At 55.4% G+C, this 454,746-nt stretch carries 461 protein-coding genes, 18 tRNA genes and 3 pseudogenes (1 of these 482 only partly in view); 282 read left to right on the top strand and 200 right to left on the bottom strand.

What is annotated here, in order from left to right:
* The 4 genes from BW956_RS07190 to BW956_RS07175 form a co-directional block, all read left to right on the top strand.
* Positions 1-402, top strand: partial view of a GGDEF domain-containing protein gene (locus tag BW956_RS07190; RefSeq protein ID WP_076461969.1) — the 3' portion only. Its footprint begins 585 nt before the window's first position; 402 of the gene's 987 nt are visible here — the last part of the coding sequence; the start codon falls outside the window, past its left edge; its stop codon occupies positions 400-402.
* A gap of 155 nt (positions 403-557) precedes the next feature.
* The gene (locus BW956_RS07185; RefSeq protein ID WP_076461967.1) at positions 558-1,196 is read left to right on the top strand and encodes a LysE family translocator; all 639 of its coding nucleotides are present in this window, start codon (positions 558-560) and stop codon (positions 1,194-1,196) included.
* 24 nt (positions 1,197-1,220) lie between these two features.
* Positions 1,221-2,234 carry an amino acid ABC transporter substrate-binding protein gene (locus BW956_RS07180; protein WP_076461965.1) on the top strand — a complete coding sequence of 338 codons (1,014 nt, stop codon included), beginning with the start codon at positions 1,221-1,223 and terminating at the stop codon, positions 2,232-2,234.
* A gap of 15 nt (positions 2,235-2,249) precedes the next feature.
* Positions 2,250-3,905, top strand: a complete 1,656-nt coding sequence (locus tag BW956_RS07175; RefSeq protein ID WP_076461963.1) for a GGDEF domain-containing protein — start codon at positions 2,250-2,252, stop codon at positions 3,903-3,905.
* On the opposite strand, the gene BW956_RS07170 is transcribed toward BW956_RS07175, so the two are convergent.
* Positions 3,890-4,438 (bottom strand): TetR/AcrR family transcriptional regulator, encoded by a 549-nt coding sequence (locus tag BW956_RS07170; RefSeq protein ID WP_076461962.1) that lies wholly within the window; start codon positions 4,436-4,438, stop codon positions 3,890-3,892. The two genes, BW956_RS07175 and BW956_RS07170, sit on opposite strands and share 16 nt — an antisense overlap.
* A gap of 126 nt (positions 4,439-4,564) precedes the next feature.
* Here BW956_RS07170 and BW956_RS07165 point away from each other — a divergent pair, with 126 nt between their 5' ends.
* From BW956_RS07165 to BW956_RS07145, 5 genes are all read left to right on the top strand, one after another.
* Positions 4,565-4,777 (top strand): hypothetical protein, encoded by a 213-nt coding sequence (locus BW956_RS07165; RefSeq protein WP_076461960.1) that lies wholly within the window; start codon positions 4,565-4,567, stop codon positions 4,775-4,777.
* Positions 4,778-4,810: 33 nt separating this feature from the next.
* Positions 4,811-5,398, top strand: coding sequence for a Crp/Fnr family transcriptional regulator (locus BW956_RS07160; RefSeq protein ID WP_076461959.1), 588 nt, complete (start codon positions 4,811-4,813; stop codon positions 5,396-5,398).
* Positions 5,399-5,496: 98 nt separating this feature from the next.
* Positions 5,497-6,126 carry an NAD(P)H-dependent oxidoreductase gene (locus BW956_RS07155; protein ID WP_076461957.1) on the top strand — a complete coding sequence of 210 codons (630 nt, stop codon included), beginning with the start codon at positions 5,497-5,499 and terminating at the stop codon, positions 6,124-6,126.
* Positions 6,123-6,572, top strand: a complete 450-nt coding sequence (locus BW956_RS07150) for a DMT family transporter (protein WP_076461955.1) — start codon at positions 6,123-6,125, stop codon at positions 6,570-6,572. The genes BW956_RS07155 and BW956_RS07150 overlap by 4 nt, the downstream gene beginning before the upstream one ends.
* Positions 6,572-7,288, top strand: a complete 717-nt coding sequence (locus BW956_RS07145) for a GNAT family N-acetyltransferase (protein WP_076461953.1) — start codon at positions 6,572-6,574, stop codon at positions 7,286-7,288. Before BW956_RS07150 ends, BW956_RS07145 begins: the two co-directional genes overlap by 1 nt.
* A 39-nt stretch (positions 7,289-7,327) precedes the next feature.
* Here the strand turns inward: BW956_RS07145 and BW956_RS07140 are convergent, their stop codons facing one another.
* Positions 7,328-8,818, bottom strand: coding sequence for an aldehyde dehydrogenase family protein (locus tag BW956_RS07140; RefSeq protein WP_076461951.1), 1,491 nt, complete (start codon positions 8,816-8,818; stop codon positions 7,328-7,330).
* A 450-nt stretch (positions 8,819-9,268) separates the two neighbouring features.
* Here BW956_RS07140 and peaA point away from each other — a divergent pair, with 450 nt between their 5' ends.
* From peaA to peaD, 4 genes are all read left to right on the top strand, one after another.
* The gene (gene peaA / locus BW956_RS07130) at positions 9,269-10,864 is read left to right on the top strand and encodes a quinohemoprotein amine dehydrogenase subunit alpha (RefSeq protein WP_217695098.1); all 1,596 of its coding nucleotides are present in this window, start codon (positions 9,269-9,271) and stop codon (positions 10,862-10,864) included.
* Positions 10,865-10,935: 71 nt separating this feature from the next.
* Positions 10,936-12,366: a quinohemoprotein amine dehydrogenase maturation protein gene (gene peaB, locus BW956_RS07125; RefSeq protein ID WP_076461945.1), complete on the top strand. Its 1,431-nt coding sequence runs from the start codon at positions 10,936-10,938 to the stop codon at positions 12,364-12,366.
* A gap of 1 nt (position 12,367) precedes the next feature.
* Positions 12,368-12,694, top strand: a complete 327-nt coding sequence (gene qhpC / locus BW956_RS07120) for a quinohemoprotein amine dehydrogenase subunit gamma (RefSeq protein ID WP_076461943.1) — start codon at positions 12,368-12,370, stop codon at positions 12,692-12,694.
* 18 nt (positions 12,695-12,712) lie between these two features.
* Positions 12,713-13,837 carry a quinohemoprotein amine dehydrogenase subunit beta gene (gene peaD / locus BW956_RS07115; protein ID WP_083702967.1) on the top strand — a complete coding sequence of 375 codons (1,125 nt, stop codon included), beginning with the start codon at positions 12,713-12,715 and terminating at the stop codon, positions 13,835-13,837.
* Positions 13,838-13,955: 118 nt separating this feature from the next.
* Here the strand turns inward: peaD and BW956_RS07110 are convergent, their stop codons facing one another.
* Entirely contained in the window at positions 13,956-14,477 is a 522-nt protein-coding gene (locus BW956_RS07110) for a Slp family lipoprotein (protein WP_076461941.1), read from the bottom strand.
* Positions 14,478-14,684: 207 nt separating this feature from the next.
* On the opposite strand from BW956_RS07110, the gene BW956_RS07105 reads away from it, so the two are divergent.
* From BW956_RS07105 to BW956_RS07095, 3 genes are all read left to right on the top strand, one after another.
* A complete protein-coding gene (locus BW956_RS07105) occupies positions 14,685-16,601 on the top strand; it encodes a sigma-54-dependent Fis family transcriptional regulator (protein ID WP_076462118.1) in 1,917 nt (638 codons plus the stop codon).
* Positions 16,602-16,754: 153 nt separating this feature from the next.
* On the top strand, positions 16,755-18,083 hold the full coding sequence (locus BW956_RS07100; RefSeq protein ID WP_010323731.1) for an alginate export family protein: 1,329 nt from the start codon (positions 16,755-16,757) through the stop codon (positions 18,081-18,083).
* Positions 18,084-18,155: 72 nt separating this feature from the next.
* Complete coding sequence (locus tag BW956_RS07095) at positions 18,156-19,571, top strand: aldehyde dehydrogenase family protein (RefSeq protein ID WP_076461939.1); 1,416 nt, start codon at positions 18,156-18,158, stop codon at positions 19,569-19,571.
* Between the two features lie 84 nt (positions 19,572-19,655).
* Here the strand turns inward: BW956_RS07095 and BW956_RS07090 are convergent, their stop codons facing one another.
* The gene (locus BW956_RS07090) at positions 19,656-21,056 is read right to left on the bottom strand and encodes an MFS transporter (RefSeq protein WP_076461938.1); all 1,401 of its coding nucleotides are present in this window, start codon (positions 21,054-21,056) and stop codon (positions 19,656-19,658) included.
* A gap of 211 nt (positions 21,057-21,267) precedes the next feature.
* On the opposite strand from BW956_RS07090, the gene BW956_RS07085 reads away from it, so the two are divergent.
* A complete protein-coding gene (locus tag BW956_RS07085) occupies positions 21,268-22,158 on the top strand; it encodes an alpha/beta hydrolase (RefSeq protein ID WP_076461936.1) in 891 nt (296 codons plus the stop codon).
* Positions 22,159-22,244: 86 nt separating this feature from the next.
* Positions 22,245-23,126 (top strand): amidohydrolase family protein, encoded by an 882-nt coding sequence (locus BW956_RS07080; protein ID WP_076461934.1) that lies wholly within the window; start codon positions 22,245-22,247, stop codon positions 23,124-23,126.
* Positions 23,127-23,199: 73 nt separating this feature from the next.
* On the opposite strand, the gene BW956_RS07075 is transcribed toward BW956_RS07080, so the two are convergent.
* From BW956_RS07075 to BW956_RS07030, 10 genes are all read right to left on the bottom strand, one after another.
* Positions 23,200-24,531: an MmgE/PrpD family protein gene (locus tag BW956_RS07075; protein WP_076461932.1), complete on the bottom strand. Its 1,332-nt coding sequence runs from the start codon at positions 24,529-24,531 to the stop codon at positions 23,200-23,202.
* Positions 24,532-24,589: 58 nt separating this feature from the next.
* Entirely contained in the window at positions 24,590-25,426 is an 837-nt protein-coding gene (locus BW956_RS07070; RefSeq protein ID WP_076461930.1) for a nitrilase-related carbon-nitrogen hydrolase, read from the bottom strand.
* A gap of 47 nt (positions 25,427-25,473) precedes the next feature.
* The gene (locus BW956_RS07065; protein WP_010323723.1) at positions 25,474-26,361 is read right to left on the bottom strand and encodes a glycine betaine ABC transporter substrate-binding protein; all 888 of its coding nucleotides are present in this window, start codon (positions 26,359-26,361) and stop codon (positions 25,474-25,476) included.
* Between the two features lie 43 nt (positions 26,362-26,404).
* A complete protein-coding gene (locus tag BW956_RS07060; RefSeq protein WP_076461929.1) occupies positions 26,405-27,136 on the bottom strand; it encodes an ABC transporter permease in 732 nt (243 codons plus the stop codon).
* A 10-nt stretch (positions 27,137-27,146) separates the two neighbouring features.
* On the bottom strand, positions 27,147-28,307 hold the full coding sequence (locus BW956_RS07055; RefSeq protein WP_010323721.1) for an ABC transporter ATP-binding protein: 1,161 nt from the start codon (positions 28,305-28,307) through the stop codon (positions 27,147-27,149).
* Between the two features lie 32 nt (positions 28,308-28,339).
* On the bottom strand, positions 28,340-28,990 hold the full coding sequence (locus BW956_RS07050; RefSeq protein ID WP_010323720.1) for an ABC transporter permease: 651 nt from the start codon (positions 28,988-28,990) through the stop codon (positions 28,340-28,342).
* 191 nt (positions 28,991-29,181) lie between these two features.
* Entirely contained in the window at positions 29,182-30,144 is a 963-nt protein-coding gene (locus BW956_RS07045; protein ID WP_076461927.1) for a GlxA family transcriptional regulator, read from the bottom strand.
* 229 nt (positions 30,145-30,373) lie between these two features.
* A complete protein-coding gene (locus BW956_RS07040; protein ID WP_076461925.1) occupies positions 30,374-31,759 on the bottom strand; it encodes a sodium-dependent transporter in 1,386 nt (461 codons plus the stop codon).
* 105 nt (positions 31,760-31,864) lie between these two features.
* Complete coding sequence (locus BW956_RS07035) at positions 31,865-33,058, bottom strand: amino acid aminotransferase (RefSeq protein ID WP_076461923.1); 1,194 nt, start codon at positions 33,056-33,058, stop codon at positions 31,865-31,867.
* The gene (locus tag BW956_RS07030; protein WP_076461921.1) at positions 33,051-36,572 is read right to left on the bottom strand and encodes an indolepyruvate ferredoxin oxidoreductase family protein; all 3,522 of its coding nucleotides are present in this window, start codon (positions 36,570-36,572) and stop codon (positions 33,051-33,053) included. Before BW956_RS07030 ends, BW956_RS07035 begins: the two co-directional genes overlap by 8 nt.
* 209 nt (positions 36,573-36,781) lie before the next feature.
* Between BW956_RS07030 and BW956_RS07025 the strand changes: the two genes are divergently transcribed.
* Both BW956_RS07025 and BW956_RS07020 read left to right on the top strand, forming a co-directional pair.
* Positions 36,782-37,249, top strand: a complete 468-nt coding sequence (locus BW956_RS07025; RefSeq protein ID WP_010323715.1) for an Lrp/AsnC family transcriptional regulator — start codon at positions 36,782-36,784, stop codon at positions 37,247-37,249.
* Positions 37,250-37,380: 131 nt separating this feature from the next.
* A complete protein-coding gene (locus tag BW956_RS07020; RefSeq protein WP_076461919.1) occupies positions 37,381-40,284 on the top strand; it encodes a bifunctional diguanylate cyclase/phosphodiesterase in 2,904 nt (967 codons plus the stop codon).
* On the opposite strand, the gene corA is transcribed toward BW956_RS07020, so the two are convergent.
* Together corA and BW956_RS07010 are read right to left on the bottom strand one after the other, a co-directional pair.
* Entirely contained in the window at positions 40,237-41,190 is a 954-nt protein-coding gene (gene corA, locus BW956_RS07015; protein WP_076461917.1) for a magnesium/cobalt transporter CorA, read from the bottom strand. The two genes, BW956_RS07020 and corA, sit on opposite strands and share 48 nt — an antisense overlap.
* A 14-nt stretch (positions 41,191-41,204) precedes the next feature.
* Positions 41,205-42,179, bottom strand: a complete 975-nt coding sequence (locus BW956_RS07010; protein ID WP_076461916.1) for a calcium/sodium antiporter — start codon at positions 42,177-42,179, stop codon at positions 41,205-41,207.
* Between the two features lie 198 nt (positions 42,180-42,377).
* Here BW956_RS07010 and BW956_RS07005 point away from each other — a divergent pair.
* Positions 42,378-42,465 (top strand) — tRNA-Ser (locus tag BW956_RS07005).
* A gap of 41 nt (positions 42,466-42,506) precedes the next feature.
* On the opposite strand, the gene BW956_RS07000 is transcribed toward BW956_RS07005, so the two are convergent.
* The 20 genes from BW956_RS07000 to BW956_RS06905 all read right to left on the bottom strand — a co-directional run bounded on the left by BW956_RS07000 (position 42,507) and on the right by BW956_RS06905 (position 52,838).
* On the bottom strand, positions 42,507-43,790 hold the full coding sequence (locus tag BW956_RS07000; protein ID WP_076461914.1) for an Arm DNA-binding domain-containing protein: 1,284 nt from the start codon (positions 43,788-43,790) through the stop codon (positions 42,507-42,509).
* Positions 43,787-44,002, bottom strand: coding sequence for an excisionase family protein (gene xisR, locus BW956_RS06995; protein WP_076461912.1), 216 nt, complete (start codon positions 44,000-44,002; stop codon positions 43,787-43,789). Before xisR ends, BW956_RS07000 begins: the two co-directional genes overlap by 4 nt.
* Before the next feature lie 327 nt (positions 44,003-44,329).
* Positions 44,330-44,689 (bottom strand): nucleoside triphosphate pyrophosphohydrolase family protein, encoded by a 360-nt coding sequence (locus BW956_RS06985; RefSeq protein WP_076461909.1) that lies wholly within the window; start codon positions 44,687-44,689, stop codon positions 44,330-44,332.
* On the bottom strand, positions 44,686-45,351 hold the full coding sequence (locus BW956_RS22415; protein WP_076461908.1) for a hypothetical protein: 666 nt from the start codon (positions 45,349-45,351) through the stop codon (positions 44,686-44,688). The genes BW956_RS06985 and BW956_RS22415 overlap by 4 nt, the downstream gene beginning before the upstream one ends.
* A complete protein-coding gene (locus BW956_RS06975) occupies positions 45,341-46,003 on the bottom strand; it encodes a hypothetical protein (RefSeq protein WP_076461906.1) in 663 nt (220 codons plus the stop codon). The genes BW956_RS22415 and BW956_RS06975 overlap by 11 nt, the downstream gene beginning before the upstream one ends.
* Positions 46,000-46,260: a hypothetical protein gene (locus tag BW956_RS06970; RefSeq protein WP_076461905.1), complete on the bottom strand. Its 261-nt coding sequence runs from the start codon at positions 46,258-46,260 to the stop codon at positions 46,000-46,002. The genes BW956_RS06975 and BW956_RS06970 overlap by 4 nt, the downstream gene beginning before the upstream one ends.
* Positions 46,260-47,300: an HNH endonuclease signature motif containing protein gene (locus BW956_RS06965; RefSeq protein WP_076461903.1), complete on the bottom strand. Its 1,041-nt coding sequence runs from the start codon at positions 47,298-47,300 to the stop codon at positions 46,260-46,262. Before BW956_RS06965 ends, BW956_RS06970 begins: the two co-directional genes overlap by 1 nt.
* The gene (locus tag BW956_RS06960) at positions 47,290-47,544 is read right to left on the bottom strand and encodes a hypothetical protein (RefSeq protein ID WP_076461902.1); all 255 of its coding nucleotides are present in this window, start codon (positions 47,542-47,544) and stop codon (positions 47,290-47,292) included. The genes BW956_RS06965 and BW956_RS06960 overlap by 11 nt, the downstream gene beginning before the upstream one ends.
* Positions 47,544-48,095: a DUF3310 domain-containing protein gene (locus BW956_RS22540; RefSeq protein ID WP_217695097.1), complete on the bottom strand. Its 552-nt coding sequence runs from the start codon at positions 48,093-48,095 to the stop codon at positions 47,544-47,546. The genes BW956_RS06960 and BW956_RS22540 overlap by 1 nt, the downstream gene beginning before the upstream one ends.
* Positions 48,080-48,277: a hypothetical protein gene (locus BW956_RS06950; RefSeq protein WP_076461900.1), complete on the bottom strand. Its 198-nt coding sequence runs from the start codon at positions 48,275-48,277 to the stop codon at positions 48,080-48,082. Before BW956_RS06950 ends, BW956_RS22540 begins: the two co-directional genes overlap by 16 nt.
* A complete protein-coding gene (locus tag BW956_RS06945) occupies positions 48,277-49,206 on the bottom strand; it encodes a coiled-coil domain-containing protein (protein ID WP_076461898.1) in 930 nt (309 codons plus the stop codon). Before BW956_RS06945 ends, BW956_RS06950 begins: the two co-directional genes overlap by 1 nt.
* Complete coding sequence (locus BW956_RS06940) at positions 49,203-49,466, bottom strand: hypothetical protein (RefSeq protein ID WP_076461896.1); 264 nt, start codon at positions 49,464-49,466, stop codon at positions 49,203-49,205. The genes BW956_RS06945 and BW956_RS06940 overlap by 4 nt, the downstream gene beginning before the upstream one ends.
* The gene (locus tag BW956_RS06935) at positions 49,463-49,645 is read right to left on the bottom strand and encodes a hypothetical protein (RefSeq protein WP_010323658.1); all 183 of its coding nucleotides are present in this window, start codon (positions 49,643-49,645) and stop codon (positions 49,463-49,465) included. The genes BW956_RS06940 and BW956_RS06935 overlap by 4 nt, the downstream gene beginning before the upstream one ends.
* Positions 49,642-50,142 carry a hypothetical protein gene (locus BW956_RS06930; RefSeq protein ID WP_139327143.1) on the bottom strand — a complete coding sequence of 167 codons (501 nt, stop codon included), beginning with the start codon at positions 50,140-50,142 and terminating at the stop codon, positions 49,642-49,644. Before BW956_RS06930 ends, BW956_RS06935 begins: the two co-directional genes overlap by 4 nt.
* The gene (locus BW956_RS06925; protein ID WP_076461892.1) at positions 50,139-51,389 is read right to left on the bottom strand and encodes a recombination-associated protein RdgC; all 1,251 of its coding nucleotides are present in this window, start codon (positions 51,387-51,389) and stop codon (positions 50,139-50,141) included. The genes BW956_RS06930 and BW956_RS06925 overlap by 4 nt, the downstream gene beginning before the upstream one ends.
* Before the next feature lie 2 nt (positions 51,390-51,391).
* On the bottom strand, positions 51,392-51,670 hold the full coding sequence (locus BW956_RS06920; RefSeq protein WP_076461890.1) for a hypothetical protein: 279 nt from the start codon (positions 51,668-51,670) through the stop codon (positions 51,392-51,394).
* A gap of 10 nt (positions 51,671-51,680) precedes the next feature.
* Positions 51,681-51,920, bottom strand: coding sequence for a hypothetical protein (locus BW956_RS06915; RefSeq protein ID WP_076461888.1), 240 nt, complete (start codon positions 51,918-51,920; stop codon positions 51,681-51,683).
* Positions 51,917-52,156 (bottom strand): hypothetical protein, encoded by a 240-nt coding sequence (locus BW956_RS06910; protein ID WP_076461886.1) that lies wholly within the window; start codon positions 52,154-52,156, stop codon positions 51,917-51,919. Before BW956_RS06910 ends, BW956_RS06915 begins: the two co-directional genes overlap by 4 nt.
* Positions 52,156-52,317, bottom strand: a complete 162-nt coding sequence (locus BW956_RS22410; protein WP_175611976.1) for a hypothetical protein — start codon at positions 52,315-52,317, stop codon at positions 52,156-52,158. Before BW956_RS22410 ends, BW956_RS06910 begins: the two co-directional genes overlap by 1 nt.
* Positions 52,314-52,838, bottom strand: coding sequence for a hypothetical protein (locus tag BW956_RS06905; RefSeq protein ID WP_139327142.1), 525 nt, complete (start codon positions 52,836-52,838; stop codon positions 52,314-52,316). Before BW956_RS06905 ends, BW956_RS22410 begins: the two co-directional genes overlap by 4 nt.
* Positions 52,839-52,990: 152 nt before the next feature.
* Between BW956_RS06905 and BW956_RS22880 the strand changes: the two genes are divergently transcribed.
* A complete protein-coding gene (locus BW956_RS22880; protein ID WP_076461882.1) occupies positions 52,991-53,599 on the top strand; it encodes a double zinc ribbon domain-containing protein in 609 nt (202 codons plus the stop codon).
* Between the two features lie 168 nt (positions 53,600-53,767).
* Here the strand turns inward: BW956_RS22880 and BW956_RS06895 are convergent, their stop codons facing one another.
* The 4 genes from BW956_RS06895 to BW956_RS06880 form a co-directional block, all read right to left on the bottom strand.
* Complete coding sequence (locus BW956_RS06895; protein ID WP_076461880.1) at positions 53,768-54,286, bottom strand: hypothetical protein; 519 nt, start codon at positions 54,284-54,286, stop codon at positions 53,768-53,770.
* Positions 54,279-54,617 carry an STAS-like domain-containing protein gene (locus BW956_RS06890; protein WP_076461878.1) on the bottom strand — a complete coding sequence of 113 codons (339 nt, stop codon included), beginning with the start codon at positions 54,615-54,617 and terminating at the stop codon, positions 54,279-54,281. Before BW956_RS06890 ends, BW956_RS06895 begins: the two co-directional genes overlap by 8 nt.
* On the bottom strand, positions 54,614-55,732 hold the full coding sequence (locus BW956_RS06885) for a hypothetical protein (RefSeq protein WP_076461876.1): 1,119 nt from the start codon (positions 55,730-55,732) through the stop codon (positions 54,614-54,616). The genes BW956_RS06890 and BW956_RS06885 overlap by 4 nt, the downstream gene beginning before the upstream one ends.
* Before the next feature lie 87 nt (positions 55,733-55,819).
* Complete coding sequence (locus BW956_RS06880; protein WP_083702964.1) at positions 55,820-56,515, bottom strand: LexA family transcriptional regulator; 696 nt, start codon at positions 56,513-56,515, stop codon at positions 55,820-55,822.
* 81 nt (positions 56,516-56,596) lie between these two features.
* Between BW956_RS06880 and BW956_RS06875 the strand changes: the two genes are divergently transcribed.
* From BW956_RS06875 to BW956_RS06820, 12 genes are all read left to right on the top strand, one after another.
* A complete protein-coding gene (locus tag BW956_RS06875; RefSeq protein WP_076461872.1) occupies positions 56,597-56,836 on the top strand; it encodes a YdaS family helix-turn-helix protein in 240 nt (79 codons plus the stop codon).
* Positions 56,837-56,915: 79 nt separating this feature from the next.
* Positions 56,916-57,518, top strand: coding sequence for a hypothetical protein (locus BW956_RS06870; RefSeq protein WP_076461870.1), 603 nt, complete (start codon positions 56,916-56,918; stop codon positions 57,516-57,518).
* A gap of 526 nt (positions 57,519-58,044) precedes the next feature.
* Positions 58,045-58,815, top strand: coding sequence for a Rha family transcriptional regulator (locus BW956_RS06865; RefSeq protein ID WP_076461869.1), 771 nt, complete (start codon positions 58,045-58,047; stop codon positions 58,813-58,815).
* Positions 58,812-59,726, top strand: coding sequence for a helix-turn-helix domain-containing protein (locus BW956_RS06860; RefSeq protein ID WP_076461867.1), 915 nt, complete (start codon positions 58,812-58,814; stop codon positions 59,724-59,726). The genes BW956_RS06865 and BW956_RS06860 overlap by 4 nt, the downstream gene beginning before the upstream one ends.
* 2 nt (positions 59,727-59,728) lie before the next feature.
* On the top strand, positions 59,729-60,244 hold the full coding sequence (locus tag BW956_RS06855) for a DNA N-6-adenine-methyltransferase (protein ID WP_076461865.1): 516 nt from the start codon (positions 59,729-59,731) through the stop codon (positions 60,242-60,244).
* A complete protein-coding gene (locus BW956_RS06850; RefSeq protein ID WP_076461863.1) occupies positions 60,241-60,471 on the top strand; it encodes a hypothetical protein in 231 nt (76 codons plus the stop codon). Before BW956_RS06855 ends, BW956_RS06850 begins: the two co-directional genes overlap by 4 nt.
* Complete coding sequence (locus BW956_RS06845) at positions 60,458-60,685, top strand: hypothetical protein (protein WP_076461862.1); 228 nt, start codon at positions 60,458-60,460, stop codon at positions 60,683-60,685. Before BW956_RS06850 ends, BW956_RS06845 begins: the two co-directional genes overlap by 14 nt.
* On the top strand, positions 60,672-60,866 hold the full coding sequence (locus BW956_RS06840) for a hypothetical protein (protein WP_076461860.1): 195 nt from the start codon (positions 60,672-60,674) through the stop codon (positions 60,864-60,866). Before BW956_RS06845 ends, BW956_RS06840 begins: the two co-directional genes overlap by 14 nt.
* Positions 60,856-61,146, top strand: coding sequence for a hypothetical protein (locus BW956_RS06835; protein WP_076461859.1), 291 nt, complete (start codon positions 60,856-60,858; stop codon positions 61,144-61,146). The genes BW956_RS06840 and BW956_RS06835 overlap by 11 nt, the downstream gene beginning before the upstream one ends.
* Positions 61,143-61,619 carry a hypothetical protein gene (locus tag BW956_RS06830; RefSeq protein ID WP_076461858.1) on the top strand — a complete coding sequence of 159 codons (477 nt, stop codon included), beginning with the start codon at positions 61,143-61,145 and terminating at the stop codon, positions 61,617-61,619. Before BW956_RS06835 ends, BW956_RS06830 begins: the two co-directional genes overlap by 4 nt.
* Positions 61,606-61,890, top strand: a complete 285-nt coding sequence (locus tag BW956_RS06825; protein WP_076461856.1) for a hypothetical protein — start codon at positions 61,606-61,608, stop codon at positions 61,888-61,890. The genes BW956_RS06830 and BW956_RS06825 overlap by 14 nt, the downstream gene beginning before the upstream one ends.
* A gap of 9 nt (positions 61,891-61,899) precedes the next feature.
* Positions 61,900-62,421 (top strand): hypothetical protein, encoded by a 522-nt coding sequence (locus BW956_RS06820; protein WP_076461855.1) that lies wholly within the window; start codon positions 61,900-61,902, stop codon positions 62,419-62,421.
* Positions 62,422-62,470: 49 nt separating this feature from the next.
* Here BW956_RS06820 and BW956_RS06815 read toward each other — a convergent pair whose 3' ends face one another.
* Positions 62,471-63,400, bottom strand: coding sequence for a hypothetical protein (locus BW956_RS06815; protein WP_076461853.1), 930 nt, complete (start codon positions 63,398-63,400; stop codon positions 62,471-62,473).
* Positions 63,397-63,852, bottom strand: coding sequence for a DUF6932 family protein (locus BW956_RS06810; RefSeq protein ID WP_076461852.1), 456 nt, complete (start codon positions 63,850-63,852; stop codon positions 63,397-63,399). The genes BW956_RS06815 and BW956_RS06810 overlap by 4 nt, the downstream gene beginning before the upstream one ends.
* Before the next feature lie 15 nt (positions 63,853-63,867).
* On the opposite strand from BW956_RS06810, the gene BW956_RS06805 reads away from it, so the two are divergent.
* The 15 genes from BW956_RS06805 (at position 63,868) to BW956_RS06735 (ending at position 72,992) form a co-directional block, all read left to right on the top strand.
* On the top strand, positions 63,868-64,104 hold the full coding sequence (locus BW956_RS06805) for a hypothetical protein (RefSeq protein ID WP_076461850.1): 237 nt from the start codon (positions 63,868-63,870) through the stop codon (positions 64,102-64,104).
* Positions 64,101-64,337 carry a phage holin family protein gene (locus BW956_RS06800; protein WP_076461848.1) on the top strand — a complete coding sequence of 79 codons (237 nt, stop codon included), beginning with the start codon at positions 64,101-64,103 and terminating at the stop codon, positions 64,335-64,337. Before BW956_RS06805 ends, BW956_RS06800 begins: the two co-directional genes overlap by 4 nt.
* Positions 64,319-64,783 carry a lysozyme gene (locus BW956_RS06795; RefSeq protein WP_076461846.1) on the top strand — a complete coding sequence of 155 codons (465 nt, stop codon included), beginning with the start codon at positions 64,319-64,321 and terminating at the stop codon, positions 64,781-64,783. The genes BW956_RS06800 and BW956_RS06795 overlap by 19 nt, the downstream gene beginning before the upstream one ends.
* Positions 64,780-65,148, top strand: coding sequence for a hypothetical protein (locus BW956_RS06790; protein ID WP_076461844.1), 369 nt, complete (start codon positions 64,780-64,782; stop codon positions 65,146-65,148). Before BW956_RS06795 ends, BW956_RS06790 begins: the two co-directional genes overlap by 4 nt.
* A 153-nt stretch (positions 65,149-65,301) precedes the next feature.
* Positions 65,302-65,751, top strand: coding sequence for an HNH endonuclease (locus BW956_RS22875; RefSeq protein WP_217695096.1), 450 nt, complete (start codon positions 65,302-65,304; stop codon positions 65,749-65,751).
* Positions 65,752-65,859: 108 nt separating this feature from the next.
* Positions 65,860-66,342, top strand: coding sequence for a phage terminase small subunit P27 family (locus tag BW956_RS06780; protein ID WP_076461841.1), 483 nt, complete (start codon positions 65,860-65,862; stop codon positions 66,340-66,342).
* 9 nt (positions 66,343-66,351) lie between these two features.
* A complete protein-coding gene (locus BW956_RS06775) occupies positions 66,352-68,064 on the top strand; it encodes a terminase large subunit (protein ID WP_076461840.1) in 1,713 nt (570 codons plus the stop codon).
* Positions 68,064-69,281 carry a phage portal protein gene (locus tag BW956_RS06770; protein WP_076461839.1) on the top strand — a complete coding sequence of 406 codons (1,218 nt, stop codon included), beginning with the start codon at positions 68,064-68,066 and terminating at the stop codon, positions 69,279-69,281. Before BW956_RS06775 ends, BW956_RS06770 begins: the two co-directional genes overlap by 1 nt.
* Positions 69,259-69,912 carry an HK97 family phage prohead protease gene (locus tag BW956_RS06765; RefSeq protein WP_076461838.1) on the top strand — a complete coding sequence of 218 codons (654 nt, stop codon included), beginning with the start codon at positions 69,259-69,261 and terminating at the stop codon, positions 69,910-69,912. The genes BW956_RS06770 and BW956_RS06765 overlap by 23 nt, the downstream gene beginning before the upstream one ends.
* Before the next feature lie 15 nt (positions 69,913-69,927).
* Positions 69,928-71,142, top strand: coding sequence for a phage major capsid protein (locus tag BW956_RS06760; protein WP_076461837.1), 1,215 nt, complete (start codon positions 69,928-69,930; stop codon positions 71,140-71,142).
* A 58-nt stretch (positions 71,143-71,200) separates the two neighbouring features.
* The gene (locus BW956_RS06755; RefSeq protein ID WP_076461836.1) at positions 71,201-71,578 is read left to right on the top strand and encodes a hypothetical protein; all 378 of its coding nucleotides are present in this window, start codon (positions 71,201-71,203) and stop codon (positions 71,576-71,578) included.
* Positions 71,579-71,618: 40 nt separating this feature from the next.
* Entirely contained in the window at positions 71,619-71,822 is a 204-nt protein-coding gene (locus BW956_RS06750; RefSeq protein ID WP_076461834.1) for a hypothetical protein, read from the top strand.
* Entirely contained in the window at positions 71,806-72,120 is a 315-nt protein-coding gene (locus BW956_RS06745) for a hypothetical protein (protein ID WP_139327141.1), read from the top strand. The genes BW956_RS06750 and BW956_RS06745 overlap by 17 nt, the downstream gene beginning before the upstream one ends.
* A gap of 3 nt (positions 72,121-72,123) precedes the next feature.
* Positions 72,124-72,660, top strand: coding sequence for a head-tail connector protein (locus BW956_RS06740; RefSeq protein WP_076461831.1), 537 nt, complete (start codon positions 72,124-72,126; stop codon positions 72,658-72,660).
* On the top strand, positions 72,660-72,992 hold the full coding sequence (locus BW956_RS06735) for a phage head closure protein (RefSeq protein ID WP_076461829.1): 333 nt from the start codon (positions 72,660-72,662) through the stop codon (positions 72,990-72,992). The genes BW956_RS06740 and BW956_RS06735 overlap by 1 nt, the downstream gene beginning before the upstream one ends.
* Before the next feature lie 6 nt (positions 72,993-72,998).
* Here BW956_RS06735 and BW956_RS06730 read toward each other — a convergent pair whose 3' ends face one another.
* Positions 72,999-73,478 carry a hypothetical protein gene (locus BW956_RS06730; RefSeq protein WP_076461828.1) on the bottom strand — a complete coding sequence of 160 codons (480 nt, stop codon included), beginning with the start codon at positions 73,476-73,478 and terminating at the stop codon, positions 72,999-73,001.
* A 62-nt stretch (positions 73,479-73,540) separates the two neighbouring features.
* Between BW956_RS06730 and BW956_RS06725 the strand changes: the two genes are divergently transcribed.
* The 12 genes from BW956_RS06725 (at position 73,541) to BW956_RS06670 (ending at position 82,837) form a co-directional block, all read left to right on the top strand.
* The gene (locus tag BW956_RS06725; RefSeq protein WP_083702962.1) at positions 73,541-73,996 is read left to right on the top strand and encodes an HK97-gp10 family putative phage morphogenesis protein; all 456 of its coding nucleotides are present in this window, start codon (positions 73,541-73,543) and stop codon (positions 73,994-73,996) included.
* Positions 73,996-74,349, top strand: a complete 354-nt coding sequence (locus tag BW956_RS06720) for a DUF3168 domain-containing protein (protein WP_076461826.1) — start codon at positions 73,996-73,998, stop codon at positions 74,347-74,349. Before BW956_RS06725 ends, BW956_RS06720 begins: the two co-directional genes overlap by 1 nt.
* 24 nt (positions 74,350-74,373) lie before the next feature.
* Positions 74,374-74,823: a hypothetical protein gene (locus BW956_RS06715; RefSeq protein ID WP_076461825.1), complete on the top strand. Its 450-nt coding sequence runs from the start codon at positions 74,374-74,376 to the stop codon at positions 74,821-74,823.
* Positions 74,824-74,887: 64 nt separating this feature from the next.
* Positions 74,888-75,244, top strand: a complete 357-nt coding sequence (locus tag BW956_RS06710) for a hypothetical protein (RefSeq protein WP_076461823.1) — start codon at positions 74,888-74,890, stop codon at positions 75,242-75,244.
* A 234-nt stretch (positions 75,245-75,478) separates the two neighbouring features.
* Positions 75,479-77,332, top strand: a complete 1,854-nt coding sequence (locus BW956_RS06700; RefSeq protein WP_076461819.1) for a hypothetical protein — start codon at positions 75,479-75,481, stop codon at positions 77,330-77,332.
* Positions 77,333-77,335: 3 nt separating this feature from the next.
* Entirely contained in the window at positions 77,336-77,797 is a 462-nt protein-coding gene (locus tag BW956_RS06695) for a hypothetical protein (protein ID WP_076461817.1), read from the top strand.
* 3 nt (positions 77,798-77,800) lie between these two features.
* Positions 77,801-79,846, top strand: a complete 2,046-nt coding sequence (locus BW956_RS06690; protein WP_076461815.1) for a hypothetical protein — start codon at positions 77,801-77,803, stop codon at positions 79,844-79,846.
* Position 79,847: 1 nt separating this feature from the next.
* Positions 79,848-80,834 carry a hypothetical protein gene (locus tag BW956_RS06685; protein ID WP_076461813.1) on the top strand — a complete coding sequence of 329 codons (987 nt, stop codon included), beginning with the start codon at positions 79,848-79,850 and terminating at the stop codon, positions 80,832-80,834.
* 2 nt (positions 80,835-80,836) lie between these two features.
* Positions 80,837-81,436 (top strand): hypothetical protein, encoded by a 600-nt coding sequence (locus BW956_RS06680; RefSeq protein WP_076461811.1) that lies wholly within the window; start codon positions 80,837-80,839, stop codon positions 81,434-81,436.
* Positions 81,436-81,888 carry a hypothetical protein gene (locus BW956_RS22210; protein ID WP_139327140.1) on the top strand — a complete coding sequence of 151 codons (453 nt, stop codon included), beginning with the start codon at positions 81,436-81,438 and terminating at the stop codon, positions 81,886-81,888. The genes BW956_RS06680 and BW956_RS22210 overlap by 1 nt, the downstream gene beginning before the upstream one ends.
* Entirely contained in the window at positions 81,885-82,439 is a 555-nt protein-coding gene (locus BW956_RS06675; RefSeq protein WP_076461809.1) for a hypothetical protein, read from the top strand. Before BW956_RS22210 ends, BW956_RS06675 begins: the two co-directional genes overlap by 4 nt.
* Before the next feature lie 95 nt (positions 82,440-82,534).
* Entirely contained in the window at positions 82,535-82,837 is a 303-nt protein-coding gene (locus BW956_RS06670; protein ID WP_076461807.1) for a hypothetical protein, read from the top strand.
* 533 nt (positions 82,838-83,370) lie between these two features.
* Here the strand turns inward: BW956_RS06670 and BW956_RS06665 are convergent.
* The 4 genes from BW956_RS06665 to BW956_RS06655 all read right to left on the bottom strand — a co-directional run bounded on the left by BW956_RS06665 (position 83,371) and on the right by BW956_RS06655 (position 86,312).
* A complete protein-coding gene (locus BW956_RS06665) occupies positions 83,371-83,649 on the bottom strand; it encodes a hypothetical protein (protein WP_076461805.1) in 279 nt (92 codons plus the stop codon).
* A gap of 154 nt (positions 83,650-83,803) precedes the next feature.
* Complete coding sequence (locus BW956_RS06660) at positions 83,804-85,156, bottom strand: sensor domain-containing diguanylate cyclase (protein WP_076461803.1); 1,353 nt, start codon at positions 85,154-85,156, stop codon at positions 83,804-83,806.
* An 87-nt stretch (positions 85,157-85,243) separates the two neighbouring features.
* Positions 85,244-85,441, bottom strand: a complete 198-nt coding sequence (locus tag BW956_RS22205) for a hypothetical protein (RefSeq protein WP_139327139.1) — start codon at positions 85,439-85,441, stop codon at positions 85,244-85,246.
* Positions 85,442-85,616: 175 nt separating this feature from the next.
* Complete coding sequence (locus BW956_RS06655) at positions 85,617-86,312, bottom strand: DUF6538 domain-containing protein (protein WP_076461801.1); 696 nt, start codon at positions 86,310-86,312, stop codon at positions 85,617-85,619.
* 153 nt (positions 86,313-86,465) lie between these two features.
* Between BW956_RS06655 and BW956_RS06650 the strand changes: the two genes are divergently transcribed.
* From BW956_RS06650 to BW956_RS06640, 3 genes are all read left to right on the top strand, one after another.
* Positions 86,466-89,918: an ATP-binding protein gene (locus tag BW956_RS06650; RefSeq protein WP_076461799.1), complete on the top strand. Its 3,453-nt coding sequence runs from the start codon at positions 86,466-86,468 to the stop codon at positions 89,916-89,918.
* A 107-nt stretch (positions 89,919-90,025) separates the two neighbouring features.
* Positions 90,026-91,288, top strand: coding sequence for an ABC transporter substrate-binding protein (locus BW956_RS06645; RefSeq protein WP_076461797.1), 1,263 nt, complete (start codon positions 90,026-90,028; stop codon positions 91,286-91,288).
* Entirely contained in the window at positions 91,264-93,060 is a 1,797-nt protein-coding gene (locus BW956_RS06640; protein WP_175611975.1) for a GGDEF domain-containing protein, read from the top strand. Before BW956_RS06645 ends, BW956_RS06640 begins: the two co-directional genes overlap by 25 nt.
* Here the strand turns inward: BW956_RS06640 and BW956_RS06635 are convergent.
* Entirely contained in the window at positions 93,054-93,761 is a 708-nt protein-coding gene (locus BW956_RS06635) for a response regulator (RefSeq protein ID WP_076461793.1), read from the bottom strand. The genes BW956_RS06640 and BW956_RS06635 overlap by 7 nt on opposite strands.
* Complete coding sequence (locus tag BW956_RS06630) at positions 93,754-95,403, bottom strand: ATP-binding protein (RefSeq protein WP_076461791.1); 1,650 nt, start codon at positions 95,401-95,403, stop codon at positions 93,754-93,756. The genes BW956_RS06635 and BW956_RS06630 overlap by 8 nt, the downstream gene beginning before the upstream one ends.
* 176 nt (positions 95,404-95,579) lie before the next feature.
* Here BW956_RS06630 and BW956_RS06625 point away from each other — a divergent pair, with 176 nt between their 5' ends.
* From BW956_RS06625 to BW956_RS06615, 3 genes are all read left to right on the top strand, one after another.
* Positions 95,580-96,563, top strand: a complete 984-nt coding sequence (locus tag BW956_RS06625; protein ID WP_076461789.1) for a tripartite tricarboxylate transporter substrate binding protein — start codon at positions 95,580-95,582, stop codon at positions 96,561-96,563.
* An 84-nt stretch (positions 96,564-96,647) separates the two neighbouring features.
* The gene (locus BW956_RS06620) at positions 96,648-97,121 is read left to right on the top strand and encodes a tripartite tricarboxylate transporter TctB family protein (RefSeq protein ID WP_010323705.1); all 474 of its coding nucleotides are present in this window, start codon (positions 96,648-96,650) and stop codon (positions 97,119-97,121) included.
* A gap of 4 nt (positions 97,122-97,125) precedes the next feature.
* Positions 97,126-98,664 (top strand): tripartite tricarboxylate transporter permease, encoded by a 1,539-nt coding sequence (locus BW956_RS06615; protein WP_076461787.1) that lies wholly within the window; start codon positions 97,126-97,128, stop codon positions 98,662-98,664.
* A gap of 97 nt (positions 98,665-98,761) precedes the next feature.
* On the opposite strand, the gene BW956_RS06610 is transcribed toward BW956_RS06615, so the two are convergent.
* Positions 98,762-100,333 (bottom strand): sensor domain-containing diguanylate cyclase, encoded by a 1,572-nt coding sequence (locus BW956_RS06610; RefSeq protein ID WP_083702959.1) that lies wholly within the window; start codon positions 100,331-100,333, stop codon positions 98,762-98,764.
* A 107-nt stretch (positions 100,334-100,440) separates the two neighbouring features.
* Positions 100,441-102,099 (bottom strand): VRR-NUC domain-containing protein, encoded by a 1,659-nt coding sequence (locus tag BW956_RS06605; protein WP_076461783.1) that lies wholly within the window; start codon positions 102,097-102,099, stop codon positions 100,441-100,443.
* Positions 102,100-102,174: 75 nt separating this feature from the next.
* Here BW956_RS06605 and BW956_RS06600 point away from each other — a divergent pair, with 75 nt between their 5' ends.
* From BW956_RS06600 to BW956_RS06585, 4 genes are all read left to right on the top strand, one after another.
* Positions 102,175-102,954: a CLCA_X family protein gene (locus tag BW956_RS06600; protein WP_076461781.1), complete on the top strand. Its 780-nt coding sequence runs from the start codon at positions 102,175-102,177 to the stop codon at positions 102,952-102,954.
* 118 nt (positions 102,955-103,072) lie between these two features.
* Positions 103,073-104,548 (top strand): DUF3360 family protein, encoded by a 1,476-nt coding sequence (locus BW956_RS06595; RefSeq protein WP_076461779.1) that lies wholly within the window; start codon positions 103,073-103,075, stop codon positions 104,546-104,548.
* 145 nt (positions 104,549-104,693) lie between these two features.
* Entirely contained in the window at positions 104,694-105,617 is a 924-nt protein-coding gene (ttcA, locus tag BW956_RS06590; protein ID WP_076461777.1) for a tRNA 2-thiocytidine(32) synthetase TtcA, read from the top strand.
* 82 nt (positions 105,618-105,699) lie between these two features.
* Positions 105,700-106,479, top strand: coding sequence for an enoyl-CoA hydratase (locus BW956_RS06585; protein WP_076461775.1), 780 nt, complete (start codon positions 105,700-105,702; stop codon positions 106,477-106,479).
* Between the two features lie 6 nt (positions 106,480-106,485).
* Here BW956_RS06585 and BW956_RS06580 read toward each other — a convergent pair whose 3' ends face one another.
* From BW956_RS06580 to BW956_RS06565, 4 genes are all read right to left on the bottom strand, one after another.
* Positions 106,486-107,211 carry a sulfite exporter TauE/SafE family protein gene (locus BW956_RS06580; RefSeq protein WP_076461773.1) on the bottom strand — a complete coding sequence of 242 codons (726 nt, stop codon included), beginning with the start codon at positions 107,209-107,211 and terminating at the stop codon, positions 106,486-106,488.
* Between the two features lie 84 nt (positions 107,212-107,295).
* Positions 107,296-108,033 carry a DUF3726 domain-containing protein gene (locus BW956_RS06575; protein ID WP_076461771.1) on the bottom strand — a complete coding sequence of 246 codons (738 nt, stop codon included), beginning with the start codon at positions 108,031-108,033 and terminating at the stop codon, positions 107,296-107,298.
* Between the two features lie 11 nt (positions 108,034-108,044).
* Positions 108,045-109,754, bottom strand: coding sequence for a hypothetical protein (locus BW956_RS06570; protein WP_076461769.1), 1,710 nt, complete (start codon positions 109,752-109,754; stop codon positions 108,045-108,047).
* Between the two features lie 238 nt (positions 109,755-109,992).
* Complete coding sequence (locus tag BW956_RS06565) at positions 109,993-110,895, bottom strand: LysR family transcriptional regulator (RefSeq protein ID WP_076461767.1); 903 nt, start codon at positions 110,893-110,895, stop codon at positions 109,993-109,995.
* 125 nt (positions 110,896-111,020) lie between these two features.
* Between BW956_RS06565 and BW956_RS06560 the strand changes: the two genes are divergently transcribed.
* From BW956_RS06560 to BW956_RS06545, 4 genes are all read left to right on the top strand, one after another.
* Complete coding sequence (locus tag BW956_RS06560) at positions 111,021-112,463, top strand: aldehyde dehydrogenase family protein (RefSeq protein ID WP_076461765.1); 1,443 nt, start codon at positions 111,021-111,023, stop codon at positions 112,461-112,463.
* A 13-nt stretch (positions 112,464-112,476) separates the two neighbouring features.
* Positions 112,477-113,475, top strand: coding sequence for a dipeptidase (locus BW956_RS06555; RefSeq protein ID WP_175611974.1), 999 nt, complete (start codon positions 112,477-112,479; stop codon positions 113,473-113,475).
* Between the two features lie 104 nt (positions 113,476-113,579).
* On the top strand, positions 113,580-115,151 hold the full coding sequence (locus BW956_RS06550; RefSeq protein ID WP_076461763.1) for a BCCT family transporter: 1,572 nt from the start codon (positions 113,580-113,582) through the stop codon (positions 115,149-115,151).
* Between the two features lie 80 nt (positions 115,152-115,231).
* Entirely contained in the window at positions 115,232-115,609 is a 378-nt protein-coding gene (locus tag BW956_RS06545) for a RidA family protein (protein ID WP_076462111.1), read from the top strand.
* Positions 115,610-115,693: 84 nt separating this feature from the next.
* Here the strand turns inward: BW956_RS06545 and BW956_RS06540 are convergent, their stop codons facing one another.
* The 4 genes from BW956_RS06540 to BW956_RS06525 all read right to left on the bottom strand — a co-directional run bounded on the left by BW956_RS06540 (position 115,694) and on the right by BW956_RS06525 (position 120,133).
* Positions 115,694-117,124, bottom strand: coding sequence for a two-component system sensor histidine kinase NtrB (locus BW956_RS06540; protein ID WP_076461761.1), 1,431 nt, complete (start codon positions 117,122-117,124; stop codon positions 115,694-115,696).
* 154 nt (positions 117,125-117,278) lie between these two features.
* Complete coding sequence (cydX, locus tag BW956_RS06535; RefSeq protein WP_010323688.1) at positions 117,279-117,377, bottom strand: cytochrome bd-I oxidase subunit CydX; 99 nt, start codon at positions 117,375-117,377, stop codon at positions 117,279-117,281.
* Positions 117,378-117,390: 13 nt separating this feature from the next.
* Positions 117,391-118,533, bottom strand: a complete 1,143-nt coding sequence (gene cydB, locus BW956_RS06530) for a cytochrome d ubiquinol oxidase subunit II (protein ID WP_076461759.1) — start codon at positions 118,531-118,533, stop codon at positions 117,391-117,393.
* A 19-nt stretch (positions 118,534-118,552) separates the two neighbouring features.
* Positions 118,553-120,133 carry a cytochrome ubiquinol oxidase subunit I gene (locus BW956_RS06525; RefSeq protein WP_076461757.1) on the bottom strand — a complete coding sequence of 527 codons (1,581 nt, stop codon included), beginning with the start codon at positions 120,131-120,133 and terminating at the stop codon, positions 118,553-118,555.
* A 256-nt stretch (positions 120,134-120,389) separates the two neighbouring features.
* Between BW956_RS06525 and BW956_RS06520 the strand changes: the two genes are divergently transcribed.
* From BW956_RS06520 to BW956_RS06465, 12 genes are all read left to right on the top strand, one after another.
* Complete coding sequence (locus BW956_RS06520) at positions 120,390-121,712, top strand: sigma-54 interaction domain-containing protein (protein ID WP_083702958.1); 1,323 nt, start codon at positions 120,390-120,392, stop codon at positions 121,710-121,712.
* A 95-nt stretch (positions 121,713-121,807) separates the two neighbouring features.
* Positions 121,808-123,142 carry a sulfite dehydrogenase gene (gene soxC / locus BW956_RS06515; protein WP_076461753.1) on the top strand — a complete coding sequence of 445 codons (1,335 nt, stop codon included), beginning with the start codon at positions 121,808-121,810 and terminating at the stop codon, positions 123,140-123,142.
* Positions 123,126-124,151 (top strand): c-type cytochrome, encoded by a 1,026-nt coding sequence (locus tag BW956_RS06510; protein ID WP_076461751.1) that lies wholly within the window; start codon positions 123,126-123,128, stop codon positions 124,149-124,151. The genes soxC and BW956_RS06510 overlap by 17 nt, the downstream gene beginning before the upstream one ends.
* Before the next feature lie 92 nt (positions 124,152-124,243).
* A complete protein-coding gene (gene soxX, locus BW956_RS06505) occupies positions 124,244-124,603 on the top strand; it encodes a sulfur oxidation c-type cytochrome SoxX (protein ID WP_010323682.1) in 360 nt (119 codons plus the stop codon).
* 32 nt (positions 124,604-124,635) lie between these two features.
* Positions 124,636-125,097 carry a thiosulfate oxidation carrier protein SoxY gene (gene soxY / locus BW956_RS06500; protein ID WP_010323681.1) on the top strand — a complete coding sequence of 154 codons (462 nt, stop codon included), beginning with the start codon at positions 124,636-124,638 and terminating at the stop codon, positions 125,095-125,097.
* A 27-nt stretch (positions 125,098-125,124) separates the two neighbouring features.
* On the top strand, positions 125,125-125,433 hold the full coding sequence (soxZ, locus tag BW956_RS06495) for a thiosulfate oxidation carrier complex protein SoxZ (protein WP_010323680.1): 309 nt from the start codon (positions 125,125-125,127) through the stop codon (positions 125,431-125,433).
* A 23-nt stretch (positions 125,434-125,456) separates the two neighbouring features.
* Complete coding sequence (gene soxA / locus BW956_RS06490; protein ID WP_010323679.1) at positions 125,457-126,323, top strand: sulfur oxidation c-type cytochrome SoxA; 867 nt, start codon at positions 125,457-125,459, stop codon at positions 126,321-126,323.
* A gap of 11 nt (positions 126,324-126,334) precedes the next feature.
* Entirely contained in the window at positions 126,335-126,760 is a 426-nt protein-coding gene (locus tag BW956_RS06485; protein WP_076461749.1) for a SoxAX-binding protein, read from the top strand.
* Positions 126,761-126,835: 75 nt separating this feature from the next.
* The gene (gene soxB, locus BW956_RS06480) at positions 126,836-128,617 is read left to right on the top strand and encodes a thiosulfohydrolase SoxB (RefSeq protein ID WP_076461747.1); all 1,782 of its coding nucleotides are present in this window, start codon (positions 126,836-126,838) and stop codon (positions 128,615-128,617) included.
* A 64-nt stretch (positions 128,618-128,681) separates the two neighbouring features.
* Positions 128,682-129,419: a hypothetical protein gene (locus tag BW956_RS06475; RefSeq protein WP_076461745.1), complete on the top strand. Its 738-nt coding sequence runs from the start codon at positions 128,682-128,684 to the stop codon at positions 129,417-129,419.
* Entirely contained in the window at positions 129,420-129,980 is a 561-nt protein-coding gene (locus BW956_RS06470; protein ID WP_076461743.1) for an elongation factor P hydroxylase, read from the top strand. It begins immediately after the preceding gene.
* Positions 129,973-130,503, top strand: a complete 531-nt coding sequence (locus BW956_RS06465) for a hypothetical protein (RefSeq protein ID WP_076461741.1) — start codon at positions 129,973-129,975, stop codon at positions 130,501-130,503. The genes BW956_RS06470 and BW956_RS06465 overlap by 8 nt, the downstream gene beginning before the upstream one ends.
* Before the next feature lie 11 nt (positions 130,504-130,514).
* On the opposite strand, the gene BW956_RS06460 is transcribed toward BW956_RS06465, so the two are convergent.
* The 3 genes from BW956_RS06460 to BW956_RS06450 are packed head-to-tail and all read right to left on the bottom strand — an operon-like array spanning position 130,515 to position 132,071.
* Entirely contained in the window at positions 130,515-130,979 is a 465-nt protein-coding gene (locus BW956_RS06460; RefSeq protein ID WP_076461739.1) for a copper chaperone PCu(A)C, read from the bottom strand.
* A 4-nt stretch (positions 130,980-130,983) separates the two neighbouring features.
* Complete coding sequence (locus BW956_RS06455; protein WP_076461738.1) at positions 130,984-131,601, bottom strand: SCO family protein; 618 nt, start codon at positions 131,599-131,601, stop codon at positions 130,984-130,986.
* Positions 131,598-132,071 (bottom strand): hypothetical protein, encoded by a 474-nt coding sequence (locus BW956_RS06450; protein WP_076461736.1) that lies wholly within the window; start codon positions 132,069-132,071, stop codon positions 131,598-131,600. Before BW956_RS06450 ends, BW956_RS06455 begins: the two co-directional genes overlap by 4 nt.
* 149 nt (positions 132,072-132,220) lie before the next feature.
* On the opposite strand from BW956_RS06450, the gene BW956_RS06445 reads away from it, so the two are divergent.
* Positions 132,221-133,075 (top strand): diguanylate cyclase domain-containing protein, encoded by an 855-nt coding sequence (locus BW956_RS06445; RefSeq protein ID WP_076461734.1) that lies wholly within the window; start codon positions 132,221-132,223, stop codon positions 133,073-133,075.
* Between the two features lie 34 nt (positions 133,076-133,109).
* Here BW956_RS06445 and BW956_RS06440 read toward each other — a convergent pair whose 3' ends face one another.
* The 3 genes from BW956_RS06440 to BW956_RS06430 form a co-directional block, all read right to left on the bottom strand.
* Positions 133,110-133,355, bottom strand: a complete 246-nt coding sequence (locus BW956_RS06440) for a hypothetical protein (RefSeq protein WP_076461732.1) — start codon at positions 133,353-133,355, stop codon at positions 133,110-133,112.
* A 301-nt stretch (positions 133,356-133,656) separates the two neighbouring features.
* Positions 133,657-134,859 carry a tryptophan synthase subunit beta gene (trpB, locus tag BW956_RS06435; RefSeq protein ID WP_076461731.1) on the bottom strand — a complete coding sequence of 401 codons (1,203 nt, stop codon included), beginning with the start codon at positions 134,857-134,859 and terminating at the stop codon, positions 133,657-133,659.
* Between the two features lie 191 nt (positions 134,860-135,050).
* Entirely contained in the window at positions 135,051-135,224 is a 174-nt protein-coding gene (locus BW956_RS06430; RefSeq protein ID WP_244894327.1) for a hypothetical protein, read from the bottom strand.
* 184 nt (positions 135,225-135,408) lie between these two features.
* On the opposite strand from BW956_RS06430, the gene pdxB reads away from it, so the two are divergent.
* From pdxB to BW956_RS06415, 3 genes are read left to right on the top strand one after another with little or no spacing between them, the layout of a single operon-like run.
* Positions 135,409-136,569, top strand: a complete 1,161-nt coding sequence (gene pdxB / locus BW956_RS06425) for a 4-phosphoerythronate dehydrogenase PdxB (RefSeq protein WP_083702957.1) — start codon at positions 135,409-135,411, stop codon at positions 136,567-136,569.
* Positions 136,562-137,260, top strand: a complete 699-nt coding sequence (locus tag BW956_RS06420) for a flagellar brake protein (RefSeq protein ID WP_010325185.1) — start codon at positions 136,562-136,564, stop codon at positions 137,258-137,260. Before pdxB ends, BW956_RS06420 begins: the two co-directional genes overlap by 8 nt.
* Before the next feature lie 8 nt (positions 137,261-137,268).
* Entirely contained in the window at positions 137,269-138,384 is a 1,116-nt protein-coding gene (locus tag BW956_RS06415) for an ATP-NAD kinase family protein (RefSeq protein ID WP_076461728.1), read from the top strand.
* 66 nt (positions 138,385-138,450) lie between these two features.
* Here BW956_RS06415 and htpX read toward each other — a convergent pair whose 3' ends face one another.
* On the bottom strand, positions 138,451-139,335 hold the full coding sequence (gene htpX / locus BW956_RS06410; protein WP_010325183.1) for a protease HtpX: 885 nt from the start codon (positions 139,333-139,335) through the stop codon (positions 138,451-138,453).
* 125 nt (positions 139,336-139,460) lie between these two features.
* Here htpX and BW956_RS06405 point away from each other — a divergent pair, with 125 nt between their 5' ends.
* Both BW956_RS06405 and BW956_RS06400 read left to right on the top strand, forming a co-directional pair.
* Entirely contained in the window at positions 139,461-140,366 is a 906-nt protein-coding gene (locus tag BW956_RS06405; RefSeq protein WP_076461726.1) for a class I SAM-dependent methyltransferase, read from the top strand.
* Between the two features lie 6 nt (positions 140,367-140,372).
* Positions 140,373-140,855, top strand: a complete 483-nt coding sequence (locus BW956_RS06400; RefSeq protein ID WP_076461725.1) for a 3'-5' exonuclease family protein — start codon at positions 140,373-140,375, stop codon at positions 140,853-140,855.
* A 26-nt stretch (positions 140,856-140,881) separates the two neighbouring features.
* Here BW956_RS06400 and BW956_RS06395 read toward each other — a convergent pair whose 3' ends face one another.
* Complete coding sequence (locus BW956_RS06395) at positions 140,882-141,250, bottom strand: hypothetical protein (protein WP_010325180.1); 369 nt, start codon at positions 141,248-141,250, stop codon at positions 140,882-140,884.
* A 99-nt stretch (positions 141,251-141,349) separates the two neighbouring features.
* Positions 141,350-142,564, bottom strand: a complete 1,215-nt coding sequence (locus tag BW956_RS06390; protein WP_010325179.1) for a pyridoxal phosphate-dependent aminotransferase — start codon at positions 142,562-142,564, stop codon at positions 141,350-141,352.
* Positions 142,565-142,733: 169 nt separating this feature from the next.
* Between BW956_RS06390 and BW956_RS06385 the strand changes: the two genes are divergently transcribed.
* Positions 142,734-143,402, top strand: coding sequence for a DNA-3-methyladenine glycosylase I (locus BW956_RS06385; RefSeq protein WP_076461723.1), 669 nt, complete (start codon positions 142,734-142,736; stop codon positions 143,400-143,402).
* Positions 143,403-143,585: 183 nt separating this feature from the next.
* Here the strand turns inward: BW956_RS06385 and syd are convergent, their stop codons facing one another.
* Positions 143,586-144,137 (bottom strand): SecY-interacting protein, encoded by a 552-nt coding sequence (gene syd, locus BW956_RS06380; RefSeq protein ID WP_076461721.1) that lies wholly within the window; start codon positions 144,135-144,137, stop codon positions 143,586-143,588.
* Positions 144,138-144,355: 218 nt separating this feature from the next.
* Between syd and BW956_RS06375 the strand changes: the two genes are divergently transcribed.
* From BW956_RS06375 to BW956_RS06285, 19 genes are all read left to right on the top strand, one after another.
* Positions 144,356-144,432 (top strand) — tRNA-Asp (locus BW956_RS06375).
* Positions 144,433-144,478: 46 nt separating this feature from the next.
* Positions 144,479-144,554 (top strand) — tRNA-Val (locus BW956_RS06370).
* Between the two features lie 4 nt (positions 144,555-144,558).
* Positions 144,559-144,635, top strand: a tRNA-Asp gene (locus BW956_RS06365).
* Positions 144,636-144,763: 128 nt separating this feature from the next.
* Positions 144,764-144,839: transfer RNA gene (locus tag BW956_RS06360), tRNA-Val, on the top strand.
* 4 nt (positions 144,840-144,843) lie between these two features.
* Positions 144,844-144,920 (top strand) — tRNA-Asp (locus BW956_RS06355).
* Positions 144,921-144,967: 47 nt separating this feature from the next.
* Positions 144,968-145,043: transfer RNA gene (locus BW956_RS06350), tRNA-Val, on the top strand.
* A 4-nt stretch (positions 145,044-145,047) separates the two neighbouring features.
* Positions 145,048-145,124: transfer RNA gene (locus BW956_RS06345), tRNA-Asp, on the top strand.
* Between the two features lie 48 nt (positions 145,125-145,172).
* Positions 145,173-145,248 (top strand) — tRNA-Val (locus tag BW956_RS06340).
* 6 nt (positions 145,249-145,254) lie between these two features.
* A tRNA-Asp gene (locus BW956_RS06335) sits at positions 145,255-145,331 on the top strand.
* 260 nt (positions 145,332-145,591) lie between these two features.
* Positions 145,592-146,578 carry a 1-aminocyclopropane-1-carboxylate deaminase/D-cysteine desulfhydrase gene (locus tag BW956_RS06330; RefSeq protein ID WP_083702956.1) on the top strand — a complete coding sequence of 329 codons (987 nt, stop codon included), beginning with the start codon at positions 145,592-145,594 and terminating at the stop codon, positions 146,576-146,578.
* A 40-nt stretch (positions 146,579-146,618) separates the two neighbouring features.
* Positions 146,619-147,506: an NAD(+) kinase gene (locus BW956_RS06325; protein WP_010325344.1), complete on the top strand. Its 888-nt coding sequence runs from the start codon at positions 146,619-146,621 to the stop codon at positions 147,504-147,506.
* A gap of 3 nt (positions 147,507-147,509) precedes the next feature.
* Positions 147,510-148,493, top strand: coding sequence for a metallophosphoesterase (locus BW956_RS06320; protein WP_076461719.1), 984 nt, complete (start codon positions 147,510-147,512; stop codon positions 148,491-148,493).
* Positions 148,490-149,350 carry a rhomboid family intramembrane serine protease gene (locus BW956_RS06315; RefSeq protein ID WP_076461717.1) on the top strand — a complete coding sequence of 287 codons (861 nt, stop codon included), beginning with the start codon at positions 148,490-148,492 and terminating at the stop codon, positions 149,348-149,350. The genes BW956_RS06320 and BW956_RS06315 overlap by 4 nt, the downstream gene beginning before the upstream one ends.
* 32 nt (positions 149,351-149,382) lie before the next feature.
* A complete protein-coding gene (locus BW956_RS06310) occupies positions 149,383-149,652 on the top strand; it encodes a YeaC family protein (protein WP_010325347.1) in 270 nt (89 codons plus the stop codon).
* The gene (locus BW956_RS06305; protein ID WP_076461715.1) at positions 149,645-150,478 is read left to right on the top strand and encodes a DUF2797 domain-containing protein; all 834 of its coding nucleotides are present in this window, start codon (positions 149,645-149,647) and stop codon (positions 150,476-150,478) included. Before BW956_RS06310 ends, BW956_RS06305 begins: the two co-directional genes overlap by 8 nt.
* 13 nt (positions 150,479-150,491) lie before the next feature.
* On the top strand, positions 150,492-153,110 hold the full coding sequence (gene pepN, locus BW956_RS06300; protein WP_076461713.1) for an aminopeptidase N: 2,619 nt from the start codon (positions 150,492-150,494) through the stop codon (positions 153,108-153,110).
* Between the two features lie 64 nt (positions 153,111-153,174).
* Entirely contained in the window at positions 153,175-153,561 is a 387-nt protein-coding gene (locus BW956_RS06295; RefSeq protein ID WP_010325350.1) for a hypothetical protein, read from the top strand.
* Positions 153,562-153,569: 8 nt separating this feature from the next.
* The gene (locus BW956_RS06290) at positions 153,570-154,376 is read left to right on the top strand and encodes an AlbA family DNA-binding domain-containing protein (RefSeq protein WP_029511327.1); all 807 of its coding nucleotides are present in this window, start codon (positions 153,570-153,572) and stop codon (positions 154,374-154,376) included.
* A gap of 85 nt (positions 154,377-154,461) precedes the next feature.
* Positions 154,462-155,016, top strand: coding sequence for a hemerythrin domain-containing protein (locus BW956_RS06285; RefSeq protein WP_076461711.1), 555 nt, complete (start codon positions 154,462-154,464; stop codon positions 155,014-155,016).
* 5 nt (positions 155,017-155,021) lie between these two features.
* Here the strand turns inward: BW956_RS06285 and BW956_RS06280 are convergent, their stop codons facing one another.
* Positions 155,022-155,633 (bottom strand): riboflavin synthase subunit alpha, encoded by a 612-nt coding sequence (locus BW956_RS06280; protein ID WP_076461709.1) that lies wholly within the window; start codon positions 155,631-155,633, stop codon positions 155,022-155,024.
* Between the two features lie 80 nt (positions 155,634-155,713).
* On the opposite strand from BW956_RS06280, the gene BW956_RS06275 reads away from it, so the two are divergent.
* A complete protein-coding gene (locus BW956_RS06275) occupies positions 155,714-156,598 on the top strand; it encodes a TIGR01777 family oxidoreductase (protein WP_076461707.1) in 885 nt (294 codons plus the stop codon).
* Between the two features lies 1 nt (position 156,599).
* Here BW956_RS06275 and BW956_RS06270 read toward each other — a convergent pair whose 3' ends face one another.
* Positions 156,600-158,237 (bottom strand): BatD family protein, encoded by a 1,638-nt coding sequence (locus BW956_RS06270; RefSeq protein WP_076461705.1) that lies wholly within the window; start codon positions 158,235-158,237, stop codon positions 156,600-156,602.
* A gap of 186 nt (positions 158,238-158,423) precedes the next feature.
* Between BW956_RS06270 and BW956_RS06265 the strand changes: the two genes are divergently transcribed.
* From BW956_RS06265 to BW956_RS06255, 3 genes are all read left to right on the top strand, one after another.
* The gene (locus BW956_RS06265; protein ID WP_076461703.1) at positions 158,424-163,265 is read left to right on the top strand and encodes an NAD-glutamate dehydrogenase; all 4,842 of its coding nucleotides are present in this window, start codon (positions 158,424-158,426) and stop codon (positions 163,263-163,265) included.
* Between the two features lie 6 nt (positions 163,266-163,271).
* Positions 163,272-163,493, top strand: a complete 222-nt coding sequence (locus BW956_RS06260) for a DUF2835 domain-containing protein (RefSeq protein WP_010325358.1) — start codon at positions 163,272-163,274, stop codon at positions 163,491-163,493.
* Positions 163,494-163,559: 66 nt separating this feature from the next.
* Complete coding sequence (locus BW956_RS06255) at positions 163,560-164,603, top strand: quinone-dependent dihydroorotate dehydrogenase (RefSeq protein ID WP_010325359.1); 1,044 nt, start codon at positions 163,560-163,562, stop codon at positions 164,601-164,603.
* A gap of 53 nt (positions 164,604-164,656) precedes the next feature.
* Here BW956_RS06255 and rmf read toward each other — a convergent pair whose 3' ends face one another.
* Positions 164,657-164,863, bottom strand: a complete 207-nt coding sequence (gene rmf, locus BW956_RS06250; protein ID WP_010325360.1) for a ribosome modulation factor — start codon at positions 164,861-164,863, stop codon at positions 164,657-164,659.
* A 308-nt stretch (positions 164,864-165,171) separates the two neighbouring features.
* On the opposite strand from rmf, the gene rlmKL reads away from it, so the two are divergent.
* Together rlmKL and BW956_RS06240 are read left to right on the top strand one after the other, a co-directional pair.
* Entirely contained in the window at positions 165,172-167,313 is a 2,142-nt protein-coding gene (rlmKL, locus tag BW956_RS06245; protein WP_076461700.1) for a bifunctional 23S rRNA (guanine(2069)-N(7))-methyltransferase RlmK/23S rRNA (guanine(2445)-N(2))-methyltransferase RlmL, read from the top strand.
* Positions 167,314-167,555: 242 nt separating this feature from the next.
* The gene (locus tag BW956_RS06240) at positions 167,556-168,767 is read left to right on the top strand and encodes an ammonium transporter (RefSeq protein ID WP_010325362.1); all 1,212 of its coding nucleotides are present in this window, start codon (positions 167,556-167,558) and stop codon (positions 168,765-168,767) included.
* Between the two features lie 65 nt (positions 168,768-168,832).
* On the opposite strand, the gene BW956_RS06235 is transcribed toward BW956_RS06240, so the two are convergent.
* Entirely contained in the window at positions 168,833-169,315 is a 483-nt protein-coding gene (locus tag BW956_RS06235; RefSeq protein ID WP_010325363.1) for an FKBP-type peptidyl-prolyl cis-trans isomerase, read from the bottom strand.
* A 233-nt stretch (positions 169,316-169,548) separates the two neighbouring features.
* Between BW956_RS06235 and BW956_RS06230 the strand changes: the two genes are divergently transcribed.
* The 6 genes from BW956_RS06230 to BW956_RS06205 all read left to right on the top strand — a co-directional run bounded on the left by BW956_RS06230 (position 169,549) and on the right by BW956_RS06205 (position 177,057).
* Positions 169,549-170,526 carry an NAD(P)/FAD-dependent oxidoreductase gene (locus BW956_RS06230; RefSeq protein WP_076461698.1) on the top strand — a complete coding sequence of 326 codons (978 nt, stop codon included), beginning with the start codon at positions 169,549-169,551 and terminating at the stop codon, positions 170,524-170,526.
* A 63-nt stretch (positions 170,527-170,589) separates the two neighbouring features.
* Positions 170,590-171,519 (top strand): AAA family ATPase, encoded by a 930-nt coding sequence (locus BW956_RS06225; protein WP_083702955.1) that lies wholly within the window; start codon positions 170,590-170,592, stop codon positions 171,517-171,519.
* Entirely contained in the window at positions 171,503-172,498 is a 996-nt protein-coding gene (locus tag BW956_RS06220; RefSeq protein WP_076461696.1) for a DUF58 domain-containing protein, read from the top strand. The genes BW956_RS06225 and BW956_RS06220 overlap by 17 nt, the downstream gene beginning before the upstream one ends.
* Positions 172,485-174,461, top strand: a complete 1,977-nt coding sequence (locus tag BW956_RS06215) for a transglutaminase TgpA family protein (RefSeq protein WP_076461694.1) — start codon at positions 172,485-172,487, stop codon at positions 174,459-174,461. The genes BW956_RS06220 and BW956_RS06215 overlap by 14 nt, the downstream gene beginning before the upstream one ends.
* On the top strand, positions 174,458-175,141 hold the full coding sequence (locus tag BW956_RS06210; RefSeq protein ID WP_076461692.1) for a M48 family metallopeptidase: 684 nt from the start codon (positions 174,458-174,460) through the stop codon (positions 175,139-175,141). The genes BW956_RS06215 and BW956_RS06210 overlap by 4 nt, the downstream gene beginning before the upstream one ends.
* 110 nt (positions 175,142-175,251) lie before the next feature.
* Complete coding sequence (locus BW956_RS06205; protein ID WP_076461690.1) at positions 175,252-177,057, top strand: methyl-accepting chemotaxis protein; 1,806 nt, start codon at positions 175,252-175,254, stop codon at positions 177,055-177,057.
* Positions 177,058-177,137: 80 nt separating this feature from the next.
* Here BW956_RS06205 and BW956_RS06200 read toward each other — a convergent pair whose 3' ends face one another.
* Positions 177,138-177,941: a response regulator gene (locus BW956_RS06200; protein ID WP_076461688.1), complete on the bottom strand. Its 804-nt coding sequence runs from the start codon at positions 177,939-177,941 to the stop codon at positions 177,138-177,140.
* 225 nt (positions 177,942-178,166) lie between these two features.
* On the opposite strand from BW956_RS06200, the gene BW956_RS06195 reads away from it, so the two are divergent.
* Both BW956_RS06195 and BW956_RS06190 read left to right on the top strand, forming a co-directional pair.
* Complete coding sequence (locus BW956_RS06195) at positions 178,167-179,354, top strand: MFS transporter (RefSeq protein WP_076461686.1); 1,188 nt, start codon at positions 178,167-178,169, stop codon at positions 179,352-179,354.
* Positions 179,355-179,358: 4 nt separating this feature from the next.
* Positions 179,359-180,198, top strand: a complete 840-nt coding sequence (locus BW956_RS06190) for a class II glutamine amidotransferase (protein ID WP_076461684.1) — start codon at positions 179,359-179,361, stop codon at positions 180,196-180,198.
* Here BW956_RS06190 and BW956_RS06185 read toward each other — a convergent pair.
* From BW956_RS06185 to ptsP, 3 genes are all read right to left on the bottom strand, one after another.
* Positions 180,180-180,713 (bottom strand): mechanosensitive ion channel domain-containing protein, encoded by a 534-nt coding sequence (locus tag BW956_RS06185; RefSeq protein WP_076461682.1) that lies wholly within the window; start codon positions 180,711-180,713, stop codon positions 180,180-180,182. The genes BW956_RS06190 and BW956_RS06185 overlap by 19 nt on opposite strands.
* A 34-nt stretch (positions 180,714-180,747) precedes the next feature.
* A complete protein-coding gene (locus tag BW956_RS06180; protein WP_076461680.1) occupies positions 180,748-182,715 on the bottom strand; it encodes a flavohemoglobin expression-modulating QEGLA motif protein in 1,968 nt (655 codons plus the stop codon).
* A gap of 201 nt (positions 182,716-182,916) precedes the next feature.
* Complete coding sequence (gene ptsP, locus BW956_RS06175; protein ID WP_076461678.1) at positions 182,917-185,178, bottom strand: phosphoenolpyruvate--protein phosphotransferase; 2,262 nt, start codon at positions 185,176-185,178, stop codon at positions 182,917-182,919.
* A 134-nt stretch (positions 185,179-185,312) separates the two neighbouring features.
* Between ptsP and BW956_RS06170 the strand changes: the two genes are divergently transcribed.
* Positions 185,313-187,847: an EAL domain-containing protein gene (locus BW956_RS06170; protein WP_076461676.1), complete on the top strand. Its 2,535-nt coding sequence runs from the start codon at positions 185,313-185,315 to the stop codon at positions 187,845-187,847.
* A 13-nt stretch (positions 187,848-187,860) separates the two neighbouring features.
* A complete protein-coding gene (locus BW956_RS06165; protein WP_010325377.1) occupies positions 187,861-188,070 on the top strand; it encodes a hypothetical protein in 210 nt (69 codons plus the stop codon).
* A gap of 287 nt (positions 188,071-188,357) precedes the next feature.
* Here BW956_RS06165 and BW956_RS06160 read toward each other — a convergent pair whose 3' ends face one another.
* Positions 188,358-188,930 carry a TIGR04211 family SH3 domain-containing protein gene (locus BW956_RS06160; protein WP_010325378.1) on the bottom strand — a complete coding sequence of 191 codons (573 nt, stop codon included), beginning with the start codon at positions 188,928-188,930 and terminating at the stop codon, positions 188,358-188,360.
* A 130-nt stretch (positions 188,931-189,060) separates the two neighbouring features.
* Here BW956_RS06160 and BW956_RS06155 point away from each other — a divergent pair, with 130 nt between their 5' ends.
* Positions 189,061-189,870 carry a mechanosensitive ion channel family protein gene (locus tag BW956_RS06155; RefSeq protein WP_076461674.1) on the top strand — a complete coding sequence of 270 codons (810 nt, stop codon included), beginning with the start codon at positions 189,061-189,063 and terminating at the stop codon, positions 189,868-189,870.
* On the opposite strand, the gene BW956_RS06150 is transcribed toward BW956_RS06155, so the two are convergent.
* The 4 genes from BW956_RS06150 to BW956_RS06135 form a co-directional block, all read right to left on the bottom strand.
* Positions 189,871-192,075: a hypothetical protein gene (locus BW956_RS06150; RefSeq protein ID WP_076461672.1), complete on the bottom strand. Its 2,205-nt coding sequence runs from the start codon at positions 192,073-192,075 to the stop codon at positions 189,871-189,873. It lies immediately after the preceding gene.
* Between the two features lie 38 nt (positions 192,076-192,113).
* On the bottom strand, positions 192,114-192,395 hold the full coding sequence (yidD, locus tag BW956_RS06145; protein WP_010325381.1) for a membrane protein insertion efficiency factor YidD: 282 nt from the start codon (positions 192,393-192,395) through the stop codon (positions 192,114-192,116).
* Between the two features lie 104 nt (positions 192,396-192,499).
* Complete coding sequence (gene mqo, locus BW956_RS06140; RefSeq protein ID WP_076461670.1) at positions 192,500-193,990, bottom strand: malate dehydrogenase (quinone); 1,491 nt, start codon at positions 193,988-193,990, stop codon at positions 192,500-192,502.
* Between the two features lie 369 nt (positions 193,991-194,359).
* On the bottom strand, positions 194,360-195,748 hold the full coding sequence (locus BW956_RS06135; RefSeq protein ID WP_076461668.1) for a PhoH family protein: 1,389 nt from the start codon (positions 195,746-195,748) through the stop codon (positions 194,360-194,362).
* Positions 195,749-195,956: 208 nt separating this feature from the next.
* Between BW956_RS06135 and ppnN the strand changes: the two genes are divergently transcribed.
* From ppnN to BW956_RS06080, 10 genes are all read left to right on the top strand, one after another.
* On the top strand, positions 195,957-197,327 hold the full coding sequence (ppnN, locus tag BW956_RS06130; RefSeq protein WP_010325384.1) for a nucleotide 5'-monophosphate nucleosidase PpnN: 1,371 nt from the start codon (positions 195,957-195,959) through the stop codon (positions 197,325-197,327).
* A gap of 98 nt (positions 197,328-197,425) precedes the next feature.
* On the top strand, positions 197,426-198,358 hold the full coding sequence (locus tag BW956_RS06125; RefSeq protein ID WP_076461666.1) for a M23 family metallopeptidase: 933 nt from the start codon (positions 197,426-197,428) through the stop codon (positions 198,356-198,358).
* A complete protein-coding gene (locus tag BW956_RS06120) occupies positions 198,307-198,786 on the top strand; it encodes a bactofilin family protein (RefSeq protein ID WP_076461664.1) in 480 nt (159 codons plus the stop codon). Before BW956_RS06125 ends, BW956_RS06120 begins: the two co-directional genes overlap by 52 nt.
* On the top strand, positions 198,786-199,568 hold the full coding sequence (locus BW956_RS06115) for a class II glutamine amidotransferase (protein WP_076461662.1): 783 nt from the start codon (positions 198,786-198,788) through the stop codon (positions 199,566-199,568). The genes BW956_RS06120 and BW956_RS06115 overlap by 1 nt, the downstream gene beginning before the upstream one ends.
* A gap of 6 nt (positions 199,569-199,574) precedes the next feature.
* Entirely contained in the window at positions 199,575-201,233 is a 1,659-nt protein-coding gene (locus BW956_RS06110; protein ID WP_076461660.1) for an AMP-binding protein, read from the top strand.
* A gap of 63 nt (positions 201,234-201,296) precedes the next feature.
* Positions 201,297-205,211, top strand: coding sequence for an ATP-dependent RNA helicase HrpA (gene hrpA, locus BW956_RS06105; RefSeq protein WP_076461658.1), 3,915 nt, complete (start codon positions 201,297-201,299; stop codon positions 205,209-205,211).
* A 333-nt stretch (positions 205,212-205,544) separates the two neighbouring features.
* Complete coding sequence (locus tag BW956_RS06095; RefSeq protein WP_100169850.1) at positions 205,545-206,468, top strand: porin; 924 nt, start codon at positions 205,545-205,547, stop codon at positions 206,466-206,468.
* A 147-nt stretch (positions 206,469-206,615) separates the two neighbouring features.
* Positions 206,616-207,320, top strand: coding sequence for an MlaA family lipoprotein (locus BW956_RS06090; RefSeq protein ID WP_010325391.1), 705 nt, complete (start codon positions 206,616-206,618; stop codon positions 207,318-207,320).
* Positions 207,321-207,401: 81 nt separating this feature from the next.
* Positions 207,402-208,574 (top strand): PP2C family protein-serine/threonine phosphatase, encoded by a 1,173-nt coding sequence (locus BW956_RS06085; RefSeq protein ID WP_076461654.1) that lies wholly within the window; start codon positions 207,402-207,404, stop codon positions 208,572-208,574.
* Positions 208,571-209,056, top strand: a complete 486-nt coding sequence (locus BW956_RS06080; protein WP_010325393.1) for an STAS domain-containing protein — start codon at positions 208,571-208,573, stop codon at positions 209,054-209,056. Before BW956_RS06085 ends, BW956_RS06080 begins: the two co-directional genes overlap by 4 nt.
* A 33-nt stretch (positions 209,057-209,089) precedes the next feature.
* On the opposite strand, the gene tal is transcribed toward BW956_RS06080, so the two are convergent.
* Positions 209,090-210,025, bottom strand: coding sequence for a transaldolase (tal, locus tag BW956_RS06075; protein WP_276327822.1), 936 nt, complete (start codon positions 210,023-210,025; stop codon positions 209,090-209,092).
* 29 nt (positions 210,026-210,054) lie between these two features.
* Positions 210,055-211,095 (bottom strand): tRNA dihydrouridine(20/20a) synthase DusA, encoded by a 1,041-nt coding sequence (gene dusA / locus BW956_RS06070; protein ID WP_076461650.1) that lies wholly within the window; start codon positions 211,093-211,095, stop codon positions 210,055-210,057.
* Between the two features lie 343 nt (positions 211,096-211,438).
* Here dusA and BW956_RS06065 point away from each other — a divergent pair, with 343 nt between their 5' ends.
* From BW956_RS06065 to BW956_RS06045, 5 genes are all read left to right on the top strand, one after another.
* The gene (locus tag BW956_RS06065) at positions 211,439-211,816 is read left to right on the top strand and encodes a diacylglycerol kinase (RefSeq protein ID WP_010325396.1); all 378 of its coding nucleotides are present in this window, start codon (positions 211,439-211,441) and stop codon (positions 211,814-211,816) included.
* An 86-nt stretch (positions 211,817-211,902) separates the two neighbouring features.
* A complete protein-coding gene (gene gltX, locus BW956_RS06060) occupies positions 211,903-213,387 on the top strand; it encodes a glutamate--tRNA ligase (protein WP_010325397.1) in 1,485 nt (494 codons plus the stop codon).
* Positions 213,388-213,475: 88 nt separating this feature from the next.
* Positions 213,476-213,551, top strand: a tRNA-Ala gene (locus tag BW956_RS06055).
* Between the two features lie 97 nt (positions 213,552-213,648).
* Positions 213,649-213,724 (top strand) — tRNA-Glu (locus BW956_RS06050).
* A 32-nt stretch (positions 213,725-213,756) separates the two neighbouring features.
* Positions 213,757-213,832 (top strand) — tRNA-Ala (locus BW956_RS06045).
* A gap of 163 nt (positions 213,833-213,995) precedes the next feature.
* Here the strand turns inward: BW956_RS06045 and BW956_RS06040 are convergent.
* From BW956_RS06040 to BW956_RS22200, 16 genes are all read right to left on the bottom strand, one after another.
* On the bottom strand, positions 213,996-215,183 hold the full coding sequence (locus BW956_RS06040; RefSeq protein ID WP_076461648.1) for a tyrosine-type recombinase/integrase: 1,188 nt from the start codon (positions 215,181-215,183) through the stop codon (positions 213,996-213,998).
* A gap of 24 nt (positions 215,184-215,207) precedes the next feature.
* Complete coding sequence (locus BW956_RS06035) at positions 215,208-215,420, bottom strand: hypothetical protein (RefSeq protein WP_076461646.1); 213 nt, start codon at positions 215,418-215,420, stop codon at positions 215,208-215,210.
* Between the two features lies 1 nt (position 215,421).
* Entirely contained in the window at positions 215,422-215,721 is a 300-nt protein-coding gene (locus tag BW956_RS06030; RefSeq protein ID WP_076461644.1) for a hypothetical protein, read from the bottom strand.
* A gap of 2 nt (positions 215,722-215,723) precedes the next feature.
* Complete coding sequence (locus tag BW956_RS06025) at positions 215,724-216,005, bottom strand: hypothetical protein (RefSeq protein WP_076461643.1); 282 nt, start codon at positions 216,003-216,005, stop codon at positions 215,724-215,726.
* Positions 216,006-216,326, bottom strand: a complete 321-nt coding sequence (locus tag BW956_RS06020; protein ID WP_076461641.1) for a DUF7673 family protein — start codon at positions 216,324-216,326, stop codon at positions 216,006-216,008. It lies immediately after the preceding gene.
* A complete protein-coding gene (locus tag BW956_RS06015; protein WP_076461640.1) occupies positions 216,319-216,819 on the bottom strand; it encodes a hypothetical protein in 501 nt (166 codons plus the stop codon). Before BW956_RS06015 ends, BW956_RS06020 begins: the two co-directional genes overlap by 8 nt.
* Entirely contained in the window at positions 216,812-217,021 is a 210-nt protein-coding gene (gene csrA / locus BW956_RS06010) for a carbon storage regulator CsrA (protein WP_076461638.1), read from the bottom strand. Before csrA ends, BW956_RS06015 begins: the two co-directional genes overlap by 8 nt.
* Positions 217,015-217,404, bottom strand: a complete 390-nt coding sequence (locus BW956_RS06005) for a DUF2528 family protein (RefSeq protein ID WP_076461636.1) — start codon at positions 217,402-217,404, stop codon at positions 217,015-217,017. The genes csrA and BW956_RS06005 overlap by 7 nt, the downstream gene beginning before the upstream one ends.
* A complete protein-coding gene (locus BW956_RS06000; RefSeq protein WP_076461634.1) occupies positions 217,401-218,345 on the bottom strand; it encodes a hypothetical protein in 945 nt (314 codons plus the stop codon). The genes BW956_RS06005 and BW956_RS06000 overlap by 4 nt, the downstream gene beginning before the upstream one ends.
* Positions 218,342-218,503, bottom strand: a complete 162-nt coding sequence (locus tag BW956_RS22405) for a hypothetical protein (RefSeq protein ID WP_175611973.1) — start codon at positions 218,501-218,503, stop codon at positions 218,342-218,344. The genes BW956_RS06000 and BW956_RS22405 overlap by 4 nt, the downstream gene beginning before the upstream one ends.
* Positions 218,504-218,577: 74 nt before the next feature.
* On the bottom strand, positions 218,578-221,259 hold the full coding sequence (locus tag BW956_RS05995) for a toprim domain-containing protein (RefSeq protein WP_076461632.1): 2,682 nt from the start codon (positions 221,257-221,259) through the stop codon (positions 218,578-218,580).
* Positions 221,256-221,582: an Ogr/Delta-like zinc finger protein gene (locus BW956_RS05990; protein WP_076461630.1), complete on the bottom strand. Its 327-nt coding sequence runs from the start codon at positions 221,580-221,582 to the stop codon at positions 221,256-221,258. The genes BW956_RS05995 and BW956_RS05990 overlap by 4 nt, the downstream gene beginning before the upstream one ends.
* 18 nt (positions 221,583-221,600) lie before the next feature.
* Positions 221,601-222,149 (bottom strand): phage antirepressor N-terminal domain-containing protein, encoded by a 549-nt coding sequence (locus BW956_RS05985; RefSeq protein ID WP_076461628.1) that lies wholly within the window; start codon positions 222,147-222,149, stop codon positions 221,601-221,603.
* Between the two features lie 5 nt (positions 222,150-222,154).
* A complete protein-coding gene (locus BW956_RS05980; protein WP_076461627.1) occupies positions 222,155-222,640 on the bottom strand; it encodes a phage regulatory CII family protein in 486 nt (161 codons plus the stop codon).
* 65 nt (positions 222,641-222,705) lie between these two features.
* The gene (locus BW956_RS05975) at positions 222,706-222,897 is read right to left on the bottom strand and encodes a hypothetical protein (protein WP_076461625.1); all 192 of its coding nucleotides are present in this window, start codon (positions 222,895-222,897) and stop codon (positions 222,706-222,708) included.
* A gap of 105 nt (positions 222,898-223,002) precedes the next feature.
* On the bottom strand, positions 223,003-223,443 hold the full coding sequence (locus BW956_RS22200) for a hypothetical protein (RefSeq protein WP_139327138.1): 441 nt from the start codon (positions 223,441-223,443) through the stop codon (positions 223,003-223,005).
* Between the two features lie 117 nt (positions 223,444-223,560).
* On the opposite strand from BW956_RS22200, the gene BW956_RS05965 reads away from it, so the two are divergent.
* The 7 genes from BW956_RS05965 (at position 223,561) to BW956_RS22400 (ending at position 227,249) form a co-directional block, all read left to right on the top strand.
* Positions 223,561-223,908, top strand: coding sequence for a helix-turn-helix transcriptional regulator (locus tag BW956_RS05965; protein ID WP_076461622.1), 348 nt, complete (start codon positions 223,561-223,563; stop codon positions 223,906-223,908).
* 31 nt (positions 223,909-223,939) lie between these two features.
* Entirely contained in the window at positions 223,940-224,239 is a 300-nt protein-coding gene (locus tag BW956_RS05960; protein WP_076461621.1) for a hypothetical protein, read from the top strand.
* Complete coding sequence (locus BW956_RS05955) at positions 224,229-224,510, top strand: hypothetical protein (protein ID WP_139327137.1); 282 nt, start codon at positions 224,229-224,231, stop codon at positions 224,508-224,510. Before BW956_RS05960 ends, BW956_RS05955 begins: the two co-directional genes overlap by 11 nt.
* A gap of 29 nt (positions 224,511-224,539) precedes the next feature.
* Complete coding sequence (locus BW956_RS05950; protein WP_076461618.1) at positions 224,540-224,860, top strand: hypothetical protein; 321 nt, start codon at positions 224,540-224,542, stop codon at positions 224,858-224,860.
* A 38-nt stretch (positions 224,861-224,898) separates the two neighbouring features.
* Positions 224,899-225,303 (top strand): hypothetical protein, encoded by a 405-nt coding sequence (locus tag BW956_RS05945; RefSeq protein WP_217695095.1) that lies wholly within the window; start codon positions 224,899-224,901, stop codon positions 225,301-225,303.
* Between the two features lie 125 nt (positions 225,304-225,428).
* Positions 225,429-226,364: a DUF6414 family protein gene (locus BW956_RS05940; protein ID WP_076461615.1), complete on the top strand. Its 936-nt coding sequence runs from the start codon at positions 225,429-225,431 to the stop codon at positions 226,362-226,364.
* A gap of 33 nt (positions 226,365-226,397) precedes the next feature.
* Positions 226,398-227,249: a hypothetical protein gene (locus BW956_RS22400; RefSeq protein ID WP_175611972.1), complete on the top strand. Its 852-nt coding sequence runs from the start codon at positions 226,398-226,400 to the stop codon at positions 227,247-227,249.
* Between the two features lie 422 nt (positions 227,250-227,671).
* Here BW956_RS22400 and BW956_RS05925 read toward each other — a convergent pair whose 3' ends face one another.
* The 19 genes from BW956_RS05925 to BW956_RS05840 all read right to left on the bottom strand — a co-directional run bounded on the left by BW956_RS05925 (position 227,672) and on the right by BW956_RS05840 (position 240,981).
* Positions 227,672-228,085, bottom strand: a complete 414-nt coding sequence (locus tag BW956_RS05925) for a hypothetical protein (RefSeq protein ID WP_076461612.1) — start codon at positions 228,083-228,085, stop codon at positions 227,672-227,674.
* A gap of 35 nt (positions 228,086-228,120) precedes the next feature.
* Positions 228,121-228,672, bottom strand: coding sequence for a hypothetical protein (locus BW956_RS05920; RefSeq protein WP_076461610.1), 552 nt, complete (start codon positions 228,670-228,672; stop codon positions 228,121-228,123).
* A 244-nt stretch (positions 228,673-228,916) separates the two neighbouring features.
* Entirely contained in the window at positions 228,917-229,903 is a 987-nt protein-coding gene (locus BW956_RS05915) for a contractile injection system protein, VgrG/Pvc8 family (protein ID WP_076461608.1), read from the bottom strand.
* On the bottom strand, positions 229,900-230,325 hold the full coding sequence (locus BW956_RS05910; protein ID WP_076461606.1) for a phage tail protein: 426 nt from the start codon (positions 230,323-230,325) through the stop codon (positions 229,900-229,902). The genes BW956_RS05915 and BW956_RS05910 overlap by 4 nt, the downstream gene beginning before the upstream one ends.
* A 2-nt stretch (positions 230,326-230,327) precedes the next feature.
* Positions 230,328-233,027: a phage tail tape measure protein gene (locus tag BW956_RS05905; protein ID WP_076461604.1), complete on the bottom strand. Its 2,700-nt coding sequence runs from the start codon at positions 233,025-233,027 to the stop codon at positions 230,328-230,330.
* Positions 233,028-233,051: 24 nt separating this feature from the next.
* Positions 233,052-233,177, bottom strand: a complete 126-nt coding sequence (locus BW956_RS22735) for a hypothetical protein (RefSeq protein ID WP_276327821.1) — start codon at positions 233,175-233,177, stop codon at positions 233,052-233,054.
* 63 nt (positions 233,178-233,240) lie between these two features.
* Complete coding sequence (locus BW956_RS05900; protein ID WP_076461602.1) at positions 233,241-233,357, bottom strand: GpE family phage tail protein; 117 nt, start codon at positions 233,355-233,357, stop codon at positions 233,241-233,243.
* A gap of 8 nt (positions 233,358-233,365) precedes the next feature.
* Entirely contained in the window at positions 233,366-233,719 is a 354-nt protein-coding gene (locus BW956_RS05895; protein ID WP_175611971.1) for a phage tail assembly protein, read from the bottom strand.
* A gap of 74 nt (positions 233,720-233,793) precedes the next feature.
* Positions 233,794-234,303: a phage major tail tube protein gene (locus BW956_RS05890; protein ID WP_076461600.1), complete on the bottom strand. Its 510-nt coding sequence runs from the start codon at positions 234,301-234,303 to the stop codon at positions 233,794-233,796.
* Positions 234,304-234,316: 13 nt separating this feature from the next.
* On the bottom strand, positions 234,317-235,489 hold the full coding sequence (locus BW956_RS05885; protein WP_076461597.1) for a phage tail sheath protein: 1,173 nt from the start codon (positions 235,487-235,489) through the stop codon (positions 234,317-234,319).
* Between the two features lie 101 nt (positions 235,490-235,590).
* Positions 235,591-236,244, bottom strand: a complete 654-nt coding sequence (locus BW956_RS05880) for a hypothetical protein (RefSeq protein ID WP_139327136.1) — start codon at positions 236,242-236,244, stop codon at positions 235,591-235,593.
* Between the two features lie 95 nt (positions 236,245-236,339).
* A complete protein-coding gene (locus BW956_RS05875; protein ID WP_076461593.1) occupies positions 236,340-236,798 on the bottom strand; it encodes a hypothetical protein in 459 nt (152 codons plus the stop codon).
* A gap of 2 nt (positions 236,799-236,800) precedes the next feature.
* Positions 236,801-237,742: a glycine-rich domain-containing protein gene (locus BW956_RS22730; RefSeq protein WP_076461592.1), complete on the bottom strand. Its 942-nt coding sequence runs from the start codon at positions 237,740-237,742 to the stop codon at positions 236,801-236,803.
* The gene (locus BW956_RS05865; RefSeq protein ID WP_076461590.1) at positions 237,742-238,059 is read right to left on the bottom strand and encodes a hypothetical protein; all 318 of its coding nucleotides are present in this window, start codon (positions 238,057-238,059) and stop codon (positions 237,742-237,744) included. The genes BW956_RS22730 and BW956_RS05865 overlap by 1 nt, the downstream gene beginning before the upstream one ends.
* Entirely contained in the window at positions 238,059-238,649 is a 591-nt protein-coding gene (locus BW956_RS05860; RefSeq protein WP_076461588.1) for a phage tail protein, read from the bottom strand. The genes BW956_RS05865 and BW956_RS05860 overlap by 1 nt, the downstream gene beginning before the upstream one ends.
* Positions 238,646-239,185, bottom strand: coding sequence for a phage tail protein I (locus tag BW956_RS05855; RefSeq protein ID WP_076461587.1), 540 nt, complete (start codon positions 239,183-239,185; stop codon positions 238,646-238,648). Before BW956_RS05855 ends, BW956_RS05860 begins: the two co-directional genes overlap by 4 nt.
* Positions 239,178-240,083, bottom strand: a complete 906-nt coding sequence (locus BW956_RS05850) for a baseplate assembly protein (RefSeq protein WP_076461585.1) — start codon at positions 240,081-240,083, stop codon at positions 239,178-239,180. Before BW956_RS05850 ends, BW956_RS05855 begins: the two co-directional genes overlap by 8 nt.
* Positions 240,080-240,421, bottom strand: coding sequence for a GPW/gp25 family protein (locus BW956_RS05845; RefSeq protein ID WP_076461583.1), 342 nt, complete (start codon positions 240,419-240,421; stop codon positions 240,080-240,082). The genes BW956_RS05850 and BW956_RS05845 overlap by 4 nt, the downstream gene beginning before the upstream one ends.
* Positions 240,418-240,981, bottom strand: a complete 564-nt coding sequence (locus tag BW956_RS05840) for a phage baseplate assembly protein V (RefSeq protein WP_076461582.1) — start codon at positions 240,979-240,981, stop codon at positions 240,418-240,420. Before BW956_RS05840 ends, BW956_RS05845 begins: the two co-directional genes overlap by 4 nt.
* Before the next feature lie 138 nt (positions 240,982-241,119).
* Between BW956_RS05840 and BW956_RS22390 the strand changes: the two genes are divergently transcribed.
* The gene (locus tag BW956_RS22390) at positions 241,120-241,287 is read left to right on the top strand and encodes a hypothetical protein (protein WP_175611970.1); all 168 of its coding nucleotides are present in this window, start codon (positions 241,120-241,122) and stop codon (positions 241,285-241,287) included.
* A 10-nt stretch (positions 241,288-241,297) separates the two neighbouring features.
* Here the strand turns inward: BW956_RS22390 and BW956_RS05835 are convergent, their stop codons facing one another.
* The 13 genes from BW956_RS05835 to BW956_RS05775 all read right to left on the bottom strand — a co-directional run bounded on the left by BW956_RS05835 (position 241,298) and on the right by BW956_RS05775 (position 247,920).
* On the bottom strand, positions 241,298-241,738 hold the full coding sequence (locus tag BW956_RS05835; protein ID WP_076461580.1) for a phage virion morphogenesis protein: 441 nt from the start codon (positions 241,736-241,738) through the stop codon (positions 241,298-241,300).
* Positions 241,731-242,189 (bottom strand): phage tail protein, encoded by a 459-nt coding sequence (locus BW956_RS05830; protein WP_076461579.1) that lies wholly within the window; start codon positions 242,187-242,189, stop codon positions 241,731-241,733. Before BW956_RS05830 ends, BW956_RS05835 begins: the two co-directional genes overlap by 8 nt.
* Positions 242,182-242,607, bottom strand: coding sequence for a hypothetical protein (locus BW956_RS05825; RefSeq protein WP_076461577.1), 426 nt, complete (start codon positions 242,605-242,607; stop codon positions 242,182-242,184). Before BW956_RS05825 ends, BW956_RS05830 begins: the two co-directional genes overlap by 8 nt.
* The gene (locus BW956_RS05820; RefSeq protein WP_076461575.1) at positions 242,594-242,878 is read right to left on the bottom strand and encodes a YgdI/YgdR family lipoprotein; all 285 of its coding nucleotides are present in this window, start codon (positions 242,876-242,878) and stop codon (positions 242,594-242,596) included. Before BW956_RS05820 ends, BW956_RS05825 begins: the two co-directional genes overlap by 14 nt.
* Before the next feature lie 14 nt (positions 242,879-242,892).
* Positions 242,893-243,084 (bottom strand): hypothetical protein, encoded by a 192-nt coding sequence (locus tag BW956_RS05815; RefSeq protein ID WP_076461574.1) that lies wholly within the window; start codon positions 243,082-243,084, stop codon positions 242,893-242,895.
* A complete protein-coding gene (locus BW956_RS05810) occupies positions 243,081-243,890 on the bottom strand; it encodes an N-acetylmuramidase domain-containing protein (protein WP_076461572.1) in 810 nt (269 codons plus the stop codon). Before BW956_RS05810 ends, BW956_RS05815 begins: the two co-directional genes overlap by 4 nt.
* On the bottom strand, positions 243,881-244,171 hold the full coding sequence (locus BW956_RS05805; protein WP_076461571.1) for a phage holin family protein: 291 nt from the start codon (positions 244,169-244,171) through the stop codon (positions 243,881-243,883). Before BW956_RS05805 ends, BW956_RS05810 begins: the two co-directional genes overlap by 10 nt.
* Positions 244,168-244,518, bottom strand: a complete 351-nt coding sequence (locus BW956_RS05800) for a putative holin (protein WP_076461569.1) — start codon at positions 244,516-244,518, stop codon at positions 244,168-244,170. Before BW956_RS05800 ends, BW956_RS05805 begins: the two co-directional genes overlap by 4 nt.
* Positions 244,519-244,527: 9 nt before the next feature.
* Positions 244,528-244,740 carry a tail protein X gene (locus BW956_RS05795; RefSeq protein WP_076461568.1) on the bottom strand — a complete coding sequence of 71 codons (213 nt, stop codon included), beginning with the start codon at positions 244,738-244,740 and terminating at the stop codon, positions 244,528-244,530.
* Positions 244,740-245,204, bottom strand: a complete 465-nt coding sequence (locus tag BW956_RS05790; RefSeq protein WP_076461566.1) for a head completion/stabilization protein — start codon at positions 245,202-245,204, stop codon at positions 244,740-244,742. Before BW956_RS05790 ends, BW956_RS05795 begins: the two co-directional genes overlap by 1 nt.
* A gap of 112 nt (positions 245,205-245,316) precedes the next feature.
* Complete coding sequence (gene gpM, locus BW956_RS05785; protein ID WP_076461565.1) at positions 245,317-245,988, bottom strand: phage terminase small subunit; 672 nt, start codon at positions 245,986-245,988, stop codon at positions 245,317-245,319.
* A gap of 34 nt (positions 245,989-246,022) precedes the next feature.
* A complete protein-coding gene (locus tag BW956_RS05780; protein WP_076461563.1) occupies positions 246,023-247,042 on the bottom strand; it encodes a phage major capsid protein, P2 family in 1,020 nt (339 codons plus the stop codon).
* A 53-nt stretch (positions 247,043-247,095) separates the two neighbouring features.
* The gene (locus tag BW956_RS05775; RefSeq protein ID WP_076461561.1) at positions 247,096-247,920 is read right to left on the bottom strand and encodes a GPO family capsid scaffolding protein; all 825 of its coding nucleotides are present in this window, start codon (positions 247,918-247,920) and stop codon (positions 247,096-247,098) included.
* 166 nt (positions 247,921-248,086) lie between these two features.
* Between BW956_RS05775 and BW956_RS05770 the strand changes: the two genes are divergently transcribed.
* Complete coding sequence (locus BW956_RS05770; protein ID WP_217695094.1) at positions 248,087-249,862, top strand: terminase ATPase subunit family protein; 1,776 nt, start codon at positions 248,087-248,089, stop codon at positions 249,860-249,862.
* Positions 249,862-250,857 carry a phage portal protein gene (locus tag BW956_RS05765; RefSeq protein ID WP_076461557.1) on the top strand — a complete coding sequence of 332 codons (996 nt, stop codon included), beginning with the start codon at positions 249,862-249,864 and terminating at the stop codon, positions 250,855-250,857. The genes BW956_RS05770 and BW956_RS05765 overlap by 1 nt, the downstream gene beginning before the upstream one ends.
* A 78-nt stretch (positions 250,858-250,935) precedes the next feature.
* Here the strand turns inward: BW956_RS05765 and BW956_RS05760 are convergent, their stop codons facing one another.
* Positions 250,936-251,511, bottom strand: coding sequence for a hypothetical protein (locus BW956_RS05760; protein ID WP_076461555.1), 576 nt, complete (start codon positions 251,509-251,511; stop codon positions 250,936-250,938).
* Between the two features lie 1,237 nt (positions 251,512-252,748).
* Here BW956_RS05760 and BW956_RS05755 point away from each other — a divergent pair.
* From BW956_RS05755 to paaE, 6 genes are all read left to right on the top strand, one after another.
* Positions 252,749-254,767, top strand: coding sequence for a methyl-accepting chemotaxis protein (locus BW956_RS05755; protein WP_139327134.1), 2,019 nt, complete (start codon positions 252,749-252,751; stop codon positions 254,765-254,767).
* 468 nt (positions 254,768-255,235) lie between these two features.
* A complete protein-coding gene (gene paaA, locus BW956_RS05750) occupies positions 255,236-256,177 on the top strand; it encodes a 1,2-phenylacetyl-CoA epoxidase subunit PaaA (RefSeq protein ID WP_076461551.1) in 942 nt (313 codons plus the stop codon).
* Between the two features lie 14 nt (positions 256,178-256,191).
* Entirely contained in the window at positions 256,192-256,485 is a 294-nt protein-coding gene (gene paaB / locus BW956_RS05745) for a 1,2-phenylacetyl-CoA epoxidase subunit PaaB (protein WP_010325399.1), read from the top strand.
* 34 nt (positions 256,486-256,519) lie between these two features.
* Positions 256,520-257,284, top strand: coding sequence for a 1,2-phenylacetyl-CoA epoxidase subunit PaaC (gene paaC, locus BW956_RS05740; RefSeq protein ID WP_010325400.1), 765 nt, complete (start codon positions 256,520-256,522; stop codon positions 257,282-257,284).
* 25 nt (positions 257,285-257,309) lie between these two features.
* The gene (gene paaD, locus BW956_RS05735) at positions 257,310-257,849 is read left to right on the top strand and encodes a 1,2-phenylacetyl-CoA epoxidase subunit PaaD (RefSeq protein WP_010325401.1); all 540 of its coding nucleotides are present in this window, start codon (positions 257,310-257,312) and stop codon (positions 257,847-257,849) included.
* Between the two features lie 9 nt (positions 257,850-257,858).
* The gene (paaE, locus tag BW956_RS05730) at positions 257,859-258,959 is read left to right on the top strand and encodes a 1,2-phenylacetyl-CoA epoxidase subunit PaaE (RefSeq protein ID WP_076461549.1); all 1,101 of its coding nucleotides are present in this window, start codon (positions 257,859-257,861) and stop codon (positions 258,957-258,959) included.
* Between the two features lie 70 nt (positions 258,960-259,029).
* Here paaE and BW956_RS05725 read toward each other — a convergent pair whose 3' ends face one another.
* Positions 259,030-259,662 (bottom strand): peptidylprolyl isomerase, encoded by a 633-nt coding sequence (locus tag BW956_RS05725; protein ID WP_076461547.1) that lies wholly within the window; start codon positions 259,660-259,662, stop codon positions 259,030-259,032.
* A 185-nt stretch (positions 259,663-259,847) separates the two neighbouring features.
* Between BW956_RS05725 and BW956_RS05720 the strand changes: the two genes are divergently transcribed.
* From BW956_RS05720 to BW956_RS05690, 7 genes are all read left to right on the top strand, one after another.
* Positions 259,848-260,609 carry an EAL domain-containing protein gene (locus BW956_RS05720; protein ID WP_244894325.1) on the top strand — a complete coding sequence of 254 codons (762 nt, stop codon included), beginning with the start codon at positions 259,848-259,850 and terminating at the stop codon, positions 260,607-260,609.
* Positions 260,610-260,710: 101 nt separating this feature from the next.
* Positions 260,711-261,322 carry a TetR/AcrR family transcriptional regulator gene (locus BW956_RS05715; protein WP_076461543.1) on the top strand — a complete coding sequence of 204 codons (612 nt, stop codon included), beginning with the start codon at positions 260,711-260,713 and terminating at the stop codon, positions 261,320-261,322.
* Positions 261,315-264,788 carry an acyl-[ACP]--phospholipid O-acyltransferase gene (locus BW956_RS05710; protein ID WP_076461541.1) on the top strand — a complete coding sequence of 1,158 codons (3,474 nt, stop codon included), beginning with the start codon at positions 261,315-261,317 and terminating at the stop codon, positions 264,786-264,788. The genes BW956_RS05715 and BW956_RS05710 overlap by 8 nt, the downstream gene beginning before the upstream one ends.
* A gap of 50 nt (positions 264,789-264,838) precedes the next feature.
* A complete protein-coding gene (gene apbC / locus BW956_RS05705) occupies positions 264,839-265,936 on the top strand; it encodes an iron-sulfur cluster carrier protein ApbC (RefSeq protein WP_076461539.1) in 1,098 nt (365 codons plus the stop codon).
* Between the two features lie 116 nt (positions 265,937-266,052).
* The gene (dcd, locus tag BW956_RS05700; RefSeq protein ID WP_010325409.1) at positions 266,053-266,619 is read left to right on the top strand and encodes a dCTP deaminase; all 567 of its coding nucleotides are present in this window, start codon (positions 266,053-266,055) and stop codon (positions 266,617-266,619) included.
* A gap of 29 nt (positions 266,620-266,648) precedes the next feature.
* A complete protein-coding gene (locus BW956_RS05695; protein WP_010325410.1) occupies positions 266,649-267,296 on the top strand; it encodes a hypothetical protein in 648 nt (215 codons plus the stop codon).
* 27 nt (positions 267,297-267,323) lie between these two features.
* A complete protein-coding gene (locus BW956_RS05690) occupies positions 267,324-268,115 on the top strand; it encodes a hypothetical protein (RefSeq protein WP_010325411.1) in 792 nt (263 codons plus the stop codon).
* Positions 268,116-268,193: 78 nt separating this feature from the next.
* Here BW956_RS05690 and BW956_RS05685 read toward each other — a convergent pair whose 3' ends face one another.
* From BW956_RS05685 to BW956_RS05660, 6 genes are all read right to left on the bottom strand, one after another.
* Positions 268,194-269,495 (bottom strand): TolC family outer membrane protein, encoded by a 1,302-nt coding sequence (locus BW956_RS05685; protein ID WP_076461537.1) that lies wholly within the window; start codon positions 269,493-269,495, stop codon positions 268,194-268,196.
* Positions 269,496-269,511: 16 nt separating this feature from the next.
* Positions 269,512-272,568 carry an efflux RND transporter permease subunit gene (locus BW956_RS05680; RefSeq protein ID WP_076461535.1) on the bottom strand — a complete coding sequence of 1,019 codons (3,057 nt, stop codon included), beginning with the start codon at positions 272,566-272,568 and terminating at the stop codon, positions 269,512-269,514.
* Positions 272,565-273,623 (bottom strand): efflux RND transporter periplasmic adaptor subunit, encoded by a 1,059-nt coding sequence (locus BW956_RS05675; RefSeq protein ID WP_076461532.1) that lies wholly within the window; start codon positions 273,621-273,623, stop codon positions 272,565-272,567. Before BW956_RS05675 ends, BW956_RS05680 begins: the two co-directional genes overlap by 4 nt.
* Complete coding sequence (locus tag BW956_RS05670; protein ID WP_010325415.1) at positions 273,620-274,252, bottom strand: TetR/AcrR family transcriptional regulator; 633 nt, start codon at positions 274,250-274,252, stop codon at positions 273,620-273,622. Before BW956_RS05670 ends, BW956_RS05675 begins: the two co-directional genes overlap by 4 nt.
* Positions 274,253-274,336: 84 nt before the next feature.
* Positions 274,337-275,488 (bottom strand): GGDEF domain-containing protein, encoded by a 1,152-nt coding sequence (locus BW956_RS05665; RefSeq protein ID WP_076461530.1) that lies wholly within the window; start codon positions 275,486-275,488, stop codon positions 274,337-274,339.
* A 59-nt stretch (positions 275,489-275,547) separates the two neighbouring features.
* On the bottom strand, positions 275,548-276,732 hold the full coding sequence (locus BW956_RS05660; RefSeq protein ID WP_076461528.1) for a pyridoxal phosphate-dependent aminotransferase: 1,185 nt from the start codon (positions 276,730-276,732) through the stop codon (positions 275,548-275,550).
* A gap of 185 nt (positions 276,733-276,917) precedes the next feature.
* On the opposite strand from BW956_RS05660, the gene uvrB reads away from it, so the two are divergent.
* The 9 genes from uvrB (at position 276,918) to BW956_RS05615 (ending at position 287,859) form a co-directional block, all read left to right on the top strand.
* Positions 276,918-278,930, top strand: coding sequence for an excinuclease ABC subunit UvrB (uvrB, locus tag BW956_RS05655; RefSeq protein WP_010325418.1), 2,013 nt, complete (start codon positions 276,918-276,920; stop codon positions 278,928-278,930).
* Between the two features lie 9 nt (positions 278,931-278,939).
* Positions 278,940-279,692 (top strand): sulfite exporter TauE/SafE family protein, encoded by a 753-nt coding sequence (locus tag BW956_RS05650; protein WP_076461526.1) that lies wholly within the window; start codon positions 278,940-278,942, stop codon positions 279,690-279,692.
* A 46-nt stretch (positions 279,693-279,738) separates the two neighbouring features.
* The gene (locus tag BW956_RS05645; RefSeq protein WP_076461524.1) at positions 279,739-280,845 is read left to right on the top strand and encodes a substrate-binding domain-containing protein; all 1,107 of its coding nucleotides are present in this window, start codon (positions 279,739-279,741) and stop codon (positions 280,843-280,845) included.
* Positions 280,845-282,578, top strand: coding sequence for a sensor histidine kinase (locus BW956_RS05640; protein WP_076461522.1), 1,734 nt, complete (start codon positions 280,845-280,847; stop codon positions 282,576-282,578). The genes BW956_RS05645 and BW956_RS05640 overlap by 1 nt, the downstream gene beginning before the upstream one ends.
* Positions 282,579-282,764: 186 nt before the next feature.
* Positions 282,765-283,838, top strand: a complete 1,074-nt coding sequence (locus BW956_RS05635) for a TRAP transporter substrate-binding protein (RefSeq protein WP_076461520.1) — start codon at positions 282,765-282,767, stop codon at positions 283,836-283,838.
* Positions 283,839-283,928: 90 nt separating this feature from the next.
* Positions 283,929-284,465, top strand: coding sequence for a TRAP transporter small permease subunit (locus BW956_RS05630; RefSeq protein ID WP_010325423.1), 537 nt, complete (start codon positions 283,929-283,931; stop codon positions 284,463-284,465).
* A 14-nt stretch (positions 284,466-284,479) separates the two neighbouring features.
* A complete protein-coding gene (locus tag BW956_RS05625) occupies positions 284,480-285,769 on the top strand; it encodes a TRAP transporter large permease (RefSeq protein ID WP_076461518.1) in 1,290 nt (429 codons plus the stop codon).
* 69 nt (positions 285,770-285,838) lie between these two features.
* Positions 285,839-287,209, top strand: coding sequence for a cache domain-containing protein (locus BW956_RS05620; RefSeq protein ID WP_010325425.1), 1,371 nt, complete (start codon positions 285,839-285,841; stop codon positions 287,207-287,209).
* On the top strand, positions 287,206-287,859 hold the full coding sequence (locus BW956_RS05615; protein WP_076461516.1) for a response regulator transcription factor: 654 nt from the start codon (positions 287,206-287,208) through the stop codon (positions 287,857-287,859). Before BW956_RS05620 ends, BW956_RS05615 begins: the two co-directional genes overlap by 4 nt.
* On the opposite strand, the gene BW956_RS05610 is transcribed toward BW956_RS05615, so the two are convergent.
* A complete protein-coding gene (locus tag BW956_RS05610) occupies positions 287,847-288,674 on the bottom strand; it encodes an ABC transporter substrate-binding protein (protein ID WP_076461514.1) in 828 nt (275 codons plus the stop codon). The genes BW956_RS05615 and BW956_RS05610 overlap by 13 nt on opposite strands.
* A gap of 164 nt (positions 288,675-288,838) precedes the next feature.
* Here BW956_RS05610 and BW956_RS05605 point away from each other — a divergent pair, with 164 nt between their 5' ends.
* Together BW956_RS05605 and BW956_RS05600 are read left to right on the top strand one after the other, a co-directional pair.
* On the top strand, positions 288,839-291,352 hold the full coding sequence (locus BW956_RS05605; RefSeq protein WP_175611969.1) for a bifunctional diguanylate cyclase/phosphodiesterase: 2,514 nt from the start codon (positions 288,839-288,841) through the stop codon (positions 291,350-291,352).
* A 67-nt stretch (positions 291,353-291,419) separates the two neighbouring features.
* Positions 291,420-291,496: transfer RNA gene (locus tag BW956_RS05600), tRNA-Val, on the top strand.
* A 267-nt stretch (positions 291,497-291,763) separates the two neighbouring features.
* Here BW956_RS05600 and BW956_RS22725 read toward each other — a convergent pair.
* The 3 genes from BW956_RS22725 to BW956_RS05590 all read right to left on the bottom strand — a co-directional run bounded on the left by BW956_RS22725 (position 291,764) and on the right by BW956_RS05590 (position 292,826).
* The gene (locus BW956_RS22725; protein ID WP_276327820.1) at positions 291,764-291,886 is read right to left on the bottom strand and encodes a hypothetical protein; all 123 of its coding nucleotides are present in this window, start codon (positions 291,884-291,886) and stop codon (positions 291,764-291,766) included.
* Entirely contained in the window at positions 291,883-292,146 is a 264-nt protein-coding gene (locus tag BW956_RS05595) for a site-specific integrase (protein ID WP_076461510.1), read from the bottom strand. The genes BW956_RS22725 and BW956_RS05595 overlap by 4 nt, the downstream gene beginning before the upstream one ends.
* A gap of 206 nt (positions 292,147-292,352) precedes the next feature.
* Positions 292,353-292,826, bottom strand: coding sequence for a hypothetical protein (locus BW956_RS05590; protein ID WP_076461508.1), 474 nt, complete (start codon positions 292,824-292,826; stop codon positions 292,353-292,355).
* Between the two features lie 561 nt (positions 292,827-293,387).
* Here BW956_RS05590 and BW956_RS05585 point away from each other — a divergent pair.
* From BW956_RS05585 to BW956_RS22030, 6 genes and pseudogenes are all read left to right on the top strand, one after another.
* Positions 293,388-293,669 carry a hypothetical protein gene (locus BW956_RS05585; protein WP_076461506.1) on the top strand — a complete coding sequence of 94 codons (282 nt, stop codon included), beginning with the start codon at positions 293,388-293,390 and terminating at the stop codon, positions 293,667-293,669.
* Positions 293,670-293,844: 175 nt separating this feature from the next.
* Positions 293,845-294,339 carry a hypothetical protein gene (locus BW956_RS05580; RefSeq protein WP_076461505.1) on the top strand — a complete coding sequence of 165 codons (495 nt, stop codon included), beginning with the start codon at positions 293,845-293,847 and terminating at the stop codon, positions 294,337-294,339.
* A gap of 132 nt (positions 294,340-294,471) precedes the next feature.
* Entirely contained in the window at positions 294,472-295,194 is a 723-nt protein-coding gene (locus BW956_RS05575; RefSeq protein WP_139327133.1) for a hypothetical protein, read from the top strand.
* Positions 295,195-295,788: 594 nt separating this feature from the next.
* Positions 295,789-297,465, top strand: coding sequence for a methyl-accepting chemotaxis protein (locus BW956_RS05570; RefSeq protein ID WP_076461502.1), 1,677 nt, complete (start codon positions 295,789-295,791; stop codon positions 297,463-297,465).
* A gap of 520 nt (positions 297,466-297,985) precedes the next feature.
* Positions 297,986-298,057, top strand: a pseudogene (locus BW956_RS22870) (hypothetical protein); the annotation flags it as partial.
* Positions 298,058-298,635: pseudogene (locus tag BW956_RS22030) on the top strand (integrase core domain-containing protein); the annotation flags it as partial.
* 997 nt (positions 298,636-299,632) lie between these two features.
* On the opposite strand, the gene gltA reads toward BW956_RS22030, so the two are convergent.
* Positions 299,633-300,910, bottom strand: a complete 1,278-nt coding sequence (gltA, locus tag BW956_RS05555) for a citrate synthase (RefSeq protein ID WP_010324257.1) — start codon at positions 300,908-300,910, stop codon at positions 299,633-299,635.
* A 449-nt stretch (positions 300,911-301,359) separates the two neighbouring features.
* Between gltA and sdhC the strand changes: the two genes are divergently transcribed.
* The 11 genes from sdhC to BW956_RS05500 all read left to right on the top strand — a co-directional run bounded on the left by sdhC (position 301,360) and on the right by BW956_RS05500 (position 314,599).
* Positions 301,360-301,737: a succinate dehydrogenase, cytochrome b556 subunit gene (sdhC, locus tag BW956_RS05550; protein WP_029511226.1), complete on the top strand. Its 378-nt coding sequence runs from the start codon at positions 301,360-301,362 to the stop codon at positions 301,735-301,737.
* Entirely contained in the window at positions 301,731-302,078 is a 348-nt protein-coding gene (gene sdhD / locus BW956_RS05545; protein ID WP_076461498.1) for a succinate dehydrogenase, hydrophobic membrane anchor protein, read from the top strand. Before sdhC ends, sdhD begins: the two co-directional genes overlap by 7 nt.
* Positions 302,079-302,081: 3 nt before the next feature.
* Positions 302,082-303,857, top strand: a complete 1,776-nt coding sequence (gene sdhA, locus BW956_RS05540) for a succinate dehydrogenase flavoprotein subunit (protein ID WP_010324260.1) — start codon at positions 302,082-302,084, stop codon at positions 303,855-303,857.
* 12 nt (positions 303,858-303,869) lie between these two features.
* A complete protein-coding gene (locus BW956_RS05535; protein WP_010324261.1) occupies positions 303,870-304,574 on the top strand; it encodes a succinate dehydrogenase iron-sulfur subunit in 705 nt (234 codons plus the stop codon).
* Positions 304,575-304,884: 310 nt separating this feature from the next.
* Positions 304,885-307,716 carry a 2-oxoglutarate dehydrogenase E1 component gene (locus BW956_RS05530; RefSeq protein ID WP_010324262.1) on the top strand — a complete coding sequence of 944 codons (2,832 nt, stop codon included), beginning with the start codon at positions 304,885-304,887 and terminating at the stop codon, positions 307,714-307,716.
* 47 nt (positions 307,717-307,763) lie between these two features.
* A complete protein-coding gene (gene odhB, locus BW956_RS05525; protein WP_010324263.1) occupies positions 307,764-308,984 on the top strand; it encodes a 2-oxoglutarate dehydrogenase complex dihydrolipoyllysine-residue succinyltransferase in 1,221 nt (406 codons plus the stop codon).
* Positions 308,985-309,023: 39 nt separating this feature from the next.
* A complete protein-coding gene (gene lpdA / locus BW956_RS05520) occupies positions 309,024-310,463 on the top strand; it encodes a dihydrolipoyl dehydrogenase (RefSeq protein WP_010324264.1) in 1,440 nt (479 codons plus the stop codon).
* Positions 310,464-310,587: 124 nt separating this feature from the next.
* Positions 310,588-311,754 carry an ADP-forming succinate--CoA ligase subunit beta gene (sucC, locus tag BW956_RS05515; RefSeq protein ID WP_010324265.1) on the top strand — a complete coding sequence of 389 codons (1,167 nt, stop codon included), beginning with the start codon at positions 310,588-310,590 and terminating at the stop codon, positions 311,752-311,754.
* Positions 311,755-311,756: 2 nt separating this feature from the next.
* Positions 311,757-312,638 (top strand): succinate--CoA ligase subunit alpha, encoded by an 882-nt coding sequence (sucD, locus tag BW956_RS05510; protein ID WP_010324266.1) that lies wholly within the window; start codon positions 311,757-311,759, stop codon positions 312,636-312,638.
* 122 nt (positions 312,639-312,760) lie between these two features.
* Positions 312,761-314,137 (top strand): ATP-dependent RNA helicase DbpA, encoded by a 1,377-nt coding sequence (gene dbpA, locus BW956_RS05505; protein ID WP_076462101.1) that lies wholly within the window; start codon positions 312,761-312,763, stop codon positions 314,135-314,137.
* A gap of 9 nt (positions 314,138-314,146) precedes the next feature.
* Positions 314,147-314,599: a YaiI/YqxD family protein gene (locus BW956_RS05500; protein WP_076461496.1), complete on the top strand. Its 453-nt coding sequence runs from the start codon at positions 314,147-314,149 to the stop codon at positions 314,597-314,599.
* Here the strand turns inward: BW956_RS05500 and BW956_RS05495 are convergent.
* Positions 314,596-314,919 carry a DUF3301 domain-containing protein gene (locus BW956_RS05495; protein WP_010324269.1) on the bottom strand — a complete coding sequence of 108 codons (324 nt, stop codon included), beginning with the start codon at positions 314,917-314,919 and terminating at the stop codon, positions 314,596-314,598. The two genes, BW956_RS05500 and BW956_RS05495, sit on opposite strands and share 4 nt — an antisense overlap.
* Before the next feature lie 132 nt (positions 314,920-315,051).
* On the opposite strand from BW956_RS05495, the gene BW956_RS05490 reads away from it, so the two are divergent.
* Positions 315,052-316,527, top strand: coding sequence for a protein adenylyltransferase SelO (locus tag BW956_RS05490; protein ID WP_076461494.1), 1,476 nt, complete (start codon positions 315,052-315,054; stop codon positions 316,525-316,527).
* 28 nt (positions 316,528-316,555) lie between these two features.
* Here BW956_RS05490 and BW956_RS05485 read toward each other — a convergent pair whose 3' ends face one another.
* Positions 316,556-317,428 (bottom strand): DMT family transporter, encoded by an 873-nt coding sequence (locus tag BW956_RS05485; RefSeq protein WP_010324271.1) that lies wholly within the window; start codon positions 317,426-317,428, stop codon positions 316,556-316,558.
* A gap of 59 nt (positions 317,429-317,487) precedes the next feature.
* Here BW956_RS05485 and BW956_RS05480 point away from each other — a divergent pair, with 59 nt between their 5' ends.
* From BW956_RS05480 to BW956_RS05460, 5 genes are all read left to right on the top strand, one after another.
* On the top strand, positions 317,488-318,207 hold the full coding sequence (locus tag BW956_RS05480; RefSeq protein ID WP_010324273.1) for a DUF599 domain-containing protein: 720 nt from the start codon (positions 317,488-317,490) through the stop codon (positions 318,205-318,207).
* Positions 318,204-318,689 (top strand): PaaI family thioesterase, encoded by a 486-nt coding sequence (locus BW956_RS05475; RefSeq protein ID WP_076461492.1) that lies wholly within the window; start codon positions 318,204-318,206, stop codon positions 318,687-318,689. Before BW956_RS05480 ends, BW956_RS05475 begins: the two co-directional genes overlap by 4 nt.
* Entirely contained in the window at positions 318,673-319,134 is a 462-nt protein-coding gene (locus tag BW956_RS05470) for a PaaI family thioesterase (protein ID WP_010324275.1), read from the top strand. Before BW956_RS05475 ends, BW956_RS05470 begins: the two co-directional genes overlap by 17 nt.
* Positions 319,135-319,211: 77 nt before the next feature.
* Positions 319,212-321,128, top strand: a complete 1,917-nt coding sequence (gene htpG, locus BW956_RS05465) for a molecular chaperone HtpG (protein ID WP_010324276.1) — start codon at positions 319,212-319,214, stop codon at positions 321,126-321,128.
* Between the two features lie 133 nt (positions 321,129-321,261).
* Positions 321,262-321,567, top strand: coding sequence for a c-type cytochrome (locus BW956_RS05460; protein WP_076461490.1), 306 nt, complete (start codon positions 321,262-321,264; stop codon positions 321,565-321,567).
* 40 nt (positions 321,568-321,607) lie between these two features.
* On the opposite strand, the gene BW956_RS05455 is transcribed toward BW956_RS05460, so the two are convergent.
* Positions 321,608-322,822, bottom strand: coding sequence for an EAL and HDOD domain-containing protein (locus BW956_RS05455; RefSeq protein WP_083702948.1), 1,215 nt, complete (start codon positions 322,820-322,822; stop codon positions 321,608-321,610).
* A 156-nt stretch (positions 322,823-322,978) separates the two neighbouring features.
* Here BW956_RS05455 and BW956_RS05450 point away from each other — a divergent pair, with 156 nt between their 5' ends.
* Entirely contained in the window at positions 322,979-323,869 is an 891-nt protein-coding gene (locus BW956_RS05450) for a GGDEF domain-containing protein (RefSeq protein WP_076461486.1), read from the top strand.
* 25 nt (positions 323,870-323,894) lie between these two features.
* On the opposite strand, the gene hisC is transcribed toward BW956_RS05450, so the two are convergent.
* Together hisC and BW956_RS05440 are read right to left on the bottom strand one after the other, a co-directional pair.
* Positions 323,895-324,956, bottom strand: coding sequence for a histidinol-phosphate transaminase (hisC, locus tag BW956_RS05445; RefSeq protein WP_076461484.1), 1,062 nt, complete (start codon positions 324,954-324,956; stop codon positions 323,895-323,897).
* Positions 324,957-325,034: 78 nt separating this feature from the next.
* Positions 325,035-325,562, bottom strand: a complete 528-nt coding sequence (locus tag BW956_RS05440) for a MarR family winged helix-turn-helix transcriptional regulator (protein WP_010324281.1) — start codon at positions 325,560-325,562, stop codon at positions 325,035-325,037.
* A gap of 281 nt (positions 325,563-325,843) precedes the next feature.
* Between BW956_RS05440 and ectA the strand changes: the two genes are divergently transcribed.
* The 5 genes from ectA (at position 325,844) to BW956_RS05415 (ending at position 330,583) form a co-directional block, all read left to right on the top strand.
* On the top strand, positions 325,844-326,356 hold the full coding sequence (gene ectA / locus BW956_RS05435) for a diaminobutyrate acetyltransferase (protein ID WP_076461482.1): 513 nt from the start codon (positions 325,844-325,846) through the stop codon (positions 326,354-326,356).
* Positions 326,357-326,370: 14 nt separating this feature from the next.
* Entirely contained in the window at positions 326,371-327,645 is a 1,275-nt protein-coding gene (gene ectB, locus BW956_RS05430) for a diaminobutyrate--2-oxoglutarate transaminase (protein ID WP_076461481.1), read from the top strand.
* A 54-nt stretch (positions 327,646-327,699) separates the two neighbouring features.
* A complete protein-coding gene (locus BW956_RS05425) occupies positions 327,700-328,098 on the top strand; it encodes an ectoine synthase (protein ID WP_010324284.1) in 399 nt (132 codons plus the stop codon).
* A 113-nt stretch (positions 328,099-328,211) separates the two neighbouring features.
* Positions 328,212-329,642, top strand: a complete 1,431-nt coding sequence (locus BW956_RS05420; RefSeq protein WP_076461479.1) for an aspartate kinase — start codon at positions 328,212-328,214, stop codon at positions 329,640-329,642.
* The gene (locus tag BW956_RS05415; RefSeq protein WP_076461477.1) at positions 329,630-330,583 is read left to right on the top strand and encodes a TPR end-of-group domain-containing protein; all 954 of its coding nucleotides are present in this window, start codon (positions 329,630-329,632) and stop codon (positions 330,581-330,583) included. Before BW956_RS05420 ends, BW956_RS05415 begins: the two co-directional genes overlap by 13 nt.
* A 23-nt stretch (positions 330,584-330,606) precedes the next feature.
* On the opposite strand, the gene BW956_RS05410 is transcribed toward BW956_RS05415, so the two are convergent.
* Together BW956_RS05410 and BW956_RS05405 are read right to left on the bottom strand one after the other, a co-directional pair.
* The gene (locus BW956_RS05410; protein WP_010324287.1) at positions 330,607-330,816 is read right to left on the bottom strand and encodes a PA3496 family putative envelope integrity protein; all 210 of its coding nucleotides are present in this window, start codon (positions 330,814-330,816) and stop codon (positions 330,607-330,609) included.
* 201 nt (positions 330,817-331,017) lie between these two features.
* Positions 331,018-332,754, bottom strand: a complete 1,737-nt coding sequence (locus BW956_RS05405; protein WP_076461475.1) for a PHA/PHB synthase family protein — start codon at positions 332,752-332,754, stop codon at positions 331,018-331,020.
* Positions 332,755-332,946: 192 nt separating this feature from the next.
* On the opposite strand from BW956_RS05405, the gene BW956_RS05400 reads away from it, so the two are divergent.
* From BW956_RS05400 to BW956_RS05390, 3 genes are read left to right on the top strand one after another with little or no spacing between them, the layout of a single operon-like run.
* Entirely contained in the window at positions 332,947-335,673 is a 2,727-nt protein-coding gene (locus BW956_RS05400) for a bifunctional acetate--CoA ligase family protein/GNAT family N-acetyltransferase (protein WP_076461473.1), read from the top strand.
* Positions 335,674-335,719: 46 nt separating this feature from the next.
* Complete coding sequence (locus tag BW956_RS05395; RefSeq protein WP_076461471.1) at positions 335,720-336,418, top strand: AzlC family ABC transporter permease; 699 nt, start codon at positions 335,720-335,722, stop codon at positions 336,416-336,418.
* Positions 336,394-336,723: an AzlD domain-containing protein gene (locus tag BW956_RS05390; RefSeq protein WP_076461469.1), complete on the top strand. Its 330-nt coding sequence runs from the start codon at positions 336,394-336,396 to the stop codon at positions 336,721-336,723. Before BW956_RS05395 ends, BW956_RS05390 begins: the two co-directional genes overlap by 25 nt.
* Before the next feature lie 49 nt (positions 336,724-336,772).
* On the opposite strand, the gene BW956_RS05385 is transcribed toward BW956_RS05390, so the two are convergent.
* Positions 336,773-337,060, bottom strand: a complete 288-nt coding sequence (locus BW956_RS05385) for an ArsR/SmtB family transcription factor (RefSeq protein WP_040886334.1) — start codon at positions 337,058-337,060, stop codon at positions 336,773-336,775.
* A 346-nt stretch (positions 337,061-337,406) separates the two neighbouring features.
* Between BW956_RS05385 and BW956_RS05380 the strand changes: the two genes are divergently transcribed.
* Positions 337,407-338,810, top strand: coding sequence for a xanthine/uracil/vitamin C permease (locus BW956_RS05380; RefSeq protein ID WP_076461467.1), 1,404 nt, complete (start codon positions 337,407-337,409; stop codon positions 338,808-338,810).
* On the opposite strand, the gene BW956_RS05375 is transcribed toward BW956_RS05380, so the two are convergent.
* A complete protein-coding gene (locus BW956_RS05375) occupies positions 338,807-340,069 on the bottom strand; it encodes a GGDEF domain-containing protein (protein ID WP_175611968.1) in 1,263 nt (420 codons plus the stop codon). The genes BW956_RS05380 and BW956_RS05375 overlap by 4 nt on opposite strands.
* A gap of 159 nt (positions 340,070-340,228) precedes the next feature.
* Between BW956_RS05375 and BW956_RS05370 the strand changes: the two genes are divergently transcribed.
* Positions 340,229-341,167 (top strand): universal stress protein, encoded by a 939-nt coding sequence (locus tag BW956_RS05370; protein ID WP_076461463.1) that lies wholly within the window; start codon positions 340,229-340,231, stop codon positions 341,165-341,167.
* Between the two features lie 16 nt (positions 341,168-341,183).
* On the opposite strand, the gene xthA is transcribed toward BW956_RS05370, so the two are convergent.
* Complete coding sequence (xthA, locus tag BW956_RS05365) at positions 341,184-341,996, bottom strand: exodeoxyribonuclease III (RefSeq protein WP_076461461.1); 813 nt, start codon at positions 341,994-341,996, stop codon at positions 341,184-341,186.
* 171 nt (positions 341,997-342,167) lie between these two features.
* Between xthA and gor the strand changes: the two genes are divergently transcribed.
* Complete coding sequence (gor, locus tag BW956_RS05360; protein ID WP_076461459.1) at positions 342,168-343,523, top strand: glutathione-disulfide reductase; 1,356 nt, start codon at positions 342,168-342,170, stop codon at positions 343,521-343,523.
* Positions 343,524-343,585: 62 nt separating this feature from the next.
* On the opposite strand, the gene BW956_RS05355 is transcribed toward gor, so the two are convergent.
* Positions 343,586-344,755, bottom strand: coding sequence for a cation diffusion facilitator family transporter (locus BW956_RS05355; RefSeq protein ID WP_076461457.1), 1,170 nt, complete (start codon positions 344,753-344,755; stop codon positions 343,586-343,588).
* Between the two features lie 329 nt (positions 344,756-345,084).
* On the opposite strand from BW956_RS05355, the gene BW956_RS05350 reads away from it, so the two are divergent.
* Complete coding sequence (locus BW956_RS05350) at positions 345,085-345,969, top strand: bile acid:sodium symporter family protein (RefSeq protein WP_076461455.1); 885 nt, start codon at positions 345,085-345,087, stop codon at positions 345,967-345,969.
* Between the two features lie 7 nt (positions 345,970-345,976).
* Here BW956_RS05350 and queE read toward each other — a convergent pair whose 3' ends face one another.
* On the bottom strand, positions 345,977-346,609 hold the full coding sequence (gene queE, locus BW956_RS05345) for a 7-carboxy-7-deazaguanine synthase (protein WP_076461453.1): 633 nt from the start codon (positions 346,607-346,609) through the stop codon (positions 345,977-345,979).
* A gap of 117 nt (positions 346,610-346,726) precedes the next feature.
* Between queE and BW956_RS05340 the strand changes: the two genes are divergently transcribed.
* On the top strand, positions 346,727-347,356 hold the full coding sequence (locus BW956_RS05340) for a rhodanese-like domain-containing protein (protein ID WP_076461451.1): 630 nt from the start codon (positions 346,727-346,729) through the stop codon (positions 347,354-347,356).
* A 22-nt stretch (positions 347,357-347,378) separates the two neighbouring features.
* Here BW956_RS05340 and BW956_RS05335 read toward each other — a convergent pair whose 3' ends face one another.
* The 15 genes from BW956_RS05335 to ccoN all read right to left on the bottom strand — a co-directional run bounded on the left by BW956_RS05335 (position 347,379) and on the right by ccoN (position 361,422).
* Positions 347,379-348,296 (bottom strand): recombination-associated protein RdgC, encoded by a 918-nt coding sequence (locus BW956_RS05335; protein WP_076461449.1) that lies wholly within the window; start codon positions 348,294-348,296, stop codon positions 347,379-347,381.
* A gap of 59 nt (positions 348,297-348,355) precedes the next feature.
* The gene (locus BW956_RS05330) at positions 348,356-348,793 is read right to left on the bottom strand and encodes a thioredoxin family protein (protein WP_083702946.1); all 438 of its coding nucleotides are present in this window, start codon (positions 348,791-348,793) and stop codon (positions 348,356-348,358) included.
* A complete protein-coding gene (locus BW956_RS05325; RefSeq protein WP_076461447.1) occupies positions 348,790-349,671 on the bottom strand; it encodes an alpha/beta hydrolase in 882 nt (293 codons plus the stop codon). Before BW956_RS05325 ends, BW956_RS05330 begins: the two co-directional genes overlap by 4 nt.
* Before the next feature lie 17 nt (positions 349,672-349,688).
* Complete coding sequence (locus tag BW956_RS05320; RefSeq protein WP_010324305.1) at positions 349,689-350,231, bottom strand: adenine phosphoribosyltransferase; 543 nt, start codon at positions 350,229-350,231, stop codon at positions 349,689-349,691.
* A gap of 189 nt (positions 350,232-350,420) precedes the next feature.
* Positions 350,421-351,194 carry a fumarate/nitrate reduction transcriptional regulator Fnr gene (gene fnr / locus BW956_RS05315; protein WP_076461445.1) on the bottom strand — a complete coding sequence of 258 codons (774 nt, stop codon included), beginning with the start codon at positions 351,192-351,194 and terminating at the stop codon, positions 350,421-350,423.
* Positions 351,195-351,300: 106 nt separating this feature from the next.
* Positions 351,301-352,692, bottom strand: a complete 1,392-nt coding sequence (gene hemN / locus BW956_RS05310; protein ID WP_076462097.1) for an oxygen-independent coproporphyrinogen III oxidase — start codon at positions 352,690-352,692, stop codon at positions 351,301-351,303.
* A gap of 71 nt (positions 352,693-352,763) precedes the next feature.
* Positions 352,764-353,438: a sulfite exporter TauE/SafE family protein gene (locus BW956_RS05305; RefSeq protein WP_076461443.1), complete on the bottom strand. Its 675-nt coding sequence runs from the start codon at positions 353,436-353,438 to the stop codon at positions 352,764-352,766.
* The gene (gene ccoS, locus BW956_RS05300) at positions 353,435-353,638 is read right to left on the bottom strand and encodes a cbb3-type cytochrome oxidase assembly protein CcoS (RefSeq protein ID WP_010324309.1); all 204 of its coding nucleotides are present in this window, start codon (positions 353,636-353,638) and stop codon (positions 353,435-353,437) included. Before ccoS ends, BW956_RS05305 begins: the two co-directional genes overlap by 4 nt.
* A 3-nt stretch (positions 353,639-353,641) precedes the next feature.
* A complete protein-coding gene (locus BW956_RS05295; protein WP_076461441.1) occupies positions 353,642-356,104 on the bottom strand; it encodes a heavy metal translocating P-type ATPase in 2,463 nt (820 codons plus the stop codon).
* Positions 356,101-356,616 (bottom strand): FixH family protein, encoded by a 516-nt coding sequence (locus BW956_RS05290; protein WP_010324311.1) that lies wholly within the window; start codon positions 356,614-356,616, stop codon positions 356,101-356,103. The genes BW956_RS05295 and BW956_RS05290 overlap by 4 nt, the downstream gene beginning before the upstream one ends.
* 71 nt (positions 356,617-356,687) lie before the next feature.
* Positions 356,688-358,112, bottom strand: a complete 1,425-nt coding sequence (gene ccoG, locus BW956_RS05285) for a cytochrome c oxidase accessory protein CcoG (protein WP_010324312.1) — start codon at positions 358,110-358,112, stop codon at positions 356,688-356,690.
* A 135-nt stretch (positions 358,113-358,247) separates the two neighbouring features.
* Entirely contained in the window at positions 358,248-359,144 is an 897-nt protein-coding gene (ccoP, locus tag BW956_RS05280; protein WP_010324313.1) for a cytochrome-c oxidase, cbb3-type subunit III, read from the bottom strand.
* Between the two features lie 15 nt (positions 359,145-359,159).
* Positions 359,160-359,303, bottom strand: a complete 144-nt coding sequence (locus BW956_RS05275) for a cbb3-type cytochrome oxidase subunit 3 (RefSeq protein WP_010324314.1) — start codon at positions 359,301-359,303, stop codon at positions 359,160-359,162.
* Positions 359,304-359,348: 45 nt separating this feature from the next.
* On the bottom strand, positions 359,349-359,969 hold the full coding sequence (gene ccoO / locus BW956_RS05270; RefSeq protein ID WP_010324315.1) for a cytochrome-c oxidase, cbb3-type subunit II: 621 nt from the start codon (positions 359,967-359,969) through the stop codon (positions 359,349-359,351).
* A 22-nt stretch (positions 359,970-359,991) separates the two neighbouring features.
* A complete protein-coding gene (gene ccoN / locus BW956_RS05265) occupies positions 359,992-361,422 on the bottom strand; it encodes a cytochrome-c oxidase, cbb3-type subunit I (protein WP_010324316.1) in 1,431 nt (476 codons plus the stop codon).
* A gap of 400 nt (positions 361,423-361,822) precedes the next feature.
* Between ccoN and rlmM the strand changes: the two genes are divergently transcribed.
* Positions 361,823-362,896, top strand: coding sequence for a 23S rRNA (cytidine(2498)-2'-O)-methyltransferase RlmM (rlmM, locus tag BW956_RS05260; protein WP_076461439.1), 1,074 nt, complete (start codon positions 361,823-361,825; stop codon positions 362,894-362,896).
* 2 nt (positions 362,897-362,898) lie between these two features.
* Here the strand turns inward: rlmM and BW956_RS05255 are convergent, their stop codons facing one another.
* Positions 362,899-363,180, bottom strand: a complete 282-nt coding sequence (locus BW956_RS05255; RefSeq protein ID WP_010324318.1) for an antibiotic biosynthesis monooxygenase family protein — start codon at positions 363,178-363,180, stop codon at positions 362,899-362,901.
* A gap of 124 nt (positions 363,181-363,304) precedes the next feature.
* Between BW956_RS05255 and tusA the strand changes: the two genes are divergently transcribed.
* The 3 genes from tusA to trxC all read left to right on the top strand — a co-directional run bounded on the left by tusA (position 363,305) and on the right by trxC (position 364,607).
* Positions 363,305-363,544 (top strand): sulfurtransferase TusA, encoded by a 240-nt coding sequence (gene tusA, locus BW956_RS05250; protein ID WP_010324319.1) that lies wholly within the window; start codon positions 363,305-363,307, stop codon positions 363,542-363,544.
* Positions 363,545-364,111, top strand: a complete 567-nt coding sequence (locus BW956_RS05245; RefSeq protein WP_076461437.1) for a ProQ/FINO family protein — start codon at positions 363,545-363,547, stop codon at positions 364,109-364,111. It abuts the gene before it with no gap.
* A gap of 61 nt (positions 364,112-364,172) precedes the next feature.
* Complete coding sequence (gene trxC, locus BW956_RS05240) at positions 364,173-364,607, top strand: thioredoxin TrxC (protein WP_076461435.1); 435 nt, start codon at positions 364,173-364,175, stop codon at positions 364,605-364,607.
* Here the strand turns inward: trxC and BW956_RS05235 are convergent.
* The 7 genes from BW956_RS05235 to BW956_RS05205 form a co-directional block, all read right to left on the bottom strand.
* The gene (locus BW956_RS05235; RefSeq protein WP_076461433.1) at positions 364,596-366,554 is read right to left on the bottom strand and encodes an EAL domain-containing protein; all 1,959 of its coding nucleotides are present in this window, start codon (positions 366,552-366,554) and stop codon (positions 364,596-364,598) included. The genes trxC and BW956_RS05235 overlap by 12 nt on opposite strands.
* A gap of 16 nt (positions 366,555-366,570) precedes the next feature.
* The gene (locus BW956_RS05230; RefSeq protein ID WP_010324323.1) at positions 366,571-367,209 is read right to left on the bottom strand and encodes a transglutaminase-like cysteine peptidase; all 639 of its coding nucleotides are present in this window, start codon (positions 367,207-367,209) and stop codon (positions 366,571-366,573) included.
* 118 nt (positions 367,210-367,327) lie between these two features.
* Positions 367,328-368,383 carry a DUF3080 family protein gene (locus tag BW956_RS05225; protein WP_076461431.1) on the bottom strand — a complete coding sequence of 352 codons (1,056 nt, stop codon included), beginning with the start codon at positions 368,381-368,383 and terminating at the stop codon, positions 367,328-367,330.
* Positions 368,343-369,728, bottom strand: a complete 1,386-nt coding sequence (locus BW956_RS05220; protein ID WP_076461429.1) for an MATE family efflux transporter — start codon at positions 369,726-369,728, stop codon at positions 368,343-368,345. Before BW956_RS05220 ends, BW956_RS05225 begins: the two co-directional genes overlap by 41 nt.
* 221 nt (positions 369,729-369,949) lie before the next feature.
* A complete protein-coding gene (locus tag BW956_RS05215; RefSeq protein ID WP_083702945.1) occupies positions 369,950-371,698 on the bottom strand; it encodes a PHA/PHB synthase family protein in 1,749 nt (582 codons plus the stop codon).
* A 162-nt stretch (positions 371,699-371,860) separates the two neighbouring features.
* Entirely contained in the window at positions 371,861-373,396 is a 1,536-nt protein-coding gene (locus tag BW956_RS05210) for a methyl-accepting chemotaxis protein (RefSeq protein WP_244894323.1), read from the bottom strand.
* Entirely contained in the window at positions 373,362-373,889 is a 528-nt protein-coding gene (locus tag BW956_RS05205; protein WP_010324328.1) for a PAS domain-containing protein, read from the bottom strand. The genes BW956_RS05210 and BW956_RS05205 overlap by 35 nt, the downstream gene beginning before the upstream one ends.
* Positions 373,890-373,992: 103 nt before the next feature.
* Here BW956_RS05205 and BW956_RS05200 point away from each other — a divergent pair, with 103 nt between their 5' ends.
* Positions 373,993-374,244: a glutaredoxin family protein gene (locus BW956_RS05200; protein WP_029511234.1), complete on the top strand. Its 252-nt coding sequence runs from the start codon at positions 373,993-373,995 to the stop codon at positions 374,242-374,244.
* Here the strand turns inward: BW956_RS05200 and BW956_RS05195 are convergent.
* Positions 374,234-376,180, bottom strand: coding sequence for a transglycosylase SLT domain-containing protein (locus BW956_RS05195; protein ID WP_076461425.1), 1,947 nt, complete (start codon positions 376,178-376,180; stop codon positions 374,234-374,236). The genes BW956_RS05200 and BW956_RS05195 overlap by 11 nt on opposite strands.
* A gap of 139 nt (positions 376,181-376,319) precedes the next feature.
* Between BW956_RS05195 and uup the strand changes: the two genes are divergently transcribed.
* Positions 376,320-378,215 carry an ATP-binding cassette ATPase Uup gene (gene uup / locus BW956_RS05190; protein WP_076461423.1) on the top strand — a complete coding sequence of 632 codons (1,896 nt, stop codon included), beginning with the start codon at positions 376,320-376,322 and terminating at the stop codon, positions 378,213-378,215.
* Here the strand turns inward: uup and BW956_RS05185 are convergent.
* From BW956_RS05185 to pgi, 3 genes are read right to left on the bottom strand one after another with little or no spacing between them, the layout of a single operon-like run.
* On the bottom strand, positions 378,212-378,652 hold the full coding sequence (locus BW956_RS05185; RefSeq protein ID WP_010324332.1) for a universal stress protein: 441 nt from the start codon (positions 378,650-378,652) through the stop codon (positions 378,212-378,214). The genes uup and BW956_RS05185 overlap by 4 nt on opposite strands.
* 44 nt (positions 378,653-378,696) lie before the next feature.
* Entirely contained in the window at positions 378,697-379,959 is a 1,263-nt protein-coding gene (locus BW956_RS05180; protein WP_010324333.1) for a UDP binding domain-containing protein, read from the bottom strand.
* On the bottom strand, positions 379,956-381,584 hold the full coding sequence (gene pgi / locus BW956_RS05175; protein WP_076461421.1) for a glucose-6-phosphate isomerase: 1,629 nt from the start codon (positions 381,582-381,584) through the stop codon (positions 379,956-379,958). The genes BW956_RS05180 and pgi overlap by 4 nt, the downstream gene beginning before the upstream one ends.
* A 156-nt stretch (positions 381,585-381,740) precedes the next feature.
* Here pgi and BW956_RS05170 point away from each other — a divergent pair, with 156 nt between their 5' ends.
* Complete coding sequence (locus BW956_RS05170) at positions 381,741-382,247, top strand: hypothetical protein (RefSeq protein WP_076462093.1); 507 nt, start codon at positions 381,741-381,743, stop codon at positions 382,245-382,247.
* Position 382,248: 1 nt separating this feature from the next.
* On the opposite strand, the gene BW956_RS05165 is transcribed toward BW956_RS05170, so the two are convergent.
* Entirely contained in the window at positions 382,249-382,965 is a 717-nt protein-coding gene (locus tag BW956_RS05165) for a hypothetical protein (protein WP_010324336.1), read from the bottom strand.
* Between the two features lie 176 nt (positions 382,966-383,141).
* On the opposite strand from BW956_RS05165, the gene topA reads away from it, so the two are divergent.
* Positions 383,142-385,775 (top strand): type I DNA topoisomerase, encoded by a 2,634-nt coding sequence (gene topA / locus BW956_RS05160; RefSeq protein WP_076461419.1) that lies wholly within the window; start codon positions 383,142-383,144, stop codon positions 385,773-385,775.
* A 33-nt stretch (positions 385,776-385,808) separates the two neighbouring features.
* Positions 385,809-386,336, top strand: a complete 528-nt coding sequence (locus BW956_RS05155) for a DUF6586 family protein (RefSeq protein ID WP_076461418.1) — start codon at positions 385,809-385,811, stop codon at positions 386,334-386,336.
* 9 nt (positions 386,337-386,345) lie between these two features.
* Here BW956_RS05155 and BW956_RS05150 read toward each other — a convergent pair whose 3' ends face one another.
* Entirely contained in the window at positions 386,346-386,750 is a 405-nt protein-coding gene (locus tag BW956_RS05150) for a cell division inhibitor SulA (RefSeq protein ID WP_010324339.1), read from the bottom strand.
* Between the two features lie 15 nt (positions 386,751-386,765).
* Positions 386,766-387,371 carry a transcriptional repressor LexA gene (gene lexA, locus BW956_RS05145; protein WP_010324340.1) on the bottom strand — a complete coding sequence of 202 codons (606 nt, stop codon included), beginning with the start codon at positions 387,369-387,371 and terminating at the stop codon, positions 386,766-386,768.
* Positions 387,372-387,493: 122 nt separating this feature from the next.
* Between lexA and dinG the strand changes: the two genes are divergently transcribed.
* The 7 genes and pseudogenes from dinG (at position 387,494) to BW956_RS05110 (ending at position 395,022) form a co-directional block, all read left to right on the top strand.
* A complete protein-coding gene (dinG, locus tag BW956_RS05140; RefSeq protein ID WP_076461417.1) occupies positions 387,494-389,608 on the top strand; it encodes an ATP-dependent DNA helicase DinG in 2,115 nt (704 codons plus the stop codon).
* A gap of 17 nt (positions 389,609-389,625) precedes the next feature.
* Positions 389,626-390,915 (top strand): annotated as a pseudogene (rhlB, locus tag BW956_RS05135) (ATP-dependent RNA helicase RhlB); the annotation flags it as partial.
* Between the two features lie 628 nt (positions 390,916-391,543).
* Positions 391,544-391,756, top strand: coding sequence for a hypothetical protein (locus tag BW956_RS22385; protein ID WP_076461416.1), 213 nt, complete (start codon positions 391,544-391,546; stop codon positions 391,754-391,756).
* A 40-nt stretch (positions 391,757-391,796) separates the two neighbouring features.
* On the top strand, positions 391,797-392,825 hold the full coding sequence (locus tag BW956_RS05125; protein ID WP_076461414.1) for an NAD(P)H-dependent glycerol-3-phosphate dehydrogenase: 1,029 nt from the start codon (positions 391,797-391,799) through the stop codon (positions 392,823-392,825).
* Positions 392,825-393,289, top strand: coding sequence for a phosphohistidine phosphatase SixA (gene sixA / locus BW956_RS05120; RefSeq protein WP_076461412.1), 465 nt, complete (start codon positions 392,825-392,827; stop codon positions 393,287-393,289). The genes BW956_RS05125 and sixA overlap by 1 nt, the downstream gene beginning before the upstream one ends.
* 12 nt (positions 393,290-393,301) lie before the next feature.
* Positions 393,302-394,153 carry an alpha/beta fold hydrolase gene (locus BW956_RS05115; protein WP_076461410.1) on the top strand — a complete coding sequence of 284 codons (852 nt, stop codon included), beginning with the start codon at positions 393,302-393,304 and terminating at the stop codon, positions 394,151-394,153.
* Positions 394,154-394,167: 14 nt separating this feature from the next.
* Positions 394,168-395,022, top strand: a complete 855-nt coding sequence (locus BW956_RS05110; protein ID WP_076461408.1) for a DUF4892 domain-containing protein — start codon at positions 394,168-394,170, stop codon at positions 395,020-395,022.
* Between the two features lie 34 nt (positions 395,023-395,056).
* Here BW956_RS05110 and folE read toward each other — a convergent pair whose 3' ends face one another.
* The 3 genes from folE to BW956_RS05095 form a co-directional block, all read right to left on the bottom strand.
* Positions 395,057-395,596, bottom strand: coding sequence for a GTP cyclohydrolase I FolE (gene folE, locus BW956_RS05105; protein WP_010322932.1), 540 nt, complete (start codon positions 395,594-395,596; stop codon positions 395,057-395,059).
* A 102-nt stretch (positions 395,597-395,698) separates the two neighbouring features.
* The gene (locus BW956_RS05100; protein WP_010322933.1) at positions 395,699-396,766 is read right to left on the bottom strand and encodes a PilT/PilU family type 4a pilus ATPase; all 1,068 of its coding nucleotides are present in this window, start codon (positions 396,764-396,766) and stop codon (positions 395,699-395,701) included.
* 51 nt (positions 396,767-396,817) lie between these two features.
* The gene (locus BW956_RS05095; RefSeq protein WP_076461407.1) at positions 396,818-397,393 is read right to left on the bottom strand and encodes a Smr/MutS family protein; all 576 of its coding nucleotides are present in this window, start codon (positions 397,391-397,393) and stop codon (positions 396,818-396,820) included.
* 63 nt (positions 397,394-397,456) lie between these two features.
* Between BW956_RS05095 and prmB the strand changes: the two genes are divergently transcribed.
* The 7 genes from prmB (at position 397,457) to phaR (ending at position 403,233) form a co-directional block, all read left to right on the top strand.
* Positions 397,457-398,374 (top strand): 50S ribosomal protein L3 N(5)-glutamine methyltransferase, encoded by a 918-nt coding sequence (prmB, locus tag BW956_RS05090; protein ID WP_076461406.1) that lies wholly within the window; start codon positions 397,457-397,459, stop codon positions 398,372-398,374.
* A gap of 48 nt (positions 398,375-398,422) precedes the next feature.
* A complete protein-coding gene (gene aroC, locus BW956_RS05085) occupies positions 398,423-399,535 on the top strand; it encodes a chorismate synthase (RefSeq protein WP_076461405.1) in 1,113 nt (370 codons plus the stop codon).
* A gap of 252 nt (positions 399,536-399,787) precedes the next feature.
* The gene (gene speD / locus BW956_RS05080) at positions 399,788-400,285 is read left to right on the top strand and encodes an adenosylmethionine decarboxylase (RefSeq protein WP_010322937.1); all 498 of its coding nucleotides are present in this window, start codon (positions 399,788-399,790) and stop codon (positions 400,283-400,285) included.
* Positions 400,263-401,120, top strand: coding sequence for a polyamine aminopropyltransferase (gene speE / locus BW956_RS05075; RefSeq protein ID WP_010322938.1), 858 nt, complete (start codon positions 400,263-400,265; stop codon positions 401,118-401,120). The genes speD and speE overlap by 23 nt, the downstream gene beginning before the upstream one ends.
* Before the next feature lie 61 nt (positions 401,121-401,181).
* Entirely contained in the window at positions 401,182-402,336 is a 1,155-nt protein-coding gene (locus tag BW956_RS05070) for an MFS transporter (protein WP_076462089.1), read from the top strand.
* A gap of 64 nt (positions 402,337-402,400) precedes the next feature.
* Positions 402,401-402,655 carry a DUF6489 family protein gene (locus BW956_RS05065; RefSeq protein ID WP_076461404.1) on the top strand — a complete coding sequence of 85 codons (255 nt, stop codon included), beginning with the start codon at positions 402,401-402,403 and terminating at the stop codon, positions 402,653-402,655.
* Between the two features lie 59 nt (positions 402,656-402,714).
* Positions 402,715-403,233: a polyhydroxyalkanoate synthesis repressor PhaR gene (gene phaR, locus BW956_RS05060; protein WP_010322941.1), complete on the top strand. Its 519-nt coding sequence runs from the start codon at positions 402,715-402,717 to the stop codon at positions 403,231-403,233.
* Between the two features lie 9 nt (positions 403,234-403,242).
* On the opposite strand, the gene BW956_RS05055 is transcribed toward phaR, so the two are convergent.
* From BW956_RS05055 to BW956_RS05045, 3 genes are read right to left on the bottom strand one after another with little or no spacing between them, the layout of a single operon-like run.
* Positions 403,243-404,310 carry an alpha/beta fold hydrolase gene (locus BW956_RS05055; protein ID WP_076461400.1) on the bottom strand — a complete coding sequence of 356 codons (1,068 nt, stop codon included), beginning with the start codon at positions 404,308-404,310 and terminating at the stop codon, positions 403,243-403,245.
* Positions 404,297-405,163 (bottom strand): poly(R)-hydroxyalkanoic acid synthase subunit PhaE, encoded by an 867-nt coding sequence (locus BW956_RS05050; RefSeq protein ID WP_076461398.1) that lies wholly within the window; start codon positions 405,161-405,163, stop codon positions 404,297-404,299. The genes BW956_RS05055 and BW956_RS05050 overlap by 14 nt, the downstream gene beginning before the upstream one ends.
* 60 nt (positions 405,164-405,223) lie before the next feature.
* Positions 405,224-406,093 carry a LysR family transcriptional regulator gene (locus BW956_RS05045; RefSeq protein ID WP_076461396.1) on the bottom strand — a complete coding sequence of 290 codons (870 nt, stop codon included), beginning with the start codon at positions 406,091-406,093 and terminating at the stop codon, positions 405,224-405,226.
* Between the two features lie 152 nt (positions 406,094-406,245).
* Between BW956_RS05045 and leuC the strand changes: the two genes are divergently transcribed.
* The 15 genes from leuC (at position 406,246) to BW956_RS04970 (ending at position 423,256) form a co-directional block, all read left to right on the top strand.
* Positions 406,246-407,664 carry a 3-isopropylmalate dehydratase large subunit gene (gene leuC / locus BW956_RS05040; RefSeq protein ID WP_076461394.1) on the top strand — a complete coding sequence of 473 codons (1,419 nt, stop codon included), beginning with the start codon at positions 406,246-406,248 and terminating at the stop codon, positions 407,662-407,664.
* A gap of 11 nt (positions 407,665-407,675) precedes the next feature.
* Positions 407,676-408,323, top strand: a complete 648-nt coding sequence (leuD, locus tag BW956_RS05035) for a 3-isopropylmalate dehydratase small subunit (protein WP_076461392.1) — start codon at positions 407,676-407,678, stop codon at positions 408,321-408,323.
* Positions 408,324-408,352: 29 nt separating this feature from the next.
* A complete protein-coding gene (leuB, locus tag BW956_RS05030) occupies positions 408,353-409,435 on the top strand; it encodes a 3-isopropylmalate dehydrogenase (protein ID WP_010322947.1) in 1,083 nt (360 codons plus the stop codon).
* Between the two features lie 121 nt (positions 409,436-409,556).
* On the top strand, positions 409,557-410,672 hold the full coding sequence (gene asd, locus BW956_RS05025; RefSeq protein ID WP_076461390.1) for an aspartate-semialdehyde dehydrogenase: 1,116 nt from the start codon (positions 409,557-409,559) through the stop codon (positions 410,670-410,672).
* A gap of 73 nt (positions 410,673-410,745) precedes the next feature.
* Positions 410,746-411,747 (top strand): Asd/ArgC dimerization domain-containing protein, encoded by a 1,002-nt coding sequence (locus BW956_RS05020; RefSeq protein ID WP_076461388.1) that lies wholly within the window; start codon positions 410,746-410,748, stop codon positions 411,745-411,747.
* A gap of 134 nt (positions 411,748-411,881) precedes the next feature.
* On the top strand, positions 411,882-414,527 hold the full coding sequence (locus BW956_RS05015) for a FimV/HubP family polar landmark protein (RefSeq protein ID WP_076461386.1): 2,646 nt from the start codon (positions 411,882-411,884) through the stop codon (positions 414,525-414,527).
* A gap of 9 nt (positions 414,528-414,536) precedes the next feature.
* Entirely contained in the window at positions 414,537-415,379 is an 843-nt protein-coding gene (gene truA / locus BW956_RS05010) for a tRNA pseudouridine(38-40) synthase TruA (RefSeq protein ID WP_010322951.1), read from the top strand.
* Positions 415,380-415,431: 52 nt separating this feature from the next.
* Positions 415,432-416,052, top strand: coding sequence for a phosphoribosylanthranilate isomerase (locus BW956_RS05005; RefSeq protein ID WP_076461384.1), 621 nt, complete (start codon positions 415,432-415,434; stop codon positions 416,050-416,052).
* Positions 416,053-416,119: 67 nt separating this feature from the next.
* On the top strand, positions 416,120-417,040 hold the full coding sequence (gene accD / locus BW956_RS05000; RefSeq protein ID WP_010322953.1) for an acetyl-CoA carboxylase, carboxyltransferase subunit beta: 921 nt from the start codon (positions 416,120-416,122) through the stop codon (positions 417,038-417,040).
* Positions 417,027-418,310: a bifunctional tetrahydrofolate synthase/dihydrofolate synthase gene (gene folC, locus BW956_RS04995; RefSeq protein WP_076461382.1), complete on the top strand. Its 1,284-nt coding sequence runs from the start codon at positions 417,027-417,029 to the stop codon at positions 418,308-418,310. The genes accD and folC overlap by 14 nt, the downstream gene beginning before the upstream one ends.
* A 3-nt stretch (positions 418,311-418,313) precedes the next feature.
* The gene (locus BW956_RS04990; protein WP_076461380.1) at positions 418,314-418,865 is read left to right on the top strand and encodes an SPOR domain-containing protein; all 552 of its coding nucleotides are present in this window, start codon (positions 418,314-418,316) and stop codon (positions 418,863-418,865) included.
* Positions 418,866-418,932: 67 nt separating this feature from the next.
* Positions 418,933-419,427, top strand: coding sequence for a CvpA family protein (locus BW956_RS04985; RefSeq protein ID WP_010322956.1), 495 nt, complete (start codon positions 418,933-418,935; stop codon positions 419,425-419,427).
* A 53-nt stretch (positions 419,428-419,480) separates the two neighbouring features.
* On the top strand, positions 419,481-421,007 hold the full coding sequence (gene purF / locus BW956_RS04980; RefSeq protein WP_076461378.1) for an amidophosphoribosyltransferase: 1,527 nt from the start codon (positions 419,481-419,483) through the stop codon (positions 421,005-421,007).
* A 9-nt stretch (positions 421,008-421,016) separates the two neighbouring features.
* The gene (locus tag BW956_RS04975; RefSeq protein ID WP_076461376.1) at positions 421,017-422,243 is read left to right on the top strand and encodes an O-succinylhomoserine sulfhydrylase; all 1,227 of its coding nucleotides are present in this window, start codon (positions 421,017-421,019) and stop codon (positions 422,241-422,243) included.
* A gap of 50 nt (positions 422,244-422,293) precedes the next feature.
* Positions 422,294-423,256 (top strand): tRNA dihydrouridine synthase, encoded by a 963-nt coding sequence (locus BW956_RS04970; protein ID WP_076461374.1) that lies wholly within the window; start codon positions 422,294-422,296, stop codon positions 423,254-423,256.
* Here the strand turns inward: BW956_RS04970 and amrS are convergent.
* On the bottom strand, positions 423,230-424,312 hold the full coding sequence (gene amrS, locus BW956_RS04965) for an AmmeMemoRadiSam system radical SAM enzyme (RefSeq protein ID WP_076461372.1): 1,083 nt from the start codon (positions 424,310-424,312) through the stop codon (positions 423,230-423,232). The two genes, BW956_RS04970 and amrS, sit on opposite strands and share 27 nt — an antisense overlap.
* Before the next feature lie 50 nt (positions 424,313-424,362).
* Between amrS and amrB the strand changes: the two genes are divergently transcribed.
* On the top strand, positions 424,363-425,166 hold the full coding sequence (amrB, locus tag BW956_RS04960) for an AmmeMemoRadiSam system protein B (RefSeq protein WP_083702941.1): 804 nt from the start codon (positions 424,363-424,365) through the stop codon (positions 425,164-425,166).
* Complete coding sequence (gene amrA / locus BW956_RS04955; RefSeq protein WP_076461370.1) at positions 425,153-425,743, top strand: AmmeMemoRadiSam system protein A; 591 nt, start codon at positions 425,153-425,155, stop codon at positions 425,741-425,743. The genes amrB and amrA overlap by 14 nt, the downstream gene beginning before the upstream one ends.
* A gap of 12 nt (positions 425,744-425,755) precedes the next feature.
* Here amrA and BW956_RS04950 read toward each other — a convergent pair whose 3' ends face one another.
* Both BW956_RS04950 and acnB read right to left on the bottom strand, forming a co-directional pair.
* The gene (locus tag BW956_RS04950; protein WP_076461368.1) at positions 425,756-426,178 is read right to left on the bottom strand and encodes an immunity protein Imm33 domain-containing protein; all 423 of its coding nucleotides are present in this window, start codon (positions 426,176-426,178) and stop codon (positions 425,756-425,758) included.
* Positions 426,179-426,322: 144 nt separating this feature from the next.
* A complete protein-coding gene (gene acnB, locus BW956_RS04945; protein ID WP_010322964.1) occupies positions 426,323-428,920 on the bottom strand; it encodes a bifunctional aconitate hydratase 2/2-methylisocitrate dehydratase in 2,598 nt (865 codons plus the stop codon).
* A 604-nt stretch (positions 428,921-429,524) separates the two neighbouring features.
* On the opposite strand from acnB, the gene BW956_RS04940 reads away from it, so the two are divergent.
* The 7 genes from BW956_RS04940 to BW956_RS04910 all read left to right on the top strand — a co-directional run bounded on the left by BW956_RS04940 (position 429,525) and on the right by BW956_RS04910 (position 434,516).
* Complete coding sequence (locus BW956_RS04940; protein WP_076461366.1) at positions 429,525-429,998, top strand: hypothetical protein; 474 nt, start codon at positions 429,525-429,527, stop codon at positions 429,996-429,998.
* A gap of 21 nt (positions 429,999-430,019) precedes the next feature.
* On the top strand, positions 430,020-431,285 hold the full coding sequence (locus tag BW956_RS04935; protein ID WP_139327131.1) for a hypothetical protein: 1,266 nt from the start codon (positions 430,020-430,022) through the stop codon (positions 431,283-431,285).
* Positions 431,286-431,329: 44 nt separating this feature from the next.
* A complete protein-coding gene (locus BW956_RS04930; protein ID WP_076461362.1) occupies positions 431,330-431,962 on the top strand; it encodes a hypothetical protein in 633 nt (210 codons plus the stop codon).
* A gap of 64 nt (positions 431,963-432,026) precedes the next feature.
* Positions 432,027-432,389, top strand: coding sequence for a roadblock/LC7 domain-containing protein (locus BW956_RS04925; protein WP_010322968.1), 363 nt, complete (start codon positions 432,027-432,029; stop codon positions 432,387-432,389).
* A 63-nt stretch (positions 432,390-432,452) separates the two neighbouring features.
* Positions 432,453-432,914 carry a PAS domain-containing protein gene (locus BW956_RS04920; RefSeq protein ID WP_076461360.1) on the top strand — a complete coding sequence of 154 codons (462 nt, stop codon included), beginning with the start codon at positions 432,453-432,455 and terminating at the stop codon, positions 432,912-432,914.
* A 12-nt stretch (positions 432,915-432,926) separates the two neighbouring features.
* Positions 432,927-433,673, top strand: coding sequence for a phosphate/phosphite/phosphonate ABC transporter substrate-binding protein (locus tag BW956_RS04915; RefSeq protein WP_010322970.1), 747 nt, complete (start codon positions 432,927-432,929; stop codon positions 433,671-433,673).
* A gap of 186 nt (positions 433,674-433,859) precedes the next feature.
* Entirely contained in the window at positions 433,860-434,516 is a 657-nt protein-coding gene (locus tag BW956_RS04910) for a MiaE family protein (protein ID WP_076462086.1), read from the top strand.
* Here BW956_RS04910 and BW956_RS04905 read toward each other — a convergent pair.
* Complete coding sequence (locus BW956_RS04905) at positions 434,461-435,225, bottom strand: UDP-2,3-diacylglucosamine diphosphatase (protein ID WP_076461358.1); 765 nt, start codon at positions 435,223-435,225, stop codon at positions 434,461-434,463. The genes BW956_RS04910 and BW956_RS04905 overlap by 56 nt on opposite strands.
* A complete protein-coding gene (locus BW956_RS04900; protein ID WP_076461356.1) occupies positions 435,225-435,728 on the bottom strand; it encodes a peptidylprolyl isomerase in 504 nt (167 codons plus the stop codon). The genes BW956_RS04905 and BW956_RS04900 overlap by 1 nt, the downstream gene beginning before the upstream one ends.
* Positions 435,729-435,913: 185 nt before the next feature.
* On the opposite strand from BW956_RS04900, the gene BW956_RS04895 reads away from it, so the two are divergent.
* The 3 genes from BW956_RS04895 to cysS are packed head-to-tail and all read left to right on the top strand — an operon-like array spanning position 435,914 to position 439,938.
* Positions 435,914-437,593, top strand: coding sequence for a glutamine--tRNA ligase/YqeY domain fusion protein (locus BW956_RS04895; protein WP_076462084.1), 1,680 nt, complete (start codon positions 435,914-435,916; stop codon positions 437,591-437,593).
* A gap of 17 nt (positions 437,594-437,610) precedes the next feature.
* Positions 437,611-438,501: a hypothetical protein gene (locus BW956_RS04890; protein ID WP_139327130.1), complete on the top strand. Its 891-nt coding sequence runs from the start codon at positions 437,611-437,613 to the stop codon at positions 438,499-438,501.
* 45 nt (positions 438,502-438,546) lie between these two features.
* Entirely contained in the window at positions 438,547-439,938 is a 1,392-nt protein-coding gene (cysS, locus tag BW956_RS04885; RefSeq protein WP_076461352.1) for a cysteine--tRNA ligase, read from the top strand.
* A 64-nt stretch (positions 439,939-440,002) separates the two neighbouring features.
* Here the strand turns inward: cysS and BW956_RS04880 are convergent, their stop codons facing one another.
* Both BW956_RS04880 and folD read right to left on the bottom strand, forming a co-directional pair.
* Entirely contained in the window at positions 440,003-441,847 is a 1,845-nt protein-coding gene (locus tag BW956_RS04880; RefSeq protein WP_076461350.1) for a CHASE domain-containing protein, read from the bottom strand.
* A gap of 60 nt (positions 441,848-441,907) precedes the next feature.
* Entirely contained in the window at positions 441,908-442,762 is an 855-nt protein-coding gene (gene folD, locus BW956_RS04875; protein ID WP_076461348.1) for a bifunctional methylenetetrahydrofolate dehydrogenase/methenyltetrahydrofolate cyclohydrolase FolD, read from the bottom strand.
* A gap of 220 nt (positions 442,763-442,982) precedes the next feature.
* Between folD and BW956_RS04870 the strand changes: the two genes are divergently transcribed.
* The 16 genes from BW956_RS04870 to BW956_RS04795 form a co-directional block, all read left to right on the top strand.
* Positions 442,983-443,059, top strand: a tRNA-Arg gene (locus BW956_RS04870).
* Positions 443,060-443,094: 35 nt separating this feature from the next.
* Positions 443,095-443,170 (top strand) — tRNA-His (locus BW956_RS04865).
* Positions 443,171-443,203: 33 nt separating this feature from the next.
* A tRNA-Leu gene (locus BW956_RS04860) sits at positions 443,204-443,288 on the top strand.
* Positions 443,289-443,311: 23 nt separating this feature from the next.
* Positions 443,312-443,387, top strand: a tRNA-His gene (locus BW956_RS04855).
* A 236-nt stretch (positions 443,388-443,623) separates the two neighbouring features.
* Positions 443,624-444,964, top strand: a complete 1,341-nt coding sequence (gene tig, locus BW956_RS04850) for a trigger factor (RefSeq protein ID WP_076461346.1) — start codon at positions 443,624-443,626, stop codon at positions 444,962-444,964.
* Positions 444,965-445,058: 94 nt separating this feature from the next.
* Complete coding sequence (gene clpP / locus BW956_RS04845) at positions 445,059-445,694, top strand: ATP-dependent Clp endopeptidase proteolytic subunit ClpP (protein WP_010323050.1); 636 nt, start codon at positions 445,059-445,061, stop codon at positions 445,692-445,694.
* A gap of 79 nt (positions 445,695-445,773) precedes the next feature.
* The gene (clpX, locus tag BW956_RS04840; RefSeq protein ID WP_076461344.1) at positions 445,774-447,048 is read left to right on the top strand and encodes an ATP-dependent Clp protease ATP-binding subunit ClpX; all 1,275 of its coding nucleotides are present in this window, start codon (positions 445,774-445,776) and stop codon (positions 447,046-447,048) included.
* A gap of 177 nt (positions 447,049-447,225) precedes the next feature.
* Complete coding sequence (locus tag BW956_RS04835) at positions 447,226-448,233, top strand: DctP family TRAP transporter solute-binding subunit (RefSeq protein WP_076461342.1); 1,008 nt, start codon at positions 447,226-447,228, stop codon at positions 448,231-448,233.
* A 57-nt stretch (positions 448,234-448,290) separates the two neighbouring features.
* Entirely contained in the window at positions 448,291-448,785 is a 495-nt protein-coding gene (locus BW956_RS04830; protein ID WP_010323053.1) for a TRAP transporter small permease, read from the top strand.
* On the top strand, positions 448,775-450,079 hold the full coding sequence (locus BW956_RS04825; RefSeq protein ID WP_010323054.1) for a TRAP transporter large permease: 1,305 nt from the start codon (positions 448,775-448,777) through the stop codon (positions 450,077-450,079). The genes BW956_RS04830 and BW956_RS04825 overlap by 11 nt, the downstream gene beginning before the upstream one ends.
* A gap of 196 nt (positions 450,080-450,275) precedes the next feature.
* Positions 450,276-451,796 carry an acetaldehyde dehydrogenase ExaC gene (exaC, locus tag BW956_RS04820; RefSeq protein ID WP_010323055.1) on the top strand — a complete coding sequence of 507 codons (1,521 nt, stop codon included), beginning with the start codon at positions 450,276-450,278 and terminating at the stop codon, positions 451,794-451,796.
* 272 nt (positions 451,797-452,068) lie between these two features.
* Positions 452,069-452,140, top strand: a complete 72-nt coding sequence (gene pqqA / locus BW956_RS04815; RefSeq protein WP_003243383.1) for a pyrroloquinoline quinone precursor peptide PqqA — start codon at positions 452,069-452,071, stop codon at positions 452,138-452,140.
* Positions 452,141-452,215: 75 nt separating this feature from the next.
* Positions 452,216-453,136 carry a pyrroloquinoline quinone biosynthesis protein PqqB gene (pqqB, locus tag BW956_RS04810; protein WP_076461340.1) on the top strand — a complete coding sequence of 307 codons (921 nt, stop codon included), beginning with the start codon at positions 452,216-452,218 and terminating at the stop codon, positions 453,134-453,136.
* 10 nt (positions 453,137-453,146) lie between these two features.
* Positions 453,147-453,905 carry a pyrroloquinoline-quinone synthase PqqC gene (gene pqqC / locus BW956_RS04805; protein ID WP_076461338.1) on the top strand — a complete coding sequence of 253 codons (759 nt, stop codon included), beginning with the start codon at positions 453,147-453,149 and terminating at the stop codon, positions 453,903-453,905.
* Positions 453,898-454,176 (top strand): pyrroloquinoline quinone biosynthesis peptide chaperone PqqD, encoded by a 279-nt coding sequence (gene pqqD / locus BW956_RS04800; RefSeq protein ID WP_076461336.1) that lies wholly within the window; start codon positions 453,898-453,900, stop codon positions 454,174-454,176. The genes pqqC and pqqD overlap by 8 nt, the downstream gene beginning before the upstream one ends.
* Positions 454,169-454,746: radical SAM protein (locus tag BW956_RS04795; protein WP_139327129.1), on the top strand; the 578-nt coding region annotated here is incomplete at its 3' end. The genes pqqD and BW956_RS04795, both read left to right, overlap by 8 nt.

Below are 454,746 nucleotides of genomic sequence, written 5' to 3'. Positions count from 1 at the left end.
TACAACGATAGCTTCGGCCACTTCAAGGGCGATGAATGCCTGCGCGAAGTGGCGCAGCTGCTGACTCAGAGTGCAACGCGGGCACGTGATTTTGCCGCCCGGTTCGGGGGCGAAGAGTTCGTGCTGGTGTTACCACAAACGGATGCTTCCGCTGCCAAAACGGTAGCACAACGATGCTTTGATAAGCTGAAAAGCGCTGATATCCATCACCCCAGCTCGCCGGTGGCACACCGCATCACCCTTAGCTGCGGGGTTGCGACCTCTCTGCCGGCCCACACCGACAGCCTGGAGCACTTTCTGGAGCAGGCGGACCGGGCGCTGTACCGAGCAAAAGAGGGCAGTCGCAACTGTATCCAAGTCGCCTGTAGTGATGGCAAGTGCGTCGAAACAGACTGGAACTGAAGGCCAATAGCGCATACCTTGTGTTTCCCCGGCCATGTCTCCGACTATAAGGCCATGCTCAGGGCAGAACATGATTGCTTTTAGGGCTGGCCTTGCTTTATTTTGTATCCATTAAGAAACATGGTGCCTGAGGGCACCTGGATTGGATACTGTGTATGGATTTCATTGATGCGTTTCTTACCGTAACGCTCATTCATCTGCTGGCTGCCGCCTCTCCCGGGCCTGATTTTGTCATGGTAAGCCAGCAGTCTCTGGTAAGAGGCAAGCGCGCCGGACTGCTGTGCAGCCTGGGTATAGCGCTAGGCCTTTCAGTTCACATTACCTATTCATCCTTGGGTATGGCAGCACTGGTGAGCGAATCCGCATTTGCCCTCAGTTTGCTCAAGTACCTGGCGGCAGCCTATCTGATCTGGCTGGGCATATCCGGTTTGCGTAGTCGTGCCTCCGGGCCGGATGCGGCGCCCTCGAATGTGCCCAGTGCAAGCCCTCTCGGGTTGATGACGCATGGTTTTATCTGCAATGCCTTGAATCCCAAGGCGCCGCTCTACTTTCTCTCCGTTTTTACGCTACTGATCACACCCTTGACACCTCTGTGGCAGATACTGCTCCTTGGGGGGTGGATGATGCTGCTACAATTCGGCTGGTTTGCGCTGGTCACGCTGGTGTTGTCGCGGCCTGCCGTACGGGCACGGTTCAATGCCGTGGGGCATTGGGTTGATCGTGTGTTGGGGGGTGTCATGCTGGCCTTTGGTGCAGGGCTGCTGTTGTCCGATGCCGATAGCTTGCGCCGTTAAGTCGTCGTTTCCGGAGTCTTTGTTATGCGATTAGTTATGCGTTCTGTTTTCATGGCTCTGGGCCTGGCTGGCTCTATGATGAGCACAGCTGCGCATGCATCTGTGCTGGACACTGTGAAGCTGCATGGTGACATTCGCTGCGGAGTGTTCCCGGATGACCCTGGCCGCAGTGCGCTTAATGTCGAGGGCAACTGGGAAGGCTTCTATGTCGACTTCTGCCGTGCCACGGCGGCAGCCCTTTTTGGCGATCCGGACCGAGTCCAATATCTTGAGGTGGATGCGACCACGCGCTTCACCTCGCTGCAGAAAGCGGAAGCCGATGTGGTGATGTACAGCACCACGCGCACCCTCGGTCGAGAATTGAATTATGGCGTGCGCTTTCCGGCGATCTATCTGTTCGACGGCCAGGGCTTTCTGGTGCGGACAAGCTCTGGCATAGACTCCGTGCATGACATGAGCGGCAAATCGATCTGTGTTACTGAGAATACAAGCACGCATCAAAACCTGGTGGATCTGCTGAAAGCCCGTGGTGTCGATGCTCAGATACATTTCTCCAATGGGGACAGCTTCTTTCGTGGCAACTGCGATGCCTATACGGCGGACCGGATGAATCTGGCGGTTAACCGTGCTAACCGTGCCGAGAATCCGGACGAGTATCGCGTCCTGCCGTTGGCCTTCACCCGTGAGCCGATCGGTCCGATGGTGGCCGAGGGAGATGAAGCCTGGGCGCGTGCCATCAGCGCGGTGGTGAATGGTTTGATTCTGGCCGATGAAAAGGGCATCACCCGGGATAATGTACTGGCCATGGCCGAAAGCAATCCCAATGGCGAAGTACAGAAGCTGCTGGGTGTCTCCGGTGATCTGGCGGAGCGCCTTGGGCTGCCGCAGGACTGGGCCATTAACATGATTCGCAGTGTGGGCAACTACTCTGAAATCTATCAACGTCATTTTGGTCCCGACACGGCGGTGGGGATAGAACAAGGGCTGAATAAGCCCTGGTCAAGAGGTGGAATCCTCTATGCGCCCCTGTTCCAGTAACCCTTAAGGTCAATAATGCCTCTTGCCACGCGCAGTATCGGAACACGCCTCACGCTGATCATCTCATTGGTGTTCGGCCTTTACCTGTTGTCGGCGTCCATCATCGGCTACGTCATGTATCAGCAGTATCAGGAGTTTCGCCACCTGGCGGGGGAGCATTTTGAGCAGGCGCTCAAGGCTGCCGAACTGACCCGAAATGCTGAAGTCATTGCGGCAGAAGTGTTTGAAGTGATGGTCAGTGGTGAGCGCTCTCTCAGTATTGGCAGTCAGCGCACCGAGAATCTGCGACAGCTGTACAAGGCGAGCCGCGAGAAGCTGGATCATGGCGGTATGGTGAACAGCCATATGGAGCAGGAACTTGACCGCTGGCAGAACCCCTTCTTCCAGAGCCTGGATACCCTGGACAGCCGTCTTAACCAGGAAAAAGCGCTGCAGCTGGACCATCTGAAACGTATGGACCAGCTCTTCCTGCTGTTACGTGAGTGGCCTGTCAGCAGCCAGTGGCTGGGGTTGCCAACATCTGAAAAAGCCTTTTACTCGGCGGCTACCCAGGCGGTCGGCTACACTGGTGCTGCGCTTGGGGCAGAGCGCCCGGGTCAGGTGGCTCAGCTGCAGGAGCGGGCCATGAAGGCATTGTCGGAACTTGGCGCTTTGGACCTTCGGGGCAGCACTCTGAATGCCCAGCGTGAGAAGCTGGTGCCTCTGCTGCAGCAAATGCTGCAGGCACATGACGAGGAGTTGAACAGCGAACGGGCAACGCTGGCACAGGCACGCAAGACCCGTGTGCTGGCGCAGAAGCTGACAGGCGCTTCGTTCAACTACCATGTTGAATTGAAGCTGGCCGCTCAGGAAGCGATTAACAAACACCAGACGCTGATTCGCCAGTCCCTTTTTGGTCTTCTGGTGGCGGCACTTGTGTTGTTTGGCGTAACCGCGCTGGCGGTGATCTATATTCGCCGCACGGTGGTAGCACGAATCGACAAGCTCAGCAGTGCCATGCAGTCACATCTGGAAGGGCATCGCGTGTCTATTCCTATCGAGGGGCAGGATGAAATCGCCACTATGGGCACGACTTTTGCCTTTTTTGTGCAGGCGCGGCAGCAGGCTGAGCAGCGCCTGGCCAAGGCGAATGTGGATCTGCAGACGATGAATGATGAACTGGCCAAGATCAGTGTCACGGATGAACTGACGGGGATCGCCAATCGACGCCACTTTGAGCAGGCGATGGAGCAAGAATGGAACCGTGCCCGCCGCGAAGGGTATTCACTTGGAGTCATCATGGGCGATGTGGATCGCTTCAAGGCCTATAACGATACCTATGGTCACCAGCAGGGGGACGAATGTCTGCATCGCGTCGCCCAGGCCATGTCCTCATGCCTGCAGCGCAGCAGCGACCTGGCCGCCCGTTACGGTGGTGAAGAGTTCATCATGCTGTTGCCGGGGCTGGATACCGAGCACACCGAAAAACTGGCCTGGAAAGTACTGGAAGCCGTGCGTGCGCTGGCGATTGAGCATACCGGCGCCGAGGCCGGCGTAGTCACCTTGAGTCTTGGCGTTGCTTCCCTCTCACCCAGTGGCAGCCTGCACCCTGACAAGCTCATAGGTTTGGCTGACAACGCCCTGTACGCGGCCAAATCAGCCGGGCGTAACACTGTTCAGGTTGCCGGCTGAGCACGGCTCATATGGTCCAGCTTGGCCCCAAGCTGTGCCAGCATCCGGTCTGAGTCACAGGTTCTCTCCCCAAGACCCTCAAGCAGGGTCATAAAATACAGGTCCATCAATATCTGCCCATACAGCCTGTCGTCCTCAGATGGCTTGTCTGCAAACAGCTTGTCTATAAATGCCTGAATCTGGGGGCGTAACTCCTGCTGATCCCACAGCAGTTCCTTGAAAAGCTCACGACTGAATTCGGCGCATTCTGCATAGAATGGATACAGGTGGCTGGCATAGTGCAGCAGCCTCTGTTCAGGAGTATTGGCGCGAAGCAGGCGATCGGCTTCTGCTACAACAGTGTCTACCTGCACCAGAATGCCGGCTTTCAGCATATCCAGCTTGGTCTTGAAGTGGCTGAAAACAGTGCCATCGGCCACGCCTGCCGCACGCGCAATGGCGCGAGTGCTACTGTTCTGGTAGCCCTGTTCCTGAAACAACTGCCAGGCTGCCTGCAGGATGCGTGTGCGGGTCTGCTCGCGTTTTGTGCTCATACTCTTTTCTCCCTGTGGCCATGGATGCTAACAGCCTCGGGCATAAAAGTAATGCGTTTATGCTTGATAAATGAGCGTGCTCAATTTATTTTATGAGCATGCTCATTTTTTAAAGGACGTGTAACCATGAAAGCTGCTTTAAACCGCCTGGGTGCCTATCTGATTCTGGGGCCGACCTTGATTGTGTTCTGCTACATCCTCCGGCCACTATTGGCCATGGTTCTGATACCGGGAGGGCTGCTTCTGTTGCTGGTGATTACCCGAGGTGCGGTTTGGCCTGCAATTCATTCGGGCCTGTTTGAAAAGTCTCCTCAGAGGCTCAGCCGGCACAATGTTTAAGGGTATAATTAGGCGTCAGCAGATGAGGTCGAGATGAATCAGGAACAGGCATTTATCCAGTTACGCCAGGCGATGTCAGGCTACTATCCATTGTCCGATACTACCTGGCAGGCGCTCAGGGCAATTTGTCAGTATCGTCAGGTTGCCAGGCAGGATCTGATCTGCCGAGTTGGTGAGGTGCCGCGTTCCTTTGCGTTTGTCTGTCAGGGGCTGTTTCGTGTCTTTGTGCTGGATGAGAAGGGCAATGAATTCAATAAGAACTTCTTTCAGGAGGGGCGGTTTCCCGGCTCAATGACCGCCCTGTTGCGCCAGGAACCCTCACTGCATTCGATCCAGGCGCTGGAAGATTCGGTCATCATCGAAATCGACTTTAAGGCTTTTCGTGATCTGCTGTATCGCAGTGAGGATCTCAAACTGTTTCAGATTCACTACCTGGAGACCCACTGGTTGCTGGACAAGGATACCCGCGAGGTTCGCCTTGTTCAGCAGGACGCAGCGGAGCGTTACCAGGCATTCCGGCAGGAGTATCCTGAGCTGCTGGCACGTCTGCCGCAATACCATATAGCTTCACATCTTGGCGTGACGCCCACTCAGCTAAGCCGAATTCGAAAAAAATCCTGAGCCATCAACCTATGTAAATGAGCCTCGGGGCCGCCACACGTAATCTGTCTCCAGTCAGCGGATATCCCGCAATGTGAAGCCCAACACTGGAGTCGATTATGTCCATCTTGAATGCACTGAACTGGCGCTATGCCGTCAAGCAATTCTCCAATACCACACTGAACTCGCAACAGCTGGAATCCCTGCTGGAAGCTACACGCCTGAGCCCGGGCGCTTTTGGTCTTCAGCCCTATCGTCTGTTGCTGATCAGTAACCCTGAACTGCGTCGAGATCTGCTGGCCCATTCCATGGGGCAGGATAAGGTTGCGAACGCCTCGCACCTGTTGGTGTTTGCCGCCGTGACACAAATTGATGAGACCTTTGTGGCTGAGCATATCCAGCTGATGGTTCATCAACGGGGAGGCACTGCCGAGGAGTATCAGGGGTTTCAGGCGCATCTGAACGGCTATTTCCGGGACATGACTGAGCAGGAAAAGGCACATTGGGCTGATCAGCAGGTCTATCTGGCGCTGGGCAACAGCTTGACCAGTGCGGCGCTGTTGGGCATTGATAGCTGCCCCATGACCGGTTTTGATGCCGCAGGTTATGACCAGGTGCTGGGGCTTGCCGAGCAGGGACTGAGAAGTGTTGCCATCTGTGCCCTGGGCGAACGTCATGCGGATGATGCCGTTGCAGGTCTGCCAAAGGTGCGCCTGCCGGCGCAGGTGATGACCCGGGTGCTGGCATGAGCAGCCTGCTTCCCTGGCTGGCGCTGTCTGCCGGCGGTGCCATTGCCATTCAAGCGGGCATGAATGCCCGTCTGGGGGTGGAGTTGGGCAGTACCATGCTGGGTACAGGTATCGCCTTTGCTGTAGCCTGCCTGGTGTCACTGCTGGTCGTTGCCGTTCAGCGCGCAGGTGTGCCCAGTGTGGATCGACTGCAGTCTGTGCCTCTGTACCTGTGGGGTGGCGGTATCATCAGTGCCTTTGGGGTGGGGATGTTCTATTTTTTGATCCCGCGAATGGGCGTTGGCCCGATGATGTCCTTCGCTCTGACCGGGCAAATCGTGCTGGCCGTGATTGCCAGTCATTACGGCTGGTTCGACCAGCCGGTGAAACCGATGAATGTGACACGCCTGATAGGCCTGGCGGTGCTGGTGGCCGGTGTCAGCCTGATTTACTGGGAGAAAGCCTGATGGACAAGCTGCTTGAACATGCCAATCTTGAGAATTTAACCGGTCTCTGGCAATTGATGGGTGCCACTCAGGTTACAGAAGAGCTGCAACAGTCCATCAGCTGGCCCCGCCGGTGTTGGCAACATCCTGATCAGCAGGCAGCTGAATGGTCAGAGATTATTGAGCACATACCGGCCAACTATCTGTTTCCCGTTTGGCGCGCAGGTGAAGCGAGCGTTGCACTGGAACAGGCCCTGCGCCGGCAAGGGCTGGAAGTCGGTCTTGAGCAGCTGGCGATGGTGTTGCCGCTGGACACTGATACGCCGTCTCCGGATCATCCGCGCCTGGACGTCCGCCTGATTGAGAGTCACGAGCAGGCCGAGCAATGGTCCAGTCTGTGCGGGCGAGCCTTTGGCTACACGCTGGATGCTGAGGTGATCGATCAACTACGCCAGCAGCCGGATGTGGATGTCCTCTGGGCCAGCTTGAATGGAGAGCCAATCGCTACGGCGATTCTCTATCGCACAGGACCGGTCACAGGGATACATCAGGTGGGGGTTCCGCCTGAGTTGCAGGGGCAGGGCATTGCCCGTGAACTGATGCTGATGTTGCTGGAAAGGGCTCGGTCGGCTGGCGCCGAGTATGTTTGCCTGCAAGCCTCGGTGGCCGGCGAGCCCCTGTACCACAAGCTGGGGTTCCAGCCGCAGTTCAGGATTCGCAGTTACCGCCGTGGCTGAGGCTGATCGACAGGGCCTGAGCTCTGTCGATCACGTCTGTTACACTTTCATCAATACCGATTTCACCTCGGTGTAGTGCTCGATACAGGCAGCGCCCATCTCGCGGCCAAGGCCTGACTGCTTGAAGCCACCGAAGGGCAGGCTCGGGTCCAGTGCCGTATGGCAGTTCACCCAGACACTGCCGGATTTGATGCGCGGCACCATGCGGTGCACTGCAGACAGGTTGTTGGACCAGATGCTGGCGCCCAGGCCGTACTGGCTGTCGTTGGCAATCCGGATAGCCTCGTCGATGTCATCAAACGGCATGGCGACCAGTACCGGGCCGAATATCTCTTCCTGTACCAGTGATGAGCGCTGGTCTACGTCCACCACCACGGTTGGCTGCACAAAGAACCCCGGACCCTGGCTGTCCCCGCCTGTAGTCAGGCGTGCGCCTTCAGATACCCCCTTGTCGATGAAACCCTGTACCCGCTGCTGCTGTACGGCGGATACCAGTGGTCCCATTTCTGTCGTGGGGTCGAGGCCGTTGCCCAGCTGAATCTTGCCAGCAATATCGGTGATATCGGCGACCAGGTTGTCGAACAGCTTGCGTTGAACATACAGGCGTGAGCCGGCGCAGCATACCTGACCCTGATTGAAGAAGATGGCATTGGCAGCCCCGGCTGCGGCGTCCTGCGGGTCGGCATCATCCAGCACGATGGTCGGTGACTTGCCGCCCAGTTCCAGAGTCACACGGGTCATATGATCCATGGCAGCCTTGCCGATCATCTTGCCGACGCCGGTCGAGCCGGTGAAGGTCAGCTTGTCCACGTCCGGGTGGGATGACAGGGCGGCACCGGCATCCTGACCGAGCCCCGGCACGACATTGAGTACGCCGGGCGGGTAACCGGCTTCAAGTGCCAGCTCGCCCAGGCGCAGGGCGGTCAGCGGTGTATCTTCGGCGGGCTTGAGTACGACGGTACAACCGGTGGCAAGTGCCGGGCCCAGTTTCCAGCACGCCAGCAGCAGCGGGAAGTTCCAGGCTACGATAGCGCCGACCACACCCACGGGTTCACGGGTGGTGTAACCGTGGAATTGGGCGCCCGGCATGAATGGTACTGAAGGCTGTACGCTGCTGCCTTCGATCTTGGTAGCCCAGCCGGCCATATAGCGCAGGAAATTTACCGCCAGCTGTATATCCACGGCGCCGGCGACAGCAACGCTCTTGCCGTTGTCCATGCATTCCAGCTCGGCCAGTGACTGGGCATTGGCTTCAATCAGGTCAGCAAAGCGCCACAGCAGGCGCTCCCGCTCAACCGGTGTCATCCGGCTCCAGCCGGAATCTTCAAATGTCTGACGTGCGCAGGCAACGGCCTGGTTAACGTCTTCAGCAGTAGCGCGGGCAACCTGGGTGAACTTCTCACCGGTGGCCGGGTTGATCACATCAATGGTGCCACCGTCACGACCTTCAGGGCGCTGGTCGCCAATCAGAAGCGGGTGGGTGCGGCTGATAAAGGCTTGAGTATCGGGGTGCAGGGTAAATTCGCTCATGGCTTGCCTCTTGTCGTTATAGTGATAGCTCCTGTTCAGGGATGGCAATGCCTGTGCCAGTTTGGGTTTTTATCTTTAAGTCATTGATAAATATAAAGTATTTTTGTTTTTTTCGACTAGATGCAAAACACGCCTGCGTCGCAGATTGAGACGCCGGAGCAGTGCAATGCTGCAACCTGAGACGCTCATTAAAACGGCCTGCAGGCTCCGGTAGCCGTGTTGTCTCAATGCGGTGTCTCAGGCTGATACAGTTGTCTCGATATAAGACGGTTCCAGCCTCGGTGAAATAGGGGTCTAAAGTCGTAATATGAACGCCAAGTGACTGTTTTATAAACATAAGGTTAATCTGGCACAGGCTGTGCTTCCTTCTCATGTGACTCAACATGACCCGGATCTCAACGGGCATCTCCTCTGAGATACCCGTCCATGACCACTGAAGGAGGTCGGACCTTGAACACAACAAAAACTCTAAAACCTCTGGGAGGCGGCTTACTGGCACTGGCCGTCGCACTGGCAACCCAGACGGCCCAGGCCGCACCTGAAGCCGAGCAGATCATTCAGAACAACTGCCTGGCATGCCATACACAGGAAGGTGATAACCAGTGGAGCCGTATCAGCCATCAACGCAAGTCACCGGAAGGCTGGCTGATGACCATCGCGCGTATGCAGGTGATGCATGGCCTGCAGATCAGCGATGAAGATCGGCGCACGCTGGTGAAATATCTGTCGGACCGCCAGGGTCTGGCACCGTCGGAAACCGAAGGCGTACGTTATGCACTTGAGCGTCGGCTGAATACCTCCGAAGCCTTTGATTCCCAGGCCTTCACTGAAATGTGTGCACGTTGTCACTCCGGTGCGCGCGTAATGTTGCAGCGCCGCCCGGCGTCCGAATGGGAACACCTGGTTCATTTCCACCTTGGCCAATGGCCCACCACTGAATTCCAGGCACTGGCCCGTGACCGCGACTGGCTGGATCTGGCACTGAATGAAATGGTGCCCGAGCTGGCCGAGATGCTGCCGATGGATTCAAAGGCCTGGAATGAATGGCAGCAGCAGGCAGAAGCGCCGGTCGATGGCGACTGGACACTGGCTGGACATATGCCCGGGAAGGGCGCTTTCCATGCGCGCATGCAGGTAACGCCTGCTCAGGGTGATGACCAGTACCGTCTGACATTAACCGGTGAATACGACGATGGCAGTGCACTCAAGGGTGAGGGGCAAGCGGTCGTTTATACCGGCTACGAGTGGCGCGCCAATATCGAGATCGATGGCCAGGTAATGCGTCAGGTGTTCGCGCTCAAGGATGGTCAGCTCAGTGGCCGCATGTTCCTGCGCGATAAGGACGAAGTGGGTGCCGATGTGGTCGCCGCTCGAGATGCCAAGGGTGCAAGCCGCATTCTGGCGCTGCAGCCGGCATATATTAAAGCCGGAACCGAAGCCGAGATCAGCATTGTCGGTACTGGGCTCAGTGGCATGCCGGTACTGGGTGCCGGTGTGGATGTGATTGAAGTGATCAGCGAAAGCCCTGACCTCATCCGCGTGCGAGCCCGTGCCGCCGAAGATGCCAGCGGTGTGGTCACTGCCAGCGTAGGGACTGCTGAAGGTGGTCGTTTCGCCGTTTATGATCGCGTTGCCAACGTGAAAGTGGTGCCCGAGTTTGCGGTTGCGCGAGTCGGCGGCAATGGCAGCTCAACTCCCCGTGTTGAAGCGCGTTTTGAAGCTGAGGCCTGGGCTGTTGGTGCCGATGGCAAGGCCGGTACCGCCGATGACTACCGCATTGGCATGATGCCCGCGACCTGGTCGGTCGCACCCTTTGATGCGGTGGCTGAAGCCGATCGGGATGTGCACTTCACCGGTCGTATGAACAGCAGCACGGGTGTCTTTACGCCGGCGGCCGCAGGCCCTAATCCCGAGCGCCGCATGATGACCAACAACGCCGGTAACCTGAAGGTACAGGCGCAGGTCCAGGATGGCGGCGAGACCCATAATGCCGAAGGTCAGATGATCGTGACGGTACAGCGCTGGAACAATCCCCCGATTCCGTGATGAACGGGTACTGAAAACTCAGGGGGTACCCCGAGGGTACTCGACATGAATTCTGAAAGGGGAGACCGGATATGGGTGCTGTACTCAATCTGGTGGAACATAACCTGCACGAGGTGCAAGTCGGGGACACCCGAATGCTGTTCCATATTCCATCCAGCTCGTTGTTTGCGCTGGATAACCTGACCTCAGGTGTACTGGACCGCCTGCGCAGTGGCGCAGAAACGGCCGAATCACTGATAACCGGCTTGAGCAACCGTTTCTCGGAACAGGAGATCACGGAAACGGTTCGTGAGCTGCTGGCACTGGAGCTGGTCAATGACGGCCGACCGCTGACCGATGATATCGGTACGCGACAGGTGGATCAGTTCCCGCTGACCACGGTGGTGCTGAACGTTAATACCGGCTGCAACCTCAGCTGTACATACTGCTACAAGGAAGACCTGGATATTCCTTCGGCCGGGCGCAAGATGGAGCTGCAGACAGCCGTGGATTCGGTGGAAATGTTACTGCGTGAATCGCCCGATGAAGACCGCTACACGGTGGTGTTCTTCGGTGGCGAACCACTCAGTAACCGCCCGTTGATAGAAGCCATGGTGGACTACTGTGACAAGCGTTTTGCCAGTCTGGGCAAGCAGGTCGAGTATGTGATGACGACCAATGCCACCCTGCTGACGGACGAGATTATCGACTGGCTCAACAAGCACCGCTTTGGCCTGTCGGTCAGCATGGATGGCCCCAAGGCGATCCATGACAAGAACCGTATCACCGTGGGCGGCCAGGGCACCTATGACGTGGTGCGTCGCAAGGCGCGACGCCTGCTGGAACGCTATGACTCTCGCCCGGTAGGGGCCCGTGTCACGCTCACTCATGGCACCACCGAAGTGGAGCGGATCTGGGACCACCTGTTCAATGATATGGGCTTCTCGGAAGTGGGCTTTGCACCGGTCACCTCGGGTGATATCAGCAGCTACAACCTCACATCCGAGGAGCTGGTTGAAGTCTTCGCCGGCATGAAACGTCTGGGTCAGCGCTACCTCGATGCGGCTCTGGAGCACCGTAATATCGGCTTCTCCAATATGCATCAGCTGATTACCGACCTGCATGAAGGCCACAAGAAGGCATTGCCCTGTGGTGCCGGCCTGAAAATGCTGGCGGTGGATCATGAGGGCGAATTGAACCTGTGTCACCGATTCACCGGCTCGGATATGCCGACCTTTGGCAATGTGAAGAGCGGTGTGCAGCAGGTTGAGCTGGGTGACTTCCTGTCCAAACGTCTGGATCGTACCGACACCGGTTGTGCCAGCTGCCGTATCCGTAACCTCTGTTCTGGTGGCTGTTATCACGAGAGCTACGCCCGTTACGGCGATCCGACCCATCCGACCTACCACTACTGCGACCTGATGCGTGACTGGGTCGACTTCGGTATTGAAGTCTACAGCCGCATCATGGCGGTCAATCCCGCCTTCATCGACCAGTTTATCTCGCCTCGGAGGGCGCACTGACATGAAACATCTCAAAGCGATCAATAACAAGGCTCAGTTGCTGAGCCAGGCCGTGGCCGACGACAGTGTGGAAGAGGTCGTGGCCATGAGCTCACTGGCCGGCTGTACTGCCACCACCGACCCGGGCTGGGAAATTGATGCCTTTGGCGGCGTAACCTCGCTGTGCCAGCCGATGGAAGCTGACCTTTACGGCTGTGCAGACCCTTGCTGGTGGCCGGCACAGGTGCCGGACATGATGAACACCTATCCGGACTGGAACAAGGATGCGATGAACTCGAAAGAGGACTGGCGCAACCTGGGTACCGTGTTCCCGAAAGACAAGAACTAAGCCGAAGGTGATCTGATAATGGATAAGAAACGACTGACCGCATTGATGCCGACGGCCGCGCTGGTGCTGGGTTCGGCAATTTCCACCAGTGTGCTGGCTCAGGGGCCGGCGCTGGTAGAGGGCAATGAGTACATGCTGGTGGCAAACTACCCCAACAGCATGCACGTGATCGACCTGCAAACCGATACTCTCTACAAAAGTTGCGAACTGCCGGATGCATTTGGCCCCGGCGTGACGCAGATGGCACCGGATGGCAAAACCGCCTATATCCTCAACAACCACTACGAGGATATCTACGGTGTGAACCTGGATAACTGCGAAGTGACCTTCCATGCTTCCATGTCACTGCAGCAGAATGAACGTACCAAATCGATCTTCTCCTTTGCCATCAGTGCCGATGGTGACGAGATCTATGCGGTGCAGAATCCGACCATGCTGTACCGCGACCACTACCGCGTGCAGCCGGCGCGTCTGGCGGTCTATGACACCAGTGCAGGGCTGGATGCCAAGCCGGTTCGTACCTTCCCGTCGCCACGCCAGGTTACGGTGATGCAGACCGGGGATGACGGCACTTTGTATATGGCCGGTGCCGATATCTACAAGGTGGATGTGAACACCGGTGAGGTGGATGTGGCGATTCCCAGCCGCAACTGGGACCGCCCGCTGTATGCCCCGCCTGATGTGCTGAATGCCTGGCCGATCCAGTCTCCCTCAAAGGACTTCACCATTCTGTACACCACCGCCAAATTTCAGGATGAAAGCTACGATCTGAATACGGCGGACTGGATCTACGGCTTCATGAACGTGAATCTGGAAACCGGTGAAACCGAAACCACCGATTTCGGTCCGATTACCGAGATCTACTTCTCCGGTATGCGTTCACCCAAGGATCCGAACCTGGTGTTCGGGGTACTGAACCGTCTGGCAAAGTATGACATTGAGAAGAAAGAATTGGTGGGCGCTGCAGAACTGGACCACTCCTACTACTGTATTGCCATGAACCATGACGGCAGCAAGGTTTACCTGGGTGGTACCTTCAACGATGTGGCCATCTATGATGCCGACAGCATGGAAAAACTGGGCAATATCCAGCTGCCGGGCGGTGACATGGCGATCTCAACATCTCAGGTGTTTATGCGCTAACCCTGCCAGCACGCCTGTAATCTCTCCCTGTCTGCACTCATGAACCGACAGGCTTGCCCGGACCCTCGCGTCCGGGCTCTTTTTTTCTCGGCCCTCAGCCCTCAGCGAAGCAAACGACTTATCTCGGCTGCTTGGCCGGCACCACAATAATCGGACGATGCATCAGGCTGTTGCCCCAGAACGGGTCGCAATCACAGGCAGCAGGGGGCTCTTTTACTTCCGGCCAAAGGTGCACCGATTCCGTTTTAAGAATCGGAAAATTGTAGGGCTGTTCATCGATTTTGCCTGATTCGATACGGTCAAATTGCCCCAATGCGGTGACTTTCCGCCCTGCCTTGTAAATCGCCGGATCTATAAAAGCCGAGGTCTCGATCCGAAAACGCCCGCCACTGTTGTCACTTTTAACCGGGTAGCCGTTGCTGCTGAGGACAAACTGCACCACTTCCACCTGACTGCCCTGAGCCAGGTTACGCACCGCGACAATTTCACCGCCCCAGCGTGCTTTTTGCTGGGATGCCGCTACCGTCCTGGAATCAGCAAAGGGCAACAGGGCCTGGCCTTCAGGTGAGGTCAGGTCATCGGGCAGGGAGGCACAGCCGCCCAGAATGAGAGAAATGGCTATCAGGCCGGCGATACGCATGACGTGTCCTCACTGATAAGGTTCATAATGTTGTTCGACTCCAGTGTTTGCCGGTGGTTCAGCTCTGGCGCACACCTGTGTTGGCAACCACTGGCGCAAATTTTGCTGTCTTCCCTCTATTTGCACCTGAGCGGGCATTGTCGTATACAAGGGAGAGCACCTATGATTCATGTCAACCCGGACAATAACAATAAAGAGGCCGGATGTATGGCTCCTCGTTTACGCCAGGATCTTATAAGCGACCCTGTGCTCTCTGCGCGTGTTGCTCGTGAGCGCTTGCACACCGATGGACAGTTACCACGCGGCTTCCTGCGTGATGAAATCGAAGCCTCCTGGCGTCGTAGTCTGGAAGCCGGGCTCGATAACGCTTCCACTGACCCCGAACAGATTGACGAAGTCAGTGATCTGTTGGCTTTCAAGGAACAGCATCAGCCGTTGCTGCATTCTGCGCTGCCCGAAATTGAGCAGCTGACGCACCAATTTGGTGACCAGGGCCTGATCATACTGGCCAATGCGGACGCCCGTATCCTGGCGTTGGAAGGCAGTGACCAGATTGTTACACCGTCACGCCAGCTGGCGTTGCGTCAGGGTGTGTCCTGGAGTGAAGCCAACCGTGGCACCAATGCTGTCGGTACCGCTCTGATCGAGCGCCGACCGGTATTGATTAACGAAGAAGAGCATTTTCTCGATACGGTAGCGCATTTTTCCTGCACCTCTGCCCCCATTATCGATGCCGATGGTCAGGTGACCGGTGTGCTCGACCTGACACGGGTAGGCCGTAATGATCAGCCCAAAGACAGTCTGGGCGTTATCCAGCTGGCTGCACGCAATATCGAATCCCGCCTGTTTACCAGTCAGTATCAGCATCGCATTGTGCTGGCATTTCACACACGACATCAGTATCTGCGCTCCGCCTGGCAAGGCCTGGTGGCGCTGGATGAATGCGGCGCTCTGCTGGCAATAAACGAACAGGGTTGCCAGTTGCTGGGCCGTGGGCGAGATCAACTGGTCGGGCGTCAGCTGGAAGAGCTGGTGGGTGAGAAAATGGGCGTGTTGATGAATAACTGCATGCGGCAACGGATCGCATCAGTTCAGACACGTGCGGGCGAACTCTTCTGTGAGCTTCTGCAGTTCCCGAATCGGCTGGCTGCGTTGACGCCGGTCAGCCGTGATATCGAGCCCAGAGTCAAACCGACACGGGACCAGGCTGTACTGGATTTTGCCGAGGGTGAACCGCGTTTGACCCGTGCCATGAAAATGGCGGTGAAGGCCTTGGACAATGATGTCCCCGTGCTATTGAACGGTGAAACCGGCAGCGGCAAGGAGGTAGCTGCCAGGGCATTGCATCAGGCGGGTAACCGGAGCGGCCAACCATTTGTCGCGGTAAACTGTGCCGCCATTCCGGAAGGGCTTATTGAGTCCGAACTCTTTGGTTATCGCGAAGGCGCTTTTACCGGTTCACGCAAGGGTGGCATGCAGGGGCGTTTCCAGCAGGCGAACGGTGGTGTGCTGTTCCTGGATGAGATCGGTGACATGCCGTTATCACTGCAGGCACGTTTGCTGCGTGTATTGCAGGAGCGCAAGGTAGCGCCACTGGGGGGCGGCGAAGAGGTGGCTCTGGATATTGCCCTGATTGGTGCAACTCATCGTGATCTCAAGCAGATGGTCGCCGAGGGCGAGTTCCGTGAGGACCTCTATTACCGACTCAATGGCGTGGGCGTCAAACTGCCGGCACTGCGTGAGCGAAGCAGTTTTGACACGCTATGTGCACGATTGCTGCAGCAGCTGGAGCGTCCCGACATTGAAATTGAAGCAGGGCTTTTAACCCGCCTGGAGGCTTATCGTTGGCCCGGGAATGTTCGTCAGCTGGAGATGGTCCTGAAAGTGGCCTTGGCCTTTATGGAACCGGACGAACGGGTGCTGGATGAAAGCCATCTGAGCGATGATTTTCTGGATGAGCTGGAGCAGGGGCCCGCTTCGACAGCCGGCACCCTTCAGGCCAGCGAAGAAATGATGATCCGGCGTGCTCTGGAACAGCATGACGGCAATGTTACGGCTGCAGCCACGGCACTGGGGATCAGTCGCGCAACCCTGTACCGGAGGCTGAAAGCGCTGGGGATGTGATGGCGTTACAAGCTGTTACAAATCGCCACAAGTTCTCACAACAAACACGTATCTGGTTTACAGGCAGCCTCTAGTCTTAGTGCGTCTACAATAATATACATTTGACCTGATCGGCATGGATGATGCCGGTCCGGCACCCGAGGAATGACGCCAATGAAAAATCAGATCTTTCGTCGTACTTCCGGCTATTTGCTGACGGCAGCGGTTGCTGCAGCTTTGTCGGCACCGGCTTCCGCCTACAACCTTTACAGTGAGAACGGCTCCGAGCTGAACCTGGATATCGAAGCGGTATTCGGTGTATTCACCAGTGAAGAAAACTACAACCTGGGTGCCAAAAGCGAAGCCGGTGGTTCCGACTGGCGCGAAGGCTACATCAAGTACGGTCTGTCCGGCAGCCACGCTTACCAATCCGGTGCCAGCGTTTACGGTGGCCTGAACCTGGTCAGCTCCGCTACTTGGGGCGACGGTGATGCCGGTGGTTTCACCTCCGGTGACGAATCTGAAACCGACCTGGAAGACGCCTACCTGGGCTGGCGTTCCGGCAGCCTGATCCCGGCGCTGGGTCAGGACGGTCTGGACATCTCTTTCGGTCGTCAGAACTTTTCCATTGGCGACGGTTTCCTGATCAACGGTGACGCCCTCAACTTCGGTGATGCCATCGATAAGCTGGCCGGCACCAACATGAACCGCGGTGGCGCCTACTGGCTGGCCGCGCGTAAAGCCTTTGATCGTACCGCAGTTGTACGTGTCGGTGGTGCCGAAGGGCTGCGTGCCGACCTGTTCTGGCTGGAATCGGACAACCGTGCCCAGGCTGAAACCGAGCTGGCCGGTATCAACGCCGAATATGTCACTCCGGAAGGTACTTTCGGTGCCGCCTTCATTGAAGGTCTGGATGTCAACGAAGACTACGGCTACACCAACCGTGACGGTCAGCAGACCCTGAGCCTGCGTTACCAGGGCAATGCCGGCGTTGAAAACCTGTTCCTGTCCGGTGAGTTCGTCACTCAGGATCAGGGCGACAACTCTGCACCGGATGCCGATGCCTGGTACATGGAAGCCGGCTGGACCTTCGCTGACGTAGCCTGGTCACCGAGCGTGAACTACCGTTACGCCTCCTTCGACGAAGGCTTCGACCCGCTGTTCTTCGGTTTCAACCGTGGCTACGGCACCTGGTTCCAGGGTGAAGTGGCGGCCAACTATGCCGGCCCGTTCAACTCCGGTACCGATGTTCATCACGTGGGCGTAAAAGCCTCACCGACCGAAATGCTGAGCCTGGGCGCGCTGTTCTTTGACTTCAGCGACACTGCTGGCGGTGCCATGGACGGTCAGGAAATCGACCTGTACGCGGAATGGGTGGTCACCCCGAACCTGATCATCAGCCCGCTGGTTGGCTTCTATACTCCAGATAGCAGCAACGGAACTCAGATTGGTGGCGACGACACCAATGTCTACGGACAGGTCATCGCGATCGTTCCGTTCTGATCAAACCCGATGTAACCCAAGGCACCCTGTCCGAGTCGGGCCGGGTGCTTTTCGCAACCTAAGGAATTTCTCATGCAGACGGTATCGACAATCTTTATCAATGGCCAGCCGGTTGAGGGCGGACGTGAGCCGTTCCCGGTGAACAACCCGGCCACCGGTGAAGCCTTTGCCCAGTGTCCGGCCGCTACACCGGAGCAGGTGGACGAGGCCGTGGCTGCCGCACAGGCGGCTTTCAAAACCTTCCAGCACACGCCGGATGCCGAGCTCAAGGCGATGCTGCACCGTATCGCGGACCTGATCGATGCCAACGCTGACGAACTGGCCCGTGTGGTAACACTGGAGCAGGGCAAGCCGCTGGCGCTTGCACAGATGGAAGTTGGTGCCGCTGCAGGCTGGACCCGTTACACCGCTGACCTTGATGTGCCGGTCAAGGTTATCGAAGACAGCGAAACACGCCTGGCCGAGCTGCACCACAAGCCGCTGGGTGTTGTAGGCTCAATCACGCCGTGGAACTGGCCGCTGATGATTGCGGTATGGCACATCATGCCGGCGATCCGTACCGGTAATACCGTAGTGTCCAAGCCGTCCTCCCTGACGCCGTTCAGCACGCTGAAACTGGTCGAGCTGATCAACCAGGTTGTGCCGGCTGGCGTGATCAACATTGTCACAGGTGAAGGCGGCATCGGTCGTGCCATGACATCTCACCAGGACATCAACAAGATCGTCTTCACCGGTTCTACTCCGACCGGTCAGGACATCATGCGCAAGTCTGCCGACAACCTGAAGCGCCTGACCCTGGAGCTGGGTGGTAACGATGCCTCTATCGTGCTGCCGGGTACCGATCTGGACAAGATTGCCCAAGGCATCTTCCAGACGGCGTTCCTGAATATGGGTCAGACCTGTGCCGCGCTCAAGCGTCTGTACGTACACGAAGATCAGTACGACGAAATGTGCGCCAAGCTGGTTGAACTGGCTTCAGAGCAGGTGGTCGGTTCCGGTCTGGAAGAGGGTGTTACCTTCGGTCCGGTTCAGAACAAGGCCCAGCTGGATCTGGTTGCCGAGCTGGTTGACGACGCCCGTGCACAGGGTGGTCGTGTTCTCTGCGGTGGCGAAGCTCAGCAGGGTAACGGTTTCTTCTACCCGCCGACAATTGTGGCTGGCGTCAGCAATGGCGTGCGCCTGGTCGACGAAGAGCAGTTTGGTCCTGCCCTGCCGATCATTGCTTACAGCACCGTGGAAGAAGCACTGGCCATGGCCAACGATAACGTCAACGGCCTGGGCGGTTCCGTCTGGGGCGATGACATTGAACAGGCGCGTGCAGTTGCGACACGCCTTGAGTCAGGCACTGCCTGGATCAACAACCACGCTGAAGTCTTGCCCCACTGCCCCTTCGGTGGCAGCAAGATGTCCGGCGTGGGTATCGAGTTTGGCGAGGAAGGCTTGCTCGAGTACACCCAGCCACAGCTGTTGAGCATCAGCCGCGGCTAAGGCTTTTTCATCATCTCACTTCTGTGATTGTTGCTACGAAGTGCTTGCCGGGGTCTTGTACCCCGGCTTTTTTATGCCTGAAAATCAGCCTTGCTGATGCACGGTGCCTCGCGACCAGGAGCGCCAGGCGGCCAGCAGGCAGTAGCCGCAGCAGATCCAGAACGCGAATTCCAGCAGATTCATCAAGGCCGGGAACTGATCGGATGTCAGCTGGGCATTGCCGATAAACATGTTGAACAGGAAGACCACCACTGCCATGCCCAGCATGTTGCCCAGCGTACGGGAGATGTTGAGCAGGGAAGAGGCGATGCTCAGGCGCTCGGTCGGCACCACACTCAAGGCGCCATTGTTGTTGGGCGAAGAGAACAGCCCGAAGCCGGTGCCCATGACCAGCAGTGCCAACATCACCTGGCCAAGGCCACTGTCCTGATCCAGCAGCGCCAGAATCATAAAGCCGGTACCGAACAGGATACAGCCCAGAGTCGCCGGTATACGCGGTTCCATGCGGTCGGACAGACGGCCTGCGACAGGTGCCAGCAGCGCCATCATCATCGCCTGCAGCAGCATCAGCTGTCCCGCCTCGGCCGGAGACAGTTCACGGATATATTGCAGATAGAGGCTGAGCAGAAACTGCAGCGGATAGTTGGCGGCATACATCAGGAAACTGGCTTGAATGGAACGGAAGAACACCAGGTTCTTTACCATCCGACGCAGCCGGATCAGCGGATAGGGAGAGTGCTCCTGCTGGTAGATGAACAGGCCCAGCAACGCCAGCCCGATGACGCCCAGCAGCCCGCCTTTCCAGTCCGGCAGCTCTGACAGGCCAACAAAAAAGAGGCTGGAGGCAGCGATAAACAGCAGGCTGCCAATCCAGTCCAGCCGTTCATCTTTCTGACGCTCGGTCTCGCGTACGTTGATCCACACCAGCAGGGCACAGACGATGGCCAGCGGCAGAGGCGCCAGAAACACTGCGTGCCAGTCCCACCACTCCGTGAGCCAGCCACCGATGGGCGGGCCGCAGGTAAGGCCCAGATAAACTGACGTCGACGTTAGCCCCAGCGCCATGCCGCGGCCATGTTCAGCAAACACCTGAGATACGATCGCCATGCCGGTGCCAAAGATCATCGCGCCGGCGATCCCCTGAAGCAGACGCATCAACAGCAGCCAGCCAATATGTTCCACCATGGCAATGGCCAGCGAACTGAGCGTGAACAGCAGCAGGCCGGACAGAAACACCTTCTTGCGCCCGATCATATCGGCGATCCGGCCTGCCGGAAGCTGGAGGGCAATTGCGCCCAGCAGGTTCATGGTCGGAATCCAGCTCACCAACACGGCATCAGCGTTCAGGTCTTCGGCAATGGCCGGCAGGGCAACGTTCACGGCCGACATGCTCATGGGCATGAGGAAGGTGGCGACGCAGATACTCAGCAGGGTGAGCCAGCGTACTGAGGGAGAAGCATAGGGGTTTTCAGCTGCTGCAGTCATGAGGGCTCGATAAAAGAGAATGAGAATTACATTCTAGCGAGACTGGGCAGAAAGGACAGGGGAGGGTTCCCGGAATGAAACAAATTGCTCGAAAAATGAAGTCGTGAATGTGCCTGATAACGTCGTAAATTGAACATTCTGCCACAGGTCTTTACGCCATTATTGCAACCGTTGAACAACAACCTGAGCTTCGAATAAGAGTACACAAACAATGATCGAACAAAAAGTTGCATTCAAAAGTGATGGCCTGACCCTGGATGGCGCTTTCTTCACCGACGAACAGAATTCCAACCCGAGCCTGCCGATTGTCATCGTCTGCTCCGGTTTCACCGGCCAGAAAAACATCCACCCTGAGCGTTATGCGCGAGCCCTGACGCCCAAGGGTTTCACCGTCTTTGGTTTTGACTACCGTGGTTTTGGCGAGTCCCAGGGCGAACGTGAGCGTGTCATTCTGGAAGAGCAGGTACGCGATATTGCCAGTGCCGTTGCCATTGTTCGCCAGCGTGCCGACGAAGAGGGCCGTAAAGTCGTTTTGGCAGGCTGGGGGATGGCTGGCGGCCTGATCATTGATGCTTTCCGGATCTGTGAAGATCAGATTGATGGCCTGATCGCCATGAACGGTTTCTTCGATGCGGTGCGCGTGCAGAAAGCACTGCGCGGCGAACATGGCTGGAAAGAGTTCAAGCAGTTCATGGCCAAGGAACGCACCCGTCTTGCCAATGGCGGCGCTCCTGAGGGTATTGATCCCTTCGATATCTACCCGCTGGACCCGGTCAGCCGAGAATACGTGTTCACCGAGCTGGTCAAGGCACCGGGCTATGGTGTGACCTCGACACTGGATCTCGCTGACTCTCTGATCAGCTTCAAGCCGGAAGCGCACCTGGATGAACGTTTCTCCAACATTCCGATGCTGATCGCACATGGTGCCGACAATGATCTTCACCCGGTAACCGAGCCCAAGGCGCTGTACGCAGCCTACCCGGGCCCGAAAGAGCTGTTCCTGCTCGCCGGTGGTGGTCACACTGAGTGGATGCTGGATGACAACCCGCTGTTCATCGAGTTCTCCAGCCACATTGCCCAGTGGATTCAGGCCAACGTTTAACCGGTTCTGAGTTCTCCTTTTACCGATGCCGGCCTGCACTACCGGCATCGGTTTTTCGTTCAAGGCTCTGTGATGAGAGGTGTTAAATGAGCGAATCTATTCCTGTTTGTGACGCCGCCGATCCCTTTCCCCGTGCACCCGCTTTCACAATTCCGCCGGGTGCCTGTGACACCCATGCCCACGTCTTCGGCACTGAGCGCATTTATCCCTACACTCCCAATCGTACCTACACACCGCCCGATGCACCGGTAGGGGCCTATCGCCATCTGCATGAACGCCTGGGTATTGCCCGCGGTGTGCTGGTGCAGCCCAGTGTCTATGGCACCGATAACCGCCTGCAGATGGATGCTTTGGCCTATCTGCGTGGCCAGGGGCTCGCATACAAGGGCGTGGCTGTGGTGGATGCGGATGCCAGAGAAACCGAGCTTGACCAGCTGGAAGCCGGTGGTCACTGTGGTGTACGTATGAATTTGCTGTTCAAGGGCGGTATTCAATGGCGTGATGTGGAAGTATTGGCCCAGCGTCTGGCTACCCGCAACTGGCACCTGCAGTTTCTGATCGATGTGTCAGAATTTGAGGACCTGGAAAGCCGCATTCGCGCTTTGCCGGTGCCCGTTGTCGTAGACCATATGGGTCATATGGATTGCCGCAAGGGGCTGGAGCATCCGGGCTTTCAGGCATTGCTAAACCTGCTTAGAGACGAACAGGTTTGGGTGAAACTATCAGGCGCGTACCGGATCACTGCCGAACAGCAACCTCCCTATACAGACGTGGATCTCTTTGCCCAGGCGCTGGTGGAAGCCAATCCCAACCGCTGTGTATGGGGCTCGGACTGGCCGCATCCGCATTTCTCGATTCCCATGCCCAATGATGGCGACCTGCTGGATCTGCTGGCCCGTTGGGTGCCGGATGAGGCAGTGCGCAATCGTATTCTGGTTGATAACCCCGCCGCCCTTTACGGTTTTTAAGACAGCCTGAAAAGATTGATACTATCGAAAAAACCGGCCGCGGCCGGTTTTTTGATTCCAGTATGTGAACTTCTCAGACAGCAAGGCGGCCAGAGAGACGTTTGAGTAATGCCTCAACGTCTAAACGGTCCAGTCCCCAGCTTGCAAGGCAGGCTTCAGAAACATGCCGTTGATTTGCTGTCGTCATCAAGCCATCCGTTAGCAAATTGAACTTGGCCAACAACTCTCCAGTGATCAGCGGGTTCTCAGGATTGCCTCGGGCGATACAGGGCTCCGATGTCCACTGGCGACCATCTTTCATAATAAGGTGGGCATGGGCCCAGCGTTCGGCCGGGAAGCGGGCGTTGTAGGCTTCGGTTTCATGCATGTGTACCCGCTGGCTTAGCTGTCGTCGCAGAGGGTGCTGCAACCCCTGCGGCGTTTCAGCCACGGCTTCAGGTAACACGGCATCATCGATCAGGGCAGAGGCGACCGAGAATGGCAGGCTGTATTGGGCTTCTTCGGTGGTCTCGGGCAGTACTTTGTGTAATCGAGTAGCTTCGTGGAAGCTGTAAATATGGATCGCTTCGATTTGCTCAGGCGCAAAGCCCGGATGCTGGCGCAGGGTACGCACGGCTTCCACAGCGGGTTGGGCCCAGCGGCACACAGGATAGGCTTTGAAGTATTGCTCGAGGATGTACCAGCGCTGTCCCAGGTCTTGCCAGATATCGGCGACTTCCGGGCCTTGCAGTGTAATTGCCGGGGCTCCGGTAAAGCCTGACTCGGCCAAGAGCACGGCACTGACACCGGCGAGTGCACCCCAGCCCGAGCCGTCTTTCACCATGGTGGGGTGATCTATGCAGCGCATCATCTGGCTTCTAGGGCCATAGAACTCAGCGGTCCCAAGTGCCTCAGCTGTTTGCTCAGGGCTTAGCTTGCGCAGGCGTGAGAGCATGGCGGCGACACCGATGCCGTTCCAGGCACCGGAGGTGTGATAGTCACTTGCGGTGCGGTGCAGGGCAATTCCGGCACGGGTAGCGATTTCATAGCCGATGACCAGGGCCGTTAGAAAGCCCTTGCCGTCAAGCGGTTGCTCGTGGGCTTGTGCCAGCAATGCCGGCAGGATGGCGACACCGACATGGCCCTTGGTAAGTACCTGGCCGTCATGGGCGTCCAGACTGTCTATCAGCAGGGCGCCAAATAGTGCGCTGCCACAGAGGCTGGCGGTTTGATCGCTGAACAGGAGCGGGATATCACCCGGATATTGGGCGGTTACAAAGCGCTGCATAATACTGCTCAGGCGGGTGCGGTGGCCGGCAGCGGCGACGCCCAGAAGGTCCAGCAGGCAACGCTGGGCCTGTTCAATCACGTTGTCGGGTAAATCCTCGGGTGTGAGGTCATGGATGAAACTGTTGAGAGAGTGCACGGCTTGGGCCTTTTTGTGCAGTGAGGCGGGCGGGTGCCCACCTCAAACCTGGTTGTTTTTATGATTGGTTGAGCAGGCGTTGGATCAATAGGGTGTTGGCATCGCGTATGGCCGGATGATCGAAGCGCGCAGCGGCGATGCTGTTTAGATCCAGCTCGGCACTGATCAGGCATTCACGGTCTTCCGCCTGTGCCAGTACTTCACCTCGGGGGCCCAGTATGCGGCTGCCGCCCCAGAACCAGGCATCGCCCTCGGCGCCATAGCGGTTAGCCATGAGTACAGGCACGCCGTATAGCATGGCGTAGAAGCTGACGTTGGTCTGCCAGTTGTTTTCGTTGGAGAACTCATCGCTGACAATGGCTGAAGCTGAATTGACGGGGGCCAGCAATAGTTCGGGACGACGCAACATGGCGCAATGGACCAGCGCCGGGTTCCAGAGGTCAGCACAGATGAGCGTGTTGGCAGTCCAGTTTGGTTTGCATTCCACCTGAACCAGCTCTTCACCCGGGTGGTACCACTTGCCTTCTTCCAGGCCGCCATAGGTGGGCAGATTGATCTTGCGGTAGACGGCAGCGATTTCACCCTGCCTGAGGTAGGCGACGGCGTTATAGTATTCGCCGGGGCTGGCCTGCTCCACAAAGCCCACTACAACGGTCATGTTCGGCGCGATACGGGCCAGTGACTTCAAACGCTCGTCGTCGGCACGCATGGCGGCCTCGGGTGTGCGCCGGCCCAGTTGATAGCCGGTTAATGACAGTTCCGGAAACAGCAGGAGTTCAAGGGATTCAGATTGCGCAGTGCGAATCCAGTCGGCGTGGGTGCTGAGGTTGGATTCAAGGGCAAGCAGTTCGGAGTTGAGCTGTACGACCCCAACCAGAAGCGGAGAAGTATTCATTTTATGGCTCCAGAAAAGGGCCGGTAGCGCCGGCCCGGCTGGCGGTTTTAGAGCAGGCCCTTGGCGGTCAGGAATTCGGCTGCAACATCTTCGATGGACATGCGGTCCACATCCACCTTGGCGTTCAATGCCGACATGGTGTCGTTGTCCAGCTGTGCTGAGAGGTTGTTCAGCTGCTCACTCAGGTTCGGGTTGGCCTTCAGCACCTCATCACGCACCACAGGGGTGATGGCGTAGTTGGGGAAGAAGCCCTTGTCGTCTTCAAGCACGCGGAAGTTGAAGGCCGGAATGCGGCCGTCAGTGGCAAATACCAGTGCAATATCGACCTGGCCTTCTTTCAGGGCCACGTACGTCAGGCCTGAGTCCATGCGTTTGATATCGCTGCGCGGAATATCGAAGTCGTAGGCCTTTTTCAGCTCCTTGTAGCCATCCTTGCGGGAGTACCATTCAGCATTGGTAGCAAGCGTCAGCTCCTGGCCGTCATTGAGCGCCTTGGCCAGATCACTCAGCGTATTGATGCCCTTGGCGTCAGCATCTTCGTTGCGCATGGCCAGCGCATAGGTGTTGTTGGCGCTGGACGGGTTCAGCCAGGTCAGCCCTTTCTTGGCATCCAGTTCACGTACCTTCTCATAGACCTTCTGCGGATCAGCAATCTGCTCCTTCACCTTGTTGTATACCAGCAGTGAGGTGCCGGTGTACTCCCAGTACAGGTCGATCTGGGCATTTTCCTGCGCCTTGCGCAGGACTGCGCTGCCCATGCCGGCACGGCGTTCAATGTCGTAGCCCTGTTTATCCAGATACTGGGCGGTCATTTCAGTCAGCAGTTGCTGCTCGGTGAAGTTCTTGCCACCGATGACCAGCGGTTCTGCCTGAATGGCCGTCGCCAGTGTTGCTGCCATCAGAGTGGTACCCAGTTGTTTGAACAGTTTGCGCATTTTCTATTTCCTCGTTTTTATATTTATCCCGCTCTGAGGCCGATCAGGCACGCAGGGGGTTAACGCCTTTGGGCACAATCATGAAAGCCAGGATAGCGATAGCGATGTCGACCAGAATTGCGAGAATTGCAGTCGGAATCGCCCCCGCCAGCATCATGAAGGGTTCATCAAGATCGATACCAGTAAAAATCAGCTCGCCCAGGCCGCCGCCGCCAATCAGAAAGGCCAGGGGCACAGTGCCTACGTTGATCGCCAGTGCGGTACGGATACCGGCAAAGATGACGAACAGGGCGTTAGGCAGCTCGACGCGGATCAGCATCTGCATGGGGGTCATGCCGATACCGGATGCGGCTTCTTTCAAATGGTCCGGCACTTCCAGCAAACCGGTGTAGGTGTTGCGGACAATCGGCAGCAGAGAGGCGATGCAGAGACCGAACACGGCTGGCAGCATGCCGATACCGAGCAGGCTCATGGACAGCGCCAGAATCGCCAACGTCGGTATGGTGGTACCGATATTCAGCGTCTGCATGGCCGTTTCCGCCATTTTGGCAAAGCGAGGCCGGCTCAACACTGTGCCCAGAGGCACGCCGATGAGGATTGCGAGGCTGCCTGAAATCAGTACCAGCTCAATGTGCTGGCCGACCAGATAAACTACATCCTCACGGTAGCTGAACAGCTCTTCCAGAATGCCGGCCTGCTCGGCCAGCGAACCCAGTGCAAACATCAGCACCAGTGCCAGGCCGTAGGCAAAGCGGGTGAATGCGGGTTTTTTCATGACATCCCCCTCAGGCGCTGATCTGCTGCAGTGTCTGCGCCAGGCTGACCGGTGCATCACGGTGGTAGGTAGCACCCAGATAGTGGGTAATACCCCGCTGGGTGACCTGTCCAACCAGTACGCCGTGCTCATCGGTACAGGGCAGCCAGGTGGTGTCATGGTTGAACATCAATGAGGCGACCTTGCGCAGATCATCTTCGGGCCGGGTATCCGCCTTGAGGCCGAAGTAGTGCTCACCGCAGAGGCCGTTGGTGGTCTGTGCCACACTGCGCGATACATAGCCGATCGGCTGGTTGCGCTCGTTGACCATCAGGATGGCGTGGCTGTAGCCCTGCTGCTCGATACGCTCCAGGGCAACCTTGAGGCTGTCACCGGGGCTGACCGTGGTAACCGGTTCCATCACCTGGCTGACCTGGACCAGGCGCAGACGTTTCAGAGCGCGGTCATCACCGACAAAGCTCTCGACAAAGTCATCGACCGGGTGGGCCAGCAGATCGTCCGGCGTATCGTACTGAACCAGACGGCCACCGCGGAAAATGGCGATGCGATCGGCCATCTTCACTGCTTCATCAATGTCATGGCTGACAAACATGATGGTCTTGCGCAGCTCCTGCTGCATTTTCAGGAACTCATCCTGGATCACTTCGCGGTTGATCGGGTCGATGGCGCCAAAGGGCTCATCCATCAGCATCACGGGCGGATCGGCTGCCAGCGCACGGGCGACACCTATGCGCTGCTGCTGGCCACCGGACAGCTCGCGCGGATAGCGTTTGAGGAAGATGGACGGATCCAGCGCGACCAGCTCAAGCAGCTCCTTGGCTCTAGCCTTGTAGCGGTTGGCGTCCCAGCCCAGCAGTTTGGGTACGATGGCGATGTTTTCTTCGATGGTCATGTTGGGGAACAGACCGATCTGCTGAATTACATAGCCGATGTTGCGACGCAGCTCCACCGTGTTCATGCCGGTGGTGTCTTCGCCGTTGATGAAAATTTTGCCGGAGGTGGAGGGAATGATCCGGTTGATCATCTTCAGCGTGGTGGTTTTGCCACAGCCGGACGGTCCCAGCAGCACACAGATCTCACCCTCGGGCACTTCCATATTGATATGGTCGGCAGCAGTCACCGGGCCATTGGGTGTTTCGAAGATTTTGGTCAGATTGTCGATTCTTATCATTGTCTTGTCCCGTTAAGCGGCGCTGAAGAGAGTTAGGCTGAAATACCCTTGGGCGTCAGGCGTTTTTGAATCCAGAGCAGGGCGTAGTCTGCAATCACGGCCAGGATGCTGACGGCGATGGCACCGGCTACCAGCTGGCGCGGATCACTCTGGGTAATGCCTCGGCTGATCAGTACACCCAGTCCACCAGCACCGATGTAGGCGGCGATGGCCATCACGCCAATGTTCATCACCACAGCGGTGCGTACACCTGCCATGATCACCGGAATGGCCAGCGGTATTTCCACCATGCGCAGGCGTTGCACAGGGTTCATGCCGATACCACGTGCCGCTTCGCGCAGCGCCGGGTTGACGTTATTGATGGCGGTATAGGTGTTGCGGATGATCGGCAACTGGGAGTAGAGCAGTACCGCAATCACCGCCGGCAAATAGCCGATGCCGTGGCCAATAGTGGACAGCAGCGGAATCATGATGCCGAACAGGGCGATGGAGGGAATGGTGATAATGATAGAGGCGAGGTAAAGCACCACACGTGCGACACGCTCATTTTGCGTAATGGCGATACCGATGGGCACACCCGTGATGGTAGCGAGGCCCACGGCGACGGCCACCAGCGAGATGTGCTCGATCGTCAGCTTTAGAATCAGATCGAGGTTACCGGTAAGAAAGTCGAGAATTTCCAACGTCTTTCCTCTTGCTTATAGTCATTATTGTTATCGTTGCTCAGCCAGCTGGCCGTTAGCATGCAGCCACAATAATCCAGACGCGGGCGGCGAAAGGATACATATCCGACATTCGAGGGTTCAATTGCGACTTGCTGGGGGCTTCCGTTTACACGCCTGCCTGTTTGCAGTGTAGACAAGCTGCGCCTGGCTCAGGGCCGTGCCCGTTCTTCCCGGGGCGAGCGTTGATACTTCTTCCGGTAGCAGCGCGAGAAGTAGGACGTTGAGCTGAAGCCGCAGGCGGTGGCGATCTGCAGGATGGTTAGACTACTTTGCTGAAGCAGGTGGCGGGCCCGTTCCAGACGCAGTTCCATATAGTATTGCGCCGGCGACATGGACAGGTTTTGGTGAAACAGCCGCTCCAGCTGCCGGGTGGAAATACCCACCAGCTGACCGATCTCCTCACAGGTGAGCACCTCTTCGAGGTTTTCCCGCATCAATTCCAGTGCCTGTACCAGCCGGGGGTGGTTGGCGTGATAGCGCAGCTGGAACTTCATGCGCTGCTTGTCGTGAGCCGGGCGAATATGCGGATGAATGCACTGCTCGGCCACATCGTTGGCCAGGGCTTCACCGTGCTGCAGGGCGATGATCTGCAGAATCATGTCCAGCCCGGCCAAGCCGCCGGAACAGGTCGAGATACGGCCATCAATTTCGTACAGCTCACCGGATACGTTTAGCCCCGGAAACTCTTCCTGCATGCTTTCACGGTTTTCCCAGTGAATCGTGCAGGTATGGCCCTTGAGCAAACCGGCCCGTGCCAACAGCAGGCTGCCGGTTGAGGTGCCGCCCAGTGCGACTTTATTGCGTGACAGCTGGCGCAGCCATTTGAACACCGGCTTCTCATCGACCAGGTGGGCATTGATGCCGGCCACCACGAACAGGCGGTTCAGGTCGCTGACATCGTTCATTGAACGACTGGGGCTGATGGGAATGCCGTTACTGCAGGTGACGGGCTCATCGTGCAGGCCATAAAAGTGCCAGCGGTACAGCGGTTTGCCGCTGAGGCGGTTGGCCATGCGCAAGGGGTCGACCACCGCTGCGAAGGAGATCATGGAAAATTCGGGGATCAGGAAAAATCCCACATGCTCGGTCTGGCAACTTGTATCCGTGGCCATGCTTGGACTCCGGCACACTCAGGTCGTAAACCTGATCAGAATAATCGGCAGTATCAGCGGGGCGTCGGGACAGGTCAGCAGAGATCAGTGGCAGGTCCCGTTGGCGGCGCCAATAATGGACGAGCCGTTATCTGCATTCAAGCAGATTTACAGCCAAGGGTGCAAAGGAGAGGGGCGGGTGCTGGGTGAGGGGAGCGGCCGGGCGACGAGGCGCCGCCCGGCGCAGGTATTACAGCAGGTTGTACAGGAAGACTACGGCGATGCCCGCCGGAGTCAGGTAGCGCAGTACAAACATGAAGGCGCTGTACATACCGCCTTTGAGACCGATCTCGTCGTCCAGGCCCTGACGCTTCATGGCCCAGCCGGCGAACAGTGCGATCGCCAGACCGCCCAGCGGCATCATCAGGTTGGATACCAGGAAGTCGAGCAGGTCGAACACGGTTTTACCTTCAAAGAAGGCAATGCCGCCCAGCGGGTGAAAGTCAGCCCAGGCGTTGAACGACAGCACGGTGCCGATACCGACCAGCCAGATGGCCAGACCGCCGACCAATGCGCTCTTGGCGCGGCTGATGCCCTTGTGTTCTTCCAGCCATTCAACCACCGGCTCCAGCATGGAGATGGCAGAGGTGATGGCGGCGACCAGCAGCAGCGCGAAGAACAGGGTGCCGAAGATCAGACCACCGGTCATCTGGCCGAAAGCCAGCGGCAGGGTGACAAAGATCAGACCAGGACCCGCGCCCGGCTCCAGACCGTTGGCGAATACCAGTGGGAAGATAGCCAGGCCTGCCAGCAGGGCGACACCGGTATCCATCAGTGCGATGGACATGGCGGTGCGTGCGATGTTGACCTTCTGCGGCAGGTAGGAACCGTACGCCATCATTACGCCGATACCGATACTCAGTGTGAAGGCCGCGTGGCCCAGAGCGGTCAGTACACCTTCTGTGGTGAGCTTGCTGAAGTCAGGCGAGAACATGAAGCTGACGGCTTCACCGAAGTGACCGGTGGTCATGGCGTAACCGACCATGATGAACAGCAGCACGAACAGAAGCGGCATCAGGGTGTTGATCGCTTTCTCCATGCCGGAGCGGATACCACGGCCGACGATCAGAATAACGATCGCCATGAACACACTGTGCCACAGCAGAAGGTCGCCGGTGCTGGCCAGCATGCCGCCAAAGGCACCACCGATGGCATCGGCATCAGCACCGATGAACATGCCGGAAGCCGCCTTGCCCACGTAGGAAAGGGCCCAGCCGCCAATGACGGAATAGAAGGAAAGAACCAGGAAGGAGGCGATCATGCCGTTCCAGCCGATCAGGCGCCAGCCCTTGCGGGTGCCTTCGGTTTGGGTCAGGGAGTGCATGCTGGCCACGGGGCTCTGGCCTCCGCGACGGCCGATCATGACCTCGGCGATCAGAACGGGAATACCCACAATGGCGATACAGGCGAGGTAGACGAGCACGAATGCGCCGCCGCCGTTTTCACCGGTGATATATGGAAACTTCCAGATGTTGCCCAGGCCTACGGCAGAACCCACTGCCGCGAGAATAAAGGCCATGCGTGAAGACCAGAGGTTTCCAGCCTGCTGGTGTGCTTTTGTTGTGGTCTGACTCATTTTAAGAGTTCTCCGGTATCGTTATTGTTATCGGACAGTGCCGGCACTGTACTGAAAGGCCCCTGTCACCCGGAGGCGGCAGAGGCCGTGTTCTGGCTACTCAGCTTATTCAGTGCGTCCAAGCACCTCACGCATGGCCTCACTGACCAGTGGCAAGGTGTCTGCGGACAGACCGGCGATGTTGATCCGACTGGAGTCCAGCATGTAGATGCCAAACTCTTCGCGCAGAATCTGAACCTGTTGCGGGGTAATACCCAGGAAAGAGAACATCCCGCGCTGCCGTTCGATAAAGCTGAAGTCACCGGCCGGGGCCAGTGCCTGGCTGAGGGCGGCACGCAAATCGAGGATGCGCACACACATCGCTTCGAGTTCGCTCTGCCACGCCTGCATCAGCTCAGGTGTGTCGAGGATCATCTCGACCACCGCTGCCCCATGCGAGGGAGGCATGGAATAGTGCGACCGGATCGCACTCAACAGCTGGCTGGTGGCGGCCTGGCCCTGTTGGGCGTTGGCCGAAATCAGCATCAGGGCACCGGTACGTTCCCGGTACAGGCCAAAGTTCTTGGAGCAGGAGGAAGCGACAATCACTTCCGGCAGACGCTCCGCCATCAGGCGAACACCCTGCGCATCCTGATCCAGGTTTTCACCCAGACCCTGATAGGCAATATCGATAAACGGCAGCAGTCCCTTGCGCTCGACCAGGTCCGTGATAGCGGCCCACTGATCGGCGTCCAGATCTGCGCCGGACGGATTATGACAGCAGCCGTGCAGGAGTACCACATCACCGGCTTCTGCCTGCTCCAGACAGGCCATCATGGCGTCGAACTCAACACTCAGGGTGGCCTTGTCCAGGTAGGGGTATTCGCGAATGTTGAGGTTCGCACCGCCCAGCAGCGGAATGTGGTTGGCCCAGGTTGGCGTGCTCACCCATACGGTGGTGTCGGGCTTGCAGAGTTTCAGGAACTCGGCGGCCATGCGCAGGGCGCCACAGCCACCCGGCGTCTGGACCACGTTTACGCGGCCATCTTTCAATGCCGGGTGGTTACCGCCCAGCAGGAGCTGGCCGATCAGCTGGTTAAAGCCTTCAGCACCGGCCGGGCCGATGTAGGCCTTGGTGGTTTCGGTCTCCAGCAAGCGCTGCTGCGCCTGCTGGACCGCTGCCATGATGGGGGTGTTGCCCGCTTCGTCACGGTAAACACCCACACCCAGGTCAACCTTGTTGCTGCGAGTGTCTTCACGAAAGGTTTTCATCAGGCCCAGGATCGGATCCTGGGGCAGGGTTTTCAGTTGTTCAAACATGAGCCTTCTCCTCAGCCTGGGCGACCATAATCAGCGTGGCCTGACCGGTCTCGAATGCCTTGACCAGGTGCTTGCGCTTCTCGGCTGCGGCTTCAGCCGCCTGTTCGCGTACCGGGCCGTAGCCGCGGATATCGGACGGCAGTTCTGCCAGTTCCAGTGCGAACTCATAGTTGTTGGCGTTCAGTTCTTTGGCCAGTCGGTTCAGCAACTCACGGTATTCCGCCAGCAGAGCACGATCCAGCTTGCGATCGGCGGAAAAACGGAAGGGGTCGAACGGAGAGTTTCGGAGCCCCTTCAAAGGTGCCAGAACTTTCAAGGCCTTCAACATCCAGGGGCCGAACTGACGCTTCATCGGGCGACCTTTTGCATCCTTCTTTCCGCCAAGAACTGGCGGTGCCAGGTTGAAGTTGATGCGGTAGTCACCTTCGAAGGTCTGCTCGACCTCTTTCAGGAAGTCGGTTTGGGTGAACAGACGCGCCACCTCATACTCATCTTTATAGGACATCAGACGGAACAGCTGCTGTGCGACGGTGCGCGTCAGGCTGAGATCGTCCTTGCCCAAAGACAGTTCGGCAGTGCGGGTCTGTTCGACCAGCTGTTTGTATTCGTTGGCCCAGGCCGCATCCTGATACTCGGTCAGGTGCTTCATGCGGCGCTCGACCAGCTGCTCCAGAGTTTCTTTTTCCGGAGTGATCGGTTTTTCACGTGCTTCTGGGCTCAGCAGGGACATGACGTAGTCACGGTCGGTAGCAGCCAGGCGGCCCCAACCGAAGGCCTGCTTGTTGCGATCGATGGCAACGCCGTTCAGCTCGATGGCGCGCATCAGGGCTTCCATGGATACTGGCACCAGGCCACTCTGCCAGGCGAAGCCCAGCATCATGACGTTGGAGAACACGGTATCGCCCAGCAGTTTCTCGGCCACCAGGTTGGCGTCCAGCTGGTCGAAATGGCTCTCGCCCACGGCATCTTTCAGCAGCTTCAGGCGCTTTTCGGCCTGCATGTCGGCATCGCGGAACATGACGTAGTCAGCCGTTGCCAGTTCCGCTTCGTTGGCGACGATGCGCGAGTGGTTCGGGCGCAGTACGTTCAGCGCTTTCTGTGAGGTGGCAACAACCATGTCACAGGCGACCATGGCGTCGGCCTGGCCGTTCTCAATGCGAACCTGGTGCAGGTTGGCCGGGGAGTTGGCCAGACGCACGTAGCTCAATACGGTACCGCCTTTCTGGGCGAAGCCCATGAAGTCCAGTACGGATGCGCCCTTGGATTCCAGGTGAGCCGCCATGGTGATCAGCTGGCCCACGGTAACAACACCGGTACCACCGACGCCGCCGACCAGCAGGTCGTAGCTGTCGTTCAGTGCCGGAATTGTCGGCATCGGCGTGCCGCTCAGGCGTTTTTCCAGCTCGGCGCCCAGGTCGAGACCCTTGGACTTGCGCAGCTGACCGCCTTCGATAGTGACGAAGCTCGGGCAGAAGCCGTTGACGCAGGAGAAGTCCTTGTTACAGGAGGACTGGTCGATCTTGCGCTTGCGGCCCAGAGCCGTGTCACGCGGAACCACGGACAGGCAGTTGGACTGAGTCGAACAGTCGCCACAGCCTTCACATACGTGGTGGTTGATAAACGCACGCTTGGCCGGATCCGGGAACTGGCCGCGCTTGCGGCGACGACGTTTTTCGGCAGCGCAGGTCTGGTCGTAGATCAGTACGGTACAGCCTTCGATGTCACGCAGCTCGCGCTGAACATTGTCCAGCTCGGAACGGTCGTGGAAAGTAACGCCGGCCGGGAACAGAGATTCTTTGCCCTTGTATTTCTCGGGCTCGTCACTCAAAACAACCACGCGTTTCACGCCTTCAGCAGAGACCTGCTTGGCGATGGCATCCACCGTGATCACACCGTCCACCGGCTGGCCGCCGGTCATGGCAACCGCATCGTTGAACAGGATCTTGTAGGTGATGTTGATACCGGCAGCCACGGCCTGACGGATCGCCATGTAACCGGAGTGGAAGTAGGTGCCTTCCCCCAGATTCTGGAATACGTGCGGGTTGCCCGTGTAGCGGCTTTTGCCGATCCAGTTAACACCTTCACCGCCCATCTGAATCAGGGATTCAGTGTCACGGCCCATCCAGGATGCCATGAAGTGACAGCCGATACCGGCCAGCGCCTTGCTGCCCTTGGGTACCTTGGTGGATGAGTTGTGCGGGCAGCCGGAACAGAAGTACGGCATGCGGCGAACGCCGCCCGGGTCGGTAATGCCCAGGCTGCAGTTCACTGCATCCATTTGATCAGTAAATTTCACCCCGAAGAAGCGGTCCAGACGGGCGGCCAGGTAGCCGGCCAGCAGTTTCGGGCTCAGCTCGCCAACATACGGAATCAGCGGGTCGCCGTTCTGGTCCTGTTTACCGGTAATCAGCACTTCGCCAGGGCGATCCGGTTCAGACATGTACTCCTTGATCTGGCTCTCGATGATGCCACGCTTCTCTTCGATAACGAGGATCTCATCCTTGCCGCGGACAAAGTCCATGATGCCCTGGCGCTCCAGCGGCCAGACCATGCCGACTTTATAGATGTCGATGCCCAGTTCCTGAGCACGGGCTTCATCAATGCCCAGCAGCTGCAGGGCTTCCAGAAGGTCCAGATGTCCCTTGCCGGTGCTGACGATACCGAAACGGGCTTCTTTATTGTCAAAGATGCGTCGGTCGATAGGGTTGGCACGGGCAAAGGCCTGCACCGCAGCGAGTTTGTGCTCGATACGGGTTTCCAGCTGTGGGCCAGGCAGATCCGGCCAACGGTAGTGCAGACCGTCAGCCGGCGGGGTGAAATCGGTGGGTGTCACGAACGTCGGCAGCGGCTTCAGCTCAACGGAAGCGGCACTTTCGACAGTTTCGGAAATCGCCTTGAAGCCGACCCAGCAGCCGCTGAAGCGGGACAGGGCATAACCCCAGAGACCAAAGTCCATATACTCGGACAGGTTGGCCGGGTTGATGGTCGGCATGAACCAGGACATGAAAGCCACATCTGACTGGTGCGGCATGGAAGAGGAGACGCAGCCGTGGTCGTCACCGGCCACAACCAGTACACCGCCGTGCGGTGAGCTGCCATAGGTGGTGCCGTGCTTGAGCGCATCGCCGGCACGATCGACACCCGGGCCCTTGCCGTACCAGAGACCGAAGACACCTTCGACCTGCTTGTCATCGTCGGTCTCAACCTGCTGGCTGCCCAGAATGATGGTGGCGGCCAGGTCTTCGTTGACGGCCGGAACGAAGTCGACTTTGCTGTCATCCAGCAGTTTCTTCGCCTGCCACAGGGCCTGGTCGTAAGCACCCAGCGGGGAACCACGGTAGCCGCTGATCATGCCAGCAGTATTAAGACCGTTCTGCTGGTCGAGGCGTGCCTGCATGAGCGGGATGCGGACCAGCGCCTGGGTGCCGGTCAGAAATACGCGACCCGTATCGCGCAGGTAACGATCCTCGAGACGATAGTCGTCGAGTGCGGGGGTATTGGCATTGACAGTCATACCCGGACTCCTCTTGTTGGATCTTGTCGTTATCGCCGGTTGGCTGCCGATGGCTGTGCAGAAAACCGTGCATTTATGGTGAGAAATTGTAGGGAGAAGCGGCGTAAAGGTGTTTGCTATTTGGGGCGTGAATCAGGTTAATTTCCGATGAATATTTCAATTCACATGAAAATAAGAAAGAATATTCGAAAATTCTCGGGTGTTACTAAATGAAACAGGTTTCCTTGGATAATTTTGATCGCAAGATTCTGCAGGTGCTGCAACAGGATGGCCGTATCAGCAACCAGCAGCTCGCCGAACAGGTAGGGCTGTCACCGGCCGCGTGCTGGCGTCGGGTAAGGGCGCTTGAGGAGAAGGGGGCCATTGCCGGTTACGCAGCGCTGCTGGATCCGGAAACCCTGGGCCAGGGGTTGAGTGTCTTTGTGCTGGTATCCCTGCAGCGCCATAACATCGACAGCACCGAAGAGTTCGAGCAGGAGGTGCTGAACTATCCCGAGGTGCTGCAGTGCTATGCGGTGACCGGGAATGCAGATTTTGTCCTGCGTGTGGTGGTACCCGACATGGGTTCCTATGACCGCTTCCTCAACGAAAAGATCTTTACTCTTAAGGGGATAGCGCAGGTTCACTCCAATTTTGGCTTGCGTCAAATCAAGAATAGCCATGCTTTGCCCCTGTAGCGGTAAATTTGATTGTCCGCTTGACTGGGGGGTGTTATAAGAAGCATCAGTAAAGAAAATAGTTCTCAGTTCGGCCTCAGGGAGCGAGGCCTGCCAGGAGACACCCAGTCAGCAGTCGGGCCCCGGATCAGATGCCTCTGAAGATCAATGCCAAAACGCTCCCCCGTTATCAGACCAGTGCCCTGGTGGGCAGTGTGTGCCTGTTGGTACTGCTGATTACGGCCTTTTTTACCAACAACGCCTATCAAACCGGTCAAAACCGTCTGGAACTTCAGCGCTCTGAAATGGAGCTGGCCAGCCGAGAGCAACTGCGTCAGCAAATCGACAGCATCCTGGGCTACATCACCTTTTCCCGCGAACGTACCGAAACGGTTCTTAAACAGCGTATCCAAACCGTTACCCGCGAAGTCATGACGCTGGCGCAAAGCATATACAGCCAGCAGATCCGTAGTGGTAATACAGACCTCGACAGCATCGGTGTATTGATTCGCGAAGCTATGCGCGATCTGCGTTTCTTCGGCGGTCGTGGTTATATCTTCATTGATACTCTGGCTGGCGAATGTGTGCTGCTGCCGACCAGTCCGGGTATTGAAGGTCAGTCGCTGATGGATAATCAGGATGATACCGGCCACTACATCATGCGCGGTTTGATCGATGCGGTGAACAGGCCGGAAGGCGGGGGATATTCACGTTATCGCTGGTTTGCGCCGGATTATCCGGATCAAATGAAGGAAAAGATTGCTTACGTCGAATATTTCGAGCCGCTGGACTGGATTATCGGTACCGGCGATTACCTGTATCAGGTTGAAAATGATCTTAAACAGGAGGCTCTGGCTCGTCTGGAAGCACTGACATTTGGTGATGATGGCTATATCGCCGTCTTGCATACCGATGGCCGGGTGTTGCTCTCACCCAGCCAGCCCGAGTCTGAAGGGCTAGCATTATCCGAGCTGTCGCCTGAGCACCGCGACATAGTGCAAACCCTGTTACAGGGTGCAACGCCTGAGGGGCGTTTCATGCAGTATGACTGGTATCGATCTGATGATACCGGTTTGCATGCCAAGCAGGCACTGGTGCAGCTGGTGCCCGAGTGGAACTGGGTATTGGTCGCCACCAGTTTTCAGGACAGTTTGCAGGCCGCCATTGCCCGACAGGAGCAGGCTCTGGAAGAGCAAACCACCCAGGATGTGAGGTACATGCTGGTGGTAATGATGGTGGCGCTTATGGTGGCCCTGTCCGTGGCGTTGCTGCTGTCACATTGGCTGAGAGACCTGGTGCGTCGCTACCAGAGTGCGATCGATAAGCAGAAGGATGAATTGGAAACCCGTTCTCGTGAACTGCAGCTGGCTGCAACGGTGTTTGAGTCTGCCAGTGAAGGGGCCATGATTTCGGATGCAAGCAATCACATCATGGCCGTGAACCCGGCCTTCTGCAGCATTACTGGTTACAGCGAAGAGGAAGTGGTAGGCAAAACGCCTGCGCTATTTTCCTCCGGCCGACACAGTACTCTCTTCTTCGAAAAAATGTGGAGCCAGTTGCGTAGCGAAAAGCGTTGGGAGGGCGAGGTCTGGAACCGCCGTCGCAACGGCGAGGTGTACCCGCAATGGCTGTCGATTACCGTGGTGGAAGATGAGCAGGGTCAGCCTCAGAACTATGTGGCCATGCTCAATGATGTGTCCGAGCGTAAGGCGACGGAAGACCAGCTCAAGTACCTGTCGGACTTCGATACCCTGACTGATTTGCCCAACCGTCGTCTGTTACGTGATCGCACCATTCAGGCCTTGGCCAAGGCCCGGGCCAGCGGTGAGCAGGTAGCACTGTTGGTGGTGGGGCTGGACCGCTTCAAACATATCAACGATTCCCTGGGCCACGGTGCCGGTGACAACCTGCTCAAGCAGCTGGCGCGCCGACTGACGGATCAGGCACAGGAAAACGAGACCCTGAGCCGCCTTGGCGGAGACGAATTCGGCATATTGCTGCCCAAAGTGAAATCCCTGCATGAGCTTGAGAAACGGGTGGAGGAGTACCTGCATCTGGTCAGTGAGCCGGTTCATATTCATGATCACAATCTGGTGGTAACGGCCAGTATCGGTGTGGCCCTCTATCCCTATGACGGTGATGACTTTGACAGCATGCTGAAAAGTGCCGACACCGCGCTCTATCACGCCAAGGGCGAAGGCCGGAACACCTGCCGCTTCTTCGCGCCGGTGATGAACCAGCAGGTCTCGGAACGCCTGGCCATGGAGAACAACCTGCGCCATGCGCTGCAGCAGAATGAATTCGAGCTCTATTATCAGCCCCAATTCTGTTTTGCCACACAAAGCGTGATCGGCTGTGAAGCCCTGCTGCGCTGGAACAGCGCCTCCGGTCTGGTGATGCCGGATCGCTTTATCCCTCTGGCTGAAGAAACGGGCCTGATTGTGCCCATTGGTGGCTGGGTGTTGCGTGAAGCCTGCCATCAGGCCAAGCGCTGGCAGACTATGAGCAGCAAGCCTCTGTCTGTGGCGGTGAATGTCTCGGCGGTTCAGTTCCGCCCCGAGCTGGTGGATGATGTGCGTAAGGCGCTGGCCAGTAGTGGTCTGGAACCGCACTTGTTGGTGCTGGAAGTCACCGAAAGCCTGCTGATGTCGGATGTACAGGGATCAGCTCTGCTGCTGGAGCAGCTCAGGGCATTGGGTACGCGGATCGCGCTGGATGATTTCGGTACCGGCTATGCCAGCCTGGCCTATCTCAAGCGCTTTGCGCTGGATAAGCTCAAGATCGATCGCACCTTCATCATGGGTATACCCGAAGACAAGGATGACAGTGCGATCACCTCATCCATTATCGATATCGCCCGCCACCTGAATCTGGAAACAGTGGCAGAAGGGGTGGAAACACGTGCCCACGTCGACTTCCTGCATGCGGCTGGCTGTCACCAGGCGCAGGGTTATTTCTTTGACCGGCCGCTGCCGGTGCCTGAATTCGAGAAGCGGATGCGCGAGCCGTCAGAGCCAGCCCTTGTGTTTGAAAAAGAGGTAGGGCGAGATGGCTGATACCACCATCAGCCCCAGCGCCATCGGATAGCCGAATATCCAATCCAGCTCCGGCATGCTGTGGAAGTTCATGCCGTAAACGGTGCCCACCAGCGTCGGCGGCAGGAACACCACGGCAGCGATGGAGAAGATCTTGATGATCTGGTTCTGGCGGATATTGATGAAGCCCTGAGCCGCGTTCAGCAGGAAGTTGATCTTCTCGAACACGAAGGTAGCGTGCGCCATCAGGGTGTCCAGGTCACGCAGCATTTCGCGGCAGATCTTCACTTCCAGCTTCTGCTGACGGATATGGCGCAGCAGGAAAGACACCGAGCGCTGGGTATCCATCAGACAAAGACGGATCTGGCCGTTGCTGTCTTCCAGCTTGGCCAGGCGGTCCAGCTGCTCGCCCAGGTCTGATTCACGCTTTTCCAGCACTTCAATGCTGACGCCTTCAAGATCCCGGTGCAGGTCTTCCAGCTGGTCTGCCAGGTTATCAATTTTCTGCTCGAACAGGGCCGTCATGATGCGCAGCGGTCTGTCGGCTTCTATCCAGCCACGACGAGCCCGAAGACGGGTCAGGCGGAAGTCCGGCAGATCTACATCATGGATACTGATCAGGCGGTCTGGCTGCAGTGTGAAGGCCACCGTCGCGTTGCGAAAGCGGCCCTCGGATTGATACAGGAACAGGGAGTGTACGTGCAGGTCGTCGCCGTCGACGAAATAGCGCGAACTGGATTCGATCTCTTCAACATTACGGGCATCGGGCAGGCTCTCCGGAAAGTGCTGCTCAACCAGGCTGCGCTCGCTATCGTCCGCTTCCTGCAGGTCCAGCCAGCTGGCTGCCTGCAGATCAGCACCGCTCAGCGGCTGTGCCAGTTCCTGCTCACGCAGTTTGCCCGCGCTCAATGCGAAGGTTCGAATCATCCTTTTTCTCCGTATCAGGCGTTAAGTACACCATAGACCAGGTAGCCGGTATAACCGATGAACACGGACAGCAGCAGTCCGCCTTCAAGGCGGTTGATGCGGCCCTGGCCACGGAAACCGTAGCCCAGAACAAACAGGGACGCGGTCAGAGCGGCCATGATCACCCAGTCACGGTACAGCGCCTCCGGGCTTACACTCATGGGCTGGATGCTGCCGGCAATACCGACCACGGCCAGGGTGTTGAACATGTTGGAGCCGATCACGTTGCCCAGTGCCAGGTCATGCTCGTTCTTGCGCACGGCGATGATCGAAGACGCCAGTTCAGGCAGCGATGTGCCGATTGCCACCACGGTCAGGCCGATGACCAGATCGCTGACGCCCATGGCGCTGGCGATATCGACGGCACCCCAGACCAGTACACGAGAACTCACAACCAGCAGAACCAGGCCAACAACCAGCCAAAGAATACCCTGGCGCAATGTCATCTGTGTTTCGCCTTCCATGTCATGCTCAACATCGCTGCCCAGTGCATCACCGCGCTGACGCATGCCTTGCATGATCGACCAGCCCATCATCAGGAAGAAAACACCCAGCAGGACTACGGCTTCCATCCGGGTGATGCGACCATCCAGCAGCTGGTACCCGGCCAGCAGCGTGAAGGCCATCAATACCGGCAGCTCCTTGCGCAGGATCTGCGAATGGACAGCGATCGGGCTGAGCAGGGCGGTAATACCCAGTATCAGGGCTATGTTGGCAATATTTGAACCATAGCCATTACCCAGCGCCAGGTTCGGGTTGCCCTGGATAGACGCAAAAGCCGACACCACCATTTCGGGTGCAGAGGTGCCGAAGCCGATAATAACCATGCCGATGAGTAAAGGTGGCATGCCGGCATAACGGGCGGTTGCTGCGGCCCCATCTATAAAGCGGTCAGCACTCCAGACCAGCAGAGCCAGCCCTCCCACAACGGCCAAAATTGCCATCAACATCGATTACCGAACTCCTTGCAGATTCAGGTTTTAAGAACAGTGCGCATCATACTCTGACCAGGCGCTCCCGTCGCGTTCAGGAATAATGAAAAAAAATTCACACGAGGGGGTTGTGCTTTGAAAACAAGCATCTATAATACGCACCTCAATTGATGAGGCGACAACAGCAACGCGCTGCCAGCCACACAATTGAAATGCGGTGAGGTGTCCGAGTGGCCGAAGGAGCACGCCTGGAAAGTGTGTATACGGAAACGTATCGAGGGTTCGAATCCCTCCCTCACCGCCATCCTATCTTCTTGATTCTTCTCGATTCATTCAGCTTTTAAATCACGCTTGGGACATTTTTGGGGCAGAATTGCCGCCTTCCAGTCCGCCCGAGTCCGCTTCAAACCCCATCATTTGCGAAACCATGCCTGCCATTGATTTGGTGTCGTTGGGTATCCATTTGCCGTAGTGCTTCTTGATCATTGTGTTGTCGGTGTGGCCGAGCTGGCGCGCGACCCATTCCAGGGGCACGTATGCTGACAGGGCCTGACTGGCGAATGTGTGCCGGCATTGGTTCGGGCCACGGTGCCTGACTTTGGCTTTTGTCAGGATGTCGTTGTACCAGCGTCTGATTGACGGGTCGTGCCAGGGGATCTGGTTTTTGCCGTTGCGGAACACGAACCGCACGGATTCTTCTCGGCTGGTCACGTTGTTACGCTCGATCACGGTGATGTCGACCGGTTCCAGCAGCTTTGTGTAGCGCATCTGTTGTTTGAGCCAGTGAATGGCTGGCGCTATCAGCTCGACCGTGCGCACACGGGAGCGTTCTTTCGGTACTTTGTACTGAGGGCCGACTTTTGCGCGGATGACTTTCAGGGTCCACTGCTCGGTATCGATATCCTCCCATGACAGCGCAATCAGCTCTGACAGTGACAGGCCGCTCCAGCAGGCGAACATGACCATGTTTACGTCCTGCGGTCTGTTCGTTTTGATGCTGGCGATTCGCTCAAGTTCTTCCCGGGTGAATGGGTCGGCGGTGTTCTGATCTGAGTCCCGCTCTATGTTTTCGATTCGGTCCAGTGGATTGGACTGGATAGCGCCGTCGTTGTACGCATTCCCCCAGACGCCTCGGACAACGGTGAAGATGTCGTTCACGGTTTTGGGGGCGAGGCCGTTGGCCAGCAGCTGGGACTGGAACATCTCAATCTCTGATTTGGGTATGTCGGCGATGCGACGTTTGCCCCAGTGGTCGAGCACGTGCCGGGCTTTGTGCCGGTAGTTGCGGTATGTGCTGGCCGCCTTCCGTACCTCCTGTACCTTGAGCCACTGTTCCACCCCTTGGAATACGGTGCGGCCGATCACCTGGCCGCCGTATCCAGAGAATTGCGCGGCCTTTGCTGACGCCGGGAAGTGGGCGGCGTAGTCGAACCGGTTTTCTTTTATCTCGGTCAGGATGACCTTGCGCTTGTTTTCGGCGTAGGCGATGGATGATTTGTTGATTTTGGCAACGCCGTCGATGGGCTCTCGACAGCGCTTGCCCTTGAACATGAATGATATGCGCAGCTGGTTGCCGTGGATCTCTACACCACGGGGCAGCTGGTCGACTCCTTTGGGTAATTTACTCACAGTCCTGTCTCAAACCATTGATCGATTTCGGCTGAATTATAGACAACGCGCCCTGTGGGGTCTTTACGCCAGTGTTTGCCTTCCAGCCAGATGCCGCGCTCGCGGTACTTGCGTGCGGCCTCTGTGGTGATCCCCCAGGTGCTGGGCAGCAGGGAGGCGCGAACCCAGCGGCCCACGGGTGCGGCGTGTGTGATTTGTAGTGCTGCGCTCATTGCTTCCTCCGATTCATGTCTTTTGATACTTGGCGCCAATCCCAGTATTGAGGCTGGGCAGGGCGCAGCTTTGGCCGCAAGCTGCCGTAGAGTGCGGCATCAGCCTGGGCTGTAACTGGAGCTCTGAAGCCGGCAGTCATTGCCCCGGCTACGGCGAGGGCGAGCTTGGACTTCTTCATTGGCTGCTCCTCATGATTGTTTTCATACCGACTACTGAAAGGATAACGACCGTCACCAGGTGAATGGTCATCTCTGCTGTAGAGCCCTCCGCCCCAAGCCATCCAGCAAAAAAAGCTATTCCGGCAATTGCCGCAGGGTATGACCACTTCACGACTGCGCCTCCTCGGCCAGATCTGCTTCCGCTTTGCATCGGCAGAATGTACCGTGTGCGCCGCACTCCAATTCGCAGCTATCGCTCTCTTGCTGTTGGCTGCAGCCCTTAAGCACCTTGGCATCCAGCTGAGTCTGATAATTCCCGAATATGAATTCGAGGTGCTGGAGGACAATGCGTACGTCAGCCATTTCGTTCAGCACAACTTCCTTGCCAACTTTGTTTCGATTGAAGTGCTGTAGAGCCAGGCCCAGTTCAAGGAGCTCTTCACCGGCACGCTGAATGGACTTATCCAAACCCCACGCCGAAACAGTCTGATCAATAGCTATGAGCTGAGTAGGAGTGAAGTTGGTCACGACTGCACCTCCTTGGCCTGCTGGGTGATCTGCTGCTGAACCACAGCACAGACACCTTCAATGTGTGGCCTGAAGATCGGCTTTACCGACTTCACCAGCTCATTCTTGAAGTACTCAATCACCTCGGCATCGTGGGCGGCGAGGCTTGTTCTCTCATGTCGATGCCACAGCATCATTGCGAAATTTCCAACATCAACCGGATCGCCTTTATCGACGTGGCCGCACAGCAACTTATTCAATAATTCATGTGTGCAGATTGAGGTATCAGACCAGCCGAATCGACCCTCTTCACGCTTCTGAGCCATCTTTTCGCGCATGGCCATGGCAAACATTTCAACAGCCATATCATCCGGGTGAGGCAGCCTCTCGCTAAGCGCCAACATCAACTGATCGCGCTCTTTCAGCGCATCCTCAAACACCTGTGGTGAGATTATGTGAGTGCGGCTTTCAGAGTTTTTTGCCTGGGCTACCAAGTCACACAGGCTTGCTTGCTCTGCCGCATCCTCCCCGTTCATGGCAATGTCCAGCTCTTTGGTAAGACGTTTCTGGTCAGCAATGCGCTGCTCAAGCTCAGCCAGCTGAGCCACCGGCACGTACTCGCCCAGGCCTTCAATCATCACCAGTCCTGAGCCGTTTCCGTCTTGGAATACGTTACGCTTCATGCTGCTCACCTTCCTTTTGCTCTACACGATCAAGACGCTCAATCTCTGCCAGTATCAGAGCGCCGGCTTTGACCAAGTTGCGGCGTGGAGTTGTGGGTTTCCACCACTCATCCGCCCACGGCCAATACGTCTCCCAGGGCCTATCACTCAAGCTTGTTGATACTGCGTAGCAAGCGGCAGCTTCAGCCATATCACCCATTCCGTACTGATCATCATGCTCCGGTGTCCAGCCTTCAGCGTTTACCTGTCGCAGACGCTCATTAATGACATCATTCACAGCCGGTCGCCCCATGCACTCCCGCGCAAAGTTCTCGCCCATCTCTTCAGCCAGCGACCTGGTTTCAACGCCGTAGTTGTCTTTCACATGATTGCGGGCAACCTGGTACAGCTCTGCGATGGTGCAGAGGGGCGTATCCACGAAGCCGGCTTCATAAGCGCCGACCGGTGTGGCCATGAAATGCATTACAGCATCTGCCTGAACCTGCTTGATGGCATCATCAGGCTCTGACTCCAGGTGCTTACGGGCCAGAGCTATCTGCTCACGCAGATGGGTCAGCTGCTTTTCTGCAGGCCAGTCGGTACTGATCTGGTCAGCGAATGCCAGGGCGTCGTGCGCCAAGTGGATGATTGCCTGTCGGTTATCAGTCGTCATCGAATCCTCCGGTCTGCCATGCGGCATAGGGCTTCGATGTCTGACTGCAGCTCGAAGCGGTTGGGGTGTAGGGTGAAGCGCTCGGTACCCATGCTGGCGCTGACTCCGGCTTCGTCTACTTGGAAGCTGATGCCGTTCGGTTTGTGGCCGGCGATGAAGGCCAGGCACTGGGCAATGACTGAGTGGTTCTGCTGGCGCTCCAGTTGCTGGGGTTCTGGGGCGTAGGCCTGCAGGGCTTTGCGTTTTTGTTTCAGCATCAGTGCAGTTCCTCATGTCCTTTTGCGCCTACTAGGTGGCTATTGGAAGCAATCCAGATCTTCAGATGACGCCCACTTACGCCCTGACGGCTGCCGATGACCTTGGCCCGTTCACGTTTTTGTAGCAGGCAGAGCAGGGTGGCCACCTGCGTTTGATGCACGCCCGTGATATCGGAAATCTCCCGGGTTGTGCGGGGTTGCTTTATGGCTTCCTGAACGAGTTGCTGATGCGACTTGTCACTATCGGCTAACTCGCTTCCTATAACGGCGCTCTCAAGCATTACCAGGTGCCAGATTGATTCTTTGAGTTCTGCCGGTGCTTCGAAGTAGTTACGAATGTTCAACATGGACAGCTGTCGCCTGGTTACCAGCGCAAGGTTGTCATCATCAAAGTTGGTTCGATCGCCATCTTTGAAAATGACTGCATGGGTGCGTGGTATGTCTCCATGCTTTTGCATCCATAACCAACGGTGTTTTGGCATATAGCGCGTTTTCTGTTTGTTATATGGGTTGGCGATCGGCACCTTAATTTCGATGTATCCGGACTTGTTTGTGCGCTCGGTATACATGGGCGTTATGTTGGGCGGCACCAGGCCTGGCTTGAAGCTGCCCTTATTCGGTTTGCAGATCCCTTTACCTGCTGTGCCAGCGTTCCAGCCCGGCTTTGTTCCCCAGTGGCCAGTGCGGCCACTTTTGATCTTGTTTCGCTTCAAGAACGCAACGATCTGGCTTTTGGATAGGCTGGTTCCAAAGGTGCTATTAAAGGTGTCGGTGATCTCTGTGCGGTCCATACGTGGGTAATTTTCACGCAGCCAATCAATCTGCTGCTGAGTAAACAGTTCAGATCGGCCGCGCTTCAGATCACCAGTACCACGGCCGCATTTGTAACCCTTGTTTTTCACTGTTGAGCGGATTTGGCTAATGGTTTTGTCGGTACCGAACTGTTGGTTGAACTCTGCAGTCAGCTGGTCGTATCCCCATTTGCGGAATCCTGCTTGCAGAAAGTCGAGCTGTTCCTGGGTGTATTGTTTACGCACCATCGCCGTCACCTTTTCCATTGAGCAGGAGAGGAACGTCATCCTGCTTGAGCCCCATGTACTCTGCCTTCAGCTTGACGGCATCGAGCTGAAGTGACGCGTTGCTGATGATCTCTTTTGCAACACTGGTGACTGCGCGTGACCGGTCTACTTCGTTGGCCAGTGCATCACCTTTCAGGCTTTCATCACCCAGGCGCTCAAGTTGGGCAAACAGGTGGTCATTCAGGTCTGATAGTTTGTTTTTCACTACTGAGACTCCAATTCGATAAGTAGGTGGATGAAGTGCTGGGCTTTGCGCAGATCTTCGATGCCGTTTTTGGATCGCCAGCGGGTGACGTACTTGATCACGCAGCCCTCGAAGTAACCGATACCGTTGGCGTGGATGTACTCGACCGGCTGGATCTTCAGGGACTTGTAATGGTTGCCGCCCTCTTGTGTGTCGAGCGCCCGTACCGGTTTGACCTCTTCGGTGGTGTCACCGATATGGTCAGGCACCAAGCGCTCCATTTTTTCACCCTTTGGCACGGTTTCGGCCCGCGCCCAGTGGTCACTGTAACGGCCGTGGAACCACCAGCCGGTACCGTCCAACTTGTACCAACCTTGAGGCATCAGGTTTGAACCGGCATACCAATGCGTTGCACCCTTTGGCGGTACGCCTGTCATGATTGCCGGAATCGCCTCGATCTCAGTCTGACTGCTGCCAACATGCTGCTGTTCGTCACCTACGTCTTCCAAGTACGCCAGTCCGTCATTACCGTTCTGGCCAATAATGTCCATGCGGCTTACTTGATTGCCCATCGGGTGATCTCCTTTGCGTCCAGTCGGTTGCCCTTCATGTCTCGCCAGTCCGGGTTGGTTCGGTGCGAGGCGTCCACCAGAGGGCGAATGCCATCGATCACGCTTCCATCTGCCAGTTCAATCAGCAGGTGCTGGCCTCGCTCTGGTAGATCTGTGGCAGGGTGGAATTCGCGCTGTTCCATCAGGAGTCCTCTTGTTGGCTGGGTGCAGGTTCACACAGGCTGTCGATGGCGTCATGAAGCTGGGCGTATTTCTCCACCCACTGTTTTGCCAGGGCTTTAATCGATGATGGGATCGGCTCGGTGCGCATTACATCGCCGGTGGTGCGGCTGAGTACCCGGCGCTGACCAGTGGGCAGGTGTTCGATGAAGATCAGATCCTGCGTGTTGCGGTCGTGACCAGTGATACCCCAGGTTTCGTCCTGGTAGGCGTAGCGGCATTCGTTGGCATCGAGGGTGCCCTCGGCGATCTTTTCCATGTCGTCCAGGGAGTCTTTGAGGTCTCGATTCATCTGCCGGGTAGCCTGCAGCTCCCGGGCAAGCTGAGCCTTTTCTTTCTTGGCCTGCTCGGCGTTCTTGACGGCGGTTTCGTTGCGGGCGGTCAGTTCCTTGTTCTTGTCCTGTAGCCTTTTGACCTGCTTCTTTAGCTTGTCGGGGTTCATTTCGCGGTAGATGCGCAGCTGGTTGTTCAGTTCACGTACCTGCTGCTGCAGACGGCTAATCGCATCATTGGCCCGTTCGACGTTGCCGTTGTTCTTGGCCAGCATTTTTTCGCACTGGTCTTTGTACTGGTCGGCCAGCTGTTCGTACTTGGCGCAGTTGTCGGCCACGACATTCAGGGTGTCCGTGACGCTGGCGTGTTCGGCGCGAGCCTTGGCCAGTTCGGCCTCGGCACTTCTGGCGCGCTCGATTGCTCCGGGGTACCCGTTCCAGCGATCGATCATGCGTTCCAGTGGATCCTGCTCTGCTTCGCGCTTGGCGGCGCTGAGCTCTTCGGTATGAGTAATGCGCTGCTGGCGCAGCTGCTCTTTCAGGTTGTCGATTTCGAACTGTTCCAGCGCAGTGGCCAGATCGGCGTTTCTGGGATCGCGGTGTTGGGCTTGAGCAGTCATACTGCCTCCCGTTTGAAGCTGGTTTCGAGATACAGATCACCGTGGGCTTTGCCGCCGGTTGCGATCTGGAATGTCCAGGTGCCCACACGCTTGGCACCACGCTTCAGTACCCAGCGCTTTGTTTTGGCCGCCGTTTTGGTTGTCACGGGTACTGGAACGCAGTCGATCTCGGAGTTGGAGACGTGGAATTCTTCTTCCTTGAGCATGCTCTGGGCGATCTGGATAGTTTTCTCCAGGCGCTGGCGCAGTTGCTTGTTCATCCCTGCTTACCTCTCACGACGGTTCCACGGACAAACCAGGGGCCGGTATAGCCGGCCATTGCCTGCTTGATTGCATTGCTGACGCTGCTGGCGCGGACGGTTACCCGACGCATGCCGGTGGCGGGGCTGGTCGGGCTTGGGTCGGCGCGGAAGCGCAGGATGATGGAGTAGAGGTTCATGCTGAGGCCTCGCTGACAGGTTCGACTTCCTCGAATTTGCAGACCCAGCGCATGCTGTGCTTCCTGTCGACGTCGCTTGGTGCTTCTGGCCTTACCAGGAAACGACCAGGATGGTATTCACAGATGCTGTCGATGAAGCCAATGTCACGGCGGCTGTTACATTTCACCTTTGTGCCGATTGGGTAGGGCGGCTTGATGTTGTTGTGTGTCATCCACTCCTGCTCAAGCTGCTTGAGCCTGGCACGCACGTCTGAGCCCAGTTCATCAAGCGTGTCCATGTCTTCGCGGGATGTGTCCCAGCCATGATCGCGCTCAAGGTATTTGCAAAGCTCGAAGCCGTCAGCACTGAGTGAGTAAGCATCCACAATGTCTTGAACGCTATCTGGGCCACAACGCTTAGCAAACTCTGGATTGGTAGCGATAAAGGCCACTACAACCGGCTCTAGGATTTCATCCGTCATTGTAGGGCGTGGCGGGTATTGGTTCATCGGGTTCATGCTGCTTCTCCCAGTGAAGGTTCTGCCAGCTCGCAGGCAACTGCGCTCAACACGTGCATGAGCATGCCTTCGTTCTGGTGGCCTTTGGCGTTATCGAGCAGGGTGATCAGCGCCTTGATCGGGTCACACTTCTGATCGGCCATGACCTGCTCGAACATGGGGCGGTAATGCTCAACGCTTTGTTTGAAGCGTTCTTCACCGCCAAGGAAAATCTGCTGCTGGCGCATCTGGTAGAGCTTGCTGGTGATCATCACCGCTTTTTCACTGGCCTTGCCTACGCTGGCGCTCAGGGTGAGGGGGCCGGCCGGTATGTCGTCTTGCTCCTGTACCAGCTGGAAGGAATCCTGATCGGGAATGCCTCCCATCGCATCCACCAGGCTGTTCATCAGACGGGTCAGATCGGTGCCCCAGCGCCACACGGCGGCATCCAGAGCGGCGATAACATCATCAGGGGTGTCTGCATCTATCTGGTCGCGAAACTCTTCAGTCAGGCGGATGCGGTGGATGCTGAGGTCTTCGTGCAATACGAATTCGATGACCTGGCCATACTCCAGCGCCAAGCGCTTCACCAGGTAGCCGCCTTCGATGTGCGCGGTGATCTCCTTGCTCATAAGCTCCTGGCCCCTGGCTGCGATCTTGCCGCCTTCGGCCATCGGGTCGCGCAGTTCGCATTCGTCACCCAGCGCCCATTCGTTCGGCATCTGTTCGCCGGTGAGCCAGCCTGTCATGACTTTGTCTGCTGATAGCGATGTCAGGGGCAGGGCAACCTTGAGGCTTCCCAGGGCTTCGCGCAGGGCGTTCAGCAGCTCTTCGGCACGCTTGTGGCTGGTGGCTTCAATAAACAGGTACGGCTTTTCTGGGTTCAGCAGGGCGTAGGTCATGCGGTGGGTGTTGAATGCCCGGGGCAGCAGGTCCAGTACCACTTCATCTTTCAGCTGCAGCTTTTCTTTGCGGTACACCTTGCGGGACTCTTCCTGCTCAATGTCGTCCACTCTGTTGGCCAGCTGTTCACGCACGACCGCGGCTTTCAGGTCGGCTTCTTCGTACTTGAGGCCGATCAGCAGCCAGCCATGGGCGTCGAATACCAGGCCGTCAGTGGCGTCTTTGCAGGGAGTGGCCCAGCCCATGCTGCTGAGTTCCTGGCTGCCGCGTGGACGGAAAGGGTGTTCAGCCAGTGCCGACTGCAGGGTTTCGGCGTCTGGCAGGTCATTGACCAGGTAGGCGATTGCGTTTTTGGGGTTGAACATGATCACTCCTTGTCCTTATTTTCAGCAGGTGTGCCACAGAAGGGGCAATATGCAGTGGTTATCTTCTGTTTGATCTTCTGCTTCTTGAGCCCGCCACCACGCTTGGGCACCATGACTTCACCGCTGAATTCAAGAAACACTCGCGTATCCATTGAGTTGCCGTTCATGATGAAGGCGTAGTTAACCAGTTCGGCTTTTGGCTCCAGTGAGCCTTTGGGCAAATTGGCTTTCACGGCCTGCAAAATCTTCTCGTTTAATCGGCTTTGGCATTCGCACTGCATGCTGCTCTCCTTATCCGTTGAGCTGGCGCCAGAACTCTGCGCCGTCTTCGTTGCCGCCTTGGGCGGACCATTCGTTGCCGTCTGCATCGACAGCTTCAATGCCTTCCTGCCAGTCTTTTGCCGGCGGCATGCTTGGCAGCCACGTAGTGGGGATGCCTTTGTTCAGGACCACCACACCACCGGTGAGCTGTTCGCGCTGGCGGTAGCGGATAGCGGCTGTGGTGCGGGGTAGGGTCTGGATGCGGTTCATTTGGATGCTCTCTCTTCAAGCAGGGTGTCGGTTTCTTCAATCAGCGCTATCGCTTGGCTGGTTGTTATTTCCTGCGGCTTCTTGCCTGGAGCGCAGTGATGGATGAAGGCCAGCCCGCCGTTAAACTCGACGTCAATTGACGCGCAGCCCAGAAGTGCCTTGTATGAAGCTGTTCCGGTGCGGCTTCTATACGCCTGGTCAATCAGGTTCTTCAGGGTGTCGAATGAATCACGCATCACCATTCCTCCAACATTGCTTTGAAGACGGGGCGCACGGGCTTGCGGTGCCAGAGTGCGTGCAAGCAGTACCCGACAGTGGCGACGGCCCAGCCTGCGGCGAAGAAGGCCACCAGGCAGAGCAGGCCGACGTACAGGGTTATGATCATTTCGAGTGTCATGACAGGGCTCCCTGTGCGTCTGCGTGGGTGTAGATGTCGCCGGCGTTGCCGTTGGCCCAGTAGTCGAGATCAGCCAGCAGGGCACCGCTGGCGCCAGCTATGCGACCACCACGTCCGCGTTTGCCGGATGCGCGGCGGGTAATGCGGGTGCCGCGTGCGCGGCCTGAACGGGTTTCGATATCGAGGTCGGCATCGGTGCTGGTGCTGAGTACACCGCTGGTGCCGAGCATGAGCGCCAGCATGAGTACCTGGAGGCGGTGCAGGGCGCCCATTTCGACCAGCTTGTTGATGGCGACGATGGCGTTGTTGCAGCCGAGCTTGTAGTAGAGGGTCTGCCAATACTGGTGGATGTTACGGCTGCTGCAGTGCAGCTCTTGAGCGGCTTCAGCCGCTTTCAGTCCATTGACCCGGCAGACGACGGCGCGTGATTCGCCAGCGGTGAACTTGCCGCCGTTGGGCAGGGGCATGGGGGTTGCCTCCCAGCCGTTCAGTGCGTATCCGTGTTCGGTGCTTGTGATCATGTCGATGCCTATAAACATAACGTTTAGTTAAGAATAAACATAATGTTTATATTTGGTCAACAATTTGTTCAGTGAAATTTACAAGAGCATAGGTTTGAATGGTTAATGCGCTGTAGGAAGACGCGCAACCAAGACAGCAAGGAGGTAGTCACATGAGCAATAAGCAATGCCCGAAGTGCGGAGCATCGAATTCGCCATTGGCAGTGCACTGCTCAGCCTGTGGCTCGCACTTGTCTGGTAATGCTGCTAAGGCTGGTAGTGACCCTGCTGCCAAGCCCACAGGCCAGGAAGCGCCTGCAACGAAACCAAATAATCTGACCGAGTGTCCAGACTGTGGTAACCAGGTAAGTCTCAAGGCAACAAGCTGCCCTCACTGCGGTGCACCTAGGGAAACCGCTCGGGCAGTTGGAAAAGATTCGATAAGCCAGCCCCAAAACTTTAAGCAGGCGGAAGCACAGTCAAATAGCGTGCCGACTTTCGGGCAGCGTGTCATTGCAGCTATCCTTGCAGTTGTGCTCTTCACCCATGGATATTTCTTACTCCGATATAAAGCGCTTACGCCCTGTGAAGCCGCTGCTCGAAAAGTGGTTGTTGATATAGTTTCTGACGGAGAGGAAGGGCCTGTTACCCAAGCTGAAGCGATGGGTGCAGCGTTTGCGACGAAATACATCGGCTTGCCCGCTGCTCGCTTGGCTATGAGTACAGAGTCTACAGCGGGTTGCTATGCCATTGCGCTTGGGCTGAAGGGTTACAGGGATTAGGAGAGCGCGCGGCTTTGGAATAACGGTGCATTCATAATTTGGAGGGCTTACCGTATTAGTACGAGAGTAAGAATTAGTGGCTATGTTTTAGGAAGCAACTCAAGATAAGCTATTATTGAATCGAGCTCAAACTGGTGTATCAAGCGGCCGCGATATGCCACATAGTAGCTATTCGATCATCAGTCTAGTTGATGTTAAGAATGCAATGATAAGCAGTAAGCTTAGAAAGGCTCCCATCATCGTTTGACGGTGCGACATCCAAAGCCGCTTGGGTAGAGGGGTGGAGAAATAAAATTCGTCATATCGGATCTCAACCTTCTCTATAAGGTCCGAGATGGTTTCCGTAGCCTCAACCAATAGTTCTGCTTTGTTTGGTTGGAAAACGTCCAATGCCCTGATATTTGAAATTTCTGATACGGGCAACAGCTCGGTGCCAACATAATGATTGAGCTGCCGTACTTTCAGTTCAATTAGAGTAGCTTTTCCGGATAGCTGAACTTCCGCAAGAGATGGTTCAAATGCATCAGAGTTAATTTCTGAGTCTAACCAAGAAATGCAGGAATCTAGCTTGTCAATTAATCTATCTTTGATCCGTGAAATTTCGGACCGTTTGAGGGTTCGATTATTAAGGAGAAGAACAATGAGCCACCCGATGATGGCAATATAGAGAGGAAGTGGGTTAGTCACCGTTGCTGCAATCCCTAGCTGCGGCTTCAATTCTGTCAGTAATCGTGTCTTCTATGCTTTTGACTAAATCGTGAGCGTAGCTTAATTTTTCATCAAGCTCAGATTTGGTGAATCCTTCTTCGCGAATGAGCCCTCCAAAAGCTTCGTCAAGAAATGAACGTCCGTAACGATTGTAACCATTCAGGTCAATGTGAACAGTATCAAACTCACGCAGCGCTGGTGCCATCAGTTTCTCACGGAAGGCCTGTCCGGAACCCTCGCCATCCTCATAGTATCTACCATAAGGCCTTGGGTTGAAGTCGTTAACCACAGAAATCGTTTTTGTTGTCATGATAGCTTAATGTTCCACTGCACTAGCGTTCCGGGTAGCTGTTTGGGTAGTTTGTATAATCCTGTTTCATTGTCTTCTGCCGGGTAGGTGTATAGACCTTTGTGGCTGAAGATCCAGAGCTTACCGTCTTCAGTGTCATCTACCAATGCTCTGATGCTTTTACTTCCCTGCCCATGCTTACTTCTTCTTGTCCCGGTAACATCACCCTGCATAGATAAGTATATCATTTGAGCATCCTTGAGCTTCTGGGGTACTACAAATTTAAGCCCAGAGCTCTCAAATCCGGGGATCAGCTTGATCAGCTCATTGTACTCCTCTGGGTAAAAAGCCTTAAGTGAAGCCCAGAACCACTTTTTTTCAAGCACAGTGGCAGGAATCCCCACACCAGTATCATAAATGGCCAAAAACAACTGGCCATCTTTCACGTCACACATCAGCCACCAGTTCCTGTCCTGAGCATCGGTGTCTGGATAGGCATGAAGTCCAACATTGTTGATGGCTTCAGTTACAGCGTCAGCGAAAATATACTCCTCTTCAGGAGACATTTCGTTCTCGTAGATGAATTGTTGGACGTAGTCGATGATGTCGTCAACATACTGGTTTGACGTGCCTCTTACGATAGGCATGCTTTGACTGTTTCTAAAGCTGTAAGTAATTTGCTTTCTTTGAATGAGAAGATGGATATTGATATTTCGAAGCTGCTTGTTCACTACGACAGCCGAGTTAGAACCGGACCATTCGATAGTGGCCCTTGCTGTACCTTTCTGAAGTGACTCTTCAATAGCCGCGTAGATCACCACTATGGCAGCTGCAGAGATGACTTGAGTATTTTTGAAGCTGATCACACACTTCTCTTGGCCAACATATCGCCGGATTTGGTCGTAAAAATCAATGGCTTGAGTGTAGAGGCTGCCATCTTCTTTCGATATGTTGTAAATCGAAAGTAACTCAGGGGCATCTATCGATCTGTATCCATGAAAGATCGAGTGATTATGACTATTCCTGAGGCTTCTTCCTGGAACTGAAGGAGTTTCTTTACGGGCCAGGTAACGTCTATGTCTTTTAAGTCCGGCCAACAGCTCACGCTGTAGCTGCTCTCTGGTTCTTTTCTTCATCTGTTCCTTGATGCTGTATGTTCAAATAGAAATCACGATTGAGACAAGAGAAGGTGCTTTAGCTACCTAAGTCACACGGCAAACAAGCTATAAATTTCGTGATACTAACTTCTTAACCTCAGCAATAACCCTTAGTTGCTGGGCGTTGTGAGCCGATACGATCTCATCGGTGTAGGCCGGATCGTCTTTGTTGTCACTTGAAATCAGCCAACTGCCATCCATCTTCTTGGTGAAACGCTTCACCTTCAACTCACCATCAAACTCGAACGCATAAATTTTGCTGCTGGTCAGACGGGGCACATGGGTGTCTGCCAGAACTTCATCACCGCCCCAGAGGGTAGGCCACATCGAGTCGCCACGGATCTTGATGATGCGTGCGTTGCTTGGCTGAATGCCATGTGCGTCCAAGTCGGACAAACTGATATCTCTATGCCCATCAAAAAAGTCTTCAATGCTCTGAGCAGCAGCGCCTTGGCCGGCAGAAAACTCCTGGTCCATAACGGGCACTGATGTCGTCATTTGATCGGATGCGATGCTGGCTTCTAACAGGGAGTGGTTTTCTTTGCTTTGACCACTGGCGCTGGTAGGTGCACTGCCTGTGAGCAGATGATCGACAGTCCAGTCGAGCACTTTCGCAACACGAGAATGTTCACTGGCTGGAATTCCGCGTTTCCACCAGTTCATAAGGCGTTGCTCTGAGTAGCCAAGTTTTCTCGCCAAGTCAGCTCGAGACCATTGTCGCGATTGTAACTCAGCATCCACTCTTTCGATCATTTCATTCATAAACAGATTGTTTACGTCTTGCGGACGCTAATCAATAAACGTATTGTTGACCAAACTACACACAATGTTTAGATTTCAGGCATGAATGTACTTGAGCGTGATATTCAAGAATTTGGCCCAACTCCATTGGCAAAAACGCTTGGGGTATCGCTCCAGCGAATAAATAACTGGCGAACACGTGGGCGTGTTCCAGCTGAGTTCGTTCTGCAGTACTGCGAGAAACGACGCTGGGAAGTCGCACCACATAGTCTGCGCCCTGACATCTACCCAAACCCAGATGATGGGTTGCCAATAGTCGGCATCAGCAGCACAGAAGGCTAATTGAGATGACTTCAGTATCACTGCTGGCGCCTGTTTTTTTTATGCCAGGCACTACATGTAAATCCATACAGGTGAAGCCATGACCGTACACGCGGACCGAAAACTTGAACTGCTGAAGCTCATCGCCGCCCAACCCGGTATCGATGCGGGCTTGTTGATGTCTCGTTCGGCTACCTGCCGCAGGGCGTCTGAATTCGAGGCTGCTGCCAAGGGGCTTCTGAATGATGACGGCCTGGTGGATAGAGATGGCTCTGGATTGACCATCCGTTACTACCTGACCGAACGAGGCGCTGGCGCGGCTGCGGAGTACGGGTTTTTTGTTGCGGCTGATGCCGTTCCTGCTGGCGCTGATCAGGCGTCTGATGCGGATGAGATCCCGTCTACCACGGAAGAGGTAGCTGCCGTATTCGAGGAGCTGCCTGTTATTACCGCTGGCGCAGGTGAAGTGGTGTTGGAGCAGGAGAGCGAGCCACTGACCGTGATTGATTCTGATCGCACCAGTCTGGATGAAGCGCTGGCTCAGCTGAGTGAGTTGGTGTCCGAGTCACCACGCCCTGTGAATCTCACTGACTTGATCGAATTCAACCGCCGTGGTGCTGAACTGATTCGTCACCATGCACCGGTGCCGGCTGCGCTCATGGAGTCGACGGCCAATGCGCTGGAGCGTGCTTACTCCCAGTAAACGCAGTACCCAGCGGCGGGGTTGGCGCCGACCGGTATCAGCTGTGAGTGACCGGGCATGAAATAACCGCAGCAGCAGATCGACGGGTTTCCCTACTCCTTGCCTGGGCGATCTCCTGAACAGCCGGTCATATAGCAGCAGTTGGGTTGCGCCGGTTCAGTAGGGTCGCGGACAGCCGGAGAGACGGCAGGCTCTAATCGGGCGTTTGTTCCTCTGGCAGATGGGAGCCCTAAGTAATCTGCAGGCCGGGGTTTTTACCGTTCCCCCACATAGCCGGTATCCCTCGCCGGTGGCGACAGAGAGGGGCAACCGATAGACGCCTTGGCCGGTTTTATGTGTTTCAGGTGGCCGGTGATGAATCAATGGAACAGGGCGTCTTTCAGTTGCTGTGAATGCCGTGCGACGGCTCCCAGTGGAATATTCGCGTCATCCAATACTTGGGCGCGGCAGCTACGAATAGGCAAAAGAAAACCCGATGCGTAACGGCAGGCCAGCCACATCGGGTTATCTACAAGAGGGTTTCATTATGCAGCAGTTAATGACGATCGACAACAACCAGACGCTGACCATGAGCACTCGTGAAATTGCGAAGCTCACGGGCAAGCGCCATGATAACGTGATGCGTGATGCACGTGCCATGTTGTCCGAGTTGCATGGGGAAAGGGGTGTCCTCAAATTTGAGGATACCCACCGTAACCCGCAGAACGGCCAGTCTTACCCGATTTTCCGGTTGCCCAAGCGTGAAACGCTGATCCTGGTATCCGGTTACAACCTACAGATGCGCGCAGCCATAATCGACCGCTGGCAGGAGCTGGAAGCGCAACCTGTAAGCAATTCTTACCAGTTGCCGGATTTCAGCAACCCCGCCGTCGCGGCCCGTGCCTGGGCTGACGCTATCGAGCAGGGCCAGCAGCTGGCGCTGGAGAATAAGCAGGTGCGGGAGGATCTGGAGCATCTGCAGGCGCATTTCGTTGAAGGCATGCGCATTACCGACTTTGCCCGCACCCTGAACGGCGTGAACTGCCAGGAGGTGCAGAAATATCTGGCATCCATTGGTTGGCTGCGTCGTAACGGCTTTAGCGGCTGGCGCGTGAACAGTAAGGCGCGTGATAAACACCTGGCTGAACGCACCACTATCTGGAAACACCCCATCACAGGAGAGGAACAGGAGCGCCATTACCCGGTGCTGTTGCGTGCCGGCGCTGTCCGCCTGTTCCAGATGTATACGAAAGAAGAACTCCCCATGAAGAAGACCTGGAACCGCAAGATCGGTCATGCGTCGGAGGTGATGCAGTGAGCAGAGCCGCTACTGACTGGGCATGGGACGTAAACCCCGGCAAAGCCCCATTGAAACTGATCCTGCTGTCGATGGCTGACCGTGCTGACGAGGAGCATTGCTGCTTCCCAAGTATTGATCGCCTGGTCAAAGACACGTCGTTGAATAAAAAGACGGTCCAGGCCGGCATTAACCATCTGGTAGAGCTTGGGCTGATACGCGACACAGGTGAACGCAAAGGCCCAACGCGCCGCGTGCGGGTGTTCCGCTTGATGCTGGATACGAAGCCACCCCAGAAACCGAATCACCCCAAAAAAGGGAACATTACGAAAGAGGCCGGCGGGCCCGCAAATGCACCCGAAAACGGGAACGTACCCGAAAACGGGAATATTCCCAAAAGCGGTACCTTGAATGCCCCCGAAAACGGGTTTTTGAATGTACCCGAAAACGGGTTGCAGAACCGGTCACTGGAACCAGTCACTGAACCTGTTGTTGATGCTGGCGCATCCAGCAGCAGCGCACCGGTTGCTGATCACCCGCCTGTCGACCCTGACGAGCAGGCACACCAGGATGCGATTTTCAGTCACGTGGATTCAGGGCCAGTTGTACCGGCCACCACGAACCCTGATCGCTTCCCCATGCACTGGCAGTGGGTTCCGTCTGAGTTGTTCTCGGAGCGTTGCCGCACTGCAGGCGTGAACCTGTCCAGCCTGGAGCCTGCCCAGCAGGAGAGCATTCTGGGTGAGTTCCGCAGCTACTGGGAAGCCTCCGGCCGTGAGTTCAATCAGGCCCAGTGGGAACACAAGCTACTGCGCCAGCTGCAACGTGTGCCCAGCAGTGCAGCCGTTGCCGCCAACCAGTCGCGCCAGCAGAAGCGAGCAGACCTGTCGGCGTCGGTTATGGATATCGAAGATACGAGCTGGGGGGATTGAGCATGAGCGGCTTCTTTGGGACTGAAGTAGTGCGATCGCCAATTAAAAGTGTCGAGTGGTACACCCCGCAGTGGGTATTTGATGCCCTGGGCCTTCAGTTTGACCTTGATCCATCAAGCCCGCACGACATGGAGACAGCTGTTCCAGCTAATACCAAGTACACGGTTTTTGATGACGGTCTTAGCAAGCAGTGGCATGGCCGTGTCTGGCTCAACCCTCCATATGGCAAAGAAACCCCGGCGTGGATGGGGCGAATGATTGATCACGGCCACGGTATAGCACTGGTGTTTAGCCGTACCGACACTACTTGGTGTCAGGCCGCAATGAGATCCGCGACTGCAATGCTGTTTATCCAGGGGCGAATTCAGTTTGTACCCGGGCATGAGAATCAGCATAAAAAGAGCCGGAGTGGCGCTGGCACTGTGATGTTTGCATGGGGCGATGACTGCGCATCAGCCTTGGAAAAAATGAGCGATCGCGGCGTTTACATTCGAAACACAGGGAGCGCAGCAGCATGAGCGAAAAACAGAAACGCATCATCAACGACCAAAACGAAGCGCTGAAAAAAGCACACCGCGCCCTGGTCGAGAATGCCCAGAAGGCGTCTGAATCCCTGCGCGCGTTTTCGGAAGCCGCCTCTGAAGTCGTCATCAAGATTGAAACCGGGTACCCGCACTGTGCCGCTCGCCAGCTGCGGGAACTGATCAACGACCTGAATAAAGAGGCCTCCAATGAACCTAACTGATGGACTGATCACCGAGGCGGACCGGCTCCTGGTTGTGAATCTGCTGTTTGAGAGTGGAAGCCGTGCCAATAGCCATGCACTGATCGGGCTGGCGCTCAAGATGGGTGTTACGCCTGAAACACTGGAGGAGGCGGCACAGTCGCATGACGATACCGCTCTGATGGAGACGGATATTTCAGCACAGGTGCGGGGGTATCTGGGTGAGTGTGGTTGATCAAAACGTAGTGCACGGCATCGATGTGGTGGCGCTGGTTAAGAAACTGCGCGCGATTCCAACCCGGCATGACCGCAAGCAGACGTTTATGTGGGAAACAAGCCGCATGAGCCCGATTAGCCGTTCTGAGGTTGAGAAGGCCATGCGAGCGCAATGGAAGGAGAGCGTTAATGCAGATTGAAGCACGAGACATCTGGAGGAGCTGCTGGCGGGCTGCCCGGGTCGAGTTTGCGGCTCTGGAGCAGGACTGCCGGTTCAACGGCATGCGGGTTCCAGCCGGCGAGCGTTTGCAGCGCTGCCGCTCTGACATTCCGTTGCAGCAGCTGGCGTATCACGTTCTGGATCTGCGCCTGGTAAACGATACCTGCGGCTATCAGTGGATTACGGGCAACAAGTATCGGTTTCTGCATGTGCGTGCGGTTACGTCGGCGGCGTTTAAGGATGAGGAGATTCCGTTTTGAGTTTGATTATCGGTATTGATCCAGATTCCAAGAAAAGCGGGATCGGCATTTTTCAGGACGGGAAACTTGTTGACCTGAAAACCATGGATTTCTTCGACCTGCAGGAATGGACCATTGAGCAGCACCAGGCTGGCGCCCACTTCGCTGTTGAGGATGTGCAGGCCAATAAGGCGACCTATGGCCGGAAGATTCAGCGCGGGTCTCGCCAGAAGGAGCAGGCCCAAATGAACTGCATCAGTCAGAAGGTTGGACGGGTGAAGCATAGCGCCGAACTGATTGTGATGTGGCTGGAGCGTATCGGCGCCAGCTACACCCTGGTTAAGCCTCTGGGTGGTACCGCTAAAGCGGCGAAGCGTAAGGCTGATTTGTTCAAGAAGATGACCGGCTGGGAAGGGCGCAGCAGCGAAGACACCCGGGACGCCGCCATGCTGGCGCTGTCAGTGACAAGGAGGCAGCAGCGTGCAAAAGCGTAAATTGAAGAACCGACCGCTCCAGATCGAGGCCCCCAAGGGTACCCGTTGTGACCACTGTTTCGGTACCGGTGTAATCCGCGGCGCAACCTCTGAATACATCTGTGGCCACTGTGGTGGGTTGGGTCTGAGTGAGGTGGAGCAGGATTACTTCGCTGACCTGGCTGATGGCTTGGCAAGTGCGTTGATAATTGCTCGGCGTGATCTTTCTGAGATGAGGCGGCTGTACGCCAAGGTGGTGCCAGAATCACGTGTCGGCAGCAAGATTGATTGAGGGGGATGTATGGCAGTAACCAGGGAAATGCGTAGCCGGATCGATAACCTACTGACGGTGTACCTCAATCACCTGGAGCGCCACGAACGGGGCTGGCATGGTGAAAATGATCTGCACCGCTTACAGGTGTGGAAAGGGGATCTCCCGCCGCCGTCTGGTATGGATACTTCGAATGACTTCATGCTTCAGGCCGCTGGCGCTACACGAAAGCGCCACGCAGAGTTGACCATCATCCAGTGGCTGCTGGGCATGCCAGAGCCGTGTAAGGATTGCGGGAAGGGTGATGAGCCGGTCTGTGGTACCTGCTCAGGCCTGGGCGTGACCATCCGGAAAGGGCAGATCAAGCCTGAGTATTCGCTGGTGCTGTTGGCGCAGCGGTATTGGCAGAAGGACCCGGCACATGTGGTGTGTGGGCGATTGGGGTTGGGTGATCGACAGTATGCGTTGAGATTGGTAAAGGCACGGGATGAATTGGGAAAAAAACTGGATGAGATAGATCAGATAAAGGATCTTCTACAAAAGGCTGGCTGACAGAGAGTAGCGGTATAGAAAAGCCCCTCGGATTCGAGGGGCGTAAATATTAGACTATTTGTTTCAATAAGTAGGACTTTTTTTGAACTTGAACAGTAGTGTTTCCAATAGTTGTAACGTCAAAGTCCGCTGTGATTTTGGAGCCAAGATGACATGATGCCTGAACGCTATCGAGAAGCTTTTCAGAAAACCTTGCTCGAACCTCCTCTCCGGCATCAGTCCTGAGGCTGAGAACGCCTTTTTCACCAACAAGCGTCACAATGCCATCAAGACGTTCTACAGATGTGCGCCGAATATCAATTGATTTGGTTCTTGCTTTAAGCAATTCGAATTCAGCTTTACCGGCCCGCCAAGAGTGGGATCGACCAGATTCTGCATCGGGCCAGTTGAGGCTTACGGACAGGCTTGATTTAGCAATATCGTTCGCGAGAGCATTAAAACTATTAAGTGAGTTCAAGCCAATATTTGAGACCTGATCAATGAAGCGCTCTTCACTATCTAGACTCTCCAAAAAATTAAAGACTTGGTCCAGCGTCTCTTTAGTCGTATTCCCGGCTAGGTCCCCATTTGAACTGGCTGTTAAGGTTACCCTGGCAGAGCCAGGCTGGAGCCGGTAAAACCTTAAGTCCAAAAGTTCATGAATTGCACTAGATGTTTTTTGAGAATCACGGCCCGTGACAATTTTATGCGCTGCTCGAGCAATGCCAGAATTGAAATGCTTAAGAACATTGGAGAGAAGCTGCGCAGGAGTTGTTCCTGAATCTACGGAAGCTCCCGAAAGGCGCATCTCGACAACCTCACGCTGATCGGATGAGGTCTCTGATTCATTCAGCTGTTCACGAACATCGGACAAATGACTATCTAGAGAGCTGCGCATTAGGCTTGATGCAAAGTCAGTCTTATCTTCAAGAGACTTTAGCATTTCCTCGACAGCTGTCTTTCTCTCCGCAAGTGGGAGAGAATGTGTAGTATTAGTCATATCGTCACCCTTGCAATTCCCTTGGGCTGCTCATCGCGGTCAAACATGAACCAGCCACGCCAGTAACTCCTTTGGGGTTGGTCTTCAGTTACGCAAAAATAAGCATCACAGCTGTAATTTACTTTAGCGTAGCTTGTATTCAGCAAACCTTGCAGTCTCTGCTGTGAATGTGGCGGCAGCGAGTTTAAGTCAGCACCTGGTATGAATACTATTAGATCCACATCATCTGGATGAATTTTTTCCGTGCCAAACGAACCATCAATCCACAACTCGCCAGCTACGCCATGTGGTTGAAGCACACTTTGAAGATCGTCTATGTACTCCATTAGCTTCTTAGACAGCATAGTTCGACGAGAGTTGTCGCGAAAAGGGGCAACAAACAGCGAATGTATATCAGCAATAGCTATGTCATGAAACCCAGGCGGGAATAAAGGTGGGTAGCACTTTTTCATCCAAGCTCCCTATGTATGAAAATCGCAACAAGATCCTATCAAACCCAGGCAACCACCGATACTGTGAAAAAATACAGTGGTTTTCTTGAAAATGCGAGAAAGCAAAGCTACAGTTTAGCCATGCTGGTCGCAGTGACCGCAATCGACAGCAAGCCTCGCAATCGCGGGGCTTTTTTGTGCCTGTTCTGCAGCGAAATTCCCCACCGCTGCAGCCTGGCTGTGGCGCCCCAAAAGGACCGCAGCATCCCATGAGTAACCAGTCTGTACTCCATGACATTGGCGTTGAAGCTGGTAAAGCCGCTCCGCCAATCGCCGTGACAAGTGCCCATTACCTGCTGGGCCTATCACTGAGTGACTGGGTGGCAATCATTACCCTGATTTATCTGGCCCTTCAGATAGGCCTGCTGATCCCCCGTTACCGGTATCAGTTCGCCCAGTGGCGTAAGAGTCGACGGGAGGCACGCGAATGCTCAAGAAACGAGTAGCTGCAATTGCGCTGACAGCCACTGTCTCAATGGCAACAGCCGTTGTAACGCTGTTTGAAGGCAATGAACCTGAAGCCTATGTCGATCCTGTGGGTGTGGTAACTATCTGCTATGGCCACACTGAATCGGCAAAACTGGGTCAGACCCACACTGACGCACAGTGCGACGAACTATTGAAAGCAGACCTTGGTAAAGCTTTGGCTGCTGTAGATCGCCATGCCCAGGTACAGCTGCCCATTGAGCGAAGAGCTGCATTGGCTTCATTTGTATTCAACGTAGGTGAGGGCGCATTCAAGCGCTCAACACTGCTTCGTAAGCTCAACGCCGGTGACCCTGCCGGGGCCTGCGCTGAGTTATCACGCTGGGTGTATGCCGGTGGCCGCAAGCTTGAGGGGCTTGTGAGGCGCCGGCAGGTAGAGCGTGAACTCTGTGAGGTAGGGCTGTGAGCCGCTGGCTGATGCTGGCAGCTCTGCTGATCAGTCTGGCCGGCGGTTTGATCTGGTCACTGATGTCCATCGGTGAATACCGAGCAGAACAGGACCAGTACGAACAAGCAATCATCCATCTTAACCAGACCCTCCTTGAACAGCAGGCCCGTCATGAACAGACCGACCGAATGCTCGCTGAGACTGCTCGACAACGTGCTGATGCTGTACGTAGGGCTGGTCAATTGGCTGATGAGCTCCGTGATCTCGGTGATCCTGGCGCCTGTCACAATGCTGGCATTGATGCTGATATTGCTGAGCGGGTGCGTATTTTTCGAACCCACCCCCCAGTACCTGAGGGAACCGGTGCCACAAACCTGGACTGACACGCTTGTCGCGCCTTCTCTGAACGGCACGTACGGGGACTACATCGCGCATTGTGAGTTGTTCGTAAAGCAGTGCAACGATGATCGAATCAGCGTCAGAGGCTGGTCCGACGAAGCTCAGGACGTAAACGACGGGGCCCCTGGGACCCCCAAATGACCGCGGGGCAGGCGCAACTACGTGGTTATCGAGAATTTTTCACACTCCAATGCATCACCACCACTGGAACCACAATGCCGAGTAAGCCGCCACGCCCCTGCAGAGCACCTGCCTGCGGCAACAAGACAACGGCCAGCCATGGTTACTGCGAAGAGCATGAGCACCTGCACAAGGCTTGGGCAACGCGGAAGGCTTGGGCAACGCGGAAGGGATCGGGCCGAGGCGGCCGACCGTGGCGACGTAAGCGCGATGCCGTTCTGCGACGTGACCAAGGGCTGTGCCAACCCTGTCTGAAGAACAACCGAGTCACGCCAGCTGCCCAGGTTGACCACATCATCCCGAAGGCTGAAGGCGGCACGGATGCAGACAGCAATCTCCAGGCGATCTGCAAGGCCTGCCATGACGTGAAGACGCAGGCCGAGGCCAAGCGAGCCCAGCAGGGGTAGGGGGGGGGTCAAATCTCTACACCTTTAAGCCCGGACACCGCTATGACCCAGTCAAATTTTTACAGCCGCGAAATTGAAAATTAAATCCGGCGCGAATGGTTCTCATCTATGACACGCGGACGCAAGCCCAAGCCGAGCAGCCTTAAGGTCATCCAGGGTAACGCCGGCAAGCGGAAACTGAACGATGCTGAACCTCAGGCTGAAGCACTTCAGCAAATTCCAGAAGCGCCGGTTTGGCTGACTGAACTCGGCACCGAAGCCTGGGATCATTTGGCCAGCTGGTTAGTGGGTTCCAAGATCCTGACCGCAACAGACCTGCACAACCTCGAAGCCTTCTGTTCTGCCTATAGCCGCTGGCGCGATGCTGAAGAGCACTACGCCAAAGAGGGGCCTGTTGTAGAGGGCGCAACTGGCGGGCCGGTTAAGAATCCGGCCGCAACTGTAATCAATGAGTCCCTTAAGCAAATGGCCATGTTTGGTTCCGCGCTTGGGTTGGATCCGGCAAGCCGGGTTCGACTGGCTGTGCCAGGGAGTGGAGAGGACGATAACCCATTCGCCGCATTGCTCGGCAAGAAGCGGGGCGGGAAGTGATGAGACTCAATGGCCAGTTACCCGAACGTCAATGCCGCGAACAAGTACGCGCGGGACATCGTTGCTGGCCGCATTGCTGCATGCAAGGAGGTGCGGCAGGCGTGTAAGCGCCACCTGGATGATCTGAAACTCTCGAAGAAGCGAGGGTTTGCATTCAAATTCGACAAGGACGAAGCCGAGAAGGCCTGTGTCTTTGTTCAGCTTCTACCCCACACGAAGGGCCAGTGGGCACGAGAGCGCAAGCTGATCGAGCTGGAGCCCTGGCAGAAATTCATATTCTGCAGTGTGTTTGGCTGGCTGAAGAAGAAAGACGGCCTGCGCCGCTTCACCGAGGCTTACTGTGAGATCCCGCGTAAGAACGGTAAATCAGTCATCGCGGCTGGCGTGGGCATCTACATGCTTTGCGCTGATGGAGAATATGGCGCTGAGGTCTACTGTGGCGCGACCACAGAGAAACAGGCCTGGGAGGTATTCCGCCCAGCCAAGCTGATGCTTGAGAAAACACCGGCGCTAACCAATGCAGCCGGTGTTGAGATCATGGCCAAGAACATCAGCATTCCAGCTGATGGCAGTCGATTTGAACCGCTGATTGGCAACCCGGGGGATGGTAGCTCGCCCAGCTGCGCGCTGGTTGATGAGTACCACGAACACGACAGCCCCGACCTCTACGAAACAATGCTCACCGGCATGGGCGCCCGTGAGCAGGGCCTGATGTTCCTGATCACCACGGCTGGCTTTAACCTGGCCGGCCCTTGTTACGACAAGCGACGCCAAGCCCAGCAGATGCTGGATGGTGTCATGCCGAACGATGAACTGTTCGCCATCATCTACACCATTGATGCTGATGATGACTGGCAAGACCCAAACACACTGATCAAGGCAAACCCGAACTTCGGTGTGTCAGTCAGTGAAGAGTTCCTGCTCAAGCAACAGCGCGATGCCATCCGGTATCCAAGCCGAACCAATGCATTCCTGACCAAGCACCTGAACGTCTGGGTATCAGCCCGCACCGCCTGGCTCAACATGGCCGATTGGCATGCCTGCGGTAATCCGGAGCTCACGCTGGATCAGATGGAAGGGAAAGAGTGTTGGCTGGGTGTCGATCTTGCAAGCAAAACCGATATCGCCTCACTTGGCCTGCTGTTCCGCGACAGGCTGGAATCTGGCCGTGACCGATGGACGGCATTCACCCGCAACTACCTGCCAGAAGGCGCAATCGAGCGGGCCGGCAACAATCGGGCGGCCTATGAGTCCTGGCAGAACGCCGGGCACCTGGTCGTCACCGACGGGGAAGAGATCGACTTCGATCAGATACGCGAAGAGATCAAAGACCTGGCCGCGATATTCCAGATCAACGAAATCGCCTACGACCCATGGCGCGCTACCCAGCTGGCTCACCAGCTCATGAAAGACGGCGCCGATATCGTGGAATATCGCAACACCGTCCAGAACATGAGCCCGCCCATGCGGGAGATGGAAGCAGCGATCACGGGCAAACGCTTCATTCACTCAGATGATCCGCTGTTCACCTGGATGGCCAGCAACGTCACCGCCAAGTCGGACGCCAAGGACAACATCTACCCGCGCAAAGAGCGCAACGAAAACAAGATCGACGGCATCATCGCCATCCTGATGGCGCTTGGCCGGGCCATGAATGCTGATGCGCCTGGTGATCCATCGCTCTCCGATCACATAGCAGAACACGGAATCAGGACGCTTTAATGGGCTTTTTCACCAAGATTTTCGGGCGTAAATCGTCATCAGACGTCATCGATACCCCCGAAAAGCTGGCTGCCTATCTGGGCGTCAGTGCCGATACCTTTACCGGCCGGAGTGTTACAACGCAGTCAGCCATGCAGCTGGTAACAGTCTTTGCTTGTGTGCGCGTGCTGTCTGAGTCGGTTGGCATGCTGCCATGCAAGCTGATGAGTGACGCTGGCGATATACGCAAGCCGGCGACTGATCACCCGTTGTACGAATTGCTGGCTATCGCGCCCAACGGCTACATGACGGCACAGGAATTCTGGGAGCTGCTGGTTGCTTGTCTCTGCCTGCGCGGGAATTTCTACGCATACAAAGTAGAGGTAATGGGCAAGGTTAAAGAGCTACTGCCCATCGACCCCGGTGCCGTAAAGCCAAAGCTCAACGACGATTGGACGGTGACCTACAAAGTTACGTTCCGCGACGGTCATACAGAAGAGTTGCCCCAGGAGAAGATATGGCACGTCCGCACGCTAACACTCGACGGGCTGAACGGCCTGAATCCCGTTGCCTACGCACGGCAGGCAATCGCCTTGGGTCTGGCTACCGAAGAGCACGGCGCACGCCTGTTCAAGAACGGAGCGGTAACCAGCGGCATTCTGCAGACTGAGCAGAAGCTGGAAGACAAAGCCTTTGAGCGCCTGCAGAAGCAATTCAAGGAGGATCAAGCGGGGCTGACCAACGCCCACAAGCCGATGATTCTGGAAATGGGCCTCGACTGGAAGCCCATCGCGCTCAACCAGGAAGACAGCCAGTTTCTCGAAACCCGCAAGTACCAGCGCGACGAAATCTGTGCCATCTACCGTGTGCCCCCGCACATGATCGCCAACCTGGATCGGGCAACCTTCAGCAACATCGAACACCAATCCATGGGGTTCGTCAGCTACTCGCTGGTCCCGTACCTCACTCGCATTGAGAACCGCATCCGAATTGGCCTGATCAAGCCTGGCGAACGCGCCACCCACTACGCCAAATTCAATGCTGGCGCTTTGCTGCGCGGTGACCAGAAGACACGATACGAATCCTACGGGCAGGGCATCAACTGGGGGATTCTCAGCCCCAATGAATGCCGCGATATGGAAGACCTAAATCCCCGAGTTGGGGGTGACATCTACCTTACGCCCACCAACATGACCACCAAGCCGGAGACTACCAATGCTGACAACAAAGCGTCTTGACGTCCCGTTGACCATCAAGGCGGTCAGCGACAACGGTGAATTTGAAGGCTATGGCTCTGTCTTCGGCAACAAAGACAGCCACGACGACATCGTTGTACCCGGCGCCTTCAAGGCAAGCCTGGATAGTTGGCGCGAGAAAGGGCGCCTGCCGGCGCTGCTGTGGCAGCACAACATGCAAGAGCCAATTGGCGTCTACACCGAGATGAAAGAAGATGAGCACGGCCTATATGTGAAAGGGCGATTGCTCATCGATGACGACCCGCTGGCCAAGCGTGCTCATGCCCACATGAAAGCCGGCAGCCTTGGCGGGCTGTCCATCGGCTACATGATCAAAGACTGGGAGTATGCCTCTGAAAAAGAAGCCTGGCTCCTGAAAGACATCGACCTCTGGGAAGTATCCCTGGTCACCTTCCCCTCAAACGAGGAAGCCCGAATCTCCAACGTCAAAAGTGCATTGGACCGAGGCGAGACGCCCCGCCCATCTGACGTTGAGCGAACCCTGCGAGAGGTAGGGTTCAGCAAAGCGCAGGCCCAGGCCTTCATGGCCAAGGGCTACAGCGGAATCGCACCGCGAGATGCGGAGCAAGAGAAAGCACTGACATCCCTTAAATCATTTATTGACCGCATCTAACGCGAGGACAACATCATGGCTGTTGAACTGAAAGACATCGAACAGGTTGCCGAAGAATTCGGTCAGAAGTTCGAAGAGTTCAAATCCAAAAACGACAAGCGCATTGATGCGCTGGAGTCGGAAAAGGGCAAGCTGTCTGAAACCGTCGAAACCCTCAACGGCAAGCTGACAGATCTCGACAAATACAAAAAGGAGCTTGAAGAAGAGCTGGCCGCACTGAGTCGCCCAGGTGCAACCGGCACCGATGCCAAGGCAAAGGCCGAGCACAAAGCGGCATTTGATCGCTTCATGCGTAAAGGGCATGACGACGGCCTGCGTGAGCTTGAGCAGAAAGCGCTGTCGACTGACTCCGATCCGGACGGCGGGTACATCGTCACCGAAGAAGTCGACACCAGTATTGAACGCGTTATGGGTGACATGGGGGTCATGCGTCAGCTGGCAACCGTTCGCCCGGTAGGATCTGCCACTTACAAAAAACTGACCAACCAGGGCGGCGCAACATCTGGGTGGGTAGGTGAGCGTGAAGAACGCAGCGAGACCGGTACACCGTCGCTCAGCGAGCTGGCATTCCCGACCATGGAACTCTATGCCGAGCCGAAAGCCACTCAGTCCATGCTGGAAGATGGCATGTTCGACATTGAAAGCTGGCTGGCCGATGAAGTCGGTACCGAGTTCTCCGAGAAGGAAGCAGGTGCATTCATCACTGGCAACGGAGTAAACAAACCGCGCGGCATCCTGGGCTATGAAGCCGTAGCCAACAGCAACTACGCCTGGGGCAAGTTGGGCTACATCGCTTCTGGCGGTGCAGGCGCTTTTGCTTCGTCTAACCCGTCAGACAAGCTGATCACCTTGGTGCACAGCCTGAAGCGCGGCTATCGACAGGGTGCATCTTTTTTGATGAATGACATGTCACTGATGCAGGTGCGCTTGCTCAAAGACGCAGATGGCAACTACCTCTGGCGTCCGGGCCTGGAAGCAGGTGCACCGAGCACATTGCTTGGCTACACATCTGAAACCGACGACTTCATGCCGGACATTGCAGCAAACAGCCTCTCCATCGCCTTCGGTGATTTCAAGCGTGGCTATGTCATCACTGACCGCCGCGGCGTCCAGGTGCTGCGTGATCCGTTCACTGCCAAGCCCTACGTGAAGTTCTACACCACCAAGCGTGTGGGCGGTGGTGTGCAGAACTTTGAAGCCATCAAGCTGATGAAATTCGCCACCAGCTAAGGCACGGCCTCACCTCAACCGATAACCGGGGGTCGAATGCCCCCGCACGGAGACTGATATGAAAGACCTCAAATCCAAGATCGGCGTGGTGCAGTGTATTGCGGCAGCTGCAATCACCGCGACTGCCGAAGGTACCGGCGTAGACCTGCAGGGCTTCAACTCTGCTTGCGTCGTCTTCAGCCCCGGCACCATCACTGACGGCACTCACACTCCGAGTGTTGAAGAGTCGGACGACAACTCCAACTGGACTGCTGTTGCGGCTGTAGACCTGCAGGGCACGTTGGCGGCGCTTGCCTCGAACACCATCCAGCGCGTTGGCTATAAAGGCAACAAACGCTATATCCGCGCAGTATCAACTGTTGCTGGCGCTTCAACCGGTGGCGTCTACGGCGCTGATGTCATCCTCGGCGATCCGTCACTGGCACCGGTCGCATAACGGAGCAGGGCGGGGGCCAATAACTCCCGCCTGACTTGATATGGAAGAACTCTACGAACACCTGCAGGACTGGAAGGGCTCACCTGACGGCGCGACAGTCGTTTGTTATGTGAAAGGGGAGCAATGCCCCCTGCCAGCAGACCTGGCCGAAGTAGCCCTTTCAGAGAAATGGGTGAAAAAAGTATCGGCAAAAGCCAGTAAAAAGCCCGCAACCAGCGGTCAATCTGATGGAAATGACGACTGATACAAACCCAGCGCCTCTCACCGAAGAGCAGGCGCTGACCATCATTGAGGCCGAGTCCATCGACCAAGCCGCGATCATCGCCTTGAGGCGTGCAACCTGCGGCTTCGTGGTGAATCCCGATGGAAGCGAAACGCGCCTCGAAAGTGCATGCGAGCACCTGGGTCGTGGTCGGTTCTTCAACCACAGGTGCACAGACTGCGGCTGCAAGTTGGCCTGGAAAACAACCGTCGGCTTCGATCCTGTAACCAGTGTTCCTGCGGTGTACGAGCGCGTCCGCTGCCCCTTCAAAAAGTGGTAAACCATGATCACCCTCACCGAAGCCAAAGCACACCTGCGCGTGCAGCACAGTGCTGAAGACACACTGATCACAGCTCTGATCGACTCAGCTTACCGCCACGCGGAATCCCGCACCGGCCGTGTCTTTGATTCTGCAGCGCGAACCTTGGTACTGGATGGCTTTGGCTCTACCGCTGGCGCTATCGAACTACCATGGACGCCGGTGGAAAGCATCGACAGCGTTGAATACGTCGACCCGGATGGCGTCACCCAAACACTGAACTCGCCACCGCTGCGGCTCGACACCAGGCGGCTGTACCCGCTGCTCATGCCGCAATGGGGCACCGAGTGGCCCGAAACCATCGCCGAGCCTGAAAGCGTCACCATCACCGCCACCGTAGGCATGACTGAAACACCCGGCGACGTGCGCCAAGCATTGCTTCTGTTAATCGGGCATTTCTATGAAAACCGCGAATCCGTGATCATCGGAGTAAGCACCACAGAGCTGCCCATGGGCGTCTCCATGCTGCTGGACCCCTGGAAAATTATGAGGGTTGGCTGATGCGCTCCGGACGCCTGAATGCCCAGGTCACCTTTGAACAGAAGGTCGGCACCAAAGATGAGTACGGCCACCCGACCGAAGACTGGGCACCCATACCCGGCATGGTTGATATCTGGGCCAACGTAAAGCCGATCACCGGCCGTGAACGCTGGGCCAACCAGCACATGACCAACACCGCAACACTGGCCGTCACCATTCGCTACCGCGACGACATCAAGCCGGAAATGCGTATCCGCTTCGGTGACATGCGTCTTGAGATCACCGGCCCACCCATCAACGTGGACAACCGAAACCGAGAGCTCGTGATTACCTGCGAGGAGGACAGTACCTGACGCAGGTTATTTAGGCGGAGAAAAATAGAATTTGTCGACGGAGCCCATGTAGCCAGCGGAGCCCAGAAGAGACATTTCACTCCCATCAATATCTTGCCTGAAAAAATAGGTGATGCTGGTTCCTCTCTGTTTAGCATCGAAACCGGCTGTTTTGAGTTTCTGAATGGCATCTTGGGTAAAAGCGCTTCCCATTATTTCAACTGCCTCCAGGGTTGGCTTAGGTTTGCTCGGCCAGTAAACCCACACATCTATGTCACGCTCGGTGAATTCGCCAAACTCGAATCGCCATCCATCCCTGCGGAAGCTGTCGCCAGGGTCAATTGCATCACGCATGGCTTCGGTAGGATTGAATACAGGTGCAGCAGTGGTGGTAGATGAGGTGCTTTTGAGTGACGTGGGCTCGTTGAGGGTAAACCAAACCTTAACGATTAAAACAGCGCAGAAAATCACAAACAGCAGGTTACAAATCCGTTTAATCGTACTCATGATTTCTCCAGTTATGAGCAGTGTTTTGTAAACCATGCAGATTAGCAGATGAGACAAAGCCTGTGAGTATTCAAAACTTTGAAGTCCAAGGCATGGCCGAACTTGAAGAGGCATTGCTGGACCTTGGCGCAGAAACCGGTTTCAAAACCCTGCGTTCGGCTGGCCGTAAGGCCATGGAGCCAGTTCTGATCGCGGCGACCATTGGGGCAAATCGAGATAGTGGCGACTTGAAAGACTCAATGGCTATCAGCTCCCGCAAAGGAAAGGGCGGCAATCGAGCGGTTGATATTGATGTTGGCCCAACCAAGAAAAAAGCTGCTAAATCCGAAGGCGGGCGTGAGCTTTCAGGCGTCGCTCACAAGGCAATTGCTCAGGAATATGGCACAAGTGACCAGGAAGCCGAGCCTTTCCTGCGCCCGGCACTGGACCAGAACGTAGACCGAGTGCTCGACCTATTCGGCAGTGAACTCGGAAAGGCCATTGCCCGTGCCGTGAAGAAAGCAAACCGGGGTAAATAATGATCGGTATGAGCGAGCAGGATCTTTACCTGCGCCTGAGCACCGCCCCGGCCATCACTGCCCTGGTGGGTGACCGTGTTGATAACGGCGACCTGCCGGAAGGCAAGGAGCTGCCGGCGGTTACTTTCATGTACGTCAGCGACCGCCCCTTGAACACGCTGCTGGGTTACACCGGCCACAGCCATAACCGCTACTCCATCAGCGTGTGGGCCAATAGCTACCGCCAGGCAAAAGAACTGCAGGCCGCTGTCATCGGCGTCATGTCTGATCAGATCTTGCTGGGGCAGTTGCCCCTTCACGAACGCGATAAAAAGCTCTTTCGCTTCGCGATCGACTTCTCCATCTACGAATAACACCACACCCAAGAGGAAAGCATCATGGGCGTACCTACAGTACCCACGCACGGCACCCGTGTGTTCATCCGCAATGCAGCCGGTGATACCGATATCGAGATTTTGGGGCATACCGGCATCAGCGGCCTGAACGGCGAGCGCAACGAGCGCGATCAAACAACGCTGGTAGATAATGACGAGGTGGTTGCGGTAGGCGAAGTGCGCCGCTACGGCACTGTCACACTGAACCTGCTGCACTCTGAGGACGACCCAGGCCAGATTGCGCTTGAGGCTGCTTACCTTGCCGTGCCGCAGGAAAAGTCCACTATCGTATGGCTGTTTCCGACAGGGCGCGCACGTAAATTTGATTGCTGGGTGAAAAACTGGCCGTTCGAAAACGGTGAGCTCGAGCAGGACTACAAAGGCACAATCAACCTGCGCGTCACCGGTGGCGTAGCCGTAGAAGACAACTACACCATTCTTACCGGGCCTTAACGCACTGGCCCCTGCGGCCGGTTAGCTATCCCATTCTGCAGCATTCATATTCCTGAGGTAACCCATGGCAGACCTGACCCGTGACCAAGTATTGACGGCTGATGACCGTAAAACCAAAACCGTGAAGGTAGATGAATGGGGAAAGGGTGCAACCCTGACCGTCATTACCTGGAATGCTAAACAGCGCGACCAGTTCGATACCTACGTGTATGAAACGAAAGATGATGACAAGAACCTTCGCTCCTTGTTTGTTGCAATCAGCGTTATCGACCCCGAAACCCGCAAACAGAAATTTACGCTGCAGGATATAGAAGCCTTGAATGACAAGGCTGAGGCTCCTCTGACTCGCTTGTGGGAAGCAGCTATGGAACTGAACCCTGTACTGACCTCGCAGTTTGAGGAGATTGCAAAAAACTCCTAATCCGGCCGTACAGGATGTTCCTGTTCCAGCTGGCGGACCGGCATGGAAAAAGCGTCAGGCAGGTGGAGCTGGAATACCCGCCTGACGAGATATTGGAATGGATTGAGTTCACAAGACTCCAGAGCGACCAAGAGTACAAAGACACGCTCATGCAACGCATGCGCACCCCCGAAGAGCAAGCAGCTTGGCTGGAGCAGCAGCTCGCAGAACCTACCGTAAGACGGCGATAATCCCATGGCGAAGAAATCGGTTATAGCCAACCTTGTTGTCACTTTGGGTGCCAATTCCGCGCGCCTGAAGACAGAAATGGACAAGGCCAAGGATGATGCTCGCAAATGGGCTAAATCCATGAAATCCATCGCCTCAACGGCGGGTAAAGGCTTTGGTATTGCCCTCGCTGGCGCATCTATTGCGGGTGCTGGGTTTATTGCGATGATCGAACGTCAGGCCGATCAGCTCGACCAGTTGGCAAAAAAGGCGGACAAACTTGGGCTTGGTACAGCGGCATTACAGAAACTGGAGTACCAAGCAGAGTTGACAGGCGTTGCGCAAAACAAACTAGGAACTGCATTGCAGCGCATGACGCGGCGCGTAGCCGAGGCGGCTGATGGAACAGGTGCGGCAAAAGATGCGCTGGCGGAGTTAGGGCTAGATGCAGACGAGTTGGCGAAGAAGACACCAGACCAGCAATTTTATGCAATTGCGGACGCCATGAAGGGAATTTCCAGCCAAGGCGACCGTGTAAAATTAGCTATGCGCATTTTCGATACTGAAGGTGTAGGGCTGGTAAACACGTTTGCGGCTGACCTGAACAGTCTTGGGAAGGAGTTCGACAATCTAGGGGTGGCAATTACGCGGCCACAGGCTGCTGCGGTTGAGGCATATAACGATGCAAAAACACGGTTAGGTACCATTTTCACGGGGCTTCAACAGCACGTGACTGCGGGTGTTGTCCCGGCGATGGAAGTGTTAATAAGTAAAACCGTGGAATTTATAGATGAAATGGGGGGGATTGACCAAGTAGCAGAGTCCGTCACAGTTGGTGCATTAACCATGATTCAAAGCATGGTAGAAGGCTTCAAAACCCTCATCGAAATCATCACCGATGTAAAGGAGCTTTATTACACCGTGGTAAGCGGTGGTCAGAAATTCGGCGGTATCGTTTCCAAAGGCGTGGCTAGCTTAGCTGGAACAGTTGGGCTGGATACCCTGGAGCGAGAGGCAAATTTACTCGGAGACTCGTTCTACAAAGTATCTGAGGATACCAAGCAAGCTTCTGAGCAAATGCTGAAGGATGCAGAAATGCATTCGGAAAGAATGGGCTCTCTTATTGATAATGTTAACCAAGCCAAAGCAAAAGTAATTGAAGGGTTTGAGGAGCGCGGTTCTGATAAAGATGGAAGCGCTGGCGCCGAGTCTGAGCAAATCACCCAGTGGCGCAAGGAAATAGCCGCCCTGCAGCAGCAGATGATGGAATCGCCCGGCAAAAACGTGGCCCCCATTCTTGCAGAAATAAGCACTCTGAAAGAAAAAATCGCCAATAGCGAAAACCCTGTTGTAGGCGCCAACGACAAAAACACCACCGCCACTCAAGAAAACACCCGCGCACTCACAGCCGCTGCGGCAGCGTTGAGCGGTCAGAAGGGTGGCAACACTGCGTGGCAAAAGATCTTTGGCTCGCCGGATGAAGGCAAAAAGCAGGGCGACAAGCTTGATAAAAACTTCATCCGGGCCGCACAGAGCTACCGTAACGCCATGGCTAAAGGGTCAACGGGCGCGGCTGAAAAAGCGGCCAACCGAATGCAGGAAGTGCTTGAGTCATTCCAGCGCAACCCCTTTGGTCATTCCAGCTTGAACGGGCGGGGCATCAGTACAGGGCGTGCTGATGAGTATGACGTGACCGGCATGCAGGCCGTCATGAAAAAGCTATTGGATGGCGAAGGCAAAAGCAAAGACCTCGGCACGCTAACCCTCAATATGCAGTCAGACAAAGGCACGAACTCGGCCACCGTTAATGGCGACTCAGCCGAGCTTCAGAACGTGCTCAGCTTTTTCCAACGCGCCGCCGCCGCAACCCCCGGAGCCTAACGCATGGCCACCAACAGTAATTTCAAACTCCATACCGACGCTGCGCTCACCACCGAAATGACCAGCATCAAAGACCTGGCCCACAACGCCAACCTGAACGACAACCCCAAAGACTTCATCGTCTACCTGGGCAACAAGATCGACGATCCGCTGGATGCCGGGTCCATCACCCTGCTGAACGAAACCAATCCGGATGTAGACCCAATCCTCTTCTACGCCGAGGACGTTGCACCCGGGGCCGGGCACTCCGTTAATGAAATCACCCTGGCCCTCAGTGCAGCCGCGCTGGGGACCAACAACGCAGGCGATCCGTTGCCGCTGGGTACTCGGGTGCGCAGCGGTGTGAGTAACGCCGTGGCCATCCATGTGCGCTCCATCAATACCGTGACAGAGCTCAGCATCTCCGACGAAATCGAATTCTGGCTGTCATCCACCATCGAGACAGAAACCGCAGCGTTGCCATAACCCATGCCACTGAATACATACACCATCAACAGCCACACCCTGGGCGGTGCGCCGGCGTCGTTCGGTACACGCTACCCCGCGCGCAAGCTGCTCACCCTGCGGCAATCGGTGTATGTTGAGCGGCCTGCACGCAAACTGCTTACACTGCGCCAGTGGGTCGCGTTCCGCGTAACGCCGGCACGCAAGCTGCTCACGCTGCGTCAGCAAGTGGTGCAAACGGTTAACCACCCGGCTCGCAAACTGCTCACCCTGCGGCAAGTGGTTCAGCGCCGTGTGCCGGCCCGCCGGTTGCTTACGTTGCGTCAGCAGGTGTTCGACCCCACCGCACCGGTTACAACCAAAGTGCCGGCAGCCCGTGTTGTCATCGGCAAAAAGGATGTCACCAGCCAGACCAAGCTGATGAGTCAAATCGTCATCAACCACGGTGAAGACCAGCCCAGCACCGCCGCTTTCCACCTGCGGTTTGAAGTGAATGCACCCATTAGCATTCCGGCGTTTCACGGTAAAACCGTTGAGATTTATACCTACACAGACCCGACCGACGCGAACAGCGAACTCGAACGGCTGTTCACCGGTGAAGTGAACGATGCCCGTTACGATCGCAACACCCGCGCCGTGGTATTCGACTGCTCAAACCTGCGGGGCGAACAGCTGGGCGAAGAAGACCAGCAAGAGCTGCTGCAGCTGACCCAGGCCGTCTACTCCGAGATGACCCAGAAAGAGGGCGCCGAGGGCAACGAATTCGTCAACGAAATGATGAAAACCGTCGCCGGCAGCCTGGGTTACACCCGTGAAGGGGATCTGTACTACTACTCCTGGGGCACAGACGGCAAGCCCGTCGACTGGACATTCACCGACGCGGATGTGCACCGCAACGATATCACTGTCGATTTCCAAACCCGCGATCAGATCAAAAACACCGTCAGTATCAGCCTGGAATACCGCTACTACGCGCTGCGCACCGTCACAACAACGGTAAAGGGCGTTAAGGGACTGCAGGATTTCTTCAGTGACGGCAAAGGCTCGTTCCTGCGCGAAAGCCTGGTAGACCGCATTCAAAACGGCTTTTCGCCCTGGTTTGCCATCGACTATGAGCTCTATAACACCCCGCCAGTCGGCAAGTACGGCAGTATCGGGGTGGTGCGCCAACGGCTCGACCGCGGCATGGGCTACACCGCCAACCTGGAGCGCTACATTGCACAGCCCGTAACCGAGCACTACGAAATCACGGTGACCGCGCCCCAGTCCGTGCGCGCATACCGCAAAGAAGTAAAAGGCACCGCGCTGTCGTTTGCTATTGAAAGCGACTTCGACACAGCGACGTTTGAAGACCGCGAAGCGGTGTACGCAGAACAAACCATGCAGCGCCCGGCCCGTTGGACCCAATGGCCCACCGGCGGCACTATCGAGCGTTGGGCAGATGCCGTCGCAACCGCTACATACCTGGCCCCAACAACCGACGGCGGCCAAATCCCCGTTGCCGACGACAAGCGTCCGTTGTTCAACGCCGGCTTTGGCGTCTCAGTCAAAATCGGGGCGAAGGAGATCATTCAGAGCCACCGGCAGAACTACATCGATATTGTGTGCCGTAAACGGATAATCCCGGCACAAATCGGACAGGTGGCACACATCAACACCCGCGTGCCCAATGCCATTGGCCAGATCACGGGGCTCACCTACATCATCGGTGACGGCATCCGTGACACCCGTGTGCGCACCTCAATCAGCTACATGGATGATAACGGCGCGGTACCGGCACCCAACTGGGATCTGCCCCCTGTGCCAGCGCTGGAACTGCCGCAAGACAGAACCGCCATCACCTCGCCCATGATTGAAGGCAGCCTGTACACGAAAGGCTGGGGGCCAGGGCTTTCAGCTCAAGCGACCCCGCTAATACGTTCCATCAACTACAACACCGAAGACAGCAGCCTGGATGTAAGCGCCGGTGAGGTGCCCGAGCAGCTGATAGACGAAGCTGAAACCAAGGCCGCGCACACATTCGAAGTGCCGCTGGAAAACGCCGACATCACCCTGATTAACGGTTGGTAACATGGATACCACATCACTCAAACTCCTGGCCCAGGCCGTGCAGAAAATGGCCTGGACGCCCGAGGCTGTGCGCAGCAACCTGCGCGCACTCCGCTCCCGCGGCATCCTGCCCGAAATCACCACCCGCTGCTTCGCCGGTGAAGAGGATGAGAATGCCTGCTGCAATCCGGAATCAGACGTGCCTGACGAAGATGAAGACGGCGACGGCAACGACGGCACCATCGACGGCGAACGCCCGGATGATGGCGAAAACGAAAAAGGCATGGACGGCCGGTACCGAGGCCCGGATGGTGAACTCGTGCCCTGGGAAGCGGCGACGGAGTGTGTGCCGGATGATAGCTGGGAAGCGGGGTATTTTTGGACTGGTTCTGGATCGTTTGGTGTCACCGGAAAGTACCCTTCACCTCGTGCGTTATATGCTGCGTTTCCGGATAGAGTGATTGTTTTCAACACGCAAGAGGGGCCAGTGTATGGCACTAAATATGACTGGGGGTATGAAAGTGAAACATTGACCTACATACGATACCTTGTTGAATCTAGCGGCAGTCCAACAGCGCCTTCAAGCATGGGTAATAGGGGGCTTTGCTCCGGGCCTAATGCACAAGAATCCTACTGTACTTTGACAGAGCCGCCCTGTGTCGAAGGGGAAGAAGACTGGCCCTCCGACGGTAAGTGCCAAGAAGCCCTGATCAACGGCAAATACGTCCCCCATCCGAAAGACCCGGATTGTGCGAGCAAGGCCCCAAAAGATAACCAGATCATGTGCCAGGGAGAGGGCGAAGCCAGGCGCTGTATCGCCTACATCCCGATGAAAGGTGGCGGGCACATGCGTATTGATGTCGACCCGGCCACCCGGCTGCCCACCAGTGATAGCGTCGTCCAATACTGGGGCAGTGATGCCAAATACGACCGCTCAGAGTCCTACTACTACCGCAACGTTCAAAACAAAGCTTATTCCCCCGACAGCATCCCCGGCACCTGGAACTGACCATGCGACACTACACCGATAACTACATCGCCCAGCTGACGGCACCGGTAACCGCCGGCGATGGCACCCTGCAGGTGGATAACCCGCCTGTATTGCCCACCGGTAAATACCTGGTTGTCACACTCACCGACAGCAACGACCCATCTGTAGCTCCCACAAAGCTGGAAATCGTCACAATCACCAGCGTCAGCAGTAACACGCTCACATTGGAGGCCGGTACCGTAAACAGCTGGGCAATCGATGATTACGTTGATGAGCGCCTCACCGCCTCCAGCCTGCTGCTACTCGATGGCCCTGAGCTACTGCGTTACCGGGAGAAAACCGGCACGGCATCCAGTGGTGCTATCACAACAGCTGCTGGACCGGTGCAGGATATCGATCTGACGGTGCTTGAAAACACCACGCTGTCGTTTCCGGATCTGCAAGACGGACAGAATGTCACGCTGCATGTGACTGGATTGGATAGCGGCTGGACGCTGGCGTTTCCTGCAGGCGCGAAGACACCGGCGTTTCCGGATCTGTCGGCGGCGGTGGAGGCAGTGTTTCAAGTCTGGAAGAAGGGCGCGCAAATTTATATAAGTTCACCACAGGTGTATAGCTGATGTTGGGTGCAAAACTAAGAGCAGGAGTGATTATTGAAGGTGGCACTGGTGGTATTAGTGCCCCCCACTGGAGGCTTTCGTTCAAAGACGGTAGCAGATCAAGGGACCGTATCAATGAACTAATTCTGTTTGACCCGCAAGGGGCTGACGTGAGTGTTAGCGGCACACCCTCGGCCTCTTCAGTTTACTCAAATTGGTATCCAAGCCGGGCCTTCAATAAAACGTTGTCAGGCGGCGATTTTATGTCGGGTTCTGCTTACTCGTGGTTAAGATACTCGATCCCCTTTAGTGTGACAGTTGCCGAATATGAAGTGTGGGCGGCTGAAGGCTACGGAAGCCCCTCGTCGTGGGATTTGGAATACTCATTAGACGGAACTTCTTGGCAGGTTGCGCACGAAGTTCGAGGTCTGCCGAACTATAATCAGCACGAAGTTAACAGGTTTACCATATGAAACCTAAGTACTCCGATGGGACAAGCGTTAAGACGTTTGAACAGATCAAGTCTGCATATCCCAACTTTATCATTCACCGTGACCACCCTGAAAACTGGCCAAATGGGCCGTGGGCTCAGGTGCTTCCGGAACCCGTTCAACCGACATTGCCAGCACTTGCTGATTACAAGGCCAACGCCCATCGCGAGCTGGTTTACATATTCAATGCACTGGCAGATGACATAGCAGGCCTGTACCCCTGGTTCGAGCGTGACACATGGAAAGACCAGGAATATGAAGCCCTCACGTATCAGAGCTGGGTTAATAACGGCAGTACAGGTGCAGCACCCAGCACGCCAACGCTCACCGGCATCAGCTCCGCCCGCGGCATCGCGTTGCCCGAATTGGTTTCACGTGTGATCGAAAACTCGAATGCCTGGCGGCAGGTGGCCCCTCAACTGGCGGGCCAACGACAAGCGTATGCTGATCAGATTGAGGCTGCAGCGGATCATGCCGCTGTAGATAGCGTGCTCGAATTCGCCAGGGCGGCAACCGTCAGCCAAGCGGCGTAACCTTTTTTCTTGTCTGCAATTTGCTACCATTGCAGCCGGTGAGCGCGAAAGCGCAGGAAGTTCACCGCCCCCACTATTCAGGAAAAGGAACCCCCATGCGTCTCGTTACCGCCGTTTCAACCGCCATTCTAGCCGCTGCCGTTTCACTGCCCGCCACCGCTGCCAGCGTCCGCATCGACAACAAGATCATCAGCACCGGCAAGCCCGCTTCAGAGCTATCCTCTCTGGGCCGTCGCACCTACAGCGAAATGGGCCGTGTGTGCAAGCGCCCATCTAACAGCAGCTGCAGCGATAGCCGTTCAGGCTGGGGCCGCATTTACCAATTCAGCAAAGACGGCCGCAGCTTCACCGCACACGTCTACGACGGCACAATCGTTTACATCAAAGAAAACCGATAACCGCCGAAAGAGCAGGGCGTTATTCGTCTTGCTCCATTACGTTCCATTTGGGGCAAAATTGGGGCAAAAATGAGTCCTGAACTGTCCGCTGCAGTCCGTTCACTTGTTCGCACACCCCGCATTTTATGCGGACTGGAGCGGACTGCGAACATTCACTAAAGGGTTCGAATCCCTCCCTCACCGCCATCTACTTCTTCAGTAGATTCAATCAGTTAGAGGTGGTTCAGCCGGGCTGATATCAAAATGGGAATGCCCTGGGGAATAAACTGGGAATTCTGATCATCTAGGAACGTCCGTTCCGACTTTCAAATCTCGCATTTACACCGGAAAAAAGTGATATCGGCTACTGTTGCTGATTTCAGCTGCAACCCTTTGATCTCTTTGCGTTTGTCTGTCACCTGGAAGCGGTGATGGAGGAGTGTGGCGAGAGGTGACGGGGGCGAGTGCCTACCGTCAGAGTTTGAATATCCCTTCGATAATGCTGTGCATGTCAGCACCGTCTGACTTGATCCATTTGCCGTAGGTGCGTTGGATCATCTCCGTGGTGGTGTGGCGAACGTGGTTAGCAGTGATACCACACCGGTGGACAGCATCTGGCTGATGAAGGTGTGCCGGCATTGGTTCGGGCCACGGTGTCTGACTTTGGCTTTTGTCAGGATGTCGTTGTACCAGCGCCTGATTGACGGGTCGTGCCAGGGGATCTGGTTTTTGCCGTTGCGGAACACGAACCGCACGGACTCTTCTCGGCTGGTCACGTTGTTACGTTCGATCACGGTGATGTCGACCGGTTCCAGCAGTTTTGTATAGCGCATCTGTTGCTTGAGCCAGGAATGGCGGCGCCATTAGCTCGACCGCGCGCACACGGGAGCGCTCTTTCGGTGGGGGCCAGCCTTTGCGTGGATGACTTCGAGACTCTTAGAAAGAGTCAAAAAATTAGTGTGTTCAAACTCACTGAACAAATATCCTTTAATACTGTGAAGAAACTTTATCTCTACCAGTGTTTTTTGACTTATATACTGCAAGATCAGCTTTTTTTATTGCCTCATTTGAGGATTTACAGCCATCAGCAGCAGCTACACCGATACTGACCGTAACCTTACCAGCCATATCGAAGTTTTCAGATCTTACACAAATTAATAAATCTTTAGCTAGAGCTCTTGCTTGCTCTATATCTGAATTAGGTATCAGAACCAAGAACTCCTCACCTCCCCATCGACATAGGTGATCAGATTCTCTCAAGCGGTTATTTAGTGTGTTAACTAATTTGATCAGTACCTGATCTCCCACATCATGCCCATAACGATCATTTATATTTTTAAAGTAATCGGCATCGATCATAATCAAACTGTACATGTCGCCATAGCGAAGGTAGCGAGCATGGGCATCAGAAAGCAACTTTTCAAACTGCCTCCTATTAAGAGCTTTTGTTAAAGGGTCGCGTTGAGCAGCTTGTTTTAGTTCCTCTTCAAGTTGTTTTCGTCTTGAAATTTCTGAGAAACTTATGGCCACAGCACGGATGTTGCTTGTAAGCATTGGGGATAAATAACACCAGTATGGAAGGAGCCCATTTCTGGTTTTCATATAGACCTCGCAGTCCAGACTTGCACTATTGGTAAATAGCACGCTGGAAATAAGCGAGACGATATTACCTTGGGTTTGATCTTCTAAGTTTGAGAACTCATTAATTTTCTTTGAAATCAGTTCAGAAGGGTGCCTGAACCCCAATAACCTTGCAGCAGTAGGGTTTGCATAAATAATAGTATGTTTACTATCGACACATATAATACCGGCGTGACAGCTTTCTAATAACAACTGGTGAAATTTTTCGATTTCTTTCTGCGCAGTTATATCGTGAATTACTCCTAGCATCAGTCTTCTTCCTTTAACTTCGACAGGACCGACGTAGGTTTGAACATCTCTGATGCTTCCATCAGAAGTGATGTGCTGAAAGCTAAGGGGCTTATGCCCACCAGGCCATGAATGCACCTCATGCATAACAGGCAATACATTCTTACCTAGTGTGTTGATTTGCCAAGTATGAAGGGAGCATAGCTCTTCATAATTGTATCCATAAAAGTCTAGAGCACGTTGGTTCGCATCAATAATCCTTCCGTCTTCATCTGGGGCAATGAGGATCATTGGGGCAGCATTAGCCTGAAATATACTCTGGTATAAATCATCACTTTTCAAAGAATCGTTGTGTTTACAAGTTTTTCGAGGAGTGTTTACTGTCTTGCTTTCAACTTTGAGGCTAAGATGAGATTGATCATTATTTTGTTTTGATTCTTCAACTAAAATTGCATCTTGCCCACTCTCCAAGAGGAAAATGCTTAATTTACAAGTCAGAATAGAAATTCTGTCTTTATGATAAATAGTCCAGATTTCTTGTATTGTCTCACCAAGCCTTCAGTTGCTTTTGTAGTCTGAAAGGTTTGGTTGAGAAACGGCGCTAAGCTCCCCGTTTCGCAGCTCAGAGATAGTTGAATCACCCATTAAGTCTTGTGCGGAAGAGTTGCTCCAAATGATCTCTTGTGGAGGAGAACTGTCAGGATTGATGAGCCAAAGTGGGGAATCAATTTGTGAAATTAATTTTTGAAGATCCATACTGAATCGTTTCCGTTAAATGCTATATCGCTATCAGAGCAACAGCTAGTTCATATAAGATTTTGACCTAAATATGCCACTTTTTGGGGTTATAAAGCTAAGGCGACAAAACGGGATATCACCTACTGTTTGATAGAACTCTAGACTTATAGATAATCATCCAAGTTGATTCAAATCAGTTTACCTTTTTATACAAACCGGAAAGTATTCGTAAAATGATGTAGTACCTTGAGCAAACAGCTCCTCGATTTGGCAGCCGGTGACACAGACAGCCAAGGCGTGGCATGAAGTCCTTGACCATAAGTCGACCGATGGGCTTCAAGGTGATTTGGTCCTTGTCGATGGTCGTCAGGAATCGCTCAACAGCGGTATTGATCTGGCCTAGTGCGTTGATCTTTAGTTTGCCCTCGTTGTCGTCGTGGTGAAGCTTTGTTGCTTCTAGCATGACAGGGGTTAGGTCGTGCTGGACTCCGGCATGGACATTCTGAAGTGCTGTGGCTTGTGCGCGTTCGACAGTGTCCATGGTCAGGCTAACCAAGGTCTTGAGATATGCTTCTGGGAGCTTATGAGTGCCAAGGCTCTTGGTGATCATTTTCTTACCATTGAACAGGCCGGCGCAGTCCTTTGGAACGCGCCAGTTACATAGCCAAATGCCCTTGCGTTGAACGAGATACTTGGTGTCTGACATGGCGGCATTTAGGTAAAAGTTGACGTTAAAGTTGACACCATATCCCTCTGTATCCCTTATGTCAGCTGGTTTATGGCGTGATGGGTTGGTTTTATGTGCTTGGCTAGGTCTCCCTCCCTCACCGCCATCGAATTCAGAAGCCCTGTTGCGGAAACTCAACAGGGCTTTTTCGTTTATGATCATTGGCAATACGCCTCCCTTCAGGGTGCTGTTCTGACACCTGCAAGCTTTCTTGCTTGACGCTTATCACACCTGAGCTTGTATGAGGCCGAGGTAGCGTTTCACTTTGCTGACGTTTATGCCTTAATGCCGAGATGGCCAATGTGAGGGTGTCTTATGCAGCGGTTTGCCTACGAATACCTTGTAATCCCCATTGCGATTATGTTGCTGACGGGCAGCTACTGGCTCGACCTGTCCCGAAGCGAAGCGGCGCACACCATATTGATGCAAGAAGAGGCGCTATTGCTGGAGCAGCGCCACCAGTCTCTGCGCGATTCTTTGGAGCGTCCCATGCTGCAGATGCAGGCACTGGGCAATACCCTGTACCGTCTGGCATCAAAGGGGCGCTGGCAGGAAGTTGAAAACGCGCTCTATCTGCTGGCAAGTACCAACCCTGACTACCTGCAATTGCGTTACATTGACCAGCAGGGCCTGGAGCGGGTGCGCATAAATCACTATTCCATCGGTGAGCCGGCCTTGGTACCGGTCAGTCAACTGCAGCCCAAGCATGACCGACCCTACACCCAGCGAATGTTGAAGTTGCCTGCGGGGCACTTTTATCTCTCTCGGCTCGATTTGAACGTTGAGCAGGGGAGCATCCAGATCCCGTTGCAGCCGACTCTGCGTATCGGGATGCGTCTGGCGGACCAGTCGGCCCAAGGTTCTGGCTTTCTGATCATTAACCTCAACGCCCGCAAACTCCTGCATGAGCTGCGTGGTGATCACGATGTTCATCTGTTTAATACCTATATGCTCAATAGTGACGCTGACTGGCTTAGCGCACCGGAAGAGGACCTGGCATGGCGGACCCAGTTGGGACATGGGCACGGGTTGTATACTTACCCCGATGCGCCTGACGTCAAACTGGATGCTATTACTCAATCAACAGAAGCCCGGGGCAAGCAGGCGGGCCATTGGCTGATAACGCCCGTATCGATCGACTTTGATTTTGCCTTTCCGGTACATAAGGACGAAAAGTGGTTTCTTGCCAGTCATTTGAATAACGAAGGCATGACATCCTTGTTGCCTGACAAGGGGACTTTCAGGGCGATGATATTGAGTGCTCCGCTGGGGGCGCTGGTGTTGTTTTTTGCCCTCCGATCCATGCGTCGAAGTCGAGAAGTGGCTGAACTGGCGCGCCTGGAAGTACGGGAAAGCCATGAGCAATCGGAAATACTGGAGCACAACGTTCAGCGGCGTACCCGTCAGTTACGCGAGGCACTCGCATTTATTGAAACCCTGACGGATCATCTGCCGGTGCTGATCGCGGCCTGGGGTCGTGATTTCCGCTGCCAGTTTATTAACTCCACCTGTGCCGACTGGTTTGAGCTGAGCAAGGCCGAGGCGCTGAACATGACGCTGGCCGAATGCATGGGGGAGGAGCGCTTTGAGTCCCGCCGCGCCCTGCTGGATAAAGTGCTTCAGGGTGAATCCGCGTCGCTGGAAACGCTTTATCCGCACCCGAACGGAGGGGTGCGCCTGTTGTTGGTGCGTTATTTACCGCTCTCGGGTGGTGAGCGTGGCTTTATCATGATCGTGGAAGATATTACTGATCAACGCCAGGCTGATCAGGTGCTGCGTGACCGTACCCATGAGGCCGAGCAGGCCGCAGAGGCCAAGCAGAGCTTTCTTGCCAATATGAGCCATGAGGTGCGCACCCCCATGAATGCGATTCTGGGGATGTTGCAGCTGTTACTGGATACCGGGATGACTGAGGCGCAGCGCAACTATGCGGCTAAGGCCTATCAGGCATCTGAGTCCCTGCTGCGGATTCTCAATGAAATCCTGGATCTTTCAAAGCTTGAAGCGGGGCGTGTCAGTATCGAGAAAACGCCTTTCGACCTGGAAGAACTGGTACAGCGCTCGGCAGATCTGTTTGCGCTGGAAGCCGAGCGCAAGGGGCTGAACCTTAGTGTCGAGATTGACCCGCAACTGCCGCGGCAGCTGTTGGGAGATTCGCTTCGTTTAGGGCAAATACTGTCCAATCTGATGGGTAATGCCATCAAGTTTACCCATCAGGGTGAAATCTGTTTGAGCATGGAGCTGTTGTCGGAGCATGAGTCCAGTGCACAGCTGGCGATATCGATTGCTGACACCGGTGTGGGCATGACCGATGAGCAGCTGCAGCGGATTTTTCAGGCCTTTAATCAGGGTGAAGATTCAACTGCCCGTCGATACGGGGGCACCGGGTTGGGCCTGGCGATCAGCCGTGCTTTGGCCGAAGCCATGGGCGGAGAACTCTCAGTAGATAGCCATCCGGGCATGGGCAGCGTGTTTACCCTGAAAATCGCGCTGGAGGTGCCCGAGCAAAGCCGTCGATATGCCGATTTGAGATTGCCTGAACTCAGTGTTTATCTGCCACACGCAGGTAACACAGCCTCCATCGAAAGCCTGCATCAATTGCTGGTGTATTGGGACGTGGAGGCTTTACCCTACCCGGCAGATTGGCAGGATGCTTTGGGCCGTGCCGACCGGCAGCACGCGTTGATTCTGCTGGGGGATAAACAGCTTGATTCTGCTCCAGTACAAGCCGCTTTGTCCGCAGCCGAAATGAATCCGGGCATTGCGGCCAGGCTGCGCTTGATTGTGCTGCTACCGCCAGGACACGTGATTCCCTGTGGACGTGATGTAAAAGGTGTCAGTGTTTACTGCCTGCCTGGGCCACAAACACCGGCACGGCTGTTCGCGGCGCTGAGTGGCGAATTTAGTCAGCCTGAGTCCTTGTCGATACAACCTGAACCAGAGCCGGTGACAAAGGGGCTGCAAACATTTTCGTCATTGCACCTGTTGGTTGTGGATGACCTGGCCGTTAACCGTGAAGTGGTGGTACACCTGTTGCACAAGCTGGGTGTGACCTGTGATGAGGCAGAGTCCGGTGAGCAGGCAATAGAGCGGGTGACCCAAGGGCGTTACGATGCGATTCTGATGGATGTATATATGGATGGCATGACCGGCTACGAGGCAACCCGTGCTCTGCCGGATGGCGCACCACCGGTGATCGGTTTGTCCGCTTCAGTGCTGGAGCGGGACCAGGAAGCGGCGCGTGAGGCAGGCATGGTCGATTACCTGGGTAAGCCCGTGGTGCTGGAAGATCTGCATGATGCCCTGTCCAGGCTGTTCGGTGCAGAGGCCTGCGAGTCTGCTGAAGCGCTACATGAAAAGGCCCCCGAAAACGCGTCCCTGTCTGTTTCTGTATCGACAAATGGTGTGACCGACTGGAAAGACAACCTGCCCGAATTTATTGATCGCGACCGGGTGCAGCATCAATTCGGGGATGATGAAGAGATCTACATGGCTTGTCTGGCCTCCTTTGCATCCAGTCTTGATGAACTGGCGGCCACTCTGGAGCAGGCTATTACCACAGACAGTGATACGCTGGCTGGTGTTGCACACCGGATCAAGGGCGGTGCCGGCACCGTTGCCAACCGAGAACTGGAGCAACGCAGTCAGGCGGTGGAAGCCGAGCTGAGAACCAGCGGTGATGCTGAAGCTGCCCGCTCGCTGTTGCAGCTGTTGAAGCAGCAGCGTGAACAGCTGGCGGAGCTGGACCTGGCTGAATACACCCTTTGATGTCGCCATTTGCATGGCAGCTTGCTGGCATTTACCTATACTGAAGTGATTCAGGTTCCGGACGACCTGCCAGACGTGCGTGCAGGGTCAAGCGAAGGGAAAGGTACATGCAACGACGTCAATTCCTCCGCAAGGCGGGAATGGTAGCGGCTTCGGGCCTAGCGTCAGCGGGCTTTCCCGCTATTGTTTCGGCGGTCAATCGCAAACCCACCATTCGGGTGCTGGGTACTCATGTGACCTTGCAGGAAGCAATACGTCAGCGTGCCGAGCAGGATCTGGGCATCAATATCGAGTTTCATCCCGGCGGCAGTGCTGGTGTCCTGCTGCGCGCCTCAACCAACCCTCAGTCCTTTGATCTTTACGAACAGTGGTCCAACAGTATTCGCATTCTCTGGCAGGCCGGCTCGATTCAGCCTATTGAAATTAGCCGGTTGAAGTACTGGAACGAGATTAACAGCCTGACCAAAACCGGACGCATCTCACCGGATGCCCGTCTGGGTCAGGGGGATGCGCCTTACAAACTACTCTATGTGCAGCCGGAAGGGACGCTGGCGCCAGAGCCAAGCCGCCATATCAGCTTTTTACCTTACGTTCATAACACGGATTCCTTTGGCTACGATTCACGTCGTATAGCCCAGGGCGTGCCTTACGAAACCGAAAGCTGGGGCTGGCTGCTGAACCCTGACTACCACGGCAAGGTGGCCATTGTGAATGCGCCGACTATCGGCCTGTTCGACCTGGCGTTGGCGGTGCAGGCACGTGGGCTGATGCAGTTTGCCGATATTGGCAATATGAGCCGTACCGAGTTGGACCTGCTGTTTGAAATTGCCGTTGAGTACAAGCGCAGGGGGCACTTTCGGGGTGTCTGGTCTTCCGTACCGGCATCGGTTGAGCTTATGCAGAATGAAGAGGTCTGGATTCAGAGCATGTTTTCCCCAGGTGTCAGCAGCCTTAATGGCATGGGGGTTCCCTGTGTCTATGCTGCTCCTAGGGAAGGCTACCGAGCCTGGCATGGCGTGATGTGCCTGTCGTCTCACTGTGAGGGCGAGCGCAAGGAGGCGGCCTATGCCTTTATGAACTGGTGGCTGTCCGGCTGGCCCGGTGCGTTTATTGCCCGCCAGGGCTATTACATCGCCAACCCGGAGCGCTCACGTCGCTTCATGAGTGCCGCCGAGTGGGACTACTGGTATGAGGGAGAGCCAGCGGCCCAGCGTTTGAAAGGGACTGACGGACGGTTTTCTGTTGCCGAGGGTGAAGTACGTACCGGCGGTTCCTATCAGCAGCGATTCGAGAATATAGCGGTATGGAATACGGTCATGGATAACTACGAGTACACCCTGATCAAGTGGAAAGAGTTTTTGCTGGCCTGATCATGGTGAGCACTTTCTATTTCAAGTTGCGTACACGCATTTACGCCGGTTACATCATCACCGGGGGAATAGCCCTGCTGATGGTGTTGCTGGCCTATTTCAGCGTGATGTCACTGTTTGGTGAGTTCAAGCACTTTACCGAGCATGGCGAAAGTGCGCTCAGAGGGCAGGAACTGTCGCGTAATGTGGTTGAACTGCAGCGCTCGGCCGACCTGTTCATGCAGGACGGTCAGGTGTCCGGTGCCCGTCAGGCGGCTTATATCAGTGAGCGGGTGCAGCGGATCCTGCTGCAGCTGGAGCAGGGTGGCCAGCCTGAAGTGCAGGAGCGGGTCGAGTCGATTCGCCAGCACCTGAATATCTACACCAGTACCTTTGAGGACGTGAAGCGCCAGCGTCAGCGGCGTGCCGAACTGGTTGAACAGCGTATTGCCGATCACGCCAGTGAAGTGAATCGTCTGCTGCAAGCCTACCGCCGCCTGCAGGGCAGCGGTCGAGCAGCGCCGGTTGACCAGCTGGCAGAGCTCGAAACCGCTTTGCTGAGGGTGGAGCAGGGGGCCTCACGTTATTTTTATACGCTGGATGGGCGCCATATCACGCGGATGCAGCAGTGGATGCGGGAAAGCCGTCAGCTGATGTCAGGCTTTGCCCTGCTGGAGATCCGCCCCGAAGCTCAGGCATTGCTGGATGCGATGCTGCAATCTCTGCAGAACTACGAAGCCGTGATACTGGAAGCGGTTCAACGCACGCGCGGGTATATGTATCTGGTCAATGTGGTGATGGCCGCGGAAGCGGATGAGATGCTGTACCAGACCCAGTATCTGGCCGAACTGATACAGGCTGAAATGAAAAACATCGAAGAGCAGGCGGTGGCGGAAATGCGCTGGACCGGGCAATGGGTGCTCTGGATCTGCCTGGGCCTTCTGGTGCTGGTTCTGCTGTTGTCCTATCTCATCGGGCATAGCGTGGCGGACCCGATCCGGTCATTGGCCAAAACCTTTATGGATCTGGCACGGGGCAAGGACAGTACCAGCATCGAGCGTCAGGATGCGGACGATGAGTTGGGCGAGCTGGCACGTGCCGCCGAGGTATTCAGGTCCAAGAATCAGGAAACCCGGCAACTGCTGGCCAGCTTTCAGGCGCTCAGCAGTGAACTGGAACAGAAGGTTGCTGATCGTACCCAGGAGCTGGAACAGGCCAATGCGCGGCTGGAAGCGCTGTCCAATACCGATAGCCTGACGGGGCTGGCCAACCGGCGCCTGTTTGATCAGGTGCTGGAGCGAGAGTGGGCGCGGGTTGAGCGCAGCGGAGAGCCCTTGGCTGCGATCATGATGGATGTGGACTACTTCAAACTCTATAACGACCACTATGGTCACTTGGCTGGTGATGATTGTCTCAAGGCCATCGCGGACGAACTCCAGCTACAGTTGAAACGGGCAACGGATCTGGCGGCCCGGTATGGCGGTGAAGAGTTTGTGATGTTGCTGCAAAACACCGATCTGGAAGGGGCGCTGCGGGTGGCAGAGAGTATCCGTCAGGCCGTTGAGCAGCTGCACCTGCCTCATGTTGAATCGCCGATGGGGCAGGTCAGTTTGAGTCTGGGCGTTGCCCTGCATACCCGTGACTGCCCCGCACAGGACCGACACTGGCTGGTGCGCCAGGCCGATGAGGCGCTCTACTGTGCCAAGGAAGGTGGCCGCAACCGGGTTTGCGCCTGGCCGCAGGTGGGCAGTATTGGCCGCTCGGAGTCGTCATCCGGCCGTTCTGATCATTGAGTGCGCTGGTAGCGCCGCTCGGGACGACCCACACTGCCGTAATTGACGCTAGCTTCCAATTCACGTGTGCTGACCAGGTATTCCAGGTACCGGCGTGCGGTGGTGCGGCTGGCGCCGATGGTGGCGCCCACTTCTTCGGCATTTTGAGATGCGTCGGTGGCAGCAAAAACAGCTCTCACTTTCTCCAGTGTCAGTGCATCCACTCCTTTGGGAAGGCGCTGTTCTGTTGTGTCAGGCGCTGCCGTGTCGGCTTGTGGCACCTTGCTTCGGGGCAGCAGGCTGTCCACGTCTGACTGAGCCAGGGATTCCATCGACCGCAGCCGTTCCAGGTGGCGGGCATATTCCTGCAGGGCATCGCGCAGGCGTTCAAACACCAGTGGTTTGAGAATGTAATCAAATACACCGCCCCTGAGTGCTTCACGCAGGGTGTCGACTTCCCGGGCGGCGGTAATCAGGATTACGTCGGTGGCGTTGTTCTGAGTGCGCATTTCCCGCAGCAGGTCCAGTCCGGTGCCGTTGGGGAACTGGATGTCCAGCAGCAGAAGTTCTGGCTGCATGACATCCACCAGGTCCCGGGCGGTATCCAGACTGTGAGCCAGCCCAACCAGCTCAAAACCGTCAATGCGCTCAAGGAAGCGCTGCTGGATCTCGGCGATTTGCGGGTCATCTTCGGCAACCACAACGCGAATGGGATTAGTCATTGGCGGCTCCTGTCATCGGTGAGGGCTTCACTGCCTGTTGCTTGGGAATGTACACGGTAAAACGGCTGCCCTCAGGGTCGCCGGGCTCTATGGTGATGGTGCCGTTCAATTGCTGCAAGAGGCTGTTGACCAGGTGTAACCCCAGACCATGACCGGCGCGCGCCTTGCTGGTGAATCCCTTGGTAAAGATCAACGCCTGTTGATCATCAGGGATGCCGGGGCCGCGGTCCTCTATCTCAAAAATGAGATCATCGCCCAGATCGGTCATGGTCAGCAGAATCGGCTTGCCGTGACCACCGTGATTGAGGGTCGCTTCAAAGGCGTTGTCGAGCAGATTACCCAGGATACTGACCAGTTGTTCGCGCGGTATCCACTCGGGCAGGTCACGCATTTGGCTGTCAGGGTCGATCTCAAGCACCAGACCCAGCTCACGCGCACGGTTGTATTTACCCAGCAGGCAGCCGGCCAGTACCGGGTCAGGCACCGCTTCCACCAGCAGGTGAATCAGTGCCTGATGATCGCGGGTTTCCTGACCGATAATGGCCAGGGCCTTGTCGTTGGCACCGATCTGAATCAGCCCCGCAATGGTGTGCAGTTTATTGGAATACTCATGGGCCTGGCTGCGCAGGCTGTCAGCATATTGCTGGATACGGCTGAGCTTCTGGCCCAGTTGGTGCAGTTCGTCCTTGCGCCGGAAACTGGAGACCACCCCGACCACCTTGCCAGACTGGTGCAAGGGTACTCGGTTTACAATTAGCACCCGGTCACCCACGCGGATCTCCTGGTCGAACTGAGCCTGATCGCTGGTGAGGACTTCGGGCATGCGCGAATTGGGCAGCAGGTCTGTTACCGGCTTGCCGATAATGTTCTGTTCGTTGGGCAGGTCCAGAATGGACAAAGCGGCCTGGTTGACGGTAGTGATTTCGCCGCGGGTGTTGATGGCGATGATGCCCTCTCGCACGGATTGCAGGGTAGCGTTGCGTTCCTGGAAGAGACGGCCGATCTCCTCGGGTTCCAGGCCAAAGATCGCTTTCTTGAAGTGGCTGGCAAACCATACTGCGGTTAAAACACTGAACGCGAATGCCAGCAGGATCACCATGGTCATGGTCAGGCGATAGCGGCTGATATAAAGATCCACTTTGTCGAGCAGGTAACCAACGGAGACGAGCCCTATCACCTGTTCCCCGGCGGCATCATAAATGGGGGCACGTGCGCGCATTGATAGCCCCAGGCTACCCTCGGCGCGGGTAACCTGGGCCAGACCATACGCCAGGGTCGGCGACACGGCATCATCGTCATCATCTGACATGGAGAAGCCAAGGCGTTCAGGGTTGGGATGCGCCAGCCGTAAGCCGTTGCGGTCGCCAATGACGACAAACAGTGCCTGGGTTTTATCCGCCAGGGTAAGGCTCAGGGGCTGTAACTCGGTGCTGTCGCCGGTCTCAACAGACTGAATCACCTGGGGAATACTGGCGATGGTTTTGGCTACATGCAGGGCACGTTCTCCCATCTGCTCTTCCAGTGCCGAGGTCAGGTAGTGCAGGGCAAACAGACCCAAAGCACCGGTCTGCAGCAGGGCGATTAACCCCAGCAGCAACACCATGCGGGTTTTCAGAGGAAAGCGGCGGATCGAGAGTTTCATAAACAGGCTCTTTTTTACTGCTCGATGTTAACTCTAGCTGACATTCAAGGCCCGTGAACAGAATGAACAAAATGGTTTTTAAAGACTAAAAGCTCTTTAAATTCATAAACTTTTTTAACCGAGAGCGGGTGCCTAGTCTTACCTCCAACCAATACAAAAATAATGAGGTACAGGCTATGCGCTCTAAAATGCTTTCTTTCCGTCGCTCCACCGTTCTGGCCACTGCACTGGCATCCTGTCTGACTGCCGGCGTGGCTCAGGCTGAAGTTGATACTATCCACTTCCTCATCCCCGGTGGCGCCGGTGGTGGTTGGGATGGTACTGCACGTGGTACCGGTGAAGCGCTGCAGAAGTCTGGTCTGGTTGAGACCATCTCCTACGAAAACCTGTCCGGCGGCGGCGGTGGCAAGGCGATTGCCCACCTGATCGAAGTGGCCGAGCAGTCAGAAGACACGCTGATGGTCAACTCGACTCCGATCGTCATCCGTTCCCTGTCAAAAGTATTCCCGCAGTCCTTCCGCGACCTGACACCCGTTGCCGCAACTATCGGTGATTTCGGTGCGTTTGTGGTCAAGGCTGACTCTGAATACACCAGCTTCAACCAGCTGGCCGATGCCTACCTGGAGAACCCGCGTTCCGTGACCGTCGTGGGCGGTTCTGCACGAGGCAGCATGGACCACCTGGTCGCTGCTCAGGCATTCAAGGCCGCCGGCGGTGATCCGCGCATGGTCAAATACCTGGCCTATGATGCCGGTGGCAAGGCGATGGCAGGTCTGCTGTCCGGTGAAGCGGATGTGCTGTCCACCGGTTTCAGTGAAGCACTGGCGCTGGCCGAAGCGGGTGAAGTTCGCATCCTGGCGATGACCGGCCCTGAGCGTTCCAGCGCTGCTGCCGATGTGCCAACGCTGAAAGAGCTGGGCTACGACGCCACCTTTGTCAACTGGCGTGGCTTCTTCGCAGCGCCGGGTCTGGCCGAGAGCAAGCGTGACGAGTTTATCGCGGTGCTGGAGAAAATGTACGGTACCGAAGAGTGGGCGAAAGTGCGCGACCGCAATGGTTGGGCCGAAGACTTCCGTCCGGGTGATGAATTTGTTGCCTTCCTTGAGCAGCAGGAACAGGAGATCGGTGATCTGATGCGCGAACTGGGCTTCCTGCGCTGATCATCCGGGCCTGCACTCTGACATGAGTGCGGGCCACTCCCTTTTGACCCCCTCGATTTACCCCGCTCCAACGAGGACTCGATCATGACTATTTCCAAGGATCACATCGGTGGTCTGGTATTTCTCTGTTTGTCGGTGGCCTATGGCTACTACACAGGTGATATACCGCTGCTGCCGGGTGATGAATTTGCTCCCTTTAACGCTCAATCTCTGCCCAGTGCTCTGGCAGTCCTCGGTGGGATTCTTTCGGTTGCCCTGATCGTCACCGCCGACCGCTCTGCCGAAGGCCGTGTGAAACTGGCCGGCTATGACTTCTGGCTGGTGGGTAAGCTGCTGGTACTGGTAATGCTGCTGGGCTTTGTCCTGCCCTGGCTTGGATTCCTGCTCTCCACCATCCTGTTCCTGATGGGAGGCTACTGGATTCTGGGTGTACGCAAGGTCAAAACCCTGCTTCTGGCCTCTGTGCCGTTCTCGGTAGTGCTCTGGTTCATGCTGGCACAGCTGCTGGATATCTATCTGGCGCCGGGTCGCATCTTTACATCGCTGTTCGGAGGCTGATCTCATGTGGGACGGAATTCTGACCGGTTTGGGCACCGCTGTAATGCCCTTCAATCTGTTGATGGTGGTGGTGGGCTGCTTTGCCGGCACCTTCATCGGCATGCTCCCTGGCCTGGGGCCGATCTCGGCGGTTGCGCTGATGATCCCGGTCACCTACGGCCTTGATCCGGCTTCAGGCATCATCCTGATGGCGGGTGTTTACTACGGCGCCGTATTCGGTGGCTCAACTTCATCCATTCTGGTGAATGCGCCGGGCTGTGCCAGTACTGTTGTGACCGCGTTTGACGGCTTTCCGCTGGCGCAGAAAAATCAGGCGGGCAAGGCGCTGGCGCTGGCCGCGTACTCATCCTTTACCGGTGGCACCATCGGTGCCCTGATTCTGCTGTTTGCCGCACCTGCACTGGCTTCGGTTTCGCTGAGCTTCCAGTCCGGTGACTACTTTGCCCTGATGCTGCTGGGTCTGACCGCTGTCGCTGCGTTCTCTGGCAAGGGGCAGGTCATCAAAGCGCTGTTAATGACCATTTTCGGTCTGATGATCGCCACGGTGGGCACGGATATTACCTCGGGTGCGACCCGCTTTACCTTTGGCAGTGTCGACCTGATCGATGGCGTCAGCTTCCTGTTGCTGGCGATGGCAACCTTTGCCCTGACTGAAGTGATCATGACCGTGATGCGCGGCCAGCATGCCGAAGAAGAGCCAGAGATGGATATGGCTTCTTTGGGCAGCATGAAACTGAGCAAGGAAGAGATCAAGGAAGTGGCACCGACCATTGGCCGCTCTTCAGTCTTTGGCTTCCTGGTGGGCGTGCTGCCGGGTGCGGGTGCGACCATCGCTTCGTTCATGGCGTACGGCCTGGAGCGAAACCTGGCATCGGCCAAGGAAAAACTGAAGTTCGGCAAGGGCTCTCTGCGCGGCCTGGCGGCGCCTGAGTCAGCCAACAATGCGGCTTCGACTGGCTCCTTTGTACCTCTGCTGACCCTGGGTATCCCCGGTTCAGGCACCACGGCTATCATGCTGGGCGCATTGATCGCCTATGGCATTCAGCCGGGACCGCGCCTGTTCGTGGATAATCCGGACGTATTCTGGTCGGTGATCATCTCCATGTACTTCGGTAACCTGGTTCTGCTGATCCTGAATCTGCCGCTGATTCCGTATATCTCACGTCTGCTGGCGATTCCGCGTCCGATCCTGATTCCGCTGATCCTGTTCTTCTCGATCACCGGCGTGTATCTGGTCAGCTTCAACACCTTTGATATCTACATGATGGTGTTCATCACCCTGGGTGCGATCTTCCTCAAACTGCTGGAGTTCCCCATGGCGCCCATGCTGTTGGGCTTCATTCTGGGCGGCATTATGGAGAAAAACCTGGGTCGTGCGCTCACCATGTCGGATGGCAGCTTTGCGTTCCTGTGGGACCGTCCGTTGACGCTCACCATCACGACTATCGCCGCCATTGTTCTGCTGTTGCCACTGCTGTCGGCCATGTTCGGCAAAATGCGAGGACGTGGCCTGGAGGTCACAGTGAAAGAGGGCGAAGGATAAGGTTCGATCTGTTGTCTGTCAGCGTGCAAGGGTAGAGCCGGGTTCGTCAGCCTGCCCTGTTTTTCAGCCGGCCTTGTGCCGGCTTTTTTTGTGCGCGCTATTCACTCTGATGCAGTTCGCAGCGGTTACGGCCATTTTGCTTGGCTCTGTACAGTGCCTTGTCGGCATATTTGAGCACTTCATAGGGGTCGTCAGCCTGTAAGGGCCACTCAGCCAAACCGATTGATATGTGCAGTTGGTCAAGCGGGGCGATGGCGTTGGTTTCCACTTCCTGGCGCAGACGCTCGGCCAATACCCAGGCGCTGTCCAGAGAAGAACCCGGCAGGATGATAATGAATTCCTCGCCACCGGCACGACAGATCAGATCATCCTTGCGGAAGCAGTTGCTCATGCGTTCCGCCAGCGCTTTGAGGACCTGGTCGCCCACATCGTGACCGTAAGTGTCATTAATCGCCTTGAAATGGTCCACATCCACTGCCAGTACGCTGAATGGAGTATTGCGGCTATGGTGCAGAGCAATGGCAGATTCAAGGCTGCGTCGGTTACCCAGACCGGTTAAAGGGTCCCTGGCCGCGGCATCCTGCAAACGTCCCAGCTGGCGGTGCACCAGATTGACGCCGGTCAGCATGGCCTGTTTGAGGGAGTCGCTCTCAAAGTACCAGGAACGCACGGAATGGATACGTTTGAGGGTATCTTCATGGTCCAGCGACTGGGCGCTCTCAGCCAGTTTTCGCAGAGGGCTGGCGATCAGGCGTGACAGCCAGAGGATGAGAATGAGCGTGACCAGAACAACGGGTAAGGTGTTGCTGATGACGCGCCACATCTGCTGATTCAGCGTCGTTAGTGTGGCTTTTACCGGTCGCTGGGCGACCACACCCCAGCCTGCCGCCGGTATGGGAGCATAGCCAGCCAGCATGTCCACGCCTTTGCTGTTGATGACGCGGGACATGCCCTGTTCACCCGCTACCACGGCGTCGATGACCGGGTTGACCAACACCTGCTCGCCGACGCGCTCCCGCTTGGGATGGTAGATCAGCCGCTTCTTCTGGTCGACCACGTAGATATAGGAGCCATCCTCATAGAAATGCTTGCCCAGGATGTTACTGAGAATGTTGCGTTCTTTCAGATACAGAGAGCCTGCCAGATACCCCTGGTATTCGCCTGCGGGGGAGAATATCGGGTGTGAGATCAGGACCAGCAGATTACCGGCGGGGGAGATAAAGGGGTCACTGATCATGGGGCGTTGCTCGTCCAGCGCCAGGGCGGTGCTGCTGTCGGTGAGCTGTTCCCCCAGCACGGGCAGGGTATCCGGTGAAATGTTGAGTATCCTGCCCGATGGGTCGATGATCGCTACCGAGCTGAAACTGCCGGACTGACGCATTAATCTCTCGGTCACCTCATGACGCGCTTCAGGCGAGTCCAGCTTGCTGCTGAGCATGCGCGCATTGTAGGCAAGTGTCTGTTGGGCATTGAGCAGGAAGTGTGTGGTGACATCCGCCAGTTTGCTGGCATAGGCGTGGTTGCTGGACAGTGCCTGTTCGATGAGCAGCTGTCGCTGCACTTGATAGCTGGCAAAGAGGCCGTTCACCAGTGTCAGAGCTGCAGTACTGAAAGCCAGGAGCAGGATCAGGTGTTTAAGGTCGAGACGAAACAGATTTCTAACAAACACAGGCAAGGGGCTCCATGATTCGGTACTACTTCACGTCCTTTTGCGTTGGAGAGTCAGTCATTATGCCTTGGCGGCGGGTATTGGCTGCCTGTGACGCAGTCTAGCATCTAGTGGTGTTCAACGAGGCAAAGACTAGCAGGTATCCCCTGGCGCATAAAGAATTCCATCCAGAGGCGCTGATGGTCCTGCAGCCGGTCTCCCGGTCCTTTGACTTCAATGAGGCGGTACTCGTGTTGCCGGGTGTCGAAGCAGATCAAGTCCGGCATGCCGCGACGGTGGTGGCGCAGGTCGAGCATCAAGTGGCGGAACACGGCTTCCAGGTGAACAGCCGGTATCAGCTCCAGCGCCTGGGTCACCAGTTCAAGGGGCAGTGATGGCCAGTGGATCAGGCTGCAGCGAATGCCCTGTTTTTGCCGGTAGTACTGCACAATGGTTTGGCGATATTCACCCGTTTTCAGCTGCGCCAGCTGCATCTCAACCAGAGCCTCTCGGCGCTGAAAAAAGTCGGGGCGGTAGAGATCAGCCGGGCCGGCCTGAAAGGGGTGGAAGAAGGCTCCTTGTTCCGGGCTGTAGAGCGCAGGCCAGAGCAGCAGGGCAAAGAGGCCGTTGAACAGCCGATTTTCTACGTGCCAGGCCTGTTGGTGATCGTCACTCAGCGCGTCGATGACCAGGCGTTCGACCCTCAGGTTCTCGTCGGCAGGCAGTATGAGGGTTTGCTCCTGCAGGGAGGGGCGTTTGATGCCCGCGACCTTATGCCCGGCTTTTTTGCCGGTGCGCTGCAAAATCCGCTCAATTCGCAGCCGGGCTTCGGGTTGTTTAACCTCATCAAGCAGTTGTTGTGCGTTCGCAAAGGTGTCTTCAGGTGTGTCATTGAGCTCCTGCAGACGCAGATGTCGCAGCTGTGCGTCGCGGTGCGGGTTGCTTGCGTAAAGCTGTCGGGCCAATGTCACTTCACCGCTGCGTTCAGCCGCATGCCCCAGTGCAAAGGCCAGCTTGCGCCGACGGTGCTCCAGCCAGTCGTTAGGGCAATAGTGGGGCAGTTGGCTGACAAGGTCGGTCAGGTCTGCGCCGCTATCCAGTTGTTGCTGCAGATCTGCCAGCTGCAGGTAGGCATCCACCTCGTCGCGCTGTTGAAAGGCACGGCTACCCGCATCCAGCGGCACGGGCTCGTAGCGCTGATGGCCCAGCTCGGTGACAACAAATTCGGACCAGTCCTGATGCAGGTTACCAAAGAACATCAAGCGCAAACGCTGCATCAGTGGGCTGATGTTCAGGGCTACAACCTCAAAGCCTGCATCCGGCAGCCAATGGCTGAAGAGGCGGCGATCCTCGTAATGGGAGCTCAACCAGTCCTGCAGCTCCTGCTTGCGAAGGCTGCGTGAAGGCGGGCTGTCCGGTGCAAGGGTTGCGCATAGTTGCCAGAGTTCAGCCTTACGCAGCAGGGAGCCAAGCTCATTGGTGTTTAGTTGTGGATCCGGCTGAATGAGTTCTGCGTCTGCCAACAGGCCCAACAGGCGGTTGATGTCCGGTAGCTCGGCATATTCAAGTTGATCGGTACGAAAATATTCACCGCGACGCATCACCATCCGAATCAGCAACGCCTGGGCCGGCTCTGGTACACTGCGAAAGCGTTGCAGCTGGTCACACTCATGCTGATCGAGCAGGTCGCCGTGGCGTTGGCTGACCCAATTGATCAGGGTATGCGCATTACGCAGGTAGTAAAGCGGGTCGTTCAGGTCGGCCTGAATTGAAGTGGGCTCTGGCATTGAGGCTCGGCAGCTCAGAATGAACGCGTAGAATCGAACTTTTCCAATCGGGCCTGGCCCGAACAGTGCAAGCGGATGAGCATAAAACAAAGGCAGTTCTATCGCCAGGGGCCGGACCACCGTGCCGGACAGGAGATCGACTTTGTCGAAGTACGGCGTCGTTTTGATTTTCGCAGCATCGAGCTGGGCCGCTGGGTGACCAAACAGGAACGCAGCCGCGCGGCCGGGCTTTTCTATGATGCGCTCTGCGACTTGATGCTGATTCTGCAGGGGCCGGAGCAACTGGTGTCACTGCGTGGCACCCTGGGCCTGCAGTATGGCACGGGCGGCCGCCCGGGTGTCTCTGCCCACTATGATCCCTCCCGACGCGCCTTTGCACTGGCCAAGAATGCCGGCCCCGGCAGTATCGCCCATGAGTGGTTTCATGCGCTGGACCATTACCTGTCGGACAAGGTATTCACCGATGCGCCCTCGGGGTTGTTTGCCTCCGCCGCCTGGCTGGACGATGCCACGCCGGTGGTACACCCCCTGAATGATCTCTGGTTTGCCTTGATGAAGGCGATCTTGCTGGATGAGTCCGGGCGCGAGCCAAGCGAGCTGTTCAATCATTCGGTCAACATGGACCGCAAATTGCGCACGCGCTATTACAGTCGTCCTGAAGAGGTCTGTGCACGTGCTTTTGAGGCCTTCGTACAGGATGCCAATGTGAAAAACCACTTCTTGGTGAAAGGCACACGTGAGTCTCCCGAAGCCCAAAACGGGCTTTACCCCCGTGATGACGAAAGACAGCGGATCAACCAGGCCTTTGCCGATTACTTTTACCGCCTGGGCGCGGCACTCAGTCGTCAGACCTAGCCATCAGGTTCAGACATGGCTATTCGACTTAGTGTTAATAGCCTAAGTGTCGATTGTGGCTGTAACACACGCTCCCTAGAATCGCCGGCTTTTATCTTCAGCGATAACAAGAGAGCTTATGTCCGAAGTAGATCAATCGACCTACCAGGCGCAGCGAAAGCCCCGTTCTGCCTTCGCCTCCCGTGCCGAGTATCTGGACCATGAACTGCAAAGCATGCGCCCCAGGCGCTGGCGTCCGAACCTGCCCTTTAAAGACTACCGCTTCGAGGTAGAGGATTGGGTGCCGGCCATGGCGGCCACCATCGGCAAGATTGTGATGGTGGCCGCGATTGTCGCCGCCTTCGCTACCCAGCTGGGGTTGCCGGAAACCTTTGTCATTGAAAACGTGCGCTTTGAGCTGCTGATTGCGGCCATCCTGTTTGTTGTGCTGGTATCCGGTTTCTTGAATCCGAATGCCAACCTGGCGGGGACACATGGGCCACTTATTCCCTTGATACCACTCATCGTGGCCTCCGGCGGCCATCCCATGGCCCTGGGCCTGATGATCGGTGTGCTGGGCTTTATTCTGGGTATTACCAAAGGCGGCAGTCTGCTGGCGCGGTTGACCAGTAACGGGGTCTGCGGCGGGCTATTGCTCTATCTTGGCTTTATCGGCATTACCGGTCAGATCAGCAAGCTGTTTGCCTGGGCAGAAGGCTTCGATATGGCCTACTTGGCGTTTATCGTGATTATCAGCACCATCATCATGTATGCCTACCTGGAGCATATTCAGATGCGCTGGCTGGCCATTCCGCTGGGCTCGGTGCTGGCAGCTGGTCTTTCCTTCGCACTGGGCGCGCCCTTTGAGTTCACTACAGAACCCGGCATGCCCAACATGAACCCGGCGTACTGGTGGGGTGAAAACACTGGTTGGCAGCTGGGCTGGCCGGAGCTGCATCATTTCATTGCGGTAGCGCCTTTTGCCATCCTGGCGGTGGCCATGTGGTCGCCGGATTTTCTGGGGCATCGGGTGTTTCAGGAGATCAACTACCCGAAAAAAACCGAAAAGGTACTGATGGATATCGACGATACCATGTGCACCGCGTCGGCTCGTCAGATCACCGGCAGCCTGCTGGGTGGCGGTAATATCACTTCGTCTTGGGGGACCTATATCGTGCCGGCAGCCATTGCACGTCGTCCCATTCCGGCCGGTGCCATTCTGACGGGCTTCCTCTGCGTGGTTGCCGCACTTTGGGGCTACCCCATGGATCTGGCCGTGTGGCAGCCGGTACTCAGCGTGGCGCTGATTGTCGGTGTATACCTGCCGCTGCTGGAAGCGGGCATGCAGATGACGCGTGAAGGCAAAACGACCCAGTCTGCAGCGGTGGTGATTTTCTCCTCGGCACTGGTGAACCCTGTGTTTGGCTGGTCACTGACGGTGCTGCTGGATAACCTGGGCCTGATCGGCTGTAAGGAGCGCGGCAAAAGCCTGGGTCATATGGGCCGCTGGGTGGTGCCGGGCGTCGTCTTCCTGATTCTGTGCGCGGTGATGGCCGGTATCGGCATGTTCCCGGGGCTGCCGCCCTTGCTGGAATCTTTCCGCGAGCTGTCCTGATCTCAGCTGACCATAAAACGCCGGGCTTTGTCCCGGCGTTTTAGTCTGTAGAACCTATGATGAAAGCCGGTTGCATCTTATGAGTCCGGCTGCTTTGCTGTATACTTCGCGCTCGATTTTCAACCAGTGATTCACGAAGCGCCTTATGCACACCGACAGCCTCGACAAACAGACCAAAACCCGCCTGAACAAGCTGCAGAAACGCCTGCGCCGTGAGGTAGGCCAGGCCATTGAAGCCTTCAATATGATTGAAGAGGGCGACAAGGTGATGGTGTGTCTGTCCGGTGGCAAAGACTCTTATGCCATGCTCGATATTCTGATGAATCTGCAGAAGAGTGCGCCGATTCGGTTTGAGCTGGTGGCCGTGAACCTGGACCAGAAGCAGCCGGGTTTCCCGGAAGAAGTTCTGCCCAATTATCTGGAGTCCATCGGTGTGCCTTTCCACATCGTGGAGCGTGATACCTACTCCATCGTCAAGGAAGTGGTGCCCGAGGGTAAAACCACCTGTGCACTCTGCTCGCGCCTGCGTCGTGGCACCCTGTACGGTTTTGCCGAAGAGATCGGGGCCAACAAGATCGCGTTGGGCCATCACCGCGACGATATTCTGGAGACCTTCTTCCTCAACATGTTCTACGGTGGCAAGCTCAAGTCCATGCCGCCCAAGCTGGTATCCGATGACGGCAAGAACATGGTGATCCGTCCGCTGGCCTATGCCCGTGAGAAAGATATCGCCGAATACGCCGAACTGCGCGAATTCCCGATCATCCCGTGCAACCTTTGTGGCTCTCAGGAAAACCTGCAACGCCAGGTGATCAAGGAGATGCTGCAGGGCTGGGACAAGTCGCATCCGGGGCGCATTGAAACCATGTTCCGCTCGCTCTGCAATGTGGTGCCTTCACATCTGGCCGATAACGAACTCTTCGACTTCAAGGGCCTGCAGCTGGGCTTCCCGCACGGCATTGCACCGGATACCGGCAGTGCTCTGGGGCCGCTGGGTGATGATGAAGAAACCGGCGCCAATGGCTCTGGGGTTCAGGTGATGGAAAAGATCGATATTCTGTCGGTTTAAGCCTAAAAATTAACCGCTTGACCTGCGGCTCGCTTTTGCGGATATTCGGGTTTACCCGTATAAAAACAAAAAGGGAGTTCGCATGTCTCAGTCGCTTCTCGAACGTCAGGATCAGGCCGGTGTTGCCACCCTGACGTTATCCCGCCCCGATGCCTACAACAGCCTTTCTCTGGAACTCATGCAGGCGCTGCATGCCGAGCTGGACAGCATTGCCGACGACATCAATGTTCGCTGCGTGGTCATCCGTGGTTCCGGCAAGGGGTTCTGTGCCGGCCATGATCTCAAGCAGATGCTGGGTGAAGGGGAAGAAGAGTACTACCGCTGTACCTTCGATACCTGCTCCCGTTTGATGCAGCGTGTGGTCAGCCTGCCCGTCCCGGTCATTGCCCAGGTACACGGTGTTGCCACAGCGGCAGGCTGTCAGCTGGTTGCCAGTGCCGATATGGCGGTTGCCGCTGATAATGCCCGTTTTGCGACGCCCGGTGTCAACATCGGTCTGTTCTGTTCAACACCAATGGTGGCGTTAAGCCGCGCCGTACAGCCCAAACACGCCATGGAGCTGCTGCTGACCGGTGATCTGATCAACGCCCAGCGCGCCTTTGATATCGGTTTGATCAATCAGCTGGTGCCGGAAGCGGAGCTGGAAACAGCCGTGGATACGCTGGCGGCCAAGATCGCGTCCAAATCCCGTAAAACTCTCCAGATCGGCAAGCAGGCGTTTTATCGCCAGCGCGAATTGCCATTGTCCGAGGCCTATGAATTCTGCAGTGAGGTGATGGTCGGCAATATGCTGATTGATGATGCGCAGGAAGGGATAGATGCATTTATCAATAAGCGTAAACCGGAGTGGACGCACCGTTAAAAGCGGTTACAGATTTGACACCCCCTGGCTCAGGGGCAGAAGGGCGGCCAGCAATGAAAGCAGCAGAACCCAGGGCTTGAGGTTGTTGATCTGCCAATATCGCTCGGACAGGTAGCTCAGGCTGTTGCCCAGCAATACGCCGGGCAGCAGTTTGAGCGCCAGCCACAGATGCTCTTCACCCAGTTGGCCAACGCCGAACAGCATTGCCAGAGAGATCAGGGTGCCCACCAGAAAGAAGGCTGCCAGTTCGGCACGGGCGATGGCCGGATCCTGCTCCTGATACACCAGTGCGATCGGTGGGCCGCCAATGCCGGTGGCTGTACCGATCAGACCCGAGAAAAAGCCTCCCGTCACCAGGCTGCGAGGCGTGGTGCGCAGTTTGAATGCACGCCAGCTCAACAGGGTCGCCAGCAACAACGCCAGCCCCAGAAACACCCCTAACAGCGCCTGGCTCAGCAGTTGAACCAGCAATGCACCGACTCCGGCACCTGGTGCACGGGCAATAATGGCTGGCAGCACTCGACGCCAGCGCAGCTGCTGCACGCTTTGCATCACCATCAAAGTGGACAGGCAAAATCCCACCACCAGAATTGGGCCCGGGACATACGCCGGGTCTATCTGGAACAGAACCGGGGCGGCCAGTAAGCCATAGCCGATACCAATGCGGGACTGGACGAAGACACCCGCGGTCACCACGAGTAAGGCCAGCAATTCAGGGGGTGTATAGAGCATCCATCAGATCCTGAAAGTGAAAAAGCTCCCGGAGTGGTTAGTGCGGGACCACAGGGGAGCTTTGTGAAACAGGATAAAATTGGTTTAGCGACCGCCAGCGTCGGCGCGGGAGCGTTCGCTGTTTTCGACCAGTATCTCGGTGCCGATGCGGTTGATCTCGTCCCAGAGAGCCGGGTCAATTTCAATGCCGCTTTCCACACTCTGCTCCTTGTTTTCCTCTACCTGAGTCTCGGTCAGCAGGCGTGTTTTACGGTGCTTGAGACGGGTCGAGAGATCTACGCGGGAGCTGCAGATAATGGTCAGCGCCTGTTTGTCATCGGCGCTGGCGTTGAGGCAGGTTTTGGCCTCGCTGTAACTGGGATAGCGCTCGCCGGCACGGATGGCAGCGGTATGCTCGGTGATATTCTGCTCACCATTCTGCCAGTAGGCCGCCACACTGATGCCACGGCGTCCGCAGTCGGTCAGGGCCTTGAGAATGAACATGCGATTATGGCAGTTGTGCACGGTGACCGTCGCAATACCCACTTCCAGTGCCTTGGCATGAGCCAGGTCGACGGCAGCTGCAATGCAGTTAAGGGCGCTGCGATCATGGCTGTCGATAATGGCCGAGGTGCTGTCCTCATAGACGACGCTGCTGAGCGGCTTGTCACTGTCGTTACGAATGTAGGGCAGGGCACGTTCCAGCTCGCCCAGGCCGTTGAGGCCGTGTTTTTCCAGCCAGAGGATCATGTTGGCGGCATCCTCATAGTTGCCGACAAAGTAGCCGCTGGCTTCGAAGCAGCGACGCAGCGCCGCTTTGAGTTCGTTCATGGAAATATGCATGGAGCTGCTCCTTACTGCTGTGGTGCCAGTGGCATGAACCAGTCATCGCCGAAGCGAGAGCCGATATCGTCCAGCAGCGGTGCGCCCTGGAACATGGTGTTACGGACCCAAAGCCGTGAGCGTGGATCGAATTTGCTGACACCAAAGAAGGCGAGCTTGCAGCGTAGCAGGTGCATGGGCAACACATTACGATCCAGCAGGTTGGCCTGAATATCGCCGTAGACACAGCGGTTCATGCTCTGGATACGGCGCACAATCCCGCGCATTTTCGGTCGCGCGACCATGAAACGGGCGGTGGTATGGTCAGGGTGCTCGGCGACGTAGTCACACAGCTGGTCGTAGCACTTGCGCACGGCATAGCCTACACCCAGTGCCATCTGCTTTTTCTTGGCTTCGGCATCGGCCACACTGCCCAGGCGGGGCTCCATCTTCTCTTCCGAGCGATACCAGCAGGTTTCACGGGTGCCCTCGACGCTGAAGTCGATCGCCAGTGCCCAGGCATAGCGCGTTTCGATCACCTCTTTGAGTGTCTGCAGCGGCATCAGCGGATCCAGATCGAGAAATTCCTCGGCGCAGTGATAGTCTTCAAGGTCATCCACCAGCGTGGGATACAGCTCCAGCAGAATGGATACCAGCATCTCCTGTCCCTGCAGGGAGCAGTGCTCTTCACTCCAGAGAATCAGGCTGTCCCAGTCGTCGAACCCTTCGCTGGCCTTGCTGCGCAGGGCTGCCAGGTCCTTGAGCACCTGCTGGTTGTTGCCGGTTTGCCACTGATCCTCCGTCACTGTTTCACGGGTATGCTGTTCGCAGCGATCAATCAGGCGATGCAGCTGTTCACGAAGGGCGGGGGAGATATCACCCAGTACTCGAATGCGGGCCAGTGCCAGTTCACGCATTTCTACCCAGCGATTGATCAACAGCGGGTGGTTCACCAGATAGGGCGCCATGCCCAGACCAGTTGAGTTACCGATGCCGAAATAGCGTTTGATCTCCGGCTTCATCGGTTGGAAGCTCTCGGGCGAGCGGTGGCGGGCAATATGCTCGGCCTGCAACAGACTGAAGTTTCGCAGCATCAGGCAGACAAACATTTCCGCCGCAAAGGGCCGGGCGAAGTCGGTGTATTGTGTCCGTACCTTTTCCCAGTCGGCCATGCCGAGCTTGCCGCTGCCGTATACGGCGGTGGTGCGATAGAGGTAGCCGACGCGGGCGATACGTTCAACGTCAGGCTGCTCGCCTTTTGCCAGCTGGTCGACTACGTAGTCAAAGTTGCGTGCACTGCGGTTGGCGCGGGACAGCACGAAGACCCGGGCGTCGACGCGGCCTGCTTCCTGCTTGGGCACATTCTGGCGCAGCTTTTCCAGATAGATATCGTCGACCCGGCCTTCCACCAATGCCATGGTGAGGTCCCACTGGGTGGCGATCACGCGGTCATTACGTACTTCCGGTGCCAGATAGTTGGAAAAGAGTACAAAACTGTACAGGCCCTGAGGTGCCTGTACTTCATAGATGACGGTACCGTAACCATCGGCATCCAGGTCCAGGCGGACCGGCTCGATCTGCCAGCGCTCGCGCATGATACGGCGCACCAGGCTGCGCATGAAGCTGAGGCGGCTTTGGTGCATGGCGCCCAGTCGTTCCAGGTGCATTACCTGTTCGGCGGGGCGCAGGGGAAGTGCATTGTCACCCCGCAGAGAGGTTTGAATTGCTGCAGGCGTTATCATTATTGTGATCCTCTGTTAACTCCACATCCTGTATCGGTGTTGCCAGCGGTGCTGGCGCTCAGCATAGATGGGATGGAAACCTTGCTCTTTGGATCTCTGCTGGCTTCCTGTTTAGTTATAGTCGGCAGAGAGAGGACACCCCATGGGTGACAGCTTTATCTTGGGCAAAGCGCTGCGCCTGGACAAATGAAAAGGATCTATCGCCTGATAAGTCGAGCTTATCAAACCCCATTTTTAATTATTTTTTCTGTTCTTTGCTCTGTTCCAGAATGAACTGTACCAGCGCGTCGGCGGCCGGTGGCAATGACTTGTTACTCAAACGAACAATGCCGATGCGGCGCACCACCTCCGGAGTGGTCAATGGGATAAACGTGAGGGTGTTGCTCTCCTCGGGAAAGGCAAAGCGGGGCAGGGTTGTCACGCCCAGTCCGGCTTCCAGCATGGCCACCAGAGAAATCATGTTGGAGATATAAAACTGGGAATCGAGCAGCAGCGGTTCTGCTTCGGTGCCTTCCAGCAGGCGGGAAGTGCCGTTACTGATCAAGCGGTGATCACGCAGGGTTTCCCAGTGCAGGCTGGTTTCACCGGCAAGCGGATGATCACATGGACAGACAACGCCGACATGATCCTCCCAGATCGGGGTAAAGCTTTTATCGCCATGCTCCTCTGCTTTCCAAAGACTGGCGATGCCAAAATCGACCTGCTGGTTTTCCACCATCTTGAGCACGGCAGACGCATTGTCATCATAAAAGCTGATATGCAGATCAGGTGCATTGGCAACAAAGCGGGACAGGATACTCGGCAGCATTCGGCTGGCGATTGACGGTACCGAGGCCAGACGCAGGTGGCCTGTCTTGTGTTCCGCCATCAGGGTCATATCTTCGGCAATGCGGTCGTGATGGGCAATCAGCTCTTTAGCCTGGGGCAGGAAGTGGCGGCCAAAGGGGGTCAGTTCCGCGTTGCTGGATTTGGCATTGCGCTTTTCAAACAGGGTCTCGCCCAATTTGTTTTCCAGATCCTTGATTGACAGTGAAATGGCCGGCTGGGTGCGATGCGCCTTTTCTGCAGCGGCGTGAAACCCCTTGAGTTCAGCGACCCACACGAAGTGTCTCAGCTGGGCGATTTTCAATTCCGGCAGCATGGCGAGGCCTCCCGTTCACATCAAGTATCAGTGATAAGGTATTTTTATCACGGAATATTATTTATTAATTTTTATTATTAAAACACTGCGCCTAGGATGAATCCATCAATTTGGTGGAGGTAATCATGTCTGAATCAATTTTTCGTAACTATATCGCCGGTGAATGGGTTGAAGGCGCGGGCGTGGTCGCCAATATCAGTCCGGCTGACACCAGTGATGTGATCGGCCAGTATGCCCAGGCTGACAAGGCACAGACACAGGCAGCGATTGCTGCGGCAAACCTGGGCCAGCTGGAATGGCAGAAAAGCGGTCTGGAGCAGCGTTACTCCGTGCTCATGTCCATTGGTGACGAGCTGATCGCCCGCAAGGACGAGTTGGGGGAGCTGCTGGCCCGTGAAGAAGGCAAAACTCTGGCAGAAGGTGCTGGTGAAATCTACCGCTCCGGCCAGTTTTTCCATTACTACGCCGCGGAAGTGCTGCGTCAGATGGGCGAAACCGCCGATTCTGTCCGTCCCGGTATCGAAGTTGAAACCCGCCGCGAGCCTGTGGGTGTAGTGGGTATCATCACCCCCTGGAACTTCCCGACCGCCACCGGCGCCTGGAAAATCGCACCGGCGCTGGCGTTTGGTAACGCTGTTGTCTGGAAGCCGGCCAATCAGGTGCCTGCATCGGCCTGGGCGCTGACCGAAATCATCTCCCGTCAGGGACTGCCGGCCGGTACGTTCAACCTGGTAATGGGGCCGGGTGCGGAAGTCGGGGATGTACTGATCAATTCCCGCGATATCAATGCTCTGACCTTTACCGGGTCGCTGGAGACCGGTCGCAAGGTGGCGGCTGCCACCGCCGTGAACCTGGTCAAGTGCCAGCTGGAGATGGGCAGCAAGAACGCTCTGGTGGTGCTGGATGATGCTGATCTGGATAACGCTGTCGAGTGTGCGGTTAATGGTGCCTTCGGTGGTACCGGCCAGAAATGTACCGCTTCTTCCCGCCTGATCGTCACCGAAGGTATTCATGACCGCTTTGTAGAAGCGGTTAAAGCGCGAATGCAGAAACTGGTGGTCGGTCACCCGCTGAAAGAGGGCGTGCATATCGGCGCTGTGGCGGATGCTCGCCAGATGGAGCAGAACCTGGAATACCTGGCGCTGGCCAAGAGCGAAGGTGGCGAGCTGGTCTGTGGCGGTCAGGTGCTCAACGAAGATACCGAAGGCTACTACATGCAGCCGGCGCTGTTTACCGGCACCACCAACGACATGCGTATCAACCGTGAAGAAGCCTTTGCACCGATCGCCTGTGTGATCAAGGTGAAAGACTACGACGAAGCACTGGCGACTCTGAACGATACCAACTTCGGCCTGACCGGTGGCATCTGCACCCAGTCACTGAAGTACGCCACTGACTTCAAGCGTAACGCCAAGACCGGCTGCGTGATGATCAACCTGCCGACCGCAGGTACGGATTACCACGTGCCTTTCGGTGGTCGCAAGGACTCCAGCTTCGGCCCGCGTGAGCAGGGTACTTACGCGAAAGAGTTCTACACCGTCGTTAAAACTACCTACATGCGTGCATAAGCGGAGTCAGGCCATGAACCAGAACCTGCACAAAGACCTGATCGTGGTCGACGGGCTTCAGTATTCCAACTGGAACCGTCACATCTTCGAGCAGTTGCGCGAAGGCGGGGTGACCATGGTGCACGTTACCATTGTCTACCACGAGCAGATTCGTGAAACTCTGCTGCGTATCGCCGAGTGGAATCGCCACTTTGAGTACAACCGCGATCTGATCATGCCGGTGAAGTCCGCCGAGGATATTCGTCGCGCCAAGGCGTTGGGCAAGGTGGGCATCATGTTTGGTGCCCAGAACTGCTCGCCCATCGAGGACGATATCGGCATGGTCGAGGTGATGCGTGAGCTGAACCTGATGATCATGCAGCTGACCTACAACAACCAGAGTCTGCTGGCCTGCGGTTGTTATGAGGCGGAAGACAGTGGTGTCACCCGTTTCGGCAAGCAGGCGATCCGCGAGATGAACCGGGTCGGCATGGTTATCGATATGAGTCATAGCGGCGAGCGCAGTACCCTGGATGCCATTGAGCTGTCCGAGCGCCCCATCGTGATCTCGCACGCCAACCCGACCAGCTTCCACGCTGCCAAGCGCAACAAGTCTGACACTGTGCTAAAGGCGTTGGGCGAGTCTGGTGGATTGCTGGGATTCAGCCTCTATCCGTTCCATCTCAAGAACGGTTCCGACTGCACGCTGGAAGAGTTCTGCGACATGGTCGCCAGTACGGCGGATCTGATGGGCGTTGAACACATAGGTATTGGCACCGACCTGTGCCAGGAGCAGCCGCTGTCGGTGCTGGAATGGATGCGCAATGGCCGCTGGTCGAAAGAGATGGATTACGGCGAGGGCTCCAAGTCCAATGCGGACTGGCCGCGCCCGCTGTCCTGGTTCCGTGACAGTCGTGACTTCCCCAATCTGACCGCAGGCCTTCAGGCGCGAGGTTTCAGTGACGAGGATGTGGCGCGAATCATGGGCCGAAACTGGCTCAACTTCCTCGAGGATGCGCTGCAACCGCAATAGCACAGCGCGACTGAAAACAGTTGCCGTCCGGTGTCCCCGGCCGGACGGCAATGCCCCCGTCGATGCTCCGAACCATAAATATAAAAGCTCGCCGGGAGACTAAGATGAATACAACTACTCAGGCTGCGTCTGTCAGCCAGGAGCTTGATATGCCCAAAAAGTCGTGGCTGTCAGGTGTGGATCTGCCCGTGTTCCTGATCAGCGGCGGGATTCTTGTCCTGTTCGCCGCTCTTGCCCTCTATGATATTGACCTGGTGTCTGGCTGGGTCAATGCCGCCTTTGCTACCTCGACCAAGCTGTTCGGGGCCTACTGGCAGGTGCTGCTCCTGCTTACTTTCCTGATCGGTCTGGTACTGAGTGTCGGCCGCACAGGCAGTGTGGTGATGGGCGGTACGGATACGCCGGATATCACCACCTTCCAGTGGATCTCCATCATCATGTGTACGCTGCTGGCCGGTGGAGGGGTGTTCTGGGCAGCGGCTGAGCCCATGGCGCATTTTACCTCGCCACCACCGCTGTTTGCGGGTGAAGGCGCGGAAACCGGCACGCTTCAGGCCGCCTATAACGCGCTGGCGCAAAGCTTCATGCACTGGGGTTTTCTGGCCTGGGCGATTCTGGGCAGCCTGACCGGCATTATCTTCATGTACCTGCACTATGAAAAAGGCCTGCCGCTGAAACCGCGTACATTGCTGTATCCGGTGTTGGGCGACCGTGTCATGAAAGGCCCTCTGGGTGCCATTGTCGACTCCTGCTGTGTGCTGGCAGTGGTTGCAGGCACTGTTGGCCCCATCGGTTTTCTAGGGCTGCAGGTCAGCTTTGGTCTGGAGAAACTGTTTGGTATTCCCAATACCTACGGTACCCAGGTGTTCATCCTGATCGCGCTGATCGGTATCTACACCCTCTCTGCGGTCAGTGGGGTGAACCGCGGCATTCAGATCCTGAGTCGTGCCAACGTGATCCTGGCGGTGGCACTGATGGCGTTCATCCTGTTGCTGGGGCCGACCGGCTTCATCGTGGATGGCTATCTGCACTCTTTCGGTATCTACCTGGACCAGTTCATCCCGATGGCAACCTTCCGTGCCGATACCGGCTGGCTGGACTGGTGGACCGTGTTCTTCTGGGGCTGGTTCCTGGGCTATGGTCCGCTGATGGCGATGTTTGTGGCGCGTATTTCCCGTGGCCGTACCATCCGTGAAATGATCCTGCTGATCTCGGTGGTGGCGCCGGTGATCACCTGCTTCTGGTTCACCATTGTGGGTGGTGCCGGGCTCTCGTTTGAGCTCAACAACCCGGGTGTGATCTCCGAGCCGTTTACCGGATTCAATCTCCCGGCCGCTCTGATGGCCATTACCGAACAGCTGCCCATGGGCTTCCTGGTCTCGGTGCTGTTCCTGATTCTGACCACCATTTTCGTGGCGACTACCGGTGACTCCATGACCTATGCCGTGTCCATGGTGATGACCGGTACTGACCACCCGCAGACCAGCGTCCGCATTTTCTGGGGCGTGATGATGGGCGTCATGGCGGCACTGCTGATCTCCATCGGCTCCGGCGGTATCTCGGCACTCCAGTCCTTCATCGTGGTGACTGCTGTACCGGTGTCACTGGTGCTGTTGCCCTCCCTTTGGGTCGCTCCTCGCATTGCCCGTCAGATGGCTAAAGAACAAGGCCTTTAACTTCCCTTTGTTCCGGTTGCCGTGCTCTGTGCGGCAACCGGATTTTTCTATTTTTCCGCGACTGAATACACGAGATGACAATGAAAACAGCTGTGAAGACTGATCTTTTTGCTTCCAAAGCGCCCCTTGAATGGGCCGTTATTGCCAATGGCACCCTGTCCACGGCCCAGATTCCCATTGATGCCAATGGCCAGGTGGTTGAAGGGGGAATTGAGGCCCAGGCACGCCAGACCATGGAGAACTTCAAGCACACCATCGAAGCCGCTGAGCTGAGCATGGCAGATGTCACCCAGGTGCTGATCTATGTGACCGACCGTGCGCAGTTGCCGGTGTTCAACCAGGTGTATGCAGAATACTTTGAAGCACCTTATCCCAACCGGGCCGCCATGGTAGTGGCGGGGCTGGCTCGTGAAGAGATGCTGTGTGAGATTGTCGCCTATGCGGCAGTGCCGGCATAAGCCTCATAAGCAGGCAGTTTGAGCCTGAAGGATTAAAAAAGGCGGCCCCAGCGGCCGCCTTTTTGGTGTCTGCTGTGTAGCTGATTAGTGCAGGTCGAGCTGGATGTGGAAGGTGGTACCCACATCCGGGTCAGAGGTAACGGCCATTTGACCCTTGTGCTGTTCGGTAATCACGAAGTAGGGGAATGACAGTCGCTTGTCGGCTTCTTCCGCCGCCTTGGTTTCATTGCCCTTGCGCATGTAGGGCTCGAACAGGTGCATCTGTTCATCGCTGTCCAGGCCGGTGCCGTTGTGCTGAATACGGATCGACAGGGCATCGTAGCATTCAGTCACATAGAGTTTGATACAGGGCGTGAACTCGGCTCCCAGACGCTGGGACTTGTCTACCAGGGACTGGTAGGCATGACGGAACAGGGTCAGGAAAACCTGCTGAAGTTCAGTGATATAACAGGGCGCCAGCGGAATCTCGCCTTCAAAGTGACGCTCAATGTCGATATTTCGGAAGGGCACTGCATTAGGCACCGACAGGACATCACCTGCCTGAATCAGGGAGTGCTCCAGAATATCCACCACGTTGGCATCCTGGGCGCTGTCGTTGCGGCCATGGGCAAAATCGAGCAGATTTCGAATCACGGACTCAACCTGTTGGCCATTCTTGGAGGCGTTTTGCAGCAACTGCTGTACGCGCTCCACCTCGGCAGCGGAATCGGCACCGGTGTTTTGCAGTTTGCCGGATTCCAGCAGGCTCTGGAAATTGCGCAGATCAAACAGGATCGCCTGCAGCGGCGGGTTGATATCGTTGGCCATGGTGGTGGCCAGTTCACCCATGGATGACAGCTTGTCGTGGTGAATCAGCATGTTTTCGGCGATGACCTGGCGGGTCACATCATCCACCAGGATAACGACGCCGGGCTCCTGGGTGTGCTCCAGCGGATATACGGTGATATCCATGTGGTAGCTGCCGGGTTGGCTGTAGCGCAAGGTCAGGGCTTCATTCTGTTCGATGGCCTGCTCGATGTGCTTGGGTGTGACAGTGATATCGGGGTAGATCTTCCAAAGGTTCTGCCCGATCGCTTCCTCTGTGCTGATGCCGGAGCGCTCTTCCGCACGGCGGTTCCATTGCGTGATGGTGCCGTCCTTGCTCAGGCCCACCAGGACCAACGGCATGGAGGTCAGTATATTGCGGATATACGCCTCGGATGACTGCAGGCGCTGGGTGGTAATCACGTGCTCGGACACTTCGTGTTCAAGTTTGGCGGTACGGTCCTGCACGCGCTGCTCCAGGTGTCCGCGGATGGCTTCCAGTTCCACGTTATAACGCCGCGCGCGGCGCCAGGTGACGAACAGGCTGATCACGACCAGTGTCAGCAGAATAATCAATACGCCACTGGAGAAGTTGGCGACGTATTGCCAGCGGGTACTGCCATCCTCGTTACGGAATGGATCCAGCAGGGCCGCCTGACTGAAAGGTGAAGTAAAGAGTAAAGCTGCAGCCAGGAGAAGTCGGTTTGTCATCTAAGGCGGTCCGTTGTCTCGATAAATGAAACGTATTCTCTGCAGATTATAACGGAAGAAGGCCCCGGAGCGCGGCACTAATTGCCACCTGATGACAGATGAAAATAAAAAAAGGCGCCAGGGGCGCCTTTGAGGAGAGATGACAGGCAAGCTGTCAGGGGTTATCGATATCCTCGTGCTCCAGCCACATCGCATTGATGATGCCGAATGAGCAGGCCAGGAGCACACCGAGAATCCAGGCGAAGTACCACATGGTTGTATCTCCTTTAATAGGATGAGTAATCGTTTTCCTGAATGTAATCCACCGAAATCTTCGACCAGAGGGCGCGGTAGCACCACAGGGTGTAGGCCAGAATGATCGGCACGAAGATAAAGGCTGCAATCGCCATTACGTTCAGGGTCAGGTGACTGGATGCTGCATCCCAAAGGGTCAGGCTGGAATTGGGGCTGAGGCTCGACGGCATCACGAACGGGAACATGGATACCCCGGCGGTGGCGATGATGCCGGCCAATGCCAGTGAACTGAACAGGAAAGCCCAGCCCGGCTTGTTGCGGCCTGCCAGCAGGAATACACCGATCAGACCGATGAAACCGCTAATGGGCGCCAGCATGGTCAGCGGATAGAGGCTGTAGTTAGCCAGCCAGGCACCTTCAGCAATGACCACTTCCTTGGCCAGCGGATTGGGCAGGGCGCCCAGTTCCGGTTGGCTGAGAATCTTGTAGCCATCGATGCCCATGCTGAGCCAGATACCGGCCAGGGCGAAGGCTGCCAGTGTCACCAAGGCCAGCAATTGGGCATAGCCCTTGGCGCGGCGTTCCACTTCGCCATGGCTGCGCAGGTTAATCCAGACCGCGCCATGCATGGACAGCATGGCCAGGCTGACGACACCGCAGAGCAGGCCGAAGGGGTTCAGCAGGCCGAACAGATTGCCATCGTAGCTGGGACGCATGAATTCGTCATGCTGGAAGGGTACGCCCAGCAACAGGTTGCCAAAGGCAACACCGAATACCAGCGACGGCACAACACCACCGGCAATCAGGCCCCAGTCCCAGGCGCGACGCCACTTGGTGTTGGCCAGCTTGGAGCGATAGTCAAAGCCGACCGGACGGAAGAACAGGGCGAACAGCACCAGCAGCATGGCCCAGTAGAAGCCGGAGAACGCCGCCGCATAGACAGCTGGCCAGGCGGCAAACAGAGCACCACCGGCGGTGATGAACCAGACCTGGTTGCCTTCCCAGTGCGGGCCAACGGTATTGATTACCACGCGACGTTCGTCGTCGGTTTTACCGATCAGCGGCAGCAGGGCACAGGCCCCCATATCAAAGCCGTCGGTGATGGCGAAGCCAATCAGCAGCACGCCAACCAGCACCCACCAGAGCAGTTTCAGAGTTTCATAATCAAACAGCATATCCAGTCTCCTCAGGTGTTCAGACTTTCACGGCAGCATCGGCTGCGTCGTGCTGTTGTTCGTGGTGGTAACGGCCGGTATGCAGACTGCTGGGACCCAGGCGGGCAAATTTCACCATCAGATAGATCTCGACAATCGCCAGCAGGGTGTACAGCGCGATAAAGGCGAACAGGCTGCCCAGTAGATCGGCCTTGGTCAGTACCGAGGGCGCAACATAGGTAGGCAGAATTTCACCAATGGCCCAGGGCTGACGGCCGAACTCGGCCACAAACCAGCCCATCTCGGACGCGATCCAGGGGGCCGGTATCGAGAACAGCGCCAGGCGCAGCAACCAGGGCTTGTTGAACGAAGTGCGGCGTGCGGTGAAGTAGAACGACAGCGCAAAGATCATCAACATCCAGAAGCCACAGGCCACCATGATGCGGAAGGCCCAGAACATCGGCGCCACGCTGGGGATGGTGTCCCGCGCAGCCATTTTGATCTGCTCGTCTGTCGCATCGACCACATTGTCGGTGTATTTTTTCAGCAGCAGGCCAAAGCCCAGGTCGCCCTTGACCTGATCGAACTCGGCCTTGAGCGCATCGGTTTCTTCTCCGTTGCGCAGGCGCTCCAGCAGGGCATAGGCCTGCATGCCGTTACGGATGCGCGCTTCGTGCTCGATGACCAGATCCTTGATACCAATAACTTCTTCGTCAATGGATCGAGTCGCGATGATGCCCATGACATAGGGGATCTTGATTGCGTAATCGGTCTCCATGGTTTCGTCGTTGGGCATGCCAAACAGGGTGAAGGCGGCCGGCGCTTCTTCGGTTTCCCATTCCGCTTCGATGACGGCCAGTTTGGTTTTCTGCACATCACCGATCTCGTAACCGGACTCATCACCCAGCAGGATGACCGACAGGGATGCGGCCAGGCCAAAGGCGGAGGCGATGGCGAAGGAGCGACGGGCAAATGCCAGATCACGCCCTTTCAGCAGGTAGTAGGCACTGATACCCAGGACGAACATGGCAGCAGTGGTATAACCCGCGGATACGGTGTGTACGAATTTGACCTGAGCGACCGGGTTCAGGAACACCTCGGCAAAGCTGGTCATCTCCATGCGCATGGTTTCATAGCTGAACTCGGAGCCCACCGGGTTCTGCATCCAGCCATTGGCCACCAGAATCCAGAGCGCAGACATGTTGGAGCCCAGTGCCACCAGCCAGGTGACCATCAGGTGTTTTACTTTGCTCAGGCGTTCCCAACCAAAGAAAAACAAACCGACAAAAGTGGACTCCAGGAAGAAGGCCATCAGTCCCTCAATGGCCAGAGGAGCACCGAAGATGTCGCCCACATAATGCGAGTAATACGCCCAGTTGGTGCCAAACTCGAATTCCATGGTCAGACCGGTGGTAACACCGAGGGCAAAGTTGATACCAAAGAGCTTGCCCCAGAACTGGGTCATGTCCTTGTAGATCTGTTTGCCGGTCATGACATAGACGGATTCCATGATGGCCAGCATGAATGACAGCCCCAGCGTAAGCGGGACGAAAAGGAAGTGGTACATCGCCGTAATGGCAAATTGTAGCCGGGAAAGATCAACGATTTCCTCAGTGATCATTACCAGTCTCCTGTGCGAGTTTAGAGCGCCTGAATGCAGGTCATGACATTAATAAAGCATTATTTGTGCCATATATTCCTGTATGTTTTATGTGGTTAATTATTGGTAATAAGCCAGTAATAACGCAGTCTAGCGGACTTTTATGACGTATTTTCAGCTGCAACTCTTAGTTCCGACAAGTGACAAAATGTCGCGGGGTGACGATAATGTCAGTTGGCTGACGTAGATGTCAGTTCGAGGTGAAGGAGGCTGGCACGTGTACGACCATTTTGATCCCGCCGTGATTCTGGAAGCGATTCCGGAACCGGCGGCCATACTCTCGCTGGATTATCTCATCCTGGCGACCAATCAGGCCTATCAGGATTGCTATGCGCCCCAGGGGCGAATTGTGGGGAAAACCTGCTACCGGGTGTCACATGGGTACACGGTCCCCTGCGATCAGGCCGGAGAAGCCTGCCCGCTCCGAGCCTGCCGGGATACGGGGCTGCGTCAGCGCGTGTTGCATTTGCACAATACGCCAGAGGGGGAGGAGCACGTCGATGTCGAAATGTCACCGCTGAAGGATGCTGCAGGCCAGCTGATCGGCTATCTGGAGGTGATGCACCAGGTCAAGGAAGCGCGGGCGCAGGTGTCGGACCAGGATGGCATGGTCGGGCGCTCCCAGGCCTTCACCGAAATGCTGTCACTGGTCCATCGGGCGGCACCCAGTGAGATCACCGTGTTGCTGCTGGGCGAATCCGGTACCGGCAAGGAGCTGGTGGCCAAGGCGCTGCATGACGGTAGTCCGCGCTCACGGGCACCTTTTGTCACGGTTGAATGCTCGGGGCTAAGTGAAGGTCTGTTTGAAAGCGAGCTGTTTGGCCATGAAAAGGGCGCGTTCACCGGCGCCATCGGTCGAAAAAAAGGGCTGGTTGAAGCGGCCCGGGGCGGCACACTTTTTCTGGATGAGATCGGTGAAATTCCGCTGAGTCTGCAGGTTAAATTGCTGCGCTTGATCGAGACCGGCACCTTCCGTCCGGTGGGCAGTGTGGAGCCTCAGCATGCGGACTTTCGCCTGGTGTGTGCCACCCATCGTGACCTGCGTGAAATGGTGCGGGCCGGCGAGTTCCGTCAGGATCTCTACTACCGCATTTCTGCCTTTCCAGTGCCTCTGCCACCGTTGCGGCAGAGAGCTGACGACCTGCCACTGCTGGTCTCCGTTCTGCTCAAGCGACTGCCAAGTGGTGCCGAAGTAAAGCTGGACGAGACCGTCATGCAGTGGCTGCGCCGATATTCCTTCCCGGGTAATATCCGTGAACTGCGCAACCTGCTGGAGCGCGGCATTCTCCTGGCCGATGCTGGCGTGATCAAGCTGGAACATCTGCCACCAGACCTCTTTGCAACCGTCGAAACCACGCCCGCACTGCCCGCTGAGCAAGTAATGCATCAGCTGCCGGTGATGCCGCTGGAGGCGCTGGAGGCCGCTTATCTGCATTCACTGGCTGTCCGTTTTAAAGGTGAGCGGCGCGAGCTGGCGCAACAGCTCGGTGTTAGCGAGCGGACCCTCTACCGCAAACTGAAAGATATTGATGCGAGTTAGACTAAAGTTTAATCATGCATATTCTAATATTGTCTACGCTTATTACATAAAAATAAAAAGGAGCTGTCAGGCTCCGCACAAATCGGGAGACTGGCATGTCCAGAATTATTCGTCCCCAAAGCACGGCTGAGTTGCTCAAACAGCTGGCGCGGGAGTCTGAAGACCTGTCTGCAAACGACCGGCGTGATTTTCTTCGCCGTGGCATTACTGCCGTTGGCGCGCTGGCGGCTACCAGTGTTGCTGGAGGAGCCCTGGCAGAAAGCGCCGGTTCCACCAACCTGCCGCCCAACGAACCCAGCTGGAGCCGTCAATTGGGACATGGGGTTGTTGAACACCCTTATGGCAGCCCTTCGCGGTTTGAAAAAAATGTCGTGCGTCGAACCGTTCCCTGGTTGACGGCAGAATCCATATCCTCCATCTCCATGACACCCCTTGCGGAACTCAAGGGCATCATTACCCCCAACGGATTGGTGTTTGAGCGCTATCACGCCGGGGTTCCTGTCATCAATCCTGAAGAGCATCGCCTGATATTGCATGGCTTGGTGGAGCGCCCACTGATTTTTACCATGGATGACCTGATGCGTTTTCCGTCCGTCTCTGAGATCAAGTTCCTCGAGTGTCCGGCCAACGGCGGCATGGAGTGGAAAGGGGCGCAGATGGAAGCGCTGCAGTTTACCCATGGCATGCTGAGCTGCTGTGAGTGGACGGGCGTACCACTGAAAGTACTGCTGGAAGAAGCGGGTGTTAAACCTGAAGGCAAATGGATACTGGCTGAGGGTGCCGATGGTGCCCATATGAGCCGTTCCATCCCGCTGGAGAAAGCGCTGGACGATACACTGGTGGTGTATGCCCAGAATGGCGAACGGCTGCGGCCCGAGCAGGGCTATCCCCTGAGACTGTTCAACCCCGGCTGGGAAGGCAACACTTCAATCAAGTGGCTGCGCCGTCTGGAGGTGGGAGATCAGCCCTGGTATCACCGTGAGGAAACCTCCAAATACACCGATCTGCTCGCCAGTGGCAAGGCGCGCAAGTTCAGCTTCGTGCAGGAAACCAACTCGGTTATTACCTATCCCTGCCCGGAAAAGCCGGTCAAGCATTCGGGCTATATCGAAATTGAAGGGCTTGCCTGGTCCGGGCGCGGGCGGATCAAGCAAGTGGATGTGTCCTTCGATGGCGGTGTGAACTGGGTGCCTGCACGCCTGAAAGGGCTGGTGCTGCCCAAGGCGCTGACCCGCTTCAGTGTCGATGCGCAGTGGCATGGTCAACCCTGGCTGTTGCAGGCACGAGCAATTGATGAAACCGGCTATGTGCAGCCAACACTCAAGCAGTTGCGAGCAGCTCGCGGCAGCAATTCCATCTATCACAAGAATTCGATTCACACCTGGAAAGTTGCAGCCAACGGGGAGGTCACCAATGTTCAGATTACCTGATCACAGCTGGCGGCCGTTGATCGCCGGGCTGCTGCTGACGACCGGTGTGCAGGCCCTGGCTGAACCTCTGGGTATCGGACAGGCCGCCAGTGCGGATGAGATAGCCGGTTGGGATATTGATGTGCGCCCCGATGGCCTGGGTTTGCCACCCGGAGAGGGTAGTGTGATGGATGGCGAGATGCTGTATGAGTCGCGCTGTGCCAGTTGTCATGGCACTTTCGGTGAAGGCGTGGGCCGTTGGCCGGTGCTGTCCGGTGGCTTTGATACCCTGACGCATGAACGGCCTACCAAGACCGTCGGCTCTTACTGGCCCTATGCCAGTACGCTCTGGGACTACATTCATCGTGCCATGCCGTTTACGGCACCGCGCTCCCTCAGTGCAGATGAAACCTATGCCATCTCTGCGTACGTACTCTATCTGAATGACATAGTGGATGATGAGTTTGTGCTGACACAGGATAATCTGGCATCCATCGAAATGCCGAATCAGGATGGCTTTTTTCTCGATGATCGACCGGATTCGCCCAATATGCGCTGCATGAAGGACTGCGCCAATCCCGAGCAACTGGAGATGGTTGGCACCATTGGCGGTATTACGCCGGTTGGTCATTTCAAGCAGGGAGCCGATGCGCCGGCAGCCTCTCATGAGGCGCAGAAAGCATTGGAAGAGCAAAAAGAGCGTGAGCGTCTACACTCCCTCGGGATTGAGGTTGAAGCGCCTCATGAACGCGCAGACAGTGAGTTGTCGGCGTCAGCCCTTGCGGGGCGAGAGGTGTATGAAGCGGCCTGCGTTGCCTGTCATGGCTCGGGTCTTGCCGGTGCTCCCAAACTGGGGGATCAGGCAGATTGGTCACCACGGCTGGCGAAGGGCATGGATACGCTGCTCAAGCATGCCATAGAAGGATTCACTGGCACCAAGGGCGTTATGCCACCAAAAGGAGGGCGTGTTGATCTGTCTGACGAGCAGATAATGCATGCAGTGGCTTTCATGACAGAAAAAAGTCGGTAAAATACGTCTATATTACTTTTGGTGTTCAAAAATAATAAAGTTAGCATAATTTAATATAAGGGCCTTAAGCAGGCTCGGCCGGAGGATTTAGCATGCGCAGACTGACCACCCTGATGTGTGTGGCAACTGCAGCCACCGCGCTCAGCGGGCCGGTAGCGGCCGCGTCCCAGGACGAAATGATCGAACTGGGCCGTGACGTTTTTCACGACAAAACCCGTGGTAACTGTATTTCCTGCCACAGCATTGATGATCCTGTTGCCAATCTTCCCGGCAATCAGGGGCCAATGATGGTTGCCATGAAACAGCGCTTCCCTGACAAGCGCAAACTGCGTGCCCAGGTGTGGGACGCCACCGTGGCAAACCCGCTCAGCATCATGCCGCCGATTGGCAAGCATTGGATCCTCTCTGAAGAAGAGATCGATGCTGTTGTGGAATACATCTACCAGTACTAAGGCCCCTTGGGGAACAGGATGAGGAACAGATAATGAGTATGAATCGTCGAACCCTGGTAAAAGCCGTGGCAGCCGGTGGCGCCCTAATGGGCCTGAGTGTGCTGATGCCGCGTGCCGCCATGGCGGCCTGGGCCAAGGAAGCCTTCAGCGCTTCTGAACAGAGTGCAGCTATCAAGGCGCTTTACGGGGATGACGCCCCGGCTGAAAGTGCTGAAGTGATCCTTGATGCACCGGATATTGCTGAGAATGGTGCGGTTGTGCCGGTCAGCGTCAGCACTGGCCTGGCCAATGTTGAGTCCATGAGCATCTTCATCGAGAACAACCCGTCTCCGTTGGCGGTCCAGTTCATGATCCCGGAAGGGACGCAAGCGGATGTCTCCACCCGTGTGCGCATGGGTAAAACCACTAACGTAACCGCGGTCGTGAAGGCCGACGGCAAGCTGTACAGCGCGACCAAAGAGGTCAAGGTCACCATCGGTGGTTGCGGCGGCTAATAACGACAGGATTTGAGGAGACAGACAATGAGTATCATGCGAGTAAAAGCCAAATCCAGTGGCGAGCGTACCGACGTTAAGATGATGGCCAAGCACATCATGGAAACCGGTCAGCGCAAGGACAAGTCGGGCAATATCATTCCGGCAATGTTCCTGTCTGAAGTTGAGGTGAAACACGGTGGCAAGGTGGTGTTTGCTGCCAATCTGGGCCCCGCTGTGTCCAAGAACCCCTATTTCTCGTTCAGTTTTGCCGGCGGCGCCTCAGGCGATGAGCTGGAAATCAACTGGAAGGAAAATACCGGCAAGTCCGGCAGTGAGACCGCCTCGATCCGCTGATAACCGATTTTGAATGGTGTTGCATGAAGACAATAAAAACCTTGTTGCTGGGGCTGGGATTGACCGCGCTGGCACCGCTGACCCAAGCGGCCGAGAGTGGCTTCACTCTGGAAACGGTTGATCCTGAAGCGGATCGTAAGGCGCTGCAGGAGTTCTATCAGAACCGTTTTCCCGGAGTGCCACTCGAAGAGTATGTAAACGGTATCTATGCCATCGATCCGCCGTCTCGTGAGCAGTGGGATGCTCTGATGGAATTCCCGCCCTACGAGTTTGACCTCGAAGAGGGGCAGGTGCTGTTTGAAACGCCGTTTGCCAATGGCAAAAGCTATGCGGACTGCTTTGAAAATGGCGGTATCGGCATTCGCCAGAACTACCCGTACTGGAATAAGGAAGAAGGTACGGTGAAGACGCTGGAGCAGGAAATCAACGAATGCCGCGAGCAGAATGGTGAGAAGCCGCTGAAGTGGAAAAAGGGTGCAATCGCCCAGATTTCTGCCTACATGGCCTGGACATCGCGTGACAATGTCATCGATATCAAGATCCCGGAAGACGATCCCCGTGCCCTGCAGGCATACCTGGACGGCAAACAGTTCTTCTATGCCAAGCGTGGCCAGCTCAACCTGTCCTGCGCCAACTGCCACTTGCAGGGCTCGCGCCGCCTGATTCGCGCCGACCTGCCGGGCCCGATGCTGGGACAGCCGACACACTTCCCGGTCTATCGCTCCAAGTGGGGTGAAATCGGTACGCTGCACCGTCGCTACGAGGGCTGTCACCGTGACTCCCGCTCCGTGCCGCTGCCGCCGCAGTCGGAAGAGTTCCGTAAGCTGGAATATTTCCAGACCTACATGAGCAACGGTCTGGTTGTGAATGGTCCGGGCGCACGTAAATAAGGGGTAGCATGATGAAAAAGGCAACAATGACATTGCTGGCTGCCCTGGTGTTGGCGCCGGCACTGGCACAGGCTGAAACCTTCCAGGAGGTGTTCAACCAGCAGCGTGCCCTTTACGGCAAGGGGCATGAATTCACCTTCGAGGGCAAAACGTACAAGACGTATCACTCGGAAGAAGTGGAAGCCATGGCTGAGCCGACCAAGGCGAATGCGGAAGCACTGGTGGCCAGTGCTGAAGCCAAGCGTCAGGAGGCTGCCGCTGTGGGTTACGAATGGCGTTTCACCGGCCGCATCTTGAAGCAGGCGCAGGACGCGTTGGCAGAAGAGCGTTTCCAGGATGCCATGAACCTGGCAGCACAGGCGAAGTACCAGGCGCGCAAGGCGGTTGAACAGCAGGCGCATGTGGCTTCAACCTGGCACCACGCCGTGCCCGAGTAATTCCAATTAGCTACAGGCTTTAAACGCCCGTCCCCGTCTCGGGTACGGGCGTTTTCATGTCAGGAGGAACTGAAAATGTCGATGACGCGTCGTGAATTTGCCCGCATGATGGGGCTGGCTGGTATGGCGGGAATGCTGCCGCTGAAAGGGCATGCTGCGGGGCGCCAACCGGCAGACCTCTATGAAGTCCCCAGTTTTGGCAATGTGCGCCTGCTGCACATGACGGACTGCCACGCCCAGCTGTTGCCGATCCACTTCCGCGAACCCAATGTAAACCTGGGTGTCGCCGGTGCGCGCGGTCAGGCGCCACACCTGGTGGGCGACAAGTTGCTGCAGCACTTTGGCATTGAGCCTGGTGGTATCGAGGCTCATGCCTTCAGCTATCTGGACTTCAACGACGCGGCGGCTCAGTACGGCAAGGTCGGTGGCTTTGCGCACTTGAAAAACCTGGCTGACCGTTTACGTGACAGCTATGGGCGTGAAAAAACCCTGTTGCTGGACGGTGGTGATACCTGGCAGGGTTCGGGCACCTCCTACAAGACCCGTGGCATGGACATGGTCAAGGCCTGTAATGCGTTGGGCGTGGATATCATGACCGGGCATTGGGAATTTACCTATCACCAGGAAGAAATTCTCAGCAATATCAAGGCCTTTAACGGTGAGTTTCTGGCCCAGAACGTGTTCATTACCGAAGATGCCCTGTTCGGCAGTGATACCGATTACCTGTTTGATGACTTCTCCGGGCGTGTATTCAAGCCTTACAGCATTCGTGAACTCGGCGGCGTACGTATTGCCGTTATCGGTCAGGCGTTCCCGCGTACCAAGATTGCCAACCCGTCGCGCTTCATTCCTGACTGGAGCTTTGATATTCACGACAAGTATCTGCAGGAGCTTGTGGATCAGGTGCGTGCAGAAGAAAAAGTGGATGCCGTTGTCGTGCTGTCCCACAACGGCATGGACGTGGATCTGGCCATGGCAAGTCGGGTCTCGGGCGTTGATCTGATTCTGGGTGGCCATACTCATGACGGCATGCCGGCTCCGACGGTGGTGAAGAATAGCGGTGGTGAAACACTGGTATTCAACGCGGGCTCCAACGGCAAATTCCTGGGCACGCTTGACCTGGATATCCGCAACGGCCGCATTCAGGACTTCCGTTACCGTCTGGTGCCGGTGTTCTCGGAACTGCTGCCGGCAGATGCGGGCATGCAGCAGCTTATCGATGAGATTCGTGCGCCTCACCTCGACTGGCTGAACGAAGAGCTTGCGGTGGCCAACGATCTGATGTTCCGCCGTGGCAACTTCAACGGCACCTTTGATCAGGTGATCTGTGATGCCCTGCGTGAAGTCGGTGATGCCCAGATCTCGCTGTCACCGGGCTTCCGCTGGGGAACCAGCGTGCTCAAGGGGCAGATGATCAATATGGAGCGGGTACTGGATCAAACCTGCCTGACCTATCCCGAAACCTATGTGCGGGAAATGAAAGGTTCCGAGCTCAAGCTGATCATGGAGGATGTGGCGGATAACCTGTTTAACCCCGAGCCCTATCTACAATCAGGTGGTGATATGGTGCGTGTCGGTGGTTTCGATTATGTCTGTGAGCCCGGTCGCCAGATCGGTGAGCGCATCAGTGAGATGACGCTGGATAACGGCGAGCGAATTGAAGCAGATAAAACCTACAAGGTGACCGGTTGGGCGACGGTGGGCGCTCAGTCCGAAGGTCCTGCCATCTGGGATGTAGTGGCGGAATACCTGCGTGATCGTAAGGAAGCGCAGGTGGATAAACTCAATACGCCGGTGCTTAAAGGCGTTAAGGGAAATCCGGGGCTGGCAGACTATGCCAACCAGGTATTGAGCTGAGACTGTGGCGCATGTCTCGGGTTTCGATAGAATAGGGCGCAGTTTCCATCTATGAGGCCCGTGCATGCGCATCACCCCCATCGCTATTCCCGTACTGGCGTTGTTGCTAAGTGGCTGCAACGCCGCTCAAACGCAGCCGCAGTCTGGTGAAGGCAGTGCCAACCCGGCGGCCGACGCCCAGTCCCGGCCTTCCTCTTCAGAGTCTTCACCTGAGTCCTCGCAGAACCCTGCTCCCTCTGGGCGAAACAATGCCAATGCCGAGATGGCTGGCGCCATTCAAACCGGCTTTGACCAGCTCAGCGGTCGTTTGACTCTGCTACAGGAGCAGGTGCTGCAGATTCGCAGCAGTAACCAGCAACTGCGTGAGCAGAATCAGATGCTGTTGAATCGCCTTGAACTCCTTACCCGCACTCAGCCGGAGGATTCAGCAGCAGAAGGGGAGATGTCTGCTGATGCCGGTGGTACCGAACAGCTGGATGCTGCCATTGGTCAGCTGATGCAGATTCTGAACCAGGCCGAGTTGCCTTCTGGCAGCGGCCAGGGGCAGTTTGGGCTGGCCACAACCTATACTCAGGGCGGTGATTGGGTGCTGCTGCGTTATGACCGCAGCACGGGTGAGACCTGGATGGCGGAATTTGGTGACTGGCAGCTGATCTCTGAGGAGCTGCCGCCGGAGAATTCACTCTATGATATCCAGATCAGTCGCGCCGACCGCAATACGGCGGGGTATGTGGCAGTGCGTATCGACCTCAACTCTGGCCGCAGCTGGTGGTTGAATGGCAAGCGTTGGCAGGAGTACTGAATGCAGCAGGATGATTACCAGCCATTGATCGAGCTGTTCAACCGCTTGTTCCTGCCAACCTATAACACCGTTTTGGTGGCGGGAGAGGATGAGCCGATCTATCTGCCGGCGGATGATGCCCATCCTCATCATCGTATTATTTTCGCACATGGCTTTTTTGCCAGTGCGCTGCACGAAATTGCACACTGGTGTGTGGCAGGCCCGCAGCGGCGTCTGCTGGAAGACTTTGGCTACTGGTACAAGCCGGATGGCCGTACCGCGCAGGAGCAGGCAGAATTCGAGCGTGTGGAAGTTAAACCCCAGGCCTATGAGTGGATGTTCAATCAGGCGGCCGGGCGGCGCTTTCACTTCAGTGCCGATAATCTGAGTGCCGGGCTTGGGGCCAGTGATACCTTCCAGCGCAATGTGCATGCCCGTGTTATGCAGCTGCTTGAAGAGGGGCTGCCGGTGCGGGTGCAGATGCTGGTTGATGGCCTGCGTGGCCAGTATCAAACGCCTCCCTTGAGCGCGCAGCAATTTGTGCTTGAACTTGAGACCGAGGAAGACTGCAGTTATGCGTAACCTGGATATCAAGGCAACACCCTGGCAGCAGGAAGTTCTGCCCGACGGGCTGCATCTGCCGGCGGGCGTTGATGCGGCCTTGCTTGAAACCTGTCAATTTGAAGGCTGGCATTACCAGCGCCTGCAGTTGCAAACAGCATCAGGCCTCAAGTGTTACCTCTATGTTGATGATGGTGACCAGGCCTGGGTGTTGGGTGTGTTTGATACTCTGGGTCAGGCAGATTTTTTCCTGGCACTTCACAATGCAAATCCTCTGTATGTTCCCGCCTTGCTGATTGAGCAGGATGCACCGGCGGTCCGCATGGTTGATCAACAGTTGCATTGGCCTGTGTATGCGGGCCTGTACAGGGTGGGATTCAAATCCTATCGGGTAGAACCGGTCGAGACGGAAGCGGATTGGGTGCGAGCTGAATATATTGACGGGTATCGTGTCGAGTCGCTGGGAGAAGGGCCGGAAATCGAGGTATGTCTGCAGGTATACAGCCACTTCGACGGGCGTCTGCGTGGCTGTAAAATGTGCTGATGTAGCGGCTATCAGTTCTGCATATTGTGACTATTGTTGCCGTGACTCATGCCGCCAGGCATCACCATCTGCACAGGTACCTGAAGAGTGCGTGTATCCCCGTCTTCAAATTCCAGATTCAATTCAATTGAGCTGCCCGCCGCCAGTGGCTGAGGCAATCCGATCAGCATGATATGCAGACCACCCGGCGCCAGTGTGGTGGTTTCGTTGGCCGGCAGGTCGATGGCTTCAACCTGGCGCATGCGCATGACTCCCTGATCATGCTGGTGGGTATGCAGCTCAACGACCTCGGCCGCCGAGCTGCTGGCACCGGTCAGGCGAGTGGCGTCGCCCTTGTTAGTCAGCTGCATGAAAGCGGCGCTGTTCATCTGGCCCGGTGCAGTAGCGCGGGCATAGGGCTCAACAACGTCTACATCCGCTGCCTGCAGGCTGCTGGCCAGCAGCAGGGTAGTCAGAGTGGCAAGCGCTCGTTTCATGATCTTATCCTTCCGAAGTTAACAGGGTTTTGAGTGCCGTTGTCATGGCTGGCACGCTGGTATTGTGCAGCAGGGTTTCAACCAGGCGCCCCTCGCGATCCACCAGATACAACCGGGAGGAGTGGTCGACTGCATAGCCCATGGCCGAGTCTTCCATATCAACAATGCGGTAAAAGGCACCGTACTGGCGTACTACCTGATCGATCTCTTCACGGCTGCCGGTCACTCCGACAATGCGCGGCGAGAAAAAGGCGGTGTAATCGGCCAGTTTTGCAGGCGTATCCCGCTCGGGGTCGACACTGATGAAGATGCCCTGCACCTGCTCGCGTTCTGACTCAGACAGCTGGCGCAGTGACTGTGTCAGCACCGCAAGTGCTGTAGGGCAGACATCCGGACAGGATGCATAGCCGATGTAGATGACACTCACCTGGCCCTTGAAATCTGACAGGGATACCGGCCCTTCGGCTGACTGCAAAGTAAAGTCACCGCCCAGCTGGAGATTTGCATTCATTGGGTCGGTGGCGACGGACTGGGGGCGCAACATGAACGCCGTGGCCAGACCCAGCAGCAGGCAGAGGGTCAGAATCAGCAGTATTTTGAGTGTTTTCAGATGTTGGCTCATTGGGCATCAAACTCGAATTGGTGCTGTTGAGTCTCGCCGTTTCGGGTCAGACTCAATGTTAGTCTCCAGCGCATGGTCCCGGTTGTGCAGACCGCCAGCTCGGTATCACCCTGCCAGCCATTCTCATCGGAGGGCGTTAACGAAAAACGATTTTGTCCCATATACATATCAGCTCCCTGAAGATCGGCAACCACCTGATCGAATGAGATGTCCTCGCTTGTCTCCAGCTCAAGTGTCATTGGCTGCAGTGACTGAATGGGTGAGGGCCCAAAGCTGAGTGTGAAGCCTTCAAACTCGCAGGCACCTTGCTGCAGGTCGCAGTCGTGTATTTTGGCACCCTGATTTACATCGAGTCGTTGTTGCGCATAGGTCGCCACTGCCAGAATCAGCAATAACAGAGCGGCCCATAAAAGCCATTTGAAGAGTGCCGATGAGCTGTCGTCCCGAGTGCTGGAAGTGTCTGTTTTCATTTGAATAAGAGCTTAGTACACGTGTTGTGTTAGTCGGAAGTGACAAATTGTCGCACTCTCTCTTCTAATGGTCGAGATATCTGGCAACGCCGGTCGGTATTGGTTATCTTGGGCGCTGCAATCTGAATTTCGAGCAGAGACCAGACTCAATGAGTGAAGTGCACGCGCAAGGGAATAACGAGGCCTGTCAGCCGGAAACCCGTCACCTGATTCAATTAGCAGACAACCTGGATGATTTTGTCGTTGTGTTGCGGCTGGATGGCACCTGTGCCTGGTGTAATCGATCTTTTGCGAATCTGCTTGGCGCAGAGCGGGAATCGCTGTTGGGCAAAGCCTATCCTTTGCCGGAGCTGCGTGAGTTGATGGTCCACCGGGCCAAGGAATCCGTGGAAACCTGGGTTCAGCTTGAGAGCGGTGAAAACCGCCTGATCCGTTTCAATGCGGATGCCGGCCTGGATACAGAGGGCTGCGTCGAATCGCTGTTGATTACCGGCCGGGATCTGACGCCGTTCTATCGTTTGCAGCATCCGCTTGCCGCTGCTGGCGATGAAGGCCTGTTGCTCGCCTCCGATGATCAGGTTCAGGCCCGTATCAAACATGCTTTGGATCGTGCCCAGCGGGCGCAGGAATACGTCGGTTTTATGGCGATTCAGGTGAGTGGCACCGGGCAACAGGATCTGGCAAGCCAGGCTGATGTGCTCAACCAGGTTGTGGCTTCTGTGCGTCAGAAAATCCGCCAGGGCGATACGCTGGCACGGCTTGAATCCGGTGCCTACCTGCTGGTTTTGGAGCAGATCGATTGCCCCGAGGCGATCGGCACTGTGGTTGAAAAGTTCTCGGCGCTACTGCACGAGGGAGCTCCCGAATTGGAGGCAGGCTATGCCATCAATACCGGGGTTGCGATCAGTCCTGATGATGGTGTGGAAGCAGCTGAGTTGGTCGAGCGTGCGCAGCAGGCGATGCAGCGTGCCATTATGGACGAGCAGCAGATCGCATATTTTTGATTTGACTAAAGAGCAGGCTGAGCTGTGTGTCTGCTTAGCCTGTAAAGAAGCCGCGAGACGATTTTTCCATCAGGTGAGAGTCGTCTTTGCCGCGACCTACACCCAAGTGTACCTTCAATACTGGGGTCTTGCCTGAATCGGCTTCTGTGGCGTGATGGGAAATGGATTTGACCATATAGCGCTGGCCATTGAAGTGAATAATCTCACCCTGCATCGGACGTGTTGGTAGACGTGCACGCGTAAAGTTGCCGTCTTCGAAAACCAGTACTGACTGAACCATGAAAAGCCTTCTTCCCTAAAAATGTCCGTAAATCGCGGCACTATCATCGCGGTGAATCCCTGTGCCGTCAATCCTTGTAATTGTCGCCGATATGATCTGACTCAAGCAAGTAATGCCCTGTTTTGTAGAGGGTTTTATGGTGGCTTGAGTGCTGGTCCTGGTCGTTGATTGCAACGGAAAGGTTTTAAGCGATGGAGCCGACAGCTGCTGCAAGCCAGCACCTGTCAGGTGTGAGTTGATGAACAGTGAAAAGTTCACCGCCCGTCGAAACGGGCGGTGTTTGCTGTGCTGTGTAGCCGGCTTAGAGCCCCAGCTTCTCGGCGATGTAATCGGCGTCTTTGTCACCACGGCCGGACAGGTTAACCAGAATGCTCTGGTCGGATGTCAGCGTCGGGGCAGTGCGGATGGCCCAGGCAACGGCGTGAGAGCTTTCCAGTGCCGGAATGATGCCTTCAACACGGGACAGGGTCATGAATGCATCCAGGCATTCCTGGTCGCTGGCGCTATCGTACTGAACACGTCCCAGGTCTTTCAGGTAGCTGTGCTGAGGGCCGACACCAGGGTAGTCCAGACCTGACGCAATGGAATGAACCGGCATGGGAGTGCCATCTTCCTGTTCCAGTACATAGCATTTCATGCCGTGGATTTCACCGGGCTTGCCCAGTGTCATGGTGGCGGAATGCTTGTCGGTGTCCAGGCCGTAACCGGCTGGTTCAACACCGACCAGGTTCACGGACTCATCACCCAGGAAAGCGGTGAACATGCCGATGGCATTGGAGCCACCCCCCACGCAGGCGGTAACGTAATCCGGCAGTTTGCCTTCACGCTGCTGGAACTGCTCGCGAGCTTCCTTGCCGATGATGCTCTGGAAGTCTCGCACCATTTTCGGGAAGGGGTGGGGGCCAACAACGGAGCCGATGGCGTAGATAAAGTTCTTCGGGTCTTTCAGGTATTCTTCGAAGGCGCTGTCGACGGCGTCTTTCAGGGTGGCAGTGCCGCGGGTAACCGGGACCAGTTTGCAGCCCAGGATCTTCATCTTCACGACATTGGGGTGTTCTTTTTCGATATCCACCTGGCCCATGTGGATTTCACAGGGAATGCCGACCAGTGCGCAGGCCGTTGCCAGAGCTACGCCGTGCTGACCGGCGCCGGTTTCGGCAATCACCTTGGTTTTGCCCATGTATTTGGCAAGCAGAGCTTCACCCAGGCAGTGGTTGATCTTGTGCGCACCGGTATGGTTGAGGTCTTCACGCTTGAGGTAGATGCGTGCACCACCCAGTTTCTCGCTCAGACGGCGGGCATAAAATACCGGGCTGGGGCGGCCAACATAGTCAGCAAAGAGGGCGTTGAGTTCCTGCTGGAACTCGGGCATCTGACGGATCTCTTCGTATGCCTGGTTGATTTCATCCATGACCTGTTTCAGTTCGGGCGGAATCAACTGGCCGCCGTATTCACCAAAAAAGCCATCAGCATCGGGCATCTGCGCAAAATCAAACTTACTCATAGTTACTCCAGGCATCACAGCACAATACGCCGTACAGACGACGCATCTGTTATTTCATCCAATCAGGGGAAATGACTATAAAGTGACGACCGGGCGGTGCCAAGTCTGAAAGGGAGATTTCCAGGGAAGCCGTGAATAAGTCCATGGCATCTCAGGCCACGCTGAGTGCAATAGGCTTGCTCACAGCTTTTCTAGCTGAAGTCGAAGCCAAGCTGCTCTTCGCGCACCTGTTGACGACGAAAGCCGCGCTGACGCTGTTCGCGACCGATGTCGCGCAAACGTTCGAGTGCATCCGCGTAGGAGTTCACAAGCGTATGACGGCAATCCCCGCTGTCGTTCGGGCTGCCCCAGCATTCGCTGACCACCCAGTCACCGACAAGATCGCGATAGATCCTGACTACAAGGAAGTCCTGATTTTTTTGCCAGCGCACAACCAAGGAAGCGTTACCGTTCAATGACCCGGAGGGAGTATGTCTTTATAATGGAGGCGCGTGATTGAGCCTGAAACCCGGGCGTTTGTAAAGCCCTGACCGCAAATAAGGACTGCATTTGACTGATTTGCCACTGACAATTGTTGCTGACGAGAATATCCCTGCACTGGAGCCGCTGTTTCAGCACCTGGGCAGGTTGCACACCTATCCGGGGCGTACGCTTTCACCCGAGCAGGTGAGAGATGCGGATGTGCTGCTGGTACGATCGGTCACCCGCGTCGATGAGCGTCTGTTGAGCGGCAGTTCCGTGCGTTTTGTAGGGACCGCAACCATCGGGACTGATCACGTGGATCAGGACTGGCTGGCGCAGCAGGGTATCGGTTTCAGCAGTGCGCCGGGCTGTAATGCCGATTCTGTGGTCGACTATGTACTGGCCGCCCTGTTGCATACTGCTCAGGATCAGCGTTTTGATCTGCGCGATAAAACCCTGGGTATTGTCGGTGTGGGTAATGTTGGTCATCGTTTGCAGGGCCGCCTGGAGCAGTTGGGCGTAGAGCTGCTCCTGTGTGATCCGCCACGTGCTGCTAATGAAGGCACGGATGGCTTTGTTGAGCTGGAGTATCTGCTGCGTTCGTCCGATATCATTTGTATGCATACGCCCCTGACGCGAACAGGTGCCTGGCCCACACATCATCTACTCAATGCGGATAATATGGCGCTGCTTAAACCGGATGTGGTGCTGCTCAACGCCGGACGCGGTCCGGTCATTGATAATGCGGCCTTGTTGCAGCTTGCAAATGCACGTCCGCAGATGAGTCTGATACTGGATGTATGGGAACATGAGCCTTGGGTGGATGCCGAGCTTGCATCCCGCTGTCGTCTGGCAACGCCCCATATTGCCGGATATGCGCTGGATGGGAAGATTCGTGGCACCTGGATGCTCTACAATGCCTTGTGTGAGCAGCTTGGCAGACCGGCCGATATAGGTCTGTCGCAGGTGTTGCCACCATCACCGGTGTCATCCATGAAGTTGAATAGGCCCGATAATCTGCTGGCACCGGTGAGATCCGTCTATGATATCTATCGAGACGACCGCGATTTCAGAGCGATGCTGGGCGATACTGAAACGGATATTAAACTGGGGTTTGACCGTTTGCGGCGCTTTTATCCTGAACGCCGTGAATTTGTCACCCTGAGCTTGAAAGGGGAAGTTGAGCCAGATGCTGCACAGCAGTTTGCGGCACTTGGGTTCAACTGTCACTGGGGGAATGATGACTGATCTGTCCCGAATACTGGGAAATGAGCTGACCAGTCTGGCGGAGTTGGCGCCGGCGGTGGGTGAATCGATTCGTCTGGACGTCAGGGCGCCTAACCAGAAGCTGTCCGCGCGCCTTCTGGGTTATCGCGAGCCTGGGTCTTTGATGGTATCAGCCCCCAAACTGGCTCCGGGCGGTGCCATTGTCCACGAAGGCACCCGAATGTCAGCTCGTATGATGATCGGTAACTACCTGTGTACCTTTGAAACGCGCCTGGTCCAGGTGCAAAGCCGGCCCTTCGGCTATTGGCACCTGGAGTACCCCGCTCGTGTCGAGAGTCGACGCCTGCGTAAGGAAACACGTATACCCATCAACCTCAGTGTGCGTGTGGAGCAGGATGAACTGTCACTGGGGGCATCGGCGGTATCGGCCGTCTGTCGTGATATCAGCCTGCAGGGCGCTAATCTGGAGTCTTCTCGTGCGCTGGCTCAGCCTGAGGAGCAACTCTTTATCACCCTGCGGGTGAGTGTGGCCGGTATGGATCACCTGCTGCTACTGCCTGCCCTGGTGCGCAACGTGCAGCAATTGGAAACCGGCCCTGTTCCCGTATTCAGTCAGGGGGTTGAGTTTGTGGACCTCGAGGAAGATACGCGCCTGATCCTGGCGGGGTTTGTCTATGAGCAGCAATTGCAGAATGCCGGTTTGATTGAGTAAGGCGGGTAATGAGTTTTCGATTAGGACTGATAATCAATCCTTACGCGGGATTGGGTGGCAGCGTTGCTTTGAAGGGCAGTGATGGTGCTGATGTTGCTGCGCAGGCGTTGGCACTGGGAGCTGAGCCACGCGCCGAAAAACGAACACGTACGGCTCTGGAGGCCTTGCAAGGGCTGGATGTCTGTATCAAGACCTGGGCCGGTCCAATGGGCGCCTTCCTTGCGCATGAGTTGGGGTTTGCCACCGAGGTATTAGGCGCCCCGGCCTCGGATCCCAGCACGGCGAAAGATACGCTGGCTGCTGCACGACAGCTCAAGACGGCTGGCGTTGATCTGATTCTCTTTGCCGGCGGTGATGGGACCGCGCGGAATATCTGTGAAGCGGTGGAAGACAGCATTCCGGTACTGGGTGTGCCGGCCGGCGTCAAAATCCATTCGGGGGTCTATGCACTTACGCCTCAGGCGGCAGGAGAGTTGCTGACGCTGCTGGTAAAAGGCGAGCTGGTATCCCTGGCGAACGAAGAGGTTCGTGATCTGGATGAGAATGCCTACCGTGAGGGGCGGGTGAGTGCGCGCTTCTTTGGTGAAATGTGTGTGCCGGCCGAACACCAGTATATCCAGCATGTGAAAAACGCCAGCAACCGCGAAGAGGAAGTGTTGGTACTGGATGAGATAGCCGCCGGCTTTGTCGAGCAGATGGATCCCGATATCTATTACTTGATGGGCTCGGGCTCAACGGTTGCTGCGATTATGGAAGAGCTGGGACTGGAGAACAGCCTGCTGGGGGTTGATGTGATTCACGATGGTGAGCTGATCGCATCGGACTGCACGGCAGCAGAGTTGTTGGCATTGACCGAGGGTAAGCCGACACGAATTGTGATTACGCTGATTGGTGGTCAGGGGCATATTATTGGCCGTGGCAACCAGCAATTGAGTGCGGAACTTCTGCGTCGGGTCGGACGGGAAAACCTGTATGTAGTTGCGACCCGCACCAAATTGAATGCACTGGAAGGTCGTCCGCTGATCGTTGATTCGGGAGATCCCGAGCTGGATGTTGAGTTGAGCGGGCTGATGCCGGTCAATACAGGCTATCGAGATGCGGTGCTTTATCGGGTAGGGCGCTAGGCGGACAAAGCAGTCAAAAAACGGGGCGCCAGTTGGCGCCCCGTTTGTTTTGGGTTTTGTGTAGCCTTAGCGCTGCTTCAGCGCGGCAATGCGGTCATCCAGCGGCGGGTGGCTGGCAAACAGTGCCATCAAGCCCTGCTTCAGGTGGCTGTTGATGCCGAAAGCGGTCATCTGAGCAGGCATCTGATCCGGAATGCCGGATTCGGCTTTCAGGCGCTGGAGCGCACCGATCATGGCATGCGGATTGGCCAGGGTAGCACCGGCTTCATCGGCACGGTATTCGCGACGGCGCGAGAACCAGGCCACGATAGTGGAAGCCAGAATGCCGAAGATGATTTCAAAGATGAACGTCGTGATGTAGAAGCCGATGCCTACACCGCCGCCTTCTTCATCGCGACGCAGGAAGGAATCCACGGCGTAGCCTGCAATGCGGGCAAAGAACATCACAAAGGTGTTCACGACACCCTGTACCAGAGCCAGAGTGACCATGTCACCGTTGGCAACATGGCCAATTTCGTGTGCCAGCACTGCACGAATTTCTTCCGGGCGGAAGCGCTGCATCAGGCCTGAGCTTACGGCAACCAGCGCATCATTACGGTTCCAGCCGGTGGCAAAGGCGTTAGCCTGCTGAGCCGGGAAAACGCCGACTTCAGGCATCTTGATGCCAGCCTTTTCCGACAGCTCGGCCACAGTTTCCAGCAACCAGCGTTCCTCTTCGGAGCGGGGCTGTTCGATCAGTTGAGTACCGGTTGACCGCTTGGCCATCCATTTCGACATCAGCAGTGAAATGATGGAGCCGGCAAAGCCGAACACGGCACAGAAAATCAGCAGCGACGTCAGATTGAGCCCGGTACCGCTGAGGTAGTGCTCTACACCCAGAATATTCAGGGTGACGCTGGCGACCAGCAATACAGCCATGTTAGTGGCCAGAAAGAGGATGATTCGCATCATGGTGGGTCATCGTTCCTTAGTTTGGTGTTGCTGCTTAGATATGGGCAGTGAGTGAAAGTTTCAATCTACATGGTTGATAGAATAGCCAATAGGTATACTGCCCGCTTTTTTATCGGGGGAAGCAGATGCAGAGTGTCATTGACTGGGTTGAACAGCAACTGGCACAGGCGCAGGGAGAGGTCCGACGCCTGTTTCATGGCCGTGGCGGCCGTTTCCCCGGCTTTGAATGGCTGGTAGTGGATTGGCTGCCGCCGGTGGCGGTTATTCGCGCCTATCAGCCGGAATCCCCCGAGTCGATTCAGCCGTTGCTGGGCTGGCTGAGGTCTCAGACGCAGGTGGAAGCGGTGGTCTGGCAGCCACGTAGTCGCAAGGATGAAGCGGGCTTGCAGGTTCTGTGGGGCAATATACCTGAACAGCATGTGGTCACCGAGGCAGGCCTGAAATACGGCGTCAACAGTCTGGCCTGGCAGAACTCGGGGCTGTTTCTGGATATGCGACCCGGTCGCGCCTGGGTGCGTGAGCATGCAAAGGGGGCGCGAGTGCTGAACCTCTTTGCCTATACCTGTGCGTTTTCGGTGGCCGCTGCCGCAGGGGGCGCTGCGTCTGTGGTAAACGTTGATATGAGCTCTCGCTCGTTATCCCGTGGTCGAGACAATCATCGTCTGAACGATCTGGATGGCGTTGATGTGCGCTACCTGGCGGTGAATCTCCTAAAATCCTGGGGCAAGCTGCGCAAGCTTGGCCCCTACGACCTGGTGATTGTCGACCCGCCCAGCTTTCAGCCCGGCAGTTTTGTGGCTGAAAAGGATTACTTGAAGGTGTTGAAGCGTTTGCCTGAGCTAACCGGTCCTGGTGCCCATGTGCTGCTCTGCCATAACGACCCGCTGGAGACACGTAACTTTGTTGAATCAATGATGACAGAGCAAGTGCCAGCGTTTAGTCTGAAGGGGTATCTGGGGGCTGGCGAAGACTTCCCGGATATGGATGAGTCGGGTGGGCTCAAGGTATTTGTGTATGAGCGACAGGAGTAAGCTAACTTGATCTGTATCGACCTCGAGGCCAGCGGTCTGGCACGGGAATCCTACCCGATTGAAGTGGCGTGGAAATGTTCCGAGACGGGCGAGCACGACAGTTTTTTGATTGACCCTACCTCTGTTGCTGACTGGACCTTCTGGGATGATTTTGCCAGTGAGTTGCACTGTATTCCCTTCGCCAAGCTTGAGGCCGAAGGGGTCAGTGTCAAGGAAGCCGCTGAACGTCTGAATCGCTCACTTGATGGCTGTGAAATTATCAGTGATGCCGTTGAATACGACAGCTTCTGGCTGGGGCGGCTGTTCAAGGCTGCGGGCATTGAGCCGACCTTCGAGCTGAAGGGGTTGGAAAGGGTACTCAGCAGCGAAGAGCGTATCCAGTACCAGTTGATCTCGCGCGCCCAGTTTCGTCGTCACCGCGCGCTGCCGGATGTTGAGCATCTGTTGGCGGCAATTGCGGCCGCGCAGGCAGGTTCCACACCTGCCTGAGGCCGTGCACGGTCTTTTGCCTCTGACTAGAGGTTTCCCACCTGCTGTTCAATCAGGTTGCGCAGCTCTTCATAGGCATCCACATTCTCGGGTGCAAAGTACAGCTTGTAATACTGACGTTCCACCAGACGGCCTTTGTTGCCGTTAATGGTTTCCTTGATGGTGGCGTACAGATAGCTCATCTGCAGGTGGATGACACGGCTCTGCAGGGGGAGTTCGAATTCGTGACCTTCCAGATCAAAGCGCGTCTTGCGCTCCTTGATGGTGTAGAAGGAGACCTCGGCCACCTGGTTCAGGTTAATCAGGAAGTTGGACGTTACAGGCACAAGGCGACGTGTCTCCAGACCGTTGTGTTCCATCTGGATACCGCAGTTTTTCTTGATCTTGATAAACATGGCGACTCTCTGTCGGTGGGTGTGTCCGACTTTGAGTATATGTCATATGGGTGACATTTTGCTGACAGCTTCCCGAGAAGCTGTCAGCAGGAGGGGAGGTTACTGCTCGTAGGTACGCAGGAAATTGGCAATGCGCTCGATGGCGTCGGCCAGTAGTTCTTTGGAGGGCAGGAAAACCAGACGGAAATGCTGGGTATCCGGATAGTTGAAACCGCTGCCCTGAACCACCAGAACTTTCTGCTGCTGCAGCAGGTCGAGGGCAAACTTCTCATCGTTGCGGATCGGGTAGCGCGCCGGGTCCAGTTTCGGGAACAGGTACATGGCGCCCTTGGGTTTAACGCAGGATACACCGGGAATCTCGTTCAGCATCTCCCATGCCAGGGTGCGCTGCTCGTAAAGGCGTCCACCCGGGACAATCAGCTCGTTGATGCTTTGGTAGCCGCCAAGAGCAGTCTGGATGGCATGCTGCGAAGGTACGTTGGCACACAGGCGCATGCTGGAGAGCATTTCGAAGCCTTCGATCAGGTCGCGAGCCTTGTGCTTGGGGCCGCTGATGATCATCCAGCCGGAACGGAAACCGGCAGCACGGTAAGTCTTGGACAGGCCGTTGAAGGTGATGCACATAACGTCATCGGCCAGGGAGGCCAAGGCGGTGTGCTCTTCACCGTCATAGAGGATCTTGTCGTAGATCTCGTCAGCGAACACGATCAGCTTATGCTCGCGCGCCAGCTCCAGAATCTCCAGCAGCAGTGACTCGGGATAGAGTGCACCGGTCGGATTATTCGGGTTGATAACCACAATGCCGCGGGTTTTAGGCGTGATCTTGCTGCGAATATCTTCGATGTCCGGGAACCAGTCCTGCTGCTCGTCGCAGACATAGTGAACGGGGTTGCCACCGGCGAGGCTAACGGCTGCTGTCCAGAGGGGGTAGTCCGGTGCCGGGATCAACATCTCATCGTTGTCGTTCAGCAGACCCTGCATGGCCATGACGATCAGCTCGGAAACGCCGTTACCGATGTAGATATCTTCAATGCCCACGTTGCGGATATTCTTGCGCTGGCACTCCTGCATCACCGCTTTACGAGCAGAAAACAGCCCTTTGGAGTCACAGTAGCCTTGAGAGGCCGGCAGGTTGAGAATGACGTCCTGTACAATTTCTTCCGGCGCCTCAAAGCCCCAGGGGGCGGGGTTGCCGATATTGAGTTTGAGGATGCGGTGGCCTTCTTCTTCAAGGCGCTTTGCTTCCTGCAGTACAGGGCCACGAATATCGTAGCAGACGTTGATCAGCTTGTTCGATTTGCGAATGACAGACATCTTCTCGTTCCTGAGTTCCAGGCGCGTCGAACGGGCGGTGCGTGGGCGAACGCGGCATACTGGACAGCAAAATTAAAGTGCCCAATCATACGCGCATGCCAGAAGGCGTACAATCCAGAGGTCATCGTCTGGCGTATAGGGTGCGTTCAAATTCAGCGGGAGGAAGAGTGTGAAAAAGTGGTCGGATCTTTGTGAGCAGGCGTTGAATTTTCATCCGGACAGTTCGTTGGAAGATTTGCTGGGCATGCCGCCTTTGTCAGCGCAGGAATTGGCGGCTATACCTGATGATCGTATCTTTTCAGTGATGATGCGGCGTATTTTTCGTGCCGGGTTGAAGCATTCTCTTGTCGACTCCAAATGGCCTGCATTTGAGGAAGCCTTTTACCGCTTTAATCCTGAAGCAGTGCAGGAGATGAGTGATGAAATGCTGGAGGAGCTGATGCATAACGAACGTATCATTCGGCACTTTGGCAAGATCAAGTCCACTCGTGAAAATGCCATGATGATGGTCGACCTGGCACAGGAGTATGGCAGCGTTGCCCGAATGATTGCCGAGTGGCCGGAGGAGGATATCATCGGGTTGTGGTCCCTGCTTAAAAAACGCGGCAAGCAGCTTGGTGGCAACTCGGGAGCCTATTTTCTGCGTATGTTGGGCAAGGATACCTTCATGCTGACCGATGATGTAGTGGTTGCTCTTAAGGCTCAGGGCGTGATCGAGAAAAAGCCGACCGCACAGCGTGATCTTAAGCTGGTGCAGCAGGCGTTTAATGACTTGCGCGAGCAGTCAGGCAGGCCTCTGTGCCAGATCAGCCGGCTGCTGGCGTTCAGTGTAGGTTGAATGCCAGCGTGTATCGGTTTACAGGCTGCTGAAAATCTATCTACGTTGCCGATGCATCGTTAAAAACAGGCTCAAAATGCTCATTTAGTCCACTAAACTGCGCTTTTTCGCCTGTTTTCGCCTGTTTTCGCCCGGGCGGCGTTCCGCTTGCCTCGGCTACCTCGATAACGCTTCAACACCCTGTTACAGAGCGGGTGATAGCTGGCGCAAAAAATCAGCCAGGGTGTCAGCCAGTCGGGTATGTGGTGCCTTGCCAGGTTTTTCCAGCCAAATGCTGCCATCCTGATTGTTGAGGCTGATCATGTCATTGGTGTCGGGCTCTACTACACCGAAGAATAGCGTCAACGGGCGCTTTTGCTTGCGTTTGCTCAGTGCATGGCCAATGAGATTGCCTCGGAGTCGTTCCAGGTCTTCTCTATTCCATGCAAACAGCAAACTAAGCTGGGTGCCATCTGGCATCACGCAGTTGATGGGGTCTGACCAGTAACGACTATAGTAGCTGACCAGGTCCGGGTGCAGCTCTTCTTCCAATGCATCGCTCAGGCGTTGGAACATATCCAATGGCCCTTCAATGCGCACCGGTTGCCAGCTGACGTCTTTGCCCGGACTGGCTTCATGCCGATAGCAGGCGCTGGGCCAATCGGGATCAAAAGGGGTCATTGGGTATTGGTGTTGGTCGCAGGAGGCGAGGAAGGTCTCCATCAATTGATCAAGGGCTGTCTCTGTAGCGGTCATAAGGGTCCATCAGTCGTTTTGCAAGCCGTACCCTGACTGTGGCCCAAGTGGTCGAGGGTCGCAAGTCATTGTGTTGACTTGGTTAATCTTTGTACGGCTCTGAAATAAAACGAAATTTTTTTAAATTAAGTGATTGACAACATCTCAGAACTCCTTAAAATGCGCACCTCATTCACGGGGCACTTGTTACAACAAAGTGTCGACGGGAATGAAGAAGTGGAGCGGTAGTTCAGTTGGTTAGAATACCTGCCTGTCACGCAGGGGGTCGCGGGTTCGAGTCCCGTCCGTTCCGCCACCTTCTTGTCGAAGTGCTGACAAGATTGTAAACAAGCCGACGTTTTGGGCGAATAGCTCAGTTGGGAGAGCATCTGCCTTACAAGCAGAGGGTCGGGGGTTCGAACCCCTCTTCGCCCACCAAAACGGAGTGGTAGTTCAGTTGGTTAGAATACCTGCCTGTCACGCAGGGGGTCGCGGGTTCGAGTCCCGTCCATTCCGCCAATCTTGAGAGATGAAAGGTTAGAATACCTGCCTGTCAGCTCTCATAGGAATCGAGGGTCGCCAAGTCCCGGAAATTCCACCACCTTCTTGTCGAAGTGCTGACAAGATTGTAAACAAGCCGACGTTTTGGGCGAATAGCTCAGTTGGGAGAGCATCTGCCTTACAAGCAGAGGGTCGGGGGTTCGAACCCCTCTTCGCCCACCAAAACGGAGTGGTAGTTCAGTTGGTTAGAATACCTGCCTGTCACGCAGGGGGTCGCGGGTTCGAGTCCCGTCCATTCCGCCACCTTCTTGTCGAAGTGCTGACAAGATTGTAAAAAAAGCCGACGTTTTGGGCGAATAGCTCAGTTGGGAGAGCATCTGCCTTACAAGCAGAGGGTCGGGGGTTCGAACCCCTCTTCGCCCACCAAAACGGAGTGGTAGTTCAGTTGGTTAGAATACCTGCCTGTCACGCAGGGGGTCGCGGGTTCGAGTCCCGTCCATTCCGCCATCTTCTTGTCGAAGTGCTGACAAGATTGTAAAAAAAAGCCGACGTTTTGGGCGAATAGCTCAGTTGGGAGAGCATCTGCCTTACAAGCAGAGGGTCGGGGGTTCGAACCCCTCTTCGCCCACCAAAACGCGGAGCGGTAGTTCAGTTGGTTAGAATACCTGCCTGTCACGCAGGGGGTCGCGGGTTCGAGTCCCGTCCGTTCCGCCACTTCTTTAAGGGCCAATCCTGGTTCTGTTTAAAACCACCTTCATTATTAGTTCTGTGCGCCTTTGCACTACGAATTGTCCCTTCTTAGCACTTGTTTCCTACTCATCTGTCTTGTTCTGATAATCCAGCATTTTGATCAATGGTGGAGTCGATCTGTTGCCTGATTTGGTCGCGAGGCGTTCTGGGTAATAATATTTCCTTTAAATAGTACGCTTGGGGTCTATGAGTGGTGGGTGCTGAGTGGCTCGGGGGAGGAGTGCGTGTCAGGAAAGTATGAGCCTGAAAAGTATGAGCTTGAGTTGGGTGGCGACCTTTTTCGTGTGCCTGTCCATGAGCTGATTACGCCACTTACTCGGTGCCGGGACGTTACCCTGGATATTATGCGGCTGGATCAAATTCACCCACTGGTCAGTGGTAATAAATGGTTCAAGCTCAAGCCCGCTATTGAATCGGCGCGTAAAACCGGCATGCCAGTGCTCAGTTTTGGTGGTGCCTGGTCAAACCATATTCATGCTTTAGCATACGCCGGAGCACATTTCTCTGTTCCTACTCTCGGAATCATTCGTGGTGAGCCCGAGTATGCCAGTAACGCAATGCTAACGGATGCGCGTCGCTGGGGTATGAAACTTCATTTCGTTACCCGTGCAGAATATCGGCAGCGCACGCACCCCGATTACCTGCAATCTTTGCTTGAACGGTTCGGCCCCGGGCACTTGGTGCCAGAGGGAGGCAGTCAGGCCGCAGCGCTGCCGGCCGTGGCCTCGATCTGGCAACATCCTGTGTTCAGTGAGCGTGAATATGATGCCGTCTTTCTTCCTGTGGGTACGGGTGGGACCCTGGCGGGCGTGTTGTTCGGGGCGCCATCGAGTGTCGAGGTGATCGGAGTGCCGGTACTTAAATACGGTGAATGGTTGGAGCAGGATATTAGTGCCTTGCTGCAACAGGCCGAGGGAGCGGTGCGCTGCAAGTGGTCTCTGGATCCTGCGTCTCAGGGTGCTGGATATGCACGCCTGAACGCAGAAGAGGCGGCGCTGGTGCGGCAAATGCAGGATGGGTATGGCCTGGATCTGGATCCTGTATACACAGTCAAGGCATTGAGAGCCCTCCAAAGAAGGATTGTGCAGTGCCGAATAAAACCGCATAGTCGTATTTTGATGCTGCATACTGGCGGCCTTCAGGGAAATCGAGGGTTTGCAGATCGGCTCAGTGCTTTGGCCCCTGAATTTGTCGGGCCTTTGCCTTTATAATGCGGTAAACACATCACCAACCTGGAGAGTGCAAGCGGGCATGGATAACTTTCGTAATATTGGCTTGATCGGGCGCCTGGGAAGCAAGTCGGTCATCGATACCTTGAAAGACCTGATACGCTTTCTGGATGACCGGGGGTTGAATGTAATCCTGGATCAGTCCATCGCGGAAGTGATGCCTGGGCATGGTCAGCAGGTCTGCAAGCAGAAATTGATGGGCGAGATTTGTGACCTTGCGATTGTGGTCGGTGGTGATGGCAGTTTGCTGGGTGCGGCGCGTTCGCTGGCCAAAAGCAAGATTCCCGTGCTCGGAATCAACCGTGGCAACCTGGGCTTTTTGACCGATATTCCCCCTCATGATTTTGAGGAAAAGCTGGTAGAAGTGCTGTCTGGCCAGTATATGGTCGATACCCGCTTCCTGTTGGACGTGGAGGTCAAGCGCGATGGTGAGCCGATTGGTGAGATGACCGGTCTGAATGACTGTGTGGTGCACCCGGGTAAGGCAACACGAATGATCCAGTTTGAGCTCTATATCGAAGGACAGTTCGTATACACCCAGAAATCGGATGGCTTGATTGTCTCGACGCCCACAGGGTCAACGGCGTATGCGCTTTCGGGTGGTGGTCCAATCATGCATCCCAAGCTGGATGCCCTGGTGCTGGTGCCCATGTTTCCGCACACCCTGTCCAGTCGTCCCATTGTGGTGGATGGCAACAGTGAGCTGAAGCTGGTGATCAGTGAGGATAACAAGACCTATCCGGTCATCTCCTGCGATGGTCAGGTAAACCAGAGCCTGTCACCCGGTGACAGCATTACCATCCGTAAGCATTCGCATAAGCTCAAGCTGTTGCACCCGCGTGACTATGATTTTTACCGCACCTGTCGCGAGAAGCTGGGCTGGGGTACCAAGTTTGGAGAGCAGGGGTAAAGCGTGGCCTATCAGGGATACGATCTAATTGGTGATATTCACGGCTGTGCACTCAGCCTGAGGATGCTGCTGGCCAGGATGGGGTATCGGCAGATAAACGGCGTTTACCAGCATCCGCAGCGTAAGGTGGTCTTTATTGGCGATATCATTGATCGCGGCCCGCACATACGCGAAGCGCTGCATATCGTGCGCGATATGGTGGAAGCGGGGCATGCCGAGATCGTGATGGGGAACCACGAGTACAACTATCTCTGCTACGTGACGCCGGATCCCGAAAAGCCCGGAGAATATCTGCGCCAGCATACACCCAGGCATAAGCGCATCCTGCAGCAGACGCTGGAACAGTTATCGCCCTATGGGGATGAACAGCAGGAATACATGGAGTGGTTCCTGCAGCTACCGCTGTTTATCGAATTCGAAAATTTCAGGGTAGTACACGCCTGTTGGCATAATGAACTGATCGAAACCTTCAAGCAGAAAATGGGCGGTAATCGAATCGACCGAGGTTTTCTTGAGCGCTCGGCAAAAGAGGGCAGCTTTGAGTGGGAAGTGATGGATCGACTTCTGCGGGGCACCCATCTGCGCCTCCCTAACGATGAAGTGATGGTCAGCAAGGATGGTTTCAGACGCCATTTCTTCCGCACCAAATTCTGGATGCCGGATCCCCAGTATCTGGTGGATGTGGTATTCCAGCCGGACCCGCTACCTGCACACCTGGCGCGCTTGCCGATAAACAATGCACAGCGGGAAGATCTGCTGTACTACGGTGACACCGAAAAGCTGCTCTTTATCGGACACTATTGGCGTGAGGGTACTCCGAGCCCAATAACCGATAATATCACCTGCCTTGATTACAGCGCCGTTAAATTCGGTAAGCTGGTGGCCTATCGACTCGATGATGAAACAGTGATGCAACCGGACAAGTTTGTCTGGGTTGATGTTGCCCGTGAAGTGCACCTGATAGATCCTGAGGTGGGTGCTTCGTGATCCCTGTGCTGGAGGTGCCTCTGGGTCAGGACCTCACGGAGTTTACGGCCTGCCTGTGGCGCAGTGGCATTTCGCACCGGGTGGTTGAAAGCGAGCACTATCAGGTTGTCTGGCTGCAAAATCCCGCTGATGCCGAAACCGTACAGCACCTGTTTGCACGTTGGCGGGCAGGGGAGTCTCTGGAGCAGGTCCAGCTCAAACCCGCTCGACGTCGCCGTTTCTCGCCGGCCCCTTCGCTGAAGCAGTTGCCGCTTACCCTGCTGCTGATTGCCAGCAGTTTTGTCGTCAGTATTTTGATCGGCTTCGGCAAGGACCTGAACACGTTATCCTTCTTCAGCTTTGCACCCTTTTCACTTTCCGCTGGAACGCTGAGTTATCCTTCGGTGTCAGACGTGCTCGCCTCGGGGCAGTTGTGGCGCTTATGGACCCCCATCTTCATGCATTTCAGTCTCATGCATATCCTGTTCAATTTATTGTGGGTATGGCTGGTGGGTGGCCGCATGGAAGCCATGCAGGGGAGGTTATCCCTGCTGGGGCTGGTCATGTTCAGTGGCTTGTTGTCGAATCTTGCCCAGTTCTGGCATACCGGACCGGTTTTTGGCGGTATGTCTGGAGTGGTCTTTGCTTTGATCGCCTACAGCTGGCTGTGGGATCGGCAAAAGCAGACGCCCAGGTTCGGTTTGCCGCCAGCGCTGATGGGGTTCATGTTGTTTTGGGTGGCGCTGGGCTATACCGGAATGTTGGGAAGTCTGGGGTTTGGTGCCATTGCCAACACGGCACACCTGGTGGGGTTATTGGCCGGTCTGCTGTGGTTGCCCGTCGGGCGCCGGCTGCAGCGAGGCCGTGCTTCGCTATGATAGAATGACTGCTTGAAATACCGGAGAGTGGCATGACGTTCGAAAAGATGATTGAAACAATGGCGCCGGAGGTTTATCGGTCCTTGCGGCGTGCAGTTGAGCTGGGCAAGTGGCCTAATGGTGAACGCCTCAGTCAGGAGCAGCGGGAAACCAGCCTGCGTGCGGTCATTGCCTATGAGCACCGCCATCAGGTTGCGGAGCAGGAGCGCGTTGGCTTTATCGACCGTACCCGCCCGGATGGTCGTCAACATGGTAGTGACCCTTTACAACCCGAGACGCTGAAGATACTGACTGATGACTGAGCTTTCTCTACGGGCCAGTGGTCACCTGCGCAAGATGGTGACGCAACTGGAGGCTCCCGTGCACTACCAGCTGCCGTTGGATGATGAGCTGGTGGATATGGCTCCTCTGATTGGCCAGCCTATCCGTCTTGAATACACCGGCGAGATCCACTGTCAGCATTGTGGCCGTAAAACCCGCAAAAGCTTTAACCAGGGCTTCTGCTACCCCTGTTTTACCCGTTTGCCCCAGTGCGATTCCTGTATTGTGAAACCGGAAAAGTGCCACTACCACGAAGGAACCTGTCGTGACCCTTCCTGGGGTGAACGACATTGTTTCCAGCCTCATGTGGTTTATTTGGCCAATTCATCGGGCATCAAGGTCGGTATTACACGGGGTGAACAGGTCCCTACGCGCTGGATGGATCAGGGTGCCATACAGGCACTGCCTATTCTGGAAGTGGATACTCGTCTGCATTCCGGTTTGATTGAACAAATCATCGCAGCACATGTCAGTGACAAGACCAACTGGCGAACCATGCTGAAGGGGCAGGTTGAGCCTCTGGACCTGAAGGCCGAGCGCGACCGCTTGCTGAATCTTTGTGCGCTGCAGCTGGATAGCTTGCGCGAGGAGTACGGCGTAGAAGCCATCCGTGAACTGGATGCCGAAGTGGTCGAGATCAATTACCCTGTAGAGGTATATCCTGCCAAGGTCGGAACCCATAATCTGGATAAGAACCCGGTCGTGGAAGGTGTGCTGCAGGGGATCAAGGGGCAGTACTTGATCCTCGATACCGGAGTTATCAATATTCGCAAGTTTGCTGCCTATAACGTCGAACTCAGTTTTTAAGTTTGGAGCTTTCATGTCTGCACAGCAGCCGCAAGCCATTTATCTGGAAGATTATCGCCCACCGGCCTGGCTGGTGACGCACACTGAGCTGAATTTTGAGCTGGAAGAAGAGCAGACCCTGGTTCGGGCGCGCCTGAATATCAAGGCCAACCCCGAGGTGAGTGGCAAGCCTGAACCGCTGCAGCTGCATGGTGATGACGGTATGGAGCTGCTGCGCCTGAGTATCGATAACCAGGTGCTGGAGCCGCAGGACTATCGCCGCGAAGCGGGTATGCTTACCATCAATAATGTGCCTGACCAGTTTGTTCTGGAGTGTGTGACGCGCCTGTTGCCTCATGAGAATACGGCGCTGGAAGGGCTCTACAAATCCGATGGCATGTTCTGTACTCAGTGCGAGGCAGAAGGCTTTCGTCGCATTACCTTCTTCCCGGATCGCCCGGACGTCATGTCCATCTTTCGCACCACGCTGACTGCTGACAAGTCTCAGTATCCCGTGCTTCTGTCCAACGGTAACCCGGTGGCCAGTGGTGATGCAGAAGAGGGGCGTCATTGGGTGACCTGGGAAGACCCCTGGCCCAAGCCTGCCTACCTGTTCGCGCTGGTTGCTGGCGACTTGGCTCTGCTGGAAGACAGCTTCACCACCTGCTCCGGACGTGAAGTGGCCTTGCGCATCTATGCCGAGCACAAGGATCTCGACAAGCTCGAGTACGCCATGACCTCGCTGAAGAATGCCATGCGCTGGGATGAAGAGGTGTACGGTCGCGAGTATGACCTCGATATCTTCATGATCGTGGCGGTCGATTTCTTCAATATGGGGGCCATGGAAAACAAGGGTCTCAATATCTTCAACACCTCCTGTGTGCTGGCGCACCCGAAAACCACGACCGATGGTGGTTTTCAGCGTGTTGAAGGCGTGGTAGCCCACGAATATTTCCATAACTGGTCCGGAAACCGTGTGACCTGCCGTGACTGGTTCCAGCTAAGCCTGAAGGAAGGCTTTACCGTGTTCCGTGACGCAGAATTTTCGGCTGACATGAACTCGCGTACGGTAAAACGCATTGAAGACGTCTCTCTTCTGCGTACCGCGCAATTTGCGGAAGACGCCGGTCCCATGGCGCACCCGGTAAGGCCGGAGTCCTTCATTGAAATCTCCAACTTCTACACCCTGACCGTATATGAGAAAGGGGCAGAGGTTGTACGCATGTTGCACAACCTGCTGGGCCCCGAACTGTTCCGGAAAGGCAGTGATCTGTACTTTGAGCGTCACGATGGTCAGGCAGTAACCACAGATGACTTTGTGGCTGCCATGGAGGCTGTATCCGGGCGTGATCTGTCCCAGTTCCGTCGCTGGTACTCCCAGGCCGGCACACCGCGCTTGAACGTGACAGACCGCTGGGATGCGGATGCAGGCGAATATCGCCTGACCGTCAAGCAAAGCTGCCCGCCGTCTCCGGGGCAGGAACACAAGCAGCCTTACCATCTGCCTCTTGCCTATGGTTTGCTGGATGAAGCGGGTCGTGAATTGCGCTCCGGAGTTCTGGAGGTACGTGAGGAGGAAGAAGCTTTCGTCTTCTCCGGTCTCGAAAGCCGCCCTGTACCTTCACTGCTGAGAGCCTTCTCTGCGCCGGTCAAGCTGGAATACGACTACAGCGATGAGCAGCTGTTGATGCTGCTGCGTCATGATACGGATGGCTTCAACCGTTGGGATGCGGGTCAGCGTGTCTGTGTACGCCTGATGCAGAACTTGATCCGTGACTGGCAAAACGGTCAGGCGTTGCAGCTTCCGGCAACGCTGGTCGAAGCCTGGAAGCAGCTGCTGCAGGATGAAGCCCTGGATCCGGCCATGCTGGCTCAGTGCCTGCGACTGCCGTCCGAGGCCCTGTTGGCAGAGCTGGCCGATGAGGTGGATGTGGTGGCCATTCATGAAGTGCGTGAGTTCCTTCGCACCTCGCTGGCGCAGGCACTTGAACAGCAGTGGTTGGCGGCCTATCAGCGTTGCGATACCCGTGACGAGAGCTACTCACCGGATGCGGCTTCCATTGGCCGTCGCAGCTTGAAAAACCTGGCGCTGGGCTATCTGATGGCGACGGGGGCTGAGCCCTGGCTGGAGCTGGCGCGACAGCAGTTTGAGCAGAGCGACAACATGACCGATCAGCAGGCGGCGCTTGCACTGGTGGCGCACTCCCGTCACCGTGAAAGTGCCGCAGAGCTGTTGCAGCAGTTCTACCTGCAATGGCAGCATGAGTCTCTGGTGATGAACCAGTGGCTGGCGGTACAGGCCTCAGACCCAACGGAAGGTGCTCTGGAGCGCGTACAGGCATTGAGTGAGCACCCGGTGTTCGATGCCCGCAATCCGAACAAGCTGCGCTCTCTGGTCGGGGCCTTCTGCGGTCAGAACCCCATGCATTTCCACAGCGAAGACGGCTCAGGCTATGCCTGGCTGGCAGACTGGGTTCTGCGTCTGGACAAGCAGAACCCACAGGTTGCCGCACGTTTGCTGACACCGCTAACACGCTGGAAACGCTATGATAAGGTACGTAGTGCGCTGATGCAGAAGCAACTACAACGAATGATGGATACCGATGATCTCTCGGCTGATGTATATGAAGTAGTCAGCAAGAGTCTTGTTTGATAAGTAATGACGTATTGGGGTCTTTTACAGGCCCCGCAATAACAAACTGGTTAAGGACATGCCAATGGACGCTGTTTTCGATTCAAGCGACAAATTCGATTTGCAACAGAACTACCGTCGTTATCTGAAGTTTTATGATCAATGCCTGACTGCCAATGAAATACTCAAGGATGCGCGTGGCAGTCGCGTCTGGGTAGCCGGTGTCGTATTGATGGTTTTCGCTCTGGCTTCCGAGTTTTTCCTCGGTGCTGCGGCTGGCCTGTTCGGCCTGTACTTCTACCGTATTATGTCTGCCTGGTATCGCGTATCCCAGGCAGAAGAAGGCAAGGAAGTTGCCGAGCGCTGGTTTGCGTCCAAGGGTATGAAGTTTGAGGGGCGTATCCTGTACCGCCGTACGGACGAACAGCTGGAAGCACCGCTGGACCCGTTCGATGAAGCGCTGTACAGCTAAGTACTCGCATGCAACGTGAATATCGGCGTTTAAGCCGCAGGACACGCCACTTGCTGGCGCTGCCTGAAGGGCTTAACGTCGATTTCAAGCGTGAAGTGCAGGCGGTCAGAAGTGCTGATCTGGTCGCCTTTGCCAATGCTCCGCTGGGCGGTACCCTGCTCATCGGGATTGATGAATACACCACCACAGACGGCGTGCAACGCGGCCGTGTGGTTGGCTGTGAAGTGGACGACAAGGCGCGCCTGACGCTAATCAACAAGTCCACCGGTTGTATTCCCAATGTGGAAGTGCAGCTGTTTACCGAAAATCTCGCCGCTTCCAAACCTATCCTCCGTATCGAAATCCCCAGCGGTACACGCAAGCCGTACTGTACCCAGCGAGGTGAATACGCCATTCGTACCGATGGGCGTAACCGCGCCATGCTGCCGGAAGAATTGCTGGCCATTTTCATGGAGCGGGAAGGTGATCTCTTTCTGTCCCGGTTCCGCAAGGCGGTGCAACAGCTCGAGGTTCAGTTGGGTAGCGTTAACCACTCCTTGAGCGAAGGCATGCTGGGCGTCAGTGAGCATCTGTACGACCTGGATCAGCAACTGCAGCGTACGCTGTCGCGTATCGAGCAGCTGACCGACAGCAATAAGAAGCGCTCACGTAATCTCATGCAGGCCCTAAGGCAAAGCCAGGATGGTATCGTCCAGCTGGAGAACAGCATTGCGCCTGTGATCAATGATCAGGGGCAGCACCTGCTCCAGGATATTGAGCACAAGCTGGGCATGTTGCTGGACCTTCTGGACAGCGATAGCAATGGTAACCACTGACTGAGTCGGCTTTGACAGGTATCAACAAGTAGACACCTGAGTCAGCTATAGTGAGGGTAACCAATGTGATCGGGAGCGTGCCAAGATGAATACCTTGTCTGAATTGCACCAAGACCATATCAACCTGACGCGGTTGCTGGATATCCTGCAGCGCAAGGTTGTCCGACTGCGCGAAGGGGTCCACCCCGACTTCTCCTTGATGGCCGATGTGGTCAGCTATGTTGGCGACTACGCCGACCAGTACCATCACCCCCATGAAGATCTGATGTATGAATTTTTCCGTGGTCGAGACAGCGAGCTTGATAAGCATTTTGCCGAATGTGAACAGGAGCACCGCGATCTCAAACAGCTATCAACCAGGCTGACTGACTCCATCGAGGCGATTCTCAATGATGCCGTCATGCCGATGGATCAGTTCACGGATCAGCTGGATGCGTTTGTCACGGCGGAAAAGAACCATCTGGACTTTGAAGAAGCCAAAATCTTTCCACGCCTCAAGGAATTGGGGAGTGAGCAGGATTGGGAAGCGCTGGCCGCCAAAATACCCGAGAATCCCGATCCCCTGTTTGGCGAACACCAGGCAGAGGAGTATCGGGAACTCTATAGGGCACTAATGGAAGACATGAACGCCGAGGCGTGACCGGGTCACGCCTGGCTGGCCAGATACCGTTGTACGGTATCCACGACGGCCTGTGTTTGCGGGTCAACTTCCAGGTTAACGCGGTCGCCGGGGCGCAGCCGGGCGAAAGTTGTGCGCTCGAGTGTTTCCGGGATCAGTGAAACACTGAAGCTTTCCTGGTCCGACTCTGCCAGAGTCAGGCTGCAGCCGTTCAGGCCTGCAAACCCTTTGGGTAGCAGGTAAGGAGCGGCGTTTACCGGCGTTTTGAAACGGATATGGCAGTTATTGGCATCGGGATACTCAACTGCCAGTACCTCGGCGCAGCACAGGATGTGGCCCGACATCAGGTGGCCGCCAATTTCATCCCCTACGCGTGCCGCGCGCTCGAAATTGACCCAGGAGCCCACATCGAGAGTCCCCAGGTTAGTCAGCTCCAGTGTGGTGTCGATGACATCAAACTGGACCAGTGGTCCCTCAAAATCGGTCACCGTGAGACAGGTGCCATTGAGTGCAATACTGGCGCCATTTTCCAGACGGTCGGCGTTTTCCAGTGGCAGCTCAATCTGCAAGTGCGCCAAACCCTGTTTGCGTGTCAGGGCCTTGACCTGAGCGACCCCCTGGACGATACCTGTAAACATGCTGTGCTAACCTCTTAACGTGTGAATCCGTAACGGCTATCAGGGCGTAATAGTACCTGAAACCATCAGGGAGTGTGCAGATGCGAGTATTGGTGACCGGGGGAAGCGGGTTTATTGGTCAGGCGTTAACCCGTGCCTTGACGCAACGTGGTGATCAGGTGGTGATCCTTAGCCGCCAGCCCGGCAAGGTGCCGGCCATGACGGGTGTGGTCACGGTTGACCGCTTACAGGCCATTTCAGGTAAAGTGGATGCCGTTGTGAATCTGGCGGGGGCACCCATTGTCGATAAGCGCTGGAGTGAATCCCGCAAGCAATTACTGCGTGCCAGTCGTATCGATTTAACACGTGACCTTGTCAGCTGGATGCAGACACGGGATGTGCCGCCTGCCGTGCTGGTGAGTGGTTCCGCAATCGGTTATTACGGTTCGCACCAGGATGAAGTGCTGGATGAAAATGCACCGGTGGCAGCCGGCTTTCCGCATGAGCTCTGTAATGCCTGGGAGCAGGCGGCCCTGGTGGCAGAGTCGGCCAGTACTCGGGTATGCCTGGTGCGTACAGGGGTCGTACTGGGGCCTGGAGGCGCCTTGACCAAAATGCTGCCACCGTATCGGCTTGGCTTGGGCGGCCCTATTGGTGATGGTCAGCAATGGATGTCATGGATTCATTTGGATGATGAAGTCGGAGCTATTTTATACCTGCTCGACAACCCTTCATTGCGTGGGCCTTTTAACCTGACGGCGCCGGAGCCCGTGACCAATGAAGAGTTCTGTCAGACCCTGGGCAAGGTGTTGAAACGACCAGCGGCATTTCGCATGCCGGCTTTTGTCATGCGTCTGCTGTTGGGTGAGGCCAGTGAATTGTTGCTGGAAGGGCAGCGAGTGGTGCCGGTGCACCTTAATTCGGCGGGTTATGCTTTCAAATACCGCACCCTTGAGCCGGCACTGAAAGCGGTTATCAAGACCTGAATCAAGACGCCAGTGACAGGGGGCCTGAGCCATCGCTGAGTTGCTGTTCAGCATTGCGGAAGCGCTTGAGTCGTAGCTTCTCGACCGCTTCCAACAGCAGGTCGCCCTGCCATTCAAATGGTGAGCTGTGCAGGTGCTGTTCCAGGTCCAGAATCAGGAAGTCGATGGTTTGGCTGTGGGCCGCTTCACAGAGGCCTTCAAGGGAATCAATATTCTGTTCCGGCCAAAAATTCTGACCCCATTCAATCAGGCGTGAACGAGCCGTCTCGCCATCATTCTGTTGGCAGGCAATAGCCAGTGCCTGGAAGGTGTTACGTTCTGCACGCTGGTGAGACAACAGCAGCTTCTGCGCCCTGCGCTGGGCTTCCAGCTGGTTATGTTCATTATGGCGGTTACGTTCCTGCCTGAGCTGGCGCATGCTGTGTAACCAGCCTGCACTGCTGCCCAGAAAGGCAACACCAAGGCAGAGGCTGAGCCAGGGCCAGAAATCGAATCCCTGCGTATCGATGATATCCGGGCTTGCGGCCGGAGTTGCAGCAATGACCGGTGCGGGTTCCTCAATATTCACTTCGCGTGCTGGCAAAGTCGTGGTGTCGGCCTGGTCATGGCGGGTGTTCCACCAGCTCAGATCAATGGCGGGCAGTTTAAGTGCGCCCGGGCCCAAGGGTTCGATGCGTATGCGCTCTGTCCGCGTGCTGACCAGCCCTTGAGGGGTCTGGGTTTCGGTCAGGCTGACATCTTCCTTTTGTGCAAAATAATCGTCGTGCCGTTGTGTAAACAGGCTTGGAAGGGCGTCCGCCGGCAAACCGCGAGCGGTTAGCGTTATTTCGCGAACAAAGGATTCACCTGGCTGTAGTGAGGAAGCCGTATCCCAGTTTTCATCCAGAGAGACCTGTTCAGCCGGCAACCAGTACCCGCGGGTATTTTGATGCGCAGGCGGCAGTACCTCGATTTCAAAGCGTTCAGGCAAGGGGCTGGAAAAGGCGGGGCCGGCAGAGCGAATTTCTGCCCCCAGCAGTGTATGCAGGCCGGTTTCAGACGGAAAAAGGGCAAAAGTCTGTTCTCGAATATACCAGGTCTCACCGCCGCGCTCGGTATTAAATGTGCGTGGGTCTGTTAAACGGACCACAAGCGCGCCGGGCATACTGGGAGGCAGAAATTCGAGACTTTCCGCTGGCGGAGTGCGCTGAAAAAGACGGGCGGTATAGATGAGCTGTGCGTGACTGTAGACGCGGTCCTGACTGATCAGGCTGTCCATAAAAAGGTCGTCGGCCTGAGGTCGGCTTTGTACTGCACCCGTGACCGTAACGTCGAGGGGTTCACTCAGTGAGTTGCCCAGGCGCAGCGGCGGAATAGTGAGTGTGCCTGTGTTGAGCGGGCGCAGCTGCAGGTGCCAGCGGGTGCTGACATCACGGGTTGCCGAGGAATGGCTGGACACGACAACGCGCTGGCTGCCCAGAATACGAAAGTCCTTTCGCAGGGGGCTCAGATCCGGCCGTTGCTGAATTTGATCCGCAGCTTCCAGGGTCAGATTGAGGGTATCCGAAGCAGTCAGTGAATAACGGTCGAGCGTAGCCGAAACCTGGGCGGACAAAATTGGCGAAAAAATAATCAGCAGCAGTGCGAAAAATGCACGCATCAACACGTCCAACTACTCGTAAATGAATTCACAAATCAGGCTTCATTATCAGCGAAGGTTGTGCACATATCAATTTAATTAAGAAAGCGTTTTTTATTGTCGCTATTGAGGTTTTCAACATGACTTCACTAGTTGTTTAACTATACTGCTGCAAAAGCCAAATCCATTTGCCATAGGAGGGTGGGTATGTCCTCTCAGACTGCCGAGAGCAAAATCGATTTTCTGCATCAGCTTAAAGAAATGATTTTCAGTCGACTGCCGAAAAAACGTGCATTGCCGCTGAGCGAGTTTGCTGATCAATATTTCGCACACATGGCAGAGCCGGATTTACTCAAGTGGCGACTGGATGACCTTTACGGCGCCACTCTGAATGCCTGGCAGTTCATGCAGGAACGTGCGCCTGGTGAAATAAAGGTACGGGTATTTAATCCAGACTTTGAGCGGCATGGTTGGCAATCGACCCACACGGTGATTGAGGTGCTACAGGAAGACATGCCCTTTATCATCGACTCGCTGCGTATGGAACTTAACCAGCGCGGTCTGACGATCCACGCCATTCTCAACACACTGTTGGACATCAAGCGTGATGATCAGGGGCAGATGCTCAGTCTCTGCGCTCCTGAGACGCATGAACAGGTATGCGACTGCGAGTCAGTTGTCTCTATCGAGGTGGATCGTCATACCGATCCGGAACAACTCAAGGCTCTGCAGCAGGGGCTGCATGAGGTCCTGTGCGAAGTGGAAGTCACCGTTCAGGACTTCGACCAGATGCTGGCTAAAACGGACGATCTCCTGTCGTGCTACGACAAGGCGCCGGCAGATCTGGATCCTGCTGATGTGGCAGAAACGCGAGACTTTATCGTCTGGCTTAAAGAGCATTTTACCTTCCTTGGTTACGACGAATTCAAACTGACGGGCAAGGGTGACAAGCAGCAGCTGGAGCCTGTTGCCGGCAGTGGCCTCGGGTTACTGCGTGGCAACGGCGGTAATCGCGATCAGGGGCTCATGTTTGGCAAGGACCGTGATGTGGGGGCGTTCACCCTGATTCCGGAGTTGCTTTCATTTACCAAGTCGTCGCTGAAATCGCGTGTGCACCGTCCGGCGTACCCCGATTACATCAGCATCAAGCGCTTTGATGCTGAGGGTAACCTGGTCGGGGAGTCGCGTTTTCTGGGGCTCTATACGTCTGCTGTTTATCTGCACGGCTCCACTGATATTCCGGTGGTGAGAAACAAGATCAAGGCCGTAATGGAGCGCTCCGGTTTGCCGCGTGGCGGGCATGACTGGAAAGAGCTGCAGCAGATAATGGAGATTTACCCAAGGGATGATCTCTTCCAGTCCAGTCTGGATGAGCTGTACCGCATTGCCATGGGCATCCAGCAGATCCATGAGCGGCGCCAGATTCGCTTGTTCCTGCGCCGTGATTACTATGGTCATTTTTTCTCTGCACTGGTGTATGTGCCCCGTGAAATCTACAGCACCGATTTCCGTGTCAAAGTTCAGAAAATTCTGCAGCAGGCGCTGGACTGCGATGAGGCGGAATTTACTACCTATTTCTCAGAGTCAGTGCTGGCGCGCACCCAGTTTTTGCTTCGCCGCTCTGATCATCATCCGGTCACTGATAAATACGACGAGCCTGAACTGGAGCGCCAGGTATCCCATGCGGCCAGCAGCTGGCAGGAAGAGTTGTACGACACTCTGATCGAAATGCTCGGTGAAGAGCAGGGTATTAAGGCGTTCAACCATTACCATACTGGTTTTTCTGCTGGCTATCGCGCTGACTTCTCGCCACGTGCTGCGGTTGTCGATATTCAGCACATGATGGGGTTAACGGACTCTGATCCCATGGCCTTGAGCTTTTATGAAGCGCTGGAACGTGAACCCGAAGAGTTGAACTTCAAGCTTTACCATCGGGGTGAAGCTCTGCCCTTGTCTGATGTGCTGCCCATTCTCGAAAATCTGGGGCTGCGAGTCATCGATGAGCACCCCTATCAGGTCGCAGTCGATGACTACTGCGTCTGGGTGCATGATTTCAATTTGCGTTACACCGGCCGTCAGCAGGTGACCGCCGATACCATGCAGGCGGTGTTTGAAGAGGCCTTCCTGAATATCTGGTATGGCCGTGCCGGTAATGATGACTTTAACAAGCTGGTATTGGGTGCTGAGCTTAACTGGCGCGAAGTTGCCTTGTTACGCGCCTATGCCGGTTACATGAAACAGATGCGTTTCCCCATCAGTCAGGAAGCGATCAGTCTGGCATTGCGCCATCACGCCAGTCTTGCGCGTCAGTTGGTCGACTATTTTGCCGCCCGCTTTGATCCGGACAAGGCGTCCGAGAAGCAGCAGGCGGCGATGGAAGAGCAGATTCTGCAGGGGCTGGATGAAGTCAGCAGCCTGAACGAAGACCAGGCGATTCGTCAGTACCTGTCACTGATTCAGGCGACCCTGAGAACCAACTATTATCAGACTGTAGATGGCGAGCCCAAGCCCTACCTGTCGTTCAAGCTGTCGCCTCGCGACATACCACAGGTGCCCGAACCCAAGCCCATGTTCGAGATATATGTGCACTCTCCGCGTGTTGAAGGTGTGCATTTGCGTGGTGGCAAGGTGGCGCGAGGTGGCTTGCGCTGGTCGGATCGCCATGAGGATTTCCGTACCGAGGTGCTGGGGCTGGTTAAAGCACAGCAGGTCAAGAATGCAGTCATTGTGCCTGTGGGTGCCAAGGGCGGCTTTGTTGCCCGTCGCCTGCATGAAGGCATGGCGCGTGATGAATGGATGAAAGAAGGTGTTGAATGCTACAAAACTTTCATTCGTGCTTTGCTGGATGTGACTGACAACCTGGTGAACGGTGAGGTTGAGCCGCCAGCATCGGTGGTCCGTCATGACGAGGATGATACCTATCTGGTGGTTGCAGCCGACAAGGGCACGGCGACCTTCTCGGATATCGCCAATGAGATTGCTGCAGAATATAACTTCTGGCTGGGCGATGCCTTTGCATCCGGGGGTAGTCAGGGTTATGACCACAAAAAGATGGGCATTACAGCCCGTGGCGCCTGGGTATCGGTTGAGCGTCACTTCCGTGAAATGGGCATCAATACCGCTGAGGACCCCTTCACGGTATTGGCGATTGGCGATATGTCCGGTGATGTGTTTGGTAACGGCATGCTGTGCTCGGATAAAATCCGCCTGCAGGCTGCGTTTAACCACCTGCATATCTTTATTGACCCGGATCCGGATTGTGCCGCCAGCTTCAAGGAGCGTCAGCGCCTGTTTGAAGAGCGCGGTGGCTGGGGTGAATACGACACCAGCCTCATTTCCAAAGGGGGCGGGGTGTTCAACCGCTCAGCCAAATCGATCACGCTTACACCTGAAATCAAACGCCTGACCGGTCTTACCGGCAGCCGGGTAACACCAACGGAGCTGATCTCGGCGTTGCTGTCTGCCAAAATTGACCTGATCTGGAATGGTGGTATCGGTACCTACATCAAGGCCGCTGATGAAAGCCATGCCGATGTGGGCGACAAGGCAAACGATAGTCTGAGGGTGGATGCAAATAAGGTACGGGCCAAGGTGATCGGCGAAGGGGGTAACCTCGGTCTGACCCAGAAAGCCCGAATGGCATTGGCAGCCCAGGGCTGTCGTCTCAATACCGACTTTATTGATAATGCCGGTGGGGTGGACTGCTCCGACCATGAGGTCAACATCAAGATTCTGCTCAATGAAATGGTCAGAAACGATGATATGACCGCCAAGCAGCGTAACCGCCTGTTGAGCGATATGACCGAATCGGTTGCCGAGCTGGTGCTGGATAACAACTACCGACAGGTGCAGGCGATCTCTTTGGCTGGCGGGCGTTCGGTGGGCTCAATGGCGGAATACCGCCGTTTCATCAATGCCCTGGAAGCCGATGGAAAGCTGAACCGTGAGTTGGAATACCTGCCAACCGACGAGCAGTTGTCCGACCGCCAGAACGCCGGTGAAGGCATGACACGACCGGAGCTGTCGGTCCTGGTGTCCTACAGCAAATCAGTGCTTAAAGAGCGCTTGCTGGATTCAGCAGTGGCGGAAGATGAATATCTGGCCCATGAGCTGTTTACCGCCTTCCCGGAGCGGATTCGCAAGGAATTTGCCCCTGAACTGGAACAGCATCGACTGCGTGCCGCGATCATTTCGACACAGATCGCCAACCACATGGTCAACATGATGGGCATCAATTTTGCTGATCGTCTACTGACCTCTACCGGTGCCGAAATCGAGCATGTGGTGCGTGCCTATATCCTGGCGCGGGATATCTTCGGTTTGCAGCCGCTCTGGGAGCAGGTCGAGGCGCTGGACTATAAGGTATCGGCTGATATCCAGGCTGAAATGATGTACAGCCTGCAGAATTTGATCCGCCGTGCGACGCGCTGGTTTGTGCGTAACCGCCCGACCAATATGGACTGTACCCAGGAGGCGGAAAACTTCTCGGTACATCTGAAAACAATCACCGAAAACCTGGATGAGCTCTTGTGTGGTTCGCCTCACGAAATATGGCAGGCGGCCTACAACCGATACTGCGAGGCGGGTGTGCCGTCCAGCCTGGCGCAGGTGGTGGCCGGTTCCAGAGCACTCTACGCTGCCCTGAGTATCATCGAAGTGGCCAGTGAGCATTCGGTTTCTGTCGAAGCCGCGGCCAAGGTGTTCTATGGCTTGGGTGAAGAGCTTCAGTTGCAGTGGTTCAGTACTCAGCTTAACGACCTGAGCATTCACAGCTACTGGCAGGCCCTGGCCAGGGATACGTTCAGGGATGATCTGGATACCCAGCATCGTGCCCTGACCGCTGCAGTGGTGCAGGCGGGCAATAACGACCAGCAGTTGGCGCCGGAGTGTCTCACGGCCTGGCTTGAGCAGAACCGGCCGCACATTGATCGCTGGCTTCACATGCTGAATGAACTGAAAAATGCCGGCAGTGAAGACTATGCGATGTATACTGTCGCCGTAAGAGAGTTGGCCGATATGGCGCGGTGCAGTACGCAGCTGGAAGTATGAGGTGCGATGAACGAGATTATTGTTGATCTACGCATCAGCAGTGATGAATATCTGAAGCTATACCAGGGAGTGGCACGTGTCGTGTCCGTGAGGGCCAGGGATGGCAGGCGGGTTCAGTTCCCCGCCAGTATTCTCCAGCCCTGGGTTTCCAGAGAAGGAATCCGGGGCTGTTTTCGTATACGTTTCAATGATGCAGGCAAGCTGCAGGATATCCAGCGGCTGGGGTGAATGGTGTTCATCCCGGCTCTCCTCGCCTATAATGCGGCCTCCGTCCTCAACCGGCAGTGAATCACCATGCTATATGATCTTGCACGTACCCTCATGTTCCGGCTGGATGCCGAAACCTCGCATGAGCTTGCCCTGAGCAGCATGAACCTTGCAGCCTCTCTGGGCCTGCCGCGTTTGATGGGGGCGACAGTGCAAAATCTGCCAACACGGGTAATGGGAATTCGTTTTCCCAATCCTGTCGGTTTGGCTGCCGGCCTGGACAAGAATGGCACCGCCGTTGATGGCTTGGCAGCCATGGGCTTCGGTTTTGTGGAAGTAGGAACGGTTACGCCACGTCCTCAACCCGGTAACCCCAAGCCGCGCCTGTTTCGTATTCCCGAGCATAAAGCCATCGTCAACCGGATGGGCTTCAACAATGACGGTGTTGACCAGCTGCTGAAGAACCTGTCACGCAGCCGCTATGACGGCGTATTGGGGATCAACATCGGCAAGAACAAGGATACGCCCAACGAGAAGGCACATGAGGATTACCTTGTCTGCCTGCGTAAGGTGTACCCCCATGCCAGCTACATCACGGTAAATGTGTCCTCGCCGAACACACCAGGACTGCGGACCCTTCAATTTGGTGACTCGCTCAACAGCCTGCTGGATGCGCTGAAAACCGAACAGGCACGTCAGGCACGCTTGCATGGTCGTTATGTACCCATCGCGGTGAAAATTGCGCCGGATATGGTGGAAGAGGAACTGGGCCTGGTGGCCGGTGCTTTGAAAACCTATGAGATGGATGGTGTGATTGCGACTAACACCACGCTGTCACGTGAAGGTGTTGAAGATAGCCCCATTGCCAGTGAAGCAGGTGGGCTGAGTGGCTCTCCGGTACGTAACCGCTCAACTGCTGTAATTCGCAATCTCGCGGAGCATCTGGATGGTGCCCTGCCGATTATTGGTGTTGGTGGTATTACAGAAGGTTTTGATGCAGCTGAGAAAATCGAAGCGGGCGCGAGTCTGGTTCAGGTTTACACCGGCTTTATTTACCGCGGGCCTCAGCTGGTACGGGATTCGGTAGCCGCAATTGCCGAGTTGCGTGAGCGGGCAGGGGAGATTCGCTGAGGATTCACCGAGGCAGGCTCCGTGGAGCCTGCCCCGTCTAACGTCCTGAGTTGTTAGTGTAAAGATGGGTTCGATTGAATTGCAGAAACGCCAGACATGCCGCCCCAATGTGCTTCACGCCCTTCACGCCAGCCACTCATCCAGTGACTTCGCAGCTCGATTGCCTGGACAGGGCAGGTATCACGGGTTTTGCCGTTCAGGCCAGCCACAAAACCACGGTTGAACAGAGTAGAGGTACGATCTCGTTTCTGTTTCTTCATATTGCGCCTCACATATTCTGATTATACTGACCCGAGCGACGAAGGGTGTCACTCGGGGTATGCGCTTAGCTCTGTGACGTCACAACCCTATTGATATCTGAATTCTCGCCGGAAGGCGATTAAAATTAACTATATTGTTACCATTTTGTAATAGAGGCGGTGTCAGCGCAGCTGCAGCAATTCTTTTAAAATCAGCTGCTTAGGCGTTAGATGCTTGTTGTATATTTCAGAATGAATAATTTTCACGTTCTAAATCCGTCCCTCGATACGGACAGGATCTATGTTCAAGGTTTGGAGTTAGGCTGTAGATGAAGCTGTTTATCACCTGTCCCAAGGGCCTGGAGCTGTTGCTTGAGCAAGAGCTGGCCGATCTGGGTGCGCAAGAAATTCGACAGAAGGTGGCAGGTGTTTCCTGTGAGGGTGAGCTGGAACTGGCTTATCGCATCTGTCTCTGGTCTCGCCTGGCTAACCGTGTATTGCTGCCGCTGCTGGAAGCCGAAGTGGAAACGGCCGATCAGCTTTATGCCATGGTCAGCGAAGTGGACTGGCTTGAGCACTTGCGCCCGTCGGGCACCCTGACGGTGGATTTCAATGGGCAGTCAAAAGCTATCAACAATACGCATTTTGGTGCCCTCAAGGTCAAGGACGCGATCGTCGATCAGGTTCGTAATGCGACGGGGCAGCGCCCCAGTGTGGATCGGGCGGCACCGGACCTGCGCATCAATGTGTATCTGCACCGTGGCCAAGCCAGCCTCGCCCTCGACCTGTCTGGCGAGAGCCTCCACCGCCGTGGCTACCGCCTCAAGGCCGGTGCTGCTCCGATGAAAGAAAACCTGGCTGCTGCAGTATTGATGCGAGCAGGCTGGCCGGATAGCGAACGTTTCCCATGCCTGGTCGACCCCATGTGCGGGTCGGGTACCCTGCTGGTTGAAGCCGCTCTGATGGCGACAGACAGTGCACCCGGACTGATGCGGCAGCGTTTCGGTTTCAGTCGCTGGCTCAAGCATGAGCAGGCACTGTGGAACCAGCTTGTCGATGAAGCGCGCCAGCGCCGTGCCGATGGCCTTGAACGGGCCGAGCTACAGCTGTTTGGCTATGACGCGGATGCTGATGTGCTCAGGCGTGCCGGCGAGAACGCACGTCGTGCAGGTGTTGAGCGTTTCATTCAGTTGAAGCAGCAGCCGTTGGATGAGCTGACGCTTGAGGCATCGGTCTCTGCAGGTCTGCTGGTGACCAACCCGCCCTATGGCGAGCGTCTGGGGGAAACCTCTCAGCTGATGCATCTATACCGCACGCTGGGCGCGCGTCTCAAAGCAGAATTCGGTGGCTGGCAGGCGGCCGTCTTTACTGCCAATCCGGACCTGTGCAAGGTCATGAAGCTGCGTGCTGAAAAGCAGTACCGCATGTTCAATGGTGCCCTGGACAGTAAGCTGCTGTTGTTTACGGTGCATGCTCGCAGTGCCGAAGAACTGGCAGAAGCCGAAGCCGCCAGTCAGGGTGCATTGAGCGAGCAGGGGCAGATGTTTGCCAACCGGCTGAAGAAAAATCTCAAGCAGCTGTCTCGTTGGGTGCGTAAGGAGTCTATCAGCTGCTACCGTGCCTACGATGCTGATATGCCCGAGTTTGCTGTTGCAGTCGACATATATCCGGGGCATGCGGTCGTGCAGGAATATGCACCGCCGGCCAAGGTCGATCCAGTCAAGGCGTTTCAGCGCCTGCAGGAGGTGCTGCAGGCAACAGCGCAGGTACTGGAGTTGCCGCAGGAGCATGTGATCCTCAAGCAGCGCAAACGCCAGCAGGGGCAGCAGCAATACGAGCGCCGTGATGAGACTGGGAATTTCTTCGAGGTCGAGGAGCAGGGCGTTCAGCTGCGTGTAAACCTGCATGATTACCTGGATACCGGCCTGTTCCTGGATCATCGTCCGGCACGTCGCATGGTGCAAAAACTGGCGACAGGCAAGGATATGCTCAACCTGTTCTGCTACACCGCCAGTGCCACTGCCCATGCGGGTGTTGGTGGGGCGCGTTCCACCCTGAGCGTTGATATGTCGGCGACCTATCTGGACTGGGCTCGGCAGAATCTGGAGCTCAACGGTTTGTCCCGTCAGCAGCATCAACTGGTTCAGGCGGACTGCATGAAATGGCTGGCTGAGCATGCTGATCGCCAGTTCGATCTGATCTTCATGGACCCACCCACATTCTCCAACTCCAAGCGAATGCAGGATGTTATGGATGTGCAGCGTGACCATGTCTGGCTGATTCGCCAGGCCATGAAACGCCTGCGTCCGGGGGGCGTGCTTCTGTTCTCGAACAACTATCGTCGTTTCAAGCTCGATCAGGAGCAATTGGCCGATTTTGTGGTACGGGATATCACGGCATCCACCCTGGATCCTGATTTCAAGCGCAACAGCAAAATTCACTGTTGTTTCGAGGTTCGCCACCCCATCTAATGTGCTGAGCGCTTAACCCTATACACGACCGGGTTTTTACCCGGTCGTTCCATTTCTGGCACAGTCTGTGCTTGTTATTAGCCCCAATTGTCTGCTCGTTTAGAGTGCATGGCCTCAAGGCCCCGCATCGTTGCGGTGCAGACCCAATTCAAGTCAACTGCTGTATTGGAATTGTGCACTTTTTAGGTGCGCATGGTCCAAAATGCAGCACGGGTAGCATAACAAGAAGTGGAGGGGATTCTGTGGAATCAATCAGCAGCGCTATCTCGGTGCTCTCGCAAAGTGCCAACACCCAGTTTATTTTGCTCGGTGCAATCCTGGTGTTTGCCATGCATGCGGGCTTTGCCTTTCTGGAAGTCGGTACCGTTCGTCGCAAGAACCAGGTGAATGCGCTGGCCAAAATCATGAGTGATTTTGGTTTCTCGGCGCTGGCATACCTGTTTGTCGGCTATTGGATTGCCTATGGCGTTACTTTCTATGACAGTGCCGCAGTGCTGTCAGAGAATAATGGCTATGAGCTGGTGAAGTTCTTCTTTCTGATGACCTTTGCGGCAGCGATTCCGGCCATTATTTCCGGTGGTATTGCCGAACGTGGCCGCTTCTGGCCGTTCCTCATTGCTTCCTCTCTGGTGGTCGGCCTGGTGTATCCGCTGTTTGAAGGCATTATCTGGAATGGCAACTGGGGTTTTCAGGCCTGGCTCGAGTCCTCTTTTGGTGCGCCTTTCCATGATTTTGCCGGCTCTGTTGTGGTGCACGGTGTAGGCGGCTGGCTTGCGCTGGTTGCGGTGGTGATGCTGGGTGTTCGCAACGGTCGCTACAAGGGTGGCCGCCTGGTGGCCTTTCCGCCGTCCAATATTCCCTTCCTGGCACTGGGTGCATGGATTCTCTGCATCGGCTGGTTCGGGTTCAATGTAATGTCTGCACAAACGCTGGATGGCATCTCCGGCCTGGTGGCGTTTAACAGCCTGATGGCCATGGTGGGGGGCATCATTACGGCGTTGATTGTGGGCCGCAATGACCCGGGCTTCATTCACAATGGTCCGCTGGCGGGTCTGGTGGCGGTGTGTGCCGGTTCCGATGTGATGCATCCGCTGGGTTCGCTGGTTGTCGGCGGTGTGGCTGGCGTGATCTTTGTCTGGACGTTTACGCTGGTACAGAACCGCTGGAAAATCGACGATGTGCTGGGTGTCTGGCCCCTGCATGGTCTGTGCGGTGTATGGGGCGGTATTGCTGCGGGTATCTTCGGCAGCGAAGCTCTGGGTGGTCTGGGCGGTGTCAGCCTGGTGTCTCAGCTGCTGGGTACAGTGCTGGGTGTAGTGATTGCGCTGGTGGGTGGTCTGCTGGTGTATGGTGCCATTAAGGCCATCGCCGGTTTGCGACTGGATGCGGAGCAGGAATACAACGGCGCCGACTTGAGTATCCATCGGATTGAGGCAACTTCTGACGATCGCTGATCTCAGCTGTTGCGACATAAAAAAACCGGGCAATTGCCCGGTTTTTTGTAGCACTTTGCAATAGCTTAGTGCTGATGACCACCTTCACCATGTGCGTGGCCATGTTCAACTTCTTCTTCAGTTGCGTCACGGACTTCAACAACTTCAACATCAAACGTCAGTGTCTGGCCAGCCAGCGGGTGGTTGCCATCCAGAGTGATGTTGTCGCCTTCAACTTTAACAACAGTTACCGGCTGCTCGCCCCAAGGGGTCTGAGCCATGAACTGCATGCCGATCTGAATGTCGTCGATGCCGCTGAATGCGCTGCGGTCAACATCCTGCACCAGCTCGTCACGGACCGGGCCGTAACCTTCTTCAGGTTCTACGGTTACTTTCAGGCTGTCGCCGACACTTTTGCCGACCAGCGCATTTTCCAGGCCAGGGATGATGTTGCTGGCACCATGCAGATACGCCAGGGGATCCTGGCCTTCAGAGCTATCCAGCACATTGCCTTCGGCATTGGTCAGGGTGTAATGAATGGAAACAACGGATTTTTCAGCGATCTGCATCAGGGATCTCCTGGTTGCAAGGAACTGCCTCAACACCGGATTACCCCGATGAGCTTCCCTGCCAGACAGACACAGAACACACCAGAGTAACAGGCAGCTTGGCAGGGCTCCCGGTTGGTTTGGGGCTCATGCTAACACCGTGTATACACAGCGCAAGCCGAATCAGGCCTGTCGGCTGATCTCTTGGCCCTTAGGGCGCGTAATATCAAAAATTTTCATCATCAGGAGTGGGTATGGCGGCTAAAAAGGATCATGTAGCAATAATTGGCGCAGGGCTTAGTGGGGCGCTTGTGGCTGCTGGCCTGCTGCAACGTGGCTACCAGGTCGATGTGTTTGATAAAAGCCGTGGAACCGGTGGGCGCTTGGCCAGTGCGCGTTTTGGCGAGGGCTCTATGGACCTGGGGGCACCCGGCTTTTCGTCAGCGCAGCGGAATAAGTTGCTGGCACTTGCTGATGGTTTGCGTGAGCATTTGCAGCCCTGGCAGGTGCAATACGCTGATTTTATCAATTCGACGAACCTGTCGACTCTAACCCGCCATGTATCCGTACCGCGCAACAGTGCGCTCACGCGTGCACTTTTGCAGGGTGCTCAGTTACACACCTCGACCCGTGTCGGAGAGGTTGTGCGATTGGATGGCGGCAGCTGGGTACTGAAAAGTGACGGGGGCGAGGTGCTGGGCGAGTACACACAGGTTGTGGTTGCCGTTCCGGCACCTCAGGCAGTCCCGCTGTTAACGGCTTGCCCTGATTTGGCCCGGCAGGCTGCTGCGGTCAGAATGACGCCGCTTTGGGTCATGCTGGTCCAGCTTGAGCAGGCCCCTGAACGGTTGCAATCTCTTGATTGGCTTGAAGGTGGGCATCCGGTGTTGGGTCGAATTGTGCGTGATGGTGCCAAGCCAGGACGGTCCGGGCAGCATTGGTTTATTCAGGCGTCAGATATCTGGAGTGAAGGTCATGTTGACAGTTCACCCGAGCAGGTGCGCGACGAGTTGCTACAGGCTCTTGAGTCGTTCACCGAACAGCCGGTTAAGGTCGTTGCCAGCCGTGCTCATCGTTGGTTGTATGCGCAAGCCGGCGTGCCGACTGGAAACCTGAAGTCAATGAACGGGCTTCACGTGTGTGGTGACTGGACATGCACGGCTGAACCGGGCGAGCAGGGGCTTGATGCGGCTTGTCTGAGTGCCGCGAGAATATTGCAGAACCTGGATTAACTGGTCTGGCTGGCATGTGGCCGTTAAACTGGGCGCCAATAACCATTGGCAAGGAAAGAATGCATGTTGCTGAGAGATCAGGTGAATAAGGCGCTGGATGCGCTATCGAAAGTATTGTTGGGCAAGGAAGAACCGCTGAAGCTGGCCATGACCTGTCTATTGGCCAGAGGTCACCTGTTGATTGAAGACTTGCCTGGCATGGGTAAGACAACACTTGCCCATGCCTTGGCACATGTGACCGGCCTGGATGATACCCGCGTGCAGTTCACCAGCGACATGTTGCCGGCGGACATCATCGGTGTCTCCATCTTTGAGCCGGCTGAAAGCCGCTTTCGATTTCATCCCGGGCCCGTATTCACTCAACTGTTGCTGGCAGATGAAATCAACCGCACCACGCCGAAAACCCAGTCGGCATTGTTGGAAGCAATGGAAGAAGGTCAGGTGAGTGTTGACGGTGAACGCTATCAGCTGCCGTCGCCTTTCTTTGTTATCGCGACCCAGAACCCGTCCAGCCAGTACGGCACCTTTCCATTGCCGGAATCACAGCTTGACCGCTTCCTGATGCGTATCACTCTTGGCTATCCTGCGCCGGCCATCGAGCGGGATTTGTTAAAGGGCGGGGGGACTCGGCATCGTATTGATCAGCTTCCCGTGTGCCTCAAACCTGAACAACTGGTGGAAGCGCAACAGGCCTGTGAAAAGGTGCATGCATCCGACAGCCTGATTGACTATGTACAGCGTCTGCTGCAGCACACCCGTGATCATGCCGAATACAGTTATGGCATGTCACCGCGTGGCGGGTTGGCGTTGCTGCGCTGTGCCCGCTGCTGGGCCTGGGTTCATGGCCGTGACCATGTGGTACCCGAGGATGTGCAGGCGGTATTGAATGCTGTGGTGGCTCACCGTGTGCGAGCAGCCGATGATGTGGCCTCCCGTGAGGGTGACCGCTTGAACGAGCGATTGCTGCGAGAGGTTGATGTCCTTGGCGCATGATTCAGATAGCCGGGTACAGTCTCGTATTCGGCGCTGGAGTCTGTCACGCCAACCTCGTCAGACCAGCGTCCGGCTGACCCGCAAAAGTGTCTATATCCTGCCCACCCGAACGGGTGTGGTCTTTCTTCTGTTGCTGGCGCTTTTGCTGGTGATGGGCATCAATTATGAGAACAACCTCATTTATGCTCTGACGTTCCTGCTCGGCAGCCTGTTTCTGGTGACTATTCTGCACACCTACAACAACCTGGCGGGTATCGAGTTGAGTGCGGTGCGAGGCAGTGATTGTCATGCGGGTGAGCAGGCCCATTTTCAGCTGCGACTGTCGCAGACCGGTGAGCGGGACCGCATTCAAATGCAGTTGCCTGAAGGGACGGTACACGAGGTGGATCTGACCGAGTCGGCACAGGTAGTTGATCTCAGCTGCCCGGCCAGGTCGCGAGGGTATCTGAAACCCGAGTGGGTACGATTGGAAACCGTCTATCCCCTTGGCTTGTTTCGCGCCTGGACCTGGTGCCGGCTGGAGCTGACGGCGCTGGTCTTTCCGGCACCACTGGAGTCGCCCTTGCCGGAGCATATGGAAGCCACCGTTTCCGGCAGTCTGGTAAAAGCGCGTCAGGGCGGTACCGACGATTATATCGGCCTGGAACGCTTCCGGCCGGGCATGTCACCGCGCCAGATCGACTGGAAAAGCCTGGCACGGGGGCATGGCTTGCAGGCCAAACAGTTTGCCGACCTTCGCAGTCCCGAGCTCTGGCTGGACCTGGATGCGATGGGGGCAGAAAATCTGGAAAGGCGCCTGTCACGCCTGACGGCCTGGGTACTGCGTCTGTCGCAGGCCGACCTGTCTTATGGCCTGAAGCTTGGGCAATACACCCTGGCCCCGGCCAGTGGTGAACAGCAGCGTCAGCAGGCACTGAAAGCGCTGGCTCTGTATGGCCTGGAGCCACTGCGGCAGGAGGGCGCCCATGCATCAGGTTGAAACCCAGATTACCCGTGCGGCCGTTATTTGGCAGTTGTTGGCCTGTGTGCTGGTGGTATTGCCTCACCTGGAGTGGCTGCCCTTTTGGGTCCCATTGCTATTGCTGCTCACCCTGGGGGCACGGCTGATGATCCATCAGGGACGCTGGTCCTTTCCATCGCGCCTGATCAAATTGGCGCTGGTTGTCGCATCGTCCTTGGGTCTTATACTGAGTTTTGGCCATCAGAGCGGCCCTGAAACCATGGTTGCCCTTTTGATTGTGGGCATGGCATTGAAACTGGTCGAGATCTATCGACGACGTGACGCTTTGGTCGTGATTTACGTGGCCTTTTTTGTTCTTGGCACCACCTTCCTGTTCTCCAGCAGTGCCTGGATTGCGCTCTATGCGGCAGCGGTGCTCACCGTGGTGATCTCGGCTCTGTTGGCGATTCATCAGCGCAAGGGGGTGAGCGTTAAACAGACCCTCAAACGATCACTTTGGCTATTGGGCCCCGCAGTGCCCTTGATGGTGTTGCTGTTCCTGATTTTTCCGCGCCTGGAGCCGCTCTGGTCGGTTACGCTGGACTCGCCCCAGGCAACAACAGGCTTGTCGGATAATTTATCGCCCGGCGATGTCAGTAATCTGGCTCGCTCGGACGAACTGGCGTTTCGTGTCACCTTTGACGGTGAAGTCCCTGCGCCGCGGCAACGCTACTGGCGCGCACTGGTAATGGACCGGTTTGATGGCCGGCAGTGGTACCGTTCTCAGGAAACCGGCGCGTTGCGGTCGGAAAAACTTGAGCAGACGGGGGATACCACCGGTTATGAGGTGGTGCTGGAAGCAACCCGGCGCCCTTGGCTGGTGGCACTGGACCAGCCTTTGTCAGCCCCCACCGGCATGCAGATGCGGCCAGCGCGAACGTTGGAGCTAAAACAGGATCTGAACCAGCGTTACAGTTACCAGCTCAGTGCCGCCTTGACCTATGTACTGCAGCCCATGCTGACCCAGGCCGAGCAGCAGCATTATGTGCAGCTGCCGGATTCCGGCAACCCTGAAGCCCGTGCTCTGGCACAGCGCTGGTTTGATGAAGCTCAGGGCAACCAGCAGGCTTTTATTCAACGCATGATGCAGCACTACAACCAGTCCTTTGTGTACACGCTCAGCCCCGGTCGCCTGCTGGGTGACAGCATTGATCGTTTCCTGTTTGATACCCAGCGCGGCTACTGCGAGCATTATGCGGCCGCCACCAGCTTCATGCTTCGCTCTGTCGGAATTCCGGCGCGTATCGTAACCGGTTATCAGGGCGGTGAATGGAACCCCTATCAGGGCTACTTGCAGGTGCGCCAGTATGATGCCCATGCCTGGGTGGAAGTCTGGCAGGAAGGGCAGGGCTGGGTGCGCCTTGACCCTACCGCTGCTGTTGCGCCTGAACGTATCGAATCCTCTGCCGAAAGCTTTCTGCGACGCTCCAGCGACTCGCTGGCGGCTTCCCTCGTTTTTCGCAGCGACTGGATGCGATCCTTGCAGTTGCGCTATGACGCATTCAACTTTGTGTGGCAGCGCTGGGTCCTGAATTATGACCGTGAACAGGAAAACCTGCTGGCTGATTGGCTGGGTGGGCTGGATTACTGGCGCTTGGCACTGTTCCTCATGCTGCCTGGCAGTGCGATTTTTGCCTTTCTGGCCTGGTCGCAATTGCGCCGTCGTACTCCGCGGATCTCCGATCCGGTAGATGCCGCCCTGTTCAAGTTGCAGGCACGCGCCGGTGCCCGTTTCAATGCACGTGAGCCTCAGCAAAGTCTGGCCCACTGGCTGGAAACCCTGGCCGGTGACTGGCCCGAGCAGGAAGGCCGTTTACTGCGTCTTGCTGAGCTGGATAACAGGCGTCGTTATGCCGGCAGTCACAGTGACCGTGAAGCCCAGGCCATTATCAAACTTGCTGGTGAACTGATGAGCCAGCTGCCAAATCGCACACAACGATGAAATACACACTCGCTTTCAGTAGCCGGCGCAGGACTTTGGGCATTCAGGTTCGCGGCGGAGAAGTTATAGTTCGAGCGCCCAAAGGACTGGATCGCCAGCAGATTGAGGATTTTGTTCAGTCACGCAAACAGTGGATTGAGCAGCATCAGCGTAAACAGAAGCAGGCACTGGAGGAGCAGTCCGTGGTGATTGCCCAGTCGGGGCGCGTGCCCTGGCAGGGGGAATGGCTGGAGTTGAGTTGGAGCCGGGCATCACGCAGCCGGGTATTGCCGATACGAGAGCAGAGGATTCATGTGCAGCTGTCGTCTCGGGTGCGCCGGGCTGAAGATGAGGTGGTGCGTGAATTGCTGCAGAACTGGTATCAAAACCAGGCTGAGTTCATTTTGTTGGCCAGGCTAAGGGAGCTTGCCGAACGCACAGGCCTGCAGCCCAGCCGTGCCTACATTGGACATTGGCGCGCCCGCTGGGGGCAATGCTCAGCCAAGGGAGAAATTGGCCTTAACTGGCGCCTTCTGCAATTGCCGGCGGCGATGCAGGACTATGTAATATTGCATGAGCTCTGTCACCTCAGGCATATGAATCATGGGCCTGAATTTCACCGCTTGCTCACACAACTCTTACCTGATCAGCGTCAAGTCTCGAAACAAATCTCATACTATAGTGCTTGGTTAAACTGGTAGCTGATACCTAAGGAGGATGGCTGTTCCGGTACGAGTATGTCCATAATCGGTAACAGTTGTTCATGATAAACGGCCAGCGGATGGCCGATATAATGATAATTAGGGTTGTCATGAGTTTATATACTTCTATAGAGCGTGCACTGTTCAACACCTTGACCAAAAAAATCACCGGCAATGTTGTCTTTCTGCTGCTGCCGCATGTGGTACTGATTGGAATAGGGTTTTATTACACGGCCAGTATTCGAGACCAGTTAAGTGCCTTTAACCTGGCGCCAGAGCAACTGGCGGCTATTGATGGCAGCTTGACGGCGTTGTTGGTCAGTATCGTAGTCACCATCAGTATTGCTCTGGTTGGTGGCGTCTTCACCATTTTCTTCATGCGATACCTGTTTCTGCGACCCATTCGTCACATCACCGAGGTGCTGACGGCAATCAGGGATAAGGATGGCGATATTTCAGGTACCTTGCCTGAATATACCTACGATGAAATCTCTGACATGGCCGCGGCCTATAATGACTTCTCGGACCGTCTCAAGAAGATGATCGCGCAGAGTCAGCGGCGCTCTGTCAGTGTGGCCTTGTGTGCCACACGTTTGCAGAAGGTGGTGATTCAGTCGCATGGCTCGGCCGAGCGGCAGGAAGAGCAGGCGCAACTGGTGTTCCAGTCCAGCCAGGAGTCCACGCAGGCCATTGACGAAATTGCGGCCAGCACGCTGACTATCAGCGAGCAGAACAGCGGCAATATGGGCGAGGTTCACAACTCCTGCAATGAGCTGCAACGTGTGCTGGAGCGGGTGCGTGAGACCTGCAAGCTGGCGGAGTCTTTCCAGGATACCGTGAGCAAGCTGAGTGAGAACTCCGGCAATATCACCAACATCCTGTCGATGGTGAAGGACTTCTCCGATCAGACCAATCTGTTGGCACTCAATGCCTCCATTGAGGCGGCACGCGCGGGTGAAGCCGGGCGTGGCTTTGCCGTGGTCGCGGATGAAGTGCGCAGCCTGTCGCAGAAGGTGAGTACCGCTACCCAGGAGATCGACAGCAATATTTCTGAAATGTCGGCGCTGGTGGAGTCTACTCGTGACAGTGCCCACAATATCCTCGATAACGTCAATGAAGCCGAGAATTTCATCAGCAGCACCAACGAGCAGTTCGAACGTATGGTGTCTGACTTTGAGGAAGTTAATACCCAGCTGACCGGGATCAGTGCGGCTATCGATGAGTTGTCGCATACCAACCGCGAGTCCCATGGCCACGTGCAGGAAATTACCCAGCTATCGGCAGGTATTCGCGATGAGATGGCCGAGTCACGCCAGTACTCCGAAGAGCTGGAGATCTCAACGGAAGAAACTCAGGAGCTGTTGTCTCGCTTCATTATCGGTTATGGCGGCTTCGAGCGCATGATCCAGACCGGTAAAGGCTGGGCTCAGCAAACTCTGGAGCAGATGGAAGCGCTGCAGGCGGAGGGGGTAAACCTCTTTGATCACAGCTACCGCCGAACCAACGATGGCCAAAAGCCTGAGAAATTCGACTGTAGTTACACTGAACGTTTCGAGCGTAAACTCCAGCCTCTGTTCGATAGCTTTATCAACCAGTCACCTGAGTTTATCTATGCCATTGCGGTTGATAAAAATGGCTACGCACCGGCGCACCATGCCAAGGTATCCAAGCCGATGACGGGCGATTTCTCCGTTGATAATCTGCAAAGCCGGCATCGACGAATTTTTGCCGGCAACCGTGCTGAAAAGCGCAGGGCTTCCCATACCTCACCTTTCCTGTTGCAGACCTTTATCCGTGATACCGGTGAAGTGCTGAATGACCTGTCAATTCCATTGTATATCAACGGCAAGCACTGGGGGGCGTTGATTATGGGCTTTAACCCTGAGCAGTTGTTACAAGGCGGTGAAGAAGATTAACAAGGGATGATATAAACAAACAGGGCTCCCATTGGGAGCCCTGTTTCGTTGTGAAGTCTGTTCTGAGGTGGCTGCGTCAATCAGACATCAATGCCGGTCACCAGCTGTCGTACCAGCTGTTTCAGCATGTCGTAATTGAGCGGCTTGTTGCAGATAGCCGATACACCAGCGCTCTCAACCGCCGCCAGCCGGCCTTCGTTCTGCTCGGACGTAATCATCATGACCGGAACGGAGGGCTGGTCACTATAGTGGCGAATGTGCTCAACCAGTTCCAGGCCGTCGATGTTGGGCATATTGTAGTCGGAAATAACCAGGTCGAAGCTTTCCTGCTTCATGATCTGCAGTGCTTCGGCTCCATCCTTGGCTTCAATGACATGTTCAATGCCGATCGCGTTCATGCTCTTGCGCACAAACTTGCGTGACAACAGGCTGTCATCCACCACCAGTACCCGCATGTCTTCCAGTTCGTCATTATCCAGAGGCTCAACCTCCTGGGTATCACGAATGTAATGCATGGTGTTACGCAGGGCGGTGGAGAGGGCTTCCTGAGTAAACGGCTTGGGCAGGATGGCAATGGCACCGGCCTGACGAATAGGCTCCAGGTAGCGGTAATGCGTTTCCGAGGAGATCAGCAGGAAGGTTACGTCCATGAGATCAGGCGACTGGCGCATGCGCCGCACCAGGTCCGTGCCGGTCATATCGGGCAGGTGCATGGATGACACCACGATATCTGGCACAATCTGGCCCATGCGCTCCAGCGCGGGCGCTGCCTCATCAAATTCTTCGATCTCTTCCAGACCAATCGCGCGCAGGTGGCCCGTAATGATATGGCGCTGCATATTGGAGGGTTCGATCACCAGTACCAGGAGGTCATCTAAATTCATTGCGTTCAATCCGTTCTTACCCGCATAGCACCATGCGGGTGTAGGGCTGAGCAGGATGTGACTGGACCTGTGATGTGGCAGTCACCCTCTGTATATAGTGCGACATTCTAACCTTTGTGCAAAGTGTCTGAAATATGTAACGCTACTTTCGCACTGAAAAGGTCATCACTTGCATCCATGAGAAGCAACCTCTTTAATGACCCCTTGTTGAAGCGGGGAGGCGCTATGAATAGGGATGTATGGCTGCTGGCGTTATGCCAGGCATTACTCAATACCGGTAATGTGTTACTGGTGTCGGTGAATGCACTGATTGGCCAGCAACTGGCTCCCGCGACTCATTGGATTACGTTGCCGGTTGCCTGCCAGTTCATCGGTTTGATGCTGGCGACCATTCCGGCCTCCTTGATTATGGCACGGATTGGCCGCCGTAATGGCTTTGTGTTGGGGAATCTGGTCGGCCTGGCCGGTGCCCTGTTGTGCTTTTTCGCGCTGCAGGCCTCGGCATTTGCGCTCTTTTGTCTGGGAACAGGACTGATCGGTGTCGGCATCGGCTTTGGCATGCTGTATCGCTTTGCGGCAGTTGAGGTGTGTAATACGGGATATGAAAGCCGTGCCATCTCCATGGTCATGCTGGGTGGTGTGATTGCAGCTGTATTGGGGCCTAACCTGGCGGTGCATACCCGGGAGCTTGAATGGGGCGCCTTGTTCAGCGGTGCTTTTGTCGTGTTGGCCGGTCTTTACCTGCTGGCGCTGCTACTGCTGAGCCAGGTGCGGATACCCCCAATGCCGGCAAAGGTGGCAGGGCATGCGCGTCCGGTACGTGACATTATTCTGCAACCACGTTTTCTGATGGCGGTTATCGTGGCGATGGTCAGCTATGCCGTGATGAACCTGCTTATGACGGCAACCCCGCTGGCGATGGCGCGCTGTGGTTATGCGTTTTCCAGTGCCGCCAATGTCATTGAATGGCATGTACTGGGCATGTTTTTGCCCTCCTTTTTTACTGGTCACCTGATTAAACATTTCGGTGAAAGAAGGCTGATGCTGGCCGGCAGTGTGCTGATGCTGATCTGCATCGGGATTAACCTGCACGGCCAAAGTGAATGGCATTTCTGGTCGGCGCTGTTCCTGCTGGGGCTGGGCTGGAACTGGATGTTTATCAGCGCAACTTCCTATTTAACCGGTGCCTATCGTGACGGCGAAAAGGCCAAGGCCCAGGCCAGCAATGAATTTCTGGTGTTCAGCACTGTAACCCTGTCTGCCCTGGCGGCTGGCTGGCTTGAAGCCGCGCTGGGGTGGGCCACTATGAATGTGTTGATGATCCCAGTTGTCATCTTTGCCTTGCTGGCATTGGTATTACTCGAGCCCTTGCGCCGCCAATCCGAAGAACCGGCCGTACAACAACAGGTGTGAACGTATGTGTGAACTCTTGGCTATTTCAACAGCACAGCCGGTGCACTTGTCGTTGTCGCTTGAGCGATTTGCGCGCCATGGCGGTGCAGAAGGACCGCATGGCGATGGTTGGGGGTTGGCCTGGTATGAACAGGGTGACTGCCAGCTGATTCGTGAAGCTGCGGCCTGCGCGCACAGCGAAACCGCGCATTGGCTAACGGACCGACACCGGCCTTCAACCCTTTTTCTCGGTCATATCCGTCATGCGACCCAGGGGGAAGTGGCCTTGCGTAATACCCAACCTTTCCTGCGTGAAGCAGGTGGGGTGCCCCATTCGTTCGCACACAATGGTGACCTGAACCGGTTTATTTTCAACCCCAAGCGTTTCCCGCGCGGCAGCTTCGCACCGGTGGGGGAAACGGATTCAGAGCATGCCTTCTGTGTGCTTATGGCACGTATGGCCGCAGTCTGGCAGGACGGGCGGCCCGATGCCGATGTGCGTCTGGCAGTCGTTGCGGATTTTGCGGCGCGCCTGCGCCAGCTCGGGCCAGCCAATTTCATCTATTCCGATGGCGAGTTGTTGTTCGCACACAGTGATCGCCGCCGTCAGCCAGATGGCGAGTTGTCATCGCCAGGCTTGTACTGGTTGCAGCAGAGTATTTGTGAAACCGGCCCTATCGAGGGCCTGGATCTTGAGTCACGCGCGGACATGCAGACGGCCATGCTGGCCAGCGTGCCCCTGGATGACAGGGAGTGGGAGCCCTTGCCAGAAGGGGAGGTGTTGATGTTCAGGCAGGGGCAGCTGATCGAGCGCTACCCCCGTCTGGTACTTTGGCAGGAAGCCAGTCAGATGCTGGATGACTGAGACGGTTCGGACGTATCTGTCGGCACCTGGTCATGCAGCTTGCGCACGGCCTTTTGCAGAATCAGATTGTTGGGATAATGCACGGTCTCGCCGTTGTCAGCCCGAATATGCAGGTGAAACAGGCCGATTTCGGTAATGATGCCGGTGATGTCATCGTCCTTGTCCAGTACCTTGATGCGGTCACCAATCCGGTAGGGAAAGGCAAAGAAAATGATAATGCTGCCGGTGATGTTGCTGAGGATAGACCACTGCGCGAACAGGGCAACCCCAATCACGGCGAAGGCTGATGAGAACAGAATCATCAGCTCGGCATAGTCGACACCCCAGATGATGCACAGCAGCATCACGGTAAATACCAGCTGCAGCAGACTGAAGAAACGTTTGACCATCAACAGTCGCCGGTCTGCGACCTGTTTTTGTGAACCGATACGATCCAGCAGGCGGTGGCTGAGCCAGCGCGCGGTGAACAGTGCCATGACGGCGGCGGTGCTGAGTGCCAGTTGAGTTTCCCACATATGACGCTTGTCCTTGGCTATTCCTTTATGAGTTTCAGCGGATGCAGCTTACCAGATAAGCGATTTCCGGCGGGCTGGTGACCGGGTGCTTGAAGCTGTCCGGCAGGTGCAAGGGGGCTTCGATCAGGCCTCGGGACAGCAGGTCTTCCAGCAGTGACAGGTAACTGAATCCTGTCTTGCCGATATAGAGCGCACTGATATCGCCCTGGCGCCAGAGGTTCAATGCTTCACGAAAACCACTCAGGTACAGGTGGTCCTTGGTGAAACCGCCGCCGCGGTGAATCCTCGCGGTGATCTTGAACGCTTCCTTGTGTGAACAGCCGTGGTCTTCGACCAGCATACGCCAGGTACGGCAGAAGTCCCCGTAGCGCAGCATCTGGTCCACGGCAACAACACGCAATGCGAGGGTCTTGAGGCGCTTGAGTGTCAGGTGGCCGCAGAGGTATTCACTCAATATCGCCAGTCCTTCCTGCGCATGGGTATTGCCCGGCATGCCAAGGCTGAATACTTTCAGCGGCTGAGCCGCAGCGTTGAGTGATGTCACCATGTGCACGCCCAATTCATGATGCGCCAGAGCATGCATCTCGGACTCGGTGGCCAGGGTATCACGCTTCACCATCAGGGCCTTGCGGCCACTGCTGACCATGGCCTGAGCCAGGATACGGTCGGAAAGTTCAACCTTGCACTCAAGTCCCCAGGCTTTGGCCTTCTCGGTGAAAAACGACGTCATTTGATCAGCCGGATAACGCTCGGCTTCGGTTTCCTCGATCCGGTCGGCAGCGTGCAGCAGAAAGCGGGCATTGGCCAGGTCATCGGCGGTGGGCTCGCCGTAATAGCGTAACGAGTTGTACTGGAAACGGTCGGTTCCGATGCTGACCAGCAGGTCGATGCGTTCCGCCAGAGTATCAATCACATCCCGGTACAGTTGGCGCAGGGAGGGGTCGCGAATATCATCCACGGGTAGTCGATACAGTTTTTCCCGGTGCAGGAAAGGGTCGATTCTAAGCTGGCGGTAGCGGAACTGGGGCTGATAGCGGCCCGGGTTGCGCATGAACTGTTTTTCTTCCCGCGCCAGGTTGGTCGGGTTGATGTACAGCAGTGTCTCCAGCCCGCGCGCCAGTTTTTTCAAGGCCTTGTCGACCTGAATGACTTCTTTGGGCAGCTGGCGTGGCATCAGGTCAAGCGCGGAAACTTCTTCCGAGTTGGACTGGGTGGCCAGTGCAGCAGCACCGGCATAGAGGCTGTCATGCAGGCTGCGACTGATGGCATCGGCCATGACCGGATAGAGACCGTGCTGGGCATCGATAAAGACCGGGGCAACCTTCAGCGTCAGCATATGAGTCTGGGGATGGTGGCGCTGCAGATGGGAGTGCAGATTGTTGCGTGCAGATGCCTCCCCTGATTGGCACAGGCTTTCCAGGTGTGGCAGTTCAGCCTGCTCCAGTACGGCTTCAGTGGATGCCAGCAGTTCGGGCTGCTGGGGCGCATGGCCAAGCACTTCAAAAACCGGGCTGCTTTTGCTGTCGCCATTGCGCAGGTTCAGATCGACTAACAGGCAGTGACCAAAATCTTCGTTGAGCACTTCCAGCAGAGTATCCAGGAGGTTGTAGAACTGCCTGTGCAGGCGCTGGGCACGGCTGTGCATCGCCTTTGTCGGCGGCTTTTGCCAGAGCTGCTGACCTTCAAGGCGCTGACGCAGACTATTGGCTACCTGCGAGTGGAGGCTGCAACCAAGGCGTGATTCATGGGCTGTCAGTGTTATTGGCAGCAATTCCGTCAGCTTTTCCGTTCCGGCATGCTCCAATGCAAAGCGTTGCTCGGGGCTGATGCGCAGACGTTGGGTCAGCTCTTCGGACAGCAGGGTGCCGGCTCTGAGGGTGGTGCAAACCAGAGGTGTGTATTCGCTGATGCGTACTTGCAGTTCACTGCCTCTGATCTGGCAGTCAACGGGTTGGCGAGCCTGAATCAGGCGTTTGAGTTGGGCTTCGGACAGTTTACGCATTATTCATTCCATTGCAGTAAACGTAACAGCGCCTCTGAGGTATTGGGTCGTTTGACGAGGCGCACAAGTCTGAGTTCAGGGCGGCTCGCTTGTTCGCGTGCGTCCAGCAACACTCAGTGTTAGGGGGAGTATAGAGTATTCAGCCGATGCGAAGCTATTACCGCAAAGCCCCGCCATGACAGGGCTTTGAACGATAATGGATCAGCCGTGCCGGCGTGCAGCTGCCTCCAGCAATGGTTGAATCAACGAGCGCACATCGGCCTCGCTCTGGCACAAGCGGGTACTTTCCAGCAAGGGTTTGAGTTCTTCCCGGCTTACCGAGCGGATCAGGTGCTTGATGCGTGGGATATTGAAGGCGCTGAGGCTGAGACAGTCGTACCCCATGGCCAGCAACAGTAGTACCGCAGCCGGGTCAGATGCCATTTCGCCACAGAGTGACACCGGCAGCCCCAGGGACTCGCACTGTTTCTGTATCTGTTCCAGCGCCACCAGAACGGCCGGATGCAGATGGTCAAAGAGGCTGGCAACACGCGGGTTGTTGCGGTCGACGGCCAGCAGGTACTGGGTCAGGTCGTTGGAGCCGATGGAAACAAAGTCCACGTAGGGTGCCAGCCTGGGCAGCAGCAGCATGGCAGAGGGCACTTCAATCATCATGCCGATCGGTGGCATGCCTACGCCTACGCCCTCGCGTTCGAGTGTGCTGACCGCTTTTTCGACATGGCGACGAAAGGTCTGAATTTCATCAATGCGGCTGACCATCGGCACCAGCAGCTTAAGGTTGCCGTATTCGGCGTTGGCCCTGAGCATGGCTCTAACCTGGGTGATCAGGAGTTGGGCGTTATCCAGCGAAAAGCGTATACCGCGCCAGCCGAGGTAGGGGTTGGTTTCACTGATATCAAAGTAGGGCAGTTGCTTGTCACCGCCCACATCCAGGGTGCGCATGCTGACTGGCCGGGGTGCGTAGGCATGCAAAACCTTGGCGTAGAGGCTGTACTGTTCCTGCTCGGTTGGAAAGCCGTCATGGATCATGAATGGAATTTCGGATCGATAAAGGCCCACCCCTTCAGCGCCGTGCTGAAGCCCCGGTGTTACGTCGGCCAGCAGGCCGGTGTTGGTCAGCAGGCTGACCTCGAAGCCGTCGCGGGAGATCGCCGGCTCATCACGCAGGCGTTCCAGGTCCTGCATGAAGCGCTGGTCTTCATTGATCATGCGGCGGTATTCATGCAGCAGTGCTGCTGGCGGATTGAGAATACACTCGCCACGGTGCCCGTCCACAACCATTTGTGACTGGGCGTGTTGCTCCGGCTCGAAGGAGTCCAGCCCCATGACCGCCGGGATACCCAGTGCATTTGCCACAATGGCTGTGTGGGACAGTGTTGAGCCCCGGGTACAGGCAATCCCCTGGATGCGCTGCAGGGGAAACTCTGCCAGGTCGGCAATGCTGATCAGCTCGGCAGCCAGGATAAGGTCACCCTCTGGCAGGGTCTTGGACAGACTATCGCGTGACAACAGTTGGTTCAGCACCCGTTGGCCGATATTGTGGATGTCCTCGCCGCGGGCCTGCAGATAAGGATCTTCAGACTGCTGGAACTGGTGTGCCATACGCTCGACAGTCTGCCGTAAGGCCCAGGCAGCCGATTTGCCGGTGTCGATCAGCTCGCAACAGCTGCGATGCAGCTCAGGGCTCTGCAGCATCATCTGATAGACATTAAACAGAGCATGTACATCGGTTGGCAGGTGCTGATCCAGATGACTGGAGCTGGATTCCAGGTCGTCGGCCACGGCCTGGATGGCGGTTTCAAGCGCTTCACGTTCATGTGTCGGGTCAGAGCAACTGGCTTCCGCGACCTGATCCAGAGAGCGGTGAGGGCGTAACGGCCAGATCTGGCCAACGCCAATCCCCGGTGCGCCTTTTTGTCCCTTCAGGCGGCGATAGGCTGAACTGCTGGGAGCACGCTCATACCAGTTGCCCTGGCTCTGGAGGCTATACAATGTGCCGGCCAGCTGTGACGCCACCGTGATCATGAAAGCTTCGGTTTCCTGAGCGAAAGGAATGCGTTCGCGTCCCTGAATTACCAACACACCCACGAGCTTGCGCAGATGCAGCAGCGGAACCCCCAGGAAACGGTGATAGGGCATCTCGTGCGTTTCAGGTATGAATACAAAACGGTCGTCGGTTGGCGCATCACCCAAGTTAAGGGTGCTCAGGCTGGCCGCGATATGCCCAACCAGACCCTCATCCAGCTGAAGTCGCGCCTGACCAACGGCACTGGCGGACAGGCCCTCGGTTGCGGCAAGGATCAAATGTTGTTGGTCTGGCGTACAAAGGTAAAGACTGCAGACATCAACCTGAAGCAAGGCGCGTAGCTGCTGCACAATACGGCTCATGATGGCTTCAGGGTTTCCGGAACGGGAGATCTCCTCCACAATCGTGGTGAGTGCTTTAAGTGAAGGCTGCTGCATCGTCGTTACTCGAACGGTTGGAAGGCAATCTGTTGATGCTTACATACTCGCTCTTTGAGGGCAATCCTGCCAGGAGTTGATCTGGTTTAGTCACTCCTGTGCGACGCCTGTGGTAGTCTTGGCGAATGACTGAAATGACACATTCTCATCCGACAATTCAGGTTGGCTCCATTTGCCAGACCGAAGTGATCAGCGTCGAGCTGGACAGCCCGCTTGGCGCTGCCATCGAGCTTATGGCCGACCGGCATATAGGATCAGTTTGTGTAAACAACGGTGCCGAATCCTGCGGACTGCTGACCCGTCGCAAGGCGATGCAGCTCAGCCTGGAGCAGGACAACGATCACGCCGTTTCGGTTACACGTGAGATGCTTGATCCTCTGCTGGAAGTCCACACCACCCAGACCGTGGATGAACTGGGTCTGGAGATGGTAAGCCAGGGGGTTAGTCATGCCGTGGTACTGGACCCCTGGGGCAGTCGCGTAGGCATTGTCAGTCAAAGTGATGTGGTCAATAACCAGGGCATCGAGCATGACCTGTTTCTGAAACCGCTGGATGAAGTGACCAACACTCAGGCGCTACGGCTGCAGGCCAGCCTCTGTCTCAGGGATGCTATTCAGGCCATGCGGCGCACCCGATATACCGCTGTGCTGGTAGGTAATGACAGCTCCGGTTGGCAGATCATGACCGAGACGGATGTGATACGTCATCTGGCCTTGCGCACTCCGCTTGATACCCCCCTGCAACAGCTGGAGCTTCCGGAGCTACTGGCCGTTGAAGGCTCAATGAGCCTGTTTAATGTCAGACGCTACTTCAAGCAGAACGGCTTTCGTCATATAGGCGTGATGGACGCTCAGCAACGTGTCATCGGGCTGGCTTCCTATGCGGATATCCTGCGCAGTGTTGAGCGGGACTATATTTACCGCCTGCAGGAACTGCTGCAGGACAAGAGCCGTCAGCTGCAACAGTCACGACAAACACTGAACTTGATTGAACGTGTCATCCAGGCTTCGCATGAAGCGATTGTAATCACTGATGCGCAGGGCGCCATTCAGAGTGTGAACCCGGCCTTTACCGCGATTACCGGTTACGAAGCCCATGAAGCGCTTGGTAAGAACCCCAGTATGCTCAGTTCGGGTCGCCATGATCAGGCTTTCTATCAGCAGCTTTGGGCGTCACTGGCGCAGGACGGCAGCTGGCAAGGCGAGATCTGGAACCGGCGCAAGGATGGCAGTGTATATCCGGAGTGGCTCAGTATTACCGCCATTGAAAATGAAGCCGGTGAAGTTGGCCAGTATGCAGCCATCTTCCACGACCTGACCGAAAGCAAGAATTACGAAGCGCGCATGAAGCGGCTCTCCTGGTTTGACAGCGTCACCGGTCTCGCCAATCGGCGCCTGTTCCACGACCGTCTGCAGATGGCGCTGAATTTCAGTGCCGAACAGGGTGCTAAGGGGGCCTTGCTGGCGCTGGATCTGGACTTGTTCAAACAGTTTAATGATCGCTTTGGCCACGCCGCCGGTGATCAATTGCTGCGCCTGGTGGCCGAGCGGATCGAATCGACCCTGGGGGAGCAGGGGACAGCTGCGCGACCTTCGGGTGACGAATTTTATATTCTCCTTACCGAAGGGGTTGATGAGCATGAAATCAGTACCTATCTGGATAGCCTCAGCCGGGCATTGACCCAACCTTTCTGGCTGGAGCAGCAGGAAGTGAGAGTGCGGGCCAGTATAGGTGTGGCGTTTTTCCCTGCGGATGCAAAAGAGCCAACTGAACTGGTGCGTGCCGCCGAGTCCGCGGTCCACCTGGCCAAGGATATGGGGCGCAATAGCGTGGCCTTTTTCCAATCCGGCCACCAGAATGACCGCCTGAGTCGATACCGTATTGCATCCGAGCTGCATCATGCGCTGGAGCACGAAGAGTTCAGTCTGGTCTATCAGCCGCAGATCGATCTGGTAACCGGTGCTCTTGTCGGCGCCGAAGCCTTGCTGCGATGGCACAGTGAGAGCCTGGGGCCGGTTTCACCGGACCAGTTTATCCCCGTGGCTGAAGATACGGGCATGATGGATGATATCGGCGTCTGGGTGCTTGGTCAGGCGGTGCAGGAAGCTGCTCGCTGGAGTCGGCAGGGCATGCCGCTGAAAATGTCCATCAATGTGTCTGCGCGACAGTTTCAGCGCTCTGAAGTGGCCAGTCAGGTGATGGCAGCATTGCATCAGCATCAGGTTGCACCGGAGCAGCTCGTGGTCGAACTGACAGAAACCAGCTTCATGCACAGTGCTGCTGCCACTGAGAGGGAGCTGGCAAGTTTGCGGGATGAGGGGGTGCGGGTTGCCATTGATGATTTTGGCACCGGCTATTCCAGCCTCAGCTATATCCGTGAAATGTCGCTGGACTATCTTAAAGTTGACCGTAGCTTTATCGAGCAGATTGAGCAATCTGAAACAGATCGCAAACTGGTCCGTGCCATGATCGACATGAGTCATGCCATGGGGTTATCGGTGATTGCCGAAGGCGCCGAGACGGAAGCGGATCTGACAATTCTCAAGGCACTGGGCTGTGACCAGGCTCAGGGGTATTATATAGCCCGTCCCATGTCTGCAGCCGACTTCAGTCGCTGGGCGAATGAATACAGGCCACTGCCATTGGCAGCAATGCCGGAAAGAGAGTAATCGAGGATACAGATTGAAGAGTTACATTTTTGCCACGGATAACGACCGCGGCGGCGTTATCCTCTGTGATATCGATACACTTGAAGACGCCGTCACCTATCTTCAGCAGCGTTTCAAAGGCGTCATTCGGGTCGAGCAGGGGCGCCGGTACTGGACCCCGGATGAGGGGTTCGATGAGCTTCAGCCGCTGGACCCTTCTGCATACCCATCGGGTACAAAATAGAACGGGCCACCTCAGGGTGGCCCGCTTGCTTTAAGGGTGGGTGGTACTACCACTCGCGCCGTTGCCGTCTGGTGCGCTGGGGTCTGGTATCTTCCACCCGAACCCGCAAAGGCTGCGGTCGGGCTGATGAAGAATGCACCAACGCTGCCAGGCCCGCGCCTAGCGCAATTGCAGTTGTCAAAACAGCCAGTGTTGTCAGCATGCAGTAATTCTCCTGTTCAGCTCAACATCGGACAGCCCTTGCCACTCATGGTTCCTTACGTGCCTGTTATCCGTCTGGATCAGGATCAGAACCAGTCATCCCTGCGTTTGCGTCGACGCGGCAGGTAAGGGACGATCAAACCCAGCACCACGCCACCAAAGGCGATCAAGCCGCCGTAAGTCAACCAGCGCATCATATTGCTCTGGTCCATATTACTTATCTGCGACTGCAGGTCGCGAATTTCAATCTGCAGATCGCGAATCTGACCGGTGTAACCACTACTGGCATCCTTCAGTTGGGTCAGCTGTGCATTCAGCTGCTCAATGGTCGAGGCCTGCTCATCAATGGTAGATCGGCTATCGGCCAGCGCCGTTTCCAGCTTCGGCAGGTCGAACAGCTTACTGTTGCCGGTTGCAACAAACTGTTCCGGTACCCAGCCGGTGCGGCCGCTCTCGGTCTTTATTTGAATATAGCCTGTGGAGCTGTTCTGGCCAAGGATTTCGACCGGTTCGCCACTATTGATGCGGCCGGTGATGCGATATTCGTTACTGGGGCCGCCGTGAAAGAAGACGTAGACATCATCGGCAATATGACCCTGTTCTGCCCAGGCGGGGGCAGATAAACCCAAAAGAGTGGTTAAAAACAATATTTTTTTCATGGTGTATCCGGCAACTGAAATAACAAAAGCATGATTTTACACAACAAACACTTTATCGTTTAGGAGCTGTCCTGCATATGAACGACAGTCGAATTTAACGCTTCCATACTGAAGATCAAAGGGAGTTATGATGGAATCCATCTCTCAAGACTATATTTTGCCCTGGGCGATCAATATTGGCCTGGCGCTGGCGATTTTTGTTGTCGGTCGCTGGGTTGTCAAATTATTGATCGGGCTGCTGACGCGTATTCTGCGCAAAACCAAAATGGATCAGATGCTGATCAATTTTGTGACCTCGATAGCGCATGCCATTCTGCTGCTGTTTGTTGTAATCGCCGCGTTGGGCGAACTCGGTGTCGACACGACCTCGCTGATTGCCCTTATTGGTGCTGCCGGCCTGGCCATTGGTCTGTCACTGCAGGATTCACTGAAAAACTTCGCAGCTGGCGTCATGCTGATCGTATTCCGCCCGTTCCGTGAAGGTGATTTTGTGGAAGCCGGTGGTGTCAGCGGTATCGTTGAGCACATCACGATTTTCAACTCAGTGATGCGCACCGGTGACAACCGCGAAATCATCATTCCCAATGGCAAGATCTACAACGACAGCATCGTCAACTATTCTGCGCGGGCAACACGTCGTGTGGATATGGTGTTCGGCATCGGATACGGTGATGACCTGCTTAAGGCCAAGCAGATCCTGATGGAAATTCTGGAGCAGGATGAGCGTGTGCTCAAAGATCCTGCTCCGCTGGTGAATGTGGCGTCTTTGGGTGACAGCAGCGTGAACTTCAACGTGCGTCCTTGGGTTAAAAGCGCCGATTACTGGGCGGTACTCTGGGATACCACCGAGAAGGTGAAGCTGGAATTTGACCGCCAGGGTATCAGCATTCCCTTCCCGCAGATGGACGTACATCTGCACTCCGAGCAGAAAGCCGACTGATTACGGATTTCTGCCGATGGCTGAGGGGTCGCCCGACCCTTCAGTCAGTATCTGCTGACGCAGCCCCTCGTTTTCCTGGCGTAATTTCTGCGCCTCTATCCGATGATCAAACACCTGCTGGTATTGTGCTTCCAGTTTGGCTTCCAGCTGTTCGATCTCTCCCTGTTGTTGATCAATCTTGAGCTGCATATGCTCCAGCTGGTTCTGCAGGTCATCCAGCATTTCAAAACCGCGACTCTGGGGTTCGTTGGCCTTGTCGGGATGGAATCGATAGGAGCCCTGAAGCTCATTGACGATATGGCTGTACAGTGCTGTCAGGTCCGAGCGTTCACGGTCGGTATAGCGGATGTTTTCTTCAATGGCCGTGTGGGCGCTGGCGGCACCGATGGAACCGGCCAGCACCTGTTCGAGCATGCGGTGAAACTCCATCAACTCGACCACTGAAATGTGACTCTTGTCGTAAACCTGCAGATCCTCGGCGATGCGGTTCACATTGTGCTGCGCCTTGTCTTCACCCAGGTAGCGCTTCAACAGCTGCTCGGCTTCCACCAGTTTCGGGGCCAATTCAATGTAGGCATTGAGGCCGGTGGGGCGGGCCTTTTCCTGAGTGCGCAGGGCGCGTGTGGTGTACAGGAATTCCGTGGTGAGCGTCCGTTCATGTTTCTGTGGCTTGTAGAACCAGGAGCCTACCAGGTAGAACAGCGTGTTGAGAGTCAGCGACCAGAGTGTGGCATGGGGAATGCTGGGCAGCTCACTGCCAAAGAGTGCTTCCGGGCGCAGCCAGGCAATGCCCAGTGGCCCTTCCGTCAGAATATGCAGGGGCAGCCAGCCCTGTTCCACCCAGGCAGGAATGATGAGAGTCCAGCCCCAAACGGCAAAGCCGGCCCCCAGGCCAAGCATGGCTCCCATGCTATTGCCACGGTTCCAGAACAGGCCAATAAAGGCGGCTGGTGCCAACTGAGCAGTAGCGACGAATGAAAGCATGCCGACAGTCACCAGAAGATTGGTATCACTGAGCAGGCGTGCCAGGTAAAGGCTGCCGAACAGGATGATGGCAACCAGCACCCAGCGGACTTGGAGAAGCCAGGTGCGCATCCAGGCCAGGCTTTTGAAGTGTTCACAGAATGGCAGCAGCAGATGGTTAGAGACCATGGTCGAGAGGGTCATGGTCGTGATAATGACCATGCCGCTGGCAGCAGCAAAGCCGCCAATAAACGTGAGCAGCGTAATCAGAGGCTGGTTAAGGGTCTGTGGCACCAACAGCATGAAATAATCGGCATAGGGTTCCGGCAGTCCCAGGATGAGGCCGGCAGCTGCAACCGGAATGACAAAAATGGTCATCAACAGGGTGTATAGCGGGAAAGACCAGAATGACCGGCTCAAGTGTCGGGGGGAAACATTCTCCACAACAGCGACGTGGAACTGGCGCGGCAGCAGTTGTACCCCGACGAAGCTCAATACAATCAGGGTCAACCAGTGAACGCCACTGCCTTCACCACCAGAGCCGATCAGATGGTCAATCTGGTGCTCCCTAATGCTGAACAGTACGTCGGCCGGGCCATCAAAAAACTGGTAGGTGACATACAGGCCGATGGCCATGAATGCCGCCAGTTTCACGACAGAGTGTGCCACCAGCGCCAGGATCATGCCCTGGTGGCGCTCGGTCGGGTCAAGGCGGCGTACACCAAATATGATGGTGAATACTGTCATCAGGAAGGTAATCAGCAGTGCTGATGATCCCCAATGAATATCGTCGCTGCCCTCATGGGTGATGATCCGGAACGAGTCGACCACGGCTTCCAGCTGCAGGCTGATGTACGGCAGCAGACCCAGCAAGACGATGATTGTCACCAGTGCTGCGATGCGTTGGGAGCGGCGGTAGCGGGTGGATATGAAGTCGGCAACGCTGGTGATGCGGAAGGTTTCCTTTACCGCAATCATGCGTCTGAGGGTGAGCTTCCAGAAGAAAAGTGACAACAGGGAGCCAACATAGACCCCCATATAGAGTAAGCCTGACTGAGTGGCGAATCCGACACTGCCGTAAAAGGTCCAGCTGGTAAAGTATACGCAGAGGGAGAGGGCATAAATGGTGGCAGAGTTGATCGGGCGGCCGTTGCGGGTACGGTGTTCGCCCCACTGAGCCAGTCCGAAGAGTATGCCGATATAGGCAACGATAACCAGAATCACGCTAAGTGGCGAAAACATTCGGGTTCCTCAGAGCAGGTAGGCTTGATGGCTTGAGTCTAGTCGTTATCACAATGGCTGTGTATTCCCGCTTCATGTCGGCAGCGGGGTTCAGGCACCGGATCGATGCCGCCATCGGAGTAGGGGTGGCAGCGCAACAGGCGTCGTATGCCCAGCCAGAGTCCCTTGATGGCACCATGGGTTTGAATTGCCTCGATCATATAGCTGGAGCAGGTGGGGTAGAAGCGGCAATTGCTGCCCATCACCGGGCTGATGCAGAGCTGGTATACGCGTACCAGGCCGATCAGAATGCGGGTCAGGATAGAGTTTATAAACGACATGGACACCTCATATGCATGAGGACTGATGATAGACCTTCACTGTGGTGAGGACCAGTGACAAAGAGGCAAAGAAAAAGGGAGCCCTCAGGCTCCCTTGCGGTGGATCAGTTTTGCGGATCGAGTTCCAGCACCGACAGGGTGCGAGCGCGGACTGTTTCCATCAGCGCGGCATCGTCGGTCAGGCTCTTGCCGTAAGACGGAATCAGCTCCTGGATCCTGTCCTGCCAGTCGCTCTTCTGCAGGCGTTCCTCATAGCATCGCTCAACGATGCTCATCATGGCGCTGACAGCTGTGGATGCGCCCGGTGATGCACCCAGCAGTGCCGCGAGGCTACCGTCTTCGGAAGTGATGACTTCAGTACCGAACTCAAGCTTGCCGGCAGTTTCAGTGCCCGGCTTGATGATCTGCACACGCTGGCCGGCGTAGGACAGCTCCCAGTCATCATCCTTGGCTTCCGGGAAGAAGTTACGCAGAGAGTCCACGCGTGAGGAGTGTGACTGCATCACTTCGCTGATCAGGTAGCGGGTCAGGTCCATGTTGTTTTTGGCCACGGACAGCATTGGCTTCAGGTTACCCAGGCGAATACTGCAAGGCAGGTCGAGGAAAGATCCCTGTTTCAGGAACTTGGTGGTGAACCCGGCAAAGGGGCCGAACAACAGGGCTTTCTTGCCATCGATCACACGGGTGTCCAGGTGGGGAACCGACATGGGCGGTGCGCCGATCGGTGCCATGCCGTACACCTTGGCCTGGTGCTGCTCGATGATTTCCGGGCGCTTGCAGACCAGCCACATGCCGCTGACCGGGAAGCCGCCATAGCCTTCGCCTTCACGAATACCGGATTTCTGCAGCAGTGGCAGTGCGCCACCACCGGCACCCAGGAATACGAAACGGCTGTTTATGACTTCTTTCTGGCCGCTTTCGGTATTCTTCAGGGTGACATTCCAGCTGCCATCATCCTGCTTGTTCAGGTCTTCTACGATGCGGCTCAGGAGCAGGTCGAAGTTGTCCTGCTGTTCCAGGTGCAGCACCATGTGGCGGGCCAGTTGGCCGAAGTTGACGTCAGAACCGTAGCGAACACGTGTACCAGCGACTTTTTCATCAGGTTGGCGATCCTTCATGACCAAAGGCATCCACTCACGCAGGGTGTCGTGGTCCTCGCTGTACTCCATGTCCTTGAAGCAATGGTGCTGGCTCAGGGTTTCATAACGCTTGCGCAGGAACTCAACGTTTTTCTCGCCCCATACAAAGCTGCAGTGCGGGGTCGGGTTGATGAATTCCTTGGGCGAGGGCAGCTTGCCCTGTTCAACCAGGTAGGACCAGAACTGCAGGCTAACCTCGAAGGACGTGTTGATTGCGAAGGCCTTGGTGGCATTGATGCTGCCATCCGCCTGCTGCGGGGTATAGTTCAGCTCGCAGTAGGCTGCGTGACCGGTGCCGGCGTTGTTCCAGCCGTCGGTGCTTTCGCGGGCAACATGGTCGAGCCGTTCGACCATAGCAATCTTCAAGGTCGGATCCAGCTGCTTGAGTAGCATCCCGAGGGTGGTACTCATTGCGCCGGCGCCGACGAGCAGTACATCTACAGTTTTAGTGGTCATATGAGTTCGCCATTTGATCGTAAACAATGGGATTCAAGAGACGGCGAAAGGTGGCTTTTGGCGCGTCCGCACAGGGTTGGCTGTCGGACTTTCGCGTCTCACTGCTCCGGTTATCATCCGATTGGGTGATGCGCCGAGCAGATTGTTTGATTATTTACGCTTAGTACTTTGGTGCGGTGCATTATATTCAACTGTCGACAGAAAAAAACTCATGCCGAAGGTGGGGGGAAGGGGTGAGGGGTTGTAATTCGTCTGTAACCCGCGTCGTATAGGCGTTTAGTGTGATTTTTAGACTTTGGTCGGCAGAATGGGAAACAGTGAATTGCGGCAGGCGTTTTGCCTGCCGCGCAGTGGAAATGGCGTTGGGGCTCAGAGATGCTCTTCGGCAAACTCGGCCAGACGTGAACGGAAAATGCCCTCGAAGTGCACACTGGCGGCGCCTTCAAAGCTACGAAAACGCTCTACTATATAGGTCAGACCCGAGGTGAGCGGTGTCAGGTAGTTGGAGTCGATCTGCGCCAGGTTACCCAGGCACACCATCTTGGTACCCTTGCCGCAGCGGGTCAGGATGGTTTTCAGCTGCTGCGGCGTCAGGTTCTGGGATTCATCGATCAGTACGATGGCGTTCTGGATGCTGCGACCGCGAATGAAGTTCAGTGACTTGAACTGGATGTTGGCCTTTTCGATGGCGTACTTGACGCTGCTCTGCGGGCGCTCATCCTGTTCGTGCATGGCCTCAAGGTTGTCGTTGATGGAACTCATCCAGGGTGTCATTTTCTCCTCTTCGGTCCCCGGCAGGAAGCCGATATCTTCCGCCACCGGTGGGGTAGAGCGGGTCACAATGATCTTGTTGTAACGCTGCTCTTCAATCACCATCTCCAGAGCGCAGGCCAGGGCGATCAGAGTCTTGCCTGAGCCGGCGGCCCCGAGCAGGATGCTGAGGTCGATTTCCGGGTCCATCAGCGACTGCATGGCAAAGGCCTGCTGGATATTGATCGGCTGAATGCCCCAGCACATCTGGTCCATCAGTCGCTCGTAACCCAGGTCCAGCAGGGTGACGCTGGTTTCATCGATAGCATGGGTACGTGCGGCAAAATCCTTGCTGTCATCAAAAATGAATTCGTTAGGGTAGGTGTCCGGCAGCAGGCTGCGGTCTACCTTGTGGTAGGTGCGTCCATCCTTCTGAAAGCTGTCGACCTTATCCACGCCTTCCCAGAAGGGCGCATCCAGGTGGTGATGCCCGGCCGGCAGCATATCGATATCGCTGACCAGCTGGTCGGTGCGGTAGTCTTCTACGCGCTGCAGTCCTGCACCCAGCGCCTTGAGGCGCATGTTGATATCCTTGGTCACCAGAATGATCTGGCGATGCGGGAACGTCGCCTGCAGGTGCAGGGCGCAGTTGATGATCAGATTGTCCTTGTTGCTGGTGTCAGGCAGAAAACCCTGACGGCTGGTCAATTCATGGTCGGGGAAAATGGACAGCTTGCCCAGCTTGTGTTCACGCTCCTTGCCCTCCAGTTGAATACGCACACCCTTGGTGATTTGGGCAGCGTTGGTCGCGGTGGAGAGTATCTTGTCGATCACACGGATGGCGTGGCGTGCTTCTGCGGCCACGCTTTGCTTGCGGTCCTTGATGGAATCAAGTTCCTCAAGCACGGTCATGGGAATGGCAACATCCTGTTCCTTGAACTGGAACAGGCATTTGGGGTCGTGAAGCAGAACGTTGGTGTCGAGGATGTAGAGTTTTGATGCGGACATCTTTGCGCTTCCTTGTACACAGGCTTCAGCCCAAAACTAATCCATGCCCAGCACAAATACAATCGGGTACCCGGTCAAATTCCGTTATTGCGAGTTGTAACCTCGGGTTCATCAAATGGTAGTAAATCTGCTCGCAAGCATTCATAGTTAAAGCGTGCCTGTCGCCCAAGGCGGGCACGGTTTTTCCGACAGGAACAAGGAGGTCAGTATGATGACCGAGCATTACATCTCCTCCAGCGTTACCCCGCTGGATAACCTCGATGTTCTCTCTCCCTTCGAAGTGGCTCGTCTGCAGGATAAAAGCCAGGGCGGCCTGTACAATCTTTTTCGTCAGTGTGCACTGGCGGTGTTGAACTGCGGCAGCGAGCTGGATAGCACCCGTCAGGTACTTAACCGTTTTCGTGAGTTTGATGTTCAGATCAGCCAGAAACATCGTGGTGTGCAGCTGGATCTGATTAACGCACCCGCTACCGCCTTTGTTGATGGCGAATTGATTCAGGGTATCAATGAGCACCTGTTTTCGGTGGTGCGCGATCTGTTGTATGTGGCCGATAAGGTGGATGGCTGCTGTGAGGGGCTGACCCCTTCGGCCATGATTACCAATCAGGTCTTTAATATGCTACGCCACGCCGATGCGCTCAAACCCCATGTGAAACCGAATATGGTGGTGTGCTGGGGCGGGCATTCCATTCAGCATGAAGAGTATGAATACACCAAGCGTGTGGGTTACGAAATGGGCCTGCGTGGCCTGAATATCTGCACTGGCTGTGGTCCTGGGGCGATGAAAGGGCCAATGAAGGGTGCCACCATCGCCCACGCCAAGCAGCGAATCAATGATGGCCGTTATGTGGGGATCTCCGAGCCCGGGATTATTGCGGCCGAGTCGCCCAACCCTATCGTTAACGAACTGATCATCATGCCGGATATCGAACGCCGCCTTGAAGCCTTTGTTCGACTGGGGCATGGCTTCGTTGTATTCCCGGGCGGTGTGGGTACGGCTGAAGAAATACTCTATATCCTCGGCATCCTGCTACAGGAAGAGAATCGAGATCATCCATTCCCGCTTATTTTCACCGGTCCGGCCGGCAGTGAGGACTATTTCAAGACCGTCGACCGCTTTATCCGAGCGACCCTTGGCGAGCGTGCTGCCGGGCTTTATGAAGTCGTCGTCGATGATGCGCATGAGGTGGCTGAACGTATGCGCCTTGGGTTGAACCAGGTGACGGATTTTCGCAAGCAGACCGGCGAGGCCTATCACTACAACTGGCAACTGCGCATTCCCTATGCGTTGCAGCAGACCTTTGAGCCTACCCATGATGCGATGAGGCAGCTTAACCTGTCGCGTAACCAGACCGAGCATGAACTGGCAGCTCAGCTCCGTTGCGCGCTGTCCGGAATTGTGGCGGGCAACGTCAAGGAGCCGGGTATCCGGGCGATTGAAGAACACGGTCCTTTCCAGCTCCATGGTGCGGCAGACATCATCCAGGAACTGGACCTTCTGCTGCAGGCATTTGTTGATCAGCGCCGTATGAAAATCAAACACGAGGACTACGAGCCCTGCTTTGAATTGGCATCCTGAGGCCTGTAGCTTCACCCCGGTGCTTGAGTGCCGGGGTGGTGCTTGGTGTCCGCGGCTTTCAGGAGGTATAGTAGGCGTTTTTTTGAAGAGTATCCGAGTTGCGACGTAAACTGGTTCTGACCCTCACGACAACCCGTGGCTCGCGTCAGATATTTCTGCACCAATTGCTGGCCTGGATGCTGCTGATTTTTTTGCTGATGTCGGCGGCCAGCTTCTTCGTGTCCAACTGGCTTCTGGTACAGACGCAGGATGATCTGAGTACCCTTGAGCGTGACCACGAAGACCTGAACGAACAGTATCAGCTTTTGATGGGCACCCAGCGTCTGTATATCTCCGAGCTGGATGACCTGAGTGAGTCCCTGTCCATGCTGAGCGCCAATAATTCCCGCCTTGCCAAAGAGAATGCGCTGATGGGCTCCAGTCTCAGTGATCTTGAAGCCCGCCTTGGCTTGACCGAGCAGGTCAGCGAACAGTCGCTTGAGCAGCGTATCGAATGGGCGCAGATGGCTGCCCGGCAACGCCTCTCCTTATTGCACAGTATTCCCAACGGTGTGCCGATTGAGGCCGAGCAGATCAACGACAGCTATGGCATGCGCATGCATCCGGTTCTGAAACGACGTAAGATGCACAACGGAATGGATTTCAAGGCCGACCCGGGAACTCCCGTGTATGCCACTGCCGATGGCGTGGTGGAATATGCGGGTTATCGCAAGGGCAGCGGCTTTGGCAATCTGGTGGTGTTACAGCATAATTTCGGTTTCAAGACCTATTTTGCCCACCTGCAGAAAGTGCTGGTAAAAAGCGGCACCTTTGTCAGTAAAGGGCAGAAAATTGCGCTCAGTGGTAACAGCGGCCGTTCCACCGGTCCGCATCTGCACTACGAAGTGCGTCATCTGTTTCGCCCGCTTAACCCGGCTCCCTTTATGAAGTGGGGGCTGGATAATTTCGAGCACCTGTTTACTGAAATCGAGGAAGTGCCTTGGGAATCCTTAAGCGCAATGTATCCGCTCAATCAAGCCGAACTGCAGTAACCATCGTTGCGCGGGGCAATCGGATGCAGGGCGATTTGCATCTGACCGGCAAGCTGCATGTGGACGGAGAACTTGAGGGGCGCATAGAGTCGGCAGACGACCTTGCCGTAGGTCGCCAGGGAGTTGTGCGCGGCACCGTGCGTGCGCGTCAGGTGACCGTCAGCGGAGTACTGGAAGGCGAGCTGCACTGTGAGTCCCTGCATATTGAGCGGGGCGGGCGTGTCAGTGCCAATGTGTGCAGCGAGGAGTTGATTATTGAGCCTCGCGCGTCTTTTGTTGGTGAACGTCGCACTCCGGCCCAGGCGCAGCTCGTTCATCTGGAGCCGGAGCCTGAGCAAAACGACTCGGACTGTCTCGAAGGCCTGGACTATCATCTGATCGATTCCCTGCCGGATCGAATTACCCTGGCACGTGAGGGCAATGACTGATGTGTGAACTCCTGGGAATGAGTGCCAATGTGCCAACCGATATCTGCTTCAGCTTCACCGGCTTGATGCAGCGCGGGGGGCGAACCGGTCCCCACAGTGACGGCTGGGGTATCGCCTTTTATGAGGGCAAGGGACTACGCAGCTTCCATGACCCGGAACCCAGTGCCAACTCCCGCATTGCCAAGCTGGTTGCCGACTACTCTATCAAGAGTCGTGTGGTGATCAGTCATATTCGTCAGGCTAATGTGGGGCAGGTTTGCCTGGAAAATACGCATCCATTCAGTCGCGAGCTCTGGGGTTACACCTGGACCTATGCGCACAACGGACAGCTTGACCCCTCCCTGTTTGACTGGCCGCTTAAGTTCTATCACCCGGTGGGGACCACCGACAGCGAGTATGCATTTTGCTGGCTGCTTGATCAGATTCGCAGCCGTTACCCCGAGCGCCCGGCTGACATGCATGAGCTGCAGCGCTTTATTCACTACTGCTGCGAAAAGCTGAGAGGTCTTGGCGTTTTTAATATGCTGCTGAGCGAGTCGACTCACCTGTTCTGCTACTGCAGTACCAAGCTATCGTGGATCACCCGACGTGCACCCTTCGGTGAGGCTCGACTAAAGGACTGTGAAGTCAGTGTCGACTTTTATGCCGAGACAACCCCTAATGATGTGGTGACGGTTATCACCACTGAGCCACTTACGGACAATGAGCGCTGGCAGCGTCTGGAAACCGGTGAGATGATCGTCTTTGTAGACGGGGAAGTGGTCGATCAGTTGAAGGGGTAGTTCCAGATGCAGGCAGAGCCTGATTATCAATGTTTGTCAGACCTGGTGCATTGGCTGGCTCGACGGTTTGATGAGAAGCCTGCTTTTGGTCACCTGGGTGCCAGCATCAGTTTTGCTGATCTGGAGCGCCTGTCTCGCCGGTTTGCTGCCTGGGTGCAGCACGAAACCCACTTGCAGCCCGGTGATCGTATCGCGCTGCAATTGCCCAACCTGATGCAATACCCCGTCGTTCTGTTTGGTGCACGCCGTGCCGGGCTGGTTGTGGTGAATACCAGCCCGATGCACACCGATGACGAACTGGTTCGCCAATTGCGCGACTCTGGTGCGCGCATGCTGGTCAGCACCGCTTACATTCAGCCCTCTACACAACGGGCGCTGGAGCAGACCGAGCTGGAATATCTGGTTACAACCGAAATGGGTGACTTGCACCCTGCGCCCAAGCGGTGGTTGCTGAATCTGGGTGTGCGCAGCCGACGCCTGGGCGTGAAGCGGATGTTGAAACCCTTGCTGAGCCGATTGCCTTTCAGTGTCAGTTCGCTTGATGAAGTCATGCAAAGGGGCGCCCAGCTTATTTGGCAGCCGCCGGATGTTCCTGAGCGCTGGGCGAACCTGGCATTGCTGCAGTACACAGGCGGGACGACCGGCCCGGCCAAGGGCGCCATGCTCAGTGAACAGGCGCTGCTGGCAAACCTGTCCCAGGTCGGTGAGCTGCTGGATGTGGTATCCGTTGAGGGTGCCGAACGGTTGTTGCAGCCCTTGCCGCTCTATCATATCTATTCATTCATGCTGACGTTGGTAATGATGAGCCGAGGGGCCTATACCGAGCTGGTCCCTGATCCGAGAAAGGTGCGACTTCTGGTCAAGGCCTGGGATCGGGTCGAGCCTACGGTATTGGCCGGTATCAACCCTCTCTTCATACACCTTTGTCAGCAGCCCGAATTTCAGCGACTGGATTTCAGTGGTCTCAAGTTAACGATTTCCGGTGGCATGGCGTTGACGCGTTCGGTGGCTTCACGCTGGCAGCAGGTGACCGATAACCAGATATGTGAAGGCTATGGGCTGACCGAATGCTCGCCGGTGGTCAGTGTGAACCGACCTGATGCGATTCGCCTGGGTACCGTAGGTCAACCTGTTCCCGGTACTCATGTAAGGGTGGTCGATGAAAGCGGGAATGCTCTGCCTGCAGGTGAATCAGGACGCATTCAGGTTGCCGGTCCTCAGCTGATGCAGGGTTACTGGCATCAGCCGGAGGAAAGCCGGGCGGTGATGGTCGACGGCTATCTCGATACCGGTGATATAGGGTTTCTGGATGCCAGCGGGCACCTGAAAATTATTGATCGCCTGAAAGAGATTATTAATGTGTCAGGCTTCAATGTGTATCCGAGCGAGCTTGAGGATGTGATCGCCTGTCATCCGGATATTCTGGAATGTGCAGCAGTGGGTTTGCCCGACAGTTGCACCGGGGAGCAGATCAAGCTTTATGTAGTTTCGGCTAATCCGCGCTTGAGTATCAAACAGGTGCGCGAATACTGCCGTGAGCGTCTGACTGCCTATAAGGTACCCAAGTCGGTCGAATTCTGTAAACGTCTGCCACGTACGGCGGTTGGCAAGGTTTGCCGTCGTCAGTTACGAGAGCGCGCCGGGTTGCCCATCGCCAGAGATTAGAAATTGCCGTGCCAGTGTGGATAATGGGCGGCACTTCATTCATCAGCGACAAGGCGTGCCAGATTGTCCCAGCGAATCACCTCTTTGCTACAACAACTTCCCCAGTGTCGTATTGCTGATCGCTTTCCGCTCAGGCGAGCCCTTAAGAACGCGCAGAGCAAGAAGGCCGAAGATGAAGCTGCGCTTGATCAACTTGCGGCCAGGCTGGACGCTTCGATCGAGCGGGTAGAAACGCTGAAAGCCTCTGCTGTTGTCCCGGAGTATCCTGACCTGCCGGTTTCGGCGCGTCGTGAAGAGCTGCTGGACGCTATTCGTGACAATCAGGTTGTTGTGATTGCAGGTGAGACCGGCTCCGGTAAAACCACGCAGATCCCCAAGCTCTGTCTTGAATTGGGGCTTGGCTGCTACGGCATGATTGGCCACACCCAGCCTAGACGACTGGCGGCTCGCACGGTTGCATCACGTATTGCTGAAGAGCTGAAAACCCCACTGGGTGAGCGGGTTGGCTATCAGGTGCGCTTTCATGACCAGGTGTCAGAGAGTACCCAGGTCAAGCTGATGACCGATGGTATCCTGCTGTCAGAAACGCAGCGGGATCGTTTTCTTGAGCAGTATGAAGTCCTCATCATTGATGAAGCTCACGAGCGCAGTCTCAATATTGATTTCCTGCTGGGTTACATCAAGCGGATTCTGCCACGGCGTCCTGATCTAAAGGTCATCATTACTTCAGCAACCATCGACCTGGAGCGCTTTTCCAAGCACTTTGATAATGCGCCTGTTATCGAAGTGTCCGGGCGAACCTATCCGGTTGATGTCCTCTACCGGCCCTTGCATGAGATGGAAGGGGAGGATGAAAAGGCTGTTGATTTGCAGCAGGGGCTTCTGGCCGCTGTCGATGAATTGATAGAAATTGACCTGGCCAAGCGCTCGGGAGGGCCGGGAGATATCCTGGTGTTCCTGCCCGGTGAGCGAGAAATTCGGGAAACGGCAGAAACCCTGCGTAAAGCAAAGCTGCGCGACACCGAAGTGATTCCCTTGTATGCCCGCCTGTCACTGACAGAGCAAAACCGGGTATTCCATGAGCAGCGCAAGGCGGGGCGCCGAATAGTCCTGTCTACAAACGTGGCGGAAACCTCACTGACAGTCCCGGGGATTCGCTATGTTATCGACCCGGGTCAGGCGCGCATATCCCGCTACAGTGTCCGTTCCAAGGTGCAGCGTTTGCCAGTGGAGGCGGTCTCCCAGGCCAGCGCCAACCAGCGCGCCGGCCGCTGTGGCCGTGTTGCCCCCGGTGTCTGTATTCGTCTCTATTCGGAGGAGGATTATCTATCCCGTCCCGAGTTCACTGATGCAGAGATCCGCCGCACCAATCTCGCGGCCGTCATTCTGCAAATGTTGCAATTGAAACTCGGTGATATTCGCGATTTTCCCTTCGTTGATCCGCCCGATACACGCCTGATTAATGACGGCTTCAAGTTGCTGGAAGAGCTGGGAGCGGTTGATACCCAGCGACGTATGACCAAAATTGGCCGTCAGTTGGCGCGCCTGCCGGTGGATCCGCGTATTGCCCGAATGGTTATTGAAGGCGGGCAGCGTGATGCATTACGTGAAGTCATGATTATTGCCAGTGCGCTGAGTGTGCAGGATCCGCGTGAGCGACCTCATGATAAACGCCAGGCGGCAGACCAAAAGCACAAGGAATACGCGGACGAAGAGTCCGACTTCATGACCTTGCTGAATTTGTGGCAGCTATGGAGTGAGCAGCGTGAAGAGCTCAGCCAGAGCCAATTGAGGCGCTGGTGTCAGAAAAACTTTCTCTCCTTCATGCGCCTGCGTGAATGGCGGGATGTGCATCGCCAGCTGCATATCAGTATTCGTGAACTGGGCTTGAAGGAAAACAGTGAGCCTGCTGACTACCGCACCGTGCACACTTCCCTTTTGGCGGGTCTCCTCAGTCATATTGGCTTCAAGCAGGAGAAGGGCGAATACCTCGGGGCTCGCAATCGCCGCTTTAAAATCTTTCCGGCCTCGGGTGTGTTCAAGAAAGCGCCCAAGTGGGTTGTGGCGGCTGAGCTGCTTGAAACCAGTCAGCTGTTTGCCCATCAGGTTGCGCGTATTGAACCTGAGTGGATAGAGCCACTGGCCAAGCATCTGGTTAAGCGCAACTGGTCTGAACCTCGCTGGGAGAAAAAGCGGGCACAGGTGGTGGCAAATGAGCAGGTGAGCCTGTTCGGTGTCATTATCGTGCCCAAGCGCCGGGTTAATTTCGGCGCCATCGATCCCGCTGCCTCGCATGAAATCTTTATACGAAGTGCGCTGGTGGAAGGGGAGTTTAATACCCGTGCACCTTTCTTTCAGCATAATCGCGAACTGCTGGCCAGCGTCGAAGGCCTGGAAGACAAGTCGCGGAGACGTGACCTTCTCGTAGACGAAGAACAGTTGTACCAGTTTTATGCCCAGCGCTTTGATGAGCTGGGCGGTGGGCATGTGGTCAACGGAAAGGGGTTTGAGCATTGGCGCAAGCAGGTGGAAGCCGAAAGTCCTGATGCCCTGTTTATGCGCGAATCTGACGTGCTGCAACGCGACAGTGATCATGTCAGTGAAAATCAGTACCCGGATAGCCTTGCTTTAGATGGTGTGCAATTAAAACTGAACTATCACTTTGAACCGGGCACTGAGCAGGATGGTGTGACTCTTGACTTGCCGCTGGCACTGCTTCGAGTGGCGCCGCTGCAACGCTTGGAATGGCTGGTGCCGGGGCTGCTTGAGGAGAAGGTGGTTGCCATTCTTAAAGGATTGCCCAAGCAGCTGCGTAAGCATTTTGTGCCGGTACCCAATTATGCCGGGGCGTTTTGTGAAGCCGCGGTTTTCGCAGAGGGTGATTTGTACGAGGCATTGTCTCTCCAGTTGCTGAGGATGACCGGCACCCGGGTGCCAGCTGAGACGCTCCGTGAGGTCAAGCTAGATCCGCATCTGTATTTCAATATCAGACTGTTGGATGAACAGGACCGCCAGATCGGTATGGGCCGTGATTGGGAACAGCTCAACAAGCGCTATGGCGACCAGGCGGAAGAGGCTCTTCAATCCGGGCCTTCAGAGCAATGGGGGCAGACGGGCCTGACCAGCTGGAGTTTTGACGATCTGCCAGACGTGGTAAGTCTGCGCCAGGCTGGAGGAATTCAGGTGGAGGCCTGGCCCGGCCTGATTGATCAGGGTGATAGTGTTGAGCTGCGTGTGTTGCCATCAAAGGATCTTGCCAATCAGCAAAGCCTGAGAGGTGTGGCACGTTTAATTTTGCTGGCTTTTCCGGCGCAGCAGCTTAAATATCTGCGGCGTGAGTTACCCAAGTTAAACGAAAGTATAATTCTGACGGGCAAGCTGGTTGATCGCAGAACATTGGAAAATGATGCGTTATTGCTGGCAGCAATGAAGTCGGCTCAGCTGAGTATAGAAAACCTGCCGCGTAACCAAGAAGCCTTTGATGCTGCTTTGGCGCATGCGAAGGCTGATATTGCTGAGTACCTGGTTGAGGTGGGTGAGTTTATCCATCGTTGTCATCGCTCGGTTCACCGTATCAATAAACAACTCAACAAGCGCAATATCAATTTGCAGGCAGTGCCTGTCCTGAATGATATCAAGCAGCAGATGGCAGATTTGATGGGGCCACATTATCTGATCGATATCGATTATGAGTGGCTATCGGAGCTGCCGCGCTACCTGGAAGCGATTGAGGTGCGACTGGAAAAGTATGCGCGCAACCTCAGGCAGCAGTGTGTTTGGTCTGAACAGTTGGCAGAATTTCGCACCAAGTATTTGAAAAAAGAACAGGAATACTCAGCCCGTCATGAGCGTCCTGTGGATTTGATCCGGCTAAGGTGGATGTTGGAAGAGTATCGGGTTTCTCTCTTTGCCCAGCAGTTGGGTACACGTGAAACCGTATCAGAAAAGCGTTTGCGTCAATTATTGCAGACGCTCTGAGGAATAAAGTTCCACAAACTTAATGTTTCCTGTTGATGGGTATCAAAAACAGGGAGAAAACCCCGTTTTCAGAGGGCTGAAAGGCTTGTTTGACGAAAAAGGGTGTGATGTAATGCGGGAAATTAAGGTGGTTGCTCAGTCGTCGCGGGCTTCAAACCTCGCAATGGATGGCAATTGCCAGGCAACATCGCAGGCTTTTGGATTGAAAAAACTCAGGTTTTTGCATTCACTGGTTTGCAATACACTGGATTTATAGTATTTTTCTGGAAGCACCATAAGTGCTAAGAAAAACTAGAATTCACTACTAGTATGTTGAATGAAGGGGAAATGTTGATGAAAAAGTCACTGATTGCTCTGGCTGTTGCTGGTGCCATGACTGCTCCGATGATCGCTCAGGCCGACGCTACTCTGTACGGTTCTCTGCGCGTTAAGATGGTTGACACTGATCTGCAGGAAATGGATATCGCCGATAACTCTTCCCGTATCGGTATCAAAGGTTCTTCTGACCTGTTCTCTGGCGCTAAGGCTATCTACCAGTTCGAGCAGTTTATCAACACTGAAGCTGGTGCTTGGGGCGGTGGTCGTCTGGCATACATCGGTGCTACTGGCGATTTCGGTACCGTTCAGATCGGTCGTATGTGGACTCCGTACGCACTGTGGACCGTATTCACAACTGATATCGTAGACAACGGTACCAGCGGTGACTCTGGCTACATCATCGGCGCGCACCGTACTCCGGAAACTCTGGCGTACATCTCACCGAACATGGGTGGTTTCCAGTTCGCTGGTGCTGTCCTGACTAGCGACTCTGACGATACTTCTGACAGCGAAGTAGCTGAAAACGCTGGTGTTGACGTAGCTCACGTTGCTGCCAAGTTCGAAGCTGCCGGCTTTATGGGTGCGGTTTCTTACCTGGACTACGACGAAGATGCTGTTAAATTCGGCGGAAACGTTTACAACGACGTAGCTTCTCTGGGTCTGTCTTACACTCTGGGCGACCTGTACCTGGGTGCTCGTTACGAAGATCGTGACCTGGTATCTGCTGACGATCAGGATGCGTGGGAACTGGCTGGTTCTTACACCATGGGTCACACTACCCTGCTGGCTAACTACATCGACGACGATATCCGTGACGACGCAATGTGGTCTCTGGAAGCTCAGCAGAAGCTGGGTAAACAGGCTCGCGTATTCGCTTCCTGGGTTGACTACGGCGACAACAACGACGGCGTTGAAGTTGGTTACCGCGTAGACTTCTAAGTCTGACTTTTTTAAAGTCGCTTGAAAAAAGGCTCCTTCGGGAGCCTTTTTTGGTTTTATAGATATCTGATGTAAACAGCGCGGGTTTAATTGCGCGAAGACAGCGGCTAAAATGAAAGCTGCTTCGGCTTTAACTAAGGAATATATATGCTGCCTTTTTCCATGCGTACGGGGGCTCTGGCTACAGCATTGGCCCTGTCTGGGATGGCGCCTGTTGTCGCGGGTGCTGAAGAAGCGGATCCACTGGAAAGGATGAACCGGTCAATTTTTTCGTTTAACGAAACCGTTGATAAATATACCCTCAAACCATTGGCGCAAGGGTATCGCTATATCACACCGGATATTGCCGAAACAGCCGTGAGTAATTTTTTTCACAATCTGCGTGATGTGAATAATCTTGCCAATAATCTCTTTCAGCTGAAATTTGAAGGTGCTGGCAAAAGCCTGGCGCGCCTGGCATTTAATTCCACCTTTGGTCTTGCCGGTTTTATTGATGTTGCCACGCCGATGGGCATAGAGCGCCGTGGCGAGGACTTTGGTCAAACCCTCGGCTATTGGGGCGTACCCAGTGGTCCATATCTGGTGCTGCCGTTTTTCGGACCCAGTACTGTTCGTGATGGTTCGGCCTTGATTGTTGATGTGAATATTGACCTGACCAATCGAATCGATCATGTGCCTACCCGAAACAGTTTATATGGTCTGCTGTTGATTGATACGCGCAGCCGTCTGCTGGAAGCCGAGCAGATTGTTACCGGTGACAAGTATTTGTTCGTGCGCGACGCTTACCTGCAGCGCCGTGACTACCTGATTAATGATGGCCAGGTTAGCGTCCAGTACGATGAGGACTTCTAGTCCGGAGGTATGGTTGCAAGCCTGTCATATTGGGGCTAGTGTGGGGCTTCCAGTATCAGTTTTCATGCCTAAGGCTGATTGATGGACCTACATCACCAAAGGGTGCTGCTGCTTTCAGCCAGTGCCGAAACATCTGACAGGATTTTCGAACTGTGTAGCCAGTGTGATCATCATCAGCTTACACTGGTTCACTGTGCCGATCTCGAAGAGGTTGAGCATCAGCTTGATCACTTTCCTGTTTCTCTCCTGATATTCGATCTGGCGTCGGTTGGCAGCAGTGTCACCATGGATGCGCTGGCGCAACGGCTGAGCCCCAAGCCGCTGGTTGCCTTGATTGAAGAGGGGACGGCGGAGCAGCTGGTTGCTGCACTGAGAAGTGGGGCGGATGATGTGTATGTCATCGGTGAGCTGCAGCTGCATCCCGATCTGTTTATTCAGTCCGTCGAACGCCAGCTCAAGCGGGCACGTTACATTGAAGAGGTTTACAGCCTCAGGGATAGCCTGGAGCGGAGTCTGGATGAACTGCGTGAAGATCAGCATGCTGCCCAGCAGGTTCAGTTAAACCTGCTGCCACCCACCAGTCAGCGAATCAATAGTCTTGAATTTGATTATATTCTCAAGCCCTCGCTGCTGTTGAGTGGGGATTTTGTTGATGCATTTCCCATCAATGATCAGCTCTCCATGTTCTATCTTGCCGATGTGTCGGGCCATGGCGCTTCTTCGGCACTGGTGACAGTGCTGTTGAAAAACATGACGCATCGTCTGTTGCGGAATTATCGTCGCAATTCCAGCTTTGATATTCTCTCGCCGGTTTCAACGCTCGAGCGTATCAACCGTGAAATGCTGCTCACGTCCCTTGGTAAGCATCTGACCATGTTTGTCGGGGTGATCGATCATGATCGCAGCTGTCTCGATTATGCTGTTGGTGGTCACCACCCGCTACCGATACTGCGTCAAAACGGAGAAGTGCGCTATCTTGAAGGTAAGGGTATGCCGCTGGGGCTGTTTGATGAGCCGCATTTTGAGCGCCACTTTTGTGAGCTGGATACGGCTTTTGATATCACGCTTTTTTCCGATGGTATTCTCGAAATTATTGACGGTGACTCTCTCCGCGAAAAAGAAGATTGCTTATTGCGACAGTGTTCAAGTGAATGGGACTCGCCAGAGCAATTATTGCAGAGTATGATGCCTGCCGGACGGGCTGATAACCCGGATGATGTTGCGATCATGAGGGTACGCAGAGACGCTTTATGAGTGATGGCGCGATTTACTACGCGTGTCGTGACGGGCACTATGTGTTGAAGTTTGCCGGTGATGTTCGTTTGACGCTTTGTTCTACTATCGAGCGTCACCTGGACAGTGTTTTGCAGCGTGATGATATCACCGACACTCTGGTTGATTTGACCGAAACCGAGAATATCGACAGCACTTCGCTGGGGCTCATTGCCAAGTTGGCCATCAAGGCTGACAAAAAAGGCATGCCTCAACCGACCCTTGTCTCGACGCGAGATGATATTACCCGCATTCTTATGAGTATGGGCTTTGATCGTGTGTTTGTGCTGGTGCCTGAGTTGCCAGCCGACCGCTGCGAGCTCAAGCAGGTTCCCTTTGTGCAGGAGTCGGAAGATGAGGTGCGCTCAAGGATTCTGGATGCGCATAAGGTGCTCAGCGATTTGAATGACAGCAACCGTGAGGCCTTTAAGGACCTGGTTGCAACGCTGGAGAACTGTCGCTGACAGTTCTCCATTCACGTTTTTTCCCTGCCTGATTTAGCAAGCCGCCAGCAGCTGCTCCAGCTTGACCTGGTCTGCAGCAAAGTTGCGGATACCTTCTGCCAGTTTTTCGTGGGCCATCAGGTCTTCATTCATCTTCCAGCGGAACTGGCTTTCAGTCAGTATTTCGCGCGGGTCATCGCTCTTGGTTTCAGCGGTCAGGCGTCGTTCCAGTTCGCTATCGTCTTCAGCCAGTGCCTGCATCAGGGCAGGGCTGATGGTCAGGCGGTCGCAGCCGGCCAAGGCCTGAATCTCGCCTGTATTACGAAAGCTGGCGCCCATTACGACGGTATTGTAGTCATGGGTTTTAAAGTAGCGATAGATACGGCTGACCGATTGCACACCAGGGTCCTGATCGAAGCTGAAATCGGCATCGGGCTGGCGTTGCTTGTGCCAGTCAAGAATACGGCCGACAAAAGGTGAAATCAGGTAGATACCGGCATCGGCACAGGCTTGAGCCTGGGCAAAACTGAACAGGAGTGTCAGGTTGCAGTTGATGCCTTCCTGTTCCAGCTGGCGCCCGGCTTCAATTCCTTCCCAGGTAGAAGCAATTTTAATCAGTACACGGTCCCGCGGGATGTCCAGTGCTTCATACTGCTGAATCAGTTCGCGGGCCTTGGCAATCGTCGCCTGGGTGTCAAACGACAGGCGTGCATCAACCTCAGTAGAGATGCGTCCCGGGATGATCTGAGTAATTTCGCGGCCAATGAGTACACCAAAGCGATCACTCATGCGTTGCAGCTGATCGTCACCAGTGCCGGCCCAGGCCTTGGCTTCCTGCAATAGTGCGGCGTACTTGCTTTCCTGTGCTGCTTTCAGGAGCAGGGACGGGTTGGTAGTGGCATCGACGGGCTGGTATTCACGGATGGCATCAATGTCACCGGTATCGGCGACGACGGTGGTCATCTGTTTCAGTTGTTGCAGTTGGTCCATCAGTGTATGTCCTGTTGCAGTCGGTTAAATCATTCGGTGTCTGGACTGGGGGTTACCAGTGCCAGTGCCGCGCGAAAGGTGTCGACAGCGGCATCACGTTTGTGGCCATTTTCACTCAGGTAACGGCGGAACTGTTTGCCGCCACGCTGGCCGTGAAAAAGGCCCAGTAGATGTTTGATGACGGCGTAAAGCGGGGCACCCTCGGCCAGGCGTTTTTCGAGGTGGGGGATAAAGGCTTCGGCAACATCCAGGCGGCTCAAATACGGATGGTCGTCATTAAAAAAGCGTGCGTCCGCCTGGCTTAGTAGCGGCCAGGGGTTCTGATAGGCTTCACGGCCAATCATGACACCATCTACATGTTGCAGATGTGTGTCACACTCCTCCAGTGTCTTGATGCCGCCGTTAATAACGACTTCCAGATCGGGGAACAGCTCCTTGATACGGTAGACGCGGTCATACATGAGCGGGGGGATGTCGCGGTTCTCTTTCGGGCTCAAGCCGTCGAGTATCGCTTTGCGTGCATGAATGGTGAAGCTGCGGCAGCCGCTTTGGCGTACCACCTCAACAAAGCGATGCAGATGCTCGAAACTATCCAGATCGTCGATACCCAGGCGGTGTTTCACGGTTACCGGGATATCGACAGCAGCCTGCATCTCGGCCAGGCATTCCGCAACACGTTCAGGGAATTCCATAAGGCAGGCCCCGATCATATTGTTCTGAACGCGATCACTGGGGCAGCCAACATTGAGGTTTACTTCGTCATAACCCCACTCCTGTGCCATGCGCGTGCAGGTGGCAAGGTCTGCAGGATTACTGCCACCCAATTGCAGCGCAATCGGGTGCTCGCTGTCCTCATAGCGCAGGTGGCGGGCCGCATCGCCGTGGATAAGAGCGCCGGTGGTGACCATTTCGGTATACAGCAGTGTATGCCGGGACATCAGGCGGTGGAGGACACGGCAGTCTGATGTTGTCCAGTCCATCATGGGGGCAATGCTGAAGCGGCGATTGACTGAGTCTGGCTGTGCTTGGGGGTGTGTGGAGGTTGTCTTTTCTAATGCCTGTGTATTCATGCGTGCCTACTGCGAGTTTAGCGGTCTGCGTGAAAGCGCGTCCAGGCCCTATGCTGGATCATGAAAGCCAGGGTTGCTCACGCAGAAATTGGACGAGAATTGTATCATAGCGGGCGGGGATTTAAGGCGGCTTTAAGCCTGGCTGTTTATGTTTGCGGCAAAGCGCTGGCCCTGTCATTGAGTGACAGGAAAATCCTCGGTAAAGCAGCAAGCTTTAACGGATTTGTATGGAAACTCTGACAAGCTGGGGCTGTCTTGTAATGGCATGCAAACTGCTGCTGTTTTAATCGGGTGTGTAGCCGTATTCAAACCGGTTCATACTATTCAAATTTAAGGAGCTGTCGTGATCGTAACCAAGTCAACCGGGCTGATTCGCTTTTATCATGCCACCCGATATTCATTAAAAGGGCTTAAGGCGGCCTATCGCTCAGAACCGGCGTTCCGGTATGAAACCTGGGCGGCATTGGCCATGCTGCCCTTCTCGTTCTGGATTGCTCAATCGGGGTTGCAGCTGGGATTGTTGATCAGCACCCTGTTGCTGGTGCTGATCATGGAGTTGGTCAATACGGCAATAGAAGCGATCGTGGACAGGGCTGGTACCGAGTTTCATGCACTGGCTGGGCTGGCGAAGGACCTGGGCTCGGCAGCCGTTTTGTTTAGCCTGTTTATCACGGCGCTTGTCTGGGGCGGCATCATCTATGACAACTTCCTTGTAGGCTAATGCAGGCTGGCATGGCTGCCACCCCTGTTCACAGGCTATAATCCGTTGTTTTCGTAAACCACCAACAGGATCGAGTACAGAGAATCATGACTGTTCGTACCCGTGTAGCGCCGTCTCCCACCGGTGATCCCCATGTGGGCACCGCCTATATCGCACTGTTTAACCTCGCATTCGCCCGCCAGCATGGTGGTCAGTTCATTTTGCGTATCGAGGATACTGACCAGACGCGCAGCACCGATGAGTCGGAACAGGCGATTCTGGATTCCCTGCGCTGGCTGGGTCTGGAATGGGATGAAGGACCTGATGTCGGTGGTGAATACGGGCCCTATCGCCAGAGCGAACGCAAGGACATGTACAAGGACTTTGCCATGCGCCTGGTGGAAGAGGGAACCGCGTTCCTGTGCTTCCGTACCGCCGAAGAGCTGGATGAGCTGCGTGAATCACGCAAGGCTGATGGCAAGCATACAGCGCTGAAGCAGAGCGACCTGGAGCTTCCGCAGGACGAAGTCGAACGCCGTATGGCTGCAGGTATGCCCTATGTTGTGCGCATGAAAGTGCCGGAAGAGGGTGTCTGTGTCATTGATGATATGCTGCGCGGCCCGATCGAGTTGGACTGGGGGCAGGTCGATGCTCAGATTCTGCTGAAGTCTGATGGCATGCCGACCTATCATCTGGCCAACGTGGTCGATGATCACCTGATGAAAATTACCCATGTGATCCGTGGTGAAGAGTGGATCAACTCTGCGCCCAAGCACAAGCTTCTGTATCAGTACTTTGGCTGGGATATGCCGCAGCTGTGCCACATGCCGCTGCTGCGTAACCCTGACAAGTCCAAGCTGTCCAAGCGCAAGAACCCGACCAGCATTCTGTACTATCAGCGCATGGGCTTCCTGCCGGAAGCACTGCTTAACTATCTGGGTCGCATGGGCTGGTCAATGCCGGACGAGCGCGAGAAGTTCAACCGTGATGAAATGTTCGCCAACTTTGACATCCAGCGTGTCTCGCTGGGCGGTCCTGTTTTTGACCAGGAAAAGTTGAGCTGGTTGAATGGCTTGTGGATTCGTGAAGACCTGACACCGGAGCAGTTTGCCGCTCAGGTTCAGAAGTGGGCGCTTAACCCGGAATACTTGATGCAGATTATTCCGCTGATTCAGCCGCGTGTAGAGAAATTCTCCGACGTGGCGCCTCTGGCCGGGTTCTTCCTTAGCGGTATGCTGTCCATTTCCGAGGCGGACTTTGAGCACAAGAAGCTCGAGCAGGAAGAGGTTCAGCGCATCCTGCAGTTCAGTGTCTGGCACCTTGATCAGCAGACAAAATGGGACCGCGACAGCCTGTTTGCCGAGCTGAAAGGTCTGGCCGATGGCATGGAAATCAAGATTCGTGATTTCCTGTTCCCGCTGTTTGTGGCGATTGCCGGTACTTCGCAGAGTGTATCCGTGGTGGATGCCATGTCGATTCTGGGGCCGGATATGAGCCGTGCGCGCTTGCGTCATGCACTGGAAGTGGTGGGTGCACCTTCCAAGAAGGCCACCAAGCGTCTTGAGAAAGAGTACCGTGCGCTAAGCGCATGATTAGACTCATAATTTTTTGTGACGTTTTGCTAAAAAGTGTTTGACACCACCGGGAGGGGCGATTAATATACGCCCCGTCCTGTGACGAGGGGCCTTAGCTCAGCTGGGAGAGCGCAACACTGGCAGTGTTGAGGTCAGCGGTTCGATCCCGCTAGGCTCCACCAATCACATGTGACGCAGCGTTAGTGAAGACTAACCGGACAAAAACTGGACAAAAATAGCGGACAAAAACGCTAACTTGGACTGTATTTGTGACTTTGCGTCCCATTCGTCTAGTGGCCTAGGACACCGCCCTTTCACGGCGGTAACAGGGGTTCGAACCCCCTATGGGACGCCACTTACACCACAGGCTCATGCCTGACCCATTGTGGGGCCTTAGCTCAGCTGGGAGAGCGCGACACTGGCAGTGTCGAGGTCAGCGGTTCGATCCCGCTAGGCTCCACCACTTCTTCTTAATCTCCTGATCTTTTCAAGACGATACCGGAAAAAGGTGATATCAGTTTCAGATATCAGTTTTCGGATGTATCTATTTGATCTTAAATTGTTTTCTGAAGTGGTCCGAAGGTTACAAAAAGGTAACAAAGAGGGCATGAAAAGGTAACTAGCTGTTAAAACGAGCCACCTATCTGATGTTCAGTGAAGGCAATTTCTACAGTTTCATACGGCAGCTCGTGCCCATCCTGGTATAACCTGGTCATCTCTTCGGATGAGTGAGCCATGGCATGCTGGATGGTCTGAATGTGATAGCCGGCATCAGCAGCCAATTTATCGGCCAGTGAGCGGATGTGGTGAAAGCCAGGTGCATCATCGCCAGTAAAGCCTGCATGCTTCCGAGATTCATCAAACATTGCAATCAATCGCCGAGGTGTGACTTGGGCGAGATGTGTCTTCGTTTTACCCAAGCGCCGTTGTTTTGGCCAGTGACTAATCACATAGGGACAACGACGGTTCTGCAGTGACAGGATGCGTGAACGCTGTATTAACTTACGCAGCAACTGGTAGTTGCCCAGATCCCATTTCAAGCGAGCGGCTTTTGCACTGCCTTTCTGGTTTTCCGACTTCCCAATAACCCGCTTAATCAAATTGTCCTCGATATCTTCATCCAAGCGGAGGTCGCAAATATCACCTTCGCGCATGAACGTCAGCAGGCTAATCCCCATCGCAACTTGCAGGCACTCATACCCTAGCTCTCCGGCGCTGTTGTAGATCGCCCAGAAGCCCACACGTGTCAGACGTTTTGCACGTCTTGCCGGCTGGCTGCGCGTGTACAGGCGTGGCCGATCGTCGGCTGTGGTGAAGGGGTTGTAATCCATGCGCGGTAGCAAGTTGCGGCCCATCAGGTAGTTGAAGAACTTCCGGAACTCGGCATGACGGGCTTTCTGCTGGTGATGGCTGAGGGTGTCCCACCAGTCGTTTACGTCTGATCGTTCCAGGTAAGACAACTGTTTGGTGATCGTGCGGGTGAATTGATGAAGTGAATAACAACGGTTCCTCCAGCTGCGCTTAGTTTTCAGGTCAGGTGATTGGGTTTCCCTGTGGTGAATGAAGTCACCCACGTAATGAGCGAGGGTACCCAATCTATTACCGGACGGTTTCGCTGGTGAGGGGTTGTTTCGACGTTCGTTGTTATGGCGTGCGATGAAGTTTGCAGCATCCACCGACTCAGCGGTGAAGTGCCTGAAAGTCCCGTCCGGACGCTTATATCTCCAGTGACATTCCCTGCCTCGGTTATCGGGGTACAGGTTGTCTTCCAGTTTCACTCCATTGAAATAGCGTATTTTTTTCGGGCGGGCCATCAGGCGGTTTCTCTTTACAGCAGGTTAGCTCAACAAGTCTGGAATATTCTCAGATGAATTGCCCATGGGCAGCTCAACGTGTGCGGCGATCTGGTCTTCATCAATATAGGTCATGTCTCCCATGATGCGGCCATTCACTACGCCTTTGCGGATCATCTCTTTCCATTCGTTCTCGGACGGCCCAGAGCGAGGGGCAAAGTACCGCCTGTTCACGGTTCTCCATCTCTGAAGCTGCATACTACCCTCCAGTGGCTTGTTTCTGCCGGTACCGATACCGGCTATATGCCTGGAGAATCTTGGCGAACATGGCAGACGCCTGATCGTTATGATCCAATTCTGCACGACTTTCAACGGCGCAAGCCTGGAGGATAAAGTCACGGGCATCCTGCTCAGTGTGGGTGCCGTCATCCATTACCAGGTTGTATTTCGCCCGGGCGCGACGGTCGAGCCATAGCCTGAACTCCTCGCTTTGGCAGAGCATGGCGGCCTGTCGGGCTTTGCGGCCGCCTTTGTGCCTCTCTTCTAACTGAGGCTCCATGGTTATCCTCCTTCGTACTTCAGCACGCTCATAAATCCCGGGTCATGTGGTTGGATTGGCCCTGCATCGACTGCGGATCTGACAGCGGTAAATAGCCGCTTGGTGGTCCAAGGCTTGCCGTTGTCGGTCGGTCGCAGGTGGCCTGATAGCTCCAGCCAGGAGAGCTGCTGTGATTCGTGGGTATCGCGGACCAGTTGGGTGACGATATCGGTGTCAGTGTTTTGGGCAGTGGAGGGCGGCGTACCGCCCTCGTTGCCCAGCAGGGAAAGCTGAGCTTCTGACATTTACTGCGTCTCCTGGGAACGGTTGCGAACGTGTAGGCACTCCCAGAGCTCCCACACCTGCCGGAAGCGGGCGTTTCCGTTATCGGCCAGCTCGTGCGGTTCCCGGTTGGCGAGGGTACGCAGCAGGATCACCTCGATCGCGGCGTTGAACAGGCGCGGGTCCAAGTTGCCCAGATCGGTCACATCCAGGTGGAACTCGTTGCCGTTGTAGGCTGACAGCAATACTTGGGCGGCGGCGCGGCCACCGCTGGTATCGGTCATGGCCGCTGGCAGCAGGGTTTCAACTGCATCGCGGTAGCGCTGTTCGAGTTGTTCAGCCATGATCCGCCTCCTTGCTTACTGCCTGATATTCACTTTGAGTGATCTCAACTAATCCCTCTCTGGCAGTGAGCTCAGCCGATGCCGTGATGAATACAGCACCCTCATACATAAACAGTCCAGGCGCCCATAGTGAATTTCGGTTCCCCAGCAGTGCTTGCTGAAGATCTTCGCCTGATGCATTTGGAATGGCCTTGAATGCCTCATACACCTCAGATGGTGCTTTCCCTTTCTTTGGTCCCTTGGGGGTGCTGAAGCCTTTAGTGGGCTTGTACCACTCGTCACGGTATTGATCGCGCCATTCGCCGGGAGTCATGGATACTCCACCCATTTTGAAATCCCAACTAACAACGCATCGAGAAAACCCAGGCTCTCCGAGTTGAAAGCGTGTACTAAAATCGTGGCCTGCTTTAACGGTCTGTTTCTTTGCGTTGAAGAATTCTTCGACGGCTGAAACGATCTCAGTGCAGGTCGCTTTGTAGGTGTAATCAGCCATGAGATACCTCCTGGTCTTCACCCTGCTGGTCTGCCATCAACTCGCGCTGGATGCGTTGCCAGATTTCCTCACGGTGCACTTGTACGTCTTCTGGTGCTTTGATGCCGATCCGCACCTGGTTGCCTTTAACACCCAGGACAGTCACTTCAATCTCTTCGGCGATGATCAGGGTTTCGCCTACGCGTCGGGTCAGAATCAGCATGATGCACACTCCTTGTTGTTGGCTTTGGTGGATGGAACGATGGTGAAATCTATTGCGTCTGTTTCGAAGCTCTCAGCTCGGATCAGCTCAATGCCGCAGCTGCCGTCCAGAGGTGCCCAGCCAGGGGTGCGTTCAAACAACGCCTTCAGTGCCTTCAGTTTCTTCCCTCGGCTTTCGGGGAAGGCGTATTCACCGAACATCACCAGCCAGGCTTCGGTGACATCGCCTTCGGCGTCCTGAAGGCGCTCAGGGCCGTTATTGGTCCACATCAGAAGCATGTCGCGCATTGCTTCTCGGGTGGATTCATCCTGTTCAATGCGGACTGTTGCCTGCCATCCGCTCCAGGTATGGATGACGGTGAAGTCTTTGTATTCGGCACTCATACAGCACCCCCAAAGTGTTCCTGGTGGAATTCCAGCACGGCGGTTGCCAGCAGTTTTGGCAGCGGCCGCATCTTCGGCGTGATCAGTTCGCCACCTTCTACACGCACGGTCTGGCTGACTTCATTCTCGGCATCCAGCATCTGGTACCAGCCATCTTTGGCGCAGGTGAACAGCTCCCAGCGGCCAACGCGTGGGCTGTCGAATACGTGGGCGGGTTTCATCTCCTCACCTGAGTTTGCTTCTGCGATCGCTTTATCCAGGGCGGCATCCAGTTGGCGGTTCTGTTTGGCCAGCTGGTGGTTGCGGGTGCGCATCTTCTTGGCTCCTTCCACCGCTTCAGTGCGTTTCTTCTGCAGGCGTTTCACCTGCTTGCTCAGTCGGTCAGGGTCCAGGGCTTTCAGGCGTTTCACCTCGGCTTGTGCCTCCTTCAGCTGCTGCTGGGTTTTGGCCAGCACGCGGCTGTTGGCGGTGTCCTGGACAGCCAGGCGCTGTACTTCTGCCTGTAGCTGCTCCTTGTCGTCAGCCAGCTGGTTGCCGGCCTTCTCGAACTCCTGCTTGGCGTCCTGAAGCTGCTGGCATTCTTGCTGCAGCTGGCAGATCTTCTCGCGCTGTTTGGCGAGGAAGGGCTCTGCGATCGTGCGCTGTGCCTCTTCATCCAAATGGTTCAGTTCCCCGCAGATGAACAGCACCTGTTTCAGGCCCATGCTATTTACGGCTTTAGATAGATGGCTGAGGAGCGGGTAACTGGGTTCTGGTACCTGCAGCACGTCGCCGTCCTGCAGGTTGATTTTCAGGATGGCGGCATTAACGGCCGAGTCCCGTTCCTGTTCCAATTCAGAGATCCGCTCCTCCCGCAGGGCAATCTCGAACGCCTCCAGGCGGCGTGCCTGTTCTGCCAGGCTGGGGGCGGGGCGGTTGTGCAATGACAGAGGGGCGTTCATCGTTTTTCTCCTTTGGCAGACATGGCCTGCGCGCGCTGGGCGCGGATGCGTTGCAGTTTGGTTTTGGCCTCCGGGGAGAGGCCCTGGATGAGCTGAATTGCGATTTCACGCCCAACGGCGGTAGAATCGAAACGCTCAGCGTTAGTGGTTTGTTTCATAGCAATGCTCCTAACGTGGCCCCCCTCTACTTGGCGGTGTCGGGGGCCGTTTCATTTCGGGCTGTTCTGCCCACTTATCCTTTATCGAAAACCCAGCACTTCACTGTTTTCCCTCCTTCAAGGATCTTGCTGCTGACCGATCGGTTGGAATCCAGGAACTTGCGGCTCTTACTGGTGCGCAGCAGCTGCTTAAGCGTGCGCATCTCGGGTGTGCGCAACTTGAACTCACCACACCAGCGCTCGAACTGTTTCAGGTTCACAGCAATCTGATTGCTGCCTGTGCCGAAGTGATTGAGCTTTGAGGTGATGCTGTCGCCCGTCCCCTCGATGTAGTCGAACGCCTCCCAGAACTCCGTGACCATAGGGTGGTCGGCATTCAGTGCCGCCTGGCGCTCTTTGGCCATTTCCACTACGAATTTGCGGGCCTCAGCAATGATCGGCTCGGGCAGCAGGCCTAGGCCTTTCTCGCCCAGGCAATCCACCAAGGCAATCAGCTGGCCGTGGCATTGGGCGATACGGATCATGCGGATCTCGTCCAGCTGGTACAGATACTTCTCATAGTGCTTGGCAGCCTTGTCGAAGATCTCCATTAGGTGTTGCTCGGCACGGGTTGCCTGTAGCAGGAAGCCGCTGACATTTGCCATGGGTATGCTTTCTAGCCATTCCGCCGCAACGCGTGTTTGGGCGTTCTGGTGTTCACGGGTCAGGGTGATGTGGCAGATACGGCTCAGGATCGCCTCACTGGCTTCTACCTGGGCGTTCTGGCTGATCATGATTGAGCCTCGGAATGGCTGCTCTTTGGTTTCATTGCCGGTGGTCTTCAGGCCTATGCTGCGGATTGCACGCCCGTTAAACAGGGGCTTCATTTCATCCCAGTCAAATTGCTTCGCCTTAGCTTTGTCACTGTCTCGGTCGGCTTCGATCAGCACTACAGGTAGGTTGGATACCTGTGCAAATTTGCGAGACCGGGCGGGAAGAGACAGCTTTCCAGGATCGAAACCCTCCTCATCGATGCGACCGCAGGTTTTCCATAGGAACTCGATCAGCGTGGATTTACCGGCACCGGCTTCGCCCACCAGTTCAAAGAATGGAAAGCTCTTATGTTTTCGGCGGATCTGCTCGGCGAACAGTGCGCCCAGCCACCATGCGGTTGTGACCACGCCGATGCTGCCAAAGCCCTGAGCAACTTGGCTGGCCCAATGTGGGTTGTACTCACTGGTGTCGGTGTTCAGCTGGATCTCCGGAGATCCTGCCAACGTCTTCAGAGACAACTTGCCGAACTGGTAGAAGTCCTCATCGTTGATGGGCACCACCTTGCCGTCCTTGATCGCCACATCCGTGAAAACGTAAACCCCGTGGTCTTTGCTGTACCCGATGTAATCAATGGTTTCGACGGTGCGCAGGCCTATCATCTGATCCTGCATGATGCGGTCCAGCTGTTTGCCTGAGCCGATCCACCAGGCGTTCTTGATGCCCAGCAGGCGATTTTTGAACTCGCTTGCACTGGTAAGCTGCTTGGGCGTGAACGCATGCTTGTGCACGGACTCGTCGGGCATTTCTATGCGGAAGTAATACCAACTTTCATCGGTCACGCTGTTGCGCTGGAAGTACAACGGTGTCGGTACCGCGCTGCAGACGCAGGACAGCATGCCGGCGGCTTTCAATGCAGTTTCACGCTGCTGCTCACTCATCTGCTCAGGGCCGTCCGCTTCCTGTTCGCGCATTTCACGGTCGAAGGCTTCCAGGTCCAATTTCCACCACCAGAGCTTGCCGCCAAACTCGAACCAGAATTCGCGCTTGCCCCGGTCGTTCTGTGCGTTGTGGTTGTAGATCAACAACGCCTTTTCAGCGGCGGTGCGTGCCAGCAACAGATCCCCGTAATACCGATATCGGTCCAGATCTTTGGCACCCAACCGCTCGCGCTGCAGCAGGTCGTTCCAGTCGTGCCGGCGGCCATCCATCAGCGGAATCTGTGCAGCCTCGCACTCCCAGCCTGAAGCCTCGGCACGGTCACGGTGCTTCAGCGTGGCCTTGCGTCCAGCTCGGTCGCCGTCCTGTGCCCACACCAGCGTCGGCAGCTTGCCGCCCTGGGGCACTGCCTTGCGGATCTCCTCCAGGGTGACATCGATGTAGTTGGCAGAGCTGAGGTTTGATATCGCCGTGATGCCCTCGTGCATCAGTGCGATCGCATCGAAGATCCCCTCGGTAATCCAGATCTCCTTGGCTTCGGCCAGCTCCTTAGCGGTCAGGATCGGCGGTACCCAGGCGGTGCCCTTGTAGTTGCCGATGATGCGCGCCTTTTGCTTCCCGAACCTCTGCGGCTTATCCAGCAGGCGCTCCCAGTGGCCATTGGGCAGGGCGAAGCGCACCGTGGTGGTGCCTTGGTTGATCTTGTGGTCGTGGTAATACTCCTGGGTGTACCAACCGCGGATTTTCATCAGATCGAATCCGCGGCCGTCACGCAGGTAGCCATCGGCAACGGCAGTGGGGTTCGCCTTCTGTGCCGCTTCATCCTTGGGGGCGTAGCGCTCCGTCCAGGTCTCGAACAGCTCCGGGAACAGGTCTTTCACATGATGCTGGGCACCACAGCGGTTCTCGCGGCCGCACTTCACCATCCAGGGCGCGTCCACGTTGGTGAACGCCTCCCGTTGGTTACAGCTGGGGCACTCGATCTTGCTGATGTACTGTTTGACCGCCTTGCCTTTTAACTGCTGGGTCAGGCGGGCAATGATGTCGTCTCGGAGTTGCGGGTTCATGCCGGCTTGCCCTGTACGTCTTCGTCCTGCAGGAGGTCGTCAAAATCCATCTGTTTGCGGTTTTCGCGCTCAATTGCCTGGCGGCGGATCTCGGAATCAGCCACTGGCAGATCGATCTCGGGGTTGGGGCAGGCCGATGGGCTCATGGCGTGGGTAATCTCCATCTGGCCCCGGAAAGTCGCCCCGCAGTTGACGTTGGTGCACTGCAGGTAGGTGGCCCGCAGAAGCAGATGCAGCGAGTAGGAGTTGCGTACACGCAGCCCGTGCCGGCAGTGCGGGCATACCAGTTTGTAGGTGCTAAGTTTGGTTGTGCTGCCACTCATGGGGGCTCTCCCTGTGGGTTAAACGTCCAATCCCTGCTGTTTGCCGATAGGGATCTCGATCCCGAAGGCGGCATTGGCCTTTTCAGCGGCGATGCGTTTGATGGTCGGGTTTTTGATGCGGTCGATCTGGGAGAGGGTATTGATCAACTGACGGGCATCCTGGCCTTCTTTCATGGCGAAGCCGTCGGTTTCGTAGTGGTGGAGGGCGTCATCCCACTCTGTGTGTTTGGCTTCCAGCCAATCGGCGGCTTCGTGGTTACCCATGCCACGGATTTTTAGGGGGTTAATTGTGTTCAAAAATGCTGTTACACGGTCGATTCTGATGCAGTACTGGGATTTTTCGCCCCGTGTTTCAGGGTTCTGGTGGGGCTTAACCCCTACCAAAAGGAGACCCAACCGGTTTGTCAGATACTCGTTATCTTTCACCTTGCGGCGCTGTGATACCCAGTCGAGGCCTACTTGGTCGGAAATGGGCTTCAACGGCACACGCTGGTGACCGTCTTCACAATCAATTACCGGTAGGATGGCATCACCAAAAGCGATGGAGATATGGATCATCTTTTTCATCGGGGTTAGTCCCTGTTGTCTTCAAACTGGCGGGCGGTTTCGGATACGTGCAGGGCGGCTTGGCTCAGGCGCATAAAGCGCTCGTTGAGCCGGGCGCGCTCTTCGGCATCGATCTTGCCGTCGGCCAGGGCTTCTTCCAGTTCCTGGATAACGGCTACAGAACGGCTCATAAGGCAGGTGCTACTGCTGAGCACATCCAGATCAGCAGGGGCTGCAGGCACCTCATCAGGGCGGAACCAGACAGCGTCTCCCTCAGTACCCAGGGCATCCAGAATGCGAGGGTCTTTGGTGATGCGCAGGATGTGGGCGGCTTCTTCCAGGGTGAGTACATGAGTGCCCTGACTGGGGTTGAGCTTCTTCTGAAGCGTGCCGAGCTGCTTGTGCATCATTACGGCCATTGCGGGAAGCCCGCCAGGGTAGTCATGGGCGGCGTGATAGCAGGCCATCAGGGGGGAAAGAATCCCCCCTTCATCTTGGTGTCGTTTACGCATTGCAATGTCCTTATGTCCGTTCAAATGGACATATAGCCGTGGCAGTGGATGGAAAAGGCAGTAGGTTAAGAAGCAGTGTGGGAAGCTCTGGCTTCAAGGGCCTCGGCGACCAGCAGGCGTGCCATGCTGGATCTGGAGCGCACCTCGTCGGAGGCCAGGGCCTCAATCTGAGCGAACTCTTCAGGTTTCAGCATCATGGTTAGTGGCAGATGGTTACCGCGTTTTGGTTTGCGGTGGCTGGCAGTAGTGGCAGGCATGGGTATAATCCTATTAACTGTTAATAACGGTTATAGACGGCTATTAGCCAAGGAGCGGTTATGCGCGACGCGATACTTGAGTATCTGAAGGCTGAAGGCGATGCCTCACTCTTCGCGATGGAACGGGATATTCCAGGCTTCTCGGGTACGGCCACGCTCACATACAACGGGGACCCCAATCAGGTGGTCTGGCCCTCGGTGAGCGAAGCGGCACTGGATGCACTGACGGATTTGATCAGCGTTAAGGCCGTCACGCTGAATGTGGAACCAGAGCTGATCTACAAGTTCGATGGAGCTTCGGTCCCGAACCTGCCGCGCTCGGATGGCGTCCGGCGAGTACGGGTGAAGAGTTGGGTCCCCTGCGTCTGCCGCTATAACGGCGGGTGAGGTAATGCGCTCAAAACCGCTGCAGGCCTTGAAGTTTGGGTTGCGGCGGTAGTTGGCTGGAACCCGTGGAGCGATGGCGCGCGGGTTGTAGCTGGTTTTCAACTGATCCCAGTCGAACGGGGCAGAGCTGTCAGCGTTAGCGGTTGTTTCAGTGTTCATGGTTGTTCGTCCTTTACTTGGCGGTTAGGGCGATGGGTAACGGTTGTGAACCGTTGTTGTTATTAATGATGGTGAAGAAATCTTCACAGGTCAATATAGAGATGTGAAAAAAATTGCATGAGTGACCTTGGCAGTCGTCTGAAAGAAGAGCGTGAAGCCCACGAACTGAGCCAGCCAGGCCTTGCTGAGTTGGCTGGTACGTCCAGAAGAACGGTCATAGCGTGGGAAAAAGGGGACTCGTCACCGACAGGTGTGCAACTTTCTTCACTGGCAAAGCATGGCTTTGATGTTCTCTACATTCTCACTGGAGAGAGAGCAGGGGAGCCGGAGCCATTAAAACCAGATGAATCCGCATTGTTGGACAACTACCGCCACCTCTGCGATGAGCAACGAGAGGCGGTGTACCGGGTCAGCGAGGTGATGTCGGCTGGCCAGAAGACAGACAAAAAAACCAATCAGGGATGATTTTGGGTAGCACCCAATATCAGGAGGTTGTATGAGCTCAAACGGCGGTATTACCGGCGAACAGTTTTCCCGCTTCCTGGCCTCAAAGGGCGTAGGGGATGATTGCCCAACCTGTGGTTTGGCGGCTGGGTTATCGATCCCTGTGAACGACCCATCGCTATCCGGGGAAGGCAAGGCACCTGCTGTACGTGTGGTACGGAGGCTGGAAGAAGACCCACGTTTGGGCTATGGCGAGTTGATGCAGGTATGCGGAAATTGCGGTTTTATCCGCTACTTCCGTGATGCGGAAATACTGGCATTTCTTCAGGGAGAGGACAAGAATGAGCTATAAAGCATCCAATCTTCGTGTAATTGATGGCTCAGGAGGCCCCCCTGACATGGAACAAAGGCTGCGGCATTTAGAACAGGATATGGCGACGGTTAAAACTACCTTGGGCCATATGCAGGAGAACATGAACACCAACATGGCCACCAAGGCAGACCTGTTTGATCTCAAAGCAGAAATGCACTCACTGCTGCGTCAGCACATTATGTGGAATGTAGGTTCCATACTGGCGGCCGCTGGTTTGGTGTTCGCCATTATGCGCTGGGCTGGAAGCTAAATTTGATGTAACCCAATAAGGATGAAGGTATGGAACAGGGACGTTCTAAAGACTTAGAAGCATTGGCTATCACAGAACGGTTTGCCGAAGAGATCGACAAAACCGGGATGAGTATTTCTGAGATTGCCAGACGTACAGACATAGAGCACTACCGCATTCGCGATGTGCTTCGACACAAGCAACGTTTACCAACCGATATTCTCGCTCGTTCTGCCAGCATAGGCATCGATATCAACTATGTGCTGACCGGCGTGATTTGTTCAGTATCCCATCAAGAAAAGAAATTTATTGAAAACTATCGTGAAAGTTCCGAAAAAGGGCGAAAGTACGATAAGGCATTTAGCTTTTAGGTTGAGAAACAGGTAAAGACTATAAAGGGGTTTAGATAGTGAATAGCAAATCTAAATGGCTTATATATACTGTTCTTGTTGGTTTGATTCCCATGTTTTCTAGGTTTTTAATATGGGTGGTAACCACACCTGGGACAGTTAATATAATATCCTCATCTGACTTTATAGCTTTTGGACTCATTTTACATATATCAAATATCAATGAAATTGAACATTTTGACTCTAAGGATAGAGATTGGAAAACGAGACATAACGGTTTCTCAATAGTTTTTATTGCTATCTATACAGTTCTTTTTTCACTAACTATGCTGAGTGAAGGTGTTTCATCTATAAATACTTCCTATATTGAGCGATGTGCTATAGCTCTTTCTATGGTTTCTTTTTTACTAAGTTTTATCGTATTTGACAGAATTACAAAACTTTCAAGTAAAGAGGTGGCATAAATGAATGAAGCTATCGTAATTATAACAGCACTCGCGTGTATAGCTGGAATACTATTTTCAATATGGTCCTTCATTGATACAAGAAAAAAATATTATTTGGAATATAAAGATAGGAAAGGTCGAAAATGATTAAGAATTTTTTATATCTTGATGAAGATAAAATGTACTCCCTTTCATCTCAAATATTTGAGGGTGTTACAGAGTATGTACTCAAAGAGGTTGCAGAAGAGAAGGAAGAAGGTGAGCAGCAGAAGGGACCGGTAGGTAGTGGAAAAATATTAGCGGATGCAATGATATCAAGAGGGTCTTCAACTGAAAAAAAATTCTTGCATGATTATTCATTCACTCTCTTTGAGAAATACTTAGAAGAGGATAATAGAGTTTTAAGTTTAAGTGATGATAGCGTTAGACTAGGAGATCTGGAATCTTCAATGAATGATTATTCATTCATAAAGATAAAATCTAAGGCTGTATTTAATGATGTTAATAAGATAACAGAAATGTTCTCTGAATTTAATAAAATTGGAGAAGCTTTAGCACACGCAAATATATTTGAACAACAAAATATTCTGAATCAAGAGATTGAGCTTCTGAAGCAAGCTGGGAAGCAGAATATGGTTAAAGCTAAAACTGCCGAACTAAAGAAGTTAAGTAACCTCAGTGATAGGGCAAAGCAAATGGGGTTATATCATGATCAAAAATTTCTGGATAACCTTAGTCTTATGACTAAATATGGATTTTCTGATCAATTTGAAGTCTCGCAGAAACTAGGTGATGGCCTCTTTACTTCTTGCTTGAAAAGAAATTTTCTCAGAGAAAATGAGGATTTATTGGTTAAGAAATATTCAAGAAAAACCGTGCGTGACGTTACTGTTTTCGGCATCGTATCTCAAGATTTAAACGATCCAAGAGCTGAGATTGATGAAAAAAATGACTTTGACAACCTGAAGCAAGCAATTTTGAATCTGATTGAGCATGTGACTAATATTGAAAAGTCTATCTCTGGGAAACAAAAAAATGAAATTGTTATAGATCCCATTGCGGTCTATTTTGATATTTGAAAATCAAATTCTCTCGAAAATAAAAGTCAAATCATGAAAAAATGTTTCGTAGTCACGCCAATTGGAAAAGAGGGTAGTGACATTCGCAGAGCAGCAGATGGCTTAATTGACTCTGTTATTGGACCGGTTTGTAAAAACCTAAACCTTGAAATGTTTGTCGCTCATCGTATTGATACGCCGGGTTCAATTACAACGCAAGTACTAGAACATATTCTTGAAGATGATTTGGTAATAGCTAACCTAACCACTCTTAACCCTAATGTAATGTATGAATTGGCTGTAAGGCATTCTACCCGGTTGCCAGTTATTTCTTTGGCCGAAGAGGGAACCGATCTCCCTTTTGATATTTCAGATGAAAGAACAATTTTCTATAGAAATGACATGGCTGGAGTAACTGGCTTAAAGACGATGCTAGAAAAAATGGCTGCCGACTCGTTAGATGATGATGAGCCAGACAACCCAGTTTATCGTGCTGCGACATACAAAGTTATGAAGGAAATGAAACCTGAAAGTGACTTTCAAAGCTTTGTATTAAGTAAAATGGAAAAATTTGAGTCTATACTGGCTAATTCAAGTAAAAATATTAGAAATGTTTCTAATAACATGATTCGTAATCCGTTTGATGTTTACGATGAAGCTAAAAAACACTCGCACGATGTCTGCAGAGTTGTTGCTTTCTTAAGAGAGGGTGAAAGTGATATAGATGATATTGATGAGGTTTTAGAATTGATTTCTGAATTCATTATCCCAGATAATGTATTTATTCAAAAAGGAAAAGTAACACTCTGGCTTTACAGTATCAATACTGCTGATTTTGTGAAAAATACACTCAAAAACTCTGGTCTATTTGATTCAATAAAAGTAGATGCCCCCGCTGGTTCTTGATTTATATATCATCATTGACGCTTACAAACCTCCATCTCCTCCCGCGTGGTAAACCCACTTTCATTCAGCGAGTGCACCACGCGTTCGATTACCCACTCCGTTGCATCAATCTCTGGCTTGTAGCCCACCGCCTTTACCGGTGTCTCAGGCAGAAGACCTACTTCCTTTTTGGCTGGGTTTAGGATGAACTCCGCCAGTGCTCGGTTAAGAGCGGTCCACGCGGCTGCATCAGCAGCTGATATGGATTCCTCTTGTAAGGTATTGGTGCCTAAGCACCTTGGCCGTGCCGGTTTTACCAGCTGTGTTAACTTTCTACTTAGTGCCCTTTAGATCAGACCGACGTAGGTTTAATGCCTTCAAAAGCTAATAAAAAAGGCCACATTGAAGCTAATCAAGCGGCCTTTAATATGTAGTCATCTTCTTTATGAAGTCGGCGCTCTATTCAGAAATGCCTTACTCAAAAAGAATACTGGTACCACAACAAAGGTCAGGTAGTAGGGGATTGTGTACAGGCTTACATCCCTTGAGAACAAAGCATTCTCAGTGTCAGGAATCATCAGGTTGATTTTAATGAATGATATGACAAGTAGTGCTACAACAGATATGACAGCATACTGAGCGATCAGGCGTTTGGAATCAAATGTCAGCAATATCAGTGTCGAAATGAAACCAAACGCAGATAAACCACCTGCGCAATATAAACTTTCCATACCTATGTCTGTTGGTGTGGCTGATACGATATTAGCATCCAGGCTGGATAAAAATGCGTCATACCCGAACAAAGGAATCAGCGAAAGTACGATCCCTACGATAAATGCTATAACTACTTTTTTCATTGCTAATACCTGAACTTAATTAGCCTGTTTAACGGTTACTTAACCAATTCCAGAATCATGCGCTTCTTTTCGACAGGGTCCAGGACCTGTGAGAGGTTTCCTGTAGCGCTGTCATAGACGGCAACGGCTACGGGGTAAGCACCATTGCCTGCCATTGAAAACGTCATGCTGGCATTCCCGAAAAGCTTTACGTCGGGTATAGGGTCTGTGCCATAAGCGAACAGCTGGCCCAATCTGCCAATGTAGTAGTCCTTGGAGAGTGCTTTGCCAATTTCATTATTGACGTTCAGGTCGCCAACCGGTTTCAGGTAGTTTCGGCTACCCATATAACGAGTAATGACCAGTTCTTCGCCAGTAGGCTTAGTCGTAACCCTGTCACCACCGCTTATGAAGTTTTGCAGAATTTGTAGTCCCGATAATGGTTTGTTTAGCTTTTCATTATCAAAATATACATCCTGAGAGTGGCATACACCGTATACGCGCCGATACACCTGCGTTGAAACACTGAATTTATGAATGCTTGAAACGTGAAGGGATTCGATGATAACGAGCTTATCATCTGATGGGGTACACATTTGAACGTCCATGTTTCACTCCGTGATACACTTTGGTTTTGAAAAATGTTCTAAATTGGATACGGCTTTTATCCGATGAGGTATTTATTCTAAAGCAGGATGCTAGCTTTTCAACGATTTACACAGTATTAATATTGCTGAAATATAATTAATATTAGTGTCGCATTTAGTGATCAATTATTATTCTTATCTTACGTTTTTTGTTAATTTATGGTGACTTGAAGTGGGCAGGTTGTTCCTTTTATAAATTCTAAGGTTATCTCTTCACTTCCATCTCCCCCCGCGTGGTAAACCCGCTCTCATCCAGCGAGTGAACCACGCGCTCGATCACCCACTCCGTTGCATCAATCTCTGGCTTGTATCCCACCGCACTTACCGGTGTCTCCGGTATCAGTTCTGCCCGGCCGATCGCCAGCGATAGCGTTAGCTTGCTGCCGGCGCGGCTGATGCGTTGCCATTCTGCTTTGGCGGCGCTGGTTGCCTCTTCAGGGGTCGGGTAGGTATGGCGTAGCACCCGGGCGTTCTCGTCGGTACCAACGGTGATGGTTTCCTGCTGGCCGGTATCGGTGTTGTGCCAGTGCGCCTGTACGCCGGTGTACTCGTGTTCGCGGTCGGTCTGCTGGTAGTTGTGAGTATCGCCTTCCTGGCGGGTGATTGTAACGGTCGGGAAGGCGGTACCGCCCACGGTTGAGCCTTGGCCTGCAGGTGCGAACAGCAGACGGCCGTCCTTGACTGAGTGCAGGGCGTCGTAACGTTCGCCCAGGCGCTGCAGCAGGTTGTGGTCGCTCTCGTCGGTTTGATCGATATGATCGATCCGGGTACTGGCCAGGCTGTCGTTTATCACGGGCGTGAGGCCACTGCGGCCGGCTATGGTGGTGAGAATGTCGCCCAGAGTTACCTTGTGCCAGCTTTGTTGCCGTTTCACTTTCAGCGGGCCTTTAAAGTCGCTCGCCCGTGCCCGCAGGGTGAGGATATCGGGTGGCCCGGAGTGGTTGGATTCATCCAGCACAAACTGGCCCTTGTAGGTAAGAGCGCCATCCCAGCCAAACCAAACCTTGATGGAAGCGTTACGCGGCGGGATATCGAGCTGGCCGCCGTGATCGGATAGCACGATATCGAGCTGGTCGGATTTGTGGCCCCGCTCGTCGGTAAGCGTCATATTGATCAGGCGGCCGTTGATCTTCGGGGTGATGTTCTGGCCGTTTACTTCCAGGCGGTAGCTGGGTTTGTAGAAGCGGCTCATAGCATGGCCTCGGCGTCGGTAATCAGTCCTACCTGGTCAATGAGATCATCATCCACCCGTGCGATCGTCAGTGAGAAGTCCACGCGGCGCGGTTTGCTGTCGATACCGTGTAGGGTGCCGGTTTCGCTCAGGCTCTCAATCACCCAGAGCCCGTATACGGTACCGGTAGCATCCACCAGTACATAGGGCTCGCCTTGGTCTGCCATGAGGCGCAGGGTATCGATGGCTTTGAGGTCGCCGCATAGCTCTGGCGATATCCACCCGCTGAGGTTGATTGTGTCATCACCGGGGCCGACAAACTGCCGTGCAGGGCGCTGGCCCACCCGGTTGTTGGCCGCCCAACGCCAGTTGTTTTGGCGCTGCAGCTGCTGGTAACTGAGGGTGGGGATACCAAATACAAATTGTCCCAGGCTAAGCAGCATAGTCAGTCCTCGTCGTTAAAGCTGGAGCGGCTGGCCGCTTTGTTCTTGAGCTGCAGTTTCTGGATTTCCAGGGCAACTAAGTGCGCAACGGCTTGCCCATCCATGCCGGGGGCTGCATGTACATGGATCTCGCCAATGCTGAGCGTATTGCTGACCGGCTGTGGCTGCCGGCCTGCACCCTGCAGGGGCGGGCGCTTGTCGATAGTGAGGCCGCCTTCGGCACCCACCGGCACAGGCTCCAGATCGTGTGGGTTGAAACCAAGCTGTTCCCCCAGCCAGCCCGTTGCTGCCTTAAGTTTATCCAGGGCGCTGTTCTTCAAATCCCCCAGGGCAACACCCAACTTGCCGGCAATCGCTTTGCCTTGCTCAATCAAACGACTGCCCAGGCCGAGTATGCCGTCCATCACGCCGCTTTCACCGTTGCCGAGGCCCTGCTGTAGCCCGGCCATTACATCGCCGCCGTGGCTGGCAAATACACGGCTGGGGGAGTGGATACCCAGCACACCTTTGAACCAGCCAGATACTGACTCACCGATGGAGGAGATCTTCTCCTTCACATTGGGAATCATCTTGGTGATGCCGTTTATCAGGCCCTGGAGGATATTGCCGCCCAGCTCGCTGAAGGTGGCCGGCAGTTCAATCCCTAACGCGCTCAGGCCTGCGCGTATGCCTTTGTAAAGCAGCCCTATGGGTGACCAGTTCGCAAGCAGTGCTGCCACTCCGCTGATGCCGCCATTAAATGCGGCTTTAACCTGTTGCCAGAGCCCGGCGAAAAACGCCTTGATAGGCTCCCAGTTGCGGTAGATGAGGTAGGCCAAACCCGCGATAGCTGTTACGGCAAGGCCGATAGGGTTGGCGATAAGTGCGGTGGTAATAGCCTTGAGGCCACCGGCTACTAGGGGTAGGGCTGTTTTACCAAGAGTGAGCAGCACCGGCCCCAGGGCTTTGAACATGCCTAGCATGGGGGCCATTTTCATCAATCCGGCCCAGCCAAACATGACGCTGCTGACGGCCAATCCGAGAGCGCCGAGTACAGTTATCAGAACGGCCAGTAATGCAGTCAGTTTGACCAGAGTTGAGGCCAGCTCGGGATTCTCTCGTGCCCAGCCAGTAATCTGACGAACAATGCCTGTGACTTGCTGGGTTATATCCCTAAGCCCACTGCTTTCGCCATCGAATAGCTGTGTTTTAAGTTCGTTCCAGGAGCCGGACAGTTTCCCTATGTCGCCATTCAAGTTGTTGCGGAGTTGTTTGCCAAGGTTGGCAGCAGCACCGCTTGTATCACCCAGTAAATCCTTAGCGCCACCCAGTGCTGCCAAAAAGTCGGGAATTTTGTCGATGGCCAGGTCTTCAACGGGTGTGCCGAATAGGGCGATGGCGGCATTGGCGCGCTCGGCGGGGTCTGGAATTTGTAGCAGGCCTTGGACGGTTGTCTGTAGGGCTTGCTGTGCATCATCTCCCCCTGACGCAATCGCGGCAGACATTTGTTGAGCGTTAAGGCCGATCAGGTCGTAGGCTTCTACGCTTGCTTTGGACATATCTGAGCCACGAATGGAGAATTCCTTGATGGCATCTCCGGTTTTATCCAACGCGAACTTGCCCTGTGCGGCCATCTTCACCAGCAGGTTCATTGACTCCTGGCCGCTAAAACCCAGCCCCCTGAAGTGGGTGCTGTATTCATGAAGGATCTCGGGTAGCTCATTGCGCATTTCAGCCGTAACGTTTTGCATACCACCCGTGATCAAATCAAAGGCTTCATCAGCACTGCCGGCAAGTCCGTTCTGCAGCATAATCTGAGCCACCTGGATAGACTCCGCGGTGTCGGTACCAAAGGTGCTGGACAGGTTTAGTGCATGGCGGGAAATACGCTGTAGCTCTTGGCTGCTGGCATCACCTAAAGTACCAAAGGCGGCCGAAGCAGCATCCAGTGCGGTGGTGATTTCATTGACTTCAGCCACGCTGCCGTTGGCTTTGATGGCATTGATAATAGCGGTATAGCCCGCAGCATAGTTACTGTCTTGCCCATGCCGTGCGGCAATCAGGGAGCCGCTTGTTTGTGCTTCTACCACTGGAGCCATCATGCCGCTCATACCGCGCATGGCCAGTACGCCGCTACCCAGCGCCGCGGTACTGTGGCCAGCCAAGGTCATGGCGTTGCCCCGGATATTGTTGGCACGTTCCCTTATTTCGTTCAGCCGCTTTTGTTCCTCAGCCAGTGCCGCCAGCTTGCGCTTCTGCTCTTCAATTGCGCCATTCGTTTGCCGCATCTGCCGCTGCAGGTTGTTCTGGTGCCTGTCGAGCCGGTCGGTATGAATACCGTTCTGGCGTAACTGTTGGCCCAGTTGCTGCAGTTTTTGTCGGTTGCTTTGGTGGGCGTCTTTCAGTCTGCGTGCTGCTGAGGTGGCTTGCTCAAACTCGCGCTGGAGTTTCTTGGTAGGGTTGGCGGTTCTCCTCATTTCGCGAGCCAGCGCTGCGGCTTTTTGCTGCTGTTCGCGCAGCGCATCGCCACTTTCACGGGTGGCGGACTCCAGCTTTTGGAAACTGGATATATCCCGCTGCTGGCGTTTCAGGATTTTGAGTTGTTCCTGGGAGGCTTTCAGTGCTTCAGCCGTTTTGCCGCTGTCGCGGCCGATGGCTTTGAGTGGTGCGCTGGCTTTGTTGATGGTGTCCAGTATCAGCTGGACGCGCAGATCACGCGCCATGGCGGCGCGCCTCTGCAGAGTGAATCAGTCGCGAGGGTTGCGAAAAACGCTGCGCAAGGCGGCTCCGATGAATGAGCCGGCTCCGTAAAGGGCGCCAAAACCCATGAATAGCAGCAGTGCCACGAGTGACCAGATGATCAGGTGTTCCATGGTAGTGGTTCCTGAGTGGGGGTACATTCATCATAACAAATCCTCGCATGGCAGCCAGCGGCTTCAACTGTCACTTTCCCAGCGTTTACGGGCTTTCTCCCGCCAGTCCATTAGTTCAACCAGTTCCATGCCGTCCATGTCACAGGGCCGCCAGTGGAACACCATGGCGATATCCGCCATGGCTTCGTCTACGCGGTCAGGAAGGCTTCTTCCTTGCGCTGCTTCTGCACGAAAAAAACGGATATTTGCACACCCAGTTGCGTCAGATCTGCCGGGTCCATGTCGGCCACATCCTGCTTGGTGAGAGTGGGGGAGCTGATACGGGGCAGCAGTGTCTGCAGGCTGTTCACATCCAGGCTCAGTACTTCTTGCAGACTCAGTCCACGTAGCTCGCCGGATTTTGGTTTACGCAGGGTGATTACATCAATGACCTGGTTGCCACGCTTGAGCGGTTCATCTAGGCGTACGGAGTGGGGCGGCAGCTTTTCAGGTTCAACGATGGTGACTTCGTTCTGGGGCTTGTCGTCGGTTTTGGCTTTCATGGTATGCATCCCATTGCGTCAGTGAGAAAAAGGGCCGGTACGGGTGGGGGCGTACCGGCCAAGGGCGTTGATGTTTACAGGCCGATTGCCTTGCGCTGTGCTGCCAGGCGGTCTTCGCCGTCGACAATGGCGACCATGTTGATCAGATCGATCTCGATCACTTCTTCACCGTTGCTGGTGAGTTTGTAGTAGCTCAGCTCGGAGGTGACCTTAAATTCGGTGCCTTCCCCGGCCTTGCCGCTACCCATATCGATTTTGCTGTGGCGGCCTCGGACCACCACTTCCACAGCATCCACATCGCTGCTGTCTTCACGCTGGTAGGCGCCGGCAAAGCGCAGCTGCACACCGTCGTGGGTGGTAATACCGTACTGGCGGAGGACATCTTCCATGAGTCCTCCACAGGTCCAATCCATGGACAAGGCCTCCTGGCCATGATCCGTTTTGACGGAGCCGTCCATACCACCGCCCCGCCATTCTTCCATCTTGCGCTCCAGCACCGGCAGGGTGACTTCGTCCACCTGGCCCGCGTAGGAGAGACCATCGTTAAACAGGTTCATGTTCTTGAGTTTGCGTGGCAGTGCCATCGGTCATCCCTCCTTAGGCGTTAATCTGGCTGGCAAAGTCGGCCAGATAGCGGTCGGTGATGCGCTGGCGGAACATCAGGTTCTCCAGCGGGGGCACCGGTGTGTAGTCGTAATCGATGTAGAGTTTGCCGGCCTTCAGGGTTTCCTGGCTGTTCGCGGTATCGTCGTACCAGGCCTTGCCGTCGATGATGTAATTCAGTGCCTTCAGTTCGCGGAACTTGGCGTTGATGCCTTCAATGATGTCGCGGATGAGGCTGGCGTGCATCGGCTTGTCCACGGCCCACATGTGGGCCTCGGCCATGGTGTCGGCCAGTACCTGGGCGGTGCGCACGTAGTTCTCAAATGCAAACAGCGGATCTTCGGTGCAGGTGCGCGAGCCCCAGAAACGGAAGCCGCTGCGGTTGATCAGCGTGGTGACTTCGTTTTCGTTCAGGTAGCCCGCATCGGTGGCCGGGTTCTGCAAGTCCCAGTACAGGTCTTTGCTGATACCGGTGACGCCATTGACCGGGATGTTGGACAGGGTTTTATGCCAGCCCACTTCCTCGTCCAGCTTGGAGCGCAGGCCCAGGGCGCGAGCAGTGGCGAACAGGGTGGTTTCGGCACTGGCGACGGTATCCCAGCCGACAAAGTCGGGCCAGATCACCATCACTTCACGCTGGCCGAAGTTCTCGCGGTAGGTGACCGCCTCTTCTTTGGTTTCTGCACCAAAGGCGGACACATAGGCAAAGGCACGCAGTTGCTGGGCGATGCCTGCCAGCTCGGTTGCCACGGCCAGATCATCCAGCCCAGGCACACCCAGAATGCGTGGCTTAACGCCCACCTTGGCCTCGGCGGCCAACAGGGCCTTCATGCCGGTGTATTCACCGGTAGCGGTCACGGTGCCGATCAGGTTGCTGGTGGTCTCGGCCGCATCAATGCCCTCGGGTACACGCACGGCGATGATGATGGGTTTGGTCTGGTCGGCAATGGCGTCCAGGGCTTTGGCCAGGGTGCCAGTGGTGCCGGATTTGCCAATCGCTTCCAGGACGTTGGTGATCAGCTTGGGCTTGTTGGCCGGGAAATAATCGACATCGGCATCGTCAGCGGTGGCAACCAGGCCGATCACGGCCGTCGATACGGTCCGGATCGGGCGGGTGCCTTCGTTGATCTCGATGACGCGGACGCCGTGATGGTATTCGGTCGCCATGGGGTCTCTCCTGCGGTTGGCATTGTGCTTGGGTCAGCAATGCAACCAGTGTGCAGCCTCGCGCGAGGAGAGAGGAGGTTAGGGGTATGTATAGCGGGGGTTTACATTGCGGATAATTGCCAGGAGGTACAGATGACTTCGTTCCAGACGATCAAAGCCCAGGTACCCCAAAAGAATAGCCAGGGCATAATCCAGTCTGTGAAGCCGGGAAACTTAAACCCTACCCTGAAGATAATTTTTAGTTTGAAAATAAGCCATTCACTTCCTTCACACAAAACAGATAGCTGATGACTTGAGTTGCCGGGAACCCTTAGATTTCCTACTTTTTTCTCTGAGACTGTACCGTCATAGATAAACTCCCAGTTGCTCATCAGACCCTCCATGCATACGTTGGAGTAAACTTTACCAAGCTCATATTTTGCGCCTGGATCTTCTGATTTAAGTCGCTGTATTTCTCTTGAAAACAGTGGTAGAAGCGACAGGTTTGTCTGGAACTTTCCTCTGTCCATTAGGTAATTGCTAACCGAAAAGAAAAACTGCGAAGGGTTTTCAGAACAGTATTGGTAATATCGCCACGCATAATACAAATACATCGCCAGAATCATGCCCTTTAGCTCCCACTCGTTCAGCGTGTGAAGCCCCAAATTCTTTAGCAGTCCAATCTCGTTAAAATCCCCAGGCCCCATGTAGAACAGAATGATCCCGATGCAAGTGATCATCAGGTTGCGCCGCTGCCGGTAGACTTTTTCTTCCATGTCCCTGTCTCTCATAACGATTTCTGTTAACAGTCTACCGGGAGGAGCATAAGAAACAAAAACCGCCCTGGTGGGCGGTCGTATGGGTTAGCGTTTTACTTCATTGTTCCCGATAGGATTTCCTCACGCCGGGTGAGCATATCCGCTTCGGCAACCACGCCGGTAGTGATCAGCTGCTGCAGGCAATAGTCGATACCATCCTGGGTTGAGGAGAGGGCCAAATCGATGTACTCCATTCGCGTGTCTTCGATGATGTCGAAGAAATCATCGATCACTGGATCAGACGGGCGTAGTTCTTTGAGCTTCAGACGCTCCGGGCTGGACCACAGGATCTTGAAGGTTGTAGGCCCCACTTGAGGCCGGTCGGGCGCAGGTGCCGGCGGCGTCACAGCTGAAGGTGCTGACCATTCGCCTTGGGCATTCCGCTTCCAGCCAGCACGGACTGTATCAGGGACTGATTGGAACTCAGCCGCGATGGCCGGGTGAAAATCTGATTCAGGGGTCGCCGATACATCGACGGCAACTCCGTTAACAATGCGTGCATAGTTTGCCATGTTTACCACTCCACAATTACCAGTCCATCACCACCGTCACCGCCGTGGCAGCTATCATTGCTGCCGTGGTTGCCCAATCCACCGCCACCGCCTCGGCCGCCATGGCCGCCTTGTGCGTAGGTTGTAGAGGTACTATAAGCAGCTGCTCCGCCGCCGCCGATACCGCCACTTCCTGTAGGTGAGGAGGACGCACCACCGCCGCCACCAATACCACCATTTCCGCTGCCACCACCGTCTGTAAAGCCTTCGAACGGAAAGCGGTAAACGGCGTTAATGCAGTTCAGGGTGCTCACGGGCTCGCCGAGCGCGTTGGGCGCAGGTGCTCCGCTTTCGGAAACACCAAATGCCGAGCCGCCCCCGTAGCTATAAGTATCGCCGCCCCCTACACCGGCGCCGCCACGACCATAAGCATGGCCTCCATCCCCCAGTTGGGAGGCCGCTCCACCGCCGCCAGTACAAGTGCCAAGCGATATGCCGCCGGTTGATCGAAAGTCACCGCCGACACCGATGCCGCCCACGCTGGGTAGCTCTTCAAAAAAACCGCCTCCACCACCGGTGGCTGATATAAGCGCGCCAAATGAGGAGGCTCCACCTGGGCTACCGTTGCTGTCCGCCGATGCGCCGGCTCCACCGGAGCCCACCGTAACGGTGAAGTTGTCGCCTGGTGTAACAGTGAATACGCCGTGTGCATAACCACCACCACCACCGCCAGAACCTGCTGAGCCGCCACCCCCTCGCGCACCGCCACCGCCGCCACCGCCCAGTACGCGAATGCGTACCTGGTGAACGTTGTCGGGAATGGTAAAACTGTGCACGCCCACGCTCCCGAAAATACGCCAGAGGCCGTTGCCAAAATCTCCCATGTAACCCGGGGGAACCACTTTGGTTGCCAGCACAGTGTTATTGGCTGAGGCACTGCTGTCCCAGGATGTATGACGCCCCATTATGCAACCTCCTCAAAACCGAATATCCGCACGCTACAGCTGCCAGTAGATGCCTGGACGATAATGTTCTCCCCCGGGCCTGCGACCAGCGCTGTGCGCTCGAATACACCGGATGCCGGGATGGATAGCCCGTATTCGATGAAATCTTCATCGGCCGGGACTTCATTTGTGGTGATGGCGACACTCAGTACCGACGCATCGACACCGCGATTGACCACAGAGATATTCAACGTCGTCACCGTTTCGGCTGGCACGGTGTATACGGTGGTATCCACTTCAGCCGGGGGGACGGCGGCCCCCAGTTTTCCTGCTGCCATTAGTTCTGTCCCATAAAGTAAGTGCGAGGTGAAATCTGGTTAACCCACTGGGTATCACCATCGTTGTCTGATGCCTTGGCCAGCACCTGGTGGTGTCGTCCACCAGGAAGTAGATACGCGAGGGTGATGGTGTTGTTGACCCACTTGCGTGTTGCCACCGTTACATTGGCATCCAGAATCAGTGTCATGAGGGCGGAATTGCCAACACGCAGAGCGGCAGAAATCAGCATGTCGCGGGTGCTGCCTTCGGCTGAAGTGGGCTTGTAGGTTTCAGGGAAGTTGCCATACGCGAACAGCTCCCCATCGGAGGTGAATAGACCCACTTCACGGATATGCCAGCCGCCGATATCGGCGGGTACCAGGAACTCTGCTGTTACTAGGGTGGGGTCCGTGGGGTGAGCAAAGAGGCTGTTCAGTGAGTAGCGCTCCAGCTCGTTTATCAGTGTCGTTTCCGAACCATCGGGTACGGGTACAGGCGCACCGTTACCATCGCCAATCGCGCCCTGGGTAATCTCAACAGCCGGGCCACCGGCAGTGACTGCAGCCAACTTGGCCAGGCCCGACTGGGTGACTTTCATGTAGTAATTCATGGAGCCTCCGCTGCAAGAGTGATGGTTTCGCCAACGGTGAACAGGGCACCGACATAGAGGTATGCCTGGCTATTGCCTTCAAGTGCAACGCTGGTCAGGTGGCTACGGACATTCTTGGTGGCGTTGGCCACGTCGATGAGGGAGCGGTAAAGCGACAGGCTGGCCATCGGCGTTTGGTTAATTGTTGCGACCAGCCTGAAGGTGTAAGGCTCTGCCTTGGGAGCATCTTCAAACCATTCAATGACCTCAACGCTATACCCCAGACTGTTCAGCGCCTGCTGGAGCGCATAGCGGGTACCTTTGCTGCGGTGTACCGAGTAAGACGCGGCCAACACCTGGCGTTTTTGCTCGGTACTCCAAGCGTCTGACCAGGTATCGACGCTGTATGCCCAGGCGAGCCAGGGTAAGAAGGGTTCCGGGCAGGTATGCGGGTTCCAGAGGTCGCGCAGAGGGCTGGCAACTGAGCCGAGGCGTGCGGTCGCATCGTCCAGGGCATGCTCTGTGCTGGTTGAATTGGGTGGCAGTAAGCTACTCATGAATGCCCCCGATCGACAGATCTACCTCAGTGCAGAAGGGGGCTTGATGGGGCGCTGCCAGAATATCGGCCACAGGCTGGACCAATTCCACGTTATGAACACCTTCCTGGTGAAGCGCAGCGTACAGACCTGAAAGCGTTACATCCCGGCCCAGTCGGTGATTGGTTTCGATGTAGGCATTCAGGGCTACCTGGGCTGCATTCAGCACAACGGCCGCATCAGGCCCCGGGAACAGAGTCAGACTGGCAACCACGCTGTAGTTGATGATGCTGGCACTTTGTACGCTGAGCTGGTCTGTAAGGGGGCGAACCGCATCGTCAGAAAGTGTTGCTTCGACTGCAGCAAGGAGGCTCGCATCGGCAGCACCGGTCCCGGAGCGGCTGAGCACCGTTACCGTGACCTGCCCCGGTGTTGGGCTGAGAGCGCTGATATCCAGCACGTCGGCATCGGCCCCGAGGCCGTGGAATATATAGGCGCCTTCAGGGCCTGCAGTGCTAAAGCCTTCAAACGACAGCTGCACACGTCGGCGCAGGCTGTTGTCATCTTCGTAGGTGGCAGGCACAGGGGGAAAGGCATCGGGATTGCCGGCATCCAGCAGCAAGCGTTCCACCTGGTAGTTGGCGGCCAGTTGGTCAAGATCGGTACCGCCGGCATAGGCGAGCATCACCGCCTTGGCAGCCTCGTTCACGCGCTGACGCAGCAACGTCTCCCGATAGGCGGCTACCTGCAGGACCTTGTGCGCAGGCTCGGACTCAAGTGCGAGTGTGTCAGCCAGCTCGGGTGCACGGCTCAGCAAATCGGCCAGCATTTCTGCCAGGATCACTTCGAAGTCGATCTGCTCGACAACATCAGGCATTGGGAGCTTATTCAGTTCTATGGCTGTAAAGGCTCCGCTCATGAGCGATCTCCTACCGGTGTGTTGATTGTGACGGGAGCGGTACCGATTCGACCTGCAACCTCAATCATGGCGCCTGCAGGGGAACGCAATTCCAGGCTGATACGGCTGATTTTGAACCGGGGCTCCCAGCGCATGATGGCTGCGGCCGTGGCGGCATAAAGGCGCAGAATAGTGGTACGGGTGAGGGGCTGATCAACCAGTTCTGGAATGAGACTGCCGTATTCGCGCCTCATCACACGGCTGCCGATCGGCGTCGTGATGATGTCGCCAATACTTTGGCGAACATGCGCATCCAGATTGTCGATGAGCGTGCCTGATTGGCGATGCATACCACTCATAGCGGTGCACTCGTTAGGCCACCGTCATCACCGGTGTGTTTGTGAGTAGCCAAGCTCACGGAATCGACAGCAATCACATCACCAGCGGCGGTGATTTTGGCATTGCAGCGGATGTTGTTATTGACGGTCAGCTTGCCTGTCAACGTGCTGTCCGGGCAGTCGATCGTGACATGAGTAGGACTTACGATGGTGACATCGCCTACACATTCAGCATTCAAGTGATGACTGTGGCTGTTGTATTCCAGCCGGGTGCCGTCTTCGAATTCAATGAGGTCCACATCGGGATCTGCACTCGGGCGGTCAAGTGACTGGGTGTACAGCATGCCAATAATGGCTGCTTGCGCAGGGTCACCCGATGGGCATGCCAATACCACTTGGGCGCCTTCACGCAGTGGCCTCCAGCGTCTGAAATTACGACCGACTTCAGCAGGCCAGGGCAGCCAGCCGGTAAGGAGATCACCGGTTTTTACCCGTAACCGGCGGGCGGCATGATCCACCTGGGCAATGGTGCCCAGGCGGATCAATGATTCAAGACGGCGGTTGATGTCTGCAGTTTTCATACCCCGATAATGGATCACGCGCGCGCGGGAGTAGAGCGGGGGTATGTGTAGAGCGAGGGTATACAAAGGTTAATGCCTTTGTAAGGCGAAATCGGTTAGGATTTTGTCAGCCACAACAAGGAAAAAAGGAGGACTGTTATGGCACTCGTAAAATGTAAGGAATGCAATCATGAAGTCGCATCATCTGCCGAGTACTGCCCTCAATGCGGGGTGAAAGAGCCTGGAATTACCTTCTTGGGTAAAGTGTTCGGCTTTTTCCTGATACTGGGTGTGGGAGGGGTAGTCCTGTACTTCGCCTTCGGGTAATTCCACCTTACTACGTCAGGTGATCAATCAGCAGTTGTTGAATCAAGTCCAGATCATCTGACGTAAATCCCACCAGTTCCCTCTGTTCGTACTGAATCTCTGGCCCACCTCTGGCCACCCGATCACGCAGGCCGTACTGATGCACGCGGGCCAGGCGGGCGATATCGCCGAAGAACCCTACGCTTACGCTGTTGGCGTTATAGCGGGTCTTGAGGAATTTGGCGGTGCGTAGTTTGGTGAACATGCCCTTGCGGCGGATGCGGCCGGTTTTGGCTTCGGCCCGGCGCGGGGCGAATGCTGAGCCGTCTGGGTTGCGCTGGTCGGCGATGCGTTGGCGTTGCGATCGGCGCAGCTCTGTGCCCAGTTGGCGGGCCAGTTTCTTGCGTTCAGCCGGTTCCAGCTTCTGCAGTAACGGGCTGGCCCAGCTTTCCAGGCGGTTGAGGTCAGACATCCGGCGTCAGCTTCTCGTTATCATGCCAGAGCGTTTTGAACAGCACAGGATCGGGCAGGTTCCACTCCGGTACCGGCTCGCCCAGGTGTTCGGTGGTGTAGTTGCCTTCGGCGTTCAGGTTCACCAGCACGCGCTCGGTCAGGGGCAGGGTGATGCTGAGATCGATCTTGCGGTTGTCGATGATGTCGGCTTCAAACTGCACTGCATCCTCTTCCATCTCGGGCTGTGCGTGTTTCACCCAGGCGAGCAAGGGGACCAGTACAACATCGGAATGATCTGCCAGGTCGGTGATGATCAGGTTCAGGGTGTACTGGTATTCGAAGTGGAGGCTGGCCTGCAGGCGTGCCTGCAGGTTGCCTCGGTCGATGAAGATCTGCAGCTTCTCCGGGTTGCGCTTGAGTTCGCGCACGCTGGAGAGCAGATATTCGCGCAGCTCCTGGGGCTTACGCATAGATGTCTCCCGATGGGGCGATGTAGATGGTTGCGTCGTCTTCGCCTCGGTTCATGTACTCCTCACCGTAGGCTTGAACAGCGCGGTACCAGGCACGGCGGCGAATCCACCACATGCCGTCCTTTTTCAGCCAGCGCAGCAGCTCCTGGTTGCTCTTCTTGAACCACTTCATATCCAGCAGGCCCAGCTTCATCAGCTGATACAGGGCGTCATGAATGGCGCTGCCACGCATGCTGTCGGGGGTGTCGAAGGTGGGGCCGGATGGGCCGTCCCAGGCATAACCCTTTGCCAGAATCATGGTGCCGTCCGGGTGCAGGGTGATCCACTCAGTCTCCAGGGTTTCCGGCGGGTGGATGTGTGTCTGCAGAACGGCACGCTCGGCCAGCTGGTATTTCCAGTTGCGCTTACGGTACTTCATCCGTGGCCTCCAGCGTGCTGAGAATGTCGGTGCAGATGCCTTCTGCTGGGTAGGCCGGCAGTACGGTTCTAATCAGCCTGAGCAGCAGGGCACGGGCCACTGGGTCTGTCTGCTGGCAGTGGCGGTGGCGCAGCTCTAATAGGTGCAACGTACCGTCAACTGCCGTTCCGGTTGCATCGCCGATTTGATACCCATCCTGCAGTCGCGGACTGGAACAGCCGGCAAGTGTGCCGGCAATGATGAGTGCAAGAAATATGCGTTTCAGTTTCATCAGGTGTCTCCTGGTTATGACCAGACATCAGCTCCGCCGAGCAGGTCGTAGATGGCGCGTACTTCGTTGCGGATCTCGGGGACCGACTCGCGCAGGGCTTTGAGGTGGATTTCAGCGGGAACCGGCATCTGCATCGACATGCCGATGTTGTCCAGCTGATCGATCAGCTGGCCCATGCGCTTCAGGGCCTGCTCGTGGTCGCTCATGCCGCCTGCTCCTGTGGTTGGTAACGGGCGTAGGCTTCAGCCAGGCGGGTGTCGTAACGGTTCTTTTTGTAGCCGGGGCCGTTGTAGATACGGGCAAAGGCTTTCCAGTCGCGGGCCTGCAGGGCCTTGAGTAGATCCGCATCAGTCTGGATAAAGCTCACGAAGGCCTGCAGATGGTTGGCTTCGTTCTCGCGCATGGCGGTGACGAAGGCATGCACGCTTTCAAACCCCAGGCGCTCCCAGTGGTAGCCCATGATCTGGAATTGCCCCCAGCTGCAGGATTCCATGGCGCTTTGTGCGTGGATCTTGCTGGCATTGCCCAGGCGGAAGTGCTCGGCGTAATAGCCTCGGTACCCGCCCGGTGTTTTGTTTACCAGGCCTGGGAAGCGGTTGCCGGCAGATACTACCTCGGCACGCTTAAAGCCGTTGGCGAGCATGCGCCGGCGCATGATGTGGCGTTCGTACAGGATCACTACGCGGCCGTCGTCCAGGAAGCCGGTGCCTCGGCTCTCGACTTCGCGCAGCGCGTTGACGGCCGCAGGGTCCACCTGCAGTAGTTCGGCGGCTCTGGCTATATCGGCATTGCTTAACAGCATGCGGGTGTCGCGGCCCATGAGTGCCGCTTGGGTCTTGGGGCCGACGACACCGTCATCAATCAGGTTGTGGTCACGTTGGAAGGCGCGCACGGCGATATCGGTGTTGCTGCCAAAGTCGCCATCCACGGTTACCTCGTAGCCAGCGGCCTGGAGCCGTTTCTGTAGCACGCGTACGTTGTAGCCACTGCTGCCAATCAGGATCAGTTCCATTGGTGTCCCCTTGTGATTCGTATGAGTTGAGCCAGGTTGCCTTTAGCGCACCAGGTGGCGATGGCCAGGTAGCTGAGCAGCAGGATGCCGATCGGGTGGATCTGGCCGGCGCTGAGGCGGCCGGTGAGCAGGCACAGTGCCAGGGAGCCGGTTACAACAATGACCAGCCAGGCCAGCACCGATATGTGCCGTTTAAAGCGTGCGGTGCCCCGGCGGTAAAAGATGAGCCGCAAGCAAGTGGCGGCGCTGAAGCCAAAGACGATGAGATCCATGATGTTCATTTGCGCAGCCTCTGAATCAGTTCAAGCAGGTCGGCGTCTTCCAGCTGCCGGATCATCGGCAGGGTGGCAGAGATGCAGAACACGGAGCCCAGGAAGCTGGCAACCCCGGTCTGTTCGATGAACGTCAGGTTGGTGATTTCAGGTGCGGCGATGTAGCCCATCACCAGGCTGATCACCAGGTAAACGGCGCGGACCCAATGGCGCAGCTCGCGGGCTGACATGACAAACAGGGTGGCACCGGCAAAGGCGCCAATCAGGGCGTTGCCGTCGATACCAGGGAACAGGGCCGCCAGTCCCACGCCGGTGGTGGCAACGGTGATTGCGGTGGCTGTACTGGGCTCGGCCATGAGCGCTCCTTAATCCCAAAGCTGAATAATGGTGGAGACGGGGGCTGTTTCCGTCTGATCGGGCAGAGTGACCAGGTGGCCGTGGGGCAGTACTGGCCCCAGTTCGCACAGGCCCGGGTTGGCATCCAGTACGGCTTCGGTGACGCGACCGGTGCGGCCGTAGTGGCGGTGGCAAATGAGATCCACGGTGTCGCCTTGCTGGGCACGTACTTGGGTGGCCATCAGATCAGCTCCACGGTGGTGCGATCACGGCCACTGATCAGGCGTATTGCCAGGATGGCGTTGCGACGGTAGTCGTCGACGGTGGATTCCAGATCCTCGGCCCGGTCACCGCCCTGCAGGGTGGTGTCGTAGTCGCGGTAACGCTCGGTCAGTTCGGCCTTGGCGAAGTTGAACACGGCACGGCGGTAGAGGCTGAGGTAAACGCTCTCGTCATCTACCTGGTCGGCCGGTACCGCTTCCAGGCTCTCGTGGCCCATCATTTCCTGGACCAGGCGCCAATCGTTCAGGTCCGCGTTGGTGTCGATGACGGCACTGACCAGGGCATTGCGCAGACGCTCGGGGGTGATTTCGGAGCCGATACGCATGGCATCGCGACAGGCGACCGGTGAGACAGCCGGCCAGAACGCTGCGTTGGCAATGTCGGCTTCTTCAATGCTGGGAGTATTGGCGACAAATCCGTTCATGGTGCTGTCCTGGCTGGGGGCAATTTGGTGGGCGGTGGAGGTGCGCTTCAGTAGGTCAACGGAGTTAAAGCCACTTCAGCGCACCTGCCGCCCGGCGCATGGGGACGCTCGGTTAAGCCGGCTCTGAATCAGAGTCGGGCTTGTTCTGTTGCAGCTGCTTTTCCAGCTTCTTGATCTGCGTTTTGACGCCACTGCGTTCGTCGTACTCGTAGGCGGCCTGCAGGTTCGTCAGGGCCTCTTTCGGGTCAGATTCCAGCAGTACGGTGCCGATCGCCTTGTGCAGCTTGGCTTTCACCTGGTCGGGCATGTCCTGGTTCAGGGTCAGCTCGCCTACCTGGTACAGCACATTGGCCGGCACGGCGTCTTCGTTCTTCAGCACGGCTTCGGCAAACTGCTCGGCCAGCAGGCAGGGCAGGGAGCGGCTGAAGGAGTCGGCCATGGTCAGGTTGTGGCGCATGGCGTACTCGGCTAGGTCCAGTGCATCGTTGTACTCGCCGGCATCAATGCACCAAAGCATGGTGGTGGTGAGTACGTCGTCCTGGACACCGGCGTCCGACTGCAGAATGCCGGTGAGATAGGGTGCGTACTCTGGTAGCATCTCGCGCTTCATCTCGGCACGGGTCTTCATTGACTCCACGCCTCTCAAGCGGCGCTTGTCATCGTACAGCTTGGCCAGCATCAGTTCGTACTGGCTGGCATCCGGCCGTACCTGTGTCTCGGCGGCCTTGGCTGCCTCCTGGGCAGCCTTGACGCGCATGAGGTGACGTTTTGCGGGTGAGATCATGTCAGTTCTCCCGATCGGTTAGTGGAGCCGGCCCTTACGGGGCCGGGTTCACGGTCTCGATGTTTTCGATCAGGCAGCCCAGGCCGTAGTCTTCGACCACGTAGGCGTCGTTTGAGGACTCGTAGTTCTCAATGCGGTCACGCTTGGGGTTGTCCATGAGGTGACGGCGGCGAGCCTCTTCCTGGAAGTAGATGGAGAGGTTGTCCAGACGGGTGATCATCATGGCACCGGCCGGCACGAACGGGGCACGCACTGCCGGCAAACCGCCGACACGCTTCTGGCTGATGACCAGGTCAGCGGCCAGCGTTTCGGTCGGGGCGTGGTTCTGGTTCACAATCGGGAAGTATTTGTCGGCCAGCAGGTCGCGGCCCATGATCGCTACCAGTTCGGTATCTTCGCGGTACCAGGGTTCGATCAGGTTGTTCACCGCGTCGAATACCAGGGCGTCCAGGTTCTCGTAGTCACCACCAGCGTAGACGTTGATCTTGCCAGAGGCATCGACCACTTCAGACAGTACTCGCTCAGCCGCTTCGTCACGGTATTTCTGGAACCAGCCGATGTTTACATCCTGCAGTAACGGATTGGTGGCGATATCGGAATCAGCTGAGTAGCTGGCACCGTTGAACCCGATGGTGATGCGGTCCAGTGCCTGGCGGCGCAGGATGGCGTCACGGATGCGGGTCTGGAAGTCGGGGAACTTGGCCCACATGTCCAGCTTGGCATAGGTGATATGGGTGTCGCTGTTGTTCTTGCGGCACAGGTAGCCACGCTCGTCCAGGTTGGTCGGATCTTTGGTCTGGCGATCTTTGTTGCTGGTGTCGGTGTTGCTGGCAATAGGGTTGCCGATGCCCAGGCCCAACTTATCGCCCTGCATTTCACGAACAGGGATAATGTTGATCCGGCTCAGGAACTCAGAGCTTTCCTGGATTTTGGTTTCCAGCGTCTGCTGCACGCTGGGCAGTACGTTGAATTTAACGCTGGGGTCTTCGACCTTGTTCAGTGAGCCGATCTGAGCCAGGTAGGCGTTGTAAAGTGCACGGGTTTCGTTACGCATGGGGCTATCTCCGGTAATTCAGGGCGTGTGTCCGTTCGGCGGTACCGACTGGCTTAGCAGTCGGTAACCAGCTGTCCATTGCCGCCAGAGGCAGCCGGGCGTCGGGTGAAATTCGGGGTTTTATCCAGCTGCTGCTCCAGGGTGTTCAGCTTTTCCAGAGCACCGGACAGGTCGGTCTGCAGCTTTTTCAGCTGTTCGGTGTCGTCGTTACCCTTGCCCAGTTCGCTGAACTGGTCCTTCAGATCGGCGACTTCGCTGGCGATCGCTTCAATCGCAGCGGTGACATCACCGTGCTGTTCGGCATGGGTGGCTTCGGACTTGCTGAAAATGGACTTCACCTTGTCCAGGATGGAGGTGCTGTCTTCGAACTCGAGCTCGACTTCGCGGGCAGCGCTAAAGACGTTTTCAGGCTTCTGTTTGCGGTCGTTGAACGGGTTGTGCTGTGCCTTGGCGGCAAACTCAAGCATCTCGGTACCGAGGGAAGCTGGGGAGTCGGTCACCGCCAGGCCGACCAAGTAGGCCTTATCCTTTCCGGAGAAGTTGTGGTCGATCTCCATGCTGGTGTAGACCTTCTTGCGCTTCTTGTTCAACGCAACCAGGTCGTCATTCGGTGAGATCTGGGCGTACAGGGCAACCTTGTCTTCACCGTCGATCTGAACGGTTTCGGTTTTCAGTGCCAGGACATCACCAAAGGCACCAAAGCTGCCATCCGGTGCCATGCCACGGACGTGCTCGCAGTTCACGCGGGCACCGTAAGTTTCGGGGTTGTAGGTCTCGGCCATCTCTTCGAGCCACTTGGGGTCGATCTCGCGGCCGTCCGTGGTGTCGCCGGCAACACCTACGCGGAACCACTTGCTCTTCAGCGCCTTCTTGGCCATCTGTCCTGTCCTCGTCTGATTCAGCTGCTGCTGTTCGTTTCTGATGACGGTCAGGGTGGCCCTATGCGCGAGGGGCTTCAATTGAGGCTGTATGTATAGCCAGCGTTTACATGAGGGATGACGGGGAGGGAGGCGGTTAGGTCGCTACTCTGGCGGCATGAACGCCATGACCGAATTCACCGAAGAGCTGGACCCGCGCCGCCTTGCCAGGCTGTTGTACTGGCAGGGTTTTCGCGTTGCCCGCATTGCGGAGCAGCTGGGCGAGAAGGCCGCCACGGTCCACAGCTGGAAAAAACGCGATGCCTGGGACGAGACCAAGCCTATCGAGCGGGTCGAGTTTGCCGTAGAGGCTAGACTGATCCAGCTCGTAATGAAAGACCCCAAGGAAGGGCGCGACTTCAAGGAAATAGACTTGCTCGGTCGCCAGATCGAGCGTATGGCCCGCGTGCGCCGGTATGAGGAACCGGGTGGTCATGAGGGGGATCTGAACCCGAAAGTCGCCAATCGCAACAAGGGCGAGCGCAAAAAGCCGGTCAAAAATGAGGTCACGGATGAGATCACCGAGCAGCTCCGTGCCGCGTTCTTTGATGAGCTGTTCGACTACCAGAAACACTGGTACCGCGCCGGTGAAAAGCACCGAATCCGTAACATCCTCAAGAGCCGCCAGATCGGGGCCACCTATTACTTCGCCCGGGAAGCGCTGCTGGATGCCGTCGAAACCGGGCGAAACCAGATTTTCCTTTCAGCCTCCAAAGCCCAGGCCCATGTGTTCAAGGAATACATTCAGGCGTATGCACGCGATGTGGCCGACTGGGAGCTGACCGGTGACCCGATAGTGCTGTCCAACGGGGCCACGCTGTACTTCCTGGGTACCAACGCCCGCACAGCACAGAGCTATCACGGCAACCTGTACTTCGATGAGTATTTCTGGACCTACAAGTTTCAGGAACTCCGCAAGGTCGCCTCCGGCATGGCGATGCACAAAAAGTGGCGGCAAACCTATTTCAGTACGCCGTCCAGCCTGAGCCATGACGCCTATCCATACTGGTCCGGCGAGCTGTTCAACAAGCGCCGCAAAAAAGCCGATCGCGTCGATATCGACACCAGCCACGCGGCACTGAAAAACGGGATGGAGTGCCCAGACGGCCAGTGGCGCCACATCGTTACGGTGGAGGATGCCGTTGCCCAGGGCTGTGATCTGTTCGACCTGAATCAGCTGCGCCTTGAGTACAGCGAGCCCGAATACGAAAACCTGCTAATGTGCCAGTTTGTCGATGACGACAAGAGCCTGTTCGGCATGATGATGATGCAGCGTTGCATGGTCGATAGCTGGGAGGTGTGGGACGACTTCAAACCGTTTGCACCTAAACCGGTGGGGGATAAACCGGTCTGGATTGGTTATGACCCGAACGGTGAAACCGAGACCGGCGACAACGCAGGCCTGGCTGTTGTGTTGCCTCCGGACAAACCGGGCGGCAAACACCGCATCGTTGAGCGCCGGCAGTTCAGGGGCCTGGATTATGAAGACCAGGCCGAGCAGATCCGTCAGCTGACCACGAAATACAACGTCACCCACATCGGCATCGACACCACGGGGATTGGCTCCTCGGTGTATCAGCTGGTCCGCAAATTCTTCCCGGCCGTGGTGCAATACCAGTACAACCCGGAAGTGAAAGGCGAGCTGGTCATGAAGGCCTACCAGCTGATCAGCAAAGGCCGCCTTGAGTTTGATGCCGGGTGGGTCGATATCGCCCAGGCATTCATGTCGATCCGCAAAACCACCACCGCCAGTGGCCGCCATATCACTTACATGGCAGGCCGCAACGGCACCACCGGTCACGCTGACCTGGCCTGGGCTGTGATGCACGCACTGGCCAAAGCCCCCCTTGAAACCGATGGCCCCGTTACGGGCTCCGGTAGCAGCATGATGGAGATTTACTGATGAGCGAGACAGCAGAGAAACAGCCCGGCATTGAGGCCTTCAGCTTCGGCGACCCGACACCGGTACTCGATAAGCGCGAGATCCTGGACTACATCGAATGCCTGCAGATGCAGAAGTGGTACGAGACGCCGCTGTCATTCGATGGCCTGGCCAAGTCCTTCCGGGCAGCGACCCACCACAGCAGCCCGATCTACTTCAAGGCCAACATCCTGACCAGTGCATTCAAGCCGCACAGGCTGCTGTCCCGCCAGGCATTCCGTCGCTGGGCTCTGGACTTCATTATTTTCGGCAACGCTTATCTCGAAAACCAGAAAAGCATGGGCAATCGCTCCATGACGCTGGAACCAGCACTGGCCAAATACACCCGCCGTGGACTCGACCTGGACACCTACTGGTTCGTGCGCGGTTGGGGCAAGGAGCACGAGTTCCGCAAGGGCAGCGTCTTCCACCTGATGGAGCCCGATATCAACCAGGAGATCTACGGCCTGCCGGAATACCTCGCTGCACTCAACAGCGCCTGGTTGAACGAGAGCGCCACGCTGTTCCGCCGCAAGTATTACCTAAACGGCAGCCACGCGGGTTTCATCCTCTACATGACTGACACGGCCCAGAACGAAAGTGACGTGGACAACCTTCGCCAGGCACTCAAGGATAGCAAAGGCCCTGGTAACTTCCGCAACCTGTTCATGTACTCGCCCAACGGCAAGAAAGACGGCCTGCAGGTGATCCCGATCAGCGAGGTCGCGGCCAAGGACGACATCTTCAACATCAAAAACGTCACCCGCGATGACATGCTCGCAGCGCACCGCGTGCCACCCGTTCTGATGGGTATCATGCCCAGCAACGTAGGCGGATTCGGAGATGTGGAGAAGGCATCCATGGTATTCGCCCGCAACGAACTGGTACCGCTGCAAAGCCGCTTCCTGGAACTCAACGAATGGATGGGCGAGGAGGTAGTGAAATTCGACCCCTATGTGATCGAAGAAGCGGTGTAAGAAAAATTGGATGTTGAATGCTTTGAGCAGCGGTGCATCCCTACATGAGTGAACCGCTGCTGATAATTCACTCTGTTATTACATCTCGTCAGTTAAGCGTTCTTCCCAAGGGAGCTGGAAATCGTCTACGTACCCCTGCGTGAAATCAGACCTCATGTAGCTTGATGATACATGTTTGATTACCTGCTCGAGGGCGAGTTCAGCGCTTTCTTGGCAGGCAGGAGTAAACACTCGTACTTCATCCCTATCTAATATTTGCTTTGCATTCTGTATATGTATCCGGTTTCTTACTTGGCGTAATGCATGTAATTCGTCATAAAGATCATCATCTTCACCAAGAAGCTTATGCTTCTTCGCCCCATCAATGTAAGTTGCAAACTGGTCCAATGTTTTCTCTCTTACAGCCTCCAGTACCTCGTCTGCTATGTTCTCTACACCCTCGCTTGTAAAGTTGTTGATCCTATAAAACAGGTCATGTAACAACGCTTCTACTACAGACGTGAGAGAAATGATGATTGGCTTACAAAAGAGGGGGGCGTCCTCTGATGGGGCATCACATTGGGATTGGTAAAGGACCGAGAGAACCTTGAGGTTGTAGTTGATATTATCTCCAGTTTTAAATTCACCGATAAAGTTGCTGTCAACAGTAAACATAGCCCTCTCCATGTGTCATATAGCTGTCGAAATGATGATGTGTAGTCAATCAGGAAAGCAGTAAAAAGTAATCTCCTCTTGCCATCTGCATGGTGTCTTAATCACAGCCATAGTTCCAGCCATTGCAGAGGGTACTACTCGCTTCAATAGTCCCTGCACCTACCACAGCCAACCACTACCCCGTAAACGCGCTCGTCCCCCTCCACGCCTGCGGTGCTTCTTGAGCGTGTAATTATGCGGTGCATGATACGGCTGCAGGACAGGCCCACTGTGGGCTTTTCGTAGCTATGGTGGTGGCAGGAATTCATGCGGATTTATGCGGGTACAGAGGGGGTTACAGGGAGTTCTGGGGGATACGTTCAGTGCTGGATATTTCATTCTTGCATCGGGGAAAGGTGATTTAGGTGATGTCGTATAAAAAAGTCTGTAAGTGACTGATATATATGGTATTTATTGTTACCTCTGAAAGGTGATGAAAGGTGATCAATAAGGTGATGGAATTATAGGTTATTGTTTTATAAGTATTTTATTTTTTATCAGTATCACCTATCTAAAAGGTAACACATCACCAATCTATCACCGTTTAATCACCTTTTGCGTGTATCCTGAAGTCCTTGTGATTCGTGGCCTCCAGCCATATTTCTGCCGTCCATCACCTTTATCACCTTTTTCCGATGGCCTCCTGAAAAAAATTAGACCTACTCCCTAATGCGTGCGTGCGCACATGCGAGGGGTGTTTCTTTCTCATAACTTCTTGTTCAGGAAATTGGTTTAGGCCTGAGGTGTGAGTTTTTGTATCAGGTGTATGTGTGGTTGGGAGTAGAGGTTGGCAGCTACGCTGAAAAGGTAATAATTGCTTCTAAATCAGTAGGATGGATTATTGTCCAGAACACACTGGCAGTGTTGAGGTCAGCGGTTCGATCCCGCTAGGCTCCACCAATTTCCTCCTCTTTAGTTCTTTTGTTCTACTATTGTATCTGATAGCCATTCCCACAGCCTGATCTGTGCTCGGATGTTGCGTCGGTATTGCATCTATCCGTTTCTACTGTCTTTTAATGTCAATTTTGTGGCCTGTTCTGCCATGTCCTATCGGTTGTCTTGTTGTTTAAATGAGACGTTAAAGCGTTTTTGCACGTCAATGCCTGTCCGTATTGGTTAACTGGTGCTGTGCTGGCAGTTAGCGGCAACGCTTTTTTCTGGAAACCGACTCTACAAAAATAATAAGTTGGAACACCTGATGCCAAGTTTGCTTACGCCTGCGATCAGCCTGATGAACAGGCTGTCCTACCTGTCTAAATTTATTCTGATCAATTTGCTGTTTCTTATTCCCCTGTTGTGGCTGGCCTATATGCAACTGAGCGATATATCGGCCAGGAAGGATTCTACCCGGCAACAGCTGAGCGGAATGGAGGCCCTGCAGCAAGCCCTTGAGTTAACCCGTATCGCCGGTGAGGTCCGGGACCTGACCGTAGTGCGTGAGACCGCGAATGTCCTGCAGCAGGAGATCGCTGAGCTGGGTGATGCCTATGCGGAAAATCTGGCGAGGTTGCAAGTCTATGTGGCTGAGCTGGGGCTGGAAGGCAAGCTGGCGGACTCGTTTGAGCGGCTTGAGGCCATCAGTAACAAGCCGCTGATGTCGTCCGGCTCCAATACCGAAGGCAGCTTTGCCAATGAAAACCAGTTGGTTCTGGAAAGCTGGATACTGGTGCACACCATCAGTTATCACACGGGACTCTATCAGGATTCGGATCCGAACAACTTTGTCTTGATGAAAACGGTGCTCGACTCCATGGAGTCGCTGCTTGAGCATCAGGGGCAGATGCGCAGCTTCTCCACGCTTACTGTGCGTTCGGGCACCATGAACTCCACCATGATTGAAATCCTCAGTCGTTTGATGGACGAGTTGTTAAGTGACCAGAAGCGTCTCGATAGTGCCTTGCGACCTGTTCTGGGCAACGAGGCCGTTTATGGAAAGGCCGTTATCGACTCGGCTCAAGCAATCGTTGAGAGCCTTGAGCAAGGGGTTGTTCGTTTCGAGAACGATTTGCTGCTGGATGAAAATATCGATTATGACTGGCGCAGCTATTACCAGCGCGAATCGGCCACGACCGAGCAGGTGTATGCATTCATTGATGCTGCGCTGCAATTCGTGAATGGCCGGCTGCAACAGCGTTATGGGGCGCAGGAGCAGTTGTTCTACGGGCTTTTGGCTGCGATTGTGCTGGTGTTTGTGCTCACGAACTATCTGATGCTGGGGTTCAGTGTGTCGGTGCGCAGGGCAATTAATGCGCTGCTTTCGGCAGCGGAGTCAGTGGCCCAGGGTGATTTGACTCAGCAGGTCTGTATCGGCAACCGTGATGAAATGGGGCGACTGGCGGGGCGGTTCAACGCCATGGTTGAGCAGATGCGCAATCTGCTGGGGCAGGTCACCAGTACGGCGCAGGCTGTGGCAAGCCAGGCTGCTGTGGTGGATGGTATTGCTCACCGAAGCCGTGAGGATGTTGAACGTCAGCAGCAGGAAACCGAGCAGGTGGCCACGGCGGTCAACCAGATGGTTGCCAGTGCAGAAGATGTTGCCAAGCAAACCCAGGTGGCTTCCCGTGAAACCGGCAGTGTGGATTCCGAAGCGACGCAGGGGCAAAAGCTGGTTGAGGTGACCCTGGGTGACATACACCAGCTGTCGACGGATATCGATAACGCCATGGGCTCAATCCGCCGGCTGGTCAAGGAAAGTGACACCATTGCCCAGGTTTTGGATGTCATTAAAGGCGTTGCCGAGCAGACCAACCTGCTGGCGTTGAATGCGGCGATCGAGGCAGCGCGGGCAGGGGAGCAGGGGCGCGGCTTCGCCGTCGTTGCAGATGAAGTGCGCACTCTGGCCAAGCGCACTCAGGAGTCAACCGCGGAAATAGAAAGCATGATTCTCGGCTTGCAGTCAGGCGTGGGCGAGGCTGTGAAAGCGATGGAGGTGTCGCACGGCAAGGTTGGCCAGACGGTGTCCAATTCCTCTGAAGTCGGCCGTAGTCTCGAGCATATCTCGAGTGCAATCAGTCGCATTCTCGATTTCAACACCCAGATCGCCTCTGCAGGTGAGCAGCAGACCCAGGTGGCCAGTGAAATCGAACGCAATATACACTCGATTAGCCAGGTGGGAAGCCAAACCGCCAACGGGGCACGTGAGACGGTAGAAGCCTGTCGTCAGATGGCGCAGCAAACGGAGCGACTGCAGGCAGTGGTGTCCGCTTTCAAGGTGTAGTGCCGGGTTGCTGACAGGGTGTTTGCCCTGTGCGCCCTGTCTTCTTCTTATAGTGCATAGCGCCCTGCCAAATGGCAGGGCGTTTTGCGTTCAGGGCCGCTTCTTTCTTCAAATGGCTGGTTTGGCGTTGATGGTGTTGAGGTGCGCCGTGCTCTGCGCCAAATGGATGTGCGTACAGCTGATCACGGATTCGCCAGTGTGAACTAGAATTAAGGAACTTGAGGTACATCAATCTTTCAAGTGATACATTTATTTAAAAAAATATTCCAATTTGTGTATCATTAATTGGAAGAGTTGGTGTACATTTACTCTATCGCATGCTGGTGAGCGTATCTTGTGATGTCGCGCCTGTGATTAACACGGTGGTTACGGCTTCCATCACGCAGGTGCGATACAAAATAATCGCTTACGTACAATAAGCTGTTACATAGTGCGAAAGTAAGAAACATAAGATCGGAGAGCAGAACGATGACGCCCGAAGAACAAAATTTCATGCGGAAGATCGAAGCGGAAGAGAAGATCGAACCCAAGGACTGGATGCCGGCAGATTACCGCAAAAACCTGATCCGCCAGATCTCTCAGCACGCCCATTCTGAAGTGATTGGCATGCAGCCGGAAGGCAACTGGATTACCCGTGCTCCGTCCCTGCGTCGCAAGGCGGTTCTGCTGTCCAAGGTTCAGGATGAAGCGGGTCACGGCCTGTACCTGTACTCTGCAGCCGAAACTCTGGGCATTTCGCGTTCCGAAATGATCGAGCAGCTGCAGACTGGCAAGGCCAAGTACTCTTCCATCTTCAACTACCCGACCCTGACCTGGGCAGATGTCGCAGCAATCGGCTGGCTGGTAGACGGTGCTGCCATCGTTAACCAGGTATCCCTGCAGCGCACCTCTTACGGTCCTTATTCTCGCGGCATGATCCGTATCTGTAAGGAAGAGAGCTTCCACCAGCGTCAGGGCTATGAAGCCATGCTGGCACTGGCACACGGTTCTCCGGAGCAGAAAGAGATGGCTCAGGACGCTCTGAACCGTTTCTACTGGCCGGCGCTGATGATGTTTGGTCCGCATGACTCCGCTTCTGCCCACTCCCAGAAGTCCATGGAGTGGAAGATCAAGCGTGAGACCAACGACGACCTGCGTCAGAAGTTTGTTGACCAGACCGTTAAGCAGATCGAGGTACTGGGTCTGGAGCATCCGGACAAAAACCTGAAGTGGAACGAAGAGCGTGGCCACTACGATAGCAGCGACCTGAACTGGGACGAGTTCTGGAGCGTTATCAACGGTAACGGTCACTGCAACCGTGAACGTATCGAACACCACGTTGCTGCTCACGAAGAAGGTGAGTGGGTACGTGACGCCATTGCGGCATACAACGAAAAGAAACGCGCTAAAAAAGCGCAGAATGCGGCGTAAGAGGGGACCTGATAATGACTAAGCCAACTGAAAAACTGGAACTGTTTGAAGTATTTGTTCGTTCCAAGCGCGGTCTGGACCACAAGCATGTTGGAAGCCTGCACGCCGAAGATCACGAACAGGCACTGGAATACGCCCGTGACTGCTATACCCGTCGTAGCGAAGGCGTGAGCCTGTGGGTTGTTAAATCCAGCGACATCTGTGCCTCTCAGGAAGATGATGCGGATTGCTTCTACGATCCGAACGACGACAAGCCGTACCGCCATGCGACTTATTACGTCCTGCCCGATCCCGTTAACAACATGTAATTGGCATTCACGGGATAGATTGAGGAGACAAGTAATGAGTGATGCAATCAAAGCGGCAACGCTGGAATACGCCACCCGTCTGGGTGATGACTCTGTAGTACTGGGTCACCGTATCTCTGAATGGGTCAGCTACGGCCCGTTCCTGGAAGAAGATATTGCCTACGGCAACGTGGCGCTGGACTACATCGGTCGCGCCCGCATGTTTTACACCTATGCAGCCGAGCTGGCTGATGATGGCCGCACCGAAGATGACTTCGCTTATATGCGCAGTGATCGTGAATACCGCAACCTGCTGCTGATGGAAATGCCGAAAGGTGATTTCGCCTACTCGCAGGTACGTCAGCTGTTCGCAGACGTGTACTACACCCTGGTACTGCCGCAGCTGCTGCATTCCAAGGATGAAACCCTGTCTGCCATTGCGGCCAAGGGTATCAAGGAAACCAAATATCACCTGCGTCGCAGCCGTGAATGGGTTCTGCGTCTGGGTGACGGTACCGAAGAAAGTCACAAGCGTACGCAGAAAGCGGTCGATTCACTCTGGGGCTACACCCATGAGCTGTTCGACATGGACGAAACCGAACAGATGCTGGCCGACGCCGGTATCGCGGTGGACGTGTCCAAGCTGCGTGACGAGTGGCACAAAATGGTCAGCGACATTCTCACCGAAGCGACACTGACAGTACCTGAAGATAGTTGGGCTGTGCGTGGTGGCCGTACCGGTTATCACACTGAAAATCTGGGTCACATGCTGACCGAGATGCAGATTACGCACCGTTCTTACCCGGGTTGCCAGTGGTAAGCGCAAGCTGCCAGGAATAAGAATCATGAATGAAATCTCACTGATGCCAGAAGAGCAGTACCAGCGCCTCCAGCAGCGCAACGCCGCTGAGGTGAAGGAGCTTTGGGACCTGCTCGATCAAGTTAAGGATCCTGAAGTGCCGGTACTGAGCATTTGGGATCTGGGGATCTTGCGTGATGTCGAGCGTGACGGTGACCGCATTGTGGTCACCATCACCCCGACATACTCGGGTTGCCCGGCGATGAACACCATTACCGATGATGTTATTGCGGCGCTCAAGGCCAACGGCTACGACGACGTTGAGGTGAAAACCAAACTGTCGCCGGCCTGGAGCTCCGAGTGGATGTCGCCGGAAGGGCGGCGCAAGCTGCGCAACTACGGTATCGCGCCGCCTGAAGATGCCGAGCTGGATGAGGACGGTCTGACGCCGGACGCTCATGCCCAGTGTCCGCATTGCGGATCACGCGACACCCGCAGAATCAGTGAGTTTGGCTCCACCGCCTGTAAGGCGCTGTTTCAGTGCAATGACTGCAATGAGCCTTTTGACTATTTCAAAAAGATATAAGGTGAAGCAATGTCTGACACCAATTTCTACACGCTGAAAATTGCCGAAGTGCAGCCGGAAACCGATTCGGCCATCAGCGTGACCTTTGCTGTACCGGAAGAGCTGACCGAGAAATTCAACTTCATCCAGGGCCAGTTTCTGACCCTGCGTGCCATGATCGACGGTGAAGATGTCCGTCGTTCCTACTCCATCTGCTCCGGTGTGACCGACGGCAAGATGCGTGTTGGCATCAAGCGTGTCGATGGCGGCAAGTTCTCCAACTACGCCAACGACCACTTCAAGCCGGGCATGGATATTGAAGTGATGCCGCCGCAGGGTAGCTTCTACACCGAGCTGAAGCCGGACAACGCGAAGAACTACATGTGCATCGCCGCCGGTTCCGGTATCACGCCGATGATCTCCATCATGAAATCCGTGCTGGACATCGAACCGAACAGCCGCGTGACCCTGATCTACGGTAACCAGCGTTCCAACACAGTAATGTTCAAAGACGAACTGAACTTCGTCAAGAACCGTTACTTGGATCGCTTCCAGTGGATCAACATCATGGACTATGAAGACCAGGGTGCTGACCTGCTGAATGGCCGTATCGACAACAAGAAAGGCTACGCACTGCAGAAAGCCGGTTTGATCGATATCAAGAACACCGATGAAGCTTTCATCTGTGGTCCTGAAGCGATGATGACCGAAGTGTCTCGCGGTTTCCGTATGGAAGGTCTGAGCGACGACCAGATTCACTACGAACTCTTTGCCAGCTCTTCCGCCGATGCCCAGGCGACTCTGGAAAAAGCCCAGGCGCGTGTGGCTCAGTACGGTGAAGAGAAGATGAGCAAGGTTACCGTCGTTGCCGATGGTCGCTCTGTCATGTTTGATCTGGCCACCGTGGGTCAGAACATCCTGGATGCCGGTATGGATGTGGGCATGGACCTGCCTTACTCCTGTAAGGGCGGTGTCTGCTCCACCTGTAAATGTAAGCTGGTGAAAGGTGAAGTGGAGATGGATATCTCTCACGGTCTGGAGCCGCACGAAATCGAAGCCGGTTACGTGCTTAGCTGCCAGGCGCACCCGATCTCTGACGAGGTCGTTCTGGACTTTGACCAGCGCAACTGATTGCTCTGCAAGACCCGCAAAAGCCCGACTTCGGTCGGGCTTTTTTATATCTAGCGGATTCTGAAAGGCGTTATTCTGTTGCCTGCTCTGCCTGCTCTGCCTGCTCTGCCTGCTCTGCCTGCTCTGATTCCGGAGCGATAACAGTGGCGCTATTAATCACAATGGGTGTTACGGGTACATCGCGGTATCTTCCCCGTGTGCCGGTTTGCGTTTTGCTGATCGTATCGACGACGTCCATTCCCTCGGTTACCTTGCCGAACACCGTATAACCGGGACGACCCGGAACGCCATCGAGGCGGCGGTTATCAGCCGTGTTAATGAAGAACTGGGACGTGGCGCTGTTGGGGTCACGGGTACGGGCCATGGCAATGGTGCCGCGGCGGTTGCTCAGCTGGTTGGTGGACTCATGCTTGATCGGGTCCCGTGTATCCAGCTGCTGCATATCGGGTGTGAACCCGCCGCCCTGAATCATGAAGCCGGGAATGACGCGGTGAAAGATCAGACCGTCGTAGTGGCCATCCTCAACATACTGGACAAAGTTATTCACGGTGATAGGGGCTTTTTCGGCATTCAGTTCCAGCTGGATTACGCCGACACTGGTATCCAGTCTGATCTCTACTGCGGGTTCGGGCGCTGCGTATGCCAGGCTTCCAGTGAATAGGGACGTTGCCACCAGCAGCGTCGCAGTGAGATTTTTTGTCATTGGTTGACTCCTTTTAGCGTCAAAATATACGGGGCGCTGTGTTAATCTATAAAAAATTCTCAGGCCTTATATGCTTAGGCTAGCATGTTGGCACGTATGGCATATATGTGCTTGAGTGTAATTCAGCTGCGTACTTCGGCGTAGCCCTTGAGCGCGTATAACCGGCCTCATTGTTGGGAGTCAGTATGACGGATGTGAACATGCCTGAGCAGAGTGCCATTGGATGTGCTGGCTGCAAGCAACCTTTGGACTTTGATTTTACCTTCGCCTTTCAGCCGATTGTGGATGTTGCCAAGGGTGAGGTGTATGGCTACGAGGCGTTGGTAAGAGGCAAGGCCGGTGAAGGCGCCTTGGAGGTTTTGTCCAAAGTAACCGACGACAACCGCTATGCCTTTGACCAGGCCTGTCGCGTGAAGGCGATTGAACTGGCTGCCCGTTTGGGATTGAAGCAGAAACTCAGCATCAATTTCCTGCCCAATGCGGTCTATTCACCTGAGCACTGTATCCGCAGCACGCTCAAGGCTGCACGAGACTATGGTGTGCCCGCTGAGCAGATCATGTTTGAAATTACCGAGTCCGAACGTGTCCACGACACGGCACACCTGACGCGAATCTTTGAATACTATCGTGCTCAGGGGTTTGTCACGGCCCTGGATGACTTCGGCGCGGGGCATGCAGGTTTAAACCTGTTGGCGGGCTTCATTCCACATATCCTCAAAATTGACATGGAGCTGGTCCGAGGGATTGACCACCTGGAAGTGAAGCAGGTGATTATGGATGGTCTGTTGGAGATATGTACCCGGTTGGGTATCACCCTCTTGGCCGAAGGCGTGGAGACCCGCGAAGAGATGGAATACTTCCGTACACGCGGAGTGCGCCTGATGCAGGGGTACTATTTTGCCAAGCCTGGCTTTGAAGCACTGCCGCTGGCTGATACTGGTCTGTGAAATAATTCTGAACACTGTTTAAAAAAAGATTGACCTGGCTTGGGCTGCCTGATTATTATCCTTCACATAATAATTGAACAGTGTTCATTAAGGAGAGGCAGATGGCCAGGCGAAATGATCATACACGCGAGGAGTTGCGTGAACTGGCGCTGGAAGCGGCAGAGCATATCGTTCAGACACAAGGTGTAGAGGCGCTCAGCACCCGCAAGGTTGCAACCGCAATTGGATATTCAGTCGGGTCATTGTATTCGGTGTTCAGCAACCTGGATGACCTCTGCTGGCAGCTCAATACACGTACCCTCACCGAGTTACTGGAAGAGTTGGAGCGCCAGCAGGCAGAAGAGCCCAAAGCCTGTTTGCATGCCTACGGTCTTATCTACCTGCAATTTGCCCAACGTCACCCCGAGCGGTGGCGTTTGCTGTTCGAACACCGCTCACCTGAAGGCAAACAGATGCCAGATGCGCTTGAAACGCAGATTGCGACCCTGTTTTCCTATATTGATCGCTGTCTTGGAACCCTGTTTCCTGCCTGGTCTGCTAATGAGCTTGCGCTGCGTGCCAGGACCGTCTGGAGTGGTGTTCACGGCATTGCCCAACTTCAGCTGGGCGACAAGTTGTTCCTTCAAGAGCCTGACGGCGCCACCCAGATGCTGGCACTGCTGATTGATGGTCTGCTTAAGGGCTGGCAGCAGGAGGGAGAGTGTCATGCTTGAACTTCTCCGTATACGTGGTTTCCTGCCCTTTATCCTGATTGCGTTTATCAATGCATTTGTGGACCTGGGCCACAAGATCATTATCCAGAACACCCTGTTCAAGGCCTATGACGGCGATCTTCAGGTCATGCTGACAGCTGTCGTGAATGGCCTGATTCTGCTGCCCTTTATTCTGCTGTTTACTCCTGCCGGCTTCATTTCGGACCGTTATGCCAAGCCTCGTGTCATGAAAGCTGCCGCCTGGGGGGCGGTTGTTATCACCGGTTTGATTACGCTCTGCTACTACAACGGCTGGTTTGTCACCGCCTTTGGCCTGACGTTTGTTCTGGCCGTGCAAAGTGCGCTCTATTCCCCGGCCAAATATGGCTTTATCCGCGAGCTGGTGGGGCAGGAGCGCCTCAGTGAAGGCAACGGCTGGATGCAGGCCACCACCATGGTGGCGATTCTGAGTGGTATCGTCGCCTTTTCCGCCATGTTTGAAGCCCGTTTTGATGCCCAAACGGCACGCGTACCAGGCGAGGTGCTGCAACAGATCGCACCGCTGGGTTTTCTGCTCGTGCTGGGTGCCGTGCTGGAGCTGGTGTTGGCCTATCGTCTGCCGCAGAAGCCGGCGCGCAGGCCGGACCTGAAGTTCAGCATGCGCGACTATGTAACGACGCGAAGCCTGCGCCGCAATATGCGGATGCTGGTGGCCAAGCCGGGGATTATCCAGTCCATTATTGGTCTGGCACTGTTCTGGTCGATCAGTCAGGTAATGCTGGCCGTGTTCCCGGCTTATGCCGAAGTGACCTTTGCTGAAGACAATACCTTTGTCATCCAGGGGGTTATGGCACTGGCCGGTATCGGCATCATGCTCGGTTCCATACTGGCAGCGCGCCTGTCGCGGCACTATATCAATGCCGGGCTGATCCCGGTGGGGGCGATTGGCGTAGCGCTGGGACTCTGGTTGCTGCCGATGATGGAGTCGCTGCTTTGGGTTGCCCCGGTCTTCCTGTTGATCGGTATCAGTGGTTCGCTGATGACGATTCCTCTGAACGCACTGATTCAGTTCAATGCACGTGAAGATCGTCTGGGCCGTGTACTGGCCGGTAATAACCTGATTCAGAACGTGGCGATGCTCAGCTTCCTGGTCATCACGGTGCTGAGTGCCTGGCTTTCCGTAAGTGCCGAAACACTGCTCTGGGTGCTGGTGGTCGTAGCTTGTGGCGGGGCGCTTTACTCGATAGGTCGTTTGCCTCAGGCGGCCTTGCGACTGCTGGTGTCGCTGCTGGTTCGTCGTCGCTATAACCTGAAAGTGCAGGGTTTTGAACATCTGGCGACAGTTGATGATGGCATTCTGCTGCTGGGCAACCATATCAGTTGGCTGGATTGGGCCATGATTCAGATGGCCTGTCCCAAGCATATCCACTTCGTAATGGAGCGTTCCATCTATGAGCGCTGGTATCTGCGCTGGTTTATGGATCTGTATGGTGTGATCCCGATCTCCAAGGGTCGTGCGCGTACTGCCATGCAGGAGGTGCGTCGTCTGCTGTCAGAAGGCAAAGTGGTTTGCCTGTTCCCCGAGGGCGCCATCAGCTATACGGGTCAGCTGGGTGAATTCAAGCGCGGCTTCGAGCGGATTGTGCGCCAGGAAGAGGGGGAGTCCCTGCAGGCCCATATCGTACCCTTCTATCTGCGTGGGCTCTGGGGCAGCCGTTTCTCTCGCTCCAGCGAACGTTTGCAGAGCAGTGAAGGCAGCCGCCTGAAACGTGATGTTATCGTCTCGTTCGGTGAAACCATGCCGATTGAAAGCACGGCTGCCGAGGTAAAACAACAGGTGCTGGCGCTCTCGGTACATGCCTGGAATGAATACACTGATAGCCTGGATACGCTGCCGCAGGCCTTCATCCGTACCGCCAAGGCGGCACCGACCGAATGGGCATTGACGGACCTGAATGGCCCTGTGCTGAATCATCGTCGGCTGCTGACCGCCACAATTCTGTTCAGTCGTCGCATGCGCCGTATCGAGGAGCAGAACCTGGGCCTGTTACTGCCTACGGCAGCGGGTGGTGCCATTGCCAATATGGCCGCGATGATGGCGGGCAAGACCGTGGTCAACCTGAACTACACGGCGTCTCAGGCGTCTCTGCTGAGCGCCATTGAGCAGGCCGAAATCAAGACGCTGGTTACATCCAGTCGCTTCCTCAAGAAGCTGGAGCAGCGGGGTGTCTGCCTGCAGGAGTTATTGGACCGGGTTGAAGTCATCGAGCTGGAAGAGGTCAAGGCCGGTATTGGCAAACTGGAATCGGTCCTGACACTGGCTCAGAGTGTCCTGATGCCTGAGTTTCTGTTGCGTTGGCGCTACGGCGGCAAGGCAGCACTGGATGATACGGCGGCCATTCTGTTTTCGTCGGGCAGTGAAGGCAGTCCCAAGGGTGTGATGCTCAGTCACCGCAACATGATGGCGAACCTGAAGCAGATCTCGGCAGTACTTAACGTGCGGGAAGATGACTGTATTCTGGCGACCTTGCCGCTGTTCCATGCCTTTGGCCTGACGGTCACCTGCATGCTGCCGCTGGTTGAGGGTATCCCGCTGGTGTGTCATCCGGACCCGACCGACGCTGTGAATATCGGCAAGGCGGCGGCTCGCTACCGCGCCACGATCACGTGTGGCACCAGTACCTTCCTCAATCTCTACATGCGTAATCGCAAGGTGCATCCGCTGATGTTCGAATCCCTGCGTGTCGTCGTGGCCGGGGCTGAGAAGTTGTCACCCACGGTCAAGCAGAACTTTGAAGGCAAATTCAAGGTGCCGGTGGTGGAAGGCTACGGCTGTACCGAAACCACGCCCGTGGCCGGGGTCAATCTGCCGGATCATCTGGATACCCAGTGGTGGAATGTCCAGATCGGTGAGCGCGCCGGAACGGTAGGGATGGCATTGCCGGGCTCCATGTTCAGGATTGTTGACCCCGAGACGCTGGAGCAATTGCCAACGGGTGAAGACGGCCTGATTTTGCTGGGCGGAAGCCAGATTATGAAAGGCTATCTCAACAACCCGGCGAAAACAGACGAGGTTGTGGTCGAGCTGGATGATCTGCGCTGGTACAAAACCGGAGACAAGGGGCATCTGGATGAGGATGGATTCCTGACCATAGTCGATCGTTACTCCCGTTTTGCCAAAGTCGGGGGGGAGATGATCTCCCTGGGTGCCGTCGAAACCGAACTGAGACGTGTCCTCGGCGATGAGCAACCTCTGGCTGCAGTGGCAGTGCCGGATGAAAAGAAAGGCGAACGTATTCTGCTGCTGATCGAAACGGATGACACCGCAGCTGTCGAAGCCGCATTGCGAGCTTCTGATATCGCGCCATTGATGCGCCCTGCGGCCATCTACAAGGTTGATGAGGTGCCTGTTTTGGGCAGTGGCAAGCCGGACCTGGCATCAGCCAAGCGTTTGGCGCTGGAACTCAATGCAGGATCTAAGGCATAATTCCGAGTAAATTGGTTGGTTATAGTTTTGGGTGATACTGAGGAGTCGCTATGGCGGATTTGAGTACAGACCAGGTGCTGGCAGCACTGGAAGGCTTTGTAGATGCAGAGCTGGGTCAAGGCCTGGTCGAGGCCGGTTGCGTAGAGAACCTGCAGGTTGACGCAGGTCGTATTCAGCTGGAATGTGTATTGCCCTTTGCCTGCGGTAGCCGTCATGCAGCGCTGAAAGCGGAACTGGAAACGCTGCTGAAGCAGTCTTTTCCGTCTGTTAGCGTTGAGGTGCAGGTGTCCCAGCGCATTGATGCGCACCCCAGCGCCAAGAAACTGCCCGGTCTTGCTGGCGTGCGCAATATCATAGCGGTCGCCTCCGGCAAGGGCGGGGTAGGTAAATCGACTACCACCGTAAACCTGGCCCTGGCCTTGGCGGCTGAGGGTGCGCATGTGGGTATTCTTGATGCTGATATCTATGGCCCCAGCCAGGGCATGATGCTGGGTGTTGCGGAAGGTGAGCGACCAGAGACGGCGGAAGAAAAGTACTTCCGTCCTATTGAGCGTCACGGCATTCAATCCATGTCCATGAGCTATCTGGTGGATGAGAACACGCCTATGGTGTGGCGGGGGCCAATGGTGAGCGGTGCCATGCAGCAGCTGCTGAATCAGACGCTGTGGCAGGATCTGGATTACCTGTTGATCGACATGCCCCCGGGTACCGGTGATATTCAGCTGACTCTGGCGCAGCGGGTGCCGGTGACGGCGGCCATCATCGTCACAACGCCTCAGGATATTGCACTGCTGGATGCGAAAAAGGGCATTGAGATGTTCCGTAAGGTGGATATCCCTGTCCTTGGGGTGGTGGAGAACATGAGCGTGCATATCTGCTCCAATTGTGGCCATGAAGAGGCGCTGTTTGGAGCAGGTGGTGGTGAGCGCATTGCTGATGACTACGATACTGAGCTGCTGGGGCAGCTGCCGCTGGCGCTGGCGATTCGAGAACAGACGGATGCAGGCAAGCCGACGGTGATTGCAGAGCCGGACAGCAGCCACGCCCAGCGTTACCGCGAAGTGGCGCGCAAGGCCGGTGCGCTGTTGGCAAAAAAAGTTCAGTCAGCCGGGAACTCTATCCCCAATATTGCAGTCGAACTTGATTAGTACAGCGAGATGAAAATTTCCCGCCCCGGTGTCCGCACCGGGGCGGTTTTTTTTGTGCAAATCCGTTAGAATAGCCGGCTGCATTCACAATAGATCACATCAGGGTGACAGGAATTATGGGAATCAAGTCGGATAGCTGGATCCGTCGTATGGCGGATGAGCATGGCATGATCGAGCCGTTCGAATCGGGCCAGGTGCGTCGTGAAAATGATCAGCCGATCGTTTCCTATGGCACTTCCAGCTATGGCTATGACGTCCGCTGCGCTGACGAATTCAAGATTTTCACCAACATCAACTCCTCCATCGTTGACCCCAAGAGCTTCGATGAAGGCAGCTTTGTGGATGTGAAATCGGATGTCTGCATCATCCCGCCCAACTCGTTTGCTCTGGCGCGTACCGTAGAGTACTTCCGTATTCCGCGTGATGTACTGACCATCTGCCTTGGCAAAAGCACCTATGCGCGTTGCGGCATTATCGTTAATGTCACGCCGCTGGAACCTGAGTGGGAAGGGCATGTGACCCTGGAGTTCTCCAACACCACGCCGTTGCCGGCACGCATCTACGCCAATGAGGGTGTCGCCCAGATGCTGTTCCTCGGTGCCGATGAGGTGTGTGAAACCTCCTATCGGGATCGTAATGGCAAGTATCAGGGGCAAACCGGTGTGGTTGTTCCACGCACCTGAACATTTCACTTCACGTACGTCGGATTTTCATGATTTTCAAACCTGACCTAGAACAGATTAATGCCTTCTGGCAGCGTCTGGAGCAGACGCTCGATCAATTGCTGAAAAGTCAGCAAGGGGCGCAGTTCGACGCCGAAAACCTGCTGAACACTTACCGTGACAGCTTGATGAAGATCGATCGCAACCTGACCTTCCACTTCGAGCAAGAGCACGAGGAAGGCCCGGTCGAAATGATTTTCGGCTGTGATGGTTACCCGGAATCGATCCATTCTGTTCTCAGTCTGGTCGGAGCGGCACCTGAGCTGAGTGGTATCAGCGTACGCGCCTTCAACCACCGTCATGACCCGGTCCCGTCCTGCGTCAATATGGGCGATGAGTACTGCGACATCGAAGATTTCTGGTGTGCGGTCAAGGTCGTCAACGGCAAGATGCAGTTGACCATCTATTTGCAGGATGCGCCCAAGATTCTGGAAATGGATCCCCGCGTTGAAGCCGTGATGATTTTCATGGACGCGTTGATCGGCGAATATGAGCTGATGACCCGTATCTGGGCGCTGGACTGGTGCGATCTACCCAAGGATCCGGTTGATTTCGGCCTGATTCCGCTGAGTCAGTTGCGTTCGGCGTTTGACAAACTCAAAGATGACGTAAAACCTGTGGGTATTACGCTTCACTGATTATCTATTCGACTGCCCGAGGTATCGATGAGCCAGTTGCTTGCAGACCTGATGGATCGAGTGCGTCAGCGCTACGTGCGTGCCATGCAGGATAATGGTCAACATGAGCCTTACCTGACCGCTCACCGTGTCTGTCAGTCGATGCTGCAATTGTCGCCAGCAGAGCTGTCAGAGCTGGTGGCTGAAGATCCCAAGCTTCTCTCGGCGCGCGCCAGTGAGCTGGTGGAAGACCCTGCCGAGATTGAAAACCCCAGTGTCGGGGTGATTATCTGCAGTAATATTTGTGCTGCGGCCATTGAAGGCCTGCTGGCCGTTGCCGTCAATCGGGAATGGCTCGGTGTAGATGAAGAAGACCGTATTCTGGTAGATGCCTGGGAGCTGGATAATGTGCCCGAAGTGCGCAGTGTCGATTACAGTCAGGTGGATGGCCCGAATCTGGACAAGCCGGGCAACAGCCAGTTGAGCATCATGTTCAACGCGGCTGAAAGCGAATATCTCAAGCGTCTGGCTGAAGCGGCCCACGATGCTTATCAGTTGGCGTTGCAGGTATCGTCCGATTACGTCGTGTTCGCCCCTGAAGACCTGGCACCCTTGATTGCCGAAAACCCGCTCCTGCTGGGGCTGCGTGGTGATGGGCTGGTTGATGAAGAGCTGTTTGAAGGTGACCCGCCTGCCGGGCTGATCATCAGTGCGCATCTAACCGAAATGCTGTTGCAGCAGTTGCTGGAGCGGGCACAGGATGAAGGTGCACTGGCACTGGATAGCTCAGGTCAGGTGATTATTCCCGAGACGGAAGACGACAACCCCACACTGCATTAAGACAGTTGCCAGAACATTTCGAGTATAAAAAAGGGCTGATTAATCAGCCCTTTTTTGTGTCCGTTGTTTGTCATCCAGTCAGTTGGTTTTCAGCCACTCATCCAGAGCGTAGAGGTCATCCGGGCTCAGGGTGCCCAGCTGCAGTTTGAAACCGAACAGGGTGGATACGTGGTTGATACGCGCGGACGCATAGTCAAAACGTGCCTGGTACAGTGCCTGTTCGGCCTGCAACACATCGACCACGTTACGGGTACCAACATTGAAGCCTTCTTCAGTCGCACGCAGAGCGGTTTCCCGGGATTTGATGCTCTGAAGGCGTGCCTTCACGCTTTGCGCGCTGGTCTGCAGGTCGCGCAGCAGTGAGCGTGTGTTCTCAGTCACGGCGCGATACTGGTCTTCACGGTCGTAACGGGCTGCATTCAGGCCCTGCTCTGCCTGACGTACCTGAGAGCTGGTCGCGCCGCCGGAATAGATCGGCATGCTGAAGGTCAGGGCTACGGCACTGGCATCATCCCAATCCTGCTGCTGGAATTCGGACTCTGTGTAGCCATAACGGGCTTCAAACTGCAGCTTCGGGTGGTGTCCCGAGCTGGCAATCTTGGCATCACGACGGCTGATGTCGACGCCCAGTTCACTCAGTTTCAGTTCCAGGTTGCCATCACGTGCTTTTTCCAGCCAGGGTGCAGGCTCACGCGGTGTGATCGGTGTGATCGGATAATCTTCACGCAGAGGGTCCACGGCGGTGATAGTGTTGCCGGTCAAGCGCTCCAGTGCTTCATAGCTGTTGGCCAAGGCGCCTTCAGCATCAATGCGCAGGACGACGGCATTATCGAAGGACGCCTGAGCTTCCTGCACATCGGTGATGGCAATCAGGCCAACTTCGAACTGGGCATTCACCTGATCCAGGCGGCGCTGCAGGGCGCGTTCCTGGGCCTGTGCGGTATCCAGTGCGCTATTGGCATTGAGTACGCTCAGGTAGGCGTTCACCGTACGCAAAATGAGCTGCTGCTGAGCCAGGTCAAAGCTGAGCTGGGCCTGCTCGGTGACGATTTTACTGCGCTGATAACCCTGCCAGGCGGTGGTATCAAACACCGGTTGAACCAGAGATACCTGCCAGGCGCGGTCGCCGGCTTCCTGGTCAAGCAGGCCGCTGTCTGACTGGGTCAGGCTGCCGCCAGCATTTACCTGGGGCAACAAGGCGGCACGGCCCTGAGGCAGCGCTTCCTGACCCGCAAGGTAGGATGCTTCGGCAGATTTCAATTGCGGGTCATTTTCCAGGGCCTGTCGGTACAGGTCTGCCAGTGCAGCGGCCTGCGCCTGAGGCGCGGCCAGGGCGCCCGCAATCAGAACGGGTATAAGTTGTTTCTTGAGATTTTTCACGTTGCAATATTTCCCATTATCGATGTGCAGGGTCAGGCTCGACCTGAACAAAATTACGTTTACCGAAATAACTATAGACGGTTGGGATGACGAAAAGCGTCAGCAGGGTGCCGAACATCATGCCGCCTACGATAACCCAGCCGATCTGCTGGCGTGATTCGGCACCGGCTCCCAGTGCCATGGCCAGTGGCATTGCGCCCAGTACGGTCGCGCCAGTTGTCATCAGGATCGGGCGTAGTCGCAATGAAGCCGCTTCAACCACCGCTTCTTGCACAGCCATGCCGCGGTCCTGCAACTGGTTGGCAAACTCAATGATCAGAATGCCGTGTTTGGTAACCAGACCAATCAGCGTAATCAGGCCGATCTGGCTGTAAATGCTGAGTGAACCGCCGGAAAAATGCAGGGCAACCAGTGCGCCTGCCAGCGCGGGCGGAACAGCCAGCATGATGATGAGCGGGTTTTTGAAGCTCTCGAACTGAGCCGCAAGCACCAGGAAGATAAAGATCAGTGCCAGACCAAAGGTGACCTGCAGGGTGTTGCTGGACTCCTTGAACTCACGGGACTGGCCGGCGTAGTCGAACATGGCATCAGGGGCGATCTCCTTGAGGCTCTGTTCCATGAACGTCAGCGCTTCACCCAGGCTATAGCCGGGAGCCAGCATAGCCTGAATCTTCACCGCCTTGAGTTTGTCGAAGTGGTTCAATTCCTTGGCCGTGATGGTCTCGTCTACGGTCACCAGGTTGGCCAGCTGGATCATTTCGCCCTGATCACCGCGTACGTAGAGGTCGGTCAGATCGCCAGGGACGCGTCGATCACTGTCTTCTACCTGCAAAATGACGTCATACTGCTCGCCATCCTGCTTGTAGCGTGTCAGTTCTCGACCTGCCATGAAGGTTTCCAGCGCGCGGCCCATTTCGTTCACGTTGATGCCAACATCGGACACCTTGTCACGGTTCAGGTTAACGCTGAGCTCGGGCTTGTTCAGTTTCAAGTCCGTATCCGGCTGAGCCAGCCCGGGGTTTTCCGCCATTTTCGCCAGCATCTGGCCAGCGATGGCGTTCAGCTCTTCATAGTCACGGGTGGTCTTGATAATGAATTCAACCGGGCGTGAAATGATGCTCTGACCCAGAGAGGGCGGGTTCATGCCGAAGCTCATGTTACCGGTAACGCCACCGTACAGCTGGGGTGTCAGGCTTTCGGTGATCGCTTGCTGCTTGCGAGTGCGCTCATCCCAGTCCTGCAAGCGGATGAAGGTCAGCGAGTTGGTTTCGCTGGGGAAGCCGGTTACGCCGAAGTAATGGGTCGCTTCAGGTACCTGGCTGACAATTTCTTCCACCTGCTGTGCATAGCGGTCAACATAGTCAACGGAAGAGCCTTCCGGCGAGATGGAGAAGGTCATGATGGTGCCGCGGTCTTCTACCGGAGCCAGCTCCTGTGGCAGTTGCTGGTAGAAGTAGTAACCGGTGCCAGCGCTTGCTGCCAGCAGAATGATGGCAAGCAGGCGAGAGCGCAGTACCCGCTTCAGCAGGGCGTGGTAGGCATTGCTCAGCCCGTTCAGCCAACCTTCAATCAGATTGAACGCGGCGCTGTGGCGCGTTTCATGGCGCAGCAATCGCGAGCACAGCATGGGGGACAGCGACAGGGCGATAAACGTTGATACCACCACTGAACCCGCCAGCGTCAGTGAGAACTCGGTAAACAGCTTGCCGGTACGCCCGGTGCTGAAGGCAACAGGAACGAATACAGCCACCAGCGTTGCGGTCGTGGCAATAACGGCAAAGCCGATCTCCTTGGCGCCCTTGAACGCGGCCTGTATCGGGCTCAGGCCTTCTTCCACGTGGCGGTAGATGTTCTCCAGCATCACGATGGCATCATCCACCACCAGGCCGATGGCCAATACCAGTGCCAGCAGGGTGAGGGTGTTAATGGAGAAGCCCATCAGCGCCATCATGGCAAAGGCACCAATCAGTGAAAGCGGAATGGTAACCACCGGGATCAGTGTCGCCTTGAGGTTGCGCAGGAAGAAGAAAATAACCAGTACCACCAGTACCCCGGCCTGCCAGAGCGTGGTGAATACGGATTTGATTGACTCCTCGATAAACAGGGAAGAGTCATAGGCAACCTTCACGTGCATCCCTTCAGGCAGGCTTTGCTCAATTTCAACGAGCATTTCCCGTACTTCCGAGGAGACGTCCAGAGGGTTGGCGGTTGACTGCTTGATGACGCCCAGCGCAACGGCAGTATCGCCATTGAAGCGCGCGATATTGCGTTCGGATGCCGGGGCGATCTCCACGTTGGCAATATCACGTACACGCACCGGATAACCGTTGTCATTGCGGATGATGATGCGCTCGAACTCTTCAACCGTGTTCAAATCGGTTTGTGCCAGTACGGTAAATTCACGGTCGCGGCTTTCGATGCGGCCGGCCGGAATTTCCACGTTCTGTGAGCTGAGGGCTGATTCAATATCCTGGGGTACGATCTTGTAGGCCGCCATTTTCTGCGGGTCCAGCCAGATCCGCATGGCATAGCGGCGCTCGCCGGCCACCATGACGCTGGCGACACCGGGGACGGTTTGCAGTGGATCCTTGACGCGGTTTTCAGCGTACTCGGTGACGGCCATGGTGTCGTGAATCTCGGAAGACAGGGCCAGCCAGATAATTGGCTGGGCGTCGGCTTCCGATTTGGCGATGACCGGCTCGTTGATATCGTCGGGCAGGTCCCCGCGTGCACGGCCTACACGGTCGCGCACTTCACTGGCGGCGTCGTCCGGGTCACGCTCAAGGTCAAAGGTGACCGAGATCTGGCTGGATTCCGAGCGGCTGACCGAGGTGATGTAATCAATCCCTTCAATGCCGGACAGGGAGTCCTCGATGATCTTGGTGACCTGGCTTTCGATAATCGAAGCGCTGGCACCGGGATACACGGTTTCCACCGAGATGATGGGAACATCGATCTTGGGATACTCACGCACGGTGAGACGATCGTAGGCGATCAGGCCTAACAGCAATACCAGCATGCTCAGCACGGAGGCGAGCACGGGGCGTTTTATGCTGACGTCGGAGAGAATCATGCGTCCTTGCCTGTTTCAGACTGGGGGAAAATAGGGGTAATCGGCATACCGGGGTGCAACTTCTGGTGGCCGGCGGTGACCACGACAGCGCCCGGCTTGATACCGGTCAGGATCTGCACATCACCGTAACGGCGGGCACCGGTGGTGACCGGAACCAGCTGAACCTGCTGCTGTTCGTCCATCTGCATGACCAAGGTGGTGTCGCCATCCAGAATGAGTGCCTGTTCAGGCACCATCAGAGCCTGGTCATCACTGCCGGTGGGGATCACAATGCGCACAAACAGACCGGGCTTTAGTATGCCGCCAGTGTTGGGGACACGGGCGCGGAGACTGATATTGTGGCTGTCCGGGTTGGCTGATGGCGCGATAGCGTAGACTTCGCCTTCCAGTTGCTGGCCATCGAGCGCATCCACGCTCAGGTGGATGGTCTGCCCGGTGCGTAACATGCTCAGGTGGCGCTCGGGTACACTGAATTGCACCTTCAGGCTTTCAGTATCGGCCAGTTCAACCAGTGGCTGCCCCACGTTGACAAAGTCACCCGGGCTCACCTGTCGCAGGCCGATAGTACCGGAGAAGGGGGCTCGCACGGTCATTTTATCCAGGCGAGTCTGGGCCAGCGCCAATTCAGCCTGGTCGGCTTCCAGTTGTGCCAGTGTGGTGTCGCGTTGGGTTTGTGAGCCAACGCGTTTCTGCAGCAGGCTTTCAGCGCGCTCGTACTCGAGCTGGCTCAAACGAACGCGGGCTTTCACCTGTTGCAGAGTCGCCTGGTAAATAGCGCTATCGAGTTTGAAAAGCGGTGTGCCTGCGGCGACTTTCTCGCCTTCGTTAAACAGGATTTCACTGATACGGCCGCTTTGCTCAGGGCTGAGGGTGACTGCTTCATTAGCTTCGAGGACGCCAACAGCGCTGATGCTGCTCTCCAGGCGCTGTGCTTCAACACGCACGACCTCTGCCGGCAAGCCCGAGGGTTTGCCGGCATCTGCATCTTCTTCAGCCATCAGGGGGCTGCTGGCCAGTGCCAGACTTATCACAAGTGTTTGGGTTAATCGTTTCATGTGCTGCTCTTGGGGGCTGTTGTTATCTGTTGGGCTGGCGGCAGCAAGTGCTGCCACAGCATCTCAATGGCTTGGTACAAGGGAGTCAGGCTGTCTTCCGTGCGCATGCGCAGGAGAGCACCCTGCCAGTAATCCCATATCAGTGCGGCCAGCTGGCGGGGGGAGAGATCGGTTCTGACACTTCCTTCTGCCTGGCAGGTCACCATATCTTCTTCAATCAATATCAGTACGCGTTGAATGGCCTGGCGAATCGCTTTACGAAACGCCGGTGAAGCCAGACTCATTTCGCCGGACAGGTTGGCAAGCAGGCATCCAAGGCGTTCATGCTCCTGGTCGAAATCGTCCAGCAGGCGATGAAGCATGGTTTGGATCTTGCTGGCGTGGCTGCCTGTCAGTAGCTTGAACTCGGCGTCCCAGCGATCGATTTCCAGGGCCTGGTAGTGCTCAACGACTTCGATGGCGTAGGCTTCCTTGCCACCAAAATAGTTGTAAAAGGAGCCTCGAGAGACCTGGCAGGCCTCCAGAATCATGCTGAGGCTGGTGCCATGAAAGCCATATTGCTGGAACAGGGTGTGCCCATGCTCCAGCAGGGTTTCGCGGCTGTGGGATGGCGGGCGGCCTCGACTCATAATTAAACCGATCATTCCATAAAAAGCCTATTGTAGACTCTGGACTGGTCAGTTCAATATCTTATTGTTGATAATCAACAACACTCAGTTGCTTGATTTGGCTTTTCTGAGTTGGCTATCAGCCAGCAGTAATAGCTCATCACCGCTACCGCGGGCCTGGCTCAAGGCCGCGGTGCCATAGCTGGAGTGGAATGGCTGGCCAAGTGTTTTGCTCATGCGCGCATTAATTCGCTCCAGTCGCTCATGCAGAGGAGGTGATAGATCATCATGGTGGAACAAAATGACAAACTCATCACCGCCGAAGCGGAACAGTCGGTCGCTGGCGCGGCAGATATGTCGTAAATGGTCTGCGAACTGGTGTAACACATCATCACCAGCGCGCTGGCCCTTTGACTGGTTAACGGCAGACAGGCCATCTATATCGATCATGGCCAGCAGGAAATCCTGATTATGCTCACGGTACTGGTGTTCGCACTGTTGCAGCAGGCGGTCCAGTGCTTCCCGCGTTGCCAGGCCGGTAAGGGTGTCACCGGGCAGTGTTCGGGGTTGCTCGGCTGTTTCTGTACGGCTTAACCAGGCCGTGGACAGCAGGATGCAGTGCTGAACCAGTTGCAGGCTGTTGACCAGCGGTGACGAGCCTTCGTTGGGCTTGCCCAGCCAGAAGTGGCCGAGAGGGTTGCCTGCACTGCTGTCTACTCGCAGAGCGAACCAGCTGTCTTGATCAGTTTCATCTTCGTGAATCAGGCAGGTCTCGATATTCCCTGTATAGAGCCGTGCAGCCGGGTCGCTGTCGAGGCTTAGGGTCTTGGGCGCCTGGTATTCGCCTTCACGGTAGTCACCCACGCGCACCAGGGTGTTGTCGGTACTCAGTTTGACACCCTTTGCTTCGCTCCAGCCAAGGTGGCGGGACAGAATCTCAGGCAGCGCATAGAAAGGGTCACTGCCTTGCTTGAGTTTTTCCAGCAGTGTCTGAGTCAACTTACGTGTCAGCTCAAGATCAGCAGGCGGTGCAGCCGAGATCAGGCTATAGGCCTCAACCTGTACCCGTGTGAAAACACGCCCCTCGATCAGTGTGCAGCGTCCCTGTTCACTGCAGGCCCAGTGCGCAAGTGCACGCTTTTCCGGCTTGGTGAGATGATCAAAGGCTTCGTTGTTCCACTTGGCCGAGTCGCGTTTACACACCAGTGCGGGAACAGGGCTGTTGGCAAATAGCTGAGTGAGGAGGGCGTCTTTCATGGGCAACGTACCTGTTGCAGAAAAAAAGCGCCCCGATCAGTGTCGGGGCGCGGGTGGTATCAGCTCAGGGCAGCCTTAATACGCTCAATGGCGTTCTCCAGGACGGAGAGGCTGGTGGCAAAAGAGAGGCGCATGTTACCTGGAGCGCCAAAGGCTGAGCCCGGCACCAGTGCAACACCCGCTTCCTTCAGCAGGAATTCCGCCAGAGCGATGTCATCGTCAAACTCCGCACGGGATTCGATCACCTTATGGAAGCTCGGGAAGGCATAGAAAGTGCCGTCTGCACGAATACACTCAACACCGTCGATATCATTCATGGCATTGACCACGAAATCATGGCGATGCTTGAAGGCATCAACCATCAGGCCGACGCAATCCTGCGGGCCTTCCAGGGCAGCCTGGGCCGCTACCTGGGCGATGGAGTTCGGGTTGGATGTGCTCTGAGACTGGATCTTTTTCATCGCGCCGATCAGCTTGGCCGGACCTGCCGCGTAGCCGATACGCCAGCCGGTCATGGAATAGGCCTTGGAAACGCCGTTCAGTACGATGGTGCGGTCCTTGAGTTCCGGGCAGGCGTTGACGATGTTGCAGAACGGCTCTTCAGTGAAGAGGATGTGTTCGTACATGTCGTCAGTGGCAATCAGCACGTCCGGGTACTTGTTCAGTACTTCACCCAGTGCCTTCAGTTCCGCCATGGAGTAGGCGACACCAGAAGGGTTGGATGGGCTGTTCAGTACAACCAGACGAGTTTTCTCGTTGATCGCTTCATCCAGTTGCTCCGGAGTGATCTTGAAACGCTGCTCCTGAGTTGTAGTCAGGATGACAGGTTTGCCTTCGGCTACCAGCACCATATCCGGGTAGGAAACCCAGTAAGGCGCAGGAATGACGACTTCATCACCCGGGTTCAGCAGGGCCAGAGCAAGATTGAAAAAGCTCTGTTTGCCGCCGCTGGAGACCAGAATCTGGTTGGCTTCGTACTGGAAGCCGTTCTCGCGCTCGAATTTTTCAATAATCGCCTTTTTCAGCGCGGGAGTACCATCCACGGCGGTATATTTGGTGAAACCGTCCTGAATGGCCTTGGTGGCAGCTGCCTTGATGTGCTCTGGGGTGTCGAAATCCGGTTCCCCGGCGCCCAGGCCAATAATGTCATTACCCGCGGCACGCAGTTCGGCCGCACGGTTGGTCACCGCCAGGGTGGGGGAAGGTTTGATACTGTTAACGCGGTTGGAAAGTTGCACGTCCAAGCCTTGGTCCTCTCTAAATTCGGTGCAAGGTATCCTTCAATGCATAGCCAGATGAGCATACAGCATTAGTACGCATTGCTGAACGCCTGTATGTAAAAAACCCTTAACTCTAGGGGCTTCAGGCGAGTGTTTAACCCTTCGCGGGTTAGCGCGTATACTTGCCGGTTCGTTGTCGGAGGTTAGAGATGAAGCAAAGGTTCAGGGTTCAATCGGCATTCGAGCCGGCCGGTGATCAGCCGAAGGCAATTGAGGGGCTGGTGGACGGACTGGAGTCCGGTCTGGCGGCCCAGACGCTGTTGGGTGTAACCGGGTCGGGCAAGACGTTTACGGTGGCGAACGTGGTTGCTGCTGTCCAGCGTCCAACCATCATCATGGCCCACAACAAGACCCTGGCAGCCCAGTTGTACGGGGAGTTCAAGGAGTTTTTCCCCGATAATGCCGTCGAGTACTTTGTTTCCTACTACGACTACTATCAGCCGGAAGCCTATGTGCCAGCGTCTGATACCTTCATCGAAAAAGATGCGTCCATCAATGACCACATCGAGCAGATGCGGCTATCCGCCACCAAGGCACTGCTCGAGCGTGACGATGCCATTATCGTAGCTACGGTATCGGCCATCTACGGCCTGGGTGATCCCAAGTCCTATCTGTCGATGATGCTGCACCTGGATCGTGGAGATGTGATTGATCAACGTGATCTGCTGCGGCGCCTGGCGGAGCTTCAGTACACCCGTAATGATATCGAGTTTCACCGTGGTACCTATCGTGTACGTGGCGATGTGATCGATGTGTACCCGGCTGAATCCGACAAGGATGCGATTCGCATCGAGCTGTTTGGTGATGAGGTTGATCAGATTGCCTGGTTTGACCCGCTCACCGGCGAGGTGCTGCGTAAGGTGCCGCGGGCAACGATCTACCCGAAAACGCACTATGTCACGCCCCGTGAGACCCTGCTGGAAGCGACCGAACATATAAAGGTTGAACTGCAGGAGCGGCTTAAACAGCTGCGCGACAACAACAAGCTGGTTGAGGCACAGCGCCTTGAGCAGCGAACACTGTACGACATCGAAATGATTCTGGAGCTGGGGTATTGCTCCGGTATCGAGAACTACTCCCGCTACCTCTCAGGGCGCGATCCCGGCCAGGCTCCCCCCACACTGTTTGACTATCTTCCGGATAATGCCTTGCTGGTGATCGATGAATCTCACGTCACCGTGCCGCAAATTGGTGCCATGTACCGTGGTGACCGCTCACGCAAGGAAACGCTGGTTGAATATGGCTTCCGCCTGCCGTCCGCGTTGGATAACCGGCCGATGAAGTTTGAGGAGTGGGAACGTATCTCGCCGCAGATGATCTTTGTCTCGGCCACGCCAAGCAAGTATGAAGCCGCCAATGCTCAGCAAATTGTCGAACAGGTTGTGCGTCCAACCGGCCTTGTGGACCCGGTGGTGGAAATCCGACCCGCAAGTACTCAGGTGGACGATCTGCTAAGCGAGATCAACAAGGTGGTCGCTCGCAAGGAGCGTATTGTCGTTACCGTTCTGACCAAGCGTATGGCGGAAGATCTGACCGAGTACCTGGCCGAACACAATGTGCGTGTGCGATACCTGCATTCGGATATCGATACGGTTGAGCGTGTTGAGATTATCCGCGACCTGCGCATTGGTGAGTTTGATGTCCTGGTAGGGATTAACCTGCTGCGTGAAGGTATCGACATGCCTGAGGTGGCGCTGGTAGCCATTCTTGATGCGGATAAGGAAGGCTTCCTTCGCTCCGATACCTCCATGATTCAGACCATTGGACGTGCTGCGCGTAACGTGAATGGCCGCGCAATTCTGTATGCTGACCGGATTACGGGATCCATGCAGCGTGCCATGGATGAGACCGAACGGCGTCGTGAAAAACAGCTCGCCTTCAATAAGGAGCATGGCATTACACCCAAGGGTATTCGCAAATCGGTGGCGGATATCATGGAAGGGGCACAGCAGATTCCGGGCAAACGAGGCAAGGGCTCCGTGCGCAAGGCTGCTGAGGCTGAGGGTGAATACAATGTGGATGTGGCCAAACTGTCTCCGGCAGAACAGGCGAAAATGATGGTGCGCCTTGAGGACGAAATGTACGAGGCGGCCCGTAATCTGGAGTTTGAAAAAGCAGCGGCAATCAGGGATGAGCTTGAGCGCCTGAAGCACAGCGGATAAGGAGTCCGTATGTTGGACTGGGAAATACTGCAATGGATTGTCCTGATTGTGGCAGGCTATCTGGCAGGGGTGTTGAATTCGATTGCCGGTGGCGGCTCCTTCCTGACTTTTCCCGCACTGGTATGGGCCGGCGTGCCGCCCATCATGGCTAATGCTACCAGCGCGGTCGCGGTGTTGCCGGGCTATCTGGGTGGCGCTTTGGGCTTTCGACAGGAGCTGAGTCAGCTGACCCGGCGCCAACACCTGCAGATGTCTGTGGTAGGGCTGGTCGGCGGTCTCTTGGGCGGTGCGTTGTTGCTGGTTACACCGGCAGAGCTTTTCTCGCAGGTGGTGCCGGTATTACTGCTGCTGGCCACACTGATGTTCGCTTTCGGCCAGACTCTGCTGGCGCGGATTCGGCGCAGTAACCAACCGGTGGCTTTGCTGCCGGGTCTGTTTGTTGTGGCTGTGTACGGCGGCTACTTCAATGGCGGCCTGGGCATCATGTTGCTGGCCATGTTCGCCGCAGCCGGCATGACCAATATGCTTTTGATGAATGGACTCAAGAACTGGATATCCTTCATCATATCCCTGATCTCGGTTCTGGCCTTTGCAGTGGCCGGAAAAGTACTCTGGGCCGAAGCGCTGGTAATGATGTTGGCTGCTACACTGGGAGGATATCAGGGGGCGCATCTGTCCCGTATACTGCCAGCTGTGTGGGTCAAGCGTTTTGTGGTGCTGGTGGGTCTGGTAATGACGCTGGTGTTTTTGTTGCGCTCCTGAGTGAGCCTGATAAACACCTGGAGCGGCAGAAAAGGAAAATATGGACATGTCTCGACTGCTGTCTACAGTGTTTGCGTGCTTGCTGAGCCTTTCATCCGGAGGTCTGGCGTCAGCTGCCAGTCTTAATGATTACTGGCAGCACCCGGAGTTCTATCAAGCCAACCCGGAACAGTTGCTCTGGCTGGATCAACTATCCGCAGCCGTGCGGGCAAATCCGGTACCTGTCGAATACGAACAGTCGCGCCCCATCCGTATCGGCCTTGTATATCCCTCGCACCAGTCGTCCAGCTACTGGACCAATAATGAAAAAGCCTTTCGCAAGCGCCTGCAGCAGCTGGGTATGCGCTATGAGCTGAGGGCGAGGTACACCACCCCCAGTACAGAACTCGGTGAGCAGGTCGCTCAGATACATGAACTTCTGCAATGGCAGCCGGACTACCTGGTTTACACGCTCGACTCTGTCCGCCAGAAAATGATTATTGAGCGCATGATGCTGAACCAGAACACCAAACTGATTCTGCAGAATATCACCACGCCCTTGAAAGCCTGGGGCGACCAGCAACCCTTCTTCTATTCCGGTTTTGATCATGTTGAGGGCGCCAGAAGGCTGGCCGAGTATTTGTCCCAGCGTTTCCCGGAGCAGGCACGGTATGCGGTGCTGTTTCGCGGCAAGGGCATGATCAGCCAGATGCGTGGCACAGGCTTTATCCAGTCGGTATCGGACAGGCACGAGCTGGTCGCCAGTTATTACACAGACTCCAGTCGAGAAAGTGGCAAAAATGTGGCACAGCGTCTGCTGTCCGAGCACCCTGAGCTGGACTATATCTATGCCTGCTCCACGGATGTGGCATTGGGGACACTGGATGCGCTGGAGCTGGAGGGTCAATTGGGTGAAGTCGTGCTCAATGGCTGGGGTGGTGGTGCTGAAGAGTTGGAGCAGCTGCGCCAGCATAAGCTGCAGGTCGTATTAATGCGCATGAATGATGACAGCGCTATTGCCATGGCTGAAGCAATCAAGCGGGATCAGGCAGGGCAGCCGGTACCGCTGGTCTATTCCGGTAACTTTGTGGTGCTGGATGAGGAAACGGGTGAGCATAACATCCAGCGCTATGAGCGTCTGGCGCGCCGCGCCTCACAGGAGGCTGGCGACTGATGAGAAATCCGCGCTTTCGCACCCTCACGTTCACGCTGCTGTTGTTCCTGTCCTTTACGCTGCTTGCCATTTTTTCCGTTACCACCTTTATGCAGGCCAGTGAAATCATTGACCGCCAGTCGATAAGCTACGCGAACAGCCTGGCGCTGCGTTATGAGGAGCGATTGCAGGAGTATCTCAAGCGGGTGGAGGCGGAGGCGCATGCCATGAGTGCGGATGCATCCCAGGTCAGTGCGCTTTATCGAGGCGACCTGGAAGCCTTTCGCAGTCATCTGCGGCGTTGGGAAGAGGGCTACGAGCAAATTCATTACGACTTCTCGGTGATTTCATTTCCCGGTCAGGGGCGTTGCCAGCTGTCACGCAGCTATGTCCCTGAGCTGAGTGGCCTTGAGTGCGAGCACTTGATCGAAAAACATGAAGGTGCCAGCTACCAGGGCTGGATGGTCATGGCGGTGGATGGCGAAACCCTGGCGGTATATTCCATTCCCCTGGACCTGGCGACCAGTGGCAAGGTGGTAGGCCAGCTGTTGATGGGGGTGCGCCTGGCGGGAAATGCACATTTGTTGAACCAGATCATGTCGGCTGCCGACCCTTTGCATGCGCTGCAGCTTAACCTGAAAGAGCAGCGTCTGACACAGCTGGTGATGGATGATGAGGCTGGCCCCCGTGGCTTTGTCCAGGTGGAATCAAGGGGCATGACCACGCTGGGCCCTGACCTGTATCTGTCGTTGAGCATCAACGACAAGGGGCAAGCCGCCTTGCGTCAGGGTCTGGGGTATACACTGGTCTATGGTGTGGTGCTGGCGTTGCTGGTATCGCTGCTGGTGGCATTCTGGCTATCCAGTTCGGTAGATCGTCAGCTGCAACAGTTGATTGGCTTTACCCGATTGGCGAATCGCAGCCGTAATGCCAGCTGGAAAGAGATGCAGATACGCGAGTTCAACCAGATTGGCCGCGAGGTGGGAGAAATTGTACGCTGCCTCAAACTGCGAGAACACGAACTGGAAGAAGTAAATGCGGAGCTGTCTACCAGTATTACCGAGAAGCGTAGCATCCTTCAACACCTTATCCAGACGCAGGAAAATGAACGCAGGCGCCTGTCCAATGAGCTGCATGATGATATGGCCCAGATGCTGGTGGCCGTAAAGATGAATCTGCAGCTGCTGCGTGACGAAATGGGTGATTTCAAGGGCCAAAGCCAAAACCTCGATCAGGCGGTGCAGTTGGTTAACACCATCTATGACAACGTCTATCACCGTATCAGAACACTGAGGCCCTACGAGTTATCCGATTTTGGTCTTGGGGTCAGTTTAAGTGGCTTGCCGGCCATTCCCATACTCGAGCAGATGGACTACGCGGTGGAAATGGATATTCGCCAGGAACGGCAGTTATTGCCGGAAGTAACCTCGCACCTGTACCGCGTTGCTCAGGAAGCGCTTTCCAATGTCATCAAGCACGCCAAGGGCACCTACGTGTTGATTCGGCTTCGTGATGAAGCCGAAGGCTTGCGACTGGTGATTGCGGATGATGGCGTCGGGGCTAAAAACCTGGCGAGCCGCCCCGGGCAGGAGCAGGGCGGCTTTGGTCTGCTGGCAATACGCGAGCGAGCGGAATACCTGGGGGCCGAGCTGACGCTCAAGCTGGATGGCGGTGTCAGAGTTGAACTGTTTATCCCGGCGCAATATGCCTATGCCAGTGCTGGTGATGAGCCGGAGCAGATCTGCTCTGCCTAGTGTGTATGTCATTTCTACGTAGTACTACTTAGCTTTCTGCGGTTGCTACGTATGGGTCTGCGTAGTAAATGCACAGATGTGCGCAGTTTCACGAATGTTTTTATCCGTTCTTCATGTCGATACTGTCCAGTGCCGGTAACACGCCTCGCGCGCCGGCCGACAAACAACAGAGGATCGATAAAAACAATGTTCAAACTTACCTTTGCAAAGAAAGTGATGGCGGCTGCCGCTTGCGCGGCTGTGCTGATCAGCCCCGCTCAGGCTGCCGAAAAAGTCTACAAACTCAAGCTGGCTGAAACCTGGCCCACCAACTTTGGTGTGTTCAGTGAACCTGCTCGCCGTATGGCTGACCTGGCCAACAAGATGTCTAACGGACGTCTGGAGATTCGTATCGACACCGCCAACAAGCACAAGTCTGCGTTTGGTGTGTTTGACATGGTGCGCGCCGGTCAGTACGACATGGGTCACTCTGCGTCCTACTACTGGAAGGGCAAGGTACCGAACACTCTGTACTTCACCACCATGCCGTTCGGCATGACAGCGACTGAACAGTATGGCTGGTTCTACTATGGCGGCGGCATGGAGCTCATGCAGAAGGTCTATGAGCCGTTCAACCTGATGTCTTTCCCGGGTGGTAACACCGGCGTCCAGATGGGCGGCTGGTTCCAGAAAGAGATCAACTCCATGGAAGACCTTCAGGGTCTGAAGATGCGTATCCCGGGCTTTGCCGGCGAGATCCTGGCAAAAGTGGGCGCCAACCCGACCAACATCCCGCCTGGTGAGCTGTACACCTCCCTGGAGCGTCGCACCATCGATGCACTGGAATGGGTAGGCCCGTCCATGGATCTGCGCATGGGCTTCCACAAAATTGCACCTTACTACTACACCGGTTGGCATGAGCCGGGTACCGAGCTGCAGTTCCTGGTCAACAAGCGCACTTTCGAAAAGCTGCCGTCTGACCTGCAGGAAATCCTGACCACTGCCATGCGTGTTGCCGCTTACGACATGACCATCCAGTCACACCATGAATCCGGTGAGAACTGGGCGACCATGAAGGCCGAGTTCCCGAACGTGGAAGTGAAGTCTTTCCCGGATGAGGTTATCACTGCGCTGCGCAAGGCTAACGATGAACTGCTGGCCGAGCACGCTGCCAACGACGAACTGGCGAAAGAGATCCTGGAATCTCAGGATGCCTACATGGGTACTGTCCGTCAGTGGACCGACATTGCTGACCGCGCTTACCTGAACAGCTTCGAGTAATCGATGTGGCGGGGCTGGCGCCTGTCAGCCCCTCTTTCTGCCGGCTTGCGCTGCCAAGCGACACCGGGTCCGCAATTGCGAGGACGATACATGTTTCTGTTACGCCTTGAGCAGACCATCAACGCCTTTTCCGACTGGCTGGGCAAGATCTCGGCTGTCCTGTTCGTGTTGATGTTGTTCAACGTTTTCTACGACGTCATTACACGCTATTTGTTTAACAATGTTTCCATCGGCATGCAGGAGCTTGAGTGGCACCTGTTTGCTGCCATGTTCATGCTGGGTGTGCCCTTTACGCTGCGCGCGGGCGGGCATGTACGCGTGGACCTGATTTACGAAGGTCTGAGCCTGAAGAAAAAGGCCTGGATCGACCTCTTTGGCACACTGACCCTGCTGTTTCCGTTCTGCATTCTGGTTGCATGGTATGGCGTCGACTTCGCACGTGAATCCTTTGAGCTGGGTGAAGGCTCGGGCGACCCGGGTGGCCTGCCGTATCGGTGGGTAATCAAGGCGGTCATTCCGTTTGCGTTCTTCTGTACGTTTATCAGTGGTGTGGGCCTGTTGCTGCGCTCCATCAATACCCTGAATGGCCATCACAAGAGTGATGACTACATTCCGACGCAGCACTGATCAGGGGTGATTCGATGATTGGTATTACAATGTTCTTTGTCGCCCTGGTGATGCTGTTGATCGGCTTCCCGGTGGCGTTCATTTTTGGTGGCGTGGCGCTCTGGTTTGGTGTCTACGCCGAAGGTCCGGACATGTTCGCGTTCATGCCGTTCCGTATCCAGAGTATCATGGAAAACACGGTACTGATGGCGGTGCCGCTGTTTGTCTTCATGGGTATTGTGCTGCAGAAGACGCGTCTGGCGGAGCAGCTGCTGGAGTCCATGGGTAAGCTTTTTGGTGGTGTGCGTGGCGGTCTGGCTATCTCCACCGTGCTGGTAGGTGCGCTGCTGGCGGCCTCAACAGGTGTGGTGGGTGCATCCGTGGTGGCCATGGGCCTGATCTCGCTGCCGGTAATGCTCAAGTATAATTACGACAAGAAGCTGGCCTGCGGCACTATCTGTGCGTCCGGTACCCTGGGTCAGATCATTCCACCGTCCATCATTCTGATCATTCTGGGTGATGTCATGGGGATTCCGGTAGGTGACCTGTTCCAGGCGGCTATTGGTCCGGGCCTGATCCTGATTGGTGCCTATGTCGCCTATATTCTGGTGTACACCTACCTGAAACCTGAAGCTGCGCCTGCGCTGCCGATGGATCCGAATGACGGTACCCGTAACCAGCAGATCTTCAAGGCCCTGAAAGCCATCATCCCGCCGCTGGCACTGATCCTGGTCGTGCTGGGCTCCATCTTTGCGGGTATTGCGACACCGACCGAGTCGTCTGCGCTGGGTGGTGTGGGTGCGCTGCTGCTGGCGCTGATTTATGGCCAGTTCAGCTGGAAGATGGTGTTCAGTGCGGCATCCGAGACCGTTAAGGTTACTGCAATGGTCTTCGCGATTCTGCTGGGTGCAACCGCATTCTCCATGGCCTTCAGCTATACGGGCGGTGAAGAAATTGTGGAGCACTATCTGTCGAATCTGCCGGGTGGCGCCATGGGCTTCCTGCTGCTGTCCATGCTGGCAATCCTGATTCTTGGTTTCTTCATCGACTTTGTGGAAATCAGCTTCATTATCGTGCCGATCCTGCTGCCTGCCGCAGAGATCCTGGGGATTGCGCCGGTCTGGTTTGCCATCCTGATTGCGATGAACCTGCAGACCAGCTTCCTGACGCCGCCGTTCGGTTTCAGTCTGTTCTATCTGAAAGGGGTGGCGCCGCCGCAAGTGCGGACGCTGGATATTTACAAGGGTGTGGTGCCCTTCATTATCATGCAGGTGGCGATTGTCGTTTCCATCCTCCTGTTCCCCGAATTCTACGGTCTGGTATAGACTGTCTGACAACAGGCCCCGCTTAGCGGGGCTTGTTCGTATCTGTTGCTGCCATCACGTGAGTCTGCAATGCCGCTCAAGGTCAAAATACTACTGTTGTCGCTGATACCCATGCTGCTGGTTACCTCAACGGTGGCCTGGATTGGCATGAGTCAGGCACGGCAGTTATCCGAAGATGAAATCCAGCTGTTTGAAGAAAATCTGTTGGCGTCGAAAAAGCGCGAGCTGAAAAACTATGTCAGCCTGGCGATGACCTCAATTGCGCACATCGTCGAGAATGCAGAGCCGGATGACCTGGAGGCCAAGCGCGAAGTCAAACGTATCCTGACGGATATGACCTTTGGTCAGGAGCAGGACGGCTATTACTTTGTCTATACAATGGATGGTACCAATCTGGTGCATCCAACCTTGCCTCATCTGATTGGACGGAATCTCTATGACCTCCAGGATGCACGTGGCGATTACCTCATCCGCAATCTGCTGGCCCGAGCAGAGCAGGGTGGCGGCTTTCACAGTTACTTGTGGCAGAAGCCTTCGAAGCAGGACTATGAAGAAAAGCTGAGCTATGCAGTCAAGCTGGAGAGATGGAACTGGATGCTCGGTACTGGCCTGTACCTGGATGACATTACCCGAGATGTCGCCAAGATTCGCGAGCAGGTGAATCGCAACATTCGCAACACCTTCTTTACGGTCGTGGTGATTATGCTGGTGGCAGTGCTGCTGGTAGTGCTCTTGGGTGTCGCCATCAATCTGCATGAAAACCGGCTGGCAGATAGCCGTCTGCGCCTGCTGGCGCACCGGTCAATCCTGGCCAATGTGGCTGACCGCCGGCGCTTCTCCCGCGAGCTTCACGATGGCATCAACCAGCTGATGGTTTCGGTGCTGTACCGTATCGAGCTGGCGCAGAGAAAGCTTCGTAACAAGGATGATAGTGGCCTTGAAGACCTGGAACAGGGCTATGGTGTGCTCAATGAAGCGATTCAGGAAGTGCGCCGTATTTCCCATGACCTGCGGCCAACGCTGCTGGATGATCTGGGGCTGAAAGCGGCTTTGGATGGCTTGTTGCAGCGCTTTACCGAGCGCACCGGGATTCGCCTCAAGGTTGATATGCGCTTGCCGGATGCGCCCTTGCCTGAAGATGTGGAAATTACCCTCTACCGTCTGGTGCAGGAAGGGCTGACCAACGTTGAGAAGCATGCCGATGCCAGCTGGCTTAATTTGGGGTTGTGGCGTCAGGGCGGTGCGGTTTGGTTACGTTTGCAGGATAATGGGCGTGGTTTCGATACCGATGTGCTCGAGCGTTTTGAGGGTATTGGCCTGCGTAACATGCGAGAGCGCGTGGAGCTGCTGGGCGGAGAATTCAAACTGCTGTCAAAGCCGGGCCAGGGTGCCATACTGCTGGTGGGTTTGACGTTGCAACAAGGACACAGAGATTCATGACCACATTGATTCGCGTATTGCTGGTAGATGATCATCCGCTGGTAATCGATGGTATTCAGGCACGCCTTGAAGATGAGGGTGGAATCGAAGTCGTCGGGCGAGCCAGTAACGGCCAGGAGGCGGTTGATGTTGCTCAACAGCTCCAGCCTGATGTGATTTTGATGGATATTTCCATGCCGGTTATGAATGGGCTCGAAGCCACGCGGGTGTTGCAGGAAAAAATGCCGGAAACACGCGTTCTGATCCTGAGCATGCATGATAATCGCGAGTATATGGTGCAGCTGATTCAGTCGGGCGCCAAAGGCTATATCCTCAAGGATGTGTCGGCAGCCGAGATGGTCAGTGCGGTTGAGACCGTCTACCGTGGTGGCACCTATTTCAGCTCAAGTGCGTCCCAGACACTGTTCAGTCAGTTTGATCAGGCACCCAAAAGCAACTCGCCAGCAGCCTCTGCTCTGACTCGGCGCGAGTCGATGGTGTTAAAGCTGTTGGCGGAGGGGCGTAACAACAAGGAAATTGCCAAGGTATTGGGGATTTCGGTAAGAACTGTTGAAACGCACCGGCAAAACATCAAATCCAAGCTGGATATACATACCGCGGCAGGGCTGACGCGGTATGCGATCGAGCACGACCTGGTTCAGTTGTCCTGAGCGCCCATGACGGCCGGCAACAGGTCGTAACGCCTGGCGGCTGCGTTTAGTCGCCCATCATTTTTTACCTGACGAACAAATTCATTGATGCGTGCCAGCCATGCAGGTTGCTCTTGTGCGATAGCATAGGCGTACTTGAAGGGGCGGTCAGTGCTGTCTGCTGTCGGTGAGATAACGCGGGCCCAGTCATAAAAGCGCAGAACCTTGCGCGAGTATGGGTAGTCAGTCAAAAACAGGTCGGCCTGGCCTGACATAACGGTCTGTTCGCGCTCACGCGGGTTACGTACGACCAGCATGTCGGTTTCGGGCAGGTTGTGTTGCTTGAATCCCTGCATATAGGTGCCTTCCTGCACGCTCACAATAACGCCGGGCTGGTTGATGTCCTGCCATTCACTGATGGCGGCGTGCGTCCGGGTGGTGACGGCATAGATCTGGCTGGCAAGGTAGGGCTCGCTGTAATCGATATGCTGTTTGCGCTGGTCGGTGATGGCAACGCCGAACATGGCCAGGTCGCAACGATCATCCTTAAGGTCCTGGATAAAGCGGCCAAAGTGAGTTTCGACAAAAGTCAGGGAGACGTCGAGGTCGCTGGCAAAGGCATGGGCCAGATCGATATCAATACCTTCAAGTTCACCGGTTTTGGGATGGCGGGCACTGATGGAAAAATATTCCGGCCATATGCAGACACGCAGTTCCCCTGTAGTCTTGATCCGTTCAAGGCGGTCATTATTGAGATCCTGTGCGGCAAGGGTGCCGGCAGCGCAGGTTAGAGTGGCCAGAGCAAAGAATGAGCGAAGGCGATAGAAAGGATTCACGCGACCTCCCGGTTCAACTGGGGTCTGATTAAGACCTGAATATACCAGATAGGCAGTCGGTTTTGGCAGTAAGACGTTGGTTTTGGATTCCTTTTGGCGGTGTGCTCCTGTCAGTGATACTGGTTGCGCTTTTTATGTTGTTTGCCTATTTGGGCGAGCAGCGTATGCAAGACAGTATTCGCAAACAGGCAGAGGTGCTGGCTCATTCTCTGGAAAGCACGCTGGTGCGGTCCATTCAGGACGTGCACGGGCGTATGCGTATACTGGCACGGCATCTGGCGGCATCTGACCTAGGACTGGAGGCGGATTCTGAACTGGTCAGGCAGGTGCGCAATCTGGTGCAAGCGGCTCCCCAGTTGCGTGAGTTGGTGCTGCTGGATAGCCAGGGGGATCTGTTGGCTACATCTGGTGATGCTGATCTTCGCCAGAGTCAGGTGCTTCAGCTGAAAAGTTGCCTTGAGTGGTATCAGCCGGGGCAGTTTCTGGCGGTGGGTACACCTGTGCCCGGCCGTTCTATCTCCCATCCTGTCTCCCCTGAAGGGGTGACCCACCTTCCAGTGTGTATGCCTGTTCACTCAGAGGGCAGAGAAGAGCCGCTTTGGGTGGTTGCCATTCTTAACCCGGATGCACTGCGTGAACAGTTCTTTCCGGTGGTTCATAGTCTTAAGGCAGAGGCAGCGTTGTACCGTTATGACGGGCAGGCGCTGGTGAGCTTCCCCAAGCCGGATGTGTCAGAGGCGCAGGGCGGTGGTGGCTCGGCGCGATATCTTTCCTTGCTGGCTGAACGTGACTGGGGCGTATTGCAGGAAGTCAAAGGCGAGACAACCTGGATAACCGGCTACCGCTCGACTTCCATGTATCCACTCTTGCTGACAGTATCCATTGATCAGGATGTGGCGCTGGCGCGGTGGAATAAAACCATCAGTGGTTTTCGCTGGGCGGTGATGCTGGCGGTGGCCGTTATTCTGGTGGCTGTTTTGATCATGTCCTGGCTCAATCGCCGCCAGTGGCGACTCATGGGAGAGCTGAAGCTGTTGAGTGCAGCCATCAGCACGACGGCCAATGCGGTACTGATTACCGATCGCCAGGGGCGGATTCAATGGGTGAATGGTGCTTTTACCGAGATGATGGGGTATGAGCCCCAGGAAGTATTGGGGCGCAAGCCGTCACTATTGAATTCAGGTGAGCATTCCAAACTGTTTTTCAACCGGCTTTGGCACGCCATCCTCGATGGCCAGGTATGGCGTGGAGAAGTGGTGAACATTAACCGTAACCGACAGCGCCTGGTCGTCGAACAGACGATTACCCCGATTCTGGATGACAAGGGGCAGGTAAGCCATTTTGTTGCGGTTCAGGAGGATGTGACCCTTCGCAAGCAGGCCGAGGACCGGTCAAAATTTCTGTCAACGCATGATCCGCTCACGGGGTTGCCCAACCGGCGTGCACTTATGCATAAACTGCAGGTGGTGCTGGAAGCACTGGATTCGATCGAAGTCGTGCTGCTTTATATCGATCTCGATAACTTCAAGTCGGTGAACGATACGCTTGGGCATGGCAAAGGCGATCAGTTGTTGCAGATTGCCGTACAGCGACTGCAGCAGGCTTTACCCGAGTCAGTTTTCCTGTCGCGCCTCGGCGGGGATGAGTTCGCGGTTGTAATGGCTGAGCCAAATGCCCGCGCTCAGGTAGAAATGATGGCTGAGCGGATCTGCTCAGTACTGGCCGATTCCTTTGAGCTCAAAAATGCGCGTTTCCAGCTGACGGCCAGTATCGGTATTGCCGTTGCCGGGAGTCAGACCGACCCGCAAACACTGTTGCGACAGGCTGACCTGGCCATGTACAGCGCCAAGCAGATCGGGCGTGGCGGTTTTCAGGTGTTCAGTCCCGATATGGATAACAGGGCTCAACGGCGTGTCGCGTTGGAGCAGGGGCTGCGCAAAGTGGTTGAGTCGGGCTGTGCCGGGTTGGAAATGCGCTATCAGCCCATCTTCGATGCGCAGCGTCTGGTGCCGGTCGGGGCTGAAGTGCTGCTGCGCTGGCAGGACGGTGATGACTGGGTCTCACCGGCTGAGTTCATTCCAGTGGCTGAAGACAGCGGTATGATTGTGGATATCGGTGCCTGGCAGCTGGGCCAGGTGCTGCAGCAGCTGTCTGAATGGGATCAACAGGGGCATACCCAGTTCTACCTGAGTCTGAATATTTCGGCTGTTCAGCTGGCGCGGGACGGTGTGGCACAGAGACTACTGGATATGCTGGAGTTACATGCGCTGGATCGGTCCCGAGTGGTGGTCGAAATTACGGAAACGACCCTGATGGGGGTTACCCGTCAGGTAGAAGATAACCTGACGCGACTGGAGTCTTCAGGGGTCAGGCTGTCGATCGATGATTTTGGTACTGGTTATTCGTCACTGGGCTATTTACGCGAGCTTGATGCCAGTTACCTGAAAATCGATCGCTCTTTTGTGATTGGTATCGGTAACCGGGACAGCGACGAAGAAATTGTACTGGCCATGCTGGCGCTGGCGAAGAGCCTTAACATGAAGGTGGTAGCAGAGGGGGTTGATACCAATGAGCAGCTGCAATTCCTGCGTCAGCACGGCTGTGACTTGATACAGGGCTTTCTGCTTTCCAGGCCCGTAACCGCGGCAGAAATTCCGCCATTGCTGGTTGGCGAATAAATTTCAAAAAAATGATAAAAAGGGCTTGCAGAGCAAAAGGTTAGCTGTATAATTCGCACCAAGTTTCAGGACTATAGCTCAGCTGGTTAGAGCACCACCTTGACATGGTGGGGGTCAGCGGTTCGAATCCGCTTAGTCCTACCAGAATTACGCTGCAGAAACAGCGAGTTAGCGAAAGCGGCTCGCTGTTTCTGTTTGTGGTTTCCAAAAAGTTTCCAATCAGTTTCCATACCTCTTATTCTTGTCTCTGATATTTAGCCGATAGCGGCTGACTGCATTTCGATCGATGATCCTATGAATTCCGAAAACACTGAAACAGCATTCTCCCTGCGACGCCCATACCATTGCCACAAAGGCAGGAATGAAGGCAAAAAGATTGGTGCGATTGAAATTCTAGCGGTCGGCTAAATCTCACTCCTCAGGCTCTTCAATCAACTTGGCTATCTCCGGCGGGAGGTTGTCCATTTTCCAGTCGATATCGGTCACGTTCACCTGGCTCATGTTCAGGTCGGCGTCCACCGCAATTGGCTTCATTTCTTCATGTCCTTCCAGATAGTGCCAGTTGTTGCTGACTTCGCGTGGCCAGCCAGTGCCATGATGTATTCGACCGGGTACCCAGCTTTGTAATACATCAAAATGCCCAGGGCACGTATATCGTGAAAGGTGGGGCGTTGCTCTTTTGTGAGGTGGTCGTAGGCGCCTGACGCATCCCGGTACTTGGAGAGCTGTTTACTCAGGTACTGGGGCAGCACTGCAAACGGGTGCGGCTTGGCTGCTCGGGCTTTGGCGCTCATTCGCAATGGCCGGTAATGCACCAGGTACGGGCAGGGCACGTCGCTTTTCACCGCGGCACGCAGGGCAGCCCAAAGGGCATCACCGGCTTTTATCTCGATATAGACCGGCCTGTTGTAGTTGCGTGTCTTCTGCTGCAGGACTTTAGTTTGAGTCGATTATGATTACTTAAGATCGCGTCATATGTATTTGATGGATTGAAGATGAGTCATTGTGTCACTCGCGGGTTGTAGCCCCACAGCATGCGACCCAACATCCCGGGGCCGAGCCCAATTATAAAACCACCACGTAGACCAAAAACCAGAGCCCAGAAAAGACGGTAATCCCAAGTTTCAGGAATTGCAGAAAGTACATCCTGACTGGAGATTGAAGGTGAACTATTGCGAGCAGGGGCGCGGAGTAAAAGCTCGATGAAGTGCCCAGCTTCGGGGGCTGAATAGTAGAGCAACAAGGTAAGTGTTACCAGGTACCACCCGATCAAACCACCCAGCCGGGCACTACGTGCATACAGGCAACTGCCAACCATCAAGATTATAAACAGGAAACCGCTGTTAGTATGAAAGACCAAAATGGTTGGTATGGTCAGGATTACGGAAAGCTTCCAGTAGTAGGGCAGGGCGAGCATCTTGAATGTATCAATCAGATGGTCGATGAATTCCACATTGATATCATCGTAGCGCATGAAGCTTTCCTAAAGTCCTGTCCCTAGAAGGTCTGAGTACCTTGCACACTTATTCAGCTAAGCCATGCTTGGGAACTCTCGCACATTGTGGCATGTGAAGGCGTCCCACGCACTGGTTTCGGGTCTTTTGTGAGGTCAGTCCTACCACTTGATATTTAAGACTGGAGTGCGCACATTGCAGACCTTAGCGGGAATTGGCCAGTCATTCCGAGTACCACGATACCTGTGGACGAACTGCTTTAAGTTTCTGTAGTTACATACAGTGTATTGAGAGCCACGTGCCTAGGGTGCTTGTTTTGTCACGTGACTATGCTCATTTGTGACTGGTAACAGGCGGGAAAATCGTTCAGTATCGGGACACTATGGACTGGCCGTTGCAGGATAACCCGCACGGCAAAGCTGCAAAACGCGCATGCTCGTTTTCACCGGAAGAGAATGACTGTGATATCTCGATTTATTCTTTATCTTCAGGTGCTTACAGAAGATTTTCCAGCCTTGGCTGAAAGCAAAAATGCGCATGCGCAGTATTAAAAATGTTAAAACTCAAAGGAAATATCGAGCATGAAAGTACTAGCAGAGATGGCGTTCAATTATTTATGGCTTCTCATGTTCGAGGGTGAGGAAGTGATCGATTTTGATTATGCAGTAAAAATTCAAGAGAGCCTTCCTGAGTATTTCGCTTCAATGACTGATGAAGAAAAAAGGGCTTTGTCAGAAGTGGCGAAAGAAGCCCAATCAAGGCTTTTGGCTGAGCCTGATGAGAATGGGTATACGCCTCGCAAGCTTATCACCGATGAGCAAAAAGCGTTTATGGCGGCACTTTCTTCAGGGGAGCTGTTTTGAGCACTGGACGTAAAAGTTTTAACAAGGCACAGCAGTCGCTCCCGTTGGTCGCTGGGACCGTCAAAACGCTGCGCTTTTTTGCCGGCCCCTGTGTGCGGCGTTAGGCCTATAGTGAATATTATTGAAGAAGGAATCTAATGTCAGGGAATAGCAGTGCTTTAGTGCCGATTGAGTCATGGGCATATGCCTCACCAGAGCGAAGGGCTCTGGTAAAAGTATTGATATAGGGCTTTTTGCTGAGTCGTTAATATACTATGACACCGTAATTGTTAATCCTTCTAATCAACTTCAGTTGGCAGAGTTTATAAGCTGGTTTATAAATAATGGAACTCTGAATGATTTCTATATGCTTCTCAAAGAAGGAACGCTTAAATTCTATGAGTACTCATTCATAAGCACGGCAATTATAAAAGACGATGAATACTCTATATGGAATATTCAAGATAAGTTGCAGGCAGAGCCAAATTCTTTTGAAAGACGTTTTCTATATCACCAATCAATAGAGGCGTTATTTCCGAAGGCAAGACATAGAAAGCACCTCTACTCGGCCTTTAGGGATAATGTCGTCGAAGTAAAAACAGAAGAATTTGGCTCTGCAATAGAAAATGCCAGAGCCGATTTTAGAGATCCTAGAAGAAATGCCATTATCGTACAATCATTCGTAGACTAAATTTATAGTGTCCATTCTTTAGGAAGACCTCCTGAAATTAAAGCTACTATTTCTAACTCTGAGGACGGTACTAAGCATCGACTAAATTTCAATATCGATTTCAATGAATTGAGTCGAATAGCGGGTGACGAGGTGAATTTCCACAATGTTACGCCGCTTTCTGCTTCAGCATTATCAAATCGCTTTATCTGGTCGGCTGCAACTATGGGTAGTGACCTTTTTTTACCCCAACCAATGAGTATCCTCGTTGGTGATAAGCTTTATGAATCTAAAGAACGTATAGCTAAGTCCGGGGATATTATCGAGGAGCTTAAAGGTAAGGTTGAGTTTCCTGATATTAGGGCGCTTGTAAACTCGGATCAGCTTCCGCTCAGAGAGATATTGAAAATTAGAGATAGAGCCAAAAAGTTTCGAAAATGGCTACAGCAAGAGAATGGTCGTGATAGAGACGCAATAATTGCCTATCACAATGAAGTCGCAAAGGAGAGTGGCCTAGTTACAGCTGGGCGTAAGACTTTGAGCCTTTTCGGTGTTTTGGGTAGTGGGGCTGTAGGCTCTGCCGTTGGGGCCGCTGTCGCAGGCCCAGGCGGTGCCGCGATTGGCGGTGCAGCGGGTAGCGACTTTGGTTACTTGGCCGATGTCAGCTCCAAGGTAGGTAGCGATTGGAAGCCCGTGATTTTTGGGGGGTGGCTAAAAGAACGAATTGAAAAAGTGGTAGCTGATGATGATAAAGCCATACAAGTGGGTTCAGGTGACACCTACGGCGCACCTGGAGCAAGTCTTAATGTCTCCTTTGGGCCAGAGAAGTACTTTTCACTATATTTCTTTGGCTCTAAACCTGATGTGATGGGTTAAGCCTTCAGCTACACATCTCCTTTATGCATTATTAGTTCATTTTTATATCACCCATCCTGGATGCATGAGTGTCCCGTAACACCCTGTATGCACGGATTCTCGGCCTATCATCCCGAGGCATTACCCTGACTTACCGGGCTCTTCAAATAGTCCTATTGATTTACCGGTATTGTTATCAATTCGCCCGAGTGAAATACGATTTCGAGAATCGTTTTGTAATGGCTTCATTCTCTTTCAACACAGGTGAGAGCACACCTCAGCGCGAAACACTGCTCTTGGTTGATCTGTTTTTCTAGTGGTATTGAAACAAATAACTGCTGTATGAAATTTCGACAATTTGGCTGTGTCTGTTCCCTCAACTTGTTTTGAAGCATCGAGGGTCTTTGGGACCGGCAGATATGCAGACATATATCAAAAAAATTATTCCGCAGCGCACAATAATAATGCACAATCATTTGGTTATAAGAATAAGAGGTAAGCAGATGTGCTATCCGTTCTGGAGGCGTTTCTGTGCATGATCACATCGGTACTTCAGTACTAAGCGTGGTCTAAATGAAAAAGCATATCAATTACCAAAGTTAAAAGAGAGCAAATATGCAGAACCTCAGTCTTAGAACAATGCTAACAGGCGGCTTTGCTGCGATCGCTTTGACCTTGCTTCTAGTTGGGTTTATGAGCATCAATTCCGCAATGGAGATGAAGAGTGATGTTGAAGAACTGGGACATGAACGGATTGATGCAATTGATCTTTTAGGCCAAATCAACAATGAGCGGCTGAATATTCGGGCGCAATCGCTGTTAATCACCCTATACCCTGAGCTCTCCGCCTCAGCGACAAATTCACACCGTAATACCTACCAGGAGCGTCTCGGATCCTGGCAAAGGCTCGATCAGCTTTTGGCACGCTACGATGCAATTCCTCGAACTGACACGGGAGAAGGCATGTATCAACGACTCAGGGATTCAATCAATACGTGGCGTAAGCAAGCCGCCCCTCTTGATCAGCTCATAGAAGATTTGGGTCAGGCTCAGGCTTCAGATCGTTATGATCAACTTTTCTCAGAATACAAATCAAAATTTCAAGGTATCCGTGTGAGTTCTGAGACAATGGAATCTCAGCTTCTTCAGTTAATTGAACGAAACAAGCAGCTCACCGGTGATGTTGTGAGTGATGCTACAGTGGAAGCCACCGAGTCCGTTAGAAATACCGTTATTGCGGTGGTACTAGGTTTTATTTTGGCTATCACTGCAGGTGTTTATATCACCCGAACAGTATTGGGCCAGCTTGGTGGTGAGCCGGTTGATGTGAAGGGGGTTGTAAACGCGATTGCTGAAGGCGATCTAACAACTCATATTCCATTGCGTGAGGGTGATTCTGATAGTTTATTGGCCAATTTTGCCAGTATGGTAGAGACCATGCGGAGCATGATGAAGCAAATTGCGGATGCATCCGTACAGGTCTCTGCAGCGGCTGAAGAACTATCGGCTTCAAGTACGCAGACTAATACTCAGGTTAAGCTCCAGCAGTCTGAAATTACTCAAGTCGCGACAGCAATGAATCAGATGGCGGCTACTGTAATGGATGTGGCCAGAAACGCCTCCTCCGCTGCCGATGCGGCCCAAGTTGCCAACAATGAAACCGGAAGCGGACGTAAAATTGTTAATGAGGTGATCGAGACTATCCATCACCTGGCAGCTGATATAGAGAAATCCAGCAACAATGTAATGTCTTTGGTACAAGACAGCCAAGAAATCGGGACTGTACTGGATGTAATTCAAGATATTGCTGAGCAAACCAATCTGTTGGCACTAAATGCTGCCATTGAGGCTGCACGAGCCGGTGATCATGGACGTGGCTTCTCGGTTGTTGCAGATGAAGTTCGCTCGCTAGCGAGTCGCACCCAAGCCTCAACCGAAGATATTCAGAACCGAATCAACAAAGTACAGAGTAGCTCAACATCGACTGCGTCTCAGATGGAGCACGGTAGGTCAAGCAGTTTGAGAACGGTTGAACAAGCAACGCAGGCAGGCGAAGCTTTAAGTGTTATTGATTCATCCGTCGCGGCGATAAACGACATGAACTCTCAAATTGCAGCAGCGGCTGAGGAACAGTCATCTGTTGCCGAAGAAATTAATCGTAATATCACAACAATTTCACAGGCCGTTGATGAAACAGCTAGTGCAACAACTCAAGTGACAGCAGCTAGTCAGGAGCTGGCCAGGCTTTCGAGCATCTTACAGGACAGTGTACAGAGATTTAAGTTGTCATAAGCTGATGTTGATCTCACTATTTCACCGTGACAGCTTACTTATGCAAGCGAAAGGGCTTATAACTGGTTTTATTTACAGTATTCCCTTGAAATATTGAGGGTCAGAAGCTAGCATTTAATCATGCTGGTCGCAGTGACCGCAATCGACAGCAAGCCTCGCAATCGCGGGGCTTTTTTGTGTCTGAAACTCCTCGCCGTGAGGTGACATGGAGTGCTGTGGTAACCTGCTCCCCACTTTCTAATCTACTAAGCTATTAGTAATGTTCATCACAGAAAATGCTCGACTGAAGTAGCTTTTGGGGGAGTCGGAGCTCGATACCGAGGCCTTGAAGGCGGCGCGCTGAACCGAAAGTATTAACCGTCGGGTACAAGCGCGAGGCTGTGCGCACGATGCGATCTGAAACAGCAATATTGTGGCAGGGCTTGTTCACTCGTCGGGTTATGCCACGCCACACAGCGCTATGAGCCTCGCTACTCCGTTGAGAATGAAGCGTTAGCCTAACGGGTCCGGGGGGGGCGCGTTGGAGCGACGCAGATTTGGGTATCGGTGCGTCCATCAGCTCTTACGTCGGGAAGGCATCGAATTGAACCATAAGAAGGTCTATCGGATATACCGGCAAGCTGGGTTAGCCGTTCGCAAACGTTCACGCCGCAAAGGTATCATGCTGGAACGTCAGCTACTGGCGCTGGCCGATCGACCCAACCAAACCTGGTCAATGGACTTTGTTATGGACTCACTCTCGAATGGCCGACGCATCAAGTGTTTGACAGTCCTGGATGATTTCACGAAAGGGTACTTGGATATACCGGTTGCACTGGGCATATCAGGCGAGCAGGTCTGTCGCTCACTCGATGCTGTTGCGGCGGTCAGAGGCTACCAGAAAGCTGTCAGAGCGGACCAAGGGTTGGAGTTTACTGGCAAAGCACTGGATCAGTGGAGCTAAGAGAATAAGGTGGAACTGAAGCTGATACAGCCTGGAAAGGCGATGCAAAACGGGTAAATCGAAAGTTTCAAAGGCAATTTCCGGGATGAGTGCCTGAATGGGCATTGGTCTTTTTGAGGGGGGCTGGCCCGCCAGCTCATCAGTGAATGGCAAGTCGATTATAACGAACAGCGACAACGACAACGCTGGGCTACCAGGCCCCGCTGGAGTACGGATCTGCGTTCTGATAGCAGGAAATAGACTCAACAACCAACAATATTACTAGAAGCCGGTTGGATTAAATATCGGAAGCAGGTCAAGAGAAGGCTGAGAACTGGTTTCCAAACCACCCGTAGTTTATTGATCTGTATAACCAAGAATTGCCGTGCTTCGGATACCAAAAATAAAATGAAAAGACTATGTAAATCAAAGTGTTATAATTAGTTGGCTTTCACTTTGATATACTGGGGGAGGAGGGCAGTGGTTCGAATCCGCTTAGTCCTACCAAATTCTTGCAAAAAAGGCGAATCACTTGGTGGTTCGCCTTTTTTGTTTGTCTTGCGCGTGGTGGTAGGGAGGTCTTAACAGGTTGCTGCCTAGCCTGTCGCGGCCGGTAGCCAGCCCTGGAAGCAGGGTTCCCAACAGTCAAACAAAAGTACCAGTTCGCTGCCGCACTTTGAGCAGCGGTAAACCGGGTGGGTGTGGTGCTCGCGCAGTTTGACGAGGTGTTCGTGCGGCGCTTTTGATGAGCCCATGATCTGGGTGCAATGCGTACATTCAGACATATATTCTCTTATTATTGCTATACCTTGTATATACATAATAGGAGAAGTGATGCTGTGAATGCGAGTGTCGCAGATGAATTAATTATGACAGTTGTGCGAGTAACCTGCTTTCATTGCGTTGTTCGCCAGCGTATGTCGTTCCAGTGGGCTCAAGCATCTCCCAGTCGCCGTTTTCACGTAGCAGGTATGCCTGGCAGTCATCGCACTTGAATAGCTCGCTGTTGGTGATGCGGCTAATGAGGTGATGGGGTGGCTGGATGCGTCCGCTGCTGAGCAGTTTGTTACAAGATGGGCAGGCGTGTGACATGGCTGGATTCCTTTCACTGCATAGAAATTTGGCTACTGTTCCCTGTACCTTGAAATTTAGCGGATCCGGACGCAGATGGCATTAGGTCTTTTTCCTATTTTTCCGGATATAAAAAAACCCCGCAATGCGGGGTTTTTAGTGTCTAGCGTATTATTAGGCCGGATAGTCTCGCTGTGTGGCGCCGGTGTAGAGCTGGCGCGGACGACCGATCTTGTTCGGGCTGGAATGGAACTCGTTCCAGTGAGAGATCCAGCCGATTGTACGAGACAGGGCGAAGATCACGGTGAACATGTTGGTCGGGATGCCGATCGCTTTCAGGATGATGCCAGAGTAGAAGTCGACATTCGGGTACAGTTTGCGAGCCACGAAGTATTCGTCTTCCAGGGCGATCTGTTCCAGGCGCTTGGCAATCTTGAGCTGCGGATCGTTTTCGATACCCAGCAGGGCCAAAACTTCGTCGCAGGTCTTCTTCATGACCTTGGCGCGCGGATCGAAGTTGCGGTATACGCGGTGGCCAAAGCCCATCAGGCGGAACGGATCGTTCGGATCCTTGGCCTTCTCGATGAACTCGGGGATGTTGGCTTCGTCCCCGATCTCATCCAGCATGTTCAGTACGGCTTCGTTAGCACCGCCGTGTGCCGGTCCCCACAGGGCGGCAATGCCGGCTGCGATACAGGCGAACGGGTTGGCACCGGAAGAGCCGGCCAGACGTACGGTAGAGGTAGAGGCGTTCTGCTCATGGTCTGCGTGCAGGATGAAGATGCGATCCATGGCGCGGGCCAGCACCGGATTGACTTCATATTCAGAGCACGGAGTGCCGAACATCATGCGCAGGAAATTTGCGCCATAGCTCAGATTGTTCTGCGGGTACATGAACGGCTGGCCGATGGAGTACTTGTAGCACATGGCAGCCAGAGTCGGCATCTTGGCGATCAGGCGGTAGGCGCATACTTCACGATGATGTGGATCGTTGATATCCAGGGAATCGTGATAGAAGGCGGACAGTGCGCCAACAACGCCACACATGATGGCCATCGGGTGAGCGTCGCGGCGGAAGCCTTTGAAGAACTGGCTCAGCTGCTCGTGCACCATGGTATGGTTGGAGATGGTGTTAACGAACTTGGCTTTTTCTTCTGCGTTGGGCAGTTCGCCATTCAGCAACAGGTAGCAGACTTCAAGATAGTCGGACTTTTCAGCCAGCTGTTCAATCGGGTAGCCGCCATGCAGCAGAATGCCATTGGCACCATCAATATAGGTGATTTTGGATTCACAGGCCGCTGTGGATACGAAGCCGGGATCGTAGGTGAAAAGGCCTTTGCCAGTCAGCGGACGTACATCAATGACGTCGGGACCTTCAGTACCGGAATAAACCGGCAGTTCGATCGCTTCGTCCAGACCATCGACTGTCAAACGTGCTTTCTTGTCAGCCATTAGAGGCTCCTATCATTCTGTTTGTATTGCTGCGGCCAGCGTATGCGCCGCGTCATAGGAAAATGGCCCGAAATAGGACTCGACCACTATAGAGTTTGAAACGGGATTGTCAATTAAGCCTTAGGCATAAGATGTTGCAATGCAAAAAGATAATAAGACAGTTGCGAAAAGCGACAATAGTTAAATAATTAATTGGTCGAATAGATAAGTACAAATAGATAGTTACGTCTAGTTTAACGGCTTGGATCAGACACTAGACTTAAGCCTTAAGAAGGGGGTTCTGCGTTGTATTCCCTAGGTGATCTGTCTATACTCTCGCACCTGAGTTGGCACCGTGCCCACTGGTTTAGTGTCAGTTCTGGCATCTCGAGGTACTACTCTCTGAGCACTTCCTAGCAACCTTGTCCTCTTGTTCTGCAATTGGGCAGAAAAAAGTGTGAACTAGAGCCGTGAACAAGAAAAGACCTGTAAATTTAGATCTTCGAACCATAAAACAGCCACTTCCGGCGATTACTTCAATCCTGCATCGTGCAACCGGTGTAGTGCTATTCTTTGGCGCTATCTTCATGATGTATGCATTGAGTTTGTCGCTGGAGTCTCAGGCCGGCTTCAATGAAGCTGCTGAGATGCTCCAGGAATCATTCCTGGCAAAACTTATCGCATGGGGACTGGTTTCAGCTCTGCTGTACCATTTCTTTGCAGGTATCAAACACCTGGTTATGGACATGGGACACTGTGAAGAGATCGAAAGCGGCCGTATGGCAGCCAAGGTGACTCTTATTATTGCAGGTGTTTCCATTTTGTTGGCAGGAGTCTGGGTATGGTAACCAGTATTACGAGCTTTGGTCGCAGCGGTCTTTATGACTGGATGATGCAGCGCGTTACTGCGCTGGTTCTGGCGACTTATACTATTTTCATGATCGGCTACCTGCTGTTCAATCCTGACCTGTCCTATGAGCAGTGGAAGGATCTGTTCAGCGGCACTGGTATGCGCATCTACACCCTGCTGGCGATCCTGTCTCTGGTCGCTCATGCCTGGATCGGCATGTGGTCTGTTTCTACCGACTACATCAAGCAGGCCGGCGCTCGCTTTGTGTTCCAGTCCGTATGCGGCCTGCTGGCGTTTATCTACGTCGTGTGGGGCATCCAGATTCTGTGGGGTATCTAAAACATGTCTAAACTGCGTACTCTGACTTTCGACGCAATCGTTGTCGGTGGTGGTGGTGCAGGTATGCGCGCCGCCCTGCAGCTGGCTCAGTCCGGCCTGAATACCGCTTGTGTCACTAAAGTGTTCCCGACTCGTTCTCACACTGTATCTGCTCAGGGTGGTATTACCTGTGCGATTGCCAGTGCTGATCCGAACGATGACTGGCGCTGGCATATGTATGACACCGTCAAAGGGTCAGACTATATCGGTGACCAGGACGCAATCGAGTACATGTGCTCTGTAGGTCCGCAGGCTGTATTCGAGCTGGATCACATGGGTCTGCCGTTCTCCCGTACTGAAGTTGGTCGTATCTACCAGCGTCCGTTCGGTGGTCAGTCCAAGAACTTCGGTGAGGGTGGTCAGGCTGCCCGTACCTGTGCTGCTGCCGACCGTACGGGTCACGCGCTGCTGCACACTCTGTACCAGGCCAATATGAAAGCCGGTACTACCTTCCTGAACGAATGGTATGCCGTTGATCTGGTTAAAAATGCTGATGGTGCAGTTGTAGGCTGTATCGCTATCTGCATCGAAACCGGTGAGACTGTATACATCAAGTCCAAGGCAACTGTTCTGGCCACCGGCGGTGCGGGTCGTATCTACTCTTCGACCACGAACGCCCTGATCAATACCGGTGACGGTATGGGTATGGCCATGCGTGCAGGTGTTGCCGCTCAGGATATGGAAATGTGGCAGTTCCACCCGACCGGCATCGCAGGTGCTGGCGTACTGGTAACCGAAGGTTGTCGTGGTGAGGGTGGCTACCTGATCAACAAGGACGGCGAGCGCTTCATGGAGCGTTACGCGCCGAACGCCAAAGACCTTGCAGGTCGTGACGTTGTTGCCCGTTCCATGATCCTCGAGATTCTTGAAGGTCGTGGCTGTGGTGAAAACGGCGATCACGTATTCCTGAAGCTGGATCATCTGGGTGAAGAGGTTCTGCACTCTCGCCTGCCGGGTATCTGTGAACTGTCCAAGACATTCGCTGCATCCGATCCTGTTAAAGAGCCGATCCCGGTTGTACCGACCTGTCACTACATGATGGGTGGTGTTGCCACTAACATCGGTGGTCAGGCGATCTCTCCGGATCCGGAAACTGGCGAAGACAAGATCATCGATGGTCTGTTCGCCTGTGGTGAAGTGGCATGTGTATCCGTCCACGGTGCGAACCGTCTGGGTGGTAATTCTCTGCTTGACCTGGTTGTATTTGGTCGTGCTGCGGGTCTGCACATTGAGCAGCAGATGCGTGAAGGCTACCAGGTGGCTGACGCAACTGACGCTGATATCGAAGCGGCCATGGCTCGTCTGAACCGTCTGAACAACAGCACTGGTGGTGAGAAAATTGCTGAGGTTCGTAAAGAACTGCAGGATACCATGCAGCTGTACTTCGGCGTGTTCCGTGACGGTGAAAGCATGCAGAAAGGTCTGGGTCTGCTGAAAGAGATCCGCCAGCGTGTTGAGAACGTACACTTGGAAGACAAGAGTCAGGCATTCAATACTTCACGTATTGAAGCGCTGGAGCTCGAAAACCTGATGGAAGTTGCAGAAGCAACTGCTATCGCTGCGGAAGTACGCAAGGAATCTCGTGGCGCGCATGCGCGTAACGACTTTACCGAGCGTGATGACGAGAACTGGCTGTGCCATTCTGTGTTCTTCCCGCAGACCAAGGCCATTGGCAAGCGTGATGTAAACTTCGCGCCGAAGACAATGGATGCGTTCCCGCCGAAAGTACGAACTTATTAAGGGGCTGGTGCGATGCTGGTAAGTGTATATCGTTACAATCCTGAGATTGATGATGCGCCGTACATGCAGGATGTTCATATCGACATCCCGGGTGGCAAGGACATCATGGTGCTGGACCTGCTCCAGCTGTTGAAAGACAAAGACTCGACTCTGGCGTACCGTCGCTCCTGTCGTGAAGGTGTTTGTGGCTCTGATGGCATGAACATGAACGGCAAGAACGGTCTGGCGTGCATCACGCCGCTGTCTGAAGTGGTCGAGAACGACAAGCTGGTACTGCGTCCGCTGCCGGGTCTGCCGGTTATCCGTGACCTGGTCATCGATATGACTCAGTTCTACAAGCAGTACGAAAAGATCAAGCCGTTCCTGATCAACGATACGCCGGCGCCTGCAATCGAACGACTGCAGTCTCCGGAAGAGCGTGCCGAGCTGGATGGTTTGTACGAGTGTATTCTCTGTGCATGCTGTTCCACTGCTTGTCCGTCCTTCTGGTGGAATCCGGACAAGTTCGTTGGTCCGTCCGGTCTGTTGCAGGCTTACCGCTTCCTTGCGGATAGCCGCGATACCGCGACTAACGAGCGTCTGGCTGAGCTGGATGATCCGTTCAGCGTGTTCCGTTGCCACGGCATCATGAACTGCGTGAACGTATGTCCGAAGGGTTTGAACCCGACCAAGGCGATCGGCAAGATCCGTAATATGCTGATTCAGCAAGCGACCTGATCGTTTTTGAATCAATTAAAACGGCATCCGCAAGGGTGCCGTTTTTTTTTGTCCATCGGTTGGGTGGAGTATTTTTACTAGCCAAAAGGCCTATGTCGTCAGAATGGTAATATTTTGTAGAATCGACCCCCGCTAGCAGTGTAAAGGCTGACACAAAAAGCGTAGAATTGTGCCCACGGTCGCACGTGATCCGTCGCGACCGTCGACAATATACAAAACGGTAATCAGCAGAGGGGCCCAGGACTGCCGGCTCAGGAAATAGTGCAGCCTGACCGATGCAGCGCCCTCTCAGAGCCAGGGTGAGATGATAATGCAAGATGGCATAATGGAGCAGATGTGGAAGAATGCCCACCTCTACGGTGGCAATCTTTCATATGTTGAACAACTATACGAAACTTACCTGATGGACCCGAACGCCGTTCCACAAGAGTGGCGCGAAGAGTTCGATAAACTTCCCAAAGTGGGTGACAGCATTTCCCAGGATGTCCCGCATTCCACAGTACGGGAACACTTCCTCCTCCTCTCCAAGAATCAGAAGCGCGCCACGCCGGTTTCCGGCAGCAGTGTCAGCTCCGAACACGAAAAGAAGCAGGTTCGCGTACTACGCATGATCAACGCATTCCGTGTGCGTGGTCATCAGCATGCCGACATTGACCCGCTGAACCTGATGGAGCGTGAGCAGGTACCTGATCTGGACCCGCGATTCCACGAGCTGTCCGAGGCGGACTTTGATACCCGCTTCCAGCTGGGCTCGCTGTTCTTCGGACCAGAAGAAAGCTCGCTCAAGGAGATCCTGGCGGACCTCAAGAAAACCTATTGCACTACCGTCGGCGCTGAGTACATGCACATCGTCGACACTCAGGAAAAACGCTGGATTCAGTCCCGCATGGAGCCTGTGCGCAGCCATCCGGTACTGACCAACGAAGAGCGTACCCATATTCTCGAGCGTCTGAGCGCTGCAGAAGGCCTGGAAAAATACCTGGGCTCACGTTATGCCGGCGCCAAGCGTTTCGGTCTGGAAGGTGGCGAGAGCCTCATTCCCTGCCTTGACGAGCTGGTTCAGCGTGCCGGTCGTGATGGTGCCAAAGAGCTGGTTATCGGTATGGCCCACCGTGGCCGTCTTAACGTACTGGTTAACATCTTCGGCAAGAACCCGCAGGAACTGTTCGGCGAGTTCGAAGGCAAGAAGATGCTGGAAACCTCTGGTGACGTGAAATACCACCAGGGCTTCTCCTCCAACGTCATGACTGCCGGTGGCGAAGTTCACCTGGCAATGGCGTTCAACCCGTCTCACCTCGAGATCGTTTCTCCGGTAGTTGAAGGCTCCGTGCGTGCCCGTCAGGACCGCCGTGATGATGCCATCGGTAACAGCGTGATTCCGGTTTCCATTCACGGTGATGCTGCGGTCGCAGGTCAGGGCGTGGTAATGGAAACCTACCAGATGTCCCAGACCCGTGCGTACAAGACGGGTGGCACCATCCATATCGTCATCAACAACCAGGTGGGCTTCACCACTTCCAAGAAGGAAGATGCGCGTTCCACCGAGTACTGTACTGATGTTGCGAAGATGGTTCAGGCGCCGATCTTCCACGTTAACGGTGACGATCCTGAAGCTGTACGCTTTGTCACTCAGCTGGCACTGGACTACCGCAACGAGTTCAACAAAGACGTTGTGATCGATCTGGTCTGCTACCGTCGTCGCGGCCATAACGAAGCCGACGAGCCGTCCGGTACCCAGCCGCTGATGTACAAGCAGATCAAGGTGCAGAAAACCACCAAGGAACTGTACGCTGCACGTCTGGTTGAAGAAGGTGTTCTTTCCGCTGAAGAAGCGAAGTCACTGGACCAGGAATACCGTCAGGCACTGGAAAACGGTGAGCACGTAGCCAAATCTCTGGTCATGCAGCCCAACGAAGAGCTGTTCGTTGACTGGCGTCCTTACCTGGGCCACAAGTGGTCTTTTGAATGTGACACCAGTGTTGATCCGAAGTTGCTGAAAGAGCTGGCGAACAAGACCTGCGAATTCCCGGAAGGGTTCAATATCCAGCGCCAGGTTCAGAAGATCTACGAAGATCGCAAGAAAATGGCGGCAGGTGCCATGGAGATCAACTGGGGCTTCGCCGAAACCATGGCGTACGCAACCCTGTTGGCCGAAGGCTACCCGATCCGTCTGACCGGTCAGGATGTCGGTCGTGGTACTTTCTCACATCGTCATGCTGTGGTGCATAACCAGAAAGATGCCACCAACTATGTGCCGCTGCAGAATCTGGCCGAAGGTCAGCCGGATTTTGATATCTATGACTCTTTCCTGTCTGAAGAAGCGGTTCTGGCATTCGAATACGGCTACGCCACCACCACGCCGAATGCGCTGGTGATCTGGGAAGCGCAGTTTGGTGATTTCGCCAACGGTGCCCAGGTTGTAATCGACCAGTTCATCACCTCCGGTGAGCACAAGTGGGGCCGTCTCTGTGGCCTGACCATGTTGCTGCCGCACGGTTTTGAAGGTCAGGGCCCGGAGCACTCGTCTGCACGTCTGGAGCGTTTCCTGCAGTTGTCTGCAGAGCACAACATCCAGGTATGCGTACCGTCCTCACCGGCACAGATTTTCCACCTGCTGCGTCGCCAGGTCGTGCGTCCGCTGCGTAAGCCGCTGATTATCATGTCGCCCAAGTCGCTGCTGCGCCACAAGCAGGCCGTTTGTTCCCTGGAAGATCTGTCTGAAGGCACCTTCGAGCCGGTACTGTCTGAAGTGGATACGCTGGATCCGAAGAAGGTCAAGCGTCTGGTTATGTGTAGCGGCAAGGTTTACTACGACCTGTACAACCGTCGAGCAGAACTGGAAAAAGATGATGTTGCCATCATCCGTATCGAGCAGCTGTATCCGTTCCCGGAAGAGCCGCTCAAGCAGGCGATCGCTGAATATACTAACCTTGAGTCCGTTGTCTGGTGTCAGGAAGAGCCGATGAACCAGGGCGCCTGGTACTGCAGCCAGCATCACATGCGCAATGTTTTGCAGCAGCATGATGCCAAGCTGTACCTCGAAGGCGTTGGTCGCCCTCATGCGGCTGCACCGGCTGTAGGTTATATCTCTGTACACCTTGAGCAGCAAGAGAAGCTGGTCAACGAAGCCATCAACGGTTAACACAGGCTCGATGAAATAGCCTGATCAGGATTATTAAAGGAAAAAGCATGTCCACTGAAATCAAAGCGCCAACTTTCCCTGAGTCCGTTGCAGACGGAACTGTCGCCACCTGGCACAAACAGCCCGGCGAGGCTTGCTCAGCTGATGAGCTGATCGTTGATATCGAAACTGACAAGGTTGTGCTGGAAGTTGTTGCACCGGCTGATGGTGTACTCAAGGAAATCGTTAAAGGCGAAGGCGACACTGTTCTGAGTGAAGAAGTGATCGCAACCTTTGAAGCGGGTGCTGCTGCTGAAGCTCCGCCGCCGGCTGCTTCTGCTCCGGCAACTGAAACTGCAGCTGCTCCGGCTGCAGAAGTGACCACCGATGCTGACAAGATCGGCCCGGCTGCACGCAAACTGATCGATGAAAACGGTCTGGATGCGTCTCAGATCAAGGGTACCGGTAAGAACGGTGGTATCACCAAGGAAGACGTACAGAACTTCCTGAAGAACAAGCCTGCTGCAGCACCTGCTGCCGCGGCACCGGCTGCTGCCGCTCCGGCTCTGAATGTTCCGGTTGGCGAGCGCACCGAAAAGCGTGTTCCGATGACCCGTCTGCGTGCCACCATCGCCAAGCGTCTGGTAGAGGCACAGCAGAATGCTGCCATGCTGACGACTTACAACGAAGTCAACATGAAGCCGGTGATGGAACTGCGCAAGCAGTACAAGGACCTGTTCGAGAAGGTTCACGGCGGCACTCGCCTGGGCTTCATGTCCTTCTTCGTTAAGGCTGCAACTGAAGCTCTGAAACGCTTCCCGGCTGTCAACGCGTCTATCGACGGTAACGACATGGTCTACCACGGTTACCAGGATATCGGTGTTGCCGTTTCTACCGACCGCGGTCTGATGGTACCGGTTCTGCGTGACACCGACTCCATGAGCCTGGCTGAGGTTGAAGGTACCATCGCTGACTTCGGTAAGCGTGGCCGTGAAGGCAAGCTGGGTATGGACGACATGCAGGGTGGCACGTTCACCATCACCAACGGTGGTGTGTTCGGTTCCCTGATGTCTACTCCGATCCTGAACCCGCCGCAGACTGCAATCCTGGGCATGCACAAGATCCAGGAGCGTCCGATGGCGGTGAACGGTCAGGTTGAAATCCTGCCGATGATGTACCTGGCGCTGTCATACGACCACCGTATGATTGACGGTAAAGAGGCGGTACAATTCCTCGTTACCATCAAGGATCTGCTGGAAGATCCGGCCCGTATGCTGCTGGATGTTTAATCAGACCCACCTTCGAACGAGTGTAAACAGGACTAAGTAATGTCAGATAAATTTGATCTTATTGTTATCGGTGCCGGCCCTGGCGGTTATGTAGCGGCAATTCGAGCTGCACAGCTGGGTCTGAAAACTGCCTGTGTCGAGAAGTGGGTTGATGATAAGGGTACTCCCGTACTGGGCGGTACCTGCCTGAACGTGGGTTGTATCCCGTCCAAGGCACTGCTGGAAACGACTCACAAGTTGCATGAAGCTCAGCATGGCTTTGCGGCTCAGGGTATCGTTGCCGACAACGTACAGATCGACACCAAACAGATGGTGGCGCGCAAGGACCAGATCGTTAAGAACCTGACCGGCGGTATCGCAGGTCTGTTCAAGGCGAACGGTGTCACTCTGCTGCAGGGTACCGGCAAACTGCTGGCCAACAAGCAGGTTGAAGTCACTGCTCAGGACGGCAGCACCTCCGTGCACGCGGCTGACAACGTGATCCTGGCGTCCGGTTCCGTACCGGTCGAGATCCCGCCGGCTCCGCTGACTGAAGGCCTGATCGTTGATAACGAAGGCGCACTGAAAATCGATGAAACGCCCAAGCGTCTGGGTGTTATCGGTGCCGGTGTTATCGGTCTGGAAATGGGCTCTATCTGGGCGCGTTGCGGCTCTGAAGTCACCGTGTTTGAAGCGATGGATGACTTCCTTGCTCTGGCGGACGTTGATGTTGCCAAGGAAGCCAAGAAACTGCTGACCAAGCAGGGTCTGGATATCAAACTGGGCGCACGTTGCACCGGTACTGAAATCATCGATGGCAAGGAAGTGAAGGTTAAGTTCACTGACGCCAAGGGTGATCAGGAGATGGTATTCGACAAGCTGATCGTTGCGGTTGGCCGTCGTCCCCAGACTCAGGGTCTGCTGTCTGAAGACTCCGGCGTCAAGCTGGATGAGCGTGGCTTCATCTTTGTTGACGAGAACTGCCGTACTGATGCACCGGGCGTTTACGCAATTGGTGACTCCGTACGTGGTCCGATGCTGGCACACAAGGCATCGGAAGAGGGCATCATGGCTGTAGATATCATTGCCGGTCACAAGGCGGCAATGAACTACGACTGTATCCCCAACATCATTTACACCTTCCCGGAACTGGCTTGGGTCGGCAAGACCGAGCAGGAACTGAAGTCTGAAGGTGTGAAGATCAAGGTCGGTAAATTCCCGTTTGCTGCATCCGGTCGTGCAATGGCGGCCAATGCAACTGAAGGCTTCGTCAAGATCATCGCTGACGAAGAAACCGATCGTGTACTGGGTGTTCACATGGTTGGCGGTATCGCCTCCGAACTGATCGCTCAGGGTGTGATTGCAATGGAATTCTGCGCCAGCGCAGAGGATCTGCAGCTGATGGTGTTCGCTCACCCGACCGTCAGTGAAGCTGTTCATGAAGCAGCGCTGGCTGTAGACAATCACGCTATTCACATTGCGAATCGCAAAAAGCGATAACCTGAAGGGTTAACCCCGCCAGTGGCGAACCCATTGGTGGGGATTGCAGAGCAAAAGGTGTGTTTTCGTGTCTGCACTACTCAGCGAAAACACCTGTATAACCGATAACACAACGGATTAGAGCATGAACCTTCACGAGTACCAGGGCAAACAACTGTTTGCCGAATATGGTCTGCCGGTTTCCAAAGGAATCGCGGTAGATACTCCGGAAGCGGCTGCTGAAGCGGCTGAAAAGATTGGCGGTGACAAGTGGGTTGTAAAAGCCCAGGTTCACGCCGGTGGCCGTGGCAAGGCAGGTGGTGTAAAGCTGGTTGATTCCCCGGCTGAAGCCCAGGCCTTCGCAGAAAAATGGCTGGGCGAGCGTCTGGTAACTTACCAGACAGATGCCAATGGCCAGCCTGTTTCCAAGATTCTGGTTGAGACCTGCACTGACATCGCAAATGAGCTGTACCTGGGTGCAGTAGTCGATCGCTCCAGCCGTCGTATTGTCTTCATGGCATCCACCGAAGGTGGTGTTGAGATCGAGAAAGTTGCTGAAGAGACTCCGGAAAAGATCCTGAAAGCAACCATCGATCCGCTGACCGGTGCTCAGCCCTACCAGGGTCGTGAGCTGGCGTTCCAGCTGGGTCTGCAGGGTGACCAGATCAAGCAGTTCGTCAACATCTTCCTGGGTCTGGCGAAGATGTTCGAAGAAAAAGATCTGGCGCTGCTGGAAATCAACCCGCTGGTCATCACTGACCAGGGTAACCTGCACTGCCTGGACGCTAAAGTCGTTATCGATGGTAACGCTGTTTACCGTCACAAGGATCTGCAGTCCATGCAGGATCCGTCTCAGGAAGACGAGCGTGAAGCACGCGCGGCTGAATGGGATCTGAACTACGTTGCACTGACCGGTACTATCGGCTGCATGGTTAACGGTGCGGGCCTGGCAATGGGCACCATGGACATCGTTTCTCTGCACGGTGGCTTCCCGGCCAACTTCCTGGACGTTGGTGGTGGTGCAACCAAAGAGCGTGTTACCGAAGCCTTCAAGATCATCCTTGAAGACAGCAAGGTTAAGGCCGTGCTGGTTAACATCTTCGGTGGTATCGTTCGCTGCGACCTGATCGCAGACGGCATCATCGGTGCGGTTAAAGAAGTAGGTGTAAACGTACCGGTTGTAGTACGTCTGGAAGGTAACAACGCTGAACTGGGTGCGCAGAAGCTGGCTGAGTCCGGTCTGGACATCATTGCAGCAACCAGCTTGACTGATGCTGCTCAGCAGGCAGTTAAAGCAGCGGAGGGTAAATAATCATGGCCGTTCTGATCAACAAAGATACCAAAGTCATCTGTCAGGGCTTTACTGGTGGCCAGGGTACTTTCCACTCTGAGCAGGCGATTGCTTACGGCACCAAAATGGTTGGTGGTGTAACTCCGGGTAAAGGCGGTACTGAGCACCTGGGTCTGCCGGTATTCAACACCGTTAAAGAAGCTGTAGAACAGACTGGCGCTGAAGCGTCTGTTATCTACGTTCCGGCTCCTTTCTGTAAGGATTCCATCCTGGAAGCGGCTAATGCCGGCATCAAGCTGATCGTCTGCATCACTGAGCACATTCCGGTTATGGACATGCTGCAGTGCAAAGTGAAGTGTGATGAGCTGGGTGTTCGCCTGATCGGCCCGAACTGCCCGGGCGTGATCACTCCGGGTGAATGCAAGATCGGCATCATGCCGGGCCACATCCACCTGCCGGGTAAAGTCGGTATCGTTTCCCGTTCCGGTACTCTGACGTACGAAGCGGTTAAGCAGACTACTGACGCTGGCTTCGGTCAGTCTACCTGTGTCGGCATCGGTGGTGACCCGATTCCGGGCTCTAACTTCATCGATATTCTGGAAATGTTCCAGAACGATCCGCAGACTGAAGCGATCGTTATGATCGGTGAGATCGGTGGTTCTGCCGAGGAAGAAGCGGCTGCCTACATCAAGGCAAACGTAACCAAGCCGGTTGTTTCCTACATCGCTGGTGTTACTGCACCTCCGGGCAAGCGCATGGGCCACGCCGGTGCGATCATCTCCGGTGGTAAGGGTACTGCAGACGAGAAGTTTGCTGCTCTGGAAGACGCTGGTGTGAAGACTGTTCGTTCTCTGGCTGACATCGGTAAGGCTCTGGCTGAACTGACTGGCTGGGAAATGAAGTAAGTTTCTTCTGATCCCTGAAAAAGGCAGCTTCGGCTGCCTTTTTTTGTGCCTGTCTGCCGTGTGCTCACTGGCATTCTGTTAGAATGCCCACTTCTTTGCAGCAGCACCAACAGGTACCTATCTTGAGTCAGCACCCTTTTTCCCAGCTTGCGCTTAAACCTGAACTCCTGCGTAATCTGGAGAGCCTTGAATATGCCCAGATGACGCCGATCCAGCAGGATAGCCTGCCGGTGATACTGCAGGGGCGTGATCTGATTGCACAGGGCAAGACTGGCTCCGGCAAGACCGCTGCCTTTGGCATAGGTCTGTTGCAGCAGTTGGATAACACCTCTTTCCAGGTGCAGTCGCTGGTGCTCTGCCCAACGCGCGAACTGGCTGACCAGGTGGCTCAGGAGCTGCGCCGTCTGGCGCGACAGATCCCCAACGTGAAGGTGCTCACGCTCTGTGGCGGTATGCCCCTGGGGCCTCAAATTGGCTCGCTTGAGCACGGTGCCCATATTGTTGTGGGTACTCCCGGACGCATCGAAGAGCATCTGCGCAAGGGTACACTGCGCCTGAACCGTCTGCAGACACTGGTGCTGGATGAAGCAGACCGAATGCTGGAGATGGGTTTCCAGGAAGCGGTTGATGCCATCGTGGCCACGACACCGGCTGAGCGTCAAACCCTGTTGTTCAGTGCAACCTTTCCCAAAGAGATTGCGGCCATTGCCGGTCGTATTCTGCGTGACCCCGTTCGGGTTGAAGTGGAAGCGGTTCATCAGAACACAAGCATCGAGCAGCATTTCCATGAAATTACCGATGACAGCCGGGATGCGGCCGTAACACGTCTGCTGTATCACTATCGTCCGGTGTCGGCCGTCGTGTTCTGTAATACCAAGCAGGAAGTCCGCGACCTGGAACAGCACCTGCAGGGTGATGGCATTGCCGCCGTGGCACTGCATGGCGATCTGGATCAGCGTCAACGTGATCAGACGCTGGTCCGTTTTGCCAATCAGAGTGCAACGGTACTGGTGGCAACGGATGTGGCGGCCCGTGGTCTGGATGTAGAAGGGCTGGATCTGGTGATCAACCATCGCCCGTCCAAGGAATCACAGGTGCATGTGCACCGCATCGGCCGTACCGGGCGTGCCGGACAATCGGGTATTGCCGTTACTTTGTTCAACGAGCGTGAGCGTTTCAAGCTGGCAGCGGTTGAAGCCCAGATGGATATGATCATCACTGACGAACCCTTGCCCAAAGGCGTCATTACCGATGATTATCGCCCGCCCATGACAACGCTGCAGTTGGATGTCGGCAAGAAGCAGAAAATCCGACCAGGCGACGTGCTGGGCGCACTGACCCGTGGCGGTGAGCTGGCGGGTGACCAGGTAGGTAAAATCCGTGTTTTTGATTTTTCTACCTATGTTGCTGTAAGCCGTCCCGTCGCCCGTGATGCAGTGCGTGCGCTGTCAAAAGGCAAGGTTAAAGGCCGTCCCTGTCGTGTACGTCAGCTACGCTGAGGAGTCGATATGAAAATATGGGTGGATGCGGATGCCTGTCCGGTGGTGATCAAGGAGATCCTGTTCCGGGCAGCCCAACGCACCGGTGTTGAACTGACGCTGGTAGCCAATCATGCGCTGAAAGTGCCGCCGGATGCCAATATTCGCTCATTGCAGGTAAGTGCCGGTTTTGATGTGGCGGACCATGAAATCGTTCGCCGTGTCGAAACAGGTGATCTGGTTATTACCAGTGACATTCCGCTGGCATCAGAAGTGCTGGAGGAGGGGGCGTTGGCACTCACTCCGCGGGGTGAACGTTTCACGGCAGAAAACATCAAGGCGCGGCTGAACATCCGTGATTTTATGGAAACGCTGCGCGCCAGTGGTGTACAAAGCGGTGGGCCGGCGGCCCTGAGTCAGGCAGATCGTCAGCAGTTTGCCAATCAGCTGGATCGAATTCTGGCGCGCGCGCTGAAAGCCTAACCGATACGGTGGGGCGCCAGGTCGATCTGCTGTAGCCGGCGTCCGTGCATTTGTACCTTGCCGGAGTAGCGTTCATCCCCGGTAGAGGTGAAATAGAACTGATACTGGCGTACCAGTATTACCCTGCCATGGTCCGGGTCTCGGGCCAGTCGTATTTTTTCCAGTGCAATGCTTTCGTCAAGCAATTGTACACCTTCACGCTTGCAGTATTGGCGAACAGCACGAGTGGCGAATTCCCGTCGCTTCAGGTTGTTCCACCAGGCATAACACACCATAGCGGTCAGTGAGAGCCAGAAGAGGTCAGCCAATTCAAGCCACATGTGCAGAACCGTCCATTCAAAATACAAGCATCAAAAGTGAAGGCGCATCATAACCTTATCTCCGCATGGATGAAAATACCCGAGTAAAATGATAAGGTATGTACAAGAGGGACAGCAAAACAGGAGAGTACAATGTCTATGGGTTGCCATTTAACCGAACTTCCATTTGATAACAGCTATGCACGCTTGCCCGCCAGCTGGTTTCAGGAAGTGGACATACAGCCGCTGAAAAATGCGCACCTGATTGCGTTTTGTCCTGAGGTAGCATCTACCCTCGGCCTGGACCCCTGTCGCGTTAAGCCTTCTGACCTGGTCACTTTTTGTGGTGGTCACGAGCCCTGGCCGGGTACACGTCCGCTGGCGATGAAATATACCGGTCACCAGTTCGGGACTTACAATCCTGACCTTGGCGATGGTCGTGGCCTGCTGCTTGGTGAAGTGGCAGGACAAGACGGCGTTCGCTACGACTTGCATCTCAAGGGGGCCGGCAAAACCGCGTTTTCGCGTTTTGGGGATGGGCGTGCCGTGCTCAGGTCCAGCATTCGCGAATATCTTGCCGGTGAAGCAATGGCTGGTCTGGGCATTCCAACCACCCGTGCACTCTGTTTACTGGGCAGTGAAGACTACACCATGCGCAATGGCATGGAGCCCTGTGCTCAGTTGCTACGCGTCACACCCTGTCATATTCGTTTTGGTCATTTCGAATTCTTTTTCTATTCAGGGCGTCATGAAGAGCTGAAGCAGCTGGCCGATTACTGCCTTGAACGCTTTTTCCCTGAGCTGCAGGGTGAAGCGAATCCGGTATTGGCCATGTACCGTGAGGTGCTGGAACGCACTGCTCGCCTGGTGGCATCCTGGCAGGCCTATGGTTTCGTTCATGGCGTGTTGAATACCGATAACATGTCGATCCTGGGTGAAACCTTTGACTATGGACCTTATACCTTTATGGACTGGTATGAGCCGGATCACATTGCCAACAAGAATGATCATGAAGGCCGTTATGCTTTCCGCTACCAGCCGGCCATTGTGCAGTGGAACCTGGCTGCATTGGCGCAAGCCCTACTGCCTTTGATAGAGCGTGAAGCACTGGAAGCAGAACTTGAGCGTTTCATACCGCTGTACCAGGCCGCTAAGCTTGAATTCATGCGGGCGCGTCTTGGTCTGCAGCGAATAGAGTCGGGTGATGCCGAGCTGGTTGAGCGACTGGAGGCTCTTTGGGCGCGTTATGAAATGGACCATAACCGTTTTCTGCGCCTGTTGTCCGAGTGGGACGTCAATGAAGTTGAGGGACGTGCAGCCCTGAATGCCCTGGTCGACAATGCGGGCGAACTTAACACCTGGCTTGATGACTATGCCGCACGTGCTGATCTGGAGCCTGCCAGTGCCCCCATTCGTCGGCAGCAGATGCGCAGCGTCAATCCGCGTTATATTCTGCGCAACTACATGGCAGAAGAAGTGATTCGCGAGGCACACCAGGGCGACTATCGACCCTTTAATGACCTGCTGCCCTTGCTGCGCCACCCCGGTGACGAACATCCTGAGCATCAGCGCTATGCGGGATCGCCACCGGATTGGGCGGCCGCCATTAATCTGACATGTTCTTCCTGAGTCAGCGGTGTCAGTTGCATAAGCGGGTTCAGTGACGGCTTTTCAGGCGTGCGCCCAGCCAGACCGAGCCTATACCACCCGCTATAACCAAACAGGTGCCTGCCCAGCTGTTAAGGCCGGGCACCTGGTCCCAGATCAGCCAGCCCCAAAGCCCTGTCATGACTACGCCAAAGTAGCTCAGCGGTGAAATAATGGAAGCCGGGGCATGGCTGTATGCACGTGTGTACAGCCACATGGTGATCCAGATGGATAGTGCGATCAGGCCCACGGCCGGCAGGCTGGCGGGTTCGGGCGTGCGCCAGTTGCTCAGTGCCAGCGGCAGGCTGCAAAGCGTTGAAATCAGGAAATAGTAAAACAAAACCCGGTTGACGGGTTCCGTCTGCGCAAGTTCCCGCGTCGTCACAATAGAGCCCGCCAGCGTCAATGCCGAAACCAGTCCCACCAGGTGCCAGCTGCTAAGACCGCTGCCTTCTGGTTGAATAATCAAGGCAATACCGGCAAAGCCAACCAGCAAGGGGAGCCATGCCAGCAGGGGCAGGCGTGCACCATGCCATAACAGTAGCCACAGCGGGACGCACAAAGGCGCAGCGTTACGCAGCAGGGCGGCATCCACCAGCGGTATCTGTTCCAGGGCCAGATAGTAGGCATAGAAGCAGGCCCAGCCACAGCTTCCCCGCAGCAAGTGCAGCCAGGGCCTTTGGGTTGCCAGGCCTTGCCGGCCTTTTTTGATAGCCCAGGGCAGCATGGCCAGGGTACAGAGGCCGTATTGGAAGAGTACAATCATCTCGATCGACAGGGTGCTGGCGGTCAATTTGATGAGCACGGCTGCAAGGCTCATGACCAGACTGGTGGCAAGCGCAAATGCCACGCCCGCCGTAATATTCTGATGAGTGGAAGACACTCGGCTTCAATCCTTGTAAATTAATAACTTAGACACTCCGGCTAGATGGAAGATGCCTGATGGATGATCTGGTTCTGCTGATACAAAGTAACTGGCTGAATGCTGTTGCTCTGGTCTGGTTTATGCTCTGTTTTCGCGGGTACATGTATTACGCCGCCTACAAAAGCCATTCAACACCCTGCCTGTCGAGCATGTTGCATCTGTATCGCCGTGAGTGGATGTTGCGCATGCTAGCACGGGATGTACGAATCGCCGATACCACCGCCATTGCCAACCTGGAGCGAAGCGTGGCCTTTTTTGCCTCCACTACGATTCTGGTGCTGGCAGGTCTGGTAACGGTGATGAGTTCGGCAGAGAAGGCGATCAATCTTGTTGAAGATCTCCCCTTTGTGGTGGTGGCGACGCGGCAGGAATGGGAACTGAAGTTGCTGGTACTGGTTGTGCTGTTTATCTATGCGTTCTTCAAGTTTACCTGGAGTCTGCGCCAGTACGGTTTTGTCTCGGTGATGATCGGTGGCGCTCCCTTGCCCGGGGAGGAGCCGAGCGATAATCAGGTCAAGGCGCATGCTGAGCGTATCGCCACCATGGCCTCTATCGCCGCCAATAATTTCAACTATGGTCTGCGCACCTACTATTTCAGCATTGCGGTGCTGGGCTGGTTCATCAATCCCTGGTGCTTTATGGCCCTGAGTTTGGTGATTGTCGTGGTACTGTATCGCCGCGAATTTACCTCGCCTACGTTGCAGACCCTGACCATGAGTTCCGGAGAACCGAAATGACACCCGATGAGTATGCCGGTCGCTGTACCCGGTTTCTGCAGGCCCAGCCCCATATGCGCAAGCTCGGTGTTGAACTGGTTGATGCTGAAGCCAGCCGGGTAACGTTGCGCTTGCCCGTAAACCCGGAGCTTGTAAGCGGGGGGCTGGAAACCTATTTGCATGGCGGTGTTTTGACCACCTTGGTCGATGCGGCCAGCAGTGTGTCTACGCTTTGTGCGCTGGAAGCATTCGAGCTTTGCCCGACTCTGGATCTGCGCATTGATCATATGCGCATTCCTTCAGAAACCCGGCCAGTGTATGTCGATGCAGAATGCTACCGCATCACCCGCAGCGTGTTGTTCACCCGGGCGTCGGTCTATCAGGATGACAAGTCTCGACCAGTGGCCAATGCGGTTGCGACCTTCATGCGGCCCGAAGGCGGGGCTGTAGTATCCGATTTTCAGCAGCTGATTGAAGGGGGCGATGATGCAGCAACTGCTTGAGATGGTGAAAGCGGCGCATGCCAGTGGTGACTATCAGCCGCTGGTCGATTTGATCCCTTATGCACGCATGCTGGGGGTTGAGTGTGCCTGCTATGGTGAAGAGGTTATTTTCAAGCTGCCGGCCAACCCGGACACCATTGGCAACCCGACGATTCCCGCCATCCATGGCGGTGTTATCGCGGCGTTTATGGAGCTGACGGCGCAATTCCAGCTGACATTGCAGATGCCGCAGCCAGGCCTTGCCAAAGTGATCGATTTTTCTCTCGATTACATGCGGGCCGGTCTTCACCGGGATACCTTTGCCATCTGCACCATCAGCCGTCAGGGGCGTCGAATTGGCAACTGCTCGGTATTGGCCTGGCAGGAGCGCAAAAGCCGTCCCATCGCCCAGGCGCGCGCACATTTTCTGCTCGATGCGAGTCCAATACAGGAATCTGCCACCTGAGTGCTTGAAAAGCTGTCAGGCAACCCCATATCCATTCAAGCTAACAGTTTGTTTTTCGGAGATTAGGTACGCCTGACATGAGCACTGAAACTCAGAAAGAAACCCTCGGTTTTCAGACAGAAGTAAAACAGCTTCTGAATCTGATGATTCATTCCCTGTATTCCAATAAAGAGATCTTTCTGCGTGAGCTGATCTCAAACGCCTCTGACGCATCCGAAAAGCTGCGCTTCGAAGCGCTCAATAATGATGCGCTCTATGAAGGTGAGCCGGAGCTGGCAGTCCGCATCGAATATGACAAGGATGCCAAAACCGTCACCATCGAAGACCGCGGCATCGGTATGAGCCGTGATGATGTGATTGAGCACCTGGGTACAATTGCCAAGTCCGGCACGGCCAGCTTCCTGTCCAACCTGACTGGTGATGAAGCCAAGGACAGCCAGCTGATCGGTCAGTTCGGTGTCGGCTTCTACTCTGCCTTCATCGTGGCCGAGCGTGTGGATGTGTATACCCGTCGTGCCGGTGCTGATGTGTCTGAGGGTGTACATTGGTCTTCTACGGGTGAGGGTGACTTCACCATCGCCAACTTTGACAAGCCCAAGCGCGGTACACGTATCGTGCTGAAGCTGAAAGAGGGTGAAGAAGAGTTTGCCGACGGCTTCCGTCTGCGTAGCCTTGTACGCAAATACTCCGACCATATCTCCATTCCGGTACAGATGCTTAAAGAGGAGCTGCCGGGTGAAGATGAAGCTGAAGATGCTGAAGCCAAGGCGCCGGAAATGGAGAGTGTCAACTCTGCCACTGCGCTGTGGACGCGTCCCAAGTCTGATCTCAATGATGAAGAGTATCAGGAGTTCTACAAGCATATTTCGCACGACTTCGCCGATGCACTGACCTGGTCCCACAACAAGGTAGAAGGCAATCTAGAATACACCAGCCTGTTGTACGTGCCGGAAAACGCACCCTTCGACCTGTGGAACCGTGAAGCACCGCGTGGGCTCAAGCTCTATGTGCAGCGCGTATTCATTATGGATCAGGCGGACCAGTTCCTGCCGCTTTACCTGCGTTTCATCAAGGGTGTGGTGGACAGCAATAACCTGTCACTGAACGTATCCCGTGAAATCCTGCAGAAAGACCCCAATGTCGACAAGCTGCGTTCAGCGCTGACCAAGCGTGTGCTGGATATGCTGAGCAAGCTGGCCAAGAACGACGCGGAAAAATACGCCACCTTCTGGAAGACCTTTGGTTCCGTGATCAAGGAAGGCCCGGCTGAGGACATGGGTAACCGTGACAAGATCCTCAAGCTGCTGCGTTTTGCTTCCACGCATACCGGCACCTCCGAGCAGTCCGTTTCGCTGGAAGACTATGTCAGCCGCATGCAGGAAGGTCAGAAGAAGATCTACTACGTGGTTGCTGACAACTTCAATACTGCGAAGAACAGTCCGCATCTGGAAGTGTTCCGCAAGAAGGGTATTGAAGTGCTGCTGCTGTCCGAGCGCATTGACGAATGGATGATGAGCCAGCTGTTCGACTTCGACGGTCACAACTTCCAGGATGTCACCAAGGGTGAACTGGATCTGGGCGAGACTGAGTCCGAAGAAGAGAAGCAGAAGCTGGAAGAAGTTGCCAAGGAGCACGAAGGGCTGGTTGAGCGCTTGAACAAGGTGCTTGACGACCGTGTTGATTCCATCCGTATCACGCACCGTTTGACCGATTCGCCGGCCTGCCTGGTGATTGGTGATTACGATATGGGTCTGCAGATGCGTCGCATCATGGAAGCGGCAGGTCAGGCTGTGCCCGAGAGCAAGCCGATCTTCGAGATCAATCCGGAGCATCCGTTGATCAACAAGCTGGACCATGAACCGGATGAAGACCGCTTTGGCGAGCTGGCCCTGGTGCTGTTTGATCAGGCCGGTTTGGCCGCGGGCGCTACGCTGGACGATCCTGCCAGCTATGTCACACGCCTCAACAAGCTGCTGCTGGAGTTGAGCAGCTAAGCCGGGCATAACACCGTGTGAATATAAGGGTGGCTCTTTGAGTCACCCTTTTTTGTGGGCTGCTCAGGGTCAAGGATTTTTCACAATAGTCGCGCTATGCTGACATGAAACCAACAAGGGAGAGAACACCAACATGAAAGCTTTGACTGCAGCGCTGCTGGGGATGGGGTTGGCTACCGTTGCCATGCAAAGCCAGGCGATGAGCGCGGATGAAATAGTTACCAAGCACTGCACCGCTTGTCATGAAGCCGGTTTGGGTGGTGCGCCCAAGCTGACCGACAAGGCGGCCTGGGCGCCGCGAATTGCCAAGGGCGTTGATGCCATGACGCAAACAGTACTCAAGGGTAAGGGTGCCATGCCGCCCAAAGGCACCTGTGGCAGCTGCTCCGAAGCTGACCTCAAGGGTGCGGTTGAAGCCATGACCGGCCCGTTGCATTAAGCGGCAGGCTGAAGCGGCAAGCGAGTAAGACTGAGAAAGCTTAGCTATTCGCTTGCTGCATCAGCTGCATGGACTCTCGAGTCCATTGCAGGCTTTCCATATAGGTAGTGTGCAGGCGTGACATCATCGCGCGGTCGTCACTGGCCAGTGTGCCTCGCACAAAGGCTTCTACCCTGTGCACCAGCTCGCCTACAGCCCCCTCACCATCCATCACCGCAGCACGTATATGGTCACCGACCTGTATCTGTGCCAGCGCGTCTTCTGTGCTCATGTCGAGCAGCCCATCCAGGTGCAGCAAGAGTCCGCACATGAAGGCTTCGCCTGGAGAATCCAGTTGTTCTGCCTGGGCGGTCAATTCTGACATGCGGGCCAGTAGTAAAAGCTGGCGTATAAGTTCAGACGGTTTGCCAGGATTATCCGCCATTGCAATTAGGGTAAGCCACTTCTTCAGCTCATGGAGTCCAAGGTACACCAGTGTGTCCTGAATGCTGCTGACCTGCCTCTTAAGGCCAAAAGCAGATGAGTTAACCAGTCGCAGAAGTTTATAGGTAAGGCCGGGATCTCGTCCTATAAGTGCTTCTATTTCGCTAAATTCAACTTGTGGCTGGTTCAGAATGCCCATCAATTGCAATAGGATAAGCTTGCTACTGCCCACGTGGCTGCCTTTGAGCAGCTGGGGCTTGCTGAAGAAATAGCCTTGAAACAGATCAAAGCCCAGATCCCGGCACTGGGCATATTCCTCGTGAGTCTCAACCTTCTCTGCCAGCAGACGAACGTTATAAGGCTTCAGGCGTTCGACCTGCTCTGCAAGCTGATTTGCAGGCAGGGCTCGCAGATCAATCTTGACTATGCGAGCAATTTCCAGCAAGGGAATAGCATCATCACTGTAGATGAAGTCATCTAGCGCAATAGTGTAGCCGGCTTCGGCCAGTTTTCTCACCGTAGCTACCAGTTTGGAAGTTGGTAGGCAGTCTTCCAGAATTTCGACCACAATCTCCTTTGGCGGAACGTTGGGAAGGCTATCCTGCTCAAGCATCTGCTGGGTAAAGTTAACAAATGCGGGTAGTACCCGCAGGTTGCCGGCTTCGGTGACGCTCGTATATGAATGCAGGATGACGCGGCTGCTGGCCTGGTCACCTGTGATCAGTGGTAAAGGGTTGGTCCCTTCGTTATTCCTGTACAGCAATTCATACGCCACTACTTTGAGTTGCTGGTTAAAAATTGGCTGCCTTGCCATCAATATCTGCGCGGGCATGCTTTGCTCCAGATAGGGAGTAGTTCCGGTAGGTGGCTCTTTTTGCCAACATAAAGGCTATTATGAATGATGCTAAGCTTAATAGTACAAATTTTGTAGGATCGAAGGTATCTTTTTAGAAAGCCTTAATAGGAATCAATAAGAGAGGGCGTCAGTATGGGGCAAGAGCCAAGTAATCTGCGGTATGCGGCACTTCTGCAGGCCTGTCAGGATACCATCATGATTCTGGATGGCGAGGCCGTCGTCACGATTCATGCGGGCAGCAGCCGTTGGGCAGGACAGGAGCTGGAAGGGAGGCGCCTGTCCGAGATATTGCCGGTTGATCTGGCCGAGCAGTTCTTATCGCAGCTTCGCCAGTTGACTCAGGGCGGTAAGGTTGCTGCCTTTCAGTTCCAGTTGCGCCCGGAGCATTGTCCTGAGCTGCGTCCGCTGGGACTCACTGAACCGCATTGGTACAGTGCACGAGTGACGCTGACCCAGGAAGGCGAAACGCTGGTGCTGATGCAGGACATTACCGAGCGCAAGCGCCTGTCGCGAAAATTGAGCACCCAGGCACAGCGTGATCCTCTCACTGGTGCCTATAACCGTCGTGCTCTGATGCCTGTATTGGATATGTCCGTGGCCCAGGCGCTACGGTATGACGGCTCTTCCAGCGTGATCCTGCTGGAGGTTGACCAGCTTAAAGCGATTAATGAGCAGCATGGCTGGGATGCCGGTGATCAGGTGCTGCAGCACAGTGTGGCCACCTTGCATCGCCTCAAGCGTACCTCGGATTTTCTGGTGCGTTACAGTGATAGCCAGTTGGCGATGGTGCTGGGCGAGACCAACCATGAGCAGGCGCTGCTGGCAGCTGAGCGTATCCGTGATGCGATTGCAGAGCTGGAGTTGCCCTTTGCCACCGGTGATATTCGCTGGACGGTGAGTATCGGCGTTGGCTCAGCGCTTAATCCGGAAGATGATGGCACTCAGGTACTGAAGCGGGCTTACGAGAATATGCTCGTGGCCATTCACAGTGGTCGGAACCGGGTAGAAGGAGAGGCGCTTTAAGCGCCTCTTTGTTTGTCCTGCGGCTTCAGAGCTTGGGGTGTTGCTGCAGGTAGTTGATCAGTGTCTGCATTTCATCATCGGTGCCGATGGTGATGCGCAGGTGGTTCTCGATGCGGGGCTTGGTGAAGTGTCGCACCAGAATCTTGTTTTCGCGCAGGTAAGCCATCAGTTCAGCACCGCTGACGTTCGGATGGCTGGCGAACACAAAGTTTGTGTGTGAAGGCAGTACTTCAAAACCCAACGTTTGCAGTTGTTGGTTGGTCCATTCCCGGGTAGCAATTACCTGATCCAGGCGGCTGCGGAAATAGTTTTCATCTTCCAGCGATGCAACAGCGACGGCCTGTGCCAGCATATCCAGCGGGTAGGAATTGAAGCTGTTCTTGACGCGTTCCAGTGCTTCAATCAGATCGGCATGACCAAAGGCGCAGCCGATGCGCAACCCGGCCAGGGAGCGTGACTTGGAAAAAGTCTGGGTTACCAGCAGGTTCGGATACTGGTCAATCAATGCAGTCGCACTTTCAGCACCAAAATCCACATAAGCCTCATCCACCACAACCACCGAATCGGTATTGCTTTCCAGCAGGGCGCGAATCTCACTCAGCGGTACGCTGATGCCGGTGGGCGCATTGGGATTGGCAAAGATAATACCGCCATTGGGTTGCTGATACTGGCTCAGATCGATGCGGAAATCGTCGGTGAGTTCGATGTGCCGGGCTTCAATGCCGTACAGATCGATATAGACGTTGTAGAAGCTGTAGGTCGTTTCCGGCAGCAGCAGCGGTTTGTCCTGACGCAGCAGGGCCATGAACGTCAGTGCCAGTACTTCATCCGAGCCGTTGCCAATGAAAACCTGATTGGTGTTCAGTCCATGTGTATGCGCCAGTGACTGCTTCAGCAGGGCGGATTCCGGGTCCGGGTAGAGGCGCAGTCGCGAGGTGTCGAACTGGTCCAGAACATCCCGTACGGCGGGTGCAGGCGGGTAGGGGTTTTCGTTGGTATTCAGCTTGATCAGTCCCTCAACCTGGGGTTGTTCACCCGGCGTGTAGGGTACGAGGGACTGGATGGAAGGGCTCCAGAATCTGCTCATGAAAAGTCGCCTGTTGATCGAACAAAAGGCACATATTAGCAGACTGCCCGGTAGCACAGAAGCTGGGGCTTCTGTGCATTAATTCTTGTGGTGGTCGCCAGTATCGCGCAGATATTCGGGCGGGCGCGTCTCGGTGGTGCGGTCCAGGGCGCCGATATCCAGCATTGGGGCTGCATCCAGGTGATGCGCACCCAGGATATGGGAGACATGCTCCAGTGCCGCGACAATCATGGACTGTTCCCAGTCCGGCATGTCTTCAAACTGGCGAATAAAGGTGTCCTGCAGGGTCGCCGGGGCTGACTTCAACAGCTCCAGACCTTCTTCTGTAGGGCAGGCCAGCACCTTGCGCTTGTCTGTGTTGCTGCGCTCACGGCGTACCAGTTTCTTGCGCTCCAGGCGATCAAGAATGCTGGTGACGGTTGCCTGGGCCAGGTTCATTTCCTTGGCCAGCATACCGATCGTCAGGGGACCATTAATCCTGAGCGTTTGCATGGTCATTAACTGCGGCATGGTCAGACCGGTCATGCGGCTCAGGTGTTTATCGTGCAGATCTGTGGCACGAATGATCTGGCGCAGCAGCACCAGTGCGTCCTGACTTTTTTCCATAGCGCTATATGTGTTTCCCGGGGCAGGTTGGATATCTGCGCGCTTTTTAGCCTGATTTCCGACGTAATGCAAAATTTCCGTGTCACCTCTTGTTAATTAATTTGCAACGCGAAGCAATGAAACTGTGCTTGTGTATCGCCCGATTGCTGGGGGCTCTGGCGCAAAATGCGCTCGTTACGGGTACTTATCTCTTAAGTAATGCGATTGCTTCCCTGCTTGAAATGTCATTATGAATATGTTTTATACTAAAAACCATAGCAAAGCGAAATATATCTAACACTATGGAATCTGACATTATTAATTTGCGTAAACCCAAGGCCACTGATGGCTTTGCCCTTCATAAATTGGTGGAGCGTTGCGCTCCTCTCGATCCCAACTCCGTTTATTGCAACCTGCTGCACTGCAGTCACTTCGCTGACACAGCCGTAGCGGCGGAAGATGAAAGCGGTGAACTGGTTGGGTTTATCTCCGGCTACTGCCCGCCGGCGCGTCCCGACACCCTGTTTGTTTGGCAGGTTGCGGTTGATGCCCGCTGTCGTGGCAAGAAGCTGGGACAGAAGATGCTGCTGGAATTGGCCGAGCGTCTGGCACCTCAGGGTGTTCAGTACATCGAGACCACGATCACACCCGGCAACATCGCATCCGAGAAGCTGTTTGCAGGCGTGTTTGCTGCCTTGTCAGCCCCTGTAGAGCGCTCGGTTTTGTTTTCAAAAGAAGAACACTTTGCTGGCCTGCATGACGATGAAGTGCTTTATCGCGCGGGTCCTTTCAAGCTCAGTACACAGAATTCGTAATCCAGGAGAGATCGATGAATATTTTCCAGACAACTGAATCAGAAGTTCGTACATATAGCCGCTCTTTTCCGGTGACTTTCACCAAGGCGAAAGGTGCAGTACTGACGACCGATGAAGGCAAGGAGTATGTCGACTTCCTGGCCGGCGCCGGTACGCTTAACTACGGTCACAACAACGATGTTCTCAAGCAGGCACTGATTGAATACATCAGCAACGATGGTCTGACACACGGCCTGGATATGCAGTCTGAAGCCAAGGCCAACTTCCTTGAGACTTTCCGTGACGTGATTCTGAAGCCGCGCGGCATGGGTGATTTTAAAGTCATGTTCACCGGCCCGACCGGTACCAACTGTGTCGAAGCGGCACTGAAGCTGGCGCGTAAGGTCAAGGGTCGCAGCAACATCATCTCTTTCACCAACGGTTTCCACGGTGTCAGCGGTGCTGCTCTGGCGGCTACAGGTAACCAGCACCACCGTGGTGGTATGGGTACTTCCCTGAATGATGTAACCCGTATGCCGTTTGATGGCTACCTGGGTGAAGGTGTTGATACCACTGAATACCTGGACAAGGTTCTGAGCGACCCGAGCAGCGGTGTTGATCACCCGGCAGCGGTTATCGTTGAGACCATTCAGGGTGAGGGCGGCCTGAACGCAGCCTCTTTCGAATGGCTGCGCAACCTGGAAAAAGTATGCCGTCGTCATGACATGCTGCTGATTGTCGATGACATTCAGTCCGGTTGTGGTCGTTCAGGCCGTTTCTTCAGCTTTGAAGAAGTTGGTATCAAGCCGGACATCGTGACTTTGTCCAAATCCCTGAGCGGTTACGGTCTGCCGTTTGCAGTGACCATCTTCCGCTCCGAGCTGGACCAGTGGAGCCCGGGCGAGCATAACGGTACCTTCCGTGGTAACAACCACGCGTTCATTACCGCTGCGGCTGCTTTCAAACACTTCTGGTCTGATGATACTTTCGAGAAGGAAGTGCGTCGCAAGGCTGAAAAACTGCGCGCTGGTCTGCAGGCGATTATCAAGTCGCACGGTGCCAGCACCCTCAAGCTGAAGGGTCGCGGTCTGATGAGCGGTATCGAGTGCCCGGATGGTGATCTGGCAGGTGCCGTGATCAAGGATGCCTTTAGTCAGGGTCTGGTAATCGAAACCAGTGGTGCGCACGATCAGGTCGTCAAGTGTCTGGTGCCTCTGGTACTGACCGATGAGCAGATCGAGTTTGGTCTGAAGGTGCTGGATAAGGCTTTTGCCAACGCACTGGAACAGCGTGAGCGCAAGGCATCCTGATCGGGTGCCCTTGTTCGCTACAACACAACACCGATTTAACCAAGAGAAGTTGTCATGATCGTAAGAACTCTGGAAGAGTGTGAAAATTCAGAACGTCGTATTGTCTCCAAGACCTGGGAAAGCACGCGCATGCTGCTCAAGGATGACAATATGGGATACTCCTTCCATATCACGACCATTTATGCCGGTACTGAAACGCATATCTGGTACCAGAACCATCTCGAGTCTGTTTACTGCATCAGCGGTGAAGGTGAAATCGAGACGCTGGCCGACGGCAAGATCTACCCGATCAAGCCCGGCACGCTGTATAATCTGAACGAACATGATGAACATCTGCTGCGTGCCGATAAAGAACTGAAGCTGGCGTGTGTTTTCAACCCGCCGCTGAATGGCAAGGAAGTACACGACGAAAATGGCGTGTACCCGCTTGAGGCCGACACTGTCGAAGCCTGATCCTGCCATTTGCAGTCTTTCAACATGCCGGCTCAATGCCGGCATGTTTTTAACTTATTCGGGCCTTTGCCCCAATTTGGCACCACATAAGAGAGAAGCCAACAGGATAAAACATGCATACTGTAGAGAAGATCGGCGGCACATCAATGAGTCGTTTCAGCGAGCTGATGGACACTATTCTCATTGGCGACCGCAAGGGAGATGACCTGTATAACCGCATCTTCGTTGTATCCGCCTACGGCGGTATCACCAATCTGCTTCTGGAACACAAGAAAACCGGCGAGCCCGGTGTCTATGCCCGTTTTGCCAATGCTGAAAACGAAAGTGCCTGGAGTGAGGCGCTGACGGAAGTACGCATCAAAATGCTGGATATCAACCGTGAGCTGTTTGGTGATACTACTGAGCGTGAAGAAGCCGATGCCTTCATTAACAAGCGCATTGCGGATGTTGAAGCGATCATGTCCAACCTCCAGGCGCTGTGCAGCTATGGTCACTTCCAGCTGGACGACCACCTGATGAAGGTTCGTGAAATGCTGGCCGGTATCGGTGAAGCGCACAGTGCCAACAACAGCGTAATTGCACTGCGCAAGCAGGGTGTCAACGCGCGCCTGCTGGACCTGTCCGGTTGGGATCAGGAAGAGCCGCTGCCGTTTGAAGAGATGATCGAGAGCAGCTTTGCTGATGTAGATGTCAGCAAGGAAATGCCCATCGTGACGGGCTATACCCACTGTAAGGAAGGTTTGATGAAAACCTTCGACCGTGGTTACAGCGAAATGACCTTCAGCAAGATCGCCACCAAAACCGGCGCCAATGAAGCGATCATCCACAAGGAATTCCACCTCAGTACGGCTGATCCGGGCATTGTCGGTCTGGAGAACGTGGTCACCATCGGTCGTACCAACTATGACGTGGCTGACCAGCTGTCCAACCTGGGTATGGAAGCGATCCACCCCAAAGCGGCCAAGGGCCTGCGTCAGCAGGAAATCGAACTGCGTATCAAGAACGCGTTCGAGCCGGATCATGCCGGTACAGTGATCAGCACTGATTACTGCAGTGAGAAGCCCTGTGTCGAAATCATTGCCGGTCGTCCGAATCTGTTCGCACTGGAAATCTTCGACCAGGAGATGCTGGGTGAAGCGCGTTACGATATCGAGCTGCCGCGTCTGCTGAACGAGCTGCGTCTGTACGTGGTCAACCGTGACTCCGATGCCAACAGCATCACCTACTTTGTTGCCGGTACCCGCAAGATGGTGACCCGCGCTGTTCGCCTGATCGGTCAGAAGTTCGAGAGTGCCGAGGTTGAGCTGCACAAGGTGGCGATCGTGTCTGCCATTGGTTCCAACCTGAAGGTGCCGGGCATTCTGGCACGCACCGTCTCTTCTCTGGCCGATGCCGGTATCAGCGTTCAGGCGCTGCACCAGTCTATGCGACAGGTAGAGATGCAGTGTATAGTCAACCAGGACGACTATGAATCAGCGGTCAGAGCCTTGCACCACGCTTTGATCGAGCAGGAAGACCATGGAGATGTGATATGCGCTGCCTGACACGGGTAGTGATACTGATGCTGCTGGTGTTGCCGGCAGCCCTGAATGCTCAGGAGGCCCCCGATTCGGGGGCCGAATCCGTTATGGACTCTGGAAATCAGCCGTCTGCGCTGGTGACTGAGCAAGACGTGCGTGATCACGTCGAAACATTGAAAGAACCCCTCTATAACCCGTTTATCGAGCGCTATCTGGTCGATGAGGTGAAAGCTCTGCGCACGGATATGGAGCGCCAGCGGGTTGAGATGATTCAGCAGATTACCGACCGAGAGTTGAAGGTGGCGAATAGCTCCATCTCCTACGCGACGGATACGGTAACCTATTTCTTCTACCTGATTGCCGCCGCATCCTCGATCCTCTTGATCGTGGGCTGGAGCTCTATTCGTGAGATCCGTGATCGGGTACAGACCATCGCCGATGAAAAGGTTGGACGTCTGGTTGAGGAATACGAAGAGCGACTGGAGCGCGTGGAGAAAGAGCTGCTGCGCAAGTCTCGTATCATCCAGGAAAACCAGCATGAGCTGGAAGTGACCAATGCCGTTCAGTCACTCTGGGTGAAAGCGACTCAGGAAACCTCCTGGGAGCAGAAGATACGCTTGTATGACCGCATTCTGGAGCTGCGCCCGGATAATGCCGAGGCACTGACCTACAAGGCCGATGCCGCGCTGGAGCTGAACCAGCACCAGTGGGCAATTTCGCTGTGTAACCAGGCGCTCACGCTTGATCCGGACAGTGGCCATGCCTACTTCCAGCTGGCCTGTGCCTACGCTGACCTGGGTGCCAGCCGCATAGCGCTGGATTACCTCAAGAAGGCCGTTACCATCTCTGATGAGTATCGTGAACAGGCGCGTCAGGAGCAGCGCTTGCTGTCGCTGTCTCAGGAGCCTGACTTCATGTCTGTGCTGACACAGCAGGACGCAGAAGAGGCCGGCAAAGAGGCTTGAGCCTCTGCCGGCTGGATGAAGGATTAAAGGTCTCGCAAGTGCTCCAGGTCGTCATATACATTGGCGATCTGGCGCATCAGGCGACGGTCCTCCATTAGATCTTCTATCTGGCGCCGACGCTTGCTGTTGTATTTGACCCTGCTGCGATTCAGATCGTCTTCATCATTCATCTGATCAGTCCAATCATCCAGCTCGTCATCATTGACTTGATCGACACGGATTTTGGTGCCCATCGCTTCTATCTCTCACACAGGTTACTGAAAACGATCCGGTCGGACCGCTCCGTTTTGCCAGTCAAGAATTGACCGGTTTCAGGCGGAATATAGTTCAGTATCTTAACAGGCACAAAATTGAAATTTGCTATCAGAACGATAGATTTGGCGGGGAGAAGCTAATCAATGCCCCGGGCCCGCAGGCCGGGGCATTGCGAAGGATCAGCGCTCGAACACGTAGGTGCCGGGCGCGGGCCCGATGGGCGGGTAATCCGCTTTGGTATTGCCCATGGGTGGCGGGTCGACAGGTTCGCCTGAATGGGTATTGAGCCAGTCATTCCAGGGCTCCCACCAGGAGCCTTCCCGGGCTTCATGGCGCAGTGCCCAGTCGTCAGCGGGGATATGCTTGTCTTCGGCCGTTTGCACGCCCAGCTGGTAGTGGCGGCGAGGATGTCCAGGCTCACTGACGATGCCGGCGTTATGGCCGCCACTGGTAAGCACAAACGTCACTTCCGTATTCATCAGATCGTGCACCTTGTACACAGAGTGCCAGGGCGCTACATGGTCTTTCTGGGTTGCCACGCAGAACACGGGTACACGGATGTCGCGCAACGAAATGGGGCGATCGCCCACATTGAAGCGGCCGCTGGCCAGATCGTTGTTCAGGAACAGGCGACGCAGGTATTCCGAATGCATGCGATAGGGCATGCGGGTGGAATCGGCGTTCCAGGCCATCAGGTCGTTCATGCGAGGCGTTTCGCCCATCAGGTACTCGTTGATGATACGGGACCAGATCAGGTCGTAGGAGCGCAGCAGGGTAAAGGCGCCGGCCATCTGCTGGGTGTCCAGATAGCCCTTGTCCCACATCATGTCTTCCATGTAGCTGAGCTGGCTTTCATCGATGAACAGCATCAGCTCGCCGGCTTCTGTAAAGTCGGTTTGTGCGGTGAACAGTGTAAGGGATTGCAGGCGGTCATCGTTATCGCGTGCCATGGCGGCTGCGGCAATGCTGGCGAGGGTGCCGCCGAGGCAGTAACCCACCAGATGAACCTTTTGCTTGGGTACAATGTGGTTGATTGCCTGCAGGGCATCCATGACACCGCGGCGCAGGTAATCACTCATGCCCATGTCACGATCCTGAGGTCCGGGGTTGTGCCAGGAGATCATGAATACCGTGTGTCCCTTGTCGACCAGGTACCGCACCATGGAGTTATGCTCGGACAGGTCGAGGATGTAGTACTTCATGATCCATGCAGGTGTAATCAGGATCGGCTCGGCAGCGACCTTATCGGTCCTCGGTGAGTACTGAAGCAGCTCAATCAGACGGTTGCGGTACACCACCTTGCCGGGTGTGCAGGCCAGGTTCTCGCCAGGGGTGAACTCACTGGTTTGCGTATCCGCATCGCCAAGCAGGTTGTGCTGAACATCCTCCAGCAGGTTCTGCATGCCTTTCATCAGGCTCTGGCCGCCGGTATTGATGGCCTTCTCGACCACCAGCGGGTTGGTGGACGGGTAGTTGGTGGGCGAGAACACATCCAGCCATTGACGTGCCGCAAAAGAGACCACATTTTCATGGTGGTCGGCCACACCTGGAATGCCGGTAGTGGCATAGTGCCACCATTGTTCCTGCAGCAGGAAACTCTGTGACATCACATTGTAGGGGAAACGCTGCCAGGCAGGGTCGCTGAAGCGGCGGTCGCCGGGTAGTGATGTGATAAACGGCTTGAGTTCGGGGTCAAACGCGGCGCGCATTGACCAGAGGCCGAAAGCGCTATACTTGCGCAGGAAGTTCTCGCGCATTTCACTGAGTTTGCCGGGGGAGTGGGCGGTATGAATCAGCCAATCCATAAACGCCAGAGTCAGTGAAGCAGGGGACATGCCCTGGGTGTAGCGTCCTTCGACGGCGTGCATGACACGGTCGATACTGTTTTTGATATCGGGAAGCGGCATTCGGGTCATGGTTCACTCCTTCGCGAAGTTTAGTGTGGCGTCCACAAGTGCAACGGCACTTCCGTGCGCAGTTGGCTAAGCCCAAAGTCCAATTGCCAGAGGGCCCGGATTTCGCTTTTGCTGCAGGTGCGAAATCGATAGAATAGGCGTTATACCATTACACCCTGATGAACAGTGCCGAGCAGGCAAGGGGCTCACCGAGTGTCAACGAAATACCTGAAACGCTTCTTCAAACCCAAATCGATTGCGGTATTCTGCGCCTCAGAGCGTGAGGATAGCATGGGCGGCATAGTCCTGCGTAACCTGCTGGAAAGTGGTTATGCCGGGAAGCTGATGGCGGTCAATTCTCAGGGAATGGATGAAGTTGAAGGCGTGGCCTGTGTTCGCTCGGTGGGTGAACTGCCGGAAATGCCGGACCTGGCCATTATCTGCTCGCCGCCGGAAAGCGTTGCCGGCATTATTCGCAAGCTGGGCGCCAATATGGTCAAGGCAGCCATGATTCTGACCGGTGGCTTGAGCCCTGACAGCCGCACCGGTTCACTGCGCGAAGCGGTGAAGGAGGCGGCACGTCCATACGGTATCCGTATATTGGGTCCTGAATGTATGGGGCTTCTGGTGCCGGGTTCGAAAATGAACGCCAGCTACTCCCACGTCAATATCAGCAAGGGCAAGGTGGCTTACGTCGGTCAGTCAGGCCTGCTGGGAACAGCGATGATCGACTGGGCCAGCGGTCAGGAGATCGGCTTCTCCCATTTCCTGACGCTGGGTGATGGTGTGGACGTGGACTTGCCGGCCATTATCGATTACCTCGCTACGGACCCGGGCACACATGCGATTCTGCTGCAGATGGACCGTGTCATCGGTTCTGCGCGTAATTTTGTCTCTGCCATTCGGTCGGCCTCTCGTAATAAGCTGGTGCTGGTACTGAAATCCAACATCATCAGTGATGACCGCCTGTCCGTTGAGTTGGCGCCGGGCGTCAGTGATGAGGACCAGGTCTATGATGCTGCCCTGCGTCGCGCGGGTGCTGTGCGGGTAGAAACTTCGGACCAGCTGTTTAATGCACTGGAAACCCTGTCACGCATGAAGCCCATGCGTGGCGAACGTCTGGCGATTGTCTGTAACGGCATGGGGCCCAATGCGTTGGCGCATGACCGTCTGCTGCGCAAGCAGGGCAAGGTGTCTGATCTGACCGATCCCACCCGTGAGGCGCTGGCGCCGCTGTTACCGAAAACCTGGAACGGCCGTAACCCGGTTGATTTGGGTGTTGAGGCGACTCCGGAGCGCTTTGCCGAAGTGATCCGCCTGCTCAGCAAGGACCCGAACGTGGATGCCATTTTGAGCATCCATGCGCCTACACGTATGGCAGCCAGTGTCGACACGGCCGACGAGGTGATCAAGGTCGCCCGTAAAACACCGCGAAACGTGCTGACCTGCTGGATGGGACGCTTTTCGGCCATCGAGGCCCGCAACCACTGCAACTCGGCGGGTATTCCCACGTTCATGACGCCGGAAGAGTCGGTAGACGCTTTCATGCAGATGGTAGAGTACCACCGCAACCAGGCGGCCATGCGTCAGACGCCGGCTCCCTTCCATTTGCACAACCTGCCCAATCGCAAACGGGCACGCCAGATGTTGCAGGATGCTCGTGCGGAACGGGATTACCTGCTGCACTCCGAAGCCTGTGACCTGCTGGATCTGTATGAGATACCGACCCCCAACACCGGCTATGCCGATGATATTAACGGTGTAGTTGATCTTGCCCGTCGCATGGGCGGTTCTGTCGCGGTGAAGGCGCTGCATAAGGACAACGTGTATCCCTTCTGTTACGACAGTACTTCGCATCAGCGTTGGCGCGACCTGGCGCTGGACCTGTTCTCCATCAATGAGGTCCGTCACGCCACCACCAAGCTGGGATACCGTATCGGCGAGCGTTATCAGCCGGACGAGTGTTTCGGTTTTGTCGTGCAGCAGATGAAACGTGGTTTCCAGTCCATGCAGATGAATGTGGGCATCACCCGTGACCCGGTGTTCGGCCCGCTGATCCTTTTTGGCGTGGGAGGGTACACCATCGATGTTCTGGCTGATCGTAATATCATGCTGCCGCCCCTGAACTTTGCTCTGGCACGCCAGCTGGTCAAGCGTTCACGTATCTATAACATCATCGCCGAAAACAGCTATCAGCTGGAACGGGATATCGATCATATCTGCGAGTTGCTGATTCGATTGTCGGAAATGGTGGTCGACCTGCCTGAGCTCAAGTGTCTTGAGATCAACCCCCTGCTGCTGAACAAGCGAGGGCTATTGGCGGTGGATTGTGCCGTGTCGCTGGCAGAAGATGCACGTCTGTCCATCTCGCCTTATCCGGAATACCTGACCGAACAGGTAGTGCTCAAGCGTTCGGGTCGTCAGGCGGTGCTACGTGCTATTCGCGGTGAAGATGAGCCGGCACATCTGGAGTTTTTCAACTCGCTGAGCCCCGAGTCCATTCGTCTGCGCTACTTCTACAGCCGTGGTGTGCCCACCCATGCCGAGCTGGCCAACTGGACGCAGATCGATTACGACCGCGAAATGGCCTTCATTGTGTCAGCACCGAAACTCAGTGGTGCAGGATTTGAGACGCTTGGGGTAGTGCGTGCCGTGACCGATGCTGATAATGTACGCAGCGAGTTTTCTATCGTGGTTCGGGATGATATGCAGGGAGAAGGCCTGGGTGTCATGCTGATGCAGAAAACAATCGACTACTGTCGTGCCCGTGGTACCCTGCAGTTGGATGGATCTACCATGCCAACCAACAAGGGAATGCAGGGCTTGGCTCGCAAACTCGGCTTCAAGGTCAGCTACAACATGGAAGAAGATGTTGTGGATATGAAAATGAAGCTGAACGAGCCCACGGAAGACTGGCAAATCTATCGCCTGCAACACTAAGTAATTTCTTGCCGTAAGGGGCGCCGCCGTTCAGGTGGCGCCATGCATGATGACAACTGATACTTCTACGTCCGCACTGAAGCTCTCGCTTCCGGTGCTGTTTGGCTATATCCCCCTGGGAGCAGCTTTTGGTGTGATGTTCTCGGATCTGGGATATCACTGGATCTACGCCACCCTGATGGGGCTGGTTATCTATGCCGGCGCCGGACAATTCCTGGCCGTGGGGCTGCTGGCCAACCATGCCGGTTTGCTCGAGGTGTTTGTCGCAACACTGCTCCTGAATGCCCGACACATGGTGTACGGCCTGTCCCTCCTGAGCACACTCAAATTGCAGGGGCCGCGGCGCTGGTACCTGATTTTTGCTCTGACGGATGAGACCTACTCACTGCTGACCATGTTGCAGGTCAAGTGTGAGGAGCTGCGCTCACGGCTGCAATTCCAGGTTGCTGCCCTGAACCATGCCTACTGGGTTATCGGCTGTACGCTGGGTGCCTGGCTGGGTGGTCATATCGATTATTCAACGGCGGGAATCGAATTTACCTTGCCGGCACTGTTTCTGGTACTGACGCTGGAGCAGTATCGTGCCGTGCGCCGTCCTCAGGTATTTGCACTGGCGGTGGCGATTGGTGTGCTGGCGCTGGTGATCAGTCCCGATAATATGCTGATGCTGTCCATTGCGCTGGCAGTATCGTTGCTGATTATGGCAAGGGGAGGTGTCGAGTGGAATCGTCTGCGTATCTTCTGACGTTCATCGTTGTGGCGACCCTTGCCACATTCCTGACTCGGTTGCTGCCCTTTGTGCTGCTCTACCGTTGGGCGGAGCATCCTCTGCTCAAGCATCTGGGGCGGTACCTGCCTCCGGTTCTGATGGTGTTGCTGCTCATGTATGCGTTGAAGGATGCACTGGTGACCGGCGAGCGTTTGCTGCCATCACTGGTTGCGCTGGCCGTGGTGGCTGTACTGCACCTGATGTGGCGCAATCCCCTGGTGAGTATTCTATCGGGAACGGGACTGTACATGTTTCTGACGCAAACCGGCTTGTTGCTCTGACGTCAGTGTAAGGTCATCTGAAGCAGGCCGTGGGGGCATGCGGGTGTGCTCAGTGACCGTCCGGACAAAAGAGCTCGTGCAGCGTGCGGATGATGGTGATGGCAGTATCACCATTGAGCGAGTAGTAAATGGTTTGGGATTCGCGGCGTGTACGCACCAGACCATCGCGACGCAGCACTGCCAGGTGCTGTGACAGGGCTGACTGGCTCAAGTCGAGACAGCGGTTCAGCTCGGATACGGACAGCTCCTTGCCATCGAGATAGCACAGGATCAGCAGTCGGCTGTCATTGCCCAATACCCGCATCAACTTGGCAGCAGCGGCTGCGTTTTCTTTCATCAGCTCCAGGCTGTCCTGCGGCAGTGCCTGTGCATTGGTGGGGCGGGTCGCGATGTCAGTCAATTGCTGTACTCCAAGCTCTTATTATATGGGGAGATTTTATCCCAATCCCGGCTTTGATCCTATTTTACTAATATACGAAGGCGTCATATAAATATAACCCGTATATAGTAAGGGCTTTTACAATACCCACGTCAACTTTAGTTGTATTAGCGACTAAAGTTGATTGTCGACAACTCGACTTATTTCGGTGTCCGCTTTACCTTTCGTGCCCAGCTGAGATGGTAGGGGAATTTACCTATTACTGGCTGCCATTTATCTTCGAGAGCACAACAAGGAAGCAACTATGGGCATTTACCGGCGTGAGCACGGTGCCGAACACCCGTACTGGAAAATGGGACCCTTCAAGGTCCGCTTACCCTTTATTCATCACCGCTGGGAGTGGCCTGAGACTATTCAGGCGCTGATCATGTTTGTGGTCGGCATGGCAATGATTCCCCTGCTGGAAAAATATCTTGGCTTGCCCTACGACGTTGCTCTGGCTTTCGTTGTTGTCTGCGGCCTTGGGTTCATGTTGCCGACAATCCTGGGTGTACCCATGGTGCCGGGCTGGATTACACCGGCCATTCCGGTGGTCGGTTTGTACCTGGGCAATTTTGAACCGGGCCCCGATGCAATCCGTGCACTGATCGGTCTGCAGCTGGTGGTGACGCTGATCTTCTTTGTGCTTGGTGTAACGCGCCTGGGCAGTAAGCTGGTGGAACTGTTTCCGGCATCCATCAAGGGCGGCATCTTGATGGGGGCGGGTATTGCGGCCATTTCCGGTGAGATAGTCGAAGGTGGTCGTCTGGCACAGACGCCGATTTCGCTGATCATTGGTGGTGCTGTCACCGGTTACATCCTGTTCTCCCTGTCATTCCGTGACTGGACGGAAAAGCACCGCTGGGCACGCATTATCGCCGGTTACGGCATGGTACCGGGTGCCATTGTGGCCATGGTCATTGGCTGGGTAGCGGGTGAATACCCGATTCCGGATGTGCAGTTCGGTCTGACTTCACCGGCGTTTGACAAGATGCTGGATTACACGGTGTTCGGGGTTGGTTTGCCGTCAATTGAAGTGATCTGGATGGCGGTACCGACAGCGATTATTGCCTATATCATCGCCTTCGGTGACATCATTGTGGGCAAGAGCCTGCTGGATCGCGTCGACCACCTGCGTCCCGATGAAAAGATTGAAGTGAACGTGGATCGCGTGCACCTGATTACTGCACTGCGTAACCTGTTGCACTCACTGCTGGCGCCGTACCCGGGCCTGGCGGGTCCGCTGTTTACCGGTGCAATGGCGACCATTGCCGAGCGCTATCGTTATGGCCGTAAAGCCATGGATACCATCTACAGTGGTGCCAGCATCTTCTGGATTGTGGGCTTTATCGCACTGTTCATGCTGCCGCTGGTGACTGTGTTCAAGCCGGTGCTGCCGATTGCGCTGTCACTGACCCTGTTGATCACCGGTTACCTGTGTATCAGTGTGGGTGTTGAGCAGATTGATAACGCCACCTCCATGGGGGTGGCGGGCACCATGGGCGTTGTGTTGTCAGTATACGGTGCTGCCTATGGATTGGCCGTGGGTGTGCTGCTTTACCTGCTGTTCGAGAAGCGCTCGAAGAAGGCGCTGCAGGAACATGCAGATGAAGCCCCGGAAGAGCCGATCCATATTGAGGAGCGGGCAGAGGAGTACGGCAACCGCTAGGCGGTTTCCCGTGCGAAATCAGTACGGCTCCGGCGTTTCTGCCGGGGCCGTTCGCGTCCGGTGCGAACACAGTTTCGACCCTGCTCCTTGGCCATATACAGCGCCTGGTCTGCACGTTTAATAACTTGAGTCGGTGTTTCGTCCGGCTGGTTTTCACAGGCGCCAATGCTGATGGTGACATTCACCACCTTATTCTGCGCATCCTTGCCTCTTTTCTGGCGACCCTTCTCATTGCTTTTCGGCCGTTTGGCATCGCGAATAGCCAGCGGGTAACTGGCGACCTTTTCCCTGATGGTTTCCAGGGCCGGCAGGGCCTCGGCCTCGCTGCGCCGGCGAAATACCACCGTGAACTCCTCGCCGCCATAGCGGAAAAGTCGGCCGCCGGCCTGTACCGTGTTGAGCTGGGAGGCAACCATCCGCAATACCTGGTCGCCGGTATCGTGGCCGTAGCGATCGTTGAACTGTTTGAAGTGGTCGATATCGAGCATGGCAATCACATACTGGCGGCCGGGTGTCTGCAAATAATGCTCCAGGGCACGGCGGCCCGGTACGCCTGTCAACGTATCGAGGAAAGCCATGCTGTAGCCATGGTGAACCAGGGCTCCGATCAAGATCAGTTGTGACAGTACCTGGTACAGGCTGCCAATGAGGGGTAAATCCGGTTTGGCCAGGCTCAGTAACATGGCGATGGATAGAGTCAGTGTCACCAGTGTGTCCAGTGGGCGGCTGCGCAAAAAGCCCAGGCACAGAGCCAGCCAGACAAGGTTCCAAACCAGCGCGCCGTGGCTTAGTGTCAGTCCGGTGAAGGTGTACTCAATCAGCACTGGAGGCAGTGCCAGCAGCCATTCGGTCAGTGTCAGTGGTGCGTAGTGCCAAAGCAACAGCAGCGAAGCGTAGGGGCCTGCCAGCAGGCAGAGGCGGCGCATGCCGTTGCGTGACAGCAGGTGGCGGTCTGGCAGTAACAGAATGACCCACTGCAGTACCGGCCAGATCAGGCTGGCCAGCAGCAGAGTCATATACTGTGCCGGATTGGTGGCGGATTGTGCGGCCAAGAGTTGCAACATGGCACCGGCCAGTACCAGGTGAAGGCTGAGCCAGACTGCACGGTAATGTTTCAGGCCCAGTCCCAGCAACACGACAACCAGCGTTAACAGCAGGGGCAGGGTGCGGATCATGAGCTGCTGGTCATCACTCAGCTGCAGCAGCCTGCTCTCGAATATCAAGGGCAAGGGCAGCAAAATGAGTGGTATGGCTGTCAATATGATCCTGAGCAGCACTCGGTTCCCGGCTCCAGAACATGAACGAAAGGTGAATAATAGCATGCTTGGGGGCAGGACTCGCGTTTGATATACATCAGTTGAACGGTTGGGAACTTGTGCTATTGCTGGCTATGCTGAGTGAATACAGGAGGGGGTTATATGGAATCCTACGCGCGTTTTCTGGTGCACCTGAAACAGGATGAGCATCGCGGTGAGTTGCTGGTGAAACTGCGAAAATTGCTGCAGGCCGATTCCCAGGTGGAGCTGTTCAGCCATCATTACTCGGCAGCCGTTGAAGGCAGCACCTTGTTTGATCCCGAAAAGCATCAGCATGCGATTCAGTCATTGCTGCGTCAGATCGAAAAAGGGCTGCAGTCACATACCGATAAGCTGGAGCAGCTGGGTGTAAAGGCCGGAGCCGATGTGAGCTGGGGGCGGGATGAAGCCGAGACGCTGGTGCGCAAGGTCATGCGCTATAAGCCGGACCTGGTCATGCACGCACCGGACACACACCCGGATCTGTTACAGCGTATTCTCGGTGCACCTGAGTGGCGCTTGTTACGGCTGTGCCCTGCGCCCCTGTTGTTGAGCAAAAAGCAGCACTGGAACGAGCGCCCCATTATCGCCGCGACCATCGACCCCTTTCACCTGGATGACGAAACGGCAGAGCTGGATCAGTTGATCCTGACCCATGCACAGCGATTGGCGGAACAGGTCGACGGCGAGTTACATGTGCTGCATGTGTATCAGACCCTGCCACATTCGGCGATTTTCGATGAGCACCTGGTCATGGATTATGAGCAGTTGCAGAAAAAAGTGCGTGCCGATCACAGAGCACGTATCCAGGCCTTGATTAGTCCGCTGAACCTGTCCATTGATGACCCCTGTGTCCACTTGCTGGAAGGCGAACTGAGTCAGTGTGTGCCTGAATGGAGTGAGCGCATTGGCGTAGATGTACTGGTGATGGGGAGTCTTGCGCGCGGGTTTGTTGATCGGCTGTTACTGGGCAGCTCGGCCGAGCGTTTGCTGGAACGGGTCAGTTGTGACTTGATGGTACTCAAGCCGGACAGCTTTCACTGTCCGGTGGATGAGTTCTGACAGGGTTTACAGCCTGCTAAAACTTGAAGCTGGCCCAGACCGGAGCATGATCGGACGGCTTTTCCATGGCGCGGATATCGTAGTCGATTCCGGCATCCTCACAACGCTCCAGCAGTGGGCGGGTGGTCATGATGGCATCGATACGCAGGCCACGCTTGGGGTCGTCATCAAACCCCTTGCTGCGGTAATCAAACCAGCTGAAACGGCGTTCTTCGTCCGGATTCAGGTGTCGGAAGGTATCGACCAGCCCCCAATCATACAGGCGCTGCAGCCACTCTCGTTCTTCCGGCTGGAAGCTGGTTTTGCCGGTACGCAGCCAGCGCTTGCGATTGGGCTCGCCAATGCCGATGTCCTTGTCGGTCGGGGAGATATTCAGGTCCCCCATCACTGCCAGTAACTGGTCAGGATCCTGTTGTTCGAGGTGGCTCAGCAGGTCGGCGTAAAAGCGACGTTTTGCAGGGAATTTGAGCGGGTGTTCGACATTTTCACCCTGTGGGAAATAGCCGTTAAGTACTCGAACGATACTGCCGTCGGCTGCTTCAAAATCCGCCATGATCATGCGGCGTTGGGCATCGTCCTCATCACCTTCAAAACCATACTGAACATTCTGTGCGGGCTGTTTCGACAGCAGGCAAACGCCGTAATGGGTTTTCTGGCCGTGGAAAACCGCGTGGTACCCCATGGCTTCTATCTGCTCGATCGGGAACTGCTCATCGGCCACTTTTGTTTCCTGAATGCCGATTACATCTGGCTGGTGCTGGCGAATAACCGCTTCCAGCTGGTGCATGCGAGCCCTGATGCCGTTGGTGTTGAAGGAGATCAGTTTCATATTCATCCTGCGGTTGGCGCTTGAAAAACGGCATCATAGCAAAAAATATCGCGGTGACTGCTGTCCGGTTGATTGTGCTTGCCTATCGCCAAATGACAGGAATTTAATTGGTCCCCGTGTGCAAGCGCTGGTTACAATGGGGTAAAACCATGCATAGAAACAGGAGGTCCAGTGGCTGAGTTTGATTATGATCTGTTTGTGATCGGTGCCGGCTCCGGTGGGGTGCGAGCCGGGCGCATGGCTGCTGCCGAAGGTGTACGGGTCGCGGTGGCGGAAGATCGCTACCTGGGCGGTACCTGTGTCAACGTCGGCTGTGTGCCGAAAAAGCTATATGTGCATGCCTCTCATTACGCCGAGTCTTTTCATGAGGCCGAAGGTTTTGGTCTGACGGCGGAAGGGGTGAGCTTTGACTGGCCGCGTCTGCGTGACAACAAGTCCAGTGAAATTGCCCGTCTCAATGGTATCTATACCAATTTGCTGAAGAATGCCGGGTGTGACCTGATTGAAGGGCGTGCCCGGGTTGTTGGCCCTCATGAAGTTGAAGTGAATGGCAAGACCTACTCCTCCGAGCGCATTCTGGTGGCCACCGGTGGCTGGCCGTTTATCCCTGACTTCCCGGGGAACGAGCATGTGATCAGCTCGAATGAAGTGTTCGACCTGGAGCGTTTCCCTGAAGATGTGCTGGTGGTCGGCGGCGGCTATATCGCTGTTGAATTTGCCGGGATCTTCGCAGGTCTGGGTGCCAACACACACCTGATATATCGTGGTGACCTATTCTTGCGGGGCTTCGATCAGGAAATCCGTGAATATACCGCCCAGGAAGTGGCCAAGAAGGGCGTACAGCTGGAGTTCAACTGCAACATTACCGCTATTCGCAAGCTGGATAATGGCCGTCTGGAAGCGACGTTGACCGATGGCAGAGTGCTGGAGGCTGATCAGGTGCTCTATGCAACGGGTCGAGTCCCCAATATTAAGGGGCTGGGGCTTGAGCAGCTGGGCGTGGCCACGCGTGATAATGGCGCCGTGATTGTGAATGAGCAGTTCCAGACCACTGTACCCTCCATTTACGCCATTGGTGATGTAATTGACCGGGTGCAGCTGACACCGGTGGCGCTGGCAGAAGGCATGGCGCTGGTGCGTCACCTGTATGCGCAAGGGTCACCGGAGGTGGATTACGAATTGATCCCGACCGCCGTATTCTGTCAGCCCAACATCGGCACAGTGGGTTTAAGCGAAGAAGATGCCCGTAAGCGCCATGGCAACATTAAGGTGTTCAGCTCCGAATTCCGTCCGCTGAAGCATACCCTCAGTGGCAGTGATGAGCGTACCCTGATGAAGATGATTGTGGATGCCGAGACCGACCGTGTACTCGGAGTACACATGGTGGGGCCTGAAGCTGGCGAGATTATCCAGGGCATCGGTGTCGCGCTGAAAGCGGGTGCAACCAAGGCGACCTTCGACAGCACTATAGGAATCCATCCAACCGCTGCTGAAGAGCTGGTCACCATGAGTCAGCCGGTTCGCTAGGCGAGTTGTATTACTAGCCTCACCCTGAATATACAAGGCCGCTTATGCGGCCTTTTTTATGCTTAAGCGGCAGGTTTCCAAAGCGTCAGGGAGCGGAACCAGCCCTGGGAAGACAGCTGCTCAGTGATGTGCTGTTCCAGCTCGGCAGGTGTCAGGCTTTGCTGGCGCAGGGATGCCACCAGTGTCGTTCCAAGCTTGATCTCAACATCGATACTGGTCGGATGGTAATACAGCGTCAGCTCGTAGTCGGGCTCAAGGCTCAATGTATTGGCCAGGAGCACATCCAGCTGCTGGCTGATGTAGCGGCGAGAGGGCAGCTCGGGACTGGAAGGGTCCACTTCGGCTTCTTCGTCATCGTAGGTATCGATGTGGAAGATGATATGGCTGAGATCATCAAAGCGTTGTTTCAGCCGGGAGACAACAACATCACCGATATAATGGCCTTCGGCTGCACTCAAATGGGGCTCTACCTGTATATGCATCTCCAGCAGGCCCTGATTGCCCATGCGACGGCTTTTAAAGCTGTGCACACTGAGTACCCCATCCACCGAAAGAGCCTGTTCCTGCAGCTTGGCGACCTTGGTGTCCGGCAGTGCCGTATCCACCAGTTCGGTGATGCTGCGGGCAATCAGGTCCCAGCCGATCTTGCCGACCAGTAACGCCACCAGTACAGCGGCCAGGGCATCCAGCCACCACCAGCCGGCCATCGCACCGGCGACGGCGGCGAAGACAACAATGGATGAGAGCGCATCGCTGCGGCTGTGCCAGGCGTTGGCAATGATCAGGTCTGAATCCAGCTCTTTACCCACATTGAGGGTATAGCGAAAGATCCACTCCTTGCCGGCGATGGACAGGGCTGCAACCACTAACGCGGGCCAAGTGGGTGCTGCAGCAGGCTGCTCGTTAAACAGGGCCTGAAGGCTATCGTAAGCGAGGGTGACACCGACGGCGACAAGCAGGGCGCCCAGTATCACCGTGCCCACGGTTTCAAAGCGGGCATGACCCCAGGGGTGATTGTCATCCGGGCCGCGATGAGACAGGCGCAGGACAATGACCACCATAAAGTCGGTGACAAGATCGGATAGCGAGTGGATACCATCTGCGATAAGGGCGCTGGAGTTGGCCAGAATGCCGATCACGATTTTCAAGGCACCCAGGACCGCATCCAGTACGGCGCCAATGAGCGTTACTTTTTCCGCCGCTTTACGGCGTTGATCAAGTTGTTCCTGCATGAGCGGCCATCTCTGCCTGATTGGACTGCGTATGATAGCGGCTGATGCTTCTGGTCACCAGCGAGCACGCAAAATCGGCACGATCAGGTCTGCAACTGATTGAATATAAACGCTCAAAAACTACTGGTTATAAAGTAATCAATCTAAGGTTGGGCAAGTAACCATGCCTGCTGTCGCCGTTTGGTAATCAAATCTTCACAGTGTTATCCACAGTAGATGTGAGTAGGCGTGTGAAAGCCAGCTATAGCGCCTCTTGAGCGGCTATCCACATTGTATCGGTAAAAATCATTGCCTAAGATAAGCCTTTATCAAGGACGTAAAGGCGCACTATGCAACCCTCTGTGATAACGCTTTGGATTTTGCCGCTGGCCCTGTTCATTATCATGTTTGGTGTCGGCATGACTTTACGCTGGCATGACTTTACCCGGCTGTTGCGGGCACCTAGACCGGTAGCGTTGGGGCTGATCTGTCAGTTGTTGCTGTTGCCGCTGTTGGCCTTTGTGCTTGTTAAATTGTTTGTGTTGGCGCCGGTTGCGGCTGTGGGTTTGATGGTGTTGGCGTTTGCCCCGGGTGGAGCAACCTCCAATATGCTCTCACTCCTGGCGCGGGGGGATACGGCGCTTTCTGTTTCGCTCACCGCCATTACCAGTATGATCACGCCGTTTACATTGCCTGTTCTAACCCTGTGGATGTTGTCTCTGTGGGGGTTGTCGAGTCAGGCGTTGGCGTTTCCTGTATTGCCTTCAATTGCCAAGATGGTGGCGGTCACACTTGTACCTGTGATGCTGGGCATGTTTGCCAGTCACCGCTGGCCCGGCCTTGCGCAACGCATGCGCCGACCGGTCAAACTGATGTCACTGGTGTTCATGCTGATGGTGGTGAGTGCCATCGTCGCGGCGAATATGGATCGTCTTGGTGACATCATTCGTACGGCCGGTCCACTGGTGTTGCTGTTGGCCTGTGGTGCGCTGCTGTGTGGTTATCTGGTGGCACGCCTGGCTGGCTTGCAGCAGGCGCAGGGGATCACCCTGGCGCTTGAGACCGGCATCCAGAATGCAGGCACTGCGTTAATGGTCACGAGCGGGTTGCTGCAGAATGCGGAAATGTCCGGTGTGGTACTCATGTACGGCGTGCTGATGCAGGCGCCTGCATTGCTGCTGGTCGCCTGGCGCAATCGGGATCTGGTCGGGGCCAGGGTGGTGCAATCGTCCTGAGGGGTGATTAATCAATCCCCAGCATCTTGTGGGTCTGTAGGCTCAGCTGCCATCGCGGGTGCTGCAGACAGTAGTCAATACAGCGTCGCGTATACTGGCCTTGCAAAGGCCCATCCATGGGTTGCAGGTAGAAGTTGTCAAATTCCAGATCAGCAAAACGCTCGGGTGGTGCCAGGCTCTGAGGATAGACCAGCTTCAGCTCATGACCCCGAGTGATAATGACCTCGGCATCGGCTTTGGGGCTGACACAGATCCAGTCAATTCCTGCCGGCAGGGGTTTGGTGCCGTTGGTTTCGATGGCAATTTCAAACCCTTCTTCATGTAGAGCATCTATAAGTGCTTCGTCCAGCTGCAATGCGGGCTCACCGCCGGTACACACAACATAGCGACGCTGGCTGTCCTGCTTGGGCCAGAAGCTGGCAATTCGGGCAGCCAACTCGGCCGCTGTGGCAAATTTGCCCCCGTTCTGGCCATCGGTACCGATAAAATCGGTATCGCAAAAATCGCACACGGCCTTGCTGCGGTCCTGCTCACGGCCTGACCAAAGATTACAGCCGGTGAATCGACAAAAAACGGATGGGCGTCCTGCCTGGGCACCTTCGCCCTGCAGGGTGTAGAAAATCTCTTTGACGCTGTACATGAAGGCTCCTGAACATCAGGCGACAAGTGTATCTGCATCAGGATCGAGATCAAGCAAAAGGATGTTGCCGCTAAGATCGATTATACTGTCGCGATTACAACAGAAAAGGATATCAACATGTTTAAACCCTGGTTGGCGGCAACCTGCCTTGGTGCCGCACTGAGTCTGTCCTCGGCCGTACATGCCGAGGTCAAAATTGCTCCGGGCTTGTCCAGCTTCACGGTGATGCACGATGGTGAAGAAGTGGAAATCAAGCGGGCGCAGGATCAGGAGCATCAAATTCATCCGCTCTATGCCCTGACGGCCAGAGGCATGCCTCAGCCCATGCACCCCTTTGCGCCGCATCCGGTGGAAACGCTGGGCGAGCGGGAGTTCGTAGACTACATGATGCAGGCGCAGCAGGATGACAACATCATGATTGTGGACACCCGCACGATCGGCTGGCATGTGCGTCTGACGATCCCGGGGGCCAAAAGTTACCCCTATACAATGATGGATGATGCCGGCGATCGTGACTGGGCACTGGATGATTTTGGCGTGGTGAAAACCGGTAAAGAAGAATATGACTTCAGCAAGGCTAAAACCCTGGCCATGTTCTGTAACGGTTACTGGTGTGGCCAGACGCCGGCCATGATCCGTAAACTGCTTGAGGTGGGCTATCCTGCGGAAAAGCTGAAGTACTACCGTGGCGGCATGCAGGCCTGGACCAGCCTTGGTTTTACGGTGGTGGGGGACGACGCCCGCTAGGCGCCGCCCCTTGCTGATGCGCTCAGTTGCCTCTGGGCGCTTCGCCACCCATGGCGGTGAGGATTTCCGGTAGCAGGCGGGTGAACTCCAGGCCCATGCGTGCGATGTCAGCGTCATAGGCAGCCATGACATCATCCGGGGTGTCGGCATCGATCTGGTCGCGGAACTCTTCTGTCAGGCGCAGCCGGTGCAGGCTCAGGTCTTCATGCAGCACCAGCTCGACCTGCTGCTGCCAGTCCACCGCCAGGCGCTTGGCCAGCATGCCGGCTTCCAGGTGTGCTTGAATTTCTTCGCTCAACAGCTCCTGGCCCTTGATGCTGATTTTGGCGCCTTCTGCCATGGGGTCACGCAGCTCGCACTCATCGGACAGCGCCCATCCCTGAGGCAAGGCTTCTCCGGTCAACCAGCCGGTCATCACCTTGTCTGCTGACAGGTGTGTCAATGGCAGTTCAACCTTGAGGCTCCCCAGGGCTTCCCGCAAGGCATTCAGCAGCTCTTCTGCACGCTTGTGACTGGTGGCATCGACCGCGATCCAGCCCTGTTGCGGCATGACCAGAGCATGCAGGCCCTTGCGGCGGGTAAAGCTGCGCGGGAGGAGGTCGAGTACGACTTCATCCTTGAGTTGCAGCTTTTCCTTGCGATAGACCTTGCGAGACTCTTCCGCCTCGATGCTGTCCACCTTGTCAGCCAGTGCGTCCTTTACGACGCTGGCGGGCAGAATGCGTTCTTCCTGCAGCAGGTTGATCAACATGAATCCCTGGCTGGCGAATACCAGCATGTCATCCATTTCCTTGACCGGGCGGCTCCAGCCCAGGCTACTCAGCTCCTGACTGCCGCAAGGGCGGAAGGGGTGCTGTGACAGGGCTTCTTCAAGATGTTCCGGGGTGAAACCGGGTTCCGGGGTAAAGCGATAGAAAATCAGGTTGCGGAACCAGAGCATAGCCTCTCCTGGGGGTTGGATCGATGGGAGAGGGAGTATAACGCAATGCGCGGAAGGACTCAGTGTTCTTTATGCAGAGCCTGATCGATAGCCTGGTCGAGATAGAAGCCGTAGAAATCACGTGAGCTGATGCCTACCAGAGGCTCCGTAAGTGACTGTCCTTCCTCATCGAGAAGCAGCACGCTGGGATAAAAACGTACATTCAGGCCCTTGGCAAAATCGCGTGCACTGACTTGCTTGCCCTGTGCGGTTGTGATCGGGCCGGCGGTGGCGACCTTGAGTTCTCGAATCGCCAGGCCTTGCGGGGGTTGTTCCTGCAGGGGCAGGAGGAATTCATTACGCACCAGGTCGCAGTAGCTGCAATCGGGCTGGGAGAAAAGTACCAGCCACACGTGCGCTTTCTGGTTGTCGTGACTGAGTTGGGTCAGCGGTGGCAGCGTTTGTGCGTTGGCCAGGCTGGAAATCAGGCAAAGGGCCAGTGTTGCCAGTAGTCTCAAGGGTGCGCTTCCATAAATGCTTCAACGAGATCCACAACATCATAGGTATACAGATCACGGAAGAAATGGCTCGCACCATCAATGCTGGCCGTTTCAACAGTGGGGTTGGTGACCGTTTCCATGGCTTTACTCAGGTCGGGTACAACCTGATCAGCGGTCCCTGCGATCACCAGGGTTGGCAGTTGGGTGTTCTGCAAGAGGCTGGGTGTGTGATGTGAAGGCTGGTCCGAGTAGTAGCTGACAAAGGTGTCTGCATTGACCTTGGCATCTTCGCAGTAGAGGAAATCGACAGGGTCGGGCAAAGGGCCCGTCGCCTGGTTTTTAGCCTGTTGCAGCAGGGGCGCCAGTGGCTGGCCGTACCGTTGTGCATAGGACTTTGCTTCGGCTTCTGCATTCCAGGTCATGGGCGCGAGCAAAACCTGCCCCATCAAGGCAGTGCTGTCGGTTTCTTGTGACAGCAGGGCAGCCTGGTTGCCCCCACGTGAATGGCCCAACAGCAGGATGCGCTCAGCGCCCTGAGCTTCAAGCCACTCCAGCCATAGTGCCAGTTCTGCAACGGCGTCTTCGTGGTGGTGTGTATGCGGCGTGGAGCAGTCATACATGCCCTGACGATCGCTGATGCCCAGGCTAAGCGTGGGAGCAAGGCTGGCAATATCATACTCGGCCAGAGTGTTCTGCAGAGCACTGACCAGCTCCATGCGCCCGTGGGCAAGGGTGCCGTGGCTGATCAATACCAGGCTGCGGCCGGTCAGATCGTCTTCTCCGGCGGATTCCAGGTTGGCATTCAATACCAGGTCCTGGTGGGTCAGCTGGATATTCTCTGCCTGTGCAGCGGTGGCACACAGAAGGGCGGCGGCGAGAGTCGTGACCAGACGCATGGGGGCTTCTCCTTGAATTAGAGGCCTTCGTAAGCCAGTAGGGAATAGACCGGAATACCCAGCTCCTGAATGCGGGTGGACCCCTGCAGGTCGGGCAGATCAATCAGGGCGGCTGCTTCGATAACTTCAGCGCCGAGTTTATTGATCAGCGTACAGGCGGCCAGCAGAGTACCACCGGTAGCAATCAGGTCATCAAACAGTAGCACACGATCGCCGGCCTGCAGGGCGTCGCTCTGCATTTCGACAGCAGATGTGCCGTATTCAAGCTCATACTCCTGATGAATGGTTTCACCTGGCAGCTTGCCTTTTTTACGCACCAATACCAGTGGCAGGTTGAGCTGGTAGGCCATGATGGAGCCGAACAGGAAGCCGCGGGCATCAATACAGGCGATGTGGGTGATATCGCTGTCGACATAACGCTGGATAAAGGCGTCTGACACCATGCGCATGGCTTTGGGGTCTTTGAAAATCGGGGTGATATCTCGGAATACTACGCCGGGTTCTGGCCAGTCCTGCAGTGAACGGATAACGGACTTTACGTAAAACTCATCGTAGGACATAGAAATTCTCCGAGACGGACAGGCTGTTGATATAACTCAATGCTGCGGTCGCAAAATACAGGTGTAATGAGGGCGTTGGGTTACACATTGAGATGGCTACTTCATTGTGCAACTTGGGCACAGTCCTCTGGACTGTGCCTTTTTTATTTGGGCGTCCGCTGCCCGCTTTCTGCAATAGCCATTACTGACTCAAGATGTCTTTTCCTTGGAGTGGGGGCACTCGTCATCCTGGGCTTCACCGGACAGACGGTACATCTCTTCAAGGTTGGTCAGCTCAACTTCCTTGCCATCCACGCGCATCAACTCCATTTTCTGAAAACGCGTAAAGATACGGCTGACGGTTTCAACGGCCAGGCCCAGGTAGTTGCCGATTTCATTACGTGACATGGACAGACGGAAGTTGGACGCCGAGTAACCACGTGCCTTGAAGCGCTGGGACAGTTTCAGCAGGAAGGTGGCAACGCGCTGTTCCGCATTCTTCTTGGACAGCAACAGCATCATTTGCTGGTCGTCACGCAACTCCTTGGACATGCTGCGCAACATCTGGCGACGCAGTTCAGGCAGCTGGCCGGACAGCTCATCCAGGCGCTCGAATGGAATTTCGCACACGGTGGTGGTTTCCAGCACCTTGGCAGACATGGGGTAGTTTTCGGCATCATAGCCGCTCAAACCCACCAGTTCTCCAGGGAAGTAAAAACCGGTGATCTGCTCTTCACCCTCGTTGGTCAGGGTGTAGCTCTTGATAGAGCCGGCACGGATGGCGTAGACGGAGCTGAAGGGCTCGCCCTGGTGAAACAGATGCTCGCCTTTTTTCAGGGGACGGCTCTTGTCGATAATGTCGTCAAGGCGGTCAATTTCTGTCAGTTCAAGCGAAACAGGCAGGCACAGAGAGCTGAGGCTGCAGGTTTTACAATGAACTTGCGGCAGACTATGGAGCTTTCCCTGAGATTTCCAATCGGCCATGAGGGGGTTCCTTTCTGATCTGGAGTTACAACGCGATGGCAATTAGCCGCATTATGTAACATTTCCCCCCATGGGTGAAGGTTTTCAGCCCTCCCTGGCCGGTGTATCAGATAATACGCGAGAAGTTGTTGCTCGGTTGTTGTTTGGGGATGTAGGCGTCAAACGCCATACAAATACGGCGAATCAACAGGCGGCCGGCTGGCGTTACGCGAATGTGGGTCGGGCTCTGCTCAATGAGGCCATCCTTCTCAAACTGGGCCAACTCGGTCTGCTCAGCGGCAAAGTAGTCGTCAAAGGTCACGTCAAAGGGGGCCAGAACCTCTGCCTTGTCCAGTTCAAACTGACAGATCAACTGGGTGATCACGGCCCGACGGATATGGTCATCCGGCGTCAGGATAACACCACGCTTGACCGCATGCTCCTGCTGGCTGACGCCCTGTGTGTAGGCAGAGAGATCATGTTCATTCTGGTAATACACATCGCCAATCTGGCTGATGGCCGATACGCCCATTGCAACCAGGTCACAATCAGAGTGCGTCGTGTAGCCCTGGAAGTTTCGGTGCAGCTTGCCCTGTGCCTGGGCGATGGCCAGTTCGTCGTCCGGCTTGGCAAAATGGTCCATGCCGATATACACGTAGCCGGCGTCCAGCAGCCGTTGGATTGTCTGTTGCAAAATATCGAGCTTGGTGGCGGACGAGGGCAGATCTTCTGCGCGAATGTGCTTCTGTGAACGGAAGCGATCAGGCAGGTGCGCATAGTTGAACACCGAGAGTCGGTCCGGACTCATGTCGATCACGGTATTCAATGTTTCGGCAAAGCTGTCAGCGGTCTGGTGTGGCAGGCCGTAGATCAGATCCATGTTGATCGATTTGAAGCCCAGCTCACGGGAGCGGGTGAGGATCGCCTGCGTCTGTTCCGTTGGCTGTACCCGGTTCACGGCTTCCTGAACCTGAGGGTTTACATCCTGAACACCTAGGCTGATGCGGTTGAAACCGATGTCACGCAAGACACCCAGGGTGTCATGGCTGGCTTCACGCGGGTCAATTTCGATTGAGTAATCGCCCTTGTCATCGTCCCGCAGGCGGAAGTGCTGGCCAAGCATCTGCATCAGCTCTGCCATCTGCTCATCACTGATAAAGGTGGGTGTGCCACCTCCCCAGTGCAGCTGGTTGACGATGCGGTCCTGACTGTACCACTGCGACAGCTGGGACATCTCGCGGTACAGGGTATCCAGGTAGGGCTGGGCCTTGTTGCGATTACGCGTGATCACCTTGTTACAGGCACAGTAGTAACAGACATGTGCACAGAAGGGGATGTGCACGTAGAGGGACAGTGGTGCTGCCGTGTCGGTTGTTTCCCGTGCTGTCGACAGCAAGGCCTCGGGTGTCAGCGGGCTATCGAACTGAATGGCCGTCGGGTAAGACGTATAGCGGGGACCGGACAGGTCATAACGACGGATCAGGTCCAGATCCCAGCGGATATCGGTGTCTCGTTTCACCACAAAACCTCATGCATAGGTGGTCAAGCGAGCAGTATAGCGCGTGAGGGTTGGCGGGTGGTTGATGAATATCAAGCGTGGCCGAGCAATCCCTGCCAGGGCAGCGTGAGCAGGCCGAATATGATGACCAGTGCGCCGGCACTTTGTCTTACGCCCTTGCGTTGCAGTGCCTGGCGCAGCTGACCCGCCAGAACGGATGTTGTCATCATGGCGGGCAGTGTGCCCAGGCCAAACAGCAGCATCAGCATCGCACTTTCTGGCGCGCTTTGGCCCGTGGTGCCCGCCCAGATCAGTGTTGTATAGACGAGCCCACAGGGCAGCCAGCCCCAGAGGCCGCCGAGGAAGAGGCACTTCCATAAACGGTCGGCCGGCAAAAACGCTTTAGTGAGGGGTTGAATGCGACGCCAGATAATCTGTCCGACGCGTTCCAGGTATGCCGCGCCCTGCCACCATTGAGCGATATAAAGACCCATGACGATCATGATCAGCGCAGCGACTGTGCGCAGGCTGATCGTCAGTGCCTGGCCCTGAGCCAGTATGGCTCCGAACTGACCGACCAGCAGGCCTGCGATGGCATAGCTGAGCAGGCGGCCAATATTAAAGCCGAGCAGGTAGAGGGGTGTTGAGGCCTTGCCGCTGGCGCTGAGTGCAACACTGCCGGCAATGCCGCCACACATGCCAATGCAGTGAGTGCTGCCGGCGAGGCCAAACAGAACGGCAGCCAGGATTGCAGGAAATTCGGTCACTTGGAGTCCTGAGACCGGTTCTTGTCTTTGTCCTGACGCGCATCTTCAGGAATCATGTCTTCGTCATCATCATAGAGAATGCGATGCGCCGGAGATTCCAGGTCATCAAACTGACCCTGTTTGACGCTCCATGAGAAAGCCCAGATCGCAACGCTGGCCAGAATAATGGCGATGGGAATGAGCAGGTAGATAATGTCCATGATTCAACTCCGACGCGGGGGCTTGATTCGAGGTGTGCGGGCCAGACGCATGGCATTACCGACCACAATCAGCGAACTGGCTGACATGCCCACGGCGGCCATATATGGTGCAATGAAGCCCAGCGCTGCCAATGGCAAGGCTACCAGGTTATAGAGTAGTGCCCAGCTCAGGTTTTCACGAATGACCAGGCGGGTCTTGCGTGCCAGCAGGATACCCAGAGCAAGCCGCTTCAGCTCACCCGAGATCAAGACGGCATCGGCGCTTGTCTTGGCCAGATCGGTGGCGCTGCCCATGGCGATGGAGGTGCGAGCACCCGCCAGAACCGGGATGTCATTGATGCCATCGCCGACCATGACAACACTGGCTCCATCATTCTGGAGCTGCTTGATATAGGCCAGCTTCTGATCTGGCGACATGCCGCGCTGGACTTCGCTGATGCCAAGCTGTTCAGCAACCCTGGGAGCGGCCTCGGATTCATCACCGGTGAGCATGGCAACATGAATGCCGCGCTGGTGCAGCATGGTGATTAACTCGGGAGCATCCTGTCGAACCTGGTCATCCACCGAGAACCAGGCCACCGGGCCTTGTTCGTCAGCCAGCAACAACCATTGCACAGCCATTTCAGGTGTTGCCGGGGTTTCGCCCCCATAGAGTTCTGCGGCATAGGATGCCTTGCCCAGGCGGAAGCGCTGCTGTTGGAACAGACCTTCTACCCCTGCGTTCACCTGTACCCTGACGTCCTGGGCTTCCTGCCTGAAGAAGGGGCGGAAGGCCTGGGCGATGGGGTGCTCGGATGGCTGTTCCAGTGATGCGGCAATGGTATAGGGGTTGGCTGCAAAACCAGGACGCAGCAGGTGCATGTCGCGCACGCTCAGGTTGCCTTCAGTCAAGGTGCCTGTCTTGTCGAAAACGACATGGGTGGCGCTGGCAAGACCTTCGAGCACGTGCCCGCGTGTGATGAGCAAGCCCTGCTGGCGCAGAGTGCCGGTCGCCGCAGTCAACGCGGTAGGTGTTGCCAGGGACAGTGCACAGGGGCAGGTGACGACCAATACCGACAGCGTAATCCAGAAGGCATCGGCCGGGGATACCAGATACCAGGCGGTAGCTACGGTTACCGATGTAAGCAGCACGGCCATGACAAAATATCGTGCCACCTTGTCAGCAACTTTGGCTGTAGCCGGTTTTTCAGACTGGGCACGTTCTATCAGGCTGATAATGGCTGAAATACGGGTATTTTGTCCGGTTTCCGTGATGCGGACCTTGATCGGGTGCTCTACGTTGATGGTGCCACCAACCACGGTATCGTCGCACTTTTTGCTGATGGGCAGATACTCACCGGTGAGGGCGGATTCATCGATGGTGCTGTTGCCTTCAATGATGACACCATCTGCCGGAATGGTATGCCCGGGCTTGACCAGTACGATTTGATCAACCTGGAGTTCGGATGCCGGGATCAGTTTTTCATGGCCATCCATCAGCAGGGTGGCGCTTCCCGGCAGCAGGTCCATCAAGGCATTACCGGCACGACCTGTACGGTGGCGAGCCTGCATTTCAACAAAGCGGCCGATCAACAGGAAGAAGGTAAACATGGTGACCGAGTCGAAATAGACTTCGCCCGTATTGGTAAGGGTGGCCCAGATACTGGCCAGGAACGCTCCGCCAATAGCGATGGAAACCGGCACGTCCATGCTGAGCTGGCGTGTGCGCAAGTCGCGCCAGGCGGCGATAAAAAACGGGCGTGCAGAATACAGCACCACCGGAGTGGTAATGACCAGGCTGCTCCAGCGGATGAACTCGACGAAGCGGGACTCCATATCCTGGAGTGCGCCGGCATAGAGGGCGACGGCCATCATCATGACCTGCATCATGCCGACCCCGGCAATCCCCAGGCGGCGAATGGCACGCTTTTTCTCGGCTTCCAGCAACTGCTCTTCGCGGTTGGGGTGGAAGGGGTGCGCCCGATAGCCGATGTGCATGATTTCAGCGAACAGACGGCTCAAGGAGGTTTGTTCGGGGTCCCAGACCAGTCGTCCGCGGTGATTGGTCAGGTTGACACTAAATGACTCAACCCCGGGCTGGCGTGACAGGTGGTGCTCAAGCAGCCATACGCAAGCCGCGCAGGTAATGCCTTCCATAACCAGGGTTGCTTCGCTGCGGTTATCTTCCAGGCTGCGAACAAAACCGGCCTGAATGGACGGGTTGTCATACAGGGCCAGCTCGTCATCAAGCGGGGCTCCGCCTGTCAGGTTGTCCGGTGCAGGGGCAAGATTGTCACGGTGGCGGTAGAAGTTGTCCAGCCCGCCGTCAACAATGGTTTGGGCCACAGCCTGACAGCCCGGGCAGCACATGCTGCGTGCCGAGCCATCAATAACCGTGGTGTAGTCGGTACCGGGCGGGACCGGAAGGCCGCAATGAAAACAGTCCTGACGAGCATCACTGCTCTGGACTTTGGACTCTGCGTTCACTGTGGTTTAAGGGTGTAGTTGAGCTGTTCGTCAAAAGGAGGCTCAATTTCCAGACGTACCTGCCAGTTATCATCCATGGGGCTCAGGGACAGATAGCGCTTGCTGCTGATTTTACCCTGCAGGCTGCTGGCATAGAGGCCTTTGCCATCGACGCTGCGCAATGTCAGTGTCTGGTCATATTTCTGATGCGTCGGGTGAATGATGTTCAGACGCAGCTGTTCAGGAAAACTGTCCAGCAAACCATTGAGGCGCAGGTTGACGTCGCCGGTCATGCGGTCGATTTTCAGGTCGCCCTGGATTTCCAGGTTGCGTGCCTGATCCTGACGGGAGGTGTCGATATTCATACCGCGAGCGACTTTGTAATAGTCCTCTTTCACCACGCCATCACTGGTGGTAACGGCGATATACATAAAGATCGTGGCGTAAATAAATACGGCGAACAGTGGTGCAAGGACAAACCAAAGCCAGGGCTGTTTGAACCAGGGGGCGGTAGCTTGTTCGTGTGTATTCATGACACTCCTTGAAATGCAGACGGCCGGATTAACCGGCCGCCATTCTAACCCAAATCAGGTCTTTAAGGGGACTAGCGTTGAGGTATGGGACCAAGGAAACGGCTTTCAGTTTCAATGGCAGTACTTTGGTCCAGCGAAATTACCCTAAAGTTTATATCAGCATTGCGAACATTAAGCTGATCAGGATCTATTTGCAGGCGAACGGGGTAGTTCAGCAGCTCGCCAGCAGCGACGGTTACGACAGGTTCAGTCACCATTTCCAGGCCGTCAGGGCCGGAGATGCTGATGCGGTACTGTTGATCTACCTGATCCTTGTTGGCGATCTTGAGGGTGTAAACGTTCTGGATCATGCCGGATGGTGTATTGGTATACAGCTCGCCACGGTCACGAATAACATCGACTTCCAGCGGTACACGGTCGGCGATCGCCCAGGCGAAGGCGGCAAACATCACAAGCAGGGCAACAAAATAACCAATCAGGCGCGGGCGCATGAGATGGGTCTTGTTGCCTTTCAGAGCATGCTCGGTGGTGTAGCGCACCAGGCCGGGCTCGTAACCCATGCGATCCATCATGTCATCACAGGCGTCGACACAGGCGCCACAGGCTACGCATTCATACTGCAGACCATCGCGAATATCGATACCCACCGGGCAGACATGCACACAGGCCATGCAGTCGATACAGTCACCCAGGCCGCTGCTGTCCTTGTCGGCATTTTTCTTGCGCTTGCCACGTGGTTCGCCGCGTTTTTCATCATACGAGATGATCAGGGTGTCCTGATCAAACATGACGCTCTGGAAACGGGCATAGGGGCACATGTAGATGCAGACCTGTTCACGAAGCCAACCGGCATTGCCGTAGGTTGCAACGGCAAAGAAAGCCAGCCACCAGGTTTCCCAGGGACCCAGGTCCCAGCTGGCAATGCTGGGCACCAGTTCGCGAATAGGGGAGAAGTAGCCGACAAACGCGATGGCCGAAGCGACGGCAATCAAAATCCAGAGCAGGTGCTTGGCGCTTTTGCGCAGAAACTTGTCCTTGCTCATGGGCTGCTTGTCCATGCGCATGCGCTTGTTGCGATCACCTTCAGTGATGCGCTCGGCCCAGATGAACAGCCAGGTCCAGACAAATTGGGGGCAGGCATAGCCACACCAGAGGCGACCGGCGAACACGGTAACGAAAAACAGGGTGAAGGCGAGAATGATCAGAAGCCAGGATAAAAGCATGAAATCCTGCGGCCAGAACGTCATGCCAAAGATATGGAATTGACGGTTGGGCAGGTCAAATAGTACCGCCTGGCGGCCATCGTACTGAATCCATGAAAATCCATAAAACATCGCCAGCATCAGAAAGCCGGAAATGATGCGGAAGTTCTTGAAGAATCCCTTGTAAAACTTGACGTAGATGTGCTCGCGCTTGGCGTAGAGATTATAGGTTTCGACTTCGCCACCCTTGCCCTTCTTGGGCGGAGTAACGTCCTTTACCGGTATCTGATTCATGCCAGTACCTACTGCTATTGAAGATCGACAGGTCTGCTCTAAATGTATTAGAGGCAGTGAATATTATACTAGGCCGCTAAAAAAAAAGGCGACATGATTTGCATCATGCCGCCTTGGTTCAGACGCGTCTATGCCTTACTTGTTGGACAGGCTGTAGACGTAGGCTGTGATCAGGTGGATCTTGTCATCAGACAGCAGGTCCTTCTGAGCAGGCATCACACCTGCGCGGCCTGCGCGAATGGTGTGTGCAATCTGCTTGAAGTCACCGCCATACAGCCAGATGTCATCAGTCAGGTTCGGCGCACCCAGTGCGTGCATGCCAGTACCATCCGGTGCGTGACAAGCGGTACACAGTGCCTGGAACTGTTTCTGACCGTTGGTTACATCAGTACCCGCAACGGCTTCTTTGCCGCTCAGGGTCATGACGTAGCTGGCAACGTCGCGAACGCCGTCTTCGCCCAGAACATCAGCCCATGCCGGCATGCCGCCGTTACGACCGTTGACGATGGTCTGCTTGATAGTGGCAGGCTCGCCACCGTACAGCCAGTCATTGTCGGTCAGGTTCGGGAAGCCGATGGCGCCAGTACCTGCAGAACCGTGACAAACGGAGCAGTTGTTGGCGAACATGCGCTGACCCATTTTCAGACCTGCTTCGTTTTCCGGCTTCTGCAGCTCTTCAATAGACAGAGTTGCGTATTCCGCGAAAACAGGACGGTAAACCTCTTCAGCGTGCTGCATCTCGCGCTCCCACTGGTTGTGAGAGGTCCAGCCCAGCAGGCCTTTGAAGTTACCCAGACCCGGGTACAGCATCAGGTAACCCAGACCGAAGATGACGGTTGCTACGAACATGTAGAACCACCACTGCGGCAGCGGGTTGTCGAACTCCTCGATACCGTCAAAGGCGTGACCGACAGTTTCTTCGGTCGTTTCCTTGAACTTTTCGCTCTTGCGGGTAGCCAGCAAGAGCCAGGTGCAGCCGAAGATGACTGCCAGGGTAATCACGGTTACCCACGCGCTCCAGAAAGCACTCATTTGTCGTCTCTCCTGTTATGGGTCCCGTCGGTCCAGCTCTTCACGACTCCGTTTGTCCTGCTCGTCATCCTCGAAGGGCAGGTTGGAGGCTTCATCGAACCGCTTCTTGTTGCCGGGCAAAAGCACCCAGATGAAGAGGCCGATGAAAGTGATCAGCATTATGACCGGTATGAAGGGACCATAAACCTCGTAACTCACTGAAAATTACCGTTTGTTGGTGTAAACAGAGTGCGTTTTACCCAGTGACTGCAGGTAGGCAACCAGAGCATCGATCTCGGTTTTACCCTGCACATCTTCACGGGCAGTGCTGATCTGTTCATCAGTGTACGGTACGCCCAGCTTGCGCAGTGTCTGCATCTTCGCTGCAGTGTCTTTACCGCTCAGCTTGTTCTCGAACAGCCAGGGGTAAGACGGCATCTTGGATTCAGGTACTACGTCACGCGGGTTGTACAGGTGAGCCTTCTGCCAGGCGTCGGAATAACGACCGCCGACACGTGCCAGATCCGGACCCGTACGCTTGGAGCCCCACAGGAACGGGTGTTCCCATACGTGCTCGTTCGCGGTGGAGTAGTGGCCGTAGCGCTCGGTTTCAGCACGGAACGGACGAATCATCTGGGTGTGGCACACATGGCAGCCTTCCCGGATGTATACGTCGCGGCCTTCCAGTTCCAGCGCAGAGTAGGTGCGCAGGCCTTCAATCGGCTTGGTCGTAGAGCTCTGGAAAAACAGAGGTACGATTTCTGCCAGACCACCACCGCTGATCACGATGATGATCAGCAGGATCATGAGGCCGATATTCTTTTCAATCGTTTCGTGTTTGATCATTGCTATCTGCTCCTCGTCTCAATCAGGCCGCTTGCGCAGAGGGTTCAGCTGCCTTGACGGAGCTGCCGCTGCGAACGGTCTGCCAAACGTTGAAGGCCATCAGCAGCATACCGGTCAGGAAGAACATGCCACCGATCCAACGCACCAGGTAACCCGGGTGGCTGGCTTCAAGCGCTTCGACGAAGCTGTAGGTCAGAGTGCCGTCTTCGTTAACCGCACGCCACATCAGACCCTGCAGGATACCGTTAACCCACATGGAGCAGATGTACAGAACGGTACCGATTGTTGCGAGCCAGAAGTGCGTATTGATCAGGCCAACAGAGTACATCTGAGCCTTGCCGAACAGTTTCGGGATCATGTGGTATACGGCACCGATGGAGATCATCGCAACCCAGCCCAGAGCGCCGGCGTGTACGTGGCCAACAGTCCAGTCAGTGTTGTGAGACAGGGCGTTTACGGTCTTGATGGACATCATCGGGCCTTCGAAGGTAGACATACCGTAGAAGGACAGGGATACCACCAGGAAGCGCAATACCGGGTCGGTACGCAGCTTATGCCAGGCACCGGACAGGGTCATCATACCGTTGATCATGCCACCCCAGGACGGAGCCAGCAGGATCAGGGACATGACCATGCCGACAGACTGAGTCCAGTCCGGCAGGGCAGAGTAGTGCAGGTGGTGACCACCGGCCCACATGTAGGTCGCGATCAGCGCCCAGAAGTGAACGATGGACAGACGGTAAGAGTAGATCGGACGCTCGGCCTGCTTGGGTACGAAGTAGTACATCATGCCCAGGAAGCCGGCAGTCAGGAAGAAGCCTACCGCGTTATGGCCGTACCACCACTGAACCATCGCATCCACAGTACCCGGGTAAACGGAGTAGGACTTGGTCAGAGTGACAGGCATAGCCATGCTGTTGACGATGTGCAGGACCGCAACCGTAATAATGAACGCCATGTAGAACCAGTTGCCCACGTAGATGTGAGACGTCTTGCGGTTCTTGACGGTGCCCAGGAAGACGATGGCGTAGCTGACCCAGACAACGGCGATCAGGATATCGATCGGCCATTCCAGCTCAGCGTATTCCTTGGCGGAAGTCAGGCCGAGCGGCAGGGTTACAGCAGCTGCCAGGATTACAACCTGCCAACCCCAGAATGTGAAAGACGCCAGAGCATCTGAGAACAGTCGGGTTTGACAGGTACGCTGTACCACGTAGTAGGAAGTGGCAAAAAGCGCACAGCCACCAAACGCGAAGATTACCGCGTTGGTGTGTAACGGACGGATACGTCCGTAGGTCAACCAGGGAATATCAAAGTTCAGTGCAGGCCACACCAGCTGGGCGGCGATCAATACGCCGACGCCCATACCGACGATGCCCCAGACCACCGTCATGATGGCGAACTGGCGCACGACTTTGTAATTGTAAGTCGGGTGTTCAGTTGCAGTGCTCATGTCAGGCTCTCATCAACAAGCTAATAGTAGTAAGAAGAGTTCCACCGGCAATTATCTTGGAATACCCAAGCTATTTCAATGAAATGAAACTTTTTGCTGCGGTTGATTGTCGCAGGCTTGATTTGGTGCAGTGGTTTTGAGGTCAAAAGGTGTCGCTTTTCGCAATCTATTGAAATTCAATGATTTTTGCTTTTTCCAATTCAGGGTTCAGGTATGGAAAAAGCCTTGGGTAATGGCTTATACGGGGTTTAAGCCGGGTTCGTTTATTTTCATTTAATGTTTTGCTTGATATGGATCAAACGCGGGTTTGAGGCGGTTTTAAGCATTGTCTTATCCATTGGAATAGTTGTTATTAGACTAAGGCATTACTATAGTTGCCCGCCTACTAATTGGAGGTCATATGGGACAATTGAACGCTGTTTTGCTGCACTGCCGAGGCGGTTTTGAGAAGGAGTGTGCCGCCGAGATAACGGAGCGCTGCGCCAGCGTGGGTGTCTATGGCTATCCGCAGTTCGAGCCGAGCCAGGGTTATGTCATTTTTAAGTGCTATCAGCCTGGCGATGCCGAACAGTTAATGCAGTCACTGCCATTCGAGCGGCTGATATTTACCCGTCAATGGTTCGCTTGCCTGCCGCAGATCAGCGATCTGCCCACAGGAGATCGTGTCACCCCCATGCTTGAATGGGCCAGGCAGCTGCCCCAGGCGGCGGAATTGATGGTTGAGGTCGCTGATACGACTGAGGGACGTGAGCTGCAGGGCTTTGCGCGTAAATTTGGTTCAGCCTTGTCGCAAGGTCTGCGTCGAGAGGGACTGTTGCTGCCGCGCAAGCAACGTTCTGACTGGCGCTGGCATCTGTTTGTACTGGATGGAAAAACATTCTGGTTTGGGGCGACCCGCGTCCGCAACAGCTCTCCTCTGGCGATGGGAATTCGTCGTCTTAAATTCCCCAAGGATGCACCGAGCCGCTCAACCCTGAAGCTGGAAGAAGCCTGGCTGCACTTTTTACGCGGTAAGCAGCAACAGGAAAAACTGGTGCCCGGCATGACAGCTGTCGATCTGGGGGCGGCGCCGGGTGGCTGGACCTGGCAGCTGGTACGCAAGGATATGCATGTGATTGCTGTCGATAACGGCCCCATGAATGATGATTTGATGGAAACCGGGCAGGTTGAGCATCGCCGCGAGGATGCGTTTACCTTCGCGCCGCCCAAGCCCGTTGACTGGCTGGTGTGTGATGTCGTGGATAAGCCTGTACGTGTTACCGAGTTGATGTTGCAATGGGCGCTTAACGGCTGGTGTCGTGAGGCGATGTTCAACCTCAAGCTGCCGATGAAAAAACGTTTTGATGAGGTCGAGAGCTGCCTGGCCCACCTGGAGGAGCAGTTGCACCTGGCGGGTGTTGGTTATCGTCTGCAGGCCAAGCAGCTCTATCACGACCGCGAGGAAATCACCTGCTGGTTGTCATTGACCAGTTGAACTCAATGACTGAACACGGTGACTTTTTCATCGGTTTCCAGCATCGGGTTGATCTGATCCATCATGTCACGGCGCTCATCCGAACTTGCCCACCTGAGCCAATCGTTTTCGCTCCGGTAGGTGGCAAGAATGACACGATGGTTCGGATCAGCGCTGTTATGCAGGGCTTCACCTGAGATAAAACCGGGGAAGTGCATGGCAGCCTGCAGGGTTTCCCGGGCAACGCGATCATAGTGTTCGCTCAGTTCTGAGGCTATATGACGCTCGATTAGAACACGAATCATCAGCTTACTCCTTGAGTGATGGTGTTTATATCAGGATAATCGCTTGTTGTGCCGGTGCAAGCCAGTTCCGGCCCAGGTGCGGTGCCCAGGCCCGCTTATATATATTTAAAGTTGTGCAGTTCTGATGAAACAAAACGTCGATCACGAGCTTGATGCTACCGGGCTGTTATGCCCCGAGCCGGTTATGATGCTCCATAACAAGGTGCGCGAGATGTCGGCCGGTGAGCGGCTTAAGGTGACGGCGACCGATCCGTCTACCCAGCGTGATATTCCCAAATTCTGTACCTTCCTGGGTCATGCGCTGCAGGAGCAGCAAGTGATCGAGGATGTTTATGTGTATGTGATTGAAAAAGGGGCTGACTGAGTGTCGGAACTTGAAAATCTGCAGACCAGTGTTGAGACACTGCTGCAGGAATGTGAACAACGCCTGGTGACTGTCGAGCAGAAAAGTCAGGCAAAACACCGGACAACAGAGAGTCAAACAGTGAACCAAAACGCCACCGGCAAGAATCGTTCCAAGAACCGTGCCGCCAACCAGGCAGCCCTTGAGCAGTTGATTGAAGCCTATCCGCAAACCTTCAGCCGCGACAATGTACGCCCGCTCAAGATCGGTATTCAGGAAGACCTGATTGCTGATGAAAAACTGGCCCGTAACCGGATCAAGCGCGCGCTGGCCACCTATGTGCGCTCCATCGCCTACCTCAAGTCTGTTGTTGAGGATGTTGAGCGCGTTGATCTCAAGGGTGAGGCCTGTGGCAAGGTTACTGCTGGAGAAGCGGAGCATGCAGCCGGGCGCTTGAAGGAAATCCGTGATCAGCGTCGTGAACGTCAGCAGGAAGAGCGCCGCCAGGAGCGTGAATCCCGCCAGAAGCAGAAAGAAGACCGCATGAACCGCAAGCTGGAAGCCTTGTTGAACAAAGGCGGTCGCTAAACGCTTGAAATCAGGGCGGGTCGCCTCCAGTTAAATGAGACGTGTCTCAGGAGGTTCCGCCATGTCCCGTCAGGTTCATCTCAGCTGTTGCCAATGTCTGGCAACCAATCGCTTACCCGAATCCCGTCTCGCTCGAGATCCAGTCTGTGGCCGCTGCAAGCAGCCCCTGATGACAGGGCAGCCGCATGAGGTTGATGAGGCCGCTTTCGCCCGCATTGCAGCCAATACCGATCTGCCTTTGGTAATCGATTTCTGGGCCTCATGGTGCGGGCCTTGCAAAATGATGGCGCCCGTATTCGAGCAGGCCTCAGGGAAACTTGAACCCGCGTGTCTGTTGCTCAAGGTCAATACGGAAGAATCCCAGTCACTGGCCGCCCGCTATGCGATTCGCAGTATTCCGACCCTGTTGATTGTGCATCAGGGGCAGGAGATCGCCCGACAGGCGGGCGCCATGGACCTGTCCAGTCTGGAACGTTGGGTCAGATCACACCTCTGACACTGATCCCAGGGCACTCGGCTGGCCATGCAGATAGCCCTGGGTGCCATCAATCTTCATGCCCTGCAGGGTGCTGCGCTGCGTCTCGTTCTCGACATGCTCGGCGTGTGCCTGGATTTCCAGACTGTGAGCCACGCTGATCAGGCTGCTGACAAAGAAGCGGTCTTCTTCGCTGTGGCTCAGATGGCGTACGAGTGAACCATCAATTTTCAGATAGTCCGGGCGCAGAGCGTACAGATAGCTGAAGCCGTTGGGGTGGGTGCCAAAGTTATCGACGCCAAACTCCACACCCAGTCCCTGAAGTGAGTTGCGCAATGACTGGATAGCGTCAAGACGGGTGAGGATGGCTGTTTCGTTAACCTCAATCGACAGCCGCGCGCTGGCCGGGCTCTGCTCGAGCTTCTGTAGCAGCCAGTCGACAAATTCAGGCTGGCTGAGGGTCTGGTTAGCCAGGTTTACAGCCAGTCGTGATGGGGCCTCGTGTGTCAGCAAGTAGCTCAAGGCTCGCTCGATTACCAGTCGGTCAATGACCGGCAGCAGGTCCAGGTCGCGTGCTACCCCGAGGAATTCACCGGCGCTGCAGGGCTCGTTTTCCTGGTTCAGGATACGGGCGAACACCTCTGCGTGCACTGGCTGGTTTTCGGTGCCGACAAGCGTCTGTTGCTGCAGGAAGATCTGGCCGTTACCAATCACGTTGGCAACATGCTCCTGCCATTGCTCGGACCAGCCGCGCTGTGCCTGGTGTTGGCTATAGAAGGCGATGGCTTCATTGTTTTCCTCTGCCTGATCTGCCGCGAACCGGGCCTGCGAAAGCAGCGTCTCGGTCTTGTCGTGACCCTCGCAGCTGCTAATGCCAATGCTGACTATATTGGGTTTGCCCTCAGTGTTGTTGAGCTGGGCGTGCAGCGTATTGATCTGGTTGGCCAATGGCTCCAGTTTTTGCTGCCACAGATCACGATTGCGGCGTCGTGCCAGCAGCACCAGTTCGGCGCCACCCATGCGACCGGTCACGTTAAAGCCAAGTTGTTTGGCCAGTTCGTCAAGCAAGCGGGCGCTGGTTTGAATCAGATGGTTGGTATTGTCTTCGCCCAGTTCCTTGTTGAGCTGTTGCAGGTTGTTAAGGCGCAGACAGATCAGCGAGGCCGGTCCAAAGTCCTGGCGGTATTCCAGATGTTCGTTCAGCTGGGTCAGAGCGGCTTTGCGGTTATTGAGTCCGGTCAGGGTGTCGCGGTAAGCGGCAGTACGCAGTGCCTCAATGTTACGGTTCTGCTCGTTGAACATATTCTCAACCTGGCGGACCATCAGATTCATGGCAGTAACAACCCGGCGCAGTTCACGAGTTTTGGGCAGGTTGGGTTGCTCTATATACTCCCGGCGGGCCAGAGCCATTGCCTGATGCTCAACACCACGCAAGGGGCTGAGCAGAATGCGCAGGAGTCCCGAGAGCACTAATGCCGCGAGGAGCGATAGTACGGCTGATAGTAACAGCGCGTTGCGTACGCCGAGCCAAAGCTGCTCGTAGGCATAGCCGGCACGGCTGCGGATATGAATGCTGCCGACCTGCTGCCAGTTATAGGCGATATCGCGGGTTTTGGTGGGTGGTGTAATTGGAATCAGCTGAATGAACCACTCAGGCGCATCAATGTTGGCAGAGCTGTCGAATTGCTTGCTATAGAGTGCCTCGCCAGCTCTGTCCAATACATCAATCCGCTGGTAAAAACCGCTGTCGAAGATGGCGTTGACCGCTGTTTCTACTGTCGCAACATCGCCTTTTTGCATGTATGGAGCCAGGTAGAGACCTAGGTGGGTAGCACCGTCTTCGGCATGCGATTCCAGCTGAGTAACCAAAGTGTTGCGGGAGCTGTCCGACAGGATATACAGGGTGCTGACCGCCAGCCCGAGAATGACGGCAATTACGGTCGTAATGATCTGGTTGGTCAAAGACATCTGAATGCTCCTCGGGCTAGTTCAGGTTGACAGCGTTCTGTTCTATGCGGGATTGCAGTTTGACCCAGGGTTTAAGCTTGTTTGAGGTGCCTACCAGCTCTGCTCTGCGTCCTTTTTTGCTCACCCAGAGACTGTCGCCATTAAAAGTGTACACGTGAAGCAGGTCCGGTCGCTGGTTGGCGGGACGAATTTCGCCAATAAGGTTGTCCAATACAACGGGCATGGCGCTGGGGTCAGAATAATAGGTCAGTACCATGTGCGCCTGGTTAAGCTCCAGTGCCTTAACGTAGGCAATGCTCATTTTCTCCTCGGACACGCCCAGAGCACGCAGTGTAAAGAACTTGGCGATTGAAAAGTCTTCGCAATCGCCGCCGTTACTGATGAGAAACTCAACCGGGGTTGCCCAGTAATCCTTCTGTTTCCAATGCACGATATCGTCTATGAAGCGCACCTGGTTGAAAAAACGGTTTACCACTTGCAGCTTTTCGTCTTCGGGCAGATGGGCGCTGTCACGGATCAGGGCCTGCCAGGCCCGCAGGCGCTTGGCGGCATCCTCTCCATAGACCTTGCGATACTCCTCAATCTGGCTCTCGCTCAGGCGCAAGGCCGAGGTTTCTACGGCGGTGGCAATGGCAACGACCAAAGCCGCTGCCATGCCCAGCAGTAACGAAATGCCAGGTAATGAAAGTCGATGTGAAGGGGGGGAAGCAGGCAAAAGCGCTCTCCATTACGCTATTGGCCCTATGATGAAAGATAAAGGGTGCAGGTACAAGTCATGCCGAGGGCATCATGCCGCAATGCCCCAGCATACGCTGCCAGCTTTTGGTATGGCGATCACGCGCTGAAATGTAGTCTTGCCACAGACTGGTATCGCCCAGCAGGGTGGCGGAGAAATAATCTTGCAGCTGAGGTGTCAACGGCAGGGTTTCGGCCAGTGTTTGCCAATGCGACCGCCAGCGCTGGCCATTACGGTGTACGGCTGACATCCATGGCTGCAGCTGTCCTGCATAATACCGCTCAAAGACGTTGCGCATGATCTGTGCCTGCGGGGTGGGTTTACGATTGAAACATAGCGGGCGTTGTTCAAGTCGCTGCTCCAGCGCATCAGCGGTCTGGTCCAGTGTCTGGGTCAAATAGCTCAGGCTTTTCAGCCAGCTGGCACCAAAGGGGGTGCGGTATAGCTGTGCGTAGCTGTCTTCCAGCTGGTCGATATTGTCTGGTACAGGCCAATCCGAGCGCTGACTCAAATCAGCCAGGTGTGCGAGGCGCTGCAATGCCGGTTCTACATGGGTGTAAGCCTCGAGCGTGGCCTGGTCGGCTGCTGTGGCGTTGAGCGAGAATTGCTGCTCGATTTCTTCGGTAGCAAAAACTGCGTTGGCTACGATGCCTGGCAGGTTTTGTCGTTTGATTGCCTCGATTTGGGTAAGACGCTGCAACAGTTGCTGGTCGCTTTCGTCAAGTGGGGTTTGCTGGTTGCTTAACGTTTGTATGCATTGGCGCAGGGGCGGCAGAAAGCGCATTTCATAAATCAGACGTTGGCTATGCCCGGCAAGCTTGCCCAGGGAGCTGTTGCGCTCACCGATCAGAGTCAGCAGTCCGCAGCGTCGCAAGTCCAGCACGTCCAGCAAGCCTTCGCGGATATCATCAACGGGCTGAATACGGTCGCGCTTGGCGGGATACTGGGGGAGGTTGTCGACGAGGCTGAGTTCAACGTCAAATTCAATGGCGTTCCCTACACGAGAGGCGTAGTCATGCAGGCGTTCAGTGACAGGATCCTGGCTACATCCGCTAAGAGTGGTCAGCAGGCACAGCAGAACGATGTAGCGCATGGCGGGAAATCCTCAGCAGTCGTGTACCCAGGAGTACGGCGCCAACGCTAAGCCCGATCAACAGTCCATACCAGAGGCCAGCTGCCCCCAGGGCGGGGGTCAACCAGTCGGTGAAACCGAGTGTATACCCGACGGGCAGGCCGATAACCCAGTAGGCGATGAAAACCATGAACAGGGGGATGGCGGTATCCTTGTAGCCACGCAGTGCACCGGCGGCGCTGACCTGAAGAGCATCGGAAAACTGGAACACGGCCGCAATGCTGATCAGGGTGATGGCCAGGGTGCTGATGGCGGTGTGGTCAGTGTAGAGGGAGACAATCTGCGGGGCCAGCAGGAGCGACAGGGTGCAGCTGAAAGATGCTATGCAGAGCGTAATCAGGGTGCCGGTGGAGGCGGCAAAGCGGGCTGCGGCCGGATCCTTTGCGCCGACCAGGTGGCCTACGCGAATGGTCAGCGCCATGGCCATGCTGAGCGGAATCATGAATACCATACCGGTGTAGCTGATGGTGATCTGGTTGGCGGCAATGACGCTTTCGCCCTGAGGGGCCAGGATCAAGGCCAGTACGCAGAACATGCTCACTTCAATCAGCAGGGATACGCCGATGGGTACGCCCAGCTTCAGCAATTCCTTGATTGAGGCCAGCGAAGGTCGTTGCCAGTGGCTGAAAACCTCCAGGGGGCTGAAAAGGGGGCTGTGGCGAAGATAGCCCAGGCCGGTCAGTAACATGACCCACATGACAATCGCCGTGGCATAACCGCAGCCGACACCGCCCATGGCGGGAAGGCCCAGCTTGCCGAAAATCAGGACATAGTTCAGCGGGATATTGAGTAAGACACCGAGTACGGCAATGCGCATGGCTGGGTGGGTTTTACCGTATCCCTCTGAGAAGCTGCGCACCACCTGGTAAAGGAGAAAGGCAGGGAAGCCCCAGCTTACGGCATCGAGATAATCCTGGGTTTTGGCATAAAGCCCCGGTTCAAGCTGTAGAAGATCGAGTATGGGGGATGCATTGCGCAGCAGGAAAACGCCAATGCCGCCCATAAGTAATGCCAGCCAGCAGGCCTGCTGAAAGGTGTGCCGTGTTGCATGGCTTCGGTTTGCCCCCACCAGGTGGGCAACGGTGGGCGTTGTGGCCATGAGGATGCCGGCAACAGCCAGGAACAGTGGGAGCCAAAGGCTGCTGCCCAAGGCGATGGCGGCGAGGTCTTCTGGCCCTGCTTGTGCTGACATCAGGGTGTCGACGAAGGTCATGGAGTTCTGCGCCAGCTGGGCCACCATAATGGGCCAGCCCAGACGGAGAAGCTGGATGATTTCTGCGCTGCGTTGCGGGCTTATCACTGACACTTGATTAAATCATACCCTTGGCGATCTTGGGTGCAGGAGCCTTTTTCCCAAGCCAGGGGTTGGCTCTCACCATTCATGTGAGTGCGGCAAGGATAAGCTGCTGCAGGCCTGAGTGCAATGATAGCTGTCTTATAGGCTGAATAAGTGTTTGTAATCAGGCACAAACGAAACGGGAGCCAGAAGGCCCCCGTTGTCTAGTGCGTGTAAGTGTGAGGTGTTTATCAGTCCAGGCGCTGACGTACGTAGCTGCCTGGTGCGGGTTCAATCACCTTGAAGTCAGCATTGCCGTACTCGGCAGGTGCGTCCTGCTTTTTACCTGCGCGACGACGAATCCAGTCGTTCCAGTGATTCCACCAGGAGCCTTCCTGACGCTCTGCAGTTTCGAGCCAGTGATCACAGCCTTTGCCCATTTCACCCTTGATCCAGTAGTTGCGGCGGTTCTTCTTCGCGGGGTTGATGACACCGGCTACATGGCCGCTGGCACCCAGTACGAATTCATTGTTGCCGCTGAGCAGATCCAGTGCCTTGAACGTGGATTTCCAGGGGGCAATGTGATCTTCCAGGGTGGACAGGAAGTAGCAGGGTGTTTTCACCTTGCTCAGGTCGATTTTCTCGCCACACACCGTCAGGCCACCCGGCTTCACCAGGTTGTTATCCAGGTACATGCCCTTGAGGTAGTAGGTGTACATGGCAGCAGGCAGGTTGGTGGGGTCGCTGTTCCAGTACAGGATATCGAACGGCGGCGGTGTCTGCCCCTTGAGGTAGTTATTCACTACATAGGACCAGATCAGGTCGTTGGAACGCAGCATGTTGAAGGAGGTTGCCAGCTCGCGCCCGTGCAATACACCTTCCTTGTTCACCTTTTCGGCCAGCTGGTTGATCTGCTGCTCATCAATGTAGACGCGCAGGTCACCCGGATCTTCAAAGTCGATCAGCGTGGTCAGGAAGGTACAGCTGCCAACGCTGTTGTCCTTGCGATTGGCCAATACACCCAACGCAGAAGCGGTCAGGGTACCACCGACACACCAGGCCACCATATTGATCTTGTCTTGACCGCTCACCTGCTTGACGCAATCAATGGCAGTCAGTACGCCATCGCCGACATAGTCATCCCAGCTGATATCGCGCTGGTCAACGGAGGGGTTAACCCAGGAGACCAGATATACATCCTGTCCCTGCTCCAGGCAGAAACGCACGAAGGAGTTATCCGGCTGCAGGTCAAGAATGTAAAACTTGTTGATGCTCGGAGGCACGATCAGCGTGGGGCGTTCATAGGTCTGCTCAGTGAGCGGCTTGTAATGAATCAGCTGGAAAATGTCGTTCTGGAAAACCACGGCACCTTCAGTGGTGGCGAGGTTTTTACCCAGCTCGAAGGCAGACTCATCGGTCATGGAAATATGACCTTTTTCGATATCACCCAGCAGGTTCTTCAGACCGTCTACAAGGCTGGCGCCCTTGGTTTCCATGGCCTGCTGCAATACTTCGGGGTTGGTGATCGCGAAGTTGGACGGCGACATGGCGTCAACGTACTGGCGGGTGTAGAACTCGAGTTTTTCTTGCTGTTGCTGAGAGAGTTTGGCGTTTTGCGCCATTTCGGTGAGCATGCCGGAGGTGAGCAGGTAGGATTGCTTGATGTAGTCGAATACCGGATTCTTCGACCACTCCTCGGCTTTAAAGCGCCTGTCCCCTGGAGGTGGTTCGGCAACGGGTGTTTCGCTCGTGTTGCCACTCATCAGGTTGCGCCAGAGGTTGAATTGCGCCTGCTGGTAATCAGCGATGGCTCGAATCCAGACACCAGGGTCTTCCAGCGAGCGTGTGGCCAGCTCGGTCCATGACTGGGTGAACTGGCGCAGAATGTCATCGCCACCGGTCGCGGAGAACATCTCCAGCACTTTGCTGGTTTCACGATTGACGTAGTTGATGAACTCCTGCGGATCGGTTGTCGCGGTGTTGCCGTCTTTATCCGTCATAACTGCCTGTTTTCCATCTCTGCTGATTCAGGGTGCCAGTCCGACGAAAGCATAACTGCCGGTCGCTACTGCCTGGCGCCCGCAAGATCACTGTTGATAAGCCAGTAGCGGGAGAACACTTTGAGCATAATCCGGCGGCAGCAAGCGATGCAAGCCCCGTGTTCAGGCTTGGTGTCGGTGGCGTTCTCCGATCATGTCATCGATGTATTGCAGAATTTTGTAACTTTCATCTTCTGCCAGCGCCATTTCCGCCACAATTTTGCGGCGTGTTTCCGGTTCTTCGCGCCAGTTTTCGTTGCGCAGAGCGACGGCGCGCTGTACGGCTTCATGGACGGCACGGTGGGGCTGTTCAAGCAGGCGGTAGCTGTTGGTGGTGCTGAACGATTCAAGCCCCGGGCCTTCGTAATACCATTGACCCAGTCGACACTGGTGATGATTGACGCTGATAGCGTCCATGACTTCAGGGCGTTCCTCGTTATGGTCAAACATGAGGTAGCCGTTCTGTTTGAAGATCACGTGGTCGGCCTTGGCCAGAGAGCCGAACGTCAGGTCCTTGGCATAGCTGATATAACGGCGGGTTTCATCAGCGGCAGAGGAAAAGGTATCAAATTGCTGGCGCAAGCCCTCGGCCATTTCGCTAAGTTCGGTGGACGCACGTTCTGATTCGGTGGCCTGGACCACCATTTCATCGACGCGCTGGCTGAAGCCGCTGACGGTAGCGCTTATCTCGATGGCGGCTTCCTTGGTGCGGTTGGAAAGGGCTTTGACTTCATCGGCCACCACGGCAAAGCCACGACCATGCTCACCGGCTCGAGCGGCTTCAATGGCGGCATTCAGGGCCAGCAGGTTGGTTTGATCGGCAATTTCAGTAATAAACGACAGCGATTCGGACATCTGCTGGCTTTCTTCGCCCAGCTGCTTGATCAAAACAACCACGGCATCAATGGTGGTGTTGATGGCATGCAGTGATTTCACCATGGTGCTGACGCTTTGCTGGCTTTGCTGGGCGGCTTCACCATTGTTGGCGGCGATGGTTTCAACACGTTCCATTTCCTGACTGATGCTGAGCAAGTCAGACTGGTTCTGGCGCAGGTTATTGATCAGGTGTGATGTGTTAAGCGTGTGCAGGTCTGAGTTGAGTTCGTTACTGGAGACAAACTCGGCTCCCTTGCGCATCAGCTCCAGCGAGGTGTTAATGCGGATCAGGGATTCGCGCAGCTGGCCCGGCAGTCCCTTGTACAAGGCATAGCGGTCATATTTGCCCTGGGAAACATGCTGAAAGCAGGAATCGACTTCCTTGAAGTAGGTCTCGATCTTGTCCAGGAAGTCGTTAAGTTCCCAGGCGACCATGCCAACCTCACCCAAATGGGCGGTATGGGTAATACGTGAGTCAAAGCCGCCCTTGTTGGCTTCTTCCAGTGTTTGCTCGATGCGAATCAATGTTTTAAGTGCACGCATCCCTTTGCGGCGTGTTATCCAGGCCAGGGCAATGGCAAAGGGCAGTGGCAGGAAAAGCCAAAGACTGAAACCGACTGTTAGCGCAGCAATGAGAACCGGGAGCAGGGTCAGCACAACGAAAGCGATGCACGCCATGTTCAGCTGCGCAGTCAGGAAAGGTGTGCGGCTACTTTTGCTGTTTTGCATGGATGGGCTCATGGGACTCTCACTGCTGGTCCAGTTGGATGATGAACTGATCATAGCTAACCCCTTGCTCAGCGCAGAGCTGCTTTAACAGGGCTACCGATGCATCGGGCGCGTCCTTGGCGCCTGCCTGACGCTCGACATCCAGCATGCGTTTATAGATCGGCTCAATGGTTGCAATGGCTTTGCGGGTCGGTTTGCGCCGCACGGAGTAATAGCCGACAAGTTTTCCGTCTGCATTGATATCGGGGGTTACATTGGCCAGTACCCAGTAGTAACTGCCATCTCGGCAAAGGTTTTTGACATAGCCGAAAAACTCATCGCCATTGCGCAGCAGTTGCCACATCAAGCGGTAGGCACCACGCGGCATGTCGGGATGGCGAATAATATTGTGCTGTTTGCCGAACAGTTCGCTTTCCGAGAAGCCGGAGATGCGCATCAGCGTGCGGTTACAGTAGGTGATCACGCCGCGGGTATCCGTTTTGCTGACAATGAACTCATCATCCCTGAGTTCATGTTCTTCATTGCGCGGCGTGATACGATTTTTCATCTTCACCTACTGCTGATGTCTGAATAAGGGCACAATATTTTAGGCGAATGGCTGATATTTGAAAGCAATAAGTGCTAAAGGATGACGGGGAGACACACAAAACATGTGGAAATTGGATCTTATGACCACCGAAGGCTGTCACCTGTGTGATGACGCCATCGCTATATTGCAGGGCAATCTGCAACCGGGTGAGGTTGAAGTGGATCTGGTGGATATTGTCTACGACGAAGACCTGCTGGCGCGTTATGCCGAGCAGATCCCTGTACTGGTTAACCGTGACACCGGTGAGGAGCTGGCCTGGCCGTTTGATGGCCAGGCACTGAGACAGTTTCTGGTGTCAGCCCCTACTGGTTAAGGGCCAGCTGGCTGAACTCCTGTTGGCTGAACAGGGCAACATTCTGTTTGTCCTGTTGGCGATAGATCACCCGGAATGCCAGCACGTTTTGCACGTACTGTCGGGTTTCATCGTAGGGGATTGTCTCTATCCAGATATCCAGCGGCAGGTCACCCCGGCTCTTCAGCCACTGGCTGACACGGTGGGGGCCAGCGTTGTAGGCGGCTGAGGCAAAGGCCTGGTTGCCATTAAATCGTTGAATCATCTCGCTCAAGTAGGCGCTGCCCAGACGGATATTAAGATCCGGCTTCGACAGGCTGGCAAGGCTGCCCATGGCAATACCGTGGCGGCGGGCAACAGCCTTCGCGGTTGCCGGCATAAGCTGCATCAGGCCACGCGCGCCCACACGTGAACGTGCTCCCATCCAGAATGCACTTTCCTGGCGTGTCACTGCCAGTGCCCAGTAGGGGTCGATATCCTGCTCGCCGGCGTGACGCAGGTAGAGATCGGGATAGGGGTTGGGGAAACGCAGAGCCATGTCATTCCAGCGCTTGCTGCTGATGGCGCCACGAATTCCCTGGTGGTGCCAGCCCCAGCGCTGCATCAGGTGGGAGGCATTCATGATCTGGTCGTCTGTCATGTCGCGGATCGCCATATTCCACTCCGAGCGGGCATCGCCGTAGCGCTCCAGCGTGAGCAGTTCGGCAATGCGCTGAAATGCCGGTTGTTGGGCAAGTGCATCAAGATCCGCTTCTGCAGGCGCATGGGGGGTGTCATTCAGCTCATAGGGCTGGTTGAGAATTTGCGCTGCCATAAAGCCATAGAAGCTGCGTTCACCGGACAGTTGGCCCAGTGTGCTGGTGCTGCCTTCAGACTTCAGGTGATTGCGGGCGATGGCGCGCCAATATTGCCAGCGATCCGAGTCGCGCTCACTCTCGGGCAGCAGGGCAATGCTTTTATCAACCTGCTCCCAGTCGCCGTCAACCAGCATGAGGCGAATGCGCCACTCCTGCAGGCGTGAGTACTGATGGTCAGGGTCCAGCTTTGCCAATAGCTGGCGCTCATCCCCTTCAGGGAAGCGTTTGGCCAGCCATACGCCCATGTATTCCGTCAGCTTGGCTGCTTCAGCGGCTGCAAGTGGGAAGCGATCACGCTCGCGTATCCATAGCTCAATAGCAGCATTCAAGTCCTTACGTGCCAGTCGGCGCACGGCCAGCTCCAGCAGGCGAGGCCCCTGTTGCTGTGCGTCGGGCATCAGGCGTGCATTCTGATGGAATTCCGCAGGCGAGCTGTACAGGGTTCTGGCCAGTTTGGCTGTCTGTTTGTGGCTGTCCTCTTTCAGGAAATCTTCAACATAACTGGCGAGGGCGGGGCGGCCATTTTCCAGTGCCAGCAGATAGCGCTCCAGTGCATCGGCGGACGTGAAGTTGTCTGATGTCAGCCAGGGCTTAAAGACCGGGTCGCAGGTATCCGGCTGTGAATAGCCGACACGCCAGAGTGGGCGTGCTGCCTGCCAGGCCTGTTGTATCTTGCCTGATTCAAGCAGATAGCGGGCATGCAGGCATTTGAGCTCCGTATCAGGCCGTTGGATAGCGTTCCAGGCGGGTAGAAAATCCTCCCACTCTCCTGCTTCGCCTTGCTGTTTTGCCCAGGCGAAAATCAGACGGCCATAGAGCGGAGTTTTACGGTTGCGCTCAAAAAAGTCCGTTACCTCTTCGGCTTCAGCATCCTTAAGGTTGCTGCGCAACAGGCGGTATTCGAGATAAGGGTAAAGCGGATACGCCTGGAGCGCCTCCATCTCTGACGCGGTCGGCTTCTGAGTCGCCAGCTGGCGATCTATTTGCAGGTAGGATTCCCGCTGCTGGGCAAATTCCTGAGGCAATTGGGCTGACGCAGTGAGCGGCAAGGCGGTCGCAAGCAGGCAGAGGCTAAACAGGGTGGGGCGATTTGGGGACATCTGGCATACCTTTTACTGGGAGCTCGACAACGCAGGCAGTGTAGCCCGAACCGACAGGAAGTGGCCAGCGTCAAGGCTTATCTGTGCGTCTCAATCAGGTACACTAGCGAGCATTGCTAGAGCTAAGGATGCGGTACATATGCCACTGGTTAAGTTAGAAGGTGTTTCAGTCAGTTTCAGTGCAGCGCCCCTGTTGGATGGCGTTGATTTTCAGATCGATCCCGGCGAGCGCATTGCCCTGGTGGGCCTGAACGGTGCTGGCAAGTCGACGCTGATGAAAGTCGTCAACGGTCAGGTACATGCTGATCATGGCAGCGTGTGGCAGGACCCGGCCATTCGCGTGGCGCAGTTGCCACAGATGCTGCCGGCCGCTGATGAACGCCTGGTCTATGATGTTGTCGCTGAAGGCCTGGCTGAAGTGCGCGAATTGCGAGAAGCCTTTGAAGCGCTTTCGCACAAGACGGACGCAGCCTCGCTGCAGAAGATGGAGCGCCTTCAGCTCCGTCTGGAGGCCCTGGATGGCTGGCACCTTGAACAGCGTGTACAAACGGTACTGGACCGCCTGGGACTCGATGCCGACACTCGCATGTCTGAGCTCTCCGGTGGCTGGCGTCGTCGTGCAGCTCTGGGCGCTGCGCTGGTGCAGCGTCCGGATCTGTTGTTGCTGGACGAGCCTACCAACCATCTGGATATCGAAACCATCGAGTGGCTTGAGCAGGTCATGCTCGACTACCGGGGCGCGATTTTGTTCGTATCCCATGACCGTGATCTGGTGGAACATCTGGCGACACGCATCGTTGAGCTGGATCGGGGCAATCTGACCAGCTTCCCGGGCAGTTATACCCAGTATCTCGAATTGAAGCAGAAGCTGCTTGAAGACGAAGAGCGCCAGAACGCCGAGTTTGACAAGAAGCTGGCGCAGGAAGAGCGCTGGATTCGTCAAGGCATTAAAGCGCGCAGAACCCGTAATGAGGGGCGTGTGCGTGCGCTCAAACAGATGCGCCAGGAGCGTTCCCAGCGCCGCGAACGTCAGGGGACGGCGAATATCAGCCTCGATGAGGCACAGCGCTCCGGCAAGCTGGTTGCCGAGTTGAAGCATGTGAATATGCAGTATGCGGGCAAGCCGCTGCTGCAGGATTTTTCCATGACGGTTCAACGTGGTGACCGTATCGGTCTGATCGGCGCCAACGGCAGCGGCAAGAGTACACTGTTGCGCATCATCCTGGGGCAGCTTGAGCCGGATGCCGGCGAGGTTAAGCTGGGCACCAAAATGGATGTGGCCTATTTTGACCAGTTGCGTGGCCAGTTGGACCCGGAGAAAAGTGTCATCGATAACGTGTCCGGCGGTCGAGAAAGCGTCGATATTAACGGCCGTCAGCGCCATATCATCAGTTATCTGCAGGATTTCCTGTTCAGCCCGGAGCGTGCGCGTACACCGGTGAAAGCCCTGTCGGGTGGCGAGTGCAACCGGCTCCTGCTGGCGCGCCTGTTCAGTCAGCCTGCCAACGTACTGGTGCTGGATGAGCCGACCAACGATCTGGATATCGAGACTCTGGAGTTGCTGGAGGAGATCCTGCTTGCCTTTGAAGGCACCATCCTGCTGGTAAGTCACGACCGTCGCTTCCTGGATAACGTGGTAACCAGCTCCGTGGTGTTTGAAGGTGATGCTCGGGTCAGGGAATATGTGGGCGGTTATAAGGACTGGTTGCGCCAGCGTCCTCAGCCTGTGCATCAGGCCCAGGCGGAAGCCAAGCCGGCAGAGGAAAAGCAGAAAGCTGCCGAGAAACCGCGCCGCAAGAGCAGCAACAAGCTCAGTTACAAGCTACAGCGGGAGCTGGATAGTCTGCCGGAACAGCTGGAAGAAGCCGAAGCCGAACTGGAGAAACTTCAGGCAGAGACCTCGGCGCCGGACTTTTACAGCCGTGATCATGAAGACGTTGCCAGGGTATTGGAGGTGCTCCATCAGCAGGAGCAAAGGCTCGAAACGCTGATGGAGCGATGGGTAGAGCTGGAGGCGATGCAGGAGGAGGGTTAATCCTCCTCTTTTACTCGAATCGCCAGTACATCGCACTTGGCGCCATGCAGCACGCCGTTGGCGGTGGAGCCCAGTAGCAGGGCAAGACCGTGGCGGCCGTGGCTGCCCACGATGACCAGGTCGGTGTTCAGCTCTTCAGCAGCACGGTGAATCTCGGTTTCGGTGTGGCCGGTGACAATGATTTTACGGTTGACCGGGTAACCGACTTTCTCTGCATACTGATCCAGTTTGGTTTTGGCATGGTCATCCAGCTGTTCCTGGATGGTGGTCAGGTCCATCGGGACATCACCGCCATAGGCAAAGCTGAGCGGCTCAACCACGTGAATGAGGTTCAGTTCAGCACCAAAAGCTTCTGCCATTTTGGCGGTTTTGGTGGCCAGCTGATCAGACTCGTCTGACAGATCCAGTGCCAGCAGAATACGTGTGTAGATGCTCATGTGTGCTTTCCTTTTACTGATGAGGAGATGGCTTCAGTTCAAGATTAGCACTGGCTGGCCGGTCGGCCTACCCCGTAGTAGACGAATCCCTGATGCTGGACAAACTCAGGCTCCAACAGGTTGCGCCCATCCACGATCAAAGGGGCCTGCATTAGCGCTTTCATGCGGCTGCAGTCTGGTGAAGCGTACTCCGGCCACTCGGTCATGATTAAAAGTGCATCACTGTTTTCCAATGCTGCATAGCGGTCTGAATAGAAACTGAGGCTTTTGCAGTCCGGTATTGCCTGTTTGAGCGCTTCGATTGCTTCCGGGTCGTGCAGCTGTATGTTGACGCCCTGAGCTTGCAGTGCTCGGACCACCGGCAAGGCCGGAGCGTTGTCCACGCTGGCGACGCCAGGCTTGAATGCGCAGCCCCAGATGGTCACGGTTTTACCCTGAAGGTCACACTGATAGTGCTGCCAGAGTTTGCGGAAAGGCAGCTCCTTCTGACGTTCGTTCTCCTCCAGTACGGTTTTGAGCAGGGTCGAGTGGCGTGTTTCCGACAGGATGTCGGCCAGGCCCTCGATGTACTGGGTGAAATGGGTGCCGCCGAAACCGCATCCTGGAGCCAGGTAATGCTCGCCAATACGCTTGTCCGTTGCCATGCCGTGGCGTACTACCTCGATATCGACGCCAAGACGATCCGCCAGGTTGGCCAGCTCATTGATATAGTTCAGGCGCAGCGCGAGCATGCCGGAGATGGCGAACTTGCTGAACTCGGCTTCCCTGCGTGTCATCCACTGCAATTGTTGCAGGCCGTTGGAGAACGGGCGTAGCAGGGCCTGCAGGCGTGGCTGCATCTCCGGGTGTTCACAGCCAATCAAAAATGCGGTTGGTTGGGAAAACTGTTGCAGCGCCTGGCCTTGCTGCAAGGTATCCGGCAGGCACACAACCGTTTGCTGGCCTCGCCCCTGGAGGCAGCCTTGCAGCTGGTCGGAAGCGCCAAGGCCAAAATTGCTTTGGTTGATGATAATCAGCTCGTCCGGACCCCGGTGGCCAATTTCGGTGCACAGGGCACGGGCATCGGACAGGTGTGAAGGGTGCATCGCCAGCCAGTGAATTTCGGCGCTGCAGGCGAGCTGCCGGTTAACCTGGCGAATGGCACCGGTTGCCAACCCCTGGCTGATCGACTCCATCAATCCTGGTTCGGCACGCAGGCTGCTGTCTTCAGGCTGCAGCTGCTGCAGTAAAACTTCGTTGCCGGTGCGGGCCAGTTCGGCTGCCGCTACCCAGGCTGCCAGCTCGTCTCCCCAGATTGCAATCTTCATGCGGGCTTGGATCCTGTGGTCAATTGGTTCAGCTCATTCAGCAGGCCTTCGGTGGCGGTATCAAAGCCCTGTTGCGGGCGGGCGCCAATGTGCGGCAGCAAGGTGTTGGCCATCTGCTTGCCAAGCTCGACACCCCATTGGTCGAAGGGGTTGATATTCCAGATAACGGACTGAACGAATACCTTGTGCTCATAGAGGGCGATAAGTGCACCGAGAGCCCCGGGAGTCAGTTTGTCGAGCAAAATCAGAGTGCTCGGCTGATTGCCGTGATAGTGCTGCCAGGCCGAGCTTGCTGCCTGGTCCAGCGCGCTATCGCCAAGGGCGAGTACACGTGCCTGTGCCAGGCAGTTGGCCAGGGTCAATCTGTGCTGGGATTGCAGCGATTCACCGGCGTCACCGTAGCGGTTGGCCGCTACAATAAAGTCACACATGACGGCCTCACTGCCCTGGTGCAGCAGCTGATAAAACGCATGCTGCGCATTAGGGCCGATTTCGCCCCAAAGCACCGGGCACGTCCTGTGCTGAACGCGCTGGCCATCCCGATCTACAGACTTGCCGTTACTTTCCATCTCAAGCTGTTCCAGATACGCCGGCAGGTGGGCCAGGCGTCCATCGTAGGGCAGGATGGCATGAGCATGGATGTCGAGAAAATTGATATTCCAGATCTCTGCCAGCGCCAGCAGAACCGGCAGGTTGGACGAGCCTGGCGCATGTCTGAAGTGGTTGTCCATTCTGGAAGCGCCATCAAGCAGCGCCTTGAAGCCATCCATGCCGATACGCACGGCAATAGCGAAGCCGATGGTAGACCAGAGTGAATAGCGGCCACCGACCCAGTCCCAGAAGTGCAGCAGATTATCAGCGGATAAGCCCCATTCCTGCGCCTTCTCTGGCCGTGCCGTGATACCGATAAAATGGCGCTTCAGGAGAAGCGGGTCGGGTATGTCGCTGGCCTGTCGCAGCCAGTCACGGGCGGTTGCAGCGTTGGCCAGCGTATCTGCAGTGGTAAAGGATTTGGAAGCCACCAGGAACAGGGTTCTGGCCGGGTCCAAATGTTGCAGCAGACTGGACAACTGGCTGCCGTCCATGGATGAAATGAAATGAATTTTGATGGCGCGGGCCGCAGCTGGCTGAAACTCCTCCAGTCCATGGCACACCATCATGGGGCCCAGGTCCGAGCCACCTACGCCGATATTGACCAGAGTATCGATCGGCTCGCCACTGAAGCCGCGCCATTGTTGCTGATGTAGCTGCGATACCAGGTGCTCCATGCGCTCCAGCTCGCGATGAACATCCTGATTGATATCCTGTCCATCAAGCATAAAGCTGTTGTGGGCGGGTTGTCGTAACGCAGTGTGCAGCGCGGGGCGTTGCTCGGTGTTGTTGATGCTTTCGCCGCTGAACAGGGCTTCAATCCAGCTGCCGAGTTGACAGCCTTCGGCCAGCTGAAGCAAGGCCTTGAGAGTGGCGGGGGTCAAACGTTGGCGAGAGAGGTCGAGCAGCAGCTCATCCTGACGGAAGCTGAATTGCTCAAATCGGTCCGGGTCCTGTAGCAGGTCCTTGAGATGGTGCGTGCGCTCGGTGTCAGCCAGTTGTTCCAGCGCGCGCCAGGCGGTCTCTTTGTCCAAGACGGTTCCTCTTACTCATGCCTTTCGTGGCGTGTAAATCAGGCAGGGCATCTTAGCGGTAATGAGCGATGCTGGAAAGCTGGCCACTACTGCATCTACCGCCTTCACTGTATGATGCGTGGCTTTCAATCGGACATCAGCAAGGGCGTGCCTTACATGCAGTGGCTCATCATCGTGTTTATTATCGCTTCGCTTATTGGCTCCATGCTCTGGGTAATGCCCAGTCCCCGTCAGCGTTATCAGGCTGACCTGAGAATGCGGGCACGTAAAATGGGCATTCAAGTGCAGCTGGCGCGTCTGGAGTTACCCCGTGCCAAGGGTGAAACTGAAGGCGATATTCTCAATGTGCCTGCCTATCGTATTTTGCGACAAAACCTCGATCGCAATGAAAAGGATAGCTGGTATGCATGGCAGGTGTTGCGCATCGAAACCCTGAATCAGGAAGCCCTGCCTGAAGGCTGGAGCTGGCGATCTGAATCCATGGGTCTGGAAGGGAATGCCTTGGCTACGCTTGTAGAGCTGCTGAAACAGCTGCCGGATGATGTTGTTGGTATCGAGTCGACGCCGCTGCACCTGACACTTTACTGGCTTGAGCGGGGCGAGCCAGAAAGGCTGGAGCAGTTGTATGAGCTGGTTCAGCCCTTGATCGAGCAGAAAATCTGATTCAGTTCTGCTCGTTCAGGTAGTCATCCAGGGATTCCGCCAGAGCGCCTCCGCCCCAGGTGCGTTTGGGCTGAAGTTTGTCTATCTGGGCCTGGAGTTCATCCAGTCTAGGCTGTTTTTGCCGCTGTGGGGCGGTGGCACGCACCAGTACCGCCTTGGCGTGGCGCAAGTGGGTTAGAGCGGTTTGCTTGTCACCTGCTTCGAGCAAATTGTTGGCCTGGTTCTGGTGCGCGTCGGCTACCAGTGAAACGTTCAGCCAGTAGAGTTCCTGCTGATAGGTACGCGCCAATTGCCCGGTCATCTTGCCGCCTTTGGCCATTTGAATAATCAGCTTTTCGGCAAAATTGATATAGATTTGGGCGCGTTTGACGGCACGATCGCTGTTGAAACGGGTTTTGTCAGGTCGGCTGCGGTCGCTGCTTTCCTTGAGCTGGCTGACTTCGGTCATTAGCTCGGATTCGGGCGCCAGCAGGCTGATCTCCTCGATCAGTGCCATGGCATGCTGGTTGAGCTTGTCGACGATGTCCTGCCGGCAGCCGGCTTCCTTGAGGATGGCCAGGGCGTGCAGGGTGTGCTCGGCCTGGGTGCTAAGCCAGGTAAGGCGATCACGTTTGGCTTCAGACATCTGCTCACGTGAGGTGATGACATAATTCACCGCCAGCGCAAGTATGCCGACCCCTGCCAACATGATCACAAGATACAGGTTGTCTCCAAGCATTGTGTTTGGCACCCTGAAAAAAGTATCAATATACGTCAGTATGGTGCCATATTGTAAGAAAAACTGCCGCTGACGGATATGCAGTAGTTTTCATTGATAGCTTGACGCTGGCAGCCCACCGTCTTATATATGCCGGCAGTTTTGAGTTGCCCGTTGTCAAAAAGGATCCGTATCTCATGGGAAAAAGCCTTGTCATAGTCGAGTCGCCGGCTAAGGCCAAAACGATCAATAAGTATTTGGGCAGCCAGTATGTGGTTAAATCCAGTGTGGGTCATATTCGTGACCTGCCGACCAGCGGCAGCGCCAGTAAAAGTGATCCCAAGGAGCGTGCCCGCCAGGCGGCGTTGACACGCAAGATGTCCCCTGACGAGAAGGCCGAGTACAAGAAGCGCAAGTCACAGCAACAACTGATTGCGCGGATGGGCGTAGATCCGACACAGAACTGGGAGGCCCATTACGAGGTGCTTCCGGGCAAGGAAAAAGTCGTCGATGAGCTGCGCAAGCTGGCCAAGGATGCTGATGCCATCTACCTCGCAACGGATTTGGACCGCGAAGGGGAAGCCATTGCATGGCACCTGCGCGAAGCCATTGGCGGCGACGATAGCCGTTACCGTCGTGTGGTCTTTAACGAGATTACCAAAAAAGCCATCCAGGACGCGTTTTCCGAGCCCAGTGAGCTTGACCTGAACCGGGTAAATGCTCAGCAGGCCCGCCGTTTTCTGGACCGTGTGGTTGGCTACATGCTATCCCCGCTGCTGTGGGAAAAGATCGCCCGTGGCTTGTCTGCCGGGCGAGTGCAATCGGTCGCGGTTAAGCTGATCGTTGAGCGTGAGCGCGAGATTCGTGCTTTCATCCCGGAAGAATACTGGGAGGTACATGCCGATACCCTGACAGCCGCCGAACAGGCGTTACGCCTGCAGGTTGCTAAAGTTGGTGGCAAGGCATTCCGTCCGGTAAGCGCGGAAGAGACCGAGCAACACCTGGCACAGCTGCGTGCCGGCAACTTCGAAGTGAAAAAACGCGAAGACCGGCCGACCAGCAGCAAGCCCTCGGCACCGTTTATCACGTCTACGTTGCAGCAGGCCGCTTCCACACGCATGAGCTTTGGCGTCAAGAAAACCATGATGCTGGCTCAGCGTTTGTACGAGGCAGGTTACATCACCTACATGCGTACCGACTCAACCAATTTGAGTGCTGAGGCGGTTGAAGGCTGTCGCGAATATATCCGTGAACATTTTGGCGATGATTACCTGCCGGCGGATCCGATTAGCTACAGCAGTAAAGAGGGTGCTCAGGAAGCGCACGAAGCCATCCGTCCTTCAGACGTGAACCTTGAAGTTGAAAAACTCAAGGGTATGGAGCCGGACGCCCAGCGTTTGTATGACCTGATTCGCCGTCAATTCCTGGCGTGCCAGATGACACCGGCGCGCTACACGAGTACCCGTATCCACGTTCAGCGTGGTGATTACGAGTTGACCACCAAGGGGCGTATTCTGCGCTTTGACGGTTATACCCGTGTGCTCCCGCCCAAGAGCCGCAGTGATGAAGATGTGATCCTGCCGGACGTCAGTCAGGGCGAGGTTCTCACGCTCAAGGAGCTGGAACCGAAACAGCATTTCACCAAGCCTGCACCGCGCTACTCCGAAGCCAGCCTGGTCAAGGAACTGGAAAAGCGTGGTATCGGCCGTCCTTCCACCTATGCCTCCATCATTTCCACGATTCAGGATCGTGGTTATGTCGAAGTTCAGGGGCGTCGTTTCTATGCCTGCAAGATGGGTGACATTGTCACCGAGCGCCTGAATGAAAACTTCACTGACCTGATGGACTACAGCTTTACGGCACGCATGGAGCAAAAGCTGGATGAAGTGGCCGAAGGCAGTGTCGACTGGAAGCAGTTGTTGAACCAGTTCTACAGCGGTTTTACAGACAAGCTGGGCGATGCTCAGGGTGCTGAACACGGCATGCGGCCCAATACGCCGACCGAGACAGATATCGAATGCCCGGACTGTGGACGTCCCATGATGATCCGTACTGCCAGTACCGGCGTGTTCCTGGGCTGCTCGGGTTACAACCTGCCACCTAAAGAACGTTGCAAGTGCACCATCAACCTGGTGCCGGGTGATGAGGTGGTCAGTGTTGACGGCGATGACGAGGAAGAATCCCGTATTCTGCGCAACAAGCACCGCTGCAAAATCTGTGATGCAGCGATGGATTCCTACCTCATCGATGAAAAACGCAAGCTGCATGTGTGCGGTAACAACCCGGATTGCTCTGGCTTTGAGGTAGAGCATGGCAGCTACAAGATCAAAGGGTATGATGGCCCGAGCATCGAGTGTGACAAGTGTGGCGCCGAGATGCAGCTGAAGACAGGGCGCTTTGGTAAATTCTTTGGCTGTACCAACAGTGAGTGTAAGAACACCCGCAAATTGCTGAAGAATGGCGAGCCGGCACCACCCAAAATGGATCCGGTCCCCATGCCGGAACTGCAGTGTCAGAAAGTGGAAGACACCTATGTTCTGCGTGACGGGGCCAGCGGTTTGTTCCTGGCGGCCAGCCAGTTCCCGAAAAACCGCGAGACGCGGGCGCCGCTGGTGTCCGAAATTGTGCCGCATCGTGATGAAATCGATCCCAAGTACGATTACTTGATGCGTGCGCCGCAGAAGGATCCAGATGGTAATCCGGCCGTTATTCGCTACAGCCGCAAGACCAAAGAGCAGTATGTAATGTCTGAAGTGGAAGGCAAGGCTACCGGATGGAAGGCTTTCTACCGGGAAGGCAGTTGGCATGAAGAGACCGGGCGCAAGCGTTGAGCCCGGTTCAACAGGGAATCGAGAGGCAAACTAATGAGTGATGTTTATGCGGTCAGAACCAACCAGAAACTGAATTTTGCACGCCTGCATATCAAGGCGCTGGTTCAGGCTCAGGAGGCTTCACAATGGAGCAAGCATGCCCGCATCGAGTCATATCATGAATCGATCCTGTTTTTCCTCGCCAGTGGTTATGCCTCGCTGCTGCGCGAAATTGCCGAAAACTACGCGCTGAACGTGGATTCTGTCTCCCGCTTTGCCGATCTTCAGGTAGAGCTGGAAAAAACGGGTCAGGAGTCTCCTGAGGCGACAGAACTTGAACAGCTGGAAGGGAATTCGCAAAGCTGGCTGCACAAAATGCTGTCGGCTTATGATGCCTGCTGGTCTGCTACCAACGGAAAGCCACAGCAGGCTGCTGCAGGGGCAAGTCTGTCTGAAATTCATGTGCTGCAAATCAACCCGGATCACGCCGAAGATCAGGATATGCTGACGGAATTCAATGCCTGGCTGGATGAATTCCGCGGTCTGATCGAGCGTCTCCGGGCCAATATGCAGGAGTGGTAGGGGAGAGGTTCAGCCTTTCACCAGAATGCCCAGGCTGTTCCCCAGCTGAGCGTCCTGGTTTAGTTGGTTGATATCGGTGGTCTGGTCGGCATTGGCCCAGCAGATGACCGTGTGCGATGTGCCCGCTGCCAGGGCGCGGCTTGTCAAAAGCCGTGATGTTTCATCATCACGGGTATGCAATACCAGAATCTGCTCGATACAGGCGCCGCCCTGTTGCAGTAGATCCCGGTTCAGGTTGGCTGGCGGATTGATCAGAGTCAGCCATCGATCCTGACGGCTCAACTGGGCAATCATGGGCAGCAGTACGGGTTGCAACGAGATGGTGCTGTTGTGCAGCAGTATCTCGGTGATGTTGCAGGTCTTTGTCGCAGCGGTTTGTGATTGTTCAGCGTAGCGGTAGTCGATGGCTGGCATGGTTGTGCCCTCTGATTATTGGCCCTGCCGAATAACGCCGACGCCCAAGCCTTCGATGACCAGCTCTTCAGCCGTCAAATCGACTTCAATCGGGGCGAATTCTTCGTTCTCGGCAATGAGATATACTTTGTCGTCATCGCGCTTGAAGCGCTTGACTGTCACCTCGTCGCCAATCCTTGCGACTACAATCTGCCCATCCCGGGCATCACGTGTTTGATGAACGGCCAGCAGGTCACCATCGAGTATGCCGATGTTCTTCATGCTCATCCCTTTTACCCGCAGCAGGTAATCTGCGCGAGGGCGGAAGAAATCCGCCGAGATGGTGCAATGGTCTTCGACATGCTGCTGAGCCAGAATGGGCTCGCCCGCGGCAACCTGGCCGATTACCGGCAAGCCGTCATCCTTGCTCTCCGGCTCCGGCAGGCGAATGCCGCGTGAGGTCCCTTTGGTCAGTTCGATGGCACCCTTGCGTGCCAGCGCCTTCAGGTGTTCCTCGGCGGCGTTGGCAGAGCGGAAGCCCAGCTCGCGTGCAATATCGGCACGTGTAGGCGGGTATCCGGTGGTGTCGATGTAGTGGCGTATACAGTCCAGTACTTCTGTTTGTCGTTTTGTCAGTTTCATGGCGGCCGTTACTCAATCGATTTACTGTGATTTTATACAGTAAAAGTACTGGGTCAAGTCCTATCTGTTTAAATATCCAGTATGTTGTTAGAATGCGCGCGGATTGAATATGAGGATTGGACGTGCTGAGTGAAGCGCAGAAAAAAGAGATTCAGGGCGCTTACAGCCGCTTTCTGAAGAGTCGTGGGCTCAGGGCGCGTCCGGCTCAAAAGCAGATGATCGCAACCGTCGCCAAGGTCCTGGCTCAGGCTGATCAAGGCGGCGAGCAAGGTGCTGCCTGGAAAGACAAGATTGCGGTGGTTGAAGCAGGGACCGGTACCGGTAAAACGATTTCCTACCTGTTGGCAGCCGTGCCGCTCGCCCGTGCTACTGGACGTAAGCTGGTGCTCTCAACGGCAACAGTTGCGCTTCAGGAGCAGTTGATCAACAAGGATTTGCCCGAAGTTGAAGCCCATGCGGGCCTTGCCATGAATTATCAGTTGGCCAAGGGGCGCGGTCGTTACCTGTGTCTGAATAAGGTCGAGCAGCACCTGGAGCAACAGGGCGTGCTGGGGCAAATTGCCCTCTATGAAGATGAGCAGGCTGACAAGCTTCCCGATGAGGTTGTGCAGCAGTACCAAGCCATGATGGATGCCTATGCTGCGGGTAACTGGGATGGCGACCGCGATGCGCTGGAATCCGAAATGGATGACCAGATCTGGCAGCCCTTGACCAGTGACCACCTTCAGTGCAGCAATCGGCGGTGCCTGAACTTCAGTGCCTGTTCTTTCTACCGCGCCCGGGATCGTCTGGAAGAGGTTGATGTGGTCGTTGCTAACCACGATCTGGTGCTGGCGGACCTGGCGCTGGGTGGTGGAGCTATCCTGCCGGAGCCTGACAATACCATCTATATCTTCGACGAGGGGCATCACCTTGCCGATAAGGCCAGCAGTCATTTTGCCTTTTCGGCACGTCTGGGCTCGTCCCAAAAGATGATCGCGTCTGCTGAAAAGCAGCTGGCCCAGATGCTGTTGGATACCGGCTCTGCCATTCAGTTGGCAGACCCTGCGGAGCGATTGCATCGCCCATTCCAGAATATGGATATGGCGCTGGAGCAGCTTGACCTTTTGTTGCGCCCGATGATGGAGTCGCACGACGGTGATCGATATCGTTTCCCTGAGGGCAAGCAGCCAGAGCCGCTGCTTGAGCCCTGTGTCTTGCTGTCCAGTGCTGCCGAGCAGGCGCAGCAGCACATTGAGCGAATTGTCGATGTGCTCAAGGAAGCTCTGGAAGGCGGGATTGGTGAAATTCCGCGTGCCGCTGCAGAGCGCTGGTTTCCTCAGCTGGGTGTGCTTTGGGGGCGTGTTCAGCAGGTAGGTTGGCTGGCACAAAGCTACAGCCGGCCTGATCCAGAGGGCAAGTCGCCGACAGCCCGTTGGATCAATCGTGTTGAAACGCCGACCGGACACGATCTTGAGATGCGCAGCGCACCTGTGTCCGCAGCGGACACCCTGCAGGAGCATCTGTGGCGCCACTGTCATGCCGCCGTATTAACCTCTGCTACCTTGACGGCGTTGGGGCGCTTCGACGCCATGTTCGCGTCTTTGGGTATTCCGCGCGAGACCACAGCCGTAAGGCTGGAAAGCCCATTTGATTATGCTGCCAATGGGGTGCTCGAAGTGCCTCAGATGACGGCTGACCCCGGTGATCCCGAGGCGCATACCGAAGAGGTGTTGCGCCTTTTGAATACTGAACTGGACAAGGCGAAAGCGGCGTTGGTGCTGTTCAGCTCCTGGCGTCAGATGCGTGCCGTTCTGGACGGCCTGAATCAATCGATTAAGGACCGGTTGTTGGCGCAGGGGGATTACAGCAAGCAGGAAATTCTGCGACGCCATCGGGCCAGTATTGATGCAGGTAATGCCAGTGTTATTTTTGGTCTGGCATCCTTTGCCGAGGGGGTAGACCTGCCTGGCGATTATTTGACTGAGGTTTTCATCACCAAATTGCCGTTCAGTGTGCCTGATGATCCCGTAGATGCTACTATGGCCGAGTGGATTGAGCAGCGAGGTGGAAATCCGTTCATTGAATGGACAGTGCCTGCTGCATCCATGCGTCTTACTCAGGCAGTAGGGCGGCTTTTAAGAACAGAACAGGACCGAGGGCGAGTAGTGCTGATGGACAGACGCGTGGTAACGCGTCGTTATGGTCAGCAGCTATTGAACTCCTTGCCCCCGTTTCGACGTGAAATCAAACGTTAACCTGAATGGATCCGATCTTGAGTACAGAAGAAAAGCAGACCGCATCCGCGAATAGTTCCGAACAGAAACCGGGTAAGGGACGTCCGCGTCGACGTCGCCGTTCGCGCAAACCGCGCGATGGCGGTAATAACTGGACTCCGCAGTCCTTTGATGTGGCTATCGCCGAAGGCAAACGCAGGTTCCATGATTTTGGCTTGCCTGATGTGCTGATGAGAGCGATTGCAGATCTCAAGTTCGAATATTGCACGCCCATTCAGGCGGCAACTATTCCGCATGCCTTGAATGGACGTGACCTTATCGGTAAGGCCCAGACGGGTACCGGCAAGACCGCCGCCTTCCTGATTGGCATCATTACCGACCTGCTGGATTTCCCGCTGCCGGGCGAGCGTCGCAAAAATGAACCGCGAGCACTGATCATTGCACCTACACGTGAGCTGGCGCTGCAGATCGCATCTGATGCCGAAGGGCTGTCAGCCCATGCTGATCTGTCGGTCGTCTCCCTGGTAGGCGGTATGGATTACGAGCGTCAGCGCAAGGCGCTGGCGGCCAAGCCAGTTGATATCCTTGTTGCAACGCCTGGTCGCTTGATCGACTTTGTGCGCTCCAAGGAAGTGGATCTGTATCAGGTTGAAGTGCTGGTGCTGGATGAGGCCGACCGCATGCTGAGCATGGGCTTCATTCCGGATGTGCGCACGATTATCCGTCAGACCCCTCGCAAGGGTGCAGACCGTCAGACGCTGCTTTACAGTGCTACCTTTACCGATGATGTGATGCGTTTGGCTGAGCAGTGGACTCAAGACCCTGTCACCATCGAAATCGAGTCAGAGCACAAAACCACCGACAATGTGGCGCAGAAGGTGTTCCTGGTTTCCAGCAATGAAAAATATCAGCTGCTGCGTAACTATCTGCGTATCAATGGCATCGAGCGTGCCATCGTGTTTGGCAACCGCCGCCATGAGACCCGTGCACTGGCGGACCGCCTCAGTAAAGACGGTATCAAGGCTGCATTGATGTCCGGTGAGATTCCGCAGAACAAACGTCTGCGTACGCTGGAAGATTTCCGCAACGGCAAGATCGAAGTGCTGGTGGCTACGGATGTGGCAGGGCGTGGCATCCATATCGATGGTGTCACCCATGTGATCAACTATCAGCTGCCGGAAGATGCGGATGATTACGTGCACCGTATCGGCCGTACAGGTCGTGCTGGCGCAACCGGCACGTCAATCTGCTTCGCCTGTGAAGATGATTCCTTCCTTATCCCGGATATCGAGAAGGAAACCGGCGTTAAGCTGGAGTGTATTCACCCTGACGCTGAACTGGTGAAACCGCTGGATGCTGCTGCCAAGGCCGCTAAAGGCAAGGCTGCAGATAAAGCCTCCGAGCAGGAGCTTGAAGCCACGGAGCAAGCTGGTGATTCGTTTGATGAGGCGGTCATCGAGGCAGAGCAAAAGTCTTCAGACTCTGTCCAACCGACCGAGGCTGCTGCGACCGAAGAGACTGGTGAGGAAGAGCAGGTGGCTGCAGCGACTTCGATTGGCGAGGCCAAGGCCAGCGAACTGCTTCAATCCGCCCCTGAAGCGGTTGCCGATAGTGGTGAAGCAGTCGCTGCACCCGCAGAAGATACAGTGTCTGACGAAGCTGCACCTGTTGAAATGCTGGCGCAGTCTGATGAGCGAGCTCTGGAACCGGCACCTGCTCAGGTAGCTGAAGCCAAGTCTAATGACGATGCTGACACTGCAGCTGATGCTGATAAGGCTGAAGCAGCAGAGGTTGTATCCGTTTCCGCTCCGGCGGCAGACTCTGCTGAGCAAGCTGAGCAAGCTGAGCAAGCTGAGCAAGCTGAGCAAGCTGAGCAAGCTGAGCAAGCTGAGCAAGCTGAGCAAGCTGAGCAAGCTGAAACAACCGAGAACAAAGTATCCTGAGATCGGGTTCGTCATGGCTGACAAACACAATCTTCAGCGAATCAGTACGGTGCTGGCCATTGTGGCCAGTGCCTTCTTTGCCGCGATCGCCATTGCCGGGTATCAACGTACCGGTGATATGAACCAGTTGCTGGTTTTTCTGGTGATCGCTGTGCTTGCGTTCGCGATCGTAAAGTTCCTGTTTGCCGGCATTAGTCGTTTGCTGGATAAAATAGATTCCCCCTGAGTGTTCGCTGGCGGTGGGTGATGCCGCCTAGGGAGATTTCATGAACGCACAAACGCCGGTTGCGGTGCTGGGAGGCGGTAGCTTCGGTACCGTTCTTGCAAACTTGATGGCGGAAAAGGGCTTGCCTGTCCGTCTATGGATGCGAAATGCCGAGGCCGTTGCCGAGGTTAACGCAACCAGTCATAACACTCATTATCTGCCGGGCATTACGCTTGCGCCCTCTTTGCAGGCGACCACCGATTTGTCGGAGGCTCTGGCCGGGGTTGAGGTGGTTTTCGTCGCAATTCCCAGTAGCGGGTTTCGGGAGGTTCTGCGTCAGGCGGTTCCCCTGTTAACACCCGAGCAAATTCTTGTGTCCACCACCAAGGGTATTGAAGCCGGAACTTTCTGCCTGATGAGTCAAATCATCCAGCAGGAATGCCCGGATGCACGCTTTGGAGTACTTAGCGGTCCCAATCTTGCCAAGGAAATCGCAGCTAAGCAGCTGACGGCTACCGTTATTGCCAGTACCGATGAAACGGCGCGTGAACAGGTTCAGGCACTTCTGCATACCTCTTATTTTCGTGTCTACGCAAGTTCCGATACTTATGGTGTTGAGCTGGGCGGCACGCTCAAGAATATTTACGCCATTGCTGCGGGCCTCAGCGCCGCGCTGGGGATGGGTGAAAATACCAAGAGCATGTTGATGACGCGCAGCCTGGCGGAAATGAGCCGCTTTGCCGTGAGTCTCGGTGCCAACCCTTTCACGTTCCTCGGCCTTGCCGGTGTGGGTGATCTGATTGTCACCTGCATGTCGCCCTTGAGCCGAAACTACAGAGTCGGCTTCGCATTGGGTGAGGGTAAGACCCTGCAGCAGGCAGTGGACGCCTTAGGGGAAGTGGCTGAAGGGGTGAATACCTTGCGCCTGGTAAAGGAAAAAGCTGAGAGCATGGATATTTACATGCCCTTGGTGAGCGGTCTTTATGAGGTGGTGTTCAATCATGCACCGGTAAAAGAGGTCGCACGCGGGATGATGCTCAACACCCAGAGCACAGATGTTGAATTTGTGCTTCCCAGGCAGGAATCATAATGCAGCTGGTGTTGCTGCGACATGCCGAGGCCGTGCCTGGGCATGACCTGGATGCGGATCGCCCGTTGACCACGCGCGGGCTGCAGCAGGCACAGGTGATGGGGCAGTTGTTGGCCGCGCGTTTTGATCAGGTGCGTCTTGTGGCCAGTCCCTGGTTGCGCGCGTGTCAGACGGCCGAGCAGCTGTCAGTAGCTTTGGGTGCGTCTGTTTCTACCTTGCCTGAGCTAACACCCGTGGGAAGTCCAGAAGGTGTTGCCGGTGCTCTTGAGCCGCTTTGGCAAGATGACGGAGTATTGGTGGTTGTGACGCATCAGCCACTCTGTGGTCGTTTGGTCAACTGGCTTGTTGATGGTCGCGATCTTGGCTTGTCTGTTTCGCCATGCTGCGGTGCCTGGTTGGAGCTGGATTGGCCTGCTGCCGGTTTGGCGCTTCGCTCGCGCTGGCTGTCGCCGAATCCGGATTAAGGTGTGTTGCGTATGCAATCTGTAGATGAGCTGCGTTTTGAAGTGAATGGCCATCTGATGGCGGCGAGGGCATTGGGACCTGAAGATGGCATTCCAGTACTCGCACTGCATGGTTGGCTGGATAATGCCGCCACCTTCAAGGCTCTGGAGCCATTTCTTGATGGCATCAGGCTGGTGGCTCTTGATTTGATGGGGCATGGCTTTTCGGCGCACCGCCCTGAGGCAGTTCCCTACTATATCTGGGATAACGTTGCCGATGTGGTTGCAGTGGCTGATGAGCTGGGTTGGCAGCAGTTTCATCTGCTGGGCCACTCCATGGGGGCAGGTATTTCGTCTCTGTTGGCTGGAGCCATGCCGGAGCGCGTATTGAGCCTGGTGCTGATTGAAGGGCTTGCTCCACTTGCTGATGCGCCTGAGGACCTGCCACAGAAAATGGCGCAAGCCATTCGCCGGCATCAGCGTACTTCAAGGCCCCTACGCTACTATGACAGTATGGACGCTGCAGTAGAGGCGCGAATGAATGCCCGTTTTCCCGTGGGTAAGCAAGCGGCTCGCTGGCTTGTAGAGCGGTCTGTCGTCCATACTGCCAAGGGGTTTCGATGGCGCAGCGATTCGGCTCTGGTATTACCCTCGGTGTTGCGCTTGAGTGAAGACCAGATCCGTGCCTTTTTGCGTGCGATCACTGCTCCTGCACTGTTGGTGCTGGGCGAAGAAGGTATCGCCAATGAACTTCTGGAATCACGTGCGTCTGAAGTAAAGGGGCTGCAAAGACTGGTCTTGCCTGGTAATCACCACCTGCATATGGAGCAGGAACCCGCGCAGACAATTGCGCACACAATCATGGAGTTCTATCGCGGACTCTGAACAGGAGTGCTTCGATGTTGAGATTGACCCTTACACGGCTGTTTTCGGTAATGGCCTGTTGGCTACTGGCCACGCACTCCCTGCGGGCAGAAACCCCGCTTAATCTTGATCCTTTCCCGCTTGCAAGCGAGATCAATCAAACGGAGCGATCCGACCCCGATTACCGCCTGATGTTGGGGGGTATCATCAAAATCAATGGCCTTATTCGAAGCGATCGTGAACAGCGTCTGAATGCCAATCTGCTCAGAACCACCTGGCAGCTGCCTTCCGGCTACTCTCCCGAGTCCGGTTTCAACTTCATGCGCAAGCAGTTGATGGATAAGGGCGGTCGAGTCTTGTTCGAATGTGCTGGCCGTCAATGCGGTCCCAGTAATCTCTGGGCCAATGAGATCTTCAAGCAGGCACGACTATATGGTGTCGATAGTTCCCAGTTTTATGCGGCACTGGAGCTGGATCAGGGGCATGTGGCGCTCTATGCTGTGCGGCGCGGTAACGGTCGGGTCTATCTGCACATGGATCTGCTGACCAATGATAACCTTGCCGCTACGGAGCTGGTTGAGCTTGTGCGTCAAAGGGGGTATGCGCAGGTAGTACAGTGGCCGGAGTCTCGTGATATCGCCGTTCAGTCGTTACAGGATCTGTTGGCGGAGTTCCCGTCCCGAAACATGGTGCTGGTGGTGCACTGGCGCAGTCGAGACCTGGATCTCTCAATGACACAGTCACAGGAAGCGGCGGACCGTTTGAAGCGTACTCTGGTTGAGAAGGGGGCTTCACCGGACAGGATTGATGCGCGTGGTGTCGGTGCGCTGGTGCCCAGTGTGCTTGGCAGTCGGAGCAGTGTCGCGGTGGTGATGATGCAAGAGAAGTGAGGCATGCCTCACTTCTCTTCAGTATTGCGAAGGCTTACTTGATCAGCGACAGGAATTCGTTACGAGTTGCCTCGCTGGAGCGGAAGGAGCCCAGCATCATTGAGGTAGTCATGGATGCGTTCTGCTTCTCCACGCCGCGCATCATCATGCACATGTGCTGGGCTTCAATCACAACGCCAACGCCGGCAGCGCCAGTGACTGACTGAATCGCCTCAGCAATTTCCTTGGTCATGTTTTCCTGAATCTGTAGGCGGCGGGCATACATGTCGACGATGCGTGCCAGCTTGGACAGGCCCACGACCTTGCCCTGAGGGATGTAGGCTACATGTGCCTTGCCGATAAACGGAAGCAGGTGGTGTTCGCACAGGGAGTAAAGCTCAATGTTGCGTACCAGCACCATCTCGCTGTTATCAGACGGGAACAGGGCGTCATTAACGACCTCATCCAGCGTCTGGGTGTAGCCACGCGTGAGGAACTTCATTGCCTTGGCGGCACGTGCGGGCGTGTCCTTCAGTCCTTCTCGCTCAAGGTCCTCTCCAAGCTGTTCGATGATCTGGGAGTAGGCTGTTTCCATCGTGGTTCCTCGACTGTCGCGGCAACGGGCTAAAAACGGCGTAAATTACTTGAATATGACACTCGGGTAAAGAGCCAGCACCCGTTGGTGCTGTTGGTCCAGTCATAATCCGCCCATAAGTTTCAGCTTCAATGCCACGTTGGTTCGTGATTCAGCGTTCTGCAGTGCTTCTTCAATGGTGATTTTACCGGCTTCATACAGGTTGAGCAGGCAGGTATCGAAGGTATGGGCTGATGTGCTGCTGCTTTGATCAATTGCTTCACGGATGCGGGAATACTCGCCTCTGGCGATCAGCTTGTTGATGTAGGGGGTATTGATCAATACCTCTGTGGCCGGGATGAAGTTGCCATCCACATCATGGATAAGGCGCAACGCGACGATAGCACGCAGGTTTAGTGAGAGATCAGCGTTGATCTTGTGGCGGCTGTTCTCATGGTAGAAATTGGTCAGGTGCTCGACTGCCTGTACTGCGTTGGTTGCGTGCAGGGTCGAAAGGCAAAGGTGACCGGTTTCGGAGTAGCGCATGGCGTGCTCGACGGTGTCCTTGTCGCGCAGTTCCCCTATCATGATTACATCCGGTGCTTCACGCAGGGCGTTCTTGAGGGCGTTGTCATAGGACAGGGTATCCACGCCGACCTCGCGCTGGTTGATCAGGGAGCGCTTGTTTGTGTGCAGGAACTCGATCGGATCTTCCACGGTAAGAATGTGGCAGGCGGTACGCTGGTTGCGGTGTTCGATCATGGAGGCCAGGGCGGTTGATTTACCCGAGCCGGTGGCGCCGACCATCAAAACCAGGCCGCTGCGTAACATGATGAGGTTTTCCAATACCTTGGGGAGACGCAGTGAGTCCACCGATGGGATCTGGTGGCGGATCATGCGGATTACCATGGCTACATCACCACGTTGTCGGTAGACGTTGACACGGAAGCGGCCAATGCTTTTGATCTCATAGGCGAAGTTCAATTCCATTTCGTCACGGAATTGCTGTGCCTGATGTTCATTCATCAGGCTGTGCGCCAGCTTGTCGATATCGTCGGGCATCAGCTCGGTGTCATCGGCTGATTTGATAATGCCCTGATTCTTGATTTGAATGGGGGTGTAGCTACTGAAGAAAAGGTCCGAGGCCTCGGTTTCGGCCATCATTTGGAGGTACTTGTTCAAGTCGACCATGCTCTATCCCTAATCAGACGTTTCAGGCTGTTTAAGGATAGTCGGAAATGATCAGGATGCCTGTCTTTTCAGTAGTACATAGACTGCTCCAGTTCCTCCGTCACGGGGCTGTGCCGAGCAGAATGCCAGTACGTTATTGAGCTGCCGTAACCAGTCATTGACGCAGGATTTGAGCAGGGCTGGCTGACCGGGTTGGGTGTAGGCCTTGCCGTGCACGACAAGTACAGCGCGCAGGTTCTGACGGCAGGCGTCACGAATGAACAGACTGAGCTCATCGCGTGCCTGGTCTACGCTGTATCCATGCAGGTCCAGGCCTCCCTCCCAGGGAATATGTCCCTTGCGCAGGCGTTTCAATGTGGCGAACTGCACGCCGGGGGCAGCAAACAGCAGCTCATCGTTGGAATCGAGAATGTCTTTCGCTTCGGAGGACAGGCCATCAATGACACGCTCGACTTCACGCTCGGCTGCCTGACGGCGGTAATGGCTGGCATTATCCTGTCGCGGTTTGATGCGCGCAGGAGCCTGGCCCAGGTCGTGATGGCGGTCATGCTTGAGGGGCGTTACTCCCTGCATGGCATCGCCAAAGTCGAGATCGTCGTCGTGGTCTTGGTCAGAGTTATAAGACATAGCGTTCAAAGTTGGTTTTAAGTAACATGCTGCCCTCATTAGCAATCTATTATCAGGCGATACATGAAGTCGGATCAAGCCGCTGTTATTTCTGAATTGCATACCCTCAGGGACTTTATGCGCTGGGCATTGAGCGAGTTCAGTCGTCACCAGGTGTTTTTTGGTCACGGACATGCCGAGGCCTGGGATGAAGCATCGCAGCTGGTGTTGAATGCCGTTGATCTGCCCTGGGATACCAATCCGGCGGTGCTGGACGGGCGTCTGACTCAGGCAGAGAAAGCCCGTGTGGTCGATTTCGTGTCCCAGCGGACGCTTGAGCGCAAGCCCTTGCCATACATCACCGGTGAAGCCTGGTTTATGGGGCTGCCTTTTAATGTGGATGAACGGGTGCTTATTCCCCGTTCTCCTGTGGCGGAGCTGATCGCTGCCGGTTTTGAGCCCTGGCTGCGTCCGGGGCCGGTTAACCGTATCCTTGATCTCTGCACTGGCAGCGGCTGTATCGGTATCGCCTGTGCCTATGCGTTTGAAGAGGCTGAAGTGGACCTTGCGGATATCTCGACCGACGCGCTTGAGGTAGCCCAGGCTAATATCGCCAGACATGCTCTGGAAGATCGAGTACGTGCCTGTCAGGGCGATCTTTTTGCGGCGGTTGAGGGTGAAACCTATGACCTTATCGTCAGCAATCCGCCGTATGTCGATGCGGATGATCTGGCCAGCATGCCTGAAGAGTATGGCCATGAGCCTGCGTTGGCACTGGGTTCAGGGCCTGACGGGCTCGATATTACACGCCGTATCCTGCAGATGGCTGCACAGCATTTAACGCCCGAGGGTCTGCTGGTGGTCGAGGTGGGCAATAGCGAAGTCCATCTGATGCAAAGCCTTCCTGAGCTGCCCCTGGTGTGGGTTGAGCTGGAGCAGGGCGGTAACGGTATTTTCGTGATTACGGCCGAAGAGCTGCGCGCTCACGCCGATTTGTTATAACCCCAATGGCTGGCTTCGCCGGTCATTGAACTGAATCAGAGAAGATAGATGTCCGGTAACAGCTTTGGAAAACTGTTTACAGTCACTACGTTCGGTGAGAGCCATGGCCCTGCACTGGGGTGTATCGTTGATGGCTGCCCTCCGGGAATCGAGCTGAGCGAAGCTGATCTGCAGGCTGATCTCGATCGACGCAAACCCGGTACCTCGCGTCATACGACGCAGCGCCGCGAGCCTGATGAAGTGCGTATTCTGTCCGGTGTATTTGAAGGCCGTACTACGGGTACGTCGATCGGGCTATTAATCGAGAACACCGATCAGCGCTCCAAGGATTACTCCAATATCGCGGAGACCTTCCGTCCGGCCCATGCCGATTACGTGTATTCGCACAAATACGGGTTCCGTGATTATCGTGGTGGCGGGCGTTCATCGGCACGTGAAACGGCCATGCGCGTTGCTGCCGGTGCCATTGCCAAGAAAGTGTTGGCAGACAAAGGCGTCCAGGTTCGTGGCTATCTGTCTCAACTGGGTCCGATTGCCATTGATCAGGCCCGTTTCGACTGGGATGAGGTTGGTCGCAATCCATTCTTCTCCCCGGATGCCGAAGCTGCGGAGCAGATGGCGGAGTACATGGATGCGTTACGCAAGGAAGGTAATTCCATCGGTGCGCGCATCTCTGTTGAGGCCACGGGTGTTCCGGTAGGGTTGGGTGAGCCGATCTTCGACCGTCTGGATGCAGACCTCGCCCATGCGTTGATGAGCATTAATGCTGTCAAAGGCGTAGAAATTGGTGATGGCTTTGCGGTTGTTAACCAGAAGGGTACCGAGCACCGTGACGAGATGACGCCGGAGGGCTTCCTGTCCAATCATGCCGGCGGCATTCTGGGCGGAATCTCGACGGGTCAGGCGATCAGTGCTCATATTGCGCTCAAGCCGACTTCGAGCCTGCGTCTGCCGGGTCGCAGTATCAATGCTTCAGGTGAAGAGATTGAAGTGGTGACCAAGGGCCGTCATGACCCCTGTGTCGGCATCCGAGCTACGCCTATTGCCGAGGCGATGATGGCTATCGTACTGCTGGACCACCTGATGCGTGATCGCGGTCAGAATGCGGATGTGACGACGGATTTGCCGGTGCTGGCAGATGTACCGACCCAGGGTGATTAATTCACCTGTCCAGTATGTAAGGATTTTCTGCAAGGCCTGTTGTTTTAGCTTGAATTTTGAGCAAAACGCGGTTTAAATTCGCAGAAATTTGATCAGTCCCAACCCTTTGGGGTGCATCGGGTCTGGCAGTGAACAGGGTATGAGGGATTCCCGAGTATCAATGTGCCGCTGCTCTGACGCTGGTGTGGCCCGGAAGGTTGGGTTTTTTCTTTTTAAACTCTGTGAAAACAGACTTGTCTGGAGTTATCGCCCATGCAAGAAGCGAAAGACCTGTCGTCCGAAGTGATCGACCAAGAGACGCCAGGCAGTGTGGCTGATTGGCCCGCCTACACCCAGGGTGACGATGAAGAGCGCCTGGACTTCTTCATCGAGCGTGACGGTCATCGTTACGCCGGTACTCACCTGATCATTGATCTGCGCGGCGCTTCGCGTCTGGATGATCTGGAGGTGATGGAGAAAGCCCTGCGCGAATCCATCAAGGCGGCCAAGGCGACACTGCTGCATATCCACCTTCACCATTTTACCCCTAACGGTGGTATTTCCGGTGTGGCGGTATTGGCCGAATCGCATATCAGTGTGCATACCTGGCCTGAACGCAATTTCGCTGCATTTGATGTGTTCATGTGTGGTGAGTCCGAGCCCGCCAAGGCGATTCCGGTTCTGGAAGCGGCATTCTCGCCTGATCAGGTAGATGTCGAAGAAATTCTGCGAGGCAAGGTAAGCATCGATGACGACGACTATTTTTCGTGAAGGGCTGTACGAGGGGTACGGCCAGAGCTTTACTCTTGATGAGGTGCTGTTTGAGCACCGCACTGAACATCAGGAACTGATTATCTTCCGCAACCGTGACTTCGGCACGGTGATGGCGCTGGATGGTATTATCCAGACCACCGAGCGTGATGAGTTTGTTTACCACGAGATGATGACGCATGTGCCGATTCTGGCCCATGGTGCGGCACGTCGTGTGCTGATCATTGGCGGTGGTGACGGCGGTATTCTGCGTGAGGTGCTGCGCCATGATAGCGTTGAGCATGTCACCCAGGTCGAGATTGACCAGGCCGTGATCGACATGTGCAAACAGTATCTGCCCAACCACTCTGCTGGTGCCTTTGACGATCCGCGTGCCAATATTGTTATTGCCGATGGCGTGGACTTTGTCAGTGAGTGTCAGGATCGCTTTGATGTGATCATCTCTGACTGCACCGATCCTATCGGTCCGGGTGAGGTGCTGTTCAGCAGCCGTTTCTATGAAGGTTGCAAGCGTTGCCTGAATCCGGGTGGCGTGTTTGTGGCCCAGAACGGTGTGCCCTTCATGCAGCAGGATGAAGTAATCACTACCCGTCAGCGTTTGTCTCCGTATTTTGCTGATCAGAGCTTCTACAATGCGGCGGTGCCGACCTATGTTGGTGGTGTGATGACCTTTGCCTGGGCCAGCGATAACGCTGACCTGCGTGAGCTGGATGTGAAGACACTGGCTGAACGCTATGAGCAAAGCGGCATACGTACCCGTTACTATAATCCGGCGCTGCATGCGGCCAGCTTTGCACTGCCTCAATATGTACTGGATGCACTGAGCGAAGCCTGACCCCCGCTGTTTTGAATACCCAAGCCGGCCATGTGCCGGCTTTTTCATGTCGGAAATACAGATGCCATACGTACGACTTTCAGGCTTTTATTACTTTTACTTTGCGCTCCTGGGTGTGCTTGTTCCCTATTGGACGCTGTACCTGGAATCACTCCGTTTCGGACCTGAGGTTATAGGTCTGCTGATGGGGATGTTGCATCTGACGCGCGTGCTGGCGCCTAATTTGTGGGGGTGGTTGGCAGACAGAACGGGTCAGCGGGTTCGTATTGTGCGTTTTGGTGCGCTGGCGGCGACGCTCTGCTTCGTGCCGATTTTCTGGCAACAGGGGGCGCTGGGTGTCGGGTTGGTGATGCTGGGGTTCAGCTTTTTCTGGAACGCGGTGTTGCCTCAGTTCGAAGTGATTACCCTGCAGCACCTGGGCAAGGCATCTCACGAATACAGCCGTGTTCGCGTGTGGGGCTCTATCGGGTTTATCTGTGCGGTTGTTGCTGTGGGCGGGTTGCTGGACCTTATTGGTGTGGCCTGGGTGCCCTGGGTGGTGTTGGGGCTGCTGGCGCTGATCTGGCTGAATACCCTGCTGATCAACATGGGGGCTGCAGGTTCCGCAGAGCGGCCAATGGATGGCGTTGGTATTTGGCATATCCTGCGACAGCCCCAGGTGGCTGCCTTTTTTGCAGTCTGCTTTCTGGTCCAGTTTGGGCATGGGCCCTATTACACCTTTTACAGCGTGTTGATGCAGGATCTGGGCTATGGTCGGACCGCAATTGGTTTGCTCTGGGCGCTGGGTGTGCTGGCCGAAGTGGGTATTTTTCTGCTCATGCCGCGTTTACTGGAAGGGCTGGGTCTGCGGAGTCTGATGCTGATCAGTCTGCTGCTTTGCGTGTTGCGCTGGGGGCTGATCGCGGTACTGCCAGAGTCGCTGGGTGTCATGCTGTTTGCACAGCTTCTGCATGCGGCGACCTTTGGCTGTTTGCATGCGGTCGGGATTGCTCTGGTGCAACACTATTTCACGCCAGCTACCAGCGGGCGAGGTCAGGCGCTGTTCTCAAGCCTGGGCTTTGGTGCAGGTGGTGCCATCGGTGCAGTGGTCAGTGGTCTCATGTGGGAATCGCTGGGGCAGTACACCTTTCTGGTGGCGTCCTTGGCTGCGCTGATTGCCTTTGGCCTGGCTTGGGTCTGGATCAAGCCCGATCTATGGCAACCCTTTGATCGATGAAGTTGTTTTGCACTGCAGTTGCTATAGTATGAAACAAATGACATGTTGATGAGTCGGGGTAGTCATGAACTTCAAGATTGATGTCGAAATGACACCGGAAGAGCTGCGCAGGGCATTGGGGTTACCGGATGTTTCTGCATTGCAGCAGGATATGATCGACAAGGTCAGGGAGCAGATGGAGGCGGGGGCTGAAGGTTATGACCCGCTGACGTTGCTCAAGCCTTACCTCAATAATGGTCTCGGTTCGATGGAAGCCTTCCAGAAGCTGATGTTCGGCATGATGAACCAGTATGGAAAAGGCGGTCGCGACGCCGACTGAATGGCCGACTGAATGGATAGTTTGATTAGATGAGCCAGAATGGATCAGGAGAAGCAGGCGTGCGGATTCTGCGAAAGTATACCAACCGTCGACTATATGATACTTCGCGCAGCTGTTACGTGACCCTTGAGGACGTAAAGCAGCTGGTACTCAATGGCGAAAATTTTCAGGTTCAGGACTCCAAAACCGGCAATGATCTCACCCGGAATATTCTGCTCCAGATTATCAGTGAGCAGGAAGCCGAGGGGCACGGCACACTATTGACCAATCAGGTGCTGCAGCAGTTGATCCGTTTTTATGGTGATAGCATGCAGGGCATGATGAGCCAGTACCTTGAGCAGAGTATTGCAGCTTTTCTGGAGCACCAGGACCGTATCCGCGAACAGATGCAGACCATGATGGGGGCAGCCAACCCGCTCACCATGATGGGTCGTTTTGCCGACCAGAACATGGCGGTGTGGAACATGTTTGCGCCCAAGCCGGGTGAATCGGCACCGGAGGCAGAAGAGAAGGCCTCTGAAGAGGCAAAAGATACGCCTGCAGATGATGCAGCCAAGGACGATAAGCCCAAGTCCTGATATTAATGATCAAGGCTCTGATTGGTCTGTTTCTTGTAGCCAGTCTTGTATGGCTGCAGGAACTGATTTCAGGGCCTTATTTCCCATCAGTGTGCCGATATGGCCGGCACCGATTTCCAGTGACTGGTAGTGTCCCCGCTTGCAAATCTGCTCCAGTGCGCGTGATGCGTTGGGCGGTACCAGGTGGTCGTGTTTGCCGTAGATGTTCAAAACAGGTGCGGCAAGGCGGCTCATATCGACTTTAAAGTTTCCTGAATCGAACTTCCCATCCAGCAGGCGGTTGTGTTGGAAAAACAGCTCAACAAACTGCTGCAAAGCCCTTCCTGCCAGGTCCGGGCAGTCGTTTAACCAGCGTTCCATCAGCATGTATTGCGCAACCGAATCAGGTTTTTCAACAAGACGTGGTGCTGTTGTCAGGTGTTTCAGCTGGCCCAGCCGCATGGGTTGTAGTCCGGAGAAAACCTGAGTGACCAGTGGACCGGGAATATTGCCGTATGCGCTCACCAGCTGCTGAATGTCGACCCCGCGGTACAGCTGGCTCAGGGTAAAGTCGGCGGCATGGAAATCGACCGGCGTGACCAGGGTGACCAGTCGGTTAACCAGCTCCGGGTGTATGGAGGCATAGCAGAGGCTGAATACGCCTCCCTGGCAGATGCCGGCCAGGTTGACCCGGGGGTTGTCGGCGTGGCTGGCAGCGGCCTGGATGCAGGCGTGCATGATCTGGTCTACGTAATGCTCAAGCCCACGAAAGCGCTGGCAGCGTTCGGGCTGTCCCCAGTCTATCAGATACACACTGAAACCCTGAGTAACCAGTGCTTCAATGAGCGAACTGCCGGGGGCCAGATCCAGAATCCAGGGGCGATTGACCAATGCATAGCAGAGCACTAATGGGCGCTTATGGCGAGGGCGTTCAGGGATAAACGCGCGCAAGCAAACCCCTTCGTTCTGCCAGATGATCTGGTGGCTGGAGTAATGGTGCTGGCATTGTGTGTTGAGCAGGGGTGTGGCTGAGCGTCGCAGCTGTTCGCGTTCCTGCGCAAGGTTCCTGCTCAGTGCGTCGGCATCAGTGTTTATCACGGTCAGAGCCTTGAATGATGCTTTGCATAGCCAGCATCTGTTGTTCCAGTTGCCAGACGCGGTCCTGCAGAGTCTGGTGTTTGAGGCTTAGCTCATCATACTCTGCCAGGCTCACCAGACCAAAGCGTGTGCACAGGTGGTCGGTCAAGGCTTGCCAGTCCGCTCGCACGCGGCTGCCTGCGTCAACCAGTTGATTGAAGCTCGCAATAAAGTCGGGTTGTCTTAGCGCGTTATTGAAACGTGCTTCGAAAATATCGACCCAAAGTGTGTGAAGGGACTGAATGTCGTTAACGCCTTCTGATTCAAGGTGATCTGCCAGCTCATTAAGGGATGCGTGGTTTATGTGGCTGAGCTGCTGCTGATGCGCGTGTTGTGCCTGCTGAAACAGAATCAGGCTGCTCAACAGGTTTTGGCTGTGCTGCAGCAGTGTGCGTGGCAGGCTGGACAGTTGCTGTATGCGTTGCAGGAAGGATTCAATATCACTGCTTTGCTTGGCAGGATCAGGTGAGCGGCTCAGGAACGGGGATAGCAACGCCAGCTGGTCCGGCAGGAAGCAGCTGGAATTGATCCAGTCATGACACAAACCATCCAGATGCTGGCGGTAGCTGTCCAAAAGCTGCTGACGTGACAGCTGGCCATCGTTGCTTTGTTCGAGCAGAGACTGGGCCAGATTTTCAAATCGCTGGTTGAGCCGCGTCATTTGCTGCAGCAGGTCGACGGCCTGGGGCTCGGAGTGCTCGGGAATGCGATCAAGTGTTGACTGCCACTGCTGTAACCAGCTGGCCCCGTCGCTGGACTGCTGCTCGAGCTGGTCAAGCCATTGTTGCAGTGCATTCCGGAAATACTCGGACAAAACGGGGTCTCCGCAGGTTCAGGGGGCGTTTCGCCCATCTTAAACGAAGCTGTCAGGCAGTTAAACGGCCTCCGGCAGCATGTTCAACAGCTCACGGGCGGCATTGCTCAAAGTTCGGTTCCGATGGTGAATGCAGCCCAATGGACGGTAGACCGCTTCAGTGCCGGTTTCCAGTCGATGCAGGCTTTGATCAATCATGGTTTCAGGCAGCAGGCTCCAGCCCAGCCCAACACTCACCATCATGCGTATGGTGTCCATATAGTCGGTGCTCATCCCAAGATTGGGTTCGAGGCCTTGCAGTGCCAGGTGTTGTCGCACGCGCTGATGAGTAAAGGTATCAGTGCCGGGCAAAATGGCCGGGTAACGGTTCAGTTCATCCAGACTTACCTGGGCGGCGCTGGCGAGCGGGTGCGTTTTGGCTACCACATACTGGAGACGATCCGACCAGAGCGTGCGAGCCAGAATGCGATCATCAGCTTCCGGTGCCAGCGTGATCAGGGCCAATTCAAAATCACCTTTGAGAACGCCTTCATAGGCAAACTCGGACGCGGCAAAGCGGAGATCAAGCTCAACCTCGGGAAAGCGGTTGATGAACGCTTTAAGCACAGGGGGTAAGCGGTGCAGGCTGATGTGGTGGCTGGCAGCCAGTGTGAGCTTGCCCGTTACCTCGCCGGCATTTTCCTTGATCAGTTTTTCTGCGTCTTCGAGCGCGTGCAAAATGTCACGTGCCTTGGGTAACAATCGGCTTCCGGCTTCGGTCAGAACTACCTGGCGCCCGATGCGGTCAAACAGGCGACAGTCCAATTGATCTTCGAGCAGGGCGATGCGCTTGCTGACGGCGGACTGGGTTAGAAAGAGTTTCTGGGCCGCCTGTGAGAAAGAGTGGCTGTCAACGACGGTAACAAAGGCGGTAAGACCGGCAGTATCCACGGCAGTATCCTGTCTTGAAAGCTTGGGTTTAGACTAGCATTCCTGGCAGGAATCCAAAAGATAAAAAATATGAATTTGTTTATTTGAGGTGGCTGCACTAGGATGGACCCCAAATTACGCCAAGGTGCTGCACGAATACAGGGGAGAGAAGCATGGCTGGCAAAACACTTTACGACAAGCTCTGGGATGATCATCTCGTTCGTCAGAATGAAGATGGCAGTGCGCTGATCTATATTGATCGCCAGATCCTGCACGAAGTTACTTCACCACAGGCTTTTGAAGGTCTGCGCCTGGCGGGCCGCAAGCCCTGGCGCATCGACGCCAACCTGGCGACGCCTGACCACAACGTGCCGACTACCGAGCGCTCCGCCGGTGTCGACCAGATTGCTGACCCGGTATCCCGCATTCAGGTGAAAACCCTGGACAGCAACTGTGACGAATTTGGTATCACCGAGTTCAAAATGAACGACCAGCGTCAGGGCATCGTTCACGTGGTGGGGCCTGAGCAGGGTATGACGCTGCCGGGTACTACGGTGGTCTGTGGTGACTCTCATACCTCTACGCACGGTGCCTTCGGTGCGCTGGCACATGGTATCGGTACCTCTGAGGTTGAGCATGTGCTGGCGACTCAGTGTCTGATCGCCAAGAAAATGAAAAACATGCTGGTGCGTGTTGATGGTGAATTGGGTGCGGGTGTAACCGCCAAGGATGTAGTGCTGCACATCATCGGCGTGATTGGTACCGCCGGTGGCACGGGTCACGCCATTGAATTTGGCGGTACGGCCATGCGTTCCATCTCCATGGAAGGCCGTATGACCATCTGTAACATGGCGATCGAAGCGGGTGCCCGTGTTGGTCTGGTAGCTGTTGATGACACCACCATCGAATACTTCCGTGGTCGTCCCTTCTCGCCGAGCGAGGAGCAGTGGGATGCGGCTGCTGCTGCGTGGAAGCAGCTGGTATCTGATGATGATGCGCAGTTTGATACCGTCGTCGAAATCAAGGCTGAAGATATCCAGCCGCAGGTCACCTGGGGTACATCGCCGGAAATGGTTGCGCCTGTCAGTGCACTGGTGCCAAACCCCGATGCCGAGAACGATGCGGTCAAGGCAGATGGTATTCGCCGCGCCCTGCAGTACATGGGTCTGCAGGCAGATCAGAAAATCACCGATATCAAGCTGGATCGTGTCTTTATCGGTTCCTGCACCAACTCGCGTATTGAAGACCTGCGTGCCGCTGCTGAAGTGGTGAAAGGGCGCAAGGTTGCAGACAATGTGAAGCAGGCACTTGTAGTGCCGGGCTCGGGTCTGGTGAAAACTCAGGCGGAAGCTGAAGGTCTGGACAAGATCTTCATCGAAGCCGGTCTGGAATGGCGTGAGCCGGGCTGCTCCATGTGTCTGGCGATGAACCCGGATAAATTGGGTCAGGGCGAGCATTGTGCGTCTACCTCCAACCGTAACTTTGAAGGCCGTCAGGGCTTTGGTGGGCGTACCCACCTGGTGAGCCCGGCCATGGCAGCCGCTGCTGCGGTTACCGGCCATTTCGTCGATGTGCGCGAATTGATGCAGTAAGGAGACCTGTGATGAAAAAATTTACCCAACACACCGGTATTGCTGCACCGCTGGATCGTTCCAATGTCGATACCGACATGATCATCCCCAAGCAGTTTTTGAAATCGATCAAGCGCGCGGGTTTTGGTCCCAACCTGTTTGATGAATTGCGTTACCTGGATGAAGGTCAGCCGGACCAGGATTGTGCCGGCCGTCCGCTGAACCCGGATTTCGTACTGAACCAGTCGCGCTACCAGGGAACCAGCGTGTTGCTGGCCCGTGAAAACTTCGGTTGCGGCTCAAGCCGTGAGCACGCGCCCTGGGCGCTGGATGATTTCGGTATTCGTGTCGTAATTGCACCAAGCTTCGCCGATATTTTCTACAACAACTGCTTCAAGAACGGGTTGCTGCCAATTGTTTTGCCTGAAGCGCAGGTAGATGAGTTGTTCAAGGAAGTTGAGGCTACCGAAGGCTATCAGCTGACCGTTGATCTGGAACGCCAGGTGGTTGTGACCGCAAGCGGTGAAGAGTTTGCCTTTGAGGTCGATGGTTTCCGTAAGCATTGCCTGTTGAACGGTCTGGATGATATTGGCCTGACGCTGCAGCACGCTGACGAAATCAAGGCCTACGAGGCCCGTCGTCGTGAAGCGGCTCCCTGGCTGTTCGATGCCATCAAGTAACCGATTCAAGCTGAAGGAATTATAAACACATGGCTAAAAATGTACTGGTATTGCCGGGTGACGGCATCGGTCCCGAGATTGTAACTGAAGCGCGCAAGGTGCTTGAGCTGGTAAACGAGCGACACGGCCTTGGCCTGGAAATCAACGAAGCGCTGGTCGGTGGCGCGGCGATCGACGCCACGGGTGTACCTCTGCCCGACGAGACGCTGGCTGCTGCCAAAGCTGCTGATGCCATTCTGCTGGGTGCTGTAGGTGGTCCGAAATGGGATACCAATCCTGATTTCGCTATCCGTCCGGAAAAGGGCCTGCTGGGCATTCGTTCTCAATTGGAGCTATTCGGCAACCTGCGCCCTGCAATCCTGTATCCGCAGCTGGCGCATGCGTCCACGCTGAAGCCGGAAGTTGTGTCGGGTCTGGATATCCTGATCGTGCGCGAGCTGACTGGAGGTATCTACTTCGGCCAGCCGCGCGGTGTGCGTGAGAAGGAAGGTGGTATTCGCGAAGGCTTCAACACCTACGTGTACGACGAAAATGAGATTCGTCGTATCGGTCGCGTTGCCTTTGAGGCTGCTCGTGCCCGTGACAAGCGCCTGTGCTCTGTCGACAAGGCCAACGTACTGGAAGTGACCGTGCTTTGGCGCGAAATCATGGAAGACCTGGCGAAAGAATACCCGGATGTAGAACTTAGCCACATGTACGTGGATAACGCCGCCATGCAGTTGGTGCGTGCGCCCAAGCAGTTTGATGTGGTGGTTACCGGTAACATGTTCGGTGACATTCTGTCCGACGCAGCAGCCATGCTGACCGGCTCTATCGGTATGCTGCCGTCCGCTTCTCTGGATGAAAATGGCAAGGGCATGTACGAACCCTGTCACGGTTCTGCGCCGGATATTGCCGGCCAGGGCAAGGCGAATCCGTTGGCAACCATCCTCTCAGTCGCTATGATGTTACGTTACTCTCTGAATGCAGGTGAAGCTGCGGATCAGATTGAAGCGGCCGTCAGCAAGGTGCTGGACCAGGATCTGCGTACTCCGGACATCATGTCCGAAGGTATGAAAGCAGTCACCACCGCCGAAATGGGCGATGCAGTGGTAGCAGCCTTGAATGCCTGATCCCTTGATCAGTGCATAGTGTGCGGGCAAGACCCGCAACGGCGGGTATCCGGTTTTCGGGTATCCGCTTTGTCGTATTCAGAGACATGATTTACAGAAATCCATCAATTTGGGGGCACGAATGAAACGTGTAGGTTTTGTAGGCTGGCGTGGTATGGTCGGCTCGGTTCTGATGCAGCGCATGCTGGAAGAGAACGACTTCAATCATATTGCGGAGCCGGTTTTCTTCACCACATCTCAGGCCGGAGCGGCTGGACCCGACATCGGCAAGGATATTCCGCTGCTGAAAGATGCGCGTGATATTAACGAGCTGAAGCAGATGGACGCCATTGTCTCCTGTCAGGGCGGCGACTACACCACCGAAGTGTTCCAGAAGCTGCGTGAATCCGGCTGGGATGGTTACTGGATCGATGCTGCTTCTACCCTGCGTATGGTAGACGACAGCTTGATCGTACTGGATCCGGTCAACATGGATGTCATTGAGAAAGGCATCGATGCTGGCATCAAGAATTTCGTTGGCGGTAACTGCACCGTATCCCTTATGCTGATGGGGCTGGGTGGCCTGTTCAAGGCGGGTCAGGTTGAGTGGATCTCGTCCATGACCTACCAGGCAGCATCCGGCGCCGGTGCAAAGAACATGCGTGAACTGATCACCCAGATGGGCCAGATTCATGCCGGTTCCGAAGCGCTGCTGGCTGATCCTGCTTCTGCCATTCTGGATATCGACCGTCAGGTCGTCGACACCATGCGTGCTGATGCCTTTGCCACTGATAACTTCGGTGTACCGCTGGCCGGCTCTCTGATCCCCTGGATCGACAAAGCCGTTGCCGATGGTCAGAGCAAGGAAGAGTGGAAAGGCTACGTTGAAACCAACAAGATCCTGGGTCTGTCCGACAACCCGATCCCCATCGACGGTACCTGCGTACGTATCGGCGCCATGCGCTGCCACAGCCAGGCCTTCACCGTGAAGCTGAAGCAGGATCTGCCGCTGGATGAGATCGAGCAGATGATCGCCGAAGCTAATGACTGGGCAAGCGTTGTCCCGAATGAGCGTGAGGCCACTATCAGCGATCTTTCGCCGACCAAGGTAACAGGTACTCTGAGTGTGCCGGTTGGCCGTCTGCGCAAGATGAAGATGGGCCCTGATTACCTCAACGCTTTCAGCGTAGGTGACCAGCTCCTCTGGGGCGCTGCCGAACCGCTGCGTCGCATGCTGCGCATTCTGCTGGAACGCTGATTGATCAGCGTCATATTTGGCAAGACCTCAGCCCGACTTATGTCGGGCTGTTTTGATTTGAGAACGGGATAAAATGACATTGAATGTGGCATTGCTGGGCCCTGCCAGCCTCAAGGGTGAAAAACTGCTTGAATTACTGGATGAGTCCGAACTGGAAATTGATCAGATTCAGCTTTTCGAAGATGAAGACCAGGCCGGTCGCAGTCTGATGTTTCGTGGGCATGCGTCACGCACACGTGCCTATGCTGATTTTGACCCTGATGCGCAACAACTGGTTTTCGTTGCTGATGCTGAGCTGGCGCCTGGTGTTCAGGCAAAGTTGCAAGGTCAGTCTAAAGGGTATGTGATTGATCTGTATCCGGAAAGATACACGGATTCTGATGTTTTCCTGTGTTTGCCTGCAATCAATGGTGCGACGCTGACATCGCTTGACCCAGGTCGTGTTATCGGTGTTCCAGGATCGGCTACTATTACGGCAGCCTTGGCACTGTATCCGCTGCATGAAGCCTATGAACTCCTCAAGGTCAACCTGACAGCCTTGGTAGCTGCATCTGAAAGTGGACGCGAGGGTGTTGAGTCGCTGGCGCAGGAGACAGCTCGATTGATGAATGGCCGTGAGGCTGAGGCCAGCTTCTTTGGCCAGCAGTTGGCGTTCAATATGCTGCCTGATGTCGGCGATATTCAGTCCAGCGGTCAGACCAGCAGCGAGCAATTGTTGCGCGAGCAACTGCAGGTTCTGTTGGGTGAAGATCTTGAAGTTGAAGTGAGCACAGTGCGTGTGCCTGCGTTTTACGGCAACCTGGTTACGGCTCAGGCTGAAACGCGCAAGGCTGTCGAGATGGATCAGGTTCAAGAGATCATGGATCGGGCCGATGCAGTACGTTATGACCATCAGGCGCAGAAGCAGCCGAGTCCGGTGAGTGATGCCGTTGGTCAGGATGTGGCGGTTGTGCACCGAATTCGTCAGGATGCTGAAGAAAGCGGCGGCTTTGCGCTGCAAGCAGTTGGCGACGATTTGGGGCTTGGTGGTGCGCTAATGGCATTGCAGGTCGCACAGCGCTTGGTGCTGAAATAGTGCTCAATGGTCGTGGTTGCTTGACCGGCCATCAACTTATACATAATACTTGCAATCACTTTGATGGAGCCGTAACCCCCTGATTCATAGCATAGAAGAAGGGAGGGGCAGATGAATATAAAAGGGAGTATCCGATGCTGCGTAAACTAGCCTTAAGTCTTGCGGTCTCAGCAGCCCTAGGGGTATCGCACGCAAATGCCCTGGGTTTGGGCGAGATACGAGTGAACTCCGCGCTGAATGAGCCTCTGGACGCTGAAATCAGGCTGACGCAGGTTCGCGATCTGTCCCCTCTGCAGATCCAGCCACGTATGGCATCGCTGGATGAATACTCTGTAGGTAGTAGTGAGTTGGGGCGGTATCTGAGGGATATTCAGTTCCAAGTGTTGGTTTCACCAGAGGGGGCTGGACGTATTTTGTTGCGTTCTTCAGAGCCGGTGCAAGAACCGTTTCTGAACTTTATGGTGGAAGTAAACTGGCCCAGTGGTCGTCTGGTGCGTGAATATACACTGCTGCTGGATCCTCCGGTCTTCGATACTGCGCCGACAGTGCGCACATCACCTGCCGTTTCGGCTTCCGTCTCCGTTACTGAAACCGCGCTGCCCGAACTTAAGCCTGCCTCTCCAGCCGTTAATGCCAATAACGCTCGCACGCGAGCCGGTGAAGGTCAGGTTTACGTGGGTGTTAATGACACGCTGTGGGACCTTGCAAAACGAAACAAACCCGCCGGTGTGACTGAGCATCAAATGATGTTGGCACTGATGCGTAAAAACCCTCAGGCTTTCCCTTCTGGCAATATCAATGCCATGAAGGCAGGCGTTGTAATGGATGTGCCGAACAAAGCTGAGGCTGGGGTACTTTCCCACCGAGAGGCTGTGGCCGAAGTTGCGCGTCAGATGAAGCTCTGGCGTGACGGTAAAGCGGGTATGATTAGTAAGCCTGCTCCAGTGGATGTCAGTAAACAGCCAGCGCAGAATGGTGAAGCTGCGGATAATAGCGCCACAGCGGATGAGGGTGGTGATGCCAGCGCTAACGCAAGTGTAACTGACGCAGGCGAGCAGAGTAAGCTGACCATTGTTGCCCCTGATGAGCAGGCATCCGAGTCTGACGCCAGTGCCCCGGCAGGGGAAAGTGTTGATAGTAGCGCCGAAGAGGGTGCTGCAGCGCAGGATACCGAGCAAACCATCACGGATGTGAGTAGCCAGCTCGAGAATGAAGTGCTGGTCGCTCAGGAAAAAATCGATGTGCTCGAGCGTGAGAACGCCGATCTCAATGACAAGCTGAACTCCGTTCTGGAACAGCTTGAATCCCAGACCCGCATGCTGGAGCTCCAGTCCCAGCAGATGGCAACTCTGCAGGCTGAAATGAGCCGTCAGGATGAGGCTGCCAAGTCGCAATCCCCGCTCGATACCGTGATGGAAAACCCGACTCTGTTGGGCGGTATAGGTGCGGGTGCCCTGGCAATTCTGGCCGGCCTTTGGCTGGCGCTGCGTCGTCGTGGCGCGGATAAGCCGGAAAAATCCAAGCCTGATCTGGTCAATGTGCCGGATAACCTCAAGGAGCGTGATGAGCCTGAAGTGCCGAGCGCTGCTGTTGCTGCCGGTGCAGCAGGTGTTGCCGCGGGTGCTGCCCTGGCTGCTGATGATGACGACAGCGATGAGCTGCCAAAACACGCCCCCTTGTCTGATGAAGAGGATGATGACTTTACGCGTCCCGCCATGCAGTCTCTTGCGCCGGAAGAGGAGCAGGCTGATCTGGGTGATGATTTGCAGAGCCTGGATCTGGATATGGATCTCGATCTGGATGATCTTGATGCACAGGACGATGTGGATGACAACCTGTCTGATACGGTCAGTGAGCTGGATGCGGCCGAATTTGATCTGGGTGTAGAGGAGCCTGAAGCATCTGAAGCAGACATGAACGCTGAAGACGATGCTCTGGAATTCCCGACTGCCAACACTGAAGAAACGTCTGAGCCAGTAGCAGATGTAGACGAAGAGCTGGAGTTCAAGGTTGCACCTTTGTCCGCAGAGGAAGACCAGGATTCCGATCTGGATGCACTGCTTGGTGGTGATGATACCTCTGACGATCTTGACTTCATGCTCGTTGATAACGATCAGCCGACCGAAGCCACTGATGAGACCATCGACGGTGATGATGAGCTGGAAGCACTTTTCGGTGCCAGCTCTGAAGAGGCGCGCGTTGAAGCGGCAGCCGATGAAGATGACAATCCGGTTGCCGATTCTACGCTGCATGAAACTGTAGAGCCGTTGGCGGATGATGATTACGAAATCGACTCCGAACTGGATGCCATGCTCGCAGGCTCAGCGGATGATGACGAAGATGACGCCGTAGACCTGTCAGGTTTTGAAGCGGACTCCGCAGAAGATGACCTCGATAGCCTGCTGGCTGACTTTGACCCTGTGTCTGAGGACGATGGAGCAGATGAACTCCAGCTGCGTAATCCGGTGGAAGAGGAGCTTACGTCTAACATTTCGCATGACCTCGAAATGGATCTCGATTCTGAAGTCGACGAGATGCTCAACAGCACAGACGATGAAATCGAGTTGAGCGAAGAGCGTAATGATGAAGCGGTTGAGATCCTCGACAAGATGAATCTGCTCAGCGGTACGGATGAAACCGAAACCAAACTGGATCTGGCACGCGCTTACCTGGAAATGGATGATCGAGAGGGCGCACGTGATATCCTTCAGGAAATTACCAGTGAAGGCTCCCAAAGTCAGAGGGAGCAGGCACAGAAACTTCTGGATACGCTTGGCTGATAAACGTTAATGACACAAGAAAACACGACCGACGGGGCGATTTCTATCGCCCCTTTTCGTTATGCGCTCGCCATTGAATATGTCGGCGCTGCATACAGGGGCTGGCAGCTGCAGGCCTTTGATAAGGTTCCCACCATTCAGGCAGAAGTTGAGCGGGCGCTGTCCGTGATTGCCAACCATCCTGTTCAGGTTGTGTGTGCCGGTCGCACCGATGCCGGGGTAAATGCCAGTCATCAGGTGGTACATTTTGATGCCTGGGTGGAGCGCCCCGAACGTGCATGGGTGCTGGGCACCAATGTGCACTTGCCGGATGATATCTCCGTGAAGTGGGCAACAGAGGTCCCGGGCTGCTTCCATGCTCGCTTTTCCGCCAAGGAAAGGCGTTATCGCTATCTTATCTATACTTCACCCTCAAGGCCGGCCATCCTGGCGGGCGGCGTCACCTGGACACACCGTCATCTGGATGTGGAGTTGATGCAAGAGGCTGCAGCGCATCTGTTGGGTGAGCATGACTTCACATCCTATCGGGCGGTGGGCTGTCAGGCTAAAAGTCCGGTTCGCGAAATTCGCAGGTTGGATGTTTACCGTACAGGGCAGCTGGTAGTGATTGATGTTAGCGCCAATGCCTTTTTGCACCACATGATCCGCAATATTGCAGGTGTTCTGATGTCCGTTGGTGCCGGTGAGCGGCCAACAGAGTGGGCGAGGGAAGTGCTCGAAGCGCGGGATCGTCGTCAGGGAGGCGTGACAGCGCCACCGGATGGGCTGTATTTCGTGGATGTGCGTTACCCAGAGCTGTTCAATCTGCCACAGGCGCCTTTGGGGCCGCACTTTCTGCCTTCGTCAGACTGACGCTGGCGAGGGGCTCTGATACTATTAGCGGCTTGATAGATCGGGAGAATCCATGAGTACGCGGGTAAAAATTTGCGGGATTACCAATCTTGGCGATGCGCTTGCTGCTGTTGAAGCCGGCGCGGATGCGTTGGGATTCGTATTCTATGCGCCCAGCAAGCGCTATGTGACACCTGAGCAGGCTGGCGAAATCATCCGCAAGCTGCCACCGTTTGTCACTACGGTGGGTTTGTTCGTGAACGCTGATGTGGATTTTGTGGAGTCGGTGCTGGCAACAGCGCAGCTTGATCTTCTGCAGTTCCACGGTGATGAAAGTAACGCTGACTGTGTGCGTTTCGGGCGTCCCTTTATCAAGGCGCTCAGGGTCAAGCCTGATCTGGATTTGATGCAGGCGTTCAGCGCTTATCCAGATGCTCGCGGTATCCTGCTGGATGCATACCGTCCCGGCGTGCCGGGTGGTACCGGAGAAGTGTTTGACTGGGATCTGATTCCAGATGAAATTGCCGGTGCGATTACCCTGGCCGGCGGCCTGGATGCATCCAATGTGGCGCGTGCAGTTGCCGCTGTAGGGCCCTATGCAGTTGATGTGTCGGGTGGTGTTGAAGCAGCACCCGGCCAAAAAGATGGCGCCAAGGTATCGGCGTTTGTCGAGGCAGCCAAGACTGCTGCCTGACCGTATTCAATAGAATTACAGCTTTCACGGTCGTTATGAACGACCGGTACTGACAGGAACGAGTAACATGAGTAACTGGCTGGAAAAAATTGTTCCCTCTCTGGTGCGCAATGAAAAGAAGCGTACCAACATTCCTGAAGGGCTTTGGAAGAAGTGTCCGAAGTGTGACTCTATTCTGTATCGCCCGGAACTTGAGAAAAACCTGAATGTTTGCCCCAAGTGCGACCACCATATGCGTATCAACGCGCGTCGTCGGCTGGAAATGTTTCTGGATGAGAACACGACCCATGAGGTGGGCAGCGAAGTCACACCGGTGGATCGTCTCAAGTTCCGTGATTCCAAAAAATACAAGGATCGCCTGAGCGCAGCTCAGAAGGCTACGGGCGAAAAGGACGCGCTGATTGCCATGAAGGGTGAGGTCCAGGGCCTGCCAGTGGTTGCCGTTGCCTTTGAGTTCAACTTCATGGGTGGTTCCATGGGTGCGGTAGTAGGTGAGCGTTTCGTACGTGCTGCTCGCATCTCTCTGGAAGAGGGTATCCCCCTGATCTGTTTTGCCGCTTCCGGTGGTGCTCGTATGCAGGAAGCGTTGATCTCGCTGATGCAGATGGCAAAAACCAGTGCTGCACTGGAAAAACTGCGTCAGGCCGGTATCCCTTACATCTCGGTACTGACTGATCCGGTATATGGTGGCGTTTCGGCTTCTCTTGCCATGCTGGGTGATCTGAATATCGCCGAGCCCAATGCCTTGATCGGTTTTGCCGGCCCGCGTGTCATCGAACAGACCGTGCGTGAAAAACTGCCGGAAGGTTTCCAGCGCAGTGAATTCCTGCTGGAACATGGCCAGGTCGATATGATTATCAGCCGTGGCGAGATGCCGACTCGTATCGCCTCCATTCTGCGCAAGTTGAACAACTTGCCGGCTCAGGATGTTGTTGAAGAAGAACCTGTTGAAGTTGAGGCGCCGGCTGAACAAGATGCAGACGCCTGACACGGCTGATTTTAAGCAGCTTACGTTGCCGCAATGGCTGGAGCGCATAGAGGCCTGCCATCCCGCCGAGATCGAGCTGGGTCTCGATCGACTGCAGCAGGTAGCCAACCGGCTTGAGCTGAAACTCGATAGCACATTCAAGGTGGTTGCGGGCGGCACCAATGGCAAGGGTTCAACCCTTGCCATGTTGGATGCTGTTCTGCTGGCCAGTGGCAAAACCACAGGGCGTTTCAGTTCGCCGCACTTTCTGCACTACAACGAGCGTGTATTGCTCAATGGCGAGCCTGCTGAGGACGCCGCTTTTTGTCGTGCCTTTGTTGCCATTGAACAGGCGCGTGGCGATATCCCGCTGACCTACTTTGAGTACGGTACCCTTGCGGCGCTGCTGATCATGTCGGAAGCTGGCGTTGATGTGATGCTGCTCGAGGTGGGGCTGGGGGGGCGACTGGATGCCGTCAATATCGTTGATGCTGACCTGGCACTAGTCTCAACAGTTGCCCTGGATCACACTGACTGGCTTGGGCCTGATCGCGAAAGCATAGGCTTTGAAAAAGCCGGCATTTATCGTGCCGGTAAGCCCGCACTCTGTGGTGATCCTGAGCCACCGCAATCGTTGCTTGCTCATGCAGAGCAGCTGGGTGCTCAGCTGTATGCACGTGGCCAGGCATTCGACTTAGAAGCTCATTCGGATAGCTGGCACTGGCAGGGGCAGGGTGCAGCTGGCCCTGTTTCTCTGACAGAGCTGCCTAATCCCGGTTTGCCACTGGCTAATGCGGCCATGGTGTTGCAGGCGCTACAGCTGATGCCTTGGCAAGTTTCGGAGCAGGCTGTTCGAGCCGGGTTGGCGTCTGTGCAGTTGACCGGGCGCATGCAGCGCTGTCAGTGGCAGAATCTTGACCTGCTGCTGGATGTGGCTCATAACCCCGAAGCGGCTGTGTACCTTTCATCACAGCTGGCTGGCTCTGAAGCGCCAGTGCATCTGGTGCTGGGTATGCTGCATGACAAGGACATAGGCTCTGTTATTGACGCGCTGAGCGATGTGGTTGATCACTGGTATCCGGTCAGTCTGGATGTGCCGCGTGGCACTTCAGCACAGCAGCTGGCCGATTATCTGTCTCAGGCCAGTATTCAAGCCGCTCAGGTACATTCGGCTGAGAGTGTTGCGCAGGTATTGCGTAAGCTGTCAGCTGAAAGGGTGGAAGGGCAGGTTGTGGTCGCAGGCTCATTTTTTACCGTTGCTGATGCATTGGCGTGCATCACTGAAGGATAGAACATGAAAGAGCAGCACAAGAAGCAACTGGTCGGTCTGGCCGCAGTACTGATCTCGGCACTGGTGCTTTTTCCGTTGCTGTTGGATGGATCCGGCTATCGTGAGCGTCACCTGAAGGACCGTATCCCGCCTGCACCCGATATGCCCGAATTGGCTCAAATTGAGCCTCAGTCAACTGCGCTGCCTGATACCTCTGAAGTGGCACCGCCGGCACAGCCGGCGGTGGTCGCAGTACCGGCTCCTCCCTTGCAGGAAGCCGTAGCCGCGGCGGAGCCCAGTATCGATGCCAGTGAAGATACCCCGCGCCTTGATGAGCAGCAGGTACCGGTGGCCTGGACGCTTCAGCTTGCCAGCTTCCGTGACGAAGCCAACGCGCGGTCACTGCGCTCGGAGCTGATTGATGGGGGCTACAAGGTGTATATCCGTAATGGGCCTGATCTGGTGCGGGTCTTTGTCGGGCCGGATATGCAGCGTTCCCGACTCGAATCACTGCAGGCGCGCTTGAAGAAGGATTATGCCCTTGAAGGCATGATCGTGCGCTTTACAACGCAGTGAAATCCCCCATTGGGTTGCCGCTGGGGCTCTGTTAGAATGCGACGCTGTTTGGGTACGGGCGACGAGAATGAATTGGGCTGACTGGACCATTATTGCCATTATCGCGGTTTCTAGCCTCATGAGCCTCAAGCGAGGGTTTGTGAAGGAAGCGATATCACTTCTGACCTGGGTCTCGGCCTTTGTACTGGCCCGCCTGTTTTCACCTTCCCTGAGTGTCCTTCTGGACGCCTATATTGCGACGCCGTCACTTCGATTGCTGACGGCCTTTGCTATTCTGTTTGTCATCACACTGATTGCCGGTGCTCTGGTTGGGGCGCTGTTTTCGGCGTTGGTGGATGCTACTGGTCTAACCAGCTCTGACCGCGTGTTGGGGATGGGATTTGGTGCCGTGCGCGGCGGACTGGTAGTGGTTGTCATTGTTGCGCTGCTGGGGATGACCCCTGCGGTGCAGGATTACTGGTGGAGTGAGTCGCAACTCATTCCACACTTTGTACTGCTGGAAGACTGGACTCGCCAGGTGGCGAGTGACGTTGGTGAAGCGATTTGGAATATCGGCCGCTGAGACTGAAGTGCTCAGGGCTACTTTTTTAGTGACATCCTTCTGAGGTGGATTGAATGTGCGGTATCGTCGGCATTGTTGCCAAGTCTTACGTTAATCAGACAATCTTTGATGCACTCACCGTGCTTCAGCATCGTGGTCAAGACGCCGCGGGTATGGTGACTTGTGAAGGCAACCGCTTCTTCCTGCGCAAGGATAACGGGCTGGTTAACGAGGTCTTTCGCACTCGTCACATGAAAAAGCTCAATGGCAATATGGGCATCGGTCATGTGCGCTATCCGACAGCGGGCAGTTCCAGCTCCGCTGAAGCGCAGCCGTTTTACGTCAATTCTCCCTACGGTATTGCCCTGGCTCATAACGGTAACCTGACTAATGCGGATCAGTTGGCTGACGAGATCTTCCGCTCGGATTTGCGTCACATCAATACCACCTCTGACTCCGAAGTGCTGCTCAATATCTTTGCACACGAGCTGCAGCAGATCGGCAAGCTTCAGCCCAGTGCCGACGATATTTTCCAGGCGGTCGAGAAGGTTCACAGCCGTTGCCAGGGTGGCTATGCAGTTGTCGCCATCATTACCGGATACGGCATTGTTGCCTTCCGTGACCCCTGTGGTATCCGCCCCGTAGTGTACGGCAAGCGCGTGAACGAGCAGGGTGAAGAGGAGTACATGGTCGCATCCGAGAGCGTTGCGCTGGATACAGCCGGCTTTGAGATGGTACGTGACCTGATCCCGGGTGAAGCGATCTTTATCGATATTGAAGGCAAGGTCTCAACCCGTCAGTGTGCCGCAACCAGCAAGGTTGCGCCCTGTTTGTTCGAATATGTCTATCTGGCGCGTCCCGACTCCATCATTGATGGTGTGTCCGTCCATCACTCTCGCATGGAGATGGGTGTTAAGCTGGCTGACAAGGTGAGACGTGTCATGCCGGAGCACGACATCGATGTCATCATTCCGATTCCTGATACCAGCCGTACTGCTGCGCTTGAGATGGCCAATTCTCTGGGCGTGACTTTCCGTGAAGGCTTTATCAAGAACCGCTACATTGGCCGTACGTTTATTATGCCGGGTCAGACCCAGCGTAAGAAATCCGTTCGCCAGAAGCTGAACCCGATCCAGGCTGAGTTCCGTGACAAGGTTGTCATGCTGGTAGATGACTCCATTGTGCGTGGTACCACTTCCAAGCAGATCGTGCAGATGGCACGTGAAGCGGGTGCGCGTAAGGTGTACTTCGCCTCTGCAGCCCCTGAAGTACGTTTTCCCAACGTGTACGGTATCGACATGCCGTCGGCCACCGAGCTGATCGCTCATGGCCGTACTGCGGATGAAGTGGGTGAGTACATCGGTTGTGACTGGATGATGTACCAGGACCTGCAGGATTTGAAGGACTCTGTCAGTGCCTTCAATCCCGAGATCACCGAGTTCGATACTTGCGTGTTTGATGGCCAGTACGTGACCGGCACTGTGGATCAGGCTTACCTGGCCCGTGTGGATGCCAAGCGAAATGATGATGCCAAGCAGGCAGATCCGAGCGATGCCGAGGACGGTAACGAGTCCGCTGACCTGCATAACAAGATTGATTGAGGAGGGCCGATGACTCAGTCCAGCTTTGAGCGCGAAGCCCGAATTCACTTTACAGCCGAACAGGATTTGTCAGTCGACACCTTGGCTGTGCGTGCGGGTCAGAACCGTACTGCGGAAGGTGAGCATTCCGATGCCATCTTCCCCACCTCGAGTTTTGTCTTTTCGTCTGCGCGTGAAGCCGCTGCGCGGTTTGGTGGTGATGAAGAGGGTAATATCTATTCCCGTTTCACCAACCCGACGGTACAGGCCTTTGAGCAGCGTATTGCTGCTCTGGAAGGTGGTGAGCGTGCTGTTGCAACTGCATCCGGCATGGCAGCGATTCTGAATCTGGGACTTGCCCTGCTGCAGCAGGGCGACCATGTTGTGTGCTCCCGCAGTGTGTTCGGTTCTACCGTTTCCCTGTTCAACAAGTACTTCACCCGTGCTGGTATCACCACCACCTTTGTGGATCCGGTTGATCCGGCAGCCTGGGAAGCGGCGGTCACTGACAATACGCGCATGTTCTTCATGGAGACGCCGTCGAACCCGTTGGCAGAGCTCAGTGATATCAGTGCGATTGCCGAGATTGCCCATCGTCATGATGCGTTGGTTGTCGTAGATAACTGTTTCCTGACACCTGCTTTGCAGCGTCCGCTGGATTTTGGTGCCGATGTAGTCATGCATTCGGCTACCAAATACATCGACGGTCAGGGCCGTTGTGTTGGCGGGGTGCTGGTTGGGCGTGACAAGGAGATGGAAGAGGTCTTTGGTCTGGTGCGTACCGGCGGTGCCTGCATGAGCCCGTTTAACGCCTGGGTCTTCCTTAAGGGCCTGGAAACTCTGCCGCTGCGTATGCGGGCGCACAGCGAAAGCGCGCTGGAAATTGCCCGCTGGCTGCAAACTCAGCCGGGTGTGCGTAAGGTGTATTACTCCGGTCTTGAAGATCACCCCCAGCATGCACTGGCCTGCAAGCAGCAGAGTGCGTTTGGTGGTGTGCTGGCCTTCGAAGTAGAAGGTGAGCGTGAAGAGGCCTGGCGTTTTATTGATGCCACCGAACTGGTTTCTATTACCGGTAATCTGGGCGATGTTAAGTCCACCATTACGCATCCTGCCACGACGACTCATGGTCGTATGAGTGTCGAAGAGCGCGAGGCGGCGGGTATTCGTGAGGGCTTGATCCGCTTCTCGGTTGGCCTTGAATCCATTGCCGATCTCAAAGCTGACCTTCAGCGTGGCCTCGACGCGCTGAAAGGCTAATCCCTGCCCGGCCGGGGAGCCTTCCCCGGCCTCTGTAGACTCCTGTACCCATGCAAATACATCTGGCACCAATGGAAGGGGTTCTGGATCACACTCTGCGTGATCTGTTAACCCGCATGCCCGGTATCGACATCTGTGTCACCGAATTTATTCGTGTTACCACACAGTTGCTGCCGCGCTCCGTGTTCTACCGTCTGGCGCCCGAGCTGGAGCAGGGGTCGCACACGCCTAGCGGAGTACCTGTGTTGGTGCAGCTGCTGGGGAATGACCCGGCTGCAATGGGTGAAAATGCGGTGCGTGCTGCGGAGCTGGGTGCCAAGGGAATCGATCTGAATTTTGGTTGTCCTGCCAAAACCGTCAATAAAAGCCGGGGTGGAGCAATTCTTCTCAAGGATCCTGAGGAGGTTTACAGCATCACTCGCGGGGTGCGCGATGCCTTGCCGGATGAGGTGCCCTTAAGCGCCAAGATGCGCTTGGGTTTCTATGACAAGTCATTGGCGCTTGAGAACGCACAGGCTATCGAAGAAGCTGGCGCCATACGCGTAACCGTGCATGCGCGAACCAAACTTGAAGGTTACAAGCCACCGGCGCACTGGGAGTGGATTGCCCGCATTCGTGAAGCAGTGTCGATTCCTGTTGTCGCCAATGGTGAAATCTGGACCGTTGAAGACCTGCACCGCTGTCGTGAAATCAGTGGTTGCGAAGATGTCATGATTGGTCGTGGCATGATTGCCAACCCCTTCCTCGCGCAAGCCATTGCTCAACCTGATAAGGATCTGGGGCCGGAAGCAACCTGGCCTACTGTGATGCAGTTGGTGCAGGAGTATCACCAGCAGGTATCCATGCGTCTGGAGCGGCGTCATATCAATGGCCGTACCAAGCAATGGCTCAAGATGATGCAGCGCCATTTCCCTCAGGCACAAGCTGTGTTTGATGCGGTGCGTACCGAGCGTGAGCCCGAGAGGATGACGCAGCTGCTCTCGGAGCTATCGGCCTTCAATGTGAACCGGTAGGCGTCGAGCGCCCCAGTGACCCGGCTCGGCTTCAAATAGCCCGGGCAGAGGGGTGTTGCAGTGCTTGCAGCAGCCTTGTGCATCCAGCTGCCAGTCAATCAGTGTGTAGCCCTGGCGTTTAATCAAGGCCTCGCCGCATTGACCGCAATAGGTTGTGTTGCCTTCCTGATCAGGCAGATTCCCCGTATAGACAAACTTCAATCCCTGCTGCAGCGCCAGTGCGCGCGCGTGCCTGAGTGTCGCCAGCGGGGTGCGCGGGTGGTCCCGCATCTTCCAGTCAGGATGAAATGCTGTGAAATGCAGGGGGACTTCGGTGCCAAGGTGGTCACGAATCCACTCACACATGGCCAGTATTTCACTGTCTGAGTCATTCTCGCCCGGAATCAGTAAGGTGGTGATTTCAAGCCAGACATCAGTTTCATGGTGGATGTATTTCAAGGTGTCCAGAACCGGTGCCAGTTCGCCACCGCAAATCCTTTTGTAAAACCGCTCGGAGAATGCCTTTAAATCGATGTTGGCCGCATCCATTTCGGCATAGAAGGCTTCTCTGGGTTCCGGGCACACATACCCGGCACTGACGGCGATACTATTGATACCTTTGTCATGACAGGCTCTGGCAACGTCGATGGCATATTCATGGAAGATAACCGGGTCGTTATAGGTGAAGGCGATGCTCCTGCAATGGTGATTGAAGGCCGCTTCGGCGAGTGCCTGTGGCGACGCGCTGTCGCTCAGGCGTGCGGTTTCCCGCGAGCGGCTGATGTCCCAGTTTTGGCAAAAACGGCAGGCGAGGTTGCAGCCGGCAGTTCCGAAGGAGAGTACCGGGGTGCCCGGTAAAAAGTGGTTGAGGGGTTTCTTCTCAATCGGATCAATACAGAAACCGCTGGACAGGCCGTAGCTCAGTAAGCGAATTTCATCATTCACACGTCCCCGTACGAAGCAGAGCCCACGCTGGTTTTTGTTCAGCTGGCAGTAACGGGGGCAGAGGTCGCACTGAAGTTTACCGTTGTCCAGCGGGTGCCAGAAACGCCCAGGAACGCTATGAGGGTCGCCCATCGTGAATCACCTGTTTGGCTATACTCACACTATAGATCAGGAGAAAGCCAATGATGCACGCCGCAGTGAGACAGCCTGCCGTCGCCGGGGTATTTTATCCGGGCACTGAAACCGACTTGAATCAGCTGGTGGATCAGTTACTGGTACAGTCAACTGAGCCTGTTTCATTGCCGCGGCAGCCCCGTGCTTTTGTCGTGCCCCATGCCGGTCTTGTCTACTCCGGCCCGATCGCTGCGCTTGTGTATCGGCAAATTGAGCGATGGATGCCATTGGCAGGCTGGAGCCAGATTGTACTGCTGGGGCCGAATCATCGGGTCCCTCTCAGTGGTTTTGCCGGTGTGGCCGAGACTTACTGGCACACGCCGTTGGGTGATGTTGCCATCGACCTGGATCTTGAGCGGTTACTGCAAGCGCGCTTTGATCTGCCTGTGCGCCAGGATGCGCATCAGCTGGAGCATTGCCTTGAGGTCCAGTTGCCCTTCTTGCAAAAGGTTGCACCCGAGGCAAGGGTTCTGCCGCTACTGGTAGGGCATACGCCAGTCGAAACCGTATCGGCCTTGATAGCGGAGCTGTGGCAACGCGAAGATGTGCTGGTATTGGTCAGCAGTGATCTAAGTCATTTTCACCCGTGGGAGGAGGCTCGGCAGCTGGATGCGCAAACCACCCGGCAGATCTTGAACCTGGAGTCCGTGATTGAACCTGAGCAGGCCTGTGGCTGCCAGGCGTTGAATGGCTTGTTGCTTGCCGCGCGCAAGGCCGGGTTAGAGCTGCGTTGTCTGGGACAAAATACTTCAGGTGACACCGCAGGCGATAAAGCTCGTGTGGTGGGGTATGGCGCCTATGTCTGTTACTGATGTGCTTCCCTGTAATGCTTTACTTGCAATTGCGCGCCAGGCAATTGCAAAGGCCTTGCGGTATCGATATGCGGCGCTGGACCTTCATGAGCTGGATTCGCCCCTGCTGCAATTGGAGCGAGCGAGTTTCGTAACCCTTGAAAGCGACGGTCGGTTAAGAGGCTGTATAGGATCGCTCTATGCGCGGCAGACTCTGGCAGAGGACGTGCGCCATAATGCGGTGCAGGCCGCATTGCATGATCCGCGCTTTCAGCCTTTGTTGCCGCATGAGCCAATACGTATCAAGGTATCGGTGCTTTCGCCGCTGGAAGAGATGGATGTTGCCAATGAGGCGGAGCTTGTCAGGCAGTTAAGGCCCGGCCTGGATGGGATACTGATCCGGGTTGGTTATCATCAGGCAACCTTTCTACCGGATGTATGGCAGAGCCTGACAACCCCAGAGGCTTTTATGCAGGCGTTGAAGCAAAAGGCAGGTATGGCTTCCGGTGAATTGGACAGTGATCTGATGCAGGCATGGCGTTATTCGACACAGATCTGCTCCGAGCCCGATGAAAAGAGTATCGAGCTCGGTCAGTAAAAATATGGTCGATTAGAGGTCTTCGTGGGACTGAGCAAAGCGGTCTACGTCATTGGTGATCTCAACATCAACCTTGGGAGCGGGGATACGGAAGTCATAGACACGTTCCCAGCCATCTGACTCGGGGGGGCGCTCCCATACGGTGCCGGCATTGTATTCGACCAGCTCTGTCAGGGATGGGTCAATTTCGCAGATACGCTCCAGTGGAATAGGGGCCATATTCACGATTTCATCAGCCAGAAACTCTTCGGTTTCATAACCGGTAAACATGCGCCATCCAGTGTCATTCAAGTGCTCGGGGACTGTCTTGTACATGAAGCGGATCGGCAGTTTTTCGTCCAGCAGCAGGCGTGATACCAGTGCCAGATAGCCGTTTTTGGTCTGGGCAGTTTCCTGTTCAGGGGTCGGGTTCTGATCGGGCGTTGGTGATTTCATGGGATTACCTGTCTGCAGCCTGTTACAACGGTTTCAGGCGTCAGATTATATCAGTTAGGTCTGCCAAGGTGTTCCCGGATAACAAAAAACCCCGCCGAGGCGGGGTTTTGTAGGGATCATGTCGCTTGAGCGACTAATCCGGTCTTAGGCTTCAACAGTCGGGATAACGCTGCCGGCTTTTTCGACGTAGTTGTCCATCTGGTCGAAGTTCAGGTAGCGGTAGATCTCGCCAGACATGCTGTCGAGCTTGCTCGCGTATTCCATGTACTCCGCCGGAGTCGGCAGTTTGCCTTCCAGAGCCGCAACAGCCGCCAGCTCGGCAGACGCCAGGTATACGTTGGCGCCGTCACCCAGACGGTTCGGGAAGTTACGGGTAGAGGTAGACACTACAGTGCTCTTGGCAGCAACACGTGCCTGGTTACCCATGCACAGGGAGCAGCCCGGCATTTCCATACGTGCACCGGCCTTGCCGAACACGTTGTAGTAGCCTTCGTCGCTCAGCTGAGCCTGGTCCATCTTGGTCGGCGGTGCGATCCACATGCGTGTCGGGATGGACTTGCCGGAAGACTCCAGCAGTTTACCCGCAGCGCGGAAGTGGCCGATGTTGGTCATGCAGGAACCGATGAAGACTTCATCGATGTTCTCGCCCTGGACTTCAGACAGCAGGCGCGCATCATCCGGATCGTTTGGAGCACAGAGGATCGGCTCTTTGATTTCGGACAGATCGATTTCGATCACTTCAGCGTATTCAGCATCAGCGTCGGCACGCATCAGGCTCGGGTTGGCCAGCCATTCTTCCATGCCCTTGATGCGACGTTCGATAGTACGCACATCACCGTAACCTTCCGCAATCATCCACTTCAGCATGACGATGTTGGAACGCAGGTACTCGGCAACGGAATCTTCAGACAGGGTGATGGTGCAACCTGCAGCAGAACGCTCAGCAGAAGCGTCAGACAGTTCGAACGCCTGCTCGACAGTCAGTTCTTCCAGACCTTCGATTTCCAGTACGCGACCGGAGAAAGCGTTTTTCTTGCCTGCCTTTTCAACAGTCAGCAGACCCTGCTTGATTGCGTAGTAAGGAATGGCGTGTACCAGATCACGCAGGGTGATACCGGAGTTACGCTTGCCTTTGAAACGAACCAGGATGGATTCAGGCATGTCCAGCGGCATAACGCCGGTAGCAGCTGCGAATGCAACCAGACCAGAACCGGCCGGGAAAGAGATGCCCAGCGGGAAGCGGGTGTGAGAGTCACCACCGGTACCAACAGTATCCGGCAGCAGCATGCGGTTCAGCCAGGAGTGGATTACACCATCGCCCGGACGCAGGGATACACCGCCGCGGTTCATGATGAAGTCCGGCAGGGTGTGGTGAGTGTTTACGTCAACCGGCTTCGGATAAGCAGCGGTGTGACAGAAAGACTGCATGGTCAGGTCAGCAGAGAAGCCCAGGCACGCCAGGTCTTTCAGCTCGTCACGGGTCATCGGACCAGTGGTGTCCTGTGAACCAACGGTGGTCATCTTCGGCTCGCAGTACATGCCCGGACGTACACCGTCCATGCCGCATGCTTTACCAACCATTTTCTGTGCCAGGGTGTAACCCTTGCCAGTGTCAGCCGGCTGCTCAGGCTTGCGGAACAGGTCAGACTGACCCAGGCCCAGAGCTTCGCGTGCCTTTTCAGTCAGGCCGCGACCGATGATCAGCGGGATACGGCCGCCAGCGCGTACTTCGTCCAGCAGGACCTGGGTCTTCAGACCGAAGGTGCAGATGACTTCATCAGTACCGTGCTTGCACACTTTACCTTCGTACGGGTAAACGTCGATCACGTCACCCATGTTCAGGTCGTCAACCGGCATTTCGATCGGCAGGGCGCCAGCATCTTCCATGGTGTTGTAGAAGATCGGAGCGATTTTGCTACCGAAGCAGTAACCACCGGCACGCTTGTTCGGTACGTGCGGGATGTCGTCACCGAAGAACCACAGCACAGAGTTGGTAGCGGACTTACGGGAAGAACCGGTACCCACTACGTCGCCGACGTATGCAACCGGGAAGCCTTTGGCTTTAACTTCTTCAATCTGAGCCAGCGGGCCTTTAACACCCGGTTCTTCCGGGTTGATGCCTTCACGTTCCATCTTCAGCATGGCGTTGGCATGCAGCGGGATGTCAGGACGTGACCAGGCATCCGGAGCCGGAGACAGATCGTCGGTGTTGGTTTCGCCCGGTACCTTGAATACGGTAACAGTGATCTTTTCAGCCACTTCAGGCTTGGAGGTGAACCATTCACCTTCAGCCCAGGACTGCATAACCTGCTTGGCGAAAGCGTTACCCGCTTCAGCTTTTTCCTGTACGTCGTGGAAAGCGTCGAACATCAGCAGGGTGTGAGACAGTGCTTTGGCAGCGGTCGGTGCCAGTTCGTCGATGTCCAGGCATTCGATCAGCGGCGCGATGTTGTAACCGCCCAGCATGGTGCCCAGCAGTTCAACAGCCTTAACCTTGTCCACTAGCGGAGAGGAGGCCTCGCCCTTGGCGATAGCTGCCAAGAAGCCTGCCTTTACGTAAGCAGCCTGGTCCACACCCGCCGGTACACGGTTGGACAGCAGATCAACCAGGAACTCTTCCTCGCCAGCCGGCGGGTTTTTCAGGAGTTCAACAAGAGCTGAAGTCTGCTCGGGATCAAGCGGCTTCGCGGGGACGCCTTCTGCAGCGCGTTCTTCTACATGTTTACGATAAGCTTCAAGCACGATATGGCCCTCATCTGTTTTCACCGCCAACTCGCGAGATGTAACTCTGCCAGCGGCGTATCGACTAGGTATCGAATGGTGATTGGCGGGGCGAATTCTAGCGAAAGGCAGGGGCAAAGTTAAGTTTTTGTCGACAATTACTAAACTAAAGAATGATGCCGGGGCGTAGTGCTCGCAAGCGCTGCAGACAAATCCACTCTTTTTAAAGGGTGAAAAAAACGCGTGCTCAGTGTGTCGTTTAAAACTGTCTATACCTTGTCAACTTGACTATGCTGAGGTGTTAAAGAGGATATTAATTAAATAGTTGTTTGACTGTAATGAGGGTATGTGACGCTTAATTGAGACGGGCTTTGAGGCGGAGTACTGGCGTGGATCACGATTCGGTACTGTTTCAGAAAAATGGCTTGCTGTTGCCGCAAAAATGCCTAGGATCAAAGGATAAATTATTACGTCGAAACGCTGTAATTACAGTTGTTTGTGTTGGGTGCCTGGTTTCGCGACGTGCCGTTTGATACGCGTCAATATTAATGAAGCTGTATTTGAAATCAGGTATGAAGCTACGTATAACGTTTGAACACTTTATCTCAGGTAGGAGGTAACCTAGATGAACCCAGCAGTCGGTCAGGCTGAGGTGGCACAGGATGAGCGCCCAAGTCGTTCAGATCTGGAACTATGCAAGTTGCAGATCATGTTCAGCCTTCAGGCGGACAAGCGACTCATCTATGTCGGTGTTCAGCCTACTGTGGCGTTGCGTTACCTGACCAGGCTTGTCGCTGCCCGCCCGCGTGTACTTCGCAATCATATTCGCCGTGTGTACCTGTCCATTCAGTGTGCTGATAGCGAGCGTGTGACCGGGGCGTTAATTGATCTCCTGCTGGTGCTGAGAGGGCGTGGTCAATTCCTGGTAAACAGGCTTATCCAGCAAGCAGGACCTCTGCTGTTGTCCGAGCACCGCATCACCATGAACAAGGCTGTCGATACCCGTGAGTTGGATCTCTTGTCCAGTTTGCCCCTTGATTATTCGGTACTGAGCAACGGGCGTTGCACCAGACTGTCGATTCAGAAACAACTTCACTGAGCGGGGTAATAGATAATCGTTATGTCGGTCAGTGAACAGCTAACAATTACAACTTCCGGGTTCGCTGCCAAAGAGCAGGCAATGCTGGAAGTGTTCTTCGGTGGTCGCAATGCTATTGGTTACAACCTTGTTTCCAGTGGCGATGCCGATGCGCTGATGATTAATCTCAAGGATGAGGTGGCCGAGCGACACCTGCAGAACTGGTTGAATGACGCCGGCAAGCCCTGGGTCGCAGTGGTCGACAGTAAAGCCGACAAGCCGTCCCGCAATGCTGGGGTCTACATTGAAAGGCCTCTCAGTATCAAGGCATTGCAGGAGGGGCTGAGCGATCTTAAAAAGCTCGTTCAATCAGGTGTGAAAGCAAAAGCTGAACCGCTAATTGCCAAAGACGCTCCTTCAAAACCACTGAATGACCGTGATCGTGCGCGTGAAGAAGCCTTTGCCGAGTGGCAGGCGCGAAAGCAGCGTAGCACTCAAGCCGCTTCGTCCTGGCAGGGTGAGCATAAAGATCGGGAAGAAGCCGGTCTTAACAGTCGTTTCAGTGTTCATCGTAATGAGCTCAATAGCCTGATTCTTGAAGCGCAAAAGCAGGTTCAGGAGAAGCAGGCCAGGCTGGAAGCTGAAGGCAAGATTGCGCCTGCACCTGAGCCTGAAGTGGCCCCTGAGCCTGAGGCGCCAAAAGTACCCTCGCTGTCGGCTGAAATGATCCTCCAGTGCTGTGGCAGCTTGTCGGATGTTAACCTTGACGAGGCCACTGAGCGTCGACGTGTCTATTTCAGCCTCGATGGCTTGATGCTTCCCTGGATTCTGCGTGCCGTTAAAACCGGTAATGAAACAAATAACATCCAGCAGATTGTAGGCGTACCCGGCGCCTTGTTCTATCTGCCGGCAGAGAAGGCTTTTTTGGTCGGTATGGACTCCGATCTACTCCTGCAGCTGACACGAACCCGTTTCGGGTTTGATGAATTGTCGCTGCTGGATAAAGAGCCTGACCAGGAACTGCCCAAAGGCAAACGGGTGGCTGCTGATGAACTGGTGTGGCAGCTGGCCTTGTTTACGGCCCGTGGGCGCGTGTCCGATTCGCTCTCCGCTGAAGAACCTCTGCTGTTGGCTGAGATTCCTGACTTTGAGCGTTTGTTGGAAACACCGCATGCGCGCAGTATCGCCGAACTTTGGCAGAGTCAGAGGCTGTCAGCTCGTAATGTGGCTGATATGTTGAGTATTCCTCAACGTTTTGTCTTTTCGTTCCTGGTGGCAGCGGACGCCGTCGGCCTGTACTGTCAGTGACCGAAACGTGTGCAACACACCCACGGATCTTTCGGAGTTAAAACGTGAATCAAGATCAGAATGAGACCCCGCGGTATTTTCAGGTCACCCCCAGCGGGGCCTATTACGCCACGCTTTCAACCAGTAATGATGCCCTCAGGGCGTTGTTGCTGCAGCTACTGAGTGCCGATACCCATATTCCTTATCTGGGTGCTCTGCTACAGAAACTTACAGGCCTGCCTGAAGCTGATGCCCATGCGCTGTTGGACAAGGCGGTGCAACACGGGTTTGTTGATCTGCCTGAGAACCCTGAGCCGATTGCCAGTGGTACGATTGAGCAGTTGTTGCCTGAGTATCTTCCTCGCCTGGCGGATGGCCGGGTGCTTTTGGCCGACGACCAGGGCTTCTGCCTGGGTCAGTCCGGCTTTGATCCTGACGAAGCTGAAGCTGTAGCGGGTATGGCTGCTGACCTTGTGTCTCTGCACGAGCGTCATCAGTCTTTGCTGGCGCGGCACCTTGGGTTTGACGGCTCGTCTTGGGCTTTGGTCGACGCAGTTGGTCAAAGTGAGTTGGGCTTCTGGACCCTGCACGTAGGTGAACAGAAGTTCCTGCTGATTCTGGAAGGGATGCCTCATCTGAACAGGCAGCCTTTTGTTGATTTGATGTCGGTTCTGATCCGACGCTACCTGGATTACTGATGAGGCAGACTGGCTGCCTTATACAGATTTACAACCAGCGCTAATGGCCTAAAAGGAGACTACCATGCGCTCAGAAATGTTGACCTCAATTCTTAACGATCTCAACGGGACATCGGCTGAAATCGAAGCCTCCGCGGTTATTTCCACGGATGGTCTCGTGATCGACTCCCTGCTGCCGGCAGGCATGGATGAAGACCGTGTAGGTGCGATGAGTGCAGCGATGTTGTCGCTGGGTGAGCGCACATCCCAGGAGCTTGCACGTGGTGAACTGGAGCAGGTTCTGGTGAAGGGCAAGGACGGCTACATTCTTATGACGCACGCCAACCCTGAGTCGGTGCTTACAGTGGTTGCCAAAACCAATGCACGTTTGGGTCTGATCTTCCTGGACGTAAAACGTGCTGCGGATGCGATTGGCAAGATTCTATAAGCGTTTAACTGTGTTTGGCGTGCGCCTGCCATACAGGCGCCGCTTACTCGGTTTGGAGTGTGTATGTCCGAACAAGATACGGCTGCCGCTCGTGAGGTGCTGATCAAGTATTTTGATGGTACCGAACGGCTTGCAAGCATTGTCGATCAGGAGGTGCCATACCCCGACGGGAAGTTAATCGTTTCACGAACTGACCCACAGGGTATTATCACTCATGCGAATCGTGCCTTCATTGAAATGTCAGGCTACACGCGTGAAGAGCTGATCGGAACCAATCACTATATTCTGCGTCACCCGGATATGCCTGCAGTGGCTTTCAAGGATCTTTGGGATACGGTTGCTCAGGGTAAAAAGTGGCAAGGGTATGTCAAAAATCTGCGCAAGGATGGTGCTTACTACTGGGTAAAAGCGACCGTGATCCCCAATATTCGTAATGGTCAGTTGGTCGGTTATACCTCGGTACGGCGTAAGCCCTCACGCAGCAAGATTAATGAGAGTGAAGCCTTGTACGCCACGCTCAGATAGGGAGGTTCTGCGATGGCATTGAACTTGTCAGTCAGTCCTGATTTTCCACCGACGCACTTGTCGGGCTGGTTTATTTTCAATACCTGGTTGCAGCGTCAGTTGGGCGAAGGCGTTCATCTTGAGCTGTATGACAGTTTCGAGCAGCAGCGTGAAGATATTCGTGCTGGCAAGCTTGATCTGATTTACGCCAATCCCTATGACGCCTCGATGTTGGTGCGTGAACTTGGGTTCAAGGTGCTGGTGCGCCCCCGAAATCGCGCTGACGAAACGGTTATTGCCGTACGTGCTGATGATGAAGTCACCTGTGTAGAAGATCTGGCACCGGGATTGAAAGTTGCCACGACCGCTGATCCTGATGTCCATATCATGGGCATGATCATGCTTGAGTCAGCTGACCTGGATGCCACTAATGTCAGCTTTAAAGAGCTGGATAGTTATGTGTTGGTGGCCAAGGCACTGCTGAATCGCGATGCCGATGCGGGGTTCTTCCTCAAGGCTGGCTTTGAGGAGCTTTCTGAGCTTGTGCGCAGCAAGATGAAGCCCCTGGTCAGCAGTCAGATCAGTGTTGTCCATCATACGCTGGTAGCGGGGCCTCGCATGCAGGCGCACATGGATACATTGACAGATCGGCTTGTAAATATGGAGCATGATCCCAAAGGAATTCCCGTGCTGAAAAGCATGGGGCTTGATGGCTGGGATGTTATGGAAGAAGAGCAAACCGAGTTCATGATCGACCTGATTGATACACTGGTTGATTGATTTCAAGGTTCATAGTGTTTGTTATACCGGAAGGGGCGCCAAGTGCGCCTCTTTTGTTATCGGCTGTACCGTGCTGGTATTCGCGTAAATGAGTTTGTAGAATTTGCGCCCATTATTAATGACCCTTTCTTTAGCAGGCCTTTACTGAAAAGTTCTGGCCTCATGCTGTTAAATGCGAGCAATCAGATGGATGTACTTGACGAAATCAAAGCCTTTTTGGGCTGTGAAACACCGCGTGAGTGGTTGGAGCTGGCAGCGCGCCCTGAAGCCTTGGGTTTGTTGCTGACGGATCATGCTCACTGCGAAAAAAAGGCGGCGTCTACCGCGATGACGCTTATGTTCAGGTACGTTGACCGCTCTGACCTGCTGAACAAAATGTCTCGTCTTGCTCGTGAAGAGTTGATCCATTTTGAGCAGGTTCTGGGTATTATGGATGGGCGAGGGCTGGAGTATGGCCATCTAAGCCCGGCACGCTACGCCGCAGGATTGCGCAAGGATGTGCGTACTTCCGAGCCGGGGCGCTTGATTGATGTGCTTATTATTGGCGGGTTTATTGAAGCTCGCTCGTGTGAGCGTTTTGCGGCGCTGGCGCCGGATCTGGATGACGAGCTTGCCCGTTTTTATCGGTCATTGCTGAAGTCGGAAGGGCGTCACTATCAGGATTATATCTCGTTGGCACGCGAGTATGCGGGTGAGCCGATCGATGATCGTGTGGAGCATTTCCGCCAGTTGGAAGCGGAACTCATACGTACAGAAGACGATGAATTCCGTTTCCATAGCGGCAAACCTAGTCAGGCGCTGCTAGATAATCCTGAAGCTCTGCAGGCCCGTCCGGCAGCTTAAAGGCATAGAGCCGGCTACCTTTTTGATCTTGTTCGAGGTACCAGCCGTGCGTATCCCAGTCACCCAGGACGATGCGCACGCCGCCTGTCTTTGATTGCTCGGTGTGAATTTCAGGGCGGTGAGTATGGCCGTGAATCATTAGTGGCGCGGCTTCTTGTTCAAGCGTTTGGCTGACGGCTGAAGGGCTGACATCCGTAATATCCTGTGCCTTCTGCGCAGTCTGCTCCTGGCTTGCCTGTCGCAGCTGGCGTGCCAATTCCAATCGCTCCGGCACTGATTTGCTCAGAATGGCGGCTTGCCATTCCGGGTTTCTGACCTGTTTTCGAAAAGCCTGGTAGTCGATATCATCCAGGCAAAGCTGGTCGCCATGGAGGAGAAGGGTTTTACCGTGTGCGCTTTCGATAACCTGGCATTCAGGCAGTAGCTCTGCACCAATGCGGTCCATAAAAGCTTGTCCAACCAGAAAATCCCGATTGCCGTGCTGAAAATAGATCTTTACGCCTGATTGTGAAGCGCAGGTGAGCGCGTCATACACCGGTTGCAAGAAGTCCGGGGCGGCATCATCACCTATCCAGGCTTCGAATATATCGCCCAACAGGTACAGTTCGTTCCCGTGAACGGCTTTTTCATTCAGGAAATGCACAAACGCCCGGATGATATCCGGGCGTTTGCTGTCGAGATGGAGGTCTGCAACGAAATACCGGAGCATTAGCCTTCTGCGTCCTCGACACGTGCCGATTCGATAACAATATCTTCGGCAGGTACATCCTGGTGGCCGGCGCGCATAGTGGTTGAGGCTTTCTTGATCTTGTTGACCACGTCCATGCCTTCTACCACTTTACCGAACACAGCGTAGCCCCAGCCTTCAGTTGTTTTCGCGGTATGGTCTAGGAAGCTGTTGTCGGATACGTTGATAAAGAACTGTGCAGAAGCAGAATGCGGGTCCATGGTGCGTGCCATGGCAATAGTGCCGGCAGCATTGGTCAGGCCGTTGTCAGCTTCGTTCTGAATGGGCTCGCGAGTTTCCTTGGGAATCATGCCGGGCTCAAAGCCGCCGCCCTGAATCATGAAGCCGTCAATCACCCGGTGGAAAATCACACCATCATAAAAGCCATCACGAACGTACTGCTCGAAGTTTGCCGCTGTATTGGGGGCTTTTTCGTGATCCAGTTCCAGAGAGATGGTGCCAAGATTTGTTTGCAGGATGATCATGTCCGGTTCCCTGTGTCTCTTAGTTTCTTATGAGTGTCGCTATTATACTCAAGTATTATGCGGGTGCATCCTCTAAGCGTCTATTGCATTGAGTTGGCGTGCGTGCAGGCCTTAACTGCGGTTATAATGCCGGGATCAGTTCCGGCCTTCAGGCCGGCCCTTATCAGCTTCGACAAGACATGGATATGACCACGAACGAGAGCACTAAGCCGAACAACTTTATCCACCAGATTATTGAAGATGATCTTGCCCAAGGCCAGAACGGCGGAAAGGTGGTAACCCGTTTCCCGCCGGAGCCGAACGGCTATCTGCATATTGGTCATGCCAAATCAATCTGTCTGAACTTCGGCACAGCGCTGCGGTTTGGTGGTGAGTGTAATCTGCGTTTTGATGACACTAACCCGGAAAAGGAAAGTCAGGAGTACATCGACTCCATCGTTGAAGATGTGCGCTGGCTGGGCTACGACTGGGCGGGTGAGATCCGGTACAGCTCCGAGTACTTCGATCAGCTGTATGACTGGGCTGTGCACCTGATTAAGGAAGGCAAGGCATACGTCGATAGCCTCAGTGCGCATGAGATGCGTGAGTTTCGTGGCACGCTCAAGGAGCCGGGCAAGAATAGCCCTTACCGTGATCGCAGTGTTGAGGAAAACCTCAACCTGTTTGAGAAGATGCGCAACGGTGATTTTGAAGAAGGCGAATGTGCGCTTCGTGCCAAGATCGATATGGCCGCACCGAACATCAATTTGCGTGATCCGGTGATCTATCGCATCCGTCATGCTCACCATCACCAGACCGGTGACAAGTGGTGCATCTATCCTTCATACGACTTTACTCACGGTCAGTCGGATGCGCTTGAGGGTGTTACACACTCTATCTGTACGCTGGAATTTGAAGATCACCGTCCGTTGTATGAATGGTTCATTGAAAACCTGCCGGTACCGGCTCAGCCGCGCCAGTATGAGTTTGCGCGGCTGAACCTGAACTACACGGTGACCAGCAAGCGTAAGCTCAAGCTGCTTGTCGATGAAGGCCAGGTCAATGGCTGGAATGATCCGCGTATGCCAACCATTTCCGGTATGCGTCGTCGTGGTTTTACGCCGGCATCTATCCGCAACTTCTGTGACATGATCGGCGTTACCCGCTCCAACGGTACTGTTGACGTGGGCATGCTGGAAGCGGCGATCCGTGAAGATCTGGATGCCAATGCACCGCGCGCCATGTGTGTGGTTGATCCGATCAAGGTGACGATCAGCAACTACCCGGATGGTGAACAGGAGTGGTTCGAACTGCCTGCACACCCGAAGGACGAGTCCATGGGGCTGCGCAAGGTTCCGTTCACGCGAAACCTGCTGATTGAGCGTGAAGATTTTGCCGAGGAAAAACCGCGCAAATGGAAGCGTATGTCGCCGGGCGATGCTGTGCGCCTGCGTGGTGCCTATGTTGTTCGTTGTGATGAAGTGATCAAGAACGAGCAGGGTGAGGTTGTGGAATTGGTATGCAGCTATGATGCTGACACCAAGGGGCAGAACCCGACTGACTACAAACCCAATGGCGTAATTCACTGGGTGTCAGCTGATAACTCTGTGCCTTGTGAGGTGCGTCTGTACGACCGCCTGTTCACCGAGCCTAATCCTGATGGTGACAAGGAGCGTGATTTCCATAGCTTCATCAACCCGGAATCGCTCAAGGTCATGCCAAATGCGCGTGTCGAAATCGGCCTCAAGCATGTTGTTGCTGAAAGCCGTTACCAGTTTGAACGCACTGGCTATTTTTGCGTTGATCCGGATTCCACCGAAGAGCAGCTGGTATTCAACCGTACCGTGACGCTGCGTGACTCCTGGGCCAAGATCAAAGGCAAGTGAGCAAGCGGATACGGCATTTGAACCGGTTACGGGCGGCAGTCTTGCTGCCCGTGCTGGGGCTCCTGCTATCGGGTTGTGCAGCCTCGCGGGCTGTTCCAGCTGGTGAGTTGCTGAATGTTGAGCAGATGGGCTTGCTGGATGCATCCATCAGCGAAACGTCCGGCCTGGCTTTCGGTCGGGATGCTTTCTGGACCCACAATGACAGCGGGGATGGTCCCTCGATATATCGCTTGGCGTCCAATGGTGAGGTGGTTCAGTCAGTTGAGCTGCGTGATGCGGTGAGCCTTGACTGGGAAGAGATGGCTGCTTCCGACTCCAATCTCTATGTGTTTGATTGTGGTAATAATATCGGCCATAGAGAATGGATGCAGGTATATGCCCTGAGTTGGTCTGATTTGGGTCCCGGGCAGCAGGTCCCTTCGCGACTGCTTGAGTTTCGTTTCGCAGATGCTGAACGGGTTCATGCGGCCTATGAGCATGATAATGATTGTGAGGCTGCTACCTGGGTTGATGGCGAAATCTGGTTGTTTACTAAAAACTGGTCTGACCTCAATACTCGTCTTTATCGGCTTGACCCCAATGCAGAAGGGCGGCAGGCTTTATTCAGTGAGCAATCCTTCCCGGTTAACGGTTTGATTACAGCGGCAGATTATGATCAGCAGACGGAAACATTGGCACTGCTGGGTTATACCAAAAGTCGACTGAGTCCCAGGCCGTTTATTTGGATGTTGCCGGTAGAAAGCTCAGAACCGGTTTGGTCGGATGCCCGCTTTCACTGGGTTTCTCCGGCCGGGCAGTGGGAAGCTATTACCTGGCATCAGGGTGATCTCTGGCTGACTCGCGAGTCGAGCCTGCTTGGGCAGGCCTGGCTTGGGCGTATACGTATTTCCGGCAATGACAGTTACTGATACACCGCTTTAAAAGCGGTTCTTTTTTAAGTTCGGCGGACACTAATGCTTCATATTTACAATACTCTGACAAACAGTAAAACCGTCTTTACCCCCATAGAGCCCGGTAAGATCCGCATGTATGTATGTGGCGTGACCGTATATGACTACTGTCATATCGGCCATGCGAGAGTCATGGTGTCTTTCGATCTAATTACACGCTATCTGCGCGCGCGCGGCTGGGATGTTGATTATGTGCGCAACATCACCGATGTCGATGACAAGATCATCCGTCGTGCGGCCGAGAATGACGAACAGGTTGATCAGCTGACCGAGCGCATGATTGCGGCCATGCATGAAGATGAAGACCGTCTGTTCGTGTTGCGCCCTGATCAGGAGCCGCGTGCAACCGCACACATGGGCGATATCATCGACATGGTTCAATCGCTGGTAGAGAAGGGCTATGCCTATCCGGCGAGCAACGGTGATGTGTATTACCGGGTCGAGCGTTTTGCCAACTATGGCCGCCTGACCAATAAGGTGATTGAAGACCTGCGTTCCGGTGCGCGCGTTGAAGTGGAAGAGGCCAAGGAAAGTCCGCTCGACTTCGTATTGTGGAAGGCTGCCAAGCCCGGAGAAGTGAGCTGGGACTCCCCCTGGGGCAAAGGGCGTCCAGGCTGGCATATTGAATGCTCTGCCATGTCCAAATGCTGCCTGGGTGAAACCTTTGATATTCATGGTGGTGGTCCTGACCTGCCGTTCCCGCACCATGAAAATGAGATCGCTCAGTCTGAAGCTGCAAACGGTTGTACCTATGTGCATTACTGGATGCATGCGGGTCCTGTGCGCATGGGAACTGAGAAAATGTCCAAGTCACTGGGCAATTTCTTCACCATTCGTGATGTGCTGGAGCATTATGATGCGGAAGTGGTGCGCTATTTCCTGTCCAGCGTTCATTACCGCAGTTATATCGATTACTCCGAAGATGGTTTGAAAGAAGCCAGAAGTGCGCTTGAGCGTTTTTATCAGGCGTTGCAAGCGGCTGGCGACCTCTCTACCGCTGAAGGCAGCGTGGGCTCCGAATATGAAGAGCGTTTTTTTGCAGCCATGGATGATGATTTCAACACGCCGCGGGCGCTGGCGGTCCTGTTTGAGCTGGCTTCCGAGCTGAATAAGGCGGTGCGTGAGCAGCTTCCGATTGCCAAGCCGTTGGCGCTTGAGCTGAAGCGTCTCGCTGGCATGATTGGCCTTTTGCAGCAGGATCCTGATGCCTTCCTGAAGGGTGAGGCTGCTGAAGGTGAGCTGGATGCCGAGGCGATCGAATCACTGATTGATAAGCGTAATCAGGCTCGTAAGGATCGCAACTTTGCGGAAGCGGACCGCATTCGCGATGAGCTGCTTGAGCAGGGTATCGTTCTGAAGGACGGTCGTGAGGGTACTAACTGGTATCGCGAGTAACAGGCTGCAGGACTGATACTGGTAAGAGTAAAAGGGCGCCCGAGTGGCGCCCTTTTTAATGCTTCTATGCAGGCTTGCGCTGGTTCTGCAGAGTCATCAGTTGTTGCTGGTTTTCTGAAGCCGTACCTTTGGTTACATCCTGCAAAAGACAAACAAAGTGTGTGGTTTTGCGCTGTTCATCTCGCACGGCGGAAATTTCAGTGCTTTGCACAAACAGCTCCCCACCTTGTTTGCGATTGATGATGTGGCCCTGCCAGTGACCGTGCTGTTTAAGAGAGCGCCAAAGCTCAAAGAAAAACGGCTTGCCGTGCTGCCCTGAATTCATGATGGCGGCGTTCTCTCCGATTATTTGTTGGCGGGTGTAGCCGGTCATGGCTTCAAATGCCGGATTAACCATTTCGATAGTGCCTGCTGCATCGGTAACCATGATGGCATCGTGGTTTTGCAGAATCAGTGTTTTGGCAATACCGGCTTCGCGTCGAGTCTGCTTCTCGGCGGATATGTCACGGAACAGGACCTGGACAGCGTTTTCACCGTTGAGATGAATCAGGCTGCTGGTCACCTCTGCCTCAAATGTGCTGCCATCCTGGCGCACAAGTGTCTGTTCGCTGGGAGGCAGGGGCTCCCCGGGCTGGCGAGAACTGGAACGCTGTTTCACGATGTCCATGCTGTCAGGATGAACCAGTTCTCGCACATGCCTTGAGTACAGCCCTTCAGGGGATTCATAGCCAAACAGTCGGGCTGCATGGGTATTCGCAAGCTCGACCTGTCCGTTAATATGAACGACAACCGCCTCTGGGCACTGCTCGAACAGGATGCGATAACGGTCATGTACCTCGGCAGCCTGGGCTGACAACTTATGATTGAGCCGGTCCGTGCGTGTTCGAGCGATGATAAATGACATCAGTGTGAGTGCCAGAAATAGCGTGACTGCCAGACCGGCCACCAGTGTGTTCATGTCAAGTTGGCGATCGAACAGGGAATTGATGCGGGTGTCCAGAGAGTGGAAATCAAGCCGGATTCGCTCTGAGCCCAACTGAATATAACGGGTGCCTGAAGGGCCATTCAGCTCCGTCTGGTCTGGATGGCTGTCGAATGTCGGTTCCAGATCAGGCTGGCGCGGATCGTAGAGACGAATCTGCATCTGACCATTCTGAGGTTGCAGGCTTTGGGTGATGATTTTGCTCATACTGAAGCCAAGTGTGGTCCAGCCCAGGAACTCCTCGGATTCGCCCGGTTTCTGGTGTGTGACCGGAAGCAGCAGAAGGTAATCGAGAGAGCTGACATCAGTAGGTAGCAGTGACAAAGGAGGCGTAACACTCACCACGCCAGATTGTCGTGCCTCAAGTGCCGCGTTATAGCGCGATGGGCCGCTGGCAATATCATACCCGCGCATACGCCGTTCAATGGATCCCGGGCTCAGGTAAAGCACAACAAAACTTGGACGGGCAATAGAGGGCGGTGGAAAAATATCCAGCGCTTGTTCATCGATTTGGTGTCTTGCAGCAAATATTGCCTGCTGGCCGGCAGGTACATAGGCGGTATAACTCAAGCCGACTATGCCAAGGCTGGCAAAATCGAGGTCAAATGAGTCAAACATGCGATGCCAGTGTTCTGACTGCTGACGGGGCTCCAAACCTGTAGTATTGAGGAGCGTGCCTCGGGCAGACTGAAGTAACAGGCTGAAGTGCGCAACGCGTTCCTGTAGCAGGTGTGTTACCTGATCGGCTCGGGAGTTGAAACGTCCATCAACGGCGTCACGGGTGCTTTGGGCGCTCTGGTGAGAAACCAGCAAGCTCAGAGCCAGGCCCAAAACAAAAAGAATGAGAATAAGTGCGGGGCTGGACCAGAAGGGAGGGGAGTCCTTAGGGTCCGGCTGGTTCGGCGGCGTCCTGCTGAATTGAACCATAGTCGTCGGTAATCCTTACCGTGTTGAAAGAGGCCGCCCGCAAAAGCGGGCAGCGGCAAATCAGGGCGCCAGTGTGTTGGCGGCCTCCAGTGTATTCTCCATAAGCGTAGCAACAGTCATGGGGCCAACGCCACCGGGAACGGGGGTGATCCAGCCTGCGCGTTCGGCTGCCGGAGTATATTCAACGTCACCCACCAGGCGGCCGTCATCCAGGCGGTTGATGCCTACATCGATAACGATGGCGCCCTCTTTGATCCATTCCCCTTTAACCAGTCCGGGAATACCCACGCCGACCACGACGATATCCGCACGGCGTACATGGGCTTCGAGATCGCGGGTAAAACGGTGAGTCGTGGTGGTCGTGCAGCCTGCCAGCAGCAGCTCAAGCGTCATCGGACGACCCACAATATTGGAAGCGCCTACGATAACAGCTTCCTGTCCGTGCAGATCAACGCCGGTTGAATGCAGCAGGGTCATTACGCCCTTGGGTGTGCAAGGACGAAGTGCCGGGATGCGTTGTGCCAGTCGACCCAGGTTGAAGGCATGGAAACCGTCTACGTCCTTGTCAGGGCGGATCTGTTCCAGTACTTCAGTTGCATCCAGATGCTTGGGCAGAGGCAGCTGGACCAGAATGCCGTCCACTTCGCTGTCGGCGTTAAGTTCGTTGATCAGTGTGAGCAGTTCTTCACGGCTGGTTTCAGCGGGAAGGTCGTAGGCCTTGGATTCGATGCCTACTTCGGTGCAGGCGTTTTTCTTGTTGCGGACATAGACCTGGGAGGCGGGATCGCTGCCGACCAGTACCACGGCGAGACAGGGGGCGCGTTTGCCGGCCTGCAGGCGGGCGTCTATACCGGCTTTCACCTGTTGGCGGACGTCCGCAGCGATTTTTTTGCCATCAATGATCTGTGCGCTCATGAGTGGGATATATTCCTTTGCTAAGCTGGATATGGTTAATAGCCTGATTTTCTCATCTTTAGGGGTCAGGGCCAATGCACTTTTTTGTCGTACAACTTGTGTACAGAGCCTTGTTTCTGCAGAAAAAATTCAAATTGGGTGTTGACGAACAGGTTTGGCGTACTTAATATACGCACCTCCTCGACACGGGGTGTCACCCCAAGGCGAGGCGGCGTGTAAAGCGCTCGTAGCTCAACCGGATAGAGCAACGGCCTTCTAAGCCGTAGGTTGCAGGTTCGAGTCCTGCCGGGCGTGCCAGGTCGTCTAGCCGGTCGAGTTACAAAGAGGTTATGGTGGGCGTAGCTCAGTTGGTAGAGCCCCGGATTGTGATTCCGGTGGTCGTGGGTTCGAGCCCCATCGTCCACCCCATTACCTCAAGCAGTATCATCAGCATTTGCTGATGCGGACGTGGTGGAATTGGTAGACACGCTGGATTTAGGTTCCAGTGCCGCAAGGTGTGAGAGTTCGAGTCTCTCCGTCCGCACCAAGTACACCCGATACACTAATGTGGTGGGCGTAGCTCAGTTGGTAGAGCCCCGGATTGTGATTCCGGTGGTCGTGGGTTCGAGCCCCATCGTCCACCCCAGTGTATTCTCCTCCCTTTATATATCTCCTTGTTTTAATTACTACCCCGGCGCTTGTTTGCGCTTTTTTTGCGTTCTCCAATGTGGCGTTATGCTTGACTAATGGCTGCGCTTGCATGAGAATTTTGCGCTTCATTATTTTGGCTCTGCTGGTCGGTCGTCCCTGGTTACTTTCCAGGCGTAATTAAAGAACCTGCAGGTCGCTACATCATGCTGCAAACTATTTGTGAGGATCTCCATGCAAGTTTCTGTTGAAACGACTTCCGGCCTTGAGCGTCAGATGACTATCACCGTTCCGGCTGAGCGCATCGACCAGGACGTAGATAAACTGGTAGCTCAGCAGGCGCGTACTCGCCGTCTGGATGGCTTCCGCCCGGGTAAGGTACCGACCAAGGTGATCAAGCGCATGTTTGGCAGCTCTATTCGCCAGGACGTTCTGGGTCAGGTCGTTCAGGAAAGCTTCTACTCTGCTGTTCAGCAGGAAGAGCTGCAGCCGGCAGGTACTCCGAGCATCGAATTCAAAAACGACAAGGAAGGTGAAGATCTTCAGTACGTTGCGACATTCGAAGTGTACCCGCAGATCGAACTGAAAGATCTGGCTGGTGTTGAGATTGAAAAGCAGACCGCTGAAATCGCGGATGCTGATATGGACAAAATGATCGAAACTCTGCAGAAGCAGCAGGCCAACTGGGTTGAAGTTGACCGTGCCGCTGCAGATGGCGATCGCGTTAAAATCGATTTCGAAGGTTTCATCGACGGTGAAGCGTTTGAAGGTGGCAAGGCAGAAGGTCACGACCTGGTGCTGGGCTCCGGTTCCATGATCCCGGGCTTCGAAGCCGGTCTGGAAGGCAAGAAAGCGGGTGAAGAGTTCGATCTGGAAGTTAACTTCCCGGAAGAGTACCACGCTGAAAACCTGAAAGGTAAAGCCGCTGTATTCAAGACCAAGGTACAGTCTGTTTCTGCTCAGGAACTGCCGGAACTGAACGAAGAGTTCTTCGGCAACTTCGGTATCGAAGTGAAAGATCTGGACGGTTTCAAATCCGAAGTTCGCAAGAACATGGAGCGCGAACTGACTCAGGCGCTGAAAATGAAGCTGAAAGATCAGGTCTTCAACCAGCTGCTGAAAGCCAACGCTATCGACGTTCCGGCTGCTCTGATCGACGATGAAATCGACAACCTGCGTCGTCAGGCTATCCAGCAGTTCGGTGGTCAGGATGCCAACATCGACCCGAACATGCTGCCGAAGGAAATGTTCGAAGAACAGGCCAAGCGTCGCGTAAGCATCGGTCTGCTGGTTCAGGAAGTTGTGAAAACCAACGAACTGGAAGCCAACGAAGACCGCGTACGTGAAACCGTTGAAGAGATGGCTGCTACCTACCAGGATCCGCAGCAGGTTATCGACTGGTACTACAGCAACGACCAGATCCTGAACCAGATCAAGAGCCTGGTGCTGGAAGACCAGGTAGTTGATCATCTGGTTGCATCTGCTACAGTCACTGAAAAGGCGGTTCCGTACGAGGAAGCCATTCAGCCGGCTCAGCAGGCAGAAGAAGCTGACGAAGACGAAAGCGAAGCCTGAACCGAACCCTCGGTCAGGGCGTAAGCCATAAGGAAACGACAGTTGGCGTCGCTGGCTGTCGTTTTTTCGCTTATCAGGTAAGGAGATTTAGTGCATGGCGGATATCTACACCGGTCAAGCCAGTGAAATTCAGAATTCCGGTCTGGTTCCCATGGTTGTGGAGCAGAGCTCACGTGGTGAGCGTGCCTACGACATTTACTCGCGCCTGCTCAAGGAGCGGGTCATCTTTCTGGTGGGTCCGGTTGAAGATCATATGGCCAACCTGATTGTGGCTCAGCTTCTGTTTCTGGAAGCCGAAAACCCGGACAAGGATATTCACCTCTATATCAATTCTCCGGGCGGTTCCGTTACCGCGGGCATGGCAATTTACGACACCATGCAGTTCATCAAGCCTGACGTGAGCACCATGTGTATCGGCCAGGCGGCCAGCATGGGCGCATTCCTGCTTGCGGGTGGCGCCAAGGGCAAGCGTTTCGCACTGCCGAATGCGCGTGTAATGATCCACCAGCCGCTGGGCGGCTATCAGGGTCAGGCCACTGATATCGAAATCCACACCAAGGAAATCCTGTCTATCCGTGAAAAGCTCAACCGCCTGCTGGCAGAGCACACTGGACAGGACTTTGAAACAGTCGCGCGTGACACCGATCGTGATAACTTCATGGATCCGCAGACAGCAGCGGATTATGGTTTGATCGACGAGGTTCTGGATCGCCGTCTGGGCACCGACTGATCTCGATCTTCCCCTCAGGGGTTGAAATATCGCCGATCAGGGCGCATAAAAAGAGTACAGTGTTTTTTGAGGTAGAAAGATGGCAGATGAGACGACCGGCAAAGGTGGAGAGGGCAGCAAGCTGTTCTGTTCCTTTTGTGGCAAAAGCCAGGATGAAGTACGCAAGCTGATCGCAGGTCCCTCTGTCTTTATCTGTGACGAGTGTGTTGATCTTTGTAACGACATCATCCGGGAAGAAGTTCAGGACGCCGACGAGCAGGAACCCCAGGAGCACCTGCCCACTCCCGCTGAAATCAAGGAAACCCTTGATGACTACGTGATTGGTCAGGAGCGTGCCAAGCGTGTTCTCGCGGTAGCGGTTTACAACCACTACAAGCGACTGCGCTTCCAGAAAAAGGGTGATGTTGAACTCGGTAAGAGCAACATCCTGCTGATTGGTCCGACCGGTAGTGGTAAAACATTGCTGGCTGAAACCATGGCGCGTCTGCTGAATGTGCCATTCACCATCGCGGATGCGACCACGCTGACCGAAGCCGGTTACGTGGGTGAAGATGTCGAGAACATTATTCAGAAACTGCTGCAGAAGTGTGATTACGATGTCGAGAAGGCCCAGTTGGGTATCGTCTACATCGATGAGATCGATAAGATCTCCCGCAAGTCTGATAACCCTTCAATTACCCGCGATGTATCGGGTGAGGGTGTGCAGCAGGCACTGCTGAAACTGATTGAAGGCACAGTGGCGTCTGTACCGCCGCAGGGTGGCCGTAAGCATCCGCAGCAGGAATTCCTGCAGGTTGATACGTCCAACATCCTGTTTATCTGTGGTGGTGCTTTTGCGGGTCTGGAAAAACTGATCCGTGATCGCAGCGAGCGCAGCTCCATCGGCTTCAGTGCCGTGGTGAAGAGCAAGGACGAAAGCCGTCTCAGTGAAGTGCTGCACGACGTGGAAGCAGAAGACCTGGTTAAATTCGGTTTGATTCCTGAATTTGTTGGTCGTTTGCCCATGGTAGCGACCCTGTCTGAACTGGACGAAGATGCACTGATCCAGATCCTGACAGAACCGAAAAACAGCCTGGTCAAACAGTACAATGCACTATTCGAAATGGAAGGTGTTGATGTCGACTTCCGTGAAGAAGCGCTGAAGGCTGTTGCCAACAAGGCATTGGAGCGTCGTACCGGTGCTCGTGGCCTGAGGTCCATTCTTGAGGCGACATTGCTGGATATCATGTACCAGCTGCCGTCACTGGATAATGTTGCCAAGGTTGTGATCGATGAGGGTGTTATCAATGGCACCAGCGATCCGATCCTGATCTATGAAAATCAGGATTCGGCCAAGGCCGCTTCGGACGACTGATCAGTTTTGTTTCTGAAAAAATCCTCGCATTTGCGGGGATTTTTTTTGCCTGCAAAACATGCAATGCAGAATCGCTTTGCGTCGCCTTCTATCCACGCCTTATAATCCCGAACCGGTCGTTAATATCAGAATTAAATCCATAACGGCTTTTGGACAAGAACGATAAGGAACGGATAGATGTTGAAACGTCGAACTTTCATGGCGGCTGCCACCGCCTGCATGCTGCTCAGTCCGCTGGCCCAGGCTGAATACAAATCCGAATACACCGTTTCCACGGTGCTGCCGTCTGCATTCCCTTGGGGTCAGGCTGCCGACAAATGGGTAGAGCTGGTTAAAGAGCGCTCTGAAGGGCGCATCAATATGAAAATCTACTCCAGCGCCCAGCTGGTGTCAGGTGACCAGACCAAGGAATTCTCTGCCATGCGTTCCGGTCTGATCGATATGGCCGTAGGCTCTACCATCAACTGGTCGCCACAGGTACCGGAACTGAACCTGTTCTCCCTGCCGTTCCTGATGCCGGACCATGCTGCCATTGATGCCATCACCCAGGGTGAAGCGGGCAAGGCGGTATTCAAGGCTGTCGAGAAGCGTGGTGTTACTCCCCTGGCATGGGGTGAGAACGGCTTCCGTCAGCTGTCCAACTCCAAGCAGAAGGTAGATGAGCCGGCTGATCTTGCTGGCATGAAAGTGCGTGTCGTTGGCTCTCCGCTGTTCCAGGACACCTTTACCGCACTGGGTGCCAACCCGACCCAGATGAGCTGGGCCGATGCCAAGCCGGCACTGACCACCGGTGCTGTTGATGGCCAGGAAAACCCGCTGTCCGTGTTTGACGTGGCGCGTATCGACCAGGTTGGTCAGAAGCATCTGACCCGTTGGGGCTACATGGCTGACCCGCTGGTATTTGCTGTCAGCACCCGTGTATGGCGCCAGTTCTCCCCGGAAGACCAGCAGCTGTTGAAACAGGCCGCTATCGACGCCGGTCAGTGGGAAATCAAGAAATCCCGTGCCGAGCTGGATGAAACACTGGCCAAGATCAAGGAGCGTGGCGTTGAAGTCACTGATCTGACGCCTGAACAGCACGCAGCCTTTGTTGAAGCGACTCAATCCGTATACGAGAAATGGACCCCTCGTATCGGCGAAGATCTGGTGAAGCAGGCACAGGACGCCATTGCCAACCGCAAGTAATCGCCTCGGCGACATCCGCACATCGGGCGGGTGTCGCCACCTCCCTCTGGAGCCGATATGTCTACCCGAAAACCCAAGTTCAGGCCGGAAGCCTGGCTCGCGTCCCTGGCGCTGATTGCCATCTGTTTGATCAGTCTGGGTAACGTGATTGTGCGTTATGCCACCGATGCCTCCTTTGCCTTCACTGAAGAATTTTCTGTTTTTTTTCTGGTTCTGCTGACCTTTGCCGGCGCGGCTGTGGCTGCCCGCCATAATCAGCATATTCGTATAGAACTTGTTGAACACCACCTGCCTAAAAGCCTGCTGAAAGTTGTATATGTGCTGCAGTGGCTGGCTGGCATGATTGTATTGGGCATCACCTGCTGGTATGGCGCCATATTTGCGCTGGAAGAATATCAGTGGGAATCCCTGTCGCCGGGGTTGGGTCTGCCCAACTGGATCTATGTTGCCTGGCTCCCGTTGATGGCGGCTGCGATCATGATTCGTATCACCCAGAACCTGGTGGACCGTTTGCGCGGCAAGCAGGACGAGGAGGTGATCCATGAGTCCTGATCTGCTGATGATCGGCAGTTTTCTGCTGGCATTGTTGCTCGGTGTCCCCGTTGCCTTTGCGCTGGGTTTGGGTGGTGTTGTCGGCATCGTGACTGGCCTGTCACCAGATATGCTGGCAACGCTGGGCACCAACACCTATAACAGCGTGGCGAAGTATCCCCTGATTGCCATTCCCCTGTTTATTTTGACCGGTCTTATATTTGAGCGGGCAGGGGTTGCCGCCAGCCTGGTTCGCTTTGCCCAGGCAATCATTGGCCCACGGCATGGTGGTCTTGCTGTTGTTGCCGTGTTGGTGTGTCTGATTATGGGGGGCATGAGTGGTTCAGGCCCTGCAGACGCGGCTGCCGTTGCCATGGTGATGCTGCCCAGCATGCGTAAGGCAGGCTATCCGCAGCCGTTTTCAGCAACGTTGATTGCAGCCTCGTCTTCCACTGCGATTCTGATCCCGCCATCGATTGCCCTGATCTTGTACTCCATTGTGGTGCCGGGTGTCGATCTGCGTGCACTCTTTGCGGCGGGGCTGTTTCCGGGCGTTCTGGCTGGTTTGTCCTTGCTGGTACCTGCGCTCCTGCTGGCGCGCAAGCATGGCTGGGAAGACCCTGAAGCCACCGAGCGTCCGCCGCTGTGGGAGAGCTTCAAGGCGGCCTTGCCGGCCCTGTTTGCCCCGGTCATCATCCTGGGTGGTCTGCGGTCCGGTTTGTTCACACCGACAGAAGCGGCCGTGGTGGCGGTAACCTACGGCGTAATTGTAGGTAGCCTTATCTACCGCAATCTCAGTTTCAAGGACCTGTTTGAGCTGATTACAGAAGCGGCGGTAACCTCAGGCGTCGTCATGTTGATTATCGCGCTGGCCGGTATTTTTGCCTGGGCAGGTACCACCCTGGGTACCTTCCAGCATTTGGCCGAGGGCATGCTGTCATTATCTGATAACGGCTGGGTATTGTTGGGGCTGGTGATGTTGCTGGTGCTCTTTGCCGGCATGTTGCTGGATGCCGTTTCAATCTACCTGATTCTGATCCCGATCCTGTTGCCATTGATGAATCACTTTGGCTGGAATCCGGTCTGGTTCGGTATCCTGTTGGCAATGAATATTGCTATTGGCCAGTTCACACCTCCGGTGGCGGTGAACCTGATGGTAACCACGCGGATAGCCAATATCCGCCTTGAGCACACGCTGGGATGGGCTTTGGTGTTCATTGCGGCCATGGCGACCAGTCTATTGTTGGTCATGCTGGTACCCGGTATCGCGCTCTGGCTTCCCGACAAGCTGGGCTACGTGGTCGGCAACTGGTAATACGCGCTATAACAGGGGCCTTCGGGCCCCTGTTCTTCATCCCGTCTCTAAGACGAACATCATATCTACTACTAAAGAGCCATATTCTCGCGCCCAAGGCACTATACTCTGGAATCGAGCAGCCTAGCTAAGATTGATAGCGTCAATCGTTACTGCTCGCCGAGCAAGATGCGAATAACAACAAGAGGCTAAGAATATGATCTACGCACAGCCAGGACAGGCGGATTCCATCGTTTCTCTGAAGCCACGTTACGGCAACTTCATTGGTGGTGAATGGACCGCTCCGGTTAAAGGCGAATACTTCCAGAACGTATCTCCGGTAACCGGCGAAGCCTTCTGTGAAATCCCGCGCTCTACAGCGGAAGATATCGAGCTGGCGCTGGACGCTGCTCACGCTGCCAAAGATGCCTGGGCTCGCACCTCTGTCGCCGAACGTTCCAATATCCTGCTGAAAATTGCAGACCGTCTGGAAGCGAATCTCGAAAAAATAGCGGTTGCTGAAACTTGGGACAACGGTAAAGCCGTTCGTGAAACTCTGGCGGCTGATGTTCCGCTGGCGGTTGATCACTTCCGTTACTTCGCTGGTTGCATCCGTGCTCAGGAAGGTTCCATCGGTGAGATCGACGAAAACACTGTCGCTTACCACTTCCACGAGCCTCTGGGCGTTGTTGGCCAGATCATCCCGTGGAACTTCCCGCTGTTGATGGCAGCCTGGAAAATCGCGCCGGCACTGGCCGCTGGTAACTGCATCGTGCTGAAGCCGGCCGAGCAGACTCCCTGGTCAATCCTGGTTCTGATTGAAGCGATCGAAGATCTGCTGCCGAAGGGTACACTGAACATCGTAAACGGCTTCGGTGCTGAAGCGGGTCAGGCGCTGGCCACCAGCACGCGTATCGCCAAGATCGCGTTCACCGGTTCTACCCCGGTCGGCTCCCACATCCTGAAATGTGCAGCCGAAAACATCATCCCGTCTACCGTTGAGTTGGGCGGCAAGTCTCCGAACATCTACTTCGAAGACGTTATGGATCATGAAGATGCCTTCATCGACAAGTGTGTCGAAGGTACGGTTCTGGCGTTCTTCAACCAGGGTGAGGTCTGCACCTGCCCGTCTCGTCTGCTGGTTCAGGAAAGCATCTACGATCAGTTCATCGAGCGTGTTATCGATCGCATCAAGAAGATCAAGCGTGGCAACCCGCTGGATTCTGAAACCATGGTCGGTGCTCAGGCATCTCAGGAACAGTTCGACAAGATCCTGGGTTACTTCGACATCGGTCGTGCCGAAGGCGCTGAAGTGCTGATCGGTGGTGACAAAGAGCAGCTGGAAGGCGGTCTGGGTACCGGCTACTACATCCAGCCGACTCTGCTGAAAGGCACCAACGACATGCGTGTGTTCCAGGAAGAGATCTTTGGCCCGGTTGTCTCTGTTACAACCTTCAAAGACGAAGCTGAAGCACTGGCAATCGCCAACGACACCGAGTTCGGTCTGGGCGCAGGTGTATGGAGCCGCGACATGAACCGTTCTTACCGCATGGGTCGTGGTATCCAGGCCGGTCGTGTATGGACTAACTGCTACCACCAGTACCCGGCACACGCTGCCTTCGGTGGTTACAAGAAGTCTGGTGTAGGCCGTGAAACGCACAAAATGATGCTCGACCACTACCAGCAGACCAAGAACATGCTGGTGAGCTACGACATCAACCCGCTGGGCTTCTTCTAAGCCGGCATTTCTCCGAAGCTCTCGCACATGGACGTGCACACCATGGCTGCCCGCCCCGGCAGCCTTCGCTCTGCAGTACATCTTTAACGGCCTACGGGCCGTTTTTTTATGTCTGGTGGCCGTGTTGTGGCAGCCAGCCAGGGTAGGGCGGAAGTGTCGCTATACCAAATCAGCCCTCAATTCGTTCCAAAGTACCATATTGGGGCAGGGGCAGGTTGCCTACCATCAAGGTGTCTAAAGTGACAAATCGATAACAACAAGAGGATCACATCATGTGGACTAAACCTGCTTACACTGACCTGCGCATCGGCTTCGAAGTTACCATGTACTTCGCAAACCGCTAAGCGTACCGGGCAGCCTCAAGGGGCTGCCCTTTCTTTTGCCTTTCGGCAATCCTACCCCCAGCGGAACATACAATAATGAAAATACAGATTTTAGGCTCAGCGGCCGGGGGCGGCTTTCCGCAGTGGAACTGCAACTGCGACAACTGCAAAGGCCTGCGCAACGGCACCCTCAACGCCAAGGCCCGTACCCAATCCTCCATCGCGGCCAGCCTCAACGGACGTGACTGGATCCTGTTTAACGCCTCACCGGACATCCGTGCTCAGCTGGAAAGCTTCGAGCCCCTGCAACCCAAGCAGGGTAAACGTGATACCGGTATTGCGGCGGTCGTTTTGATGGACAGTCAGATCGACCACACCACCGGCCTGCTGATGCTGCGCGAAGGCTGCCCGCATCAGGTCTACTGCACCGACATGGTCAAGCAGGATCTGAGCACCGGTTTCCCTGTCTTCAACATGCTGGAGCACTGGAACGGTGGCCTGGTGTGGAATCAGATCCCCAGCACCGACACCTACAACGAATTTACCATCCCGGAAGTGCCCGGCATTACCCTGACCGCCGTACCGCTGCGCTCCAGTGCGCCGCCGTACTCGCCGCACCGCAACGATCCGCATCCGGGCGATAACATCGGCATGCTGCTGAAGGATGACGCCACCGGTCGTTCCATCTTCTATGCACCGGGTCTGGGTCAGATCGAAGAGCATCTGCGCCCGATTATGGAAGACGCGGACTGCCTGCTGGTGGATGGCACTCTTTGGCGTGAAGACGAAATGATCCACGCCGGTGTCGGTGACAAGCTGGGCGTGCACATGGGTCATCTTCCCCAATCCGGTGAGAACGGCATGATCGCTTACCTGGATACGCTGGATAAGCCACGCAAGGTGCTGATCCACATTAACAACACCAACCCGATCCTGATCGAAGACTCACCCGAGCGGGGTGTTCTGGCCGAGCATGGTATCGAAGTGGCCTTTGACGGCATGAGCATCGAACTCTGAGGAGAGCATCATGAGTAACACCGAACCGATGAGCCGCAGTGAATTCGAACAGGCCCTGCGCGCCAAAGGCGATCTCTACCACATTCATCATCCGTATCATGTGGCCATGTATGCCGGTGAATCCACGCCGGAGCAGATCCGTGGCTGGGTCGCCAACCGTTTCTACTATCAGGTGAACATCCCGCTCAAGGATGCCGCCATTCTGGCCAACTGCCCGCACCGTGACGTGCGTCGTCAGTGGTTGCAGCGCATCATGGATCATGACGGGTACGATGGTGCCGTCGGTGGTATCGAAGCCTGGTTGCAGCTGGGTGAAGCCGTGGGCCTCACACGCGAAGAGATCCTGTCCCACGAGCATGTGCTGCCGGGCGTACGCTTTGCCGTGGATGCCTATGTGAACTTCGCCCGCCGTGCCACCTGGCAGGAAGCGGCCAGCTCCTCGCTGACCGAGCTGTTTGCGCCGCATATTCACCAGTCCCGTCTGGATACCTGGCCCACGCACTATCCGTGGATCAAGGAAGAGGGTTACCAGTACTTCCGTAACCGCCTCACTGAAGCACGCCGCGATGTGGAGCATGGCCTGCAGATCACGCTGGACCATTACACCACCCGTGCCGAGCAGGAGCGTATGCTGGAGATCCTCCAGTTCAAGCTGGATGTGCTTTGGAGTATGCTCGATGCCATGACCATGGCGTACGAACTGGAGCGCCCGCCGTTCCATACCGTGACGCAGGAGAAGGTGTACCATCGAGGACTGTTCAATGACTAAACCGGCGCTGGACCAGACACCCCAGCTGAATGCCATGTTCCGCTTCCAGTGGGAAGACGCGCAGAACTGCCATGTGTTGCTGTACCCGGAAGGGATGATCAAGCTGAACGACAGCGCCGGTGCCATCCTCAGTGAAGTGAATGGCGAGCAGGACTGTGCCGCTATCATTCAGGCACTGGAAACCCGCTTCCCCGAGGCCGGTGAACTGGGGCCGGATGTGCTGGAGTTTCTGGCCATCGCCCATGAGCAGAATTGGATCGGTTATGTCTGAGCTCAAGTCTGAACAATCCTCTGCCCCACCGCCCCAGCACCAGAGCCAACCGCTCTGGCTGCTGGCCGAGCTGACCTACAAATGCCCGCTGCAGTGTCCCTACTGCAGCAACCCACTGGATTTTGCTGCCCACGGCGAAGAACTCACTACTGACGAATGGATCGAGGTGTTCCGTCAGGCGCGCAAGATGGGCGCCGCACAGCTGGGCTTCTCCGGTGGCGAGCCGCTGGTACGCCGGGATCTGGAACAGCTGATCGCCGAAGGGCGCAAGCTAGGCTATTACACCAACCTGATTACCTCCGGCATCGGCTTGAACGCGGACCGTATTGCTGCCTTCCGTGAAGCAGGGCTGGATCATATCCAGATCAGCTTCCAGGCCTCGGACGAAACGGTCAACAATATGCTGGCCGGCTCCGACAAGGCGTTCCAGCAGAAGCTGAAAATGGCCCGCGAAGTCAAAGCCCAGGGCTATCCCATGGTGCTCAACTTCGTCACCCACAAGCACAACATCGACCGGATCGACCGCATCATCGAGCTGTGCGTGGAGCTGGAAGCGGACTTTGTCGAACT

This window comes from Marinobacterium stanieri, assembly GCF_900155945.1.
Taxonomy (GTDB): Bacteria; Pseudomonadota; Gammaproteobacteria; order Pseudomonadales; family Balneatricaceae; genus Marinobacterium; species Marinobacterium stanieri.
The sequence above is the reverse complement of the archived record's forward strand: the minus strand, read 5'-3'. Positions and strand labels throughout refer to the sequence as shown.

Coding starts and splice junctions, on each gene's coding strand:
- BW956_RS07180 (WP_076461965.1), top strand. CDS start 1,221: ATGCGATTAGTTATGCGTTCTGTTTTCATGGCTCTGGGCCTGGCTGGC.
- BW956_RS05230 (WP_010324323.1), bottom strand. CDS start 367,209: ATGGCAGCGGCTTTGGTCGTTGCCATTGCCACCGCCGTAGAAACCTCG.
- BW956_RS05530 (WP_010324262.1), top strand. CDS start 304,885: ATGCAAGATGGCATAATGGAGCAGATGTGGAAGAATGCCCACCTCTAC.
- BW956_RS22405 (WP_175611973.1), bottom strand. CDS start 218,503: ATGAAACAAACCACTAACGCTGAGCGTTTCGATTCTACCGCCGTTGGG.
- BW956_RS06190 (WP_076461684.1), top strand. CDS start 179,359: ATGTGTGAACTCTTGGCTATTTCAACAGCACAGCCGGTGCACTTGTCG.
- BW956_RS07175 (WP_076461963.1), top strand. CDS start 2,250: ATGCCTCTTGCCACGCGCAGTATCGGAACACGCCTCACGCTGATCATC.
- BW956_RS06805 (WP_076461850.1), top strand. CDS start 63,868: ATGAAAATCGCAACAAGATCCTATCAAACCCAGGCAACCACCGATACT.
- BW956_RS06450 (WP_076461736.1), bottom strand. CDS start 132,071: ATGAAAACAGACACTTCCAGCACTCGGGACGACAGCTCATCGGCACTC.
- amrS (WP_076461372.1), bottom strand. CDS start 424,312: ATGGGCGACCCTCATAGCGTTCCTGGGCGTTTCTGGCACCCGCTGGAC.
- BW956_RS05770 (WP_217695094.1), top strand. CDS start 248,087: ATGACCGAATTCACCGAAGAGCTGGACCCGCGCCGCCTTGCCAGGCTG.
- BW956_RS05605 (WP_175611969.1), top strand. CDS start 288,839: ATGCAAGACAGTATTCGCAAACAGGCAGAGGTGCTGGCTCATTCTCTG.
- pqqC (WP_076461338.1), top strand. CDS start 453,147: ATGAGTAACACCGAACCGATGAGCCGCAGTGAATTCGAACAGGCCCTG.
- BW956_RS05905 (WP_076461604.1), bottom strand. CDS start 233,027: ATGGCGCGTGATCTGCGCGTCCAGCTGATACTGGACACCATCAACAAA.
- soxA (WP_010323679.1), top strand. CDS start 125,457: ATGAAGACAATAAAAACCTTGTTGCTGGGGCTGGGATTGACCGCGCTG.
- BW956_RS06800 (WP_076461848.1), top strand. CDS start 64,101: ATGAGTAACCAGTCTGTACTCCATGACATTGGCGTTGAAGCTGGTAAA.
- BW956_RS06555 (WP_175611974.1), top strand. CDS start 112,477: ATGAACCAGAACCTGCACAAAGACCTGATCGTGGTCGACGGGCTTCAG.
- BW956_RS06200 (WP_076461688.1), bottom strand. CDS start 177,941: ATGAATTTAGATGACCTCCTGGTACTGGTGATCGAACCCTCCAATATG.
- BW956_RS06915 (WP_076461888.1), bottom strand. CDS start 51,920: ATGAACCGCATCCAGACCCTACCCCGCACCACAGCCGCTATCCGCTAC.
- BW956_RS05405 (WP_076461475.1), bottom strand. CDS start 332,754: ATGACCCGAATGCCGCTTCCCGATATCAAAAACAGTATCGACCGTGTC.
- BW956_RS06230 (WP_076461698.1), top strand. CDS start 169,549: ATGGCGGCTAAAAAGGATCATGTAGCAATAATTGGCGCAGGGCTTAGT.
- BW956_RS05995 (WP_076461632.1), bottom strand. CDS start 221,259: ATGAACCCGCAACTCCGAGACGACATCATTGCCCGCCTGACCCAGCAG.
- BW956_RS05420 (WP_076461479.1), top strand. CDS start 328,212: ATGCATACTGTAGAGAAGATCGGCGGCACATCAATGAGTCGTTTCAGC.
- BW956_RS05275 (WP_010324314.1), bottom strand. CDS start 359,303: ATGCTGATCACTTTCATCGGCCTCTTCATCTGGGTGCTTTTGCCCGGC.
- BW956_RS05845 (WP_076461583.1), bottom strand. CDS start 240,421: ATGAGTGGTATGCATCGCCAATCAGGCACGCTCATCGACAATCTGGAT.
- BW956_RS06625 (WP_076461789.1), top strand. CDS start 95,580: ATGCGCTCTAAAATGCTTTCTTTCCGTCGCTCCACCGTTCTGGCCACT.
- BW956_RS06390 (WP_010325179.1), bottom strand. CDS start 142,564: ATGTCTGTCATTCGCAAATCGAACAAGCTGATCAACGTCTGCTACGAT.
- BW956_RS22415 (WP_076461908.1), bottom strand. CDS start 45,351: ATGAAGCGTAACGTATTCCAAGACGGAAACGGCTCAGGACTGGTGATG.
- aroC (WP_076461405.1), top strand. CDS start 398,423: ATGTCCGGTAACAGCTTTGGAAAACTGTTTACAGTCACTACGTTCGGT.
- accD (WP_010322953.1), top strand. CDS start 416,120: ATGAGTAACTGGCTGGAAAAAATTGTTCCCTCTCTGGTGCGCAATGAA.
- BW956_RS06710 (WP_076461823.1), top strand. CDS start 74,888: ATGGCAGACCTGACCCGTGACCAAGTATTGACGGCTGATGACCGTAAA.
- BW956_RS07040 (WP_076461925.1), bottom strand. CDS start 31,759: ATGAGTCAGACCACAACAAAAGCACACCAGCAGGCTGGAAACCTCTGG.
- BW956_RS07165 (WP_076461960.1), top strand. CDS start 4,565: ATGAAAGCTGCTTTAAACCGCCTGGGTGCCTATCTGATTCTGGGGCCG.
- BW956_RS06460 (WP_076461739.1), bottom strand. CDS start 130,979: ATGAAACGAGCGCTTGCCACTCTGACTACCCTGCTGCTGGCCAGCAGC.
- paaB (WP_010325399.1), top strand. CDS start 256,192: ATGACTAAGCCAACTGAAAAACTGGAACTGTTTGAAGTATTTGTTCGT.
- BW956_RS06975 (WP_076461906.1), bottom strand. CDS start 46,003: ATGACGACTGATAACCGACAGGCAATCATCCACTTGGCGCACGACGCC.
- BW956_RS06405 (WP_076461726.1), top strand. CDS start 139,461: ATGCAGAGTGTCATTGACTGGGTTGAACAGCAACTGGCACAGGCGCAG.
- corA (WP_076461917.1), bottom strand. CDS start 41,190: ATGATTCGAACCTTCGCATTGAGCGCGGGCAAACTGCGTGAGCAGGAA.
- BW956_RS04950 (WP_076461368.1), bottom strand. CDS start 426,178: ATGAAATCACCAACGCCCGATCAGAACCCGACCCCTGAACAGGAAACT.
- BW956_RS06880 (WP_083702964.1), bottom strand. CDS start 56,515: ATGAATGAAATGATCGAAAGAGTGGATGCTGAGTTACAATCGCGACAA.
- BW956_RS06865 (WP_076461869.1), top strand. CDS start 58,045: ATGCAGCAGTTAATGACGATCGACAACAACCAGACGCTGACCATGAGC.
- BW956_RS05915 (WP_076461608.1), bottom strand. CDS start 229,903: ATGAGCCGCTTCTACAAACCCAGCTACCGCCTGGAAGTAAACGGCCAG.
- BW956_RS22410 (WP_175611976.1), bottom strand. CDS start 52,317: ATGACACTCGAAATGATCATAACCCTGTACGTCGGCCTGCTCTGCCTG.
- BW956_RS05125 (WP_076461414.1), top strand. CDS start 391,797: ATGAACGCACAAACGCCGGTTGCGGTGCTGGGAGGCGGTAGCTTCGGT.
- BW956_RS06035 (WP_076461646.1), bottom strand. CDS start 215,420: ATGCAGCTTCAGAGATGGAGAACCGTGAACAGGCGGTACTTTGCCCCT.
- BW956_RS06215 (WP_076461694.1), top strand. CDS start 172,485: ATGCATCAGGTTGAAACCCAGATTACCCGTGCGGCCGTTATTTGGCAG.
- BW956_RS06795 (WP_076461846.1), top strand. CDS start 64,319: ATGCTCAAGAAACGAGTAGCTGCAATTGCGCTGACAGCCACTGTCTCA.
- BW956_RS05875 (WP_076461593.1), bottom strand. CDS start 236,798: ATGGCAAACTATGCACGCATTGTTAACGGAGTTGCCGTCGATGTATCG.
- BW956_RS05385 (WP_040886334.1), bottom strand. CDS start 337,060: ATGAAAGAAAACGCAGCCGCTGCTGCCAAGTTGATGCGGGTATTGGGC.
- BW956_RS06475 (WP_076461745.1), top strand. CDS start 128,682: ATGCGCATCACCCCCATCGCTATTCCCGTACTGGCGTTGTTGCTAAGT.
- soxY (WP_010323681.1), top strand. CDS start 124,636: ATGAGTATGAATCGTCGAACCCTGGTAAAAGCCGTGGCAGCCGGTGGC.
- csrA (WP_076461638.1), bottom strand. CDS start 217,021: ATGCTGATTCTGACCCGACGCGTAGGCGAAACCCTGATCATCGCCGAA.
- BW956_RS06525 (WP_076461757.1), bottom strand. CDS start 120,133: ATGATCACTGAGGAAATCGTTGATCTTTCCCGGCTACAATTTGCCATT.
- ccoP (WP_010324313.1), bottom strand. CDS start 359,144: ATGAGTGCTTTCTGGAGCGCGTGGGTAACCGTGATTACCCTGGCAGTC.
- BW956_RS05255 (WP_010324318.1), bottom strand. CDS start 363,180: ATGATTCGTGTTCTAATCGAGCGTCATATAGCCTCAGAACTGAGCGAA.
- BW956_RS05320 (WP_010324305.1), bottom strand. CDS start 350,231: ATGTCCTACGATGAGTTTTACGTAAAGTCCGTTATCCGTTCACTGCAG.
- BW956_RS05710 (WP_076461541.1), top strand. CDS start 261,315: ATGCTTGAACTTCTCCGTATACGTGGTTTCCTGCCCTTTATCCTGATT.
- leuD (WP_076461392.1), top strand. CDS start 407,676: ATGAAAAAATTTACCCAACACACCGGTATTGCTGCACCGCTGGATCGT.
- BW956_RS05150 (WP_010324339.1), bottom strand. CDS start 386,750: ATGCCAGCCATCGACTACCGCTACGCTGAACAATCACAAACCGCTGCG.
- hisC (WP_076461484.1), bottom strand. CDS start 324,956: ATGAGCAGATTCTGGAGCCCTTCCATCCAGTCCCTCGTACCCTACACG.
- BW956_RS07095 (WP_076461939.1), top strand. CDS start 18,156: ATGCAGACGGTATCGACAATCTTTATCAATGGCCAGCCGGTTGAGGGC.
- BW956_RS06210 (WP_076461692.1), top strand. CDS start 174,458: ATGAAATACACACTCGCTTTCAGTAGCCGGCGCAGGACTTTGGGCATT.
- BW956_RS06850 (WP_076461863.1), top strand. CDS start 60,241: ATGAGCGAAAAACAGAAACGCATCATCAACGACCAAAACGAAGCGCTG.
- BW956_RS07030 (WP_076461921.1), bottom strand. CDS start 36,572: ATGACTGTCAATGCCAATACCCCCGCACTCGACGACTATCGTCTCGAG.
- BW956_RS05840 (WP_076461582.1), bottom strand. CDS start 240,981: ATGAAAACTGCAGACATCAACCGCCGTCTTGAATCATTGATCCGCCTG.
- BW956_RS06000 (WP_076461634.1), bottom strand. CDS start 218,345: ATGAACGCCCCTCTGTCATTGCACAACCGCCCCGCCCCCAGCCTGGCA.
- folC (WP_076461382.1), top strand. CDS start 417,027: ATGCAGACGCCTGACACGGCTGATTTTAAGCAGCTTACGTTGCCGCAA.
- BW956_RS04835 (WP_076461342.1), top strand. CDS start 447,226: ATGTTGAAACGTCGAACTTTCATGGCGGCTGCCACCGCCTGCATGCTG.
- BW956_RS06195 (WP_076461686.1), top strand. CDS start 178,167: ATGAATAGGGATGTATGGCTGCTGGCGTTATGCCAGGCATTACTCAAT.
- BW956_RS05715 (WP_076461543.1), top strand. CDS start 260,711: ATGGCCAGGCGAAATGATCATACACGCGAGGAGTTGCGTGAACTGGCG.
- BW956_RS05495 (WP_010324269.1), bottom strand. CDS start 314,919: ATGTGGCTTGAATTGGCTGACCTCTTCTGGCTCTCACTGACCGCTATG.
- BW956_RS05890 (WP_076461600.1), bottom strand. CDS start 234,303: ATGGCACTGCCACGCAAACTCAAGAACATGAACCTGTTTAACGATGGT.
- BW956_RS22210 (WP_139327140.1), top strand. CDS start 81,436: ATGTTGGGTGCAAAACTAAGAGCAGGAGTGATTATTGAAGGTGGCACT.
- BW956_RS06415 (WP_076461728.1), top strand. CDS start 137,269: ATGAGTTTTCGATTAGGACTGATAATCAATCCTTACGCGGGATTGGGT.
- BW956_RS06765 (WP_076461838.1), top strand. CDS start 69,259: ATGCTGACAACAAAGCGTCTTGACGTCCCGTTGACCATCAAGGCGGTC.
- BW956_RS05100 (WP_010322933.1), bottom strand. CDS start 396,766: ATGGTCGACTTGAACAAGTACCTCCAAATGATGGCCGAAACCGAGGCC.
- BW956_RS05885 (WP_076461597.1), bottom strand. CDS start 235,489: ATGGCGACCGAATACCATCACGGCGTCCGCGTCATCGAGATCAACGAA.
- BW956_RS07160 (WP_076461959.1), top strand. CDS start 4,811: ATGAATCAGGAACAGGCATTTATCCAGTTACGCCAGGCGATGTCAGGC.
- rlmM (WP_076461439.1), top strand. CDS start 361,823: ATGGGACAATTGAACGCTGTTTTGCTGCACTGCCGAGGCGGTTTTGAG.
- BW956_RS05580 (WP_076461505.1), top strand. CDS start 293,845: ATGGGCATATGCCTCACCAGAGCGAAGGGCTCTGGTAAAAGTATTGAT.
- BW956_RS06760 (WP_076461837.1), top strand. CDS start 69,928: ATGGCTGTTGAACTGAAAGACATCGAACAGGTTGCCGAAGAATTCGGT.
- BW956_RS05350 (WP_076461455.1), top strand. CDS start 345,085: ATGCAACCCTCTGTGATAACGCTTTGGATTTTGCCGCTGGCCCTGTTC.
- BW956_RS06775 (WP_076461840.1), top strand. CDS start 66,352: ATGGCCAGTTACCCGAACGTCAATGCCGCGAACAAGTACGCGCGGGAC.
- BW956_RS04975 (WP_076461376.1), top strand. CDS start 421,017: ATGACTCAGTCCAGCTTTGAGCGCGAAGCCCGAATTCACTTTACAGCC.
- BW956_RS06595 (WP_076461779.1), top strand. CDS start 103,073: ATGTCCGAAGTAGATCAATCGACCTACCAGGCGCAGCGAAAGCCCCGT.
- BW956_RS07105 (WP_076462118.1), top strand. CDS start 14,685: ATGGCTCCTCGTTTACGCCAGGATCTTATAAGCGACCCTGTGCTCTCT.
- BW956_RS06115 (WP_076461662.1), top strand. CDS start 198,786: ATGTGTGAACTCCTGGGAATGAGTGCCAATGTGCCAACCGATATCTGC.
- BW956_RS06905 (WP_139327142.1), bottom strand. CDS start 52,838: ATGATCACAAGCACCGAACACGGATACGCACTGAACGGCTGGGAGGCA.
- BW956_RS04895 (WP_076462084.1), top strand. CDS start 435,914: ATGACCACGAACGAGAGCACTAAGCCGAACAACTTTATCCACCAGATT.
- BW956_RS05370 (WP_076461463.1), top strand. CDS start 340,229: ATGGAATCCTACGCGCGTTTTCTGGTGCACCTGAAACAGGATGAGCAT.
- BW956_RS06020 (WP_076461641.1), bottom strand. CDS start 216,326: ATGGCTGAACAACTCGAACAGCGCTACCGCGATGCAGTTGAAACCCTG.
- BW956_RS06290 (WP_029511327.1), top strand. CDS start 153,570: ATGCAACGTGAATATCGGCGTTTAAGCCGCAGGACACGCCACTTGCTG.
- BW956_RS06185 (WP_076461682.1), bottom strand. CDS start 180,713: ATGTGGGAAACTCAACTGGCACTCAGCACCGCCGCCGTCATGGCACTG.
- BW956_RS06780 (WP_076461841.1), top strand. CDS start 65,860: ATGACACGCGGACGCAAGCCCAAGCCGAGCAGCCTTAAGGTCATCCAG.
- uvrB (WP_010325418.1), top strand. CDS start 276,918: ATGAAGCAAAGGTTCAGGGTTCAATCGGCATTCGAGCCGGCCGGTGAT.
- BW956_RS05940 (WP_076461615.1), top strand. CDS start 225,429: ATGATTAAGAATTTTTTATATCTTGATGAAGATAAAATGTACTCCCTT.
- trpB (WP_076461731.1), bottom strand. CDS start 134,859: ATGAGTAAGTTTGATTTTGCGCAGATGCCCGATGCTGATGGCTTTTTT.
- BW956_RS06445 (WP_076461734.1), top strand. CDS start 132,221: ATGAGTGAAGTGCACGCGCAAGGGAATAACGAGGCCTGTCAGCCGGAA.
- BW956_RS07145 (WP_076461953.1), top strand. CDS start 6,572: ATGGACAAGCTGCTTGAACATGCCAATCTTGAGAATTTAACCGGTCTC.
- BW956_RS05855 (WP_076461587.1), bottom strand. CDS start 239,185: ATGAGTAGCTTACTGCCACCCAATTCAACCAGCACAGAGCATGCCCTG.
- BW956_RS07140 (WP_076461951.1), bottom strand. CDS start 8,818: ATGAGCGAATTTACCCTGCACCCCGATACTCAAGCCTTTATCAGCCGC.
- BW956_RS04880 (WP_076461350.1), bottom strand. CDS start 441,847: ATGGTTCAATTCAGCAGGACGCCGCCGAACCAGCCGGACCCTAAGGAC.
- BW956_RS06545 (WP_076462111.1), top strand. CDS start 115,232: ATGAAAACAGCTGTGAAGACTGATCTTTTTGCTTCCAAAGCGCCCCTT.
- BW956_RS05570 (WP_076461502.1), top strand. CDS start 295,789: ATGCAGAACCTCAGTCTTAGAACAATGCTAACAGGCGGCTTTGCTGCG.
- BW956_RS05460 (WP_076461490.1), top strand. CDS start 321,262: ATGAAAGCTTTGACTGCAGCGCTGCTGGGGATGGGGTTGGCTACCGTT.
- BW956_RS05535 (WP_010324261.1), top strand. CDS start 303,870: ATGCTGGTAAGTGTATATCGTTACAATCCTGAGATTGATGATGCGCCG.
- BW956_RS04915 (WP_010322970.1), top strand. CDS start 432,927: ATGGCATTGAACTTGTCAGTCAGTCCTGATTTTCCACCGACGCACTTG.
- BW956_RS05595 (WP_076461510.1), bottom strand. CDS start 292,146: ATGAGCGCCAAAGCCCGAGCAGCCAAGCCGCACCCGTTTGCAGTGCTG.
- ttcA (WP_076461777.1), top strand. CDS start 104,694: ATGCACACCGACAGCCTCGACAAACAGACCAAAACCCGCCTGAACAAG.
- BW956_RS06155 (WP_076461674.1), top strand. CDS start 189,061: ATGGAATCCATCTCTCAAGACTATATTTTGCCCTGGGCGATCAATATT.
- BW956_RS07025 (WP_010323715.1), top strand. CDS start 36,782: ATGAAACAGGTTTCCTTGGATAATTTTGATCGCAAGATTCTGCAGGTG.
- BW956_RS05110 (WP_076461408.1), top strand. CDS start 394,168: ATGTTGAGATTGACCCTTACACGGCTGTTTTCGGTAATGGCCTGTTGG.
- queE (WP_076461453.1), bottom strand. CDS start 346,609: ATGTACAGCGTCAAAGAGATTTTCTACACCCTGCAGGGCGAAGGTGCC.
- BW956_RS05180 (WP_010324333.1), bottom strand. CDS start 379,959: ATGAAGATTGCAATCTGGGGAGACGAGCTGGCAGCCTGGGTAGCGGCA.
- BW956_RS05810 (WP_076461572.1), bottom strand. CDS start 243,890: ATGGAACTGATCCTGATTGGCAGCAGTGGCTACAACGTACGCGTGCTA.
- BW956_RS05325 (WP_076461447.1), bottom strand. CDS start 349,671: ATGCGTCTGGTCACGACTCTCGCCGCCGCCCTTCTGTGTGCCACCGCT.
- soxB (WP_076461747.1), top strand. CDS start 126,836: ATGTCGATGACGCGTCGTGAATTTGCCCGCATGATGGGGCTGGCTGGT.
- BW956_RS06280 (WP_076461709.1), bottom strand. CDS start 155,633: ATGTTTACAGGTATCGTCCAGGGGGTCGCTCAGGTCAAGGCCCTGACA.
- BW956_RS06665 (WP_076461805.1), bottom strand. CDS start 83,649: ATGCGCTATACAAAACTGCTGGAACCGGTCGACATCACCGTGATCGAA.
- BW956_RS05925 (WP_076461612.1), bottom strand. CDS start 228,085: ATGAAAAAAGTAGTTATAGCATTTATCGTAGGGATCGTACTTTCGCTG.
- BW956_RS05765 (WP_076461557.1), top strand. CDS start 249,862: ATGAGCGAGACAGCAGAGAAACAGCCCGGCATTGAGGCCTTCAGCTTC.
- BW956_RS06685 (WP_076461813.1), top strand. CDS start 79,848: ATGGATACCACATCACTCAAACTCCTGGCCCAGGCCGTGCAGAAAATG.
- BW956_RS06630 (WP_076461791.1), bottom strand. CDS start 95,403: ATGAAACTCTCGATCCGCCGCTTTCCTCTGAAAACCCGCATGGTGTTG.
- BW956_RS05005 (WP_076461384.1), top strand. CDS start 415,432: ATGAGTACGCGGGTAAAAATTTGCGGGATTACCAATCTTGGCGATGCG.
- BW956_RS06655 (WP_076461801.1), bottom strand. CDS start 86,312: ATGATCATAAACGAAAAAGCCCTGTTGAGTTTCCGCAACAGGGCTTCT.
- lpdA (WP_010324264.1), top strand. CDS start 309,024: ATGTCAGATAAATTTGATCTTATTGTTATCGGTGCCGGCCCTGGCGGT.
- BW956_RS06455 (WP_076461738.1), bottom strand. CDS start 131,601: ATGAGCCAACATCTGAAAACACTCAAAATACTGCTGATTCTGACCCTC.
- BW956_RS07055 (WP_010323721.1), bottom strand. CDS start 28,307: ATGATAAGAATCGACAATCTGACCAAAATCTTCGAAACACCCAATGGC.
- BW956_RS06180 (WP_076461680.1), bottom strand. CDS start 182,715: ATGCGTAAACTGTCCGAAGCCCAACTCAAACGCCTGATTCAGGCTCGC.
- BW956_RS05850 (WP_076461585.1), bottom strand. CDS start 240,083: ATGAGCGGAGCCTTTACAGCCATAGAACTGAATAAGCTCCCAATGCCT.
- BW956_RS05170 (WP_076462093.1), top strand. CDS start 381,741: ATGCAGTGGCTCATCATCGTGTTTATTATCGCTTCGCTTATTGGCTCC.
- BW956_RS06305 (WP_076461715.1), top strand. CDS start 149,645: ATGACTGAGCTTTCTCTACGGGCCAGTGGTCACCTGCGCAAGATGGTG.
- BW956_RS04910 (WP_076462086.1), top strand. CDS start 433,860: ATGGATGTACTTGACGAAATCAAAGCCTTTTTGGGCTGTGAAACACCG.
- rmf (WP_010325360.1), bottom strand. CDS start 164,863: ATGAAGAAACAGAAACGAGATCGTACCTCTACTCTGTTCAACCGTGGT.
- BW956_RS05835 (WP_076461580.1), bottom strand. CDS start 241,738: ATGTCTGACCTCAACCGCCTGGAAAGCTGGGCCAGCCCGTTACTGCAG.
- BW956_RS06715 (WP_076461825.1), top strand. CDS start 74,374: ATGGGCGTACCTACAGTACCCACGCACGGCACCCGTGTGTTCATCCGC.
- BW956_RS06110 (WP_076461660.1), top strand. CDS start 199,575: ATGCAGGCAGAGCCTGATTATCAATGTTTGTCAGACCTGGTGCATTGG.
- BW956_RS05955 (WP_139327137.1), top strand. CDS start 224,229: ATGAGCTATAAAGCATCCAATCTTCGTGTAATTGATGGCTCAGGAGGC.
- BW956_RS06255 (WP_010325359.1), top strand. CDS start 163,560: ATGCTATATGATCTTGCACGTACCCTCATGTTCCGGCTGGATGCCGAA.
- BW956_RS05895 (WP_175611971.1), bottom strand. CDS start 233,719: ATGAAAGCCAAAACCGACGACAAGCCCCAGAACGAAGTCACCATCGTT.
- BW956_RS22735 (WP_276327821.1), bottom strand. CDS start 233,177: ATGGAACACCTGATCATCTGGTCACTCGTGGCACTGCTGCTATTCATG.
- sucD (WP_010324266.1), top strand. CDS start 311,757: ATGGCCGTTCTGATCAACAAAGATACCAAAGTCATCTGTCAGGGCTTT.
- BW956_RS04920 (WP_076461360.1), top strand. CDS start 432,453: ATGTCCGAACAAGATACGGCTGCCGCTCGTGAGGTGCTGATCAAGTAT.
- BW956_RS06815 (WP_076461853.1), bottom strand. CDS start 63,400: ATGACTAATACTACACATTCTCTCCCACTTGCGGAGAGAAAGACAGCT.
- BW956_RS07045 (WP_076461927.1), bottom strand. CDS start 30,144: ATGGCCACGGATACAAGTTGCCAGACCGAGCATGTGGGATTTTTCCTG.
- BW956_RS06265 (WP_076461703.1), top strand. CDS start 158,424: ATGTCCTCTCAGACTGCCGAGAGCAAAATCGATTTTCTGCATCAGCTT.
- qhpC (WP_076461943.1), top strand. CDS start 12,368: ATGAAACATCTCAAAGCGATCAATAACAAGGCTCAGTTGCTGAGCCAG.
- yidD (WP_010325381.1), bottom strand. CDS start 192,395: ATGTCGTTTATAAACTCTATCCTGACCCGCATTCTGATCGGCCTGGTA.
- BW956_RS06755 (WP_076461836.1), top strand. CDS start 71,201: ATGAAAGACCTCAAATCCAAGATCGGCGTGGTGCAGTGTATTGCGGCA.
- BW956_RS05920 (WP_076461610.1), bottom strand. CDS start 228,672: ATGGACGTTCAAATGTGTACCCCATCAGATGATAAGCTCGTTATCATC.
- BW956_RS05695 (WP_010325410.1), top strand. CDS start 266,649: ATGATTTTCAAACCTGACCTAGAACAGATTAATGCCTTCTGGCAGCGT.
- BW956_RS07080 (WP_076461934.1), top strand. CDS start 22,245: ATGAGCGAATCTATTCCTGTTTGTGACGCCGCCGATCCCTTTCCCCGT.
- BW956_RS05395 (WP_076461471.1), top strand. CDS start 335,720: ATGATGACAACTGATACTTCTACGTCCGCACTGAAGCTCTCGCTTCCG.
- BW956_RS06440 (WP_076461732.1), bottom strand. CDS start 133,355: ATGGTTCAGTCAGTACTGGTTTTCGAAGACGGCAACTTTACGCGTGCA.
- fnr (WP_076461445.1), bottom strand. CDS start 351,194: ATGGCCGATTGGAAATCTCAGGGAAAGCTCCATAGTCTGCCGCAAGTT.
- BW956_RS06930 (WP_139327143.1), bottom strand. CDS start 50,142: ATGAACCCGATGAACCAATACCCGCCACGCCCTACAATGACGGATGAA.
- BW956_RS06150 (WP_076461672.1), bottom strand. CDS start 192,075: ATGTTTTCGCCACTTAGCGTGATTCTGGTTATCGTTGCCTATATCGGC.
- sucC (WP_010324265.1), top strand. CDS start 310,588: ATGAACCTTCACGAGTACCAGGGCAAACAACTGTTTGCCGAATATGGT.
- BW956_RS06580 (WP_076461773.1), bottom strand. CDS start 107,211: ATGCTCTATACACCCCCTGAATTGCTGGCCTTACTCGTGGTGACCGCG.
- sixA (WP_076461412.1), top strand. CDS start 392,825: ATGCAGCTGGTGTTGCTGCGACATGCCGAGGCCGTGCCTGGGCATGAC.
- BW956_RS05690 (WP_010325411.1), top strand. CDS start 267,324: ATGAGCCAGTTGCTTGCAGACCTGATGGATCGAGTGCGTCAGCGCTAC.
- ectA (WP_076461482.1), top strand. CDS start 325,844: ATGGAATCTGACATTATTAATTTGCGTAAACCCAAGGCCACTGATGGC.
- BW956_RS06700 (WP_076461819.1), top strand. CDS start 75,479: ATGGCGAAGAAATCGGTTATAGCCAACCTTGTTGTCACTTTGGGTGCC.
- BW956_RS05825 (WP_076461577.1), bottom strand. CDS start 242,607: ATGAAGTACCGTAAGCGCAACTGGAAATACCAGCTGGCCGAGCGTGCC.
- BW956_RS05635 (WP_076461520.1), top strand. CDS start 282,765: ATGTTCAAACTTACCTTTGCAAAGAAAGTGATGGCGGCTGCCGCTTGC.
- ccoN (WP_010324316.1), bottom strand. CDS start 361,422: ATGAGCACTGCAACTGAACACCCGACTTACAATTACAAAGTCGTGCGC.
- BW956_RS05675 (WP_076461532.1), bottom strand. CDS start 273,623: ATGAAACGATTAACCCAAACACTTGTGATAAGTCTGGCACTGGCCAGC.
- folD (WP_076461348.1), bottom strand. CDS start 442,762: ATGAGCGCACAGATCATTGATGGCAAAAAAATCGCTGCGGACGTCCGC.
- BW956_RS05680 (WP_076461535.1), bottom strand. CDS start 272,568: ATGATTCTCTCCGACGTCAGCATAAAACGCCCCGTGCTCGCCTCCGTG.
- BW956_RS05780 (WP_076461563.1), bottom strand. CDS start 247,042: ATGCGTAACGAAACCCGTGCACTTTACAACGCCTACCTGGCTCAGATC.
- gltX (WP_010325397.1), top strand. CDS start 211,903: ATGACTGTTCGTACCCGTGTAGCGCCGTCTCCCACCGGTGATCCCCAT.
- BW956_RS06565 (WP_076461767.1), bottom strand. CDS start 110,895: ATGCTGCCGGAATTGAAAATCGCCCAGCTGAGACACTTCGTGTGGGTC.
- BW956_RS05585 (WP_076461506.1), top strand. CDS start 293,388: ATGAAAGTACTAGCAGAGATGGCGTTCAATTATTTATGGCTTCTCATG.
- BW956_RS06090 (WP_010325391.1), top strand. CDS start 206,616: ATGCTGCCTTTTTCCATGCGTACGGGGGCTCTGGCTACAGCATTGGCC.
- BW956_RS06745 (WP_139327141.1), top strand. CDS start 71,806: ATGGAAATGACGACTGATACAAACCCAGCGCCTCTCACCGAAGAGCAG.
- BW956_RS06740 (WP_076461831.1), top strand. CDS start 72,124: ATGATCACCCTCACCGAAGCCAAAGCACACCTGCGCGTGCAGCACAGT.
- BW956_RS22730 (WP_076461592.1), bottom strand. CDS start 237,742: ATGGGGCGTCATACATCCTGGGACAGCAGTGCCTCAGCCAATAACACT.
- BW956_RS05665 (WP_076461530.1), bottom strand. CDS start 275,488: ATGAAAGACGCCCTCCTCACTCAGCTATTTGCCAACAGCCCTGTTCCC.
- tig (WP_076461346.1), top strand. CDS start 443,624: ATGCAAGTTTCTGTTGAAACGACTTCCGGCCTTGAGCGTCAGATGACT.
- BW956_RS06920 (WP_076461890.1), bottom strand. CDS start 51,670: ATGCAGTGCGAATGCCAAAGCCGATTAAACGAGAAGATTTTGCAGGCC.
- BW956_RS05195 (WP_076461425.1), bottom strand. CDS start 376,180: ATGTCCCCAAATCGCCCCACCCTGTTTAGCCTCTGCCTGCTTGCGACC.
- odhB (WP_010324263.1), top strand. CDS start 307,764: ATGTCCACTGAAATCAAAGCGCCAACTTTCCCTGAGTCCGTTGCAGAC.
- peaD (WP_083702967.1), top strand. CDS start 12,713: ATGGATAAGAAACGACTGACCGCATTGATGCCGACGGCCGCGCTGGTG.
- BW956_RS22875 (WP_217695096.1), top strand. CDS start 65,302: ATGACCGCGGGGCAGGCGCAACTACGTGGTTATCGAGAATTTTTCACA.
- BW956_RS05800 (WP_076461569.1), bottom strand. CDS start 244,518: ATGGCCGAGCCCAGTACAGCCACCGCAATCACCGTTGCCACCACCGGC.
- BW956_RS06015 (WP_076461640.1), bottom strand. CDS start 216,819: ATGGCTGATTACACCTACAAAGCGACCTGCACTGAGATCGTTTCAGCC.
- BW956_RS06695 (WP_076461817.1), top strand. CDS start 77,336: ATGGCCACCAACAGTAATTTCAAACTCCATACCGACGCTGCGCTCACC.
- BW956_RS07085 (WP_076461936.1), top strand. CDS start 21,268: ATGATCGAACAAAAAGTTGCATTCAAAAGTGATGGCCTGACCCTGGAT.
- BW956_RS05980 (WP_076461627.1), bottom strand. CDS start 222,640: ATGCGTAAACGACACCAAGATGAAGGGGGGATTCTTTCCCCCCTGATG.
- BW956_RS06025 (WP_076461643.1), bottom strand. CDS start 216,005: ATGTCAGAAGCTCAGCTTTCCCTGCTGGGCAACGAGGGCGGTACGCCG.
- exaC (WP_010323055.1), top strand. CDS start 450,276: ATGATCTACGCACAGCCAGGACAGGCGGATTCCATCGTTTCTCTGAAG.
- soxZ (WP_010323680.1), top strand. CDS start 125,125: ATGAGTATCATGCGAGTAAAAGCCAAATCCAGTGGCGAGCGTACCGAC.
- BW956_RS06170 (WP_076461676.1), top strand. CDS start 185,313: ATGACACATTCTCATCCGACAATTCAGGTTGGCTCCATTTGCCAGACC.
- BW956_RS05155 (WP_076461418.1), top strand. CDS start 385,809: ATGAGTGATGTTTATGCGGTCAGAACCAACCAGAAACTGAATTTTGCA.
- BW956_RS05020 (WP_076461388.1), top strand. CDS start 410,746: ATGACATTGAATGTGGCATTGCTGGGCCCTGCCAGCCTCAAGGGTGAA.
- BW956_RS06600 (WP_076461781.1), top strand. CDS start 102,175: ATGAGCATAAAACAAAGGCAGTTCTATCGCCAGGGGCCGGACCACCGT.
- BW956_RS04905 (WP_076461358.1), bottom strand. CDS start 435,225: ATGCTCCGGTATTTCGTTGCAGACCTCCATCTCGACAGCAAACGCCCG.
- leuB (WP_010322947.1), top strand. CDS start 408,353: ATGGCTAAAAATGTACTGGTATTGCCGGGTGACGGCATCGGTCCCGAG.
- BW956_RS05450 (WP_076461486.1), top strand. CDS start 322,979: ATGGGGCAAGAGCCAAGTAATCTGCGGTATGCGGCACTTCTGCAGGCC.
- BW956_RS05590 (WP_076461508.1), bottom strand. CDS start 292,826: ATGCGCTACGATGATATCAATGTGGAATTCATCGACCATCTGATTGAT.
- BW956_RS07185 (WP_076461967.1), top strand. CDS start 558: ATGGATTTCATTGATGCGTTTCTTACCGTAACGCTCATTCATCTGCTG.
- BW956_RS05880 (WP_139327136.1), bottom strand. CDS start 236,244: ATGGAAGAAAAAGTCTACCGGCAGCGGCGCAACCTGATGATCACTTGC.
- speD (WP_010322937.1), top strand. CDS start 399,788: ATGCAAGAAGCGAAAGACCTGTCGTCCGAAGTGATCGACCAAGAGACG.
- BW956_RS06965 (WP_076461903.1), bottom strand. CDS start 47,300: ATGGTGCGTAAACAATACACCCAGGAACAGCTCGACTTTCTGCAAGCA.
- BW956_RS05720 (WP_244894325.1), top strand. CDS start 259,848: ATGACGGATGTGAACATGCCTGAGCAGAGTGCCATTGGATGTGCTGGC.
- BW956_RS06005 (WP_076461636.1), bottom strand. CDS start 217,404: ATGAGTGCCGAATACAAAGACTTCACCGTCATCCATACCTGGAGCGGA.
- BW956_RS05755 (WP_139327134.1), top strand. CDS start 252,749: ATGCCAAGTTTGCTTACGCCTGCGATCAGCCTGATGAACAGGCTGTCC.
- BW956_RS05065 (WP_076461404.1), top strand. CDS start 402,401: ATGAACTTCAAGATTGATGTCGAAATGACACCGGAAGAGCTGCGCAGG.
- BW956_RS06485 (WP_076461749.1), top strand. CDS start 126,335: ATGAAAAAGGCAACAATGACATTGCTGGCTGCCCTGGTGTTGGCGCCG.
- BW956_RS05440 (WP_010324281.1), bottom strand. CDS start 325,562: ATGGAAAAAAGTCAGGACGCACTGGTGCTGCTGCGCCAGATCATTCGT.
- BW956_RS05795 (WP_076461568.1), bottom strand. CDS start 244,740: ATGGCCACCCAAGTACGTGCCCAGCAAGGCGACACCGTGGATCTCATT.
- BW956_RS06750 (WP_076461834.1), top strand. CDS start 71,619: ATGGAAGAACTCTACGAACACCTGCAGGACTGGAAGGGCTCACCTGAC.
- folE (WP_010322932.1), bottom strand. CDS start 395,596: ATGGAAACAGCCTACTCCCAGATCATCGAACAGCTTGGAGAGGACCTT.
- BW956_RS05620 (WP_010325425.1), top strand. CDS start 285,839: ATGCCGCTCAAGGTCAAAATACTACTGTTGTCGCTGATACCCATGCTG.
- BW956_RS05165 (WP_010324336.1), bottom strand. CDS start 382,965: ATGCTTGGAGACAACCTGTATCTTGTGATCATGTTGGCAGGGGTCGGC.
- syd (WP_076461721.1), bottom strand. CDS start 144,137: ATGACCGCTACAGAGACAGCCCTTGATCAATTGATGGAGACCTTCCTC.
- ppnN (WP_010325384.1), top strand. CDS start 195,957: ATGATGACCGAGCATTACATCTCCTCCAGCGTTACCCCGCTGGATAAC.
- dusA (WP_076461650.1), bottom strand. CDS start 211,095: ATGAATACACAGGCATTAGAAAAGACAACCTCCACACACCCCCAAGCA.
- ccoG (WP_010324312.1), bottom strand. CDS start 358,112: ATGAATCAGATACCGGTAAAGGACGTTACTCCGCCCAAGAAGGGCAAG.
- paaD (WP_010325401.1), top strand. CDS start 257,310: ATGAATGAAATCTCACTGATGCCAGAAGAGCAGTACCAGCGCCTCCAG.
- BW956_RS22385 (WP_076461416.1), top strand. CDS start 391,544: ATGGCTGACAAACACAATCTTCAGCGAATCAGTACGGTGCTGGCCATT.
- BW956_RS05815 (WP_076461574.1), bottom strand. CDS start 243,084: ATGAGCGACCACGAGCAGGCCCTGAAGCGCATGGGCCAGCTGATCGAT.
- BW956_RS05985 (WP_076461628.1), bottom strand. CDS start 222,149: ATGAAAAAGATGATCCATATCTCCATCGCTTTTGGTGATGCCATCCTA.
- BW956_RS05475 (WP_076461492.1), top strand. CDS start 318,204: ATGACACCCGATGAGTATGCCGGTCGCTGTACCCGGTTTCTGCAGGCC.
- BW956_RS05210 (WP_244894323.1), bottom strand. CDS start 373,396: ATGATCAGTTCATCATCCAACTGGACCAGCAGTGAGAGTCCCATGAGC.
- BW956_RS06635 (WP_076461793.1), bottom strand. CDS start 93,761: ATGACTAATCCCATTCGCGTTGTGGTTGCCGAAGATGACCCGCAAATC.
- leuC (WP_076461394.1), top strand. CDS start 406,246: ATGGCTGGCAAAACACTTTACGACAAGCTCTGGGATGATCATCTCGTT.
- BW956_RS04900 (WP_076461356.1), bottom strand. CDS start 435,728: ATGATCATCCTGCAAACAAATCTTGGCACCATCTCTCTGGAACTGGAT.
- apbC (WP_076461539.1), top strand. CDS start 264,839: ATGGCGGATTTGAGTACAGACCAGGTGCTGGCAGCACTGGAAGGCTTT.
- BW956_RS05340 (WP_076461451.1), top strand. CDS start 346,727: ATGTTTAAACCCTGGTTGGCGGCAACCTGCCTTGGTGCCGCACTGAGT.
- BW956_RS04940 (WP_076461366.1), top strand. CDS start 429,525: ATGAACCCAGCAGTCGGTCAGGCTGAGGTGGCACAGGATGAGCGCCCA.
- BW956_RS05640 (WP_076461522.1), top strand. CDS start 280,845: ATGAGAAATCCGCGCTTTCGCACCCTCACGTTCACGCTGCTGTTGTTC.
- BW956_RS05115 (WP_076461410.1), top strand. CDS start 393,302: ATGCAATCTGTAGATGAGCTGCGTTTTGAAGTGAATGGCCATCTGATG.
- BW956_RS06855 (WP_076461865.1), top strand. CDS start 59,729: ATGAGCGGCTTCTTTGGGACTGAAGTAGTGCGATCGCCAATTAAAAGT.
- speE (WP_010322938.1), top strand. CDS start 400,263: ATGACGACGACTATTTTTCGTGAAGGGCTGTACGAGGGGTACGGCCAG.
- BW956_RS07170 (WP_076461962.1), bottom strand. CDS start 4,438: ATGAGCACAAAACGCGAGCAGACCCGCACACGCATCCTGCAGGCAGCC.
- BW956_RS06820 (WP_076461855.1), top strand. CDS start 61,900: ATGGCAGTAACCAGGGAAATGCGTAGCCGGATCGATAACCTACTGACG.
- BW956_RS06135 (WP_076461668.1), bottom strand. CDS start 195,748: ATGTCCGCATCAAAACTCTACATCCTCGACACCAACGTTCTGCTTCAC.
- ccoO (WP_010324315.1), bottom strand. CDS start 359,969: ATGATCAAACACGAAACGATTGAAAAGAATATCGGCCTCATGATCCTG.
- trxC (WP_076461435.1), top strand. CDS start 364,173: ATGTCCCGTCAGGTTCATCTCAGCTGTTGCCAATGTCTGGCAACCAAT.
- BW956_RS06650 (WP_076461799.1), top strand. CDS start 86,466: ATGCAGCGGTTTGCCTACGAATACCTTGTAATCCCCATTGCGATTATG.
- BW956_RS06570 (WP_076461769.1), bottom strand. CDS start 109,754: ATGATAACGCCTGCAGCAATTCAAACCTCTCTGCGGGGTGACAATGCA.
- BW956_RS05650 (WP_076461526.1), top strand. CDS start 278,940: ATGTTGGACTGGGAAATACTGCAATGGATTGTCCTGATTGTGGCAGGC.
- BW956_RS04970 (WP_076461374.1), top strand. CDS start 422,294: ATGCAAATACATCTGGCACCAATGGAAGGGGTTCTGGATCACACTCTG.
- BW956_RS05380 (WP_076461467.1), top strand. CDS start 337,407: ATGGGCATTTACCGGCGTGAGCACGGTGCCGAACACCCGTACTGGAAA.
- BW956_RS05615 (WP_076461516.1), top strand. CDS start 287,206: ATGACCACATTGATTCGCGTATTGCTGGTAGATGATCATCCGCTGGTA.
- pqqD (WP_076461336.1), top strand. CDS start 453,898: ATGACTAAACCGGCGCTGGACCAGACACCCCAGCTGAATGCCATGTTC.
- BW956_RS05335 (WP_076461449.1), bottom strand. CDS start 348,296: ATGCTCTGGTTCCGCAACCTGATTTTCTATCGCTTTACCCCGGAACCC.
- BW956_RS07100 (WP_010323731.1), top strand. CDS start 16,755: ATGAAAAATCAGATCTTTCGTCGTACTTCCGGCTATTTGCTGACGGCA.
- BW956_RS05200 (WP_029511234.1), top strand. CDS start 373,993: ATGTGGAAATTGGATCTTATGACCACCGAAGGCTGTCACCTGTGTGAT.
- dcd (WP_010325409.1), top strand. CDS start 266,053: ATGGGAATCAAGTCGGATAGCTGGATCCGTCGTATGGCGGATGAGCAT.
- BW956_RS05830 (WP_076461579.1), bottom strand. CDS start 242,189: ATGCGTAAGCCCCAGGAGCTGCGCGAATATCTGCTCTCCAGCGTGCGC.
- ccoS (WP_010324309.1), bottom strand. CDS start 353,638: ATGGACATTATCTACCTGCTCATTCCCATCGCCATTATTCTGGCCAGC.
- clpX (WP_076461344.1), top strand. CDS start 445,774: ATGGCAGATGAGACGACCGGCAAAGGTGGAGAGGGCAGCAAGCTGTTC.
- BW956_RS04990 (WP_076461380.1), top strand. CDS start 418,314: ATGAAAGAGCAGCACAAGAAGCAACTGGTCGGTCTGGCCGCAGTACTG.
- soxX (WP_010323682.1), top strand. CDS start 124,244: ATGCGCAGACTGACCACCCTGATGTGTGTGGCAACTGCAGCCACCGCG.
- BW956_RS05805 (WP_076461571.1), bottom strand. CDS start 244,171: ATGAACATCATGGATCTCATCGTCTTTGGCTTCAGCGCCGCCACTTGC.
- BW956_RS04825 (WP_010323054.1), top strand. CDS start 448,775: ATGAGTCCTGATCTGCTGATGATCGGCAGTTTTCTGCTGGCATTGTTG.
- cydX (WP_010323688.1), bottom strand. CDS start 117,377: ATGTGGTACTTCGCCTGGATTCTCGGTGTGCTCCTGGCCTGCTCATTC.
- BW956_RS22205 (WP_139327139.1), bottom strand. CDS start 85,441: ATGGATCTTCAAAAATTAATTTCACAAATTGATTCCCCACTTTGGCTC.
- ectB (WP_076461481.1), top strand. CDS start 326,371: ATGAATATTTTCCAGACAACTGAATCAGAAGTTCGTACATATAGCCGC.
- BW956_RS06260 (WP_010325358.1), top strand. CDS start 163,272: ATGAACGAGATTATTGTTGATCTACGCATCAGCAGTGATGAATATCTG.
- gltA (WP_010324257.1), bottom strand. CDS start 300,910: ATGGCTGACAAGAAAGCACGTTTGACAGTCGATGGTCTGGACGAAGCG.
- BW956_RS05725 (WP_076461547.1), bottom strand. CDS start 259,662: ATGACAAAAAATCTCACTGCGACGCTGCTGGTGGCAACGTCCCTATTC.
- BW956_RS06875 (WP_076461872.1), top strand. CDS start 56,597: ATGAATGTACTTGAGCGTGATATTCAAGAATTTGGCCCAACTCCATTG.
- gpM (WP_076461565.1), bottom strand. CDS start 245,988: ATGATCTCACCCGCAAAACGTCACCTCATGCGCGTCAAGGCTGCCCAG.
- BW956_RS06680 (WP_076461811.1), top strand. CDS start 80,837: ATGCGACACTACACCGATAACTACATCGCCCAGCTGACGGCACCGGTA.
- clpP (WP_010323050.1), top strand. CDS start 445,059: ATGGCGGATATCTACACCGGTCAAGCCAGTGAAATTCAGAATTCCGGT.
- truA (WP_010322951.1), top strand. CDS start 414,537: ATGACACAAGAAAACACGACCGACGGGGCGATTTCTATCGCCCCTTTT.
- BW956_RS06620 (WP_010323705.1), top strand. CDS start 96,648: ATGACTATTTCCAAGGATCACATCGGTGGTCTGGTATTTCTCTGTTTG.
- BW956_RS06885 (WP_076461876.1), bottom strand. CDS start 55,732: ATGAAGAAAAGAACCAGAGAGCAGCTACAGCGTGAGCTGTTGGCCGGA.
- BW956_RS05965 (WP_076461622.1), top strand. CDS start 223,561: ATGAGTGACCTTGGCAGTCGTCTGAAAGAAGAGCGTGAAGCCCACGAA.
- BW956_RS06205 (WP_076461690.1), top strand. CDS start 175,252: ATGAGTTTATATACTTCTATAGAGCGTGCACTGTTCAACACCTTGACC.
- BW956_RS06970 (WP_076461905.1), bottom strand. CDS start 46,260: ATGCTGAAACAAAAACGCAAAGCCCTGCAGGCCTACGCCCCAGAACCC.
- BW956_RS06270 (WP_076461705.1), bottom strand. CDS start 158,237: ATGCGTGCATTTTTCGCACTGCTGCTGATTATTTTTTCGCCAATTTTG.
- ptsP (WP_076461678.1), bottom strand. CDS start 185,178: ATGCAGCAGCCTTCACTTAAAGCACTCACCACGATTGTGGAGGAGATC.
- BW956_RS05820 (WP_076461575.1), bottom strand. CDS start 242,878: ATGAAACTGAAACGCATATTTCTTGCACTCATCATTGCCGGCACACTT.
- BW956_RS06910 (WP_076461886.1), bottom strand. CDS start 52,156: ATGCGTGATTCATTCGACACCCTGAAGAACCTGATTGACCAGGCGTAT.
- BW956_RS05950 (WP_076461618.1), top strand. CDS start 224,540: ATGGAACAGGGACGTTCTAAAGACTTAGAAGCATTGGCTATCACAGAA.
- BW956_RS07090 (WP_076461938.1), bottom strand. CDS start 21,056: ATGACTGCAGCAGCTGAAAACCCCTATGCTTCTCCCTCAGTACGCTGG.
- BW956_RS05625 (WP_076461518.1), top strand. CDS start 284,480: ATGATTGGTATTACAATGTTCTTTGTCGCCCTGGTGATGCTGTTGATC.
- BW956_RS06080 (WP_010325393.1), top strand. CDS start 208,571: ATGAGTGATGGCGCGATTTACTACGCGTGTCGTGACGGGCACTATGTG.
- BW956_RS06575 (WP_076461771.1), bottom strand. CDS start 108,033: ATGCATATTTCCATGAACGAACTCAAAGCGGCGCTGCGTCGCTGCTTC.
- BW956_RS05900 (WP_076461602.1), bottom strand. CDS start 233,357: ATGGCGGATATCGCCATGGTGTTCCACTGGCGGCCCTGTGACATGGAC.
- BW956_RS07035 (WP_076461923.1), bottom strand. CDS start 33,058: ATGTTTGAACAACTGAAAACCCTGCCCCAGGATCCGATCCTGGGCCTG.
- sdhA (WP_010324260.1), top strand. CDS start 302,082: ATGTCTAAACTGCGTACTCTGACTTTCGACGCAATCGTTGTCGGTGGT.
- BW956_RS06675 (WP_076461809.1), top strand. CDS start 81,885: ATGAAACCTAAGTACTCCGATGGGACAAGCGTTAAGACGTTTGAACAG.
- BW956_RS06560 (WP_076461765.1), top strand. CDS start 111,021: ATGTCTGAATCAATTTTTCGTAACTATATCGCCGGTGAATGGGTTGAA.
- htpX (WP_010325183.1), bottom strand. CDS start 139,335: ATGATGCGAATCATCCTCTTTCTGGCCACTAACATGGCTGTATTGCTG.
- BW956_RS06720 (WP_076461826.1), top strand. CDS start 73,996: ATGATCGGTATGAGCGAGCAGGATCTTTACCTGCGCCTGAGCACCGCC.
- pqqB (WP_076461340.1), top strand. CDS start 452,216: ATGAAAATACAGATTTTAGGCTCAGCGGCCGGGGGCGGCTTTCCGCAG.
- BW956_RS05500 (WP_076461496.1), top strand. CDS start 314,147: ATGAAAATATGGGTGGATGCGGATGCCTGTCCGGTGGTGATCAAGGAG.
- BW956_RS06325 (WP_010325344.1), top strand. CDS start 146,619: ATGGATAACTTTCGTAATATTGGCTTGATCGGGCGCCTGGGAAGCAAG.
- BW956_RS06940 (WP_076461896.1), bottom strand. CDS start 49,466: ATGAACAAGCAACTGCGCCAGCGCCTGGAGAAAACTATCCAGATCGCC.
- BW956_RS05490 (WP_076461494.1), top strand. CDS start 315,052: ATGTCTATGGGTTGCCATTTAACCGAACTTCCATTTGATAACAGCTAT.
- BW956_RS06605 (WP_076461783.1), bottom strand. CDS start 102,099: ATGCCAGAGCCCACTTCAATTCAGGCCGACCTGAACGACCCGCTTTAC.
- BW956_RS05645 (WP_076461524.1), top strand. CDS start 279,739: ATGTCTCGACTGCTGTCTACAGTGTTTGCGTGCTTGCTGAGCCTTTCA.
- BW956_RS04925 (WP_010322968.1), top strand. CDS start 432,027: ATGCGCTCAGAAATGTTGACCTCAATTCTTAACGATCTCAACGGGACA.
- mqo (WP_076461670.1), bottom strand. CDS start 193,990: ATGACCACTAAAACTGTAGATGTACTGCTCGTCGGCGCCGGCGCAATG.
- rlmKL (WP_076461700.1), top strand. CDS start 165,172: ATGAAGCTGTTTATCACCTGTCCCAAGGGCCTGGAGCTGTTGCTTGAG.
- BW956_RS06160 (WP_010325378.1), bottom strand. CDS start 188,930: ATGAAAAAAATATTGTTTTTAACCACTCTTTTGGGTTTATCTGCCCCC.
- htpG (WP_010324276.1), top strand. CDS start 319,212: ATGAGCACTGAAACTCAGAAAGAAACCCTCGGTTTTCAGACAGAAGTA.
- xisR (WP_076461912.1), bottom strand. CDS start 44,002: ATGAGCGCAGCACTACAAATCACACACGCCGCACCCGTGGGCCGCTGG.
- BW956_RS05860 (WP_076461588.1), bottom strand. CDS start 238,649: ATGAATTACTACATGAAAGTCACCCAGTCGGGCCTGGCCAAGTTGGCT.
- uup (WP_076461423.1), top strand. CDS start 376,320: ATGCCACTGGTTAAGTTAGAAGGTGTTTCAGTCAGTTTCAGTGCAGCG.
- BW956_RS06945 (WP_076461898.1), bottom strand. CDS start 49,206: ATGACTGCTCAAGCCCAACACCGCGATCCCAGAAACGCCGATCTGGCC.
- BW956_RS22400 (WP_175611972.1), top strand. CDS start 226,398: ATGAAAAAATGTTTCGTAGTCACGCCAATTGGAAAAGAGGGTAGTGAC.
- asd (WP_076461390.1), top strand. CDS start 409,557: ATGAAACGTGTAGGTTTTGTAGGCTGGCGTGGTATGGTCGGCTCGGTT.
- sdhD (WP_076461498.1), top strand. CDS start 301,731: ATGGTAACCAGTATTACGAGCTTTGGTCGCAGCGGTCTTTATGACTGG.
- pepN (WP_076461713.1), top strand. CDS start 150,492: ATGTCTGCACAGCAGCCGCAAGCCATTTATCTGGAAGATTATCGCCCA.
- BW956_RS05910 (WP_076461606.1), bottom strand. CDS start 230,325: ATGCTGCTTAGCCTGGGACAATTTGTATTTGGTATCCCCACCCTCAGT.
- topA (WP_076461419.1), top strand. CDS start 383,142: ATGGGAAAAAGCCTTGTCATAGTCGAGTCGCCGGCTAAGGCCAAAACG.
- BW956_RS07155 (WP_076461957.1), top strand. CDS start 5,497: ATGTCCATCTTGAATGCACTGAACTGGCGCTATGCCGTCAAGCAATTC.
- BW956_RS06890 (WP_076461878.1), bottom strand. CDS start 54,617: ATGACAACAAAAACGATTTCTGTGGTTAACGACTTCAACCCAAGGCCT.
- paaA (WP_076461551.1), top strand. CDS start 255,236: ATGACGCCCGAAGAACAAAATTTCATGCGGAAGATCGAAGCGGAAGAG.
- BW956_RS05185 (WP_010324332.1), bottom strand. CDS start 378,652: ATGAGCATCTACACACGTATTCTGCTGGCACTGGATCTGTCAGACGAG.
- BW956_RS06470 (WP_076461743.1), top strand. CDS start 129,420: ATGCAGCAGGATGATTACCAGCCATTGATCGAGCTGTTCAACCGCTTG.
- tusA (WP_010324319.1), top strand. CDS start 363,305: ATGAAACAAAACGTCGATCACGAGCTTGATGCTACCGGGCTGTTATGC.
- BW956_RS05070 (WP_076462089.1), top strand. CDS start 401,182: ATGCCATACGTACGACTTTCAGGCTTTTATTACTTTTACTTTGCGCTC.
- BW956_RS06395 (WP_010325180.1), bottom strand. CDS start 141,250: ATGTTTATCAAGATCAAGAAAAACTGCGGTATCCAGATGGAACACAAC.
- BW956_RS06085 (WP_076461654.1), top strand. CDS start 207,402: ATGGACCTACATCACCAAAGGGTGCTGCTGCTTTCAGCCAGTGCCGAA.
- BW956_RS04935 (WP_139327131.1), top strand. CDS start 430,020: ATGTCGGTCAGTGAACAGCTAACAATTACAACTTCCGGGTTCGCTGCC.
- BW956_RS06540 (WP_076461761.1), bottom strand. CDS start 117,124: ATGACAAACCGACTTCTCCTGGCTGCAGCTTTACTCTTTACTTCACCT.
- BW956_RS06950 (WP_076461900.1), bottom strand. CDS start 48,277: ATGGAACAGCGCGAATTCCACCCTGCCACAGATCTACCAGAGCGAGGC.
- BW956_RS06835 (WP_076461859.1), top strand. CDS start 60,856: ATGCAGATTGAAGCACGAGACATCTGGAGGAGCTGCTGGCGGGCTGCC.
- BW956_RS05015 (WP_076461386.1), top strand. CDS start 411,882: ATGCTGCGTAAACTAGCCTTAAGTCTTGCGGTCTCAGCAGCCCTAGGG.
- tal (WP_276327822.1), bottom strand. CDS start 210,025: ATGGACCAACTGCAACAACTGAAACAGATGACCACCGTCGTCGCCGAT.
- BW956_RS07070 (WP_076461930.1), bottom strand. CDS start 25,426: ATGAATACTTCTCCGCTTCTGGTTGGGGTCGTACAGCTCAACTCCGAA.
- xthA (WP_076461461.1), bottom strand. CDS start 341,996: ATGAAACTGATCTCCTTCAACACCAACGGCATCAGGGCTCGCATGCAC.
- BW956_RS05410 (WP_010324287.1), bottom strand. CDS start 330,816: ATGGGCACCAAAATCCGTGTCGATCAAGTCAATGATGACGAGCTGGAT.
- BW956_RS05290 (WP_010324311.1), bottom strand. CDS start 356,616: ATGAATACACACGAACAAGCTACCGCCCCCTGGTTCAAACAGCCCTGG.
- BW956_RS06615 (WP_076461787.1), top strand. CDS start 97,126: ATGTGGGACGGAATTCTGACCGGTTTGGGCACCGCTGTAATGCCCTTC.
- paaC (WP_010325400.1), top strand. CDS start 256,520: ATGAGTGATGCAATCAAAGCGGCAACGCTGGAATACGCCACCCGTCTG.
- BW956_RS05630 (WP_010325423.1), top strand. CDS start 283,929: ATGTTTCTGTTACGCCTTGAGCAGACCATCAACGCCTTTTCCGACTGG.
- cysS (WP_076461352.1), top strand. CDS start 438,547: ATGCTTCATATTTACAATACTCTGACAAACAGTAAAACCGTCTTTACC.
- BW956_RS05215 (WP_083702945.1), bottom strand. CDS start 371,698: ATGACGGATAAAGACGGCAACACCGCGACAACCGATCCGCAGGAGTTC.
- BW956_RS05470 (WP_010324275.1), top strand. CDS start 318,673: ATGCAGCAACTGCTTGAGATGGTGAAAGCGGCGCATGCCAGTGGTGAC.
- BW956_RS06235 (WP_010325363.1), bottom strand. CDS start 169,315: ATGCAGATCGCTGAAAAATCCGTTGTTTCCATTCATTACACCCTGACC.
- BW956_RS06735 (WP_076461829.1), top strand. CDS start 72,660: ATGCGCTCCGGACGCCTGAATGCCCAGGTCACCTTTGAACAGAAGGTC.
- BW956_RS05760 (WP_076461555.1), bottom strand. CDS start 251,511: ATGTTTACTGTTGACAGCAACTTTATCGGTGAATTTAAAACTGGAGAT.
- BW956_RS05775 (WP_076461561.1), bottom strand. CDS start 247,920: ATGGCCAAGAAGGCGCTGAAGAGCAAGTGGTTCCGCGTAGGTGTTGCC.
- BW956_RS05095 (WP_076461407.1), bottom strand. CDS start 397,393: ATGTCTTATAACTCTGACCAAGACCACGACGACGATCTCGACTTTGGC.
- prmB (WP_076461406.1), top strand. CDS start 397,457: ATGAAGTCGGATCAAGCCGCTGTTATTTCTGAATTGCATACCCTCAGG.
- BW956_RS05425 (WP_010324284.1), top strand. CDS start 327,700: ATGATCGTAAGAACTCTGGAAGAGTGTGAAAATTCAGAACGTCGTATT.
- paaE (WP_076461549.1), top strand. CDS start 257,859: ATGTCTGACACCAATTTCTACACGCTGAAAATTGCCGAAGTGCAGCCG.
- BW956_RS06935 (WP_010323658.1), bottom strand. CDS start 49,645: ATGAACCTCTACTCCATCATCCTGCGCTTCCGCGCCGACCCAAGCCCG.
- BW956_RS05235 (WP_076461433.1), bottom strand. CDS start 366,554: ATGTCTTTGACCAACCAGATCATTACGACCGTAATTGCCGTCATTCTC.
- BW956_RS05455 (WP_083702948.1), bottom strand. CDS start 322,822: ATGCCCGCGCAGATATTGATGGCAAGGCAGCCAATTTTTAACCAGCAA.
- BW956_RS06285 (WP_076461711.1), top strand. CDS start 154,462: ATGAATACCTTGTCTGAATTGCACCAAGACCATATCAACCTGACGCGG.
- BW956_RS05670 (WP_010325415.1), bottom strand. CDS start 274,252: ATGAGTCGAGGCCGCCCGCCATCCCACAGCCGCGAAACCCTGCTGGAG.
- BW956_RS06645 (WP_076461797.1), top strand. CDS start 90,026: ATGCAACGACGTCAATTCCTCCGCAAGGCGGGAATGGTAGCGGCTTCG.
- BW956_RS06030 (WP_076461644.1), bottom strand. CDS start 215,721: ATGGAGCCTCAGTTAGAAGAGAGGCACAAAGGCGGCCGCAAAGCCCGA.
- BW956_RS06845 (WP_076461862.1), top strand. CDS start 60,458: ATGAACCTAACTGATGGACTGATCACCGAGGCGGACCGGCTCCTGGTT.
- BW956_RS22725 (WP_276327820.1), bottom strand. CDS start 291,886: ATGAAGCCAATTGCGGTGGACGCCGACCTGAACATGAGCCAGGTGAAC.
- BW956_RS06295 (WP_010325350.1), top strand. CDS start 153,175: ATGGACGCTGTTTTCGATTCAAGCGACAAATTCGATTTGCAACAGAAC.
- soxC (WP_076461753.1), top strand. CDS start 121,808: ATGTCCAGAATTATTCGTCCCCAAAGCACGGCTGAGTTGCTCAAACAG.
- BW956_RS06310 (WP_010325347.1), top strand. CDS start 149,383: ATGACGTTCGAAAAGATGATTGAAACAATGGCGCCGGAGGTTTATCGG.
- BW956_RS07020 (WP_076461919.1), top strand. CDS start 37,381: ATGCCTCTGAAGATCAATGCCAAAACGCTCCCCCGTTATCAGACCAGT.
- BW956_RS06770 (WP_076461839.1), top strand. CDS start 68,064: ATGGGCTTTTTCACCAAGATTTTCGGGCGTAAATCGTCATCAGACGTC.
- BW956_RS07065 (WP_010323723.1), bottom strand. CDS start 26,361: ATGCGCAAACTGTTCAAACAACTGGGTACCACTCTGATGGCAGCAACA.
- BW956_RS05790 (WP_076461566.1), bottom strand. CDS start 245,204: ATGAACGGATTTGTCGCCAATACTCCCAGCATTGAAGAAGCCGACATT.
- BW956_RS06040 (WP_076461648.1), bottom strand. CDS start 215,183: ATGGCCCGCCCGAAAAAAATACGCTATTTCAATGGAGTGAAACTGGAA.
- BW956_RS07060 (WP_076461929.1), bottom strand. CDS start 27,136: ATGAAAAAACCCGCATTCACCCGCTTTGCCTACGGCCTGGCACTGGTG.
- BW956_RS06220 (WP_076461696.1), top strand. CDS start 171,503: ATGTCCTTGGCGCATGATTCAGATAGCCGGGTACAGTCTCGTATTCGG.
- BW956_RS07110 (WP_076461941.1), bottom strand. CDS start 14,477: ATGCGTATCGCCGGCCTGATAGCCATTTCTCTCATTCTGGGCGGCTGT.
- peaB (WP_076461945.1), top strand. CDS start 10,936: ATGGGTGCTGTACTCAATCTGGTGGAACATAACCTGCACGAGGTGCAA.
- BW956_RS05865 (WP_076461590.1), bottom strand. CDS start 238,059: ATGGCAGCAGGAAAACTGGGGGCCGCCGTCCCCCCGGCTGAAGTGGAT.
- BW956_RS06690 (WP_076461815.1), top strand. CDS start 77,801: ATGCCACTGAATACATACACCATCAACAGCCACACCCTGGGCGGTGCG.
- BW956_RS06510 (WP_076461751.1), top strand. CDS start 123,126: ATGTTCAGATTACCTGATCACAGCTGGCGGCCGTTGATCGCCGGGCTG.
- BW956_RS22390 (WP_175611970.1), top strand. CDS start 241,120: ATGGCACTCGTAAAATGTAAGGAATGCAATCATGAAGTCGCATCATCT.
- BW956_RS07010 (WP_076461916.1), bottom strand. CDS start 42,179: ATGTTGATGGCAATTTTGGCCGTTGTGGGAGGGCTGGCTCTGCTGGTC.
- cydB (WP_076461759.1), bottom strand. CDS start 118,533: ATGCTGTTTGATTATGAAACTCTGAAACTGCTCTGGTGGGTGCTGGTT.
- BW956_RS06550 (WP_076461763.1), top strand. CDS start 113,580: ATGAATACAACTACTCAGGCTGCGTCTGTCAGCCAGGAGCTTGATATG.
- amrB (WP_083702941.1), top strand. CDS start 424,363: ATGATGCACGCCGCAGTGAGACAGCCTGCCGTCGCCGGGGTATTTTAT.
- BW956_RS05205 (WP_010324328.1), bottom strand. CDS start 373,889: ATGAAAAATCGTATCACGCCGCGCAATGAAGAACATGAACTCAGGGAT.
- BW956_RS06670 (WP_076461807.1), top strand. CDS start 82,535: ATGCGTCTCGTTACCGCCGTTTCAACCGCCATTCTAGCCGCTGCCGTT.
- BW956_RS06420 (WP_010325185.1), top strand. CDS start 136,562: ATGACTGATCTGTCCCGAATACTGGGAAATGAGCTGACCAGTCTGGCG.
- BW956_RS06870 (WP_076461870.1), top strand. CDS start 56,916: ATGACCGTACACGCGGACCGAAAACTTGAACTGCTGAAGCTCATCGCC.
- purF (WP_076461378.1), top strand. CDS start 419,481: ATGTGCGGTATCGTCGGCATTGTTGCCAAGTCTTACGTTAATCAGACA.
- BW956_RS07150 (WP_076461955.1), top strand. CDS start 6,123: ATGAGCAGCCTGCTTCCCTGGCTGGCGCTGTCTGCCGGCGGTGCCATT.
- BW956_RS06225 (WP_083702955.1), top strand. CDS start 170,590: ATGTTGCTGAGAGATCAGGTGAATAAGGCGCTGGATGCGCTATCGAAA.
- BW956_RS06810 (WP_076461852.1), bottom strand. CDS start 63,852: ATGAAAAAGTGCTACCCACCTTTATTCCCGCCTGGGTTTCATGACATA.
- BW956_RS22540 (WP_217695097.1), bottom strand. CDS start 48,095: ATGGGCAATCAAGTAAGCCGCATGGACATTATTGGCCAGAACGGTAAT.
- BW956_RS04830 (WP_010323053.1), top strand. CDS start 448,291: ATGTCTACCCGAAAACCCAAGTTCAGGCCGGAAGCCTGGCTCGCGTCC.
- BW956_RS06095 (WP_100169850.1), top strand. CDS start 205,545: ATGAAAAAGTCACTGATTGCTCTGGCTGTTGCTGGTGCCATGACTGCT.
- lexA (WP_010324340.1), bottom strand. CDS start 387,371: ATGAAACTGACAAAACGACAAACAGAAGTACTGGACTGTATACGCCAC.
- BW956_RS05975 (WP_076461625.1), bottom strand. CDS start 222,897: ATGCCTGCCACTACTGCCAGCCACCGCAAACCAAAACGCGGTAACCAT.
- BW956_RS06925 (WP_076461892.1), bottom strand. CDS start 51,389: ATGTTCAACCCCAAAAACGCAATCGCCTACCTGGTCAATGACCTGCCA.
- BW956_RS05990 (WP_076461630.1), bottom strand. CDS start 221,582: ATGAGTGGCAGCACAACCAAACTTAGCACCTACAAACTGGTATGCCCG.
- BW956_RS06465 (WP_076461741.1), top strand. CDS start 129,973: ATGCGTAACCTGGATATCAAGGCAACACCCTGGCAGCAGGAAGTTCTG.
- BW956_RS05960 (WP_076461621.1), top strand. CDS start 223,940: ATGAGCTCAAACGGCGGTATTACCGGCGAACAGTTTTCCCGCTTCCTG.
- BW956_RS06730 (WP_076461828.1), bottom strand. CDS start 73,478: ATGAGTACGATTAAACGGATTTGTAACCTGCTGTTTGTGATTTTCTGC.
- BW956_RS06275 (WP_076461707.1), top strand. CDS start 155,714: ATGCGAGTATTGGTGACCGGGGGAAGCGGGTTTATTGGTCAGGCGTTA.
- BW956_RS22880 (WP_076461882.1), top strand. CDS start 52,991: ATGAGCAATAAGCAATGCCCGAAGTGCGGAGCATCGAATTCGCCATTG.
- BW956_RS05355 (WP_076461457.1), bottom strand. CDS start 344,755: ATGCAGGAACAACTTGATCAACGCCGTAAAGCGGCGGAAAAAGTAACG.
- BW956_RS04985 (WP_010322956.1), top strand. CDS start 418,933: ATGAATTGGGCTGACTGGACCATTATTGCCATTATCGCGGTTTCTAGC.
- BW956_RS05415 (WP_076461477.1), top strand. CDS start 329,630: ATGCGCTGCCTGACACGGGTAGTGATACTGATGCTGCTGGTGTTGCCG.
- amrA (WP_076461370.1), top strand. CDS start 425,153: ATGTCTGTTACTGATGTGCTTCCCTGTAATGCTTTACTTGCAATTGCG.
- BW956_RS06585 (WP_076461775.1), top strand. CDS start 105,700: ATGTCTCAGTCGCTTCTCGAACGTCAGGATCAGGCCGGTGTTGCCACC.
- BW956_RS22200 (WP_139327138.1), bottom strand. CDS start 223,443: ATGAACACTGAAACAACCGCTAACGCTGACAGCTCTGCCCCGTTCGAC.
- BW956_RS05480 (WP_010324273.1), top strand. CDS start 317,488: ATGGATGATCTGGTTCTGCTGATACAAAGTAACTGGCTGAATGCTGTT.
- BW956_RS05225 (WP_076461431.1), bottom strand. CDS start 368,383: ATGCGCTACATCGTTCTGCTGTGCCTGCTGACCACTCTTAGCGGATGT.